Raw genomic sequence first — 444,480 nt, 5'->3', positions numbered from 1 at the left:
TCGTTGCGGACGTCCGGTTCCGCGATCACGCGGTCCGTCTCGGGGTGGCGGAACTGCATGGCGACGACCGCCCGCATCAGCGGGAGCGCGTACCCGCGGCCCAGGTACTCCTCGGGGCCGATGAGCAGGTGGACCCCCCGGTCGGCCGGGTCGGCGTCGTAGTGGTTCGCCACGTCGTCGTCGGCCGCCCAGTAGCACTCCCAGTAGCTCATCGGGACGTGGTCGAGACAGCCGACGTACGGCGTGAGGTGGTCGTCCGCGAGTTTCTCCGCGAGGCGGTCGCGGAACGCGGGCAGCGGTAGGTCGAGCTGCCAGTACGGTTTCACGTGGTCGCTCCCGAGCCACGCGTGGAGGCGGCCGAGGTCGCGCTCCAACGACGCCGGACGGAGCGAAATCGTCTTCTCGATGCTTCGGTCGTACGTCTGGTAGTCGTACGCCGCCGCGATGGTCGCGTCTGGGCCTGTCATCTGTCGAGTTCGGTGACGAGCGGGTTCTTCACGTCTGCGTAGACGGACTGGTTCTCCAGGTCGTTCTCCAGTTCGTCCAATCCCCGGAAGCGGGTGAGCAGGTTCGCCTTGCAGGGGACGGTCGGCGACTCCAAGAGCGGGTCGAGGAACTCCGAGGAGGGGCGGTCGTACCGTTCGCGCGCCCGTTCGAGTTCGTCGCGGAGGAGCCCCAACAGGCGTCGCTCCCCGACGAGGCCGGCGGAGCCGAACGCGTTGACCACGCCGAGGGCGTTGTTGAGAATCACGTAGTAGCGGAGTCGCTCGTCGGCGACGGCGTCCGAACAGACGGTGTCCGCGCGTTCGCCGACGCTGGGCAGGTACGCTTCGACCTCGGGATAGACCGACGCGGGGAAGTAGAAGCCCTGATTGTCGCGGTAGCGGAACTCCGCGGGGTACCCCTCCTCGTCGAGCGTGAGCACGGAGTTCTGCTGGTGGGCCTCGACGCCGACCCCCTGTGCGAGGTAGAGCCACACCACGGGGCGGACCGATATCCGAAGGTAGCGGCGGAACCACTCCGCGCTCACCTCGTCGGCGGGCCGGCCCTCCCGGTCGGCGATGGACGCGACCAGCCGACCGAGACGTGAGCGCCCGGCGACGGCGTCCTGACAGAGCGAGACGAGCGGCGTCGCGTTCTCCGCGGCGTCGCCTCGGAACGGGTTGGCCCGCAGGACCGTCTCCAGCCCCGACTCGCGCCCGTCGCCGACGTCGAGCGCGAGGTACGCGGGGTCGCGCACGATATCGAAGTCCGGGAACGCCGCTTCGAGTTCGTCGCCGAAGTCGGTGTCCAGCAGTTCGGCGACGGCGACCCCCCGTTCGAGTTCGGGGCGCTTGTTCGTCCGGACGGAGTTCGTTATCTGCACGTTCAGCGACGACTTCACCATGAACGGGGCGTCCTCGCTGTAGAGCGTCCGGACCGACGTGGTCGGGTAGAACTCCCGACCGACCGCTCCGAGGTGTTCGAGCCCGTCGCCGAGATGGCGCCGGACGCGCTCTCGTTCGAGGAGGTGCTTCGCCTGCCACGGGTGGACGGGCAGGAGCGCGTCCTCGCTTTCGACGTGTTCGGCGACGAACGACGCGGGGACGTCGGGGTCGTCGCGGAGGGCGTCTTTCACCCACGCCGCGGCGCTCCGGTCGAGCGCCGAGTCGGCCGAGACGAGGTCCGGGGCCGCCCTGAAGTAGTGCAGCGGGAACGACCCGCGCAGTTCCGGCGCGTACGTCGCCCGATTTCGCGCCGCGATGCCCCGCCGACTCTTCGGCGTCGGGTGGCGGTGGTGGCCGAAGACGAGCGCCTGCTCGGCGTCGCGGAACGAGAGCTGTTCGGCGTAGAGTCGCTCCTCGTCACCCCCGCGCGCCGCGACGAACGACTCGACGCTTCGCTTGCTGCGGAGGACGCGCTCTAACAGCTCGTCCGGGACGGCGTCGCCGTCGCTCGCGACGGTGAGGTCCTTCACCACGAGCGACGCGAGCGTCGCCGCGTCGGCCGGATGCGCCTTCTTCTCCTCCGCGAGGCGGTACCGGACGGGCGTCTCGAACAGGTGACGCTCGGTCGGCGAGCGGTGTACGAGCGGCGCGAGTAGTTCGACACCCTGCTCGGGGAGCGTCGTGCGGAGGATGCCGTCGGGACCGGGTTCGACGCCGCCGACGGCCGCGTCGGCGACTTCGTAGTCGCCCGTCTCGCGCAGGTAGCAGTTGAGGAAGGCGTGGACGGTGGCGGCGTCGGCCCGGTCCGACGGGTCGACGTCGGACTCCCCGCGCCGTTCGGCTCCGAGGCTCACGCCGCCACCTCCCGGTCGGCGGCGACGGCGGACCCGCAGTCCCGAACGGCCTCCAGCATCGCTGCGACGTCGTCGAGCGTCGCGGTCGGGTTCAGGAGCGTGAACTTCAGGCTGGTCACTCCGCCGACGTCGGTCCGGGCCACGACCGCGCGGCCGTCCCGGAGGAGCTCCCGCCGAACGGCGGCGTTCAGCCGACTCACGGCCCCGTCGTCCATGCCGTCCCGCGGGCGATAGCGGAAGACGACGGCGTTCAGCGTCGGGTCGCCCAGCAGCTCGAAGTCGTCGGCCGCGTCCACGAGCTCCGCGGCCTCGTCGGCCAGTTCGAGGGTCCGTTCGACGAGGGTCGCCAGTCCCGTCCGCCCGAGGGCGCGGAACGCGACGTAGGGCTTCAGCGCGTCGAAGCGGCGCGTCGTCTGGACCGACTTCGCGACGAGGTTCGGGACGCCCGCCTCGTCGTGTTCCTCGGGGTTGAGGTACGCGGCGTTGCGGGCCATCCACTCGAAGTCGTCGCCGTCGCGGAGCAGGAACGCCCCGCAGCTGATGGGCTGGTAGAACAGCTTGTGGAAGTCGACGGCGACGGAGTCCGCCCGCCCGATTCCGTCGAGGAGGTGGTCGTAGTCGTCGCTCAACGCGAGGGCACCGCCGTAGGCCGCGTCCACGTGGAACCACAGGTCGCGTTCGGCCGCCCGGTCGGCGAGGGCCGCGAGGGGGTCGACGCTCCCGAAGTCGGTGGTCCCCGCGGTGCCGACGAGGGCGAACGGTTCGGCGTCGCGTTCGTCGAGCTCCGCGAGCGTCGAATCGAGCGCGTCGGGGTCCATCCGACGGTCGTCGTCGGTCGGAACGGTGACCACCGCGCGCTCCCCGAGTCCGAGGTGGTGGGCGGCCTGCTTCCCGGTGAAGTGCGCCTCCTCCGAGCAGAGGACGCGGAGCGATTCGGCCGCCGCCGGGAGGCCGTCGGCCTGCACGTTCCGACCGAAGCGCCGGTCGCAGTGGCGGTCCCGGGCGAGCAGCAGTGCCTGAAAGTTCGACTGGGTGCCGCCGCTCGTGAAGACGCCGTCGGCCCCCGCCGGGAGCCCGAACAGGTCGCAGAGCGCGCCGACGACCCGTTCTTCGAGGACCGTCGCGGCGGGCGCTTGGTCGAAGGAGTCGAGCGACTGATTCGTCGCGGCGAGAAGCGTCTCCGCGACCAGTCCGGGAATCATCGGCGGGCACTGGAGGTGGGCCGCACAGCGAGGGTTCGACGCGTCGACGGAGTGGGCCAGAACGCGCTCCGTCACCTCGTCTATCGCCGCGTCGAGGCCGCGCCCGTCCTCCGGAACGACGGGGTCGTCGAACTGCGCGGCGAGCGCGTCCGGCGACGTTCCCGAGTAGGGGTCGTCGCCGTCGGCGAAGGAGTCGAGGACGGCCTCGACCGCCCGACCCATCGCCTCGCGGTACGCGGCACCGCCTCGGTCGCTCCCGAGGAACAGTTCGTCGGCGCTCATGCGGTCACCTCCCGCGTCGAACGCCGCCCGTTGGCGACGGCCTCGACGGCTTCCTCGAAGATGGCCGCGACGTCGTCGGCCTGCCCTTCCGAGAGGATCAACGGCGGGAGGAAACGCGCCGTGGCGCTTCCGCGGCCGCCGAGTTCGACGATGAGGCCGCGCTCGAAGCACTCCGCTTGGACCGCTTCGGCGAAGTCGCCGTCGGGCGCGTGCGGGCCCGGACCCCGCCAGTCGGCGTCCTCGTCCACGAACTCGACGCCGAGCATGAGGCCCCGGCCGCGAACGTCGCCGACGGCGTCGAAGCGGTCGGCGGTGGACTCGAGGCTCTCGCGCAGGCGGGCACCGACCTCGGCGGCGCGGTCGTCGAGGTCATGTTCGAGGACGTAGTCGATGGTCGCCTCGCCGGCGGCCATCGCGAGTTGGTTCCCCCGGAAGGTACCGGCGTGAGCCCCCGGCTCCCAAACGTCGAGCGACTCGTCGTAGACGACCACCGCCAGCGGGAGGCCGCCCCCGACCGCCTTCGAGAGAGTGACCACGTCGGGCGCGATGTCCGCGTGTTCGAAGGCGTACATCTCACCCGTGCGGCCCAGCCCCGCCTGAATCTCGTCTACGATCAGGGGGACGTCGCGTTCGCGGGTGATGCGTCGCATCTCGCGGAGCCACTCGTCGGGTGCCGGTACCGCGCCCGCCTCACCTTGGACCGGTTCGAGAATCATCCCCGCGGGCTCGGTGATGCCGCTCTCGGGGTCGTCGAGGAGGTTCTCGACGTATCGGCTCGCGATTCGATGGCCCTCCTCGCCGCCGACGCCGAAGGGACAGCGGTAGTCGGAGGGGTACGGGAGGTGGTGAACGTCGCTCATCAGTCCGGAGATGGGCTCCTTGGCGTCGGTGTCGCCCATCAGGCTGAGCGCGCCGTTCGTCATCCCGTGGTAAGCGCCCTGGAACCCCAGCACGCTCCGGTTACCCGTCGCCGTCTTCACGAGTTTCAGGGCCGCTTCGACGGCGTCGGTCCCCGCCGGGCTACAGAACTGAATCTTCGCCGAGTCGGCGAACGCCGACGGGAGACTGTCGAACAGCGAATCGACGAATCGCTCCTTCGCGGGCGTGGTGATGTCGAGGGTGTGGAGCGGTCGGTCCGCGTTCAGGGTTCGCTCCATCGCCTCGACGACCCTCGGGTGGTTGTGCCCGAGGGCGAGGGTGCCCGCGCCCGCCAGACAGTCGTAGTACTCGTCGCCGTCCATATCGGTCACGGTCACGCCGCGCGCCTCGCGGATAGCCAACGGGAGGTGGCGCGGATACGTTCGCGCGTTGGACTCCCGTTCTGCCTGCTGGGCGAGAATCGTCTCGTTCCCGCGTTCGAGGTAGCTCACGGGGAGCCACCTCCGCGGTTCGGCGTTCCTACCGCCCGGAGCCGTCGCTCCTGCTGTCGAATCTGGCGCATGCCATGTTTTAGGCTCGCCTAAACCATTGTAAATCTGCCGGATTTTAGGGAGCCCTAAAACTGATGTAGATGTCCGTCGTTCGTCGTCCGTATCTAATCTTTCGGACGAGAGACGCGAGGAGGAGGACGCGCCGGGGGAGACGGCGCGAGGGATTCGCGCGACTGCTTTCCGCGTGCGGCGGGCGCGCCGCGAGAGGGATAGGAGTCGCCCTCCCCGCGGAACCGTCGGGGCGGTTCAGTCGGCACTGCGAGAACGAAACGGAGTCCTCTCTCGGCGTCGTTCTCCGTTCGCTCGTCCGAACCCGGCCGTTACGGCGGGCGGTCGAAACCTGGTACTACCGGCACGAGGTGTACGAGAGTACGTCGGACTCCGACCGCGAGTGCGACGGGAAGCCGGCGCCTTGTTCGAGGTGAAAGCGAGAAGGAGTGTACGCGACCGGTAAGCAGCGCCGTCTTCGTCGCGCAGGAACCCGCGTTCCCTAGTCGGGATCGCGCAGGTGGGGGTTGCGGGAGACCGTATAGGGCCACCCTTCTAACTCCGACGCCGCTTTGAGCAACTGATCTCTCCGTTCGCTCTTGGTGAGGGACACCTCGTCCTCGTTCTGTTCGATGATGCTCAACTCGCGTAACAGGGGGAAGTGAAAGTGAACTAATCGGACGTGGGCGCGTTCGATGTCCTCCTCGCTGAGCGATTCCGGCGAGATACGGTGTCTGCGGGCGGCGACCCGGCGAGCGAGCTCTTCTTCGGCCACCCCTCCGTCCGTGCGTACGAGTTCGTGGAGCAGAATCTGACGGTCAGCGCTGCCGAGGATCCGAAACGCCTCCGTCTCCTTCATCAGTACACGGAAAACGATTTTCGTTGATAAAGCAATCGTGGCTAGGTGCTTGGGTATCCGCCACGATATCCTCCATATACCATCAAAACTGAAGTGTGTTGTCATCTGCCACTGATAGACGTAGACGGGTTTCGGACGACGTGGGCCGACGACGTGACCGAAAGCGTCGTCCTCGCGTCGGATTCGGGCATCACCGCCGCGGCGTTCGACGAGACGCTCGCAGAGCGCTCAACCGACGCCCGATCCGCCGCTCTCTCCCCGAATCTGGAGACTGTGGACCCCTGAAGACCGCGAAAGAGAGGCGTTAGATGTCGGTGAGCGTTTCGACGGCGCGTCGTGCCGAACTCGTCTCCTCAGTCGGAACGGCGAGACGGTCCTCGGGGGAGTACTCGAGAACGCCCGCCTCGTCTAACTTCGGCAGGTGGGAGTGGTGCAGTTTGATCTTCAGTCGCTCTCGTTCCGACCGAGAGGGGCCGTCGAGCGATACGTTCCGAGTCTCCGCGGCGACGCTCTCCGCCAACAGCGAGAGGCTCACGGGGGCGTCCTCCTCCGCGAGGATGCTGACTACGGTTCGTCGGTCTGTGTCGTCCAGGACGGCGAGATAGTTACGAAGCGGTTGGTCGGACGAAGCGCCGTCTTGTTTGACTGCCATTCTATCTCTACAACCGTTCCGCACCCCTGAAAGGTACGCGCCTAAAATAATTGGGCGGGTGGTGACTGTCCGCCGAGAGAAGAGTTCTCGCCGCCCTACAGACGAAGGACCGGTCGTCGCGCCCGGTCGGTGGGGCCCTCCGGCGCTCGGTTATCCGACAGTACGGGAAGCGTGGGTTGGGACGTCGGAGTAACATGTACGCGTTCGAACCAAAGTGAGTAGGTATCCACGCTACGAGACGGCTCGCCTTACGAACCGGTGATGTACGTCCTCCGCTGCGTCTCTTGCGATTTCAACGCGACTGTCGATTCACTCTCCGGCGCACTCGATATCGTCGAAAGCCACCAGGACAGATACGGTGACCATCACTTCGTCGAGTTCGACAAAGTATCGGAAGACGAGTGAGCCGCGATTCGTCACCCGGACGCGCGGGTCTCTCGTCGCCGGTAACCCGCCCATCTCTCTCGGGGCAGCATCTGCTCACTAGGTGGGGACTCGGTCCGTACGGAAGTCCGACCGTCGAGGAGCCAGTCTGCGACATCGCCTCGTTTGCACTGTCATCAGTCCTTTACTGATAGCGAGTAACGATTCGGACGTATGGCTACCGAGGCGACGTTTACGGTCCCGTCTAACCAGTTTCCTCTGGGAACCGTGTTCGAACAGTTGCCGGGAGTGACGGTCGAACTGGAGCGGATCATTCCCGCGCGAGACGTGGTGATCCCGTACTTCTGGGTTCGGGGGGTGGAAACCGACGACATCGAGGGTGCGTTTTCCGAGCATCCGGGAGTGAGGAAAATCCAATTCGTCGATGCCGTCGCGGACGAGTATCTGTTGCGTGTCGAGTGGGCGATCGACTACGACGACGTGCTCACTACACTGACGGAGACGAAGATCGCGCTCATCGAGGCCGTCGGCACGGACCGGCAGTGGACGTTCGACATCCGAGGAGACGACCGACAAGACATCGCGGAGTTCCAACACCGCTGCCGGGAGTTAGAGATACCGATCACGCTCACGAAACTACACGCGCTCACGCCCCTCGAGTCAGAAACCGAAGCCGCACTCACTGACACGCAACAGGAGGCACTGGTGCTCGCGTACGAGCGAGGATACTTCAATACGCCGCGCGACGTAACGATGGAAGACCTCGGCGCCGAACTCGGCATCTCCCAGCAAGCGGTCGCGTCCCGACTCCGTCGCGGAATCAGTTCGATCCTCGGAAGTACGCTGCCCCATACCCGACCTCCGGAGTAACTCACCTTATAAATGATTTGTATACCCAAAAGTAGGGGTGAACTACACAAGTCAGCTAGGTACTCTAATGAGTAGGAGTCTCTCCGAGTTCGATACGATACTCGACCTCTGTGAAGATAAGCATCGTCGTATCGTCCTCGCAGTCCTCGCAGAACAGCAGCGGTCGTTAACGATGGACGACCTCACCAAGATGGTCGTCAAACACGACCACCAGACGCCGCTGACAGAGATCTCCGGCGAGATAGTGACGCGGATCAAGATCGGCCTGCGTCACGCCCATATCCCGAAGTTAGAGGAGGCCGGACTCGTCGACTACGACTCCGATCGGCAACTAGTCGAACCGACGGCCGAGTTCGATCGGGTAGAGCCCCACCTTTCGGCGATCCTCGGTGCCGATCCCGAGCTTGCAACATCGCTGTGGGAGGAACGTCCGGCCTGCGTCACAGAGTCGAACGAGGATGGAGAATGGACCTCCTGATGTGTCGGTCCTGCGGCGAGTTCACAGAGGCGATCGAAGAAGACGGAACGTTGGTGCCCAGGAAAGACGAGTGTCAGCACTGCGGGGGGACAGAATTCAAGGACAACAGTACCGGGAAGACAGTTCGACTCGGCGACTAGAACGGCAATCGTAACGAGCGGTATCTCTCGGACGTAGTCTGAGGGCGGTTTGTATATCCCTCTCAATCAGTTAGTTCAGGCCACTCCCACACGGGACAGGGGGTGTGCGATAGCATCCTGAATCCACCGTCCGCTATTTAGCTTCACTTCGTTCAGACAGAGCACTCCCGGGCGGATCCGAACCGCCAAACTCGCATTCGCTCGTCCTCTAGGTCATAAATCCGCGTAGGCCACTATCACTGCTCGCTGACGCTCGCAGAAAATAGTCCCGGGCGGATTCGAACCGCCGTCAATGGCTCCAAAGGCCATTATGATTGGCCACTACACCACGGGACTTCGTCGTGTTACTCCTCGTCCCGTGTACCTCGTGAATCCTTCGGATTCACTCACCACCACGGGACTGCGCTTCGCTCGTCCCCTGAGACTCGCGATTCCACGGAACCGCTCACCACCACGGGACTGCGCAGTATCTACTCGTCGGTCCGCCTTTGAAAACCCATCGGGTTCGGCCGACCGCGGGGTCAGTCGATCGCGAGGTCCGGGTCAGAATCGAGTTCGTGTTCGACGGAGAATCCCCCGCAGTTCGGGCAGACGTGGTACTCTACGTCGTACGAGACGCCGCATCCAAGACAGACGTACGGATACTCGGTGGTCGTCGTCCCCACCCCGTCTCTGGGCCCCAGTCCGGCGAGACGGAGGAGACGACCGATAGTTGCTGTCCCATCCATACTCGGACGCAGGAACTGGATTCCCTTAATCGTGGGTGACACTTGCAGCTTCGGCTACCTGTTTGCTCGCGGTGAATTAGTCCGCGGGCTTCTCCTCGGCCTCCGGAAGCTCCAGATACTCGCAGGCGTCCGTCTCGGCGTCGAAACAGTCGGGGCACTCGCCGTGCCGGTCGATGATGGTGTCCAGTCGCTCGGCCACCGTCCCGTCGATGACGGGTTCCAGTTCGCGGGCCTCCGCGCGGAACGACTCCACGTCGAGGACGTTCGCGAGGAACCGTTCGATGATACAGTAGGTCTGGAGGGCGTCCCGGGCGCGGACGATTCCCTCGTCGGTGAGGGTGACGCCCTTGTACTTCTCGTGTTCGGCGAGTCCGCGGTCCTCCAGTTTTCCGATCATCTCGTTCGCGCTGGCGGGGCTGACGTCGAGCATGTCCGCGAGTGCGCCGGTCGCCGCCGGGCCGTCCTCCATCTCTTGCAGTAGGTAGATTGCCTTGACGTACTGGTCTGCGGTGTTCATCGTTTACCTCCGTCTCGGTGTGGGTGTCTGATCGCGCTCATTCGCGCTGCTCCATTATCTTGGTCACCGCCTCGACGCCGTCGGCCTCCTCGTCGCGTATCTCCGTGAGCACGGAGATGAGGCGGTCTCGGTCGACGGTGAACTGCGCGTCGCTCGCTCGAATCGCACCGATGAGGTCGTCGTAGAACTTGTAGGCGGTCTCTTCGTTGCACAACTGGTCGTAGAGGACGCCGTCGAAGTCGTCGGGCTTCGTCTTCCCGTACTGCGCTTCGACGAGCGTCTCGATGTCCTCGAAGGGGACGCTCTCGGCGTCGAGTTCGTCCACGATGGACGCCAGACGCTCGCGGTGTTCCGCGGACTCCTCCGCGGCGTGTTCGAGGAGGTCCTCTAACTCCTCGTCGAGCGCTCTGTCCTCGTCGGCGAGCGACTGGTAGTGGTGGTACGCGCGGGCCTCGACGACTTCCTCGAGTACCACGCCGATCTGGAGGAGGCGGGCGAGCTGGTGGTCCGAGGTCACCCGGTGGCCGACGCTCACGCCCCACACCCTCCGTTTGCGTGCGATACCCTGTCGGTCATACCTTTTGCTCCGCGTGTGACGGACTTAAGCGGTTCCCTCGCTCGCCGTCGGGCTCTGTCGTCGGATTCGCGCGGTGCGACACGGTCGATCCGTATCCGAGAGAAGGAAAGAGAGCGGGAAAAGGTGCGGCTTACCTACCGCAGGCGCGCCGCGATGAGTTCGCGCAGGTCGTCGCGGAACTCGTCGACGTCGATCTCCTCGAGGACGGGGACGAAGAAGCCCTCCACGAGCATGTTGCGAGCCTGCCGGTCGGGGAGCGCCCGAGAGACCATGTAGAAGAGGTCCTCTTTGTCCACCTGACCGACCGTCGCGGAGTGACTCGCTTCGGTGTCGTGGTTGTGGATGATGAGCTTCGGGGACGCGTCGGCCTCGCTCTCGTCGGAGAGCATCAGCGTGTTCTCGCGCTGGTAGGAGTTCGTGTCCCACGCGTCGCGGCCCACGTCCTGGACGCCCTCGTACACCGACCGCGCCTCGTCGTCGAGGACGCCGCGGGTCACGAGGTCCGCCGTCGTGTGCTCGGCGTTGTGCCAGACGCGCGCGTTCACGTCGAAGTGCTGGTCCTCGTGGCCGAAGAACGCGCCGACGATCTTCGTCTCCGAGGAGTCGCCGTCGAGGTTCGTCTCGATGTCGCTCCGCGTGAGACGGGAGCCGAGGTTACCCTCGATCCAGTTCAGCGTCGAGTACGTGTCGGTCGTCCCGCGCTTCAGCGTGTAGTTGTACGTCTCGTCGTCGAGGTTCTGGAGCGACCCGTACTGGACGTACGAGTTCTCGCCCGCGTCGACCTCCACGAGGTTGCTGAAGTAGCGGTCGCCGTCTACGCCGTCGTCGCCGCTCTCGATGCTCTCGAGAATCGTCACGGAGGAGGACTCCTCGGTGACCACGAGCGTGTGGCTGAACAGCGACCGGGAGTTCATCTCCGCGCGGATCTTCACGTCCTCGGCGTCGACGTCCTCGGGGACGTAGATGAACGTGCCCGTCGTGAACAGCGCCGCAGACAGGGCCGTGAGGTAGTTCGACTCCGGTTCGACGATGGAGCCGAACTTCTCCTCTATGAGGTCGCCGTACTCCGAGAGCGCCTCGGTGAAGGGGAGGACTTCGACGCCCTCCGCGGTGACGCGCTCTGTGGTGTCGGCCTGGTTCAGCGGGTCGACGAGCTGTTCGAAGTCGAGCGCTTCGAGGTTCGTCCAGCGCCGGCCGGGCGTCTGGATGACGTCCGGCAGCGGCGCGTCGTCGAGCGCCGACAGCGCGTCGAGGCGGGTTTCGAGGAGCCACTCGGGCTCGTCGCGTTCCTCCGAAATCGTCCGAACCGTCTCCTCGGAGAGGTTCGCTGGTAACTGCGCGCTCATATTATCCGAGACTACCCTCCATCTCCAGTTCGACCAAGCGGTTGAGTTCGACCGCGTACTCGATGGGCAGTTCCTCCGTGATGGGCTCGATGAAGCCCGAGACGATCATCTGCTTCGCGTCGTCGTCGTCCAGACCGCGCGACTGGAGGTAGAACACGTCCTCGTCGCCGATCTTGCCGACGGTCGCCTCGTGGGCGACGTCCACCTGACTCTCGTTGATCTCCATGTACGGCATCGTGTCCGAGGTGGACTCGTTGTCGAACATCAGCGCGTCGCACTCCACCGCGGTCGAGGAGTTGCGCGCGCCCTCGGAGATGTGGACGAGGCCGCGGTAGTTCGTGCGGCCGCCGTCCTTCGAGATGGACTTCGACTCGATGGTCGACTTCGTCTCGGGGGCGTTGTGGTACACCTTCGCGCCGGTGTCGATGTTCTGGCCCTCGCCCGCGAAGGCGATGGTGATGTGGTTGTCCGAAGCGCCGCGACCCTTCAGTATCGTCGCGGGGTAGAGCATGGTGGCCTTCGAGCCCATCGAGCCCGAAATCCACTCCATGCGGCCGTTCTTCTCGACGATGGCGCGCTTCGTGTTCAGGTTGTACGTGTTCTTCGACCAGTTCTGCACGGTCGAGTACTGGACGTGAGCGTCCTCGCCGACGAACACTTCGACGCCGCCGGAGTGGAGGTTGAACGCCGAGTACTTCGGGGCGGAACAACCTTCGATGTAGTGGACCTCCGAGCCCTTCTCGGCGACGATGAGGGTGTGCTCGAACTGGCCCATCCCCTCGGAGTTCATGCGGAAGTACGCCTGAACCGGCATGTCGACCGTGGTGTCCTCGGGGACGTAGACGAACGACCCGCCGGACCAGATGGCGCCGTGGAGCGCGGCGAACTTGTTGTCGCTCGGCGGGACGCACTTCGTCATGAAGTACTCCTTGACGATGTCTTCGTGCTCCTGGACCGCTTGGTCCATGTTCATGAAGATGACGCCCTTGTCCTGCCAGCGCTCCTGCATGTTCTGGTAGACGACTTCGGACTCGTACTGAGCGCCGACGCCCGAGAGGGCGTTCTTCTCGGCTTCCGGAATGCCCAGTTTGTCGAACGTGTCCTTGATCTCGTCCGGCAGCTCCGTCCAGTCGTCGACGCTTCCGCGCGTCTCGACGTCCGGTCGGATGTACGGGATGATCTCGTTGACGTCTACTTCCGAGAGGTCAGGCTGGCCGGGCCAGTCCGTCGGCATCGGCATCTCCTGGAAGTGCTTCAGCGCGCGGAGGCGTCGCTGGAGCATCCACTCGGGTTCGTCTTTGTCCTCGGAGATGACCCGGATGGTCTCCTCCGTGAGACCCTTTTCGGCTTGGAAGGAGGAGCTCTGCTCCTTCTTGAACTCGAAACGAGCCTCGGTGTCTGTCTCTTTGAGGTGGTCTTGATCGGAACTCATTTTCTTAGTAGTACCTTGGTGTCTGGCCTTATCAGGCTGTCCCGTACACTTCCTCGCGAACCCAGTCGTACCCCTCGTCTTCGAGTTGCTCTGCGAGGTCAGCGCCGCCGGATTTCGCGATTTCGCCGTCCAGCATGATGTGGACGTGGTCGGGTTCGACGTAGTCGAGGATGCGCTGGTAGTGGGTGATCTGGAGGATGCCCGTCCCCTGCTCGTCGCGGAGGGCGTTGATGCCCTTCGAGACGTCCTGCAGGCGGTCGATGTCGAGACCGGAGTCGATCTCGTCGAGGACCGCGAGCGACGGTTCGAGGATGGCGGCCTGAAGCACCTCGTTCTGCTTCTTCTCACCGCCGGAGAAGCCGGCGTTGAGGTACCGCTGCATGAACTTCTCGTCCATGTCGAGCAGTTCCATCTTCTCTTTCAGGATCTGCTGGAACTCCGCGACGCCGACTTCGCCCTCGTCCGCGGGGCCTTCCATCGGGGACGTCTCGTAGCCCGACTCCTCTTCTTCCTCGTCCGCCTCGGCCTCGTCTTCGTCCTCGAACAGCTCCTCGCGTTCTTCGATCTTCGCGTTGAGGGCCGTCCGCAGGAAGTTCGTCATCGTGACGCCTTCGATTTCTGCGGGGTACTGGAAGCCGAGGAAGATACCGAGCGCCGCGCGCTCGTTCGGTTCCAGTTCGAGGAGACTCCACGTCAGTTTGTCCTCGGGGATGTCGAAGTCCTCGCCGAACTCGTCTTCGCTGAGATGGAGAAGAATCTCGCCCTCGGTCACCTCGTAGGCCGGGTGACCCGCGATGATCTTCGCGGTCGTCGACTTCCCGGACCCGTTGGGGCCCATGAGCGCGTGAATCTCGCCCGACTTGACTTCCAGGTCGACACCACGAAGGATTTGCTCGCCGTCCTCCTCCGCGACGCGCGCGTGGAGGTTCTTGATTTCCAGTGTAGCCATTGTTGTCTCGTTGCCTCGTACTGAAACGTGGGCTAGTGCGACCCATAATGCTTACGGATTCACAGCAGACGCTTTGTCCGAGAGAAAATTAATTTTCTTTTCGGGAAAGGGAACGCGGAGACGGAGACGTTCGTCCGGGTTTCGGTGGACCGAACAGAATGTCCCTCGACGGCGATTTCGGGCGTCGGGCGCGGTTACGTGAAGCTCCCGAGGCCGGTCTGCTGTTGGCCGGACTTCACTTCGTCCCACGACATCCCGAGTGCCTCGATGATGCGCGCGATGGGACCCTTCAGCGTCTTGTCGAGCATCTTGTCCCAGTCCACCTCGAACTCCTCGGGGACCTGGTCTTCGTACTCGAAGCAGATGACGTCGGGGTCGCGTTTGAACTCCTTGTACAGGTCGTCCGACTGCGGGTCGAACCTCCCGTCGGACTCCATCTCTCGGAAGAAGGAGGGGTGGACCTTCCGCAGGTAGAGACGCTTCGGCTTCGACCCGCGGTCGAAGTTCGTCCCGAGGAGCAGATTCGCGTACTGCGCGCCGCGAACCTGCGCCGTCGCGGTGTCGTACGCTTCGAGGCGTTTCCCGATGCCGCCGGGGATTCCCACCTCGTCCAGCGGTAAGTTCCCCTTCTGGAAGTCCTCGATGACGTCGTGGACGTAGTCTTTGATGACGTCGTTGTCCTCGCCGTACACGATCATCTCGATGACCCGCTTTTGGACCTCCTTCGTGATGGGCGCGATGTCCGAGCGCTTGTACTCGAAGCCGGTGATGTCGATGTCGTCTACGTCCTTGCCCTCCTTCCAGACGATGTGGCCGGCGTAGCGCTTCTTCTTGCCCGCTTGGAAGAACCGCCGGTAGAGCTTCTCGAACTCGATCTGGAAGCGGTGCTCCTCCGCGCCGAGTTCCTCGCTGGCGAAGTCGTCGTAGGCGTCGTTGATCCGCTCTTCTATCTCGAAGGACTGCTCTATCGCCTCCTCCTTGGAGACGTCCGGGCCGAGTTCGAGCATCACGGAGTCGGTGTCGCCGTAGGCGACTTCGTGGCCCATCTCGTCGGCCTTCGCGTCGGTGAAGTTGATGACCTCGCGTCCGGTGGCGGTCACCGCCGCGCCCATCTCCTTGTCGTACAGGCGGAAGCGGTCCCACCCGAGGACGCCGTACAGCGAGTTCATGATGACCTTCACCGCGGCCTGTTGGCGGTCGAACTGCTCGTACGCCGAGGAGTCCGGGTCGTGGTCGTTGCGGCGGCGCTTCTTCTCCTCGCGTTCCGCGAGGAGTTCGTCCACCATCTCCCGGATGATGCCGTCGGGTTCCTTCCGGAAGTGCGTCCCGTTCGGCGCGCGGAACGTCTCCCCGTCGTACGCCTCGGGGTCCACCTTCGTCTCCGGCGACGCGTTGATGGTCACCATGCACATCGGGTACAGCGACTTCAGGTCGAGGACGGTGACGTTCTCCTTGACGCCCGTGATGGGGTCGAAGACGGCCCCGCCCTCGTAGTCCTCGGACTCCTGTTGACCCTTCGACGGCAGGGCGAACTCGCCGTGGACCTTGTGCAGGACGTAGATGTCCACGGTGTCGCCCGGCGTCGGCGCGTCTTCGAGTTTACAGCCGACGAACGTCCGCACCTCGTCCCAGAAGGCGACGATGTCCTGTTTGCGGTCTATCTCGACGCAGAGTTCCACGTCGCGGACGTTGTACTCCAACAGCCTTTGGGGGTCCTGTTCCCAGAGGTCGCCGATGCTGCCGGAGTACCGCTCTTTGCCCACGTCGAGTTCGAGTTCGCCCACCGCGTCCAAGCGGTACGACTCCAGTTCGGTGAACTGCGTGCGCTTGTAGGCGTACAGCAGGTCGAAGACGACGCGACCTTTCACGTCCGGGCCGCCCCATCCGCTTCGCCACACCTCGCCGAGGCGGGAGAGTCGGTCCGGATCGAGGTCGTACTCGGAGGTGGGGTCTACGACCTCCATCCGGTCGAGGAAGTACGGCATGTCGAAGTCCTCGAAGTTCCACCCCGTTAGCACGTCGGGGTCCGTCTCCTCGATGTAGGAGACGAACTCGTGGAGCATCTCGTCCTCGCGGTCGTACGCGCGAATCTCCACGTCAGTGTCGGACTGGAGGGGTTCGTAGTCGCCGAGACCCGCCGGGGACTCAACGCCGTCGCCCGCCTCCGGCGCGTTGTACAACCACGCGATGTACTCGTCGCGGTAGGAGTCGTGGGAGGTGAGACAGACGATGGGTTCCTCGCCCTCCTCGGGGAACCCCGAGCGGTCGTCCACCTCGATGTCGAACGTGTTCACCCGCAGGTCGGCGTCGACGTCCGCGGGTTCTATCTCATCGTGCGGGATCTGGATCGTCCCGTCGTCGAGTTCCCGCGCGGGGACGCGGACGCCGCTTCTGATGTCCTTGTCGATGAGGAGGCGGTTCGGGAAGAGGATGTCCGCCTCGAAGTGCTCGAATTCGTCGCGGATCTGCCCCACGTCGCGGGGCGTCCGAGTGCAGATTTTCGTCAGTTCCTCGCCGCGGATGCTCTCGTACCCCTCCTCGGTGCGCGTGATGACGCTCTTGTCGAGTTTGTCGTCGGAGAGCGTCTCCGTGGGCGCGTAGAAGTACGGTTCGAAGCCGAGTACTCGGACGTGCTTGGTCTCGTTCTCCGGCGTGCGGCCGAAGACGTGGACCACGGGGTACTCGGTGCGACCGGACCCTTCGACGGTGTAATCGACCTGCGTGACCGCGAGTTCGACCGTGCCGTCGGCGTCGGGGAACTTGATGTCCTCCGCATCGATGACCTCCGAGACGTGTTGGCCCGTCTCGCCCGCGACCCACGCGGCCTCCTCGTCGGGGCGCGCGTCGCCGTCGTCGGCGACGGTTCCACCCCCGCCGAAGTCGTCCGTGAGCCCTGCCTGTTTCATGCGCGTTCCTTCGACGTAACGGGCTAAAAACCTCGGCTTTTCGCCGGACGCCGCGTCGGAGTCGCCCGAGGAACGCGGCGACGCGCGCCCGGGCGAACGGGGCCAAAGATCCTAATTCTCGGTGCGCCGGGCGAGACGCCGCAAGTCGTCGGAATCTGCGATTCCAACCGGCGAGGGGTCTAGACGCAAAACATATACCGTGCTATGACATACCATGGGCTAGAACGATGGCCGACCACGCAGATTCCGAGCGGACGAATCGGTCGCAGGCCGCCGCATCGCGGCCCAGCGAGACGAACGGACTCGACGCCGTCGAGTCCTACGAGGTGGACGGCGGGGTGGTCTTCTACGACCCCCAAAATCCGCTCGCGTGGGTCGAAACGTCGCAGACGTACGAACTGGAAGACTGTCTGTAGACTCGCGGACGGAGTCGCACTCGCTCTCGGGTTCGCGACTCCGCCGGACTCGTTCTTTCGACGCTTTCGCACTCTCTCCGAGGACTCCCGACGCCACCCGCGCAGGTTCGGACGCGGCCGACGCCGCCGACATGAAGCGGACGGAACGTCGCCTCCAACGAACGAACGACGACTATCAGGCGGAATCTCTTTCCGCGGGTCGCTCCTCCGTTCGACCATGCAGACGGTTCGTGACGACGCCGGGAAGCGCTACCTCCTCGTGAAGCGGTCCGGCGAATCGAGTCGCATTCGGGACCCCGAGACGGGCGAGGAGCGGTACCGCTCGAACGACGAACTCACGTTCGAGGGCGTATCCCCCCTCGTCACCGCCGCCGACGCGGTTCCCGACTCGGTCCGGCGGGTCCTGACCGCGACGCACGACGACCGCTCGCTCGGACTCCTCGTGGAACTCGCCGACCGGGGTCCGCTCTCGGTCGCGGAACTCCTCGACGCCTACGACCTGTGCGAGTCCGACCTCCACGGCCTCCTCGGGGAGTTCCGCGCCGCCGGCCTCCTCACGGAGACGCGCGTCCACGGCGAACGCGGGTACGACGCGACGGAGACGACGCGCGACGCCGTCTCTCGCCTCCGGGCGGCGGCGGACGACCCCGAATCGACCGACGACGACGGCGGGCGGCGGCGGTTCGACGGCGAGACGACCGAGGCAAAGACGACCGAAGCCGAGAGGGAAGAGTAGCGGTTCCGGAGGCGGCGCGACACCCGCCGCTCAGTCGTCGGCGAGTGACGCGGCGGCCGCGAGGTCGGCGGCGTCCTCGTGGCGGACGGACGACCGGTTCGTCGTCGGGTTCTTCTCGACGGTGACGAGTTCGTCGGCGGCCCCGACGAGTTCGTCGTCGTGGCTGACGATGATTATCTGGCGGACGCCCAGTCCGCGCATCTCCGCGACGAGGTCCACGAGGCGCGAGACGTGCCCCGAGTCGAGGAACACCGTCGGTTCGTCGAGGATGAGCGGCGGCATCGGGGCGGCCCCCTCGATACCCTCGGCGAGCAGTCGGTAGATGGCGCATCGCAGCGAGAGGTTGAACAGGGCGCGTTCGCCGCCGGACAGCTGTTCGGGGTCGAGCGCGGTGCCGTCCTTCTGGAACACGGTGAGCTCGTACTCGCCGTCGAGGCGGATTCGAGAGTAGGCGTCGTTACCGTAGACGAGGTCGAACGTCTCGTTCAGCATGCGTTCGAGGCTCTCGACGTTCCGGCGGCGGAGTTCCGCCCGCAGGTCGCCGTACATCGCCTCTAACTCCTCGGTCTCCTCGCGGAGCGATTCGAGCGCGTCGACGCGTTCGGCGAGCTCCGCGCGGTCCTCGCGCAGCGCTTCCAACTGCTTCAGTTCGCCCTTAACGCCGCCGATATCGTTCTGCAGGCCGTCGCGTTCCTCGCGAAGTTCCTCCAGCTTCACCTCGACTTTCTCCAGATACTCCTCGGCGTCGTCCCGTTTCTGCTCGGCTTCCGCCACCTTCTCCTCGTCTACCTTCTCCGCGAGTTCGCGCCGCCGTTCTCGCTTCTCGGCGAGGAACTCCCGGCGTTCGTCGTTCCGGTCGGCGATGTCCTCGCGGCGTTCCCGGAGGCGTTCGACGCGCTCCTCGGCGTCGGAGCGTCGCTCCCGAAGGTCGTCTATCGCGTCGAGTCGCTCCCGTTCGGCGTCGAGTTCCTCCAGGTCGGATTCGAGGTCGGACACCGTCTCTCCGACCTCCGCGGCGGCCTCCGCCTGCGTCTCGGCCGCCTCGCGTTTCTCTTCGGCCTCCGCGTCGAGCTCTTCGGCGCGTTCGCGGTTGGACTCGGCCTCCTCGCGCTTTGACTCCACCTTCTCGCGCGCGTCGGCGATGCGTTCCTCGAACAGGCTCCGGTTACGACGGAGCTCCTCGATGCGGTTTTCCGTCTCCACGAGGCGTTCGGCCGCCTCGAACCGTTCCCGGAGCAACTCCCTGCGCTCGCGGGAGGAGTCGAGTTCCGACTTCAGTTCCTCGATGCGCGCCTCGTACTCCTCGACGGAGTCCACGTGCGGGGAGTCCTCGACCGGTTGGCCGCACTCGGGGCACTTCCCGGCGTCCAGCAGTTCCTCGGCGTCGGCGAGTCGTTCGCGGACCGACTCCAGTTCCGCCTTCGCGTCGGCGACGTCGTCGCGCACCGCGTCGAGTTCCTCCAGAATCGACTCTTTGTGATCCGCCGCCTCGCCGACCGAGGCGGGGGCGTCGTCGAACCGGGCCGTCAGGTCGTCGAGTTCTGACTCCAACTCGTCGAGGTTCGACTCCCGCGTTTCGAGCTCGGCGCTCGCCTCCTCGGCCTCGGCGTCGAGTTCCTCGGCCCGACTTCGCTTCTCCGCGGCGCGCGACTCGAACTCCTCCGCGCGTTCCGCGAGTTTCTCGGCCTGATTCGAGAGCATCGTCTCCCGCTTCCGCGCGTCGGTCAGCTCCTCGCGTATCTCGTCTTCGCGCGCGCGCAAGTCGTCGCGGCGGGATTCGACCGCCTCCTCCTCGACGGACGCCAGTCCCTCGGCCTCGCGTCGTTCTTCCAGCGTCGACTCCAGCGTCTCGATTCGCTCGCCGGCGTCCCGCACGTCCTCGCGCAGGTCCTCGCGGGTTCGCTCGTCGGCCGCGATGGACTCCCGAAGGTCCTCGATGTCCGATTCGAGGGCGTCGAGCTTCTCGCGCCGTTCCTCGTACTCCGAGAGGATTCGGTCGTTCTCCTCGTACGTCTCGCGGGCGCGTTCGCGGTTCCCCTCGAAGCGTTCGATTTCGGACTCGACCTCCGAGAGGTCCGTCTCCAACTCGTTCAGTCGGTCGTGGAGTCCGGCCTCCTCCTTGGCCTCGATCTGGGAGTCGAGTTTCGATAGCGCGCCGCGCTTCTCGCCGAGGACGTCCTCGATGCCGAGGCGCGCCTGCCCGGCGCGTTCGCGGTACTCCTCCAGTTTCCCGAGTTGGAGGAGGTCGTCTATCATGTCCTGCCGTTGGGCCGGCGTCGCGTTGATGAGTTTGTTCACCTCGCCCTGCCGGACGTACGCGCAGTTGACGAACGCCTCCGCGTCCATCCGGAGGAGGGAGGCGACGAACGAACGCACGTCGCGCGCGCCGTCCACCTCGACGCCGGGGCCGTCGAGCGTGCAGGTCGCCGTCTGCACCCGGTCGCCGGACCGGCGCAGGCGGCGTTCGACGTGGTACTCCTCGCCGTCGTGGGTGAACCACAGCTCTATCTCCGTCTCGTCCTCGCCGGTCGTCATCACGTCGCCGAGGTTCTCGTCGAGGGCGTGCGCGCCGTAGAGGGCGAAGAAACACGCCTCCAGAAGGGAGGACTTCCCGCTCCCGTTCAACCCGTGGATGACCGTGACGCCGTCCGAAAGCTGGAGGTCGGTGTCGTCGTACGGCTTGAAGTTCCGGAGTTTGATTCGGTCGAAGCGCATCTAGAAGTCCTCCATCGTGAACTGCCCGTTCGCCTGCGCGTCCCGTTCCGTCTCCGCATCCGGGTTCGGATCCGCGTTCTCGTCCGCCTCCGGGTTCGGATCCGCATTCGTCTCCGCATCCGGGTTCGCGTCCGCGTCACCGTCCGCCGTCGCGTCGGCGTCGGGTTCGGCGTCCGCACCTGCTTCCGCGTCGGCCGCCGCCGCGCGTCCGTTCTCGGCGGCGGCCACCGCCTCGACGGCCGTCTCGTCCGGCGGCGACGGCGTCTCCTCGGCGGAGGCGGCGTCCGCGGTTCCGTCTCCCTCGGTCGAATCTGCCGCGTCCGTCTCCGAATCCTCGCCGGCGTCCGCGTCCGTCTCGGCCGCCTCGGCCGCCTCGAACGCCGACAGGTCCCCCTCGTCCGCGAGGGCGGCGACGCGCGACCGGACCTCCTCGCGGACCTTCGAGTCGGGCGTCTTGCTCGCGCGAATCGTCTCGTCCACGTCGAGGGCGGCCGTCGAGAGGCCGAGGTCGGACACTCGCTCTCGCACCGCGTCGTCGGGATCGGCGAAGGAGACGTCCAGCGACGAGTCGGTCTCCAGTTCGCGGCGGTCGGTCACGCGGGCGATTAGCGCGCCGCGTTCGGCGGCGAACTCCTCTATCGAGGCGGGCGTCACCGGTTCGCCCTCGCCCGTCACCTCGACGACGACGACGGCGTCCGTCAGGTCGTATTGGCGGACCTGTTCGCGGACGCGTTCGACGCCCTCGCCCTCCTTGAGTTCGACCGAGACGAACCGAAACGGCCGGGTGTTGAGCGACTTCCGGCGGATGTCTACCTCGCCGTCGAGGGCGACGATGTTGTACCCGCGTCCGGGTTCCTCGCTGGTGCTCGCCCGTTCCGTCGACCCGCAGTAGGTGACCCACGTGTCCCGCACCTCCTCGACGCCCGGCGCGTGGTTGTCGCCCAGCAAGACGGCGTCGAACGAGACGTTCGACTCCGAGAGGACCGTCTCCGTCTCCCAGTTCGCGTGCGCGAAGGGGGTGAACAGTCCGTGCGCGACGAGGACGGTGTGGGCGGCGTCGTGCGGTTCGAAGTCGTACGTCAGGTCGTCGCGGCGCGACTCCGGCACGTGGTCGAGTCCGTAGAAGGCGGTGTCGCCGACCACTCTGGGTTCGCGCCCGAGTCGTTCCGCGAGTCCGAGGTTCTCGAAGAGGTCCAACCACTGTCCGCCCCGCGTCGATTCGTGGTTGCCGACGATGGCCAAGAACGGTACGTCCGCCTCGTCGAGGCGGCGGAGAGCGGAGAGCGTCCCGAGCAAGTCGCGGAGTTCGGGCCGCCTGTCGTGGAACAGGTCGCCCGCGTGGACGACGGCGTCCACGCCCTCCGAGACGGCGTCTTCGACCACTTGCTCGAAGGCGTCGAGAAAGTCGCGGCGGCGTTCCGGCGAGTGGTACTGCTGGTACCCGATGTGGGTGTCGCCGGTGTGTATCACCCGTGTCATCTGTCCCGAGGTTGGCCAGCGCCCGGTAAAACCGTTCCGCGACCAGAGCGAAACTGGTCGGCGTCCCCACCCTCGGCGTCGGTTTCGGCCGCCGCCCGGAGTCGCCGGAGGACGGCGAGTGCGCGACGGCCGCGTTCGACCGCCGCCTCGTCGCCCGCGGCGCGGGCGTTCCCCAACGGCGCGCGCGAGGGCATCGACGTTCCCCTCGGCGACGAACGCCGCGGCGTCGCGCGCGCACGGCAAGCGCGCTACCGCGTCGTCGATGGTCGCCTCGTACGACGCCCCCCTCCGAGGTGCGGTCCCCTCGGCGAGTTCGCGGAGGGCGTCCCGAACCCCCTCGTTCGGGTCGGATGCGGCCGCGGCGGAGTCGGACGCGACGGCGTCGAAGTCAGATACGTCGGCCGTCGTCTGGCGTGGTGGCGTCTGCGTCACGGGGCGAATGACCCCGTTATCTGACTTAAATGTTCAGCGTGTAGAGACGCTTTCGCGCGTCGGAGAAGGAGAACCGGGAGTCGACGGCGTCGGCGTCCTCCAGTCGGGAGAGGGCGTACCGGACAGTCCGCGGCGGCAGAAGCGTCTCCTCGGCGAGTTGGCTCTGCGTCATGGTGTCGTTGTAGTCGAGGACCTTCGCCACGAGTTTCGCGCTTGGGGGCATCTCCCGTATCGGCTCCCATCGGTCGGAGGTCCCTTCCTCTGCGGCGACTGCCTCGGTGGTGCTCATTCTGCATCTCACTCGGAGATGTAGCCTAATAATATTTGCTGTATAGAAATATTACCTAAGCGAATATTAAACGATTGAACGCTAGCGCGAACGAAATGGCTGAAACGACGTTCGTCCCGGCGAGAGGGTTAGGGCTACCCGAAGCCTCTTATGAACCCGTCCCCTACGGCTGGTGATGACCGATACTGTGGACGACGTCGAACTTCCGTACGATGAGGAGACGACGTCGCAGCAGGAGAAAATTAAGGCTCTCCAAGAGCGCCTCGAAATTCTCGAATCTCAGAACGAAGAGATGCGGGACAAGTTGCTGGACGCCAACGCGGAAAACAACAAGTTCCAGCAGAAACTCGAACGCCTCACGCACGAGAACAAGAAACTCAAGCAGTCGCCGCTGTTCGTCGCCACCGTCCAAGAGATAACGGACGAGGGCGTCATCATCAAGCAACACGGCAACAACCAGGAGGCGGTCACGGAAGTTACCGACGAGATGCGCGACGAACTCGAACCGGACTCGCGCGTCGCGGTCAACAACTCCCTCTCTATCGTCAAGCGTCTGGACAACGAAACCGACGTTCGGGCGCGAGTTATGCAAGTCGAACACAGCCCCGATGTCAGTTACGAGGACATCGGCGGCCTCGAAGAGCAGATGCAGGAAGTCCGCGAGACGGTCGAGATGCCCCTCGAACGCCCCGAGATGTTCGAGCAGGTCGGCATCGACCCGCCGTCCGGCGTTCTCCTCTACGGCCCGCCGGGCACCGGGAAGACGATGCTGGCGAAGGCCGTCGCGAACCAGACCGACGCGTCGTTCATCAAGATGGCCGGGTCGGAGCTCGTGCACAAGTTCATCGGCGAGGGTGCGAAGCTCGTCCGGGACCTCTTCGAGGTGGCCCGCGAGAACGAACCCGCCGTCATCTTCATCGACGAGATAGACGCCATCGCCTCGAAGCGGACGGACTCGAAGACGTCCGGCGACGCCGAGGTTCAGCGCACGATGATGCAGTTGCTCTCTGAGATGGACGGCTTCGACGAACGCGGCGAGATTCGCATCATCGCGGCGACGAACCGCTTCGACATGCTCGACCCCGCGATTCTCCGCCCCGGTCGGTTCGACCGCCTCATCGAGGTGCCCAAGCCGAACGAGGAGGGTCGCTCCATCATCTTCAGAATCCACACGCGCAACATGAACGTCGCCGACGACGTGGACTTCGAGGCCCTCGCCGAGATGGCCTCCGACGCCTCCGGCGCCGACATCAAAGCCGTCTGCACCGAGGCCGGGATGTTCGCCATCCGCGACGACCGCACGGAGATATACATGACCGACTTCGTGGAGGCGTGGGAGAAGATTCAGGCCGAGGCCAACGAGGAAGACGCCGTCTCCCGAGCGTTCGCGTAACCGCACAGCCGACCGACCTTCTCCGTTTTTCGACCGCCGAGCGGCCGCTACAGCGCGCTGAACAACAGGTACGGCACGACGAACAGGGCGAGAAACATCGCGGCGAGGACGAGGAGATAGCCGACGCCCGTCCCCGCGCCCGCGCGCCACGCTTGCGACCCGAACCGCCCCGTCTCTGCGTCGCTCTCTGCCATACGTTCGCCTCCGCGCGCGGTGACGTTAGTTCTTCGCGTCCGAACCCGAACCACTCAACACCGCCCCGTCCCACTGGCGGATATGGGCACGCGCCTCGACTCTCGGGAGGAACAGGTACGCGAGGTACTCGACCGTCTGTACGAGGAGTACCCCGACTCCACCATCTCGCTGAACTTCTCGAACCGACTCGAACTGCTCATCGCGGTGATGCTGTCGGCGCAGTGCACCGACGAACGGGTGAATCAGGCGACCGAGGAACTCTTCGACCGGTACGAGACGGTGGACGACTACGCGGAGGCCGACGTGGACGAACTCTCCGAGATACTCGGCTCCGTCACGTACCACAACAGCAAGGCCGACTACGTCGTCAGTTCGGCGCGGACGATACGAGACGAACACGGCGGCGAGGTGCCCGACACGATGGACGAACTCACCGATCTGAAGGGCGTCGGTCGGAAGACGGCGAACGTCGTCCTCCAACACGGCTACGACGTGGTCGAGGGCATCGTCGTCGACACCCACGTCCAACGCCTCTCGCGCCGACTCGGCATCACCGAGGAGGAGACGCCCAAGAAGATAGAGACGGACCTCATGCCGGTCGTCCCCGAGGAGGACTGGCAACAGCTGACGCACCTGTTCATCAGTCACGGCCGGGCCACCTGCACCGCGCGCAACCCCGACTGCGCCGACTGCGTCCTCGAAGAGATCTGTCCCTCCTCGAAACTCGACCACGACGTGGACCTCGCGAGCGGCGAGACGTGGGACTGAGTCAGACGATGTATCCCGTGACGTACCGGTAGATGCCGAGTACCCACGCGAATATCCAGAAGAGGACGTACCCGAACACGCCGATTCGGAGGCGGCCACGCCACGCGCCCATGTTCTCGTGGAGGTCGTCTAAGTCGACGTCCTGGTCGGGGTTGTCGTACAGGTCCGCCTCGCGTTTGACCTGCAGGATGCGGACGATACCGGTGAGTGCGAACACCAGTAGCGCGTACGCCTGCAGGCCGAGAACCGCGTGCAGGGCGGCGAGTCCCCCGAACTGGTTGAACAACCGCGGAATCATCCACCCGACGACCGGAATCGTGTTGAGGACGAGACCCGGAACGATGAACTTCAGGTGGTAGGTGAGGACGCCCCACGTCACCGTCTCGGCGTCTATCATTATCCACGCGCCGTAGATGTAGAAGGGAAAACTCGCGGTGACCATCAGGGCCGCGCCCGTGGCGATGGCCGTCTCGGATACCATCAGACGGGATTGAACCCCGGCCGTCCTAAAGGGCCCGACTCCGCCGCGACGCGCGACCGGACGTGGAACGCCTACCCGCCCGCCGAAGCGATTAAGACTCCGTTAATCTGTCGTCGAGCAGTTCCCGGATCCACGCGGCGAACCCGTGGTCGTAGCCGTGAGACCACACCGCCGTCTCCCGCTTGCTCCACGGACCGTCCCCCGTTTCGAGACCGCTCGCGAGGACCGACTGCTGGTCGCCCATCACCAACTGACCCGGCCACTTGTCGACGACGGTGTTGGACTCCACGAGGTCGGGGATCACCCGAACGTCGGCACCGGGGGCGTGTTCCTCGATTCGGTCGCGGAGCGACTCTGAGGGGACTTCCGCGATGACGGTCACTCCGCGGTCGGCCGCCTCCGACAGTCCCTCCAGAATCGTCTCGGTGACGACCGATCCGTCCGCGACCAGATAGTGAATCCGGTCGTCCGCGTTCTCGAAGAGGGTCAAGATTCGGTCTTCGATGTGTTCCGCGTCCGCAATCGACCACGTGCCCTTCTGCTCTTGGGTCTCAGCCGACCCGACCCCCTCCAACGCCGCGTCGGCCTCCTCGACGTTCTCGTCGAACGACGAGCGCAGTTTCTCGAACGCTTGCTCCTTCGAGACGGCCCGGTACTGCCGCGGGTCCGACTGTTGGACGTCGACCAACCCGCGCTTGTGGAGTTTGTCGACGGTGTCGTACACCCGAGACCGAGGGACGTCCGACAGCTGGCTTATCTCCTTCGCGGTCGCTTGCTCAACGCGGTTGAGGGCGATGAAGCATCTCGCCTCGTACTCGGTCAGACCGAGGTTCCCCAACGCTTCGACGGCGTCCGGCCCGGTGTCCATAGGAAAAACGTGAGCGCTCGACTCACCTCAATCTAGCGACTCCTACTCGTCCGCGGCGAGGGAGTCGAGGATTCGCTCGATTCGGTGAGACTCCTCGTAGTAGACCAGATCCTGCTCTTGGGAGTACTCCGCCACCCCGACGTCGACGAGCTTGGGGATGTGCGCGTGATACAGCGAGAGATACACCTGCATCACGTCCTCCGCCGGAATCTCGGTGAGTGGCTGTTCCTGTTCCCGCACGGCGACTTCGTCCGCGAGGTCCGCCAGCGTCATCGGGGTGTCGTACTCGCTGAGACAGCGAAGGGCGAACCGGCGACGCTGGTCGGTGAGGACGTCGAACAGCGAATCGAGGCGGGAGGCGGGAGCGGAACGCGAGTCGGCTATCGACTCCTCATTCCTCCTCGGGGTGGAATCGCTCACAACGTGTGCAAGAGGGGTGACGAAGTATAAACAAATTGTGAGTCCTCCCGGAGTATGTTCACCGTTCTTACTGTAGTGACAACCGAACACCCCTATCTAGGAACCAAACGTTCAGATAGTCGTGTACTTCCGACCGATACGTCTCATTACTCGTCGCGGAGACGCGTCCGAGGAACGTCGGGGTGCTTATGCGGCTTCGGGACGGAAGGTGGGGCAATGAGTGACGCCGAGGACGGACGGGGTGACGACCAGCCTCCGGACTCGGAGGACTCCGAAGCGGAGTCGCTGCGGGCGTTGCGAGAGGAAGTCGAGGAGAAGTACGACTTCGATAACTTCGGCCCCGAGGACATGGCGAAGATGTCCCTCGACGAGTGGGAGGCGGCGTTCGACCCGGACACGTGGATAACCGGCGAGGAGCTGTTAGACCGCGTCGAGCGGGAACTGAAGAGCCGAATCGCCTATCGAGAGGTGTTCGCCGTCCTCGAACGCGTCGAACGCGACGGTCAGGACCAGTTGCTGGTGTACTCCGACGAGGGGTACGCCGTCGTCTACCCCGACGGGAGCATCGAGGGCCGAGGGACGGTCCTCCGCGACGTGAAACCGACCGTCGCGCTCTGCTCGATGGAGGACTACGAGGTGGACGACCCGCCGGAGGACGTGACGCTCCCCCGGCCGGTGGACGTGACGGAGGGGAGCGGCGAGTTCGGCAACCTGATGTTACAGGTCGTCGCCGGCGCGCAGATGCTCGTGGGAGTCGGCCTCCTGACCGTGTGGCTGTTCTTCCCCGCCGTGAACGGCCTCTTCGGAACCTCGCTGCCGACGGTGAGCACCATCTTCGCGCCCCTCGTCGCGGGCGTGTTCCTCGTCATCGGGTTCTTCCTGTTTCTCGTCGTCGCCAACGCGCGCCTCTCGGACCGGTTCCGCGCCGAGGAGTACCGGAACCGACTCCGGGCGGTCGGCGCGGAGGAGGGGGACCGCCCCGACTTCCTCCCGTTCGACGAGTCGGGTGGTCCGCGCGTCGAACCTCGGGGAGACGACGCCGACGCCACCGCAGAGGGCAAATCCGAGGGAGCCTGAACCGGCGGCATCGGGCGGTGCGGCGGCAGTCGGTGGGTTTAAGCGCATTCCATCCTGAGAAAATCGTGTATGAAAAGGCGGGACTTTCTGAGAGCGGCAAGCGTCCCTGCCGCGGCCGCGACGGCGTCTGCCGCCGCCGGCGTGACCGCCGCCCAAGAGGGCGGCACCACGACGTCCGCTGGCGGAACCGGAACCGCATCCGGTACGGGCACCTCGTCCGGAACCGCGCAAGGGACGGGTACCGGAACTGGAACCGGCACCTCCGGCGGCGGTGGAGGCGGCGGCGGTGGCGCGACGAAGACCGTCGAAGTCGGCCCCGGCGGTGACCTCGTATTCAAGCCCGGCACGGACCAAGCGCTGGAGATAGCGCCCGGAACGACGGTTGAGTGGGTCTGGAAGTCGGACAACCACAACGTCGTCCCCGACGCCCAACCCAGCGACGCCAACTGGTCGGGTCACGAACCTATCGAGAACTCCGGGTTCTCGTTCAGCCACACGTTCGACGTACTCGGCGACTACGAGTACTACTGTCAACCCCACCAGTCCGCCGGGATGGTCGGGACGATATCCGTCGTCGAGAACCCCAGTAGCGGCGGGGGCGGCGGCGAGAAGGAACTCCACGAACTCGGCGTACCCATTCAGGCCCACTGGGTCGGCGCGGCGACGATACTCGGAATCATCGTCACCGTGGTGTTCACGTTCTACATCCTGAAGTATGGCGAGTCCGCGAACACCGGAACGGGGAGGAACGGATAATGTCCTCCTCGGGCAGCACCTACGGGGATATCCACCGGTACGAACCGGCGAGAGAGAGCACCGCCGCGGCCATCGCCATCGTTCTCCTCACCATCATCGAAGTGGTTTTCGTGTTCCTGTTCAGTTACGGCCTCGTCTCCGGCTGGGGTCTCAGCGACACCGGGAACATGTTCCTCGGCGGCATCCTCGCGGTCATCTTCATGGACCTCGCGTTCATCCTCGCGCTCTACCGCAAGGAGTTCCTCCCGGACGTGATGATCGTCAAGAAACGCCGTCGCAAGTGGGAGGACCTCTACATCCGAGAGGAGGACGTAGACGGCGTGCCGTTCAGTACGGGCGCGTGGGACCAAGTCAAGCGGGCCATCTACCCGTACTACAAGAGGTAATTCATGAGCTTAGAACGAAAAGACGAGTACGACCACAAGGACTGGATGAAGAAGAAGGACCTGACTCCGGTCGAGTCTACGTTCCTGATGACGCTCATCTGGTTGGACAAGCGCCTCCGCATCGTGGACTACCTGGAGCTGATGGAGACCCTCTACTACCGGGTCAACCTCCAGATGCCCAAGAGCCACACCGAGCAGTACGACCTCGACAACAAGTTCTGGTACTGGTATCCGCTGTACACGCTCGGACTGTTCTCGACGCTCGCGTACGTCGTCGCGGCGATAAGCGGCGCGCTCTTGGGGTTCTACTACTCCCCGGCGGCGACCGGCGACCCGACGGCGGCGTACAGTTCCATCGAGTTCATCATGACCGAACTGCAGTTCGGCTTCATGCTCCGGTCCATCCACCGGTGGTCCGCGCAGGTGATGGTGGCGGCGGTGTTCCTCCACATGCTCCGCGTCTACTTCACCGGCGCGTACAAGGAGCCCCGCGAGCTGAACTGGCTCATCGGCATCATCCTCATCAGCCTGACGATGGTGTTCGGGTACACCGGGTACCTGCTCCCCTGGGACCAGCTGGCGTACTGGGCCGGACAGATCGGCGTCGAGATGGCGCTGTCCATCCCGCTCGTCGGCGAGTGGGCGGCGCAGTTGCTGTTCGGCGGCTTCTCGCTGAGCCAGTCGACGCTACAGCGGATGTACATCATCCACGTGTTCCTGCTCCCGTTCGTCGTGACGACGCTCATCGCCATCCACATCGGTATCGTGTGGGTGCAGGGAATCGCAGAGCCGCACTAAGATAGGACAACAACAATGAGCGACACCGAATCCGACGCAGACGAAACGCAGGTTCGCACCGACGGCACGGGCATCGTCGCGCCCGACGACGAGACGCCGACGTGGAGCGAACGCAAACAGCGCAGCGACGGCCTCTCGCGCCTCACGTACGAGTACTTCGAGCGCTCCCGCCGCGAGGACCAGGACCTGCGTCAGGAGTCCGACTACGTCGAACGCGACGTGTTAGGCTTCCCGACGTGGCCCCACGAGATGATTCGCAACCTCTCTATCGCGAGCTTCTTCGTCGGCATCATGCTGTTCCTCTCGGCGACGATGCCGCCGCACATCGGCGCGCCGGCGAACCCCAGTTCCACGCCGGCTATCATCCTGCCGGACTGGTACCTCTACTGGTCGTTCGGCCTGTTGAAGCTCGGTCCGCTGAACCCCGAGTTGGCCGTCCTCGGCGGGCAGAAGCTGACGGCCGACCGGACGTACGGGGTGTTAGCGAACGTCGTCGTCGTCGGCATCATCGCGATGGTGCCGTTCCTCAACAAGGGTAGCGCGCGACGGCCGGTCGAACAGCCGTTCTGGGCGGCCGTCGGCGTCGGCGGCGTCACCTTCGCGTTCACCATCTCGATACTGGCTATCAAGAACTTGGTGCCGATGAACGTGGACTTGCTGTTCGACCTCACGTTCATCCTCCCCATCGTGATGTTCTTCGTCACCTACGCCGTGCTGAAGACGATGCGCGAAGGGTACATGTACGGCCTCAACAAGCGCTACTACCGCCTCCGCCCGCCGCGGTAACCGCCCCACGGACTGCCGTTTTCGTTCGGGTCACGCCCGAACCGGGTCGGACGTTTTTCGGAGGGATCGACGCGTACCGACGAGCGTCGTCTCCGTCGCCCGCGAGTTCGTCACGCGACGAGGTACGCGCCGACGTCCATCAGGACGACGCCCGACGCGAGTTTCAGACGGGTGGGGTCGATGCGGGCCGTCTCCCACCCGACGACGAGGCCGATAGCGACGAGGGCTGCGAGGACGGCGGACGGAACCGCGGGACCCACGGGACGCTCAGAACCCTCCCGTCGAGATGAGTCCGAGGAAGTCCCGAATCGACAGCGCGGCCAACACGACCGCGAGCAGTACGAGGAGCGCGTTGACGACGTTCAGCTTCCACCCGTTTCGGTACTCGCCCATCGTCTCGCCGTCGTTGACGGCCCAAAAGAGGAGGACGGCGGCGACGGGCAGCGAGAAGATGCCGTTGTACATCGGAAACAGGATGACCATATCGACCACCGAGAGGTTCAGGACCGAACTCACGACCGGCGAGAGGACGCCGATTCCGGTGCCGAGGGAGAACAGGAGCGTGAACAGCCGGGTGTCCCTCGGCGAGTCGTACCCGGCGGCCTGCGGGACGATGTACGCCGGCGTCCACATGATGGGGATGATGCTGTTGAAGGCGGCGGCGATGACGCCCCCAATGAACAGCACCATCGCCCACGTGCCCAGCACCTCCACCAGCGCCCTCCCCGGGGTCATGAACGTCTCCAGCGACGTGTAGCCCATCGGGCGCAGAAGCGCTGCCGCGGCGATGAGGATAGCGACGGTCGTGACGCCGCCGACGGCGTAGCCGACGGCGAGGTCCCTGCGCGCGTCCGGGAGGTCGCTCTCGTCCGTCCAGCCCTTCGTGTGGACGAGAATCGATTCGAGGAAGAAGTTCGGCCACAGCGCGGTCGTACCGAGGATGCCGGCGGCCATCGTCAGTGCGCCGAGGGAGTCCGCAGTCGGGACGAACCCGAGCGTGATCGCCGCGGGGTCCGCACCGCTCGGAAGCGCGACGACGACGTAGACGACCATCAGCGCCAGCATCATCCCGATCATCAGGTTCTCCACGGCCTCGTAGTTCAGCAGTCCGACGAGAATCGCGGCGACGGTCGTCACGACGGCGATGGGCTGCCAGCCAACCGCCCCGCCGAGCAGGAAGGAGACGCCCGCACCGACGGCGGCGACTAACCCGAGGGTCCACGCGACGCACCCGATGGAGAGGAACACCGCGATCGCCGTCGCCGCCGGTCGTCCCATCTTCCGGCGGACGAACACCATCAACGACTCCCCGTGGATTCCCAAGCGGGCGCTCATATTCTGCGCCATGAATCCGAGCAGGGCGGCGCCGAGGACGGCCCACAGGAGCGTGTAGCCGTGTACCACGCCGGCTTGGCTCGCGATGTACACGGAGCCGGAACCGAAGTAACTCGCGACCATCACGAACGCCAAGCCGTACTTCTGTATCAGTCCGGTCAGCACGTCCGGAACCGCAGCGTGTCGTATACTCATAGATGAGGTGGTCCCCTCCTCGCGGACGCCGAGCAGAGCCGTCGCTCGAAAGCGCGTTTGTCGTGCGACCAACGGATGCCTGGGAACGTCGCCGACGGCGTTCGTCGTCGCCGGGCACCGACGGATGCCGTCCGCGAGTCGCCGCGCCGAATCGAACGCGAGCGCAGCGTCAGGGGTCGCCGTACGATCAGCGTCCGGTTCAGTTGGGGAACTGCCCGAAATAGCGCAGTTAGTCGGTTAAGGGTTCTGTCGAACTGTTTAACCGTGCGCCGGGTGAGCGCGCGAAACTCTCGGCCGGTCAGCCGCTTCTCGGGCGTCCGCTACGGCCCCCTCGCGGGACGCGTCGGCGCGACGGCACACGGAAAGGCCCTTCTCCCCCCTGTGCGTACTGTCGCCGATGACAGACGGAGACGGCCCCGGCGACTCCGCGGCCGGTTCGACGACGCGAGACGGGCGGCGGGACGTCGTCGTCCCGATGCGACTGTACAAGACGGTGACGGTGTTCTCGACGCTCATCGCCGTCGTCTGCGTCGTGTTCGGCTTCATGCTTCTGGACGCCGCGACGCTGAACGTCAGCTTCCTCGGCGGCATCGTCCGGGGGGGCCTCTCGGCGATCGGAGTCTCCGTCGGCGACGGCGTCCTGAGCACGGCGTTGGCCGTCGTCGCTCTCGGGATTATCGGGTTCGGGGCGGGCGTCTACACGCTCGGGACGAGATTCCGCGCTCGCGGAATGGGAAAGTCTCAAGAGGACTCCAACGAAGATTCAGACAACAATGGCTGACGAGTTCATCAAGGGGCTCGGTATTTTTACCGGAGCGGGTCTCGCGTGGATGGTCCTCGCGGGCTGGTACCGGACGAGCAGTTTCGAGAGCAGCAAACAGCTCATCGAACCGGTCCAAACCGAGTCGATGACGATGTTCGACACCATCGGCGTCATCCTCTTGGACGCGTTCCTCTGGTTCGCCCTCCTCGGTGTGCTCACGTTCTGGGTGCTCATCCCGGCGGGCCGGCAGGCCAAACGGGCGATAGAGAACCGCCGCGCGCAGTAACCGACCCGACCGCCCCTTCTCCGCTTCGTCACGTCGCAGTCCGACAGCGAGTCGCATCTCGCCGCCCGCGCCGTCCGCCACCGCTCTGACGCGATTGGAAAAACTCTAATGACTCGTCTACCGAGAATGGAGTATGCAACCGCTACAGTTCGCTGTCCCGCTCGGCGCGCTCGAGGTGCTGGAGCCGTACATCAGGTACATCATCTTGGGCCTCGTCCTCGTCAACATGGTGACGCGGGTTCTCGCGCACCGGAAGCACGTGAACCAAGCGGAAGACGGCGAGGACGACGAGGAGCTCTCGCGGTTCCTCCCGCACAGCATCACGACGGTGTTGCTCATCCTCGCGTCGTTCACGCTGTTGCTCATCGAACCGCACGGAGGGATGGTCATGTCCATCCTGGCGCTCGGACTGTTCCTCACTGACTTCTTCGAGTACGAGTCTCGTCGCGTCGAGGCCCGAACCGACAAGAAAATCGAGAGGCCGAAGGCCGCCGTCGGCGCCTCGGTGCTCCTGTTGTTCTACGCCGCGTTCCAAGCCCTCTTCTTCCTCGTGGAGGGCTACTGGAACGCCGTCGTCTGAACGCGCGTTCCGCCCGTTGAGCGGGAGACGCCGGTCGTCGGTTCGACCGGCGACCCGCCGTAGCGGTCTCCTCCGAGAACGTCTTCTGTAGCGGTCGGGCCGACTCAGGATCGCGTCCGACCGGCCGTCCCCGGGACGCGGAGGAGCGGAACCTCCCCGTCGGCGTCGATTTCGACCGGAACCTCCGGCGGCACGTCCCGGACCACCTCGTCGTCGAGGATGAGCGAGACGGCGGCGTCGTCGCGCCGCACCGACAGCGTGACCGGCGGTCGAAGCACCCACGAGTCGGTCGCCGTCGCGTAGGGCGCGACGGGAACGACGGCCAGACCGGCGTCCGCGTCGAGAACGGGGCCTCCGGCGGCGCGGGCGTACCCCGCGCTTCCGAGCGGAGTCGCCGCGACGACGCCGTCGGCCCGGAACGAGTCCACCTCCGCGCCCCCCTCGACGTCCGTCGGGCCGCCCGAAGGAGGCCGCTCCGCGACGGCGTACTCGGAGATTCGAGCGGGCTCGCTCGTCATCAGCGTCACGTCCGTCAGCGCGCGCCCGGCCGCCTCCCCGCCGACGCGGACGCTCACCGTCGGGTGGCGAACCGTCCGCGCCTCGTCGGAGCGGACAGCCTCGACGGCCAGTCCGACCGCCGACGAATCGAGCGAGTGTCGGCCGTAGCCGGCGTCGACGGGGAGAACCGGCGGGGTTTCGCCGTCGACGCGGGAGAGAAGCGCCGCTTCCCCGACGGCGAGGACGGCGTCCACGTCGTCGGCGTCGGCGTCGAACGAGACGGCGTCGAACGGGACGTCGGCGGCGACGCGCGCGGCGACGACGCCGCCCGCCTCTTCGACGGCGGCGGTCACCGCGGACGCCTCCGAACCGCCGCGGACGACGAACGTCGGTGCGTCGTCGCCGCTCACGTTCGTCCCCCCGCCGACGCCGCGGTCCCCCGCTCGCAGGTGCGAGACATCGTCACCGGATACGCCGCGACGCGGTAAAAGAGTCGGCGGTTCGGCGGGGCGCGCCCGACGGGGCGCGCCGGCGGCGAGTCGTCCGCGCCGGGGGCCGGTTCAGTACGGCCAGTCGCCGGTAATCTTCATCCCCTCGGCGTGGTCCTCGGCTTCGAGGGCGGCGGCGATGTCCTCCGGCGCTTTCTTCGGCACCTCGGTGTCCTCGTCGGCGAGTTCGACGGTCAGTTCGGTCAGGAGGATGGCCTGTTCGCGGAGCGTCCGCGGTTCGAGTTTGTCGAGGGTGTCGGCGAACGTGTGCCCCCACCCGCGCCCGCGGCCCTCCGACTCGCTTGCGACCATGTAGCCCGGCACGCCGTGTTGGACGAACGGCCAGTGGTCGCTGTGCGGCATCTGTTCGGGGACGGTGGACATCGGGTGGTCGAACCGCTCGGACACCGCCTCGACGGCGTCGCCCAGGGCGTCGAATCCGTGGGTGTAGAAAGAGAGCGTCCGCCCCCCGCCGACGCCGTCGTTGTTCACTATCGCCTTGATCCGCTCTCGGTCCTCGCCCATCCGGTCGGACTCGCGGGCCGACCCGACGAGGCCCACCTCCTCCGCGCCGAAGCAGACGAACCGGACGTGCGCGTCGAGTTCCTCCTCGCGGGCGGCGAGTGCGCGCGCCACCTCGACGACCATCGCGGTGCCCGCGCCGTTGTCCAACGCGCCCTCCGCGATGTCGTGGGCGTCGAGGTGGCTCGTGACAAGAACCTCCTCCTCGGTGTCGGGCCCGAGTTCGGCGTGGACGTTGCCGCTCTCTGCGGGGTACGCCTCGCACTCGACGGAGACGGTGACGTCCTCGCCCTCGAACCGGCGGGCGAGTCGCGCGCCCACCTCCTTGCTGACGCCGACGGCGGGGATGTCGCCGATGGGCGACTCCTCGGTGCCGACGCTCCCCGTCGGGGGGAGACAGCCCTGGACGTGGTTGCGGAAGACGAACGCCGCCGCGCCCGCCTCGACTGCGTGGTAGTACTTCTCGCGGCGGTGGATGAACCGCTCGTAGTGGTCCGGAACCGTCGAGGACACCATCGCCACCTTCCCCGAGAGGTCCCGATCGAAGTCCTCGGGCAGGCCGTAGCCCAGATCGACCAACTCGCCGGACGCCTCCTCGGACGGACTTCGGGGGAGGGCGATGCAGTCCTGTTCAGTGTCGCCCGCGCGGACGACGCTCTCGCCCCGGTCCCACCCCTGAATCTCGAACGCGTCGATGCGCGCGTCGCGCGCGCCGACGTCCGAGAGGGCGTCCCGCGTCAGTTCCATCGCCTCGCGCTCTCCGGGGTGGCCGGCCATCCGGTCGCCGATATCGACGAGCGACCGGAGGTGGTCCCAGCCGACGTCGCTGGTGAACGTCTCCGCAATCCACTCTGCCATGACGCTCCGTCCTCCCGACGTACGAATACCCGTTACGGTGTCCCACCCAGTGCGCCGGTTTCCCCCCTCGCCGTCGGATCGCGGTGCCCGCGACCGGCAGGTTCTTACCTCATTTATCACGTACGTTTCGGCATGACAGACGTTCGAATCGCGGGCGTCGGCCTCACGCGGTTCGGTCGGCACGCCGACCGGACGGGACGCGACCTGTTCGCGGAGGCCGCACTCGCGGCCCGCGAGGAGGCCGGCGCGCCCCGAGACGACTTCGAGGCCGTCCACTACGGGAACTTCATGGGCGCACTCGCGGAGCGACAGGGACACCAAGGCCCCCTCGTCGCCGAGGCCGCCGGTCTCGACGCGCCGGCGACCCGCCACGAGTCCGCCTGCGCCTCCTCGGGCGTGGCCGTCCGCGAAGCGGTGAGGGGAATCCGCTCGGGCGAACACGACGTCCTCCTCGCCGGGGGGATGGAGCGCATGACGAACCTCGATACGGCCGCCGTCACCGAGTCGTTGGCCATCGCCGCGGACGAACTGTTCGAGGTGCGCGCGGGGATGACGTTCCCCGGCGCGTACGCCCTGATGGCCCGCGCGTACTTCGAGGAGTTCGGCGGGACGCGCGAGGACCTGGCGCACGTCGCCTCGAAGAACCACGCGAACGCCGTCGCAAACGAGTACGCGCAGTACCGCCGCGAGGTGAGCGTCGAGGAGGCACTCGACAGTCCGCCCGTCGCCGACCCCCTCCACCTGATGGACTCCTGCCCCATCACCGACGGCGCGAGCGCGGTGGTCCTCGTCAGCGACGAGTACGCCGAGGAACACGGGATAGACGCGCCCGTCGCCGTCTCGGGGACCGGGCAGGGCGGCGACAAGTTCGCCCTCCAGGACCGTCGGTGGCTGAACCGGACGCCCGCCGCGCGAACGGCCGCGGAGGCGGCCTACGACGACGCCGGAATCGGGCCGTCGGACGTGGACGTCGCGGAGGTCCACGACTGTTTCACCATCGCCGAAGTGCTGGCCCTCGAAGGACTCGGCCTGTACGACCGCGGCGAGGCCGTCGGCGCGGCGCGACGCGGCGAGACGACCCGCGACGGCCGCCTGCCGGTGAACCTCTCCGGCGGTCTGAAGGCGAAGGGACACCCCGTCGGCGCGACGGGGTGCGCGCAGGTGGTCGAGATGGCGCGCCTCCTCCGCGGCGACCACCCGAACAGCGACGCCGTGCCGGACGCGCGCGTCGGCGTGACCCACAACGCGGGCGGGACGGTCGCCAGCGCCGTCGTCCACGTGTTGGAGGTGCGCGGATGACGGACTCGGGCTTCGACGAGTGGATCGCGGCCCTCGGCGCTACCGAGGGATTCTACCTCGCGTGCCCGGAGGGCCACGGGTCGCTCCCGCCCCGCCGGACGTGTCCGCACTGCGGCGCGACGGACCTGCGGGAGGAACCCCTCCCCGAGGAGGGGACCGTCGAGACGTACACCGAGGTGCACGTCGCGGGACCGGACTTCGCCGGGCTGACGCCGTACGTCACGGCCATCGCGTCGTTCGGGCCGGTCAGACTGACCGGCGCATTCGGCGGTCTGTCGGACGACCCGCCGGACCCGTCGGTGGGACGGCGCGTGTACGCGGACGCCGAGGAAAATCCGAACACGGGCGAGTCGGTGGTCGTCCTCCGACCGGTGTGAGGCGTCGGCTCAGGCGGGGACCGCCAGATCCTCGCGGACGGTGCGGACGAACTGGTCGGGGAACTCCACGTGCGGGAGGAGTTTCGTGTCGTCGAAGACGACGAGTTTCGCGTCCGCCTTGCTCGCGAGGACGCGCCCGTCGCGGAGCGGCGTAATCTCCGCCTCCCGGCCCCACACGAGCGTCGTCGTCGCGTCGAGTTCCGAGAGCGCCTCCGTCAGATCGACCTCCGAGTTGAGATAGCCGCTGACGAACGACGCCGGGGCGAACCGCGCGTTCGGTTGGTGGGCCGTCCGCCACTCGTACTCCATCCACTCCTCGCTCGCCTTCGAGAGGTCGTAGTAGCCGTGGTCGGCGTTGAAGTAGCGGATCGCGGGCTTCGACCCCAGCAGGTTGAACAGGGCCTCGCCGACCACCGGGACGCGGAGGAGTTCGCGGACCGTCTCGGTCGGTTCCGGGCCGCCGCGCGTCGTCGGGCAGACGAGCGTCAACTGCGAGATGTCCGTCTCATCGGCCACCGCGGCGACGTACGCCGACGTGAGCGAGGAGGCGACCACCGCCGGGTCGTCGAACGCCGCGAGGAAGTCGCCCGCGAAGTCCTCGTAGAGGGCCGCCGAGTACCGAAGCGGCGGCCGGTCGGACATCCCGAACCCCGGCAGGTCCGGCGCGACGACGTGGTAGTCCTCCGCCAGCGCGTCGAACACCTCGCGGAACTCGCCCGATGACGCGGCGGCGTTGATGCCGTGCAGGAGGACGAGGTCCTGCGCCTCCTCGTCGCCCGCCTCGGTGTAGTGGACGTCGATGCCGCGCCACCGGAACGTCCGCTGGTCGCCGGAGAGCGCGGGATCCAGCGACGGCGTCCGACGCGAGAGGACGCGGTTCGTGGCGGCGGCGATGCCCACACCGACGGCGACTGCGCCGACTGCGTTTCGGAGTCTCATGCTGGGTGAAATACGCGTGCGACGCTCTTATATTATCACGCCGATCCGTACCGGATCGCCGGAGTTAGGCGGCGCTTAGCCGTCCGAGGGCGGTTCTCCGCCCCCCGGTTCGTCGCCCGGACGCCGGTCGAACGCCGGTCAGGAGTCGTCGCGCCGCGCCTCGACGCACTCCCGAATCGGTCGCAGGACGTCCTCGGCGACGGCGTAGGGGTCCGTCTCCCTGTCGGCGACGCGTTCCGCGAACGCCGCCGCGCCGCCGCGCCGCCGCAGTTCCTCCTCCACGATGGCGTTCGCGTCGCTCCGCAGGAGTTGGCGTATCTCCTCGGCGTAGCGCGTGCGCTCCAGTTCCGCGCGCGCGCCCGTCCGGTCGAGAAACGCCGCGTGGGAGTCGAGCGTCTCCACCAGTTCCTCGACGCCGTCGCCCGTCGTCGCCACCGTCTCGACGACGACGGGTTCCCACTCCTCGGCCTCCGTCTCTCGGCCGTCCGCCTCGCTTGCCCCGTCGTCCGCCTCGCTCCCTCCGTGACCCGCCCCGTCGCCGGGGACGGAGTCGAAGCCGCCGACGGCGTCGCTCCCGTGGTGGCCCGAATCGAGCATCGCGCCGGGGTTCTCGCGGAGGTGGATCATCTCCTCCAGTTCGGCGACGGTCCGGGGCGTCCCCTCCATGTCGGCCTTGTTGACGACGAACACGTCGCCGATTTCGAGGATGCCCGCCTTCAGCATCTGCACGTCGTCGCCGCTTCCGGGTTGGACGAGGACGGTCACGGTGTCGGCGGTGCGGACGACGTCCACCTCGTTCTGCCCCGCGCCGACCGTCTCGACGATTATCTTGTCCTTGCCGAACGCGTCGAGGGCCTTCACGGCGTCCGACGTCGCCGTCGAGAGGCCACCGAGTTGCCCCCGAGCGCTCATCGACCGGAAGAACACGTCCATGTCGCCGACGTTCGACGCCATGCGGATTCTGTCGCCGAGGACCGCGCCGCCGGAGTACGGCGAGGAGGGGTCCACCGCGATGACGCCGACGGTCAGTCCGGCGTCGCGGTACGCCTTCGCCAGTTTGTCCACGAGCGTCGATTTCCCCGCGCCCGGACTCCCGGTGATGCCGATTACGTCCGCGCCGCCGGTGTGGGCGTGCAGACTCGACACGAGTTCCCTGTACCCCGGCGAGCGGTTCTCTATCTCGGTGATGACTCTGGCGAGTGCGCGGTGTCGCCCGGCGAGGAGTTCGTCCACCAGGTCCGGGTCGGCGTCCGCCTCGCTGTCGCGCCCGCCTCCGCCGTCCGGTCCGACCATCAGTCGCGGCGGGGGGCGTTCTCGCGCACGAACTCGATGGTCTCTCTCATCGAGGTGCCCGGACCGAACACCGCCGCGACGCCCATCTCCTTCAGTTTCTGGCGGTCGTCGTCGGGGATGATGCCGCCGACGAGGACGAGCGTATCGTCGAACGCGCCGTACTCTTCGAGGCCGTCTATCACCTTCGGGACGAGCGTGTTGTGGGCCCCCGAGAGGATGGAGAGGCCGAGGACGTCGACGTCCTCTTGGACCGCCGCTTGGACGATTTCGTCCGGCGAGCGGTGGAGTCCGGAGTAGACGACTTCGAATCCGGCGTCTCGGAAGGCGCGGGAGATGACGTGCGCGCCTCGGTCGTGCCCGTCGAGACCGACCTTGGCGATGAGACAGCGGATGGTTCGCTGTTGTTGGCCGCGTTCTGCGTCGGCGCTCATAGGGGACGTTTCGCCGGCGTTCGGTTTGACTCTAACGGACGTTCAGGACGAATACTCGGTCCCTGATTCGTCGGTCGGCACCGCCTCGGGGACGTAGACGAGGTAGCCCGACGCCGACAGGCCGATCCGTTCGAGCGGAACGAGCACCACGGTGAACGAGTCGGACCCCTCCTCGCGGACCGGTCGCTCTATCTTTCGATCCACCAGGTCGGCGTCCCGGAGGCGGTCCGAGACGAGTCGCCGTTCCTCCGCCGTCGGGAACGCCGTCGCCGCGTCCGCGCCGAGTGCGTCCGCGGCCTCGGGGAACGTCCGCTCGTAGGCGGCGTTTATCTCGCGGACGGACGCCTCCCCGCGCCGTTCGGCTTCGACGTACGCGACGGGCACCGGAAGCGCCTCGAAGAACGCGTGGAACCGGTCTCGCTCGTCCCGGAGGGCCGCCTCGCGTTCGAGGCGGGCGAGCGCCTCGTTCGTGTACCCCGCGAGGGTTTCGAGGAACTCCACGTCCCGTTCGTCGTAGGCGTCGGCCTCCTTCGTGACCACTTGGATGACCCCCTGCTCGCCGACGGGGACGCTCACGACGGAGCGGAACCCCCGCTCTTTGAACGTCGCGTCGGGGTCCCCCTGCATGTCGGCGACCACCTGCGGTTCGCCCGCGCGGAGCGTCCGCCCCGCGATACCCTCGCCGATGCCGATGGGACGTTCCGCCTCCATCGGCAGCGTCGAACGGTACGGGACGATTCGGTCGTCCTCGACGAGTGCGACGATGCAGAAGTCGAAGTCCAGCGCGTCGTTGGTCGCCTCGACGGTCCGATCGCAGACGTCGCGGACCGTCTCGCAGCCGGTTATCCGCTTCGCGTAGCGGGAGAGCGCCGTCAGTTTGGCGTTGACCTCTTCGAGGTGGTTCGTCTCCCTGCTCTGGGACACCTCCGCCTGGACGCGGGCGGCCAAGTCGTCGATGCTCGCCGACGGGGGGACGACGGCGTCTACGTGGGTGCAGAGCACCTCCTCGCCGTAGACGACCAACGGAATCGAAGGGTCCGTCTCCGAGACCGTTCGGATGAGGTCGGGGTCCGCGCCCACGGAGACGACGCAGTCCACCGTCGGACCCAGCTCGCGGAGGTACTCCGCGGCGGTCGAACTCGACCTGACGACGGTCTGGCCCGGGAGGCGGGCCGCGAGCGACGACGTGAGGTCGGACTCGCGGGAGACGGCGTCGCCGCCGGTCGTCACGACGAGAACGCGCGTATCGCTCGGTCCGGAGGGCATTCTGGTACGTATCACGCCTACTCTCTCTTAAACGGTTCTACTGAGACGGGTTTCGCGCCGAGTAGGAGCGCTCTCGGGACCGGAGGCGCTTCGGTTCCCCGCTCAGACGTGCTCGTCGAGGAAATCGACTATCCGGGAGTACGCCTCGACGCGGTTCTCCAGCTTCGAGAAGCCGTGGCCCTCGTCCTCGAAGATGAGTTCCCGGACGGGGACGTGTGCGCTCGCCTCCTCGACGAGTTGGTGCGCCTCCGAGACGGGGACGCGCGGGTCGTTCTCGCCGTGCAGGACGAAAAGCGGCGCGCGAATCCGCTCGATGTTGTTCAGCGGCGAGATGGACTGGAGGAACTCGCGGTCCTCCTCTAAGGACCCGTACTCGGCCTCGCGGAGTTCGCGCCGCCAGTCGCCCGTGTTTTCGAGGAACGTGACGAAGTTGGCGATGCCGACGATGTCCACGCCCGCGGCCCACAGGTCGGGGTACTCCGTCATCGACGCCAGCACCATGAACCCGCCGTAGGAACCGCCCATGGCGACGAGTCGGTCCGGATCCACCGCGGGGTGGTCGTGAAGCCACTCCACCGCCGCCTCGATGTCCGCGACGGAGTCCATGCGCTTCTCCACGTCGTCTAAGTGGCCGTACGCCTTGCCGTACCCCGCCGACCCGCGGACGTTCGGTTCGAAGACGGCGTACCCGTGCGCGAGGAAGTACTGCTTCACCGCGCTGAACGACGGCCGGCGTTGGGACTCGGGGCCGCCGTGGATGTCCACGATGACGGGCGTGTCGCCCTCGCCGGTGTCGGTCTGGGGTAACGAGAAGAACGCCGGTATCTCCCGCCCGTCGAACGTCGGGTAGCGGACGAGTTCCGGTTCGACGAACGACTCTCTCGGGATGCCCGCCGTCGCCGCGCGGGTCCACCGTTCGGCCTCGCCCGTCTTCGCGTCCACGACGTACACGTTCGTCGCGTCGGTGCTCGTCGTCACCGTCAGGGCGAACCGGTCGCCGTCGGGGCCCCACGAGACGCCGCCCGCGACGCCGCGCGGCACGTCAGGTTCGGAGGACGGGTCGATTCTGTCGGGCGCGGTGAGTTCGCCCACCGTGAGTCGGGTGTAGCCGTCCGCGTTCCGCGAGTAGGCGACGCGGCGGGAGTCCTCGTCTATCGAGACGCCGTCTATCTCCCACTCGTCGTCCGAGACGACGAGCGAGAACTCGCCGGTGTCGATATCGACGCGCCACAGGTCGAGCGTGTCGCTCTCGCGGTCCGAGACGAGGTAGACGCTCTCGCCGTCGGGACCCCACGAGGCGCTCTGGAAGCGCACCGTCCCCTCGTGGGGCGTGAGGTGCGTCACCTCGCCCGATTCGATATCGAGGACCGAGACGTCCTGGTCGAAGTTCGAGTACGCCTCCGAGACGATGAGCTTCGCGTCGTCGGGCGACCACCCGCCGAGGGTGAGCCACCCGTCGCCCTCGTGGACGAGTTCCGCCCGTTCGCCCCTCTCGTCGCGACCCTGCACGTACACGTCGAAGACGGACTCCTCGCGGCGGTTCGAGGTGAACGCGACCCTGTCGCCGTCGTGGCTCCACCCCCCCCAGCGGTGCTTCGCGTCCGGCATCGCGGTGAGGTTCGTCACCTCGCCCGTGCCGGGGTCGTAGCGGAACAGCTGCTGACGCTCGTTGCCGCCCTCGTCCATCCCGAAGGCGAGTTCGTCGCGTTCGGGCGACCACGAGGCGAACGTGACGCGTTCGTCGTAGAAGGTCTGCTGTTCGGGCCACACGCCGGGTTCCGTTATCGTCCAGACCTGCGGCACGCCCGTCGTGTCCATGAGAAACGAGAGGCGCTCCCCCTCGGGACCGAACGACGCGCCGTAGGCGCTTCTGACGTTCAGATACCGCTCGATGTCGTGCACGGGGGAACGTCGGGGGCCGGCGAGGAAACGTTTCGGGTGGTCGGGGCCGCGTCCGCCGTCAGTAGCTCCGGAACTCGCGTCCGACCTCGGTCAGCTTCGGGCGGAGTTTGTCCGTCGCGAGCAGGTACGCGAAGGTGAGCGCAACCGCGCCCATGACCGCGGCCCACGCGGCGAGCTTCGGTTGGCCGCCCTGCGCGGTGGCGACGGCGAAGGACTCCGCGTAGAGCGCCGCCGCCGAGAGGCCGAGCGACCCGGCGCCGTAGAACAGTAGTTCGAGGAGTTCGGGAAGGAGTTCGAGTAACGCAGTCGTCATTACCGACGCGTCCCGAGCGACCGGCTGAAGTTCTTTCGGTCGTCGGACGGGATTCGACCGCGACTCAGAGCATCCCTTCGGCCTTCAGGCCCTCGATGATGTCGTCCACGAGGGTATCGACGTCATCGTAGGGGAAGCTCTGGTGGCTTCCGAGCTTCGCGGCCATCTCCATCGCGGTGAAGCTGACTTCGCCGTCGTTCGCCTCGAAGCGAGTGCCCGGCCCGTTCGGGAGGGCGGGGACGAGGTCCATCTGGTTTTTCACGGGGAAGTCGGCACCTTCGAACGCGTCTCGAAGTTCGGAGCGGAGTTCCGATTCGGCGTCTGCCATGGCACCCAATGGTCACATGAGGCGCAAAAGCGTTCCGGAACCACGGCAAACGAGTTTACCGTTCTACCGGGACGCGAGTCTTTTTGCGGCGGCGTCGGGAAGGGAGTCCATGGCCGACTACGAGTTCGACTTCGACCTCCTGAAGGAACTGACGGAGACGAGCGGCGTCCCGGGGTACGAGGACCGCGTCCGCGACGCGGTTCGCCGGGAGTTCGAATCGAGCGTGGACGAGGTTCGCTCGGACGCGATGGGAAACGTCGTGGGCACCATCGAGGGCGACGGGGACTACGCCGTCGCCGTCGCCGCCCACATGGACGAGATAGGCTTCATGGTGCGTCACGTCACCGACGACGGGTTCGTCCAACTCGACGCCCTCGGCGGGTGGGACCCGCGCGTCCTGAAGGCCCAACGCGTCCGCATCCACACCGAGGACGGCGACGTGCCGGGCGTCATCGGGTCGCCGCCGCCGCACACCCTCTCCGAGGAGGAGAAGGAGAAGGCCCCGAAAGTTGAGGACGTCCACGTCGACGTGGGCCTCTCCGCCGAGGACGCGAAGGACGCGGTATCCGTCGGCGACGTGGTGACGATGGAGCAGACGACGGTGGAGATGGGCGACGTGGTGACGGGGAAGGCCCTCGACGACCGGGTCTGCCTGTTCTCGATGCTCGAAGCCGCGAAGCGAATCGAGGACCCCGACGTGACCGTCCACTTCGCCGCGACGGTGCAGGAGGAGGTGGGACTCCGCGGGGCGAAGGCCCTCGGCGTCGATATCGACCCGGACCTCGCCATCGCACTCGACGTGACCGTCGCCAACGACGTGCCCGGGTTCGAGGCGGGCGACCGCGTGACGGAGCTCGGCGAGGGGACGGCGATAAAGCTGAAAGACGGCAGCGTCATCACGAGTCCGAAGGTCCACCGCCGCCTCCGGTCGGTGGCCGAATCGGAGGACATCTCCCACCAGATGGAGATCCTGCCCGCGGGCGGCACGGACACGGCGGGCTTTCAGAACACCCACGGCGCGAAGCCGGTCGGCGCGCTCTCCGTGCCGACGCGGTACCTCCACACCGTGACCGAGAGCGCGCACGTCGCCGACGTGGACGCGACCATCGACCTCCTCGCGGCGTTCTTAGAGAGCGAGACGGGCGAATACGACTACGCCTACTGAACCGTCGCCGACGGCCGTCGCGCGTCGCCGACAGTCGCCGCCGGGGGACGGACCCCCCTCTCCGCGAGCCGTAAACCAAAGTATTCACTACAGCCGACTCCCAACCCCCGACTATGACTGACGGCAACGCGGAGATGTCCCGTCGTGCCTTCCTTCGGACCGCCACCGGGGCGACGGCCGTCGCAGGAGCGGCAGGGACCGCCGCGGCGCAGGAAACGGGTACGAGCACGGCGTCCGGCGGCGAAGGGACCGGAACCTCGGGCGGGGGAACCGGAACCTCCGGCGGCGGCAACGAATCCTCCGGCGGCGGAGGCGGTGGCGGTGGCGGCGGCGGTACGCAGACGATAGAGGTCGGTCCCGGCGGTGACCTCGTGTTCAAGCCCGGTACCGACCAACCGGCGCAGGTGACGCCCGGCACGACGGTCAAGTGGGTCTGGAAGTCGGACAACCACAACGTCGTCCCCGACACCATCCCCGACGGCGCGAGTTGGTCGGGTCACAAACCCATCGAGAACTCCGGATTCACCTACAGCCACACGTTCGACACCCTCGGCACGTACGAGTACTACTGCGAACCCCACCAGTCCGCGGGCATGGTCGGGACGCTCGAAGTCGTCGAGTCCATCTCGACGCCCGCGCCCGAGCAAGTGCCGTCCGTCCCCAACTCGGCGAAGACGCTCGGCGTCGCCACCACGTTCGCGATGGTCGCCACGCTCGGTCTGGCGTTCTTCTTCCTGAAGTACGGCGGCGACTACGAACTCGACGACGAGGAGTAATTCCGACCGCCTTTCTCCGATTTTTCGGCCCCGAGAGCGGTCAGCTTCGCTGGCTCGTGAGGCGGGAGCGGTGCCGTCCTATCGTACCGCGACGAGCGAGCGTCAGCGAGCGAGTCGCGGCCTTTTTGGGTCCAGCGTTTTTGGCGGGGTTCGAGGCGACGTCGCCGAACTTCGTTCGGCGGCCCACCGGACGCAGTCCGGTGACGGCATCGCCGTCGCCGAGGACCCCGTGAAAAAGGGTGGTTAGAAGTACCCGTAGTCCTCGACGGCCTCGGTGTAGCAGTCCACGTACTGCCGGACCACGGTCGAGTGGTCGTAGTCGGCGAACGCCTCGTTGACCGTCATCTCGTCGGCGCGGGCGGCGACGGCGATTTCGCGCGCGAGTTCCTGCGGACTCGTCACGCGGACGCCCCGGTCGCAGTTCTCGACGAGTTCGTGCGCGCTGGACCGCGCTTGGTACTCCACGAGGGCGACGCACCCGCAGGCGAGAGCCCACAGCAGTTCGTTCGCGAACGGTTCGACGGCGGCGGTCTGTGCGAACACCCGCGCGCCTTTCATGACGGGGACGAACTCCTCCGGCGGCAGGTCGCCGAGGAACTCCACCCGATCGTCGATGCGGAGTTCGGCGGCCGTCTGCTTGGCGGCGTCGAGTTCCGGGCCGTCGCCGACGACGGCGGCGCGCCAGTCCCTGTCGCGCAGTTCCGCGAGGGCGAGGAAGAACGACTCGACGTTGGCGTGCTCGTCGATGTCGCGGGCGTACACCATGTCCGCGCGGGCCTCCACGTCGCTCTCGCGGACGAGGTCGAAGTCGATGGACTCCGGGACGACGCGGACGGACTCCTCGGACGCGCCGTACTCCCGGACGTGGGTCTTGACCATTCGGGAGGGGGCGATGACGCGTTTCGCCGCGCGCGCGGCGCGCTTGCTCGCGCCCTTCGAGTCCTCCTCGCGTTCGTCCCACCAGTCGACGACCACCGGCGTGCGGAGGAACCGCGCCGCCGTCTTCGCAGCGGTGACGTGGGAGGGCGGACTGTTGGCGGCGTGGACGACGTCGGGCTTGACGCGCCGGAGGGCGAAGGGGAGTTTCGAGGCGAACGACCCCACCGAGGGCGTCTCGGTGACGGCCGCGTACGTCACGTCGTCCTGTTCGAACTCTGACACGTCGCCCTCCCACCACCGCGCGCAGAGGACGGTCACGTCGTGGCCGCGCGCGGCGAGGAGTTCCGCCGTCCGCCGCGTCCGTCTCGTCGCACCGTCGGCGCGACGTTGCTCGGTGTACATCGAGACGAACGCGATTCGCATATCCCACGGCTTGTCTCCGTCCGATAAAAACCCTCAGCATTTCCGCGTGCGATTCGAGGCGGTTCAAGCGGTGCCGCGACGCTCGCCGCCCGCCTCAGAGGGGGGCGGCGACGAGTGCCGCCGTCGCGGATTCGACGTACTTCCAGCCGTAGAGGTGGTTCAACAGGAAGTACGTGACGACGCCCAGAGACAGAGAGAGGAGCCACGACCCGGCGGCGATACGGCCCACGCGTCGGTGCGGCGTGTCGCGGCGCAGTTCGCCCGGCGAGTGCGTCACTCCGAGGACGAGTGCGTAGAGGACGACGGGCACCGCGACGATGGAGAGGAGGATGTGTATCGCCAGCATGGCGAGGTACGGGTAGTAGACGGCCGTCGGGCCGACGAACTCCTTGGTCCCGCCACCGCCTATCTTCGCGAGGTACATCACGAGGAAGACGAGGATGAGGGCGAACGAGGCGACCATCGCGGCGGCGTGCTTCCGCACCTCGTCGCGCCGAATCCACCGCCACCCGGCGGCGATGACGACGACGTTCACCGCGTTCACGAGGGCGATGGCGTCCGAAAGCAGGTTCACCTCGGCCAAAGACAGGTCGGGGAAGACGGTGCCGGGGACGTACCCGAGGAACGTGCCGACGACGAGGCCGTAGCCCACGACGGAGAGCACCGCCGTCACCGCCGCGGGGTGTTCCTTCACCGGATTGTCGGCGCTCGCGGTTGCCATACGGGCGACTTCGAAAGGAACCGCCTTCCGTCTTCGGATTCCGGGCGGGGTTTCGCGGCGCGGTTCGGCCGCGTACGCGGTCAGTCGCCTACTTCGACCGAAACGAGAATCGAGACGGCCTCCTACGGATTCGGGCCCCCACGTACACCGCTAACGCCCGGTAGAGACGATATTTAGCGGAGCGACGGTCGCTACTCGGTGTGCCCTCCTCGAAACGGATAGTCGCAGGGAGCGTGCTCGGAATCGCGTGGGGAGTCACCGAACCGAGGATGTTCGAGGGCTTCTTTTGGCTGCATCTGGCCGCGGCGGGGGCCGCGCTTGCCGTCCTCACCGTCGCGGTTGTCGGATACGGCCCCGTGAGACACCGGAACCTCGGGACGATTGCCGTCGTCCGGACGGTTACGACGGGGTCGTTCGCCGCCGGGTATCTCGTCTACGCCTACCGGTTCGGTTTGAGAGGTTCCCGGGTACGCCTCTGGCGGGACCGCTCCGACGAGTCGTCACCGGAGGTATCGTCAACCGCCGGCCGAGAGAACACCGCTGAGAGATGCTACGGGAAGTTCCGTACTGTACTGTACCGCGACGAGCGAACGGAGTGAGCGAGTCGCGGCCTTTTTGGTCCAGATTTTTGGAGGGGGTTCGAGCGTGCTGGAGGCACGCGAGGACCCCCTCGAAAAAGGTGGGGGCGTTAGATTACGCCCGTGAACGTCGCAGCCTCTATCGCCGCCTCCTCACTGACGCCGTCGCCGAGGATGGTGTACCGGTCGCGGATAGTGTGGGCGGTGGTCAGCGCCTCGATGACCGTCTCGTCGGAGATACCGAGTTCCGAGGCGGTGGTGGGAGCGTCCATCGTATCGAGAGCGTCGCGGATGTCGCGCCACTCGCCCTGTTCGCCGCTGTGGAGGTACTCGGTCACGATGGACCCGACGCCGACTTGGTGGCCGTGGAGGGCGCGGCCGGGGACCAAGCGGTCGAGTTGGTGCGAGAAGAGGTGCTCCGCGCCGGAAGCGGGCCGCGAGGACCCCGAGATGGACATGGCGACACCCGAGGAGACGAGCGCTTTCACGACGACCCACGCGGACTCTTCGAGGCCCTTCTTGATGGAGTCCGAGTTGCCGACGAGCATCTCGGCGGTCATCTGCGAGAGCGCGCCCGAGTACTCCGAGTACTCGACGTTCTTCAGGCGGTGGGCGAGTTGCCAGTCTTTCACCGCGGTGTAGTTCGAGATGATGTCCGCGCATCCGGCGGTGGTGAGTTCCCACGGCGCGTCCGCGAGAATCTCCGTGTCGGCGACGACGGCCAACGGTGGGTCGGCGGCGACGGAGTGGCGGGTGTCGCCCTCCGGGATGGAGGACCGCCCGGAGACGATGCCGTCGTGACTCGCCGCCGTCGGCACGGAGATAAACCCGCAGTCGAGGCTGTCGGAGGCCATCTTCGCGGTGTCGATGGCCTTGCCGCCGCCGAGGGCGACGAGATAGCCCGCGTCCATCTCCCTTCCCGCCTCAATGACGCGTTCGACGGAGTCGAAGCTGGCCTCCGAGATGGTGATCGTCGTGGGGTCGTCGAACTGGGCGCGAACCCGGTCGCCCGCGATGTCGTTCGGCGTCGGACTCGTCACCAGTAGCGGCCGCCCCGAGAGGTAGAGTTCCCCCACCGCCGCAGAGAGTTCGTCCAACACCCCGTGGCCCACGAGGACGTTCCGCGGGAGCTGAATCCACGTCGATTTGTCGAACATACGTGCCTCTCTTCGGCGACGGTTCATACCTTTTCTCGTCCGGAACGGCCGACGACGGTGACGACGGCCGGGGGACGGCCGCTCAGAGCAGACCGCCCGCCGCCTGCGAGAGAAAGAGGACGCCGAACCCCGTGAGGACGACGGCGCTGACGCCCGCGACGACGGGCGCGAAGGCGTCCACGCGCCGTTCCGCGCCGACGAGCGCCGCCGGGAAGCCCATCACCCAGAGGACGATACCGCCGAAGAAGCCGACGACGAGCGCCGGCGACCCCGTCTCGACGACGAGCGTCCCGGCGAGTTCGCCGCCGACGTACGGCGTCTCCGCGAGAACGTCCAGCGTGCCGGGCTTCAGCAGTCCGACGCCGATGGTGAGCCAGAACAGAATCTGGTAGGGGTTCGTCAGGGCGAGGAGGAACGCCTTGCCGAACCCGGTGGTCGCCCGCGACTCCACGGCACCCTCCGTCGCGGCGTTCCCGTCGTCCGTGGCGTCCGCGCCGCCGTCGCCGCGAGCGTCCGCTCCGAACGAACTGCGAACGTCTCTGGCCGCGCCGTACGCGAAGTAGAGCATGAGGACGCCGCCGACGCCGACCATCGCCGCGCGAACCGTCGGGAACCGTTCGACGAACGCGACGACGCCGAGGGCCGCGAGGACGAAGAAGATGGCGTCCGCCGTCATCGCGCCGAGTCCGGCCTTGAACCCCGCGAACCACCCGCGGAGAACGCTCTCCTCGGCGATAATCGCGTTCATCGGACCGGGCGGCGCGGCCAACGCCAGCCCGAAGACGACGCCGGCGAGGAGAGAGGGAGCGAGATTCGTCACGTCACGCGACTACGCGAGACCGTACAAAAAGCACACGGAGACAGAACGGGAGACCGCGGTACGACGGCGGGGCGAACCGGACGGGTCCGGCCCCGACCGGACGGAACCGGTCCCGAGTGGACAGAACCGAACACGAGGGGAGCGAACCCGACACGACCGGGACGAACTGGAGCGAACCGAACGCCGCCGGGGGTCGCAGGTCACGGGTCACAGGAGGCCGGTCACCGCGGAGGCGATGCCGCCGACGGCCGTCTCCCAGACGGAGAAGCCCGTCACCATCGAGACGACGGTGTCGAGGCCGAAGAACAGGAACAGCGCCGCGCTGAACAGGTGGGCCTTCCGCATATCGACCCGGTGGGCGAACGTGTGGAAGAAGTAGGCGTTCGCCAGACTCACCGGGAGGATGGCGAGCATCTCGCCCACCCAGATGGCCGACGTCGCGCCGTACTGGACGGCCAACCCGACGGTGACGAGTTGGGTCTTGTCGCCGAACTCGCCAGCGGCCATCATCGAGAAGATGGGGACGAACCCGCCGAACCGGCCGGAGACGCGGTCTATCGGGGCCGGGAGGTCCCAGTCCGCGGTGAGGCCCCCCGTCCCGCCGTCCGTCTCGGCGCCCGCTCTAGTCGTCCCCGGTTCGGGCGCGGACCGAAACAGCAGGACGGCGAAGGTGACGAACAGTACCGCGGTGACGGCGTCGAGGACGAACGGCGAGAACGCGTCCTGTAACGCCTGCCCGAACCACACTTCGAGGGCGGTCCACCCGGCGAACGCCGACCCCGCGGCGGCGACGACGACGAGGGGATTGTACCGCGTCGAGAGGCCGGCGATGATGAACTGCACCTTCTCGCCGGGCAACACCAGCAACTGCGCGACGAACGCGACGGTGAGCACTTCGAGGTAGCTCGTCACGCCGTGGGTACCTCCTCGCTTCCGCCGTCGAAGTTACCCGTCGCGCGGACGCGAATCGACGCCGCGACGGCGTCCGGAAGGCTCTGCTCGTCGCCCTCGATTCGGTCGCCGTCGGCGACGCGGACGGTCACCATGCCGAACGGGGCGACGTCCGTCACCTCCACGCTCGTTCCGGGGGTGATGCCGGCGTCCGCGAGGTACTCCAGTTCCTCCTCGTTGCGGTCGCTGACGCGCGCGACGACGACCGTATCGCCGACGGAGTGATCCGAGAGTCGCGTCGTCTCCTCGTGGTCGAGGGGGGTCAGATCGGGCGAGGGAATCGGGTCGCCGTGCGGGTCTACGGTGGGGTTCCCGAGGACGTCCGCGACGCGCCGTTCGAACTCCTCGGAGATGTGGTGTTCGAGGGCGTCCGCCTCGTCGTGGACCTCGCTCCAGGAGTAATCGAGGTGTTCCGCGAGGTACGCCTCCAGCAGGCGGTGGTGACGGAGGACTTCCAGCGCCACCGTCTCGCCCTCCTCGGTCAGTTCCGCGCCCTTGTACTTCTCGCGGTGGACGAGGCCGCGGTCGGAGAGCTTCCCGAGCATGCTCGTGACCGTCGGCGGCGTCTTCCCGAGGTACTCGGCGATGGCGGAGGTGGAGACGGGCGGCCCGCTCTCGGCCTGAATCTGGTAGATGGCCTTCAGGTAGTCCTCCATCACGTCGCTCAACATACCCCGAATTAGACGAGTCTAAAGTAAATATCCTCGGGCCTCGAAACCGTGCGGGTCCGGCGACTGTCGCCGCCGCGGATTGGTCGCGTTAGATGCCCTTCCCCATCAGGTGACTGCGGAGGATGTCGGCCGTCTTCGTCCCGGATTCGGTGTTTACGACCACCACGTCGTCGTCCGCGCCGACGACGCCGTCCTCGGCGAGTCGCCACGCGGCGGCGACGGCGGCACCGCCGGCCGCGCCGACTTCGAGTCCGGCGTTCTGCGCGGCGGCGACTGCGCTCTCCAGTATCTCGTCGTCGTCAACCGCGAGAGCGTCGCCGCCCGTCTCCGCGAGGGCGGCGAGTGCGGCGGCCCCGCCGTTCGGGTCCGGAATCTCGAGTTCGCCGACGATGGTGTCCGGACCGGACCACGGTTCCACGTCGTCCGCGCCGCGTTCGTGCGCGGTGACGACGGGCGCGCATCCCGACGGTTGCGCGGCGTACACCGGCGGCACGTCGTCCGTGACGCCCGCGTCGCGGAGTTCGCGGAAGCCCTTCGCGACGCCCGCGACGACTTCGCCCGTCCCCGCGGGGACGACGACGGCGTCCGGCACCGTCCACTCGAGGGATTCGGCCACCTCGAACGCCACCGTCTTGATGCCGTCGTGGCGGTACGGGTTGTCGAACTCCTGCAGGGTGTGCCACTCGGACTGCAGTTGCTCGTGGAGGGCCTCCTCGGCGTCGGGGTAGCGGCCGCCGACGACGCGCATCTCGCCGCCGTGGACGTTCACCATCGCCTTGTTCGGGAACGGCGCGCGCGAGGGGACGAACGAGTACGACCGCAGGTCCGCCATCCCCGCGTACGACGCCGCCGACTGGCCCGCGTTGCCGGGCGTGGCGAGGGCGACGAGTTCCGCGTCCGCCTCGCGCGCGGCGGTGACCGCGGGCGAGAGACCCCGGTCCAACACGGTGCCGGTCGGGTTCCGCCCCTCGTCTTTGATTCGGAGCGTTCCGACGCCGAGTTCCGCCGCGAGCGTCGGCGTCTCCACCGACGGCGTCCCCCCCTCGTCGGCGGTCAACGGGTCCGAGAACGGGAGGAGGTCGGCGTACCGCCACATCGTGCCGGTCGGCGCGTCGTCCAACCCGCCGTCCCCCCACGCGACGGCGTCGAGGTCGTACGCCGGGTCGAGATGCGCGCCCGCGTCGCTCCCGCCGGTCGTCGTCGCCTCGTACTCCTCGCCGCTCTCGGCGCAGCGCAAGCCGAGAAACGCCTCGCTGGTGTCCATACCGGGCGTTGCGGCGCGACCGACAAATCCCTAGCCATTCGGCTTTTTCGACGCTTCGCCGCGCGCGGCCGACCTGCACCGACTGACTGTCGCGCACAGTACATTAGTGCGGTGCGCGAGAAGGCCGGGGCATGGACGAAACCGTGGTCGTCGTCGGCGCGGGCCTCGCGGGTCTCGTCGCGGCGCGTCACCTCGCCGACGAGGGTGCCGACGTGACACTGTACGAACGGCACCACGAAGTCGGCGGACGAGTTCGGACGCAGAAACGAGACGGGTTCACCCTCGACCGGGGCTTTCAGGTGCTCTTCACCGGCTATCCGGCGGTACAGCGAGAACTCGACGTGGACGAACTGGACGTTCGGGAGTTCTCCCCGGGGGCCGTCATCGCCCGCCCCGGCGAGCGTTCGACGCTGTCGGACCCACTGCGCGACCCGAAGTCCGTCATCTCGACCCTGCGGAACGACGAGGTGACCCTCACGGACAAGGTTCGGACGATGGCGCTTCGCCAGCACGTCCGCGGCATCTCGGAGCGCCACCTGTTCGAGGGACCGGACACGAGCATCCGAGAGTACCTCCGCGAGTGGGGGTTCTCCGAGAAGTACATCGAGAACTTCGTCGCGCCGTTCTACGGCGGTATCACCCTCGACCGGTCGCTCACCACCTCCAAGCGCGTCTTCGAGGCGACGTTCAAAGCGCTCTCGAACGGCCGCATCGTCGTCCCCGCCGAGGGGATGCAGGAGATTCCGAAGCAACTCGCGGAGAAGGCCCGACAGGCGGGCGCGGAGATTCGCCTCGAAACGGGCGTCGAGTCCGTCGAGAACTACGACGACGGCGTGACCGTGCGGACGACGGCGGAGACGGTGGAAGCCGACGCCGCAGTCGTCGCCGCCGACCCGAAGGAGTCGCTCCGACTCACGGGCGTCGACGAGATACCGACGATCGCGCGGACGTCCACGACGCAGTACTACCGCCTTCCGGCGGGGACGGACTTCGGAACCGGGCGCAGACTCCTGTTGAACGCCGGCAGCGACGCGCCGAACACCGTCGCGCCGATGACGAAAGTCGCGCCGGAGTACGCGCCCGGCGACTACGAACTCCTCGCGGCGACGTTCCTCGGAAAGGAGGCGGCAGAACAGAGCGCGATGCAGTTGGCCGCCAAGACGAGGCGGAAACTCAACTCGTGGTACCCCGACGGGTCGATAGACGACATCCAGTCCATCCACACAGACCGCATCGAGTTCGCGCAGTTCGACCAACCGCCGGGAATCCACGACCGACTGCCGAAGTACCGCGACCCGGGCGGGTGGACGTACCTCGCGGGCGATTTCACCGAGTGGTCGTCGATACAGGGCGCGATGCGAAGCGGTCGCAAGGCCGCCGAGGCGGTGGCGTACGACCTGCGACTCTGACTCAGAGCATCCGCCGGAACTCGCCCAACGGCGGGAACGTCAGCGCCTCGTCCGCGCTCTCGTCGTACAGTATCGGGCGGAACGCGTCGATGTCGGTCACGAGGGGCGACTGCACGTCCCGGGTCCGGAGTCGGTTCACCACCACGCCCGCCGCGAGGCGATTGAACGCCGGGAGCATCAGCACGTCCGCGCCGCGGAACGCCTCCTCGCCGTAGAGGAAGCAGGGCCGACGCGTCCCCTCGATGGTTATCGCGGGGTGGTCGTGACCGACGACGTACAGCGACGCCTCCCGTTCCGGGAGGGCGTGCCCGTGGCAGACGACGACGGACGCGTCCGTCTCCCCGCCGAGGACGTACTCGTCGTGGACGGTGCCGTCGAAGACGGAGTCGAGGACGGTGTCGTGGTTCCCCCGGACGAAGACGGGGCGCGCGCCGGCCTCGCGGCACGCCTCGGTCAGGTCGGCGACGCCCTCGCGCGCCCGCGACGTCGCGGACCCGAACTCGTGGAGGACGTCGCCCGCGAAGACGACCGTCTCGGGCGAACGGGCGTCGAGGTGGTCGGCGAGGCGTTCCCGCAGGTCGCGACGCTCCCCGAGGGGGAACTCGACCGACGACGCTTCGTCCCGGCCCACGTGCACGTCCGCGAGGACGAGGGCGTCCGCGCCGGGGAGGTACGCCGCCCTGTCGCGGTAGACGACCTCGAACACGGTGCGAGGCAGGGCCCCGACGCTCAAAGCCGTACCGTTCGGCGGCGGAACCGCGGCGAACGGGTCGGCGACCCGCGGGGGCGACGGGATTTTTCACCGCTCGGTTCGTGCGACGGAGCATGACCGGGGCCCTCGAAGACAAGCGGACGGCCACCCGACTCCGCATCCTCGTCGAGATAGCCGACAGACAACCGGCGGTGAGTCAGGGCGAGATAGCGGACGCGGTGGGCGTGACGAGTCAGGCCGTCAGCGAGTACATCCGGGAGTTGGTCGAGGACGACTACGTCGAGAAGGAGGGACGGTCCCGGTACCGGGTCACGAAGGAGGGCGTCGACTGGCTGTTTCAGAAGGTCAAGGACCTCCGGCGGTTCGCCGACCACGTGACCGACGACGTGTTAGAGAGCGTCCAAGAGGACGCCGCCGTCGCCGCCGAGGACGTCTCCGCCGGCAAGACGGTGACGCTGTCGGTTCGAGACGGCCTCCTCCACGCCGCCCCCGGGTCGTCCGGCCCGGCGACGGGCGTGGCGACGACGGACGCCGAGGCGGGCGACGACGTGAGCGTCACGGGGTTCGAGGGCGTCATCGAGATCGGTCCCGGGCGGGTGACGGTCGTCCAGGTACCGCCCGCGCGGTCCGGCGGGAGTTCCGCGGTGGAACCGTCGGCGCTGGAAACCGCCTGCGACGGCGCGGACGTGGTCGTCGCCGCGGGCGTCGAAGCGGTCGTCGCCCTCCGGAAGGCCGGCGTCGAGTCGGAGACGGCGTTCGCGGCGGGCGAGGTGGCGTCCGCCGCCGCGGAACGGGGGTTGGACGCGACGGTGGTCGCGACCGCGGACCTCGTCGGCAGGGTGACGGACGCCCTCCGCGACGGCGACGCCCTCTACGAGGTCACCGAGGCGGCGCGGGTGGAAGAGGACGGACGATAAAACAGACTCTTCAGGCGGCCGCGCCCTCGGCGTGTTCCCTCGCCGTCGCGTACGCCTCCTGTAGCTCCTTGAACTCCGATTGGGACCCGCCGTGGTCGGGGTGGACGTCCTTCACCCGGTCGCGGTAGGCGCGTTTCACCTCGGCGGGGTCGGCCGTCGTCGGCACGCCGAGGTAGTCGAACGCGGCGGTCACCGGACTCTCGCGGGTCGGCGCCGCGGGTTCGAACTCCGGCACCTCGAACGGGAGGCGACGCCCGAGTCCGTGCGCGGGCATCTCGTGTTCGCAGAGGACAGTGTACGTCCCCGCCCGTTCGAGTCGGAAGTACGCCTGCGCGTCGAAGGTGATGGCCACGTCGCGTTGCGGGAGGTAGAACGCGACCGTCTCGCCGTGGAGGGCGTGGTCCTCGACAAACGGTTCGCCTATCGTCCGGAGGTAGTCGCGGATTTCGGTCCGACGACGGCCCGCCCCGTCGATGTTCGGACCGCGGGACACCGCCTCGTCGGGGAACAGTCGCCCCCCCACGAGGAACACCCCGGCGACGACGAGGGAGGCGACGATACCCCCGACGACGCCGAGGAGAAGCCACGGCGGCGTGAGCGACACCAAGTCCGATTGCACGACCCAACAGAGGTCATCGAGGATAAAGAAACTCTCGGGGCGAGCGGTGCCGTTCCTCGCCGTAGTCGGGTGTTCGGACGCCTCGTTCCGGGCCGGACGTTCCGTCCCCGCCACGCGACGGACGTTTACTGTCTCGGTTCCTACTGCACCCCGTGCGACCGATACGATTCGAGGAGGCCGACTCGGCGGAACGGACGCAGATAGGCGAAGGGTTGACCCGACCCGCCGTCGCCGCCGGCCGGTTGGAGACCGGTCGCGAGGAGGGGAAGTACTTCCTCCGCCACGACGACGGGTGCGCCGTCTGCGGCGAGGAAGTAAGCGCCGGCAAACCGTTTTATCTCGACCCTGAAACCGGCGAGATACTCTGTGAAACCCACGGTTCGGCCAGACGAGAGGAGTGACCGTATTCACCGAACCTAACGTACTCGCGGCCGAGTAGTATTTTATTCATGCTTGCGTTGTCCGGAAAGTACTTATTACGAATTGTGGTGATTAACAAACGCTAATGGCTGTAGTTTGGCTGGACGACGTACGCGCCGCCGATTTGGGTACGGTCGGCGGCAAGGCGGCTTCGCTCGGCGAACTCACGGCGGCGGGACTTCCCGTCCCTCCGGGGTTCGTCGTAACAGCAGGAACGTACCGGGCATTCATCGAGGACGCCGGTATCGACGAGGAACTGTTCGAGGCCGTCGACGTGGACCACGAGGACTCCGCCGCGTTGAAGGAAGCGCACGAACGCGCGCACGAGCTCATCGTGGAGACGCCGGTCCCCGAAGAGGTTCGCGAGGAGATTCTCGCCGCCTACGAGGAGATCGGCGAGGACGCCTTCGTCGCGGTGCGGTCGTCCGCGACGGCGGAGGACCTGCCCGACGCCTCCTTCGCGGGGCAACAGGAGACGTTCCTCAACGTCCAAGCCGACGACTTGGTGGAACGCGTCAAGGAGTGTTGGGCGTCGCTGTTCTCTCAGCGAGCGATATACTACCGCAACAGACAGGACTTCCCCCACGACGAGGTGGACATCGCGGTGGTCGTACAGGAGATGGTCGCCGCCGAGAAGTCCGGCGTGATGTTCACGTCGCATCCCTCGACGGGCGAACCGCGCATCATCATCGAGGCGGCGTGGGGTCTCGGCGAGGCGGTGGTCTCCGGCACCGTCTCCCCGGACAACTACGTCGTAGACCGCGGGACGAAGGCGGTCGAGACGGCGACCGTCGCCGACAAGAAGGTGATGATGGAGAAGGACGAGGAGACGGGCGAGACCGTCGAACGCGAGGTGTCGGAGGACCGCCGGAACGCGCGCGTCCTCTCCGACGAGGAGATTTCGGAGTTGGTCGAACTCGGCGAACGCGTCGAGGAGCACTACGGCGAACCGCAGGACGTGGAGTGGGCCGTCTACGAGGGCGACATCTACATGCTCCAGTCGCGGCCCATCACCACCATCTCCGAGTCGGGGACGGACGCCGACTCCGGGGCGGTGGAGGCCGCCGGCGACGGCGGGGCCGAGGTGGCGAGTGCCGGTAACGGCGCGGACGGCGCAGACGGAACCTCGGACGACGGTGACGTACTCGTGCAGGGACTCGGCGCGAGTCCGGGCATCGCCTCCGGCGAGGCGCGCATCGTCACGAAACTCGACCACCTCGACCAGGTGGGCGACGGCGACATCATCGTCACCGAGATGACGATGCCTGACATGGTGCCCGCGATGAAGCGCGCGGCGGGCATCGTCACCGACGAGGGCGGCATGACCTCCCACGCCGCCATCGTCTCCCGCGAACTCGGCGTCCCCGCCGTCGTCGGCACCGGGTCGGGCACCCGCGAACTCGACGACGACCAACCCATCACCATCGACGGCGACAAGGGCACCGTCCGCGAGGGCGTCGTCGAGTCCGAGGACGTCCAACGCGAACCCATCGAGGAGGCGCGTCCGAAGACGCCGGTCAAGCCGATGACCGCGACGGAGGTGAAGGTGAACGTCTCCATCCCCGAGGCGGCCGAACGCGCCGCCGCGACGGGCGCGGACGGCGTCGGACTCCTCCGGATGGAGCACATGATCCTCTCGACGGGGAAGACCCCCGAGAAGTACATCTCCGACAACGGCGAACGCGCCTACGTGGACCAACTCGTCGAGGGGATGCGCACCGCCGCCGAGGAGTTCTACCCCCGGCCGGTCCGCATCCGAACGCTCGACGCGCCGACCGACGAGTTCCGCCAACTGGACGGCGGCGACGACGAACCGAAGGAGCACAACCCGATGCTGGGCTACCGCGGCATCCGGCGGTCGCTCGACACCCCCGAGGTGTTCAAACACGAACTGGAGGCGTTCCGGCGGATGTTCGAGATGGGGTACGACAACGTCGAGATAATGTTCCCCCTCGTAAACGACGCCGAGGACGTCTACCGCGCGAAGAACCTGATGCGCGAGGCCGGCATCGACCCCGACAAGCGCAACTGGGGCGTGATGGTGGAGACGCCCGCCTCCGCACTCGGCATCGAGGAGATGGCCGGGGCGGGCATCGACTTCGCCTCGTTCGGGACGAACGACCTCACGCAGTACACCCTCGCGGTGGACCGAAACAACGAGAACGTCGCCGACCGCTTCGACGAACTCCACCCCTCGGTGCTGAAACTCATCGGCGACACCATCGAGACGTGCCGCGAACTCGGCGTGAAGACGAGCATCTGCGGGCAGGCCGGGTCGAAGCCGAAGATGGTGCAGTTCCTCGCCGAGAAGGGCGTCTCCTCCATCTCCGCGAACATCGACGCCGTCCGCGACGTGCAACACGAGGTCAAGCGCGTCGAACAGCGTCTCATCCTCGACTCGGTGCGCTGACCCCCGAGTAACGCCCCCGCCACGCGCTTTTATCTCTCGGTCGGCCGTACGACCGCAGTAGTCCATGCCCTCCACCCACGCCTCGTCGCCCCGTCGCGGCGTTCGGTCCGCCGTCGTCGCCTTGACCGTCGTCTCGGTCCTTCTCGTCGTGACGCTCGTCGTCGCGGCGGCGGCCGGAGCGGTGGTCGTCCTCTCCGTCCTCGCGGCCGAACCCGCGGGGGAACGGTCCATCGCTCTCGTCCTCCTCGCGGCGGTGGTTCCGACGGAGGCGGTGTACCTCGCCGTCTCCATCACGTACGCCCACGTCAGGGAACTCCCCGTCCCGGTTCGCGTCCCGACGCGGCGCGACGCCGCCCTCGTCCTCGCGGGGTCCGTCGTCACCGTCGTCGCCGCGACGGTCATCTTCGCCGTCGGCGACGCCGCCGGCGTCAGCCCCGTCTCCAGCGCGTTCGACCCGGCGACGGGGGCCGACCCGTCGGCGCTCCTCCTTCTGGCCCCCCTCTCGATACTCGTCGTCGCGCCCGCCGAGGAGGCGTTCTTCCGCGGCGTCGTGCAGGGCCGCCTCCGGCGGACGTTCGGACCGGCCGCCAGCGTCGGCGTCGCCAGCGCCCTCTTCGCCGCCGTCCACGTGTTCAACTTCGTCTCGTTCGACCGGCCGGTCGGACTCCTCGTGCCGTTGGGGGCCATCTTCGTCGTCTCGCTGGTTCTCGGCGGCGCGTACGAGGTGACCGACAACCTCGTCGTCCCGGTGGCCGTCCACGGCGCGTACAACGCCACATTGGCCGTCGTCTCCTACCTCTCCGTCGTCGGCGCGGTGTGAGAGAACGAGGGAGGGCCCCCGGCGGCCGTCACTTCCGGAACGGCGGTTCTTCGAACTCCGCGCCGCAGTCGGGGCAGACGGTCACCGGCCGGTTCCCGTCCGTCAGCGTCGCTCGCAACTCGTCGCCGCCGCAGTCCGGACATCCCGGCGGAACGCGTTCGGCGCCGCAGTCCGGGCAGACGAGTTTCGGTTCCCCGCCGTCGGTTTCGGCGCGCACGTCGTCGCGTCCGCAGTCGGGACAGGCGACCGGAATCCGAACGTCGGTACTCTCCCGGGGCGCACCAATCGCGAACGCCACGAGAACGCCGTCGGAGTCGTTCCGCCCCGACTGGAACTCGCCGGGCGCGAACCGCACCGCCTCGCCGGCGTCGACGGCGAGTTCGCCGGCCATCGTCTCGAACGTCGCCGTCCCCGCCACGACGACGAACACCTCCTCTTGGTCGGCGTGCGCGTGCAGTCCGCCGGGGAACCCCTCGCCGGGCGCGAGTCGGTAGCGGTTGAGGGCGAAGCCGGTCGTCCCCAACGCGTCCGAGAGGCGGCGTCCTTCGCTCTCGTCGCCGAGAGGGACTGATTCCGCGTCGTCGAAGGAGACGCGTTCCATGCATCCCGATTCGTCGCCGTCCGCATATGCACCGGGGTGGTTTCGGGCGGACGCCGCCGCGCGGACGCGACATCGCACCCGACAGACAACGGAATTGATAAACGCCGCCGCGGGGTAGGAGGTTCCATGCAGCGGGCCGCCCCGCAGGAGTTCACTCGCGTCCTGTCGTCCATGTGCACGGAACCGCATCCGGCGGCGCGGGACGCCGCGGAGCGGTTTCTCGCCTCGAACCCGGGCGACCCCGCGACGTACCGGACGGTCGCCCGACTCGAACACCGGGCGGTCGAGACGCTCGGCGAGATTACGGGCCTGTCGGACCCCAACGGCTACGTGACCAGCGGCGGCACGGAGGCGAACATCCAAGCCGTCCGGTCGGCGCGCAACCGTCGCCGCGTCGAGAACCCGAACGTCGTCGCCCCCGAGAGCGCGCACTTCTCGTTCACCAAGGCCGCGGACGTCCTCGGCGTCGAACTCCGCCGCGTCCCGACGGACGAGGCCCACCGCGCGGACGTGGACGCCGCGCGGGCCGCCGCGGACGACGACACCGTTCTCGTCGTCGCCGTCGCCGGGAGCACGGAGTTCGGACGCGTGGACCCCGTCCCCGAACTCGCCGCCGTCGCCCGCGAGGCGGGCGCGTTCCTCCACGTGGACGCCGCGTGGGGCGGGTTCTACCTCCCCTTCGCCGACCGCGAGTGGGGGTTCGCCGACGCGCCGGTGGACTCGATGACCATCGACCCCCACAAGTGCGGGCAGGCCGCCGTCCCGGCGGGCGGACTCCTGTTCCGCGAACGCGCCGGACTCGACGCCTTGGCGGTCGATACGCCGTACCTCGAATCCACGTCGCAGGCGACGCTGACGGGCACGCGAAGCGGTGCGGGCGTCGCCGCCGCCGCCGCCGCGATGGACGCCCTCTGGCCGGACGGCTACCGCCGCGAGTACGAACGGGCCGCGGAACTGGCGGCGTGGTTCGCGTCGGAACTCCGCGAACGCGGATTCGACGTGGCGGACGTCGAACTCCCCATCGTCGCCGCCTCCGTTCCGGAATCGCTCTTCGAGCGTCTCCGCGAGGCGGAGTGGCGAATCTCGCGCACCGAGTCGGGGGAACTCCGCGTGGTCTGCATGCCGCACGTCACCCGCGAGATGCTCGCCGCCTTCCTCGCGGACCTCGACGACTTCGACGAACGCCGCTCGTCGGCCCCCTGATCGGAGTCCGTTCCGGGTCGGTCGGCCGACGGGACGGCCCGTCACCGGAGTCGGAATCTCAAGACTTACAACCTCTCGTTTGGGAGGAATGAGCAAAGTGTCTCTCGCCGCCGCTATCGAGGTGTTCGCTCAGGGCGCGGTCCCCGTCGGACACGCAGTGGACCCGGCGGCGGTCGGCGCGAGCCTCTTCCCGGAGTTCGGCTTCTCCGACACGGTCCGGCGCGCGACCGGACTGTTCGGCCTCTTCGTCATCTTCGTCTACTCGTTTCTCATCGCCTTCGCCCTCCCCGGCGTGAGCGAAGTCGTCCTCCTCGCGCCGATAGACCTCGGACTCACCTACTGGCAGCGGATGACCGTCATCATCGTCGTCAGCGGAGTCGGCAAGGCCGCGGGGAGCGTCTTTGCGTTCCACATCGGGCAGGAGGCCAAGGAGGCCGGCCCGATCATCCGCGCGCTCCGTCGTTCGCGGTTCGACGTGGTGGAGTGGTCCGAGCGAAAGACGGTCAAACTCGCGCAGACGTGGGGGTACGCCGGCCTCGCGGCGGCCCTCTGCGTGCCGGGGTTCCCCGACACGCTCTCCATCTACGCGTTCTCGGTCCTCGAAGAGGACTACCTGAAGTTCGCGGCGGCGACGTTCGTCGGGAGCGTCGGCCGTCTCGTCATCACCCTCGTCGGCGTCGAAGCCGTCGTCGCGTTCGGATTGCTGTAGCGCGGAACCGAGGTGCGCGCCGCGACGACTCCCGAAGCTGTCCCTCCCCCGAGGAGTCCCAACTCTCCGAGTAAGTGCCGTCTCGCGACCGGTCCGCGCCGAACACGTTCAAAATGTCGGCGGGAATAACTATGTGGTAACCAACCGACAGTGCCATGCACTACCATGGAACGAAGCAGTCGAGCGTTCATCCGAATCGCCATCGCAACCGGTGCCGTCGCGGGAGCGAGCGGAACCGCTCTCACGGGGTGTAAGACCCACGACTGCAACAAGTTCGGCAACCGCGAGGAACAACCGGGGAACGAGAACGGGCAGGCCGTGGGCCACGACAAGGACGAGGGTGATCCCGGCGGCGACGCCCACGACCAGGACGAGGAGAACCCCGAGAAACCGGGACAGCGAGTTGGACACTGCAAGTACGATTGAGCCCCGGCCCGACGAATTTTTTCCATCCGTCGCCCCGGCGGTGACGGACGCGTCTCCCTCGCGAGAGGGTCCGAATCGAGAGTGTAACGTTTCGGAGAGGATCTTCGTTCCGGTTCGGACGAAGCGCCGAACGGCGAGCGGATTTATCCTGCCTCGATTCGTGTCACCACACATGGACGTAGAGACCGGTATGCGACAGATCGACGAAGCGGTCCGGAACACCGTCGGCGCACAGAACTACGACGAGGGGACGGAAGCGGAGTACCGGCAGGTGCTGAAGGAAGTCGAGAGCATCGCCGGCGGCGGTGCCGTCGAAGACGTCGTCGGGTGGATCTCGGGCGAGGTTCGCGGCGAGGAGTCGCTCCCCTCGAAGAACGCCGTCGAGGAACGCGCGGCGCAGATATGCCGCGACTACGACGAGGAGATTCCGTCGTCCTCGCGGTTGGCGAACGCCTGAATCGGCGCGGCGCGTTCGACGGACCCGAGTTACTTTTCTTCGGCGCGCGACTATCGACACCCGTGACGCTCGTCCGCACCGGCCCGATGCGTATGCGCACTTCCTTCTAGCGCCGGGTGGACCCGAGGCGCGGTCGGCGGTCGGTAACGCGGCCGGCGGCCGGGCCCGGCGAACCTCGGGCGCGCGGTTTTCCGCCGAGAGACGCTTCCGAAACCAGCGGGATTTTGGTCCCGCCCCCGAACCACACACGATACATGAGCCACGAGGACTTTCCCACGGACACGCCAGCGGTGGTGACGTGCGGGTTGCCGTACGCGAACGGCGACCTGCACATCGGACACTTACGAACGTACGTCGGCGGCGACATCTTCAGCCGCGCCCTCCGGAAACTCGGTCAGGAGACGGCCTTCGTCAGCGGGTCGGACATGCACGGCACGCCCGTCGCCGTCAACGCCGAGAAGGAGGGCGTCACGCCCGAGGAGTTCGCCCTCCGCCACCACGAGAAGTACGAGGAGACGTTCCCCGAGTTCGGCGTCGAGTTCGACAACTACGGCCACACCCACGACGAGACGAACACCGAACTGACGACGGACATCGTCCGAACGCTCGAAGACGAGGGGTACGTCTACGAGAAGGAGATCCAGGTCGCCTACGACCCCGAGGCCGACCAGTGGCTTCCGGACCGGTTCGTCGAGGGCACCTGCCCGTACTGCGGCGAACACGCCCGCGGCGACGAGTGCGACGAGGGGTGCGGCCGGCACCTCGAACCCGGCGAGATAGAAGATCCCACCTCGGCGCTGACGGGCAACCCCGCCGAGTACCGCGAACGCACGCACAAGTTCTTCGAGGTGTCCGAACTGCAGGAGTACCTGCAGGAGTTCATCGACAGACTCGAAGGGACGCCGAACGCGCAGAACCAGCCCCGAGAGTGGATAGAGGGCGAACTGCAGGACTGGTGTATCACCCGCGACATGGACTGGGGCATCGACTACCCCGGCGACAACCCGCAGGACCTCGTCCTGTACGTATGGGTGGACGCGCCCATCGAGTACATCTCCTCGACGAAGCAGTACACGGACCGCGTCGGACGCGACGAGTTCGACTGGGAGGCGGCGTGGCGCGAGGAGGGGGAGATAACCCACATCATCGGCCGCGACATCATCCAGCACCACACCGTCTTCTGGCCGGCGATGCTCCGCGCCGCCGGGTTCGTCGAACCCCGCGCCGTCATGGCGTCGGGGTTCATCACGCTCAACGGCAAGGGGTTCTCCACGTCGCGGAACCGCGCCGTCTGGGCCGACGAGTACCTCGACGAGGGCTTCCACCCCGATCTGTTGCGCTACTACCTCGCCACGAACGGCGGGTTCCAACAGGACGTGGACTTCTCGTGGGACCGCTTCCGCGAACGCGTGAACAACGAACTCGTCGGCACCGTCGGCAACTTCGCGTACCGGTCGATGCTGTTCGCCTACCGCGAGTTCGAGGGTGCGCCGGACGCTCCCCTCTCCGACGAGGTGCGCGACCGAATCGAACGGGCGATAGAGGAGTTCGAGGCGGGCGTCAACGACTACTCCGTCCGCGAGGCGGGCAACGCCGCCGTCAGAGTCGCGCAGTTCGGCAACGAGTACATCCAGCGGAACGAACCGTGGAAGCTCGACGACGACGACCCGCAGAAGGCGCAGGTCATCCGCGACTGCGTGCAGGTGGCGAAGGCCGTCGCCGTCCTCTTCGAACCCGTCGCGCCGGACAAGGCGGAGGCCCTGTGGGCCGACCTGAACGAGGGGAGCGACGTTCACGGCGTCGGAACCGACGCCGCACTCGAAGCGCCCGCCGAGTCGTTCGGCGAACCCTCGGAGCTGTTCGAGAAGATTCCCGAGGAACGCGTCGAAGAACTCAACGAGAAGCTCCGGTCCCGCGTCGAGGAGAGCGAGGACGAGGCGGAAACCGAAACTGACGACGACGACGAGAGTGATTCGACTGTGAGCGACGAATTCGAACCCGTACTGGACGACCGCATCGACTTCGAGGGGTTCCAAGAGCTCGACCTCCGCGTCGGCGAGATTCTCGACGCCGAGGGCATCGAGGGCGCGGACAAGCTCGCCAAGTTGACCGTCGACATCGGCGTTGAGGAGCGTCAGATCGTCGCCGGCATCAAGCAGCTCCACGATTTAGAGGAACTGCCCGGCACGAAGGTAGTCGTCGTGGCGAACTTAGAGAAGGCGGAGCTGTTCGGCGTCGAGTCCAACGGGATGGTCCTCGCCGCGGGCGAACAGGCCGACCTGTTGACCACCCACGGCGACGCCGTCCCCGGAACGAAGGTCAGATAGCCGGAATAACGAGTCCGTCCCGCGGCGCGTCGCGCCGCGTCTACTCCTCCATCGACACCTGCACCTCGTCGTCGGTGACCGCGACTATCTGCTCGGCCGTCAACGCGAGTTCGCCCGACCCCTCCGAAACCGCCTCCTCCCGGTCGGCGACCGAGGGGGCGTCCGTCTTCATTATCGCCTCGTTCCCCTCGATGCCGGTGATTCGGCCGATGGGTTCGTCGTTCGGGCCGATCACGGTCTTTCCGACGAGTCGTTCGGTCACTTCCTGCATAGTCGGTTCAAGGGGCGAGAGAACCGAAAGGCTGGTGGCGCACCTATCTCCCGGGGAGTCAGTTCAACCAGCTCACACGTCTCGTGAGGACACGAAACGGTTTTGCCACCCTAGGCGAGAGACCGGCCATGTTCTTCGGTCTCACGAGCGAGGATGTCAAACTGGAACGGGGGCCGCCCGTTCGCCTCTCGGAGCGATTGGCGGTCGCTCACTTCTACTTCGTCGCGGACAGTAGCCGGGGCGTGCGGGAGGGAATCGAACACGTCGCGGTGCACGACCAAGGCGACGACACCTACGACGTGCGCTTCACCGGCCACACCGACGGCGCGTACGTCGTAGAGCGCGCGGTTCTGGAGGATATCTGCGCCTCACTCGCGGAGGGCGACCGGTATGGCGAGTGGAAGGCCCGGTTCAGGGGGGAGCGCCCCGACTGGGTGCCGAACAGTATCACGGAAGGCGAGTAGGCCGCGGCGGACGGCGAACCGCCGTTCGTCCGGATGCGGGGCGGCACGGTTCGTGTGTGCGTGGTTTTTCGGCACGGACGGACGTCATCGTCGGGCTTTTTTATCCGATCGGGAGTAACTTGACGCATGAGAAACGCGAAAATCGTCTGTACGCTGGGACCAGCGTCAGACGACCGAGCGACGATTCGGTCACTCGCCGACGCCGGGATGAGCGTCGGGCGCTTGAACGCCAGTCACGGGACGCCCGAACACCGCGCGGAGGTCATAGACCGCATCCGCGCGGTGGACGAGACGACGGAAGCGCCGTTGGCGGCGATGGTGGACCTACAGGGGCCGGAGGTTCGGACCGCCCCCCTCGACGAACCCATCCACCTCGAAACGGGATCGGAGGTACGGTTCGTCGAAGGCGACGACGCGACGCCCGAGGAAGTCGGGCTGTCGTACTCCATCGCCGCCGCGGAGGCGGGCGACACGATTCTCCTCGACGACGGCCGCATCGAGGCGACGGTCGAACGGGTCGAAGACGCCGCCGTTATCGCCCGCATCGACTCCGGCGGCCAACTCAGCGGACGCAAGGGCGTGAACGTCCCCGGCGTGAGCCTCGACATCGACCTCATCACCGAGAGCGACCGCCGCGAGTTGGAAGTCGCCGCCGAGAAGGAGGCCGACTTCGTCGCCGCGTCGTTCGTCCGCACCGCCAACGACGTCTACACCATCAGCGACGAACTGGAGAACCTCGGCGCGGACATCCCCGTCGTCGCCAAGATAGAGCGCGCGGGGGCCGTCGAGAACTTAGACGAGATTATCGATGCGTCGTACGGCGTGATGGTCGCGCGCGGCGACTTGGGCGTCGAGATGCCGCTGGAGGACGTGCCCATCATCCAAAAGCGCATTATCCGCAAGTGCCACGCGACGGGGACGCCCGTCATCACGGCGACGGAGATGCTCGACTCGATGGTCCACGCGCGGCGGCCCACCCGCGCGGAGGCGTCCGACGTGGCCAACGCCGTCCTCGACGGGACGGACGCGGTGATGCTCTCGGGCGAGACGGCCATCGGCGACAACCCCGTCCGCGTCGTCGAGACGATGGACAGCATCGTGCGACAGGTGGAGGCGAGCCCCGAGTACGACGAGACGACGGAGGGGCACATCCCGACCGCCGAGGACAACTCGCGGACGGAAGCGCTCGCTCGGTCCGCGCGCTACCTCGCCCGCGACATCGAGGCCAGCGCGATAGTCGCCGCCTCCGAGTCGGGGTACACCGCGCGGAAGACGGCGAAGTTCCGCCCCGCCGTTCCCGTCGTTGCCACGACGCCGAACGACCGCGTGCGCCGCCAACTCGCGCTCTCGTGGGGGATCATCCCGACGTACTCCGCGTACCGCGACGGCATCGACGAGATGATGGACGACGCCGTCGAAGCCGCACTCGACACGGACGTCGCCTCCTCGGGCGACACCATCGTCGTCCTCTCGGGGATGATGACCGAACTGGAGGGGACGAACACGACGAACATGCTGAAGGTCCACGTCGCCGCGGAGGCCATCGCCACCGGGCGCAACGTCGTCGGCGGGCGCGTCGCCGGCCCCCTCGCGTTCGCCCCCGGCGGCGACCTGACGGACCTGCCGGAGGGCGCGATTCTCGCCCTGCCCGCGGACTTCGACGGCGAGTTCGAGGGCGACGCGAAGAAACTCGCCGGAATCGTGGACGCCCGGCCAGGCATGACGGGCTACCCCGCACTCGTCGCCCGCGAGATCGACATCCCGATGATATCGGGCGCGCCCATCCCCGAGAGCGTCACCCCGGGCACCGAAGTGACGCTTCACGCGGAACGCGGCGTCGTCTACGAGGGGAACGTCATCGAACACGGGAAGGGGCGGCGCTGACGGACGCCGACCCGCGCGCGGATCGACCGCCCCTCCGTGTCGGTAGGCATTTCCCGACCCGTCTCCTACCGTCCGACGATGGACCGACCCGACGACACTGAATCCGCCCGCGAGGGGCGGACTCCCTCGAACCGGGCGCAGTCCGACGAGGACGAGGCCGCGCGGACGGCCGAGGAGGGGGCGACGCCCACCGAGGGGACCGCCGGCCTGTTCTGGTCCGAGGACGACGACGCGGAGACGCCCGAACTCGAACCGCTCGAACCCGGGCGGCCGTCGCCCGAGAACGTCCTGTTCGTCGTCCTCGGCGCACTCGGCACCGTCGCCCTCGTCCTGACCGCCGTCTCGCCGCTCTGAGGCGCGGACGGCCGACACGGGACCCGAGGGCGTCGAAGCGGCCGAATCCGGGCCGTTGGATTATCAATTCTGAGTACCCGACCGTAGTCTTTTATGGGTGATGCCGGGTAGAGGTGCGTAACGTCCCGCGCCGGGCATTCCGATGAGACGCACACACATACTCGCGACGGTGGTGGCGACGATACTCGTCGTCGCCGCGGTTCCCGTCCCAGCAGACGCCCTCACGACAGCCCCCGGTTCGAACGACGCCGTCGCGTTCGACGTTGACGAGACGCAGAGCGTCTCGTCCGCCAACCAGAACGCTTTGCGTTCTGGTGACGTCGCAGAACACGGTTCTGCGGGCAGTGAGACGCAGTCTCGAAACGTTGCCGACGCCTCCGGTTCGTTTCCGGGTGGCAACGTGACGGTCACTCGCGGCGATAGAGTGACGTTCACCGTCAGTCACTCCGGCCCCGCGAACGTGACCATCGGCGGCCCGGACTACGGCTATCACCTCCGAATTCACCTCGGCGGGTCCGGTACCGACGAGGTTTCCATCGACACGTACGCGACGACGAGCGCCGACCCCGACACGTACGTCACGGGCGGCGACGCCACGTTGGTCGGACCGAGCGGAGGCCTCGACGAACCGCTCGAACCCGGCGATTACCTCGTGCGCGTCGACGTGGCCGGCGTCGAACGTGACATCGCGACACTGACGGTCGAACCGCGCGGAGGGATGAGCGCTCAGACGTTCGTCGCCCCCGGCGAGTTCGACCCGAACTCCGTGAACGCGGGCAACGACGGGAACGCCAACGTCGGCCCCCTCACCGGCGTGGCGTCCGCGAGGGGAACCGTCGCCAAGGGCGACTACGCGGTGGTGAAAATCGAAGAGAGCGGATTGGAGACGGCGCTCAACGCCAGCGACCTGAGCGGCGGTGAGGCGGCCAACGGCGTGAAACTGACCTTCACGCAGACGGCCCCCGGCCCGAACCGCGACCCCACCACCTACCTCGCGCACGGAACGACCGACGGAGCGAAAGAAGCGAACGTGACCGTCTACCCGGCCTTCGGGAGCGACCACGTGTACGTCGTCTGGGACACCTCGAACGTCTCCCTCTCGCGGCAGTCCGAGCGGAACCGATACGAGGCCCGTCTGACCCTGACCGAGGGGAACTCGCTGGTGGACGAGGAGACGGTGGTGGCAGCGACGCCCGTCCGGTTGGTCCGTCAGACGGTGAGTCTCTCCCCCGAGACGGACCACGTCCACCTCCCGTGGGAGAACGACACGTACGTCGTCTCCGGGCGGACGAACCGCGCGCCGAACACGACGCTCGAAGTTCGGATCCGGTCGCCCGACCCGAACGCCTTCCTCCAGATTCGCCCGATGACGGTGGACGGAGACGGGCGGTTCAGGGCGTCGTTCGACCTCGGTGACGTCTCCCGCGGCGCGAACGCGACGATGTGGGTGCGCGACCACTACTTGGAGACGATGCAGGAGGTGGCGATAGTCGCCCCCGACCCGAGCGTCACCATCGACGACCAGGACCCCGGCGACGACCCCGAACTGACCGTCGCGCGCGCCGAAGTCCCCGAGGGCGGGTTCGTCAGACTCGTAGACGAGGGGGGAACCGCCGTGGGGCGGTCGAACTACCTCGAACCGGGCCGCCACGAGAACGTCTCGGCGTCGCTTTCGATGCCCCTGTACGACTCTCAGACGATACGCGCCGAACTCGTCGCCGACCGGACGGCGACGAGGCGTACGACGCCGGGAACGACACTGCGTACCTCCGAAACGGCTCCGCGGTGAACGACACCGCGTACGTCGAGTTCCCCGCGGCGCCGACGGAGACCGCGACGCCGACGCCGGAACCGACGGCGACGCCGACGCCGGAACCGACGACGACGCGGTACCCGATTCTGACGGAGACGCCGTTGGACCCCTCGGAGGCGTCGAAGTCGAGCATCCCGCTTCCGATACCCGTGACCCTCACCGCGCTTCTCGCGGCGGCACTCCTCCTCGCCCGACGGAGGGAGAACTGATGACCGTGTTTCAGCCCGCACCTACCACCCCGACGCGTCGAACCGACCCCGCCGAGACGACACCGCACGCCCCGCCGCGGAGCGGAGGTGACGGGCGGTGATTCCCGAGTTGGAACCGGAGGACTTCGTGTCGTTCCTCGGCGACCTCTGGGGCGAACGCGGGTGGGAGACGACGGTGCAGGAGCGAGCGAACGGGACGTACTTCATCATCGGCGAACGCGGCGACGGCAGGCGGGGCGTCCTGTTCGTCTTCCCGACGACCGAGTCGCACGTCTCCGGTCAGCACCTCCGCCGGTTCGTGACGCTCTGCGGGAAGAAGGGCGTGGACGTGGCCGTCGTCGCCACCCAAGGCGCGTACGCCGACGAGGCGCGGAAGATAGCCGACGCGAAGGGTATCCACCTCCTCGATCGGACCACGCTCGAAGGGACCGTCGAGGAGGGCGGCTTCCACCACGTCCTCCGGAAGTACACCGGCGGCGGTCCGTTGGACCCGATTCTCGCGAAACTCAGGGCGCTCGGACTCCCCGTCCCCGAGACGCTCCCCTTCGACCTGCCGTTCGACCCGGCCGAGTTGCAGGCGCGGATCCGGAGCAGACTCGGCGGCTACAGCGACGGAACCGACGACTCGAACGCCGACGGGCCGCCCCCGGACGGCGAGGGAGACGGCGGCGGCGGCGGGCGATTCGACGCGCTTCCGGTGTCGCCGCGGACGCTCCTCCCCGTCGTCGTCGCGGTGGTGCTGTTGGTCGTCGCCGGGTCGGCCACGGGAGCGCTCACCGTCCCCGGGATGGGCAGCGGCGGGGGGGACACGGCGGTGTCCGCCGTCTCGACCGCCGGCGCGAACGCCGCCCTCGACGTCCGCTGGAACGCCGAGACGACCGACAGTGTCACGATAAACGGGACGACGTACGACGCGCCGGAGAACGAGACGTTCGTCGTCGTCCGGATGAACGTGACGAGTCTCTCGGAGTCGCCGGAGCAGCTGTCCCAAGCGCAGTTGGCGCTGGAGGTGGCGGGCGACCGGTACGGTTACCAACCGCTCCGGAACAGCACCGGGTTCCCGTCGGCGGGCCTGTTCGCGCCGGGCGAGTCGCGGGAGGTGTGGACGGTGTTCTCCGTCCCCGCCGACGCCGAGAGCGGGACGCTCCTCGTCCGGTCGGGCGAGGACGTTCCGGGCGTGAAGTTCACGAGAGACACCGCCATCTCCGCGGAAGCGACCGAACTCTGACGGATGGGTCGGCCGCGCCGCCGGATGAAATTCGGCGATGGCGTGACAATCCTTAATCGGGAGCGTTCCATAGGTCCGCTATGCTCGGGTCGTCGCTCTCGCCGTTGCAGCTCTCCATCGGGCCGGAGGCGTTGCCGCTTCTCCTCGTCACGGCCGGACTCGGACTCACCCTCGCCGAGGCCCTCGCGCCGGGCGCGCACTTCATCGTCCTCGGCATCGCCCTCCTCGCGGCCGGACTCGTGGGACTCGTCATTCCGTTCGCCGGACCCATCGTCCTCGGCCTCCTCGTCCTCGTCTTCGGCGCGTTGGCGCTGTACGGCTACCGCGAACTGGACATCTACGGCGGGAAGGGGACGGGCCGAACGTCGGACTCCACGTCGCTCCGCGGGAAGACCGGTCGCGTGACCGAACGCGTGACGCCGACGGGCGGCGAGATAAAGCTGCTCGACGGCGGCGGCTTCAACCCCTACTACGCCGCGCGGTCCGTGAGCGGAGAGATGGCCGAGGGGACGGAGGTCATCATCGTCGACCCCGGCGGGGGCAACGTGGTGACGGTCGAATCGCTCGAGGCGCCGCAGGACGAGATAGACCGCGAACTCGCGCGGGGGCGCGCCCGCACCGAACGCGACGCAGGCGTCGAGTCGGAGACCGAACGCACCTGAACGCGGCCGAACGACCCGACCCGGCCGGCCCGTCGGCGGATTCGGTCGCGTCGCTCGGTTCGCTCGTCATTGTCTCGGGCTAACACTTATCCGCACAACTCACCAACCCCCGGGTATGGTAGTGGACCCCGTAGCACTCCAACTCGGCCTCGGTTTCGGATCGTTCGCCGTCGGACTGTTAGTCCTCCTTCTCGCGGTCGTCACCGTCTACCAGATGGTGGAGATCGTCGACGCCTACGAGAAGAAGGCGCTGACCGTGTTCGGCGAGTACCGGAAGCTGCTCGAACCGGGTATCAACTTCATCCCGCCGTTCGTCTCGCGGACGTACGCCTTCGACATGCGGACGCAGACGCTCGACGTCCCCCGGCAGGAGGCCATCACGCGGGACAACTCGCCGGTCACCGCCGACGCCGTCGTCTACATTAAGGTGATGGACGCGAAGAAGGCGTTCCTCGAAGTCGACGACTACAAGAAGGCCGTGTCGAACCTCGCGCAGACGACGCTCCGCGCCGTGCTGGGCGACATGGAGCTCGACGACACGCTGAACAAGCGACAGGAGATAAACGCGCGCATCCGCAAGGAACTCGACGAACCCACGGACGAGTGGGGCGTCCGCGTCGAGAGCGTCGAAGTCCGCGAGGTCAACCCCTCCCAGGACGTCCAGCAGGCGATGGAGCAACAGACCTCCGCGGAACGCCGCCGCCGCGCGATGATCCTCGAAGCGCAGGGTGAACGTCGCTCCGCCGTCGAGACGGCCGAGGGTGAGAAGCAGTCGAACATCATCCGCGCGCAGGGTGAAAAGCAGAGCCAGATCCTCGAAGCGCAGGGTGACGCCATCTCGACGGTCCTCCGCGCGAAGTCCGCCGAGTCGATGGGCGAACGCGCCATCATCGAGAAGGGCATGGAGACGCTCGAAACCATCGGGCAGGGCGAGTCCACGACGTTCGTCCTCCCGCAGGAGCTCACTTCGCTCCTCGGCCGCTACGGCCGCCAGCTCTCCAACAGCGACGTGCAGGAACAGGCCGGCCTCGACAGCCTCGACTTCGACGCCGAGACGCGGGAGCTCATCGGCCTAGACGACATTGAGGAGATTCTCGGCCAGATAGACGAAGCCGCCGAGATGGACGTCGAAGAGCTCGAACAGGAGGCGCAGGCCATCAAGGAGGGGGCCGACCCCGACATCAAGAGCGCCGACGAGATAATCACGGAGGCGGACACGGAGGACAAAGCGAACATCCGCGACTCCGACGAGGTCGTAGACGACGGTGCCGGCGGCGCGGCCGCCGCCGGGGGAACGTCGGCGGACGGCCCCCCCTCCGACGAGGACGCGGAGGTCGAACGAGAGGTCGAATAGGAAAGAAAGTCTCGGAATCGTACGTATTAACGCCTCACTACAAAATGGAGCGAAGCGCTTTTGCACTCGACCTCCCGTATTTGAGGTAGTACCGATGGCAGACAACGGGGTAGACGAGGAAAAACGGGCCACGCTGCGGCGATTCGCCGCGCTCGGGGCCGCAACGCCGCTCGTGGGGTTCGGAGACGACGAGAGCGAGACCGAATCCGGCGAAACCGGAAGCGACGCGCGCGACGCGATCGTGGGGTACGTGGCCGCGACGCCGGGGGCGCACTTCTCGAAGATACGCGACGACCTGAAACTGGGGACGGGGGAGACGCAGTACCACCTCCGGCACCTCCTGGAGGAGGGCGTCGTGGAGTCGCGCCGCGACGGTGACTACAAGCGGTTCTTCCCGACGGACCGGTTCGAAGAGTTCGAGCAGGTGTCGCTCGGCTACCTGCGCCGTTCGACGCCGCGCGGGATGCTCGTCGAACTGCTCCGTGACCCGGAGGCGACCGGGTCCGACCTCGCGGGCCGACTCGACGTGTCGCGTGCGACGGTGAGCACGTACGCGCGGGAGCTCGACGAGGCGGGACTGCTCTCGCGAGAGGACGGCTACGCCGTGCGCCGCCCGGAGACGGTCATCACGCTGTTGATCCGCTACGCGGACTCGTTCGGGCCCGACGCCGCCGCGTTCGCCGACGACGCCTCGCGGTTCATCCGCTTCGACCCGTAAGCGTCGTCGCGGTTGCGGCGTCGCTGTCGGCGATACCTTCTCGAAAAACGAGCGTCACCGAGAGCGACGACGCCGCCGAACGTCGGCGGTGCGTCCGCGTCTCGTCGTCCTGTCGCGGTGGTACGGTCAGTTAACGTGGGCTTAGACGGTCACTTTCCACGTCGTGCCCGAGGAGTAGCCCCACTTCTCGACGGTCACGTCGTACTCGTCCGACAGGAGCGCTCGCATGTTGGCCCCGACTTCCTTCGCCGAGAGACCGAGATCCTCCGCGATGAGACGGGACTTGAAGTACATCTGGTCGGGCGCGTTCGATTCGAGGTAGTTGAGGATGCGACGCTGTTTCTCGCTGAGGTCGGTCGTCGCGGCGGAGGCGGTGGTGCTCATACTACACGAAAGGCGACAATGGGGTATGAGGGGTTTGGTACGAGCGCTTAACACGCCGTCGTCGTGCGGTTTTCTCCCCCCGACCCCCCCGCCCGCTGGGGCGACAGTCCGTTGCAGGTACAGTCGTCTAACAGTACCATAATCTAGACTATCAGGCGCTCAGGGTGCGTTTGACGGCCAAATACGAAGACAGAAAATTCATACCTGCGGGCCGCCCACGAGGAATACAATGGGTCGTCCGACCGCAAGCAACGCGGTCGACGCTTCACGCGCCGTCGAAGTGAGCGTCGTCCTTCCCGCGTACAACGAAGAGAACACTATCGAACGGACCGTCGAGACGACGCTCTCGGCGCTCTCTTCGTTCCTCCCCGACGACGCCTTCGAGGTCATCGTCGCCGAAGACGGCTGTTCGGACCGAACGCCCGAACTGGCCGAAGAGATGGCCGCCGCCGACCCGCGCGTCCGCCACTTCCACAGCGACGAACGGTTGGGGCGCGGCGGCGCACTCGAACACGCGTTCGAGGCGGCCGCGGGCGACGTTCTCGTCTACTTCGACACCGACCTCGCGACGGACATGCGACACCTCGAAGAACTGGTCGAACGCGTGCGCTCGGGCGACTGCGACGTCGCCACCGGGTCGCGGTGGATGCCGGAGAACGTCGCCGACCGGCCCGCCAAGCGCGGCGTGCCGAGTCGCGCGTACAACGTCCTCGTGCGCCTCTTCCTCCAGTCCGACCTCCGGGACCACCAGTGCGGCTTCAAGGCGTTCTCCCGGGAGGTGTTCGAGACGCTCCGCGACGGTGTGGAGGACGAACACTGGTTCTGGGACACGGAGATGCTCGTCCGCGCCCAACGCGAGGGGTTCGAGGTCGGCGAGTTCGCCGTCGATTGGACGCCGCAGAGCGACACGAAGGTGGACCTCGTCCGCGACGTGTTCGGCATGGGGAGCCAGATACTTCGGGCGTGGTGGCAGCTGTCGGTTCGCCCGCGCATCACGCGCAGAGTCGCGTTAGTCGCCGGCGCGGTCCTGACCGTCGCCGCGATGCTTCTCATGACGCAGTACATCGACTTCGGGGCCGTCCTCTCGGAGGTCAGGCAGGCCGACATGACCTTCGTCGCCGTCGCCACCGTCATCTACATCCTCTCGTGGCCCGTCCGCGGCGTCCGCTACCGCGACATCCTCGAAGAGTTGGGCTACCGGGAGAAGGCGAGCTTTCTCACCGGCGCGGTGTTCATCAGTCAGACCGGGAACCTCGTGTTCCCCGCGCGCGCGGGCGACCTCATCCGCGCGTACGTGGTGAAGGCGCGGCGTGGCATCCCCTACCCGACGGGGTTCGCCTCCCTCGCGGCCGAACGCGTCTTCGACCTCCTCACGATAGCCGGCATGGCGGGCGTCGTCCTCGTGGGCTACACCGTGACCGGAGAGACCGCCGAACTGGCGGCGACGCTCGTCGGCGCGGAGGAGGCCGGGCTGGTCGCCGTCGTCGTCGCGACACTCGTCGGTCTGGCCGCCGTCGTCGCCGTCGCCGTCATCGCCCTCACCGCCCGGTCGGACAGCAACTTCGCGGGGAGTCTCGTCCGCCGGGCGAGTTCCGACTCCTACGCGGAGTACGTCGCGGGCGTCGTCGAACGGTTCGCGGGCGACTTGCAGACCGTCGCCGGGACGCGACGCGGGTTCGCCCGCGTCGGCGCGTCGAGCGTCGTCATCTGGACGCTGGACGTCATCACGGCGGTCGTCATCCTCGCGGCGTTCGACCCCGGACTCGGAGTCGTCGAACTCCTCGCCGTCGGCTTCTTCGCCGTCAGCGTCGGCAACCTCGCGAAGGTGCTCCCCCTCTCGCCCGGCGGCGTCGGCCTCTACGAAGGCGCGTTCACCCTGCTGGTCATGGGCCTGACCGACGTGGGCCCCTCCATCGCCATCGGCGCGGCGGTGCTCGACCACGCGCTGAAGAACGTCATCACCATCATCGGCGGGTACGCCTCGATGATCGGCCTGAACGTCTCCCTGACGACCGCCGTCGAGGAGACGCGCGACGTGAAAGACGCCCCCGAGGGAGCGGCGAAACTCGACGACTGATACCCACCTTTTTCTGCTTCGGGTGCGCTTCGCGCACCCTCACCGCAAAAATCTGGACCAAAAAGGCCGACTCAGCCGTCGAAGACGGCTTCGTCGGTGAACCGCACGCCTTCGGCGCGCGGATGTTCTTACGGCCAACTACCGATACAACTCGCTCACGAACGGCGCGAGGGCCGCCGTCACCGCCGATTCGAGCGCGTCCGTCCGGGACATCCGGCCGCCGGTGAACGCGCCGGCCGCGCCCTGCTTCTTTGCCACGTCTTCGGTCCCGAGAACGTCGTCCATCACCGGCCCGAGTTCCTCGCCGGCCCGCACCCTGTCCGCGATTCGGTCGGGGAGGCGCAGGCTCGGCCCCGCGCCGTACCCCGTCGTCTCGCCGTCGGTGACGGCGGCCCACATCACCAAGAACAGGTCGTCGGACCCCTCGAAGGAGGCCACACCCCCCTCGATGCCGACGCCGAAGTCGTACGCGCCCGCGTCGAGGGCGGCGACGGCGCGGTTCTCCGCGCCGGTGCGCGTCTCCGCGTGCCCCGTCGGTTGCTCCGAGACGCCCGAGGGCACGGACTCGGACGCCACGGTCGCCTCGTCGAAGGCGCGTTCCGTCGCGTCACGCTTCACCGGATTTCCGCTGCCGACTGCGACTCGCATGCCCGCCGGTTCCGCGTCGGCGGGGATGTGCGTGTCGCTTTCGGCGACTCACTCGCCGCCGTGAAGGAGAGACGAGAGCGTCTCGATACCCTCGACGAGGCGGGGACTCGGCTGGTTCAACAGGTCGTCGTCTACGACGTGAACGTCGGCGTCGACGTTCCACCCGCGGGCGCGGAACGACTCGGGGTCCACCCGGTCGCCGTGGCCGCAGACGTGCAACACGACGTGGTCGGGGTCTTCGACTTCGACCGCGGAGCGAGACACCTCTCTGGAGCGTTCGCCGGGCGGGACGAACGGGTAGCGTCCGCCGGCGGCCGCCACCGCCTCGGGGACCCAGTTGCCCGCGGCCATCGGCGGGTCGGACCACTCCTCGCAGTAGACGACCGGGCGAGGACCGTCGCCCGGTTCGTCGGCGACCGACTCTCGGACCGCCGCGAGTCGGTTCCGCGCCTCCGCGGCGAGTTCGGCCCCCGCCTCCGGTCGCCCGACGGCGCGACCCAGCGTCTCGAAGGAGTCTACGACGGCCGCTAACCCGTCGGGTTCGACGTGGCAGACGTCGAAGCCCCGGTCGAGGAGTTCGTCGCGGACGTCCGCCTGCAAGCCGTCGCTGGTGCAGACGAGGTCGGGGTCTAACTCGGCGATGCGGTCGTAGTCGGGGTTCAACCACCCGCCGACGACCGGCCGGTCCAACTCGCAGTGCGTCGTAACGCCGACGACGATGTCGTCCGCGCCCATCGCCGCGAGCGTCGCCGTCGAACTCGGTGCCAGCGATACGACGCGCGGTGCCCCCTCGGCCCCGCGTGCGCCCTCCGGGTCACCCTCCATACCCCCTCTCGAACGTGTGAGCGCAAAGGAGTTACGCGAAGTCAACAGTATATAAACATGAACGACACCCGTTCACAAACGTCGGAAATCGAGGCCTATCGTACGAATTCGAAGAAAATTCCGAACTGCTTATGTGGTCTTACTCGCTCTTTGGGGTACGGACCGCCTCGGGCTTTCTCAGCCGTGTTTCCGCACCGGGGCATTCGTCGCTGTACCAATGAGCGAGAAGAGCACCTTCACTCGCAGAACTGCGAGAACGAGAGAGGAACCGAAAGAGCGGACCGGCGAGAAACGGAACGCCGACTCCGCGGGAGAGAAGTGGGGGCGACCGGCGGACGAATCCGAGACGGAGTCGGAGACGACCGACGAGGAACTGACGTGCCCGGAGTGCGGCGGCAACGTCATCACCGACGACGAACACGGGGAGACGGTCTGTGACGACTGCGGCCTCGTCATCACCGAGGACTCCGTGGACCGCGGCCCCGAGTGGCGCGCCTTCGACGCCCAGGAGAAGGACAGCAAGTCCCGCGTCGGCGCGCCGACGACGAACACGATGCATGACAAGGGTCTCTCGACCAACATCGACTGGCGCGACAAGGACGCGTACGGCAACTCGCTGTCGTCGAACCAGCGCCAGAAGATGCAGCGTCTCCGCAAGTGGAACGAGCGGTTTCGCACCCGCGACTCCAAGGAGCGCAATCTGAAGCAGGCCCTCGGCGAGATAGACCGCATGGCCTCGGCGCTCGGTCTGCCGGAGAACGTCCGCGAGACGGCCTCGGTCATCTACCGCCGCGCACTCGACGACGACCTACTGCCGGGACGCTCCATCGAGGGCGTCGCCACCTCCTGTACGTACGCCGCCGCGCGGATGGCCGGCGTCCCGCGTTCGCTCGACGAGATCACGGACGTCTCGCGTGTCGAGAAGAGCGAAGTCGCCCGGACGTACCGCTACATCGCCCGCGAACTGTCGCTGGAGGTCAAGCCAGCGGACCCAGAGCAGTACGTCCCGCGCTTCGCGTCGGAACTCGGACTCTCCGACGAGTCGAAGATGCGCGCGCGCCAACTGCTGAAGAACGCCAAGGAGAAGGGCGTCCACTCGGGCAAGTCGCCGGTCGGCCTCGCGGCCGCCGCCGTCTACGCCGCCGCCCTCCTCACGAACGAGAAGACGACGCAGGCCGCCGTCAGCGACGTCGCGGACATCTCCGAGGTCACCATCCGCAACCGCTACCACGAACTCCTCGAAGCCGAGGAGAGCCTCGGCCTCGCCTGAACTGCGCCGTTCGCCGCGGTTTTCGGTTTTATCGACGCTCGCAAGCGACCGCTCCGCTCTCCCCGCCGAACCGAGGCGATTTGACCTCTCCCCCGACGGGTTCCGGCCGATTTCGCGCGCCGGGTAAGCGTTTAGTCGCCGCACTCCGGCCTTCGAGTATGCACCTCTCGTTCGACTCGTTCGTGTTGGCGGCGGCCACCGCCGACCTCTCGGACGCCGCGGACCCCCTGGTCGACGAACACGCCGATGCGGTGGAGTTTCGGATGGACCTCGCGGATTCGGACCCCGAGTCCGCCCTCGACGCCTACGACGGAGGCGTTCCGCTCATCGCGACGAACCGCGCGTCGTGGGAGGGCGGCGAGTGCGACGACGGCGAGGACGACCGGTTGGCGGCACTCGAACGGGCGGCCGAACGGGACGTGGTGGCGGCCGTCGATATCGAACTCGACAGCCTCCTCACCCCGCGGGGCGCGGCGGCGGCCGACCGGGTTCGGGAGTCGGGCGCGTCCGTCGTGGCCTCCGTTCACGACTTCGAGGGGACGCCCGCCGCCTCCGAACTCCGCCGGAAACTCCACCGGGCGGCGACGCTCGGCGACGTGGGGAAAGTCGCGGTGACGGCGACGGACGACCGCGACGCCCTGCGACTCCTCGAAGCGACGGACGCCGCGACGACGTGGGGCGACACCGTGGCGACGATGGCGATGGGCGAGGCAGGGCGACACACGCGCGCCGTCGCGCCCGTTTACGGGTCGAAAATCGGGTACGCGCCCGTCAGACCGGCGGACGCCACCGCACCGGGCCAGTACGACTTGGAGACGCTTTCTCGACTCGTCGGCGACCTCGAAAGAAATCCGGACACTTAAGCGTCGTGACCGCTTCGGGGCAGGACATGGCGGATACGCGTCGGCGAGCGATGGTCGCCGCCCTCGTGGGCGTACTCGGTGCGAGCGTCGGCATCGCCGGCGCGGGGCACGTCTACCTCCGGCGGTGGCGCAGAGCGGTCGCGTGGTTCACGCTCGTCGTCGCCGTCGGCGTGGGCCTCGTGTTCGCGTTCGCCGACCCGACGACGGTGTCGGTGTGGGACCTCTCGGCTCTCCCTACGGAGGTGACCGGGCCGGTGTTCGCGCTCCTGTTTCTCAGCACGGTGGACGCCTACTACGTCGCCGCGCGCAGTTACCGGACGGACTCCGGCCCGCGGTGTCCGCACTGCGGCGGCGAACTCGACGCGGAGATGTCGTTCTGCCCGTGGTGCGCGACGGAACTGAAGCGTCGGCCCGAGGGCGTCGAGAACGTCGAAGTCGAGGAACGCGGCGACGAGACGAAGTAGAGAGACGGAGCGACGGGCGGAACTCGGATTACTTCTCGATGATGCTCTCTTCGACCGCCTCGCCGAAGTGGCGGGCGGTCTGTTCGTAGTAGAGGAGGATTTCGTCGCCGGCTTCGAGGTCCGTGACCGACGTGCGGCCCTCGCGCGTGTGGACCTTGATAGTCTCGGCGTTCTGCAGGAGCGTCTCCACCCTGTCGCCGTCTACGTCTGCTTCGACGCGGAACATCGGTCGCTTCTCTATCTTCACGCGCCCGACGATGGCCTCCCGCGTCCGACCGGTCTGGTCTACCACCTGCACCTCGTCGCCGCTTTTCAGCTCCGAGAGGTACTTCGTCCCGCCGTCGGGCGTCCGGACGTACGCGTGGACAGCGCCGGCGTTGACGCGGAACGGTCGGGAGGCGACGTACGGCGACTCGGCCGTCTCGGCGTGGACGAAGAAGAGACCCCGGCCCATGCTGCCGACGAGCATCCCCTCGTCGTGTTCCATCAGGTTGCCCGTGTCGACGCAGACCCGGTCGGCCATGCCGGTCCGTTCGACGGCGGTCACCTCGGCCCACCGGAGTTCGAGCGACTCGCGTTCGGCCTCGTCGCGTATCTCGACGGTTCGGCGAATCTCGTCGGGGTCGTCGCTGTCCAAGAGGACGCCGTCGGAGCCGGATTCGAGCGTCTCGAACGCCGTCTTCGCCTCCTCGGCGGAGGTGACGCCCGCGATGAGTTCCGTCTCGTCGCCGATGCGGGCGATGAGGTTCTCCAAGGGGATGATGGTCCAGTCCTCCCCGATGACGATGGTGTGGTCGGCGTCCAGGGCCGCCTCCTCGGCGAACGACTCGTAGTCCTTCGAGAGGATGCGGACGTACGCGCCGTTGGCTCTCTCGTCGTCGCGGCGGAGCGTCGTGAGGTCGGCGGAACCGGAGAAGTCGGAGGGGAGGTCCACGGTGCCGTCGCCCTCGCCGCCCTTGCCGACGAAGTAGGCGTCGGCGTTCTCGTTCGGGTCGGGCGTTTCGTCCTCCGCCTCCTCGACGTCGTCGACGAGTCGCACGTCCCCGTCGTTCCGGAAGGCGGCCACGTTCACGTCGCCGAGCGAACGGACGCGTTCGACGTCTTCCTCGTCTACGAGCACCCAATCGACCCCCGCTTCGAGGCCCGCGGTGATTCGTCGCTTCCTCGTCTCCCAATCGCCGACGGCGTCGTCGGCCTTGAGCCAGACGCTCCGAGTCATTGTGCGAACCGACACGTCAGTAGGGCTTGAACGTGGCGACTCTCAACAGAATTGCCGGACGACGGCGCGGAATCGACGACCGGCGAGACGCCGCGACGGCGGCATCGACCGGGATTAGATATAGCACTCAATGGTTTATTTCGTTCCCGAGGGGCGCCTGCGGCGGCGTCGTTCGCTCCGCGGACGAGTTTCCCCGACGCGGCGTTCAGGTGCCCGAGTCGGACGTGAGAAAGCCCCTTCCCGCGGCGGACGAACCCGCGACGAGAACGGACGGCCGACTCGCCCGGCGGCACCCCCGGAGTTTCGGCCGCGACGACCGCCCGCGGGATCAACGCCGAACCGCCCACCGGCGAAACGGCCGCGTGGGGCACGAGGGTGAGAAGTCGGCGTTCGTCCCGAGGAGAGTCGTCGAGACCGCGGACCGACTCGGTGTCCCGTCGTCTCACCGGATTCGCTCGCCGGGGATACCGAAGCGTCGAGAACTCGCCGCCCGGGAGTACGCACGCGAACCGGTCAGCCCCCCGTTCGTCTCGCTACCGACCGCCCCACCTCCGAATCGCGTCCGTACTCGGCGGGGTCCGACCGCTATCGGAACGGATCCGTGAGCGAAATCGCCCGGAGGGACGTCCGTGACGGGCCGCGGCGGCACTCTGCGAGAACGAGAACCGACGCCGGCGAGAGAGACATACATCAAATACCGCGATACGAAATCGGGGCGTTCCGAGAAATCGGACACTCGGCGGAGGGTGCACGTCGCTCCGACCGCTTACCGGCCGAAACGGGAGAATCTGGAGAAACAGCGACTGACGAGTGCGATTACGCCGGCGCGATGCCGCCCTCCTCTCTGGTGAGGAGGCAGAGGACGAACGAGGAGAGCCAGTGGGACCCGGCGTAGTTCTCGGTGAACGCCCGTTGTAATCCGCGCTCGGCGTGTCTCTCCGCGCTCTGACGGAACGGCTCGGCGTACCGGTGGCCGTCGAGGGCGGACGCGAGGCCCGCCGCGCACCACGCCTTCGAGACGTTCAGTCCGACGAGGTGGAGCGCGACCCCTTCCTCGGGGTCCGAATCGGCGCGGACGGGTTCGAGGACGGAATCGTACGGAGAGCGGGCCAGGTCGGGGAAGAACCCCTCGGCCCACGTTTCGAACTCGTCGCGGTCGTAGACGCGGCGCATCAGGTCCGCCTCGGTCAGCGAGGGCGAGAGGAAGTCCCACCCGAGCGGTTCGTACTCGACCGGGTAGTCCCGATCCTCGGCGAAGAACTCCCTCGCCGTCTCGGAGGCGGCGGATTCGAGCGCGGTGTCGGACACCGTCCGCGCGTAATCGAGGACGCAGTGCAGGGCGAACGCGGAGTTCCGGTGCGTTCCGACCCGGAACGGACGCTCTTGGGTCAGAAACTCCGAGCGGACGAGGGAGACGATCTTCCGCTCCAACGGTTCGAGGACCGAGCGCCACGCTGCGGCGCGGTCGTTCCCCCACAGGTGCAGTTCCGACGCGAGGTGGAGGAGCCACGCCCAACCGTAGGGTTTCTCGAACGCGGGGTTGCGCTCGAACTGTTCGACCTCACGTTCGACGTTCTCGGGCGTGAACCGACCGTCGATGCTCTCTACGATTCGAGAGCGCTCGGGGTGGTCCTCGAACAGTCGGAGTTGGCGAACGAGCGCCCAGTGACTGTGGACCGCCGAGTGCCAGTCGTAGCAACCGAAGAACACCGGGTGTCGCTCCTTCGGTCGCGGCCCGCCGGAGGGGGAGTCCAGAGACCGAGCGTGGTGGGGGAACTCGGTTTCGACCGATTCGAGCGGGTGGTGCGCGAGCGTCTCCGCCGCCTCCGAACCCAACCAGTCGCTCTCTCCGGCGAGAATGGCGTCGATGTCCGCGTCGGCGAACGTATCCATCGGAAGATTCGTTTCTCCCTCTCCGTATTCAATCGGTTGCCGGTGCGGTGTTCAGGGGCGGTACCCGCGGTTCGGGCGGCGGGAGAAGAGGAGAACCGCGTCGGTTTACGCTTCGATGCCGAGTCCGGCCTGCCGGAGTGCGCTCTCTGCGTCGGCGTCGTCGTGGACGACTGCGCTCACCGCGCGCGTGATGGCCTCCGGGTCGTCGTGTTGGAAGATGGATCGACCCATCGAGACGCCCGCCGCGCCGCCGTCCATCGCGCCGCGGACCATCTCCACGGTTTCTCTGTCCGTGCCGCGACTGCCGCCGGCGATGATGACCGGCAGGCGCGTCGCGTTGCAGACGCGTTCGAAGGAGTCGCCGTCGCCGGAGTACGCCGTCTTCACCACGTCCGCGCCGAGTTCCTCGGCGAGGCGGACGGCGTGGGCGAGGCTCTCGGCGTCGTGTTCGTCGATACCGGGGCCGCGCGCGTAGTTCATCGCGAGGACCGGCACGCCGTAGCGGTGCGCCTTCTCGGTCAGTTCGCCGAGTTGCGTCATCTGGTCGGGTTCGTGCGCCGACCCGACGTTCATGTGGAAGGAGACGGCGTCCGCGCCGGAGCGAAGGGCCTCTTCGACCGACCCCGTCATGCGTTTGTCGTTCTCGTCGGGGCCGATGACCGTCGACCCGTTCAGGTGGACGATGTAGCCCTTGCCGTTCTTGTTCGGGTGGACGCGGGGGGCGACGCCCTTCTGCGTCAGAACGGCGTCCGCACCGCCGCGCGTGATGGCGTCTACCGTCGATTCGAGGTCCACAAGGCCCTTGACCGGGCCGAGCGTGATTCCGTGGTCCATCGGGACGACGACGTATCGTCCGCGTGTCGAGATGCGTTCGAGTCGTGCGTGGAGTCCTGCGTGCATTGTATTGTGTGAGACTGTGGCAACCTCGGGTTATGTGCGTTCCGCTTGTGGCTCACGTTGCGCGAATCCGCGCTCCGCTCCGTCCTTCAGTTCGCGCGCCAGCGATTCGAGTCGTTCCGCGACTGCGTCCGCGTCCTCGTCGTTCTCGTGGCCCTCCGCCACGAGGTCCACGAGGGCGCTCCCGACGATGACGCCGTCCGCGCCGCCGGCGACGATTCGCTCGGCGTGGTCGCCCGTCTTGATGCCGAATCCGACCGCCTTCGGCACGTCGTACGCTTCGAGTCTGTCGAGGCTCTCCTCGGTCTGTCCGGACACGTCCTCGCGCGCGCCCGTGACGCCGAGTCGGGCTTGGACGTAGACGTAGCCCGACACCTGCTCCATGATCCGTTCGAGGCGTTCCCCGCGCGTCGTCGGCGCGACGATGAACACGAGGTCCAACCCGAACTCGTCGCAGGCCTCGCGCAGGGGGCCTGCCTCCTCGGCGGGCAGGTCCGGGACGACGAACCCCGAGAGGCCGACGTCGGCGGCCTTCTCGACGAACGGGCGCGGGCCCGTACTCGCGGTTTCACCGCTCGCTTCCGAGGCGCCCCGCGCCTCGCTCTCCCCGTACTGGTAGATGAGGTTGTAGTACGTCATGCAGACGAGGGGCACGTCCACCTCCAGGTCCTCGACGAACTCGAAGAAGCGGTCGGGGGTCATCCCGGCCTCCAGCGACCGAACGACCGCCCCTTGGATGGTCGGCCCCTCCGCGACGGGTTCCGAGAACGGCAGGCCGAGTTCGATGACGTCTGCGCCGCCGCGCGCGAGGGCTTCGACGTACTTCAGCGACGATTCGTAGTCCGGGTCGCCGGCCGCGAGGTACGGGACGAACGCCGGCCCGTCCGCGAACGCCGCTTCGAGGGCGTCGTTCGCCATCTAGAACCCCCCCGCGAACTCGGTCATGTCGGGCGCGATGTCGATGTCGCGCTTCTCCGTCTCCTCGATGACCGATTCGAGGTCCTTGTCGCCGCGGCCCGAGAGGTTCACCAGCACGGAGTCGCCCAACTCCCCGCGGTTCTCTTCGAGGTAGGCGAACGCGTGGGCGGACTCCAACGCCGGGATGATGCCCTCCAGTTGCGAGAGGCGGTGGAACGCCGTCAACGCCGCGTCGTCGTCCACGTTCGCCGCCGTCACCCGCCCCTCGTCCACGAGGTGGGCCAGTTCCGGGCCGACGCCCGCGTAGTCCAGCCCCGAGGAGACCGAGTGCGACTCCATTATCTGGCCGTCGCGGTCCTGCAGAATCTTCGTGCGCGCGCCGTGGAGGACACCCTCCCGGCCCGTCGAGAGGGACGCGGAGTTGGGCGCGACGCCCGACTCCTCATCCACGGAGAGGGAACTGCCGCCCGCCTCGACGGCGTAGAGGGCCACGTCCTCGTCGTCTACGAACTCCGCGAACGCGCCCATCGTGTTCGACCCGCCGCCGGCGCACGCGAGGACGGCGTCGGGGAGGCCGCCCGTCTTCTCGCGCATCTGTCCGCGCGCTTCCTCGGAGATGACCGACTGGAAGTCCCGCACCATCGCCGGGAACGGGTGCGGGCCGACGACGGACCCGATGACGTAGTGCGTGTCCTCGACGTTCGTCGCCCAGTCGCGCATCGTCTCGCTTATCGCCTCCTTCAGGGTGCCGCGACCCGCCGTCACGGGCGTCACCGTCGACCCGTTGAGTCGCATGCGGAAGACGTTGGGACGCTGGCGGTTGATGTCGCGCTTGCCCATGTACACCTCGCAGGGCATGTCGAGGTGCGCCGCCGCCATCGCCGTCGCGGTGCCGTGTTGGCCCGCGCCCGTCTCCGCGACGATGCGCTCTTTGCCCATGTACTTCGCCAAGAGAACCTGCCCGAGGGCGTTGTTGAGTTTGTGCGCGCCGCCGTGGACCAGGTCCTCGCGCTTCAGGTAGACGTTGCAGTCGTACCGCTCCGACAGTCGCTCCGCGTACTGCGTGGGCGTCGGTCGCCCGCCGAAGTCCCGCAGGCGACGCCGGAACTCGTCCATGAAGCCGTCTTCGTTCTCCAGCACGTACCGCTCGTAGGCGTCCGTCAACTCCGTTATCGCCGGCATCAACGCCTCGGGGACGTACTGACCACCGTACTCGCCGAACTTGCCGTCTGTCTGTGTCTCCGTCATTCGGATGTCTCCGCTGTCGTGAATCGTTCCGCGTTCGCTCGCACGTCGCCGTCCATGATGGCCGTGCCGATGAGGAGGGCGTCCGCGCCCGCCGCGCGCATGCGACGGGCGTCTTCGACGCTGGAAACCCCGCTCTCGGCCAGAAGCGTCGCGTCGTCGGGGACGTGGGGCGCGACCCTCTCGAACGTTTCGAGGTCCACCTCCAACTTCGCCAAGTCGCGGTTGTTCACCCCGATTATCTCCGCGCCCGCCTCCACCGCGCGGTCCAGTTCCGCCCGGTCGTGGACCTCCACGAGCACCTGAAAGCCGCGTTCGCGTGCCGCCTCCAGGAGGTCCGGCAGGTCGTCGCCGACGAACCGCGCGATGAGGAGGACGACGTCGGCCTCCACGGCGTCGAGTTGCGCCTCGCTGACGACGAAGTCCTTCCGGAGGACGGGCACGTCCACGGCCTCCCGGACCCGCCGGAGGTTCTCGGTCGAACCGCCGAAGTGCTCCGGTTCGGTCAGCACCGACAGGGCCGTCGCCCCGCCCGCGACCATCTCGCGGGCGAGTTCGACGGGGTCGTCGGCTCTGGTCCCCTCGGTGGTCGGACTCGTCGGCTTCACCTCCGCGACGACGGGCACTCGTCCCTCGTCCTCGGCGGCGTCCACCGCGTCGGGGAACGACCGCGCGTCCACGCTGACGCGCGACTCCCCGCCCGACCGGTCGCGTGCGGCCGCGAGGATGGACCGCACCTCCGGCGCAAGTTCGTCCTCACTAGCGTCCATCGTTGTACATCAACGGACTCATTTGCACATAAGGCTTGCGCGTCGTCGTCAAGGTTCAAGGCCGACGACGGAGTAGCGACGGGTATGGACGCAGGCGTCTTCGCCCGGCGGTCGGACAGACTCGGGCGAACCGTGCAGATCGGCGTCGCCAGCGGTCGAGTCATCAACGTCTCGTTCCCCGAGACGCCGCCGGACGACGCCGAGGCGGACCACCCCCTGTTGGATCGGGTGTTCGACTACCTCGACGGCGAGTCGGACCACTTCGACGACGTGACCGTCGCCCTCACCGTGCCGACGGAGCAACGGCGCGTCCTCGACGCGGTTCGTAAACTCCCGTACGGCGAGACGGTGTCGCTCGGACGGGTGGCGAAACTCGCGGGACTCGACGACGAGGACGAGGAGGACCGACGGACGGTGCGGACGGCCCTCTCGGAGAACCCGGTTCCGCTCTTCATCCCCGACCACCGCGTCCGCGACGCGCCGGGCGGCGCGCCGGCCGAGGTGGCGCGCCGCCTGCGAGAGAGAGAGTCCGCGTGAGGCCGCCTCAGACCCGTCGGATGACGAGGTAGCCGATGAAGCCGAGGACGAAGAACGCCGAGGCGACGGTTTCCACCGCGTTGGACCCCATCCCGGCGGCCCACATCGCGACGGAGACGAACTGCGCGAGGCCCGCGAGGACGAACGCCCCGGCGGTGGCCAGACGGACGCGCGGGTCGGTTCCGCGACTCCGCTCCTCGTAGACGGTGTAGCCGAAGTAGAGCGCGACGACGCCGAATCCGACGTCCACGGCGACGTTCGCGAGGGGGTTGCCGGTGACGACGGCCACGACCAAGAGTGCGAGGTAGCCGACCAGAATCGCTCGTATCGCCGTCTGCCGAGTGTCTGCCATGCCGGAACTGGGGAGGTCCGGACAGTAAAAGGTTCGTCGTTCGAGGATGTTGCGCGGGCGTCGCCGCCGCCGCGGTCGGTCGCTACCGAACGCGGCGCGGGGACGCGTTCGCACTCACCCCGGAGTGGGCGCGCCGGGTTCTTCTCGGTCGTCGTTTCGGTCACCGCGGTTGAGTATCGCGTCGCGGATGCGGTCGAACGCGGACCTGTCCGTGCTGATAGTCAGAGGGTACATGGCCTAGGTGAACGTTAGTTATTGTCACACTTGGTCCTAACGGGGATCGTCGCATCCGCGGTGTCCGTGAGACTCGCTTTGCTCGTCTCGCGAGGTTCGCCTCGCTCACTCACGTTCGCTCGGCGAACCCTTCGTGGACGACGAACTCCAACGCGTTCACGAGGTAGTGCGCCACGAAGACGACGAGGAGGCTCCCGGTGAGGACGAACCCCGCCGCGAGGACGAACCCGAGGACGCCGGTGACGACGACGCCGATGCGGCCCTGCGCGCCGTGCCCGAGGGCGAACGCGACGGAGGAGACGACGGCCATCGCCCACGGCGAGACGTCGAACCCCGCCGAGATGACGCCGACGAGTGCGCCGCGGAAGAGAAGTTCCTCGAACCCCGCGATGATGGGCAGGACGCCGAGGAGAAGGACGGCCCATCCACGGAGCGTATCCGGGGCGAGGGCCTCCCGGAGTTCCTCGCCGCCGCCGAGTCCGAAGCGTTCGCCCACCGCGGAGCCAAGTTCGTTCGCGCCGTAGAGGACGACGCCGAATCCGACGCCGACGAGGGCGTACCACGGCGTGAGCGTCTCGAACCCCGCGCCGAACGCCCACGCGGGGATGTCCGAGAACCACGCGCCGGCGAGAAGGAGGACGGCAAACAGCCCCTGCGACACCGCCACGTTCACGAGGAGGAGGGCTGTCGAGGGACCGGCGTCCGCAGTCGCCTCTGCGGCCGACGGGCGCGGGCGGTTCCGCCCCGGGTCCGCGGCGACGAACTCCTCGGACGGCGTCTCGGCACCCTCGGTGGCGCGGGTTTCTGCCTCGGTATCGGCCTCCGACCCGTCTCCGACGGACGATTCGGACGGGGGGGACGCGGCGTCGGACCGGAGGTCGTACCCGCCGTTCGGACCGGCGTCTCTCGGTTCAGTTCGTACGTCCGCACGCGACTCCGCCGACCGGTGCGGTGCGTCGGGCGCGTTCGACGGCGTCCGCCGGCCGTCGTGGTCGCCGTGGGAGATAACGCCGCGAGAAGCGTGAGAGAGTAAGAGAAGCGCCGACGTGACGAGGCCCGCGAACGCCGCGAACGTCGCCCAGTCGGGCATCCGCCGTTACTGCGGACTCGGGCTGGACGGCCCGGAGACCTTGTTCTCCTGCGAGAGTGCGGAACCGGTGATGCTCTTGAGGCGGGCTACGAGAGAGTCCTTCTCGGGTTCGCCTTCCAGAGCGATGTCGAGCACCTCGCTGATGTGGGAGACGGGGATTATCTCCACCATCTCGCGGTACTCGTCTTCGATCATCACATCCTGCATGTTCGCGGCGGGGATGATGACCTTGTCACATCCGGTCTTCGCCGCGGCCTCGATCTTGTGCGTGACGCCGCCGACGGGGAGCACGTCGCCGCGGACCGACAGACTGCCGGTCATCGCGAGCGACTGGTCCACGCCGACGCCTTCGAGCGCCGAGATGACCGCCGTCGCGACGGTGATGGAGGCGGAGTCGCCGTCCACGCCGCCCTGTCCGGCCTGGACGAACTGGATGTGGATGTCCTTCTCGGAGATGTTCTCGTCGGAGAACTTCTTGATGATGGCCGAGACGTTGTCGACCGCCTCCTGCGCCATCTCCTTCAGCTGACCGGTGGCGATGACCTCGCCCGGCCCCTGCGAGGGCGTGACCTCGGCCATCACGGGGAGCATGATGCCGGAGTCCTCGCCCATGACCGCCAGACCGTTGACGCGGCCGACTTGGTAGCCCTCCGCGACCTGCAGTTCGTAGTCCTTGCGGCGTTCGATGTAGTCGTCCGCGAGCTGCTGCTCGATGGAGCGACTGCGACCCTTCGCCTGCAGGACGTGGTCGCGCGTCACGACGTCCGCGTCCTGTCCGCGGGCGATGTCGCCCGAGACGCGGACGAGACCGCCGAGGTTGCGGAGTTCGAGCGTCAGGTGACCCTTCCGGCCGGCGCGGCGGCGGGCTTCGAGGATGGTCTCCTCGATGGCCTCCGCGGAGAAGTCGGGCAGGCGGCCGTCTTTCTCGACCTCTTGGGCCACGAAGCGCACGTACTTGCGGCGCATCTCCGGGGTGTCCTCGATGGTGTCGTCCATGTACACCTCGTACCCGTACCCCTTGATGCGGGAGCGGAGCGCGGGGTGCATGTTCTCCATCGCGTCGAGGTTACCCGCGGCGATCATGATGAAGTCCGTCGGGACGGGTTCCGTCTGGACCATCGCGCCCGAGGAGCGCTCGGACTGGCCCGTGATGGAGAACTCGCCCTCCTGAATCGCCGTCATGAGGTGCTGCTGGCTGCGGATGTCGAGCGTGTTTATCTCGTCGATGAACAGCACGCCCTTGTTCGCCTTGTGGATGGCACCCGGTTCGACCCGGTCGTGACTCGGCGTCTCCATGCCGCCGGACTGGAACGGGTCGTGGCGGACGTCGCCGAGGAGCGCACCGGCGTGCGCGCCGGTCGCGTCCTCGAAGGGCGCGGCCGTCTCGTCGGCGTTGTTCACGATGAGGTTCGGAATCATCGCGTCGCTTCCGCGAGAGCCGTAGCGGAACGCCAGATAGATGATACCCGCCGCGAGGATGCCGAGCAGAATCTGCCCGGCGATGATGAGCGAGTAGCCGAGGACGATGGCGATGATGATCCACATGAGGAACGACCGCATCTGGTTGCGCTTGCGGGCCTCCTCCTTGTGGGCCTCGACTATCTGCTCGCCCTTGCCGGCGGGGACGGTGCGTACCTTCGGGTTGTTCCCGTCGTCGGGGTTGTGGTAGACGAGGACGTCCTGAAGCTCCTCTTTGGGGAGGAGTTCGGCCATTGCCTTCGCGAGCATCGACTTGCCCGTACCGGGCGAGCCGATCATCATGACGTGGCGGCGCTGCTTTGCCGCCTTTATCACGACGTCGCGGGCGTGTTCCTGACCGATAACCTGATCGACGAGCCTGTCCGGGACCTGAATCTCCTCGGTAGAATCTATCTGCAGACCGCCAAGAAGATCGTCTTCGTCGATATCGTCGGCGACGTCCGCCGTGACCTCGACTTCGCTGCCGAGGTCGTCGATGGTCCCTTTATCGGGGTCGTCAGACCCTGTCTGACGGCCCGCAGAGCCACGCTCTGCGACCCCGTCGTCAGGTCCGGACTCCGGAAACACCTCGTCGTCGGACGACGAGTCGGGGGTCTCGTCGGAGACGTTCTCCCCCTCCTCCGGAAGGTTGTCGTCGGTGTCGGTGTCGTTACTCATAGTAGTCTAACACGCTTTCCAGTTCCTGAGAGCGGCGCTCCCGTCCGGTCGTTTGCCGGTTGAGTGCCTGATACTCATAGAACTGTGTCGCTACTACAATGGTGGGTCGCTCAACTGATATACTTTCTCCCCGCATCCGACCGACGCACTCCCCAATTAAACGGACGTTTCAGGGCGTTTAACAACGGATTAGGTGATTTATTACGACTCGCACACTTTATAAACGATGCGCGGGAAAACAGGACCATGCGGGGGTTCTACATCGGCCGGTTTCAGCCATACCACAACGGTCACCACCAGATGGTCAAAGAGATAGCCACGGAGGTAGACGAACTCGTCCTCGGAATCGGGAGCGCCGGCGACTCCCACTCGACGCGGAACCCGTTCACCGCGGGCGAGCGAATCATGATGGTCACGAAGTCGGTCGTCGACTTCGACATCACCACCTACGCCGTCCCCATCGAGGACTTAGAGCGCAACTCCGTGTGGGTGAGTCACGTCCAGAGCATGTCCCCGGCGTTCGACGTGGCGTACTCGAACAATCCGCTCGTCATCCAGCTGTTCAAGGAGGCGGGCGTCGAAGTGCGGCAGTCCCCGATGTTCAACCGAGGGGTCCTGCAGGGGACCGAACTCCGCGACCGGATGATATCCGGCGAGGACTGGCGGAGCCTCGTCCCCGAACCGGTGGCGGGCGTCATCGACGAGATCGGCGGCATCGAACGCATCCAACGCGTGAGCGACACCGACTCCGGCGGGTATGACACCGACGAGGGGACCGACCCCGCTTGACACGATGATAACGCTCGCTTCCGACTTCGGGTCGCCGTACCCCGCGGCGATGAAGGGCGTCATCCTGCGGGAGAGCGACGCCCGCCTCGTGGACGTGACGCACGAGTTGCCGCGACAGGACGTCCGCGCGGCGGCGTTCTGGACGCGCGAGACGCTTCCGTACTTCCCGCCGGCGGTCCACCTCGTCGTCGTGGACCCCGGCGTCGGCACCGACCGCGCGGCGCTCGTCGGGCGCGTCGGCGACCACGCCGTCGTCGCCCCGGACAACGGCGTCGTCCGCCCCGTCGCGCGGCGCATCGCCGCCGAGACGGGCGAGGACCCCGAGTGGTTCACCTACGAGTACGACGACCCGGCCTCGACGACGTTCCACGGCCGCGACGTGTTCGCCCCCGCCGCCGCCGCCGTCCACGAAGTCGGCGTCGGGGAGTTGGAATCGCTCCCCTCGATAACCCCCGCGGACGACGCGGTGGACCTCCGGTTCCCGACGGCGTCCGTCGAGGGCGACGAGGCCCGCGGCGAAGTGCTCGTCGTGGACGACTTCGGCAACGCGGTCACGAACGTCCCCGGGGCGTTCCTCGACGGGCGGACCGGCGACACCCTCTCGGTGAACGGGACGGACGCGCCCGTCGAGACGGCGTACGCCGCGGTGGAACCCGGCGACCGACTCGTCACCGTGGGGAGTCACGGCTACGTCGAGTGCGACGTGAACCGGGGGCGCGGCGACGACGCGTTCGGCCTCGAACCGGGCGACGACGTTCGCCTGCGGTTCTGAGCGACTACTCGATTCGCCCCCGAAGGAGGCACTCGCGGACCGTTTCGCCGAGCACCTCCGCCTCCCGTTCTTCGACGGCCTCGTACCCCCGCGACCGATAGAACGAGCGCCCGACCCGGTTCTCGGCGAGGACGCGCATTTCGAGCGTCTCACAGTCTTCCTGCCGGCAGAACTCCTCGATTCGCGCCAACAGCGCGGTTCCGACGCCCTCGCCCCAGTAGTCGGGTTCGACGTAGATGGCGCTGAGCGTCGCGACGCCCTCCGTCTCGCCCGGTCCGCCCGCGGCGAACCCGACGACACCGACGGGGTCCGTCCCCCGGTCCGCCGGAGTGCGGCCGGAGGCGTCCGCCTCCAGTTCGGCCACGAAGTACGCCGCGTCGCCGCCCTCGACGAATGCCCGCGTCGCGTCGGGCGCGTACCACTTCGCCATCGCGGCGTCGATCGTCTCCCGCGAGAGGATGTCGCCGTAGGCGGTGTTCCATCCGCGCCGGGCGATGCGTCGGACGGCGGGCACGTCGTCGGCCGTCGCGTCGCGAACCGTCACCTCGGTCATGGCGAGGCGTTCGACCGACTCCGAAGTAAAGACTCGGTGAGAGGAGGGTCGGACGGTCGGGGGACGGAGCGGCGAGAGAAAATCGGGGGAGGTGACGTCGGACGGCGACTACGGCCAATCTGAGCTAGCAACTTCGTTGCTGCCACAGATATGTTCGATTGTGTCGTGGCTACTGCTCTCTTGGGAGGTCTTCTTTTAATAGGTTCAGGCCGCAGCACACGCGTAGTGATGCTACTAGAGCATCTAATAGGGGAGAACAGAGATTCAATCGGTAGTCGGCACCAGTATCCTTACCTCATTGTTGTTCTGATGCTGATGGTAGATGTGATATTATTCCTTTGTCTACCTCAGAAACAGATGTCAGTGGTAATCTCGATTGAAGGACTAATCCTGGACGTTATAGGGGCATCTCTTCTTGCTACCCTTGATACGGAATGGCTGTATGGGCGGTATGCGAATGAGGATGCCTCTGATCGAGTTAATGCATTCTATGACGGCTATGAGGAGCTAAGCCGTAAATTAGAGCTTGATAATACGAACTCCAAGTTCAGGCCTCTCGCTATGGCTGTTAAACAAGCCCTTGATGACAAGGTAGAAATTACAGCCCTCAAGATAGACGTTTCCGAAGTGAATTCTTGGGAGCGGTTGTTTGCTAATCGAGAGAATCCAATTCAGGCATTTGAACAGCATCACATGATCTTCAAGAACCTCCCACAGGTACGCGCTATCACAGATAGTGACGAAGAAATCCCTCTTGGGTCACACCGACATGTAAAGAGAATGGTCCCTGTTCAAAATTATGTTCGTGACCAAAATCAGAAATATTTCCGATCTGCGATGATCATTTTTATATTGGGATTCTCCTTCCAAATTTTCTCATACGCGTTCTAATCTCTATTTTCCAGAGCGAGGAAGGTGCACCACCGATGACTGAATCCCATCGGGCGAGAGTCGGTGATTAACCACCGAAAGCGTAGAGTTCGCCCGACAGAGTATCTCTATTCTCTACTTCGCGGCGATGACGTCGTCGATGCGGAGAATCATCGTCGCGGCCTCCGTCGCGGACTCGACCGCTTCGCGCTTGACGGCGGCGGGGTCGATGATGCCGCGTTCGACGGGGTCGCCGATTTCGCCGCTGCGACCGGTTGAGATGATGCCGGCGACGCCCTCGCTCTCGTAGCGGGCGCGGAGGTCCACGAGGGCGTCGATGGGGTCCATGCCGGTGTTCTCCGCGAGGGTGCGCGGGAGGGCTTCGACGGCGTCGGCGTACGCCTCGACGGCCAACTGCTTGCGGCCCTCGATGCTCGCCGCCGCGGAGCGGAGGTGGTCGGCGATGGCGATTTCGGTCGCGCCGGCGCCGGGGACGACGCCGCCTTTGTCCACCGCGGCGACGACGACGTCGACGGCGTCGTTGACGGCGCGTTCGAGTTCGTCAACCACGTGGTCGGTGCCGCCGCGGAGGAACAGCGTCACGGACTTCGCCGCCGCGCCGCCCTCCACGAAGGTGAGTTCGTCGTCGCCGAACGTCCGGGCCGAGACGGCCTCGGCGCGGCCGAAGTCGCTCGATTCGAGGTCGGCGACCGACCCGAGGCGCTTCGCGCCCGTCGCGCGGGCGATGGCCCGGGCGTCGGACTTCTTCACGCTCTTGAACGCGAGGATGCCCTCGTCGGCGAGGTGGCCCGCCACGCGGTCCGAGATGGACTTCGTACAGAACACCACGTCGACGCCCGCGTCGGCGAGCGTCTTCGCGTAGCCGCGGAGTTCGTCGTCCTCGGCTCGGATGGCGGCGTCGAGTTGCTCGACGGAGGTGATGTTGTACTCCGTGTCGAGTTCGCCCTTCCGCACGTCGAGTTTCACGTCGAGGACGGCCACGGTGGCGTCTTCGACGCGCAGGGGCATGTTGTCGTGGACGCGTTCCTTGTCGATGACGACGCCCTCGACCAGTTCGGTCGCCGAGGAGGAGGACCCGGTGCGCGTCGTGATGCGCACGTCGTCCCGGTCGAACGTCTCGTTGTCGTCGTGGACCATCCGCACCGCCCCGACGACGTGTTCGGCGAGGACGTCGGCGGTCACGTCACCGGTTCCCTTGCCGGTCATCGACGACTCGGCGACCTGTTCGAGGAGTTCGTCGTCCAGTTTGACGGCCAGCAGTTGCTCGTCGATGGCCTCCTGCGCGAGGCGGGCGGCCTCGTTGTACCCCTCGACGATGACGGTGGGGTGGAGGTCCCCTTCGAGGAGGTCCTCGGCGTGGACGAGGAGTTCGCCCGCGAGGACGGCGGCGGTGGTGGTGCCGTCGCCGACTTCCTCCTCCTGCGTCCGGGCGACTTCGACGATCATCTGCGCCGCCGGGTGTTCGATGTCCATCTGTTCGAGGATGGTCGCACCGTCGTTGGTGATGACGACTTCACCGGAGGAATCGACGAGCATCTTGTCCATCCCGCGGGGGCCGAGCGTCGTCCGGACGGCGCTCGCGACGGCCTTTCCGGCGCGGATGTTCGAGTCCTGCGCGGCCTGACCGTTGGTCCGGTTGCTGCCGCTCGCCAGAATGTACAGTGGTTGCTGCATACGTGTCGCCATAGTTATGAAACCTCACCCCTCCAGACGTTTGCAGTTCTATAAATACGTTTCGGCCCTCGGCGCGGCGTAACCGCACGACGGCGGCGGGAGGCGTGCTATCCCGCGTCGAAGCGGAAGCGAATCTCTCAGACGGTTCGGTGCGCCTCGACGGTCACGTCCTCGCCGCTCGTGACCGTGACGACGTACTCGGCGTAGGTGAACGAAAAGAGGCCCTCGACGTGCGTCCGCGACCCCTCGAACAGTTCGTTCAGCGCGTCGGGGTCGATACCGGCGTCGTAGAGGGGCGGAAGCGAAATCTCGGAGACGCCCTCCGCGGCGGCGACGGCGCCGACGACGGCCATCGCAACCGTCTCGTACTCGGCGGCGTCCACGAGAGACCCCTTCTCGTGGACGATCATCTCGGACTGTGGGATTCGCTCCTCTGACTCGGACATACAGAGCACTACGGAGTCACCGGCCGTTACGATGACCGTTGACCGCACAACCCATTTAAGTACTCCCGTCCGGGGGAGGCGGGGGCGGCGCGGGGTGGTGCAACCTACAAGATATTTGAACTCGTGGGGGTTCCGAGAGAGCATGCTGGAGTTGGAACACGGGTTTCGGGTCGTGGACGTCCACGCCCGACTCGACCCCGACGGGGAGTCGGTGTCAACCCGGGGGCGAGAGGTGGGGCCGGAGCGATTGGAACGGGAACTGCATCAGGCGGGCGTGGTGAAAGCCGTCGTCTCGCCGGGGCGTCGCCCGGAGGGGATGGGGTACCTCCGCGCGAACAACGCCGTCGCGCGGTTGAGCGTGGACCGGCCGTTCTTGGCGTTCGCGCGCATCGACGGTCCGCGCGACCCGAGCAACCGAACCTCGGCGCGCCTGCGCAACCTCACGGCCTCGCGGTCGCAGACGCACGTCGACCCCGAGGACGTGGAGAAGTACGCCTACGACGACCGGTTCTACGGGTTCACGCTCGCACCCGCCGCGGACGGCCTGCCGGACGAGGAGACGTTAGACCGGTTGGAGGACGTGGGCCTGCCCCTCCTCGTGCACGCCGGCGCGGAGTTCCCGCCCGTCGCCGCCGCGGAGACGTTGCTCCGACGGGAGTTGCCCGTGATACTTGCCGGGTTCGGCGGCTTTCCGCTGAACCGCGATCTGATGAACGAGGCCATCGAGATGTTGGCCGACCATGACGAACTCTATCTCGACACGAGTTTCGTCCGCTACCGCAACGTGTTGGAACGCGCCCTCCTCGAACATCCCGACCGCGTGCTGTTCGGAAGCGGCGTCCCCGAGACGCACCCGAACGTCGGCGTCATGGAGGTGCTGACGCTCGACGTCTCCGAAGACGCGATGCGCCGCGCGTTCTCGAAAAATCCGGCGCGCGTCGTCCCCGAACTCGGCCCGGGCGAGGACTGACAGCGCTACCGGCGGTCGTACTTCGCGACGGCCCGGTCGGCCCGCTTCGAACAGCCGTGGGGGTTGCGCGCCGCCGACCGGTCGCGCCGCCGGGCGACGAACCCGTCCGAGGAACCCGTCGCTATGCCGACGAGAACGTCCCGTCCGATGCCGAACCAGCCCGTCGGCGAGGCGTCGCCGCGGACCACGTCTCGGGCCGACGAGAGGGCGTCCCGGCCGGCGTGCGACAGCGTTCGCCGCAGGACGGACGGCCGGACGCCGTAGTTCTTCACGAGTCGGTACGAGAGCGCCCGGTACTTCCACCCCCAGTCCCGTTCGGTCACGCCGCCGTCGGACTCGTACTCGGTCCTGACGCACATCTCCGGTCGCCACTCAACCTCGTAGTCGAGTCCCGCGAGTCGGTGCGCCGCGTCGCGCGCGCCGCCCGTCTCCAGGTACTCGTCGAACCCGTCGAGTCCGTCGATGACGTCCGCGCGGAAGGCGACGTTACCGCCGTTGAAGTACGTCACCTCGCGGCCGCAGACGGAGTTCCGCTCAGCGGACTCCGTCGTCATCCCGGCGCGGAGCGTCTGGTGGGTCGGCCCGGTGACGGCGTCGGCGTCTTCGAGGGCCTCCTCGACGGCGGAACGCCACCGCTCCTCGACTGCGAGGTCGTACCGGAGGAGTGCGACGGCGTCGCCCGACGCCGCGCGAATGCCCGCGTTGCGCGCGACGTTCAGCGTCCGGTCGGATATCTCGACGAGAACGTCCACGTCGTCCCGGTCACGCACCATCCCCGTGGTCCCGTCCGCCGACGGACCGTTGACCACGATTACCTCGGCGTCGGGTGCGTGCTCGGCCAGCGCGTCGAGGCTGGTTGCGAGGCGGTCCCGACCGTTGAGCGTCGGGACCACTACCGAGAGATCCATACCCGTCGGTTGCGACGCGGGAACTTAAATTTCTCCGCTCGAACGCGGCGAGGGAGGGAGCGAACCGGACGTTCGTCCGGTTCGCGGACTGTCGCCTCAGAGAAACCGTCGGTCAGTCCGACCGCTCGCCGACGGTGGCCCGCCAGTAGGAGACGGAGGCGAGTCGTTCTCCGAGACTCGTCTCGCCGAAGGAGGTGTCCGCCTCGCGGAACGCGCCGGCGACGCCGTTCGGAATCTTCCGGTAGAAGCCGTACGGAAGCACGAAATCGTTTCGCACGCCGGCGAGGGTGAGCCCCGCGGCGTCGAGCAGTTCGTGGACCTCCTCGTCGCCGTAGAGGCGCGACCCCATCGGCAGGAGCCAGTTGTACGCCACGCGCGCGCTGGTGTCGTTGAACGTGTCGAAGAACACCAACTCCTTCGAGACGCGCGCCATCTCCGCGAGAAACTTCGCCGGCGTGTCCGCGAGGTGGAAGAACCGCATGGCGAAGACCGCGTCGAAGTGGTCGTCGGGGAAGGGAAGGCGCGCGGCGTCGCCTCTGAGGAACTCGATGTGGTCTTCGACGCCCGCGCGGCGCGCCTTCTCGCGGCCCTGCGTCATCATCGCGCGGGAGATGTCGAGCCCCACGATGTTCGCGCCCCGTTCGGCCAGCATCACGGTGAACCGGCCGGTCCCGCAGGCGATCTCGAGGACGTCTTTGTCCTCGACGGGACCGAGTGCGTCGAGGACCGCTCTCTTCTCCCGGTGGTCGATGAGTCGCCCGCCGCGGGAGAACCGCTTCGAGTCGTACTCTTGGGCGACGTCGTCGGCCTGATACCACTCCTTTCCTTTCACACTACCCTGTTGTGCTCACCCGCGGACTAAAACCGTACTGGATGCAGTCGGGTCGGCCTCTATTCGACGCACTCAGCCTCGTCGCCCCGTTCGTCCGGTGGGCTGACGAGCTTCGCTCGTCGACGCCGCCGAACGTCTTCGTCGCCGCCGGTCCTCGACCGACGGACCGTTCGGGAACAGTCCCCGGCTATTCGCTGGTGACCACCTTGTCCGTCGGGATTCGGACGATGACGCGCGCGCCCTCCTCGTCGCCCTTGTTCGGGTACTCCTCGACGTCCATGTACCGCCGGGCGAGTTCGTCGATGTGCTCGACCGCGCCCTCCTCGTCCAACGTCGCCTCGCCGCGGACGGAGACGAACCGGTAGGGGTCGTCCGGGTCGATGACCGAGACGCCCACCTTCGGGTTCGACTCCACGTTGTTCACCTTCTGCCGGCCGCGGGCGCTGTTTATCAGGACGTACTCGCCGTCCTCGTGGTCCACCCACACGGGCGTGACGTGCGGCGTCCCGTCGGGCATCACCGTGGCGAAGTGAGCGAACGATTTCTTCTCGAAGATGTCGCGGTGGGATTCGGGAATCACGGCGGAGGGGTTCGCGCGCGGCGACCAAAGGGAGTTGGGCAGATGTCCTTATACATAGCAGAATGTGTATAAGGTGTCTGCATTGTTTTGTCACACTTGTAGCCAACCTTTACCAAGGAGTCCGCGTTTCGGATAGGTATGAGCACCAGTACCGCAGAGACCACTCGCGAGGACCCCCTTTCGGAGTCGGAATTCCGCGAACGCCTCCGCGAACTCCCCCCTAGCGCGAAGCTCGTCGCCAAAGTGCTGGAGAGCGACGCGCCCCTCTCGCAGGGACAGCTCGCGGAGGAGTCTCTCCTCCCTGACCGCACCGTCCGATACGCGCTGAATCGCCTCGAAGACGCCGACCTGGTCGGTTCCCGCTACAGTTTCAAGGACGCGCGCAAGCAGGTCTACTTCCTCAACACGTAGACGCTCTCGCCGTCCCTTCCCAGACGCTCTCACCGAACTCCGCTACTCTCCGCCCGACCGGTCGCGGCCGCCGCGTCGGGAACGACCAAGCCACCGTCCGACGGCCGCACCGCCACGATTTTCGCGCGACGCGTCGAACGACGAGTCGTGACTTCCATCCGGCGCTTCTCCGTCCCCGTCGAGACGCGTGCGCCGACGGGCGCGACGAACGCGTACCTCCTCGGCGACGACCGCCCCCTCCTCGCGGACCCCGCGGGCCGGACCGCGGCCCTCGACGAGGCGGTCCGCGAGGCGGGCGTCGAACACGTCGCGGTCACCCACACGCACCCGGACCACGTGGGTGCCGTCGCCGACTACGCCGCGGAGACGGGCGCGACGGTGTGGGCGCGCCGCGGCCGCGAGGACCGGTTCGCCGCGGCGGCCGGCGTCGAACCCGACCGAACGTTCGCGGAGGGCGACCGACTCCCACTCGGGGCGGACGCCGCGACCGTCCTCGACGTGCCCGGTCACGCGCCGGACCACGTCGCCTTCGAGACGGACGCGGGAATCGTCGCCGGCGACCTCGTCGTCGCGGAGGGGAGCGTCGTCGTCGGCGCACCCGAGGGCGACGTTCGCGCGTACCTCGTCGCCTTACGCCGCCTGTACGCCCGGAACCCCGACCGACTGTTCCCCGGCCACGGCCCCGTCGTCGACGACCCGCGACAGACGTGCGAACGCCTGATTCGGCACCGCCTCGACCGGGAGCGTCGCGTCCTCGACGCGGTTCGGGCGGGCGCGTCGGACGTGGACGCCGTCCTCGACGCCGCCTACGAGAAGGACCTGACGGGCGTGCGCGACCTGGCGCGGGCCACCGTCGAAGCGCACGTCGAGAAGTTGGCCGCCGAACGCCGCGTTCGCTACGACCGGGAGACGGGGCGGGTCGAACCGGTCTGACGGGGCGGCCTCGCCGACTCGACCGAGGCGGTTTTCCCGCCGGGGCACCGACGACCGGACGTGAACGACCGCGAACCGACGTTGGAGGCGGAACTCGAACGCGCCAGAGAGCTCGACGTCTCGGCCCTCGCGGACGCCATCGAGTCCATCGGCTTCGAGTGCACCCGGTGCGGCGCGTGCTGTAAGGGCCACGGCGAGGGCGACGAGAGGGAAGCCCACACGGCGACCGTCTTCCCCGACGAGGTTCGCGACCTGACCGACGCGACGGAGTACGACTTCCGCGACGCGGCCCGCCCGATGCCGTTCGGGTTGGTCGAGGGCGAGGCGGGTTTGGAAGGCGAGACGTTCGAGTGGGCGCTTCAGACGGACGCCTGCGGCGACTGCACGTTCTACGAGGAGGACGACTCGGGGACGGGCGCGTGTCGCGTCCACGAGGACCGACCGCTCATCTGTCGGACGTACCCGTTCAGCGTCGCCCTCGGCGGGACGAGTCAACCGATGGGCGAGGCGGTCGACTCGGAGGGAATCGTCCGCGCGCACGAGTGCGAGGGCCTCGGACGCGACATCTCCCGCGAGGACGCCGAGGAGTTGGCCGCGGCGCTACGGACGCGGGCGGTGCGGGAGTTAGAGGAGGCCATCGGCGTCAGAGACGAGTTCTCGCCCGTCGAAACCGGACCGGGCGAGGTGGTCGTCCACGACTCCGAGGGCGCGAAGCGGCCCGACGGGTCGCGAATCGAGGAGTGAACGCGTGTTAGCGGCGGTACACATTTAACGTTCGCTAGTGACGACAGAATGGAGGTCTACACGGTGGAAATCTCAGATAAACTCCTGTGTCTGTTCAACACCGACGTGCGCGCGGAAGACGACCGATACGTGGTCGAAGTTCCCAAGCGCGAAGTCGAGGCCGGAACCGTCGAACCCGGCGAGACGTACCGCGTCGCTCTCATCTCTCGCGAAGTGACCGAAGAGGAGGAGGCGACCGAACCCAGCGGAACCTCGAGCGAACCGCAACCGCCGGTCGAGGTGGGCGAACTGCGCTACGTCGAGATAGAGGACATCGGCAAGCAGGGCGACGGCATCGCCCGCGTCGAACGGGGCTACGTCATCATCGTCCCCGGCGCACAGGTCGGGGACCGAGTCAAGATAGAGGTCACGGAAGTCAAGTCCAACTTCGCCGTCGGCGAAGTCATCGAGGAGGACTTCTAACCACCTTTTTACGGTTCGGGTGCGCGAAGCGCACCGCTCGCCGTGAAAATCTGGACCAAAAAGCCGCGCCTCGCTATCGCTCGCTCGGCGCGGGACAACTGCGGGCGACCGGCACGGCGTCGTCTTCGGCCATCTGCGGACTCTCTCCGGTCGGACGACCGGAAACTGTTTTGTGGGATTCGAACACACCGTTGAAGTATGAGTCCTCCTCGCATCGACGAGTCGCCCGGCCTACTCGCCAGATACACCCCCGATAGCCGCCGGTGGCGACGGCGAATCGCCGCCCTCGCCGCCGTCGCCGCACCCCTCGCGGCGTACGCGGCGCTGGCAATCGTCTCGGGCGTGAAGTCGGGGGCGGCGTACAACGTCCTCGTCGCCGCGTTCGGGATGCTCGCGTTGACGCTCCCGGCGGTGGCCGCGGCGTCCCTCCTCGCGCCCGACTCGGGGACGACGCCGGCGGAATCGACCGACGCCGACGAACTCCGTTCGTCGAGCAACCGGACGGGGTCCGGCGACGCCGTGGAGGCGCTGAAAAGCCGGTACGCCGCCGGCGAGATAGGCGACGAGGAGTTCGAGCGACGCCTCGGGACGCTCGTCGCAACGGACGAAGTCGGCCTCGAAGGCTCCGCCGACGAGGGCGTCGGCCCGACGCCGCGCCCGGAAGAAGTCGAGTCGCCCCGTCGGTAGTCCTCGCGGCGATTCGACGGCCCGGCGGCGGTCAGTCCGCCCGGCGTTCGACCGGGTACCCGTCCGTGAACTTCGAGAGGTCCACCTCCGAGACGTTCACCTCGTCCGCCGAGGCGTACGGCCGGTCGATGACGATGTCGCCCGCGGTTCGCTTGCCGATGCCGGGGATGGCCGTCAGTTCGTCCATCGACGCCTCGTTCGGGTCGAGGGGGTGCGGCACGCCAGTCACCGACCGGTAGCCGTGGTCTACGACTGACACGTCGATGGTTCGGCCGAGTTCGCGTTCGCCCGGGATGCCCACGAGGAGGGGGTAGGTGCCGAGTTGCCGGCCGAACGTCCTGCCGTCCTGGTGGTATTCGAGGTGGACGTTCGGGAGCACCGTCCCCACCGGGGCGAGGCGTTCGAGCATCGGCCGGTCTATCTCCTCGCGAACCTCGCGTTTGTACTGCTGGAACAGTTTCTTGTGGTCCTTCGCGATGTCCGCGCCGGAGTCGGCCATCTCGGTGCCCTCGAACGCCATCACCTGCCGGATGTTGATGCGGCGGACCATCAGACCGGCGTCGTAGACGCGTTGGAGGAACCGCTTGTTGTGCTCGAACGTCTCCTCGCGTTCGGCCTTCAGGCCGTGCAGCAGGTTGATTCCGGGCAGGAGTTTCGGCAGGCGGTTCGTCGCGTCGGGGCCGTGCGTCGGCGCGTCCGCGGGGTCCTCGCCCGGCCGCCATCCGGCCTCCTCGTTGACTATCTCGACCGCCTCGAAGCACTGGTCGGCGGTGACGTTGAGCGTGTTCGCCTCCTGCACCACGGGGTCGGCGGATTCGAGGCCGAACGCGGCGGTGTCGCCCGGCGTGTTGTGTTCGGCGATGATGCGGATGCACTCGCGGGACTTCTCGGGCCACTTCACCACCGTGATGGGGTTCATGTTGTCGAGGTGGAGCGTCTCTAAGTTCGGAGCCACCTCGCGGATGCCGCCGTAGAGTCGGCGGAGGGCGTCGGGGTTCGGCGCTTCGCCGTCGCCGCCGAACGCGAGGATGTCCGCCTGTCGCCCGAGTCGGAAGTGCTTCGCGCCGCGGTTCGAGAGGTTCTCCACCTCCTTGACGACGGAGTCGGCCGACCGGAACGCCGGGTTCCCGTACATCGGTTCCGTGCAGAACGAACACCGGTAGGCACAGCCGCGTGACGTCTCCATCTCGCAGATGAGGTAGTCGGGGTGGTTCGGGTGCTGTTCAACGACGAACGCGCCCTTCGCGGCCCAGCGGTCTAACTCCTCGTTGTCGCGGTAGCGGTTCTCGAACCCTTCGAGGCCGTTGTCCACTAAGTCGTACGCCGCCGCCTCCACGTCGGCCATCGCGAGGAAGTCGTAGTCGAGGTTCTGCCGCTCCATCTCCTGTGCGCCGGCGTTCTCCTCGCCGACGCCGAAGCGGATGGGGCCGCCCATGAGCGTCGTTCCGTCCGCCGTCCACGCGAGCTTTCTGACCTCGTCGGGTTCGGCGGGCGTCCCGCCGACGTACTTGCCGGGGACGGTCATGCCGCCGATGTAGACGAACAGGTCCGCGTCGGCCACGTCGGCCCACTTCGAGCGGTCCTCGCGGAGTTCGTCGATGGTGTGGTAGGTGACGTTCCCCTCGGGCACGCCGGCGTCCACCAGTGCGCCCGCGGTGAAGCGGGGGTACGTCGAGATGTACGGCGGGACGCCGAAGTGCGCGGGTTCGTCCACGTACCCGTCGACGAGCGTCACGGAGATGTCGGCCGGGTCGGTCATGTCCGGGCAGAGGCGGCGAACGCGTAAAACCGTGACTACCTCGGTTCGCACGCCCCCTCGACCCGGAACCGGGAGACGTTTAGCCCGCGCCGTCGGTTCCCCGCGTATGAGCGACGAGTCGGATTCGGGCGCGACGCGCATCCGTCCCGTCCGGCCCGGGGACGCCGAGGCGATTTGGGACATCTACGCGCCGTTCGTCAGGGAGACGCCGGCGACGTTCACCCTCGAACCGCCGTCCCCGGCGGAGTTGCGCGAGAAGATTCGGACGGCGCGGGAGGCCGACGAGTACCCGTGGTACGTATTCGAATCGGACGGGTCGGTCGCCGGGTACGCGTACGCGAGTGCGGTGCGCGACCGCCCGGCCTACCGGTGGAGCGTCGAGACGTCCATCTACGCGAACCCGGACTACCACCGCGGCGGCGTCGGGCGGAGACTGTACGACCGCCTGTTCGACACCCTCCGTCGGCAGGGGTACGTCTCGGCGTTCGCGGTGCTCGGTCTACCGAACCCCGAGAGCGAGGCGTTCCACGAGGCGTACGGCTTCGACCACCTCGCGGACTTCCCCGCGGCGGGCTACAAACTGGGCGCGTGGCGAGACGTCGGGTGGTACCGACTCGAACTCCGCGACCCGCCGGCGGACCCCGACCCGCCGCGTCCCGTCTCCGAAGTCGAGTCGGAGTCCGACGAGTTCTGACCGGCCGAGGGCGACACGGGAAACGACCGAAACCGACGGCCCGAACCGACCGCCGGTACCGAAGCCCGCGTGTTTATCAGCGTGGCGGAACAACATTCGAACATGCCTGCGACCCTCGAAGTGAAGTGCACCAACGGGGACTGCGAGATGGATATGTTCGAACTTCACTACACCTACGACATGCCGGACGAGGTGGGCGTCGAGGACTTCGCCTGTCCGTACTGTCGAGAGACCGAACCCCTCGAAGAGATCCAACTATGAGCGGACTCAGGGAGTTCGGCGAGTCGGCGGCCAAGACCGTCCTCGAACGGATCGGGCGCGGCGTCGGGCGCGTCCAGGAGCGTAAACCGCTCCCGTACGACGTGCTCGAATCCGACGACGCCTACCTCGTCGTCTTCGACGCCCCCGGCGCGCAACGGAGCGACGTGCAGGTTCGGTTCCTCGACGGCGAAGTCGAGGTGCGAATCGACCGCTTCCGCGACTTCCACGAGGGGTTCGACATGCGCTTTCCGGGTCGCGGGTTGTCGCTCGAGGGGTCCGCGGCGTTGCCCGACGACGCGTCCGTGGACGCGACGGAGGCGACGGCGACGCTGGCGTCCAACGGGACGCTCCGCGTCCGCATCCCGAAGGACGGCGAGGTCCGAGACGTGGAAGTGACCGAGGAGGGAGCGGAGACGGACGAACTCGGCTCGGACGGGGACTCGGACGTCGAGAAGTCGGCCGTCGAAGAGACCGTCTCCCAGAGCGACGGCGAGACGGTCGGAGACGGCGACGCCCTCGAATCCGACTACCGAGACGAGTAGCCCGTCACTCGACGGCCATCCCTTCTACGACTTCGAACGCCTCGTCGCCCCGGAAGCGGCGGGGGTCGTACGGTTCTATCGACGCCGCGGGCGCGCCGAGCATCGCCGCGGCCACCGCCTCGCCGGAGGCCGGGGCCCACATGAACCCGTGACCGTGCCACCCCGTCGCGACGAAGACGCCCTCGCGAATCTCCCCGAGCAACGGCTTTCGGTCCGGCGTCGCGGTGCAGAGGCCGCCCCACGCGCGTTCCACCGTCGGGTCGTGGCCCGCGCGGGACCGGAGCACCTCGCTCACCTCCGAGACGAACCACTCGTCGCCCGCGCGGGACCACGACTCCGGATCGGCCTCGACGGGTTCGGTGCCGTCGCCCGCCAGCAAGCCCGAGGGGTGCGGCCGGAAGTACGCCCTCGCGGTGGCGTCGTAGCAGATAGGGCCGTCGTAGGGACGCCGACTCACGAGTGCCTGCACGCGGTACGGTTTCATCGCTATCTCGACTCCCGCCTCGGCGAGGAGGGCCTTCGTCCGCGCCCCGGCGGCGACGAGGACCGCGTCGAACGCCTCGGACGCGCCGTCTCCGACGACCCGCGGCGGGTCCGCGCGGACGTCGACTTCGACGCCCGTTCGCACCTCGACGCCGGCGTCGCGCGCCCGTTCGGCCGCGTCACGGACGTACGCCGCGGTGTCCGTCCACGCGGCGTCCTCGGCGACGACGGCGGTGCCCACGTCGTCCGTCGCGAGCGACGCGCCGAACCGGTCGTGGAGGCCCTCGCCGTCCGTCGTCGTCACGTCGCGCCCGTGAACCCGCATCCGTTCGGCCGCCTCCGCTATCGCCTCGCCGGTCGATTCGTCGTCCGCGCGCGCCAACGCGACGTACGGGCACGGTTCGACCCCGAACTCGCCCCCCTCGGACGCGAACGCGCGGAACCGGGCCATCGCTCTGGCGGCCATCCGCACGTCCACGTCCTCGGCGTAGGCGTCGTAGAGGATGCCCGCGGCGCGCCCCGACGACCCGGCCCCCGGGTCCGCGCCGCGTTCGAACACCGTCACCGACGCGCCCGCGCGGGCGAGGTCGGACGCGGCGGTGAGACCGACCGCCCCCGCGCCGATGACGGCGACGCGCGTTCCCGTCCCGTCCGGCACCTCGAAGGGTCGAGCCATCGGATCGCCGCCCGGCGCGTCGGAATCGGTCATACCGGCCACTCGTCGGGGCGGCACTTAGCGTCCGGCGACTCGGCGGGCGGCGGGCGAAAAAGAGCGCCGAGCGGAGCGAGTCGGTCGTTACTCGGCGAACGCCTCGACGCCGCGGGCGGGGTAGCCGACGACGACGTTCGCGCCCGCGTCCTTGAGTTCCGAGATCTGCTCGCGGACCGTTTCGACGGTGCCGACGAGGCCGTAGTCGCGGACGGCCTTCGAGAGGACGTCGCGGGCGCGGCCCGAGGCGTCGGCGTCGGTGGCCGCGCCGTCGGGCAACGCCGCGGCGACGGGGCGTCTCCGGGCGGCGTACGCGCCCACCGCGTCGAGTATCTCGTCCTCGTCGTCCGCGAGGACGGTCGGCGCGTAGACGGCCACCTCGCCGTCGTACCCCGCCGCGCGGAGTGCGCGCAGGTCGCGGGCGGTCGTTCGGGAGAGCAGTTCGTACTGGGTGCCGCCGGCGGCGAGGGCGATTCGCTCGACGCCCTCGGTGCCGACCCACGCGTCGGGGGCGCGGTCGATTGCGGCCCCGAGTCGCGGCGCGACGGCGCGGCGGGACTCCTCCTCGGAGAGGTACGCCGAGTGCCCCGCCACGAGGACGCGGCGCACCGAGTCGGGCACTTCGTCCCAGCGGGCGTCGTCGCCGAGGGGGTCGAACCCGTCCGCGCGGACGGGTATGGTCAGTCTGACCTCCTTCGCTTCGGCCAGTTCCCGCAGGACGTCGGCGTCCGGGACGTGGTCTCGGCCCTCGTAGTCCACCGCGACGGTTCCGACGGGCACGTCGAGGCCCGTCAGTACGTCGCACTCTTTCGGCTTCAGGGCCACCGCGTCGAGGCCCGTCTGCGAGACGCTACGCTCTCCGGTCAACATCGGCTATCACTACTCACGAGAATGGGGTTATCGTCGTCGCGGAACGCGATCCATCGTCTGTGCGACCATGTACGCCTTCGTACCTCTCGGTCGGGGATAATCCTGTCGCTCGGCGGCACGTATTGCGGCGGCCGACTCACACCGGGTAGTCGGCGTCGGGGTCCACGACGCGGTCCGGTTCCGGCGGCATCTCCCAGTCGGTCGTCAGTTCGAGCAGTTGGACGAGCATCCGCCCCGTCGCACCCCAGACGGTGTAGCCGTCCACGCGGAAGAAGTGGAGTCGGATGGGGCCGTAGTGGGGGTGGTCGCGGTGCTCGGACTCGTAGTTCGCGTAGTCGGTGAGATCCGACTCCGCCAAGGCGACGATTTCGGCGACTTCGCGTTCGTCCGGTTCGTACTCCCTGTCGGGGACGCGCGCGACGAACGGCGTGACCGAGTAGTCGGTGACGGTCCGGATGTCGTCGAGACGGCCGAAGAAGTCCACCTCCGAGTCGCGGAGGCCGATCTCCTCGTCGGCCTCCCGGAGTGCGGTGGCGCGGAGGCTCTCGTCGCTCGGTTCGCGCCCGCCGCCGGGGAAACTCATCTGTCCGGGATGCTCGCCGAGGTGGTCCGCGCGCTTCGTGAACAGCACGTGGTCCTCGTCGTCGCGGACGAGAACCGGCGCGACGACGGCCGCCTGCCGCCCCGCGTCGGTCACCTCCTCCGGAACGTGCGACGACACCCGCGAGAGGTCCATGTCGGTTCCAACGGGCGAAACCCTATAGCCTTAGCCCTCCGGGACCGCCGCGTCCGATTCGCCCCGCGTTCCTCCGCTCACCCGTCCAACGCGGCGTCGAGTTCCGCCCGCACGTCGCCGACGGCCGCCGCCTCGCCCGCCCACGCCTCCACGTCGTACGTCACGTCGAGGAGCGTCCGGAGTCGGTCGCGCGTCGCCTCGTCGGGCGCGTCGTCGGCCTCGGCCACCGCCTCGGACGCCTCCGCCCGCAGTCGGTCCGCCGCCGCCGCGGCGACCGTCTCCCGGCCGACGTCTCGGTTCGGAACGTCGAGGATGTGCGGGAGGTCCTCGGCGTTCGGCGGGAGGGAGGGGAACGCGACCGGACCGACCGCGAGCAGTTCCGACTCCGTACCCGCGTCAGCGTCGGCGTCGTCGGTGGACTCGCCGTCCAACGCGACGAGGTAGTAGTTCCGAATCGCGCCGTCCACGGCGTTCGCGAGGGCGTCGGCGTCGGCGTCCCGCCCCTGCTTGAACGCGAGTTCGTCGAGCGACCGTTCGAGTTCCGTGCGGGTGAGCGCGCCGAACAGATCGACGATGCCCGCGAGGTCGTCGTAGAGCGCCTCGCTCTCGGTCACTGCGCCACCTCCCGGATGTCCGCGCGGGCGCGCTCGGCGACCGAATCGGGGTCTAACTCCGTCTCCGCCCACGCGGGCAGGCGGTCGTCCGCCGGCCCCGGTTCGCGGACGGCGTCGGCGTACACGTCCACCTGCTCCCGTTCGCCCTCGCGGTCGAACCGGAGGCCGTTGAGCGCCGCGTCGGCGGCGTACTGGTCGATGAGTTCGCGCGCCGTCTCCCGGTAGCGGGCCGGGAGCGTGGCGAAGTCGGGCGTCACCCCCCGCTCCGCGACGCACCGCAGGAGCGTCTCGCCGACCGACCGACTCATGTCCGAGAGGCCGGTCGGTCCGCCGACGGCGCGGTGGTCGTGTTCGTACGCGCCCAGATCGACCTGCGCCGTGCCGTCGAACCCGGCGGCGTCGAACGCGTCGCCGAGCGTTCCGACCTCAAGCCCCCACGAACGCGGCGCGCGAATCCGCCGGGCCACGTCGCTCGTCGCGGCGAACTCGCCCGCCAGCGCGTACCGGAACGAGTCGAGGTAGCGGAGGAACGGGGCGGCGTGCGCGTCGGCGAGCGTCCGCACCAACGGGACGTAGAACAGTCGGAACAGCCGACCGTACAGTCGGCCGTCCTCGACGCGGGCGTAGTACCCCTTCGAGAAGTCGTACCCCTGCGCGAGGGGGAACAACAGGCGGGCGATGTACGACCGGTCGTACGTCTTCGTGTCGGCGTCGTGGACGACGACGAACTTCTCCGCGGCGGCCCGCCCCAGCGCCAACCAGACGTCGCGGCCCTTCCCCCGCGGCCCGTCGAGTCCGCGCTCCGCGAGGGCCGCCTCAACCCGCGGACCGTCGCACCACAGCACCTCCATCGGGAGGTCGAACTCCGTCAGCCAGTCCCGGAACCGACCCACCTTCTCGGCGGGCGCGCGGAGGGGGACGACGACCCGCGCCGGTTCGACGCGTTCGAGTTCCGCCAGCACGCGTTCGGCCGCGAGTCCGGCGTACTCGCGTTCGGTCATCGGCACGACGACGGCCGTCCGGTCCGTCGGGGCGTCGGGAACCGGCCCCGTCAGGTCGTGCAGCGTCGTCACCCGCTCCTGAACGTACTCCATCGAGCGGAGGTGAGAAGTGACGGACCAAAAAAGGCGAGGAGACGCGAACCGTCCGGCCGTACCGGGTTACTGCGGGAGTCTCCCGGCGCGTTGGAGGCCGACGAGCGTTCCGACGACCACCGCGAGGCCGAGCGCGAACGTCGAGAAGATGACGTCGTAGCCGAGTCCCCCCGCTGGAAGCGCGGGGAGGAGGGGAACGCGCGACGCCGCGGCGGCGACGAACCCGTAGGCCGCCTCCCCTTCCCGAAGCGCGCCGACGGCCCACGAACCGCCGGCCTGTATGACCATCATACAGCCGGAGTACACCGCGTACGCCGACGAGCGGTTCTCGTCCGGGAGTGTCTCCAGCATGTACGTATCGAGCGCCGGGAAGAGGCTGTGGACGGTGTAGCCGACGAACGCCGTGACGAGGAGGAGCGGAATCAACCCCGCCGTCCGCGTGAGGAGGAGGACGCCCGCGACGAACGCGACGAGGATAGAGAGGAGGTACGGGACGCGCGGGAGCCTGTCGGCGAGGCGGCCGGAGACGAAGAACGCCGGGACGCCCGCGGCGAAGACGACGGTGAGCATGTTCTTCGCCGTCGAACTCTCCAACCCCTTCGTCACCATGTACAGTTCGTAGAAGTTGAACAGCCCCTGCCAGACGAACCCGGTACAGCCGATGATGACCACCCCGACGAGGACGACGCGCCACTCCGACCGGGCCGCCCCGAACAGGTCTCTGTCCTCCGCGCCCGCCTCGGGCAGGTCCGTCCGCTCGGCCGTCCGGTAGAGCACGAGGGTGACGACGAACGCGGCGACGCCGATGCAGACGAACGTGGCGCGCCAGTTCACGAAGACGGCGAGGACCAGCGTGACGAACGGCGCGGCGAGGACGGCGGCGAGCTGGCTCGACATGCCGTGGATGCCCATCGCGCGCCCGACGCGTTCGGAGTAGAGTTCGCTCACGAGCGGATTCGCCGAGACGAAGTACGCCCCGGAGGCCAGTCCCATGAGGAGCGCGCCGACGGCCACCATTGCCACGGAGTCCGCGAACGCGGTGAACGTCGCCGCCGCGGTGAGGACGACGCCGGTTCCGAGGACCACCCTGTGTCTGGGCACCCGCGTGAGGAGCCACCCCGTCGGGATGCGCAGGAGAGCGCTTCCCACCCACACGAGGGTGACGATGAGACCCGCGGTGCCCTCGCCGATGGCGAAGACGTCGATGAGTTCCTCTAAGAGGGGCGCGAACACCACCCGCGCCAGATTGACCAACAGCACCAAAGAACAGAGCGTTCCGAACAGCCGTCCTCGTGACACGGACGCTCTTCTCCGCAGGACAGTTCAAGTGTTCGGAAACCCCTCGTAGAGGGCCGCTATCGACGCGTCGCCGCCGGTATGGGAATTAGTACCAACGCCGAGGTCTTTTTATGTACCGCTTACAAACGCGGAGACGGATATGAAATCGACGCGGAAGGGGCTCCGGGCGGGGGAGTTACAGAAGGACACGTACGGACGACTCACGTGCGGTGAGTGCGGAGACTCGTTGAAGAAGCGGAACGACCCGGACGAGGTGTTCTCGGTTCGCATCTGCCCCGAGTGCGGAACCGAGTGGAAGGAACTCCGGTAGTCACTCGAAGACGGCGTCGAACGCCCGCGCGCCCATCGGGTCGAACGTCCCGGCGGCGACGTTCTCGGCCACGTGGTCGGCCGACCCCGTACCGACCAGGGCGGTTTTGACGCCGGGTGCGCTTCGAGCGAAGTTGACCGCCCGTTGCGCCGCCGTGTCCCCGGCCAGTTCCGCGTCCACGTCGGCCGGAAGCCCTCCCGCCAACTCTCCTTGTCCGAGCGTCGCACTCGTCACCACGTCGAGGCCCGCCTCGTGGGCGTACCAGAGTGCGCTCACGTCCTTCTCTTCGGTCGGGTGGCGGTGCGCCTCGACGGTGAACGCGTCCGCCATCGAGACGTTGAACGGCAGTTGGATCGCCGCCAACCCGCACTCTTCGACGCCCGCCGAGGCGGCGGCGGACTCGGCCCGGGAGACAACTTCCGGCAGCGAGAGATACCGGTCGTGGCCGTGAGGGACGCGGAAGGCGTCCCACGTGGCGACGCCGTACGCGCCGATATCGCCGTCTTCGCGCCGCCGTTCGAGCATCTCGAAAGCCGCCTCCAACTGGTCGTACACGTCCTCTCGGCTCCGTTCGGCGAGTTGCGTCTCGGGGTTGTGGACGTAGTAGAGGTCCACGCCGTCGAGTTCGAGGTTCGAGAGCGACCGGTCGAGGCACGACGAGAGGAAGTCGGGCGCGATGGCGTGGCTTCCGCGCGCGAGGTCGGAGACGTCCACTAAACCGGTGCGGACGAACTCGTCGCGGACGTACGCGCCGGGGTCCGCCGGCCTCTCGCCGTCGAACGGAACGAACCCGCCCTTGGTGGCGACGACGACTTCCTCCCTGTCGGCGGCGGCGTCGCGGAGTGCCTCGCCGACGACGCGTTCGCTCCGCTGGCAGCGGTAGTTTATCGCCGTATCGACGAGGTTGACGCCCGAATCGAGGGCCGCCGTCACCGCCGCGCGGTACCGGTCGTCGGTCGCGTCGGTCGGGTCGCCGAGGTAGGTTCCGACGCCGATGCTGGAGGCGACGCCCGGGCCGAAGCGACGGAAGTACGTCCGCCCGAACGCGTCGCCGAACCGGTCCCGGTAGCCCCACGTCCCCTGTTTCGTCGCCATGGCGTCGGCTACGTAACGTGCGGGTAAACGCTCTGCGACTCCGCGCCCGCCCCCCGTCTCCGCGCTCAGATGTCGCCCGACAGCGCGTCGAACAGTCGTTCGACCAGCATCGACCGGTCGAGGTCTGACCCGCCGTCGGTCTGGATGGTGCCGCCGCGTTGCGGAATCTGGCCGCCGCCCATGCGGGCGTGCCCGCCCGCCGAGGACCCTGGCACGTCGGCGAGGGCGTGTTCGAGCATCCGGCCCATGTGGACCCTGTCGTCGCGGGACCGACCGGAGAGGTAGACGGTGCCGTCGCGTTCGCCGCAGACGACGACGGCCGTCACGCCCTCCAGTTGGATGAGTTCGTCCGCCGCCTGCGGGATGGCGTCCACGTTCGAGAGCGTCCCGATGTCGCTGACGGCGAACGGCCCGCGCACGTCGCGTCCGGCGATGGCGCGGGCCTTCAGTTCCAACACCTCCGTCGAGACTTCGGGGTTGGCGATGCGGTTGAGGGCGTCCTCGTCCACGCCGGGGTAGAGGTAGCCCGCCGCCTCGAAGTCGCCCTCCGAGCACCCCGACGTGAGGCGCTTCGTGTCGGTGAGGATGCCGTACAGCATCCCGGTCGCGACGTTCGAGGGGATGGTGTACTCGGCGTCGACTTCGCTCGCGTGGCGGTCCGGCGGGACCGGTTTCGCGCCGATGTCGCGGAAGTACTCCGCGACGATGCTGGAACACGCGCCGTAGTCGGTCCGAACGTCGGTGAAGTGTTCGCCCGTCCCCTCGCCGGGGTGGTGGTCGATGACCGCGAAGGGGAGGACGCCGTCCGCCCCGGCGAACCCCCGTGGGCGGTTGTGGTCCACGAGTACGACCGCCTCGGCGGCGAGGTCGGTCACGTGGTCTATCGGCTCCAGATCGAGGTCCAACACCGTCTCGAACGCGCGGTTCTCCTGGTGGCGTATCTGCCCGGTGTACTGGATACACGCCTCGGTATCGACCTGCTCCGCGAGGCAGGCGGTTCCGATGGCCGCCGCCATCGCGTCCGGGTCGGGGTTGGGGTGCATGAGGACGACCACCTCGTCCAACCCCGACAGCTTCTCCAAGAAGTTCGTCCCCATCGGCCGCTTGAACCAGAGCATGGCGTACAGGCCGCCCACGAGGGCGAACGCTCCGACGAGGAGAGCCGCGACTAACCCCGGATGCGACCCGAACACCGATTGTACCCCATCGAGCACCCGCCCCGTATCCTGTATGGGTACCGACGCCGCCGTCACGCCCATACTCCTACCTCAGAGCCCACGGTCAAGAATATTCCCTCGCTCCGGCGGCGGCGGCCGACGGACGTCACAGACGGGCGTTCGACCGCTACGCACCGGTCTCCGCCCGGTAGCGTTCGACGGCGTCGCGGTATCCCGACCGGTAGGTCGGGTACCGGAACTCGTAGCCGAGCGACCGAAGTGTGTCGTTCGAACACCGCTTGCTCGTCCGGATTCGGCGTTTCGCCGCCTCCGAGAGGTCGCCCTCGGCGAGGCGTTCCTCCTTCGTCCGCTTCGGCGGACGGGGGACGCCGCACTCGTCGGCCAACCAGTCCGCGAACGTCCACTTCTCGGCCGGTTCGTCGTCGGCGACGAGGACCACCTCGTCGCGGGCCGGACGCTCCGAGAGCAGAAACGCGACCGCCCCGGCCGCGTCGTCGCGGTGGACCATGTTGAGATAACCCTCGGTGACCGGCCCCTCAATGTATCGGTCGAGGCGGTAGCGGTCGGGACCGTACAGACCGGCGAACCGGGCGACGGTGCCGTCGATGCCGGCGTCCGCCGCCGTCTCGCGGGCGACGCGTTCGGCCTCGGCCAGCACCGCCGTCTTCTCCGTCGTCGGTTCGACGGGCGTCTGCTCGTCCACCCAGTCGCCGTCGTGGTCGCCGTAAACGCCGGTCGAGGAGGTGTAGACGAGGCGGTCCGGCGGCGACTCCCGCGACCCGTACTCGGCGATGGCGTTCTCCAGTCCCTCGACGAAGACGCGCCGGGCGGCGTCCGCGCCGCGCCCGCCCGAACTGGCCGCGAAGACGACCCACTCGGCGTCCGGCAGGTCGGCGAGGCTCTCGGGGTCGGTCACGTCGGCGCGGCGGGCGTCGAGGCCCGCGTCTTCGACGGCCGAGAGACCTGAGTCGGAGCGTCGGACGCCCGTCACCTCGTGGCCGTCGGCCGCCAACTGCCGACCGAGTTCGAGTCCGACGTAGCCGCACCCGAGGACGACGGCGCGGGCCATCTATCGGTCGTTACGCTCCTCGATGTAGCGCTGGATGGCCGCCAGTTCGCGGAGGGTCATCGCCGAACGCCCCTCTATCGCCTGCTGAATCTCCTGCCCGGAGAGGTCGAGGTCTACGTTCGAGGCGATGGTGTCCACGTCGAGGACGCCGGTCGTCATCCCCAAGAGGAGGTGATCCCGGATTTCGAGGACGATGGTCTCGGCGTCCGGCGCGTCGCCGTCGAGGGCGGCGAGTTCGGCGGCGTCTTCGAGGCGAAGGTCCGGCGCGGGGCCGTCCGCGACGGCCGCGACGTCGGACTCCTCGACGCCGGTGCGTTCGGCCGCCGTCTCGACGCCGACGCGTTCGACGGCGCGCCGTATCTGCGCCTCGTAGGCTTCTCGCAACTCCGCTGTCGAGAGCGACGCCGGGTCGTCCGCCGCGTCGTAGAGCATACCACCGACTCGCCGCCGCGCACTCAAAACCGTTGTCCTGTTCGCGCACGCTCGCGCCGGGGCCGCGCTCGTTTCGGCCGTCACTCCCGCGGACACCGCCCCGTCGGCGTCTCGCACCCCGGGCCCGGTTTCGCGCCGTTCCACGCGGGCGACCGCTCGACCGCGTCGCCGTCTTTGTCGCCGACGCCGAGTCCCCCCGACGGGACGACCACCGGAACGACCGTCCGAACGTTGAACCCGACGCGTTCGCTCCGGCCGAGCGTCTCCTCGGTTCCGTCGCCGTCCACGTCGAGGGAGACTGCGCTCCCGTCGCGGACGTAGGTGACCGGCGTCTCGCCGCCGCGGTCCGCCGAGACGGCGAAGCGAGCGTACTCGCCGCGCGTCTCGACGACCCAGACGTTCGCCGTCGCCACCCACGGGTTCAGCGTCGGCGAGAGGGGGAGGCCGGCGGGCGTGCCGCCGACGGAGGCGTCCGCGTACTTCTCGGCGGTGCGTTCGACGGCGCGTTCGGTCCCGCGCGCCGCCGCGTCCTTCAGGAGTTTCGTCCCGAGTTTGCGCGTCCGCGACACCGTTCGGTTGGTGGCGCGTTCCGGCACGCGGACGTCGGACTCCGTCGCCGCGGCGGCGACATCGACGCGAAGCGCCGTCTCCACTCGGTCGCGGGCCGTCGCGTCCGCCGGTTCGACCTCGGCGGCGACGGCCGCTGCGAACGACCCGTTCGTCGCCGCGACGGCGCGCCGCCCGGTCCCCTCCCACCGGTCGAACGCGGCGTCGACCGCCCGCCGCCGGTCGTCCGCCGGAAGGTCGGTCTCCGCGCCCAACGTCTCGAAGGCCCGCGACCGAACGGCGCGAAGCGAGTCCTCGGTCTTCCGTTGGAGGACGGCGCGGCGACCCGCCAACGTCTCGTCGTCGATGGCCGCGAGCGTCCGGTTCGCGGCGGTGAGCGCCTTCCCCGCGGTTCGGAGCGACACGGAGTCGCCGGACCCGAACAGGCCGTTCACGACGACGTCCGAGGCGTCCCCGTACGGGAGCGTGAACACGTTGGTGTTGCGCGCCGCGAGGGGGTAGTATCTGGTCTCGTCTTCGACGCCGTCCACCCGGTCACCGGAGACGGGTTTCAGAGAGAGGTACGCCGGGTCGCCGTCGGGGACGAACGTCGTCATCCCCCCGAGCGTGGAGTCGTTTCCGTACGCACGTCGGGCGGGCGTCCGCACCGTGCGGTTGGCCGCGAGGCGGTTCGTCCGTCCGGCGTCGACGCCGCGGGAGGCGAGGGCCTCCTCGATGCCGTCGTTTCGGGTCGCGGTCCGGTTCGCCCGTTCGTCGAGGGCCGCGAGGAGTCGGTTCAGGTAGGCCGCCCGCGCCGCGACGCGAACGCGGTCCGCCGCCCCGTCGTACGAGTCGGGGGCGGCGACAAGCGACGCGCGGCGTTCTCTGATGGAACTCGCTAACTGGGCCGCGGGGTTGACGCGTCCGGTCGCAACCGCCCGCGCGGGTGGTTCGACGGCGACGTTCCGAACTCGTTCGCGGAGAGACGCCACGTCGTCGTACACCCACGTGCGGAGCTCGTCCGGGCGTCGGCCGTCGACGGTCGTCACGTCCGGTTCCTCGCCGCCGACCGCGCGCCGGGCGACGGCGTCCGCACCGCCGCGGTCGGAGAACGCATCGCCGGCGGCGGCGGGTACCTCTCGAAGGTTCGGTCCGCCGACCGCGCCGCCGCGTTCGAAGAGCGGTTCGACCGGTCGCTCCGCCCCCGGAACGGGTGTGAGCGACGCGACGATGGCCATCTCCACCCGGTAGACGTCGGTCCACGTCGCCTCGGTAGTTCGGGACGACCGGTTCGCGTGCCGCCACGTCCGTTCGACGCGGCGTTCGACCGCGACGCGCCGGACTGCGGTGTCGAAGACGCGTTCGCCCGAGTCGGTCCGCGGACGCGTCGTCGTCCCGTTCGCCGACTCCACGCGCGTCTCGCGGAACGTCTCCCGTGAGGTCATCGTCCACCCCTCTCCGGGGGCGTCCGGCGCGGGGCGGGACCCGTCGTGGACCGTCGTCGCGTCGGTTCGGACCGCCACCCGCACCCGGTACCCGTCGCGGCGAACCGTCTCGAACCCCGGGCGCTCCCCGCCGCCGCGGAGGAACCCGACGAACGCCTCGTCGGCCGTTCGGCCCACGTCCACGCGGAGCGTCTCGTCCGTAGAGGGCGGTGCGGCGGTCGGAATCGTCGCATTCTCCGACTCGGGAGGCGCCGCGGCGTCGGTCACTCCGTCGGCGACGAACGCCGCCGCGTCGCTCCCCGCAACGGGCGCCAGCACGTCCGTGAGTCCGGTTCGGGCGGTGGCCCGCCGGACGCCACGGCGCGCGTCGGGGTCGGTCCGGCCGAACGCGGCGCGTTGGGCGGTCAGGAGGCCGGCGTTCGTCGAGAGTTCGACGTGCCGGTTCGCGAGGACGTTCTGGATCGGCGCGCCGGCGTACTGGGCGGCCCCCCGGGCCTGCGCGACGCCGAGAAGTCCCGCCGTCGTCCGGCGGGCGAGTCCCGGGGCTTCGAGCGGGTTCGCGTCGAGACGGCGCTGGTAATCGACGGTTCGGTCGTGTAGTCCGAGGACGGGAACGGCCACGGTGAGCGTCCGCGTGACCGACTCCTCGGCGACCACCCGTCCGTCGCGTCGGGCCGAGAGCGAGACGTTCCTGACGGTGACCCGAAGCGCGGTTCCGTTGGCCGCCTTCGCGACCGACACCCGGCGTATCGCCTCGCGGACCGACGACTCGTTCGTCGGACGCGGGAGCGACGCGTTCGCCACCACGTCGCCGCGGACGTGTTCGACCGAGCGAAGCGACTCCGCCGCGGCGAGCGAGATGCGGAGGCGGAGATACCGGCGGAACGTCCGGTTCTCTCCCAGAACGTCGCCGACGGCGGTGGTCGAGTTGTCGGTCACGGGGTCGCGGGCGGCGGCGAGTGCGGCGTCGCGGGCCGCGGTTCGGAGCGCCGTCGTCGTCTCGGCGTCGATGCGGTCCATCGACTCGTCGACGGACCGGTCGGCGGCGCTCGGTCCGCGCGTCGCGAGCGACGCGCCGTACGTCGAACTGGTCACGAGGAGGAGGACGCCCACGAGAGCGAACGGAACGCGTCCGCGGTTGTCGTCCGCGAGGCGCATCAGACGGCCCTCCCGTCGGACTCCCACGTCCGAACGACGACCCGGACCCGGTGGACTTCGACCGCCTCCGCCGCCGCCGCGGGTGACTCGAACCGGTCGCGCAGTTCCGCCTCGACCGTAGGTGCGAGAGCGTCGGCGAGGCGGCGGTTCAGCGCCGTCGTGTTCTCCGCGCGGAGGTCGCGTTCCACGGGGGCGCCGAGTTCGTGCCCGAGGCGACCGTAGCGGTGCCACGCCAGCGCCGAGACGGGGTAGTCGCCGCGAAGGGCAAGCGACGTTGTTTCGGAAGGAACGAGCGCTTCGACGGTTCGCTCGGCGACGGCCGAAGAGAGCGTCTCGAAGTCCTGCGTCGCGGCCGAAGGAACCGGTTCGACGCCGCTCGGAACCGACAGCGTCGCGGCGTGGACCGTCGCCGCCGCCGGCGGTTTCGTCCCGACGCCGACGCGCCCGCCGACGGTCGAACCGGGGTAGGGACGCCACGCCGCATCGACACGGAGCGAGGACGTGTCGAACGCGCCGACGACCGCGCCTCGGACGGCCCGCCGGAAGTCGTCCCGCGACCCAGTCAGTGAACCGTTCCCGAACCCGGCGGTGGCGACGGCGGCGCGCGAGAGGAGGCCCGCGAGCGTCCCGTGCGTCGTTCGGCGGAAGTCCGAGCCGTTCCCGCGGGGGAACGCGGCGGAGGTGCCCCGTACGGGTCCGGTCCCCGGTCGAAGCGCGTACTCCACCGTCGCCGTACTCGTGGCGAGCGTCTCCGCCGCGGCGTCCGTGCGCGTCGCATCGCTCGTTTCGACCGGGTCGGAGACGGCGGTGACGCCGAAGACGGCCGCGCCGACGAGGAGGAGACAGACCGCGGCATCGACGGCGGCGTTCATCGCCACACCTCCACGCGGAGGCGGCCGGGGACGGCGGACCCGGGGGCGAGGCGGACGCTCGTCGTCCGACTCGCCGCGTCGGTCGCCCTCGCGCGCGGCGGCGTCGGACCGGCCGTCCACCGCCGGTCGCCGGCGGTGAGCGTGACGTTCAGTCGGCGTCCGTCGGGCGCTACTGACTGCGCCGTATCGAGCGCCGACGGGTCCACGACGCCACCGTCGGCGAGTTCTTCGGAGACGCGGTGGAGCGTCGGGTCGGCGTACGCTCGGTCGTCGCCGACGGGGACGGTGCCGCCGAGGGCGACGACGTAGATGCTCACGCCGGTGCAGACGGCGAAGAGCGCGGCGAGGGCGGCGAGCGGAGACGCCTGCCCCCGTTCGCTCCCCTCACGCGTCCACGAGAACGACATCGACTCCCTCCCAGGAGGTGCGGCGAACGATGAGCGTGCGGTCCACGTCGCGCCACGTCGCGTCGTCCGCGCCGACGCGGGCGTCCACGACGGCCTGCTGAAACGCCGCCTTCGACTCGAAGACGCTCTCCGGCGGAGCGCCGTGGAGGACCGCGCGAAGCGGCGAATCGCCGACCGGAACGGGCGTCACGGGGCCGAATCCGAACGTCGCGTGCGCGGTTCCGGCGTCGTTTCGCAGCGAGATGCGACGAGTGCCGATTCGAATGGCAGAGGCGTCCAGCGGATGTTCGGCGGTGGCGTCGTACTCCGCGGCGGCCACTCGGTCTACGGTCTCCGCGGCGTCCGCCGCGTTCGGCGGCGGCGTCGTCGGGAGGCCCGCGACGGCGCCGACGAGTGCGAGACTCGCGAGCGACAGTCCGAACCACGCGTACCACGAGTCGAGGGGAACGTCGAGCATGGGGACGCTGGCCCCGCGTCCGTATATAAAGTCTCGCAGGGGTCAGAACAGAAGCGACGCGCCGGCGAACGCGGCGAGGTACGCTCCGGTCGCCGCCAGAAGCGCGAGGCCGACGCGGTAACCGACGAGCGTTCGGTCGAGTCCGCGGTCGAGTCCGGTCGAGAGTACCGTCAGCAGACCGGCGAGACAGAGCGCGTACGCGCCGACCGAGACGCCGAGCGTCGCCGTCGGGAGCGCCGTCGCCTCGCCCGAAAGCGAGAGGTCCGTCTCGGCCATCCGGGCCGCCATCGCAACCGTCGCGCCCGCGACGAGGGGAGCGAAGAACGCCGCCGTGTTGGCGAGCGTCCCGGTCACGGACGACAGTTGCCGCCGCGCCTCGCGTTCGACGCGCCGGAGTTCGCGGAGGTGGTCGGCGGTGGCGACGACGGCGCCGCCCGCCGGCCGGCCTTCGCTCGCGGCGGCGGCGAGAAGCGCGGCGGCCCCCCGCGTTCGAGGGCTCGGAACGCCGGCGAGCGCGCCGTACTCGCCGAGAAACGCCTCGCGAACGCCGACGCGGAGTCGCCGCCGAACCCCGGCGGCGTCCGACAGCATCTCGCCGGTCGCGCCGTCGATGTCCTCGGCGGCGTCTTCGACGGCCGTCTCGACGGCGGTTCCGTCGTCCACGCGTCGGCCGACGAGGTACAGGGCGTCGTCCAATCTGGACTCCACGTCGCGGACGCGGCGGCGAACGCGGGCCATCGGGTAGTAGTGGGCCGCGAGCGACGCGCCGAGACCGAATCCCGCGGCGGCGACGGGCGACGCCCACGTGGCGACCGCTCCGCCGCCGACCCATCCGACGCCGACGCCGGCCAGTCCGGCGAGGAGTCCGCGGCGCGGACCGGCGGTCACGTCCGGGTGGTCGCCTCCGACGCGCGGCGGCGGGAGGGCGACGGGACGGCGGACGAGCAACCACGCGCTCGCCGCGACGACGACGAGAGGCAGGAAGGCGTTGTAGACGAAGACGAACGCGCTCGTCGGGAGCGTCAGCCCCGCGGCCCGTGCGGCGGGGAGGACGCCGACCAACGCGAGGGGTAACAGGACGCCGAAGGCGTACAGCGCCGTCGTCGGCCCGCGGACCGTCGAAGCGAAGTCGGCCATCTCGTCGTGCGTCCCGTCGAGAACCGCCTCCAGCGCCCGGTCCAGCGACCGACTCCGCTCGCCCTCGGCGGCGTCGGCGCTGGTGAGGAGGAGCGAGACGGAGCGGTCGAGGGCGGGGAACCACGGCGACCATTCCTCGGCGAACGACTCCAGCGCCGACTCCGGCGCGCCGCGCGCCCGCCGGACGTGCGACTGAAGGCTCTCGGAGAGGGGACCGTCGCCGGTTCTCGTGGCGAACGCCGCAGCCCGTTCTGGCGTCGGTTCGAGTCGCATCCGGAGGGCGGCCCGGCCCACGAGGTCGGCCGTCTCGCCCAGCGCGCGCGTCCGGCGGAGCGCCGCCGTTCCGACCGGGAGGCGGTGGACGGCGTGCGTCGCCGCGAGGCCCGCCGTCACCGCGAGGAGGAGTCGCGTGACGACCGGAGACGCCGGGGCGAGGAGCGTCGACGCGACGAGGACGGACACCGAAATCGGAACGGCGGCGACGTAGCCCGCCCGCACGACGGTTTCGCCGTCCGCGTCGGAGCCGAGAAACGCCAGCGACCGCCGAAGGTCGTCGCCGACGGACACCGGCCACGGATACGCGCGCGCCAACTGCCGCGCCACCGCCGTCGCCGTCGAATCGCCGCTCGCGGCCACGTCAGTTCACCTCCCGTCGGCGGTAGGCGGTACGGACGTCCTCCGGGCGGGTCCTGTCCGTCTCGGCGAGGCGGCCGAGGTGCGCCGTCCGTTCGTCGAGGGCCGCGAGAACGTCGGCGTACGCTTCCGTCGGCCCGGCGAGGGACTCCGCGAGCGTGCTGTCGCCGCGTTCGAGGAGGCCCGTCGCGTCGAGTCCGTCCGCGCCCGACTCGTAGAGCGTCTCGAACCGCACGCCGTCCGCGCCGGTGCGCACCTCCTCGACGCTCGCGACGCGCCTCTGAGGGCCGTCGCGGGCGCACGTCACCACGAGGTCGGTCGCGCCGAACGCCGACTCGGCGACGCCGAGGTCGGAGACAACTCGTTCCCGAACGGCCGCCGCGGAGTCGCCGTGTATCGTCCCGAGGACGGCGTTGCCGTGCGCGCCGACGCGCATCGCCTCGTACAGCGTCCCCGCCTCCTCGCCCCGAACCTCGCCGACGACGAGAGCGCCGTCGCCGAGTCGGAGCGCCGTCTCGAGGGCGTCGTCGGGCGAGAACGACCCCTCGCTCCCGTCGAGTTCGACGGTGAGCGGTTGCACGTCGCGGCCGCCCTCTCTGAGCGCTTCGACCGGCAGTTCCGGCGTGTCCTCGACGGTGACGAGGCGCGTCGCGGCCGGGAGTTCCCAGAGCAGGGAACCGAGGAGCGTCGTCTTCCCCGCCCCGCGCGTCCCCGCCACGAGCGCCGCGGCCCCGCGTTCGGCGGCCAGAGAGAGCAGTGCCGCCGCGTCTGTGGGGAGCGTCCCCGCCGCGACGAGTCCCGGGAGCGTCCACGCGTCGTCGCCGTGCGCCCGGAACGCGAAACCGATGCCGTCGCTCGCGGGCGCGGTGACGCCGGCGACGCGCACCTTCGTCCCGTCGGGACGCGTCACCGCGGCGTCGAGTGCGGGCGTCGCGCGCGAGAACGCCCGTCCGCTGGCGCGGCGGAATCGCGACGCGAGGGCGGCCGCGCCGTCGGCGGTGAGTCGGACGTTCGTCCGCACGCGTTCGCCGTCGAGGGTGACCCGAACCGGGTTCTCCTCGACCGGCGCCGACGCCACCACGTCCGTGACGCGCGGGTCGGCGAACAGGTCGTCGAGGACGCCGTTCCCGCGGGTGTACCGCCGGAGCACGTCCGTCAGCGTCTCCACGGGCGTCGCGTCGTCAGCGACGCGGCGGACGGCGCGGCCCGGCGCGCGGTCACCGCCCTCGACTCGGCCGCGGGCGAGGCAGTCGTACGCGGATTCGAGCGTCGCAGTCGCGGAGGGGTCGAGGGCGTGCGCGACGGGCGTGAGGTGATAGAGCGTCCCGTCGGGCGTCTCGTACGTGCGGACGGTGGCACCCGACGGAAGTTCGCGGCGGCCGAGAAGCGACGCCCCGGCGGGCGGACGAAGCGTGACCCGCGACCGGGCGACCGACGGCCCCACGGCGGGTCGAAGCGCCTCGTCGTACCCCGCCGCTCGCGCGGCCCCCTCTTCGAGACCGGTTTCGGCGACGATGCGGCCGACGGCTCCAGCCCGCCCCGCCGCCTCGCGCGCCGCGCCGAGCGGGTCGCGCCGGGCGCGGGCCGCCAGCGACTCGTCGTGAAACGCGACGCGTTCGACGAACCGACCCGCCGCGAGGAGGAGTCCCGCCGCGGCACCTTCGTACGTCCGACCGACGCCGTCGGCGACGGTCCGGACGACGTCGGCGTCGCGGGTCGCCAACGCGCCGACGACCGTCGCGCGGCAGTCGGGGCTCGAAGCGAGGTCGCCGCCGCCGGGGCAGTCGTCCGCGTCCACGACGAGCTCCGCGCGACGCCGACGCCCCCGCCCGGCGGGCGTCTCGAACCGCGGGTCGCACCGGCAGGTGTCGTCTTCGGAGTCCGCTCCCGACCGAACGGCCCCGACTCCCGCTGCGACGGCGGAAGCGAGGTTCAGACCGGCGTCGAAGTCGATTGGCATGGGGTGGCTGGTCCCGTTTCGGTATATAAACCTCCGGCGGTGCGACCCGACCCGTTCACGCCGGGCGAACGACGACGACGGTTCCCTCGGGCCGGGAGAGGAGCGAGAACGAGAGCGCGTGCGACCCCGGCCCCCGGAGGACGACCGGTCCGTCGAGCGTCCGGAGGGGGACCGGAAGCGACAGTCGTCGCTCCGTCTCCCGACCGCCGGAGAGGGCGTACGTCAGCACCGGACGGGACCCCGTCGTACCGGGTCTGCCGCCGACGGCGACGTACGAAACGCCGGCGGCGGTCCACGAACGCGCGGGGACGCTGACGCGGACCGTTCGCCACGGGGCCGTCGAGAGCGAGGGCGTCGGGTCGTCGCCGTACGCGAGCGATTCGACGGCCCGAACCATCCGCTCGGCGTCAGCGTCGAGACTCGTCGCCGCGCGGTCAGCGCGGGCGTCTTCGACGGCCGGAAGCGCCGCCGCGAGGAACGCGGCGGTGAGCGTCACCGAGAGGAGCAGTCGAATCACCTCAGAGCGCCCCACGGAGACGCGCAGCGAGGGAGTCTCCCTCCTCTTCCGCCCCCGTCGCGTCCCCTCGCGCGTCCGACCGCTCCGTCTCCGCGTCCCTCCCCGAGACGCCCGCGTCCGCGTCCGTTCGGTCCGCTCCCGTCCCGCCGTCCTCCGGCGCGCCGGAGAGGTCGTCGACCGGAACGCGTTCCACGACGAGATCCGACTCCCCGGCCGCGGAGGATCCGAGCCGTTCGACCGCCGCGAGGGCGGCGTCCGCCTTGCGTTCGACCGACTCGTCGACCGCGCGCACGCCGCCGAGGAGGCCGCGCACGGCGTCGAGTTCGGCTTCGAGCGTCTCGACGCGCTCCCGCAGCGCCCCGAGTTCGGCGTCTCGCCCGTCCGTCGAGTCGTCCTCGCCGCCGCTGCGCGCGCCGGTCGCTCTCCCGGCGTCGCCCGCCGGAGAGGGTTCGTCAACAGGCCGAGAGGTGCCGTCGCCGTCGGCCGCCACCGCCCGTTCGACGGCGTCGAGGCGGGCGGCGAGCGCGTCGAAATCGACGGACGTCGTCCGTCGGTCGGTCGTACGCCGCTCGGCGGTATCGCGCGTCGAGTCCGGAGTCATGGGACTGACTGGTCGCGTCATCTGACTTAAACTACTGGTGGGAAGGTTGAAGGTGTCCAGCCTCAAGCGAAGGGTATGAAAACCGTCCTGATTGGTGTCGGGCAGGCGGGTGGCAAGCTCACCCGGGAACTGGCCGACTTCGACTCTCGAATGGGCTTCGGGGCCGTCCTCGGCGCTATCGGAGTCAACACCGCGGAAGCCGACCTCCGAGAACTCCCCTTCGAGACGGTCCTCGTCGGACAGGACCGCGTGAAGGGTCACGGCGTCGGCGGCGACAACGAACTCGGCGCGGAAGTGATGCAGTCCGACAAACAGGAAGTGCTCGCGGCCCTCGACGGTCGAATCACCGCGGAGGCCGAGGCGATCTTCGTCGTCGCCGGACTCGGCGGCGGCACGGGAAGCGGCGGCGCGCCCGTCCTCGTGAAGGAACTCAAGCGCATCTACGACGTGCCGGTCTACGCCCTCGGCGTCCTCCCCGGCCGAAACGAGGGCGCGATGTACCAGGTGAACGCCGGCCGGTCGCTGAAGACCGTCGCCCGCGAGGCCGACTCCCTCCTCCTCGTGGACAACGACGCCTTCCGCGCCACCGGCGAGAGTCTCGGCGAGGGGTACGACGCCATCAACCGCGAAATCGCCCAGCGAGTCGGGTTGCTGTTCGCCTCCGGCGAGGCCGTCGAGGGCGTCGGCGAGAGCGTCGTGGACTCCTCTGAGGTCATCAACACGCTCCGCTCCGGCGGCATCGCGGCGCTCGGATACGCGTCCGGCGAGTCCGCCGAGAACGCGGAGGGGAACATAAACACCGTGATGAGCACGACCCGTCGCGCGCTCATGACGGGGACGAGTCTCCCGGAGGCCAACGAAGCCGATGCGGCGCTTCTCGTCGTCGCGGGCGTCCCCGACAAGATTCCGCGCAAGGGCGTCGAGCGCGCCCGGCGATGGCTCGAAGAGGAGACGGGCAGCCTGCAGATCCGCGGCGGCGACTTCCCCCTCGACAGCGACCGAATCGCGTCGCTGATCCTGCTCGGCGGCGTCGAACGCTCCGACCGACTGAAGAGGTTCATGGCGCGCGCGAAGGAGGCCCAGAAGGAGGCCGAGGAGGAAGCGGCGAAGCAGGAAGACCCGGCGGACGCGTGGCGGAACGACGAGCTCGAAGACCTGCTCTGAGGGCTCCGGTCGCGGACCCGGTACGACCGCTATTTTTCGGCGTCGGCGCGGAAAACGGAGAACGACAGCGACGGAGCGGAGGCCGTCGGGCGGAACCGAGCGTCGGTTACTGGTTGAGGAGGCTCGCGCCGTCGAAGTCGGGGCGGCCGTAGTCGACGCCCATCAGGTCCAGAATCGTCGGCGTGATGTCGTAGAGGTTGGCGTCCCCGATGCTCGCGTTCGGGTCGTCGATGTAGAGCGACGCGTTGTCGAAGCTGTGCATGCCGTTCCGCGGACCCTGTCCGAACACCTCCTCGTGGCCCTTGAAGCCGGACTTGAGGTCGAATCCGTTGTTCGGGACGACGACGAGGTCCGGGGCGATGTCGTCGTGGTCGCCGCGGAACGCCTCCTCCTTCTCGACGACGCGGGCGGCCACCTTGTTGCCGTCCGGGCCTTCGAGGTTCTCGAGCATCTCCTTCAGTTCGTCGCGGCGTTCCTCGTACTCCGCTTCCGGAACCGCGCCGCGCGGTTCGCGGCCTTCGAGGTTGATGTAGAAGCGGCCGGGGATGAGCGAGTACGCCAGCGTGTCGTCGGAGATGTCGGCAAGCTGGTCGTGGTCGTCGTCCTCGTAGGAGAGCCACCCCTCCTCTTCGAGCAGGGCGTTGCAGTGCACCTCGTAGTCGAGCGAGGTGAAGCCGTGGTCGGAGGCGACGACCATCGTCACGTCGTCGGGGAGCATCTCCCGAATCTGGCCGAGGTAGTCGTCCACCTTCCGGTAGAACTCCATGAACGCCTCCTTGTTCTCGCCGTCGCGTTCGTAGTCCTTGAAGAGGAAGTGGTTCACCCGGTCGGTGGTCATGAAGACGCCGAAGAAGAGGTCCCAGTCGTCCTGTTGGATGTAGTGAGAGAACGCGTCGAACCGCCTGTCGATGGTCTTGTGGGCGTTCTCGACGAAGTCGGACTTGTCGTCTTGGTGTCCGAGCTTCGCGTTCACGTCGATGATGTAGTCCAGTTCTTCGAGTTTGTCGCGGAAGTCGTCGGGGTAGGCGGCCTTCTCGACGCTCGGCGAGAGGAAGCCCGAGACCATGCGCTGGACGTTTCGCTGCGGCGGGAACGTCACGGGCACGTTCATCACGGTGGCCTTCCGTCCGGCCTCCGTGACGCGGTCCCAGAGGCGCGTCGCCTGCACGTCCCGACCCATCGGAACGTACGTGTCGTAGGAGCCGTTCTCCCGGTCCTGGAAGCCGTACACGCCCGTTTCGCCGGGGTTCACGCCCGTCGTCAGCGCCGGCCAACAGGCCGACGACTCGGGCGGGACGATACTCTCTATGTCCCCGGCGCTCCCGTCGTCGGCGAGACGAGCCATGTTGGGGAACTCGTCGGGATTCTCGGAGAGGAGACTAAACGGGACACCGTCGATTCCGATGAAGGCGACGCGCGGTTCGTCCTTCCCGCGCAGTCGGTCGAACAGACCCATAGAGTTCCGTACCGTGGTTACGCATAAGAAGGTTCTTCTACTTCCGAACGTCTGCCGCCGGCTACGACAATCTGAATCCGTCTGACTGTCGCCGATACCGACTCGTCCGCGGTACGCGGGCCGAAGACGCCTCCGAACCGGACGACTGGGGGCGAAGGAGCGAAGTGTCGCGCCCCCCTACTCCGGCGCAGTAACCGTGAAAGAGTTCGAGCGAAAGCAGCTACTCGAACGCGCCAATCGCGAGGCGGCGACGATAGGCGCGGACATCCCCGACGTGATCGACGTGCAGGGCGAAGAGGTCGAACTCCGCGACTTCGTCTTCGAGATAAAGCGCCGCGACACCGTCCCCGCGGGGGAGAAAGAGCGAGTCGAGACGGCGAAGCGCAACCTCCGGCGCGAACGCCTCCAACGCCTCCGGAAGATAGAGGACAACGAGGTGAGCTTCGAGGAGGGCGAGGAACTCGTCGAGAGCATCATCGGCATCGACCGGGCGTTGAACGCCCTCGAACAGCTCCGGCCGAAGGACCTCGAACAGGAAGAACAGCTGCAGGAGGCCGCGGACAAGAAGCGCTGGATGAGTTTCCTGAAGCAGGCGTTGGGCCGCGACGACGCGAGCAGCAAGCGGCGGGGTGGCCGCCTGTGAGCCGAAACGCCGACGTGGCCGCCCTCTTCGAGGAGTTCGCCGACAGACTGGAGGCGAAAGGCGTCAAGTACAAGCCGAACGCCTACCGCCGCGCCGCGGACAACATCCGCGCGCACGACCGCCCCATCGAGGGACTCGCCGCCGAGGGCGAGGAGGCCGTCGAGGAGATTTCGGGCGTCGGCGACGCCATCTCCACGAAAGTCGTCGAGTACTTCGAGACGGGCGAGATCGAGGAGTTGGCGGAGTTGCGCGACGAGATGCCGGTCGACATCCAGGCGCTGACGAGCGTCGAAGGCGTCGGGCCGAAGACGGCCGGAACGCTGTACGAGACGCTCGGAATCACCACGCTGGACGAACTGGAGGCCGCCGCCGAGGCGGGCGAGATACGCGAGGTGAAGGGGTTCGGCCCGAAGACGGAGGAGAACATCCTCTCGAACGTCGCGTTCGCCCGGCAGGCCCAAGAGCGAGAGCGCATCGGCGACGCTCGCCCCCTCGCGGACGACGTCCTCGAACTGCTCCGCGGCGACGGCGCGGTGGCGCAGGCGGAAGTCGCGGGCTCCATCCGCCGGTGGCGCGACACCATCGGCGACGTGGACGTGTTGGTCGCGAGCGAGGACGCGGCGTCCGTCGTGGAGACGTTCACCGGGTGGGCCGGCGTCTCGACGGTCATCGAGTCCGGGCCGGAGAAGGCCAGCGTCCGGGCCAACGGCGTCCGAATCGACCTCCGCGTCGTCGTCCCCGAGGAGTACGGTGCGGCCCTGCAGTACTTCACCGGGAGCAAGAACCACAACCTGAAGGTGCGGAACGTCGCGATCCGGCGCGACCTGAAGATGAACGAGTACGGAGTCTTCGACGTGAGCGACGTCGAGGACCCCGACGCGGGCCAACGGGTCGGCGAACGCGTCGGCGGCGAGACGGAGGAGTCGATGTACGCAGCCCTCGATATGCCCCCGATACCGCCCGAACTCCGCGAGGACACCGGCGAGGTGGAGGCCGCGTTGGAGGGCGACCTGCCCGAACTCGTCGAACGGTCGGACCTGCGCGGCGACCTGCACACGCACACGAACTGGTCCGACGGGCGCAACTCGCCCGCGGAGATGGTCGCCGCGGCGGAGGAACGGGGCTACGACTACTACGCGGTGACCGACCACGCGACCGGACCGGGGATGGTCGGCGGCGTCGGACTGGACGACGACGAACTCAGAGAGCAGATGGACGCCCTGCAGGACGTGGCGGCGGACGCGGACCTCGAACTCCTCCACGGCGTGGAGGCGAACATCGGCGCGGAGGGCGACATCCACACCGACGACGACGTGTTGGCCGAGTTGGACGTGGTCGTCGCCTCCCCGCACGCCGCCCTCGACCAGGACCCCGAGGCGGCGACCGAACGGCTGATCCGGGCGGTCGAACACCCGTCCGTCGATATCGTCGGCCACCCGACGGGCCGCCTCATCAACGACCGGGCGGGCCTCGACATCGACGTTCGGCGGGTCGCGGAGGCCGCCGCCGAACACGACGTGGCGCTCGAAATCAACGGCGACCCCGCGCGATTGGACCTGCACGGCGAACGCGTGAAGACGGCGATAGAGGCGGGCGCGACCGTCGCCGTCGATACCGACGCCCACCGGCCGGAGACGCTCGATTACGCGCGGTACGGCGTCCACACCGCCCGCCGGGGGTGGTGCGAACCCGCGGACGTGCTGAACGCGTGGGACCTCCCAGAGTTACGGTCGTTCCTCCACTGATGGTCGAGGAATCGGACTCGGCCCCCGCCGACGCCGAGGACCGCCTCCTCCTCGATTCGATGCTCGGCAAACTGGCGACGTACCTGCGGATGTGCGGGTACGACGCCGCCTACGTCCTCGACGAGGGCGAGGACCCGGGCGACGAGAGTCTCCTCGAACGCGCTCGGGAGGAGAGCCGAACGCTCGTCACGCGCGACGAACAGCTTGCGCGGCGCGCCCCAGAGAGCGTCTTCCTGCGGACCAAAGACATCGAAGCGCAGTTGCGCGAGTTCCGCGACGCCGGATACGACCTGACGCTGAGCGACGAACCGGTCCGCTGCGGGTCGTGCAACGGAGACGTCGTCCCCGTCGGCGACGAGGAGGCCGTGCCGACGTACGCGCCGGGCGCGGAGGAGGCGAAGCGGTATCGCTGCCGCGACTGCGGGCAGGTGTTCTGGCGGGGGAGTCACTGGACCGACGTGGCGGAGCGACTGGACGAGCTCGGAGAGTAACGGGGGAGGCGGGAAACGGAAGCGGAGAATCCGATTTTCGGGGGCTCAGCGCGGCGTCCACTCGTCGCAGGCGTCCATGTCGTCCATGAGTTCGTCGTATCGTCCGCAGTAGGGTTGGATGCCCTCGTCGGTTCGGACGTACTCGAAGTGGTCGCAGTTGCCGCAGTACGCGTCGGCGGGCGTCGACGGAGACTGCCCGGCGGCGTCCATCGGCGAGGAGAGGGACTGCGTGTCGGTGCCGCCGTCGGACATCGACGCCGTGGACGCGGGAGACGACGGAGAGGGGTCGGCGGCCGGGCCGGAGTCGGCGGCCGAGTTCGCGGCGGTTTGGGTGTCCACCTCGCCGTCGGGTTGCCCGCCGAGGAAGCCGATGCCGCCGAGTCCGCCGCGGGAGCGTTCGACTTCGACGTAGCGGGTTTCGCCCTTCTTCGTCACCTCGACGGTGGCGGTGCCGCCGGGGTCGTTCCGCGTCTTGAAGTTCGCGACGCCGACGAACAGGCACCAGAACGTGGTGATGGTGCCGAGAAAGTAGACGGCGACGGTGGGGAGCGTCAGTTCGGTGAGTCCCTGTCCGCACGTCGCACCGGACCACTGGCAGGGGTACGCGTGCGAGAAGAGGACGACGCCCATCAGCGCGATGGCCGCGCCGACGACGGCGGCGGCCTTCGTCAGCCGATCCGACGGGAGGACGGCGAAGACGCCCAGAAACACCGCCGGGACGCCGACGCCGCCGAGGATGCCGCCGAGCTCCCGAACGTCGCCGAGCGTCGTTCCGGCCCCGATGAGAAGGTCCGTCGATGCGACGACGATTCCGGCGATGACGAGGAGTGCGCCGACGAGGAACAGCCCCAGTCCGAACGTCAGTCGCCGGAGGCTCGGCCCCGAACGTCCCTCCCCGTGGTACACCTCCGAGAGACTGGTCATGGCCCGAGTTTGAACCTCATCCCACAAAACGGTGCGTCAGACGCACGTACGACGCCGCCGGACTGTCGCGGAGCGAAGAGCGTTCGACGCCGGCCGCCGAAGCGGCGCGAGAGCCCCGCGAGAGCGGTGCTGCGGCCACCTGAAGTCGTGTCGAAGGGATTATTGCCGGGGATGGCGAACTCCGGAATATGGCTGACGAGGAAGAAGACGAGGGGCCCGTCGTCGAACTCGGCGAAGAGACGCCCGTGGAAGGGCAGCCAATCGCGCGCGTCGCGTCTCGACTGACGTGGCCCAAGCAGGCCAGTTGGGTCGAACGGCAGGAGGGCGACGCGGTGATTCGGACGCCGTCGGGCCCGCAGACGCTCTCGGACGTGCTCGACCGGGTGGACGAGACGTACTTCGACAAGCGTCAGACGTTCATCGAGGAGGTCCAATCGATCGTCGGAACCGGACCCGTCGAGACGGAGTAGGACACCACCGGTGTTCGGATATCGGACGCTTCGGGACTCGCTCGCCCGCCTCACGTGGGTTCAGCGCTCTCTCCTCCTCGGATCTCTCCTGACGGTTCTGTGGGGCGTCTGGACCGTCCCGCCGTCGAACCTCACGTACCGCGTGGTCCGCGACGTCGTCGTGTTTCTCGTCTTTCCGGGGATACTCGCCATCACGCACGGCCGCGACCTCGGGTGGCGCGTGGACCGGACGGCGCTTCGGAACACCGTCCTTCTGGCCCTGTTCGTCCTCCCCTTCTACCTCGTCGGGTCGTCGCTCCCCTCGATACGGGCGTACTACCCGATGTGGGAGACCAGCGCCGCCCTCGGGGAGTTCCTGCCGCACGCCCTCAAGCAGTTCGTCGTCGTCGTCGCGGCGGAGACGTACTACCGCGGACTGCTCTGCGTCGGCGTCGGCGACGAACTCGGCTTCAAGAGCGTGTTCATAAGCCCCGTCGTCTACGCGTTCCACCACCTCGGGAAACCGCCGATAGAACTCCTCCTCTCGGGGCCGACGGACGTGCTGTTCGGCGCGGTGGACTACAAGAGCGACTCGATCCTCCCCTCCGTCGTCGCCCACGGGTTGGGTCTCGGACTCCTCGATTGGTTGGTCCTGCACGACCCCCTGCTGCCGCCCGAACAGGTCGTGGGGTGGTTCCGGTGGCTACAGATTCCGCTCTAAAACCCACCTTTTTCGAGGGGGTCCTCGCGCGCCGGAGGCGCGCTCGAACCCCTCCAAAAACCTGGCCAAAAAGGGCCGCGACTCGCTCGCTACCGCTCGCTCGCCGCGGTACAGTAGGGTACAGGACAGCACCGTACCGCACCGCTACTGCGACGGGGAGTCGTGCGCGTTAGACGCACTCCCATAGACTTTCGCCGGTACCGCGCGAACCGACGAGTATGGCACTACCGTTCGACCCCGACAGTCTCGACTCGGAGGACATCGGCGAGAAGCGCGCGACACTCCACATGGACCACGAGGAGGCGGTCGAACACGTCCGCGAGGCGTTCACCGACGCCGGGTTCGGCGTGGCGACGGAGTTCTCCCCCTCGGAACTACTGAACGAGAAGGTGGACGCCGACCGCGACCCCTACTACGTCCTCGGGGCGTGCAACCCCCAGATGGCCGACGAGGTCCTCGACGCCACCGACAACCGGATGGGGGCGCTCTTCCCCTGTAACGTGGTCGTCTGGCAGGAGGAACCGGGCGTCCAGACGGTGTACCACGTGAGCATCATACGAATCGGCAGGCTCACCGGGGTGGCCCCCGACGACGAGGCGATGGCGGAGATCATCGAGACGACCGGCGAACTCGCCGACGAAGCGTACGCGAACCTCGACACCGCGGAGTGACGGCGAGGCGGTCCGCCGCGCCGGCGGTCGTCACTGTTCCCCGTCGAACACCGCCTCCAGAATGTGCTCCGCGTCGCCGATGTTGTCCGCTAAGGCGACGCGGTTCCCGCCGTCGGAGAACTCGACGAGGCCCTCCGAGTCGAGTTTCGGGAGGTGAGCGTGGTGAAGCGAGATGAGAACGGAGTCGATGTGTCGGTCCGAGACGTCCTCGTTCGGAAAGTCCGTCTCCTTCATCGCGATGTCCGTCGCCAAGGCGTCTATCGACATCGGCGTCTGGTTCTCCTTGAGCGACAACAGAACCAGTAGACGACGAGCGTTGGCCAGTGCGCCGAGTCTCCGCACATCGTCATCCATGATTCTATAAATAGACGCTGAATATGGCGCTGGATGCACAATCACCTCTCACGAATATTATACCTTGCGTCGAACGCCGCGCGGCGGGAGTACGCGTCCGTCAGTGAGGCAACCGGCGAAGCGAGCGTCCGCCCGAGTTCGCCGACGACTCAGGAGAAGTCGGCCAGGTTCATCTGCAGTCCCGAAGCCATCGTGGACTTCCGCCGCAGGTCCGAAAGCGAGACGGGGAGGTACTCCGCGACCTGACGGACGGCGGCGGCGAACGTCTCCGCCTCGGCGTGTTCGCCGTCGAAGGCGTTGCGAATCGACTCGCGCACCTGCCAGACGCCGACCGGCCCCCAGTAGTCGTCGGAGACGTGGCGGACGACGAGCGCTTTCGCCTGCCGCCCGCGTTCGTTGAGGTGTTCGAGGACGCCGAGTCGGGAGGCGTGGTACGCGCCCGCCGTCTCCTCTACGTACCCGGTGCGCCCCTCGAACCCCTCGCGGTCCGCCGCCAACCACATCCCCGCGTCGGGGTCGGGGTTCCAGACGCTCCCCGGCGCTTTCAGTTCGACGAGTTCGTACTCCCACTCGCCGGGCGCGAGAATCACCCAGAAGGCGTTCCCGAGGAACTCCTCGCGGTGAATCTCCACGGAGTTCACGCTCGGGTTCGTCTGTATCCCCCCGCGGAGGAACTTCCCGACGGTGTCGTCCACGGCGGTGATGGACCACCGGGTGGGGACGAGTTTCCGGTTTCGCCCCTGTCCGAGTGCGCCCGCCGAGAGGATGGTGTTGATGTCGTAGACGTCGAACCCGCGGCGGTAGAGGTAGTTCATCGCGCCCTCGGCGTTCCAGTCGTCGTCTTCGAGCGTCTTCTCCACCGGACGGGGGACGTGGGGGTTCTCCGCCAAGTCGGCGGACCGAGCCCTCGCGCGGGGGCCGGTCGGCGTCGCGATGTCGTTCTCGGTCACGTCGAAGTCGATGTCCGGCGTCCCGTCGAGGCCGATTTCGACGCTCACCGGCCGGTCGGCGATGGCGACTTCGCGTTGGACGCCGAGGAAGCCGTCCCACGCGTCGTGCACCTCGACGGACTTCGTGGTCTGATTCGAGTTCAGGAGGCTCGTCCGTCGCTGAAACACGTCGTCGATGCTGACGCCCTCGTCGTACCACCCGGCGGACGTCTCGAAACGGGCGGCGTCGTCCTCGTGGCCGACGGGCGAGAGGATGCCCGTCGAGACGTTCGGGTAGTTGGAGGTGCCGACGAAGATGGAGGGCGAGACGCCCCCGAACAGCGAATCGCCCTGCACCGTCTCCTCGAACCGGTGTTGGAACCGTTCGAGGTGGTTCAGGATGTCGTAGGACTTCTCTTGGGCGAGGCGGCGGCGCTTCGCGCGGTCGCCCTCCGCTTCGAGGTCCATGTACTCGTCGAGGCGCATCCTAGTCGTCAGAGATACGGCGGCCAGTCGCTTGAACCTGTCGCGCTGACCGCGAGACGGCGCGGCGAGAGGGGGTTCGCCGCGGCGTCGCAGTCGGGGGACGAAAACGAGAACCGAGTCGAAACCGGGTCGGGTCGAACCGACCCGAGTCGAGTCGGACGAGCCCAGTCGGGCGGTGCAGAGAGGAGTCGGGTCGGGTGCGAGGCGGCGTTACCCGTGGATGCCCATCGCTTCTATCTGCTCTTGGTAGCGGTTGCGGATGGTCACTTCCGTCACCTGCGCCACGTCGGCGACTTCGCGTTGGGTCTTCTTCTCGTTACAGAGCAGCGACGCGGCGTAGATGGCGGCGGCGGCGTAGCCCGTCGGGGACTTCCCCGAGAGCAGTCCCTTCTCCGCCGTCGTCTCGATTATCTCGTTGGCCTTCGATTGGACTTCCTTCGAGAGGTCGAGTTCCGAGCAGAACCGGGGGACGTACTTCTTGGGGTCGACGGGCTTCATCTCGAGGCCGAGTTCCTGAGAGATGTATCGGTACGTCCGGCCGATCTCCTTCCGCTCGACACGGGAGACTTCGGAGATCTCCTCGAGCGACCGGGGGATGCCCTCCTTCCGACAGGCGGCGTAGAGCGCGGAGGTGGCGACGCCCTCGATGGAACGGCCGCGGATCAGGTCCTCGCTGAGTGCGCGGCGGTAGATGACGGAGGCGACTTCCCGCACCGACCGCGGAACGCCGAGCGCAGACGCCATGCGGTCGATCTCCGAGAGCGCGAACTGCAGGTTCCGTTCGCCCGCGTCCTTCGTCCGGATGCGCTCCTGCCACTTGCGGAGGCGGTGCATCTGCGACCGCTTCCGCGAGGAGATAGAGCGTCCGTACGCGTCTTTGTCCTTCCAGTCGATGGTCGTCGTCAACCCCTTGTCGTGCATCGTCTGGGTGGTCGGCGCGCCAACCCGAGACTTCTCCTGACGCTCCGAGTGGTTGAACGCGCGCCACTCCGGACCGGGGTCTATCTGCTCTTCCTCGATTATGATGCCCGTCGGTTCGTGGATGAGTTCGCCGTCGCCCGTGCGGACGAGTTCCTCCTCGTCCACCTCCTCTAAGTCTATCTCGTCCTCCTCTTCGTCGTCTACGTTCTCACTTTCGCCCTGCCATCGCGTCCGTTCAACATCTCGCTCCCGCTGGCGGGTGGGCCGTGTCATCGCATTTTTATAGTCCAGAGTGGCTTACACTTAAAATCTGGGGCGCATTTCGGTGAACGTTCGGCACGCGTGGAGTTCAGAACGAACGCGATTTACGGACGCTCCCGAACATGGGAGTATGCCGACTGTCGAGTGCGACCCAGAGGAGGCCCGACGGCGACTCGAAGACGCCGGCGTCGAGGTAACGGACGGCAACACCGAGTACGAGCGGTGGCGGGCGACGCACGGCGACGCCACCGCCGTCGCCTACGACGAGAAAGTCGTCGTGCAGGGGGCGCGGCCGACCGACCTCGTGGCGCTGTTGGAGTCCCGCGGCGGCCGAGCGCACGTCTACTTCGACGGCGCGAGTCGCGGCAACCCCGGCCCGGGGGCCGTCGGGTGGGTCATCGTCTCCGCGGACGGAATCGTCGGCGAGGGCTCCGACACCATCGGGCAGACGACGAACAATCGCGCGGAGTACGAGGCGCTGATTCGTGCGTTGGAGGCCGCAGAGAAGTTCGGCTTCGACGAGGTGGACGTCCGCGGCGACTCGGAGCTCATCGTCAAGCAGGTCCGCGGCGAGTACGACACGAACAACCCCGAACTCCGGGAGCGTCGCGTCCGCGTCAGGGAACTCCTCGAACGGTTCGACCGGTGGTCCTTAGAGCACGTGCCGCGGGAGATAAACGACCGCGCCGACTCCCTAGCCAACGAGGCACTCGACCATGCCTGAAGACGACTCCGCGGCGGAGACGGAAGAGGAGACGGACGAACTGCCCGGTGAGGCTGTGGAGGAGGTGGAGCGTCTGACTCGACTCGCCAGAAGCGCGGTGGACGAGAACGAGGCGGCCGCCTACGAGGACCGGCGCGAGACGATCTTAGCGCAGTTCGGGTTCGACGCGCGGGTCCGCGAGGAGGACGAAACGCTCGTGCTGTACCCCTCGGAGTGGCTCGAAGACGGCGTGGTCCAGTTGGACCGCATCGACGACGTAGACAGGGGGATAGAGCGTCCGCTGGGGACCGACGCGGGGGACGAAGGCGAGTTCGACGCCGTCGAGAGTCACAACTCCTCGGTGGTGGATGCGGTCGAAGAAGCCCACGGCCCGGTGCACGCGGCGAACGCGCGCGCGTTCGCGGACTTCATGAGTAACCACTACGTTCGGCGCGTCGAGTCGGCGTCGCGGAAAGAAATACGGGAGTTCTTAGACGAGTACTACCTGCGGAACGCGTGGCCGTCGGAAGATCAGTCGTCCGTGGTCGCCGAGAGTCTCGAACTGACGTTCGAGGCCGCCGGAGCGGACGTGCCCGAGTTCTGATTCCGTCGGCGTTCGCGTCTACAGGTACGAGTCGATGAGTTCGCGAACCTCGTCGGCGCGCGTCTCGTCCGTGACGAACTTGCCGAGCATCCAGTCGAATCGGTCGAGGACGGCGTCGTGGCCCTTCTCGGTCAGTTCGTACTGGTTGGTCCGCTTGTCGAGTTCGCTCTTCTCGACGAGTTCCATCTCGACTAAGTCGTCGAGGTTGGGGTACAGACGCCCGTGGTTGACTTCCGTGCCGTAGTACTCCTCGAGATTTCGCTTGATAGCGAGCCCGTACATGGGTTCCTCGGCAAGGATGACGAGGATGTTCTGTTGGAACGCGGTGAGGTCCCGCGCAATGCCGGAGATGTCGGTAACTGTTTGTGCCTCTGACATGGTAGGCAAAATGTCATCAAGCTATTTAACACTTCTCAACTGACGGTACATTTCCCGTTTATCCGTCGAAACCGGGCATCTCACTGGGGTACGGTTGTGTATACGTTCCCGCCTCGAAGTCCACTTTCGGTCATTTTTGTCAAGAAATAGTCGTCATTCGATACTCCTTTAGTATTATCTATAGGTGTTCGCCTGTCAAAATTTACTAGCCGGCTGCCGGACGGAACCGCGCGGAATCGCGTCCCGTCGGCGGTTCATGCGGAGAGCGAAATCGAGTCCCGTCGGCCACGTCGATTCGAAAATACTTTGCCGGCGTTGGGAGTGGCAGACGGTATGGTAAACCTCTGGGAAGACATGGAGACCGGCCCGGACGCGCCCGACGTGATTTACGCCGTCGTCGAGTGCCTGAAGGGAGAGCGAAACAAGTACGAGTACGAGAAGGACATCCCCGGCGTCGTCCTCGACCGAGTTCTCCACTCGAACGTCCACTACCCCTCCGACTACGGGTTCATGCCGCAGACGTACTACGACGACGAGGACCCCTTCGACGTTCTCGTCCTCGTCGAGGACCAGACGTTCCCCGGGTGCGTCATCGAGGCCCGCCCCGTCGCCCTCATGGAGATGGACGACGACGGCGAGAAGGACGACAAGGTCATCGCCGTCCCCGTCGAGGACCCCCGCTACGACCACGTGCAGGACGTCGAGGACCTGACCGACCAGCAGAAGGACGAAATCTCCGAGTTCTTCGAGACGTACAAGAACCTCGAAGAGGGCAAGCAGACCGAAGTGCTCGGCTGGGAGGACGCCCAAGCGGCGAAGGACGCCGTGGAACACGCGATGGACCTCTACGAAGAGAACTTCGCGTAACCGCTCGACTACGGACGCACTTTTTCGCCGCCGTCGACGGACGGAGTCCGTCGGGAAACCGAGTGCCCTCGGTGACGACGAACGCCGAGAGCGTCGCGTGTCGCGGCCTCCGGCGCCCGCCCCCTCCGCTAATCGCTTGACCGCGAGAGGGCCGATTCCCGCCGGTAATCTCCGCCGCCGGGGAGCATGTGTTATGCTTATGAGTAATCTTTTCCGCGCGAGGCCGCTAGTTCGAACCGAGATGAGCGTCGATAGCGCGTACCCCGGCATAGACCACGTAACGGTCGTTCCGACGAACTACCACCCGGAGGAGTCCGAGGGCGGCGACGGAGACGCCGAGGGAAGCGACGAGTCGGCGACGGCGGAGCGACGCTGACGGACCGGCGGTGACGCGCGGTTCGCGTTCTCGCTCGACTGCGGGCGTCCTTCGACGGTAGAGTATCGTCTTCGCGCGCGAGGGGAACCCCTTTTATCGCGCCGGGATTAACCCTCGGTAATGGCAACCTGCGACGAGTGCGGGAAGCACGAGAACCTCCCGTACCAGTGCCGACGGTGCGGGAACACGTTCTGTGCGGAGCACCGCCTCCCGGAGAACCACGATTGTCCGGGGTTGTCGGAGTGGAACGACCCATCCGGGGTGTTGGACAGCGGTTTCGACGACTCGGTGGCCGACGAAGGGAGCCGAAGGTCCGGCGTCCTCAGCCGTCTCACCGGGACCGGCGGTCCGCTCGGCTACTTCCGCGGCAACATGGCGTACACCTTCCTCGGCCTCATGTGGGTGACGTTCGCCCTGGAGTTCGTCGTGCTGTTTACGCTCGGCGGGGAGACGTTTCAGTCGCTGTTCATGCTCACTTCCGAGAATCCGCTGTACGTCTGGACGTGGGTCACATCCGTCTTCGCGCACAGCCCCAACTCCTTCTTCCACATCGTCGGCAACAGCATTGTCCTCTACTTCTTCGGCCCGTTGGTCGAACGGTACGTCGGGTCGAAGAAGTTCGCCGCTCTGTTCCTCGTAAGCGGGGTGATAGCCGGACTCGCCCACGTCGGGTCGAGCATGCTCCTGACCCCAGCCGTTCCCACCGCCGTCCTCGGCGCGTCGGGTGCGGTGTTCGCCGTCCTCGGAGTGCTGACGGTGCTGAACCCGAGCCTGAAGATTTACCTCTACTTCCTCATCCCCGTCCCGCTTTGGCTGTTCACCGCCGGGTTCGCCCTCATCTCCACGGTGTTCTTCCTCTCGCCGGGTACCGCCGGGGCGGTCGGACAGGGCAACGTCGCGCACTTCGCACACCTCGTCGGCCTCGTCATCGGTCTGGCGTACGGCCGCCGAGTGAAAGGTAGACGCCGGGTCCCCAACAGCCTCCAGTTCGGAAGCGGCGGCGGCAGGGGCCCCGGGGGGCCGGGCAGGCGCTTTTAAGATGCTCCCGACTCGTCCCGAGTTCGTCCCCGACTCGTCGCAGTCGCGCGAGGAAATGGAGTCGATGCAGCTCGACGTGGCGGACGCCGCGACGTGGGACGACGACTTCGGATTCGAGGTGGAGGCGGTCGGACTCGCCGACTGGGCGCCCGACGACGCTCCCCTCGTCGCGGGCGTGGACCAAGCGTTCCTAGACGACCGGGCGGTCAGCGTCGTCGTCGTCATGCGCGGGGGCCGCGTAATCGAACGCGCGTCCGCCGTCGTGGACCTCGAAATCCCGTACATCCCCGGGCTGCTCTCCTTCCGCGAGGGGAACCCGATTCTCGCCGCCTTCGAGGAGTTGGAGGCGACGCCGGACCTCGTCGTCTTCGACGGGAGCGGCCGCATCCACTTCCGGCAGGCCGGGTTGGCGACGCACCTCGGCGTCGTCCTCGACGTGCCGAGCATCGGCGTGGCGAAGAGCCTCCTCTGCGGGACGCCCCGCGAGGGCGTGGACGGCAGACCCGCCGGGTGGCGGACCGAGATTCTCGCCGGCGGCAGGGTGGAGAACGCCGACTCCGGGGAGGTCATCGGTCACGCCTACCAGTCGCGGCAGTACGACAACGAACCCATCGTCAACCCGTTGTACGTCAGTCCGGGCCACCGCGTCTCGGTGCCGACGGCGACCGACCTGGTGGCGCGCCTCTGCGGGAAGTACAAGCTCCCGGAACCGACGCGGCGCGCGGACTCCTACGCCGACGAGGCGAAGTCGTCCGTCGAGAGCTAGGTCTAGACCGCCTATAATTAACACACCGGGGGCCGATGACGGTGACGTGCATCCCAAGACGGTCCTCATCACCGGTTGTTCGTCCGGCATCGGCCGCGCCGCCGCCCGTCAGTTTCTCGACGAGGACTGGCGGGTTTACGCGACGGCGCGAAATCCCGCCGACATCGAGACGCTGGGGGAGGAAGGCTGCGAGATAGCCACCCTCGACGTGACCGAACAGGACGACGTGGACCGCGTGGTGGAACGAATCGTAGAGGAGGAAGGACACATCTCGGCGCTGGTGAACAACGCCGGGTTCGGCCAGTTCGGCCCCCTCGAAGACGTTCCGACCGAACAGGTCCACCGCCAGTTCGACGTGAACGTCTACGGCCCGCACCGCCTCGTCCGGGCCGTCCTCCCGCACATGCGCGAACAGGGCGACGGCACCATCATCAACGTCTCCAGCGTCGCCGGGCGCGTCTCCTTCCCCGGCGGGGGCGTCTACTCGGGGTCGAAGTTCGCCGTCGAGGCGATGACCGACGCCCTGCGGAACGAGGTGGCCGAGTACGGCATCGACGCCGTCGTCGTCGAACCCGGGCCGGTGAAGACGAACTTCTCGGACCGCGTGCAGGAGGAGGTGGCGGGCGGCGAGGACGACATCCCCGGCATCGAGCGCTCGGGGGCCTACGAGTCGTTCTACGCCCTGTTCGAGGACACCAGAGAGCTCGGCGGCGGTCCGGGGTCGATTCCGGCCGAACGCGTCGCCGACGACATCGTGGACGCCGCCTCCTCGACGCAACCAAAGGCGCGCTACCAACCTGGGACGGTGGCGCGCGTCTCGACGCTGGCGCGCTTCCTCCCGGACGCGTGGTTCGACACCACGTACCGACTCCTCCAGAAACTGGTGTGACCGCCGGCCGACCGCCCCGGGTTTCTCGTTCCCGTCTCCGTCTCGCGTCCCCGCGTCCGCCGTCGGGCCTACGCCAGGCAGGCGGCGACGACGCGGAGGGCGTCCTCTCCCTGTACCTCCTCGGCGAGGAGGGGGACGCGCTTCACGTCGCGCCCGCGGAACAGGTCCGTCGCCGTCTGTAAGGCGTTCTGCTGGACCTGCCAGCGACGCTGGCAGAACTCGCAGTGCTCTAAGTCCGGCGTGACGACCCACTTCGGGTCCACCGACGCGTCCGTCACGTCCGCGAGGTTCTCCATGACGCGGTTGACGACGAGCGTCTGCACCGGAATCTCGTAGCCGTCGAGTCGTTCGACGAGTCGCTTCGACTCCACGACGCTCATCTCCTCGGGAATCATCACCACCCGGAAGTCCGTCTTCGAGGGGTCCCGGAGGACGCGGCGGAGTCGTTCGATTCGCTCGCGAAGTTCGTCCAAATCGCCCATCCCCGAGTCGTTCGTCCCCCCGCCGAACAGACCCTTTATCTGGTCCATCATGCCGGAGAACTGCTGTTTCATCCGGGCGATGCGCCCGAGCATCGAGTCCATCACCTCGGGGAGTTCGAGCAGTCTGAGCGTGTGCCCCGTCGGGGCTGTGTCCACGACGACGCGGTCGAACCGCGGGTCGTCGAGGTACGCCAGCAGTTGCTGCATCGCCGCCGCCTCGTCCGCGCCGGGCATCGAACCGGGCGACATCCCCATCGGCCCCTCCGGACCGAGGAGTTGCTCCATCCCGCCCATGTCCATCCCGAAGGGGTTCTGCCCCGAGTCGTCGCCGAAGGGGTTCCCCCCGCCTCCGCCGGACTCCTCGAAGGGGTTCTCCTCCTCGGGGGACTCGAAGGGGTTCTCGTCCGAGTCGGGGTCGAACCCGCCGCCCGCGCCCGCGTCCGCGCCGCCCCCGGTGAACGGCCCCTTCATCGCCGCGTCGGGGTCGATTTCGGCGGCGTACAGGGGGATGTCCTCGCGTACGCGCGCGGGTTCGGCGGGCACGTCCGTCCCGAGGGTGTCCGAGAGCGAGTGCGCGGGGTCCGTCGAGACGACGAGCGTCGAGGTGCCGTCGGCGGCGGAGGCGAGGGCCGTCGCCGCGGCCATCGTCGTCTTCCCGACGCCGCCCTTCCCGCCGTAGAGGACGTAGTCGGGGGCGTCCACGCCCGACGGGAGATTCGTCTCGTCGGTTCGCGTCTCGGTGTCGACGGGGACGCCGGCGCCCCCGCCGTCGTCCGGCGCGTCGTCGCTCGACTCGTCCGCCTCAGCGTCGTCTTCGACGCGTTCGACGGGTTCGACGTCGATGTCGGCCATGGAGGGAGGGACGCGGCGCGGACTTGTGTACCCGTCGGTCTCGGGTTACTCGCCCGACGCCGAGAAGTAGTCCGCCAGACGGGCGGCGGCGTCGTCGGCCCGCGGCGTGCAGAGGGCGAACCGAATCCAGTCGTCGTACGCCTCGCCGAACGCCTCGCCGGGCATCCCCGCGACGCCCGCCTCGTCTATCAGTTTCTTCACGTTCTCCAGCGTTCCGGGGAAGTCCTCGAACCGCGCGAGCACGTAGAACCCGCCGTCGGGGTCGGTGTAGGACGCGCCCGCGGCGTCGAGGGCGTCGGTGAAGGCGTCGATTCGGTCGCGGAGTCTGTCGCGCGACGCCTCGTAGTACTCCGGCGGCGTCTCCTCCAACGCCCGGAGGACCGCCGCCTGCGCCGGTCTGCTGGTGGCGACGTTCACGAGCATGTGGCGCGTCTTCGCCGCCTCCACCAGCGATTCGGGGAACACGGCGTACCCGACGCGGAAGCCCGTTATCGCCATCGTCTTCGAGTATGCCGACGTGACGACGACGCGGTCGGAGTCGAAGGTGAGTGCGCTCTCGAACCGCCGGGAGAAGTCGAAGTGGTCGTACACCTCGTCCACGAGGAGGAGGGCGTCGTTCTCCTCGGCGAGGGCGACGAGTTCGGCCACCGACTCGCGGTCGTACACCGCGCCGGTCGGGTTGTTCGGCGTGTTGACGACGACGCAGGCGGTGTCCTCGGAGATGGCGGCCCGCATCGCGTCGAGGTCCAACGACCCGTCGGTGGCGACGGGCACCTTCGTCGCCTCCGCGCCGAGCATCTGCGCCTTCCCCGGGTAGTACGGGTACACCGGGTCGGTCAGCACCATCTCCTCGCCCGCGTCCCGTTCCATCGCGCGCGCCATCGCGAGGTAGTTCGCCTCGCCCGCGCCGTTCGTCACGACGACGCGGTCGGAATTGACGTTCCGGCGGGCGGCTATCTCCTCGCGGAGTCGCCGGAGACCCTCGCTCGGCGGGTACTGGAAGTCGGCGGGTTCGCCGTCGGCGTACTCGCGCAGACCCTCGCGGACGGCGGCGGGCGGATCCCAGTCCGGACTTCCCGACACCATGTCCACCACGTCCCTGTCGGCGCGGTGGGCGTACTGCATCACGAGATAGAACAGGGGCGAGTCGTAGGCGTCGCCTGCGCCCTCCTCGGAGTTCATGTCGTGCGACGGGTGGCCGCCGAGGGTGGTGGTTCTTTCGCTCCGCAACGGGGAACTTTTGCCCGCCGCCCCCGTCGTCTCTCGCATGCGCGAGTTCGCCTCCGACCCGCCGGTCGAGGAACGCGTCGGCGACGCCCTCCGCGAGGCGGGGGAGACCCTCGCCGTCGCCGAGTCCTGTACCGGGGGCCTCGTCGGATCGCTTCTGACGGACGTTCCGGGCTCTTCGGACTACTTCGACCGGTCGGCCGTCACCTACTCCTACGACGCGAAGTTGACCGAACTGGCCGTCTCGCGGGAGTCGTTGGACGAACACGGGGCCGTCTCGGAACCGGTCGCCCGGCAGATGGCCGCGGGCGTCCGCGACACCGCCGGCACCGACTGGGGCGTCGCCACCACCGGCATCGCGGGACCGACCGGCGGCACGGCGGAGAAACCGGTGGGGACGGTGTACGTCGGCCTCGCGTACGCCGGCGAGTGGGGAAGCGGCGACTCCGAGACGACGGTCGAACGGCGCGTCTTCGACGGCGACAGGCGACAGGTGAAAGAGCGAATCGCCCGGACGGCGCTGGAGGCGGTCCTCGAAGCGGTCGAAGGCTGAATCCTCGCCCCGGCCCCGTCCCGGACTCCGCCCTCGTTCGCGCCCGGCGGATGACAGACACCCCCGATACGTGACAAAACGTTTGTATCACAGCATTACGGACTAGTCACCGATGAACAAAGACGGTCACGTGCTGAACGCGGCGTTGTTGGCGGTCGGTCTCGGCGTCGTCCTCAGCGTCGATCCGACGGCGGGTCCCGTCGTGGACGACTCCCCGACGGAGACGCTACTCGCGGCGGGTCGGACGGCGGTCGAACTCTCCTTACCCGTGGTTCTCGGCGCTCTGTTCCCCGACGTGGACACGGCGTTCGGGAAACACCGCAAGACGCTGCACAACCTCCCCGTGCTGGCGCTTTTCGTCGCCTTCCCCCTCGTCTTCGGCAACTTACAGTACGTCTGGGTGGGCGTGGCGACGCACTACCTGTTGGACGTGGTCGGGTCGAAGCGCGGCATCGCGCTGTTCTACCCGTTCTCGCCGACGGAGTACGACCTGCCGACGGGCGTCGCCACCTCCAGCAAGTGGGCGACGACCGTCACCGTCGTCGTGACCGCCGTCGAACTCGTCGCGTTGGCCGTCGTCCACTACTTCGTCTTCGCTCTGGACACCACGTTCGTCGAGATGATGGCGATGGTCGGCGTCTGACTCAGTACTCGCGCACGTCGTCGAACCGGCCGTCGTAGGCGATGTGACCGGGGTGGGTCGGTTCCATCCCGGACAGAAAGAGGCGGTCTATCTTCCCCCACGAGTTCTCGAAGCCGAGGTGGGCGAACTCCGCGAGTGCCCGGCCCCGGTGGACGAGGCCGGACCGGTGCACGACGCGGCGGGGCGCGCCGGAACGGAGGGCCGCCACGAGGTCGGACTCCGACCCGACGGGGCGGTCGAACTCCGTCCACGTCTCGCCGACGGTGCCCGGCATGTGCGCGTACGACGACCCGAACCCCGGGAGGTCGAGTTCGCGCGCGATTTCGCGCGCCGCGCGGTTGTGGTACGGGAGCGACTTCGTGTTGTACGTCTCCACCGCGTGAATCTCGTCGCGGTGGGCGTCGATTTCGTCGCGGTCCAGACTCACGGTCAGGAGCGTCGGGTGCGGGACGAGGACGGCCGCCTCCTGTTCCGCGAAGGCGGCGAACGCGCCCTCCATCGAGATGAAGTCGGGGACGGGGTCCGAGAGACCGATAGCGAGGAGGTGGCGGCGGCGACGCCACGACCCGGAGAACACCTCGCGGGCGGGGACGACGAGGAGTTCGTCGTCGGAGAACTCCGCCGCGCGTTCGCGGACGTCCGGCAGGCGCACGAAGTGCGGCGCGTACACCAACACGTCGATGCCGCGGGCCTTCGCGCGGGCGACGACGCGTTCGTCGAGAATCTTCACGTGCATATCGACGCGGGTCGTTTCCGAGGCGGACGCGGACGTGGACGCGGTCACGTCTCTCGATGTGCGGACGCCGGAGTTAGATATTACTATTCGCCGACCTATCGAGGGAGCCTGCGGAACGATTTAGTCCCCGGTATCCGTCTCGCGGGTATGGGCCTGTGGAAATGCGGTATCGAGGGGTGCGACGGGCGGTTCGAGGACGTGGAGTCCGCCGTCATCCACCAGACGACCGAACACGAACGGCACGAGTGCAAGGTCTGCGGCACCATCGTCCCCGAGGGGTACTTCGCCATCCGACACACGTTCGAGGAACACTCGCGCGCGGAGTTCGTCCGGGCGTACGACGCCGACTCTTCGGCGGTACGAGAGCGCGAGGACGTCAAAGCCGCGGTCGAGGAGGAGGCGGACCTCGAACGCGTCGTCTCGGACCTCAAAGAACGCGGTGCGCTGTAACGGGCGACGGACCGCGGCGCGAACCGGGGAGAGGGAGAGCGCGGAGAACAGTCGAACGCGGCGCTATCCGGGCAGAGAGGGTCGCCGAGAGACGGAGACGGAGACGGAGCGGTGCGAACCGCGCGCGTTCCGTTCGTCGCTGTTCCCGTGAACGAAGTGAACGAGAGTCAGACGAACGCGTTAGCGTTCGTCACTGTCGAGGACGCGAATCTGGTCGCCGCGGACCGTCACCGGAATCGGGACCGTCGCCTCGTACAGTTCGACCGTCACTTGGTCCTTCGTCTCGTCGATTCGCTGCACGCGGGCCTTCTCGCCCTTGAACGGGCCGGCGATGAGTTCGACGATGTCGCCCTCCGCGATGCCCTCCACGTCCGGCGTCGGCGAGAGGAAGTGTTCGACTTCGGCCATGCTGGATTTGCCGACGTTACCGCCGCTCGAGACGAGTCCGCGTGCGTGCGGAATCTCCTCTAAGACGCGCTTTATCACCGCGTCTCCGTCCGCCTCGACCATCACGTAGCTCGTGAGCGAGTCGGGCGCGAGGACGGCGTGTATCTCCGACTCCTCGCGGTTGGCGATCATGTCCGCGACGGTCCGTTCCTGTCTCGCGGTCGTCTTTACGGCGAAGATTGGCGGCACCTCAGACACCTCCGGGGAGGAAACTCATGACCGCGAAGATGACGAATCCCATGAATCCCACGAGGAAGATGCCGGCACCGGCGATGAGACCGATTTGGGAGAACTCCTCCCAAGAGGGGGTGCTCGCCAGTTTCAACACCCGCACGTAACTGTTCAGGTCGTACTTGACGTCCATGTTATCGGGGTTTGTGCGGCGGGCTTTTTCTATCTATTGATGCGAACGGGAGCCTCGGCCGGAGAATCGTCCGATGGCCGACGCTCGACCGCCCGCGAGAACGAGAGAACGGGGTCCGACGCCCCGAACCGACCCGAGAACGGCGCGCGCGCGAGGTTCGCGCGGCGACTCCGAACGGCGGCGGTTAATCGACGTAGTCGATGTCCTGACCCGCGTTCGCCGGTTGCGGTTGGGGTTCCTCCTCTTCGTCGCTGCGACCGTAGATCTGCGGCGACTCGACGCCCGTGACGACGATCATCGTCCGCATCTGGCCCTCCAGTTCCTCGTCCACGGAGGTGCCCCAGATGATGCGCGCGTCGGGGTCGATGCGGTCGTAGATCTCCTCGACGACGCCCTCGGCCTCCTCGATGCTCATGTCCGACCCGCCAGTGACGTTGACGAGCGCGGAGTTCGCGCCGGAGATGTCCACGTCGAGAAGCGGCGAGCGAAGCGCGCTCTTGACCGAATCCTGCGCCTTCTTCTCGGTGTCGGACTCGCCGAGTCCGATCATGGCGACGCCGCCGCGTTCCATGACCGTCTTCACGTCGGCGAAGTCGAGGTTGACGAGGCCGGGTTTGGTGATGAGTTCGGTGATTCCCTTCACCGAGCGCATGAGAACTTCGTCGGAGACTTTGAACGCCTGCCGGACGGGCAGTTTGCCGACTGCGTCGAGCAGACGGTCGTTCGGGACGACGATGACCGTGTCCGCCACGTCGCGGAGGCGTTCGAGTCCGGCCTCGGCGTTCGTGCGCCGGACTTCGCCCTCCGCGGTGAACGGCGTCGTCACGATGGCGATGGTGAGCGCACCCGACTCGCGGGCCGCCTTCGCCACGACGGGCGCGGACCCCGTGCCGGTGCCGCCGCCGAGTCCGGCGGTGACGAACACCATGTCGGACCCGTCGATGGCCTCGTAGATCTCCTCTTGGGATTCGATTGCCGCTTCCTCACCCACCTGCGGAAGCGACCCCGCGCCGCGCCCCTGCGTCTTCTGTTCCCCCATCAGAATCTTCGTGTCCGCGTCGATTTCGACGAGATGCTGCACGTCGGTGTTCGCCGCGACCAGCTTCGCCCCCTTGATTCCCTCCTCGAACATCCGGTTGACCGTGTTCCCGCCCGCGCCGCCGCACCCGACCACGGTGATGTTCGTCTGTAAGTCCTGGAGGACGTCCTTCAGTTCGTCGTCGGTCATCGTTCCCGTCCGGCGAATCTCTTCACCCTCGGAAGCGCCGACGTCAGGAGTCCCATCCCCCGTCTCTTCGGCCTCGTCAATTGCTTCGTCGACGATAGAGTCCATACTATATGGCCGTTCTTACCGAATGGAGCATTATTATCTTTCCCCCTCGCGTCAGACGACTGTCGGACGACTGACGCGGCAGTTTACTGCGATATTAAGCGGTCAGACTTTGAACACGATGCGCTGTTCGGTGCGCACGTCGTCTGGCTCGACGGTTTTGCCCCCGACATCGACAGGTTGACCGGCGGACAGCTTTCCGAACGCCGGCCCCTCGGGGACGCCGAGTTCGGCGGCGGTCGAGGGGTCGAACGCCTCCCGGCGCGCGACGACGGCCCGTTCCGTCCGTTCGACGGAGTCGTACTTCTCTCGGAGGACGTCCGCGAGTGCCGCGACGAGTTCGTCGTACGCGCCTTCCTCCGGGAGTGCGGCGCGCCCCCGCGCCTTCGTCCCTCCGTCGATAGTCTCGTAGGCGACGGAACGGTCGTGAATCGCCGCGAGGGCGGACTCCGCGTCCACGCCGCCCGCCTCCGAGAGCAGTTCGTCCGGAAGCGAGACCACCTCGTACTCCGCCGCGTCCGCCTTCCCGAGGCGCAGGCCGTCTTCGACCGGCGAGAGGTCAGATTCGAGGCGGTCGAGGAAATCGAGGGGGACGCCCGTCGCCTCCCGAACCCACGACTCGTCGACGACGCGGTAGCCGAGTTCGTCGAGGACGGCTTCGAGTTCGGGGCGGTCGTCGTCCACGACGGCGTACTCGGCGTCGGACGCCTCGAAGGCGCGCCGGAGGACGTCGCGGTTCGCCTCCGGGTCGCCCATCGCGTCTAACTGCCAGTCCGCGCCGACGTGGCCGACGGCCCAGTCCGTCTCGCGGACGATGCGCGTGAAGCGCGGCGCGTAGTGGCCGCCGCCGAAGCCGACGAGCTGTCGGTCTCGGTCGGCGTCGGCGTTCGAGAGGTCGAGAACCGCCGCCGCCACGGCGCGCGCGCCCGCCGGGTCCTCCCACTCAGACTCGCCGCTTCCGAGTTCGACGAACATGGAGGGCGCGCCCGCGTCGGTCGGACCGTGGTGGGTGCACTCGATGCCGACGTCGTACTCCTCGGGGGCGTGTTCGGCGAGGGCCTTGACGACGCGCTTCTGTGCGTTCGGGCAGGCGCGGGCGAACGCGCCGGGTTCGCCGCCGTACTCGGCGGGGCCGAAGTTGCCCGTGAAGTGCGCCGTCAGGAGCGGTCCCGTCTCGCCCGCGTGCCGGGAGACGAACGCGACGAACTCGGGGTCCTCGGAGAACGCGTCGGCCACCCGGCCGAGTTCGATGTGGAGGCCGTCGAACTCCCGGAGTTCGAACTCGCCGCGGCGGTAGTACGTTCCGCCGCCCTCGCCGTCCGGGCGGGAGCCGTCGGTCCGTTCGTCCCAGTCGGCCAGTTCCAACAGGCGGTCGCCGATGTGGGCCGATGCGCTGTCGGCGCGGCTGACGACTACGGCTATCACGAGAAGAAGTCGCCGCGCCGCGATGTAAAGCGCGTCGAAGGCGGTCGGTCCGGTCAGTCCGCCTCGACGTCCGTCGGCAGGGGTTCACCGCGGATGGTCGCGGCGGTGATGCGGGTGAGCCGGCGGAAGTCGTCGAAGCGCTGCGCGACGAGTCCGACTCCGAGGATCATGTAGACGACCGAGTAGCCGACGAGCAGGTAGATGGAGTACGTCTCGGCCAGCGGTTCCGCGACGGTTTGGATGATGAAGAACTCGGCGACGACCTGCGAGACGAACAGGACGAGAAGCGCCACCGCCTCGCGGACGCTAATCTCGAAGTTCATCAGGATGGCCAGCGCGAAGAAGCTCTGCGCGGCGGTGAGCCAGATTTCGGCCGCCTGCTTGAAGTCGAACGGGAGCATGCCGTACCGGCCCAGCGCGATGCTGTAGACGACGACGAGCGTCCCGATGAGCAGCGTCCACTGGTTCAGTTTCGAGGAGATGAGGGCGTTGAACGCCGCGGTGGCTCTGGCCTTGTTCACGAGGTACGCCGTGACGATGAGTTCGGGACTCTCGCTCGCCAGCGGCGCGAACCACTGAATCATGAAGAACTCGGGGATGCCGAACTGGAGGCCGATCTCCTCTAAGCCGTGCGCGAACGGTTCGACGGCCGTGAAGATGAGAAAGCCCGAGTAGGCGAAGAGCGTCAGCACCGCGGGGATGCGCACGCCCTTCTTGCGCGCTTGGAAGTACGCGGGGACGCCGACCTGTTCTTCGTGCTCCTCCGTGTCGCCGCGGATGATGATGCCGATGTAGGCGAAGTAGAGGCCGACGAGGACGACGGTGTCGAACCAGTCGATGCCGCCGTGGAGGGGGACGAAGAAGGCGAACACCGTCGCGGCGAACAGGAAGAGGATCTCGGTGGAGATGCTCGGGTCGAGTTGCACCGCGTCGCGCAGCGTGCCCGGCTTGTCCACGACGTCGTCCTTCGAGTCGGGGAGCTGCGACGCCTTGTAGATGGAGAACAGCGCGATGCCCGACCAGCCGAGGCCGATGAGGATGCGGTTCGCGCCGGTCATGTTGGCGACCGCGAGGTTGGCCGCGTTGGGGTCGCTCGCGGCCTGCCACGCGTACAGCGCGTCGACGGCGTACTCGGGCGCGACGGCGAGCACCGCGAGCACCGCAAGCGCGAACGCCCGCGGCACGTCCTTCTCGGCGGTTTCGGCGCCCCACGCGAGGAGGAACGACGCGCCGAGGACGGCGATGCCGCTGATGGCGACTCTGGTAATCGTCGAAACGCTCTCTGCGGACCCGGTCGCCCACAGCCCGACCCACGGGAGAGTCAGGAGGACCGTCGCCGCGACGGCGACGAGCGGATGGCGAAGGCGTGAACTCATCGTAAACCGTTCAGTTCCCCGTCCGCCTATCTTTTATGCTTCCGACAGCAGACCGCGCTTCCCGCGCGAGACGCGTCGTTACCCGCCATATCGTCGGTTTCGCGCCGGGGAAGTGCCGATGTGCGAGCGACCCGCGCGGCGAAATTGTCCGCCGCCCCGTCCGCGGACCGCGGGCGAGCCGTCTCGGGGTCTTTTAAGCCGCCCCCGGTCCGAGAGGGACGCATGAGCATGCAGGTGTTCGGACTGGTGGGCAACCCCGTCGGCCACTCGCTGTCGCCGCCGATGCACGAGGCGGCGTACGAGGCCCTCGGGATGGACGCGCGGTACGTCACCTTCGAACCCGACCCCGACGGCGTGGACGCGGCGTTGGCGGGGGCGGACGCCCTCGGCATCTCGGGGCTCAACGTCACCATCCCGTTCAAGGAGGACGCGCTCTCTCACGTCGAACCGGACGAACTCGCCGAGCGAATCGGCGCGGTCAACACTGTCGATTTCGGCGGCGACGGCGCTCCGCGCGGCTACAACACCGACGCGGCGGGCGTCCGCCGCGCGTTCGAACACCACGGCGTCCGTCTCGACGGCCGCGAGGCGGTGGTCGTCGGCGCGGGCGGGGCGGGACGCGCCGCCTCGTTCGCTCTCGCCGACGCCGGCGCGTCGGTCCACGTCGCTAACCGGACCGTTGAACGGGCGGAGTCGTTGGCCGCGGACGTGTCGGGCGCGACGGCGGGCGGTCTGGACTCGCTCTCCCGCGTCGGCGACGCGGACGTCCTCGTCAACGCGACGAGCGTCGGGATGGAGTCCGACGAGACGCCCGTCCCCGCCGAACACCTCCACTCGGACCTCGCGGTGTTGGACGCCGTGTACACGCCCATCGAGACGCGACTGCTCCGCGACGCCGCCGACGCGGGCGCGACGACGGTGGACGGCGCGTGGATGCTCCTGTATCAGGGCGTGGAAGCCTTCGAACGCTGGACCGGCCGCGACGCCCCGGTGGACGCGATGAACGAAGTGCTCCGTTCGGAGTTGAAATGAACGCCTCGGTCCGCTTCGGGGTAACGATTTTTAAATAAGCGCAGGACATATTGAGATACAATGGGCATATTTGACAGGATTGTGTCGTCGTTCCGGTCGCTTCTCGGCCGCGACACGTCTTCGGACGGCGAATCTTCGGCGCGAGAGACCCGCGTATCGGTCGAGCGCGACACTCGGACGGACGCCGACGACGCTGCCGAGAGTACGTCGGCGAGCGGTCGGACCCCGTCCGGTGACGTCGCAGAACAAGGTTCTGTGGGCGGCGAGACGCAGTCTCGCGACGTTGACGAGTCCGAGACGGATGAATCGGTCGCCTCCGAGACGGACGCGACGGCGTCCACCGGGTCGGTCGTTGACGAGGAGACGACCGACGAACCGGAGGAGGCCGCCGAGCCCTCCGAAGCGGTCGAAGTCGGCGGCGACGAACGGAGCGAGCTAGACTCCGACGACGAGGCGGACGAGACGGCCGACGAGAGCGTCGCGGCGGACACCGACGCCGCCGCCTCGACCGGGTCGGTCACCGACGAGGGGACGACGGACGAACCCGCGGAGTCCGCAGAGCCCTCGGAGGCGGCGGAACCGACCGAGGCCGACTCCATCGAGGGCGAGGCCGCCGGCGCCGACATCGTCGAGGAGGCCGAACCGGAGGACGAACCGTTCGAGGGCGAGTCGTCCGAGGACGACGCGACCGGCGACGAGTCGGTCGGCGACGAGGCGGCGGACGAACCGGTCGACAACGTGAAGGGCATCGGTCCGGCCTACGCGGAGCGACTGTCCGACGCCGGCGTCACCACCGTCTCGGAACTCGCCGGCGCCGACGCCGAATCGCTCGCGGACGAGATCGGCGTCTCCGACAAGCGCATCGGTCGGTGGATAGACCGCGCGAAAGAGCGCCTCGAATCCTAATACGGTTTTTTTCGCCGTCCGAGTTATCCCGCCGAACCGCCTCCGGAGCCGTCGCGAAACCGTTTACCCCCCGCCGCCGTACTCTCCTCCATGACCGAATCGGACATCGCCGTCGCGACGCCGCGGGCGGCGTTTCGCTCGACGGCGGCGGCGGCGCCGGACGGCGCGCGCGTCCCCGTCGAAGTCCGCGTCGTCGCGTCCGACCCGTTCGCCGCGTACCGCCGGGTTCGGAGCGACGACGCCGACGGCTTCTTCTACGAGACAACCGGTGGACAGCCCGGATGGGGCGCGTTCGGCGTCGAACCCGTCGAACGACTCCGCGTCGGGTCGGAGGCGGTCACCCTCCGCGACGCCGACGCGACCCGCGGCCCAGACGCCGACGGACTCGATCCGTCGAGCAACCGCGTCCTCCGCGGTGACGCCTCGGCGACGTCGCCGTCGCTCTCCGCCCTCGACGCCCTCCTCGACTCGGAGACGCTCGTCCGCGGCGACACCGGGTGCGACGTGCCGTACCCCTGCGGCCTGTTCGGGTGGCTCTCGTACGACGTGGCCCGGGAACTCGAATCGCTGCCGGGCGGGGCGGAGGACGACAGGGGACTCCCGCGCCTGCAACTCGGCCTGTTCGACCGCGTGGCGACGTGGAGCGAACCGCGACCGGACGGGGAGTGCACGCTCCGAATCACCGCGTGTCCGCGCGTGCCCGCCGGGAGCGACCCCGACGACCTGTACGACCGCGCCATCGCCCGCGCGACGAACCTCGCGGAGGCGACGCTCTCGGGCGAGACGGCCCCGAGCGATCCGCCCGTCGAGACGGACGAAGCGCGGTTCGAGAGCGACTGCGACCGCGAGGCGTTCGCCGACCGAGTGCGGACGGTGAAGCGGTACATCCGCGAGGGCGACACCTTCCAAGCGAACGTCTCGCAGCGACTCGTCGCGCCCGCGGCGGTCCACCCCGTCGCCGCGTACGATGCGCTCCGGCGCGTCAACCCCGCGCCGTACTCCGGCCTCGTGGAGTTCCGCGGGACCGACCTCGTCGGCGCGAGCCCCGAACTCCTGTTGGACGTCGAGGGCGACAGACTCGTGACCGAACCGATAGCGGGCACGCGGCCCCGCGGGGCGACGCCCGCCGAGGACGACGAACTCGAACTCGACCTGACGGCGGACGAGAAGGAACGCGCCGAACACGCGATGCTCGTGGACCTCGAACGGAACGACCTCGGGAAAGTCTCCGAGTACGGGAGCGTCGAGGTGTCGGAGTACCGGCGCGTGGACCGCTACTCCGAGGTGATGCACCTCGTGAGCGTCGTGGAGGGCGTCCGCCGACCGGACGTGTCGATAGCGGACGCCGTCGCCGCCGTCTTCCCCGGCGGCACCATCACGGGCGCGCCGAAACCCCGGACGATGGAGATAATCGACGAGGTGGAGTCCACCCGCCGCGGACCGTACACCGGGAGCGTGGCCGCGTTCGGCTTCGACGACCGCGCGACGCTCAACATCGTCATCCGGACGCTGGTCCGCCGCGGCGAGGAGTACTTCCTCCGGGTCGGCGCGGGAATCGTCCACGACTCGGACTCCGACGCCGAGTACGACGAGACGCTGGCGAAGGGGCGGGCACTCGTCACCGCCATCGACGAGGCACTCGCCGCCGAGGGTCGCGGGATGAGCCTCGACGGGGACGCCGACGGTTCGGACGCCGCGGACGCGGCGGAGGGCCGACGATGACCCGCGTCCTCGTCGTGGACAACTACGACTCGTTCGCCTACAACCTCGTCCAGTACGTCGGCGAGTTCGCCGAGGAGGTGGTCGTCCGCCGGAACGACGCCGTCGATACCGACGGCATCCGCGCGATGGACCCCGACGGAATCGTCGTCTCGCCCGGCCCGGGAACGCCCGCAGAGGCGGGCGTCTCGATACCGATCTTCCGCGACCTGCGGTACCCGACGATGGGCGTCTGTCTCGGCCACCAAGCCCTCTGCGCCGCACTCGGCGCGCCCGTCGTCCGCGCTCCCGAGGTGGTCCACGGGAAGTCCTCGCTCGTCTCCCACGACGGGAAGGGCATCTTCCGCGGGATGGCCGACCGCTTCGAGGTGGGTCGCTACCACTCGCTGGCGGTCGAACGCGACGACTTGCCCGCCGGCCTCACTGAGACGGCGCGGACCGACGACGAACGCGAAGTCGTGATGGGCGTCCGCCGCGACGACGGGCCGCACGTCGGCGTGCAGTTCCACCCCGAGAGCATCCTCACCGCCGAGGGGAAGCGCCTCGTCGCCAACTTCGTCGCCGCCTGCGGCGACGGGGAGGACGCCGATGTCTGAGGATTCCGACCTCCTGTACCACGTGAACGGCGAGTTGGTGCCCGCCGACGAAGCCGCGGTGAGCGTCCGCGACAGGGGCTTCATGTACGGCGACGCGGCGTTCGAGACGCTCCGCGCCTACGGGGGCGACGTGTTCCGGTGGGGGACGCACGCCGACCGCCTCCGGGAGACGTGCGACGTCATCGCTCTGGACCACGGCCTCTCCGACGCGGACCTGAAAGCCCGCGTGGACGAGACGCTCCGCGGGAACGAACTCGACGACGCCTACGTCCGACTCTCCGTCACGCGGGGCGTCCAACCCGGCAAACTCACGCCCGGCGAGGCGGTGGACCCGACGATCGTCGTCCTGGTGAAACCCCTTCCTCGGGGCGGACGCGGAAGCGATCCCGCGTGGGACGGCCCCGCGTCGTTGCAGACGGTGAAGACGCGGCGCGTCCCCGACCGGTCGATCCCCGCGCGTGCGAAGACGCACAACTACCTCAACGGCATCCTCGCGCGCCTCGAACTCCGCGTCACGGATGCTGACGAGGCGGTGATGCTCGATTCCGAGGGCCGCCTCGCCGAGGGCGCGACGAGCAACCTCTTCTTCGTCCGCGAGGACGCCCTCTGCACCCCGTCGCTCGACGGCCCGGTGCTGCCGGGCGTGACGCGCGCGGAGGTTCTGGACATCGCCGCCGAGGAGGGCATCCCGGTTCGGGAGAGGGCGTTCACCCCCGACGATCTACGAAACGCCGCGGAGGCGTTCGTCACGAACACGACGTGGGAGGTGCGCCCCGTGGAGTCGGTGGACGGCATCGACGTCGGCGGCGGCCCGGTGACGATGCTCCTCTCCCGCGTGTTCGACGACCGGGTGGAACGAGAACACTACGCAGACGACGCGACGGAGCCGAACGGGCAATAAATTCGAAGACCGTCAGCTTTTGAAGACACCGACTCGGAAGGCCGGTATGGACGACTCGCGCCGAATCGTCGCCGCCGACGACGTGCCCGAGGACGGCACGCTTCTCTTCACCGTCTCGGAGGGCGGCGACCGGACGGAAGCGATTCTCACCCGCCTCGACGACGGGGCCATCGTGGCGTTCTCGAACTACTGCCCCCACTGGACGGACGTGCGACTCGACAAGGGGGCCGGTGCGCTGGTCCGAAACGGCGAACTCGTCTGCCAGAAACACGGTGCGACGTTCGAACGCGACTCGGGAGTCTGTGACTTCGGCCCCTGCGAGGGCGCGGTGTTGGAGACTATCGACGTGACCGTCGAGGACGGGTCCGTGCTGTTGACCGACGACGACTACGCGTTCGAAAATCTCGGCGCGGCGCAGGAGTACGACCGGTCGTCGGGCAACCAAATCGGGTTCTGAGCGACTCTCCCGTGGGTGTACGGCGTCTCTACCCGCTCGTTTCCGTCCCGGGGCCGACCGACGCAAAGTTGACGACGACGAACGCGACCAGCAGGACCACCGCGAGGGCGGCGAACGACAGCGACAGGGTACGTCGGCTCGCCGACGAGAGGCCGAGGCGGTCACCGACCCCTTCGGTCGCCAACAGCGCCGATAGGACCTACGAGAGACCGATAGCCGCGATCCAACCGCCCCCGAGGGCCGACACGGGGACCAGCAGAAGGCCGTAGCCGAACACCGCCGCCCCGACGAGGACGGCCAGCACGACGCCGACGGCGAATATCCCGGACGCGGTCGATTCGACCGATTCACTAGTAGTCAAGTGTAGACGTACGGCGTCTGGCAGGATAACCGTTCTACGACCGCGAGACGCGAAAATTCGGCGCTTAAAGGGGTCGTGTTCGGTAAACCATAGCGGGAGGGAGATTTCAACCTCGGTCGCTCACGTCCGTTCGCTCCCCGATTCAAATCTACTCGATGTTACTCGCACCGACAGTCACGATTCTACGCCGAGACGAGACTCGGCGTTCGGTTGGTGACTGTCGGAGAGAAGTAGCGGGAGGTAGATTTGAACTACCGATCTCCGGGTTATGAGCCCGGCGGAATCTCCTGGCTATCCCATCCCGCTACATGGTTCAAACTCCGGCTGACGGTTAAGGGTTATGTTTCGGGCGCCGTATGCTAATTTCCACCGTTCGTCACGGCCGTGAGATGCGCCACGTGAACGTGCTCTCGGCGACGTAGTTCACCAGCATCGAGGCGGCTATCGCGATCGGAATCGGGATGACCTGCCAGAAGTCGAAGCCGAACAGGACGACCGAGAGGTCGATCTGGCGAAGCGACCGGACGATGAGGAACTGGAGGGCGAGGCCGCCGCTTCTGACGAGATTCGACGTGAGGAAGCGCCGAACCGTCGGGAGCGTTCCGCCCGCGCCCTCGTCGGCGAACGTCCAGTTCTCGTTGATGACGAACATGACGACGATGGCGACTTCCGCGCCGACGAGCTTCGCGTACTCGCCGAGGACGCCGAGGAGGACGATGAGCGCCGTCGTCGTCGTCATGTCGAAGACTGCGCCCACCGCACCGACGGAGACGAACTTGCCGAAGCGAACGCCCGAGAAGAGGGCGTCTAGCGAGCGATTGCTCATCCTCAGTCGGCCTCTGTCGCCTCGACGGAGTCGGTCAGACGGTTCACGAGAGTCGGCCTGTCCGTCCGCGTCGTCTCCAACAGTTCGTGGACGCGATCCTCACTGATGATGCGGGCGCGGTGCCGCGAGAGGAGGAGGCCGCGGGCGAGGCGGAACGTCGTCTCGACCGGCGAGACGGTCGAACCCGGCCGGTCCTCCCAGCGGACCGGCACCTCGGCGACGCGGTAGTCGAGGGCGTCGGCGACGGCGATGAGTTCAATGTCCCACGCGAACCCCGGATCGTACAGGTGGTCGCGGACCTCTACCCACGCGTCCGAGGCGATGGCCTTCGCGCCGCACTGGTAGTCGTAGAGACCCACGTCGAGGAGTCGCCGCGCCAACCACGCGAACCCGTCGCCGAGGCGTCGCCGGGCGAACGTCTGGTGGGAGGCGACGTCCGCGCGCGGGTGTCGCCGCGACCCGACGGAGAGGGAGGCGTCGCCGTCCGCGACGGGGGCGACGACGTCCGCGAACGAGTCGGCCGGCGTGCTACCGTCCGCGTCGGCGAAGGCGAGGACGTCCACCTCCGACGCGAGCGATTCGAATCCGGCGGTGATTGCTGCACCCTTCCCGCGGCGGTCGGCGACGGCGTTCACGGTTACGAACTCGGGGGCGTCGCGGAGGTGGGCGAGGACCTTCGGGCGGGGGTCGTCCAGTTCGATTCGGACGAGTTCGGGGGTCAACTGGTCGTCGAGGGAACGTACGTACGAGAGGAGGCGTTCCGGGTCGGGCCGGTACGCGGGCACCACGACCCCGACGGTACGGTTCATTGGAGACCCATACCGCCTTCGGGGTAAAAAACGAACCGTTACTTCCGCCCTCTTGCAAAACGGACGGACGAGACGACACGCCGCCCCGCGAGTCCCTCGGCGGCCGTGCCATCGTCGAACGCATCATAAAGTGTATGCACCGTGGCCGCCCTCTGACCTATAGAACGCGATGGAGTACGCCCTCGTCATCCGCTGGTTGGTCCTCTACGCCGTACTGTTCGCGGCGGGACTGCCACTCGCCGCCCGCCTCCTCCCCGACGCCGCGGGGCGAGGGGCCGGACTCGCTCTCCCCGCCGCCCTCCTCGTACTGACGGTGCCCGCCTACTGGGTCGGTCAGATCTCGTTCGGTCCGATAGCCCTCGCCGCGGGCGTCGTCGCCCTCCTCGTCGCCGCCGCCCTCGCGGCGTTCGACGCCGACGCCCTCCGCGACGGGCGCGCGGATCTCGCCGTCGATATCGACGTCAGGGCCGCGGGAGACGCCTTCGCCGTGTTCACCGCGGCGTTCCTCTTCGTCGTCGCGATCAGGGCGTTCGACCCCGCGGTGTTCCCCGCCGGCGGCGAGAAGTTCCTCGACTTCGGCCTCCTGAAGACGCTCGAACGCTCCTCGACGCTCCCGCCGGAGGACTTCTGGTTCGCGGGCGAACCGGTGAAGTACTACTACGGCGGCCACCTGATGACCACGCTCCTCTCGTGGCTCAGCGGGACGGAACCGCGCTTCGCGTACAACCTCGCCCTCGCGGGGTTCTACGGCGCAGTCGTCACCGCCGCTTTCGAACTCGCCGGCGCGATCGGCGCGGAACGCGGCGTCCCCCGTCGAATCGCCGGCCTGTTCGCGGCGTTCTTCGTCGGGTTCGCGAGCAACCTCGTCACGATGGGTCGCTTCGCGCTCCTGGCGTTGCCGGATGATCTCCAACGGACCGCCGCCGAGTTGATCGCAGAGCAGACCGAGTACGCGGTGTCCGACGTCCTCGCGGGCGCGGGGTCGTTCTCCTACTGGAGCGCGAGCCGCGTCATCCCGGGGACGATCAACGAGTTCCCCCTGTTCGCGTGGTTGAACGGCGACCTGCACGCGCACATGACGGGGACGCCGTTTCTCCTCCTCGCGGCCGCCGTCGGGTTCGCGTACTACCGGACGCCCGACGCGAACCGCCGCCGGCGGCGCGCGCTCGTCTTCGGTGCGGTGCCCCTCGTCGCGTCGTGGCAGGCCGTCCACAACACGTGGAGTTTCCCGAGCGTCCTCGGTCTGGCGTGGTTGGCCGTCGCCTTCGCCCCCGCCGCGCCGTGGTCGCTCCTCCCGGGCGTGGGGGCGGTCGGTCGCCGCGCCGCGTCTCGCTCTCGACTCGCCGCGGAGGCGACGCGCGTCGCGTCGGCGTTCGTCGCCGTCGGCGTCGCCGCCGTCGTCGCCGTCGCCCTCGCGTCGCCGTTCCTCTTCGGCGCGGCAACGGGCGCGGGCGGACGCTCGATCGAACTCCTCGGCCCGGAGATGCGGAGCGGGTTCGGCGGGTTGCTGTTCGTCCACGGCGCGTTCATCGCCGCCTTCGGCGCGTACCTCCTCGCGCGCCTCCGCGTCGAACGGCCGGCGTACGTCGTCGGCGCACTCGCCGCCGCCGCGTTCGTCGCCCTCGAAATCGGCTTCGCCGCCCTCGCGGTGGTCGTCCCCCTCCTCGTCTTCGGGTGGGTCGCCCTGCGGACCGACCGCCCCGTCGGGTACGAGACGGTCCTGATAGTCGGCGGGGCGGGCATCGTCACGCTCGTCGAACTCGTCTACGTGAGCGAACAGGCCGGGCCGGGGCGCATGAACACCGTGTTCAAGACGTACATGCAGGTGTGGATGCTCTGGGCGACGGCGATGGGCGTCGTCCTCCCGTCGCTGGTTCGGGGCGTCCCGGCTTCGGCGTCCGACGCCGCGAGCGACGTCGCCGAACGGAGTTCGGCGGCCCGTGAGACAGCGTCCCGCGACGTACGGTCGCGGGCGGGATCCGTCGCCACCGACGGCGGGCGCGTCCCGTGGCGGCGGTTCGCCGCCGCCGCGTTCGTCGTCGCCCTCGTCGCCTCCACGTCCGTCTACGGCGTGATGGCCCTCGGTAACCACTTCCAGCAGGGGCCGCCCGGCGGGACGACGCTGGACGCGACGCAGTTCGTCGAGACGTACCACCCCGAACAGGCGGCGGCCATCGACTGGCTCGATAAACGGGAGGGGACGCCCACGCTGTTGGAAGCGCCGGGGACGCACTACTACCCCGGCGGGAACGACGGGCGGACGAGGGTGATGTACAACTGGAACGCCAGCGCCGCGTCGTCGCTCACCGGCGTCCCCTCCGTCGCGGGGTGGGCGCACGAAGTCGGCTACCGCGGCGACGAGGTGTACTACGACCGCGTCCGCGACGTGGACGCGATGTTCACGGGCGACGCGGAGACCCGCGCGGACCTGTTCCGCGAGTACGACGTGCGGTACATCTGGGTCGGACCGAGCGAGAGACACCGCTACGGCGACGTTTCCTTCGAGATGGAGGGCGTGACGGTGGCCCACCGGTCGGGCTCCGTCACGATATACGAGGTTCACCCCGACCGGCTACCGGGCGCGTCCGGCGGGTCGGCGACCGAGAACGAGTCCGCGTGAGCGTCGCGGTCGGGGGCGGGAGCGACCGAAAGTTAGGCGCCGCGCTTCGAGATGACGTCTACGGCCTCGGCGTCTACGGCGTTGACGTCGAGGAAGTGGGGGACGTACTCGCGGCGGTCGAACGTCTCTCTTTCCTCCTCCGTGCCGACGGTGCACCACAACTGGACGCGGTCCGGACCGTGCCAGTCGCCCTGTCGGTCGATGGAGAAGCAGACCACTTCCTCACCGTCCACTTCGATGATCGCGTTGCGCCGGATGCCGGGATCGCCGCGGATGATGAGCTTCTTCATACGGCGACGTTTTGCCCAGTCGGGGCTTAACGGCTTCGGAGATGGCTCGCCGCCGTCGCGGTCGTCGCCGCGGGCGAGAGGCGTGCCATTCGGCCCCACGGAACCGTCCGGGGACCGACGCGAACCAAACGGGTTTTAACGGGCCATGCCGAACTTCGCGTAAGGTCGATATCTATGCAGATGCCACGCCGGTTCAACACGTACTGTCCCCACTGTAAAGCGCACGAGGAACACGAAGTCGAGAAGGTCCGCTCGGGCCGTCAGACCGGGATGAAGTGGGCCGCCCGTCAGGAGAAGCGCGGCGAGTCCACCATCGGGAACGCGGGGAAGTTCTCGAAGGTGCCCGGTGGCGACAAGCCGACGAAGAAGACGCACCTGAAGTACATCTGCTCCGAGTGTGGGAAGGCCCACATGCGGAAGGGATGGCGCGCAGGCCGTCTGGAGTTCCAGGAGTAAACGATGGCCGGAAACTACTATCTCGTCCAGTGCACCGACTGCGACAACGAACAGGTCGTCTTCGGTAAGGCATCGTCCGTCGTCAACTGCGCCGTCTGCGGCACCACGCTCGCCACCCCGACCGGCGGGAAGGCCGACATCCGCGGCGAAGTTGTCGACACCGTCGAACGTCGCACGACCGAGGCGTAAGCTCCCCTCCGGAGGTATTTACATATGAAGTACAGCGGCTGGCCCGACAAAGGCGAACTCGTCGTGGGAAAAGTCGACGAAATCGCCGACTTCGGGGTCTTCATCGACCTCGAAGAGTACGAGAACAAGCGCGGCCTCACCCACATCAGCGAGGTCGCCAGCGGCTGGATCAAGAACGTCCGCGACCACGTACGCGAGGGACAGACGGTGGTCGCGAAGGTGCTCGACGTCGACACAGGCTCTCAGCAGATAGACCTCTCTATCAAGGACGTCAACGAGCACCAGCGCAAAGAGAAGATCCAGGAGTGGAAAAACGAGCAGAAGGCGGACAAGTGGATGAGCATCGCCTTCGGCGAGGACGTCTCCGACGAGCAGTACAGCTCCGTCGCGAACGCCCTGCTCGCGGAGTACGAGACCCTGTACGACGGCTTCGAACAGGCGGCCATCCACGGCGCCGAAGCGCTCGAAGACGTCGATTTGGACGACGAGGAAGTCGAGGCGATAGTGGAGACGGCCCGTCAGAACGTCTCCGTCCCGTACGTCAACGTCACGGGGTACGTCGACCTTCGGTGTCCCGCCGGCGACGGCGTCGACGACATCAAGGAGGCGCTGAAAGCCGCCGAGGGGGAGGACATCCCCGAGGAGATAGAGCTCTCCGTCACGTACGTCGGGTCGCCCGAGTACCGAATCAAGGTGCGCGCGCCCGACTACAAGACGGCGGAGACGGCGCTCGAAGACGCCGCCGCGCGGGCGGCGGACTCCATCGAGGCGTCCGGCGGAACCGCGGAGTTCCACCGCGAACGCAACGAAGACGACGAGTAGGATGAAGTCGGACATCCGGGTCTGCGGCGCGTGGCGCACTCGTCACGACCGCCCGGTGTACACGCTTTCTGCGGCCTGTCCCGACTGCGGCGCCGACACCGAAAACAGCGCGCCCGCGCCGTTCAACCCCGAAGACCCCTACGGAGAGTACCGACGGTCCTTTAAGCGAAGCGACCGGTAACACGGCTATGAACGAAATCGAAGTCGAGACGGTGGCGGACCCGGAACTCCGGGACCCCGTCCTCGTCGAAGGGCTTCCCGGGGTGGGGCACGTCGGCAAGCTCGCCGTCGAACATCTTCTCGAAGAGTTAGACAGCGAGCTCGTCCGCCGCGTGTACGCCGACGAGTTCCCGCCGCAGGTGTCTATCGACGACGACGGCGTCGCCGAACTGGCGAACGCGGAGTTCTACGCCGTCGACGCGGGTGACCGCGATCTCCTCGTTCTGACGGGCGACCACCAAGCGCAGTCGAACTCGGGACATTACCACCTCACCGACGCGTTCCTCGACGTCGCCGAGGAGTTCGGCGTCGAACGCGGGTTCGCCCTCGGCGGCGTGCCGACGGGCGAACTGGTGGACGACCCCGCCGTCCTCGGGGCGGTGACCCGCGAGGACGCGATAGCGCGACTGGAGGACGCGGGCGTGGAGTTCCGCGAGGACGAACCCGCGGGCGGAATCGTCGGCGTCAGCGGTCTGCTCCTCGGCCTCGGCGAACGGCGGGGACTCGACGTCGCCTGCCTCATGGGCGAGACCAGCGGCTACCTCGTGGACCCCACGAGCGCGCAGGCCGTCCTCGAAGTACTGGAGGAGGCCGCCGGCTTCGAGGTGGGGTACGACTCGCTGGAGGAACGCGCCGAGGAGATGAAGGAAGTCGTCGGGAAGATCCAGGAGATGCAGAACCAACAGCAGGGGATGCCGACCGACGACGACCTGCGGTACATCGGCTGAATCGTCGGTCGGTACCCGTCGAACGGGTCCGCGGCGCGAACCGTCACTCCGGGCGACCACTTCGACTTTTATCCCATCCGAGTCCTCGCAGTAGAGCGCGTAGTAGCCGCCGGCGAAGGGATGGCGGTCCTCGTACGACACGGTCGCGTCCGCGCGTTCTCTGACGCCCGCCGTGAGCGAATCGACCTGTTCGCGCGAGACGGCGTGGAACGCGAGACGGCGTGAACGCGAGGTAGTTCAGACCGGGGGTCCGGCGGTCGAAGGACTCGGGGTCGGCGTGGTCGTCCATGGAAGGGGTGCAGGCGTGAACGCAAAAGAGCGCTCGGTCGGCGAACGCGGGCAGACGGGTTCGAGGGGACCGACGGTCCCGTTCAGTCCGCCCGTTCGAACTGCTGTGCGAGTTCGAGGCCCTGTTCGACCACCTCGGGTTCGACCGCGAGGCGAACCTCCTCGTCGTCGCTCTCGACGAGTCCCGCGCGTTCGAGCCCGGGGATGTGGACGTGGGTGAGCTCTATCTTCGCGTCCGTGGGCGACGCCGGTCGCTCGGGGATACCGCCGTCGGCCAGTTCTTCCCGTCCGTCCTCGGAAACGAGCGCCGCGACCAACGTCTCGACGCTGGCCCGCGGCGCTTCGTCTTCGTCCGACGACGACCGCTCGCAGAGCGTAGAGAGGACGATTCGTCGAGAGACGTCCGCGAAAGCGGCGAACCTATCGTCGACGCGGGGGTCAGAGCCGCAGTTCATATAGGTTCCTTGAACTGTATGCGACATAAGTATCACCCCGGTAATCAGACGATGCAAACGAGAGGCTGAAAGTTCAAGCGACCACGATGTCGTCGTCGTCCGAGGGCGGGACGGCGAGCGTCCCGTCGAGGGCGGTGACCCCTCGTCCGCCGACGCGAACCCGTTCGCCCGCCCGGACGCGAATCCGGCCCGGCCTATCGACGAAGTGGCCCTGTTCGAAGACCATCTCCTCAGGCGTCTCGTCGAACGCGTTCGCCTGTCGGAGGTAGGCCCCGCACGCGCCGGCGGCGGTGCCGGTGGCCGGGTCCTCGGGGACGCCGATGCCGGGCGCGAACGCGCGGGCGTGAAGCGTCGCGTCGCCGTCGAGGACGTCGAAGGTGAACGCGTAGACGCCCGCGGCGTCGTACTCGGCGGCGAGTTCCTCGACGGCGGCGAAGTCCGGGTCGGCGTTGCCGAGGTGTTCGAGGAAGTTGACCGGGACGACGAGGAAGGGGAGGCCCGTGGAGGCGACGGCGACGGGCGCGTCCTGTCCGATGTCGCGGAGGGCCTCGGGGTCGATGCCGAGGGCCGCGCCGAGGCGTTCGTACTCGACGTCGACCGGTTCGACGCGCGCGGCGTTCTGCGTCATCCAGACGGTTCCGTCCGACTCGACTTCGACGTCGAGGGCGCCGACGTTCGTCTCGACGGTGTGGTCGCCGGCGTCGATAGCGCCCTCCTCGAACAGGTGGGCGTGGGCGGCGATGGTCGCGTGGCCGCAGAGGTCCACCTCCTGCGTCGGGGAGAAGTACCGGAGGCGTCGGTCCGCCGTCCCCGAGGGGAGGACGAACGCCGTCTCGCTAACCGCGAGTTCCCGGGCGACGGCGCGCATCTGCGACTCTGTCAGGTCCGACCCCTCGGGGACGACGCCGGCGGCGTTGCCCGATAGCGGTTCGTCGGCGAAGGCGTCCACGAGGAGGGTTCGACGCGTCTGCATGCAGGGGTCAAGGAACCTCCCTCTCATCAATCCCGGCGGTCGGACGGCGAGATGGAGGCGGCCGGCCTACGGGGAAGGCGGTCCGGCCGAGGGGGCCGGACTCGACGCCTTCCCCGCCTGCAGGTCCGCAGTGGTCGCACACGACGGACAACCGAACACGCGGCCGTCCTCGTCGCCGAACACTCTCACGAAATCCGGACTCACGAACTCGTCGCAGTTGTTGCAGGTGTGCATGGCGATCTATTCGGTAAGTTAACACATACCACGGTAGTATAAGAGTATCGATGGGATGGGCGGTCCGACGTCGAACGGCGAATCTCCGTGCGCTAGCGTACCGAACCCGCGGCCAGACGGACACGTTAAAGGGGGACACCCGCCCTGTACGAACTGGTGAACGAAGTCCATGGGCGACCTCCCCGACGAGTTTAACTGCACCATCACGAACTGGGAGTACATCTACGGTCTCTGCCGGGACGTGAGCGACGCCGTGAAGGCGTCCGAGTTCGAACCGGACGTCATCGTCGCGTTGGCGCGCGGCGGGTGGTTCGCGGGGCGGTGCATCTGCGATTTCCTCGGGATGGACGACCTGACGAGCCTGAAGATGGAACACTACGTGGGGACGGCCCAGAAGTCGGGCGAACCCGAAGTCCGGTACCCGATGCCGGAGGGCAGCGTCGAGGGCAAAGACGTGCTCATCATCGACGACATCGCCGACACCGGGGGGTCCATCCACCACGCCTACGAGTACGTGACCGACCGCAACGCGGGCGAGGTTCGGACCGCGACGCTCCAACTCCTGCAGACGAGCGAGTTCGATCCCGACTTCGTCGGCGAACGCCTCGAAGAGTGGGCGTGGGTCGTCTACCCGTGGAACTTCATCGAGGACATGATAGACCTCGTCTCCGGCGTCATGGAGAAGGCCGACGAGGAGACGTTCGAGGTCGAGGACGTCCGACACTACCTCTCCGAGTACCACAACGTGGACCGAATCGAGATGGAGATAGCCCAACCGAACCGGATGGGCGAAGTCATGAGCGAGATGGAACGCCGCGGGTACGTCGAGACGGCGGACGACGGCGCGTGGCGACTCCTCGAAGACGACGACGCCTGAGGAACCCGTGTCTCCGACGGACCGCGAGTCGGATCTGGACGCCCTCCTCGAAACGTACGGCCTGAAGGACGAACGCCGCACCGGGTGGCAACTCCGCGACGTCTCCGACCCCGAGTCCGTCGCCGCCCACTCGTGGGGCGTCGCCCACCTCTGTCTCTGCTTCGCCGACCGCGCCGAGGGCGTAGACCCCGACAGAGCGGTGCGTCTGGCTGTCCTCCACGACGCTGCGGAGGCCCGCACCGGCGACGCGGCGACGCGCGCGGACCCCGAGGCGGAGACGCCCGACCCCGAGGAGAAGGAACGCCGCGAACGCGCGGCGATAGCCGACCTCCTCGGCCCGTTCTCGGCTGACCTCCGCGACGCGTGGGAGGAGTACGAGGCGCGGGAGACGGAGACGGCCCGGTTCGTCAAGGACATGGACCTGTTGGACATGTGCCTGCAGGCGGTCGTCTACGAGAGGGATGGGCGGTACGACCCCGACGCCGAGAACCCGCACTTCGGGGCGTACGACCGGTTAGACGAGTTCTTCGCCACGGCGGAGCCGAGACTGCGGACCTCACTCGGGCGCGACCTGTTCGAGGCGGTTCGCGCGCGGTACGAGGCGGCGAAAGCCGAGCGAGACGAAGCGGACGGCGAACGGTCCTGAACCGTCTCGCGAGCGTCCGCTGACGCGGTAAGCCGCGCCGTCTCCGAAGCGTTTGAAGGGGCGGCGGGAGTCGGTTCCGGCGTGGCACTCCTCTCTATCTTCGCGACGGCGATTCTCCCCATCGTCACCGTGGGCGCGGTCGGGTTCGTCCTCGGGCGCGCGACGGACGTCGAGACGGACTCCATGAACACCGTCGTCGTCTACGTCCTCGCGCCGGCACTCGTCTTCCACAGCCTCGCCACCACCTCCCTCGCGCGTTCGACGCTCGTCGAAGTCGCCGTCGCCGTGACCGCCTACCACCTCGTGATGATTCTGCTCGCGGAGGGCGCGGGCCGCCTGTTCGGCGAACGCGACCCGCTTCTCAGCGCACTCGTCCTCGTCGCGGCGTTCCCGAACTCCGGTAACTACGGCATCCCCGTCTCGAACTTCGCGTTCGGGGCGACGGGCCGTTCGACGGCCGTGCTCTTCCTGTCGGTGCAGAGCGTCCTCATCTACACGCTCGGCGTCTACATCGCCTCCCGCGGCGGCGGAAACAGCGGGCTCGAAGGCGTGAAGCGCGTGTTCAAGATACCGCTCGTCTACGCCGTCGTCGCCGCCTTGCTGGCGCGGTGGGCGGGCGTCGTCCCCCCGGCGGGGTCGACGGCGATGGAGACGCTGAAACTCGTCGGCGACTCCTCGATTCCGCTGATGTTGCTCATCCTCGGCGTCCAACTGGCGAAGACGGACGTGGGGTCGACGCTCTCGGAAGTCGGCGTCGTGACGGTGCTGAAGATGGCCGCCGCGCCGGCGGTGGGCGTCGCCATCGCCCTCGTCGTCGGGTTCGCCGACCCGACCGTCGGTCGGACGTTCGTCTTGGAGTGCGCCATGCCCGCCGCGGTGACGCCCCTCATCCTCGTCGGCGAGTTCGCGGAGGGCGACGTGTCGGGCGTCCCCGTCGCCGAGTTCGTCTCCACCGCCGTCTTCGTGACGACGCTGGTCAGCGTTCCGACGCTGACGCTCACCATCGCACTGCTCGAATCGGGCGTCCTCCTGTAGTCGCCCGTCCTCCGGTCCCCGTTCGTCGCCGCCCCGCCGCGCGCCGCCCTCCCGAACCCGTCGGAACTCGCCACGGTTTTGTTCCGACCGCCCGACGTTCGGGTATGACCATCGGATTCATCGGCGGCAGCGGTATCTACGAGGCCCTGCCCCTGCAGGAGACGCGCGAAGTCGACGTCGAGACGCCCTACGGCGACCCCTCCGCGCCCGCCGTCGTCGGCGAGTTCGGCGACACCGGCCGCGAGATCGTCTTCCTCCCGCGGCACGGCCCGGACCACCAGCACTCGCCGACGACGCTCCCGTACCGCGCGAACATCTACGCCCTGAAGGAACTGGGCGTGACCCACGTCATCGCCAGCAACGCCGTCGGCAGTCTGCGCGAGGACCTGCCGCCGCAGACCCTCGTGATCCCCGACCAGATATACGACCGGACGAAGCACCGCGACCTGACGTTCTTCGACGAGGGCGTCGTCGTCCACCAACCGTTCGCCGAACCGTACTGCCCGGAACTCGCCGACGTGATAGCCGACGCGGCGGAGGAGGCGGCGGACGCCGACGTGGTTCGCGGCGGGACGTACGTCTGCATCGAGGGGCCGCAGTACTCCACACGCGCCGAGAGCGAGTTCTACCGCGAACAGGGGTGGGACGTCATCGGGATGACGACCATCCCGGAGGCGAAACTCGCCCGCGAGGCGGAGATGTCCTACGCGACGGTGACGGGCGTCACCGACTACGACGTCTGGAAAGAGGACTCCGAGGTGACCCTCGAAGAGGTGTTGGAGAACGCCGCCGCCAACGAGACGGCCATCAAAGAGACGGTGGAGGCGGCCATCCGCGCCCTCCCCGAGGACCACGAGTGCGACTGCCACTCCTCGCTGGAGGGGACGATAAACACGCCCGACGACGCCATCTCCGAGGAGACGAAGGCGGACTTAGACCCCCTCATCGGCGAGTACGTCGACTAACGGTCGCCGGGGGCGTTCGGCGCGACGCGTCCGTTTAGGCAAACCAAAAGTAATTTAGCCCCGTTTAGGGTTGCCTAAAACGACATGACCGACGCGCCTACGCGACGGACGTATCTGCGCCGAACCGCCGCGCTCGCCGGTGCCGGCCTCGTGGCCGGGTGTACGGGCGATGGGACCGGCGACTCGACGGACGCGCCCGAGACGGGCGGGGGCGGTTCGGCGACGGAGACGAGCGAATCGACCGCCGGGGGGAGCGAGGGGTCGCACTCGGCGTCGATGAAGCCGATGGGGACCGTCGAGTTCGACGGCGTCCCCGAACGCGTCTTCACCGTCTTCCCGCAGTACGCCGACATGGCCGTCGCCCTCGGGCACGGGGAGAAGGTCAACTCGGTGTACGTCCCGGAGATGTCCGGGACGACGATGAACCACTACTACCACCACTTAGACGGCGTCTCCTTCGAGTGGAAGGGGCTGTCGGACCCCCTGAGCGAGGGACTGCGCAAGGAACTGCTCTTCGAACTCGACAGCGACGTTCACCTCGCGGACCCGGCGTGGGCGTCGACGCAGGACAACTGGGACTCCGGCGACGTCGAGGAGGTGTCCTCCCAAGTCGCCCCGTGGTTCGGTAACTTCTACAGCGGAACGCGGGCGGCCCCGCCCGAGGGGTACGACTACGAGTACTACACGCTCTGGGATCTGTTCGGCAACGTCGCCGACGTGTTCCAGGAACGGAAGCGGTACGAGGCGCTGGCGTCCGTCCACGAGGAACTCGTCTCCTCGATTCGGGAGTCGCTCCCGCCGAAGGAGGAGCGTCCGACGGCCGTCCGCGTCACCCTCGCGGCGGAGAGCGACACGTTCTACACGTATCACCTGAACAAGCCCGGCTACTGGCTGGCCGACACCCGGCCCCTCGGCGCGAACGACGCGTTCGCAGAGAAGGACTGGGGAAGCCTCTGGGGGACGGTGGACTACGAGACGATGCTGGAGGCGGATCCGGACGTCATCCTCCACCTCTGGGGGATGACGCCCAACTACAACATGGAGGACACGCTGGCGTCGCTTCGGGACCACCCCGTCGGGAGCAAACTGACCGCTGTGAAGAACGACTGGGTGTACCCCGCCGGGATGCGCTATCAGGGCCCCATCATGAACCTGTTCCAGATAGAGATGGGCGCGAAGCAACTGTACCCCGACGTCTTCGGCGAGTGGCCCGGGTACGCGAACGGCGAACCCTACCCGGACGTGCCCGCGGAGGAACAGTTGTTCGACCGGCAACGCGTCGCCGACGTGATCAACGGCGACTTCTAAGGCGCGGGCCGGAGCGGAGCACTCAGTCCGCTATCGCTTCGACCGGTTCGTCCTCGTCCTCGTCGCCGCCGCCCGCGGCGTCCTCCTCTTCTACGGCGTCGGGGTCCTGCACCCACAGGTCGCCGAACAGGTCGTCCTGTTGGAGGCGCACCGTCCCCCGGTGCGAGAGGAACAGAAGCGAGAGGTACGTCGTCACGGGCGTCTCCGTGGCCGCCCGAATCTCGCGGAAAAGCACCTCAGCGCGGCCGTTGGCGTACTGTTCGCGCAGCGCCGCCTCCACCTCGCGGATGGAGGACTCGATGTCCTCGGTGTGGGCGGTGTCGGTGACGTCCGCCGCCGACGGTTCGTCGTCGTCGCGGAAGTCGTCGGCGCTTCGGTAATCGAGCGTCTGCGTGCCGCGCTGGTAGCCCCGCGGGGAGTTCGAGGTGTCGTACTCGCGGCGGCGCTTCCACCACGACCCGCGTTCGGCGTCGCGGAGTTCGCGGACGAGTTCGTCCAGCGTCTCCGGCGACCCGCGGGCGTGCTTCCGGTCGAGGCGGCGGTCCATCTCCTCCTCTAAGGCGTCCACCGGGTCGAATCCGGGTGCGTCGCCCTCGTCGCCGCCGGCCATCGGGCCGTCGGGGCCCTCCAGCGCCGCCTCCCACGGTTCGAGTTCCTCCTCCGGTTCCTCGTCGGGTTCGAGCAGCGCGTCGCTCTTCATCCGCAGGAGGACCGCGGCGTAGAACAGCGCTCGCCCGGACGTTCGGAGGTCCGTCGAGTCGAGGCGGTCGAGGAACGCGTCGGTCACGTCCACCACGTCGATGTCCCACGGGTCTATCTCGCCCTCTTCGGCGAGTTGGACCAGCAATTCGACGGGTTCGACCTTTTCCGCGTCCTCGTCGGGAGCCTCGACGCCCTCGGGCATCACTTCGTCGCGCGGGTCAGTCATCCGCCGGAACCTCCTGTTCGGCGTCGGTTCCGTCACCGTCGCCGTCGCCGCCGTCACCGCCGTCGTCGTCGCCGCCGTCGCCGTCACCGAGTTGGATGCCGGTGACGGCGCTGACGTTGTCGCCCTGCATCGTCACGCCGATGGCGCGTTCGGAGCGTTCCAACAGCGCCGAGCGGTGCGAGACGACGACGAACTGCGCCCGTCCCGCCAAGTCGTCCACCATCTGGCCGACCCGTTCGGCGTTGGCGGCGTCGAGGAACGCGTCGACCTCGTCCAGCGCGTAGAACGGCGCGGGGTTGTGTCGCTGGATGGCGAAGATGAACGCGAGCGCAGTCAGCGACTTCTCGCCGCCGGACATGGCGTTGAGGCGCTGGATGGGCTTGTCGCCCGGTTGCGCCTTCATCGTCAGGCCGTCCTCGAACGGGTCCTCGGGGTTTTCGAGGTGGAGTTCGCCCGTCCCGTCGGAGAGGCGCTCGAATATCTCGGTGAAGTTCTCGTTGATGGCGTCGAACGCCTCCATGAACGTCGCCTTCTTCTGGGACTCGAAGCGGTCGATGCGCTCCTCGATGGCGTCTCGTTCCTCGACGAGCACGTCGCGGCGCTCCTGCAGGTCTTCGAGGTCCGACTTCACGTCGTCGTACTCGTCGATGGCGAGCATGTTCACCGGTTCGAGCGCCTCCATCTTCGCCGTCAGGCGCTCGATGTTCGACTCCACCTCGTCGTGGTCGGGAATCTCCTCGGGGTCGTACTCGCCGACCTCAGCCGCGAGTTCGTCTATCTCCCACTCCAGACGCTCGGCGCTCTCGCGCAGGTTCCGGAGGGCGGACTCGACGCGTTCGACCTTCTCCTTCTGCTCGTCGCGTTCGGACTTGGCCTCGCGGAGTTCGTCCTGCAGTTCGCGGCGGTCCTCCTTCAGTTCGGCCAGTTCCTCTTCGAGCTCCTCGACGGCTTCGCGCTTCTCTTCGAGGACGGACTCCTGCGCTTCGATTTCGGACTCCTTCTCCGCGATGACCTCCCGCGCGTCGGCCTTCTTCTCTTGGGCCGTCTCGACCGTCTCGTTGAGGTCCTCGATGGCGTCCTCGGCGTACTCCTTCTCTAGTTGGAGCTCGTTCAGGCGGCCGTCCAACTCGTCCATCCGGTCTTCGAGGTCGGAGATGTCGGCGCGGATCTCGTCGGCCTGCGAGGTGAGCTCCGGAATTTTCGAGTCGGCGAGCTCGGCTTCGAGGTCGTCTATCTCGGCTCGGACCTCCTCCATCTCCGACTCGCGTTCGTCTATCTCCCCGTCGAGCTCCCGCATCTCCTCGTCCACGGACTCGCGCTCCTCGCGGAGCTCTTCGAGTCGGTCTTGGAGGCTCTCGATCTCGGATTCGGCCTCCTCGACCTCGGACTCGGCCCGTTCGATGTCGGCCTCGACCGAGCGAACCCGGTCGTTCGCGTCGGCCAGCTTCTCGCGGGCGTCGTCGATGTCGTTCTCCACGTCGCGGAGCTCCGCTTGGAGTTTCTGCCGGTCGTCTTCGAGCGAGGAGATCTCCTCGGCGAGGCGTTCGAGGCGGCCCTTCCCGGACTTCGAGAAGGAGTACCGCGACCCGCCGCCGGACCCGCCGGTCATCGCGCCGGAACGCTCGACCAAGTCGCCGTCGAGCGTCACCATGCGGAAGTCGCCCATCAGCTCCCGCGCCGTCTGCATGTCCTCGACGACGAGCGTCGAACCGAGGACGTACGAGAAGATGGGTTCGTACTGCGCGTCGTACTCCACGAGGTTGCGCGCGAAGTCCACGACGCCCGGGTTGTTCGGCTTCCGTGGCAGTCCCCGGTCGTCCATCTTCGTGATGGGCAGGAACGTCGCGCGACCGGCGTTTCGGGACTTGAGGTAGTCGATGCACGACGACCCGACGCCGTCGTCGTCCACGACGACGTGCGCGAGGCGGCCGCCCGCCGCGGTTTCACAGGCCGTGGCGTACTCGCCGGTGACGGACCCCAGCTGGCCGACGGTGCCGTGGACGCCGGAGAGGCCGGCGTTCAGTATCGTCGTCACCGACCGCGGCCACGAGTTGTCGCCGTCGCGTCCGGCTTTCGTCTCCAGCTCGGCGTACTGCGACTGCTTGCGTTGCAGTTCGTCGGCCACCTCGCCGAGTTCGTCCTTGACGTCCGCCCGTTCCTCTTTCAGGTCGTCGACGACGCCGCGAATCTTCTCGCGGTTCTTCTCGGCCTTGTCGAGCTCCGAGTGGAGGTCGGAGAGTTTCGCCTTCAGGTCGGGCAGTCGCTCCTCGACCTCCTCTACCTTTCGTTGGGTCTCGGTTATCTCGTTGGAGCGACGGCGCGTGTCGTCCAGCAGTCGATCCTTCTCTCGCTGGAGGTCGTTCTTCGCCGTCTTCAACTCCTCCAGCCGCGACTTCCGGTCTTCGAGTTCCGCCTTGAGTTCGTCGTACTCGGTGTCGACGCTCGCTATCTCGGCTTTCACCTCGGCGAGTTCCGTCTCCTTCGACTGTACGTCGGATTTGACCGACGCCTTCTCGACTTTGACAGAGCGGATGTCGCCTTCCAGGTCGTCTATCTTCTCCTGCTTGCGGTCGAGTTCGACGAACGCCTTGCGGCGCTCGTTCTCGGCGTCATCGATGCGCTCCTCGGCGTTCTCGATGGCCGTCTCCAGGCGGGTTATCTCGCCTTTGACCTCCTCTATCTCGGATTTGATGCGGAGCTGTTCGTCTTCGCCCTTCCGCTCTATCTCCCGGGTGAGGTCGTCGAGTTCCTCCTCCAGACGGGTGACGCGACCCTGCCGTTGGTCGAGTTCCTCCCGGAGGTCTTCGAGGTTCGCCTCCTTCTTCTCGGCGCGGTTCGTCGTCCGTTCGAGGTCGGCGCGCTTGTCTTCGAGTTCGGCGGCCTTCAGGTAGCCCTCGTACTCCTCTCTCTCGTCGCGGAGCGACTTGTACTCTAACGCCGTCTCGCGTTCGTCTTCGAGTTGGTCGAGGCGCGTCTCCTTCTCCTCAATGCGGAGGTCGGCCTCGTCGATTCGCTCTTCGACGGCCTCCAGTTCCCCGAAGGCGTCCTCCTTCTTCGCGTCGAACTCGGCGACGCCCGCTATCTCGTCGATGATGCCCCGCCGTTGGTAGGCGGTCATGTTGATAATCTCGGTCACGTCGCCCTGCATGACGACGTTGTACCCCTCGGGGGTGATGCCCGCCTGCGAGAGGAGGTCCTGGATATCAGAGAGGTTGCAGGACCGACCGTTGAGGTAGTAGTACGAGTAGTAGTTGTCGTCCGTCTCCTTGACGCGTCGCTTGACGCGTATCTCGGAGGCGTCGCCGACGTTGTCGCTCCCGGCGGCGTTGACTATCTGCGACCGGTCAAGTTTGCCGTCGGAGTTGTCGAGGACGACGGTGACGCTGGCCTCTCTGGGGCCGGACGACTCGCCGTCGCTGCCGTCGGCGTGACCGGGGTTGTAGATGAGGTCGGTCAGTTTTTCGGCCCTGATACCTCGCGTCCGCGCGAGGCCGAGGGCGAACAGAACGCCGTCTATGATGTTCGACTTGCCGGAGCCGTTCGGACCGGTGACTACCGTGAAGTCCTCGTAGAACGGGATTCGGGTCTTCCGCCCGAAACTCTTGAAACCGTCAAGGACGAGCTCTTTGATGTGCATGGGTTGCTCGCGAGGGACGGAGCACCCGGTTACGCGACGATGATGTCCGAATCGTCGGTGGTGTCCGCCTCGTCTTCACTCTGGCCCTCGTCCGACTTATCCTCGTCGTCTGCGGCGTCGTCGATGTCGAACTCCTGGGAGTCGGCGTCGATGAAGTCGGCGTCGGTCCCCGGATTATCCGACGTCTCCGACCGCGATTCCGTCTGGGCGGGCGACTCGCCCGGTTTCGCCTTCGCCTTCGACTGAGACTGAGACCGCGACTGCTGGTTCGACTCCGCCGCCGGTTCGGCGTCGGCCGACCCGTCGGACGGCGACCCGTGACCGACCGGGCGCGTGCCCGTGCTCAGGTCCACTTCCACTTGGTCCTCGAGCAGTCGAACGCGCTCTTTCGTCTCCACCAACTCCTCCGTCAGGCCGTTGACGGCGGCCTGCAGTTCCGCAACCTTCGATTCGAGTTCCTCCACCCTGTTACTCATGTGTGCATACCCCGTCGGAGGTCACATAAACGTACGTCAGACACGTAGACGCAACTTGACAGTTCCTGTCTGCGCGGCGACGAGTCAGCGGAGGTGACGGTCGAGGAACGCCTCGGTCCACGCTAGCGTCCACTCGAACTGTTCGAGGTGGACGTCGTGGCCCGCGCCCTCCGCGACGACGCACTCGGCGGTGCCCGCCGACGCTTCGAGGCCGTCGTAGAACAGTTCCGACGCCATCGAGGGCGTCACGTCGTCCTCCGCGCCGTGCAGGAGGAGAATCGACGAGGCGTCGTCCGCGCCCACGTTCCGGAGGTGCGTCGAGGGCGAGGCGAGTTCGTACGCCTCGGGCACTTCCGACCGCGACCCGCCGAGGAGCGACCGTATCGACTCCCTCTCGGGCGTGTGCTCGAAGTTGTACAGACCGGCGACGCCGACGGTGGCGGCGAGGGCGTCCGCCGACCCGTCGCCGTCGAACGACGCCTCGCCGACGAGGTGGTCTGCGTCCGGCGCGAGTTCCGGGTGGCCGGGCGTGAGGGCGGCGAGGACGGCGAGGTGCGCGCCGGCGGCGTGGCCGAACGCGCCGACCCGGTTCGGGTCGAGGCCCGCCCGGTCCGCGTTCGCCCGGAGCCAGCGAATCGCCGCCTTCACGTCCCGAATCTGCGCGGGGAAGGCGGCGTGGTCGCTGCCCCGATACTCGACGGCGGCGCAGGCGAACCCCCGTTCCGCGAGGGCGAGACCGAAGCGCGACAGGTCGTCCCTGTCGCCCTCACGCCACTCGCCGCCGTAGACGAGAACGACCACCGCCCGGCGGGCGTCAGCGGCGTCGCCGCGGGGCGGCGCGGGCCGGTACAGGTCGAGGTGAAGCGTTCGCTCTGGCGGCGACGCGAACGGAACGCCCCTGAGTACCTCGACTGCGGCACCCGCGCCGAGAGAGTCGCGCATCGGGACGCGAATCGTCGCCCGCGGGACAACTAGCTTGCGCTTCGACGCGGTTCGGCGTGAGTGGTGGTCGATGCGTTCAGAGCGCCGGCTTATCACCGAGAGCGAGGAGAGGGTTCTTCGCCGTGTCGCCCGAAACGTACGTATGCAGACAGCAACCGACGATGGCCCGGTTTCGGCGGCGTACCGGTGGCTGCGCGAATTCTGGGAGTACTACCGAGGGTACACCCACACCGCGATTCACACGGCTTCGGCGGCGGCGCTCACCGGGTTCGGACTGCTCATCTTCGTCGACTCGCTCTTCGTGGCGCTGGCTATCGCCGCGTACGTCTGTCCGCCCATCATCCTGTACTCTCTCGGCGTCGACGTCGGGGCGGAGGCGGACTCGTCCGGAGAGACCACCGCCCACGGCGAATCGCGGACGGAGTCGGACGGCGATTCAGACAGCGATTCGGACAGCGACGACGGAGACAGCGATTCGGACAGCGACGACGGAGACAGCGATTCGGACGGAACCGACACGGACGCCGATGGGTCGGACACCGACACCGACACGGACGGGTGACCGCCGCCCCGCGACGAGTCCCGTTAGTCTTTAGCCGTGCGCCGTCAAATCCCGCGTAATGACCGCGAAGGCGCTCCAACAGCGCGAACTCGCCACCGTCATCGGGTTGGAGGTCCACGTCCAACTCGAAACGGACACCAAGATCTTCTGCGGGTGTTCGACCGACGCGGCGGCGGACGAAGAACCGAACACGCGGACGTGCCCCGTCTGTCTGGGTCTGCCGGGCGCGCTTCCCGTCCTGAACGAAGGTGCCGTGGAGGCGGCGGTGAAGGTCGGCAAGGCGTTAGACGCCGACATCGCCGAACACACCCAGTTCCACCGGAAGAACTACTACTACCCCGACCTGCCGAAGAACTTCCAGATCACGCAGTACGACGCGCCCATCTGCTCGGACGGCCACCTCGAAGTGTCCGTCGAGGGGACGCGCCGCGAGATCGGCGTCGAACGCGCCCACCTCGAAGAGGACCCCGGGAGCCTCCAGCACAAGGGCGGCAGCATCGACACGGCGGACTACACGCTCGTCAACTACAACCGCGCGGGCACGCCCCTGATGGAGATCGTGACGAAGCCCGACTTCCGGAGTCCCAAGGAGGTCCGCGGCTTCCTCGCCAAGTTGGAGGAGGTCCTCGAATACCTGGGCGTCTTCGACGCGACGCGCGACGGGTCGCTCCGCATCGACGCGAACATCTCGATGGTGCCGGCCGACGAGATGGCCGACGACGGCTCTCTGACCGAGGAGACCCTCGAATCGGCCAACCGCACCGAGGTGAAGAACATCTCCAGTCACAAGGGAGCGGAGAAGGCCCTCGCCTACGAGGTGACCCGGCAGAAGAACGCCATCGAACGCGGCCGCGCCGTCGAACAGGAGACGCGCCACTGGGACGAGACGCGCGGCATCACCGTCTCCATGCGGTCGAAGGAAGAGGAGAAGGACTACCGCTACTTCCGCGAGGCGGACCTGCCGCCCCTCGAAGTCGCCGATTGGAAGGAGAAGATATCCATCCCGGAACTCCCCGACGCCCGCCGCGACCGGTTCGAGGAGGAGTACGGCTTAGACGCCGAGTCCGCCTCGAAGCTCACCTCCACGAAGGAAGTCGCGGACTTCTTCGAGGAGGTCGCCGAGAGGTACGACGCCGACCTGGCCGCGACGTGGGTCGCCGACAACCTACTGGGCGAACTCAACTACCGCGACATGGCCATCACGGACGTGGACGACAGACTCGACGAGTTCACCCGACTCGTCGAACTCGTGGACGCGGGCGACATCACGACGAAGAACGCCGAGGAGATAGTGCTCCGCGAGATGCTCGACGAGGGCGCGCACCCCGACGATGTCATCGAGTCGGAGGGCCTCGGGAAGGCGGACGAGGACGAAGTCGAAGTCGCCGTCGGCGAGGCCATCGACGAGAACCCCGACGCGGTGGAGGACTACTACGAGGGTGAGGGCGGCGCGATTAACTTCCTCGTCGGACAGGTCATGCAGAAGACGGGCGGAAGCGCCGACCCCGGCGCGGTGAACCAGATGCTCCGCGACCGGTTGGACGAGTGAGATAGCCGCCGCTCCGACGGTCGCGGTTCGCCGGCGACGTCGACGAGCGAGCAACGCTCGTCGGGCCACCGGACTGCGTCCGGTGACGCCGCCCCCTCAGATGCCCTCGTTTTGGTGCTGGTAGACGAACCGTTCGATGCTGACGAACGCCGTCTCGCCGCAGGCCGAACAGGTGTCGGGCGCGCGGAAGTCCGCCGAATCGCCCTGCCCCTCCGGCGTTCCGGCGAAGATTGCGTGGCAATTCGTGCAGACGAATCGCTCCGGCATGTCTGGACTGTGTGCCATGTGACATCATCCGTCGGAAACGGGTTGACGTTTTTGTGCGGTTCAGACGACAGTCTCGTCCGCGAGGGGTGCGGCGGCGTCGCCGTCTACGTCATCGTCCGGCGGGTGCAGTGCGTCGTCCGGCGCGGGGAGAAACGCCGAGGAGAGCGGAGACGAACGCCGAGAGGCTTCGTTGCCATTGTCTCCCGCGTGCGCGCGAACGCGACGCCCGGCGCGCACGCCCGTTCTCGCGCGCACGCCGGCGCTGTCGGCCGATTTCCGTCGGATTCGGCGCGAAAGGTTTAGGCCGCCCCCTCACATATCGCCGCCCGATGAGCAACGGCCCGGAACTGATAATCACTGAGAAGGACAACGCCGCTCGGCGTATCGCCGACATCCTGAGCGGCGAGTCCGTGGAGGCCGAGCGGGTCAACGGGGTGAACGTCTACAAGTGGGGCGGCAAGCGCTGCATCGGATTGTCGGGCCACGTCGTCGGCGTCGACTTCCCGCCGGAGTACAACGACTGGCGAGACGTAGAGCCGGTCGAACTCATCGACGCACCCGTCGATAAGCACCCGACGCAGGAGAACATCGTCGCCGCGTTGCGCCGCCTCGCGCGGCGCGCCCGCCGAGTCGTCATCGCGACCGACTACGACCGCGAGGGCGAACTCATCGGCAAGGAGGCGTACGAACTCGTCCGCGACGTCAACGAGGACGTGCCCGTAGACCGGGTTCGCTTCTCCTCCATCACCGACCGCGAGGTGACGGAGGCGTTCGAGAACCCCGACGAACTCGACTTCGACCTCGCGGCCGCGGGCGAGGCGCGGCAGATAATCGACTTGGTGTGGGGCGCGGCGCTGACGCGCTTCCTCTCGCTTTCGGCCCGCCAACTCGGCGACGACTTCATCTCCGTCGGCCGGGTGCAGGGGCCGACGCTGAAGCTGATCGTGGACCGCGAACGCGAGATAGACGCGTTCGACCCCGAGGACTACTGGGAGCTGTTCGCCGACTTGGAGAAGGACGGCGAGGGCTTCGAGTCGCAGTACTTCTATCTGGACGATGACGGCAACGAGGCCGAACGCGTCTGGGACGGAGACGACGCCGAGGCGGCGTACGAGACGCTCGAAGACGTGGCGGCGGCGACGGTCGAGTCGGTCCGCCGCCGGACGCGGACGGACGAGCCGCCCGCGCCGTTCAACACCACGCAGTTCATCCGCGCGGCGGGCTCTATCGGGTACTCCGCCCAGCGAGCGATGAGCATCGCGGAGGACCTCTACACCGCCGGCTACATGACGTACCCCCGGACGGACAACACCGTCTACCCGGAGGATCTAGACCCCGAGGAGCTCCTCTCGGAGTTCAGCGGCCACCGCACGTTCGGCGAGGACGCCGACTCGTTGCTCGAACAGGAGGAGATAGAACCGACCGCCGGCGACAACGAGACGACGGACCACCCGCCGATTCACCCGACGGGCGAGCTCCCCTCGCCCTCCGACCTCTCGGAGGACGAGTGGGAGGTGTACGAACTCGTCGTCCGGCGCTTCTTCGCGACGGTGGCCGAGTCCGCCGAGTGGGAGCACCTCCGCGTCGTCGCGGACGCCGACGGCCTCTCTCTGAAGGCCAACGGCAAGCGCCTCGTGGAAGCGGGCTACCACGCCGTCTACCCGTACTTCAACTCCAGCGAGTCGTTCGTCCCCGCCGTCGAGGAGGGCGAGGAACTCGCGGTGACGGACACCCGAATCGAGGACAAGCAGACCCAACCGCCGCGGCGGTACGGTCAGTCCCGCCTCATCGAGACGATGGAGAAGATGGGCATCGGGACGAAGGCGACGCGGCACGACGTCATCCAGAAGCTGTACGACCGCGGCTACATCGAGAGCGACCCGCCGAAACCGACGCGGCTGGCGCGGTCCGTCGTCGAGGCGGGCGAGGAGTTCGCGGAACTCATCGTCTCAGAGGAGATGACCGCGCAACTGGAGCAGGACATGCAGGCCATCGCGCGGGGCGAAGCCACCTTAGAGGGGGTGACCGACGAGTCCCGCGAAATACTCGAAGACGTCTTCGAGGGGCTGATGTCCTCCGGCGAGGAGGTGGGCGAACACCTCCAGAAGTCGCTGAAGGCCGACAAGACGGTCGGCACCTGCCCCGACTGCGGCGGCGATCTCGTCATCCGAAAGAGCAGGCGCGGGTCGTACTTCATCGGCTGTGACTCCTACCCAGACTGCACGTACACCCTCCCGCTTCCCTCCACGGGCAAGCCTCTCATCATGGAGGACACCTGCGACGAACACGAACTGCACCACGTGAAGATGCTCGCCGGCCGGAAGACGTTCGTCCACGGTTGTCCGCTCTGCAAGGCCGAGGAGGCCGACGAACAGGAGGACCTGGTCATCGGCACCTGTCCGGAGTGCGGCGAGGAGCACGGCGGCGAACTCGCCATCAAGCGCCTCCGGTCCGGGTCGCGCCTCGTCGGGTGCACGCGCTACCCCGACTGCGACTACTCGCTTCCCCTCCCGCGCCGGGGCGACGTGGAGGTCACGGACGACTCCTGCGAGGAACACGACCTGCCGAAGATACGCATCACCTACGACGACGACAGGGAACCGTGGGACCTCGGCTGCCCCATCTGCAACTACCGCGAGTACCAAGCCCAACAGAACGGGTCGGAACTGGAGGCCGTGAAGGGTATCGGCGAGAAGACGGCCCAGAAACTCCAAGACGCGGGTATCGGCGACGTGAGCGCGCTGAAGGAGGCCGAACCCGACGCCCTCGCCGACGCGGTGGACGGCGTCGGACCCGACACGGTTCGGGAGTGGCAGGCGAACGCGGACTGAAACTCACCGCTCGTCGTTCGTCGGCCGAAAAGCGTTCCTCGATTTTCGCACGGTACGGAGCGGTTCGCACGAGGACGGCCCGTCGGGGTCGTCTCCGAACGGTTGCCATTCTGCCGCAACCGACTCGCTCATCCGCGCCATTTTTAACGCCTCCGGGGAGAAGTAGGTCCAATGACCGGGCCATGGACGGAGTGGGACCACGTCTTGAAAGTGGATCCAGACAAGGACCTCGTGGAAGGCGAGACGTTCGAGGACGTCTGCGCCACCGGGACCGACGCCATCGAAATCGGCGGGACGCTCGACATCACGACCGAGAAGATGCAACGCGTCGTCGACGCCTGCGCGAAGTACGACGTCCCCCTGTACCAGGAACCGTCGAACCCGGGCGTCGTCATCGAATCCGACGGCCTCGACGGCTACCTCATCCCGACGGTGTTCAACGCCGAGTCCTCGTTTTGGGTCACCGGCGCGCACAAAGAGTGGGTCCGGATCGACGGCCCCTTGGACTGGAACCGGACGACCACCGAGGCGTACATCGTCCTGAACCCCGAGGCGTCCGTTGCGGAGCTGACGGAGGCCGACACCGAACAGAGCGCCGACGACGTCGCGTCGTTCGCCGCCGTCGCCGAGAAGATGTTCGGACAGGAGATAATCTACGTCGAGTACTCGGGCATGTTCGGCGACACGGAGAAGGTCGCCGCCGCGCAGGACGCCCTCGACGAATCGACGCTGTTCTACGGCGGCGGCATCCGCGACTACGACGCAGCCTACGAGATGGGCAAGCACGCCGACACGGTCGTCGTCGGCGACCTCCTCCACGACGAAGGGGTGGACGCCGTCCGCGAGACGGTCGAGGGCGTCAACGACGCCCACGCGGAGCAGATCGAAGCCGAGTGAGCGGTCTACTTCTGTAACTCGACGGACGCTGACGCCCATCGCCGCGTTCTCCGTCTACTCGTGAACACCGTCGGCCGCGGTTCCGGACGAGACGTGAAACGGGAGGCTGCCGTCTGGTCCGCCGGGGCCGCCGGCCGACGAACACGCGTGTCCGACGACCGACGCGCCGACGACGAGTGCGAGGAACGAGACGGCCGCGCTCGCCGGTTCGCCGACCAACGGAACGGCGGCGACGACGCCGCCGAGAACGTGTCCGACGGTGCCCGCGGCGAGAGCCACCGAGAACGCGCGGGCGTACGCGCCGTCCCGAGCAACTTCGAGCGCAGTTTCGACGAGGCCGACGCCCACCGAGCGACGATGCGCCACGGCGACGAGAGCGGCCACGGAGAGGTAGCCGGCGACGATTTCGAGGACGACGATGGCGAGGACCCCCGCGAACAGGTCGAGAGCGGGGAGGACGCCGTTCCGGAGGTCCGCAAAGAGGTACGGCGAAACGAGGTGCGCGCGGTCGAATCCGATGGCGAATCGGAGGACGACCAGTCCGGGGAGGTGAAGCGGAAGCACCGCGAGGGCCGCCCGGCCGCCGGTGAGGAGAACGTCGCCCCACCCCCCGAACGTCGGCAACGCGGCGTCGGACTCGGCCGCGGAGCGAACGACGCAGACGGCGTATCCGAGGAGAGCGATACCGAGGATCGGAGCGACGGCCGACCCGAGCGTGAGCAACGCACCGACGATGACGGTCTCGGCTCGGCGTTCTGCGGTCGATAGCGACTCCATCGTGGCGGTGAGCGTCCGTCTCATCGTGGGCCGGAGTGGTCCCGTCTCCGTATATAAACCTCCGCTCGGCGGTCACCGGCGGTCACCGGCGGCGGCGAACGGGCCGAAGTGTGCTTAGCACTCCCACTCCGAGGTGAAACGACCGTTTTTAAGACTCGCCGGCGGAAACGCGGTCACATGCAGAACCGAACGTACACGGCAGACGCCGAACCCGGCGACACGGTGACCGTCGCGGGGTGGGTCCACGAGGTCCGCGACCTCGGCGGCATCGCATTTCTCATCCTCCGCGATAAGACCGGCAAGATTCAGATCAAGTTCGAGAAGGACGAGATGGACGAGGAGCTCGTCGAGACCGGTCTCGGCGTCCACCGCGAGAGCGTCATCTCCGTCACGGGCGAGGTGAAAGAGGAGCCCCGCGCGCCGACGGACGTGGAAGTCGTCCCCGAGTCCATCGAGGTCCTCGCGGAGGCCGACACGGAGCTTCCCCTCGACCCCTCCGGGAAGGTCGACGCGGAGCTTTCGACCCGACTCGACAACCGGACGCTCGACCTCCGCAAGGAGGAGGTGAAGGCGGTCTTCGAGATCCGCGCCGAGATTCTCCGGTCGGTCCGTAACGCCTTCCGCGAACTCGGCTGCACCGAGATCAACACGCCGAAGATAGTCGCCACCGGGACGGAGGGCGGCACCGAGCTGTTCCCCATCACGTACTTCGGCGAGGAGGCGTTCATGAACCAGTCGCCGCAGCTGTTCAAGCAGCTGATGATCGGGTCGGGCCTCGAACGCGTCTTCGAGGTCGGTCCCATCTTCCGCGCGGAGGAGCACAACACCCCGCGGCACCTGAACGAGGCGACGTCCATCGACTTCGAGTCGGCGTTCTTCGACCACACCGAGGCGATGGACGCCTGCGAGTACGTCGTGAAGGCCGCCTACGAGGGCGTCGCCGAGAACTGCCAGCAGCAACTCGAAGCGCTCGGCTTCGCCGACGACTTCGAGGTGCCCGAGGGCGAGTTCCCCCGTCTCACCTACGAGGAGGCCATCGAGCGGATCAACGCGACGGGCGAACTCGACGAGCAACTCGTCTGGGGCGACGACCTGCCGACCGAGGGCGAACGCGCACTCGGCGAGGACGTCGGCGAGCACTACTTCATCACCGACTGGCCCTCCGAGATAAAGCCGTTCTACATCAAGGACCACGACGACGACGAACAGCTCTCGACGGGGTTCGACATGATGCACCCGCGCATGGAACTCGTCTCCGGCGGGCAGCGTGAACACCGCTACGAACGCCTCGTGGAGGGCTTCGAACAGCAGGGTCTCGACCCCGAGTCGTTCGACTACTACACGAAGATGTTCAAGTACGGCATGCCCCCGCACGCGGGCTGGGGCCTCGGCGGCGAACGCCTCGTCATGACGATGCTCGGCCTCGACAATATCCGGGAAGCGGTGTTGTTCCCGCGGGATCGTCAGCGACTCTCTCCGTAGAGTTGCTACCGACGAGCGGGAACGGCGAGCAAATCTTCGATTTGCGAGTGAGTTCCCGCGAGACAGACAGCGTCTAAATCCGTAGGGCGAAGACGTTGAGAGCCGACGAGAGTCGCTAACGCTCCTCTCGTCGGACCGGCAGCGACTCTCCTCTTCAGTCGAGCGACTTTCGGTAGAAGAGAATCTCGAACGATTCGTCCGCCACTCGAACGCGGTCCCGCAGGACTTCCTCGAACGAGTTGCGTTCGTAGAGACGCCGCGCTCCGACCTGTTTCGGCGTCGTATCGAGGACGACGTCGGAGAAGCCGCGTTGTCGCGCGCGGCGTTCGAGTTCCTCGTACATCCGTTGTCCGTACCCGCGACGCTGGTGGTCGGGGGCGACGCGCATCCGCTTGAGTTCCGCCGTCGTCTCGGGCAAGTCGTCGAGGAAGTCGGTGACGTACCCCTCCGCCGGGCGGAACGCGCCCATTGCGACGATTCGGCCGTCCGCCTCGCCGACGAGGAACTCACCGCCTCCGTCAAGGTACGTCCCCCGGACGTCTTCGAGGTCCGGGTCGGGAACGCCTTCGACGAAGGAACCGACGTCGCGCATCGCTTCCTCGTGCAGTTCGAGAACGCGGTCGTGGTCTGCGGGTCGGTAGCGCCTGAGACGCAGCGACGGGGACATACCGGAAGATGACCCGCCGGCGTAATCGGTTTTTCGCGCCGTCGAGTCCCACGCCCCGCGGCCGTTTCACTCTTGCACGCAGCGACCCACGTTCCACTACAATGAGCGACGCACCTCCGCCGTCGAATCCGGACCTCTCGGAGACGGTGCTGGACGAACTCGCGGGACGGAGAGAGTCCCTTCTCGTGGGGGATCTGGTCATCCTCGCGGAACAGTACGACGAGGAGTACGCCGACGAGAGGGGCGTCCCCGTGGACCGCCTCGTCGCGTACGTCGAAGAACTCGCTCGAAACGGCTACTCGTTCGACCCCGACGGCGTCCGCGAGGGACTCGACGAGAAGGCCGTCGAGTCGGACTCCTTCGTCAGTACCGACAACGTGTACTGGGTCGGAGAGGACCGCGTGAGCGCGTTTCCGCCGCGGTGGCACGACGAACTCGAAGGGGAGACGGACGTCGCGCGGTACGTCGAGGTGATTCTCGACGACGTGGACGACTCGCGGTCGGCGTTCGACCACGGCGGGGCGGGCCGGGGAATCCCCGTTCAGGACTTGGTGAACGCCGTCGTCGCGATGAGCGAGATGACGCGAGAGCAGGTGACGACCGAAATCCGCCACCTCCACAACGAGGGGGTACTGGCCGAGAACACCAGCCAACACCCGGAAGCGCGGGTGCTACCGGCCGACGAAGGAGAGGGGGACGCTTCGTAACGGGGGCGTTCCGGGCCCCCCACGGCGGGCAGAAGACGACTCCGCGCATCGCCGACTCCTCCTGACTTCGAAGCGTACCAGACATAACGCTCGGGGAATCAATAGCAGACGATGACCGACGAGGCGACGGCGTTCGTCCCCGGGCACGTGACGGGGTTCTTCAGCGCGCACCCGGACGAGAACCCCGCGATCGCGGGTTCTCGCGGTGCAGGCGTGACGCTCACCGACGGGGTTCGCGTGACGGTTCGGCGGGACGAACGAGGAGACGACGGCGGTACGACAGAGAGCGACCCGAGGACGGGCGAGGCGGCCCGGCGGGTGTCGCCCGCCATCGTGACGTTGAACGGCGAACGCGTCCGGGTGGACCCCGTCGGAGGCGTCCTCGACGCACTCGGTGTGGACGAGGGGCGCGTCAGCGTCGCGGCGGAGACGCCGCTTCCCGTCGGCGCGGGGTTCGGCGTCAGCGGTGCCGTCGCCTTGGGCGTCGCGTTCGGCGCGAACGTCCTGTTCGGGCGCGGGCGGTCCGAGAACGAACTCGTGACCGTCGCCCACCGCGCGGAGGTGGAGGCCGGAACCGGCCTCGGCGACGTGGTGGCGCAGGCTCGCGGGGGACTCCCCATCCGCCTCGACCCCGGCGCGCCGGGGCACGGCGCGTTGGACGGCATCCCCGAACGCCCGCGCGTCGAGTACGTCACCTTCGGCGAACTCTCGACGGCGGCGGTGCTCTCGGGGGACACGACGGCGTTGACCGCCGCGGGGGAGTCCGCGCTGGGGGACCTGCGCGAGGAACCCACCGCGTCGCGGATGGTCGCCCTCTCGCGGCGGTTCGCCCACGAGGCTGGACTGCTCACCGACCGGGTGGCCGACGCCATCGACGACGTTCGGGCGGCGGGCGGTGACGCGTCGATGGCGATGCTCGGCGAGACGGTGTTCGCGTTCGGCACCGGCCTGTCTGACGCCGGGTACGACCCCGCGGTGTGCGACGTCCACACCGCGGGCGCGGGACTCCTGCCCGAGGAGTGAGCGCCCTCGAAGCCGAGTCGCGACGGACCGACCGACGACGACGCATCGTCCCGTTTTTCACCGCTTCGAACCAATCGCCGACAATGAGCGACATCGAGATTCCCGAGAGCCACCCGCGGTACCAGTCGCTTCTGACGCGACACCGCATCGAGGAAGGGGTGGAGAAGGGCATCACGAGCAGGCAGGGCCTCATCGCGGAGGGGCGCGGCGAGGCGTTCGACTACCTCCTCGGGGAGCGAACCCACCCCGCGGCCGACGAGGCGGAACGCGCGGCGGCGGCGCACCTCCTCCTCGCCGAGCGTCCGGTGCTCTCGGTGAACGGCAACGTCGCCGCACTCGTCCCCGGCGAGATGGTCGAACTCGCGGCGGCGGTGGACGCCGACGTGGAGGTGAACCTCTTCAACCGAACGGAGGAACGACTCGAAGCCATCGCGGACCACCTCCGCGACCACGGGGCGGAGGAGGTGAAGGGACTCGCCGCGGACGGCCGGATTCCGGGACTCGACCACGAACGGGCGAAGGTGGACGCGGACGGCATCGGCGCGGCCGACGTGGTTCTGGTCCCCTTGGAGGACGGCGACAGGGCGGAAGCGCTCGGAGCGATGGGCAAGACGGAGATAGTGATCGACCTGAATCCGCTCTCGCGGTCCGCGCGGGCCGCAGCGGTGCCGATAGTGGACAACATCATGCGCGCGGTGCCGAACATCACCGCGCACGCGCGAGACCTGAGCGACGCCTCCCGGGAGGAGTTAGAGCGAATCGTCGCCGAGTTCGACGCCGACGGCGCACTCGCGGCGGCGGAGGAGGCGATTCGGTGCGGTTCGCTCGACGACGCGGAGGCGGACGCCGAGACGGAGGCGGACGCCGAGGCGGCGCGGACGGACAACTGAGGCCGACGCGGTGGTTCGCTACCGGAATCCGCTCACCAATACCGCCGTCCACTGCGCGGCGTCGCGGCGGCGGCGCACCTCGATTCCGTCGACCCACTTTATCCACTGGAAGCCCCGGCGGTCCGGCGCGACCAGACGGAGAGGAAAGCCGTGGCCGTGCGAGAGTCGTTCGCCGCCGACGTGCGTCGCCAGGAGCATCCCCCGGGCCTCCTCGATGGGGAACGACCACCGGTAGCCCGTCACGGAGTGGACCGTCACCCACCGGGCGTCGTCGGCGGGCCCCGCCGCGTCCAGAATCGACCCGAGGCGGACGCCGCGCCAGTCGCGTTCGGCGTACCATCCGCTGGTGCAGTCGAGGAGGACGCGCCGTTCGTCGTCGGGCGCGAGTTCGTCTGCGGAGAGATCCAGCGTCGAATCGGTCAGGCCGCCGACGCGCAGGCGCCACGACTCCTCGTCCACGGGGTCGGGGTCGTCGGCGACCCAACTCGTCACCGGGAACGAGGCGTTCCCCGCTTCCGTCTCGCCCTCGGGTTCGAGTCCGTCCCCCTCAACGGGTTTCGACCCGGTGAAGCGCCGCCGCCGTCCGGGCGTCTCCAACGCGACGGCGAGGAGTTCCTGCGCGCGAAACAGGAGTGCGCCGCCGACGAGAAGCGCGCCGTACCGGAGCGCGGTCCTGCGGCCCTCGAAGTCGGTTCGGCGGGGCGGTCGAAAGCGCGTGACGAGGTGCGCGAGTACGAGAGGCAGGAGGACGAGTCCGAGTCCCACGTGGAGGTTCAGCAGGTTCCAGTACGCGAGGACGCGGGCGTTACCGCCGAGGACCCACCAGACGCCCGTGGCGAGTGCGGCGACGGCGACGGTCGCGGTGAGAACCGAGAGCGCCGTCGCCCGGTCCCACAGGCGAGAGTCGGTGACGCGAGTACGCACCCGGCGGAGTTTGAAGAACAACAGGAAGACGAACGCGACGCCCACGACGGAGTGGACGTAGAACACCGGCCAGTGTTCGGGGCGTCCGGCCCCGAGGCTGAGGACGCCGCTTCCGAACTCGACGAGGACGCACGCCAACAGCGACCAGTCGACCAGTCGCGGCGGCGGTTCGACTCGCGCGAAGAGGCGGCGGACGCTCCTGTCCGTCATACCGCCGTTAGGGGGTCGGAGAGAAAGAAGGCGTCGCCGCGCGGTGCGTCGGGGTCCGGGAAGTACAACGCAACTCGTCTACCAAGACTCGATTCGCGATACTTGATGAGATTGTTCTATCGAAACGCTCAGGACGTGACAGGAACGGTGTGCTGACTACAGAGGGTGCATCCATCGCAGACACCTCGTTTATTCCGTCTCTTCAACTCTGAACTAACCGCTAAGTAGCGCGTGCGAACGGTGCGAATATATAGGAACTCGTCTGATACGACGTATGGTACTAAGCTTGGCTGCGTACGTCTACGCTTCAATTAGAACAGACAACCACGATCTCAACGGTGGCTTCGCATTCATTCTCTTCCTCGCGGATTCGTTTACCGCAGCCGCCTTTGGCCCACCGTTACTTTAGACACAGTGTACTCTACGTCGGTTACGTTCCCGGAAGTTCTATTCGAACTGTATAGCTCCTGTACTCACCGACTCGGCTGGTTCATATCGAGTGCTGACCCGATGACCGACTCGCGCCCTCTATTCAGCACAACTTGGCGGTACTCCCAATCCGCCAGCATGAGGACGGCTACGGGTGTCTCATCCAACCAACCCGCGATTGAATGGACGGATCGCCATCGGTGGGCGCTCACGACCCGGCACACCCATGAGGATGTCCTCACCGACCGTCAGTTCGAATTCTTGCTGGAAGCGTGTTCGACACTTTCAGCGCCACACGATTTCGAAGCGAGATTCATCTGTCTCATCGTAGGGCGACTCGGGCTTCGCGCTGGCGAGATTGCACACTTTCAGACTGCGTGGGTGAACGGGGACCGACGGACGATCCGCATCCCACAACACGAACCGTGCCGGTGCGGATACTGCCGACGACAGGCCCGACAGGAAGCCACCCACAACGACGACCTCTCTGTCGAGGATGCTGTCGCGTCCCGGTGGCATCCGAAGACCGTAGCCTCAGCTCGACTTATCCCATTTGACCTCTCGCTTCGGCTGGAGCTGTGTATCGAGCGTTTTGCTAACCGGTACGATGCGTTTCCCCGCTCGCGGTCAACGATTAACAGACGAGTGCAGGCTGCCGCAAGCGCGGCTGACCTCTCGGGGCGGGTCTATCCACACTGTCTGCGAGCGACCGCTGCCAGCTATCACGCCTACAAAGGCGTCGCCCGGGTGCCGCTCCAAGCTCTGATGGGGTGGGGCGATTTAGCGACTGCACAGAAATACATCCGTATCTCCGGGACAGCGACTGCCGACGCGCTGCGTCGAGTCCACCACCGATAGGGACTCCTCAAACGTCCCTCAGTGACGGCGTGCCGGATACAGAGGATGAGTCCAACAATAGTCAGAGATTGCATCTACTCTGTACCTTCTGGAAACGTCTCATTACTACCGAGTAGGAACTTTGAGGAAGATGACGGGAGAGTAGAGAGTCATGAGTCCAACCGTCCACGAGGTTCGGAACGCAATTCGAGTGGCGACGGGTCGCTTCGAACGGGAGTTCGAGGCGTCGTTCACGAAGGAGGAGCTGCAGGCGATCTGTGAGGCACTCGAAGTCGATGTCGATGAGGCGGGGTGGCCATCGACAACGCGGATGCGCCGACTAATCCGGGCACAGGTCGGCATCGCGGAGTCACTGGAGGCGGCGGACGACTCCACGTTCCGGAAGGGCGAGCTTCAAGCGATTGCTGACGGGGTCGGGGCGTCATCCGAGCCGTAGTCGCCAGTCTCTCGATCAGTTTGCCTGCTGTGAGTCCCGATCCGAAGCTCTCGAGTGAGAGCGCCTTCTCTGCAGCACAGCCACTGAAACCTACTCAAAAGCTGTCAAAAGCGACGTGCTGACTACAGAGGATGGATTGATCAACCTGGCAGCCCGGCCGGTATCAAGCCGAGTAGTTACGACCCCGCCGTCGCGTTCGCCGCCCAGTCCGGTTTCTCAACGTCGGTGCTCCCCACGTCGGACAGGGTGTACGCCTCCGTAATCCTCCGGGTGGAGTAGTCAGTCCAGACGAATTCGTACTCATAGTGGCGGATGACGCCGTTTTCGTCGATCAGGAGTGTCGCTGAGAACTCCTCGTACCACGAACTCGCGTTCTCGCCTCCTGGCAACGAGGCGGACAGCGCGTCGACGCCGGTGGCCTCGTAACGCATCACCGGAACGCCCTGGAACGTCTCGACGCCTTCACGCTCGTAAGTGGCGTCAATCGCAGCAAACGCGTGCTGGCCTCCGCTGTCGTTGTTGAACCATCCACGCCAGAGATACCGCTCGCCCGACTCGTTGAACACCGGGGCGCGGAAAGAACTCACTCCCGACCCGTTCTCCGTCCGGGACAGGGTGTACTCCGCACTTCCGTTCGAGTAGACCGAACGGTTCCCCGAAAAGTAGCCGGTGGTGTGTCCGAGGTACTGTGAGTCGCCGGGCTCAACGAGAAACCGGGCCGTCTCGTTCATGTACGTGAAGTTCCTTTCTGAAGGGTGGAGAACGCGATCCTTCCGGGTTTTCTCGATCAAGAGCGTGAAACTCGTGTTCGCTAGCGCGTCCGCGTGGGTGTCGAACACCGACTGGTCGATGGCCGACGCGTTCGGGAAATCGGCAGGGGACGCATCGGGCGACGCTCCGTTCCCACCCGTGCCTTGAAGTCCAGTACATCCTGCGAGGACCAGGAGGGCGACGACGGCAATCGCTGAGAGCAGGGACGTACGCATAGGCTTACTATTCAATTATCTACAATTAAGGCTGACGGGTAATTCCACCTCTCGGACACAGAGCGATGCCACCCTAACCCCATGTTGTGATTCTCAGGAGAATCAGCCCCGAACCGATTGCAAGATACGCGCACTCTATTCAGCATCGACAGAACAGATTATTCTAGTGTTGATAGGAACGGAGTGACCGATACAGAGGGTACACCTCTCAGGGAGACTTCGTTTATTTCGTCTCACCGGTGCTGAACTAACCGTTAAGTAGGTGTGCGAATGTCTCACCGACACCTACTCAATCGTGAGTGTTGTTCTTGGACCATGCCCTCTGAAAACCCCAGTATTATCGACCGTATTGGTCAAACCCTCGTTGTTGCTATTCTCGTATATCTGACGACATTTATCCTTCTCGTAGGTATTGGCTCCGTCGGGGCGAGTATCAACCCACTATTCGCAATTCTTCTCGGACTCTTTGTCACGTATGTTGGATTCTCCCTCTATTACTATCGGAATCCAAGCGAAGTTGAGTTGTAGACGCTCTGCACAAAGCATTTAGTTAAATAATAGGGCTGTTCACTCATGCCCCTCCGACCATCACGCCGACAGTCCATCCTTCTAATAACCTCCGCCCTTAGCGCAACCGCTGGCTGTCTTGACTCATCTAGCGACACGGAATCCACTAATGAATCACCCACCTCTGCTTCACCTGCTGAGACCCCTCTTGAGACACGTACCGACGTTCAGTTCACACTCTGGAATAGAGATGATGAATTACATACTATCTCGCTAATCGTTACTACTGGCGGAGAACAGGTGGTTGAGCAGTCAAGAGAGCTGAGTTCACATACGAGTGTAGATGTTTTTGAAGCCCTCAAGCAGAACGGAACATATACCGTAACAGCACAAATCGAAACGGGAGCTAAAACTACAGTAAGGGTTGAGGACCTCTGCGCGAAGAATGAATATCTACAGATACAGGTAGAGAATGAAGAAACCGTGACGGTTGTTCGTAAAATGCAGACTGTTGACCCACAACCTACTTGTTAGAGAGTGTGTGCTGAGTAGGAAGTAACCTACCTGTACCGACCGATTCTGACAATCAACGCCACACTGGGTCCCCATGACCGAGACGCGCTATCTATTCAGTACGGCCTCGTCAAGCTATCACTAATCGAGTATCTCTATGAAACGGACGAGACGGGGGATTTGCGCTAAAATATGACCAAAACAACCGCTCCGGGCAGTCGTACCGCGACGAGCGGAGCGAGTCGCGGAATGTTTTCGGTCGAGCTTTTTGCGATGTTCACGAGACGCATGGCGTCTCGTGCGCCAGCGAGAACGCTCGCGTTCTCGCGAGAGCGGTGCGCCCGCGGCGCACCCGAATCTGCAAAAAGCTCGTTAGTCGTCGGCGCGCGCGGCGTCGCCCGTTAGGTCCGAGGGGAGGTTCGCCTCCAGTCGGTCCCTGTCGTGCGGCGCGTCGAAATCTATGTCCGGGCCGACGGGGACGAGTCGCTTCGGGTTCAGGTCGGCGTGACTCTCGTAGTAGTGCCGGACGATGTGGTCGAAGTTGACCGTCTCCGCGACGCCGGGCAGTTGGTACAGTTCCTTCGCGTAGTTCCAGAGGTTCGGGTACTCGTGGATGGGCCGGCGGTTGCACTTGAAGTGGGTGTGGTAGACGTGGTCGAAGCGGACGAGCGTGGCGAACATCGCGACGTCGGCCTCCGTCAACGCGTCGCCGACGAGGTATCGCTGTTCGTTCAGCACCGTCTCCCACCGGTCGAGGGCGTCGAACAGGTCGGAGACGGCCCGGTCGTACGCCTCCTGCGTCTCGGCGAATCCGGCGCGGTAGACGCCGTTGTTGATGGGTTCGTAGATCGCGTCCAAGGCGGTGTCCACCTCGTCGTGGTAGCCCTCGGGCCAGAGGTCAACGTCCCGCGTCGCGTACTCCTCGAACTGCGTGTCGAGCATGCGCATTATCTCCCGGGACTCGTTGTTCACGACGGTCTCTTCCTCTTTGTCCCAGAGGACGGGCACGGTGACGCGCCCGGTGAACTCGGGGTCCGCGCGGGTGTAGATGTCGCGCAGGTACGGTTCGTCGTAGAGGGGGTCGGGGTACTCCTCGGAGAACTCCCAGCCGTCGTCGATGCGGACGGGTTCCACGACGGACAGGGATATCGCGTCCTCCAGTCCTTTGAGGCGGCGCGTCATCGCGGCCCGGTGCGCCCACGGGCACGCGCGCGAGATGTAGAGGTGGTAGCGGCCCGACTCCGCCGGGAACTCGGCGTCCGAGTCCGCCCGAATCCGGTCGCGGAACGACGTCTCCTGGCGGTCGAACTCCCCCTCCTCGTTCGTGGACTCGTAGGCGTCGATTCGCCACTCGCCGTCCACGAGCATGTTCACCGACGACCACCTCCGTGAGTCGGATGTCGCGTCATGGCGCGACGTACGGGCTCGACGGGGTAAACCGTTCGGCGGTCTGGCGGCGGCCGTACAGGGACGGACGAGTTAGAATCTGACACATTCACTGAAACACATCGATTTAGTGACGTTTATGACCGATACTGAAGAACACGCCTATGGAGCATGGTATCAATAGACATAGACACGGAAGACGGGCAACGCGAGATACTCCGACGCATGCTCACCATCAGGGCGTTCGACGACAAGGTGGGCGAACTGTTCGAGGACGGCGAACTGCCGGGGTTCGTCCACCTGTATATCGGCGAGGAAGCCGTCGGCGTCGGGGCGGCGGCGGCGTTAGAGGACAAGGACCTCATTGCCTCAACGCACCGGGGTCACGGCCACTGCATCGCCAAGGGACTCGACCCCGAGGGGATGATGGCCGAGGTACACGGCAAGCAGAAGGGGTACTGCAACGGCAAGGGTGGGTCGATGCACATCGCAGACGTCGACGCCGGGATGCTCGGCGCGAACGGCATCGTCGGCGCGGGGCCGCCGTTGGCGACGGGCGCGGCGCTTTCGGCGCAGATGCGCGACTCCGACCAAGTCGCGCTGGCGTTCTTCGGCGACGGGGCCGTCGCGCAGGGGCAGGTCCACGAGTCCATCAACCTCGCGGCGACGTGGGACCTCCCGGCCGTCTTCCTCGTCGAGAACAACAAGTTCGGCGAGGGGACGCCCGTCGAGAAGCAACACAACATCGAACACCTGAGCGAGACGGCGGAGGCGTACGACATCCCGGGCTTCACCGTGGACGGCATGGACGTCGTCGCGGTGAACGAGGCGGTCAGGGAGGCCCGCGAACGCGCCGCGAACGGCGAGGGGCCGACGTTCATCGAGGCGGACACCTACCGCTTCCGCGGGCACTTCGAGGGGGACCACCAACCCTACCGCGACGAGGATGACATCGGCGAGTGGCGCGAGGGCCGCGACCCGATACAGAACTTCAAGAACCGCCTGTTGGAGGCGGAGACGATAGACCAAGACGAGTTCGAGTCGATGCGCGAGGAGGCGCACGACCGGATAGCGGCGGCCGTCGAGTCCGCACAGGCGGCGGACGACCCGGCCCCGCACGAGGCGTACGAGGACATGTTCTCGATGCACGTACCGGACATCGACCGATTCGCGCGGTCCGCCGCGACCGACGGCGGGCGGAATAACGGAGGAGAGAGCCGATGAGCACCGAATCACGACCCGGCGACAGCATAGACCAGACGGAGACGATGACGATGCGGGAGGCCATCAGGGCGGCCCTCCGCGAGGAGATGCAGGACGACGAGAACGTGTTCATCATGGGCGAGGACGTCGGCGAGTTCGGCGGCGTCTTCAGCGTCACGGACGGCCTCGTGGACGAGTTCGGCGAGAACCGCGTCCGCGACACGCCCATCAGCGAGGCGGGGTTCACGGGCGCGGGCGTCGGCGCCGCCGCGACGGGGATGCGACCCGTCGTCGAGATAATGTTCTCGGACTTCCTCGGCGTCGCCTCCGAGCAGATAATCAACCAGATGGCGAAGATGCGCTACATGTTCGGCGGGAAGACGGAGATGCCCATCACCGTCCGCACCACCGAGGGCGGCGGGATGGGCGCGGCCAGCCAACACTCCGGCACCCTCCACACGTGGTTCGCGCACTTCCCGGGCCTGCTTGCGGTGGCACCGGGAACGCCGCGGGCCGCCAAGGGCTTGCTCAAGTCGGCCGTTCGCTCGGACGACCCGGTGTTCTTCTTCGAGAACAAGATGATATACGAACAGGAGGGCGAGGTGCCGACGGACCCGAACTACACCGTCCCCCTCGGGCAGGCGAGCGTCGAACGCGAGGGCGAGGACGTGACCGTCGTCGCCACCCAGCGCATGGTCGGCGAATCGCTGGACCTCGCCGAGGAGATGGCGGGGCAAGCGAGCATCGAGGTCATCGACCTCCAGTCTCTGTACCCCCTCGACACGGACACGCTGGTCGAGAGCGTCGAGAAGACCGGTCGCCTCGTCGTCGCCGACGAGAGCCCCCTCTCCTACGGCACGCATGCGGAGGTGATGGCCCGCGTGATGGAGGACGGGTTCTACAGTCTCGACGCGCCGCCGATGCGCGTCGGCGTCGCCGACACCCACATCCCGTTCAGTCCGACCTTAGAGCAAGAGGTCATCCCGTCCGCCGAGGACGTGCGAAGCGCGGTGGAGAAACTGGTGTAGAGTGACCGCCCGAGTCGGGCTGGTCGTCAACCCCGCGGCGGGGCGCGACATCCGCCGCCTCACCGGCGGGGCGAGCGTCAGCAACAACTACGCCAAGCGCCGCACCGCCGAGTGCGTCCTCGCCGGCGTCGGCGTCGTCGAGGGCGCGGAGGTGCTCGCGATGCCCGACGCCTCCGGCATCGCGGAGCGCATCCTCGATTCGGCCCCCGACGGCGTCGAGACCGGACTCCTCGACTTCGCACCCGAGGGCGGCCCCCGAGACACGCGCCGCGCGGCCGAACGCCTCCGAGAGGCGGCCGACGCGGTGGTCGTCCTCGGCGGCGACGGGACGAACCGCGACGCGGGGACGAACGTCGGCGACGTGCCCTTAGTGTCCGTCTCGACGGGCACGAACAACGTCGTCCCGACGGCGGTGGACGGCACCGTCGCGGGGATGGCCGCGGCCCTCGTCGCCGACGGCGCGGCGGACGCGGAGGCGGTCAGTTACCGGCACGGAACCGCCGTCGCCGAGGTGGACGGGCGCACCGGTCGAGAGACGGTCACGGGCCTCGCCACCGTCGGCGTCGTGGACGAGGCGTTCGTCGGCACGCGCGCGCTCTTGGACTCGGAGAGTCTCGTCGGCGGCGTCGTCTCCCGCGCCGCCCCCGGCGAGATAGGCATCTCCGGCGCGGCGGGCGCAGTCCACCGCGTCGAACCGGACGACCCCGGCGGCGTCGGAATCCGCTTTGCGCCCGCCGGGGAGGCGTCGCGCCGCGTCCGCGCCGTCACCGTCCCGGGCGTCGTCTCGGAACTCGGCGTCGCGGAGTGCCGCCGCCTCGACACCGAGGAGTCGTTCGCCTTCGAGGCGGAGACGGCCGTCGTCAGCGCCGACGGCGAACGCGAACTGGAGGTCCGCGACGCCGAAATCGCGATTCGCCCGGTGGACGACGGCCCGCGAATCGTGGACGTGGACGCCGCACTCGCCGCCGCCGCGGAGGGGGGGTTCTTCGTCGGGCGGTAGGCCGCCGACGCGTCGTCCGCGCGGACGTTCTCCCCCGCACCCAACACACTATTTCACGAACTACCATTAAGAATCTCGCATGGACTCGGACTCGATACCGAACCTCGACATCGACGTACCGGAGATAAGCCAAGTCGCGTTCGTCGTGGAGGACATCGAAGACGGGATGGACCGCTTCGGCGGCGTCCTCGGCGTCGGCCCGTGGCAGGTGTACCACTTCGAACCGCCGACGCTCCACGACACGACGTTCCGCAGCGAGGAACGGGAGTACTCGATGACGCTCGCCCTCGCGGACGTGGGCGGGACGATGATAGAACTCATCGAACCGTTGGAGGGCGAGAGCCTCTACACCGAACACCTCGAAGAACACGGCGAGGGCCTCCACCACGTCGCCTGCTTCGCGTTCGAGGACCCCGAATCGGTGGTCGAAGCGTTCGAGGACGAGGGGATGCCCGTCGTCCAGAGCGGTGTCTACGACGAGACGCCGTACTGGTACTTCGACACGGAGGAGGAGCTGAACGGCGTCGTCTTCGAGACGGCGGCGAACGTCGAGGCGATGGGAGAACCCGACGAAGAGTACAGGTAAGCTCAGGCGGGAGTCGCGGCGTCCCGCACCTCGACGTCGCGTCGGGCGGCGACGTGACCGCGAATCGTCAGCCTCACCGGCCCGTCCTCGAAGGCGGTGTACGAGGTGTCTATCTCCACGGACGCCGTCGTCTCCTCGCCCGCGGCCACGTCGCGTTCGACCACGCGCGACTCGTCGTCGTCGGCTATCACGTGCGTCGGCCAGTAGACGGCCGCGAGGAACCGACCGTCCGTCTCGGAGACGTTCCGCGCCGTCAGCGAGACGGAGAGGGTCTCCCCCTGCGACACCGACTCGGGGACCCCCAGCGAAACGAGTTCGAACCGGGGCGACGGCGCTTCGAGGCGGTCGGCCATCCGAGTCGGAAGCGACCACTCCGAGTCGTCCGGTTCGAACCGAATCCGGGGGTTCGAGGCCGACAGCGGAGACGGCACCTCGAAGGCGAGGAACGACCGGTCACTGCCGCCGAAGTTCTGCCCCACCGGACTGCCCTCCCGACCCGCGACGGAGCGGTTTATCCCTCCGGCGGTGTCGGAGAGGCCGGGGTTCCACGAATCGGCGTCGGTGCGGAAGGTGAAATCCGACCCCGAGAGGCCGTCGGGCGGTCGGACCGACGCGACGACGTACTGCCGTCCCTCGACGGCGAGGACGCCGCCGGACCCCATCATCGACTCGTACGTCACGGCTTTCCTGACGACGGGGTCCTCCACGACGACGCCCGAGACGGGCGTCGAATCGGTCCTGTCGGGCGTTTTGTCCGTTCCTCCGTCCGTCGATTCGTCGGTTCCGCTCTCCGATTGCAACGACGCGCGCGAGAGACACCCCGCGCTCCCGGAGACGCAGAGTCCGCAGAGGGCGAGCATCCGTCGGCGGTCCATATCCGGCCGTTTCGCACGCCGAGATAAGTACTTTCAGTAGATTCGAAGAGGCGTTTTCCCGTTCCGACCGGCGCGCAGTCGTCGGGAACGGACGTTCTTGTCGCCGCCATCGTCGTCGGAATCGTCGGCGTGGTGAACTACGGGTGCGCGCCGTCAGAAACGGTCTCTAGACGGCCGTCGCCGGGTGATTCGCGGGGCGGTTCATCGCCCCAGTGAACGCCGTCACGCCCGCCGCCAGTCTAGGGAGACGGGCAGGTCCTCGCGGAGGAGTTCGTTGACGTGGCAGGTTCGCTCGCCGTTGCGCACGATGCGCTCTACCGTCTCGTCGTCGGCGTCGGTGTCGAGCACCGCGGTCAGCGATACCGACTCGACGGACCCCTCCGGCGGCGTCGCCTCCGCCTCGACGGTGACGTTCCGCACGTCCGCGTCGCGGATGTCCGCTTGGACGCCGATGCTCGCAGAGAGGCAGGCCGCCAGCGAACTGACGAACAGGTCCACCGGCGTCGGCGCGGTGCCGCCGCCGAACTCCTCTGTCACGTCGAAGTCGTACTCGAACGAACCCGCCTCGACCGTTCCCTTCAGGTCGGGGCCGACGGACGCCGTCGCCGCCGCCTCCGGGAGTTCCGCCGGTTCGGGTTCGGACGCCTCCACGCCGTCTAAGAGGGGCCACGGGTCGTCGAGGTGGTCCGAGAGGGTGGCCATGAAGCGCGCCGCGTCCGCCCCGTCCACGACGCGGTGGTCGAACGACAGGTCGAGGGGGAGCATCCGGCGGGTGGTGAAGTCGTCGGAACCGCCACCGTCGTCCGGGACGACCCGTTCTTCGACGGCGTTGACGCCGAGGATGGCCACCTGCGGCGGGTTGATGACGGGGTCGAACGACTCCACGCCGAGGACGCCGAGGTTCGAGACGGTGAACGTCCCACCCGACAGGTCGTCCATCGAGTAGTCGCCGTCGAGGACGCTCCGGGTCACCTCCCGACGCGTCTCGGCGAGTTCCGACAGGGAGAGCGAATCGACGCCGCGGACGACGGGCGCGAGCAACCCCTCCTCGACGTCCACGGCGACGCAGACGTTCTGGTCCGCGTGGAGGCGGTGGGTGTCGTCTCGGAAGGTGGCGTTGAACCCCGGATGCTCCGCGAGCGTCGCGGACAGTGCCTTCAGGAGGACGTCCGTCAGCGACACGTCCGCGCCGAGTTGCTCCGCCGCGGCGTCCGCCGCCGCGAGGGCCGTCTCCGCGTTCATCGTCCGGTGGACGGTGACGTGGACGGACTCGCGGTAACTCTTCCCGAGTCTGTCGGCGATGGTGCGGCGCATCCCGGACAGTTTCCGCTCCTCGGTCACCGCCGGGCCGGCGGATTCGCCGGCCGCCTCCCCGCCGCCGGATTCGGCCGCCGTCTCCACGTCCTCCTCTGTGATAGCGCCGCCCGGGCCGGACCCCTCGACGCTCCCGAGGCGCACGCCGAGTTCCTCCGCGCGCTTCTTCGCCCGCGGACTGGCTTTCACGTCCTCCTCGTCGCCCGGACCGCCGGATTCGGCCGCCGCCTCCACGTCCTCCTCCGTAATCGCGCCGCCGGGACCCGACCCCTCCACCGTCGAGACGTCCACGCCGAGTTCCTCGGCGCGCTTTCTCGCGCGCGGACTGGCCTTGACGTCCGCCGCGGACCCGGAACCGCCCCCGGAGTCCGCGCCGGCCGCGGTTCCGCCGCCTTCGCTCGTCTCCGCGCCGGATTCCGCCGTCTCCGTTCGCTCCTCCGCGTCGGGCGCGTCCTCGACGGCCCCCGCCTCGAAGTCGGCCATCAGCGAGGAGATGTCCTCGTCCGCGCCGGCGACGATGCCGAGTGCGGCCCCCGGCGGGACGGACTCGCCCGCCTCGACGCCAACGTGCCTGAGAACGCCCGACTCGCGCGCGTCTATCTCCGCCGTCGTCTTCTCGGACTCTATCTCCGCGACGGGGTCGTCCTCCGCCACCTCGTCGCCCTCCTCCGCCAACCACTCGACGACCGTTCCGGAATCCATCTCCAGCCCTAACTTGGGCATCTTGACGACGTACGACATGGCGCGAACTACACCGCAATCCATGTTAAACGATAGCACGCGACGCAAATCGTGAGAGTCGCCGCGAGCGACGAACCCGCACAGTTATAGTAGTGGATGATACTACCTAGTGGTATGTCCGGCAAGATGTCAGACTTCGACGGATTCGCGGACGTGAGCGAGGCGCAGGTGACGCGAGCGATCGCGACCGATTGGACTGAGGAGTTCCTCGACAGGATAGACACGGAGGTAATCGTCGTCGGCGGCGGTCCCTCGGGTCTCGTCGCGGCGAAGGAACTGGCCGAACGCGACGTGGACGTGACCATCGTCGAGAAGAACAACTACCTCGGCGGCGGGTTCTGGCTGGGCGGCTTCCTGATGAACAAGGTGACCGTCCGCGACCCGGCCCAGGAGGTACTCGACGAACTGGGCGTCCCCTACACCGAGAGCGACGAGGCCGAGGACCTGTACGTCGCCGACGGCCCGCACGCCTGTTCCGGCCTGATAAAGGCCGCCTGCGACGCGGGCGCGACGGTCCAGAACATGACGGAGTTCACGGACATCGTCGTCCGCGACGGCCACCGCGTCGGCGGCGTCGTCCTCAACTGGACGCCCGTCCACGCCCTGCCGCGCGAACTGACGTGCGTGGACCCCGTGGCCGTGGAGTCCGACCTCGTTCTGGACGCGACGGGCCACGACGCCGTCGTCATCTCGAAACTCGCCGAACGCGGCGCACTCGACGCGCCCGGCATCGAACACGCCCAAGAGCACAACACCGGGATGGATCAGACCGACGAGGGCGAGTACGGCGCGCCCGGCCACGACTCGCCCGGCCACGACTCCATGTGGGTCGGAAAGAGCGAGGACGAGGTGGTCGAACACACCGGCGTCGTCCACCCCGGCGTCGTCGCCTCCGGGATGGCCGTCGCCACCGCCCACGGCCTCCCGCGGATGGGGCCGACGTTCGGCGCGATGCTCCTCTCGGGCAAGCGCGCGGCGCAGTCCTGCCTCGACGAACTGGGCCGCGACGCCCCCGCCGTGGAGTACGGCGCGACGCCCTCGCCCGCCGACGACTGAACGCCCTGCTCGAAAACGACCGCCCGCACCGCTGACGAACCGACCGACCCTCCACTCCCTTTCCGGCGATAGCTCACGTTCCGTCGCGGTTGGCCTCCGACTCGACCGCGTCCTCCCGAACCCTCCCGCCGCGGACGCGCGCGAACCCGAGTGCGCGAACGTCGCGCCGGACGCCCGTACAGAGGCGTTCGAGTTCGGAGTGGGCGGCGACGAGTCTCTCGTCTAAGAGCGTCGCGGGCGAGTCCATCCGCCGGCCCCCGCCGGGCGGCGTGGTGGCGCGGACGAGGCCCGCGAAGACGGCGTTCAGCGGTCGGCCGAGCGGAGACGTGCTCCGGCCCAAATCGCCCAACGCGAGTCGCCCGTCGGGACCGACCAGCGTCGCCCACGTCCGCACGGCGGCGGCGGGGTCGGGGAGCATCCCCGAGACGAACGTCGCCAGAACGGCGTCCGCCTCGCAGAGGGGCGGGCGCGTCGCGTCGCCGCGGACGACGTGGACGTTCTCCCAGCCCTCGCGTTCGACTCTGTCGCGGGCGACTGCGAGGACGCCCGGCGTGAAGTCCACGCCGACGACGGTTCCCGAGGGGCCGACGCGTTCGCGGAGGTGCGGGAAGTTCGCGCCGGTGCCGCACCCCATCTCGACGACCGTATCGCCCGGTTGCGGATCGAGGGCGGCGATGACGCTCTCGCGGAGGTCGGCGACGCCCGGCGTCCGTCGGGCGACGAGGTCGTACACCGTCGCGTACCGCGAGTAGAACTCCTGCGTCGCGGCGGTGCCGTCGGTCATGGGAGGAGGGTTCGGAGGGACCGCCCGGTCAGTTCAGGAGGGTGTCGCGGACGGTCCGTGCGACCGTGTGTGCGTCCGGACCGAGAATGTACGTTATGGCCTCGATGCCGTAACCGCCGGTCTGATAGATGACGAACGTCTCCGTCAGGTCGTCGCGGCCCGCCACCTCGTCGGCGATGGGGTCCGCCTCCGCGTCGGGGTCGAACTCGATGACGGTGTAGCCGGCGTCGGCCAACGCCGAGACGACGTTCTCGTCGTACCGGACGTTCAGGCCGGCGCTGACGTCCGCGCCGCCGCGGCGCGCGTCGAGGAGGACCGACGCGACGTGTTCGCTGACGCCGAACTCGGGGTCGCTCGGGACCGTGGCGCGACCCTTCACGTCGAAGATTCGGCCGGGGACGGCGGCGACGTCCTCGATGCCCGCCGCGTCGGGCAGACACTCCGCGAGGTTCGACCCGACGTTGGGGATGAGTCCTGCGAATCCGCTCGCGTTCGTCAGGGTTCGCAGGCCGCGCCGGACCGACGACCGGACGCGTTCGGCGTTTCGGAGGCCGCTGTCGGGGTCGTGGACGCTCAGGTCGCCGTCGTACTCGGCGAGTCCCGGCATCTCCGCTTCGTGCATCGACGCCAGCAGGTCGCCCTGTTCGAGGCGGCGGATGAGCACCTCCGCCTCGACGAGGGCCTGCACCGGCGTCATGTCGCCCGTCGCCAGTCCCTCGCCGATCCGGTCCACGAGCTCGACGACCCGTTCGTCTTCGAGGAACGCCTCGCGGCGGCCCACCTCGCCGTGGGCGTACTTCGAGACGGCGCTTTGGCTGATTCCGAGGGCGTCGGCCACCTCGCGTTGGGTGAGGCTGCGTTCGCGGAGGTCCTCCGCGAGCATCGACCGGAACGTCGGGAGGAACTCCTCGACGACAATCTCCTCGACGAACCTCATCGATCCTCCCCCGCCCGTTCGCGCGCGCCGACGAACTCGGGGTCGTCGCCGATTCGGGAGGCCTGCGGCCCCGTCTGGTTCTGGTACTTCGACCCGCGGTCGGACCCGTACGGCCGGTCGGCCGCCCGCTTCAGTTCGGTGAAGACGAGTTGGGAGACGCGCATCCCCGGCGTGAGGGCGACGGGCGCGGTGCCGAGGTTCGACAGTTCGAGCGTTATCTGCCCCTTGTAGCCGGGATCGACGATACCCGCGGTGGCGTGGATGACGATGGCCAGACGGCCGAGCGACGACCGGCCCTCGACCGTCGCCAGCAGATCCGGCGGAATCTCGACCCGTTCCTTGGTCGTCCCGAGGACGAAGTCGCCGGGGTGGAGGATGAACTCCTCGCCCTCCTCGACGTACGTCTCGGTGACGTACTTGCTCACCTCGTCCTCGCGGTTGGGGTGGATGCAGGAGATGTTCGTCCGTTGGAACTCCAGGAACTCCGTTCCGAGTCGCAGGTCGATGCTCGCCGGTTGGACCTGCATGTCGATGTCGTCTATCGGGTCCACGACGAGGTCGCCCGCCTCCAGGCGTTCGAGGATGTCCGCGTCGGAGAGTATCATACAGGAGTGAGGGCGTCGGTAGCGGGTAAAATCTCTCATTCTCGTCGCCTCCGAAACGCGACGCCCGCGGCGCGCCGTTCACGCCGTGAACGTCGTTCACGGTTCGACACGCGTTCGACCTGTGAAAATGAATCGTCGCGTGCATAATTTTCTGGACAAATATATGCTCTAACCGCGGATAATACGGCGTAATGGCAGTACATTCGACCGGCGCGGGTGGATTGCGCGAGGGGAGCGACCGGGAACGTCCGGGGACGACGGCGGCCGCAGAGGCAACGGCCGAGGGCGAAACGAAGGGCGTCTTCGACCGCGTCCTCGTCGCCGTCGAGGGAGACACCCACGAGGAGGTGGCCGAGGTGGCCGTCTCGGTGGCCGCGAGACACGGCGCGAGCGTGGACGCGCTATCGATAGTTCGGATGAACGCCTCCGTGGACCACTGGGACGTGGTGGTCGAACGGCGAGAGCGAAGCGCCGAGGCGGCACTCGACGCCGCGGGAGACGCCGCCGCGGAGGCGGGACAGTCGGTCGCGAAGCGACTCCGGTACGGCGACCCCGCCGAGGAGATAACGCTGTACGCCGAGGGGAACGGCGTCGATCTGGTCGTCCTGGGCGAACCGAACCGGACCGGCCTCCGGCGGTTCCTCTCGCCGAAGAGCGTCACCGACCGCGTGCGCAAGTCGGCGTCCGTGCCGGTTCTCACGGTCCCCGCCGCGGACGGCGCGTCGGAGACGACCGATCCGCGCGCCGCGCCGGAACCCGACTCGACGGCGTAGGCGGCGTCGGCGTCCGCCGCCCCGGAGAGAAGAACCTTTAGCCGGCGGCCGTCGATTCGGGGTATGAAACAGGCCATTGTCGCCCGCGCGGACCTCGGCATGGGCCGCGGGAAACTCGCCGCCCAGGTGGCGCACGCGTCGCTTTCGGCGTACGAGGACACCGACGACCGGACGCGCTCTCAGTGGAAGGGAAGCGGTCAAAAGAAGATCGTCCTGAAGGCCAACGGCGAGTCGAAGCTGTTCGAACTCGCGGACGCCGCCGAACGGGAGGGACTTCCCCACGCGATAATCCGCGACGCCGGGCACACGCAACTCGACCCCGGAACTGTCACCGCACTCGCCGTCGGCCCGGGGCCCGAGGACGCGGTCAACCGGGTGACGGGCGACCTCTCCCTGTACTGATATCGCCGCTTTCACATTGAACGGGCCAAATTGCTTACCTAACGGCAGGTTCCATTCCGAACGATGAAAGAGTTCGCCGCGTCTAACCCGGACGAGACGCTTCTCGACGTGTTGGAGAACGCCAACGACGTCATCACCGTTCGGGACGCCGAGACCGGCGAGACTCTCGCCGTGAGCGGGGGCGTCGAGGAGATGTTCGGCTACACCCCCGAGGAGTTCACCGCCCGGAGCATCGAGGAGTACAGCGCCGACGCCGAGGCGTTCGACCGGGAGGAGATCGAGACGCGGTTCGAGGAGGCGCGGCGCGAGGGGGAAGCCACGTTCGAGTGGAAGGTGAAGGCGAGAGACGGCACCGAGTTCTGGACCGAGGTGAACCTCTCGCGGACGGAGATCGGGGGCCGCGACTGCCTCCTGAGTGTCGTCCGCGACATCGACGACCGAAAGGAGAAGGAGAGCGAGTTAGAGCGGTACAAGCGACTCGTCTCTCTCGTCTCCGATCCGGTGTTCACCATCGACGAGGACGACCGCATCGACTTCGTCAACGACGCCGCCGTCTCGCTCAGCGGGTACTCCCGCGAGGAACTGCGGGGGGCCGACCCGAGTCGCATCGTCGAGTCCGAGGAGGACGAAGACGAGTTCGAGAAGATTCACCGACTGGCGGACGCCCCCGACGACTCCGTCAGACTGGAGGGGACCGTCCAACGCCCGGACGGGAGCACCCGAACCATCGAGGCGAACATCGCCCCTCTCCCGACCGAGAACGGGGAGTTCAGCGGTGCCGTCGGCGTCGCACGCGACATCACGGCGCGAAAGGAGAGGGAGGAACACCTCAAACGGTTCGCGAGCGTCCTCTCGCACGACCTCAGAAACCCGCTGAACGCCGCACAGGCGCAGGCGACGCTCCTCAGGGAGGCCGAGGGCGTCGAGAGCGACTACCTCGATACGCTGGATCGGCTCCACGAACGGATGGCCGACATCGTAGACGACGTGTTGACGCTGGCCCGCGAGGGGACGACGGTCGAGGACCCCGAACCGGTCGAACTGCGGCGGGCCGTCGAGAAGGCGTGGGAATCGACGCCGTCCGACGAGGGCACAGTCGTCGTCGCGGACGAACTCGGCACCGTCCGCGGCGACCCCCGGCGCGTCCGCCGCCTGTTCGAGAACCTCCTCGACAACGCCGTCACCCACGCCGGGCCCGACGTGACCGTCCGCGTCGAACCCCTCCCGGACGGCTTCGCGGTCACCGACGACGGACCGGGCATCCCGCCGGAGGAACGCGACAGCGTCTTCGAGTACGGCTACTCGACGGCCGAACGCGGGACCGGGTTTGGACTGAACATCGTCGCCGAGATAGCGAAGGCCCACGGGTGGTCGGTCTCACTCGGCGACGCGGACGCCGAAGGCACGCGGTTCGAGGTGACCGGCGTGTCGAGGTGACCGGCGCGGACGGGGTGACGGCGAGGCGGGGACGCCACGGTTATGTATCGGCAACCGAGAACGTCTACAATAGCACGATGACCGGGGACCGACCGACCGTCCTCGTCGTCGAGGACGAGGAGACGGTCGTCGAAGCGTACGCACTGTGGCTCTCGGACACGGCGGACGTCCGTACCGCGACCGACGGCGAGGAGGCCCTCGAACTCGTGGACGACGACGTGGACGCGGTGCTCCTCGACCGGCGGATGCCGGACCTCTCGGGCGACGAGACGCTGGCGAAGATACGCGAACGCGGCTACGACTGTCGCGTCGCGATGGTCACCGCGGTGGATCCCGGCGTGGAGGCGACGGAGGGGTCGTTCGACGCCTACCTGACGAAGCCCGTGACCAGAGAGGAGATAGTAGACACCGTAACGGAGCTTCTCGAACTGGTGCGCGATGACGACGCCGGGGAGTAGGCTACGCACACCTCCGAGGACTCGCTTCGCTCGTCCTCGCACGAACCGGAGGGGCCTTGTCGGTCCGGCCGGAAGGTGCGACGACCGGACCTGCCGGGGAGACACAGATGCGAGAGGCACACCCACTCGAACGGCGCGTCGGCATCGAACGGTACGTGAGCGACGCCGCGGGGACGGGCGGCCGTCTCCGGGCGTCGCCCGAGGACTTCAGGGTCCGCGAACTGGAGGCGATGGACCCCGAGCCAGCGGATTCGGACCCCGGCGACTACCCCCACCTCCTCCTGCGGGTCACCCTGCGCGGGTGGGACACGAACGACTACGCGCGCCGCCTCTCGGACGCCCTCGGCGTCAGCAGGGAACGCGTCGCGTGGGCCGGAACGAAGGACAAACACGCGGTCACGACGCAACTGTTCACCGTCCGCGACGTGGACCCCGACGAGATTCCCGAGGTGCGAGACGCCGACGCGGACGTCCTCGGACGAGTCGGACGCGACCTCGGGTTCGGCGACTTGGCGGGCAACGCCTTCGAGATTCGCGTCACCGACGCCGACCGCCCGGAGAACGCGGCAGCCGTCACCGCCGAACTCGCGTCGTTCCTCGCCGACGAGGGCGGCGACGCGAAGGACGGCGCAGGGGCCGCCGCGGGCGGTGACGGCGGCGATCCGTCGTCCCCCGCCGCCGTGGCCGTCCCCAACTACTTCGGCCACCAGCGATTCGGCAGTCGCCGCCCGGTGACCCACGAAGTCGGCCTGAGCGTCGTCCGCGGCGAGTGGCGCGAGGCCGTGTTGACGTACGCCGGCAATCCGTTCGAGGCGGAACCGGAGGGGACGCAGGAGGCGCGGCGGTTCGTGGACGAACAGGCGGCGTCGTCGGACCCCGACTGGGCCGCCGCCGTAGAGCGGATGCCGAACCGCCTGCGGTACGAGCGGTCGATGCTCCACCGCCTCGCCCAAGACGGCGCGGAGACGGACGACGACTGGCGGCACGCCCTCGAAGCCGTCCCGCGGAACCTCCAGCGACTGTTCGTCAACGCCGCCCAGTCGTACGCGTTCAACAGGATACTGAGCGAACGGCTCGAACGCGGGATGCCCCTCTCGCGCCCCGTCGAGGGCGACGTGGTCTGTTTCTCCGACCGCGACGCGCCGGAGGGCCTCTACCGACCCGACACCGACCGCACGCAGGTCGCCACCGGCCGCCGGGTGGACGTGATGGCGCGGCACTGCGAACGCGGGCGGGCGTTCGTCACCGCGCCCCTCGTCGGCACCGACACCGAGTTCGCCGAGGGCGAGGCCGGCGAGGTCGAACGCGGCGTGATGGACGAACTGGGCCTCGAACCCTCGGACTTCGACCTGCCCGGCGAGTTCGACTCCTCGGGAACGCGGCGGGCCGTCCTCCTCCGGACCGAGGTGGACGTGGAGGCGGAGTCCGACGCGTACACGCTCTCCTTTTCGCTCCCCTCGGGGTCGTACGCGACGGTGCTCCTGCGGGAGTACCTGAAGACGAGTCCGAGAGCGCAGTAAGTCGGTCTCTCGCTCTTCGTCGTCCGCACGCCCGAACCGTCTTCGCGCGAGACGGTTCGGATGACGCGGCGCTTTTATGCGGCCGCCGCTTTCCGACAAACATGGACTGTGGGCGGTGCGGGACGCCGCTAGAGAAACCGGGAGACTACTGTCTCACCTGTAACACCGCCAACTGCGACACCGTCGTCGTCGTCTTCGAACGTGCGCGCGCCGAACTGACGATGCTCGACGAGGAGGACGTGATAGGGGAGACGACGGTGACGACCATCCCCGAGGACGGCGACGAGAGTCGCGTCGTCGAACTGCGGAACTTCGCCGGACTCGTCGCCGACGAGGTGCGGCGGAAGCGCCCCGAGGAGGTGTACGCCGCGGGCGACAGAGACGTCCTCCGCGAGGCGCGCGCGCAACTGCACCACGAGTTCTTCCGCGTCGCCGGCGAGAACCCGGTCGAACGCGTCCTCGAACGGCGCGGGGAACGCGCCCTCGAAGTCGTGGAGACGCCGCCGCGGGAGAAACTCGGCGGGACGCACTCGACGCTCATCGGCGGGCGGAAGGGCCGCCGCGCCATCGGCGTCGTCGCGGGCCACCCGCACGTCAAGAAGATAATCCCCGGCCCGATAGACGCGAGCGGAAAGGGCTCCCGCACGAGTCTCCGCGCGAAGGTGACCCGCGCCGACGGCAACGGCAACGTCCGACTCCTCCTGCGCGACGGGTCGAGCGTACAGGAGAACCGCGTCGTGACGACGGCGATGGACACCGAAACCGGCGAGTTCGTCCGCGACGACCTGAACGACGCCCTGCGCGAGGCGGAACTCCAAGACGGCGCGTGAGGGGCGTCGCGGACGCCGGCGCACGCGACGGAGGCGTGCCACGCCGGCGCACGCGGCGGAGACGACTCGTAGGCTTTATCCGGCCGCCCCGGGTATCAGGCGATACTATGGCCGAAAAGAAGGCACGAAAGACCGGCAGCGCCGGTCGCTTCGGCGCGCGATACGGGCGCGTCGCCCGACGCCGGGTCAAGGAGATAGAAGCCGAGATGCGCTCCGCGAAAGTCGACGGCGACGACGTGACGCGCGTCGGCACGGGCATCTGGAAGAACGAGGAGACGGGCGAACTGTTCACCGGCGGCACGTACCGCCCGCAGACGCCCGGCGGAAAGCAGGTCCGTCGCTCCATCCGCGCGGCGCTCTCGTCGGACGACGACGAGTAACGCGGAAGATACAACACGCTTCACCACTCACGACACACAATGAGCTACAAGTGCTCTCGCTGTAAGCGCGACGTCGAACTGGACGAGTACGGCGGCGTGCGCTGTCCGTACTGCGGGCACCGCGTCCTCCTGAAGGAGCGCGCGCCCGACGTGAAGGAAGTCCCGGTCGAGTAACTCCGCTTTCTTTCTCTCTCGACTCGATGGACGGCGCGTACGACGCGACGCTCGAATTCTCCTACGCCGACGAGCGACGCGCCCGCGCCGTCGCCGAGAGCGTCCGCGTCGAAGTCGGCGAGATAGACGACGCCCGATCGGCCGCGAGCGTCGAACGCGAGGGGCGACTCGTGCGCGTCCGCGTCGACGCCGCGGACCTCGTCGCCCTCCGGGCGGGGACGAACTCGTGGCTCCGCCTCGTCTCCGTCGCGGAGACGGTGGCGGCGGACGCCGACCGGCGCTGAGACCGAGGCGCACGACGCGTCCCGGGGTCCCACTCAGCGGGCGGAATACGGGCCTTTTTCAGTCAGCATCCCGTCGGCCCGAGTATGCAGGGTAGTCTGCCGCCGGAAGCACAGGAGAAACTCGAGGAACTGCAGGACCTGCAGGAGACCGCACAGCAGGTCGCCGCGCAGAAACAGCAGGCCGAGTCCACGCTCACCGAGTCTAAGACGGCGCTCGAAACGCTCGAAGACGTCGACGAGGACACCGTGATGTACCGAGAGATCGGCGAACTGCTCGTCGAGACGGAGTACGACGAGGCGTACGACGACCTCGAAGAGAAGGTCGACACGCTCGAGATCCGCGTCGAGCAGCTCAAAAAGCAGGAAGAGCGAGTGCAGGAGCAGTTCGAGGACCTCCAGAGCGAACTCCAGCAGATGCTGCAGGGCGGCGCGGGCGGCGCGGGCGGCGGCCCGATGGGCCCCGGTGGCGCAGGCGGCGCGTAAGCGACGATGCCGTCAGACGAAGAGGTCGTGGAGACGGCCGCCGAGGCCGCGGAAGGCGTCATCTTCGCGCGCTACAAGCAGTCCGAGGTCACCGACTTCGACGTGACGGTGACGTTCGAGGACGGCGTCCTCGACGTGGACGTGTACGTCAACGCGCCCGACGACGCCGACGCCGATGCCGACGAGGTGGCCGACGAAGCGGCCCTCGCGGCGCGGGACGCCGTGGACGAACTGTTCGACGAAACCGACGCGACCGAGCAGTAACGGCCCGGTCCGCGCGGAGCGACTTTTTGACGACGTCCACTCGTTCATGAGAAATCATTATATTTCTCTGTGCTATATGGTGTCATATGGCAACGAGAAACCGAGGCGGTGGGACGCCGTTGGAGCGACTCCGAACGCACTACGAACGCACTCGGATGCGGTGTACGGCCTGCGGATACGAGGACGAGGACGGCGAGTGGACGGCGACGACGACGGGTCGTCGGGTGAGGTACGAACACGTCTGCCCGAGTTGCGGAACGGTCGATACCGCCGAGATACGGCTGTAGATCGACCGGAATCCGGAGAGAGGAAGACGGGGAGTGGCTACGCGAACAGGAAGATGAGGACGCTGACGGCCATCGCAGCGAGGATGACGGAGGCGGCGAACGCGCCGCCCATCGAGACGACGGCGTTGGCGTGACTGGCGAGCGTCTCCGTGCGGTCGTTTCCGAAGACGGTCACCTCGGCGAGTTCGACCGCCACCCCCGCCTCGACGGGTTCGCAGTCCTCCCGAGCCTCCGCCACGAGGTCGGAGACGAGCGTCCGGAGTTCGTCCCAGTCTATCGCCGCGCCGACCTGGTTGTCGGCTTTCACGGTGTTGACGATGTGGGTGTCCGTCGTCATCACCTCCGCGATATCGACCGCGTTCTCGCCCTCGGTGAGGTCCGAGAGCAGTTCGTCGCGGAGCCCCGGTTCCATGTTGTTGCCGTCCACGAGGACGTACGCCGTCGTCTGCCCGTTCACCTCGGTGACGGAGACGCGGATGCCGAGGGGGCCGATGCCCTCCATCGGCGTCCACTCCGTCCGGTGCCACGCGACGCCGAGGGAGACGTCGCCGCGTTCGGCCTCGCGCAGTTCCTCGCCCGCCAGTCCCGCGGCGGTTATCATGTCGAAGGAACGCCGCGACCCGGGGGTGACGTGACCCAAGTCGGGGCCGTCGAGGCCGTTGTTGCAGTTGTGCGCGTCCACGAGGAGGACGTCGTCCAAGCCTCTGGTCCGCGCCTCCGCCGCCGCCGAGAGGCCGACGGCGTACTCCACGTCGTCGGCGAACCCCGGCGCGTACGTCGAGACCAACACGGCGTCGTCGCCGAACCCCTGTCCGAGCATCTTCGCCTCCCCGGACTCCGTGCGGACGCTCTCGGTCGCTTCGGTGCCGTACTCGATGCTCCGGTAGGCGTCCTCGGCGGTGTCGAGGATGGTGTCCACCTCGCGTTCGGTGACGAGGTTGAAGTCGTGGCCCGCGGTGGCGTGCGGCGGGAACGCCAGCCCCTCCGAACGCCGCGCGACGCGTTCGGGGAAGTTGCCGCCGCCGATTTCGCCCATCGGCCCCGGGTGGATCATCGGCAGGACGAACCGCGCCTTCTCGGAGCCGCCGGGTTCGCGGAACGACAGGACCGTGACGGGCACGACGGCCTCCTCGCCCAGTTTCTCGAAGAACGTCTCTAACTCCCGGGAGCCCTCCGCGACGTGGCCGATGAACCCGCCGAGGAAGTCGAGCATGGAGACGCCGAGACTGCGCCGCCACGGCCGGTCCACGACGACGACGAAGCCGTAGACGAAACCGGCGTACACCGCACACATCACGCCGAGGAGGAGGAAGTGGTCGGGCGAGAGACCGGAGAGCGCGGCGGGGGCGTGGTCCGCCCGGGAGAGGTACGGCGTCAGGTACGCGCTGAGGAGCGACCCGCCGAACGAGAGAAAGCGGAGCGTTCCGCTGTAGACGAACAGGAGCACCGCCGCCGTCAGCGTCTGGATGCTCGCCGGCACCGCCGCGACGAGAATCGACAACTGCGAGACGGCCATGATGACGAGCAAGCGGAAGGCGAACACCGACGCGAGGGCGACGACGAGGGCGTCGAAGACGAACCGCTGGTCGAGGGGCGTGAACACGGAGACGGTGGCGGCGACGGTGACGATGGCGACCATGATCACCTCCGAGACGAGGGCCAGGAGCGACGACCGGTTCGGGGTCAACTTCCCCCCGACGAACCGGTCTACGCCGGTCGTGCCGAACACCGCGACGATGGTCGGGATGCCGATGAAGAAGATGCCCTCCCACGCGTCCTTCCCGAGGAAGAACAGGCCGCGCCACGTCCGGGCCGCCTCGCCCGTGTCGAACGCGGCGACGCCCGCCATCGCGGCCAGGAGGAGGGCGAACCCGAGGCTGGCGTACCAACTCGGGGCGCGGAAGATGAACCGCGATAGCCCCGCGAGGTCACTTTGAGTCGCCGTCATGCTGAGACGTTCACGTCTTCCGTAGTAAAACTCGTGCGACTACTGTTCGCAGATGCCGAGGAAGTTCTCGAACACCGCTTGGCCCTCCTCTGTGTGAGCGACTTCGGGGTGCCACTGGACGCCGTACAGGTCGCGGTCGGTGTCGCTCATCGACTCGATGCCGCAGACGTCGCTCGTTCCGGTGTGGACGAACCCCTCGGGGAGTTCCTTCACCTCGTCGGCGTGACTCGCCCAGACGCGCGTCTCCGGCGCGAGCGACCCGACGAGGGGATCCTCGTCGTCGAGGATTTCGACGTTGACGTCGGCGTACCCGCCGTAGTCGCCCGACCCCACCGCGCCGTCGAGTTCGGCGGCGAGGATCTGCATCCCGAGACAGATGCCGAGGACGGGAACGTCGAGTTCGAGGTAGTCCGCGCAGTTGCCGATGCGGTCCATGTCGGGACCGCCGGAGAGGACGACGCCGTCGGCGTCTATCTCCTCCGCGGGGGTGTCGTTGTCGAGGAGTTCGACGTCCACCCCGAGGTCGCGGAGCGCCCTGTGTTCGAGGTGGGTGAACTGACCGTGGTTGTCGATGACGACGATGCGGGTCATCAGTTGCACACCGCTAGTCGGGAAGCAGACAAAAAGCGTCCGGAACGCCTCGGCGGGGAGGCGTCGCCGAAGTCGGACGGTTCGGCGTCGTTCCGGGGAAACCCCGACAGGTAAAGTTCTCCGCCCTCTTGCGTGGGGACGTGGACACACCCGGCGTCCGTTCGTACACGCGCCTCCGACCGGCGGCGAGGGCGGCCATCGGTCTCGTCCTCGCCGTCGCCGTCCTCGCGGTGTTCGTCTGGTTCACCGGCGGCGTCGCCGTGCTTCGGGCCATCTCGCGGGCGGACCCCGGCCTCGTCGCCGTCGGGAGCGTCGCGGGCGTGGCGGCGATTCTCTCGTGGGGGGAGGCCCTCCGGCGCGCCCTCGGCGGGACGAGACCCATCGGCGGCCTGAAGTACCGCCTCACCTACCTCTCGGGCGACTTCGCCCGGCAGGTGCTCCCGATGGGACGCCTGAGCGGGTCCGCGATAATCGCGTACGCGGTGAGCAGACCGTTCGACTACGAGTACGAGGAGGGACTCGCCGCGGTGACCGTCACCGACCTCCTGAACCTCGTCTCCGCCATCTCCCTCTCGACGCTCGGCCTCGCCATCGTGTTCCTCCGCGCGGGCGTGGGCGACGTGCGGACGTTCCTCGGCGGCCTGACCGGCGCACTCGTCGTCGCCGTCGGCGTCGTCGCGTTGGTGACCCGGCGGCGACGCGCCGTCGAACGCGCCGTCGAACTCCTCTCGGGCATCGTCTACCGCGGCGCGGTTCGCCTCGGCGTCGAGTCCGTCGCCCGTCGGTTCGAACCGGAGACGATGCGCTACCGCGTCGCGAGTTACTTCGGCGCGTTGGACGCCGTCGCGGACGACAGGCGGCGCGTCGCCGCCACGGCGTCGTTCGTCGTGGTCGGGTGGATGGCGTTCGCCGCGTCGTTGACGGCGGCGGCGGCGGCGTTGGGCGTCGGCGTCCCGTTCGCCGCGGCGTTGTTCGCCGCGCCCGCCGCCGGCCTCGTCGGGTGGTCGCCGCTTCCCGGCGGGACCGGCGGCGTCGAGGTGGCGGTCACCGCCGGGTTGGTCGCCGTCGCCGGCGTCTCCGTCGAGTCCGCCGCCGCCGTCGCACTCCTCTACCGCGTCTGCAGTTACTGGGTCGTCGTCGCCGTCGACGCCCTCGCGACGGGTCTGCTGACGGCCCTCGAAGCGAGCTGACCCCTTTCAGAGCGACTCCGGGTCGAACCGCCGGTTCTCGCCGTCCCACTCCGACCTGTCGTTCTCCTCGCGGGTGTCGAGGTACACCTCCACGCCGTTGCCGTCCGGGTCGTCGAAGTACAGTGCTTTGCTGATGCGGTGGTCCACGGGGGCGAACTCGACGCCGCGGTCGGCGAGGCGTTCGGCGGTCCGCCGGAGGGCCTCGGGGGACGGCACCTCGAACGCGGCGTGGTAGAGGCCGACGCCCATCCCCGGCCCGGACGCCTCCGGACCGACCGCTTGGAGGGCCACGTCGTGGTGGTGGTCGCCGAAGGTGAGAAAGGCGTAGTTCACGTAGCGTTCGGCGACGGAGAGGCCGACGACGTCGCGGTAGAACGCGACGGCGCGGTCGATGTCGCGGACTTTGAGGTGAACGTGTCCGAGTTTCGAGGGCGCGGCCTCGGCGGGCGTCCCCCCGGTGGGCGTCTCGTCGGCGGGCGCGTCGTCGTCCATACGGCGGGTACGCGTTCGACCGTCAAGACGTTCACTCCCCCGGACGGGCGGACGGCCCTCACTCGTCGCCGAACCGGTCCGCGGCCGACTGGAAGCCGAACTCCGCTTGTTCCTTCGTCCGGCGTTCCTCGCGCGCGGCGAACGCCTCCGGGTCGGGCGAGGCGTCGTCGTCGATGCGGGCGAACGACTTGTGGACCTTCGTGTGACACCACCGACAGAGGGCGACGGTTATCTCGTGGTTCGGTTCGTCGGCGTCGCGAGACGAAGCCTCGCGGCCCGACGAGCGTCGCTCGTCGACGTCGCTACTGCTCCCGTACGACAGGTGATGTTCCTCCAACAGCGGTCTGCTATCGGACTCGTGGGCCATCCGGACCTCTTCGAGTCCGCACCGGACGCACTCGCGCCCGTCGGTGGTCGAACGGTAGTGCGGGCAGTCGCGCCAGTCGCACTCCTCGTCGGCGACGAGGCACTCGTAGTCGTCGGCGCGGCGCGCGGCGGCGAACGCCGGGTCGTCGCCCGCCCTGTCGAGGGCGAACCGGCACCGCCCGTCGCCCGTGAGGTGGTCGCAGACGCCCGCGTGGTCGTACGGGTCGTCAACCCCCACGGGCGTCCCGGTGGGCGTCTTCTCCATGTCCGTCGCTTCGGACTCCGGAGGCCTTCGTTCTTCCGTCGCGAGGCGGCGGGGCGTCCGCCGGAGTCGGAGCGACCGTCCAGCCGGTTATCCGACACGTACGCGACCTGAACTGTTTTGTAGGACGACCGCAGAAGGCAACGCGTGCAGGTCGAACACCTCCGAAACGGGAACACACGAACGCTGGCCGCAGACGTCGACGTGGCCGACTCCTTCCTCGCGAAAGCCCGCGGGCTGATGTTCCGCCGGGACGTCCCCGACGACTACGCCCTGGTCTTCCCCTTCGACGACACCGACAGGCGGAGTCTCCACATGGTGTTCGTTCCGTTCCCCATCGACGCCCTCTGGCTCTGCGGCGGCGAAGTCAAGAAGAAGAAGCGCCTCTCCGCGTGGACGGGCGTCGGGTTCGGCGTCGCCGACACCATCGTCGAACTCCCCGCGGGGGCGGCCGACGACGTGGACGTGGGCGACACGATTCGCATCGAGTGAGGCGCGAATCCGACGGACAAAATCTGTCGGGAGGGGTCGTTTTAAGTACATCCACGGCAACGGAGTGTGTGAGCACATGACTCGTGGTCGATTTATTCGGGGGTAACCCCAACAACACCCCTACATCCGTTTTGGATTCAGACGACCGGGTACAGCTTCTAGACACGACTCTGCGCGACGGAGAGCAAGCGCCGGGTATCTCGCTGACGCCCGACGAGAAGGCGGACATAGCCCGCGCTCTCGACAGGGCCGACGTCCCGTACATCGAGGCCGGTAGCGCCTGCACCGGCGAGGGCGAACGCGAGACCATCCGCAAGGTCACGTCGCTCGGACTCGACGCGACGGTGACGAGTTTCGCCCGCGGCGTGCAGAACGACGTCGACCTCGCACTCGACTGCGACGTGGACGGGGTGACCATCGTGGTCCCCGGAAGCGACAAGCACATCGAGCGAAAGGTCGGCACGACGCACGACGAGGTGGTCGAGAAGACCCAAGCGCTCGTCGCCTACGCGAAGGACCACGGCCTCTGGGTCGAGGTCATCGGCGAGGACGGGTCCCGCGCGGACCTCGACTTCCTCGAACGCCTCATGCGCGCGGCGTACGACGCGGGCGCGGACCGCCTCTGTTACGCCGACACCGTCGGACACGCCAGTCCGGAGACGACGTACGAGTACGTCGCCCGCCTGGCGGACATCGGTCCCACGTCCACCCACACCCACGACGACTTGGGGTTGGGGATGACGAACGTCTACGCCAGTCTGGCGGCGGGCGCGGACCTCGTCCACGCCACCGTCAACGGCATCGGCGAACGCGCGGGCAACGTCGCACTCGAAGAGGTCGCCATCGCGCTGTCGCACTGCTACGGCGTCGAGACGGCGAAACTCGACGAGCTGTACGACCTCGCACAGAAGGTGGCGATGGCGACGGGCGTGCCCCTGCCGCCGAACAAGGCCGTCGTGGGCGAGAACGCGTTCACCCACGAGAGCGGCATCCACACGGACGGCACGCTGAAGGACGACACGATGTACGAACCGTACCCGCCGGAGACGGTGGGTCGGGAGCGTCGCCTCGTCCTCGGCAAGCACGCCGGCCGCGCGGGCGTCCGTGCCGCACTCGAAGAGCACGGCGTGGACGTGAGCGAGGAGGAACTCGCCGCCGTCGTCGAACGCGTGAAAGCGCTCGGCGACCGAGGCAAGCGCGTCACCGACGCGGACTTGCTCGCCATCGCCGAGGACGTACAGGGCCGCGAACGCGACAGGCGCGTCGAACTGGTGGACCTCACCGCCGCGTCGGGCGGCGGGACGCCCACCGCGAGCGTCCGCCTCCGCGTGGATGACGAGGAACGCGTCGCCTCGGGCACGGGAAGCGGACCGGTGGACGCCGCCGTCGAGGCGGTTCGCTCCGCCCTCGGACCCGACGCCGACGCGCAACTGGACTCCTACCACGTCGACGCCATCACCGGCGGCACGGACGCCGTCGTCACCGTCGAGGTGGAGATGAGTCGCGGCGACCACTCCGTCACCGTCGCCGCGTCGGACGCGGACATCACCCGCGCCAGCGTGGACGCAATGGTGAACGCCCTCGACCGACTCCTGCAGGCGGAAGCCGAGGAGTCGAAACCCGCGCCGCAGGCGGACGACTGACCGGGGTCGCCCGGTAGTCGGGCACCTCGCCCGGCGACTCGTTCTCCCCGACGCCGCACGCCGCCAGCGACCGCTCTCTCGTCCGTCGATAGCGGCGAAGAGTCGAAGCCGTCAGCGGTCCGCTTCGGCGACGAGGTGGGTCCGTCCGGGGCGTCGCTCGAATCGAACGTCCATCCCTTCGAGGTTGGACCGCGCGAACTCCGCTACGTCCCACGTGGAGACGTCCGTCACGTCGATTCGTTGCGTCTCGCTCGGACGGACCGCTCGTTTCTCGACTGTCTTCGCGTGCATACTTTCACTACGGCGTGAAATGATATGTACCTCAGCCTAGGAGAGTGAAAGTAAAAACCGACCGAGGGCGCTGGTGCGGCCCAGAGATGGTACGTTCGTGGTAACTTCCGCCCGAGGGGGTCGAGCGCGCGGTTCAATATCTCGCGTCGCCTCCTAGAGCGGCGATGAAGCGAATACAGACCGAGATGGACATCGACGCGCCGCCGGAGGCGGTGTGGGACGCCCTCACCGACGTATCGGCGTACAGCGAGTGGAACCCCCAGACGGTGTGGGCGTCCGGCGAGGTTCGGGAGGGGGGCGAGGTGGCCCTCCGGGTCGAACCGAGTCGGTCGCGCCCCGCGACGCTCAAAGCGCGCGTCGAGACGGTCGAACCGGAGCGAACGCTCGTCTGGACGGCCCGACTGCCCGTCCCCGGCCTGTTCGCCGCCCGCCACGCCTTCGAGTTGGAACCGCGGCCGGACGGCGGCACGCGCCTCCGAAACACCGAGACGCTCTCGGGACTCCTCGTGCCGTTCGTCGTCCGGAAGGACGCGGAACGGGACTACCACGCGATGAACCGCGCCCTCGCCGACCGGTCGAAGTCGGTGGCCGTCGGGGGAAGCGACGGAGCGCAGAAACGCGCCGCTTGAGGGTCGAGTCTGCGAGAACGCGCCGGGGGTGAGATTGTGAACCTCACTCGCTCACTGCGTTCGCTTGCTGGTTCAAATCTCAGTAGGGCGCACAACGCACGTCACGCGTAGCGAGAGACACGGAGGTCTCTCGCCGGGTGACGTTCGGAGAAGCGCCGAGGGTGAGATTTGAACTCACGTGTCCGAATGGACAGTAGATTTCGAATCTACCGCCTTGGCCGGGCTAGGCTACCTCGGCTTGCACACGTTCGTAATCGCGGGGTTCATTAATCGGTTTCGATTTTCGCAGACATCGGGGGCGTGACCCAGACTACTAAGTCGCGTGCGGACGCGTGACAGGCATGGACATCCCCGACGCGAGCGAAGCGTGCAACGAGGTACTCCGCGAGGTGTCGCGGGCCGTCGTCGCCGACAATGCGTTCCTCGAACGAATCCTCCTCGGCGTCCTCGCGCGCGGTCACGTCCTGATAGAGGACGTGCCCGGGACTGGCAAGACGCTCACCGCCCGAAGCGTCGCCACCGCCCTCGGCCTCTCCTTCTCGCGCGTGCAGTTCACGCCGGACCTCCTCCCCTCGGACGTCACCGGGACCAACATCTACAACGAGTCGGACCGCACGTTCGAGTTCTCCGAGGGCCCCATCTTCGCGAACGTGGTCCTCGCCGACGAGATAAACCGCGCGCCGCCGAAGACGCAGGCCGCGTTGCTGGAGGCGATGGAGGAGGGGCAGGTGACGGTGGACGGCGAGACGCACGCCCTCCCGGACCCCTTCTTCGTCATCGCGACGCAGAACCCCGTCGAGAGCGAGGGAACCTTTCCCCTCCCGGAGGCGCAGGTGGACCGCTTCGTCGTCAAGACGGAGGTCGGCTACCCCGACGTCGACGGCGAAGTCGAACTCCTCCGCCGCCGCCTCGGACGGGAAGCGCGGAGCCCCGAGGTGGGGTCCGTCCTCCGCGGCGACGACGTGGCGGAACTCCGCCGCGCCCCCGAGGCGGTGCGCGTGGACGACGACGTGCTCAGGTACGTCGCGGACGTGGCGCGGGCGACTCGCACCGACCGGCGCGTCGAGGTGGGCGTCTCCCCCCGCGGGACGCAACGACTGCTCGAAACCGCCCGCGCGCACGCCGTCCTCGCGGGCCGCGAGTACGTCACCCCCGACGACGTGAAACGCGTCTCCCCGTCCGTGCTGGCGCACCGACTCGTTCTCACGCCGGACGCGCAGGTGAACGACATGCGGAAAGCCGACATCGTCGCGGACGTTCTCGAACGCGTCGCGGTGCCGACGCTCGACTGATCAGCGCCGGCGTCCGCGTCCGACCCTCCGGTCGGACTCGCCGCTTCCGCGAAGCGCGGAGACGAGAGCCACCGCGCCGAGGAGCAACAGGACCACCGCGGAGACGGGTTGGCCGCCGCCGACGGCGAGGTAGACGGCGTAACAGACGGCGGACCCGAAGACGCCGACGAGGAGCGTCGTCGCCGCGTGGACGGCGACGAGGCGCGAGGAGTCGGTTTCGCGCCCGAGTTGCTCGCCGACGCCGAGGGCGTGGTCCGCGGTGTCCCACGCGAACGCGGTTCCGAGCGCCGCCAGAAGCACGGGTTCCGGGGGGCCGCCCCGCACGCCCGCGAGGAGGACGCTCGCGAACAGGGCCGCGGCCCCCCACGTGAGGAGGCGGCGCGAGGCGCGGTAGAGGCCGACGCCGAGGAGGAGGACGCCCGCCGCCGCCGGCGCAACCGCGCTCTGCGATGCGAGCGTCGCCGAGACGAGGGTGACCGTCGCCGCGAGGAGGGCGAGCGACGACCCGAGGACGGGCGGCGAGCGGGTTATCTCGCTCACGCGGACCACCGCCGCGCGGCGCGGGCGAGTTCGGTCGCGAGGGGTTCCTCCCCCCAGTCGAGGACGCGGATGCCGGCCCGTCTGAGCCCGTCGATTCGGTTCTCGCGCTCGATTCGGGCGAGGCGGCGTCCCGGACTGTCACCGGCCGTCGGGTCCGGGCTGACAACGGTCACGAGGTGGCCGTAGGCGTCGATGCGCCGGGCGGTGAGCGTCGCCACGTCGTCGGCCAGCGGAGAGAAAAAGAGCACCTGCGCGTCCGTCGGGAGGCGGCGGCGGAGGCGGCGGATGGAGACGGCGACGAAGTACGCCTCCTCGGAGGGCGTCGGCGCGAGTGCGGGGTGAGAGCCGAACAGTTCGCGGGCGCGGACGCGGTGGTCGTCCCCCGTCCCGGGCGGGAGCCAGCACTCGTGCGGCGAGAGGGCGGCGACGCCCACCCGGTCACCGCTATCGAGGAGCGACGAGAAGGCCTGCGTCGCGGCGTCCACGCTCCGTTCGACGGCGTTCCGGTCGCCCTCGGCGGGGGCGACGTACGCCTCCTCGCGGGCGTCCACGAGGAGGACCACCGTCGCGGCGCGTTCCTCCCGGAACTCGACGGTGCCGAGTTCGCCCGTCTTCGCCCGGCGCTTCCAGTCGATGCGGTTCAGCGGGTCGCCGTGGCGGTACTCGCGGGTGGCGAAGAACTCCAGTCCGACCCCCGAGACGTCCGTCGCCACGCGACCGGTGTACTGCGTCGTGAGGCCGCGGAGCGGTAAGTCCGCCGTCGCCCCCAGCGAGGGGGTGCACCCGAGCACCGTCGCCGTCTCGGCTTCGAACTCCGCCGTGCGCTCTTCCTCGCCGCTCGGACTGCGGACGACGGCCGTCAGCGGTCCCCACTCGTGTTCGCCGCGGACCGCCTCCACCGCGTACGAGAACGTCGCCGACGCGCCGGGTCGGAGGGCGGTTCCGAGGCGCGCCGACCCCTCGACGACTTCCAACGCGGGCGGCACCTCGTCCACGAGGCGGAGGTCGGTCAGCGTCGCGTCGCCGGCGTTCGTCACCGTGACGGTGACCGTCACCCGTTCCTCAGCGTCGGGGGAGTCGTCGCTCAGTTCGCGCGTCAGTTCGAGCGTCGGCGTCGGCGCGCCGCCGAACCACGCGTAGGCGGTGTAGGCGACGCCGAGACCGGCGACGAGGAGCAACGACGGCCGCTGAGCGACGACGCCGACGGCACCGGCGACGAGCGCCGCGCCCTCGATTCCGGTCCACCGGTTCGTCTCGAAGGAGTTCATCACGCCTCCCTCCCGTCCCGCGCGCGTCGGGGCGCCTCGGACTGCCGCCGGTCGCTCTCGTCTCGGAGTCGTTCGACCGCCGCGACTGCCCGCGTCGCCCGGACCGTCGAGACGTCACCGCGGACGGCGAGGCGGAGGCGGGTTCGGAGGGGAACCGACGCGTCCGCGCCGAGGTACCGCGCCGCCACGGGGTCGTCGGTCCACGACCCCTCGTCGATTCGCGCCTCGGCCTCCGCCTCGGTGCAGTTGTCCCGGAGGACGAGCGTTCGAACCGCGGCGTCCCGGATTCGCTCTCGGACGCCGGAGGACCCGCGCGTGCCGCGCCACCCGCCCGACGCGGAGAGTTTCCGGTCGGCGTCCTCGCCCGGAACCGGAACCCGGTACCGACGCTCCGTGTCGCCCGTCTCCGTCTCGAAGACGGTCACGTTCCGCCGCCGCAGGGCGTACCGGAGGCCCTGAACGCCCGCGATGAGGCCGACGAACGTCACGAACAGGGACGTCGCGCTCAGTCCGGGGACGGCGTACCCCGCCAGACCGGCGAGGCCGCCGAGGACGAAGACGCCGCCCGCCGCCGCGGTCAGGTCGGACGCGTTCACGTCTCGGCCCCCGCGTCGGCGTACGTCGATTCGATTCGGCGGAGCGCTTCGACCGCCCGCGCCTCTCGCTCCTCGGTCGGCGCCTCGCCGCCGTAGCGCACGTCCTCGAACAGATGAGTGAGTTCGTCCACGTCGTCGCGCGCCATCCCGGCGGCCGCCGCCGCGTCAGCGAACTCGCCGGGCGTGCTCGCTTTCGGGTTCGAGATGTCGAGGAGATCGGTCATCTCCCCCCACGCGCGGTACACCTCGTTCTCGACGTCGGCGTCGCGTTCGATTCTGTCGGCCGCCGCGCCCGCCGCCCGCCCGATGTCGCCGACGTCCACCTCCGGTTCGTCCTCCTCCTCGGCGAGGGCGGCGTCGGACGCCTCGTCGTCGCCCGTCGAGAGAAAGAGGAGGGCGACCGCTCCGACGAGTGCGAGGGCGAGGACGAGGCCGAAGACGACGCTTGGGGCCGTCAGTTGCCCGTCGCCCGAACCCGGAACCCCCCCGCCGCCGCGGGGCACCGAGACGTTCGGGAGTTCGCCCCCCGGCGCTGCGCCGAGCGACGACCCGCCGACCGAACAGACCGTCAGAAACGCCCACAGCACGTACCCCGGAACGCCGAACGAGACGAGGACGGCGGCGACGGGGAGCGCCGACCGCGTCTCCCTGTACGTCGCGGCGACGAGTCCCGCGAACAGAGCGAGAAGGGCGAACATCACCAGCGGACGGGTGAGAAACGGGATGCAGACGGGGGCGAAGAGCGCTCCGCCCGATCCGCCCGTTCGACCTGGACCGAACCCGTCCGCCGTCGTCGGTCCGGCACCGGTCGCGCCCGAGGATCCGACCCCGCCGCCCGTCCCGCCGGTCACTGCCGTATCGATGGTGGCCGCCGCGACGCCGAGGGCGACGAGTGCGAGGAGGGCGAGGGCGAGCGTCCGACCGGCCGAACGGTTCACGACACGGGATACCGCGACGCACGATAAAGTAGTTTCGAGCGAGGACAGTCCACCGGAGACGAATCGGACTCGCCGAGCGCCGCGCCGCACGTCTCAGGTCCCTCTCGCAGCAGCCGACTCCGGGGGCTAAAGTTAAATCGGGGTGACACGAAGGCGAAGACGTGTCGGTCGTCGGACTCGAACGGAACGCTCAAGTGTGCGGTGAACAGCCCGTCAAACGGCTACTACCGCGGTCTCGTTCTCTCTACAGAAATCGTTCCAGACTTGCTGGAATTTTCGATTCGGGGTGGAACTTTATTGTCAAACTAAGTAAAGGTTAAAGTAGTCGTGCTGAGTATCCAAAATTGTCTCCGGGACACCTCCCCGTGCAGGAGTGTCGTGGAGATACGACGGCCCCGAAACCCCCCAAAGACCCTGACCGGTGTGCCGGGACGAACTCTCCCAACCGGGGGACGCCGTTCCCCGTCCCCGTTCTTCGGCCCTCCGAGCGAATCGATTCTCTCCGCTGGGTTTAGGTTCACCCGTTCCCGATTGGCCTTTTATGAGCAGTAGAGAGCGTGAATCGTTCGTCGAATTCGTCACGAGTTCCGCCACCCGTGAGTCGGTCCTCTGTCGAGTGGCGGACGCGCCCGCGACGACGCAGACCCTCTGTGGCGAACTCGACGGGAGCGAATCCGGTATCTACGCGGCTACCAGTCAACTCGAAAAGAAGGGTCTGCTCCGGCGCGAGGGCGACGAGTGGTCGCTCACCGGCCTCGGCCTCGTCGTCCGGGAAGTCGTGACCGACCGCCGCAAACTGGACGACCTGCTCCGGGCGAACAGCGACTACTGGCGGACACACGACGTGACGGCCCTGCCGAAGGCGTTCCGGTGCCGACTGCAGTCGCTTCTGAAGTCGGACGTGCTTCAGGTGTCGGACGCCGACCCCGCGGGCATCGTCCGCCTCATCCGCGAACGTCTCGTCGAATCCAAGCGAGTCGACGTCGCCGCGCCGGTACACTTCCCGGACCTCGGACAGACCCTCAGGGAGGTGTGCGCGGAGTATCCGGGCCGCCTCCTCGTCACCGAGGCCGTCATCGAGGAGATTCGACGCCACGACGGCGGCGAGGTGCCGGTGCCGGAGAACCTCTCGATTCGAATCGCCGACATCGACTTCGCCCTCGCCGTGACGGACGGGATGTCGTTCCTCTCGCTTCCGACTCTCGACGGGGAGTACGACGCGAGGACCGAAATCGTGGCCGACGACGACGAGTCCAACGAGTGGGCCCTGGACCTGTTCGAGTGGTCGTGGCGGCGGGCGATGCCCATCGAGGAGCACTCCGTCCCGACGCGTCGCATCTGAATCCGCCTCGCCGGTCTTCCCCGGTCCTCGCTCTCTACCCTACCCTCCCTCGACTCGTTCTCCGCGTCCGCCTCCTCCCTCCGTCGCACCAACTCCGGAATATCCGTTCTCACGTTCTATACTCTTCCTCTAGTCTGAATTTGACATTCGAGTGTTATGTGCTGATTTATTCGCACCGTCTCCCGAATCCTCGCGCCTCGGTGAGTCTATCGGGAGGTCCCGCCGACGCCATCCGATTATCAAACGCGAAACTGTTCCTCTATCCTTAAATACCGAGACGAGCCAAGTCGTCGTCATGTTCGGAGCGAGGACCGTCGCGCGGAGGAGTCGATGAGTCGCGGGCCGACGCTCTCCGTCGGGGGGACGGGGGCGGACGAGGCGGACGAACGGGTACCCGCGCCCGTGCCGCCGTCGGACGGCGACGCGTGGTACGCGCCCGACGTTCGGGCGCAGTACGAAGTCGCACCGGGCGTGGTGACGACGGTGCGCGACGACGCCGACGGCGTCGGGTTCGTCTACGAGGTTCGAGAACCCGGGTTGGGGCCCCGCGAGGAGGAGGCCCTCGAAGCGATTCGGTCGCACTTCTCCGTCGTCAACCGGCGGCGACCGCTCACCCGCGAAGGCACCGCGGAACGCGCATCGGGCGGCGTACCGCCGAAGTACCGCCGCGTGTTCGACCGACTGCTCGACGCCTCGCCCGCCGCCCGGCGGCGCATCGAGTACTACGCCCTCAGGGAACTGCGCTTGCTCGGCGAGGTGACCCCCCTCGCACTCGACGACCGAATCGACGTGGTGGACGTGGGAGACGAGGACGGGAGCGGTTCGCTCGTCGTCCACACGCGGAACTACGCGCCCGCGGTCACCGAGTACCGCGCCGACGCCGAGTTCGCCGACAGAGTCGCGGGCGAACGGCTTCGACACTACACCGTCCCGTTCTGCGGGTTCGACGTGGACGTGGTCGTCTACCGCGAACACCTCCTGGGTGACGACCGGTTCACGACGAAGTACGCCGTCCTCGAACCCGACCTGCTCCCCGGCGACGAGGAACTCATAGACGAGTGCAAGGAGCGAATCTGGGAGGCGAACGTGGACGAAGTCGTCGAGGACAGACGCGCGTTCGTCGCCGAACGCGCCCGGCGGTTCCTCTCTCGACAGCTCACCGCGCGCAACACCCGCGCGTGGGTGGAGGCGACGGAGTACCGCGTTCGGACCGCACTCGCCGAGTACGGTCTGGCCGTTCCTCCCGTGGACCGGCGGTTCGCCGAGGACCGCTTGGACGACTTGGTGTACTACGTCCTCCGCGACTACGTGGGCGAGGGCGTCCTCACGATTCCCATCCGAGACGGGCACCTCGAAGACGTAGAGGCGAACCGCGTCGGCGAACGCGTGAAGGTCATCCCGCGCGCGGGCATCGGCGACGTTGACGAGACGCTCTGCATCTCGTCTGCCAACCGGAACGCTTCGCGTTCCGGTGACGTCGCCGAAGGGACTTCGGCGGGACGACAGACTGGGTCTGTCGACGGGAACCGCGTGCCGACGAACCTCGCCTTCAAGGACGAGACGAGTTTCGTCAACGTCGTCACCCAACTCGCGGCGTCCGACGGTGTGGAGTTGAGCGCGAGCCAACCGTCCGCGAAGGTGAACTACCGGCCGGAGGGGCGAGGCGGCGATGCGGGCACGGACGACGGAGGCGAGACGATTCGCTGCGCCGTCGCCCTGCCGGTCATCTCCGAGGGCGGCCCGCACGTCTCCATCCGCAAGCAGTCCGCGGAACCGATGACGCCCGTGGACTTGGTCGAACTCGGGTCCCTCCCGACGGAACTGGTCGCCCTGCTGTGGATGCTGTACGAACGCCACCGCGTCGTCCTCTTCTCGGGACCGACGGGCGTCGGGAAGACGACGCTGATGAACGCGAGGAGTCAGCATCTACTAGTAGATGGTTGTTCTGACCAGCTACAGCATCGCACCAGTGATTGCGATAAGCGTCCCTATCACAGCGATAACCAATCCAGAATTTCGGCATGAACGTTCAATAGAGAGGGTCAGTAGCTCTACTAAGATTCTCTGAGCGCGGGTCCCACGAAGGAATATTTGTTCGTCCCCGTTTGGATACTCAACTTGGATTTGTGCTGCCACGTTCTTCACCTTAACCGGCAGTCGGTCGGGCGGCTCATCCAGTCCATGAGAATCCACATAATCAACTAGTTCCCTCGAAACACGGCGATTCTCGATAGTAAATCGATTGCCCGCAGCGCTCTCTTTTACGCGCTTCCTCAGTTCAAATAGGTCACGAGTGGCAGGTGCATTTTGGTAAAATCGGCGTCGAATGGGTCGGTCTAAGTCGGGTACGACACGGACAAAGGTCCCTACCCCCGTCAAGAGAATACCAATAGCGGATACGATTTGACCCAGCATTCGTCTTTACGGATTCTGCTAGCCATTATGAATTTGTCTGACACCGTACCCAGTGACCGAGACCACACTACAAGGTGTGAACGCGCTGATACCGCGTTCTCGTCGGTCTTATCGCTCTTATTAGAAGACAGAGACGGCCAATTGAGGATTTAGTGTGTAGGAGATAGATAGGTCGGCCATGCGGCGTATCTCCAAGAAACACGTACTCCTGATTTCGGGTATTGTTTTCATTCTTAGTATCGTTGTAGCCTTTGTCGATTGCAAAATTCTGGTTGGCTGTTCTCTTCCCCTTCTATCCTCTCTCCTTTCAATAGTTCTCAGTCTTCTTGGAACAGTCATACTGGCTATACCCTCGCTAACAGCTGAGTTTGAGGATAGTGCTCAGATAAGGGAAGCGAAGGAACATGACGAACACATGAGGTCTGCCTATGAACAGTTGAAAGAGGGAAAGGAATTGGAAGAGGGTAGAGCTGAATTTGAAGCGATGACGACGTTCCTTCAAGTGCAAATAGATATTGAACAATCCCCATCTACTATTTCCGGCGGAAGATTCAGCGGCGCATTGAAGAATCACAGAGAGGTTCTGGTAGACGGCAAAAACGTAGACATATCAACACGAGATATCCAGCATGAGATGATGTCGTATTCGGAACGAGTGGACTCAGCAGAGGAATTTGAAGATGAAGAACAAGAGAGGAGATACGTTGAAATGGGATGCCTTATATATGGTGAGGCGATTTTCTTTCAGGCCCTCTCTACAGTACTATCCCAGAGCGGTTCTCTCAGCATACCGATTTGACGTAGTAAAGCGCCACTATCACTAGCCCCTCCTTCGATGAACTGGACTCTGTTCGGTTGAGAATCCCACGTTTATCGAAAAATTCGAATCCGTATTACGCCCGGACGTCGTTGAAGAGTGGTTATCGAAGGTTAACGAGGCCGCTCAACCGTATAGAATCGACGAGTCGTAGAATACTATCCAGTGAAACACTCAGGTTGTGCCAGAGCCATTCTTATCTATAATTTAGATGCCTAAGCGGTAGATGTTCTCGCGGTAGAGGTCTTCGATATCCTCATAGTAGGTGTGCAGGTAGGCGTCAATCGGTTCCTCCATTGACCCCTTCTCCACCGAATCACCGCGCATGTACTTCACCAGTTCGCGGTTCACGTCCTGCTCGACACGCCACCACGTCGAGAACCGGTGGCGTCCGAAGTGACTCGTTATCGGACGGTACGTCTCCGTCTCCGCATACTCCGGGTGGAACTCGTTCTTCCAGACGGAGTTGACGCCCTTGTGGTCCATTTGTGAGTGGCTGGTTTCCGAGAGGAAGAGCCACGGGTCGCCGTTATCGGGACGGACCAGTAGGTAGCGAGCGAGCAGTCGCCGGAGTTCGCCATCAAGGGGGAGCATCCGAGCGCGTCCCGACTTGTTGCCCGGTCGCTCGTCGTTCGGTGGGATGTAGATAGCGTTCTCTCGACCGGCAAGCCGGTCCTCTGCTCCCATCTCTGGGTAGTGGCGTCGAATCTCGCTGTTCTCCATCGCAATATCGCGCAGTTTGATGTTGGAGACCTCGCCTGCTCGCAAACCGAGTTTGAACTGGAAGCAGATTATCGCCCGATTGCGAAGGTGCGTCACGCCTTCGACCATCTCCTGAAGCTCCTCGACGGAGATACGGCGGTGCTGCTTCCCGTCGGGCACCTCCAGATTGACCTTCTTGCGGGCGAGGGTGAACGGGTTGTAGTCTTGCGGGTGGGGAAACGCCGCTAACTCCTGCCAGTACCGATAGGCACGGTTCAACTTCCGGAGCTTCCCCTTGACTGTACGCGGGTGGTTGTTTGCTCCGTCGGGCGATAGCTGCCAGTCGATGAACCGAATGACATGCTCGTCGCTCGGACACGCCGGGTGGCGTCCCTCTCGTTCCATGTGTTCGCGCCAGTCTCGAAAGACGGCCCGGTAGTTCCGGTGAGTGTGCCTATGTAGGCCTTTAGGCAACAGTACTTCCTTTATGAACGGGACGAAGGGGTCAACGTCTATATCCTGAAACGTCTCCTCGAACTCGGCCAGCGGGTCTGTCGTCTTGCCGAACGCTGCCGCTATCTTCTCCGTCGAACTGGCTTCGCCTGCCGTCGTCAGGTCGTCACTCATTCTTCTTCCTGTGGTATTCCGCTCGATTGTTTCGATTCTCCCGTGCCTTCCATCGCCAAACACGGTGCGCTGCGTCCCCAGTGAGCGTCGCCATCAACGCCGGGTTATACCGGTGGGGATGCTCGCTGTGCCACTGCAACCAGTCATAGAAGCGATTAACGCGCAACCAGTAATCATAGGCCCGACGTTCGGAGCCTCCATCTAGCAGGTCGGCGCACCACGTCACTACGTCGTCCGGCATGGCGAGCGCGTGGTGTCGCTCACGTCCATCCATATGGTTCTTCCAGTAGTCGCCAGCGCGGTCTACCTCCTCCTCGTAGCGGGCGTGATTGCCCTGCTCGTACTCGTATTCCTCGCAGAACTCCTGCCACGTATCCTCCCCCTCGTAGGCGTCTGCGTGGTGATAGAACCGATAGCGACTCGGCACCTCCTTTAGCGTCTTGTAGACGCCAAGACGGTCATGCGGGTCCAGCGACTTTGTTGGGTGCGTCATCGCTGCTGCATCTCCTGTGCGGTCTCAGGCGTCGGGTAGAGCTTCTCACCGCGGACTTCGACCGACTCACCTTCCATCGTCGTCAGGTGGTCGTCGGCCCGCTCCGGCACTGTCGCTCTGAGGTGTTCAACGAGGCAGTTGAAATCTGTCCCCGGGTTCTTCGAGACGAACCAGCGAATCTCCGCCGAGTCGGAGTGATACAGCCGGTCCTCCAACTTGTTGATTCGTTCGCGGGCGTTGTCGAGTTCGTTCTTTAGGTCGTCACGTTGCTCGCGGAGTTCCTGATTCGTCTTGTCGGGTTCGACCGATTCGTCGAACTTCTTCATTCCCGCCTCAACCATCGCGGCGATGAAGCCGGATTTGCTCATATCGAGCTTGTCGGCCATCTCCCCCCATCGGCGGTACTGCTGCTTCGTTGGATACGTCGTCGCCATCTGCGTGTTCTCTGCCGTCTCAGGCATGATAATTATCCATAGATTTCTCTTGGAACTTCCTATCAGGAATCTCCGGATTACGCTCCTTCAGCAGTTCAATGACATCCTCTGGCCTCATACCGCTGACCTTAGCAGCGTCTCTGATTCTTCCATGCTCCGGGAAGACATGTGTTCCATCCTGAAGGAGAGAATCAAGTGCCGTGAGATGTTCTTCGAGCTTCTCGTTGGCCTGACTAGGCCCATCCTTTGCTGCTTTCTCGCGGTCTCGAATCTGCTGCTCAACGTTGTCGTTGATGGATGCACGAAGGACTTCGAGCCTCTCAACTACAGTCTCAGCTGAAAACGCGTCCGCACCCTCTTCTTCAGACGCCTCCTCAAACCACTCTATCGTGTCCTCAATCTCGGATAGACTACTATCGAGTTGACTACGTGCTAAGTCGTTCTTTTCATCTGCCTCAACTACTTTCTTACCGTACGCCGCTGCGTTCACTCCACGGCGGCACTCCGCAGCAACCGAAGTGTTCGGCAACTTGTCTCTGACAATCTCCTTCGATTCCACATCAAGGTAGACATTGGTACGCTCTCTATCTGATTCGTTGTCGGATGGCATTCTGTCGTTCGTATTTGACTTCTGACTAATTTCACGAACGACGATGGACCAGAATCTCTATGCTAGCGCACTCCGTACGCTAACGTGGACACGGTTACACCGTCGTCCGGCAGTTCCTCACACCGGTTCGATAGAAGGGGTGGCTGTACACCCGCTTCTACTCGGTCTGCTATCTCCTCAGTCATAGCTCTCGTCCGAATCGGCGTCTAACGCCAAAGCGTAGAACTTTCGACGTGGATGGGGTTTCTTCGCCTGAAGCCGACCTTCCTCTACGAGTGCGTTACATTTCCGCCGTGCAGTCTCGTGGTGGCACCCGAGACGGTCAGCGACAGCAACAGCACTCACCCACCTCTCATCCATATCTACAACTACTTGAAGCGTCTCCGACTCCGAGTAGACTTCAGAGAGATGACCGTGATAGCCACGGGGACCGTCACCTCGTGTATCCGTCTCATCTCTGTCACTCATTACCACATCACCATACGATATATAAAACCGCAAGCCACTAAAACGTTTTGGTTAGTTGATAATTGCGGCGATAATCGCCATCCGTAGGCGGGGTTGTATCGACACAATCTCTGATACCAGTAGTTGCAGAGCGAATCTCTCACTCATAAACCGTCTATTTCCACTGGCGCGCTCACCGATACTAATGACGGCCAGCGGCCCTGCGAACAACAAAATCAACACCCACCTATGGAGGAACATGTGTATACATACTATACTAGTTTAGTGTATGTGTGTATGTGTAGGTGGGTGTGTCTCTAACCCTATTGCGCGTTGTTCGAGTCCGCGAATTAGGTTCGGTTCGCTCATCTCGCGCATTATAGCCGCCGAGAGAGAATGCGGTAGAACCGAGCAGGGTTTCCGCGGTCACTGTCCCGTCACGTGGTTTAAGTCACATATTGATTCGGTTCTACTCGTCATCTGAATAACCGAGCAGATAGCGATAACCAACAGCTATAATCCCAACTAACTCTCAGACACCCCTATGGTCGGGTAGATGTATATGTACATAGAGAATGTATATGTACATACTGCGGACGTAGTAGGGGGAAGAAGACTACGAGCCGTTCTGCCGCTGCTGGTGGACATGACGCGCTTCGTCTGTCTCTGAGGTCTTTCCACCGTCCCCACTTCTCTTCGCGTTCCTGCGCTCTCTGCTTGGCCGTCAGCGGGTAGTCGTGGTCACGTCACGCCTGCTCGTCCACGTCTACTGTCGCGTTTTATCGCTGCTGGTAGGCCGACTGGCTCCCAGTCAGAAGGTCGAGGTCGTCGTCCGCATCGGAACTGCCGTTTGGCCGTCGCTCCTTCGTCTTCCGTGCCTCCCATGCGCTCCGACTGCCTGCCGGGACTTCGGTGCCCTCGGGAACACCATTGAGACCGACCTTCCGCCGTTCCCACGAACGCCGACCACCTGCGGGGTACTCATCGGAGTCGTCTCGCTGTCGCAATGGATGCCGTTCGATGTTGCAATTCATCCGGCCCGGAACCGCCGTCATCTGCGCTTGAGCCTCCGTTTGTCGCTGTCCGTTCTCACGCGTAGAGTCGCACGTCTCCTTACCGTTGCATCCCGGCAGGGAGTAATTGAGGAGAGTCTGCGCGACGGATAGAATAGTCTCGTCGGAGTTGTTCTTGAACGCCGGTCCGATACTAGGATTCTCCCGCTGAGTCATCCGAATCGCCTTGTCTCGCTCCGTTGCGTTCGGGAAGACGCTACTACCGCCGTTCGCTCCACCTTCGCTCATGTTTGCTCTCACGTAGTCGCTCGCTCGCTAGTTGACTATCTGTGCATCCTGAGATGCGTTCGCTCGTGGGGCGGCACACCCGTCCTCGGGGCTACATCGTGCCTGTATCTGCGAATCACTCGGGAACACCGCGATGTGGTCCGGCAGGGGCGGTCCCTGCACCAAGTCGTACTGCTCGCCGTCGTAGCGACCAGAACGTGACTCGTCGTTCATCGTACTGTACCCAGCATTCACGCTTACCTGCTTACCGTCTCGTAGTAACTCGACTAATCGCGCTGCACTCCCACCGAGTGCTTCGGCCTTCGCCACGTCAATGAGGCCGTTCCCTCGCAACTTCGACCCGCCATCAAGTGCGGTGGGGTCGTGGAATGCACCGATGACCTCGCCCATGAACGCATCCGGATTCCGCGCAGTCCGGTTGTGGTTCGACGGGTGAACGTACGTCAGGAGCGTCCCATCCCAGAGGTGGACGGTCTCTTGGATGCTCGCTGCTGGAAGGTACTCTTTGGTTCCCTGCTCGGGGTAGTCAAGAACCATCTCCGTTAGCGGGACGATGGGGAACTGTAGGTACTCGCGTCCGTTCCGTCGGACGGTCTGTACGTCGCCGGACTGCACGCTGTTGGTCCGCCATCCGGTTGCAGACAGGTCGGTCATTGATTGACCACCGGTGGCGGGTCGTGAGCCGCTTCGGGGTCGTACTGACTCGCCATCCGTCGAAGCAACTCGTCGTATGTCTTACCCGCTCGCTTCAGCGGCTTCAGCGCCTCGTCGTGGGTGGTCGCCGTGTAGGGGAGACGGGCGGCGTTATCTTGGTTAACCATACAGGTCGTTATACGCGGTTGTACGGGAAAATACCACCTCTCGGAAGTAGAATAGACCTGCGCCACAAGGCCATATAGTACTGATTTCGGGGAGATAGGTTTAGATGAATCGGTAGATTTGAGTCGGGTTAGTCCGTGGTCTGACATCGGGTAATCCCTACTCGTCGGGCATAGGGACATGAACCGCTACTGGCGGCGAATGAGTCTTAGGGCAACAAAGCTTCGAGTGCCCTGAGAACGTGTGGTGATATACGTTCTCAAGCCTCCGGCAACAAATCGTACTACAGAGTGTAACAGAAGACTAGCCTACTCAACAGTCTTCTTCCGCTTCCTTTCGAGCGTCTTCGAGGATTGCGTCAACATAGTTCTCCCAACCCTCCGATAGCTCGGGATGTCTCCTACTGACGAATTCCGCCTCTATCCGCTGTCTCACGAAGGGGAGATAGGGAGAGTACTCCGCAAGATTTTGGCCGAACTCCAGCATCTCATTTTCACTATCGAAGTCGTGTTCTTCGGGAGAGAGCTTCTGGAAAGTGGTCGTCTCTTGGTTGACGTATTCGGTCAGCCGGTTCTGTGCATCCTTGAATTCTTGTTTCCGTCCAGTATATCGATAAAAGACGCTCTCCAACGCATTGATGATTTGAAGGTCATTCAGACCATTAACTACTTTCTTTGAGTCAGTAACAACTCGCCGTTTCTTCACGTCAGAATATTCTACATTGTAAGAGACCTCATCATACAGCATCATTAGAACGTTCTCAGAGATAGGAACGAACATCTGCAGTCCTCGATTCTGTAGCCCGATTGGAGAACGTTTTACTCTCCCTTTGAAAAGACGGTTATCAAGTACTACAGGGTGGTCGGAGACTATGAACTTCGTCTCAGACGTATTCTCCAATACGACCACTTCAAGGTCGATTATCAAATCAATCCCTGCCAGGGCATGAAACATAGGGAGTGTGAGCGGGTTTTCTTGAGTTATCCTGACATTATCAAGTGCGTCAAGAGCATTTCTACCGCTTGGTAGCTCAGGGTCTAGTTCGCCCATCTCCACTTGGGCGCGCAAGTACTCCTTCATCAGATTATCCGTCATCTCCTCGGCTTCACGCTTTCGCTGTTTCGTACGATTCCGCTGTAGGAGAACAAACGCACAGAAGTGCAGTATTTCAATTTCGTCAAGAACATCAAATGACCTATACTTGCGGAGGTCCCTGATTATCCGTGCGTGGATACTCTCCAGTCCATCTAAGCTCTCCTCAGCTTCAGGTCCGCCGTAGATGTAGTCCTCGGAACAGAGGTGGGAGATATTGGTTCGAGGGTACTCCTCCTCGTTTTTCAGGTTGTAGACAGCAACCATCTCGTCGTCCGTCCATCCTCGCAGTAGATACTTAGGAACGTAGTGTTGATTCTTCCTCTTAGCCATCGGTTTGTCGGGGAATATCTTATCAGGTATCAAATACCTATCGCAAATTGTGACTCATATCCGCCGATAACGGCCTCTGTGACACCTATTCATCTACTAGTATATTTCGACTATTGAACGCGCACATGCCCTTCATCCCGTACGATCACCGCCCGGTGAGCATCGACGAGGGGTCCCGAGAGGTTCACCTGCCGCACGAGACGGGCATCTCGCTGACGACGCGCGACCACGAGAACGAGTTCAAGCGCGTCTCGATGGCCGACCTGATGACGGAGGCGAACTACCTGAACCCGGACGTGGAGGTCATCGCCGAGGTGAACACGCCCGAGTCGTTCGAGACGTTCGCGGAGGTTCTCAACACGGGTCACGGCGTCATCGGCACCACCCACGCCGAGGACGTGGAGACGCTCGTCAACCGCGTCGTCGAACAGGGACTGCCGACGTACCTCCTCGAAGAACTCGACGTGGTGGTGTTCCCGCGCCGCATCGACGGCGACCGGTACGTCGGCGAGGTGGTCGAACTCGTGAGCGAGGAGGGGTACGACGAACTGCCCGCGACGGCGCGCAAGGGAACCGTCGAGAAGGACGGACGAACGCTCCGCTGGAACACCGTCCTGCGGCGCGAGACGGACGGCACGTTCTCGATGCAGTACGACCACCCGCGGATGGGCGACGACCACCGCAGACTCGGCCACCGCGTCTTCCACCGACTGGCGGCGGCGACGGACCGCGACGTGGAGAGCGTCGAGGCGGAGTTCCACCGCAAGCACGGCTACGTGCAGTACCTCGTGAAGGAGGGCGTCGCGGAGTTCGACCGCCTGTTCGCGTTCCTCTCGGACCTCCGGACGGACGAGGCGGCGACGGTCGAACGCGTCCGGCGTCGCATGGCGGAGGCCGAGTTGGCCAACGACGGCGGCGGCGAGAGAGACGCCCGAACCGGCGGTGGTCGCCGTGAGTGACGGATTCGCGGGCGGGAGCGCCGACGGCGGAGACGCCCTCTCCGGGCGCGCCTCGTTCGCCGCCGCGGACCGCGTCTGCTACGCATTGTTCGCCCGCCACGCCGACGCCGCGCGCCATGAACGCGCCCGCCGCGCGTACCGGGGGACCGACCTCCGCGTCGGGTTCGACGTGTACCTCGCGCGGGTGTACGCCGCCTCGTGGGTGTTCGCCCTCCTCGTCGGCCTCCCGGCGGCCGTCATCGCCCTCGCACTCCCGGATACGACGCTCTCGGGGGCGGTGGCCGCCGTCGAAGGTGCCGTCCCCCTCGCGGAGACGCTTCCGGTGCCGCCGGTTCCGCGCCCGCCGGTCGCAGTCGCCGCGGCCCTCGTCTGCGGTTCGGCAACCAAGCGGGGCGTCGTCGCCCTCGGCGGGCGGTACCTCCGCTGGGTCGCCGCCGCGCGGCGGTCGAACATCGAACGCACGCTTCCGGGCGCGGTTCGCTACCTGCACGTCCTCGCGTCGGGGAGCGACGGCCGCCGGGCGATGCTCCGGCGCGTCGCCGACACCGATGCGTACGGCGAGACGGCCGTCTCGATTCGGAAGGCGCTGAACACGGCCGCGATGACGGGCAACGTCAACGAGGGACTCCGGCGCGTCGCCCGCGACACGCCCGCGCAGGACACCCTCTCGCCGTTCCTCCTGAAGTACCGCGAGCACGCGGACCAAGGCTCCGACGCCCTCCGGAACTACCTCCGGATGGAGAGTCGGATGCTCGGCCACCGGCAGGACCGCGCGCGCAAACGCTCGGAGGGCTTCCTCGAACTGCTCTCGGAGGTGTTCATCGTCCTGTTGGTGATGCCCGCGCTCTTGGTCATCGTCCTCACGGTGATGAGCATCATCGCGCCGGGCCTCTCCGCGCCCGTGTGGACTCCCGTCGGCACGACCACCGTCCGCGGGTTCGCCGTCTACGCCAGCGGGCTTCTCATCCTCGTCGTCGGCGTCGTCGCCTCCGCGTTAGTCGCGGCCCTCCGCCCGCCGGACCAGACTATTGAGTACGAGCGTCCATCCTCCAGACTCCGAACGCTCGCCACCGCCGCGTCGAACCCGGCGAGTGCCGCCCTCGTCTTCCTCCCCGTCGGCGTCTGCGGGGCGGCGGCGGCCGCCCTCCTCGGTGCGAAGTGGGCCGACGTCACCCTCGCGGGGTACGTCGTCTACGCGCTTCCCGTCGGCGCGGTGGCCGTCCGACGCGCCCGCCTCGACGACGCGAAGGACCGCGAGATAAAGGACTTCGTCCACGCCGTCTCGGGGCACGTCACCCTCGGCCGTCCGTTCGGCGAGGCGGTCGAACACGTCGCCCGCGACGTGGATTTGGGCCCCCTCTCCGGCGACGTGGCCGACTTGGCGTCGAACCTGCAACTGACGACGCCGAACACCGGCACCGACGAGGACCTGCGGACGGCCGCGCTGGACCGGTTCGTCGAACGGGTCGGCACGCCGATGGCCGAACAGGTCATATGGAACTTTCTACCTGTTTGCTATACAATTCAGCACCGTTCCAGTTGAGACTCGTGGAATTAAGTTAGCGTTCCAAAACAGTGCGTATATCTCACTCTCTGTCTCGCCCCATCAACTGGTAGATTTCATGTAAGGCCGCTGCAAACAAGATAATGAGAATCGAACTCGGTAGAACCGTTGTCACTATCAACAGGATATTGAGAGCCACACTCTCCGGAGGAAGATAACTAGGACGTGTCGGCACTCCTACCTCAGCTAACCAAGCGTTTGGTACACTAATATACGCAGAGTGAGAAATAGCTGCAATATAGAACGAATATTGTGCAATTTTGCGAGTAATCCTTCCAAACCGAAGCTGAACTCTCTCTGAGATCCGATCTACTATTGAGGATTCAAACCTTCCACGCATAATGAAAATAGTGGCTATGAGGATCAGTGGGCCTAGAATTGTATCAAGCGCAGAGAGAAATGCGTCAGGGTATGGTATGAAATAGAATGACACGGAAATTGCAATGATTGCCAACGAAAAGGCGATTGTTGAATGCGAAATTTGATGGAAGAGCGAATTATTCTTGTATGCTTTTGCAATCTCAAGGAAGCTATTATGGATTACTGTACAGAATGCGACAATAAACATAATCGCTGCACCGGTCATGCCAAAGATTCGCTGTTGAGGGGTAACTACTTGGATATTTGAGAGATACGTGACAAGCGCAGCGAAGATACCTGAAATTGCGAGAAAAGTATAGTTCGACTGAAGGAACTCAGGTATTGTCTCATGAGGCTCACCCTCCGACTCCCGGTCATAATACCCATAAATCGGAACCCCTTCCCAGAAGAGTTCTTCTTGCTCAGAATCGTCGTCTTCCTCGCGTTCTTGTTGATCGGGTTCGTTTCCCTCATCCTCCTCTTGCTCAGAGATTTCCTCTTCCTCGCGCTCGTCCTGGCTCATCGCGTGTGTCTGTCTGTCGTACACTCGCGGATATAAGCGGTAGGTTGCCTATCACCGATCCTCAGTTCGGTCTGTTTCTGTAGAGAGAGGGGGAGGGGTCAACAGAGGGCTACGCGCGATCGCGCGTACACGCGACCCCCTTCACAATCGTCACTCGTCAACGTCGATGTCGTCGGCTTTGTGTCGGTGATTGACGCACACGATAGGCTCCTCTGGTGGGTACTTCGCGTCGTTCGGGCACTGATTGCCAGCGTTCGTCTCCGCTTGACACTGCGGCGCAGACACCGCCTCTGTCGAGTCCTCGCTCGTGTCTTTGTCGAACTTGATCTCAATGCCTTCGTCGTCAATATCATCGTATCCAATGCTCGTTGCTGGGATCGAGTCTAGCCGGAGAACTTCTTGGGCGACCTGCATCGTGTCTCCCTGGCTCGAACCCGTGATACCGTACCCGAGAATACCCTTCTTCTGCGAGATCTTGTCGAGTACGAACACCTGTCGGCGAATGTCGGCAGGGATGTCCATGCCGGTGTGCCCGACCATAATCAGGTGACAGTGGTTGTGTCGAAGGAGTTTCAGCATCTGACTCACAGTCTTCCCAGCGCCCTGATCGGCATACTGGAGGAATTGTGCAGCCTCGTCGATGAGGAGGATTTGCCAGCCGTCGTAGTCGCGGATGGACTGTTCGACGTCGACCCACTGCTCCGGTACCGTCTCGTACGGGTCGGACGTGTTATTCGATAGTACCCGGAGATCGGGGAAGACTGTCTGCCCGATCTCGACGAGGGTGTACATTGTGTTCGACTTCCCACGCCCCGTAGGGGGGGACACGGCTGGAGAAGATGATGCACTGGAAGATGTTGTTGGTAAATTCGGTGTTGTACTGCGGTTCCTGTCGAAAGAGGTCTTTGAGTTGTTCGTACTTGTTCCAGTCAGCCATCTCGATAGAGCTATTCCCGCTCGTCACCCCCGTCGCATGCGACATTACAGAGAGATTTCCGCTCTCCACAGCCGTATTCAACTTCTTCGACACCGCCTGCATCAACAGTTCCTGATACCGATCTGTTTCTTCGGCGTCTTCGATGCTGCGTTGGTCGGGCGGCGGAGCGTCCGCCTCGTCGTCCACGACCTGCGACTGGAGGTGGCCTGATGGGTCGTCCGCCGCGGCCGGCGCATCCGTCGCGTTCGTCGGGGACTCGCCCCGCGGACCGCGCCCTCTCGCCGGTCGTCGGCAAGGGCCTCGAAGTCGGCATCGTCGTCCTGTTCGTCGCGTTGCTGACGACGACACTCTACGGCGGCGTCGTCCCGGACTACCGCACCGCCGCGGGGGCCGAAGTCGGCGAACGCGCCCTCGTCGGGGCCGCAGAACGCGTCGAAGGCGCGGTTCCGGAGCGCTCGGTCGGCGTCGAACGCGTCGTCTCGGCCCCGCTTCCGGCCACCGTCCGCGGCGACCCCTACCGCGTCCGCGCGACGAACGGAACGCTCGTCCTCGACCACCCGAACCCCGGTATCGGCGGTCAGGTCCGACTCGCGATGCCGTCGCGGGTGTCGAACGTGACGGGGACGTGGACGAGTTCTGACCCCTCGTGGGTCGTCGTCGGTGACGGCGCGCGCGGCCCGCGCGTCTCCTTGGCGAACGGGAACCTGACCGAGGTGGCGAACGAGACGGGGGTGACGCCGTGAACGCCGCCGGTTTACGGGCCGCCGACGCGCGCGGGCAGGCGAACCTCCTCGCTCTCGCCGCCGCACTCGTCCTCCTGACCGCGGCGACGGTCGGGAGCGTCGCCCTCGCGGACCGGGCACTCGGCGGCGCGGACCGCGACCCCGGGGCGAGACACGCCGCAGAGGCGGCAAGCGCCCGCCTCGTCGCCGCCGACGCGAACCACACGCGGCGCGCGAACGTCGTGAACCGAATGGCGGTTCGGACGCTCGACGCCGCCGACATCGACCGACTCGCGCCGCCCGTCCGGGGCCGCGCGGTCCGAGTCCGACTCGGGAACGAGACGCTTCTGGAACGGGGCGACCCGGACGGGCCGACCGTCCGCAGACTCGTCCGCGTCGAGGGAGGCGAACGCCGGTCCGAGTCGCTGAACTTCGCGGAGCGAACGGTCGTGTCGCTGCCGGATCGGGTGCGGCGCGTCCGCCTCGACGTGTCCGCCGGGGGCAACACCACGGTGGTGACGGTTCGAGCGAACGACCGGGTCGTCCTCCACGACCGGTCGGGACTCGCCGGCGAGTACGTCGTCTCCGTCCCGCCGGTCACCCCGCCGAGACTGTCGTTTACGGTCGAAGGCGGACGCGACGGCGGGGCCACCGTCGAGTGGACGGCGACGAACGCCTCGGCGGAGACGCTGGAGGTGACCGTCGGTGCGTGACCCGAGGACGGTACCCGGCGGTCGCGCCCAACTCGCCACGTCGCTGGCGGAAGCGGTCGTCGGCATCCTCCTCGTCGCCGCCGTCGCGGCGGGGTTCGCCCTCGCTCCCGTCGGCGGCGACGCGGACACCGCGGACTCACAGCGACTCGACCGACTGGCGTCGGACGCGCTCTCGGTCCTCGCCGCCGAACCGCCGACCGGGAGCGGAATCTCGCGGCTGACCGCCGCCTGCCGATCGGAGTCGGCGTTCGAGAACGAACGCGAGGCGGTGGCGACGCGCCTCGACGCCCTCCTGCCGGACTCGGTGGCGTACCGCCTCGTCACGCCGCACGGCCGCGTCGGGTTCCCTCCGCCCGACGGACTCCCGTCCGGTCGCGCCGACCGCCAGACCGCCGGATGCGCGGTGACGCTCAGGGTGTGGTACGTGTGAGCCGGAATCGGGGGCAGGTCGTCCTCCTCGCGGCCGTCGTCGTCGCCGTCGCCCTCGTCCCGATGACGCTGGCGTACGCCCAACTGGGGTATGACGCCGACCGAACGCCGTCTCCCGGACCGACCGACCCCTCGGGAGTCGACGAGGCGCGCGAGACGCTCCGAACGTCGCTCGTCCGCGCCGCCGCCGACGCGGACGGCGAGTACGCGTGGGAGGACCGCGACGCGGCGGCCGCGGCGGTTCGCGCGGCCGTCGACGCCGACGCGCGCCGCCTCGCCGAGGACAGGGCGGGCGAGGAACGGTCGCTCGTCGTCTCCGCGAACGGGTCGGCCGCCGCGCGGTGGGCGGGACGGAACTGCCCGACCGGAGCCGGGCGGGACTTCGGCGCGTGCCGCGTCGAAGACGGCGTCGTCGTCCAAGAACGCGCCGCCGAGACGGCCGTCGTCGCCGCGGCGTTCGATCTCTCGGTCGTCGCCCCCGACGAACGGAGCGAGGTGACCGTCGTCGTCCGTCCCGTCGCGTAGACCGCCCGCACCCGGTCGAGAACGGCGCGGCGGCGCGTCCGGAAACCCGGTACTGGTACGAAGTAGAGAGTGTAATTATTAGACGATATACGTGAAATATTCTAAATTATTCGTGTCTTCGGCCCGCACTCTTTTCGATTATCGAACCAAATTCACGCCTATGGCAAACTCAACCGAATCCAAGCAAACGATGGACCGACAGGAGTTCGCAGACTACCTCCGAGAACTGGCGGACCAGTTCGACGGCGATTCGGACGCGAACATCCTCGTCGGGAACAAGCGCGTGAACCTGAGCCCGACGCGGAAGGTGGAGACCGAGGTCGAAGTCGTCGAGCGGTCGTCCGTACTCCGCGGCGACAAAGAGTCGATAGACCTGACGGCCCACTGGAAACGGGACAAATAGATGGTCCAAAGCATCGTCGCTTCGGCGCTCATCTGGTTCGTCGGGCTACTCGTCGGCGCGGTCGGCATCGCCGCCGGCGCAAAACTGCTGGTGGACCGCGACACCGGGTTCCGTCGTGCGATACTCACCGCACTCGTCGGCGCGACCGTGTGGGCGTTGGTGAGTTACTTCCTCGGCGGCATCCCCCTCGTCGGGCCGATACTGATGCTGATCATCTGGGTCGGCGTCATCAACTGGATATACCCCGGTGGTTGGGGAATAGCCGCGGGTATCGGCCTCATCGCGTGGTTGGTCGCCGTGGGCATCCTCTTCGCCCTCGGAACTCTCGGTATCGTCACGCCCGACGCGTTGGGCATCCCCGGCATCTGAGCCGGTCGAACCGCCGAGACGAACGCCGACGCCGCACCGCCCTTTTACCCGTCGTCTAACTGATCCGACAGTCCCCACTCCTCGGCGCGCGCGGCCGCCTCCTCGCGCGCCTCCTCGCGGATGGCCTCGATTCGGTCGGCGTCCGCGAGGAACGCCTCGACGGCGCTCGGATCCCGTTCGGCTTCGAGTCTCTCGTCGGGCGTCGCCTCGCGGGTTCGTTCCGCGAGAGTCGGGTCGGCGGCGAGTCTGTCCGCGGGTTCCGTCGGCGGCACGCGAAGTTCGTCGGTTCGGTGCGCCGCCTCCAACGCCGACGCCGGGAGTTCGTACACCTCGACGCGGTAGGGCCCCGCGGCGGCGAAGTCCGCGAGGACGTCGCTCCCGCCCCGGTCCGTCGAGGGGTCGTACGCCACCACGGGAACCCCATCTTCGAAGGTGAGGACGGCGCGGCCGCCGTCGCCCAACAGGAGGGCGTCCTGCGGTTCGACGACGGCGTAGCCTGTCAACTCGCCGTCGAGGGCGGCCGAGAGCGTGACGCCCGCGTCGGCGACGACGCGCGAGCGAATCAGGTCGCCTTCGGGTATCCGCACGTCTGCGGGCACGGTCACACCCTGTCGGGGACGACTGCGCTCCGGAACCGTTCGGCGACGCCCGCCGCGTCGCCGTCCGAGCGAACTTCGAGCGACGCCGCCGCCTCGCGGAACGCGTCCGCCGCCGGGTCTTTCGGGGCGTGCGCCAGCAGGGGTTTCCCCTCGCGGCGGGCCGCCCGCACCGCGTCGCTCTCGGGGACGGCGGCCAGCGTCGTCCCCCCGAAGTACTGCGCCGCTTGCTCGGCCACGCGTTCGACGTCCTCGTCCGGGCGGACGCGGTTGAACAGGACGCCCGCCGTCTCCGTGCCGTAGGAGCGAGCGTACTCCTGCACCTTCAGACCGTCCGAGAGCGACGGAATCGTCGGTTGGAGGACGACCACCACCCGGTCCGCGAGGACGACGGGGAGGACGGCGCTCTTCGACCCGAGGGCCGCCGGCGAGTCCAACAGGAGAACGTCCGTGTCGGCGGCCAACTCCGCGACCACGTCGCGGAGGCGCGCGGGGTCGGCCGCCTCGAACGCGTCGAGGCTGGTCCCGCAGGGGACGACCGAGAGTCCGAACCGGTCGTAGACGGCGTCTTCGACGGCCGCGCCCCTGCCCTCCACGAGCAGGTCGTGGAGGGTCACGTCGGCGTCGTCCAAGCCGGTGTGAAACAGCATGTTCGCCATCCCCGTGTCGGCGTCGATGACCGTCACGTCGTACCGGTCGGCGAGCGCCATCCCGAGCGCGAGCGTACTCGTCGTCTTCCCCGTTCCTCCCTTGCCGCTTGCGACGGCGAACGCCTCGACCATACGCCCGCCACGCGACCCCCCGTCAAAAGTGTTGAAACTCGACTGCCGACAGTGATTCTGTGGCGAACGACTACTTCACCCCCGGGCGTACGGAGGGGTATGTCTACCGAGACAGACACCGCCGACGCCGACGAGACGGACGCAGAGACCGAGACGGAAGCGGAGACGGAGGGCGACGAGGAGACGACGAAGCCGGACGAGACGACGGTTCGGACCACCGCGGACGCCCAGAAGGACGCGGACGTGACGAGCGATGCGGACGAGGAGACCGAATCGGACGCGGACGACTCGGAGGGCGGCGGCGGGAAGGGTAAGCTCGTCGTCGGCGTCCTCCTCGTCGCCCTCGTTCTCGCGCTCCTCTGGCGGCGGCGGAGCGACGGAAACCACCTCACCCCGCCGTTCTGAGCGAAGAGGTTAGCGAATCGCCAATAAACCTTTCCCCGACTCTCTTCTGACAGAGACGTATGTCAACAGCCGGCAGCCGTGGCGGTCCGACCGTTCGCGTCACGGTGGGCTCGCACGGCCCTCATGACGAACAGGAGGAGGGACGCCGCGTCTCCGCGGCGACGGCAGTCCTCGACGGGGCGAGAGACGCCGCGTCGGACGTCGACGTCGTGGAGACGGGGCCGACCGGCGCCGACCGGTGGGAACCACTCGTTCTCTGTACGCTCGACGGCCGGACCGCGTACCACGCGAACTGCGACGGCGCGCGGGCGAAGCGACTCGTCGAGGCGGTCGAATCGGGGAGCCTCCCGACCGACGGCGCGGCGGCCGTCGTCGAACACGGCGACTCGCCCGAGTCGCTTCCGACGCCCGAGGACGGACCGCTCTCGGTCGGCCGCCGCCGCGTCCTCGCGCGGTGCGGGTGGGCCACCGCGGACGACGCGCCCGAACCGGTGCCCGTGACCGACGCCGAGAGCGTCCACGAACGCGTCGCCGAGGTGGGCCTCCTCGGACGCGGACGGGGCGACGCCCACCGAGACGAGTCCGTCGCCGACGCGTGGGAGACCGCTCGCGAGGAGGAGGGCGACCCGGTGGTCGTCGTCAACGCGAACGACCGCGACCCGCGGAACCAGGCCGACCCCCTCCTGTTGGAGTCCGACCCCGCGAGCGTCGTCGAGGCGGCGGCGCTCGCCGCCGACGCCGTCGGCGCGACGGACGTGGTGGTGTACACCACCGCCGACGAGTTCCTCCGCCGCCGGGTGCGCGAGGCCGTGGACGCGCTCGTAGACGAGGGCCGACTCGAATCGCGGCCGCAGGTCGTCGCCGGTCCGGACCGCTACATCGCCGGCGAACCGACGATAGCGCTGGAGGCGTTGGAGGGGTCGGACCGAATCGAGGCGCGACTCACGCCGCCCTCGCCCGCGGTCCACGGCCTCTACGGGCGGCCGACGCTGGTCCACACGCCCCGAACGTTCGCGCAGGTCCGCCTCGCGCTCTCGAACCCCGAGGCGTTCGACCCGGACGACGCCGACCCGGGAACCCGACTGGTGAGCGTCACGGGCGACGTGGACTCGCCCGCGACGGTCGAACTCCCGACCGGCGGGTCGATGTCCGTCGTCCGCGACGCCGTCGGGTTCGAGGGGTCGCCGAAGATGGCCGTCGTCGGCGGGCAGTTCGGCGGCTTCACCACGCACCTCGACCACACGGTGTCGTCGCCCGCCCTCAACGCCGCGAACCTCGGCACCGAGGGCGTCGTCGAACTGTTCGACGAGGACAAGTGTCCGGTCGCGACGGCCGGGAAGCGCGCCCGGTTCGCGCAGGACGAGAACTGCGGGCGGTGCGCCCCCTGCCGCGAGGGGACGAAGCAGTTGGTGAACCTGCTCCGGGAGGTGTACGACGGCGACTACGACGACGATATGATTCGAGAACTTGCACGTACGATGCGAGCGACGAGCACCTGCGGCTTCGGCCGGAACGCCGGCCGAACCGTCGATACCGCCGTGAACGCCTTCGAGACGGAGTTCCGCGTCCACGCCGACGGTCGGTGTCCCGCCGGCGAGTGTAACGTCGCGAGTAGGGAGGCGAACAGATGAGCTCCGACGACCTCTCGCCCGTCGACACGGCGGACTCGGAGCCGCTTCCGGGCGTCCCGGACGTCGAGGACCCGCAACCCTCCACGCCGCTGACGGAGGACTTCGTGACGGGCACCGCCAACGACCCGGAGGTCGGCTCTCGAACCGAGGGGATGGCCCAGATCACCGTGGACGGCAAGAGCATCTCCCTCCCGCCGGGGTCGACCATCAAGGACGGCCTCGACGCCGTCGACACCGAGGGGAACGTCCCGGCCCTCTGCGCCTACGACAGGGACAGCGAACAGGGGGACAACGTCGGTCCGCGGAGCGAGTGCCGGACGTGCGTGGTCGAGACGGAGGAACACGGCATCGTGCCCTCCTGCAGTTACCCCGTCGAGGACGGCATGACCGTCCGCACCGACGACGAGGACGCCGCGAACATGCGCGACGTGAACCTCGATCTGACCCTCTCGAACCACAACCTCCGGTGTACGACGTGCGGACAGAACGGGCGCTGCGAACTGCAGGACGCCTCCATCGAGAACGGCGTCCACGAACCGCGCTACGGCGTCTTCGAGGACAGAGACGAGTACGTTCCGCTCGACGACTCCTCCTCTGTCATCCAGATAGACCGCAACAAGTGCATCTTCTGTAACCGGTGCGTCGAAGCCTGCAACGACGTGCAGGTGGAGGGCGTCCTCCGCATGAAGGGCGACACCGGTCAAGACCTGCACATCGACTTCCAGAACGGCGCGGACAAGTTCGACGACTCCACCTGCGTCTCCTGCGGCCACTGCGCCACCGTCTGTCCGACCGGGTCGCTGGTCGAGAAGGGACTCGTGGACGCGGCCACCCTCCCCATCCCGGGGTTCTCGCAGAAGAACTCCATCGGCAAGGTGATAGAGCACGTCCCGGTCGAGACGGCGGAGACGTCCGACAGTCCGAACCGCGACATCTACGGCGGGGACGGCCCGACGGCCGCGGCCGGCGCGGCCGAGTCGGACGACCTCTCCGGCGTCGCGCGCTACATGGAGAAGGCGAAGCGACAGGCGCGCGAGAACGGGAGGCGCGTCGGGAAGACGATGATGCAGCGGATAGAACACGTCGCGGAGGACGTCACCTCCGAGTCGATTCCCGCGGGGTGGCTGTTCGGCCTGGCGACGACTATCGGCGACGCCCGCCTCTCGCGGGTCAACAAGGCCGAGACCACCTGCAACTACTGCGCCGTCGGCTGTCGGTTCGAGTTGTACGGCAAGGACGGCGAGATACTCGGCGTCCGCCCCACCGAGGACGACAGTTCGGCCCCCGCCAACGACTTCTCGACGTGCGTGAAGGGGAAGTTCGGCTACGACTTCGCCGACAGCGACGACAGACTCGACACGCCCCTCATCAGGGAGGACGGCGAGTTCCGCGAGGCGACGTGGGAGGAGGCGCTAGACGAGATATACGAGAACCTCACCGCGGTTCGAGAGGAGTACGGCACCGACTCCATCGCCGTCACCTCCTCCTCGAAGGCGACGAACGAGGAGAACTTCCTGAACCAGAAGTTCGCCCGGCAGGTGTTGCAGACGCCGCACGTGGACAACTGCGCTCGCCTCTGTCACTCCTCGACGGTCGCCGGCTTACAACAGACCGTCGGCTACGGCGCGATGGCGACGCGGATCAACGAGGACGTCGGCGAGACGGACTGCTACCTCATCACGGGGTCGAACACCACCGAGAGCCATCCCGTCCTCGCCACGCGCATCAAGCAGAACGCCCGCGACGGCGCGGACCTGTTCGTCTTCGACCCGCGGCGGGTCGGACTCGCCGAACACGCCACGCAGTACACCCGGACGCGCCCCGGGAGCGACATCGCGTGGATAAACGGGATGATAAACCACATCATCTCCGAGGACCTCCACGACGAGGAGTTCATCGAGAACCGGACGAAGCGCTTCGAGGAACTGAAAGAGAAGGTCGAACCGTTCACGCCCGAACGGGTCGAGGAACTGTCGAGCGTCCCGCCGGAGGAGTTGAAGGAGGCGGCCGAGACGATAGCGACGGCCGACACCTGCATCTTCGGGTGGGCGATGGGGATGACCCAACACGCCCACGGGACGCGCAACGTGCTGGCGATGACGAACCTCGCCCTCGTGACGGGGAACATGGGGAAACCCGGCGCGGGACTGTCGCCGTTCCGCGGACAGAACAACGTGCAGGGCGGCGGCGGCGACATGGGCCCCGCCCCTCACACGCTTCCGGGCTACCAGGACCTCCAAGACGACAAGGTGCTCGACAAGTTCGAGGACGCGTGGGGCGTCCGCCCGCCGGACAGGGTGGGCCTCCGCCTCCCCGAACAGTACGAGGCGATGATGGACGGGGAACTCCACGGGATGTACATCATGGGCGAGAACCCCGCGCTCTCGGAACCGAACACCACCGAGGCCCAACAGGCGGTCCAGAAGTTGGACTTCCTCGCAGTGCAGGACATCTTCCTCACCGAGACCGCCCAGTACGCCGACGTGGTTCTGCCCGCCGCCTCCGCCGCCGAGAAGTCGGGGACGTTCACGAACACCGAGCGCCGCATCCAGCGGGTTCGCCCCGCCATCGACCCGCCGGGGGAGGCGAAGTCCGACTTCGAGATACTCATCGACCTCGCCGACCGGTTCGGCTACGAGTGGGACTACGACGACCCCTCCGACGTGATGGAGGAGATATCCTCGCTCGTCCCCATCTACGGCGGCGTCGACTACGGCCGCCTCGCGGAGGAGGACGGCAGCCTCCAGTGGCCCGTCTGGGACGAGGAGCACGCCGGGACGCCGTACCTCTACGAGAAGGAGTTCAACTTCGAGGACGGACGCGCGCGGTTCGTCCCCGCCGACTACGCCGGGCCGAAGGAGATGCCGGACGAGGAGTACCCGCTGATGCTCACGACGGGGCGCGTCCTCTACCACTGGCACACGGGGACGATGACGCGGCGCGTCGAGGCGTTGATGCACAGCGTCCCGGAGAGCTTCGTCACCATCCACCCGGACATGGCCGAGACGCTGGGCGTCTCGGACGGCGAGTACGTCCGCGTCTCCTCGCGACGCGGGAGCATCGTCGTCCGCGCGGACGTGGAGGAGACGTCCGACGAGGGCGTCGTCTTCATCCCGATGCACTTCGCCCGCGGCGCGGTCAACGAACTCACGGCGCACGAGACCGACCCCACCTCGCACATCCCCGAGTACAAGGTGTCGAGCGTGAAGATCGAACCGCTCGGCCCGGAGCCCGACGAGGAACCGTTCACCGTCGAGATGCCGGGCGACGCCACCGCGGGCCGCGAAGAGCAGGGAGACCCGCCGGCCGGCGAGTCCGGCGCGGACGACTGACCTCACTCGCCGAGGGGCGTCTCCGCGTCCGCGTCCGAGAGTAGATCTAACCGTTCGAGTGTCGAACGCGCGGGCCGCCCCGACTCGTCCCACCCGCGACGCTCGTAGTACGCAGAGAGCAACGACTCGAACGCGTCGGCGTCCAACCCCTCGCGGTGCCCCCGAACCTGCGATCGGCGGAGGGCGACCGGCAGGGAGTCGTCCGAACGGTCGAACCCCTCGCGGACGTTGAACAGGCGCGTGAGGTTCCACACTCGTTCTCCGAGCGTCTCCAAATCGACGTCGTAGCCGCGCTCTTCGAGCATCTCCGCCGCACGCTCCGACAGCACGTCGCCCACGAAGTCGTCGGCGACGAGACACCACGAGGCGGCGCGGGCGTCCTGTTCGGCGACGACGCTGGCGGCGCGTTCCGCCTCCGTCCACGCCTCGGTGGCGAACACCTCCTCGACGACCGGCCGTGCGCGGCGGTGGCACGCGCCCCTGTCGCTTGTCGCATATGCGAGCGCCTGCGCCGGGGAGCCTCGGGGGTCGTACGTCGGCAGCGAGACGCCCTTGACGACGGGCACGAGGTCCGAACCGCCGAACCTGTCGGCGGCGGCCGCCACCCCCTCGGCGAGCGCGTCCCCCAGTTCCGTCTCCCGTCGCGCGACGTTCTCCAGCAGTTCCCGCGCGGACTCCGCATCGCCGAACGCCGGCGCGCCCTCGGCGAGATACCCCTCCTCGGCGGCGCGGATGGCCCACGCGACGGCGTTGCCGGCCGAAATCACGTCGAGGCCGAGTCGGTCGCAGAGGCCGCCGAGTTCGGCGACGGCGTCGAAGTCGTCGATTCCGAGGGCCGCGCCGAGGGAGATGGGCGTCGCGCCGCGCGGCACCGTCTCCTCGCCGCCCCCGGGTCCGTCGTCGCCCTCGCCGCCCCCGGGTCCGTCGTCGCCCTCGCCGCCGACGCGAAAGTCGCCGGGAACGTCGTCGTCGGACGTTTCGCGCGCGACGGCCGCCGCGCGCACCGCCTCGATGCCGATGTCCTCCGCGCCCGCGAACGTGCCGTCGCGCCACCCGCGCGTCGGAAGTACGTCCGCCGCGTCGGCGAACTCGACGGTGCCGACCGTCCCGTGGGCGTCCAACCACCGACCGGCGTCGCTCGACCGGAACGACGCCGCGAGTTCCTCGGACTCCTCGCTCGGCGTCGGCGGGTCGTCGCGGGCGGCGACGGCCTTCAGTCGCTTCGACCCGAAGACGGCCCCGACGCCGCCGCGCCCGAAGTGGTGGTCGCCGCCGTCCACCGCGACGGTGGCGAACCGGACGCCGTTCTCGCCCGCCGGGCCGATGCAGGCGACGCCGCCGTCGAACGCGGCGTCGGTCGTAAGCGCATCCTCGCCCCACGAGTCGGTCCGCGCGATCCGAACGTCGCCGTCGGAGACGACGAGGGCCGACGGTTCCGGCGCGACGCCCTCGACGACGAGGAGCGCGTTCGGTCGGAGCGACCCGACGAGGCGGGAGGCGAACGACCCGCCGACGTAGGAGTCGAGAAACGCGCCCGACAGCGGCGACTTCGTGACGGCGGCGACGCGCGTCTCGCCGGGGAGGTGGCCCGAGAGGGGGCCGAGCGCGAAAATCAGGACGTTCTCCGCCGAGAGCGGGTCCGTCCCGGGGTCCAGCGCCTCGTAGAGGTAGCGCGCGGCGAGACCCTTCCCGCCGACGAACCGCTCTCCCCAGTCCGCGGGGAGTCGTTCGCGGCGCGTCTCGCCCGTCGAGAGGTTCGCCCGGAGGGCGTACGGCGGCGTCTCCATCGTCGGATTCGAAGGGCGCGAGGGGTATGAGGCGTTCGGCGGACGGTCACTCCGAGTCACGCGGGGCCACCGCGTTACCGGACTACGTCCGGTTGTCCGACGGGCTTCGCCCGTCGAAGTCTCCGAAAAGCGCGTCGAGCGGAATCTCCGAGACGAGCGTCGCCGCGCGGTCGTACGGGTCGGCGGGTCGGCCGTCCGCCGCGGAGTCGCGTTCGGGCGGTTCGACCCCCGCCGCCTCGAAGACTCGGCGGACGAACGCCGCCCGCGCCACGTCGTTCTCGAAGAGGCCGTGGAGGTACGTCCCGAGGGCGTCCCCGCGGCGCGCGCCGAGGGAGGCGTCGCTCGCGCCCGTCTCGGGGTCCGTAAATGGCGTCTCGACCGCCGCCGTCGCCCGCGTCTCGCCGGCGTGAATCTCGTAGCCGGAGACGGGGCCGGTCGCGCCCGCGACGGGGCCCGACCCCTCGACGGTCCACTCGACGGCCGCGACGCGCTTCTCCGGGGAGAACGCCGTCTCGACCGGGAGCAGTCCGACGCCGGGAATCTCGGTCCGGTCGCCCGTCCCCTCGGCGTCGGCGGCGAGGAGTCTCTCCCCGAGCAACTGGTAGCCGCCGCAGAGGCCGACGACGGGGCCGTCGAACGTCCGGAGTCGGTCGTGGAGTCCGGCCTCGCGGCAGGCGAGGAGGTCGTCGGCGGTGTTCTTCGTCCCCGGGATGACGACGGCGTCGGCGGAAGAGAGGTCCGAATCGAGGGGGACGAAGGCGACGCGGACGCCGGGTTCCGCCGCGAGGGGTTCGAGGTCCGTCGCGTTCGAGATGCGCGGCAGGCGCGGGACGGCGACGGCGACGCCCTCGTCGGCGGAATCGGGACCGCCGAGCGTCGCCCGTTCGCCCTCGGCGGGGAGCGAGACGCTGTCCTCCTCAGGGAGTCCGGGGTCGTCGTACGGGAGGACGGCCAGTATCGGAACGCCCGTTCGCTCCTCGAACGCGTCGAGGCCGGGGTCCAGGATCGACCGGTCGCCGCGGAACTTCGTCACCGCCGCGCCGACGACGCGTTCGCGCACGTCGTCGGGCATCAGTTCGAGCGTTCCGACGAGGGAGGCGAAGACGCCGCCGCGTTCGATGTCCGCGACGAGAAGCACGTCCGCGTCCGAAAAGCGCGCCGCCTCGACGTTCGAGAGGTCCCTGTCGTGGAGGTTTATCTCCGCTATCGACCCCGCGCCCTCGGCGACGATAACGTCGTGGCGGGCGGCGAGGCGGTCGTGGGCCGCCTCCGCGGCGGTCCGCGCGCGGTTCCAATGGGAGTCGTAGTACTCGCCCGCGGAGAGGTGCGCCACCGCCTCGCCGTCCACGACGAGTTGCGACTCCCCGTCGCCGCGGGGTTTCAACAGGACGGGGTTGTGGTCGGTCGTCGGGCGAACTCGCGCTGCCCGCGCTTGGACGTACTGCGAGACGCCCACCTCGCCGAAGACGTCTCGGTCGCTCTCGCTTTCGTCCCGAACTGCGTCGGCCCGGGGGACGGCGCGGGCGTTGTTGCTCATGTTCTGCGCCTTGAACGGCGCGACGGAGACGCCCCGGTCCGCGAGGCGGCGGCAGAGGCCCGCGACGACGGTGCTCTTGCCGACGTGGCTCGCGGTGCCCGCGACGAGGAGCGTTCGGGCGGGGCGGGACTCCTCGCCGGTCGGCGCGTCGGAGGCGTCGCCGTCGGTCATACGCGTACGGTCGTCGCCCGAGGTAAGAGTCTCATCGGTTCGGGACGGCGAGGGGGTCGGCGGCGGTCCAATCGAGGTAGAGCGCCGCGCTCCACGAGAAGCGGTCGCTCCCCCGGCCCGCGCCCGTCTCGGGGTTGAAGTACTCGCGGAAGCCCGCGGACCGAATCAGCGAGACGCTGTCCTCGCGGACGCGCGCCGCCTCCTCGTCGAACCCGACGCGGCGCAGGCCGCGTTCGAGCAGCCAGTTCACGTTCTGCCACACCGGCCCGCGCCAGTAGCGGTCGTAGTCCACGTCGGGTCCGACGTACGACGGGGCAGCGTAGTCGTACGCGAGAAACTCCGAGAGCGTCTCGCGGAGTCGTTCGCGCTGGTGGTCGTCGGGGGCACCCGCGAGCGTCGGGAGGAGGCCGGCGACGGAGGGGACCGAGAGCGGTTCGTCGGAGACGAGGTCGTAGGAGACGTACAGGCCGAGTTCGTCGTCCCACCGTCGCTCCCGCAGGGCGCGCCGCGTCGCCGTCGCCTGCGCGTCCCACTCGGCCGCCGCCTCGTCGTCGCCCGCGTCGGCGAACAGCGCCGAGAGCGACTCGCAGGCCCGGACGTACAGGGCGTTCGTCAGCACGTCCTCGACGACGAACGGCGACTCGCGGCGGAGGCGTTCCTCGTCCCAATCCAGCGCCCGGCCCTGCCGGACGAGGGCGACGTAGCGGTCGTAGTCCCAGTCCGTCGGCCGTTGCGCGGCGAAGTTCTCGTCCTTGCGGTCCTCGCGGACGTACTCCACGTCGCCGGGGTCGAACCGTTCGAGGGGGGCGCGCCACGCGGGCGAGTCGTCCATCCCCGTCGCCCACGGGTGCCGCACCCAGACGAGTTCGCCGTCGTCGGAGCGTTCGGTGCGCCACCACTCGCAGTGGTCGCGGAGGGCGGGCAGGACGGCGTCGCGGAACGCCTCGTCGCCCGTCAGGTCGTACGCGTGGCGTGCGGCGGGGACGACCATCGGCGGTTGCGTGATTCCGCTCGTCCGGACGGTGCCGCCCGTCCGGTCCGCGGAGATTCCCCACTCCTCGGGGCCGGGGAAGTAGCCGCCGGCGTCCGACCAGAACGCGATTTGGGGGACCATCCCGTTTCGCCACTGCGAGTCCAGAAGCGTCCGGATCTCCCGCTTGGCCGCCTCGGGGTCGGTCCGGGCCAGACCGACCGCGACGAACGCGCTGTCCCAGTTCCACTGGAAGGGGTACAGCGTCGCCGAGGGGATGGTGTAGCCGTCCCGGCGGTTCGACTCAAGGACGGAGGCCGCCCGGTCCCGCGTCTCGTCGGTGTTACCGCGCATACGTCTCCGTGGCGCGGGTGCGGTCAAGAACGGTTCGGTCGCTCCGCACCCGGCGGGCGCGACACCGCCGCCCGGTCGTCGGTGACGACGCCGTGCGCCGCCTCGGAGACGGATTCCGGCGGGGCCTCGTCGGCGTAGCGCGAATCGAGGGAGGCGAGGAGGGCGTCGCGCACGCAGGCGCGGGCCGCCGCCCCAACCTCCGTCGCGCTCCCGGAGTACGCCGCCGAGTCGCCCGCGGGGTCGCAGGCGACGACCACCGCGTCCGTCGTCGTCCCCGGAACGCCCGTCCGCGAGAGGAGGGTCGCCGCCTTCGCCTCGGCGGCGACGGCGACGAGGTTTTCGAGCGCACCCGGTTCGAGGGCGCGCGTCGTCCCGACGAGGACGTTCACCGTGCCGGCGGGCGTCGCGTCCGTGTCGGCGTCGGGGTCGCCGGAGCCGTCGGACCCGACGGTCGAACCCCCCGAGTCGAGGGGCAACGCGGCGGGGTTACTGACGCCCGCGGTGACGACGGCTTCGACCGGTCCGAGTCGGGCGACGCGCGCGTGACGCATCGAGACGCCGGTGAGCAACGCCGGGCCGTCCTCGTCGAACCCGGTGTCCGCGAGTCGGCGCGCGACGTAGCCGTCCACGTCTCTGTCCGCCCAGCCCTCGGGGACGCTCACGTTGTACGCGGCGGGGCCGACGGACTCGCCGCCGGCGTGTCCCGTCGAGAGCCACCGGGTCTCGGGTCTGCGGAGGCGGCAGACGCCGTCGCGGACGAGGCAGTCGAAGACGCCGGCGGTGTCGGACACGTCTCAGGCGTTGAGGAGGGCTTCGATGAGCCTGTCGTTCTCTTTCGGTCGGCGGACGGCGACGCGGACGTGCGAGTCCAGTCGGGGGAACGTCCGCGCGTCGCGGAGCGACAGCCCGTGACTTCTGGCGTGGGCCAACAGGTCGTCCACGTCCCTCTCGCCCACGTTGAGGAGGAGGAAGGGGGCGTCCGAGGGGTGGACGTCGTACGCGCCTTCGAGGGCGTTCCGCATCCGGGTGCGTTCATCGAACACCCGGTCGCGCGTCTCGGCGACGAACGACGATTGTTTCAGGCAGTACTCGCCCACGTCGGCGGCGGGGGCCGACAGCGCCCACGTCGGGCGCGCGCGCTCCAGTCTGTCGAGGAGACCACCGGTCGCGACGGCGAACCCCGCGCGCAGGCCGGGCATGCCGAACATCTTCGTCAGGGAGCGAGCGACGACGACGCCGTCCTCGCCGGCCAGGCTGGGGTAGTCCGTGAAATCGAGGAACGCCTCGTCGGCGACGAGGACGGTGCCCGCCTCCCGGCACCGCGCGAGGAACGCGCGGAGGTCCGTCGGCGGGTACGCCTCGCCGGTCGGGTTGTTCGGGTTGCAGACGACGACGGCGGCGTGACCGGACGGGTCCACGGAGAGCAGTTCGTCGTGGGCGACGGGGACGGGGACGCCGCCCTGCAGTCGGACTTCGCGGTCGTACTCGCCGAAACTCGGCTCGGGGAGGACGACGGTCTCTCCGCTGTCGACCGTCACGCCGAAGGCGAGTCGGAGGGCTGCGAGTCCGCCGGCGGTGGGGACGACCTGTCGGGGGGCGCAATCGACGTATCTCGCGGCGGCGATGCGGTAGTCGGCGTAATCGTCGGCGGGGTACCGGGAGGTGACGCCGAACGCCGCCTCGTACGCCATCGCCGCCCCCGGCGGCTGCCGCGGGTTCGTGTTGGCGCTGAAGTCCACGAGCCGGTCGTCGTCGGAACCGCCGTGCGGAACCCGAGACACGGAGGAGACGGCATCAGGGTCCATCGTCCACATTGAGACGTGCCAGCATATCAAGCGTTGCGTCGGCTACGCGCTCGCAAACGCCTTCTCGCGAGGCGAGATAGAGCGCGCCGCCCATCGCGGCCCCCTCCTTCGCCACGCCGTCGGCGTAGGCCGAGAGGGGACCGGCGTCCGGGGCGTCGAACCCCGGGTCGGTGACGACCAGTTCGAGGTCGAACGACGCCGCCGCGGCGGGGAGTTCGGGCACGTCGTCGCGGAGGTAGGACGTGGTGGCGAGCGTCATCGACTCGGGGACGCCCGCGTGGCGGACGAGTGCGGCGACGGCGAGCATCTGCGTCCCGCCGCCGAGAATCACCTCGGTCCCCGATTCGAGCGCGCCCGCGGCCAGTCCCGCGGCCACCGCGAGGACGGGGTCGCCGACGAACCTGACGGCCAACTCGGGCGCGTGGGCCGCCCGTCCGGGTTCGAGGTCCGACGACTCGAACGCCTCGGCGACGGCCCGTTCCTTCAGTTCGACCGGGTTCTCGGGGAGCGACGAGGAGACGGGCCACTCCTCGCCGAGGGCGCGGAGGACGGCCATCGCCGTCGTCGTCCCGCCGGGCACCGTCTCGCCGACGACGATCTCCTCGTCGGGAAGCGCGCGCCCGAGTTCCCGCGCGGCGGCGAACGCCCCCGGCGCGGTCTGAACGGGGTCCGGTTCGCCGATGTCGCGGCCGGGTTTCGCGCCCACCGTCACCGTCGGCGCGGCGGTCGGACGCGCCAGACCGCCGTCCACGACGGTCGCCTCGAAGTCCAGCAGTTCGTACACCGCGCGGGTGACCGCCGCGGGCGTCGGACACCCCGACGGACTGACCGGCGTGACCGGCGCGCGAATCGGCTCGCCGTACGTCAGAATCTCCGCGTCCGCGCTCGGCGTGTGGAGGAGCAGGTCCCGCGTCGCGCCCGCGGCGCTGATGCCGTCTCGTTCCGCCGTGCGGGTGGTGCCCGCGACGAGTATCAGTCGCACAGGTCCTCCGCGAGTTCCGCGTCGTCCGGTCGGTTCACGTTGACCGCGAGGCGGGCGTCGTACGTAACCCGCACGGTGTCGTCCGGGGATTCCGACACGACGTTCAGTCCGGTCGGCGCGAGTTCCCGCCCGTCGCGGTCGAAGGTGGTGTCCGCGGACGCGCCGAGTCGGCGCTTCAACGCCGCCGGGACGCAGACCGTCACCGACGCGCACTCGCCTTCGGAACCCGCCCGCCGCGCCGCCGCGACGGCGTCGTCCACGTGGGTGGCGGCGAGGAGGGGCAAGTCCGCGGCGACGGTGACGGCGGGGCGACCGACCGCATCGAGGGCACACCCGAGGTCATCGACGTACCCCTCGCCGGGCGTCTCGACGGTCGAGATTCCGCTCTCGCGCGCGTGAGCGGCCGTCTCGGGGGCGTTCGGGGAGACGACGGCGTGGAGGGTATCGACGCCGCTCTCGCGGAGTGCCGCCGTCACTCGGTCGAACATCGCCGTCCCGTCGATACGGACGAGGGGTTTCTCCGTCTCGCCGCCGAGGCGGGTGCCGCGGCCGCCGCATATCAGAAGAGCGTCCACGCTATCACCCCCGCGTGGAGTCCGACGGCGCGCCCGAGTTCGTTGGCCGCGCCGAACACGTCGCCGCTGACGCCGCCGAGGCGGTCGTCCGCCCACCGACCGACGAGGGACGCGACGCCGACGGGCGCGAGTGCCGCGGCGACGACGCCCGCCCCGCCCGCGAACGCGGCGACGAGAAGGAGGGGCGCGAGAGCGACGGCGACCGGTCGGAGGTCCGAGGCGTCGGCCTCGCCTACGAGCGCGGACCCCATCCCCTCGTGGGCGGGGGTGCCCGCGCAGACGAGGTACGCCATCCCGGCCTTCGCGCCGACTTCGGCGGCGAGGGCGACGGCGAAGACGGCCGGCGGATGCCACCCGCGCGAAATCGTGAGGGAGAACGCGCCGAGGGCGAGAACGAGCAGGACGACGCCGAGCGATAACGCGCCGCCGACCCCGGTGGCGGAGTCTTTCAGCACCGCCGTGCGACGCTCCGCGTCGCCGTGGACGGCGGCGGCGTCGCCCACGTCCGCGAGGCCGTCGGCGTGCGTGACGCCCGTGAGGAGGTAGAGGACGAGGAGGTAGAGCGCAACCGCCGTCGGCGCGGGGAGGGGAAGCGAGAGCGCGACTGCCGCGAGGAGACCGACGACGTAGCCGACGAGGGGGAACGCGGCGGGCGTCCGGCGGAACGCCTCCCACGACTCCTCGTCGCTCTCGACGGGGAGGCGAGTGAGGAACGTCAGGCCGCCGCGGACGGCCGTCAGAGTCAGAACCACGCGACCACCCCCGCGAGGGCGACGGCCAGCAGTCCGGCGCGGCGCGTCACCGCGACGGCGCGGGCGGCGTCGTCGGCGGAGGGGAGCGGCGAGGACGGCCCGCCGGCGGCCGCGCCGGGGTCGAGGTCGTACGCGCCCGGTTTCGTCAGTCGCGCCGGAAGCGCCGCCGCCATCGTCGCCATCGGCCACCCGGAGTTCGGCGAGGCGGGCCGCCGCGCCAACGAGCGAACCCGGTCGGACGAGACGAGCGTCGGCGTCCCGGCGGCGACGGCCACGAGGAGGGCCGAGAGGCGCGCCGGGAGCCACATCGCGGCGTCGTCGAGGCGGGCGGGGGCCCACCCGACGGGCTTCGACCGGTAGCCGAGCATCGAGTCGAGCGTGTTGACGCCTTTCACCCACGCGGCCGCGCCCGCGGCCAGGGGGAGCGAGAACGGCGCGCAGACCGCGAACGCGGCGAGGGGTGCGACGAGGCCGTCAGCGAGGTTCTCCGCGACGCTCTCGACGGCCGCGGAGCGGAGGTGCGCGGCGTCCAACGCGGAGGCGTCGCGCCCGGCCAGAGAGCGGAGCGACAGGCGCGCAGCGTCGATGTCGGCGTCCGCCTCGGCGACTACCTCGCGGGCGGAATCGAGGAGCATCCTGAGGCTCGTCGTCGAGAAGAGGACGAGTCCGGCGAGGAGAGCGCCGAGGGAGGGGTGGAGCGTCGAACCGGCGGCGACGACGCCAGCGCCCGCGCCCGCGAAGAGAAGTGGAAGCGAGACGGCGGCGACGACGCCGACGAGTCGGGGACGGGACCACTCGCGGTCCACCGCGCCCACGAGGCGGCCGAACCGCGCGACGGGGTGGAGTCGCGTCGGCGGTTCGGCGAACGCGGCGTCCAAGGCGGCGGCGAGGCCCACCGCCGCGGTTGCGGTCAGGGGCACGACTCTCCCCCGTCGCGGAGGCGCGCCGCCAGCGTCTCCAGCGGAACGTCCGCGACGTCCACGAACCGCCCGCCGACGGCCTCGACGCCGCCGTCCGCCTCCGGGTCGTCGCCGACGTGGACGAGCGTTTCGGGGGCGACGCCGAGTCGATTCGCCAGCGTGCGGAACGCCTCGGGGTGGGGCTTTCGCCACCCGCAGGCGACGCTGGTCACCGTCGCGTCGAAGGCGTCGCGGTCGAAGTCCGCGCGGATGGTCGTCCGCGCGACGAGTTCCGGGACCGAACAGTTCGAGAGGAGGCCGACGGGGCCGCGTTCCGCCGCCGCGGCGATAGCCTCCGCCGCGCCGGGGCGCGTCTCCACGTCGGGGTCGAAGGCGGCGACGACGGCCCGGCGGGCGGCGTTCGCGGGCACCTCGACGCCGCGAGAGCGGAGGGCGGCGGCGACGTGCGCCGGGAGGGGGACTTCCGCGCCCTCGGGGGCGTCCACGTGGACTTCGCCGTACGCCGCCGCCCAGTCGTCCGGGACGGCGACGCCCCGTTCGCGGAGTTCCGCCGCCACCGCCGCCGCGGGGTCGGCGGTTCGGTCCACGGAGACGAGGGTGCCGAAGAGGTCGAAAGAGACTGCCACGTCATGAGAGTGAGCGAAATTCGACTTCAATATGCCGGAGGTGGACGGCGCTCAGTCGTCGCCGGCGTCACCGCCGCCGTCGCCGCCGTCGCGGAGGGACGCCCACGCCCGGACGTAGTGCGCCCAGTACCCCCGGTGGTCTCCGTACGCGTTGCTCAGCCGTACGATATCGTCGTCGGTGGCGTCGTCGAGGCCGTACAGGTCGGCGACGGCCTCCCGGAGGCGACGCTCTCGGACGGGGAGGAGCGACGCGCGGCCGAACCCGCGGCGCGCGACGAAGGTGGCCGACCGGGGGTCGAACCCCCGAACCTCGGAGAGGCGGGCGACGAGACTCCGCGACGAGAGCGCCGAGAGGTCCTCGCCTTCGAACGCCTCCGCGGCCGCGAGGACGGCCCGCGCGGCTTCGTCGTCCAGCGTTTCTCGGACCGTCTCGGGGGCCGCCGCGACGCGTCCCGGCGTCGGGAACAGACGGAGGGTCGAAGACCCGGCGTCGCCGGACACGGTCCGGCGGGCCGACGGACGCAGTCCGTCGACGGCGACGACCCGACCGACCGACTCCGCGAGGGACCGCTTCCACCGGAGGGCCGTCGGCGTCCGACGCGAGATGGCGGCCCAGCAGGCGGCCTCGAACGGCGTCGGGAAGCGGACGTGGTGGTAGCCGCGCAGGTCGGCGACGGCGCGCGCGAACGCCGGGTCCGAGGCGGCGGCGTCGTACAACGGCGAGGGGTCGTCGGAGAAAGAGAGGAACGAATCGAGGCGCTCCGCCACCGCGTTTCCGTCGCCCGGTTCCTCGACCCACTCCACCCGGGCGCGCACGAGGCCGCACTCGTCCGCGTGCAGGTGGGCGACGAACGGTTCGGGGGCGAACCCGCCCGTGACGACGGCCTCGCGGTGACCGGCGGTGCCGTCGGACGCGGGCGCGAACCGGTCGAGGTACTCGACCGACCGCCGGAAGTCGTACGGCGCCGCGACGGGAAGCGCGAGACTCGTCCACTTCGCAACTGCCATGGCGGGACCAGCGTTCGACTCCCCTTGAACCTCCGCCGAGAGCGGAGCGAAAGTGACCCGTTCGGCGGAAGTGGTGGGCGGAGCTACCGAATCACGTTCGATTCGAGGTCGCGGGGGTAGTACGTCAGCGTCTCCGTCCCGTTCTCGGTGACGGCGACGGTGTCGGAGTGGCGGTAGCCCGCCTCTTCCGTGTAGATGCCGGGTTCGGCGGTGTAGACGTGTCCGGGGGCCATCCGCTCGTCCCCCTCGGAGGCGTCGGCGTAGTCGGCGGCGACGTGGTCGGTCCACCCGCCGTCGATGTACGGCGGTTCGTGGCCGTCGAGGCCGATGTTGTGTCCGACGTGGTGTTGCGCCAAGTCGGCGACGCCCTGTTCCTCGAAGTACTCCGTCACGGCGTCGTCGACGTACGCTATCTCGACGCCGGGGCCGAGCGAGTCGATGGCGATGGTCTGGGCTTCGAGCATCACCTCGAAGTAGTGGGCGTCCTCCGGCGAGGGGTCGCCGACGAACATCGTGCGTTCGAGTTCGGAGTAGTAGCCGTCCACGTTCGCCGTCGCGCCGGTGATTATCGCGTCGCCCTCCGAGAGCCGTTCGTTCGGCGTGTGGCCGTGCGGAAGCGTCGTCTCGCGGCCGCTTACGTAGCCGGCCGTCACCGGGCCGTCGCCGCGGACGCGGACGGCGTATCGGTCGCCGAGGGTATCGAGCATCGTGCGCGACGCCTCCATCGAGGCGCGTTGGGAGACCGTCGCGGGGTGCGCGCCGACTTCGGTGTAGTCGGCGAGGTGGCGGTGGCCGAGGTTGGCCCACTTCGCCGACTCGCGGATGCAGTCGATTTCGGCGTCGGACTTCTCCCAGCGCATCCGTCCGACCCAGTTCTGCGTCTCCACGTCGAGAACGTCCGACAACGACGGCCCGCGAAAGCCCATGACGCCGGGCGCGCCGTCTGCGTCCGCAGCGACGCGTTCCGCGCCGAGTCCGCGGAGCATCTCAACCGCCGTCTCCGTGGGGTCGCCGCCGGGGTAGTCGAAGTAGCGGTGGACGGCGTCGATGGTCGGCGTCTCGGAGACGCGTTCGACTTCGAGGCGGGGGACGGTGATTTTGACGCGGTCCTGGGTCACCGCGAGGACGACCGGTCGCTCCGTCTGGACGTGGTGAAAGCCGGTCAGATACTCGATGCTCGTCGCGTCGAACCACACCGCCGCGTCGGCGTCCGCGTCGGCGAGGCGGCCGCGGACGAGCGTGAGACGGGTTTCGAACTCTGCGTCGGGGAGACGAGTCGCCATACGCTCACGTCGGAGGTGCGCGGATAAATAGCCACGAGAGGCGGAAACGTTCGGACGGCGGGACGGCGGACGGCGCGTCGGGGGGTCAGTTTCCGCTCGTGCGGTCGTCCTCGACGTCGTCTATCTCTTCGAGGTTTCGCTGGTCGTTCGCCTCCGCCGCGTCGACGCCGCCCTCGGGCGTGCGGTCCGACATCGCCTCGCCGGTCAGTTCGTTGTAGACGGCCTCGCGCGCCTCTTGGGCCGAGTCGTACTCGTCGTCGAGGCGGTCGAACACGCTCCCGAGCGACTCCGTCTCGTTCGGCAGGTCGCTGGTCTGGTCTCCGTACGCGCGCGATAGTTCCTCGCTTGTCGCGGGGTACTTGTGGTCGTCCAGCGAGGTGTCCGTCTCTTTGAGGATGTTCTCGACGTGTTCCGTGCGTTCGTGTCTCCGCTCGTTCGCGTCTCGGATGTCTCGTTCCGCCAGGTCGTCGGAGTCGTCCGGTGCCATGTCTGGACGGAGGGTACCGACGGGGAAGGACTCTGTGGCCCGGCAGGCGATAGGTCAGAAATCGCGGTCGAAGAGGGCGGCGGCCGACCGTTCCGCGCCGGCGCTCAGTCGTCCGACGCGTCCGAGGAACGCGGCGTCGTCCCGGCCGTCGCCTCCGAGACGGAGTCGATGTCGATGCTCACCCACTCGCCGTCGGCGCGCGCGGACTCGTAGGCCGCCTCCGTGACGGCGGTGACGCGCAGGCCGTCGTGGGCCGTCGCCGGCGGGTCCGTCCCCTCGCGGAGGGCGCGCAGGAAGTCCGCCGCGCGGTTGTGCTGTTTCTCGAAGTCCACGTACGGGACGTGCTCGGTGCTGTCGGGGTCGATGGTCTTCAGGTTGCGAGGCTCCCACTCCCGGCCTTCGAGGTACACCGCACCGTCGTCGTCCCAGACGTGGATGTGCTCTCGCGTCGCGGGCGCGTCGCCGTTCACCGCGACGGTGGCCGTCGCCCCCTCCTCGAACCGGATGCGCAGGCTTCCGACGCCGTCCACGCGCCGTTCGTCGTCGATGAACTGCATGTCGGCGGAGACCGCCGTCGGGGTCAGTCCGGTCGTCCACAGAATCGCATCGAGCAGGTGGCTCCCGGTGTCGTACAGGTAGCCGCCGCCGCTCAGGTCCGGGTTCTGCCGCCACGTGCCCTCGAAGCGGTCCACCCAATCCTGCGTCACCTCGGCGGTGAGCCAGTTGGGCGACCGGTCCGTCCCCTCCCAGCGCTTCCGGGCCGACCGGAACGAGGGGTTGAGGTGGCGCTGGTAGCCGACCATGAGCATCTCCTCGCTCTCTCGGGACCGTTCGTACAACTCGCGGGCCGTCTCCAAGTCCGTCGTCATCGGCTTGTCGCAGTAGACGTGGAGGCCGGCGTCGAACGCGGCGGACACCTGCTCGTAGTGGAGCGTATGAGGCGTCCCGACGAGAACCGCGTCCAAGTCCGTCTCCTCGTCGTACATCCGCTGGTAGTCCTCGTACTGCGAGGACTCCGGGACGTGGAACGTCTCCCCGCCCTGCTTCCGTGCGGACTCGTTCACGTCGCAGAGCGCGGTGACGCTGACGTCCGGGTGCGCGTCGAACTCACCCCCGACGGTGGTCCCGATGTATCCCAGCCCGATGACTCCCATCTGTAGCGGCGTCGTGAAAGAACGGTCGTCGTCCATGCGTGGTTTCGCCGGTAAGGCGGGCGGCGCAATAGGTGTTTGGTAAATGTCACCCCCTGGAGGGAAACGTCACGAGATGGAGAACGGGCGCGGTTAGGCAACGTTTCGATCGGTACGTTTTCTAATACGTTCGCGCGGATCGGACGCCCTCGGCGTCACCAGCGGTGGTGGACGTGTTCGCGAACGCGTTCGTCGTACACCGACTCGACGCGTTCGAGTTGGTCCGCCGAGAGGGGCGGAAGCGAGGCGGCGGCGACGTTGTCGGCGATGTGGTCGGGGTTCAGCGACCCGGGGATGATCGTCGAGACGGCGTCGAACGAGAGAATCCACCGGAGCGTGAACTGCGCCAGCGTCGTTCCCTCGGGGACGACGGCTTCCAACTCCTCCGCCGCGGTCAGTCCCTCCTCGAACGGGACGCCCGCGAACGTCTCGCCCACGTCGAACGCGTCGCCCTCGCGGTTGTAGTTGCGGTGGTCGTCCTCGGGGAACTCGGTATCTCGCGAGAGTGCGCCCGTGAGGAGGCCCGAGGCGAGGGGGACGCGGACGATGACGCCCACGTTCCGTCGCTTCGCCTCGCGGAAGAACACCTCGGCGGGACGCTGACGGAACGGGTTGAAGATTATCTGCACCGTCTCGACGCCCGGATACTCGATGGCCTTCAGTCCCTCCTCGACTTTCTCGACGCTCACGCCGTAGTGGGAGAGTTTACCGTCGTCCCGCAGAGCGTCGAGGGCGTCGAACACCTCGGGGCGGTAGTACACCTCGCGCGGCGGGCAGTGAAGCTGGAGGAGGTCCAGCGAATCGACGCCGAGGTTCTCTCTGCTTCGGTCCACGAACCGGTCGAGGTTCTCGGCGGTGTAGCGGTCGGCCTCGTGGGGGTCGAGGCGGCGGCCCGCCTTCGTGGCGACGGTCACGTCGTCCCACGCGTCGCGTTCGTCCACCACCTCGCCGACGAGTCGTTCGCTCCGGCCGTCGCCGTACACGTCCGCGGTGTCGAGGAAGTCGATGCCCTCGTCCAACGCCGCGCGGACGGCGTCGCGTCCCTCCTCGTCCGAGACGTCTCCCCAGTCGCCGCCGAGTTGCCACGTTCCGAGTCCGATCTCCGTCACGTCGTACCCCGTCGTTCCAAGCGGTCGGTGGTCCATAGGTAGCGAGTGTCGTCCCCGGCCCCTAAGTGTGGGTCCACCGGCAGAACGCGCGGGCGACAGGGCGGACGCCGTCGGAGACGTTGACGTTGTGCGCGCGGGGTGCCGGACCGCCCGGAGAATATACGGACGGCGTCCCTCGTTCGGGTGTGACTCTCGAACAGACGCAAGCGCCCGACTTCACGCTCGAAAACACCGGCGGCGGCGAGACGACCCTCTCGGAGACGCTCGACTCCGGGCCGACCGTCGTCCTCGTCAACCGCGGCCACTGGTGCAGCTTCTGCGCGGAACAGCTCCAGACGTTCAGCGAGGTGTCGTACGACCTGTGGTTCAACGACGACATCGACGTCGTCCCCGTCGTGACGGACCCGATGGACGAGGTGACGGAGATGCGCGACCGCTTCGACCTCGACATCCAACTGCTCGCCGACCCCGAGGGTACCGTCACCGACCAGTACAGCGGTACCGAGGAGACGAGTCACGGACTCACCGGCGTCGCCGCGACGTACGTCGTGGACGAGGACGGAACCGTGCGGTACGAACAGGTCGCGGACCACCCCGCCGACCGAACGTACGGAAACTGGGTCCGGTACTTCATCCGTAACGACTACGAAGACCCGTTCGAGGGCTGAACGGACCCGCCGTTTAACGGCCGGCCGGTCCCTACTACCGCCCGTGACTTCCATAGCCGACTTCCTCATGCCCGCCGCCGCCTTCCCGTTGGGGAGGGTCTTCGAAGAACGGCCGGAGGTGCGACTGGAACTGGACCGCGTGGTTCCGAACACGGACACGGTGATGCCGTTCTTCTGGGTGCACGACCCCGAGGGGGAGATGGAAGAGATCCTGGAGGTGTTCGACAGCCTCGGAGAGTTGCGGTCGGTCGTCCTGATGGAGGACTTAGGCGACAGGGGCCTGTTCCGCGCGGAGTGGGACCCCGACTACATGGGCATCATGGGAGCCATCGCCGCCACGGACGTGACCGTCGTCTCCGCTAGCGGGTCGGAGTCGGGGTGGACGTTTGAACTCCGCGCTCGGTCCTCGGAGTCCTTCTCGGAGTTCCAACGCCACTGCGACGACCACGGGATACCCGTGAGTCTCACCCGTCTCAGTCGACTCACCGAGACGACGACCGGTTCGGGGTACGACCTGACCGAAGAGCAGTACGAGGCGTTGGTCCTCGCCTTCGAGAGGGGGTACTACGACGAACCCCGGCGGACGAACCTGGAGGAACTGGCCGCGGAGCTCGGCATCTCGCGTCCGTCACTCTCGGCGCGTCTCAAGCGCGGGTATCGCAACCTCCTCGCGGCGACCATCGTCGACGACGGAACGACGTAGCCCTGCGTTACTTAAACGGGTTCTATAATTAGTGCCAGCGGTGAACCGTGCGCGGAGCGATTTCCGATCCAATGCCGAATTCTACGGGACGGGACGAGTCGGTTCCGTTCACCTACGATATCCCCTCCGAGGAGTCTCCCAGCAGTGCAGTCGTCGCGGCGGTGGCCGCGGTGGCGGGGTACAGACCCGTCGCGGCCGAACGGACGGGCGAGGACGACGCCGTCCCCGTACTTGACCCGTTGTACACCGTCGTGAACCCCGACGCCCTCGACGCGATGTTTCGAGACGACGGGTCGCCCGCCATCGCCGGCAGAGTCCGATTCACGTACCACGATTGCGACGTCGCCGTCCGCAGTGACGGCGTCGTGACGGTCACTCCGCCGGAGTGCGTCGCGGAGTGAGGAATCGACCGGTCGTACCCCCCGGCGTCGAACGCCCCGCCTCGTTTTCGCTGCGAACAAAGTCCGTCTCCCTCCCAAGAACACTATAATAGTCCGACTCCGTGTTAGGGAATATGTTAGTCACTATCTACCAGTACAAGCACGAGGAGGTCCAGTTCGACGACAATCGGACGACGGGCGAGTCCCAAACGGAGGACTCGGTGAACCCGGAGGCGGAGGAGTACTTCGGCGAGGAACTGGACATCGACGCCGAGGTGTGGGAGACGGTGGAGTACGAGGGGTCGCCGATTCAGCGCCGGGAGGTCACCCTCGACGACGTCACGGCCGTGTCGATGCCGGAGGAGGCGGAGTCGAGGGGCGGCGAACTCCCCGGGACGACGGTCCAGATCCGCCGCGAGGGAACCATCGAACAGCTCGAACACGCGACGGTAATCGAAGCGGAGGACCGGGCGCCGTAGGGAGTCAGGTCGCTGGCTCCCTTCGTCGCAGTCGCCCCAAAAACGAGTCAGTCCGCTCTCCTCGATTTGAACAGATAACAGACGGTCGGCCTCGCTCCCTCAGCCGCTGCGACTGTCATGTTCAAATCGCGTCGAGAAATCCTTCACACGCACACCGCTTGCTTCGCTCGCGGGTGTGAGGTTCAGTCCGCTCTCCCCGATTTGAACGGGGGGCAAGCCGATCTACAGTCGGCTGCTCTACCAAGCTGAGCTAAGAGCGGTCACGTTCGTCTTTCGGACTGTCGCTCTTAAGGATTATCAATTTCGTCCGATCGGAACCGACGCGTCCGAACATTGAAATACCGTCGGGAGAATCAACGTGACGAATGAGTAAGATCACGTTCCGCGCCGACGACGATCTCGTCGAGCGACTGGAGGGGTTAGATACCTCCAAGAGCGAGGTGATGCGTGACGCGTTGCGTACGTACCTCGACCGGGCGGAGCGTGAGTCGTCCGACGCCGACCGCTCTGACGCGACTTCGGCCGACTCCGTCGACGACGCACTCGCCGCCCGCGTGGACGAACTCGTCACCGAACGCGTGGACGAACTCCTCGCCGCACGCCTCGGCGACCGACGGACGCCGCCCCGCGACGTAAACGTCAACCTCACCGTCGAGGGCGCGCGGGCGACCGAAAGCGGCGTAAACGCCGACGAGAGCGCCGCCGCCGGGTCCGAAGCGCGTAAGACAGACGCCGACGAGGAGCGAACGACCGCCGAGAGTCGGACGAACGCCTGTGGGAAGTGCGGCGAGGCGGTGTCCGACGAACACGTGTACTGTCCGAACTGCGGCGAGAAAGCCAACCACCGGGTGTTCTGCGAGTGCGGGGACGAACTCCGCTCGGACTGGGCGTTCTGCCCCGGATGCGGCCGTCGTACGTCCGCGGCCGACGTACTCGAACGTCCGTAAACCGCCTCAGTCGCCCGCATACGATATTCTGAGCGGTTTGTCTTACACTCGCCGTTACATTTATAACGTATCGCTCTGTGGTAACTGTCGCGTAAGACGGTCGTCTTACACACCGGCCTCGCGGCGGGGAAACGCTCTCCGTCCTGCGTTTTCGGGTGTGTAAGACGCTCGCACATAGGTGCGCGCCGTCTTACCGGGGGAATGCAAAATATGGAGCGTGTGACACTACGAATTCCGAAGCAGCAGATCGAAGAAGTTGAACGCATGGTCGAAACCGGGGAATTCCCGAACCGGAGCGAGGCCATCCGTTCAGCGGTGCGCGAGATGCTCAACGAACAGCAGTCCGAGAACCGCGAACACTCGGGCAAGCGAACCTGGGCCAAGGTGTAGACGATGCAGGATATCGTCCGCGAGGCCATGGAACGCGATGAGGCAGAGAAAGAGGCCGCCGACATGGCCGACGACGACGAGGGATTCGGTGACCCCCGAATCGTCATCGTCGGCTGTGGCGGCGCCGGAAACAACACTATCAACCGCCTCTACAACATCGGCGTCGACGGTGCCGAGACGGTGGCCATCAACACCGACAAGCAGCACCTGAAGATGATAGAGGCCGACACGAAGATACTCGTCGGTAAGTCCCTCACGCAGGGTCTCGGCGCGGGCGGCGATCCCTCGATGGGCGAGCGCGCGACCGAGATGGCGCAAGGGACCGTCAAAGAGGTCCTCGGTAACGCCGACCTCGTGTTCGTCACCGCCGGCATGGGTGGCGGCACCGGGACCGGTGCGGCGCCCGTCGTCTCGAAGATAGCCAAAGAGCAGGGTGCCATCGTCGTGGGCATGGTTTCGACGCCGTTCAACGTCGAGCGTGCGCGCACGGTGAAGGCCGAGGAAGGACTGGAGAAGCTCCGCAACGAGGCGGACTCCATCATCGTCCTCGACAACAACCGCCTGCTCGACTACGTGCCCAACCTCCCCATCGGGAAGGCGTTCTCCGTGATGGACCAGATCATCGCGGAGACGGTGAAAGGCATCTCCGAGACCATCACCCAGCCCTCGCTCATCAACCTGGACTACGCGGACATGTCCACCATCATGAACCAGGGCGGCGTCGCGGTGATGCTCGTCGGAGAGACGCAGGACAAGAACAAGACCCAAGAGGTGGTCAACGACGCGATGAACCACCCGCTTCTCGACGTGGACTACCGGGGCGCATCCGGCGGCCTCGTCCACATCACGGGCGGTCCCGACCTCACCCTCAAGGAGGCCGAAGGTATCGCGAACAACATTACCGAACGCCTCGAAGCGTCCGCGAACGTCATCTGGGGCGCTCGCATTCAGGACGAGTACAAGGGCAAGGTGCGCGTCATGGCCATCATGACCGGCGTCCAGTCGGCGCAGGTCCTCGGCCCGACGACCCAGAAGCAGGCCAACAAGTCTCGGCAGAGCATCGAGTCGCCTTCGGAATTCGACGCGAGCAACAACGTCGAGGCCCCGAACCCGTCCGGTCGGTCCGGCACCGGCGGGTCGTGGCAGTCCGACGGCGGGCGCGACCAGTCCGAAGGAACGAACGGACTGGACGTCATCCGATAACGCACCGAACACGACCGCGGTCTCTATCGGTCGCTCACCTCGTCAACGTCAACTCGGTTCTTCGGACCCGCGCGGTCGGACCCGCCGCGCGGGCCCACTTTTGCGATACGCAACGGAGCCCGGAGCGGTCGCTCCCGTCGGAGGCGGTACAAAACGAGGACGTCGCGTCCGACGCCGGCTACACCGCTCGAAGCGACTCCAGCAGGCTACACTTCCGGCAGACGTCGCGGGCCGTCTTCGACCCGCACCGCTCGCACTCCTTGAGGTCGGCGTCGTCGTCGCCGCCGCGGTACCGGTCGGCTGCGAGTTCGGCGATTTCCTCGTACCCGGACATGATCGAGTGTCGCGTCCCCGGGTGTTTGTCCTCCAGTTCGAGCATCAGTTCCTGAATCTCGCCGCGGAACGCCTCGGAGGCGTGCGGGCACTCCGTGATGTGCGCGGGGAGGTCCTTCAGGTGGGCGTACAGGGCGACTTCCTTCTCGGGGATGTCGCGGAGCGGTTTCGCGCGCGGAACGAAGTCCTCCGAGCGGTTTCGGTCCTCGAAGCGGCCGAGACTGGCGTCGAAGTGGCGCGCCATCTGTTCGACGTCGCCTTCGAGGACGTTCATCAGCGCAGTCTCCGCCTCGTCGTCCAAGTTGTGGCCCGTCAGCAGTTTGTCCGCGCCGAACTCGTCGGCGTAGCGTTCGAGCAGGTCCCTACGGAAGACGCCGCAGTACGCGCAGGGAGCCATGTTCTCGGGGTTGTCCTCCACCACGTCGTCCATGCGGACGCCGAACTCCTCCTCGTAGGAGACGAGTTCGTGCCGCATCTGGATCTCCTCCGCGAGTTCGACGCAGGCGTCCACGCTCTCGTCGCGGTAGCCCTCGATGCCCTCGTGGATGGTCAGCGCCACCATCTCGATTCGGGGGTCGGGGCCGAACGTCTCGTCTAAGATGTGGGTGAGCACGACGCTGTCCTTCCCGCCGGAGAGGCCGATGACCCACGTCTGGGGGTTCTCGGGTGTGGCGTCTCGCGGGACGAGACTGTCCTTTCGGATGCGGCCGCGGACGCGCTTTTCGACCGAGGCGCAGAAGTGACTCTCGCAGAGGTGTCCCCCGGAATAGGCCGCGTGCATCACCGCGTCGCGGTCGCACTTGTCGCACTCCATCACCGGGTCGTTACCCGCCGGGAAGGATACCGGTTTCGTCTCCGGCCCCGGCGGGCCACGCGGCGAACCGGCGTCACCGACCGCGGCAGACGGTCCCGCCGGTCACCGGGCGTCGAGCGAAGGGGGAAGAGACGGGCGTGTGAGGATGGGGTGGGGAAGTGGTGAGGGGATGGGGTGAGCATCCGACGAGTGCGCACCGAACGGCCCGCGTGAAGGGGGGGAACGGGGAACGACCGAACCGAACGCCTCCCCGGATACTACTGGTATATTCCGTCACATCGGTTAAATGTCCGTCGATCTAACTGAACCGCTGGCGAAACGTATTCCCCGACGAAGGGCGGACCAACGCCCATGGAGCGAACGCGCGCCCTCGACCGGGTGACGGAGATACTCGACGCGGTGACGGCCGGGCCGACGCCGGTTCCCGTCCGCGAACTGTGGGTGTACGGCGACGTGGCACTCGGACTCGACCCGGTCGAGCGACTCGACGTGTACGTGACGAAGGACTTGCTTTTCCGCGGCGACGCCGACCGCGAGGAGGAGTTTCGGAAGTCCCACGGCGTCAAGGGCGTCGGCAAGAGCGTCTCCGCGGAGTGGGCCGAGGAGTACCCCGAACACCTCCGCGCGAACGCAAACGGGCACGCCGCCCCGGAGAAGTGCCTCGCCGCGCACCTGTTGGAGGACGACGAACCCGTCCACCTCGAAGTGTGCAACGCCTCCTTCGACGACAACGTCACGCAACGACTGAAGGGCGCGGTGGCCCGCGACGCGTACGAACAGATACTCGACCCGCGCGGCGTCTGCCTGTACGCCGACGGCCAGCGTTCCGACGCCGCGTTGGAGAAACTCCGCGGCGGCGAACTCGTCTTCCCCACACTCTCGGAGTCGTTGGAGATGCTCGGACTCGACGAGGCGGAAGCCGAGAAGGCGGCGGAGACGGTTCGGGACTACCGCCTCTCGCAGTCCGGCGCGACGGTTCGCGGCGACGTGGTCTGAGCGACGTACCCCTCCAGCAGTCCCGTTAGTCCCTTCTCGCGGCGTCTCGCCCCACCCGAGAGCCGTATCTAACGGCGCGTCCCGTCCGAGCGGGCTCGGTCCGGAGCCATTAATTGAAAGCGTGAATAAAATTTATCACAAACGTTCGAGTGGTGGTAGGTGATGTCAAACCAACGCGATGTGCAGGAGTCGTCTCGACTGAGTCGCCGCGGGTTCGTCGGCGGCCTCACGTCGCTGTTCGCGGCGTCGGCGTTCTCGGTGAGCGTCGATGACGCCGCCGCGGCGCAGGTGACGGAGGGTGATGATTCGGATACGCAGACGCTCGCCTCGCCGGACGGAACCGTCGAGGTGGCCGTGGACGTATCGAACGGGGTACCGAGTTACAGCGTCGTCCACGACGGAACCACCGTCGTCGAGGACTCGACGCTCGGCTTCGAGTTCCAGAATCAGGACGCCTTCCGCGAGAGGGTGACCGTCACGGGCACCGAGCGTTCGACGACGGACGAGACGTGGACGCCCGTCTGGGACCAGTACGACGAGATACGCGAGCACTACGAGGAACTGCGGGTCGGACTCCGGGAGTCCGGCGGCGAGGGGCGAGCGCTCACGCTGGAGGTTCGAGCGTTCGACGACGGCGTCGGCTTCCGGTTCGTCTTCCCCGAGGAGAGCGGGTTCGGCGACTTCGTGATAACCTCGGAACGGACGGAGTTCGCCTTCGCCGACGACTACACTGCGTGGTGGATACCGAACGACTTCAACAGCTACGAGTACGCATACGAGGAGACGCCGCTGAGCGAAGTCGGCGCGCAGAGTTCCTTCGGCGGCGTGCACACCCCGATGACGATGAAGGCGGGCGAGGACAGCTACGTGAGCGTCCACGAGGCGAACCTCGTGGACTACGCGTCGATGGCCGTCGAACCCTCCGAGGCGGGTTCGACCACGTTCGAATCGACGCTGGCTCCCCTCCCCGACGGGACGAAGGTGACGGCGTCCGCGCCGCACCGAACCCCGTGGCGGACGCTCCAACTGGCGACGCGGCCCGGCGAACTCGTGGAGTCGAACCTCGTCGTCAACCTCAACGAACCCCTCGACGAGGAGGCGTTCGCGCGGGGGACCGACTGGATAGAGCCGCAGAAGTTCATCGGCATCTGGTGGCTGATGATAACCGGCCGCGCCGACTGGGAGTATCGGGGCCCGGAGACGGGCAACCACGGCGCACAGACCGGCCGGATGAAGCGGTACATGGACTTCGCCAGCGAACACGGAATTCCGAGCGTCCTCGTGGAGGGGTGGAACCGAGGGTGGGACTCCTACCCCGGCGACGGGAGCACGATGGACTTCGACGAGACGTACCCCGACTTCGACATCCGGGAGGTGACGCAGTACGGGCAGCAACTCGACCCGCCGGTGGCGATGACGTCGCACAACGAGACGGCGGGCAACGTCTCGAACTACGAGTCCCAACTGCGCTCGGACTCCAGTCCATTCGCGTTCTACGACGAGTTGGGCATCAACTCCATCAAGACCGGCTACGTCGCCGATAGCGGCGTCACCATCGACGGGACGACGTACAACCACCACTGCCAACCGCTGGTCAACCACCACCACCTCGTCTACCGGGAGGCGGCGAAGCACCGGCAGATGCTGGAGGTGCACGAACCCATCAAGCCGACCGGCGAGCGTCGGACCTACCCCAACGTGATGACCCGCGAGGGCGTGTTGGGACAGGAGTACGACGCCTTCGGCTACATCTCGCCGTCGCACCACGTCACGTTCCCGTTCACGCGGATGCTCGGCGGCCCCGTCGAGTACACGCCCGGTATCTTCGACATGGACTCGGGGTCCGGCGGCATCGAGACGACGCGGGCGAAGCAACTCGCCATGTACCCGACGTACTTCAGCGGCCTCCAGATGGTCGCGGACCTGCCGAGCTCCTACCTCGCGGAGCGAGACGCCGCGTTCGGCGTCGGCGAGGTGGCGCAGGCCGAGTTCGGCGAGTCGGAGGGCTTCCCCACCGCCGCGAAGTGGGCCGGCGCGCAGGGCGAACGCTACGTCGCGGTGGACCCCAACAGCGCCGACGCCGGGTCCGCGGTGTCGTGGACCGTCGAGGGCGTCGCGGAGGCGGGCGAGTACGACGTCCACCTCCGCTACGCCAGCGACGAGGAGGAGAACGCCGTCCCCGCCGACACCGACCGGACGGCCACCGTGACGGTGAACGACGCCGAGAGCACGCAGGTCACTTTCCCGCCGACGGAGTACTGGGACGAGTGGGCGACGGTTTCGACCACCGTCTCCTTTGAGTCGGGCGACAACGACCTCTCGGTGGTCCTGACCGACGGGGACACCGGCGGTCTCAACCTCGACGCCGTCGCCGTCACCGAGGCGGGCGAGTCGATGCCCGACCCGGAGACGGACCCCATCCGCGGACCGACCGTGGACGCGTTCCAGTTCATCGAGGACGTTCCCGCCGCGGGGTGGGACGACACCCGGATGCTCGACGGCGAAATCGGCTCCTACACCGTCACCGCCCGCCGCAAGGGCCAGGAGTGGTACGTCGGCGCGATGACCGACGAGGACGGCCGCGCACTCGATATCCCGTTGGACTTCCTCGCCGCCGCGCCCGGGAAACGGAAGGGCCACGGGAAGGAGAAGAACGGCGAGGGACACGAGAGGAAGAACGGCGAGGGGAAGGGCCACACGAAAGGGAAGTACGTCGCGGAGATGTACTCCGACGGCGTCGACGCCGCCTACGACGAGAACCTGACCGACGTCCGCATCGACGAGTTCCTCGTGGACGCGGAGACGACGGTGCTGGCGTCGATGATAGAGTCCGGCGGCACCGCCATCAGACTCAGGCCCGCCGCCCGGGAGGACGTCTCGGAGTTGCCGACGTACGAACGGCCCGAACAGGACGTGGACGTCTCCATCTCGGGCGAGACGTTCGTCAGAGAGCAGTTCGTCGAGGCCACGGGCTCCAACGGCGGCGACTACGTCGGCGGCACGACGGTCGAACTGGTCGTGGACGGCGAGGTGGCCGCGACGGCGAACGTCCGCTTCCCGCCGAACTCCGAGGGGGCGACGTACGAGTTCTCCTACGCCATCGACGACCCCGGCACGTACGACGTGACCGTCCGGACGACGGACGGGACGACGCTGGCGTCGAAACGCGTGACGGTCAAGCCGCCGGTGACCGTCGCCTCCCTCTCGGACCCGTCGGGCGACGACGCCGGCCCCGGCGGGTACACCTACCCCACCGCGGACGCCTTCGAGGAGGGCGCGTTCGACCTGCGGTCGTTCACCGTCGAACAGACGCCGAGCGAGTACGAGTTCACCTTCGAGGTGGCGAACCTGTACAACGCCTTCGGGAGCGACCGGGGCTTCTCGCCGCAGATGTTCGTCCTCTGGGTCCGGAACCCGAACGCGGACGGCGGAACCACCTCGACGCTCGACGACCTGAGCGCCACCGCGTCGTTCGAGGAGGCGTGGCACTACCGCCTCGAAGTCAGCGGGTTCACGAAGAGCGCGGTCGATTCCGCCGGCGCGGCCCTGACCGACGCCGACGGGAACGCGGTCACGGTCGGAGAGTCCGTGGACGCGTCGGCGAACACGGTCAGTCTGAGCATCGACCGCGCCGCGTTCGACGGCGCGGACGCCGCCGAGTTGGAAGTCGTCCCGATGGTCCAATCCGAAGACAGGGGCAGTCTCCGACCGGTCGCGGAACGGAGCGCCGACTACGTCTTCGGCGGGGCGACGGCCGGAGCGGTCGAGAACGCGCCGCGCATCGCCGACTTGCTGACGCCCTCGGGCGTCGCGCAATCGGACGCACTCGCGTACACGGCGGACGAATTAGCGACGATTCCGTTCGTCTCGCTGGGGTAGTCCGCCGGTGACTCACTCGTCGCGGCGTCCGAGTTTCCGCGCCCGACGCTCCGCTTCCTCGCGGGCGAGCGACTCGGCTTCCTCGCGGTCCACCACTCGCGGATTCGACGTCTCGGCGTCGATGACCGAGTAGAGCGCGAGCGTTCCGGCGACGGAGAGGAGGGCGAAGAGGACGGCGAACAGGGCGAAGCCGGCACCTTCCATGCGCGGACGTCCGCGCTCTCGCGAAGTAATTCTTCCCCCGCCGACGGGGAAGGTATTTATCCTCATGTCGGAATTAGCGAACGTATGAGCCCTCCAGAACGCGACGACGAGAGCGGTTGCCCGAAGTGCGGCGGCACCGAAACCGAGATGGACTCGATAGCGACGAGCGGAACCGGCTTCTCGAAGCTGTTCGACGTGCAGAACCGAAGTTTCACCGTCGTCACCTGCGCGAACTGCGGGTACTCCGAACTGTACCGCCGCGGTTCCAGCGGTAACCTCGTGGACCTGTTCTTGGGGTAGTCACGCCGCCTCGGGCGCGCGCCCGACGGTGACGTCGAACGGGACGACTTCCGCGCGGCGGTAGCGACCCTCGCGCATCTGTTCGACGACGGCGCGACCCATCTCTCGCCAGTCGCGGCGAAGCGCGTCGTACTCCGCCTCCGAGAGGACGCGCCGGAGTTCCGTCTCGTGGGCGTCGATGCCCGCGCCGTTGGCCTTCCGCGCCGCGCTCTCCAGGTGGTGTTGGTCGTACGGCGGTTCGACCGTCTTCTGGTGGTAGTAGCGCCGCGTCCGCACGTCGCGCAGGCCCACCTCCTCGAACAGCGTCGCCACCCGGTCGCCGAGGGCGACGTTCGTGCCGACGCCCTCGATGTACGCCTCGCGGACGGAGCGTTCGAGGGGGACTTCGGCGGCCACCGTCGAATCGACGCCCACGTCGGCGTTGTTCGGTTCGACGGCGGCCACGAGGTCGGAGGAGACGCGGGCGAACGCCGACACCGCCGCGGCGGGGTCGGGCAGGTTCACGAGGAGGGCCTGACAGACGACTAAGTCGAACGCGTCGTCCGCGAAGGGGAGGCGCGTCGCGTCGCCGGTCAGGGTCTGGAGTCCCGTCTCCTCGCGGGCGACGCGGGTGAGTTCGGGGTCCGCGTCGAGGCAGACGACGTCGCCGGGCGTCTCGTCGTCGAGGACGCGGGCGAGTTCGCCCGTCCCGGCCCCGGCGTCTAAGACGCGCGTCCGGTCGCCCAGCGAGAGGTCCGAGAGGGCGTCGCGGGAGTCGTCCCACATGCCCTCGCGCGTCCGCCGGAGGTACGATTTCGAGAACTTCCGCACGGGCGTCGGTACCCACGGCGGCGACAAAAGAGAGTCGGTCCGCGCCGTCGGGTCAGTCGCCGCCGCGCCGCGTCCGTCGGACGAGGGCGGCGACGCCGCCGACCAGTCCGGCGAGTCCCGCGACCGGTCCGAACCCCGGCGTCGGGCCCCGGCGTCCATTCGAGTCGGGGTCGCCGGTCACCCCTAAAAGATCCTCTAATTTTTATTCGTGCAAAAGTCACCTATCTACGGGTTTCGAGACTTGTACCGTCAGTTCTCTCTGAGTTCTCTCACTCGATTGATATTCCACTCGAACCCTTTGCCGTCCTCGTTCGGCGTCTCCAACACGAGGGGGACGTCCGCGAGATCGGGGTGATTGACGAACGCGCGCATCCCCTCCTCGCCGATGAGGCCCTCGCCGATGTGGGCGTGTTCGTCCTTGTTCGTCCCGCACTCGTGTTTCGAGTCGTTCAGGTGGACGCACTTGAGGTGTTCGAGGCCGACGGTGGCGTCGAGTTCCGCCACCGTCCCCTCGACGCCCTCGGCCGTCGAGAGGTCGTACCCCGCGGCGAAGGCGTGGGCGGTGTCGAGGCAGACGTCGAGGTCCTGTTCGGACGCTTCGAGGACGTACGCCAGGTGCTCGAAGTCGTCGCCCATCTTCGTTCCGCTCCCGGCGTCGCTCTCGATGAGGACGGTCACGTCGTCGGGGATGTCGAGTTCGTCGAGGACGGAGACGGCGTTGTCGAGGCCCTGTTGTTCGCCCGCGCCGGTGTGCGCGCCGAGGTGGACGTTGACGTACGGGACGCCGAGTTTCCGGGCGGCGTCCACCTCCTTCTGCATCGAGTCCAACGACTTCTTCCGGAGGCCGTCCTTCGGCGTGCAGAGGTTCACGAGGTAGGAGGTGTGGATGACCCACGGCCCCACGTCGTTCTCCTCGGACAGCGACCGGAACTGCTCGGCGTCGTCGTCCGCGATGTTCGGGTCCTGCCACACCTGCGGGGAGTGGGTGAATATCTGCCCGCAGTTCCCGCCGTCTTCCAACTGCCTGTCGACGGCGTTGAACACGCCGCCCGCGATAGATTCGTGTGCGCCAACTCGCATGACGGAGCGCAGGAACTACGGGAGTATAGGGACTTCGGAGTGAAGACAGTCAGGCGAACGGACGCGAGAGGGGCCGACGACCCCGACGGCGGCCGACGGCTACCGACCCTTCGGACGCCGCCGGACCCACTCGTCGGCGGCGTACTTCTCCGCCGCGCGTTCGCGCGCGCGGTCCAGTTCCTCGTCGGTCCACGACCCCTCCTCGGCGTCGGCCCACTCCGCGAGGGCGGACTCGACGGCCGCCACCGCGTCCGAACGCGTCGCGTCCGAGAGTTCGTCCGCACCGACGACGCGTTCGCGGAACGTCTCGGGCGAGACGTCGTGACCCGAGAAGACGTCAAGGTGGTCCCCCGCATGCACCGAGTACGTGAGCGAACCGTGCTGGATGACCGCGTCTCGCCGGCGGTACTGGGCGTTGCCGCTTATCTTCCGGCCTCTGGCGACGATGTCGTGGGCGGGGTGAAGCGCCCGGAGGTAGCAGGCGGGCGACCATATCTCGGGGGACTCCTCCGCCGCGAAGTCGGCGTCCACGCCCATCCGGCGGAACGCGTCGAGGACGGGTTCACAGAGGATGCGGTAGCAGTCCATCAGGTCGCCCGGGAGGTCGGACTTCGGCGCGACGACGGAGTAGGAGACGTCGCCGTCGTAGTCGTGGTAGATGCCGCCGCCGCCGGTCTGCCGTCGGGTGACGGAGACGCCCGCCTCCGCGCAGCGGTCCCAATCGACGGTGTCGGGGTCCTGGTGGTAGCCGAGAGAGAGCGTGCTCGGTTCCCACCGGTAGACGCGCACGGTTCGCGGGCCGCCCGACGCCGCCGTCTCGGCGGCAATTTCGTCGAGCGCCATCTGCATCGGGCCGTCGCGGGCCTCCTCGCGTATCAGTCGCCACTCGCGGTCGGCGAGGGGTCCGCGGGCATCCACGGTCATGCTCCGGGGTACGACTGACCGCCGGAAAGTGGTTTCGTCGCCCCTCGGAAGCGTCGGCCGCGAATGGCTCTCAGGCCAGTAGCCGGCACATCAGCATGAACAACCGTTCGAGGTTCTTCGAGAGCGTCGATTGCTTCTCGCTCTGGAGGACGACGTCCTCCTTGGCCGTCTGCAGTTCGATGGTCTGACCGTGGTCCGTGTGGTCCACCATCTTCAGGCTGGTGACGGCATCGAGGGGGACGACGACGTACCGGAAGTCCTCGTCGGCGATGTCGGCGCGACAGTGTTTCCCCAACACGTGGACGCTCCGTTCGGTCACGCCCACTTCGTACCCCACGTACCGCATCCCCGCGACTTCCGCGCCCGCGCGCTCTCCTTTCACCTTCGCCTTCAGGAGGTCGTCGCCAATGAGGAGTCCCTCGACCATAGTCGGCGGTGTTCGACTGCGGATATAAAACTACGCGAGAATGTCCGGATTTCGTATCGCAATATGTAGTGTACGCCCGGCTGGGGCGAAACTCGCGTCCCTTTTACGCCTCGCGGGCGTCGGTTCGGGTATGGTGCGGAACGTCGCAGGCGTGATGGCCGAGCTCGAACCCGAGGACTTCTATCTCCTCTCGGGCGTCGAGCAGGGGATGCGCTTCAGCGAGTGGGTCAACCGCGGCAAGCTCCCCGACCTCACCGGTCTCACCCCCGAGAACGTCGAATACAGGTTGGACCGGTGCGCGACGAGAGAGCTGATAGAGCGGAAGACCATCCAGTACGAGGGATACAAACTCTCGGTGAAGGGGTACGACGCACTCGCCCTCCGGACGTTCTCGAAGCGGGACACGATACAGGGCGTCGGCGCGCCGCTCGGCGTCGGCAAAGAGAGCGACGTGTTGGAGGTGCAGTCATACAAGCCGTTGGCGCTGAAGTTCCACCGCGAGGGGTACACCAACTTCCGGGAGGTGATGCGCGAACGCGACTACACCTCCGACCGACAGCACGTCTCGTGGCTCTACACCGCCCGGAAGGCGGCCGAACGCGAGTACGAGGCGCTGGAGGACCTCTACCCGGACGTGTCGGTGCCGCGACCCGTAGACCAGAACCGCCACGCGATCGTCATGGAGAAACTGGAGGGCGTCGAACTGGGGAAGGCCAAACTCGCGGACGAACAGGCCGTGGGCGTCCTCGACCTGATTCTCGCCGAAGTCGCCGCCGCGTACGAGGCGGGCTACGTCCACGCCGACATGAGCGAGTACAACGTCGCCGTCGCCGAGAACGGCGTCACCGTCTTCGACTGGCCCCAGGCCGTCCCGACGGACCACGACAACGCCCGCGAACTGCTCGCGCGCGACGTGAAGAACCTGCTCGGCTACTTCCGCCGGAAGTACCCCGCCGCGATGCCCGACGCGGTGGACGAACCGGACGTCTGCGACGCCGTCGCCGCCGACGAGTTCGAGACGGTCCGAGACTACGCCGAGTAGTCCGCTCTTTTCACTCCGAGGCGTTCGGCGAACTCGCCGCAGGAGGGTCTCTGGCCGCCAGCGTCTCGTGGATGCCGAGGACGAACGCGGGGACGACGATCATGAACAGGTGTTCTTCGAGTGGGATGCCGAGCAGTTCGACGCCCGTCCGCAACGGGATGGCGAAGACGCCGACTTCGAGCGTGTACCAGTCCCAGACGTACGCGACGGGGTAGACGACTGCTATCGTCCGGGCCGTCCGCCGAACGGCGTCCCTCCCGGCGCGAACGAGGAGAACGGCGGCGAACGTCCCGAACAGAACCTCCGTCGCCAGATACGTGTACGGCCCGAGGACGCCGATGTCAGGGAGGGGAACGCCCGCGAGGGGACGGTACGCGACGGCGACGACCAACAGGGCGAGGAAGACGTACGCGCCGCGGATGAGAAGCATCGTCGCGAGTCGCGGCGTCGCCCCGCGAGCGACCACGACGACGGCCCCGAACGCGAGCGCCGCGACGGAGGCGAACGCAGGGAACAGGCCGGTTATCGAGCCCGCGACGACGAGAAACAGGCCGAGGCCGACGAGGGCGTCCGCGAGGCGGAAGGCGTTGGCGTACCCGAGGACGACGGCGACGGTTCGTTTGCCGATGGAGCGGTCGTACTCGTAGTCTTGGGCGTCGTCGATGACCTTGACGCCCGAGAGGACGAGCAGAAAGACCGTCGCGAAGGCGAGCGGCGTCGCGGCGACGCCGCCCGTCTGTACGTAGTAGCCGCCGAGGATGCTGAGCGCGATGCCGAGGGGGTAACCGACCGTCGCCGTCACGGGGTTCATGTCGAGTTGCGGGGCGTGAAAGAAGCCGAGGAACCAGGTGGGGACGACGAGGGCGAGGACGCCAATATCGACGAGGGAGGTGAGCGCGGCGGCGCACGCCGCGAATCCGAGCGTCGCGCCCGCCAACCCGACGTAACACCCGCGGCGACTCATCGGGTGGTCGTCGTCCTCGCCGCGGCGGTAGAAGTCCACGTAGCCGTCCTTGACGTGGGCCGTGTAGACGGCGAAGAATATCGCGGCGGCGTGGACGGCACCGGCGAGGAGTCCGAACTCGCCCGCGAGGATGGCACCGAACCACGACGCCGCGAGCGGCGGCAGCATGAACACCGGGTGCACCTGCGACGCGAGGGCACCGACCGCCGCTCTCGTCCCCGTCCCGTGGCGTGCGATGGCCATAGCGTCTCTAGCGGCGCCGACGCCGAAAACGGTACGACCGATTCGCACGCCGTGCGAGCGGTGGCCGCAGACGAGAAGATTCACGCGAAAGCGACGTGATAAAACTGAATTACAGGATATTAAACTGGTTCGTCAGGGTGACTGTCGCCGCCGGACGGAGCGACCGCTACCGACGTCGACGCGGAGAAGTGAGAAACAGGTGGGACCGACCGCGCTTAGTTCGCGACGATGGGGTCTTTCAGGGCGGCGACTTCCGACATGATGACCTCGACGTTGTCGTCTCCGACGCCGTTCTCGCGGAGTGCGCGTTCGAGGTGGTCCGCGACGGCGTCGAAATCCGCCTCGGTGATGCCGAGGTGGGCGTGCGCCTCGTCCATGTCGGCCCCGGAGTACTCGACGGGGCCCCCGGCGACGGAACTGATGAACTGCACTTGGTGCGCCCGGAGTTCGTCCATATCCATTCCGTGGAAGTATTCGACGAGTCGTTCGTCCAACAGCACCCGGTCGTAGAAATCGTCGACGACTGCTTTCACGGCCTCTTTACCGCCTATCTGCCGATATACGGATTCGGACATCAGGGACGCGCGTACGTTGACGGGGCGTCGGCATAGCGTCCACCACTCACATGTAGGGCCTTATATAAGGCGAGTGGCGAACCGCGGCGGAGGAGGGCGGTCAGACGCCGAGTATCTGGTTCAGAAGTTTCGACTGCGCGACGGCGAGGTGTTCGGTGAACGTGGAGACGGAGACGCCGAGTGCCGACGCCACGTCGGCGGAGTCGGCCTCCTTCGGGCGTTCGAAGTAGCCCATCTCGTGGGCGGTGCTGAGCACTTCGTACTGCCGGTCGGTGAACGCCGACCGGTCCACGAGGACGAGCGAATCCCCGCCCTCGGGGTCCGACCGCACCAACCGGCGGACGCCGACGGTGTCGCACCGCGCGCGCAGGTCCGAAACGACGCGCCGAACCGTCTCCACGTCGGGCGCGACGAAGGAGACGGCGACGGTTCTGCCGTCGGCGTCGATGCTCCGAACCGGGCACCCGTGGTCGGGGACGCGCCCGCACGGGCAGTCTTCGCCCGCGGCGGTGAATCGAAACACCGACCGCGAGTCGTCGCCGAACACCCGTTCCGCCTCCTCGGGGACCGGCGGGTCGTCCTCGGCGCGTCTCACCGTGACCTCGCCGACGACGGACCCGCCCCGGGACGCCGCCTGCCGGTCGGTGACGACGGACTCCACCTCGAAGTCCTCGCTCATCGGGGCGACGGGACATCCGGTGACGCCGCCGACTTCTAGTTCCGCGTGAACGCCGATCATACCGACCCAACCGCCGCCGGGCACAAGGCGTCTGCGAAACGAGTCGACCGGCCGACTGCGGCGACGCATTAGGCCGACCTAAAATCCGAAACGCACTTGTCGTATTAGGGCAGCCTAAACCTCATGGCAGAAGATTCGCGGGGACGAACCGGTTCGACGCGGTGACAGTACCTCAAAGCCGGCGGCGCACTCGTCGGCGGCGGTCTGTCGGCGGGGTGTACCGGCGGGAGCGGGTCCGAATCGACGCCCGCGGAGACGGGGACGGAGACGGACGCGGCGGCCGCTGACGGAACCGAGACGACGGCGGACGCCGACTCCTCGTACTCGGTGACGATGCCGCCGATGGGCGAGGTGACGTTCGAATCCGTCCCGGAGTCGTGGATAGCCTACTTCAGCAACTACGGCGACATGGCTATCGCTCTGGGGCAACTCGACGGCCTCCGCGGACTCATCTTCACCGAGAACTGGCCGCTGTCCTTCTACGACTACCTCCCCGGCGTGGACGTCTCCTTCGACGACGTTCCGCAGATGATGGGCGAGGGAGGACTCGACAAGGAGGTGTTCTACGAACTGGACTGCGACGTGCACCTGATGGACCCGAACTTCATCCGGCGCCTCGCCGACGAGTGGGCCGCGGAGGACTTCGCGGAGGTGGAGACGAACGTCGGGCCGATACTCGGCAACTCGATTCGCCGCCGCGGGGAGGAGTGGCACGACTACCCCTACCTCTCGCTGTACGAGGCGTTCGAGAAGATAAGCGAGGTGTTCGACGAACGGGAGCGATACGAGGCGCTTTCGGCGGTGCACGAGGAGATGCTGTCGAACGTCGAATCGAAGTTGCCGCCGGAGGAGGAACGGACGACGGTCGGTCTCCTCTCTATCAACTCCGACTTCGAGAAGGGGGCGTTCTACGCCTACCCGGTCCACGACGAGAACGGCCACAAGCAGTACCGCGACTTGGGGATGCGCGGCGCGTTCGACGACGTCATCGACGGCAGTTACGCCCAGTGGGACTACGAGCAACTGCTCGAAGTGGACCCCGACGCCCTCCTGTTTCAGTACGGGTTCTCCCACGTCTCCACCGAGGAGTTCGAGGCGAAGATTCGGCGGATGCGCCAGGACCCCGTCGGAAAACAGCTCTCGGCGGTGAAGAACGACCGACTGTACCGCGGCGGCACCTCCTATCAGGGACCCATCGTCAACCTGTTCCAGACGGAGGCGGCGGCAAAGCAGTTCTACCCCGACGCGTTCGGCGAGTGGAACGGGGTGGAGACGTTCGCCGCCGACGAGGGGCCACTGTTCGACCGACAGCGAGTCGCCGATATCGTCACCGGGGAGTTCTGACCGGGGCGCTCAGAGCAGGGAGAGTTCGACGGAGTCGGCCTCGAAGTCCTCAACGAACGCGCCGCCGCCGCCGACGCTGAACGTCTCCTCCCCGTCGGTGACGACCAGCGTATTTTCGACGGGGAAGGAGTTCGTCGACGGTTCGAGCAGGCCCTGCCGCACGTCCACGATTCGGCCTTCGAGTTCCGTCGGGCCGTCGTCGTAGTGGACCGGACGGCCGGTGACGCGCGCCGCCACGTCGTCGCCCGCGCGGAGGTGAAGCGTCGCTTGGAAGACGGCGTGCCGGAAGTCGTCGTACGTCGCGGGGAGGTCCGCCGGTTCCCGGGTGTACACCTCCGCGGCCATCGGCCAGTAGTTCCCGAGGAACGACCCGACGATGACCGGTCCGAGCTGTTCCTGCGCGAAGACGATGGCCTGCGCCGCACTGTTGGACCGGGTGACCATCTCCGCGGGGGCGACGAGTCCCGACTCGTAGTCCACGGTGAGCATCGTCGGCATCGGTTGGTCCCACGCCCGCGCGACGGAGGCGAGGCCGGACAGTTCCACGTCCGTGCCGGGTTCGACGCCCGTGACGATGAGGAGGACGAGGACGCCGCGTTCGACGGCGGCGCGCAGTTCGTCGGCCACCTCGTCGAGGAGGTGATACGGGATGCCGAGCGTCACTTCCGCCTCCGCGCGGGCGACGAGTTCGGAGACGCGCTTCAGCACCGTCACCCGTGATTTCACCACCTCGAAGCGCTCCGACCGGGGTGCCGCCCGCGAGAACCGCGACTCCAAGGCGGGGCGCATGTCGTCTAAGTCGGACGTGAGCGCCTCCACCACGTCCGCTGGCGGGTTCGCCCGAATCGTCGTCGGGACGGCGTGGTCGTTGACCTCCACGAATCCCCTGTCGTCGAGTTTCTCAGCGATGCTGTACACGTACCGCTTCGAGACGCCCGCCTCGTCGGCGATGGTACTCGCCTTCGCCTCGCCGAGTTCCAGAATCGTCAGATACGTGTCTACCTCCTTGTCCGAGAATCCGAATCGCTGCAGCATGTCGGCGAGCGACGCGTCGTCCATACCGCTACATGCAGAGGGGCCGTACTTACATCACTCGGTCAGTTCGGCCCTCGACGCGCCGTGGGCGGGCGGTTCTCGCTACTCCGCCCGGAGGACGACGGCGTCCTCGACGCGGATGCCGCCCTCCGTCGCCACCTCGTCGCCAGAGACGAGGTCCGATGACGCCACCGGGCGGTCCAGCGAGACGGTCGCGGCGTCGCCGCCGAAGTTCAGGACGACGACGAGTCGGTCGTCGTCGCCGTCGCCGTCGCCGCCGCGTTCGTAGGCGACCACGTCGTCGGCCGCCGCGCCCGCGACGTCGACGGTCACGGGTTCGACGCGGTCGCTCCGGAGGGCGGGTTCCTCGTTGCGGACGGCGACGAGGCGGCGGTGGAACGCCGTCGAGTCGCCGTCGCCGTCGTGCCACTTCATCGTGCCGCGTCGCTCGGTCACGCCGCGTTCCTGCCCGTAGTAGATCATCGGCGTGCCGGGGAGCGTCAGCGTCGCGGCCGCCGCCGCGCGGAGGGCGTCGGGCCCGCACTCCGCGAGGTAGCGGTCCTCGTCGTGGTTCTCGACGTACCGCATGTGGGCTGCCTCGTCGGGGTAGCCGCGGCGCGCAGAGTCCGCGAGGGCGTCGAGTAGTTCCGTCGCGGGGGCCTCGCCGCCGCCTATCCGCCGGAGGGCGTAGTAGAGGTCCGTGTCGTAGTGCAGGTCGAACTCGTTCTCCCGGAAGTCGGCGTCCCGCGGCACCGTCTCGTCTAAGAGGAGAAAGTCGGGGTCGTGCGCCTTCGCGCGGGCGCGAACCTCCTTCCAGAAGCCGTGGGGGACGCCCCACGCCACGTCGCACCGGAACCCGTCCGCGACGGGCAACCACTCGTCTACGACGTCGAGCATCCACTCCCGCGTCCGGAGGGAGTCGTAGTTCAGGTTCGGAATCTTCGTCCAGTTGAAGTAGTAGGCGGGCGCGCCGTCGGCCGCCCACTCGACGTCGGAGGTGTCCTCCTCGGCGGGGACGCGGCCGTACAGGTCCTCGTACCCCTCGACGCCCGCCTCGTGGAGTTGGTACGCCGGGTGGTCCCGAGAGGTGTGGTTGACGACCAAATCGAAGAGGACGCGGATGCCCGCCTCGCGGAGTCGGTCGACCAGCGACTCGAACTCCTCGCGCGTCCCGAGGTCCGAGGCGGTGTCGAACAGGTCGGTGATGTGGTAACCGTGGCGGGTCGGACTCTCGACGACGGGCGTCAGCCACAGGGTGTCGACGCCGAGGTGTTCGAGGTACGGGACGCGGCGGCGAATCTCCTCGAACGTCGTCTCGACCGTCTCGCCGGCGAACTCGTGGACGAATATCTGGTACATCGTCGCGTCGCGGACCCACTCCGGCGGGTCGGCCGGGCGGCGGAACGACGCCTCGCCGTCCTCGACCGCGAGTTCGAGGGTGTCGGCGATACCGTGGCGTTCGGTGACCGGGACGGCGTGGACGCGCGTGAGTTCGGAAATGGTGTCGACTGTGACGCGGAGTTCGTCGTCCGCGACGAGAACGTCGTCCCGCGAGAGGGAGTCCCGGTCGTCGAGGTAGAACTCGACGTCGGGTCGGGAACCGTCCGGCGCGGGGTCGGCGTCCGCGGCGACGACTATCTCGTCGCCCTCGCGTCGGCCGTCGAGTGAGACGCGGGGGCGGCCCGGCCCCTCGACGGAGACGTCCACGTCGGCGTACGGTTCGAAGCCGTCGTCGAACGCGAAGATGAGGTTGTGGTCGCCCGGCGGGAGGCGCGCCTCGACGGCCCACTCACCCTCGTCCTCGTCGAACGTCGCGCGGTGCCGACCCATCGTGAAGTCGTTGAACCGCCCGATGACGGAGACGGAATCGACCGACTCGGCCGGGACCGCCACCTCGTCGGCCGCCACGGCGACGCGGACGTTCGTTCGGGGGTCGGGGAACGCGCGGACGGTCTGTCGGTGGGTGCCGTCCGGGGCGTCCAGTTCCAGTCGGTACGCGCCGGGGACGTCGGGGTCAAGGTGGACGACGGGGCCCACTCCGACCGTCGCTTCGCTCCCTTCGGGCCGGTCGAGGAGGCGCCACGAGAACGCGGCCGTCGCGTCCGGATTTCGGGGCGCGAGTTCGACCGGCGACCCGACGTGCGTGAACCGAGGCGGTCCGGGATGGTGCATACCCACACGCCCACGCCGACCCTGTTTACTGTTTCGCTCCGAGATGAATCTGTGAACGAATATTACACCAAAAGTTATACCTCTGCGGCGGGGAGGCTCCACCAATGCAACTTCGAGACGCGCTGAACGACTACAAGCGTCACCGGGACCACGAGACGCGGTTTCCGGGCGAGTGTCGGACGACGACCGGCCGTTTCTCCGGGCTGGACGGTCGATTGGTGCACGTGGACGAGGACGGGCGACTCCGCGACTTCAGCTACCCCCTCGTCGGGCTGACGGGCGTCGCCCGGTCCAGAGTGGGCGTCCGACCGGCGGGTGCCGCGGACTCGGAGACGGCGTGGTTCGACGCCGAGACGGGCGAGCAACGGTACTACGGGAACACCGCGCTCGTCGTGACGACGCACGAGACGCCGCACGGCGTCGTCGCGCAGTACGACCTGACGCTCGGCGACGTGCACGTGACGCACGTGGACGTCTCGGAGGTCGACGGCGAACTCGACGTGGTCGCGTGCGTGGGGTTCGCCCCCGACGGCCGCGACACCCGCATCGGCCAACTCCGCCACGGCGACGCCGTGGAGGTGTACCACGCCGAGGAGCACGACTACCTCGCCAGCGCGACGGGGTTCGAGACGCTCCGCGGCGAGGCGTTCGGCGACTTCAGCGGACTCGTGGGCGACGCCCCCGACCCGTACCCGCGCCCCGTCTCCGACGACCGGTACGAGGAGGGTCAGTTGAGCGGCGACGTGGTGGGCGTCCTCCCCGCGCGCGAGGGGTCGGCGACGTTCGCGACGCTCCTGACCGACCGGGCGGAGTGCTCCCGGGCCGACGCCCTCGACGCCGTTCGGGCCGCCGCCGAGGAGTACGCCGACGCGTCGGCGCTGGAACGGGCCGCCGAGACGCAGGTCGGCGACGTCTCCGGCCCGCACGCCGACGCCGTGGCCGCCGACCTGCGCGTCCTCTCGCTCCTGTCGGGACCGCGCGGCCTCCGCACCGCCGGACCGGATTTCGACCCGTACTACGTCTACTCCGGCGGGTACGGCTACACGTGGTTCCGCGACGACTCCGAGATATCGCTGTTCCTCCTCGAATCGGACCGCCGGTTCGACCTCGGACTCTCGGAGTGGCACGAGAAGAGCGCGCGGTCGTACCGCGAGACGCAGTTGGAGGACGGGTCGTGGCCGCACCGCGTCTGGCCGTTCGACGGGTCGTTGGCCCCCGGCTGGGCGAACGGCCGACTGGAGGCCGGCGGCGACGTGGAGTACCAAGCCGACCAGACCGGCAGCGTCGTCTCCTTCCTCGCGGCGTACCTCGCGGACGCCGACGTTGACAAGGCCGACGAGGTTCGAGCGACGCTGGAACGCGCGCTCGCCGGGATGGACGACACGCTGGCCGACGACGGCCGCCCCGCGACGTGCCAGAACGCGTGGGAGGACGCGTCGGGCCGGTTCGCCCACACCGCGGCGACGTTCCTCGAAGCGTACTCCGCGCTGGCGGCGGCCGGTATCGAGGGCGTCTCGGAGCGAGCGCTCGCCCGCGCCGAGGACGTCTACCGCGCCGTAGACGACCTGTGGGTCCCGGAACGCGGCATCTACGCCCTCCGGGAGTACGGCCCCGACGCCGACGCGGCGGGCGAACTCGACGAGCGCTGTGACTCCGCGGCGCTGGCACTCGCCGCCGCGCACCGCGCATACGCCGACGTGGGCGAGGTGGACGGGCGGCGACTCGACCGCCTCGTCTCTCACGTCGAGACGGTCACCGAGGAACTGTACCGCGACCCCGAGGAGAGCGACGTGGCGGGACTCGTTCGCTACGAGGGCGACGGGTGGCGGACGCGCGAACAAGGGGCGGAGAAGATTTGGACCGTCTCGACGGCGTGGGGCGCGCACGCCGCCGCCAGTCTGAGCGCCCTCCTCTCGGATCGCGGCGACGACCGGGCGGAGTCGCTTGCGGCGACGGCGCGCGAACTCCTCGGGCACGTCCTCCCCGGCGGGTCGCTCTGTCTGCGGAACGGCTACCTCCCGGAGCAGGTGTTCGACGAGGGGACGCCCGATAGCGCGACGCCGTTGGGGTGGCCCCACGCCCTCCGACTGGCGACGGTGGCGCTGATGGACGAGTACGAGATGATAGAAGCGGGGGCGGCGGCGACGGAGCGTCGGCCGCCCCGACGGAGCCCGAGCGTCGGCGCGCCCGACGCCGACGACTGAGGGCGACTACGCCGCCGCTTTCTTCCGTTCGGTCGGTTCCTCCCACAGGAGCGACTCGCCCGACTCCGCGTCGAACAGGGTGACGTCGCGTTGGTCGAACGTCACGCGGATCGTGTCGCCGTTCGACGGTTCGACGTGGGAGTCCACGCGGGCGATGAAGTCCGGCCCGAGGTCCAAGTGGAGGTAGTTGTCGCTGCCGACCGGTTCGACGACTTCCACAGTGGCGCGGAGGCCGTCCTCGTCCTCCGCCACCGTCACGTTCTCCGGGCGGACGCCGAGGCGCGCCTCGGTGACCCCCGTCCCGGAGGCGGCGCGCGCCGCCTCGCCCGTCAGTTCGTACGCGAAGCCGTCGTCGTTCGTGAGGGCGACGCGTCCGCCGTCGCCCTCGACGGCCACGTCGACGAAGTTCATCGACGGCGACCCGACGAACCCGCCGACGAACTCGTTGCGCGGGTTGCGGTACACCTCCGTCGGCGCGCCCGTCTGCTGGAGGACGCCGTCGTTGAGGATGGCGATGCGGTCGCCCATCGTCATCGCCTCCTCCTGGTCGTGCGTCACGTAGATGGCAGTGATGTCGAGTTCGTTCTGGAGGCGTTGTATCTCCGTCCGCATCGTCGTCCGGAGCTTCGCGTCCAAGTTCGAGAGCGGTTCGTCGAACAGGAACACGTTGGGTTCGCGCACGATGGCGCGTCCGAGAGCGACTCGCTGCTTCTGGCCGCCGGACAGTTCGTTCGGCCGGTCGTTGAGCAGTTCCTCTATGTCCATCATCTCGGCAGTCTCGCGAACCCGTTCCTCGCGTTCGGCCTTCGAGAGGTCGGTGCTCATCCGGAGGCCGAACGCCATGTTCTGGCGGACGGTCTTGTGCGGGTAGAGCGCGTAGTTCTGAAACACCATCGCCACGTCGCGCCGGCGGGCGTGGACGTCGGTCACGTCCTCGCCGTCGATTTCGATGGTCCCCGACGTGGGCGACTCCAGACCCGCCAGCATCCGGAGTGTGGTCGATTTCCCGCACCCCGAGGGACCGACCACGGTGACGAACTCTCCGTCCTCGACGTCGAGCGATACGCCGTCCACCGCGACGATGCGCCCGTTGTCGAACTCCTTTCTGAGATTATCGAGCGTTACGGTTGCCATTGCCCCGTGACTTGGTACGACGGTGTATAGTTCTTACCCTCTCGCGTGTATTTGTGATGCACTATTTCGTAGTTCTTTTCGCGTTCTGTGCTACCGAGACGCGATGTGCGGCGCGTTCGGCCCCGACGCCGCCGTCCTCGGCTTCATCCGTATGATAAAGAGTGAGGAATCCGAATGAGTTAAGTCGTGAACGAATAATTCATCTCACGTTCAGCCATGACCATGGAACGCAGAACGCTGCTGAAACGCCTCGGAACCGCGGGCGTCGCCGCGATGCTCGCCGGGTGCGTGGGCGTCCAGAGCCAAGGAGACCAGACGGCGCAGTCGGGCGGCGAGTCGTCCACCGCGGGCGGGTCGGGCGAGTCCGCCGGAACCGCGAAGGCGTGGTACGCCCTCCCCGACACCGAACTCCCCGCCCGGAAGTCCGCGATAAAGCAGTTCAATCAGAACTCAGCGCATACCGTCGAAGGGGCGGACATCTCGGACATGCAGAAGAAGACGACGAGCGCGATTCCCGCCGGACAGGGACCGCAGACGTTCGAGTGGGCCCACGACTTGGCGGGCGACTACATGGAGCGCGGCTTCATCGTGGACCAAGGGGACAAGTTGAACGTGAGCCTCGACGAGTTCACCGACGCGGCGGCCGAGGCGGCACAGTACGACGGGAACGTCGTCGGTCTGCCGCACACGGCCGAAACCGTCGCCCTCCTCTACAACAAGGAACTCGTGGACGAAGCGCCGCAGACCGTCGCGGACATGAAGGCCGTGATGGAAGAGCACCACGACCCGAGCAACAACAAGTACGGCCTCGGGATGCCCTTCGCGGACCCCTACTTCCTGAGCGCGTGGGCGCACGCGTTCGGCGGCTACTACTTCGACCACACCAAGGAGGAGCAACTCGGCGTGGCCAAACCCGAGACCGTAAAGGGCGTCCAGTTCGCGGTGGACAACTTCGTGCCGTACATGCCGAACGACCCCACGTACGAACCGCAGGCGTCGGCCTTCGCGGAGGGGAACGCCGCGTTCGCCATCAACGGCCCGTGGTACCTCTCGACGCTCAACGAGAAGGGCGTCGACTACGGCATCGCCAAACTGCCGAAACCCGAGGGCGGCGACCCGAGTCCGTTCACCGGAATCACCCTCTGGTACTTCTCGAAGAAGATGGGCGAGGGCGGTCCCTCCGCCGCGGCGGCGCGCGCCTTCGCCGAGTGGTACGTCACGAACGAGGAACTCCTCCTGAAGAACGCCGAAGAGACGGGGAACATCCCGGTGCTGAAGAGTCTCGCCGAGAGCGGCGACCTGCCGGAGAACGTGCAGGGGTTCGCCGAGGCGGTCCAGCAGGGCTACCCGATGCCCGCCCACCCGAAGATGAACAAGGTGTGGGACCCGGTGAAGGCCGCGCTGACGAAGGGGTTCAACGGGAAGGACGTCCCGAAGGCGATGGAGACGGCCGCCGAGGAAATCCGCGGAAACTGGGAGTAACGACGACCCATGAGCACTGCTTCACGCGTTGCACGCCGCGTCGAGGAGGTGCCGTTCCTCGACAAGAGCGACGTGTCGCTCCTCTTCGTCCTGCCGGGCCTGTTCGTCTTCTCGGCGTTCATGCTGTTTCCGGTGCTGTACCTGCTCGGCATCTCCTTTACGAACGCCGCGCCCGCGAACCTGTTCGCCGGCGAAGGCGCACTGTCGGTGCTGACGTTCGGGGAGGCGGCGTTCGTCGGCCTCGAAAACTACGCCCGGGTGCTGTTCGGCGGCACGTTCGACCTCGTGTTGTTCGGCGAGACGCTCCTCACCCTGCCGATCAACGGCCAGTTTTGGAACTCCTTCGGCGTGACGTGGCTGTTCGTCGCCACGAGCGTCACGCTGAAGATCACGCTGAGTCTGGCTATCGCCCTGGTCGTCACCGGCGAACGGGTCCGCGGCAAGCGGTTCATGCGTTCGTTCATCATCCTCCCGATGGGTCTGCCCGCCATCTTCACCATCACCGTCTGGCGCGGCATCTTCAGTTCCGCCGAGTTCGGACTCGCGAACCAGGTTCTCGCGATGCTGGGGTTGGAGACGGTGTCGTGGCTCAGCAACCGGTGGATGGCGTTCGTCGCCTACAACGTCACGGAGGCGTGGTTGGCCTACCCGTTCATGGTCATCATCACAGTCAGCGCGTTGCAGGACGTCCCCGACGAACTCCACGAGGCGGCGATGGTGGACGGCGCGGGCTACGTCGCGCGCTTCTTCCACGTCACCCTCCCCTCCATCAAGAAGCCGGTGCTGTTCGCGTCGATTCTGACCGCCGCGGCGTCGTTCCAGCAGTTCCTCATCCCCTTCGTGTTCAACGAGGGCGGCCCGGCGCGGCAGAACGAACTCATCGTCGTGTACGGCTACCGCGAGGCGTTGTCGTTCTCCCAGTACGGCCGGGGGGCGGCGATAAGCCTCATCGCCGTCGTGTTCATCGGCGCGTTCATGTGGTTGAACGTCAAGCGCGGACGACTCGCTGACGGGGTGAACGAAGCGTGAGCCTCTTCGACGGCGTCGGTCGGAAGGTGAAAGAGGACGCGCGCGACGTCGTCTCCGCACCGCTGGAAGTCGCCCGCGACGCGGCGTACACCGTCGAGGGCGTCCGCAACGGCGAGATATCGCCCGCCGAACCGCTGAAGACGGCGGGCGCGACGCTCGGCGCACTCGTCGGCGTCCTCTTGCTCCTGTTTCCCATCTACTGGATACTCATCGCGGCGCTCTCGGGGACGGGAGGCTCCATCTACTCGTCGAGCGGTCTGAAACTGTTCCCGGAGAGTCCGTCTTTGGTGCCGTTCCTCTGGGTCGTCGGCGACCTCATAATCCCGGCGTACAGCATCTCGCTCAATATCCCGTCGAGCGACATCGCCATCGTGTTCAACACGCCGCAGGTGGTGTTCCTCGACGTGAGCGCGTTGAAACCGGGCACCATCGGGCGAATCGCGTTCGGTTCGGCCGAACTGTTCCCCGGATTCGGCGTCCAACCCATCGAGAACCCCTCGACGTTCAAGAAGTTCTTCTGGAACAGCCTCACCGTGGCGATTCCGACGGTCATCATCTCGCTGTGCCTCGTCGTCCCGGCGGCGTACGCCCTCTCGCGGCGGGAGTTCATCTTCCGCCGGAAGATTCTGTTCGTCTACGTGTTGATGACGCAGGTGGGGAGCGGACTCGGCATCGCTCTGCTCATCGGACTGTACACGGTGTACGTCCAGTTCGGCATCAACGACAACAAGCTCGCACTCGCCGTCTACTACGCGGCGACGGCGGTGCCGTTCAACACGTGGCTTCTGAAGACGTACATGGACGGCATCCCCGTCTCCTACGAGGAGGCGGCGGTGGTGGACGGCGCGCCGCCGTGGCGCGTCGTCACCGAAGTCATCATCCCCCTGTCGGCGGCGGGACTGGCGACGGTGTTCATCTTCACGTTCCTGACGGGGTGGACGGAGTTCGTCGTCGCCCAAACCCTCCTCGGGACGGAGAACTACACGCTCCCGGTCGGGTTGTTCTCGCTCATCAGCGAGTACTCCATCCCGTGGGCGCGGTTCTCGGCGTTCGCGCTCACGTTCGCCGCGCCCATCATGCTCGTGTACCTGTTCGCCCAACGGTACATCGAGGGCGGTCTCTCGTTCAGCGGGATGGAAGGCTGAACCCGGCGACTATTTTTTCTTCGCGTGCGCGCGAACCGGCCCGACGGAGGACGGCGACGAACGCACCGACAGGCGTTCGCACGCACGGGGACGAGGATTCGAAGTCGTTAAAGGCGAACCGAGGGAACGTTCGGTAACTCGCTGGTCAGACGGGCACGCCAGCGGGCACCCGTGAGAACGGGACGAAATGTGGAGGAGCGTCGAACGCCCCTCCGAATCGCAAGCGCCCGTGGTGAAACTATGGCACGAAGCTTCTACTCTCACATCAAGGAGGCATGGAAGCAGCCCGGCGACGGCAAACTCGCCGAGCTGCAGTGGCAGCGAAAGCAGGAGTGGCGCGACCAGGGCGCGATAGAGCGCATCGAGCGTCCGACGCGCCTCGACAAGGCCCGCGAACTCGGCTACAAGGCCAAGCAGGGCATCGTCGTCGCGCGCGTCTCCGTCCGCAAGGGGAACGCGCGCAAGCAGCGCCATAAGGCCGGACGCCGGTCGAAGCGGCAGGGCGTCAACCGCATCGGTCGCCGCAAGAGCATCCAGCGCATCGCCGAGGAACGCGCTTCGCGGAAGTTCCCCAACCTGCGCGTCCTCGCGTCGTACTGGGTCGGCGAAGACGGCTCCCAGAAGTGGCACGAAGTGATTCTCGTGGACCCCGAGCACCCCGCCATCCAGAACGACGACCAACTCAACTGGATCTGCAGCGACGACCACAAGGGCCGCGCCTTCCGCGGTCTGACGAACTCGGGCAAGTCGAACCGCGGCCTCCGCAAGCGCGGGAAGGGTTCGGAACACACCCGCCCGAGCGTCAGCAGCAACCGCCGCCGCGGCAAGTAACGCGCCGCTCCGATCCGAATTTTCTTTCGTAACCGCTCGGCCAGCGACCGCTCCGTGCGACGGTCAGGAGAGCACGACGACCAGAAGCGACAGCGTCACGAAGACGACGTGGGTGCCGGCGTGCGCGAGCATGGCGGCTTCGAGGTGGTACCGCCACGCGAACCACCCGTAGACGACGCCGCCGAGGGCGTTCAACAGCACTGTCCGAGCCACGACGGACGGCGTGAGCGTCCCGATGCCCGCCACCGCCGGGAGGTGGCCCAGACCGAAGAGGAGGGCGGTGATGCCGATGGCGGGCCACATCACGGTCGGTCCGGGTCGGCGGACGCCGCCGGTGGCGCGCCACCCCACCCACGCGACGGCGGACAGCACCCCCCACCGGAGGATGAGTTCCTCGGTGATGCCGCCGTAGAGGAACCTGACCGGAACCGACGCGAACACTTGGAGGAAGGTCGGTCGCCCCTCCACCGCGGGCGTCGCCCCCAACGGCGCGAACACGACGTCGAGCGACGCCAAGAGCAGTCCGACGGCCGCGCCCGCGCCGACGGCGTACGGGGCGATATCGCCGAGTTCGGGGAGGACCGGCGTCCCGTCCGTCGCTCGGTCGGCGACGAGGGAGCGAAGCCCGACGCAGGGGGCCGCCCGCGTTCCGAGGAGGACGGCGACGATGAGGAACGCCGTCGGAGCGACGAGGGTGAGAAGGAGCACCGCGAGCGTCGAGAATCCGGGAACGTCGGGGAGAGCCCCCGTGAGCGCGACTGTCGCCCCGAGGGAGGCGACGCCGACGAGGCCCAACCCGAGGAGTGCGCCCGCGCGCCGCAGGTACGACCCACCTCCGGCGTCGGGTCCGACGGACCCGGCGGACGCGTCGGTAGGTGCTTGCATCGTCATAGCGGGAACATGTCCGGTGAGCGGATAAACGCGGCGACGAACCGCGGGTCGATCGCCTGCCGGTCAGTCGTCCGCCGACTCGGTGGGGCCGTCCCACGCGTCGAACCCGCCGCTGAGGCTGGAAACGTCGGCGTCGAGGCGCGAATCGAGTATCGAGGCGACGCGTCGAGAGCTCTTGCCGACGTAGCAGGCGACGACCACCTCGTCGCCCCACTCGCGATCCAGCGTCGCCGCCGAGAGGCGTCGAGCGGGGACGTTCTCCGCGCCGGCGACGTGGCCCTCGGCGTACGCCGAGGGGTCTCGGATGTCGAGGACGGTGAGGTCGGTCTCTCCGTCGGCGTCCAGTTTCGACGCCAGTTCGTTGGGAGTCGTCTCGGTTACCATACGGGGAGGTTCGGACGGCGACTGAAACCGACTGCGGTTCGGCGTCCCGTGCGTTCGCCTCCGCCGCCGCCGCGTTCGCCGTCCGGAGTACCGGCACGTCCGACCGGGCGGGGAGGAGTTATCCGGGTCCGCTTCCGACGTAGGGGTATGCCCCTCTCGCTCGACTCCACGCAGTTGGACAGGTACTCCCGGCACATCATCATGGACGAAGTCGGCCCGGAGGGACAGGAACGACTCCTCGACTCGCGCGTCCTCGTCGTCGGGGCGGGCGGACTCGGATCGCCCGTCGTCGAGTACCTGGCGGGCGCGGGCGTCGGCACCCTCGGCGTCGTGGACGACGACGCCGTCGAACGGAGCAACCTCCAGCGTCAGGTCATTCACGGCGACGACGACGTGGGGCGGCCGAAAGTCGAGAGCGCTGCGGACTTCGTGGCGCAACTCAACCCCGACGTGACCGTCGAGACGTACGAGACGCGACTCGACAAATCGAACGTCGAAGACGTCGTTCCGGGCTACGACGTGGTGGTGGACGCCTCCGACAACTTCCCGACGCGCTACCTCCTCAACGACTTCTGCCGCCTCCGGGAGATTCCGGTCGCCCACGGGGCGATATACAAGTTCGAGGGGCAGGCGACGACGCTCGTCCCCGACGGCCCCTGTTACCGGTGTCTGTTCCCCGAAGCGCCCGAACCGGGCACCGTCCCCGACTGCGCGACGACGGGCGTCCTCGGCGTCCTCCCGGGCACGGTCGGCTGTCTGCAGGCGACGGAAGCCGCGAAACTCGTCCTCGACGTGGGCGAACCCCTCGTCGGCCGCCTCCTCTTCTACGACGCGATGGACGCGACGTTCGAGACGGTGTCGTACCGGCGGAACCCCGACTGCCCCGTCTGCGGCGACGACCCCATCGACTCCGTGGCGGACGTGGAGTACGCGGACGCCTGCGCGGTGTCGCAGTAGTCGCGTCGCTCCGGGGCGTGAGACGTAGAGAACGGAGAGAAGTCGCGTCGGGTCAGTCGTCGAACTCGAAGCCTCCGTCGGACTCCGTCAGACGTGTTCCCGCATCTGACGATGCGTGACCGCCGTCAGATTGCATCTGTCGTGCTCCCACGTCGGGAGACGCGTGACCGCCGTCAGACTGCGCCTGACATGTTCCCGCATCTGACGATGCGTGACCGCCGTCCGGGCGCGTCTCGACCGCCGCCTCGTCGCCCTCCGAACTTGCGCCGCGAGCGTCGAAGTCGACGTCCACGTCCGTGGAGGAGGCGTCGCCGCAGAGGCGGGTGACGCGTTCCGTGAGTTCGTCGAGGGCCATCGTCTGGTCGGCGGTGGCGTCGGTAATCTCCGCGGACGCCTCCTCGGTGTCGTTGGCGTGCGTCTGGGCGGACTGAATCGTCGTCGTGACGCCCTCGATGTTGGAGGCCTGACTGTCCGTCGCGCGCGCGACTTCGGAGACGCCGTTGGCGGCGGCGTCCGCCGCGTCGGCTATCTCCTCGAGCGAACCGAGCACGTCCTCTATCTCGCCGGAGGCGACCTGAATCTGCTCGTGGGACTGCTCGGAGGCGTCCACGGTCACGTCGGCCTGTTCCTGAATCTCGTCGATGCTCGCGGCTATCTCCTCGGTGTGGGTGTGCGTCTGGTTGGCGAGTTGCTTCACCTCGTCGGCGACGACGGAGAAGCCCTCGCCGGCCTCGCCCGCCCGCGCCGCCTCGATGTTGGCGTTCAGCGCCAGCAGGTTCGTCCGGTCCGCGACTTCCGCGATGACCTCGACGACTTCCTCGATGGCCCCCATCCGCTCTTGGAGTTCGGTGACGCTCTCCAGTAGGTCGTCGGAGATTTCGATGACGTTGTCGGTCGCCGTCCGGACGGACTCGCCGGCTTCGCGGCCGTTCTCCGCCGCGGACCGGGCCTGTTCGGCCGCGGTGGCGACTTCGTCGGAGGTGGCCGCTATCTCCTCCATGCTCGCAGAGAGGTCCTGCATCTCGTCCGCGCCCGTATCGAGGAGCGTGCTCTGTTCGTTCACCTGCGATTCGATGCGCGTCGCGGCGTTCGCCGCGCGCTCTATCGCCTCGCCGAGGTGGGCGGCCTTCTCGTCCACCTCGTCGGCGAGTCGTTCGAACCGGGAGGCCATCGCGTTGAACTCGGGGACGATGGTGAGGACGTCGTCGGCGAGGACGCCGCGTTCGTCCTCGTACCCGACGCGCGCCGACAGGTCGCCGTCCGCGAGAGCGCCGATGGTGTCGAGGAGTTCGTGGACGAGTGCGAGCGACGCGTTGTCCCGCGCGACGGTGTCCGTCCGGTCGTGGACGACTTCCATCACCGCGACCGGTTCGTCGCCATCGAAGATGGGCTGGGCGACGAAGCGGATGTGGCGTTCGACGCCGTCGGCGGTCACCATCGTGCTCGCATCCTCGAAGGCCACCGTGCCCTCGACGGGGGTGACGCCGAACCGTTCGTCGGCGTCGCGCGGCGCTTCGAGCACCTTGTCCGCGAGCGTCTTCGCGCGGCGGCCGTCGGGGTAGAACGCCTCGCTGGCGTGCTGCGAACCGAGCGCCTCCGCCGCGGAGACGCCGGTGAGCCCCTCGATGGGCCGGTTCCACGCGACGACTCGTCCGTCCGCGTCGAGGACGAACACGGGCGACCCCACGCCGTCGAGTAGTTGCGCCGGTGCGAGCGAACACGCAACTCCCGTTACGGTCCGTGCGCCACCGGTGGCGACATCGCCGAGGGAACCTCGGCGGGCCGCCGAACTTCGTCCGGCGACGCCACCATCCGCCCGGGTTCGCTCGCCGCCGAACGGCAGTACCGCGGCGAGTCGCGAGAACAACGAGTCTGACATCGTGAACACCTCACACATACCCAACATAACTCTGTCGCGCTGATTACCACATCCGATAATTCTCGGGCGGGCGGACGGAGCGCAGCGCGACCGAAACGCTCGGTCTGCGGGTTCGGTATCGGCGTGCGGACTCCGACCGCCGGGGGGACGCACAGAGGCCGCGGCGGGCCAGTTTTGATACGCGCCGCGCGCGACTGCACGGGCACAGGATGAGTTCTCGCGACCAGGGGCGCGACGACAGTGCGGTCAGAGACACGTTCGACCGCGCTCGAAGCGGCGCACCCGCCGCGGGCGGCGCCGTCAGGGACCGCTTCTCGACCGACGAGATATTCCAACGCGTGGTCGCCACCGCCGACGAGGAGGTCGGAGCGCCGACGGAGCGACTCTACCTCAGCGGTCTCGCCGCGGGGTTCGCCATCACGCTCACCTTCTTCTTCTACGCCTCGATGACGGCGGCGGCGGAGGGTATCGACGCCGCCGGACTCCTCGCTCCGCTTCTGTACCCCGTCGGCTTCGTCTACATCATCATCGGGCGGTACCAACTCTACACGGAGAACACGCTCACGCCCGTCACGCTGGCGTTGACCCGCGTGACGAGCGTTCCGTCGGTGCTCCGCGTGTGGGTCATCGTCCTCGCGGGGAACCTCACCGGCGGGGCCGTCGGCGCGTTCGTCCTGGCGAACACCGGGGTGTTCTCCTCGGCCGCCGCCACCGCCGCCGTCGAAATCGGCACCAAGGGCGTCGAGACGCCGTGGTGGGACCTCGTGTTCAAGGGGATGTTCGCCGGGTGGTTGGTCGCCGGGATGGTGTGGCTCGAACACGCGGTTCGGGACTCCATCTCCCGCGTCGTCCTCGTCTACCTCGTCATCTTCACCATCCCCGCGACGGGGCTGAACCACATCGTCGTCAGTTTCACCGACGCCGTCTACGTCGTCTTCTCCGGCGAGTTGGGACTCCTCACGGCCCTCGTCCAGTTTCCGCTCCCGGTTCTCGTCGGCAACACCCTCGGCGGGGTGGTGCTCGTCACCCTGCTGAACTACGGTCAGACCGAACACCAGTTCCCCGACGAGAACCGACGCCGTCGCCTCTCCCTCCGGGAGTGGTTGTTCGAGCGTCACACCGGGCGCGTCGAGGACGCCGACTGACGGACGAAGGGAACCGAGAGGCGACAGAGAGCAGGAAGGAGGGAAGACGTGGAGAGAAGGAGAGACCGGCGAAGCTCACTCGCCGCCGTCGGTGACGGTGGGCGGTCGAGCGACTGACGCGCGCGGCGGCGGGGAGGGACCCCCGGACCACAGCGTTTTATCCGCGCGAACCCCCACCTTCGGGTATGACTTCGCAGGGAATCGTCGGGGAGTTCCTCTCTCTGAAGTCCGAGACGGACGCGGACGTCCTGACGATGCAGTGCGGCGACTTCTACGAGTTCTTCGCCGAGGACGCCGAGTTGGTCGGCGAGGAACTCGACCTGAAGGTCTCACAGAAGTCCTCCCACGGGTCCTCGTACCCGATGGCGGGAGTGCCCCTCGACGATCTGACACCGTACCTGAAGGCGTTGGTCGAACGCGGCTACCGGGTGGCCGTCGCGGACCAGTTCGAAGACGACGGCGGCGGTCACTACCGCGAGGTGACGCGCGTCGTCACCCCCGGGACGCTACTTGAGACGACGGACGACGACGCGCGGTACATCGCCGCCGTCGTCGCCGAGCAAAGCTCGGCTGACCGCCGGACTTCGTCCGGCGACGTGGCGGACGACGCCGGGGCCGACGGGGGTGTCGGCCTCGCCTTCGCCGACGTGACCACCGGCCGGTTCTTCGTGACGGAGGCGGCGGACGCCGACGCCGCCCACTCCGAGTTGTACCGCTTCGCGCCCGTCGAGATACTGCCCGGGCCGACGGTTCGGGGCGACGACGAGTTCCTCCGCCGCCTGCGGGAGGGGACGGACGCCTCACTGTCGCTTTTCGAATCCGAGTCGTTCGCCCCCGGCCGGGCGAAACACGTCGTCCGCGAACAGTTCGGCCGCGAGACGCTCGAGAGCGTCGGCCTGGACTCCGAACTCGCCGTTCGGGCCGCGGGCGGCGTCCTCCGGTACGTCGAGGAGACGGGCGCGGGCGTCCTCCGGTCGATGACGCGCCTGCAGACGTACGAGACGCGCGACCACCTCGAACTGGACGCGACGACCCAGCGCAACCTCGAACTGACGGAGACGATGCACGGCGAGCGGAAAGGAACGCTCGTGGACGCCATCGACCACACCGTGACGAGTCCCGGCGGCCGCCTCCTGCGGGAGTGGGTGACGCGCCCCCGCCGCGACACCGAGGAACTCCGCCGCCGCCTCGACTGCGTGGAGGCACTCGCCGCCGAGGCGTTGGCGCGCGAACGCGTCCGCGACGCCTTAGACGGGGCGTACGACCTCGAACGACTCGCCGCCCGCGCGGCGTCGGGAAGCGCCGACGCCTCCGACCTGCTCGCCGTCCGCGACACCCTCGCCGTCCTGCCGGAACTCGCCGAGGCCGTCGAGGGGAGTCGCCTCGCCGACTCCCCCCTCGCCGACGTGGTGACCCGCCCCGACAGGGAGGCGGCCGCCGACGTCCGCGCCGAACTCGAAGCCGCACTCGCGGAGGACCCCCCGAAGACGGTGACCCAGGGCGGCCTGTTCAAGCGAGGCTACGACGACGAACTCGACGAACTCATCGACCGCCATGAGTCCGCCGAACGGTGGATAGACACCCTCGCGGAACGCGAGAAGCGCCGGCACGGCCTCTCGCACGTGACGGTGGACCGCAACAAGACGGACGGCTACTACATCCAAGTCGGCAAGTCCGTCGCCGACAGGGTGCCGGAGCACTACCGCGAGATAAAGACGCTGAAGAACTCGAAGCGGTTCGTCACCGAGGAGTTAGAGGAGAAAGAGCGCACGATACTCCGTCTGGAGGAGACGCGCGGCGACTTGGAGTACGACCTCTTCGGCGAGTTGCGCGAACGGGTGGCCGCCTGCGCGGAACTCCTGCAGGACGTGGGGCGGACGCTGGCGGAGGTGGACGTGTTGGCGTCGCTGGCCGTCCACGCCGCCGGCAACGACTGGACGCGCCCGACGCTCTCGCCGTCGGGACCGCTCCGCATCGACGCCGGGCGACACCCCGTCGTCGAACGGACCACCGAGTTCGTTCCGAACGACCTCCACATGGACGAGGAACGCGGCTTCCTCATCGTCACCGGGCCGAACATGTCGGGGAAGTCCACGTACATGCGACAGGTGGCGCTCATCGTCCTGTTGGCGCAGGTGGGGAGTTTCGTCCCCGCGCGCGACGCCGAGATCGGCCTCGTTGACGGCATCTACACGCGCGTCGGCGCGTTGGACGAACTCGCGCAGGGTCGCTCGACGTTCATGGTGGAGATGCAGGAACTGTCGAACATCCTCCACTCCGCGACGGAGGAGTCGCTCGTCATCTTAGACGAGGTGGGCCGCGGCACGGCGACGTACGACGGCATCTCCATCGCGTGGGCCGCCACGGAGTACCTCCACAACGAGGTGCGAGCCAAAACGCTGTTTGCCACGCACTACCATGAACTTACATCATTGGCCGACCACCTCCGACGCGTGGCGAACGTTCACGTGGCCGCGGAGGAACGCGACGGAGATGTGACGTTCCTGCGGACGGTCGAGGAGGGCCCGACGGACCGGTCGTACGGGATTCACGTCGCGGAGCTCGCCGGCGTCCCCGGACCGGTGGTGGGACGGGCGGACGAGGTGTTAGAGAAGTTGCGCGAGGAGAAGGCCATCGAGGCGAAGGGAAGCGGCCGGAGCGGCCCCGTGCAGGCCGTCTTCGACCTCTCGTCCGGACAGTTCGCCGCGTCGAACGGCGGGCGCGAGTCGGACCGGTCGGAGGCGGGCGACGGCGACGCCGAGTCGGCGTCGGCGCGCGACGGGTCGCCGTCGAACGGTGACGCCACCGTAGTGGAAGGGCACACGACAGGACGAACCATGGACCCCGAGATGGAAGCGATACTCGACGAACTCGAATCGACGGACGTGAACCAGACGTCGCCGCTCGAACTGATGCAACGGGTGCAGGAGTGGCAGGACAGACTCGGCGGTGACCGGCCGTGACCGAACGACCGCTTCGCGCCACGGTGAGTCTCCGCGGCGTCCTGTTCGGCCCGCGGGACGACGTTCTCGTCGTCAAGCGCACCACCGACGGCGGGTGGGAACTCCCCGGCGGGCGACTCGGCGCGCAGGAGGACGCCCCCGAGGGCGTCTACCGCGAGATAAAGGAGGAGACCGGTCTGGACGTGGACGTGTGCCGACCGGTCCACGCCATCTCGTGGCGCAACGACGACGACGACGGGCGGTTCGGCGTCTACTACCGCTGTCTCGCCCCCGAGACGGAGGTGTCGCTCAGCCACGAGCACACCGACTTCGACTGGATGTCGCCGCGGGACGCCGCCGAGCGTCTCAGCGACGCGCAGGGAAAGGCTGTTAGGCGCGCGCTGGAGGAACACGACCAGTGAGCGACAGAGAGACGGAGACGGACGGGGACGGCACCGACCGGACGGAGGCGGACGCCGAGGACGCGCCGACCATCACGGCCCTCGACGACCGCACGATTCGACAGATAGCGGCCGGCGAGGTGGTCGAGCGTCCCGCCTCCGTCGTGAAGGAACTCGTCGAGAACAGCCTCGACGCGGGCGCGAGTCGCGTCTCCGTCGCGGTGGACGCCGGCGGCACCGAGGGCGTCCGCGTCCGCGACGACGGGCGCGGCATGACCGAATCGGAGGTGCAACTCGCCGTCGAGGAGCACACGACGAGCAAGATAACCGACATCGGCGACTTGGAGTCCGGCGTCGGCACCTTGGGCTTCCGCGGCGAGGCGTTGCACACGATCACGGCCGTCTCGCGGACGACCGTCCGGACGAAACCGCAGGGCGGCGAGGCGGGGACGGAACTCCGCGTCGAAGGCGGCGAGGTGACCGACGTGCGCCCGGCGGGGTGCCCGGAGGGAACCGTCGTCGAAGTCAAGGACCTGTTCTACAACACGCCCGCGCGGCGGAAGTTCCTGAAGACGACGGCGACGGAGTTCGACCACGTCAACACCGTCGTCACCCACTACGCGTTGGCGAACCCCGACGTGGCCATCTCCTTGGAACACGACGACAGGGAGGTGTTCGCCACCGAGGGGCGCGGGAGCCTCGAATCGACGATTCTCTCCGTGTACGGCCGCGAAGTCGCGGAGTCGATGATCCGCGTCGACCACGAACCCGAGGCGGAGCCGATAGCGTCGGTGTCGGGACTCGTCAGTCACCCCGAGACGACCCGGAGCACGCGCGAGTACCTCTCGACGTTCGTCAACGGCCGGTACGTCACCGCGCGCGTCCTCCGCGAGTCCGTCCTCGACGCCTACGGCGGGCAACTCGCCTCCGACCGCTACCCCTTCGCGGTGCTGTTCGTGGACCTGCCCGCCGACGCGATAGACGTCAACGTCCACCCGCGGAAGATGGAGGTGCGCTTCGACGACGAGAGCGCGGTGAGAGACGCCGTGGAGGAGGCCGTGAAGTCCGCGCTCTTAGAGGAGGGGCTGATTCGGACGTCCGCGCCGCGGGGGCGGTCCGCCCCGGACGAAACCGCCGTCTCGCCGGAGTCGCCGACCGAAGAGGTGACCGGCGGCGCGGGGCACAGCCCCCAACCCGAATCGTCGGGCGGGCGGACGACGCGTTCCCGTTCGCGTTCGCTCAGCGGGGGCGCCGGACGGTCGGCGCGCGCCGGCGAGGGCGCGGAACCCGAGTCCGCCGCGGGTGCGGCGGGGTCGAACGCGGACGACGACTCGACGCAGACGTCGTTCGAGGGCGTCGCCGAGTCGGCGGACGGCACGGGAGACGGTCCGACCGGCGCGGACGACTCCCTCGACGCCGACGACGACGGCGGATGGACCGCTTCGGCGGACCGCACCGCCGACTCCGCGGAGGCTTCGACGGCCGGTCGGACGGACCCGAACGACGACGACGCGTGGACCGTCTCGACCGGAACCTCCTCGAGCGGGGCAGGGCGGTCGAAGCGCGACTCCGGGCGCTCGGCGTCGTCGCCGGGGAGGGACGCCTCGCACTCGAACGCCAACCCGACCGGAGGGGACGATTCCAGCGCCGACCGGGGTCCGGCGACCCCCCGAACGGAGTTCGGCGGCGTCGAGGGGCCGACGGTGCAACGCGACTTGGACGGCGGCGAGGCGTCGCTGGAACCGGAGTTCGACAGACTGCCGTCGATGCGCGTCCTCGGCCAACTGCACGACACCTACATCGTCGCGGAGACGGCGGAGGGCCTCGTCCTCGTGGACCAACACGCCGCCGACGAACGGGTGAACTACGAGCAACTGCAGGCCGAACTGGACGGCGACGTGGCGACGCAGACGCTCGCGGACCCGGTGGAACTCGAACTGACTGCGCGGGAGGCGGCCCTGTTCTCCGAGTACCGCGACGCCCTCGCGGACGTGGGCTTCCGCGCCGAACGGACGGACGAGCGAACCGTCGAGGTTCGGAGCGTCCCCGCGGTGTTCGCGTCGGCGTTGGACCCGGAACTGCTCCGCGACGCCCTGACGGCGTTCGTCGCCGAGGGCGACGACGGCGGGCGCAAGACGGTGGCGAGCGTGGCCGACGAACTGCTCGCCGACTTGGCGTGTTACCCCTCCGTGACGGGCAACACCTCGCTCACCGAGGGATCCGTCGTGGACCTCCTCTCGGCACTCGACGACTGCGAGAACCCCTACGCCTGCCCGCACGGGCGGCCGGTGGTCATCGAGTTCGACCGCGGGGAGATAGGCGACCGCTTCGAGCGAGACTACCCCGGCCACGGCGGACGGCGGGCGGAGTAGTCCGCGCAGTCCGTCGAACAGACCTCCCGAACTTATGTACCGGTCCGATGAACGGTGGTTTATGAGCGACCTCGTCACGTTCGGGGAGACGATGCTTCGGTTGTCGCCGCCGCACGGCGAGCGACTGGAACGGACTCGCACACTCGACGTCCAAGCTGGCGGCGCGGAGAGTAACGTCGCGGTGGCCGCCGCGCGCCTCGGCGTGGACGCAGTGTGGCTGTCGAAGCTGCCGGACTCCTCGCTGGGCCGGCGCGTCGTCTCGGAACTGCGGAGTCACGGCGTCAGAACCGGTATCGTCTGGGACGACCCCGCCGAGTCGCGCATCGGCACCTACTACCTCGAACCCGGGACCGAACCCCGCGGCACCGACGTCATCTACGACCGGGCCGACGCCGCCGTGACGACGACGGTGCCGGAGGAACTCCCGCTAGGCGCGATTCGCAACTCCGATGTGTTCTACACCAGCGGAATCACGCCCGCCCTCTCGGAGACGCTGGCCGCCACGACGGAACGCGTCCTGGCCGCGGCGCAGGACGGCGAGTCCACGACGACGGTGTTCGACCTGAACTACCGGTCGAAGCTCTGGTCGCCCGCGGAGGCGCGCGAGGAGTTCGAGTCGCTGTTCCCCGCCATCGACGTCCTCGTCGCGGCGGAACGCGACGTGCGGTCGGTCCTCGAACGCGAGGGCGACGCGCCCGAACTCGCCCGCGGACTCGCCGATGACTTCGGTTTCGAGACGGTGGTCGTCACCCGCGGGGAGAACGGGTCCGTCGCCCTCAACGAGGGGCAGGTGTTCGAACAGGACGTCTACCGCGCGGAGACGGTGGACGCCATCGGCACGGGCGACGCCTTCGTCGGCGGGTTCCTGGCGAAGCGACTCCACGGCGGCGGCGTGGGCGAAGCGCTCGAATACGGCTCCGCCGCCGCCTCGCTGAAACGCACCATCAACGGCGACTTAGCGGTCATCTCGCCGGAGGAGGTGGACGCCGTCGTCGAACACGAGGCCGGTGGGATCTCACGATGAACCGGGATAAAGCCGGATTGTCGTGATTTTTCAAAATTAAACGCCGCCTTCCCTAAACTCGTAAAAACATATGTCGTAAATAATATCAACTAGTGACGATTGTTCGTCGAGACGCAATGAAACGCGTAGCAGTGGTGTTGGCAGCGATGCTCGTCGCCGCCGCAGTTGCGCCCGCCGCGGGCGCGGCGACGGCGACCGAAGCACGGGAGAGTTTGGCGTCGGCGTACGCCGGGACGCACGTCGCCTTCGACACCGAGTCGAACGCGGTGACGAACTACACTGTGAACGGCGCGGTGATGATGGATTCGCTCCGCGTCGAAGCCGCAAGCGGGTCCGAATCGTCCGGTAGCGCCGGTCTCGACGCGGACGTCTCGCTCTCGTCGGCGGCGAATATCGGCGGAAGCGCCGTCTCCGTGACGGCGAGTGCGGAGACGAACGCCACCGTCGAAACCGAAAGCGGCGCGACCCTCCGGGCGCACGACAACCCGAAGGGGAGCCTCGTGGTCCGGAGCGGTAACGGGACGCAGGTCGTCCGCGCGAACGTGAGCGACGACGCGACGGCGTCCGCCGAGGGCGACTCCCGCGTCGTCGTCGAACGCGAGAACGCGATGGGCGTCTTCATCGCCGTCGGGAACGCCTCGGTGAACGTCACCGACTCCGGCGACGTGAGCGCACGGGTCGAAGAGGACGGTCGCGTCGTCTTCCGCGCGTACGCCGGAGAGCGCTCCGAGAGCGACGAACGTGCCGAAGCGTTCATCGCCGACGGAACCGCGACGGCGCAGGTGTACGTCGACGAGCGGAACGGTTCCCGGACGACCGACGTGGTGAACTACGATTCGAACACCACCGTCGAGTTCGAGGAGAGTTCCGACGGGAACGTCACCATGACCGTCGAACGGCCCGTCCACAACGGCACCGTGGTGCTCACCAGCGTCTCCGACGCCGTAGTGAACTCCGCGGGCGGCCTGAACGTCTCCGTCGACGGCGAGGCGGCCGCGGAAGCCTCCTCGTACGCGGAACTGACGTCCGCCGCCGACGGCGGCGACCGGTCGGCGTTCCTCGTCGCGAACGAGTCCGCCGACGCCGGCGCGGAGGCGCAGACCGACGTGTACGTGGCGATCAACCACTTCTCCGAGCGAACCGTGACGGTGCAGTCGGAGAACGGGACGACCGAGACGGCCACCGAAACGTCGAACGAGACGGCCGACGCCGCGGCTACGGACGAATCGAGCGAGACGACCGAGGCGTCCGACGCGACCGGATCGTCCCACGCCTCCGAGACCGGCCACGGTGAGGAGACGTCGTCCACGTCCGCGCCCGGGTTCGGCGCGGTGGTCTCCGTCGTCGCACTCCTCGGTGCGGCCCTCGCCGCCCTCCGCCGGTAACGTCCGCGCGGTACCCGGAGCGTAGAGACACTCGGAGTCGCGGCGAACCGCCCGGAGGGTCGGACCCTCCCGAACCGCTATCCGTTCTTTCGAACGCCCCCGTTCTCCCGAACCACTATCCGTTCGCGCGCCTCTGTGTCGGTATGACACACGTACTCGTCGTGGGCGCGTACGGAAGTGCGGGCGTCGCCGCCGCGGAGGGGTTGCTCGACGCGGTGGGCGAGGACATCGACCGCCTGACGCTGGTCGACGACGGCGAACCGGGCGGCGGACTCTGCATCCTCCGCGGGTGCATGCCGTCGAAGGAGGTGCTCTCGGCGGCGGAACACAGGTATCAGGCGCGGCACGACGACAGACTCGTCGGCGACCCCCCCGAGATGGACCTCGAACGGATCGTCGCGCGGAAGGACGAACACGTCTCGGACTTCGCGGCGCACCGCCGGGGTGCCGTTCACGAGATGGCGGAGCGTCCCGGCGTGGAGTTCCGCCACGAACGCGCCGAGTTCGTCGGCGAGCGGACGATTCGCGTCGGCGACGACAGCGTCGAGGCGGACTACGTCGTCGTCGCCACGGGCTCTGAACCGGACGTGGCGGACATCCCCGGCATGGACGAGGTGGAGTTCTACGGGAGCGCGGACACGCTGGACGCGACGGAGTTGCCCGACTCCGCCGTCGTGATGGGGTTCGGCTTCGTCGGACTGGAACTCGTGCCGTACCTCGCGGAGGCGGGGGTGGACGTCACCGTAATCGAACACGACGAACGGCCGTTGGACGAGGCGGACCCCGCCTTCGGCGAGGAGATGCTCTCTCTGTACCGCGAGGAGTTCGGCGTCGAAATCCTGACCGAGACGTACGAACGGCGGGTCGAACCGACCGACTCGGGCGTCCGGTTGCACGTCGAGGGTGCCGACGGCGACCGGTCCGCCGTGGACGCCGAGGGGTTGTTCTGCTTCACGGGGCGACGGCCGAACGTGCGGGGACTCGGGCTCGAACGGGCGGGCATCTCCGTCGGACCGAAGCGGGTTGCCGAGACGATGCGGTCGGTGGACGACCCGCGCGTGTTCGTCCCGGGCGACGCGAACGGCAAAGAGCCCATCCTCCACGTCGCGAAGGAGCAGGGGTACCTCACCGCCGAGAACGTCCTCGCGGACCTTCGCGGGGATGAACTCCGGGCGTACGAGAACGTCCACCACCACGTCGTCTTCTCCGGGGCGTCCGTCTACCCGTACGCCCGCGTCGGCCACTCGGAGGCGTCCGCAGAGGCGGCGGGCCTCGACTACGTGGTCGCACACAGGGAGGCGTCCGACGACGGCGTGTTCAAGACGAAAGCCACGCCGCGCGGACGGGCGACGCTCGTGGCGGGGACCGACGGCACGGTTCTCGGCTATCAGGGGTTGCACTACCACGCGGACGTGATGGCCAAGACGATGCAGGTGGTGGTCGAACGCGGGATGGACGTGCGGACGGTCCCCGACAGGGCGTACCACCCGACGACGCCCGAGATTCTCGACGGCCTCGTCCGACGGGCGGCCGAGAAGGTAGAGCGGGCGTGAACGCCGGCGCGCCGTCCGGCGTTCAGACGTCCGGGCCCGCGCCGCCGACGGCGACGGAGTCCCCGTCGGTCCCGTCGCCGTCGGGCGTCGGCGCGGCGTAGCCGTCGGACGCGAAGCGGTCCCCGGGCGGGCGCGGGAGCGACACGGTGACGGCCGTTCCGACCGACCGCTCCTCGAAGTCGAGTCGGCCGCCGGACTCGGCGACGACCCACCGGACGAACCAGAGGCCGAGGCCGCTGGAGTGGCTGAGCGGCGTCTCGACGCCCGAATCGAGGACGGCGAGTTCCGCCTCGGGGATGCCGGGGCCGTCGTCGGCGACGCGCAGGACGACCGCGTCCGGGCGGACGGTCACGCGGACGGAGACGAGGGGCTCCGGGGAGGGGTTGTGGACGACGGCGTTCTCCACCAGGTCGTCCACCATCGCGTCGAGGAGGGGGACGGTGGAGACGTGCGCCTCCTCGGGAAGGTCGGCAGCGACGGCGGCCTCCGGGTGATCCACCCGAAGGGCGTCGAGTCTGTTGCGGACGACCGCCGCGAGGTCCGACCGCATCGAGGAGACGTCCTCGTTCTCCGCGAGCAACTGTTCGAGTTGGCGGGCCTTCTCGCTCAGGTGGAGAATCTCCTCGGACTTCCGTTCGATGACGGCGGCGCGGCGTCGGGCGTCGGCCCCCTCGGCCTCGCCCGCGGCGATGAGCGAGGCGTACCCTTGGACGACGTTCACCTCGTTGCGCAAGTCGTGGCGGAGGACGCGGTTCAGGACGTGAAGCCGTTGGCTCAACCACTCCGCGCGGCGTCGCTCGGACCGCAGGCGCGCCGCGGTTCGGGCCGCGCGCGCGTCGTAGACGCCGACGAGGAGTCCGACGAACGCGCCGCCGGTCGCCGCGTTGGCGACGAGGAACCACCACCGTTCGAGGGCGATTCCCTCGGCGCGGAGGTACAGCACCGTGAGGACGCCGAGAGCGCCGACGGCGGCGACGGCGGCGAGCGTCCAGCGGACGAGGTGGGCGACGTAGTCGCGGCCCAAGCCGGTTCGGAGGAGCCACCCCGTCGCGAGGAGGAACGTCGCCGACGCGACGAGGGGGCCGAGCGCGGCGAAGAGGAGCGACGCGTAGCCGTGCGTCTCCCCCCGCACGTCGCCGGCGAGGTGGACGACGTGGACGAGGCTCAGAGCGCCCCCGACGGCCCAGAGTACCGCCGGGCCGTACCGCGAGAGTCGGGGGGTCGTCGCCATTCTACCCCATCTGTTCGTTCCCGTCGCATTAGGGTTTCGTCGCGGCGAAGGCGTCGCGGACAGGTGCGAGGTACCACGACCCACGAGAGCGAATACCCATGGGACATTCTACCGACGAATACAAATGCGCCACCCGCATATTCGGCCTGAATATGGCGACATTATCGTTCGAACCGCTGACGTACGAAGACATTCCCGAGGACGAGCGACCGACGCTCGGGCAGGCGCTCGTCCCCATCGTCGGGATGCTCGTCTTCCTGAGCGTCGGCGCGATTATGCTCGACCTCGACCCGCAGATACCGCTCCTGTTCGGTATCGCGCTGACCGGCCTGGTGGGTCGGTACTGGCTCGGGAAGTCGTGGCAGTCGATGTACGAGGGCATCGCCGACGGGCTCCTGATGGGGATGCAGGCGATCCTCATCATCTTCGTCATCTACATGCTCATCTCCACGTGGACGGGCGCGGGCACCATCCCCTCTCTCATCTACTACGGGTTGGAGCTGCTCACGCCGAGGGTGTTCCTGCCGATAGCGACGCTCTTGGCCGCCGGCGTCGCGTTCGCCATCGGGTCGTCGTGGACGACGGCGGGGACGCTCGGCGTCGCGTTCATCGGCATCGGCGCGGGCCTCGGCGTGCCCGAACCGATGACGGCGGGTGCGGTCCTCACGGGCGCGTACACCGGCGACAAGATATCGCCGCTGTCGGACACGACGAACCTCGCGGCGGCGGTGACGAACACCGACCTGATGACCCACGTTCGGACGATGCGCGTCGGGACGGGCATCGCGCTCGTCATCTCCTTGGTGCTTTACACCTACCTCGGATTCTCCGCGACGGGCAGCATCCCGCCGGGCCGAATCGAGACCATCCAGTCGGCCATCGCGAACAGTTACGTCGTCTCGCCCGTGACGTTCGCGCCCCTCGTGTTGACGTTCGCGCTGGCGCTCCGCGGCTATCCGGCGCTGCCGGCCATCACGTCCGGCGTCTTCGCGGGCATCGCGACGCAGATTCTCGTACAGGAACCGCTCACCTCGGAGGGACTGGTCGCGGCGATGGACGTCGCGCAGTCCGGAACGACCGTCGAGACGGGCGTCACCCTCGTCAACGACCTGTTGGCGACGGGCGGCCTCGTCGGGTCGGCGTGGACGATCACCGTCGTCATCTCGGCGCTCGCGCTCGGCGGCATCCTCGAACGGACGGGCATCCTCGCGGTCATCGCCTACCGCATCGGGCAGTCGATAAACAGCGTCGGCGGACTCACCGCGGGGACGGCGCTGTCGGCGTTCGGGATGAACGTCCTCGCCGCCGAGCAGTACATGTCCATCGTCGTCCCGGGGATGAGCCTCCGCGGCCTCTACGACGACTTCGACCTGGACAGCCGGAACCTCTCGCGGGCCGTCGAAGCCGCCGGGACGACGACGAGCGCGCTCGTCCCGTGGAACGCGGGCGGGGTGTACATGGCGACGGTGCTCGGCGTGCCGACGCTGGAGTACGCGCCGTACTACTTCCTCGGCTTCCTCTCGCCCGCCATCCTCATCGTCATGGGCGTCACCGGATGGCGCATCACGAAGCAGAGCGAGGACACGACGGCGGGCATCAAGGGTGCGGTCGAGTCGCTGAGCGACGACTGACGACCGACCCCCTCGGACGCTCTCTTCGCCTTTTCGACCCCCGAACGGCGCGGGACCGAACGCGCTCGGGGAGCGGTTCATGTGTCTACGGTGCGAACGACTCGCATGACCACGCCGACGGTCATCGCCGAAATCGAACTCACCCACCCGGAGTTAGTCCTCACGCGGACGATAGAGGCAGTTCCGGCGATGAAGACGGAGCTGGAGTATCAGGTCGTCGCCGAACCCGGGACGTACTACCTGTTCTTCGAGGCGCACGGCGGGGACTTCGACGCGTTCGACGCCGCCGTCGCGGAGGACCCGACGGTGTCGGACAGTACGGTGATAATCGACGCGCCGGAGCTCCGCGTCTACCGGATGACGCTGACCTCGACGGAGCGACTGGTGCTGCCGAAGGCCGCGGAGTTGGGGATGCGGATACTCACCGCGAAGAGCGGCGAGAGCGGGTGGCTCGCCACGCTGGAGGTGCCCGAGTTGGAGACGCTCAAGGCGTTTCGGTCCCACTGCGCCGAGCGAGACGTGGCGGTGAAGGTGAAACGGCTCTACCACCCGGAGGACAGACGCGGCGCGCAGTACGACCTGACGCCCGTCCAGCGCGAGACGCTGGTCGCCGCCTACGAGCGAGGCTATCTGGAGGTTCCAAGAGAGGCGTCGATACAGGAACTCGCCGAGGCGTTAGGCGTCTCCACCTCCTCGGTCAGCGCGCGACTCCGGCGCGGCACGAAGAACCTCGTCGAGAACACGCTCCTGCGGTGACGACCGTGCCCGAGTCGGTATATAAACACACGAATTATGGAGGCCTCGCGCTCAATTCAGTAGAGACACTACATACTATCGGTGGTTCGTAGCCGTCGGCGCGGAGGACCACCGTCAGAGGCACCCTACACACGCTCGGTTTCTATTTCGTCCGCGCCCCCTCCTTCCGTCGGAATCGTCCGTCTTATTCGCCGCCGCGCGTAAGCGTCGCGCATGGACTTGACGACGACGGGTCGATACCGCGTGTTGGGGCGGCCGCGCGACTCGGACGAACTCCTCCTCATAGACGCCGCGGAAGGAAGTTCCGCGAGCCGCCGGACGGTGTCCGGCGACGTTGATATCGACGCCGACGGCGACGCCGGCGGCGCGGACGCCGACGCCGAGGCGTTCGGCCCGACGTACGTCGCGGCGACGGGGTACGACGGCGAACTCGGCGAGGGAGTCGCGTCGCTGGAGGCGGGGAACCTCGTGGACGCCCGCCTCTCGTGGGCGGACGGCGACCCGCGGTTCGAGTCCGTCGAGGTGATCGCCGAGACGACGTTCGAGTTCCTCGACGGCGTCACGGGGATGTTCGAGGCGGCCAAGGAGACGTGGTGGGCGGCCGAGGCGGACGGCGAGGCGATGAACGGGCGCGTGACGAGAGACACCGACGGCGAACCGAACGGCGCGCTCTACGTCTTCGCGAAGCAGTCCGGCGCGCGCGACCTGTTCGAGGAGTTCAAAAACGGCGTCACGCCGCTCGAACCCCTCGTCGAACGCGCGAACGAGGGCGGGGACCGCGCCCCCGAGACGGAGCAACCGCGCGCGGTGTTCGTCATGCGACCGGCGGACGAACCGTTCCTCGTCGTCTACATCGCGTTCCGGCGCGACGGGATGCTCGCGCGGACGGTTCGGGACACCTACGCCTGAGGCGTTCAGCGGTCGGCGTCAGCCCCACTCGGGGTCCACGGCGGACTCCGGTTCCTCGCCGTCGAGGACGCGCCGAACGTCCGAGGCGACGCGCCGGTTGAGTTCCTCGACCGCCTCCTCGGAGTACCACCCCGCGTGCGGCGAGAGCACCACGTCCTCGCGGTCGGTCAACGGCGACTCCGCCGGGAGGGGTTCCTCCTCGAACACGTCGAGGCCGGCGGCGGCGACGTCGCCCGAATCGAGCGCGGAGACGAGTGCGTCCTCGTCCACGACGGCCCCGCGGCCGGTGTTGACGAGAATCGCCCCGTCGCGCATCCGCGAGAACGCCTCCGCGTCGAACATCCCGCGCGTCTCCGGCGTCGCCGGGGCGTTGACTGACACGTAGTCCGACCGGTCGAGGAGTCCCTCGAAGTCCACGAGCGTTACGTCCGCGTCGAACGCTTCGAGGCCCGACTCGTCGAGGTACGGGTCGTACGCGACCACGTCCACGTCGAACCCCGAAGTCAGTTCGGCCAGTCGGCGCGCAATAGCGCCGAACGAGACGAACCCGAGGGTGCGCCCTCGGAGGCGGCGGAGGTTCCGCGACGGGAACGACGGCCACTCGCCGCGTTTGACCGACTCGTCGTACTCCGGAATCGCCCGTACGCACGCGAGGAGAAGCGCGAGGGCGTGCGTCGCCACCTCGTCGGTGCAGTAGCCGGGGACGTTGGTCACCGTCACACCCGCGTCGGCGGCCGCGGCCACGTCGATGTTGTCGAACCCGACGGCGGCGCGGGCGACGACCGAGAGGTCGAGTCGTTCGAACGCCTCCGCGGTGACGGGCGTCCCGACGTCGGTGATGACCGCGTCGGCACCGACGGACTCGCAGGCCGCCACGAGCGCATCGACTGAGCCGAGTTCCGCGAACGTCGCCTCCGCCGAGGGGCCGAGATGCTCCCGAATCGAGTCAGGCCGAATCATGTGGAAGTCGCTGACGACGACTTGGTGCGACATCTCGTCGGGACGTTCTCCCGGTTCGCACTTCAACGCCCGTTCGATTCCCGCGAGCGGAGAAAGTAGATGGGGCGACAGAGGCGACGAACCAAGGTGAGAGAGCGGAACAGCGAATCGACAGAATCACTCCGGGCACCGGGTCGGAGGCGGGGATACCAGTATTTAATACCGAAAACGCCCTCGATTAATACATGACCGTTGTCAGTGTCTCCATGCCGGAGGAGTTGTTGGAGCGCATCGACTCTTTCGCGGGCGAACACGGCTACACCGGACGGAGCGAAGTCGTCCGCGAGGCCGCCCGAAACCTCCTCGGCGAGTTCGAGGACAAGCGCCTCGAAGACAGGGAACTGATGGCCGTCGTCACGGTCATCTTCGACTTCGAGACGACGGCCGTCGAAGAGAAGATGATGAAACTCCGCCACGAGTACGAGGGACTGGTCGCCTCGAACTTCCACAACCACGTGGGGAACCACTACTGCATGGAACTGTTCGTCCTCGAAGGCGAACTCGAAGACATCTCCAACTTCGTCGGGCGCATCCGCGCCACCAAGGACACCCTGAGCGTCGACTACTCCGTGATGCCCGTGGACGACTTCACCGCCATCACGACGGCGTAAGGCCCCCCGTCAGGCGACTCCGAGCGACGCGAATGCGTCGAACAAAGGAACGAACTGCTCCGACGTCGACGTCAGGAGGCCGAACGCCGTCTCCGCGGGGAGGACTCCGAGCGACGACTCGCGTTCGGGGGCGTCCGAGTCGGAGTCGGCACGCGCCGCCCCTCCGAACGCGGAGTGGTCGTCGCAGACGTACCCGCGTTCGACGGCGTCCGCCATCGAGACGGCGGCGCCGCAGTCGGGACACGAGAGCGTCACGTCCACCTCGACGGCGGCGTCCGCCGCGCCGCGGAGTCGGTCCTTCGAGGAGAGGGACCGCAACGCCGCCCGGGCTTTCTCCTCGACGCGCCCCCGCGCCACGTCCACGCTGTTTACCTCCCAGTCCGTCGTCGCGGCCGCGCGGGGTTTCTCGCCGCCGAGACAGTCGTTGAGGTGCCGACGCATCGTGCTCCACGAGATGAACGCCCGCCGCGCCGACTCGGGGTCGATGCCGTCCCGCCGTAAGTCGTCGGCCACCTCCGCCCGGCGCGCGTCGTCGGCCCCTTGCAGGGCCTCGTACTCGCTTTCGACGCGGACGCCCGTCGCGGTGCGGTCGTGTTCCTCGTAGATTCGCGCCAGCAGACGGCGGTTGAACCACTCGGTCAGGGATTTGTACCCCGCGCTTTCGGCCTCCCCCCGCCCCGTCCACCGAGCGAGGAGGTACGCGTCGAGCGAATCGTACTCCGACGACGGGGCCGCGAGGCCGTACCGGTCGGTCACCACGTCCACCTTACACATTGTCTCGCCGTCTCCGGGTTCGCCGCGGGCGAGTAATAAAACTGCGCCGCCCGCCCGCCGCCGGTGACGCCTCCTTTCTAACAACCGCTTATCCGTTGTCGGCTGTTTCAACCTGTTCTTCGGTGGAAAAAGACTATAGGAAAACCGGCGAAGAGTGTACGTGCCGCGAAAGCGGCGTCGGCGCGACGCGGGTAGTCGGGTCAGTCGTCTCCTCGAACACCGCACCGTTGGCATTCCGTCCCCGAACCCGACCGACGACGACTACCGGTCGCGCCGAGCGACGGCCGCCCCGGTCCGACACGGCGTCCGACTCCCCTGCTGAAGTCAGCGTCGCGTCGGCGGGCGGCGGTCGAGACGGAGACGCTCGTAACGCTCGGAGGCGCGCCCTCGGACACCGCTCTCCGTCTCGCGGCGTTAGCGAACCGTACCGACTTCGTTTTGTGACTCGCGCGGCAACGGAAGCCGTATGAGCACGGGGGAACGTCCGCGGAGGCGGACGCGAGCGACGACGGGCGCGCGTACCGCGGGTCGGACGATACTCGTCGCGCTTCTGGTCTCACTCGCCGCCCGCCCCGCCGCCGCGCACCAGTTCTCCTCGCGGTTCGACGCGCCGATTCCGCTCGAACTCCTCTACGGCGGGGCGGCCGCCGCCGTCGCCGCGACGGCTCTCCTCCTCGCCGCAGTGAACGAGACGCCGACGCTCCGGCGACGACTGGTCGCGGTGCCGCGGGGCGTCGCACGCGCGGCGGCGGCGTCGGCGCGCGCGGCGTTCTTCCTCGCGTTCGTCGGCGTGTTGGTCGCCGGCCTCGCCGGACCGAGGGCCGCCGCGGAGAACTTCGCGACGCTCTTCACGTGGTCGATATGGCTGAAGGGCGTCGGACTCGTCGCCGTCGTCGCGGGGAGTCCGTGGCGGACGCTGTCGCCGTGGCGGACGCTGTACGACGCGCTCTGCCGACTCGAAGGCCGGGAGATACGGCTGCGGTCGTACCCTTCCGGGCTGGGACACTGGCCCGCACTCGCGTGGTTCGTCGTCCTCGTCGGCGTCGCGGAGAACCTCACGCAGGTCCCGCAACTGCCGGCGGCGACGGCCGTCGTCGTCGCCGTCTACGCCCTCGTCACCCTCGGCGGCGCACTCCTGTTCGGCCGCGAGTGGTTCGAACGCGGCGACGTCTTCGAGGCGTTGTACGACCTACTGGGTCGGACCGCCCCCCTGTCTGCGACGCCCCGCGACGGGGAGTGGGCGATCGAACTCCGCGCGCCGTGGCGCGACTGTTCGGCACCGCTCTCGACGCGGACGCTGACCGCCTTCGTCGTGGCGATGGTGTACACGGTCACGTTCGACGGCTTCGCGGAGTCGCCGCTGTATCAGAGCCTCTACTTCGGGGTTCGGGAGGCGTTCGACGTCGGTCCGTCGGTGAGCGTCGTCCTCTACGAGGCCGGACTGTTCGGCTTCCTCCTCGCGTACCTCCTCGTCGTCGTCGCCGTGGACCGACTGACCCGCATCGCCCGGGACCGGTCCGGGGCGGAGGCGGGCGCTTCGCGGGCGGGCGCGGACGCCAAAGCCGACGGCGGCGACGGGTCCGACGCCGCCTCTCCCCCGGCGTCCGCCGCACTCGCGTTCGGCGGGACGCTCCTCCCCATCGCGGCGGGGTACGAAGTCGCGCACAACTACGGGTTCGTGGCGACGTACCTCGGCCGCCTCCCGACGCTGGCGGGGTTCGACGCCGCGGATCCCCTCTGGTGGCTGTCGATTCCGGCGTTTTGGATCTCGCAGGTGCTTTTCATCGTGGCGGGACACGTCGTCGCCGTCGTCGCCGCCGACGCCGTCGTCCGGCGAAACCTGACCGCCCGTCCGTCCGGCGACGGTGACGAGCGAAGCTCGTCGGCCCACTGGACTCCGTCCGGTGACGCCGCGCGCCGTCGCGCCCCGCCGAAGCGGTGGGCGCTTCTCGCGCACGCGCCCCTCGTCGCCCTGATGGTCGGGTACACCGCCCTCTCGCTTTGGGTCGTCTCGCTCCCCGTCGCGGGGTGACCGAGGTGGTCCGACGGCCGAACGCCGACCGAGATGCGGGCGCTTATCTCCGTTCCCCCGCGTAGACGGAGCGATGAGAGTCGTCACGGCCCTCGTAGCACTCGTCGTCGCCGGCGGACTCCTCGCCGTCGCGGGATACGGACTCGTCGGCGCGGACGGCGCCACCCTCTCGGCGTCGTGGGTGAGCGACACCGGCCGCCAGATTTCCTCGAACCACCACGCCGTCGCGGTCGCCGACGGGAGCGTGTACGCCCCGATCAGCGGCGCTGACGGGAGCGACCGGTGCGCCCTCGTCGCCATCGACGCCGAAAGCGGCGCGACGACGTGGCGGTACGGAATTCCGCCGGCCAACTGCACGATTCACTCGGTGGCCGACCCCGCGGTCGCGGACGTGACGGGCGACGGCGCGCCGGAGGTGGTGGCCGCGACGACGGAGAAGGAGGTGACCGGGTTCGACCCCGAGGACGGCGAGGTGACGTTCCGACACGGACTGTCGGACTACGGCTACACCAAGCCCGTCGTCGCCGACATCGCGCCCGCGCCGGGCGAGGAACTCGTCGTCGCCGACGTGACGGGCACGGTGTTCGTCGTCGGCGCGGACGGAACCGAGCGGTGGACGTACGCCTTCGACGAGTACGTCTGGTCGCAACCGGTCGTCGCCGACTTCGACTCCGACGGGGAACCCGAACTGCTGGTCGCCGGCAAGAGCGGAACGGCCGTCCTGTTCTCGGGGAACGGGAGCGTCGAGTGGCGAAGCGCAGTCGCCGACGGCGACGCGGTCACGTGGGCGACGACCGGACAGGCAGACGACGACGCGGCCCTCGAAGCCGTCTTCTCCACCGTCGACGGCGACGCGGTGGCGGTGGACGGGTCCGACGGCGACGTCGAGTGGCGGCGGAACGTCGGGGAGTTCGCCGCCGTGAACGCGTTCTCGGCGGGCGGTCCCGACGCCGCCGCGACGGTGTACGTCACGTCGAAGGACGGGCGCGTGCGGGCGCTCGACGCCGAGACGGGGGCCGTCCGGTGGACGACCGAAGTCGTCACCGAACGCGTCCAGATGATGCCGCCGCCGAGTCTGGGCGACGTGGACGGCGACGGCGCGGCGGAACTCGTCGCGCCCGGAAACGACGGGAGCGTCACCGTCCTCGACCCGGCGACGGGCGACGTGGTAGCGACGTACGCGCGGGACGCGCCCATCTTCGCCCCGGCGACGCTCTCGGACGCGGACGGCGACGGTACGTCGGAGGCGTACGTCATCTACGCCGACGGGCGAGTCGTCCGCTTGAAGTACGAGGCGTCGTAGTTACCCCGTCGCCCCTCTTCCTCCCGTTCGACGGGTGCACCAGAACCCGTATCCCCCCTCATCTCTCGAATTCGACCATGCAGCGACGCCGCGCTCTCGGCGCGTTCGGTACCGCGGCCTTGGGGTCCCTCGCGGGGTGTCTGGGCGGCGCAACGAGCCTCTTCGAGACGACGCAGAACGAGGAACCGCCGTTAGTCGAGAACCGCCCCGACGCGGTGTACGTCCCCACGCACGTCGAGGGGATGGAGATGGTCGGAACGACGGACGCGGGCGACCTGAAGGTCGGAGTGATGTACTCGTACCCCCACCGCTTCTGGGTCGTCGAGAACGAGGGCGGCGAGTACGTGACGAAGCAGACGCCGATCGAGGGCGACGACGCCGTCCACCTGATGGCGACGCCGTGGAACCCCGAGACGGGGACGGTCGTCCCGAACGTCGGCCTGTCGCTGGAGATTCTCCGCGACGGGTCGCTGGTGTCCGAGGAGGTCATCTACCCGATGCTCTCACAGCGCATGGGCTTTCACTACGGCGCGAACTTCCCTCTCGACGGCGACGGGACGTACGAGGTTCGGGTGAGCGTCGGCGGAACGAACGTGGCGCGGTTCGGCGCTCTGGCGGGGAAGTTCGAGGGCGGCGGCGCGGGCACCGTCGAGTTGGAGTTCTCCAACCGGGACCTGAACGACATCCAGTACCGACTGCTCGAAGACCGGCAGGGGCAGCGAGGCGCGCTCACACCGATGGAGATGGAGATGATTCCGACGGGTGACACGCCGGACCCCCTCCCTGGGATGTCGCTCGGGCGCGGGACGAGCGGTGACGCCGCGTTCGTCGGGAGCGTCGTCGAGGACGACCGGTTCGGCGAGAAGCCGTACCTCGTCGTCTCGGCGCGGACGCCGCACAACGCCCTCACGATACCGGGGATGGCGCTCTCGGCGGCGGTTGACGGCGGAGAGACCTTCGGCGGCCGGTTGACGCCCGGCCTCGACCCCGAACTCGGCTTCCACTACGGCGCGCCCGTCGCGGACCTCTCCGGCGACGCCGACGTGACCGTCAGCGTGGACGTGCCGCCGCAGGTGGCCCGCCACGAGGGCTACGAGACGGCGTTCCTCGATACGGGGTCGTTCGATCTGCGGTGAGGCGGCGGGCGCGAGAAGAGTCGCCGCCGCCGCGACGGCGAGAGGGAGGGATATTTAAACCGGAGTCGGTGCTCGGACCGTCACTCGGGTTTTATCGTGACCCTCCGTACCTCTACGTCGTTCTCCCGAATTCGTTCGAAGGTGCGCCCGTCGACGTCGCTTATCTTACCCTCGATGCGAACACGAACTTCGTTCTCCTCGGGCACCGTCTCGGTGACCCAGGTGATTTCATCCCAGTTAGCGTTCATCAAACTGCTCCACCCCAACGAGAGGACGTACGCGCTGCGCGCAGGTAAATATCATTATTAATTTCACCCTATTCGCGTGGGAAGACCGTACAGTCGCACCGATGGGGAACGAGACGGAAGGCGCAGACGGACGATACAGGCGGCACGACGGCCGAGTTGCGTCGTCGCGTCGCTCGGACGAACACAATATTTGAGTGTCGCGCCGGCGTATGTACCATGCGATGGTTCCACGTTTTAGCGCGGGGGACTCCCCGTGAACCCGGCGTATCTCGCACTGGGTGGGCTCCTCCTCGTCGGCACCGTCGTCGACATACTCTGGACGACGCTCTGGGCCGAGGGCGGCGCGGGTCCGTTCACCTCGAAGATGATGCGGTGGACGTGGAGCGCGTTAGAGTGGGGAAGCGGCGGGCGGTCACGCGTACTCACCTTCGCCGGACCGGTTATCCTGACTCTCACCCTCGTGTTCTGGCTTCTGTTCATCTGGATGGGGTGGGCGTTGCTCTTCGCCGGCGGGACGGACGCCATCTACAACACGGGTACCGGCCGGGCGGTCTCGTGGGCCGACACGATATACTTCGCCGGATACACCGTCTTCACCCTCGGGAACGGCGGCTTCTCGCCCAAGGAGGGCGTCTGGCAGATGGCCACGGTGCTGGCGACGGCGAGCGGGATGCTGTTCGTCACGCTGAGCGTGACGTACCTCCTCTCGGTCCTCAGTGCGGTCACGCAGAAGCACGCGTTCGCCGGCGGCGTGACCGGACTCGGGACGGACGCCGACACCGTCGTGCGGGCGTTCTGGGACGGCGAGGGGTTCCGCGGCGTCGACCACCAACTGGACACGTTCTCCGACCAGGTCAACACGCTCACGGCGAACCACAAGGCGTACCCGATTCTCCACTACTTCCACAGCAAGCAGGCGGAGAACGACCCCATCGTGGCCGTCGTCGTCCTCGACGAGACGCTGACGCTCCTCCGGTTCGGGCTCGCGGAACGGAACCGGCTGAGCGGGGCCCTCCTCAAGGGGGCGCGTTCGAGCGTCGAGGACTACCTCAGCACGCTCGACGCACTCAGCACGTCGGCCGGTTCCGTCGACCGCGACCCGCCCCCGCCGGACCTCGACTCCCTCCGCGACGCCGGCCTCCCGACCGTCTCCGGCGAACGGTTCGCCGACTCCTTCGACGACGACCTGAACGAACGACGGCGGACGCTACTCGCGTTCGTCGAGAGCGGCGGACGGGAGTGGCCCTCCACGAAAGAGCAGTAGTACTCTATCCGCGAACGTGATGTCCGACGGGACGGCCGACGCGGCATCGAACGCGGGCCGTCGCTATCGTCGGCTGTTTCTCGGGCAGGTACGGCGGCGAGAGAGCGGGATCAGCGGTGGATCAGACCCAGTATCCGACTCCGAGCGTCGTCGGCGGAGTCGTACGTCTGATTGTCGGTCGGAGCGAGCACTTCTTCGAGCGACTCCTCTCCGCCTCGCGTTTGGATCACGTAGTCGCCGTACGCTTCGACCAACTCGTCGGTCGTGACCGGGTACTCCTCCGATTCGAGCGCTTCGTCGAGGTCACCGAGTCGGTTATCGAGGTCACCGCTCATCGGTTTGTCCTCGTCGGCGCGGTCGCGCGCCTCCTCCATCTCCCGCTTTCGCTGGCGTTTCTCTCTGTCGTCGGCTTGCTTGTTTCGGCCCTTTTTGTCGTCTGCCATCCCCCGTGCTAAGAGATTGAGTCGGATAAGAGCGCGGGCGGTTCTCGACGGGACCGAACGGTCGCACGTCCGACGGGTATCGGGGCTTAAGTCGCGCACCTCCGCAGTGAGAACCAATGCGAGTAGTGTACATCGACATCGACTCCCTCCGCCCGGACCACATCGGAGCGTACGGGTACGACGCGCCGACGACGCCGAACCTCGACGAGTTCGCGGAGGACTGCGTCGCGTTCGAACGGGCGTACGTCGCAAATTCGCCGTGTCTCCCCTCGCGGGCCGCGTTCCTGACGGGGCGGTACGGGCTTCAGAACGGGGTCGAAACGCACGGGCCGCAGTCGCAGCAGCTCCACCACCCGTCGAACGAAGTCGATTGGGCCGGGACGTGGGCGGACCACGTGCCGGAGCGACAGTGGTGGAGTCTGCCGCGGCTGTTCTACGAGGAGCGCGTTCCCGCGTTCGCCGTCTCGTCTTTTCCCCGGCACCCCGCACCCTGGTTTCACGACACGTGGCACGAAGTTCACCAACCCCAAGAGCCCGTCGGCGAGAACGAGTCGTTCCAGACGCCGCGGGCCGAATCGGTCGTCGACGACGCCATCGACGTACTCGCCCGGCACGAAGGCGGAGACTTCTTCGCGTACGTACAGCTCTGGGACCCGCACGGTCCGTATCTCCGCTCGGCGGAGGAAGTCGCGGCGTTCGAGGACGTTCCGATGCCGCCTCACCCGACCGCCGAGCAGATAGCCGACCACCGAGAGTGGGACGCGTGGCGTTCCGCGGACCACATGGGCGTCCGGGACCGCGACGACCTCCGAGCGCTCATCGCGAACTACGACGCGGAGATACGCTACGCCGACCGCCACGTCGGCCGACTGCTCGACCACCTCCGAGAGAACGCGCTCTACGAGGACTCCCTCGTCGTCGTGACGGCGGACCACGGCGAGGAGTTCGGCGAGCACGGCCTCTACCGCGAGCACTGGAGCACCCACGACGGGACGCAGCGCGTCCCGCTACTGGTCAAACCCCCCGCCGACACCGAGTACGAACCCGGCCGCCGGTCGCAGCTCGTCACGAACGTCGATATGCCGCCGACGCTCGCGGAGTACGCGGGCCTCGAAACGCCCGCCCGGTGGCAGGGCGACTCGGTACGCCCGCTTCTGGAGTCGGCCGACGAACCGTGGCGGGACGCCGTCGTCTTCGACCACGGCCTCTACACCGCCCAACGCGCGATACGGACCGACCGCTGGAAGCTCGTGAAGACGTATCACGCCGGCATGTGGGAAAGCGTCGTCCCCGAGACGCAACTGTTCGATATGGACGCCGACCCGTGGGAGCAGTCGGACGTGTCGGAGACGCACCCGGACGTCGTGAGTCGCTTGGAAGGACGCCTAACCGACTGGGTCGAGGAGCACAGGGAGGGCGACCGAGACGCGTTGCGGGCGGTCTCCGAGAGCGGCCCGATGGGGTGTCGGGCGTTCGGCGACGGATTCGACGGCGTCTGAGCGCGGGTGTATCGCTAACACAGTTTCAGGAACGAGAAAAAGTTCTTCACTCGAAGTTGTGCTCTTATTACCAGATTGTAACACAATTTGCGAATGAGGCAACCTTAACACGGGACGGGTCGATTGTCCGGTGATGGGTAAGTCCAACCGAGACTGGTGGCCGAACAGGTTGAACTTGGAGATACTCGATCAGAACGCTCGCCGCGCCGATCCGATGGGCGAGGACTTCGACTACGCCGAGGAGTTCCAGACGCTCGATCTCGACGAGGTGAAGGCCGACATCGAGGAGGTGATGACGACGTCGGAGGATTGGTGGCCGGCCGACTACGGCCACTACGGACCGCTCTTCATCCGCATGGCGTGGCACAGCGCCGGCACGTACCGCACCACCGACGGCCGCGGCGGCGCGTCCGGCGGCACGCAACGTTTCGCACCCCTCAACAGCTGGCCCGACAACGCGAACCTCGACAAGGCGCGCAGGCTGCTCTGGCCGGTCAAGCAGAAGTACGGCCGCAAACTCTCGTGGGCCGACCTGATCGTCCTGACCGGGAACGTCGCCTTAGAGTCGATGGGCTTCGAGACGTTCGGGTTCGCCGGCGGGCGCGAAGACGAGTTCGCGCCCGACGCGGCCGTCGATTGGGGCCCCGAGGACGAGTGGGAAGCGTCCGACCGCTTCGACGAAGAGAGCGAGCTCGAAGAACCGCTCGCCGCCACCGTGATGGGCCTCATCTACGTGAATCCGGAGGGACCGAACGGCGAACCGGACCCGGAAGGGTCGGCGGAGAACATCCGGCAGGCGTTCAGTCGGATGGCGATGAACGACGAGGAGACGGCCGCGCTCATCGCCGGCGGACACACGTTCGGGAAGGTCCACGGCGCGGACGACCCCGACGTGCACGTCGGCGCCGTGCCCGAAGAGGCGCCGATCGAGCAACAGGGCCTCGGCTGGGAGAGCAGTCACGGCTCCGGGAAAGGGAGCGACGCGATAACGAGCGGAATCGAGGGGCCGTGGAACTCCACCCCGACGCAGTGGGACATGGGCTACCTCAACAACCTGCTCGATCACGAGTGGGAACCGGAGCGGGGCCCCGGCGGTGCGTGGCAGTGGACCACGAAGGACGATTCGCTCGACGGCGTCGCACCGGGCACCGAGGACTCCTCGGAGAAGGAGGACGTGATGATGCTGACGACGGACGTCGCTCTGAAGCGGGACCCCGACTACCGGGAGATAATTGAGCGCTTCCAGGAGAACCCCGAGGAGTTCCAAGACGCCTTCGCGAAGGCGTGGTACAAACTCATCCACCGGGACCTGGGCCCGCCGTCCCGGTTCCTCGGCCCGGAGGTCCCCGACGAGGAGATGCTGTGGCAGGATCCCGTCCCCGACGCCGACTACGACCTCATCGGAGAGGAGGAAACCGCCGAGCTCAAGGAAGAAATCCTCGACTCGGACCTCTCCGTCTCTCAACTTGTCAAGACCGCCTGGGCGGCGGCGTCGACGTACCGCGACAGCGACAAGCGCGGCGGCGCGAACGGCGCTCGCATCCGCCTCGAACCCCAGAAGAGCTGGGAGGTCAACGAGCCCGCGCAGCTGGAGACGGTGCTTTCGACCTACGAAGCGATTCAGGAGGAGTTCAACGGCTCGCGGTCCGACGACGTGCGCGTCTCGCTCGCCGACCTCATCGTGCTGGGCGGCAACGTGGCCGTCGAACAGGCCGCGAAGGACGCCGGGTACAACGTGGACGTACCGTTCGAACCCGGCCGCACCGACGCCACGCAGGAACAGACCGACGTCGAGTCCTTCGAGGCGCTCAAACCGGAGGCCGACGGGTTCCGTAACTACCTCGGAGACGGCCACGACCAGTCGGCCGAGGAGTTGCTGGTGGACAAAGCCGACCTCCTCGATCTGACGGCCGACGAGATGACGGTCCTGGTCGGCGGCATGCGCGCGCTGAACGCGAACTACCAGGACTCCGAACTCGGCGTCTTCACCGACCGGCCGGAGACGCTGACCAACGACTTCTTCGTGAACCTGCTGGACATGAGTTACGAGTGGGAACCGGCCTCGGGGTCCGAAGACAAAGACATCATGGAGCGGGAATCTCCCTCGGAGGACATCGACGACGTCTACGAGTTGCGCGACCGCGAGACGGGCGACGTCGAGTGGAAGGCTACCCGCGTGGACCTCGTCTTCGGGTCGAACTCCCGGCTGCGAGCCATCGCGGAAGTCTACGCGCCCGACGACGCGGAAGAGGAGTTCGTGCGCGACTTCGTGGACGCGTGGAGCAAGGTGATGAAACTCGACCGCTTCGACCTCGAGTAATCTCGGTCGAGAGCCTCCGGACCGGCGACCGCGTCCGACACCTCGACGGTGCGTAGCCGCGGTCCCCGCTCCGACCTCGCAGACGGCTGGTAGGGAGATACCGAGTCCGACACCCTGACGGAGTCGAACGGTGGTCGTTCCGCTCGGTTCACTCCCGAGTTGACATCACAGTCGTCTCTCGGGGACAGCGAGGGGTCTCTCTCGTCCCCACTCGCCGAAGTCGATTTCCGATTCTCCAACGGTCTCCCCTTCTCGTTCGTCGTGGAGACGGCCCGGTCCGCGTTCGTTCCGGTGAGAGAGGACGGGGGGTTCGATCGGTTAGTTCTCGGTGGACTGCTGAACCTCGTAGGTGAGAACCGCAAAAACGTCCCCCCGTTTCTCCACATCGACCAGTTTCAGGGGCGGATCTGTGATCCGACGGGGCAGTAGCGGCGCACCCGAAGCGAGCGTGACGGGAGCGACGCTGAGAACGATCTCGTCCAAGAGACCGCGGTCGTGGAACTGTCCAACGAGGTCGCCGCCGCCGACGAGCCAGACGTTCTCGCCGTCTGCGGCCGTCACCATGTCCGCGTGGACGGGCGCAACGTCTCCCTGCACGAAGCGGATGTCCGCACCCTCGACCGCCGGCAGTTCCCGAGTGCTGAACACCCACGTTGGATCCTCGTACGGCCACTTTTCCGGGTTCTCCAGGAGGTTTTCGTGCTCGACGATCCACTCGTACGTCGTCGAGCCCATGGCCACGGCGCCGATTCGATCCATGAATCGGGCGTAATCGTCGTTCACGCCCTCGATCTCCTCGATATCTCCGAACTGAAAGAGCCAATCGAGGGAGTTGTCCTCGTCCGCGAGATACCCGTCAATGCTCGTTGCCGTGTAGTATTGGGTCTTCACTGGCGATCTCTCTATGTCCTTCAACGCGCTTGGCTGCCCCGGTCGTCCTCACCACGCTCAGAGAGCTGGTATCAGAGTGGTGCAGAAGACCGATGGGCTCTGACGGATTCGAACGTCGGTCACTCACTCCGCTCGCAGATCTCCAGTGAGGCGGATTGGAGAGGGCTCATCGCCAGTCCAACGGAGTGGTAGCGACTGGCGACTGATTCTCCTCTTCGGTGTGAATACACCAAATCAGACCGGCGCAAGCGAGATGAATGATCTCATCGAGTTCCGCATAGTAACGCTATAGGAGCCTCCTTGCGGATTACGGATAATGGGCCTAAGGGGATGGACCTATTCCGACGTTGTTGGGAGGCAGTTTATCGTCGCCCTCGGTGGTATTTTCGTCGCGCTGGCAGTCAGCTATCCGTTCCTTCCGATCGTTACCGATGCGTCGTCCAACGTCTGGGCAGTACTTGGTGTTCTGGTCGGTATTCCGGGCCTCGTCCTGTCGTACGGTGGCTATCAGTTGCCCCGCTCCGACATCCGTTGCGAACTCTATCCGACCGTCGGGAAGTGGTGTCTCCGCGGTATTCTGGTCGGCCTCGCCATCCTCGCTCCAATCGTTCTCGCTAGTGACGAGCCAGATATCGTCGGAAATACGCTCTTACTCACGGCATTAGGTAGTTTCGCGGGCTTCGGCGCGGGGAGGTACGACGCGCGAGCCAAGACCCGGCAACTCGAACTCCAAGAAACGGTCGATCGACTCGAAGCCTCGAACGAGCGCCTAGAACGACACCGGCAGTACACCGACGATATTCTCGACGCGATCGACGACGTGTTCTATGTGATAGACGAAAACGGGTCTCTCAAACGTTGGAACCGGAGCCTCTCGGAGGTTACCGGCTACACGGACGAGGAGATATCCTCGATGGCTGCAGCCGACTTCTTCGATGACGACGACCGTGATGCCGCTATGGCTGCGGTCCGAAACGGCTTCGAGAGCGGCTCGGTGAACGTAGAGATCGATGTACGCACCGAGGACGGCGATACCGTCCCCTTCGAGTTCGTCGGATCCGCGCTCGAGGACACGTCCGGAGACCCTGTTCTGGCCGGCATCGGGCGTGACGTTACGGACAGGGTCGAACGCGAACAGCGGTTCAAAGAGTCCAACGAGCGCTTAGAGCAGTTCGCCTACGCCGCCTCCCACGACTTACAGGAGCCCCTCCGGATGGTGTCGAGCTACCTCCGACTCCTCGAACGTCGGTACGGCGACGAACTGGACGAGGACGGCGAGGAGTTCCTCGAGTTCGCCGTCGACGGGGCCGGTCGCATGCGTGATATGATCTACGGGCTACTGGCGTACTCCGCGTTGAGACCCAGGGAGAACCGTTCGAACCGGTGGACCTCAACGAAGTGGTTAGAGACGTGCTCGACGATCTCGGCGTACAGATTACCGAGAGTGGTCCCGACATAGACATCGAGGAGTTGCCGCGTGTGGTGGGAGACAAAAGTCAGCTGCGGCAGGTGTTTCAGAACTTGGTGAGCAACGCGCTCGAATACAGCGGGGACGACTCGCCACACGTACACGTTTCCGCCGAACGGAACAGTTCGGCGTGGAAGGTGTCGGTCCGGGACGAGGGAATTGGGATCGAACCGGACGAGCAAGATCGTATCTTCGAGGTGTTCCAGCGGCTCCACGCTCCCGGCGAGCACGGAGGCTCGGGCATCGGGCTGGCACTGTGCGAGCGGATCGTCGAACGTCACGGCGGCGAAATCTGGGTCGAATCCGAACCGGACGAGGGATCGACGTTCTCGTTTACGCTTCCGACGGAGGACGACCACGACGAGTGAGCCCGCGGGTGGCGAGCAATCGACATCTCCCTCGTCGCGGATGGTGAAGCCGGACGGCGTCGGTCAGTTGTACACATCTCCTGAGCGGTCAGTCCGACGAGTGATTGCGAAGCACCCAATCTTCAGTCGGAAGAATTGGATTAGATGACATACATTCTCCAGCTCACCAAACTCTTTAGGGAGATATTTTTCATAGGTAGAGTACATCCGGAGAAGTAGAAATGGCAGTCAAACAAGACGGCACTCCGTCCGGGCGTTCGACGATTGACTCTCTCGCCGTCCTTGACGACAAGCACCGACTCGCCGCAGTCGGTATCCTCGCAGCAAAAGACCGTTCAGTCACCCTCTCGTCTCTTGCAGAGGGGGTTGCCGCGGAGATACGAGACGTCGAGCGAGGGAAGATACCCAAGCGGGATATCGAACAGGTGGAGATAACGCTCCACCACAACCACCTGCCGAAGTTGGACGATGCAGGTGTTCTCGAATACTCCCCCGAGGACCACCGCGTCGTTCCGACCGACGGCCTGAAAACAGCAGAGACGCTCACGAAAACGATCGATACGAACTAACGGTCTCGCGGGCTCTTTCGGATCTCGTGAGGTTTTCGAGAGGAGGTGTTCGTGACGGTAGGGTTACCCACCGGTCGAAGTCAGGGATAGCTGATGTCGAACGGTGTATCTTACATCGGCCTCCGTGGCAATTATCCTAACAACGTAGGGGTGTGACATATGCCAGTCCGCAGTACACTGTACGTTGTATGGCAACGAATATTTCCTGCGAATCTTGCGGATGCAACCTGTTGGCGTTCTCATCCCTCGGTGCGAAGCCAATCGGGAGAGACGAATGCCCCAGGTGTGAAGGCACGGATTTTTCCTTTACCAAGTAGTCCGTCCGCAGGCGGGAGGCCGACCTTTGCGATAAAGCGAGAAATCCTGAGCGAAGCCGGCGAACAACAGTCGGTGGTATGTCTTACGTCTCGAAATTACTCGCAACAGGGAGTGTGAACGAGAACGTCGAACCCCGGCCGGGGTCGGACTCGACCCAGACATCGCCGTTGTGGCGCTCGATGATGCGCTCAACCAGCGCGAGACCGATACCAGTGCCTGCGTGTTCGTCCCGGGTGTGCAGGCGCTGGAAGACCTCGAAGATGCGGTCAGTATCCTCCGGAGCAATACCGACGCCGTTGTCCTCGACGGACACGAGCCACCGGTCGCCGTCGCGCTCGGCGTCGATGTGGATCCGCGGGGGTTCGTCGTCGCTGTACTCGATGGCGTTGTCCAGCAGGTTCTGGAAGACCTGCCGTAACTGCCCACGATCGCCCTCCACGCGAGGGAGGTCTTCGGCGGTAATCTCGGCGTTGCTCTCTTGGATCATTACTTGCAGGTCGTCACAGACCTCCGAGAGGACATCGTCGAGGTCGACGGCCTCGAACGGTTCCCCCTGGGTCTCAACGCGTGAGTACGCCAGCAGACCGTCGATCATGTCACGCATCCTGTCGGCGCCGTCGACGGCGAACTCGAGGAACTCCTCGCCGTCCTCGTCCAGTTCGTCGCCGTACCGACGTTCAAGCAACTGCAGATAGCTCGAGACCATTCGGAGCGGCTCTTGGAGGTCGTGGGAGGCGGCGTACGCGAACTGTTCGAGTCGCTCGTTGGACACCTCTAGCATACGTTCGTATTCCCGTCGCTCGGTCACGTCTTGGATCACGATCATGCCCGCGTACACCTCGCCGTCGGCGTCACTGACAGGGAGTGTGTGGGCGTGCAGATGTCGGCCGCGGTATTCGATTTCGAAGGAGCCTGCCTCACCGTCGAGTGCGGCCCGGAAATGCGGTTCTAACTCCTCAACCAGATCCGATGTATGGAGTTCAGTAAAGCGGTGTCCGATTCGATCCTCCGGGCCGTAGTCGAATCGGTCGAAGAGCTGACCGCCAATAGCGGTGTACTGCAGGTCCTCATCGAACAGGCCCACCGCTCCATTCGGGAAGTTTTCGGCCAGCGTTCGGTAGCGGCGTTCGGACTCCTCGAGCGCGCGTTGGGCCTCACGGCGTTCGGTGATGTCTGTTAAAGTAGCCACGCCGCGGGTCACCTCGCCGTGCTCGTTGCGGACGGGCATCCCCTCCAGCCGGACGACCCGGCGCTCGCCGTCGACCGCCTCGATCTCGTAGATGTCCGGGTCGAGTACCTCCTCGCCGTCGATGACCCTCGCGAGCGTCATCTCGTCTGGCTGGACGCGCTCGCCGGAATCCGCGTCCCAGACCGGGTACTGCTCGTACTCCTCGACGGACTCGACGTCGAAGACATCGCCGCCCCAGATCTCGTGTGCAACGTCGTTGGCTTGGACGATCCGCCCGTCGGCCTCCGCGACCACGACACCGACGGGAAGGACCTCGAAGAGGGTCTCCAGCTGTTCGTTGTTCCGCTGGAGTTCTAATTCGGCGCGTTTGCGTTCGGTGATGTCGGTGAGCGCCCCCGGGAAGCGGATCGGCTCGCCGTCGTCGCACTCGACGTGCCCGCGAGCGACAACCCACCGGAGATCGTCGTCAGCATTCCACACGCGGTATTCTTCCTCGTAGTCGCCGCACGTCTCGACGGCCTCCTCGATTGCCGCCGTCACTCGCTCACGGTCATCCTCGTGGATGGCTTCGATAAACTGATCGAGCGACACACCCTCGCGGGCGACATCAGGATCGATGCCGAACGTCCGAGCGAACGTCGTACCGACGACCATCTCGTCCTCTGGAATATGCCATTCCCAGGTCCCAACCGCGCCGGCTTCTGTCGCTGCCTCTAACCGCGACTTGGCATCCTCGAGGTACCGTTCGTATTCCCGGCGCTCGGTAACGTCGCGAGCGATGGCGAGGACGTACTCCTGATCGAGGTCAACGTAGGAAGCGTTGACCTCAACCGGGTACGTCGAACCGTCCTTACAGCGGTGGTGTCCATCGAAGGTCAGTTGCCCCTCGGCACGCAGTTCCTCGACGAACGACCGCCACGCCTCCTGGTCGGGAATCTCGGTTTCGAGATCCGTGACCGTGAGCTCAAGGAATTCCTCACGCGAGTACCCCCGCCGCTTACAGGCAGTGTCGTTGACGTCGAGATAGCGGCCCGTCTCTGGATCCACCACCAGCACGCTGTCGTTCGAGTGATTGAGCAGGGTGCGGAACAACTCGAGTTCGCGCTCGTGCTGCTTGCGCTCGGTGATATCGCGGTCAGAAACGATGATGGACACGACCTCACCGTCGTTGTCGGTGACGGGTCGGTAATAGCCGCTGATGGTGTACGGCTCGCCGTCCGAGCGGGTGAGGTCGGCCTCGAACTCGACGTACTCGCCCGCAGCCGCCTGCTCGATCCACTCTTTCACCTGAGACTGGACGCCGTCGCCCTCGCCCCACCACGGCGTCTCCCAGAACGGCTCGCCCCGTACATCCTCGAGATTGGCGTCGACGTACTTCATGGCCGTCTGGTTGATGTCCCGGACGGTCCCATCGGGGTCGAGCAGGCCGACGAGGATGTTGGGATCCTCGAAGATGGCCTCGTACCGGCGCTCTTTCCGCCGGAGTTCACGTTCGCGCTCGCGGAGCTCCTGTTCCGTCTGTTTCCGGTCCGCGATGTCGCGTACGACCCCGATGCTCCCCTCGAACGTCCCCTCTTCGACGAGCGGGTGTAGCTCTAGTTCGCAGGGGATGGTCTCGCCGTCGGCCATCCGGGCGGTGAACTCGATCGGTTCGCCCTCGCGGTCGCCGTCCACAAATCGCCGGTAGATCTCGCGCTGGATGCGATCGGCGTCCTCGTCGTCAAGCACGATCGAAGCGTGCTCGCCGAGAAGTTCCTCCCGGGCGTAGCCGGTCAACCTAACTATGGAATCGTTGACCGCGACGAACCGCCCCTCGGCGTCGAGCTGATAGATGCCATCGTCCACCATATTGACGAGCGTGGAGTAACGCTCGACTGCACGCTCGCCGGTAGCGTCTGCCCAAAACCCACCCTCTGGAGTCCCGGCTTGATCGCTCATACGAACAATGATGAATCTCGGGGAGGAAAAGGTCGTTGTGTACTGGCCGGGCCCGGAATCGCTCTTGGATTGAATACGATGAGACGGCGGTTGATCAGTAACCGACGTAGTACTTGTCGTGCTCTCGTCCCAACTCGTCGGGCTCCATCGGAGGGAGATCACTCCGAGTTCGATTCCGTCACAACAGAATCGAAGCACTGCTCGCTTACGCTCGCGGGTTTCTTCATGGGCCCTGACGGATTCGAACCATCGACCACTCGGTTATGAGCCGAGCGCTCTAACCAGGCTGAGCTAAGGGCCCTCGTACGTTCACCACTTCCCCCGGGCACCTCTTTAGCGTTGTCGTTGTCCGCCGGACGAACCGACCGACGGAGCCCCGACTCGGCGGTCGGAGACGAGAGGAAGTGGAAGCGCCGTCGCCAGGACTCGAACCTGGGACCACCTCGTTAACAGCGAGGTGCTCTACCAACTGAGCTACGACGGCTCGGGCTTTCTCCGCACTCCTTCGTACACCGAGGTTGTTTGTAGGGCTTTCGTTTTGGAGCGATAGTGCGCCTTGTCACCGTGCGTCCGGCGGCGGACGCACCGACACCCTTTCGCCCGCCCGCGGTGAAGCCGAGACGACCATGGCCGACTCGGAGGACATCTCGCGCGTCGTCGAACGCGTCCGGGAGCGAATCGACCCGGACGAGGACGAACGGACCGCGCTTCGCGAGACCGCGTCCGCGCTGACTGCCCGCGTGGCGGACGAACTCGCGGACCTCCCGGTCGAAGCCGACGTGATTCGGGTCGGGTCCACCGCCCGCGGGACGTGGCTCTCCGGCGACAGGGACATCGACCTGTTCGTCCGCTTCCCCGCCGACGTAGATAGGGAGTCGCTGGAGTCCTACGGCCTCGAAATCGGCCGCGCCGTCCTCCCCGACGGGCGCGAGGAGTACGCCGAACACCCGTACGTCACCGGCGAGTTCCGCGGCTTCGACGTGGACCTCGTCCCCTGTTACGACGTCGAGGACGGGTCCTCGCTCCGGTCGGCGGTGGACCGCACGCCGCACCACAACGCCTACCTCCGCGAACGCATCGACGACGGACTCGCCGCGGACGTGCGCGTGTTCAAGCGCTTCCTGAAGGGCATCGGCGCGTACGGGAGCGACCTCCGAACGAGGGGGTTCTCGGGCTACCTCACCGAACTGCTCGTCTTGGAGTACGGCGGGTTCGAGGAGCTCCTTCGGGCCGCCGCCGACTGGCACCCGCCGGTCGTCTTCGACCCCGAGGACCACGGCGAACGGTCGTTCGACCATCCCCTCGTCGTCGTGGATCCGACCGATCCGACGCGGAACGTGGCGGCCGTCTGCTCCGCGGAGAACGTCGCCCGACTCCAACACTACGCCCGCGCGTTCCTCGACGAACCCGACGAGTCGTTCTTCTTCTCGCCGGACCCCGACCCCCTCTCGCCCGACGAGGTCCGCTCGCACGTCGAACGGCGGGGAACGACGCCCGTCGCCGTCGTCTTCGACGCACCCGATATCGTGGAGGATCAACTGTACCCGCAGCTCCGCAAGTCGCTGTCGGGCGTGCGGTCGGAGCTCGACCGCCGGGGGTTCGGTCCCCTGCGAGCGACGACGTTCGCCGAGGACCGGGCGGTCCTCTTCGTCGAGCTCGCGCACGCGACGCTTCCGACCATCTCCCGCCACGAGGGGCCACCGGTGCACGTTCGCAACCACGCCGAGGGGTTCTACGACGCCTACGCCGACGGTGACGACGACTACGGCCCGTTCCTCGACGGCGATCGGTACATCGTCGAACGGGACAGAGCGTACGCCGAGGCGGCGGCGTTCCTCGAAAGCGACGCCATCTTCGACGTCGGACTCGGCTCTCGGGTGGAGTCTACCCTCGAAGAATCGTACGAGGTGCTCGTCGGCGGGGAGGTGGCGGAACTCGCAGAGACGGAGACGTTCGGCGTCGAGTTCGCCCGTTACTTCGAACCGAGTCCGTGAGCCTCGCGCACGTCCGAGACGAGCGTCTCCGTCTTCTCGTTCGGTTCGTCGTCCGGTTCCATGGGCGACCGGCCGTCGAACGTCTCGTGGACGATTGCGACGCCCTCCGAGAGCGTGTCGAGACCGTACCCGCCCTCTAAGACGAACGCCAGTCCCGCGTCCACGTCGTCGCAGATGCTCCTCACTCGGTCGGTCATCAGCGCGTACCCCTCCGTGGAGACGCGCATCCGGGAGATGGGGTCGTGTCGGTGCGCGTCGAACCCCGCGCTGACCAAGAGGAGATCCGGGTCGAACCGTTCGAGCGCCGGGCGGAGGAGTTCGTCGACGACGAGGAGGTAGTCAGAATCGCCCGCGCCCGCCGCGAGGGGGGCGTTCAGCGTCGCGTTCTCGCCGTCGCCCTCGCCCGTCTCCTCGATTTCGCCGGTGCCGGGGTAGAGGCCGTCCTCGTGGACCGACGCGTAGAACACGTCGCCCCGGTCGTAGAAGATGTCCTGCGTCCCGTTGCCGTGGTGGACGTCCCAATCGAAGACGGCCACGCGTTCTACGTCGAGTTCGTCGTCGTCGAGTACCGTCTGCGCTGCGACGGCGGCGTTGTTGACGAAGCAAAAGCCCATGGCGTCGTCTTCGACGGCGTGGTGCCCCGGCGGGCGTCCGAGGGAGAAGGCGGTGTCTCTCGCGTCCGCGCCCTCGACCGCTTGGCGGGCGGCCCACTGCGCGAGGCCCGCCGACGCGAGGGCGGCGTCCCACGTCTCCTCGGAGGCGACGGTGTCGGGGTCCCAACTCCCGCCGCCGTCCTCGCAGAACTCGCGGATTTCGGCGACGTAGTCGGGGTCGTGGACGGACGCCACGTCGTCGTCGGTGGCGGGGTCGGCGTCCACGTACTCGACCCCGTGGCGCTTCGCGAGGGCGCGCCTGATGGCGCGGAGTCGGTCGGCCGTCTCCGGGTGTCGTTGACCGGTGTCGTGCGCGAGACAGGTCTCGCTGTAGCCGAACTGCATCGGTCTACTCGAAGAGGGCGAAGTACGTCTCGATGTCTTCGGCCTGTATCGTCCGCCGGTCGGCGTGGCGTGCGAGCTTCGCGGCGGCGCTCGCGACGTTGTCGGCGTAGTCCTCCAAGATGTCGGCGAGTGCGATGCGCGCACCCATCGACACACGATACCGGTCGTCGATGTCGAGTCGGGCGATGCGGTCCACGGGGGCGATTGGCAGCTCCAGTTCCTCCCGTTCGACCACCTGTTCGACGCCGAAGTCCTCGGCCATCAGGGTCTTTCGGCCGTCTTCCTCGGCGCGTTCGGCCGCGTCGGCCGAGAGGTCGGACCCGCGACGTTGGATGCGCCGGGCGAGTTCCTCGGACGCGTCGGCGCTGACCCGAAGCTCGCCGGCGTTGCGCCGGATAATCGTATCGACCGGGGCGAACGGTAACTCGACGCTCATACCCTCATATGCCGTCCGTGCGGCGTATAATCCTTTCCGTAGCGGCTCTCGTCGGTTCTCGGCACCTCTCGAGCGCTCTCGACGCCACGAGGCCGGTGTCACCGCTGCGCGCGCCGTTCGCTCGCCGAAAGGGGGAGCGTCGCCCGCCGTCTACCGGTTCTCCAAGGCGACTTCGGTCGCCTCGATACGACCGTCGCGCACCGCCCCGCGAACCGTGACCTCCTGACCGAGTTTGAGCGACTCGTTCGTCTCCACGCTCCGCGTCTCGGTGCCGTCGTCGAGGACGACGGGGTCGCCCGCCTGAACGACGGTCCCCGTGAACTCCTCTATCTCGCCGTCGTCGGGGTCCGGCTCCGAGGACCCGCCGGACGACGAACTACCGGACGACGAACTGCTGGACGACGAAGCGCCGTTCGCCGCGGACGGGTCGGACGACCCGCCGGAGTCGCCCGTATCACCGGACTGCGTCTGGTGGCCTGACGAGCTTTGCTCGTCAACGTCCTCGAACGCGCCGAGTCCCTGCGACTGCGACTCCGACTGCGACCCGTCCGCGCCACCCGCGGCGTTCGCACCGTCGGGAGCCTCGTCCATCACGCTGATAGTGGACCGCCACCCGGCGGAGGCTTCGAGGTCCTCCTGCCAGCCGTCTTTTATCTCCACGTCCGTGAGGACGACGTAGTCCGCGAGGTCGACGTCGGTGTCGGCCTTCTCGCCCCACATGGCGACGCGGATGTCGTCGGTGTCGTCTTTCACGCGGATGTTCCGAACCTGTCCCTCGGACCCGTCGTCGCGATCGAACGTGCGCTTGGGGTCCGTCTCGATGACGCCGCCCGCGATGTCGACCGTCTCGCCGAGTTCGAGGTCCGCGATGTCCGTCGTCTCGGGGACGTACTCGATGTCCTCGTCGAGTTCCTCGACCGCGCCGCGGTTGCCGACGTGGAGTTCGAGCGACCCGTCGCGTTCGCGGACGTACCCGTCCACGACTTCGACGGTGTCGTCCGGTTCGAATTCGTCTACGAGGTCGGCCTTCTCGTCCCAGAGGGTGACCCGGATGCGGCCGGTCGGGTCGCCCACCGTCAGGTTGGCGACGCGGCCCTCGGACCCGTCGTCCCGGTCGAACGTCCGCACCGAGTCGGTGCTGAGGACGCGACCCTTCAGATTCACGTCAGAGAGGCCGAGCGAGAGGTCCTCGACGCGGTAGGTGTCCTGCATCTGGACGTCGACTTCGGCGTCCGGGTCGGGTTCGACCTTGTCGACGCTGACCTCGACACCGTTGTACCCCTCCTTGGGTCGGCCCGCGATGCGGAGCACGTCCCCCGCTTCGAGGCTTTCGAGGGCGTCCACGGCGACGTTGTCCCAAAGCGAGATGCGGATGCGCCCCGTCTCGTCGGCGACTTCGACGTTGAGGACGCGGCCGTCCTCGTCCTCGCCGTCGCGTTCGAAGGTCCGGAGTTCGCCGATGCTCATCACCTTGGTGAGGAACTTCACGTCCTCCATGCCGGGTTCGATGTCGGCGACGCCCTCGACCTCCTCGTCGCGGAGTTCGTGCGCGATGAGCATCGCCGCCGTCTCCTCGTCGGCGAGTCCGCCCATCTGTTCGACCTTGTCCTCCACGGCGGCTTCGAACTTCTCGAACGGGACGTCGGTTTCGAGGTCCTCGTAGACGTCTTCGATCGCACCCATCTACTCGACACCTCCGTCCCGTCGTCCGCGTCCGACGCTGCGAAGAGAGAAACCCGTGGTTCGGGCGATAGCGGCCATAATCCTATCATCGTCCAAGGTAGGCCCGCGCTTAAGCGTTGTCTTCGCGGGAGTACCCCGGCGCAGTCGGGCGATTAGGTCGACGAGTCGGAACACGGGAAGCCGTGGCCGCCCGGTCGTACAAAAAGTCTCGTCTCGGCGGCGACTGCGCTCGAAAGCGGTCGCTCAGCGCTCCTCGCGGGCCACCTCGCGCTTCCCGTTCACGTCGTCGTGGACGACGACGACGGCGGAGGGGACGGTGCCGTCGAGTGCGACGCGCGCCTCGTAACCGAGGTTCTCCAGCGCCTCGGTGCACATCTCGTCGTCGTCGCGTTCCTCCACGGCGGCGACGACGAGCGTCACCAGCCCTTCCTGGCCGTCGTAGGAGAGGTGTTCCAGCGAGGGGACCGTACAGCCGTTCTTGCCGACGATACACCCGGTGACGGTCACGCCCTCGTCGTCGAAGGCGACGCTGGCTTCGCCCGGCGACGGGCACTCGTCGAGGGGGGTGAGCGACGACTCGGTGAAGCGGGGGTGCGTCCCCGACGCGCCGCCGCCCGACCCCGTCGTCGGTAACTCGTCGGTTCCGGTCGCGTCCGTCTCGGTTCCCGTTTCGGTCTGTTCTGTTTCGGTCTGTTCCGTGTCGGTGGTCTCTCCGTCGGAGCCGGAGGAGCCTCCGAGGCAACCGGCGAGGGCGAGTGGGAGGAGCATTGCAGTTCCGGCGAGGACCGTTCGGCGGTTCATACCTGACAGTCTCGCCCTCGGGAAATAGCCGTATCGTAAGCACAAACGGTCGTTGGTGCTTTCCGCGCGGCGGGGTGGCACACCGCGAGGGAGTACCCGCATCGCAAGCCATTTCAAAGGGTGCCGCCAATCAACGAGTGAGTCCTGATAGGGTAGTGGACTATCCTCTTGGCTTGCGGAGCCAGGGACCGGAGTTCAAATCTCCGTCAGGACGCTCATTTCATTCGCGACCTGACTTGCCCTACGCTCGCGTTCGCTCGCGTAGGACTCCGTCAGGACGTCGTTCTACCGAGGCAAGACGGCGAGAGCCTTCCGTGGCTCTCGCCTCTGCCGAGGATGTTGACTCAGACACGGAGATTTGAACAGGGAGCGACCAGAGAGCGCCATTTTTGAGAGTGACAGGTAACAGAGGCGTATGGACAGATTGAGTCGGGTTCTCGTCCGGTGGAAACTCGTGTTCGGCATCCTGCCGGTTCTGTTCGTCGCACTCGGTGTCCTCTCGGAGAACTTTGTGGCGGTGGCCGGCGGTGTGTTCCTCGTCGGAATCGCGCTGAGCGTCGTCTACCTGTTTGCCGAGTACGCGCCGGCGTCGGCCGAGTAGTTAGGTGGTGCCGTCCGAACGTCACTCGCACACATCGTAACCGTCTTAAGCAAACGAGGTGTAGCGAAGGATGAGTCCTGATAGGGTAGTGGACTATCCTCTTGGCTTGCGGAGCCAGGGACCGGAGTTCAAATCTCCGTCAGGACGTTCACTTCGTTCACGACCTGACTTGCCCTACGCTTGCGTTCGCTCGCGTAGGACTCCGTCAGGACGCTACTTTCCGAGAACTACACCGCGAGAGCCCTCTATGGCTCTCGCGTCCATTCGAGGTTATGCGGTCACCACGGAGATTTGAACAGGGAGCGACCGAAGGGAGCGACTGAGTTCAAATCTCCGAGAGGGTACTCACTTCGTTCGCACCCTCACGTGCTTCACGCTCACATCCGTTCGCGTGAAACTCCGTCAGGACGTTCACTTCGTTCACGACCGACTTGCCCTACGCTCGCGTTCGCTCGCGTAGGACTCCGTGAGATCACTTGTGGCCTCACGTGGCCCCGTTCACGCTGTTCACGGGGCCTCCGTCAGGACGTTTCTGCGAGGCGCTACGCGACGAGCGACAGAGAGAAGGGAAAGATTCTGCAGTCTGGAGGCCACGTTCGGCCGTCCGAACAGAGCGTTCGTACCCGACGCGGACTACTCCTCGTCGTACCTCGACGGAACGTCGTGCTCGTCGTCGCTCTCGTCAATGGGGCGAACCGACGGCGTGCGACGCTTTCGAATCGGCCGCGGCGACGGGTCGCGAGAGGAGTCGTCCTTCGGCGAACCGACCCACTTCTCGTGACAGTCCGGGCAGTAGTTGCCCTTGTACGTGCTGGTGAACGAATACTCGGAACCGCAGGCGACACAGACTGGTTCGTGCGTTCGCTTCATTCCGTCACCTCCAGAATGGTCGGATTGCCGACTCGTTTCATGTGCTATCACGGGGCCTACGGTACGAATACGTATAAGCGTATCACCGCGCCGCTGAGGCCCGAACGGGCGAGCGTCGGCTATTTAGGACGCGGACGACGTGTCCGGAGTATGGAACGAATACTCCGCGTCGGGGCGGCGGTGTTCAACGCGGGCGACCACCACGCCGCCCACGACGCGTGGGAGTCGCGGTGGCTCGAACTGGCGGACGGGACGCCGGACGAGCGACTGCTCCACGGCCTCATCCAGTACACGGCGGCCGTCCACCACGCGCGGAACCGAAACTGGAGCGGTGCGACCGGGTTAGCGACGAGCGCGCGCGAGTACCTCGGGGACGTGGACGATGCGGACGAGAACTACCGGGGCGTGAACGTCGGCGCGGTGCGGCGGTATCTGGGTCGCCTCGCCGCGGACCCGGAGTTCGCCGAACGCGCGCGCCCGCTTCCGTTGCGCATCGACGGGCGAGTCGTCCGGGCCGACGACCTGCCGTTCGAGGGGGTCGTCGACGCCGCCAGAGTCGTCGCGGAGGACTACGACGCCTACGACGAGGCGGTCATCGAACGCGCGGTGGAGTACGCGACGGAGGAAGTGGAGGAGGACGACCCGGGCGTAGGCGGCGGGCGGTCGGGGACGCGGTACGTCGCGTTCCTGTTCGACTTCGTCGGCGACAGGGAGAACCGCGATATACTCTACGAGAGGCTGTTCGCGCACGTCGAGCGAGAACGCGCGAGAGAACGCGACGTGTCCGGACTGTTCGAGTGAGTCACTCCTCGTCGCCGCCTTCGTCTTCGAATTCCGCGGAGTTGTCTATCGGGTCGAAGCCGAGAACCTCCTTCGCGCGGTCGATGGAGTAGTACTTCCGGTCGTTGTTGCTGATGCCGTAGACGGTCTCGAACTCGTAGTCGGCCTCGATGCACCGCGCGAAGAGGTGCGCGCAGTCCCGGTACGAGAGCCACATCGCCTGTCCGCGTTCGTAGTCGACGGGCGGGTGGCCCTCCGTCAGGTTGCCGATGCGCACGTTGACGACGGAGATGCCGTACTCGTCGTGGTAGTAGCGGGTGAGAATCTCGCCCGTCGCCTTGCTGACGCCGTAGAGGTTGCTCGGGCGGGGGAGTTCCGTCCCGTCGAGTCGGAAGTCGTCGTGCGAGCGGTACAGGTCGGGCGTGCGGTCCGCCGTCTCGTAGTTGCCGACGGCGTGGTTCGACGAGGCGAAGGCGAACTTCTCGACGCCCGCCTCGGCGGCGGCTTCGAGGACGGTGTGCGTCCCGTCGATGTTGTTCTGCAGGACGCTGTTCCACGGCGCTTCGGGTCGCGGGTCGCCCGCGAGGTGGATGACCGCCCGGACGCCGGAGACGGCTTCTTCGACGGCCTCTCTGTCGGTGATGTCCGCGGCGTACACCGCCTCGTCGGCGACCCCCTCTGGAATCTTGTCGTCAGACAGCGGTTCGCGGTCGAGCAATCGCCAGTCGTAGTCGGTCCCGATGTGGCGGAGAATAGCCTGACCGACGCGCCCACCCGCCCCTGTCAAGAGAACCGGGTCGTCCATTCGGTCGTTACTGGGCGAAGGATGGCTAAGAAAGGCCCGATTCGCGTCTGCGAGGAGCCGAGGCGATACGCCTATCTTCGGGCGGACGAGAGAGACCCCATGCCGAGTACAGCAGAGACGGCCTGCTTCGAGGCGGGAATCAAGTTCGGGTCGCTGTACCACCAGTTCGCCGGGACGCCGATCAGTCCCTCCAGCGCGGACTCCCTCGAGAGCGCGATGGAGGACGCGATAGAGAACCAACCCCACTGCGAATCGGTCGAGGTGGACATCCTCGTGGACGACTTAGCCTCCGAACTCGCCGACTCGACGGCGGACTACGCGGAGTTGACGGGACGGTTCATGGAAGTCGAGATGACCGTCGAGTACGGGGGGACGCGCGTCCGCACGCGGATGGAGATGGAGGACGACTACCCCACCATGCGTCTCGTCTCCGTCGAGGACTGAACGGGCGTCAGAACCCCTCCCGGCCGAGATTTCACTTTCACTTTCGGGCATGTATTTAAACTACCGCGCGTCGAAGTGACGGGTATGAGTAGTCAAAGCACACTCGGGGACGACGACCTGTTCGGAGAGGCCGCCGAAGAGATGCGCTCTGAGGTCGAAGAGCACCTCGACGCCGTGCGGGACTCCCTACCCGACGCCGACGCCATCTGGGACACCGAGGCGCAGAACGTCCTCGGCGTCCTCAACGGTCTGAAGTCCGCGCTGGACGTCGAGGAGGCCGAGGAGAACCTCCGGCAGGCGAAGAAGACGTTCATCGTCGGCCAACGCGCCGACGCGTTCGACGACCCGGACTCCCTCGAATCGGAGATAGCGTCCGTCCAAGAACTGCTGGAGACGGTGACCGACGCCGAGGAACTCGTCGGCGAACTGACCAGCACCATGCCCCAGTTGCGGAGTCAACTGCAGGACGCCGCCGACGCGGCCGAGGAAAGGGACGCGGACGAAGCGGATACCGATGAAGCGGATACCGACGGAGCGGACGCCGACGAAGCGGACGCCGACGAAGATGAAGATGCGGAGGAAGAGGAAGCGGACGCCGACGCAGACGAGGACGAGGACGAGGAAGACGAAGAGTAACTCAGCCCCGCCGACGCGGCCGTTCGACGTCGCGTTCGGCGACGGCGTCGAGGAGTTCGGCCAACGACTCGGCCGACAGGTCGAGGAGCGCTTCTCCCAGCGACGCGTCCCCCTGCGTCGGGTCGCCGACCACGCCGTTCTCGGTGAACTCCGCGGAGTCGTGCGCGAGATTCACGCCAGATACCCACTCGCCCCAGCGGTCGCTCCCGCCCGCCGCGGCGTCCTCCACTCTCTCCTCGCGGACGAGTTCCGGCCGGAGGTGTCTGAGGAGGGCGGTCTCTAGGGGTCCGCCGTGGCCCATCTTCGCGGCGTGTTCGCCGACGGCGTCGAACCACGTGAACGCCACCGCGTAGGCGTCGCCCTCGCGGGTTATCGTCCCCGTCACCTCGCGCAGGGCGTCCACGTTGCCGCCGTGACCGTTGACGACGACGACGCGGCCGAACCCGTGTTCGGCGAGACTCGCCACCGTCTCGCGGACGGCCGAGCGGAACGTCTCCGGCGAGAACCACACCGTGCCGGGGAACTGGCGGTGTTCGGCGGCGACGCCGACGGGGAGGGTCGGAGCGACGGCGGCGTCGCCGTCGTACGCCTCGACGCCGGCCTCGGCCACCGCCTCGGCGGTGAACGCGTCCGTTCCGAGGGGGGCGTGCGGGCCGTGCTGTTCGGTGCTGCCGACGGGTACCAGCGCGATGTCCGTCTCCGCGGCGAGGTCCGACACGTCGGTCCACGTCGCCTCCGAGAGTCGCATACACGGCGGTGTGCGCTCGGACGGCTTGTAACCGCCGGATGCGGACGGGACGATACCTCAGTCGTCGTCGTCGTTCTCGACGCTCGTCCGCGAGGCGCGGCGACTCGCCCGTTCGACGAACTCGTCGGGGAGTTCGTCTATCTCGCCCGCTTGGACGCCCCACAGGTGGGCGTAGAGGCCGTCCTCGCCGATGAGTTCCTCGTGCGTGCCGCGTTCGACGATTCGCCCGTCTTCGAGGACGACTATCTTGTCGGCGTCCTTGATGGTCGAGAGGCGGTGGGCGATGCTGAACGTCGTTCGGTCCTCCGTCAGACGGTCCAAGGAGCGCTGGATGAGCATCTCCGTCTCGGTGTCCACGTCGGAGGTCGCCTCGTCCAAGATGAGAATGTCGGGGTCCCTGAGGACGGCGCGGGCGATGGAGAGACGCTGGCGCTGGCCGCCGGAGAGTTTCACGCCGCGCTCGCCGATTTCGGTGTCGTAGCCCTCCGGGAGGTTCCGGATGAAGTCGTGGGCTTCCGCGGCCTTCGCGGCCTCGACCACGTCCTCGTGGTCGGCGTCGAACGACCCGTACCGGATGTTCTCCTCGACCGTCCCGTAGAACATGAACGTGTCCTGTCCGACGTAGCCGATGGCCTGCCGGAGGCTCGGAATCGTCACGTCGCGTACGTCGGTGCCGTCGATGCGGACGGCTCCCTCGTCCACGTCGTACATCCGGAGGAGGAGCTTCAGGACCGTCGATTTCCCCGCACCGGTCGGGCCGACGAGCGCGAGGGTGTCGCCGCCGGGAACCTCGAAGGAGATGTCCTCGACGATGGTCTCGTCCTCGTCGTAGCCGAACGTCACGTCGTCGTACTCGACGCGGCCGTCGCCGACGACCAACTCCTCCGCGCCGGGATCCTCCTCGATGCGGGAGGGTTCGTCCATCAGGCCGAACATCCGAGCACTGGAGGCGTACGCGCGCTGGTACATGTTGATGATCTGCCCGAACTGCGCCATCGGCCAGATGAACCGCTGGGTGAAGAGGATGAACGTGACGAACTCCCCGGGCGCGAGCGTCCCGGTGAAGAACCACGGCCCCGCGCCGTTCAGCACCCAGAGGCCGCCGACGGTGAACGTCAGGACGAAGCCGATGCCCGCGAGGATGCGCAGGCCGGGGAAGAACTTGATGCGGGTGTCGATGGCGTCCCAGTTGGCGTCGAAGTAGTCCATCGACACGCCCTCCACCCGGTCGGACTCGTAGGACTCCGTGTTCGACGTCTTGATGACGGAGATGCCGCCGAGGTTGTTCTCCAACCGGGAGTTGACCCGCCCGACGGAGGAGCGGACTTCTGCGTACTTCGGCTGGATGGTCTTGATGAAGAAGTAGGTGAAGACGGCGATGAGGGGCACCGGAAGTAGGGCGACGAGGGCGAGTTGCCAGTTCAGCCAAAAGAGGATGCCGGCGATGCCGAGGACCATGACGCCGAGGCGGAACGCGGCGTTCATCCCGTCGTTGAGGAACCGTTCGAGGCGGTTCACGTCGTTCGAGAGGATGGACATCATCTCGCCCGTCTGCTTGTCGGCGAAGAACTCCATGTTCAGCCGTTGCATCTTGTCGTAGGTGTCCGTCCGAACGTCGTGTTGGATGTTCTGCGCGAAGGAGTTCCACCCCCAGTTACGCGTCCAGTGGAACGCCGCCCCGCCGAAGAACGCGACGGCGATGAGGCCGATGGTGAACCACAGTTGCGCGTCCCGCGCCGCGGGAAGCCACGCCTGCGGGAGGATGGGGAGGTCGAACGCGCGTTCGTCGAGGAAGATGGCGTCGACGGCGATGCCGAGGAGCAACGGCGGCAGGAGGTCGAGCAGTCGCGCGCCCACGCTTGCGAGGACGCCGACCGAGAACTGCGGCAGGTTCCGCCGCCCGTACTCGGCGAACAGACGCCGCATCGGATTCTCGGCTCGCTCCCGTTGTTCCTCGAACGGGTCGTCGTCGTCCGGGGAGGTAGCCATTACCCCGTCTTCGGGGGCCCAGCACACTAAACCGTTTGATACGAACCGAAACAGTCAGCGCGGCGAGAGCGACGCGGACCGGCGACGGCCTACAGCACTCTGCCTTCCACGTCCGGGTCGATGGCCGCCTCGGAGAGGTCCTCGCGGATGCGCGCGCGGAGGGGGTCGGGGACGGTGTTCCGCCCGACGGGAACCGCCGTCTCGCCGTCGTCTTTCACCTTCCAGTAGAGGACGCACTCGGAGGGTTCGTAGAACTCGATGCTGTAGTGGTCGTCCGCGCCCCGGTAGTGGACTCGCGCCGCGAACTCCTCTGCGCGCCACCCCTCTAACTCGGCGAGTGCCTCGACGTGTTCACCCATGCTCTCGGCTTCGGGGCCGCCTTACGTCGTTGTTTTGCCTTCCGAATAGTCGCCGATTCGGATGCGGTCGCCCTCGTCGATGCACGACCGGTTCGTGTAGCCGTAGGGAACTTCGAGGACGTACTTCCCGGTGCCCCTGTATTTCGTCAGTTCCTCGCCGGAGGTGCCCTCGGGCGGGAGTTCGGCGTGGTGAATCTGCGTGATGGTGCCGTTGGCGTCAACGAAGACGATGTCGAGGGGGAAGGACATCTCGCGCATCACGTACGCGTGTTCGCCCTCGTTCTGGTGGACGAACAGCATCCCCTCGTCCTCGCCGAGCGATTCGGTTTCGCTGAGTCCGGTGTAGCGCTTCTGGTGGGTGTCCGCGATGCGGACGTCGACGGTCGCCAGCGTCTCGTTGTCCGCCTCGTCAAGAACGGTGACCGTCGTCCGTTCGTACTCGCCCGTCGGGAACGCCGCGGGGTTGAACGCGTAGACGGCACCCGTCACGGAGGCGAGGACTAACACCGCGAGTGCGGCGGTAGCGAGCGTCTGCCGCGAGACCATACACGGAGATAGGACGGAGTGCGCCTAAGGATTCCGGCGACCGAATTGGAAACCGTTATCCCGACGTGGAAGTAGAATCGAGATGCGGGCTCGTAGTCTAGGGGTTATGACGCGTCCCTTACAAGGACGAGATCGGTGGTTCGAATCCGCCCGAGCCCACTTCTGACGCTAACGCTGATAATCGACAGACGGCGTTGAGATTCGTCGCCGGGCACGGTCAATAGGCATGCCCCCATGAATAGTTAACTTGGGTGATAAGACTGCTTTTTCGATAAATGTATGTGTTGACACAGAAATCAGTCGATATGGAACGAAGCAGAGCGCTCACAGTTTATCTCATCGTTCCGTGTTTTCTCTATGGAACTGCCTTCGTAATCGTGTTAACCCAGTTTTCGGATGTAGTCGGTACCAGCACGCTAAGACTGTCTCACACGATATGCGGAGCGCTTATAGCGGTAGTTCTACTCGCCAAAAAGGACGAGCTATCAGCCGATGAATAAGCAGCTCTTATCGACCAGCTGTTTCAGACTAAAATGCGTCTAAATTATAGTATTTAAACGTATCTGTCTTTCAAAGTCGGTGGAGCCAATTCATCTTCACTTCGTCGGGAGATTTAGAATCGGTCGAAGTGAGGCTTCTCCGTTTCATCTGTAGTCGCAATCGAATTTCCTTCACGGAATTCTTGCCAGCGACGACCGTAAAGAGGAGAGCGATGGTCAGATTTCGTACCCCTCGGTTTGCAGCGCACGCCTGGCCGCTTGATCGAACCGTACCCGGAGGCCAGGTTCGAACGTCTCGATACGCTCGTCGGATTCCATCAGTTCGGCGTACCGTTCGTCACCGCCGGACTCGTCGTCGAGAGCGTGGTACTTTTGGGTGAATTTCCGGCCGTCGTCTCCGTAGAGGACCACGACGATAGATTCCTCACCCGTCTGTTCTTCGTTATCCGACTTCTTCGCCCCCCCGGTGACGTTCGTCCGGTCGAAGCTGGTGAGGTTCGTGCTGAGGCTACCGATCGCGAGTTTCTTTTCCAGCGACTCACGCTCCCATTCGCGCTGCTCGCCCGTTTCCGTATCCGTCCCGACGACCCTCTTCCGCCCGATCTCTTCGACCGTCCACTTTCTCAGGGTCGGAGAGTCGAGTTCCTCCTCCGTTCGCGAACGGATATCCCCCTCTTGGATAACGTCGCCTTCTTCGACGCGGATGTACTGTGGAGTCTCGGCGGGAACGTCGATGAATATCTCACCCGACTCGGTGTTGACTAGCGCGTCTGCTCCGTCGATGGTACGGGATATCAATTTTCGAACTTTGTCGGTGCTCATTGCTTTCACCCAATATAATTGGTTCTGAACCGACCTAAGGTTGACGATATTTAGTACATATCCTATAATTCCGTATGTTCGTTCTAAAACAGACGACGCTTCTCGTGCCGATACGTCCTCCGTATCCAGCAACCAGTTTGTGTCACCACCGAGGGCACTCCGGGAGGGAAAGGGAGAGCGCGGATGGACCACGGTGAGCCATCGTGTTCGAGATCCACCCGAAACACCCAGACAGACGCCGTTGCAGGACTATCGGGCGACCGCAAACGCGTGCGACCACGTATCAAACTCGGCGCCGACCCGAACCCAGAGGGGGACGAGAGCCTCCAGATACCGGGCCGACGTGATATCGCCGACGTCGAGTGCACCCGGCCAGCCCAGTTCGACGAGGATAGCCTCGGTTCGCTCCTTCGCGTCGGCGTCGTCGCCGCAGATCATCATCGGCGGCGTCTCCTCCTGGAACACGGAGTCGATCATCTGAGCGTTCGAGACGGTGTTGAAGCACTTCACAACCCGTGCGTCGGGGATTCTCGCCTGAACGCGTTCGCCCAGGGAGTCAGTCCCGCCGAACAGGAGGTGCGGCGGCATCCCGCCGGAGAAGTCGAGGGGGTTGGTGGTATCGAGGACGAGTTTGTCCGCGAACGTCTCGGCTCCGACCAAGTCGAGGACATCCGCCGCCGCCTCGCCCAAGACGGCGAGGACGACGAAGTCGCAGTGCGCCGCGGCGGCGGCGAACGACCCGACGGACACGGTGCTGTCGGTCTCGTCGGCCCACTGCCGGAGCGTCTCCGGACTCCGCGTTCCGAGTTTCACGTCCCATCCGTGGCGGGCGAACCCGCTGCCGAGGGCCTGTCCCACATCTCCGCTTCCGAGGATACCGATTCGTTCATTCGACATAGAGTATGATAAGCCATCTCAGGCAATAAGGTCGCGTCGCGGACGCGGACTGTCGCGTTTCCTCCGCCGCGGACGAGACATCCGACGACGCGGCATCGAGTTGTCGAGGATTCCTAGCGCGCCTTCGACATCTCCCGGCACCCGTCACTCGCGAAGACATACAGACGAGAGCGTATTCGAAGCGTCTCGACCAATCCTAAGAAAGTTACCAGTTGGCCCGCAACGGCGTCTATGTCGAACCACCGACTCGAACGGGAGCACCGCAGTTCCGAGACGAGAGGCGACGGAGGGGTCCGCCTGTTGGACTCGTCGTGAATCCGTTCTATCTCCTTCTCGGTGCGGCGATGTTGGTCCTCGTCATCGCAGACCTCCTGTGGACGACGCTGTGGGTCGACGGCGGCGCGGGGCCCCTCTCGTCTCGCCTGTCGAATGGGGTGTGGCGTCTCCTCAGGCGTGTCGGAGAAAGGCACTCTCGACTGCTGAGTCTCGCCGGCCCCCTCATCTTGACGCTCACCCTCGCCACGTGGGTCGGACTCATCTGGTTCGGATGGACGTTCGTCTTCGCGGGCGGCGAGAACGCGCTGATAGACACCCGCGACGGCGGCCCCGTCGATTGGACCAGCAGGCTGTACTACGTGGCCTACACGATGTTCACCGACGGGAACGGCGACTTCACGCCCAACGGGAGCGTCTGGCAGATGGCGTCCTCCTTCACGACGGCCAGCGGGATGCTGTTCGTGACGTTGGGCGTCTCGTACGTGCTCGCCGTCCTCGGAGCGGTCGCCGAGAAGCGCGCGTTCGCGAACAGCGTGACCGGATTAGGGCTCGAAAGCGAGGAGTTCATCCGCTCGGCGTGGAACGGCGAGGACTTCCACAACATCGACCTCATGTTGGATACGATCTCCTCGAACCTCAACCAACTCTCAGAGCAGCACAAGTCGTATCCGATACTTCACTACTACCACAGCGAGGGCGAAGACGAGGCGTCGGCGATGGCGGTCGCGGTCTTGGCCGAATCGACGACGATTTTCGACAAGGGAGTACCGGAGGAGTACGGACCGAACGCCACCCTCATCGAGAGCACCCAGTCGAGCACCCAAGACTACCTCCAGACGCTCGACAACGCGTTCATAGAGCCCGCCGAACAGGCCCCGCCTCCGCCCGACCTCGACCGCCTCCGTCAGGCGGGCATCCCGACGGTTTCGGACGCGGAGTTCGCCGAGGCCCTCGAGGACGCCGACGATTCGCGGCGAAAACTGCTCGGGGCGGTCGAGGCCGACGCGTGGTACTGGCCGTCGCGGGAGAACAGGTAACCAGAGAGTCACGCGGAGATACCGACGGTGGCGATATCGTACGCCGCGATGTCCGAGGCCGAACTCAGGAGGATCACCTCGAACCGCCACCGCGACTCGGGAGCGAGGTCCCGCGTGGTAGACAGGAACTGACCGAGGTGAGCACCGTCGGCGTCGTACACTCGAACGCGAACCTCCGCGTACGCTATCGAGGAACCGCCCGTGTTCGAGACGACGCCTCGCACGGTCGGTCCCTTGTACCCGTCCTGAACCGCGTACTCGTGTGTCTCGAGCGAGAGGGATCGGAGGGGGTTGGCCGCTTGGTTGGCCTCCGTCGTCGCGAGGGCCTCCGCGGCGACCATCTGTTCGGCCGTACGCTGACTGCCGTTCGTCTGGTTGACCTGTCCCTCCCGATACGTCGGTTCCTCGCTCGCCCCCACGCACCCGGACAGGGCCGCCGCCGCGCCGCCGCCACAGGCGACTACGAGGCGGCGACGCGTGATGCGGTCCGAGCGAGCGTTCATCCTCTCACCACCGTCCCGCGGTCCCGACTGGAAGCTAGCACGCCCGAACAGACGCCCGGGAGACATTTCAATATGGTCGCGGGCACCGCCCGCCTTCGACGCCGTCGGGGAGACCGGTCGCCCGACCGGACGCCGACGCGGGAGCGTCGGGCCCCCATTTACTTTGGGCGGTCGCGCCGTAGACGGCCTATGGGTTCTGCCGGGTCTACCGATAGTGGAGACGCCTCCGAGGTCGAGAGAGGAGAGCGGGTAGGGTCGATAGGCCGGTTCGTGGAGTGGGTGAAAGTGGACGGAGATCGGCTGCTCCTCACGCTCGGCATCTCGGTGGCGGTCCTCGCGTTCCTCCTCGTCCTCCACGCCTTCGACGTGATCGCGTTCAGAAACCAGAATTCGATCACGCGGATGGCGAGCGGGATGATCGCGGGGTCGTTCTCCCTCGTCACGCTCGTCGTCTCCGTCAACCAGTTGATCCTCTCTCAGGAGTTCTCCCCCGCGGGTAAGCACCGAAACCAGTACGCCGGCGTGATGGAGTTCCGGCGGGACATCGAAGAACGGAGCGGCGTCTCGACGGCCCCGATAGAGCCCGCGCGGATAGTCGCGGTGATCGCCGACGCCATCATTCGTCGGGCGAACGAGTTAGCCGACGTTATCGAGGGGCACCCGGACGAGGAGTTCGAGCGTCGGGTCGTCGAGTACACCGAACAGCTCGAAGGGGACACCGAGTGGATAGACGAGCAGTTAGACCGGTCGAGCGTGGAGACGTTCGACGCGCTCTCGGTGGCGGTCGAGTACGACGACGGGTGGCAGATATCCGCCGCTCGCTCCCTCCGGAACGACGCGCCGGAACTGACGGACGAGACGGCAGCGGCGTTCGAAGAGCTCATCGACACGCTACGGCTGTTCAGCACCATGCAGGAGCACTTCAAGACGGTGTACCTGCAGCGCGAACTGACGCGGTTCTCGCAGTTGACCATCTACTGTGGCGTCCCCGCGATACTGGCGGCGGCGTTGATTGCGCTCCTGTACGGCGACGTCGGAGGGGCGGCGATAAACGTGCAGATCCTCCCCTACGTGACGGCGTTCCTCACGACGGTCGTGTTCGTTCCGCTAGCGCTACTCGCCAGCTACATCCTGCGGACCGCGACGGTGACCCGGCGAACCGCGACGACCGGTCCGATGCTCTTGGAGAAACCGACCAAGGAGCGCCCGGGCGACGTCCGAGAGAGCGGGACGGAGCGATAGGGTCCCGGAATCCGCCGCGGCGGAGGGCGTGTTACGGTCGCCCCTACAGTATCCCGCTACTCGACCGCCTTCTGACGGCGACGCCGACGACGAGCAGAGCGAGTATCGCGCCCGCGACGAGGGCGGGTCTGTCCGCCGCGACGGCGAACGCCGCCGAGAAGAGCGACTGCTGGCGGCCGTAGTAGACGACACCGCCGGTGGCCGCGTAGAAGCCGACGGTTCCGGCCGCCGTGAACGCGCCGAACCGCCGAGAGTCCATCCCCGCGAGACCGGCCGGAATGGAAACCACGGAGCGTAACGCGGGGAGGAACCGCCCCCACAGGACCGACGACCGCCCCCACCGTTGAAACCACTCTCTGCCGCGTTCGATACGCTCCTCGGAGACGTTCACGCGGTCCCGAATCCAGCCGCTCCCGCCGACTCGGTCGCTGCGAAACACGTAGTACGGGACGTACGCGCCGACCGTTCCGCCGACGGCGGCGGCGAGGACGAACACGAGGAACGACGTGACGTCGGTGATGATGAGTGCGGCCGCGACGGGGACGACGACTTCGCTCGGGAGGAACGGAAAGAGCATCGACGTCTCGAGGAAGGTGAAGAGGAGTAACGCGAGCGGTCCGTACAGGCGTACGAATCGGAGCGCTACGTCCGTCGGGTCGACCATAGGCCGACTACGCGGCGACGCCGTAACACACCTACGGCGGCTCCCCGCGGCGGTGCGGACGCGGGACGTTCGACGAGCGAACGAGGCCGCCGACGAACTCCCGTCGGAGGGGGTCCAGAGATTATCCCTCTGGACCGCCAACCGCACCTATGGCGACGGTAGCCGAGTTCACGGTGCCCGGCGACTCGTTCCCGCTAGGCGGTATCTTCGGGCAGTTCCCGAGGGTGACGGTAGAGCTGGAGCGAATCGTCCCCACGAGCGACGCGATAATCCCGTACTTCTGGGTTCGGGGAGCGGACGACGCAGAGGAGGACAGAATCGAGGCCGCGTGCGCGGCGCATCCGGACCTCCGGTCCGTCGAGTTGATAGACGAGGTGGACGGCCAGTTCCTCCTTCGCGTCGAGTGGAACGAGGAACACCGCGGCGTGCTCGGAGCGGTGGCCGCCACGGGCGTGAATCTCATCTCGGGACACGGATCGGGCGACAGGTGGTCGTTCGAGGTGCGGAGCGACGAACGGGCGGGAGTCGGCGAGTTCCAACAGTACTGCCGGGACCGCGGCATCCCCATCGAACTGACGGCGCTACACGCGCTCTCGGAGGTCGAGAGCCGGTCCGAGTACGACCTGACCGAGACGCAGCGGACCGCCCTGCTCCTCGCCCACGAGAGGGGGTACTTCGACAGTCCGCGGCGGGCGACGCTCGCGGAGATCGCGGAGGACTTAGACATCACCCGCCAATCGCTCGCGTCGAGACTCCGGCGCGGGCACAAACGTCTCATCGAAAACACGCTCGTCAATCAGTAGACAGCACTCCCGACCCGTCTTGATCGTTCTACTTAGTAAGGGGTAACTCTAAGCCCTCCACTCGGCGTATCGAACGCACCTCCCGATGAATCCACCAGGAGACTCATCTCGCGGCCCCGGCGACTCCTCGCAGGAGATGCACGGCGACTCCGCCTCGGAACCAGCGAGTACTCCCCTTCCCGTCGATTCAGTCGACTCCGCGACCGGGTTGACCTACCACGACGCGACGGCGACGTACCGGATGGAGTACGACCTGAGCGCGGACGCGCCGCAGGAAGTCGTCGTTCGGGCCGTGGCCGCACTCGAAGGCTGTTCGCCCCTCGACCTCGAACCCCTCCACGCCGCCATCGACCCCGACGCCCTCGACCGACTGTTCGCCCCGACGAACGTCGGACGCCACCTCGGCGACGGAACGGTGACGTTCGGCTATCAGGGGTACGAGGTCACGCTCCACAGTTACGGCGTCATCGCGCTTCGACCGGCCGGCGGCCGACCCGAGGACGACTGAGAACCGCCGTTCGCCGACGGGTCCCGGACTGCGTACGAACCCCCGCGAGCGACGCCGCCGTGCGCTCAGTCGGACGATTGCCGTCGCCGACGGCCTCGCGAGTCGTTCACCGTCGCGCCGGCCGACCCGAGCGAATCACGTGTCGGATGTCTCCGGCGCGTTGACCGCCAGAACGGAGAGCATGTACTGCCGACCGCAGTCGCACTCTAGGAATCTCTCTTCGGAGTCGCCCTCGATCCAGTCGGAACAGTTCTCGCAGGACACCTTCACTTCCATCGTTCGCCGTTCCGCTGGACGACGTTTATCGATTCCGTGACTACGAAGATAACAACAGTGTCTCTCGCGGAGTAACGAACCGCGGGCACCGCGCACACGAAGGCATCAGCCACAGGGGTGCGACGCTCCGAGTTACGAGGACATGAGTCGTGTACTCACCTTCGGAACAGTCCTCCTCGTCCTCGTTTCGGGGGCGGGCGGAGTCGTCGCCGCCGACGCCGCCGCCTCCCCGTTCGGAAACGGAACGACCGGCACCTCGCAGGCCGTGACCGCCCAGCAGAGCGCTTCCGACCGTTCCGCGGCCGCCCAAGCCAAAGGCAACAAAGGCAAGAGTCGGAACGGCAACCTGCGCTTCGACTTCCAGATTCGGAACGTCGAACGCTGCGGCCTGACATGTCGCGACGTGACCGTCACGGCGACGAACACGAAAAACACGACGGCGCGGAACGTCACCTTCGTGACGAAGATGTACGCCGGCGGCAACGGCGACAACCTCGTCTGGCGCGGAAACGAGACGTTCCGGAAGGTCGAACCGGGCGAGACGAAGAGGGTGACGAAACGCGTGAACCTCGGCCTCTTCGAGGCGGCACAGGTAAGACAGAACGGCGGGTTCGTGACCGCCAAGACGAACGTGACGTGGGACTCGGGCAACGAGTCGTTCTCCGAGCGTCGAAAAGTGACGTAAGGCGCGGCGGAATCACTTCGAAATCCTTTTTTGTATAACCAGCATCCCACAGAATGCGCGCCGCCTTAGCTCAGACTGGGAGAGCACTCGACTGAAGATCGAGCTGTCCCCGGTTCAAATCCGGGAGGCGGCATCATTCTACGGCCGACAACGCGAACGAGCGTAGCGAGTGAGCCGTCGGCCGTGAATATGCGACTGACCGGATTCTGAACCAGCGAGCGACTGAAAGGAGCGAGCGAGGTTCAAATCCGGGAATCCCTCTGCTACCGAATCGTCGAAACCTCCATTATACGACGCTTCGGGCACTCTCCCCATCGATAGGCCTTTTTGCGAGACGCGGCTACGAGAGGTGAACGAGGGGACGATCAGCTTCCACCACGAGAAACGGCGCGACCGACGCGGCCGCCCTCTTTCGTCTCGTCTCGCTCGAAGAGGTCGACGAGGAGTTCGTCCATACCGGACGGTGGAGCAGGACACCGAAGGGCGTTTGGGCGGGTCCGAATCGGGGTCGAACCGCGCCGAGAAACGAGTTCGCAGGGGCGTTCGTCCGGGGGATTACTTGCAGGACCGGTGAGCGATTTCGTTGTCCTCGTTGGGGCCTCGCGGTTCTCCCGCCGCGATGGGTTCGCCGCAGACCGCACAGCGGAGTTTCGAGTCCCCGTCGCCCGTACCGAGGCCGACGGTCTCCGCCAACTCCTCCGTGTCGATGTCCGTATCGACGCCGACGGTCTCCGTCAACTCCTCCAACTCGTCGGGTTCGGCTGTCATGGTGTAGCCGAGTGCGAGTGCGCCGCCGCCGGCCAGCAGTCCGCTCAGCCGTCGGCCCTTTCTGAGGGAACTGATAGCCACGGCCGCGAGGCCAGCGGCGAGGAGTACTCGAACGAGCGGTTCTCGGTCCTCGATAGTTTCGCGGAGGTCCATAGAGGCGAATCGGGCTGCGAGCCCTTGTAAGTCACCGCCGACCGGACCCGTTCCGACTCCGGGGAGATGCCGGCCGAAAATCGCCGTTCTGCGGGTAGAAGGAGCGCGTACCGCCGGTCAGTGCTTCTCGAAGTCTTCGAGGTCGCCCTGCGGTTTGCCCTCTTCGACTTCGACGTCGGTCACGTCGGCCTTGACGGGTCCCCGTTTGCACCACTCGATCATCGTCTCGACGTCCTCCTCGCTCCCCTCGAAGAGGGCTTCGACCCGTCCGTCGTCGAGGTTCCGAACCCACCCCTTGACGTCGTGTGCGCGGGCGGTCTCGTGGACGTTGTCGCGGAAGTGAACCTCCTGAACGTCGCCGGAGATAAAGACGTGAGCGCGGGCTTCAGTCATCGCGTTCACGTCCGGGTTCGACGCTGAAAACGGCTGGGTAGGGAGTCTCTGAAAGTCCGATACGAGCCAACGTCGGGTGCGGACGACGGACCGAAGGCGGAGCGTCGCCGAGTCGCCGCCACGTCAGTCGGCCTACCGCGAGGAGTCGTCGTCGGCGGATTCGTCCGGCGAGATGGCGTTCTGTAGCCGGTCGATGTCGGTTATCTTATCTAAGTCGCCCATCGTGAGTTCGGTCGTCTCGTCGGCGTTCTCGCCCGCCGCGACGCCGCTCGTGAGGATGCTCCGGACGCCCTCCTCGATGGTCATATCGACGTCGTGGACGTTCTCTCTGGGGACGTGGGTGAGAAAGCCGCCGGTGACGGGGTTCGGGGCGAGGGGCACGAACACCGTCACCATGTCGTCGTGGCCCGTCGCCGCGGACACCGTCTCCGGGGAGCGACTCGTCTCGAAGCCGATGACGTAGACGTCGTCGCCCAGCAGTTCGACGAGTTTTATCTCCTGGAAGTTCTCGGCCTCCTGGTCGAGCATCACGTCGCCCATCCGGCGGAAGCTCTTGTAGACGGTGCCGACGCCCGGAATCGACGTTATCGCGAGGTCCACGAGGTCGATGATCCGCTCGCCGTGGCGGTTCTGGCCGACGGACCCGACGACGACGACGACGCCGAGTAGCACGAAAACCGCGATCAGTTCGGAGAAGAAGTTTATCACCGTCGAGTAGACGTTCAACTCGACGAGGAACAGGACGAAGCCCGCGCTCTCGACTAACTCGATGACGCCCAACCACCGCAGGAGGTCGACCACCGGGCGGAGAGCGGACCTGATGAACTCTAAGGCGACATTCAGGATGTACAGCGTGACTACGAAAGGGATGATGATACCGACGCCGGTCATCAGCACGTCGAGCGTGCCTTCGTAGATGGATTCGCCGGCTTCCTTCGCCGTCGGAGGGGAGCGGTCAGACGAGTCTGAACCAGACATTCGGACGTTCGTGGACACTCCCCGATCACATCAACCTGTCCGTTCCCTCCGGCCGCGGCCGGTACGACGGCGTTCGGGTCCGGGGGCGGACGGTGGGTCCCTACGACTGTTCGCGCCGTTTCCCGGGCCGTTCGTCCTCGCCGGGGTTGTATATCCATATCATGTTGTTCTCGTGACCGGCGTTGCTGCTGTCCTCGCCGATGATCACGCGCCCGTCGTCCATCACGACGATGTTGTCGGGGTTGGCGATGGTCGTCGTCGGGTCGAACCCGTGCTTGTCGAAGACGGATTTGAGCTTCTCCAGACCGACGCCGACGAACCCCTCCTCGCTCTCGTTGGTTGGGTTGAACGAGCAGTCCCGACAGACGGTGCTCGCGGAGTCCGGTCGCGCGTCGTAGGGGCACCCGCCACAGATATTGGCGTTCGGGCCGCCGGCGACGACGGGAACCAGATCGAGAACGTCGTAGTCGTGGTCCGCGGAGCGTCCCTCGACGGTTTCGCCCTCCTCGCGGAGCTGCAGGCGGTAGACGACGCCCCAGTCGTCGCCGTTTATCTGGAGGTCGTCGTCGGGGTCGGTGTTGCCCTCGCCGGCCTTCTCGTTCGGGAGGAACGTCTTGGTCGTCTCCGACATGGCGACGTAGGCGAAGTCACCGGGTTCGGCGCCGCGGCGGACGTTGATGCCCTCCATCTTCCGGAACTCGTCCGTCGCGCCGACCGCGCCCGCGGCGCGGGTCGATTCGAGGAACGCGACCCGGTCGTCGTCGGCGTTACCCGCGGCCCACTCCCTCACCTCGGCGTCCGAGATGTAACTCGTCTCGCCCTCCGTGTAGTCGGCCTGCGTGATACCGTCGTACTCAGCTATCCACGACTCTATCTCCTCGTTCGTGGCGTGGCCGAGTTCTATCCACTCGATGCCGAAGCTCACGTCGGCGGGGTCGCCGCCGACGGGACCCTTCTGGGAGGCTTTCGCCGCGTAGAGCGTCCCCGAGGAGAGGTCCTCCGCTTCGTCGGCGACGAACTTGAAGAACCCCTCGCCGGTGCCGTCGGAGGTGGTGTACGCCGTCTTCCCGTCGGGCATGACGACGGCGTTCTCGTGCGTCGCCCGCCCGAGGGTGAAGTGCTTCACGGGGGTCGGCGTCTCGGCGGTCGGGTCCCGTATCTCGACGATGTAGCCGTAGCGGAACGGGTTGGGGTACTCCTCGTCGTAGACGCCGTCGTCGTTCGGTTCGTGGCCGAGGTGGCGCGCCACGTTGACCGCCTCGTCGGACACGTCGGAGTCGGGGTTGTTCCACTGGTCCGTCGAGGGTACCTCGTAGTTCTCCTCCGAGGTGAGGGGCGTCCCCCACGGCGACACGGTGCCGAAGCAGTTGTTGTACGTCCCGCCGACGTCGCGGAACTCCAGATTCTCCGCGTCGTGAACCCGCCACGGGCCGTCGCCGCGCGAGGAGATGTGCATCCGACTGACCATGCCGGGGCGCGTCTCCCAGTTCGTGAACAGGTAGCCCTCGTGGCGGCCGTCCTTCGAGTCGCCGCCCTCGACCGGAACGTAGCCGTTGTAGTCCGCCTTCGAGGTGATGTACTCCTCGGCGTCGGCGAGTTCGCCGTCGGGGGTCAGCGGAACGCCGAGTTCCTCGCCGTCGCCGAGGTCGGCGCCGCCCTCCATGAGCGGTTGGTAGCCGCCGTAGGCGGTCTGGATTATCGAGTCGTAGGACTCGGGGACGCCGTCGCCGAGTTCGTCGTCGTAGTCGAAGTCGTCGCTCGCGGGGATCTGCACGGAGGGGAAGTCCTCGGGCAGGTCGTGGAAGTTGAAGCCCGAAAGCGCCCCGACGAGGGCCGCCTCTGACCCGTCTTTCAGGTCCCGGTCGGGGTGTTGGACGTTGAAGAAGAAGCGACCCGACTCGGTGACGAAGATGCCGGTGACCTCCGAATCGACGATGGAGGTGGCGAACCGGTTGAGCGTCGGCCCGCCCTCCTCGTGGTGGCCGTCCTCGTGACCCCTCTCTCCCTTGCCTGCACCGCGCCCGTTGCCGCCCCGAGCGGTACTGCTGTACGTTACGCCCGAGGTGACGAGCGCGAGAATCGCCTCCCGCCGCGTGAAGTCCAGTTGAGACATCGACGGGACGACGTACCCCGAACGCGGTCATAATCCTATATATTTGATAGATAGATGTCGGCGGAGACGGACGTACCGTACGGAACGGTACGAAGGAGACAATAGCCGTACGTATCGGTTCTCGCGCTGAGAACGTCGCCTTCGGAGGACGTTCCCCTCGTGGGGGTCTACTCGTCGGCGCGCCGGTCCGCGAAGCGTCGCTTTCGGACCCATAACGCCGCGAGACAGCAGAGCCACAGCACCGCCGTCGCCGGGCGGGAGTGGCCGCCCACCGGAACGCCGACGTGCGCCGTCGAGAGCGGATAGAAAAGCGGGACGCCCATCGGCGTCGTGCTGTCGATGAGGAGGTGCGAGGCGTACCCGACGCCGACGCCGCCCGCCGCGGCGCGACTCCGAGTCGCCGCGACTGCGACGGCCGCGCCGACGACGAGGGCGGTGTGCGTGAGTCCCCGGTGCGTCAGCGGAAACTCCCACGCCAGGGGTAACAGCAGGTCGATGTCGGCGACGACGCCGCCGATGACGCCCGCGCGCGGCGCGTCGAACGCGAGCGTGCCGAGAGTGTACCCGACGAGTGCGTGCGTGGCGATAGCCGCCGCGAGATACCCCAGATGCGAGAGCGTGACCACGACCCGCGGATTCGGGCGTGCGCGCCTAAAACGCCCCGATAGGGCGGCGCGAGATGGGACACGAGACGAACGAGGGGACGAGGGCGGCGACGCCCGGCCTCGTGGCGGCCGGAGCCTTTTCGCGCCCTCCCCCACATCGGTGGATACCCTCGCTACCATGGAGAACGGATTTCCCGACGTTCGAGAAGAGGGAGCGCTCCGCGTCCCCGTGACGGACGCCGACCGGGTCGAAGTACGGTTCGCGCCGGTGCTCTCGCGCGACCGGTTCGACCCGAACGACTGGCGGCGCGAGACGCTGGACCCCGTTCCGGACGCCACGGACTGGTACGAGGTCGATGTGAACGGCCTCGACCTCCCGGACGGCAGATACGAGTACGAGTACGTCGTCCACCGGGGGGACGACGACCCCGTCGTCGCGGCCGACCCGTTCGCGGAGGAGATTACCCGCTTCCGCGGCCACCGCGGGACGTTCCGGATCAGACACGGAGAGCGGTACCGGCCGTCGTTCTCGTGGGAGGACGAACTCCCCGAGGGGGGCCTCCCGGAGAACAACGAGTTGGTCATCTACGAACTACCGCTTCGCTGGGCCGCGCCCGCCTCGCCGATGAACGAGAAGCGGAACGTCCCCGACGGCGACTTCGAACACCTCCTGACGGAACACCTCGACGAACTCGCGGAGTTGGGCGTCAACGCCATCGAACTGCTGCCGATTCAGGACGCCGCGGTCACCCTCGATTGGGGGTACGGAACGCGCTTTTTCTTCGCGCCGGACCTCGACTTCGGCGACCCGATAGACGCGAAATTCCTCGTCAAGGAGTGCCACAAGCGCGGGATTCGCGTGCTGATGGACGTGGTGATGAACCACGCCAGAGAGTGTCCGTTGGAGGTCCTCGCGGGCGATACGTTCTTCCTCGACCCCGAGGAGAAATCGGACCGTCCGGACTGGGGCGGGCGTCGCTTCGACTACGAGGTGTTCGTGGACGGCTATCACCCCGCCCGAGAGTTCCTCCACCGGATGGCCGAGTTCTGGATTCGGGAGTACCACGTGGACGGGTTCCGCATAGACGAGTTCAAGGGGATGGACAACTGGGAGTTCGTCCAGGAGTTCCGCGACCGGACGCGGGCGGCGCACCGCGAGGCGTTCCCGGATCGGCCGTTCCTCGTCGTCGCCGAGGATTCGTGGGGGCGCACCCGAATCGTCCGCGACGTGGAGGGGAACCCGGAGGACCGAACGGTCGTAGACGGCATGTGGAACTTCGACTTCCGGGACGAGTCCCGGCGGTTGCTGCGGGACGAAATCGACACCGAACTGGGCGAACCGTCCCGGAGCGACCGGATCCGGGCGCTGATTTCGGGCGACCGGACGTGGGACGACACGGATCGAAAGTTCGAGGAGGGGTTCACCGACCTCTCGCAGGCGGTCAACTACGTCACCTCCCACGACATGGGCCAACGGGGCGAACAGCGGTTGATGAACTACGTCTTCGGCGAACTCGTCCGCGAACGAGGGCTGGGAGACGGGTCGGTGGAGAACGTGAAGTACCTGCTCGACAATCTCGTCACCGCCGCACCGGGGGTGCGGATAGACGCCCACGAGGAGGCGGTGGACCGGGTTCGGGGCTCCTTCGCCCTGCTTCTGACCTCGGTTGGTATCCCGATGTTCCTCACGGGCGAGGAGTTCGGCGACGTCCACGATCTGGACTACACGGACTGGCAACTGAAGATGGAGGACCCGGTGGACTGGAGTCGGCGCGACTACCCCGGGCACGACGCCCTCCCGGAGGGCGTCGGGGACCTGATAGACCTGCGCACCTCGACGGCGGCGCTACAGCGGAACGAAGTGGAGTTCTTCTACGAGCACCCGACGTTAGACGACGAGGACGGAGTGCGCGCGTTCGCCTACTGCCGGACCGGCGGCCGGGAGTTGGGGAGCGAGGATCAGGTCGTCGTCGTCGCCAACCTCGGTCCCGAGGGGTTCGAGGCGTTCGATATCCCGTGGCCGTGGACGGACACCGACCGAATCGAGGAACGCGGCGACCCGATTCGGGGGACGCCGCCCGAGTTCGTCCCCGAGGAGGAGGGGGCGACGCTCTCTCTGTCTCCGTTCCAAGTGCGGGTGTTCACGACCTGAGACGCCTCAGTCCTCGCGGACTCGGTCCGCGCTCCGTAAGTTGCTCGTACGGGCCGCGGTAGAGGTGCGCGCACTCGTTTCGGTCGCCGCCCTCGCGGAGGGGTGAAAGATGTTCAGTCGGGTTGGACAATTTACGGATATTCATCAGTCGGTACTCGTATCCGCCGACGAACTTCCACCGAAACCGGATGAAAATCGAACGGTGGCCTGCACACGACGGCAGAATACGGAAGTGAATATGAGCCAACATCCGAATGCAATGGCACTCTTCCAGCAAGGATCTCAGCAGGAGTCTCGTATCGAACAGAAAGGCGAGGAAATGGTCGAAGAGACGCCGATGTCGGCCGGAGACCCGGTCGCGACGCTCGCCGTCGGGTCGGTGCTGCTCTCGTGGTACCAGTTCTACGTGAAGGGCGACAAAGAGAGCGGCATCTTCGTGGGCCTGTGGGCCCCGACGCTGCTCGCGGCGGCGAGCTACGTCCAGCAGAAGGACATCGCGCGGAAGTTCAAGCAGGGCCTCTCCTTCTAAGGCGACCCTTCCGCCGTCTACGCGACCGAACGCCGGGGTGACGTCGAACCCCGTGCGCGACGGACGGCGGATTCGAGGCGGCGTTCGTTCTCGCCCGAGACTTGCGAGATACGTCGCCCTCCGCGCCCGAACTTCGGGCGACGCTCGCGTCACGCCGTCTCCGAAAGCGGCGTCTCCGGTCGGTATTCTCGGAAGTCGTCGGATCGGGATACTCCGCCGAAACGAGTGTTGTCGGGGGTGTACCGTCTGTTTTGCCACGCCGTTGAAGTGCGTCGAATCCGAATCACGAGTGGTGTATTACGATGGCCGACGATGACCAAAACCGAGCGCGAGAAGCGGACGCAGAGCGCGAGGCCGAAATCGACTCCGAGATGAAACGCGTCGATCAGGACCCCGACCAAGTCACGGAGGGAAGCGAGAGTCTGGGTACGCAGAACGCTGAAAGCGGCGCGCCGGAGGGCGAACGAGCGCCGATGGACGAAGAAGAAGAGGAAGAAGAAGAGGAAGAAGAGGAGGTTCCCCCGGACGAGGGAACGGACGACGAGAACCAGTACGGCGGCGAATCGGAGGGCGACATCGACGCCGTCGAGCAGACGGAGATGGTGCAGGGCGACGAAGACGAGGACGAGGACGAGGACGGCTAACGCCGCGACGCGTCCGTACGCCGCGGCCGTCCTGCTTCGCTCACCCCGGGACATCCTTCGACGTAGCCCTCCGATCCGGCGTTTCTATCAGAAATAGCACCCTATCGAGACCATCATCATCGACCCACGTAGTAGCGCTGTACCTCCAGACTTTTAACGATGAACGAGAGAAGGGGAGCGAGGTAAGCGACCATATGTTTGATATCCAACCTACGTTGATGGGGTCGCTCTTGACCGCGAGCGCCTCGCTGTTCGGCGCGCTAGTGGGTGCGGTCGTGCCGCAGCAGATTAGCATGCGAAACAGGCGGAAGAACCTCCGGCTCGCCCTTCGGTCGGAGATAAACCAGATATTCCTCCACGAGCTCCACGTGGACGTTCTCGCGGAGTTCACCGAGGCGGGAAACCTGAGCCAGCTGCTTCCGACGACGGTGTATCACGCGAACGCGGGGCAGATCGGCCAGCTGTCGAGCGACGAAATCGAGGCGATAGTCACGGTGTACAGCAAGATAGACAGCATCACCCTATACTTCGAGCGAACGTCGCACGAAGAACTGTCGTGGGAGTACCTCGACCGGTTCTCCGCTGACTTCGCGGAGGCGCACTCGAAGGCGATAGCGGAGATAGACAAGCGGTTGTAACCCGACCAGCGGTCGAGGTCCACCGACACCCGGAGGACGAGCCGTTTCAGTCGACTCCACGATGTCTCCGAGTTGTCCCTCGCGAGCGCGTCGCTCATCCGAGTGACCGCGCCTTCCGGCGGATCGTCGGTGCGTCGTACACCCCCTCTCGGTCAGCCAACGTCCTCGTCTCCGTGTCCGCTCACCGCTTCGAGAGGAGGTGAACCGCCCCGTCGGAGCGAATCCACGCGTTCTCGTCGTCGGCGTCGTACAACTCGACGCACCCATCGACTACTCGTTCTCGACACTCGGGCCACCCGTACGTTCTATCTCGCGCCATGGACTGTTGGCGTCCGACGGTTCTACAACGATATAAAGATGCGCTCGGGGGCCGCCGAACCGCCTCCGCGACGCGCCGGCGGCGGACGCTGCGCGGACGTGAGAACTGCCGTCTCCACAGAAAGAACCGACATCGGCGTCGGATACGTCGCCGATTCCGCCGAGGAGCGACTAAACAGTCACCTTTGACCACTATTTCGCGCCTATCGGAGACAATCGTCCAATCTAATCCGCCCGTGGTACCACGACACTCGCAATCCTTTTCCGTGCGGTGGGCATACGTTAATTTGCAATGGCGAAAGGAAACGTTGACTTCTTCAACGACACAGGCGGCTACGGTTTCATCTCGACGGACGACTCGGACGACGACGTGTTCTTCCACATGGACGACGTCGGCGGCGACGACCTCGAAGAGGGGCAGGAGCTCGAATTCAGCATCGAGTCCTCCCCCAAGGGCCCCCGCGCGGCGAACGTCACCCGACTCTAACTACCGGCTACTGACCGTCGGCGACGACGGTAACTAACCGATTCATCGCGTTTCCGACAGAGCGGACGCGGCCGCGCCCGAGTTACACCGGGAGGCGGGACGTCTCTGGATTTTCTGTACCCCGACCGACGAGCGACGGGTTCGTCCGACGGCGACGTTCGCTCAATGGAGAGTATCCTCTCTGACCGAACGTTCGCGCACGAAACAGGACGTTCACACGTCTCTCGGAAGGGTTAACCGTCGTCCGCCCCAGGTACGGTTGCAATGGCAACTGGTAAGGTTGACTTCTTCAACGACACGGGCGGCTACGGTTTCATCGAGACTGAGGATGCGGACGACGACGTGTTCTTCCACATGGAAGACGTCGGTGGCCCGGACCTCGAAGAGGGCACGGAGGTCGAATTCGAGATCGAAGACGCCCCCAAGGGCCCCCGCGCGAAGAACGTCACCCGACTCTGAGGTAACGTCGCGGCTCTAGTATCGACGGACGGAACACACTTTTAACGGATCTACACCGCGACCGGCGGGTCTCTCCCGGAGCGACAGCTACCGCGACGCGCGGAACGAGTTCCGGCACGAGAGCGGTTCGTGGCGACCACTACCGTGGTAACCGTAGTCGCGCAAGCGTTATTTATAGAGGGCCACTCCATACAGAGGCAATGGCAACTGGTAAGGTTGACTTCTTCAACGACACGGGCGGCTACGGTTTCATCGAGACTGAGGATGCGGACGACGACGTGTTCTTCCACATGGAAGACGTCGGCGGTCCGGACCTCGAAGAGGGCACGGAGATCGAGTTCGAGATCGAAGACGCCCCCAAGGGCCCCCGCGCGAAGAACGTCACCCGTCTGTAAAGCGGACTTCTGAGACGCGAACTACGGTAGCGAACGGAGGCTTGCGGCGTCGCGGCGATTGAGTTCGGACCGGATGCGGCAGTTCTCCAAACTACTCACTACTCGTCCAGCGACGGCAACGGCGGCGGGGTGAGCCTCGTCGAGCGTCGGGCTCCGCCGACGCCGACCTGTCGCACATTCTTCGGACCGTCGAGGCGAACAGCGGTCGCTCTCGCTCGGAGCGACCGCGAAGGCGAACGCTCAGGTCGGAGGCGGACGAGAGGCGACCATGGGCACTGACGGACTCGACCGACCGCGCCTCCGCCGCGTCGCACCGGTCCTCTGCTGGGCGACGGTGCTCGTCGTCGCGTCGGTGATACCCGCGTCCGGCGGCCTCTCGGCGCCCGGCCCGTTCGGAGTCGGCGCGGACAAGTGGCTTCACCTCGGGGGCTACTGGTCGGTGACGCTCCTCGCCGCCGTCGCGTTGGAGGCACGCGGGCGTCGGACGCTGCTTCTCGCCGTCGCATTCGGCGTCGCCCTCGGTGCGGGGTTGGAACTCGTGCAGGCGGCGCTTCCCGCGCGGGCGTTCGACCCCGCGGACGCGGCGGTGAACGGCGTCGGCGCGGTTCTCGGGGCGGTGACGTACGTCCTCTGGCGACGCGTTCGAGACGCGCGCGGCGGGCGTCCGGGGAACGACGGCGGGTGAGTTCCCTCCGCCTCGCTCCGCCGACGCGACGGGGCGGCGGAGAACGGCCACCGACGCGCCATTTTTACCCGCAGACGCCCAACTGTCGGGTGATTCGGAGTCCCATGACGGCCACCACGCTCCACCGCCCGACGCACCGCGACGCGTTGTCCCTCCTCGAAGCGGCGTTCGGCGACGGACGCCTCGTCACGGTGTTCGGCCGGTGCACGGTGGAGTACGACGGACGCGCGTCGTCCACGCTCGGGGCCGGCGACAGACTCGTCGTCTGCAAACCCGACGGCACGATTCTCGTCCACACCGACCAGAAGCGAAAGCCCGTGAACTGGCAACCGCCGGGGTGCACCCACCGCGCGAGCGTCCGCGACGGACGCCTCCGCATCCGGAGTTCGCGCGCGACGCCGGACGAGACGCTGGACGTGCGGTTCGAGCGACTCGATCAAGTGACGGCGTACGAGGTGAACGACCGGAGCGACCTGACCCTCCGGGGGAGCGAGGAGGACCTCAGACAGCGCATCCTCGACGACCCCGCACTCGTCGAAGAGGGGTTCGAACCCTCGGCGACGGAACGCGAGACGGCGGCCGGACCGGTGGACATCTTCGGCGAGGACGCCGAGGGGAGACCCGTCGCCGTGGAGTTGAAGCGCCGGCGCGTGGGTCCGTCGGCCGCGAGCCAACTCCAACGGTACGTCGAGGCCCTCCGGACGGAGTTCGCCGCCGACGACGTGCGGGGCATCCTCGTCGCGCCGTCCGTCACCGACCGGACGAGCGAGTTGCTCGAAGAGAACGGACTCGGATTCGTCGCCCTCGAACCACTCGGGCGGGAGGCGGCGGACGGACCCGACGGCGGGGCCGGGTGAAACCGCGGCGACGGCCGAGCGTACGGAGTCGATCAAAAAAGAGACGGCGGAGTCTCAGTTGCTGGTGGAAACGTGGGTCGTGGTACCGTTTTCGGTAGTTCCGTTTTCGGTGGTACCGTTTTCGGTGGTCCCGTGGTCGTCGTTTCCGTTGTCGCCGTTTCCGTGGTCGTCGTTTCCGTTGTCGCCGTTTCCGTTGTCGCCGTTTCCGTTGTCGCCGTTTCCGTTCTCTTTCTTCTCGTGTTTCTCCTTCTCCTCGTCCTCGTCGTCGTCCTCGTACTCGTCTTTGTCCTCCACGACGAGGGCGAACCCGAGGTCAACGACTGCCTGCCCGTTCTCCGTGAACGGGCCGTCCTCCTCGCCGCCGGAGGAGACGAAGTCGTACGTCTCGTTGTCGTTGGTGTCGTAGTGCGGCATCGGGATGAGCGGTTGGTCCGAGTACAGTCTGTCGTCGTCGAAGTCCGCACCCTCGACGTCGAACAGTTCCACCTCGATCTCATCGTGCTCGCCCGCCTCGAGGTACTCCGAGACGCCGATGACGCTCTCCGTGACCTGCCCTTCGAGGAGTCGGGCGTCGTGGATGGCGACGAACCCGCCCTCCGAGAGCGTCACGTCGTCGAGTTCTACCTCCTCGCCCTCGGTGCACTGGTTCTCGAAGTCGAGGAGGGCAAAGGAGTCCTCGTCGTCCTCCATCCCCGCGAGACCGAGGTCTACGACGGGGTGTCCGTTGTCGACGTACGGCCCGTCCTCGGAGCCACCCGACGAGACGAAGTCGTACGTGTCGTTGTCGTTCGTGTCGAGGTGCGGCATCGCGACGAGGGGGTCACCCTCGCTCAGACTCGACTCCTCGTCGCTGAACTCCCTGCCCGGAACTCCGGTGAACAGGTCGACGTCCACCGAATAGTGCGCGCCCGCTTCGAGGTACTCGGAGACGCCGACGACGCTCTCCGCGACCTTCCCCTCGAACAGTCGGGCGTCGTGAATCGCGACGAATCCGCCCTCCGAGAGGACCGTCGAGTTGACGACGACGGTGTTTTCGTCCGCCATCTGGTTGCTGAACTCGACGGTGGCGAACGGTTCGTCCTCCTCGTCGTGACCGTTGTCGTCGCCGTTCGAATCGTCGCCGTTCGAATCGTCGCCCCCTGCGGCGACGCTCGCACTCGACGCGGCGATACCGGCCGTCGTCAGTCCGACCGCCGACGCGGACAGGAACGTCCGGCGGGACGTCTTCGGTCCGATTCCGTCGCTCGATTCCTCGCTCGCTCGCTCGTCTCTGTTGTTGGTGTCGTCCATGGTGATACCCAGGTTACAGCTCCGCGAGTGGTACGTGGGGCGAATACCACATATATGTTAGCAGAATTTCAATAAAGTGGAGGTCACTCGTGGACGACCGTCCACTTTCTGAGAGAGGCACGGAAATCGTCAGATAGCGTCTCTAACGCTTCGACCGCGCCGCAGACGAAGATCGAACGCCGGCGTCGACGTTGCTTCGAGCGAGAGTTCGTGTCAGAAATTTAGAGAAGTCTCGTCGGCCGGTCGGTCGTCGAGCGTCGGCCGCGTCGGAACGTCGGAATCCTCGTGCGAGGAGTTCTCACGGCGACGGGACGAGGCTTCGAAGCGCTTTTACCCCGGATGGGCGTTATTCACCACAAGTAACTATGGCAGACAAACCGGCCTCCATGTACCGGGAGATCTCCAAGGCGGCGTACACCCGACGGGAGTACATCACGGGGATCCCCGGCTCGAAGATCGCACAGCACAATATGGGTAACCTGCAGACCGGCCCCGACGACTACGAGGTCCAGATCAGCCTCCGCGTTGAGGAGGAGTGCCAGATTCGCCACGGTGCGCTCGAATCCGCGCGTCTCTCCGCGAACCGCGTGATGCTGAAGCAGGTCGGACAGGAGAACTACAAGATGGTGCTCCGGAAGTTCCCCCACCACGTCATCCGCGAGAACAAGCAGGCGACCGGTGCGGGTGCGGACCGTGTCTCCGACGGAATGCGGCAGGCGTTCGGGAAACCCGTCGGCACCGCCGCGCGCATCAAGCGCAACGACCGCGTGTTCACCATCTACTGCAACCCCGAGGACGCGGACGTCGCGAAGGACGCGCTCCGCCGTTCCTACAACAAGATTTCGCCGCCGTGCCGCATCGACGTCGAGAAGGGCGAAGAACTGCTCGTCGCGTAATCTGAGCGCCTTCTCTCGTCGCTTTTCCGCCGACCGACGCTCCCAGCGACGGCCACGCCGCCGCCTCCCGCGCCGGTGTTCCGCCAGTTCAGTCGGGCGATTTTTCGTCCGGCGGTCCCTCTCCTCGGCCGATGCTTCGACTCGCGGTCGCCACGGAACGCCAGACGTTCGAACGGATGCGCGACCCCCTCGGGGCCCGCGGTATCGACGTCGCCCACCTCCCGGCGAAGGAACGGGCGATTCGACTCACCGACGCGCCGACGCGGGAGTTCGACGTCGGGTTCGTCTACCCGCCGCGACTGATGGAGGGGGGAGTCCTCGACGTCCTGTACGACATCCCGTGGGTCAACGGCCGCGAGGCGGTGCTCACCTCCCGGAACAAGGCGGGCGTCGTCGCGCGACTCTCGCGGGCGGGGCTTCCGGTGCCCGAGACGCGCATGGTGTCGAACCCCGCAGCCGAGAGCGACGTGCGCGAGGCCGTCGCCGGACTCGACTTCCCCGTCGTCGTCAAGCCGAACTCGACGACGCGCGGCGTCGGCGTCGCGAAGGCGTCGGACCTCGATTCGCTCCTCGGCGTCGTCGATTACCTGAACCTCGCCCACGACTACCGCGCGACGGGCGACAAGTCGTACCTGGTTCAGGAGTTCCTCCCGGACGCGCGCGATTACCGCCTCATGGTCGTCGACGGCGAGGTGGTCGGCGGCGTCGAACGCCGACTGTCGGCGGCGGCCGTGGCGGAGGGGCGGTGGAAGCACAACGTCCACCTCGGCGCGGAGGCCGTCGGCGTGGACGTGCGCCCCGACCACCGCGAACTCGCCGTCTCCGTGGCCGAGACGCTCGACATCCCCTACCTCGGCGTGGACCTGTTGGAGTCCGGGGAGCGAACCGTCGTCTCCGAGACGAACGCTCGGCCGACCATCGACGACAGCGAGAAGTACGAAGCGGGCTTTTGGGACCGACTCGCGGCGTTGGTACGGAAGACGGCGGACGAACGAGACGGTCGAAACTGACGGAGAAGGGAGACCCGAACGAGATGCGCCTCGGAGGGACGTCGGTTACTCGACGTCGATGGGCGCGGAGTCCTCCGCCTTCTCGAAGGAGACCTGGAGGACGCCGTTGTTGAAGGAGGCGTCCGCGGAGTGTTCGTCCACCCGGACGGGGAGGCGGATGCGTTCGTCGAACTCCCGGCGGTCGCTGGCCGCGCTAATCGTGAGCATCTCGCCGTCGCACTTCAGGTCGATACCGTCCTTCTCCACGCCCGGTAGGTCCGCGACGAGTCGAATGGTCTCGCCCTCATCGTAGACGTCGACGTGCGTCTCCGAGGCGAATCCGGTAGAGTCGCTACCGGTCATCTCGTTCATCATCCGTTCGATTTCGTCGAAGATGTTGTCGAACGGATCGTCGCGTTCATCTCTCATACGTACCTCCATTGGACGTTTCGGCTCAAAAGCCTTCTCCCCCTCGACCCGTCGGACCGGCGGTAACTCCCGAAACGAAGTAGTAGAACCGCTAACACGTCCGGCCGGGACGGGGCGCGAACCCCGCCTCGGTCCGTCCGTTGTCGGTCGCTCCCGCCGTCTCCCTCGCCGACAGCCGTGTTCGTTCGTGAGTGAAACTGATCGAATCTCCTCGGAACTCGCTCACCGTCCGGGGTGGCGAATCTCCACATTCTCCATCATCTTTAGGAGAGATTTTCGGAGAACGTCCACGAGAACCGATAATTCGGACGTTCGAGGGCGAAATCGTTACACAGGGATTCAAGTATCCGCGCCACCACTACTCGAACATGAGTGAAAAGTCGTATCTCGACGCGGGTACCGACGTGGACGACTCCGAAGTCGTACGGGTCGGACTGAACGGCTTCGGCCGCATCGGTCGCAACGTCTTCCGCGCGGTGATAGACCATCCGAACGTCGAGCTCGTCGGCATCAACGACGTGATGGACTTCGAGGACATGGAGTACCTCGCGAAGTACGACACCGTGCAGGGCACCCTCGACGAGGTGTCCCTCGACGGCGAGAAACTCACCGTCGGCGACTCCTCCGTGAACGTGTACAACGTCCAGAGTCCCGCCGAACTCCCGTGGGACGAACTCGACGTGGACGTCGCCCTCGAGTGTACGGGCATCTTCCGGACGAAGGAGGACGCCTCCGCGCACCTCGAAGCGGGCGCCGAGAAGGTCATCATCTCCGCGCCGCCGAAGGGCGAGGAACCGGTCAAGCAGATAGTCTACGGCGTCAACCACGACGAGTACGACGGCGAGGACGTCGTCTCGAACGCCTCCTGTACGACGAACTCCATCTCGCCCGTCGCGAAGGTTCTCGACGACGAGTTCGGCATCGAGAACGGCCTCCTGACGACGGTCCACGCCTACACCGGGAGCCAGAACCTCATCGACGGCCCGAAGGCGAAGCAGCGTCGCGGGCGCGCCGCCGCCGAGAACATCGTCCCCACCTCGACGGGCGCCGCGCAGGCCACCACCGAGATTCTGCCCCAACTCGACGGGAAACTCGACGGCATGGCGATGCGCGTTCCCGTCCCGAACGGCTCTATCACGGACTTCACCGTCTCTCTGGAGGAGTCGCCGTCCGTCGAGGAGGTCAACCAGGCCTTCCGCGACGCCGCGGACGACGGCCCCCTCGAGGGCGTCCTCGCGTACACGGACGACGAAGTCGTCTCCTCGGACATCGTCGGTCTGCCGTTCTCCTCGACGGTCGACCTCAACTCGACGGACTCGGTCAACGACGGCGGCATGTACAAGGTGCTGACGTGGTACGACAACGAGTACGGCTTCTCGAACCGCCTGCTCGACGTCGCCGACTACGTCATCCACGGCTGAGTCGCCGCCCGCACCGGAACGCGGCGTACTCTCGTCTGCGCCTCCGTTCGCTCGTCGGTCGCACGACGGCGTGCGACCGGGCGACGCGCAGCGTGCAGACGGGAGTATGAAGTAACCGCTCTTCGATATCATACCTACCAGACATATGTCCACGTTCAAGACGCTCGACGACCTCGAACCCGGACAGCGCGTCCTCGTCCGCCTCGACCTGAACTCGCCGGTCGAAGACGGCGAGGTGCAGGACAACCGCCGCTTCGACCGTCACGCGACGACGGTTCGGGAGCTGATGGAGGCGGGCCACCGCGTCGTCCTCATGGCGCACCAGGGCCGCCCGGGCGATGACGACTTCGTCTCCCTTCAGCAGCACGCGGAAATCCTCTCGGAGCACGTCGGCCGCGACGTCGGCTTCGTCGACTCGACGTACGGCGAGTCCGCCGTCGAGGCCATCGAATCGCTCTCCGACGGCGAGGCCCTCCTGTTGGAGAACACGCGGATGACCGACGACGAACTCCCCGAGGAGTCGCCCGAGGAGAAGGCGGATACGGAGTTCGTCGGGACGCTCGCGCCGCTTTTCGACGCGTACGTCAACGACGCCTACTCCGCGGCCCACCGGTCGCACGCCTCCCTGGTCGGCTTCCCCCTCGAACTGCCCGCCTACGCGGGGCGCGTCATGGAGACGGAGTACGAGGCGAACACCGCCATCGCCTCCCGCGAGTTCGACGGGCAGGTGACGATGGTCGTCGGCGGAACGAAGGCGACGGACGTCATCGACGTGATGAACAACCTCGGCGGGAAGGTGGACCGGTTCTTGCTGGGCGGCATCGCGGGCGAACTGTTCCTCCGCGCCGCGGGCCACGACGTGGGCTACGACGTCGGCGGGATGGACCTCTTCGACGACCAGTGGGAGGCGAACCACGGGACCATCGAGTCGCTTCTGGAGGAACGCGGCGACCAGATAACGCTCGCTTCGGACCTCGCCTACGAGGACGAGAACGACGAACGCGCCGAGGTGGCGGTCGATGACATCGACGAGAAGGACCGCGGCTACCTCGACATCGGGTCGGAGACCGTCTCGGAGTACGACTCGGTCGTCCGCGACTCGGAGGCCGTCTTCGTGAAGGGTGCGCTCGGCCTCTTCGAGGACGAACGCTTCTCCGACGGCACCGTCGGCGTCCTCGAGGCCATCGCCGAGACGGACTGCTTCTCCGTCGTCGGCGGCGGCGACACCTCTCGCGCCATCGAGATGTACGGCCTCAGCGAGGACGACTTCGGCCACGTCTCCATCGCGGGCGGCGCGTACATCCGCGCGCTGACGGGCGAACCCCTCGTCGGCGTCGAAGTGCTCTCGCGGGACTGATTCGGAGTCATCCTACCAACTTTCTTTTCGCCGTCGGTCGAACCCAGAGACATGAAACTCGGAATCTGTTCGGACACGCACGACGATCTCGACCTCGCGGAGGGCGCGGTCGAACTGTTCGAAGACGAGGGCGTCGAAGCCGTCGTCCACTGCGGCGACATCGTCGCGCCGTTCACGGCGAGCGTCTTCAACGCCGACTTCGACTTCCACGCGGTCCGCGGCAACAACGACGGCGAGTGGAACCTCCAGAACGCCGTCTCGTCGTTCGGCACGTACCACGGCGAGGCGGCGGCCCTCTCCTTCGAGGGGACGGAGGTGGCCGTCTACCACGGGACGAACGAGACGTTGGTCGAGGGGTTGCTCGAAAGCGGCGCGTACGACTACGTGCTCCGGGGCCACACCCACGAACGACACCGAGAGGAGTGGGGCGGCACCGTCCACGTCAACCCCGGCGGCCTGCCGATTCCGGGGGCCGACGACGCCTACTACGTCGCGACGCTGGACACCGACGCGGACGAACTGACGTTCCACGAGGTGTGAGTCAGGTTCCGGGGAGGATGTCGCCGAGTGCCGCGCCGATGCTCATCGGGACGAACGCGACGACGACGTCCGCTAGCGCCAACGCCGGCGTCGCCCAATCGACGCGGCCCCACCCGGTCATCAGGACGATGAGACTGAGACGGAGACGCCGACGACGCCGACGAGACGCCGGGGGACGACCCCGAGGATGGGGTTGCTGACGCGGACGTCCTGGATGTCGGCGACGTAGAGGATGCCGATGACCATCCCGACGGCGAAACAGAGCGTCCCGACGAACGAGAGGGGATGGCCGGCGAGGTACTCGCCGACCTCTTGGGTGCCGCCCTCGACGAACATCGGGACGCCGAAGAGGACGCTTCCGAGGAGGGCCTCCGCGAGGTCCTCCCGACCGAACCCCTTGACGACGTTTCCGAAGGCGCTACGCTGACGCGAGACGTGCACCGCGGCGCGCATCACCTCGCGCACCTGCCGTCTGGCCTCCGGCGTCTCGACGGCGTCTTCGAGTTCCTCCAACTCATCGAGTAGTCGGTCCAACCGTTGCGGCACGTCGTCGGCCGTCTCGTCGGACCACGTGAACGTCGGAGATAAAGCCTGCGCGAACGCCGCGACCGGTCGAAGAAGAGGTCGGTTCCGCGTCGGTACCGAATCGCGTCAGTCGTCCGCGAGTTCGGCTTCGACGTGGTCGTCCTCGCGGCTAAACCCCGCCGGGTCACCCTCGATGCCGATGCCGACGTGTTCGTCGGTTCTCGCCATGCTCTCGGCTTTGTCCGCCGCGTCCATCATCGCGCGGACGGCGTCGACGTTCTCGGGGATGACGTCCGACTCCTGGTGGATGGCTTGGAACAGGTACATGTCGCGGCCCTCGACGGCGATGGACTCGCCCCAGACGCAGTTCTCCCACAGGTCGCCGCGCGGGCGGCCGGCGTCGAGCGCGAAGTCCTTGAGTTTCCCCGCGCCGTCGATGCCGAGGCCCTCGGGGATGACGTAGACGCGGCCCTCGTCTTCGAGGAGTTGCCGGACGTGCGCGGCGGTCACGTCGGATTCGAGCGTGACGTTGAGGCTGTGGACGTGCATCAGCGTCGCCGGCACCTTCAGCCCCAGCGTGTCGATGTCGAGGTTCGGGAAGATGGTCTGCACGTCGGGGCCGTGGTGGCTCGGAATCTCGATGGGGTTCGGCAGGATGTCGTTTATCGGACCGCGCGAGTTCTGCGCGGGGTCGCCGCCGCGGCGGACGAGCGTCGCGCGCACCTTCTCGACGCCGTACGCCTCCTCCAGCGGTGCGATGACCCGCGAGAGTCCCGTCGTGTTGCAGGAGACGACGCGGGCGTAGTCGGCACCGACGCACTCGTCGAAGTTCGCGCGTGCGTTGAAACTCACCTCGGCGACGTCGGCGTCCTCGCCGCCTTGGAAGATGGCGGGCGTGTCGTGGGACTCGTAGAGGGACTTGTTCTCCGCGCCGATGCCGGAGGGGGTGCAGTCGACGATGATGTCCGCGTCCGCGACGAGTTCGTCCACGACGCCCGCGATTTCGACGCCCGCCTCCGCGAACAGGGGGGCTCGGTCGGGGATGGCGGCGTACATGTCGTATCCACGTTCGACGGCGGTGTGGGCCTCGAAGTTCGGCTGGGTCTTCGCGACGCCGACCAGTTCCATATCGGGTTGGGAATCGACCGCATCGGCGACGCGCTTACCTATCGTGCCGTAGCCGTTGACACCGACTCGTATCATTACGGGTGAGTCGAAGGGGGAGCGCCATAGTTATTTCGGCGTTCACAGTTAAGAAATTAACTCCGTCCCGAGTAACGAGGCGAATTTCCACGCGGGCGAGTAACTTCCGCCCCCGCGCGACGAGTCGGCGGAACCGGCCGACCGGACGGCGATGGGAACGCCTAACCCCGCGGGCGGCGCACGTGGGTGTATGAGCGACAGTGACATAGCGGCCGCCGCGGAGACGGCGGTGCACCAGTGCGTGGCACTCGACGAAGCGGAGTCGTGCGTCGTCGTCACCGACGACAAGCGACTGCCAATCGGGGAGGCACTCTACGGGGCGGCGCGGTCGGTGACGGGGGACGTGACGTTGCTCCGGTACCCGCCGGGGAACCAACACGGCGAGGAACCGCCCGCGCCCGTCGCCGCCGCGATGGCCGAGGCGGACGTGTTCCTCGCGCCGACGACGAAGAGCCTCAGTCACACCCGCGCCCGCGGCGACGCCTGCGAGGTGGGCGCGCGCGGCGCGACGCTTCCGGGCATCACCGAGGACGTGTTCGTCACCGGGTTAGACGCCGACTACGAGGCCATCGCGTCGCACTCGCTGTCGGTGTTAGAGCAGGTGAACGACGCCGAGGAGGTGCGCGTCACGACGGACCGCGGCACCGACATCACCTTCGAACCCGGCGACAGGGATTGGCTCTCGGACACCGGCATGGTCCACGACGCGGGCGGCTTTTCGAACCTCCCCGCGGGCGAGGTGTTCGTCAGCCCCGGGAACGCCAACGGCACGTACGTCGTCGACGGGACGATGATGCCGCACGGACTCTTAGACGACGGCGAGGAACTCCGATTCGAGGTGGAAGAGGGCTACGTGACCGACATCTCGGACGACGACGTGCGCGAACAGGTCGAGGCGGGCGCGGAGGACGTCGGCCGCGACGCGTACAACCTCGCGGAACTCGGCATCGGGACGAACGTCGGCGTGGCTGACCTCGTGGGGTCCGTCTTGTTGGACGAGAAGGCGGCCGGTACGGTCCACATCGCCATCGGCGACGACGCGGGCATCGGCGGCGACACGGACGCGCCCCTCCATCTGGACGGTATCATTCGAGACCCCACCGTGTACGCGGACGGGGAGGAAGTGGAACTTCCTCGATAGACGGGGTTATCCGGTTCGTAACGGCCGAAACCCGCTGTCCGTCACCGCGCGCTTCCGTTCGCCCGCCCTCTCCGGTACGTCCGATACGTCCGACGGAGGAGGCGAACCGCGCCCGCGAGGAGGACCGCTTCGAGGTAGAGGAACGCGACTACCGTCGCGTCGAAGAGGAGTCCGCTTCCGAGACGCGGGAGGAAGACGTTCCGCAGGCCCGACGCGAACGCGACGGCGAGGTACGACGGGAGCCAGAACGGATAGAGCGGCGCGTAGAGGGCCTCGAGAAGGAGATTCGACTCCAAGAGGAGCCAGAACCCGAGGACGAACGCGAAGAGGAGGGCGACGGTCCGACCAGCGAACGCGTTCCGGATGGGGTTCGACTCTCGTTGCATACCCATTGTTGTTCGTGTTTTGATAAATATTCACCGGTGATAGGAGTCCGCACCGACGCCGCTCTCAGCCGATGAGACACCGCCCCGCCGCACTCACCTCGCGGCCGTCGCCGCGACGCCGGCGCTACCGAAGGCGGCGACGAGCAACGCTCGTCGGCCCACCGGACTCCGTCCGGTGACGGTGAGGAACGCGCGGCGGGAGGGCGTCGTCACGGAGTGCGTCCGCATCGTATGAGAACCCTAGCGTATCGGTCGAGTGACCGACTCCCACGGGGCGGTATCACGCGCCCGAGGGCGGAAGGGCGACTTTTTACGGCGCGGTCGGTTACGCACGGGTATGAGTACGCCACAGGACCGCGTCGCCGTCGCGTGTCCCTCCTGTTCGCCCGAGGAACCGACCGTCCACGAGGTGTTGAAACCGGGCGGACACGCCACCGTTCGCTGTACGGAGTGCAGCCACGTCCACAAGGTTCGAATCGAGGAGGAGCGAGAAGTCCAGCGAGACGTCATCGTCTCGCAGGACCGTGAGTCGTTCAAGACCACCGTCGACGCCCCCGCCGAGGAGACGATAGCCGTCGGCGAGGAGTTCATCGTCGATACGGAGGAGGCCATCATGCTCGTCCGCATCACCGGCATCGAAGTCGGCCCCGAACAGCGAACCGAGTCCGCGGAGGTCGAGGACGTGACGACCATCTGGACCCGCGCCGTCGACAACGTCTCCGTCAACGTCACCGTCAACCCGAAGGACGGTAAACACGACAAGACGCGGAGTTTCAAGGTCCACGTCCCCGGCGACTACGAGTTCGTCGTCGGCGAGACGGAGGAGTTCGGCGACGAGAAGTTCACCGTCAAGGCCCTCCACGTCCGCGAGGACGCCCCCGAGTACCGCCACGGGAAACTCGACCACGACGGCGACATGGTGTACGCGAAGGACCTGAACCGGCTGTACGGCCGCGACGAGACGTCCACCGCGTGGTCGGCCTGGTAACCCACCTTTTTCGTCGTCGGGTTTCCTCGCTCACTGCGTTCGCTGCGGGAACCCTCCTCGAAAAACCTGGAGGGAAAAAGCCGCCGACATCGCGGCCTTCGGCCGCTCGTCGCCGGTGAACCGCTCGCTTCGCTCGCGGATACTCGACACAAAAGACCCACTTCACGTTCCCAATCGGATTAGATGTAGGAGATGGATGTCAGTCCGCCGTTTAGCAGTCATCCTCATCGGAAGCCGATCTGGGCTGTTATTATCTCTCAGATTCCGATAACTACGATCGGCGGCTTGAACCTCCAGACCAGTTTCCTAGTCGGCATATTCGCCGGCGTTTTCTCCCTTTGGACGAGCCAATCCGCGTATCGTGATGGGAAGAAGCGAACGGCGATTCAGTTTGGTCTCCTCGGTATCGGAGTTCCACTTGCACTGAGCGGATACGCTCCGCTCGCAACGTTCGGGGCAGCTATGACTATACTGAGTGCAGGGGTAGCCTGGAGAATCGACCGTCGCGTTCGTGAACGGGTCGCCGGATAGTAGACCCGAGCATCGATAAATACGCGGCCTGACCCACCGGTCGTTTCGTCAGCCGGAAGCGGGAACGAAGAACGTCCGTTTGCTGGAGAGACTCCGTAAGTAGAACTGCCGGGTTGCGTCCGCCGTTGCCCGCAACCTTCGACTGTTCTCGCCGCGAATTACGACGTATGGCCGACGACAGAACCGACGAGCGACGGCAACTCGTCGAACGACTCGAACGGCGGGGCCACGTCGAGAACGAGCGAACGCTCGACGCCCTGCGCGCGGTGCCGCGCCACGAGTTCGTCCCCGAGGGGTCCCGACGCTCCGCGTACGCGGACAGACCGCTCTCCATCGGACGGGGACAGACCATCAGCGCGCCCCACATGGTCGGCGTGATGGCGGACCTCCTCGACCCGGACCCGGCGGACCGCGTCCTCGAAATCGGGACGGGGTGCGGCTACCACGCCGCGGTGACCGCCGAACTCGTCCCCGAGGGTCACGTCTACAGCGTCGAGTACGAACCCGAACTGGCCGACCGCGCCCGCGAGACGCTCGAATCGCTCGGCTACGACAACGTCTCGGTCCGCACCGGCGACGGGCATGAGGGGTGGCCCGAACGCGCCCCGTACGACGGCGCGTACCTGACCTGCGCGCCGCCCGAGATTCCGGCGGCCGTCCGCGAACAGGTCGAACCCGGCGGCGTCGTCGTCGCGCCCGTCGGGCGGGGTCGGCAGCGACTCGTCACCGTCGAGAAGAACCCCGACGGGACGGTCGAGCGGTCCGAACACGGCGGCGTCAGGTTCGTCACGATGAGCGGCGGATAGCGGAGGGACGACGGAACCGGGCCGACTTTGCCCGTCGGGGGCGTCGGGGCGGACATGCCGACCCGAGACAGTTCGTCGCACGACGTGGAGGAACTCGTCCTGCTTTGGGCCGCCCGCCGGAGCGGCGTCCTCGACGCCGTCCTCGACACCGCCGGGACGCCCGCGGAGGCGGCCGAGGCGGCGGGCGTGACGGAGGAGGCGGCCGCCGTCGTCGTCGAATCGCTCGCGGACCTCGGCTTCGTCCGCGAGGTGGGCGGCGAGTACGAGATTACGAACCGCGCGCTCGGTTTTCTGGCGAAGCGAGACGTGCGCTCCATCGGTCGCCTGCCGCACGCGTTGGATCTGCTGGACCTCTGGACCGACCTGCCGGAGACGATGACGACGGGCGAGACGCCCGAGTTACCCGCCGACTGGACGCGAAACCGCCTCGGGGCGCACGCCGCCGCGGACGACGCCGCGGTCCGCGCCCGCGTCACCGCGGCGGTGCGCGAACGACCCGACGCGGAGCGAGTGGCGGACCTCCTCGGCGCGTCGGGGGCGTACGCGACGGAGTTCGCCGCCCGCGGCTTCGAGACGACGCTGGTGGACGACGCCGATTGCGTCGCGGCGGTCGAACCGATGGTCCGCCACCGCGGCGTCGGGACCGTCACCGCGGACGTGCCGACGGAGTTGGGCCTCGACGCCGAGTCGGTCGAACTCGCGTTCGCCGCCGACGCGACGGGTAGGCTCGACCCGAAAGAGAACCGCGCGCTCTTCGCCGCGGCGTTCGACGCCCTCGAACCGGGCGGGACGCTCGTCCTCGTGGACGTCCTCCGCGACGGGTCGCCCGAATCGGTCGGCGCGCGGGTGCGCGCCCTCGGCGTCGGGCGGGGCGACGCCTACCCGGAGGCGACCTACCGCGAGTGGTTGACCGACGCCGGATTCTCCGACGTTGCTTGTAAATCCGTGCCGGGAGACCGCCGGACGGCGGTCGTCGCCCACCGGCCGGAGCGTGCGGTTGATTAGGGCGCACGACTGAGGGCGAGTATGGATACCGCCGCATTGCGCGAGGACATGGTCGACGGCATCGAGCACTCGATGGACGTCGACGAGTCCGTGAGCCTCGCGATGCGAACTGTCCCTCGACACCCGTTCGTCGAGGAGACGCCGTACGACAACCGGGCTTCCGACTACGAGGGGACGACGGTGCTCGCCCCCGCCCTCGCCGCGCGAATGCTCTCCGCCCTGAACGCCTCCGAAGACGACGACGTGCTAGTGGTCGGCGCGGGCGTCGGCTACACCGCCGCCGTCCTGGCCGAACTCGTCGGCGAGACGAGCGTCCACGCCGTCGATATCGACCGCCAACTCGTCTACGCCGCCCGCTCGAACCTCGAATCGGCGGGCTACGGCGGCGTCCTCGTGGACTGCCGCGACGGCGCGGACGGCCTCCCCGAGTACGCCCCGTTCGACCACATCCTCGTCGAAGCCGCGGCCATCAACCCCCCGCGGAAACTCGTCGCGCAGTTGGCCGACGGCGGCCGCCTCGTCATGCCGATGGGCGGCCCGGAGCAGACGCTCGTCTCCGTCACCCACGAGGGCGAAGTCGAGGAGAAACACGGCCCCGTCGCCTTCCGACCCCTCTTGGTCGAGGGCGAACAGCGAAGCGGTCCCACGCGCAACCGCACCGAACGCGAGGACGCCGAACGCGCCCGTCCCGACTCGGGGTACTTCGCGCCGAGCGGGTGGGAACAGGAGTGGATCGACTGGGACGAGAGGCTGAGCGGACGTCGGCGGCGGTAGTCGGACGTATCGGAAGGTCGACCCGAAGAGCCGCGTCCTATTCGACCGCTCCGCCGAGAGCGTCGGCGAGAAACGCCACCGTCTCGGCCCACGCGTCGGCGGCCGCGCGGGCGTTCGCCTCGGCTCCTCCTCCGTAGACGTGGCGGACGTCTCTCTCGGTGCCCGCGGTCGGCAGGTAGGGGAAACGAAGGTAGTGACCCGCGCCGGCGTGGCTCTCGTGGCGGTACTCGTGGCGATACTCGTTCGCTTCGAGTCGGTCGATGGCTCGCTCCGAGAGCGCCGTCGACGGCCACCGCCTGTCGTCCGTCGCCGACACGAGGAGAATCGGCGTCTCCGCCTCTTCGACCGGAATCGTCGCCGCCGCGAGTTCGTCCTCGCCGGCGGCCGACAGCGTCGGCTCGAAGAAGGGGAGCGACGGAGTCGGCGGCGGCCCCACGTCCGCGTCCGCCAGTTCCAAGAACGGAACCGGCTCGCCGTCGACGGACCACGCGGAGGTGCCCGCCGGAACTCGCCCGTAGCCGAGACCCTCCCAGACGACTCCGCTCGGTACCCAGCCGACGACTGCCCCGATAGCGTCGCTCCGCGTCGCCGCGAGCAAGGCCAACGCGCCGCCTCGGGAGAACCCGAAGAGACCGACGTTCGGTCCGCGGACGCGCTCTCGGCCGCGGAGCCACTCTATCGCCGTCTCGACGTACTCGACCGGCACCTCGGCCAGCGTGTCGGGAATCGGCTCCGGGTCGCCGAAGTATCGGAGCGTCAGCGTCGCGATTCCGCGGGACGCTAGTAGCCTGCCCGTCGGCACGTGGGGGCGACCCCCGGCCCCGTGGAGGTGGACGACGGCCGGCGCGGGGGCGTCGCCGGGCGGCGCGAAGAACTCGCCGACGACGGCGTCGTGGCCGACGGTTCGGTGCTCGATTCTGGGGTCGTACAGCCGGCGCGTCGTCGTCGATTCGGCCACCGTCCGTCCGTTCGCCTCCGCCGAGAGGGTAACGTCGTAGGCCGTCTCGTCCGGAACGAAGAGCACCTCCGGCGGAAGCCGGTTACCCGGCGTCGCGTCGGCCGGCCGCATCGACCAGAACAGCCCCATCGGGTCTGCCGTCGCGTACGTTCCGCGCTCGGGTGCTTGCTCCGGAACGGATAGGCTCCCGTCGCCGTCGGTTTCGAAATGGGCGCGGGCGACCCACCGAGTGCCGTCCCGCGACGCGGCGCTAGCGCGTACGGTCACTGGCGTTCGCGGGTCAAGTCCGTCGAGTTCGACGGTGATCGGCTCGTCGGTCAACGCGGCGGACGGGACGGCGAACGACGGGTCGGTCGCGGTTCCGCTACAGCCCGCTATCGGAAGGAGGCCGGCACCGCCGCACAGTCGGAGGACGTCCCGTCGTCCCACCACCTCCTCGAACGGCATACCCGAGATACTACCGCGACCCTAAAGTCACGTCGGGTGGTGACACGCGGCGCACGTCGCCGTGAGAACGGAGCGCGAACCCGCGGCTACGCCTTCATCCCGCTTCCGGTCAGCGGCACCACCACGTCGTCGTCCGCCGACAGAATACCTCGCTCGCGGTACTCACGCAGGGCCGCGGGCGCGGCGGCGGCGGTGGACTCCACGTAGAACCCGCGGGCGTTGAGGGCGTCGAGTTCGCGTTCGACGGCGTCCGCCGAGAGGGCGATCGCGTCGCCGCCCGTCTCCTCGATCGCGTCGAGAATCTGCCGTTTACGAACGGGTTCGCGTATCTGTATGCCGTCGGCCGCGTCGTTCTCGCCCGCCGCCTCGTCTCCGCCGCGCACCGCCTCGGCGACGGGGGCGTATCCGGCCGCTTGCGCGCCCAGCAAGCGCGGCATCTCGTCTATCCACCCCGCGTCGCGGAGGGCGCGGAAGCCGCGGTACGCGCCGAGAAACAGCGTCCCGTGGCCGAGCGGCGAGACGACGGCGTCCGGGGCCGACCAGCCTCGCTGGAGGGCGACTTCGTAGGCGAACGTCGCCGTCCCGGCGAAGAAGGCGGGGTTCCACGCGTGGGATGCGTACCAGCCGTCTCCGGCGCGCACGGCGTCGAGGCAGACGTCGGTCACGTCCTCGCGGGACCCCTCGACGCGGACGGGCGTCGCCCCCGCGCGTTCGACGGCGCGGAGTTTCGTCTCTTTGACCGCCGCGGGCACGTACACGTCGGCGTCGATGCCGGCGCGGGCGGCGTAGGTGGCGATGGCCGCGCCCGCGTTGCCCGAGGAGTCCTCGACGACCCTCTCGACGCCGAGTTCGTCGGCGACGGAGAGCGTCACCGTCGCCCCGCGGTCCTTGAACGACCCGGTGGGGAAGACGTACTCCAGTTTGAACGACGCGTCCCACTCGGGCGCGTCCACGAGGGGCGTCAGTCCCTCGCCGAGGGTGACGTTCGGACCGACCGGGAGAAAGTCGTCGAACGACCACAGTCCCCGGCGGGCGTCGAACGCCGCCGGGTCGGGTGCGGGGCCGTCCGGGAGGGGATCGGAAGCGAAATCCAGCGGTGCGCCGCAGTCGCACCGCCACGCCCACTCGGCGGGTTCGTTGCCGCAGGCGGAACAGCGAAGCGCGAGTTTGGGAGCCATCGTCAGACGGTGTCGATGTCCGTGCCGACGGAGCAGACGTACTCGCCGGTGGCGACCTGCGGGAGGCGGCGGCACCGCCAGAAGATGCCGGGGCCGTCGGCGGTGACGCGCGCCTTCAGGCCGCCGAAGACGTCCGTCACCTCGAACAGCACGTCGCCGACGGAGACGGAGTCGCCGAGGTCCTTCTTGAACCGGACCAGACCGCCCGAGGGCGACCCGTACTGGTCGAACCCCTTCGCGCGGGTCTGCGACCGGGTTTCGATCGATCCGTCGAGGAAGCTGTAGCCCCGGAGGACGTTGTAGACGCCGTCTACGCCCTTTCGAATGCTCCCCTCGTCCCACCCGACGGCCCCGCCGAGTTCGGGGTCGATGGTCGGGATGCCGTCGTCCGGGCCGGCGCGGGCGAGTTGCCCGTCCGGTCCCTTCTGGTCGAGGATGTAGCCGCACCCGAACGTCTTCGCTAGTCGGAGGCACTCGCCGTGGAGGCGGTGGTGGCGGCCGCACCGGACGCGAACCTCGTCTATCATCCGACTCGTCGAACCCTGATGGAGGTCCACGATGAAGTCCGCGCGGGAGGCGACGTCGAACGTCGCCGCGGCGATACGCTCGGAGGACGTTCCGTTCTCGTCGCCGGGGTACGCGCGGTTCATCTTCGTGTCGTCGATGGGGTTTCTGTGCTCGGCGACCTGGAACGCGTGGTAGTTGACGATGCCGACGACGAGTATCTCGCCGGCCACGTCGTTCGGGTCCAGCTGGGGGACGACGCGTTGAATCACGCCGACTCCGTTCAGTTCGTCGCCGTCGGACGCCGCCTGCAGGTAGAGCGTCTTGCCGTCTCGCGCGCCGTTTATCACGGCGACCGGGAGCGCGACCGGGCTTCCGTCTCGCGCCTCTCCCACTTCGAGGCGACCCGTCGCAATCTCTCCCGGGGCCGCGCTCGCACTTCCGAGCGTGGTCATTACTCGTCTCTCGGCACCCCCACCCTTTAGGGATTCGGTCTGTGACACCGCAGACGGCGACGTACGCCGCCGCGCGTGGGTCACCCGCCGTAAGGGCGAGGTCGGTCCGACCGGGACTGATTTTACGAACGGGCGGGACGAGACGCACATGGCGCGCGAGGAGACGGCCGAACCGGACGCGCTCTCGTCGTTCCGACGATTCTTCGCCCTCGACGGCGACGTGCTGGTCCTCTCGGCGGCGATGTTCGCGTTCAGCCTCGGCTTCCAGATGACCGGCCGCTACATGCCGCGATACGTGAGCGTCCTCGGGGCTGGCAGCCTCGCCATCGGACTGTACGGGAGTTTCGGCAACCTCGTCAGCGCCGTCTACCCGTACCCCGGCGGCGCGCTCTCGGACCGCATCGGGTCGCGGACGGCGCTGACGGCGTTCGGCGTCGCCTCGACGCTCGGGTTCGTCGTCTGGTTGTTCGCCGACGCCTTCGGGACCCTCACGGTACCCGCCTTCGAGGTGGGGCGGTACGCGGCGAAACCGGTCGTCCTCCCCGTCGGCATCTTCGTCGGCCTCCTCCTCGCGCAGGCGTGGAAGTCGTTCGGTCTCGGCGCGACGTTCGCGATAGTGAAACAGAGCGTCCCCCCGGACCGTCTGGCGACAGGCTTTGCGAGCACCGAGACGTTCCGCCGGACGGCCTTTCTGCTCGGTCCGTTGCTCGCCGCGGGCGTGCTGACGCTCTACCCCTTCGAGTTCGGCTTCCGCGTCGTCTTGGCAGTCGCCGCCCTGTTCGGACTCCTCGCCACGGCGGCGCAGTACGTCCTCTACGACGCCTCCAAGGACTCGTTCGGCAAGTCCTTCGAGGGCGTCGGCTCGGTGCTCGACGACCTGCGCTCGATGCCGCCGGAACTCCGGCCCCTGCTGGTCGGCGACACCCTCGTCCGCTTCGCCAACGGGATGGTGTACGTCTTCTTCGTCATCGTCGTCACCGAGTTCCTCGAAGTCGGCGTCACGCTCCCCGCCGTCGGGTCGCTCTCGCCGGACGCGTACTTCGGCGTCCTGTTGGCCGTCGAGATGGCCGTCGCCCTCCTCACGATGGTTCCCGTCGCCAAACTCGCGCGGCGCGTCGGCCTCAAACCGGTCGTCGCGCTCGGGTTCGCCGTCTACGCGGTGTTCCCGGTACTGCTCGTCAACGCGCCGGCGAACGCCGCCGTCGTCGCTCTCCTCTTCGCGTTCTCCGGCCTCCGGTTCGCCGGCCTCCCGGCGCACAAAGCGCTCATCGTCGGGCCGGCGGCGGAGAACGCCGGCGGACGCGTCGTGGGGTCGTACTACCTCGTCCGCAACGTCGTCGTCATCCCCTCCGCGGCCGTCGGCGGGTGGTTGTACGCGGCGTCGCCGGAACTGGCGTTCGGCGCGGCGACGGTCGTCGGCCTCCTCGGGACGGGCTACTTCCTCGCCTTCGGCCGGGAGTTCCCGGCGTACGCGTGAGCCGAAGGCGGCGGCGATGGCGATGGAGATTTGGCGTCCCGAGGAGAACCCCCACACGTGAGTGACGAGGTACCGGAACGTCCGCCGTCGGGCGGACTCGTCGAGGCGTTAGACGTGCCGCGGAACGCCGCAGTCGGCGTTGCCGCCGGGGTTACGCTGGCGGCCGGGGCGTACCTGTTCCGCGTGTTGGAACTGTTCGGCCCGTTCGCGGGGACGAGAGCGTACCCGATTCTCGGGCCGGAGGGCTGGTTCGGCATCCTCGCGTTCGTCCTCGCCACCTCGACGGCGCTTCTGGTGACGACGCTCCTGACCGTCGTCTCCGTCTACCGCCTCGCGAAAGACGCGTGAGTTACCGCGTCGCCCGGTCGTCGTCGAGTCGTTCGACGGCGACCGAACCGTCCCGGCGGACGGTGACCTGGAGGCCCTCGTACTCGAAGGAGACGTTCACGGACTGCGTCGCCGTCAGCGACGAGAGCGCGTCGATATCGACGAGTCCGGCGAGCGGTTCGAGCTCCATCGGACTCCGGCCGAGTTCGGCGGCGACTTCGCGGACGATTCGCACGCCGACATCGTCCGCTCCGCTCGTACCCGAAGGCGTGCTGCCAGATTCGGTCACCCGTCTCAACACCCCGCGTCGCGTCCGCGTGTTCGTGCGCGGTACGCCCGTCCCCGTCTTCGACCGCGAGTAGCGAGAGAGTCCGCCCTGTCCATTGGTACTGAGCAAGCGGAGGAGCCACAATAAGTTGGGCGTTTCTATGTCCGGTTGTTTAAGTTTCCGTCGGCCGCGGCGCGAGGAGCGCCGTCGATCACCCGTCGTACAGTTGGGGGTCGCCGGTGGCCTCGCCGAGTCGTTCCGCGCCCGCGCGGGTGCCCTTCGCGATGACAACGTCGCCGGGGCGCAGTTCGGTCTCCGGGCCGGGTTGGATCACCCACTCGTCGGCGTCGCTCGGCGCGTCGCCCCCCGCGGGGCGGCCCCGGCGAACGGCGATGACGCGCATCCCCGTCTCCGTCTTCACCCGCTTGTCGCCGAGCGTCGCGTTCGCGAGGGTGCTCCCCTCCGCGACGGTGAGACGGACGATGACCTCGTCGGACTCCTCGACGGCGACGGCGACGACGGGGTGGGCGTTGAGTCCCCGGAGGACGCCCTCGCTGATTTCGAGCGCGGCGTCGGAGATGACCTCCGTCGCGGACGCCAGGTGGACGAGTCCGCGGAGTTGAACCGGGTCCTCGACGCGGCTCGCCGCCCGGAGCACCCACGCCTCGAAGCGGGACTTCAGGGCGTCCACCTCCGCCTCTAGCTCGTCTACCTCCTCCGCGACGCCCTCGCTGTCGAACAGAATCGCGCCGTAGGCGAGGTCAACGGCGAGTTCGCTCATGTCCTTCATCAGGATGATGGAGTCCACGGCGCGTTCGAGGTCCTCGATGGGCGGGTCGGCGGCCGCTGGCGGTTCGTACGGGACGCCGGACACCGTCTCGTAGACGGCCGCGACGCCCTCCTGCGCGCCACGGAGGAGGAGCACGTCGTTCTCCCGCAGCTGCGTCTCCCGGTCGGGGTTCGTAATCCACCGGCGCTTGCCGGTCGCGGAGCGACGGCGGATGGCGATGACGCGGACGCCCGTCTCCGTCTCCATGTTGATGTCGCCGAGGGTGCGCCCGTCGTACGGCGAGTCGGCGGCGACGGTGGCCCGCACCAGCATCTCCGCGGCCTCCGGCAGGGCCGTCCGTATCGCGTCGGGGAGGCCGATGTCCTCCAGTACCACCTTGGCGATGTCGCCCGCCGCGTTGGATATCTTCTCGGCCGCGCCGATGACGCCGAGGACGGGCGCGAGCTGCTCGGCGTCCTCCGGGTTGCGCGCGGCCATCAGGAGGCTCATCCGCCCCTGCAGCTGGAGGATGTCCATCCGCTCTTCGAGTGCGAGAACCTCCCGCGCGATGTCGTCGCTCCCGTTGAGGACGGCGGAGTACGAGAGGTCGATGAGGAGCTCTGCCGTGTCCTTCATCTCCGACAGCACCTCCTTGACGCTGACCGGTTCGTACTCCACGTCCGCTGGGTCCATGTGTCGGGATGGGCGGCGGACCGTGATAAGGCTTGGTAGCGACGCGTTACTCGCACCCCGCGCGGTGGACGGACGTTGTGGCGTCGGCGTCTCCCCCTTTGTGTGCTACGAGTTAACGTTGGGCTATGCTCCAAAAGACACTAAAGGAAATAGTTTGGGGTGAACGATAACGCTTTTTTGAGAGGGACGGGAACCGTTTGGGTATGTCAGACGACCTAAAGCGGGGGCTGGAAGGCGTTCTCGTCGCCGAGTCGGAGCTCAGTCACATCGACGGTGATGCCGGTAAGCTCGTCTACCGGGGCTATACGATCGAAGACCTGGCCCGCAACGCGTCGTACGAGGAGGTCGTCTACCTCCTGTGGCACGGAGAACTCCCGTCGCGTTCGGAGCTGGAGACGTTCGAAGAGCAGATGACCGCCGAACGGACGCTCGACGAGGACGTCTTAGACCAGGTTCGGACGCTCGCCGACGCCGACGAGGTTCCGATGGCGGCGCTTCGGAGCGTCGTCTCGTCGCTGTCGGCGCACGACGACGACGCCACCTTCGAGGACGTGGCGGACGAGGAGGCCAACGTCCGGAAGGCCCGCCGCATCACCTCGAAGATTCCGACGGCGCTGGCCGCGTTCAATCGCCTCCGCAACGGTGAGGAACCGGTCGAACCGCGCGAGGACCTCGGCCACGCGGCGAACTTCCTCTACATGCTCAACGACGAGGAACCAGACGAGGTGCTCGCGGAGACGTTCGACATGGCGTTGGTCCTCCACGCCGACCACGGCCTGAACGCCTCGACGTTCTCGGCGATGGTCACCGCCTCCACGCTCTCGGACATGCACAGCGCCGTCACGAGCGCCATCGGCACGCTCGCGGGGTCGCTCCACGGCGGGGCCAACGCGAACGTGATGAAGATGCTCAAGGAGATAGACGAGAGCGACAAGAACCCGACGAAGTGGGTCACGGACGCCCTCGAGGAGGGCCGCCGCGTCCCCGGATTCGGACACCGCGTCTACAACGTGAAGGACCCGCGCGCGAAGATTCTCGGCGAGAAGTCCGAGGAACTCGGCGAGGCGGCGGGCGACATGAAGTGGTACGACTACTCGGTCGCGATCGAGGAGTACATCACGGAGGAGAAGGGCCTCGCGCCGAACGTGGACTTCTACTCCGCGTCGACGTACTACCAGATGGGCATCCCGGTCGATATCTACACGCCCATCTTCGCGATGTCCCGCGTCGCGGGGTGGACGGCGCACGTCCTCGAACAGTACGAGGACAACCGGCTCATCCGCCCCCGCGCGCGCTACGTCGGCCCGACGGACCAGACGTTCCCCGACATCGACGAGCGGTAAGGTCCGCCTTCCCCGCTCGATTCGACCTCACTCCTCTTCTCGCCGCACGGGAACGTACGACCGCCCGGCACCGCTACCGAGAATTCACTCTCTCGTCGTCAGTTTCCGCGCCGCGCCGTCCTTCCGCGGATGTCGAGGCGTTCCTCCGTCGTCTGGAAGTAGTTGACCACCGTCACCGGAAGATGCCGCCGACGGTGTTCCCGGGGAGGACGGGCAACGCGAACCCGACCAGACCGGCGAGGGGCGCGGGCCTCAGCCGTCGGCGTCGACGCTCCCGCGTTCGCGCAGGAGGCCCTCGGCCGTCCCGGCCCAGTCGGCGCGGGCGAACGCCGCGACGGCGAACAGCCCCATCCAGAGGTACGCGAGGAAGACGCCGGCGTAGACGCCGAACAGGCCGAGCCCCAACTGCTCGACGGCGAGGTAGGAGAAGCCCACGAAGAAGCCGAACATGCCAGTGACGCGAGCGAGGAAGGGGAGGCGAGTCGCGCCCGCGCCCTGTAGCGCGCCGGAGAGCGCGACGAACACCGCGAGCATCGGCGCGGAGAGGCCGTAGACGACGGCGAACTCCGCCGCGTACGTGAGCGCTTCGGGCGACCCGCCGAAACCCAAGACGGAGACGACCGAGTCCGCGAACGCCGCGAGGACGACGCCGATGACGCCGACGGAACACAGAGAGAGGGCGGCGGTGGCCCACCCCTCGTACCGCGCGACGGACTCCTCGCCGCGCCCCAACGCTTGGCCGACGAGGATGCTCCCCGCGACGTTGTACCCGCGGGAGAGCGGACTCGTCACCTGCTGGTACACCCGGCGGCCGACCTGAAAGCCGGCGTTGATAACGTCGCCCGATGCCGCGCCCGCACTTCCGAGCGAGAGCAACAGCGCGTTGAACGGGAACTCCGCGAGTTCGGTGGCGAACCCCTCCGCCGCCCGCGGAAGCGCGACGCCGACGAGCTGCGCGGCCACCGTCCGGTCCGTCGGGCGTGCGAAGGCGACGGGCGAATCCGGGCGGTAGATGGCCGCGACGAGCAGTCCCGCCGAGAGGACGTTCGCCGCCGACGTGGCGAGGCCGACGCCGAAGACGCCCCACCGCGGGAGGACGGCGACGCCGAAGCCGAGTCCGACCGACAGGGCGACGTTGACGCCGTTGGCGAGGACGTTGACGTACATCGGCGTCCGGGTGTCGCCCAGTCCCTGCAACGCACGCGCGCCGACGAGTGCGACGTGGCGCGCGGGCGCGGTGGCGAAGACGACGGCGAGGTACGTCCCGCCGAGGCGCACCGCCTCGTCGCTGGCGGGGAACAGCCCCACCGCCCACTCCGAGAAGAGGACGCCGAAGGCGACGAACGGGACGCCGGTGAGGAAGGCGATACCCAGCGCCTGCGTCACCGCCTCGTCGCGGTTCGCCTCGGCACCGCTCCCGGTGTCCTGACTGGAGAGCGCGATCGCGGCCCCGCCGAGGCCGAGGCCGATTCTCAGCGGGAACCGCGCGAACAGGTCGGCCAGACCGATGGCGACGACGGCGGCGGGCGACAGCGCGGCGGTGACGAGGATGTCCACCGTCCGCATCAGCGTCCGCGTGGTCTGTTCGGCCATCACCGGCCACGCGAGCGAGAACACGCGACGCCAGACGCCGCGGAGTCGCTCGAAGTCCATGCTGGAACGTGCGCCGTGGGATGCTTGACCTTACCGAAAGGGGAATGCCGAGCGAACTTTGTCCGTCCGCGCCGACGCCCCCGCCGTGACCGATGTGTTCGTCTACGGGACCCTGACGGACCCCGACCGAGTCGCATCGCTCCTCGACGAGTGGTCGTTCGGACCGGACGCCCGCCTCCTCGGACTCCACCGCGCCGAGGGGGAGTACCCGACGCTCCTCCCCGGCGGGTCCGTCGAGGGGCGCGTCCTCCGGACGGACGAACTACCGACGCTCGACCGGTACGAGGGCGTCGCCTCCGGCCTCTACGTCCGCATGAACGTCCCCTACGCGGACGACGCGGGTACGGGCGGCGACGGCGACTCGTCCGGCGCGCGCGGCGGCGCGGCGGACTCCGCGGCGGTGTACGTCGGCGACCCCGCCCGTCTCGGCGTGGACGAGGACGCCGAATGGCCGGATTCGGGCGATTTCGCGACCCGAGTCCGCCGATTCGTCGCCGAGGAACGCGTCGTCGTAAAACCGACAGAGAATGTATCGGACGTGTGAATGACGACCGTCAGACGGCGCGTTCATCCCGCCGCCGTCCTGCGATTTCACTTTCGGTCCGGGTACATGATGTTTATATACCACGCGAACCGAAGAACAGATGCACGTCACACGCGTGCATTCCCCCCTTTCCCCCTTCTACGCGTCCCGAGCGGCGGCCGCGTCCCGACTCGGCGGCGTTCAGCGGCCGACGCCGCCCGGCGGTGCGAACCCGCCGTCTCGACGCCCCAAAACGGTTAACCGAGACGGCGGGGAACCGCAATCATGCTCTCGCTCTCGGACATTACTGCGGCCCGCGACCGAATCGAGGACGTGGCGAAGCGGACACCGTTGGACTACTCGCACACGTTCTCGGAGATGACGGGCGCGGAGGTGCACCTGAAACTGGAGAACTTCCAGCGGACGGGGGCGTTCAAGATTCGCGGCGCGATGAACTGCATCGCCACCCTCTCGGACGACCAGAAGGCGGCGGGCGTGGTGACGGCGAGTGCCGGAAACCACGCGCAGGGCGTCGCACTCGCGGCGACGCGGGCGGGCGTGAACTCGAAGATAGTGATGCCGAAGCACGCGCCCATCTCGAAGGTGAAGGCGACGGAACGCTACGGCGGCGAAACCGTCCTCCACGGCGCGGACTACGACGAGGCGCAGGCGAAGGCCCACGAGATAGAGAGCGAGGAGGGCCGGACGTACGTCCACGCCTTCGACGACCCCGCCGTGATGGCCGGACAGGGGACCATCGGCCTCGAAATCGTCGAGGACTGCCCCGAACTCGACACCGTGGTCGTCCCCATCGGCGGCGGCGGCCTCATCGCGGGCATCGCCACCGCGGTGAAGGCGCACAACCCCGACGCGCGCGTCGTCGGCGTGCAGGCGGACGGTGCCTCCTCGGCGGCCGATTCGCTCCAGAAGGGGTCGATTCACGAACTCGACAGCGTCGAGACCATCGCCGACGGCATCGCCACCCGACGGGTCGGCGAGACGCCGTTCGACGTCATCCGAGCGCACGTGGACGAGGTGGTGACCGTCTCCGACGAGGAGATAGCCGTCACGCTGACGTACCTGCTGGAACGGTCGAAGACGCTGGTCGAGGGCGCGGGGGCCGTCGCCCTCGCGGCCCTCCTGTTCGAGGCGTTCGACTACGAGGAGGGCGAGGTGATCGTCCCGACGCTCTCGGGCGGGAACATCGACCTCAACCAACTGACGACGGTCATCATGCGCGGGTTGGTCGAGACGGGGCGGTACCTGAAGATTCGGACCGTGCTGAAGGATCGCCCCGGCGCGCTACAGGACCTCATCTCCGTCCTCGCGGACGCCCAAGCGAACATCTACGCCATCCAGCACGACCGAACCTCGCGGAACATCTCGATGAACGAGGCGGACGTGGAACTCGACTTGGAGACGAAGGGCTACGACCACGTCGAGGAACTCCTCGACGCCCTCCGCGAACGCGGGTACGAGGTGGACGTCCTCGTCTGATTCGCCGCCCTCACTCGTACGTGCCGAGGTGGCCGCCGTCCCACGTCATGTCCGCGCCGTTGAGGTGTTGGCCGTGCTTCGAGAAGCCGAAGACGTACAGGTTCGCCACTTGAATCGGACGCATCATGTCCTTCACGCGCGACCCGCCAAGCATCACGTCCTCGACGACTTCCTCCTCCGAGATTCCGCGTTCCTTCGCCGTGTCGGGTATCTGCCCTTCGACCAACGGCGTCGAGACGTAACTGGTCGAGACGGTGAAGGCGCGGAGGGTGCCCTCCCCCTCGGCGGCGATGGACTTCGTGAGGCCGCGCAGGGCGAACTTCGAGGTGATGTAGGCCGCCTTGTCCTGCGTGGCGACGTGGCCGTGGATGGAGCACATGTTTCCTATCGCGCCGACGCCGTCGTCCGTCTCTCGAATGTGCGGCATCACGAGTTTCGACAGGAGGAACGGCGCGCGGACCATCACCCCGTGCATCGCGTCGTAGACGTCCATCGGGAACTCGTCGAGGGGCGAGATGTGCTGCATCCCGGCGATGTTCGCGAGGTACCGGACGTCGCCGTGCGTCGCCGCCTCCTCCACCAACGCCCGCATCTCGTCGTCGTCCGTCAGGTCCGCTTCGACGGTGACCACCTCGCCGGGCGCGCCCATCTCGTCTTCGACGAGCGCTTTCATCGAGTCGAGTCCGTCGCCGTCCACGTCGGTGCCGACGACGGTGAGGCCGTTCATCGCCATCGCGGCGGCCGTCGCCCGGCCGATTCCCGACGCCGCGCCCGTCACGAGACAGACGCTCTCCGGGCCGAAGCGGTCGTCCTTTAACACCAGTACGTCGTCCGCGCCGAAGTCTACCGTAGCGGGGTCCGCCATGGGAGACACTCACGGGCGAGAGCGGTATCAATCTGCGCGTGTCGCCGCCTCGGAGCGTCTCGACGTTCTCATCGGGGAGACAGTGTTCCGTCCTCGGGAGTTCTCTCGGTTTTAAGTCGCCCGACGCCGACGCATCGCCCATGAAGCGCATCATCAGCACGGACGAGGCACCCGCCGCGGTGGGCGCGTACAGTCAGGCGACGACGAACGGGTCGCTGGTGTTCACGGCGGGGCAGATTCCGCTGACGCCGGACGGCGAGTTGCTGGACGACGCGGACATCGCGACGCAGACGGAACAGGCCCTCGACAACGTGATGGCGATTCTCGACGCGGAGGGCGCGACGGCGGCGGACGTGTTGAAGGTGAGCGTCTTCCTCGACGACATCGAGGACTTCGAGGAGATGAACGAGACGTACGCGGGGTACTTCGAGTCGGAACCGCCGGCCCGAAGCGCCGTCGAGGTGGCGAACCTGCCGAAGGGCGTCGGCGTCGAGATAGAGGCCATCGCGGACGTAGACGACAGTACGTCCGAGTGAGCGTGCGGCCGCGAACGAAGTCCGCGCTCCTCTGGGGCGCTATCGGCTGTTTCAGTTTCCTCGTCGTCCTGCAGACGTACCGCCTCCTCGTGGGGCCGTTGTCGTTCGGCGTCCTCGGATCCCTCGGCGTCGGCGTCGTCGTCGGCGTCGTCGTCTCGGGTGTGACGTACGCCACCGAACGGCGTATCGCCGAGAAAGGAAGGACTTAAACTACTCAACGGGATACGTTGAACCGGAAGCCGGGATGGCCGAGTGGTAAGGCGCACGCCTGGAAAGCGTGTTCCCTTTGGGATCCAGGGTTCAAATCCCTGTCCCGGCGCTTCTCTAACTTCTAACCCTCCAGCGAGGCGTCTCGTCGGGAACGGAGAGACGAATCAGTCGTCGGACTCCGGGATGAACGGCCCGTACATCGCCGTTTGATGTGCAATCGTCGCCACGCGGAGGATGTACGCGCCCAGTATCGCGAGTGGGACGAGTGTCGCGACGATTATCGTCCCCGCGACACCGACGAGGAGGGCGTGCGACAGCGTCAGACCGGCGATGTCTCGATAGGAGAAGATGCCGATGGTGGCGATAGTCACCGCGGGGATGCCGGTGTAGACGAGAAGGCGAGACAGGCGCGCCAACTGCCGTTCGACGACCACCGTTTTGAGGAACTGTCGCGCGGCGTCGACTTCGACGAACAGTTCGGTGATCTGTTGGAGTTCCTTCGCCGCCTCCGGGTCGAAGTCGGACAGTTCCGCCCGAATCCGCCGCACATCGTGAAACTGCTCCGAATTACGGTAGTTGAGCATCGTGAGGAACGTCCGAAGCATGCTCGTGCCGTTCGCCGCCAACTCGTCGTTCGTCCGTTCCGCTTCCCGAATGACCGATTCCGTCACCTCCTCAACGTCGTTCGTCAACCGGTCGTCCGCCCGCGAGTCGTCGAACCGGTCCTGAACTGTCCTGGCGGCGTCCGCGACGGCGGAGAGAAGCGTCTCGAAGAAGGTGGACGCGTGAGGCGAACTCACCGCGGTCCCCGTTCGCTCCTCGACGCGTTCTCGAAAGTCCGTGATGTCGGTCCGGCGTTCGTAGAGGTCCTGTATCGAGCCGAACTCGTGAGAGAGGACGATCTGGTTCACGCCGATCGTGATCGGAACGAGCGTCAAGAGCCCGTTGACGGTGCCGTTGAGGTACCACATCACCCGGTTCGGCGTGGTCACCGTGGCGAGGTCGAGGATTCCGACCGCGAGAAACGCCGCGCCGATTCCCGAGAGCACGACGAGCGAAACGAGGTGTCGATTCCCCGAGAGCAAGAACCATCGCGCGAATCCCGAAACGGACCGATCATCGGCCGAGTCAGCTGTCGCTTCCTCCATACGGATGTACTATACGCGAGCGCGGAATAAACCTCAAGCACGCGTATACAACCCCGGTGACGGCAGACTGAACGGCGCGTACTGACTCGCTGATTCGGGTTTTCGGGTAGTCGAACGGCGGGTGAGCGAACGTCTCGGGGACGAGGTACCGCCGAGCGTCGAGTTCGTCGTTCGACCCACGGGGCGACTCGAACCGCCGGTCGCCGAGTCGCGTCTACTCCTGCATCTCCTCTATCACCCCGACCTCCCAGTCGGTGTAGCCGCCGGACCCGACGGTGAACGTCTCCGTCATCTCGCCGACGGTGACGGCGTACTGGCCGTCCTCGATGGTCAACTCGTCCGCGTCGCCCGGCACGTCGCCGGGGAGGACCAAGAGCGTCTCCAACGGCGCGTCGATGGTGACGGTCTTACTCTCGCCCGATTTGAGGGAGACGCGTTCGTACCCCATCAGTCGCTCGTCGGGGTGGATGACCGACCCGAACGACTGGGTGTTGTAGGCTTCCACCACGTCCGTGCCCGCCCTGTCGCCGGTGTTCGTCACCTTCACGGACACCTCGATGGTGCCGAGACTGCCGTCGCCGGCGGACTTCCCCGGGCTGATCTGCAGGTTCTCGTACTCGAAGGAGGTGTAACTCAGGCCGTGGCCGAACGGGAACTGCGACTCCTCGTCGCCGCGGTTCGCCGGCGGCAGGTGGTTGTAGACGTTGATGAGGTCACCCGTCGTGTGCGGCCACGTGAAGGGGAGTCGCCCGCCGGGGTCGGTTTCGCCGAAGAGGGTGCGACCGACCGCCGTACCGCCCTCCGTCCCCGGTTGGTACGCCATCAACGCTGCGTCGAATTTCGCCATCGTCTCGGGGTGGCCGCGCGGGCGGCCGGCCACGACGACGCCGACGGTGGGCGTGCCCGTCTCGGCCACCGCGTCGACGATTCGGGGCTGTTCGCCCGGGAGTTCGAGCGTGTCGGTGTCGCCGAATCCCTCGGAGTAGGGGCCCTCGCCGACGACGACGACGGCGACGTCGGCGTTCTCGGCGGCGTCCACGACCTCGGACTCGTTGTCGAAGGGGAACTCGTCGGGCGCGTAGGGGTTGAACGTGTGGCCCGTCGGCACGGAGACGATTTCCGTGCCGTCGGACGCCGCCTCCTTCATCCCCTCAACGATGGTCACCGCGGCGGGGGCGGCGTCGGCGTCCTCCGGGAGGCCCTGCCACCCGAGCGTCCACCCGCCCATCTGGTTGCGGACGTTGTCGGCGTTCGGTCCCGTCACGAGAACCGTGTCGGCGTCCGAGATGGGGAGCGTCCCCTCGGCGTTCTTCAGGAGCGTCATCGACTCCGTCGCGGCTTTGCGGGCCGTGTCGCGGCCCGCGCCCACGTGCTCCTCCACCGAGAGGTCCGGCCCGCTATCGTCCAGCAAGCCGAGGTGCTTCTTGAACCGGAGGACTCGTTCGACCGCCTCGTCGATTCGGGACGTCTCGACTTCGCCGGACTCCACGAGGTCCACGAGCGTCGTGACGAACCGTTCGGGCTCCTCCGGTTCCATGTAGACGTCCACGCCGGCGTTGATGCCCTCGCGGACGGCGTCGCGGAACGTCGGGACGTACTCGTGGAGGGTGATCATGCGGTCGAAGTCGTCCCAGTCGGAGATGACGACGCCCTCGAAGCCCCACCACTCGCGGAGGACTTCGGTGAGGAGGAACTTCGAGGCGTGCGCGGGGACGCCGTTGACCGAACCGCTGTTGACCATGATGGACTCCGTCCGCGAACGAACGCCGGTCCGGAACGGCGGGAAGAACTTCTGTCGGAGGCTTCGCATCGGGATGTGCGCCGGACTGCGGTCGTTGCCGTTCTCCGGTTCGGAGTAGCCCACGAAGTGCTTCACCGTCGCGCCGACGGTGACGCGGCCGTCGTCGCGCATCTGCATCCCCTCCGTCGCCGCGGAGACCATCTCCGAGGCGAGGTACGGATCCTCGCTGAACCCCTCGTAGAACCGGCCCCACCGGGGGTCGCGTTGCAGGTCGGCGTCCGGGGCGAAGTTCCAGTGCGCGCCCACCGCCCTGACCGACTCGCCGGTCGCTTTCGCGGCCTTCCTCGTCAGTTCGGGGTCCCGCGTCGCGCCCAACCCGAGGTTGTGGGGGTACGCCGTCGCGCCATCCACCGTGACGTTCCCGTGGACGGCGTCGAGGCCGTAGGCGAACGGAATCCCGTGGTCCGTGTTCTCGGCGGCGAACCGCTGGAGTTCGTCGAGTCGCTTCCGGAGTTCCGCCGGGTCGTTCGTCGGCGGGTTGGCCCCGCCGGAGAGGAGCGACCCCGCGTGGTACTTCGTCAGATAGTCGCCGACCTCCGCGGGGTCGAGACTCCCGACGTTCACCTGCAGCATCTGCCCGACTTTCTGTTCGAGCGACAGCGATTCGAGGATGTTCTCGACGTCCGCCCCGTCCCCGTCCTCGTCTTCGTCCGAGTCGCCCGTGGCGGCGACGCCGCCGGCACCCCCCGCGGCCAAGAGACCGGCCCCGGCGACGCCGAGGAACTGTCGTCGCGTCTGTTCGACAAATCTCGATACGTTTACATTCTCTCTGTATTGACCGTCCATGAGTGAAAATGACAATCAGATACCATAATAGTTTATTAAGTACAGTAGAAAGTAATCCTACTCGGACGTTCTCCTGGTAGTTACTGTCTGGCACGGGGCGGGGCGGCGTCCGGGGACGAGGGCGCTTCCGCCGAATCAGAAATAGGAGACGCGGAGCGAACCGCCGGGGGGTTCAGGCCGTCAGGCGGCGCGTCGCCACGGTTTCGCCCGCGGCGTTCGACCCGATCAGTCGGACGGTGTACTCCGTCGGCGACCCGAACTTCTCGGTGAAGGTGCGACTCCCGGTCGCGCCGGTCCACCGCGCGAGGGGCGACTCGCCCGTCTCGACGCTCCCTCGGTACAGTTCGACGGCCACGGAGTCGGGGGTACCGGAGACGCCCCACTCGACTTCGACTTCGGCGTGGGGGTTGTTCGGACTGTCCGACCCGACGGCGAACGTATCGACGACCGGTGCCGTCCCGCCGGACGCCTCCGTCGTGACCGCGACGGTTTCGCTGGGGTCGGACTCGTTACCCGCGGCGTCCGTCGCCGTGACAAAGAACTCGTACGTCGTCCCGGCGTCGAGTCCCGTGACCGTGCAGGCGGTGCCGGCCAACTCGCCGAGTGCGGCGCCGTCCGCGTAGACGTCGTAGTGGTCCACGCCGACGTCGTCCGACGCCGCGTCCCACGCCAACTCGACCGTCGAGTGGGTGCGGGCCGGCGACGAGAGGTTCGTCGGTGCCGACGGCGGCGTCGTGTCGGCCGACCCGTCGTCTCCGCTCCCGTCGTCCGCGGACCCGTCGTCGGTCGTCCCGCCGACAGCCGCCTCCACGTCGAGGATGCCGTACCCGTAGCGCACGTCGTGCCCGGTTCGACCGGCGTCCTCCGCCGTGTCCCGCAGGCGCGTCCGTGCGTCCGCGTTCGAGTGCCCGGCGGCCATCAGGAGGCCCGCCGCGCCCGCGACGTGCGGGCAGGCCATCGACGTGCCGGAGAGCACCGCGTACCCGCCGTCGCTGTGCGTCGAGGGGATTTCGACGCCCGGGGCCGCCAGTTCGATCTCGTCGCCGTAGTTCGACCACTCGGGGACCGAGTCGTCGGCGGCGGTGGCGCTGACCGCGACGACCGAATCGTACGCGGCGGGGGCGGTCGCGGCGACGTCCGACCCCTCGTTTCCGGCGGCGGCGACCAACAGCACGCCGTTCTGAGCGGCGTAGTTGCACGCGTCCTCGATGGTGGAGGAGAGCGTCCCGCCGAGACTCAAACTGCCCACGTCCCACCCGCTGTCGGCGACGTACTCGATGCCGGCCGCGACGTCGGAGTACGTTCCGCTGCCGTCGTCTTCGAGCACTTTGACGGCGTGCAGCGTCGCGCCCGCGGCGACGCCGACGACGCCCTCCCCGTTCGAGACGGCGGCGGCGATACCCGCGGCGTGGGTCCCGTGCCCGTTGCCGTCGTCCCAGTCGCTCGGGTCCGTGCTGGAGTCGTCGCGCCAGTCCGTCCCGACGGTGAAAGCGACGCCCTCGCCGAGGTTGTCCGCGAGGTCGGGGTGGTCGTTGTCGATGCCGGTGTCGATGACGGCGACGTGGGACCCGGATCCAGTCGCCGCGTCGGCGACCTTCTCGGCGTCCACCCGGTCGACGCCCCACGGCACTTCGCTCGAACGCGCGTCGATGTCGTCAGACTGCGTGTGACTGCTCACCGAGGTTCCCTCGGTGGCGTCCGCGAGTCCGGAGATAGCGCGGACGACGCCGTCGGGTTCGACGTAGCGCACGTCGGGGCGTCGAGACAGTCCGCGGAGGGCCTCCTCCGGGAAGGTGCCCGCGACGGCGTGACCGATGTCGCCGAAGTCGAAGACGCGTTTCACCGACGACGCGCGTCTGCGCGCCTCCCGGGCCGCCCCCTTCGAGGCGGTGCCGACGACGTACCGCCCTCGGGACGCGCTTGCGACGCCCGACCCCGCAGCACCGATACCGATTCCCGCGCCGGCGAGCGTGAGGAGCCGGCGACGGCTGATTTGATTAGCGTTTGTCATTTGGTTGGTGTTCGAAATCCTACGTTTGCCCCTCCTTCAGCGAGGAACGGCAAACGCAAGATGTAGAAATATACGAAATAAGATAGATAATAAATCTACTGACTTAGAGAATGTATATTTATAGGATATTACACGTTCTTTAACCATTTTGGGGCCTGAAACGGCTGAAATCGGAGGGAAGAGGGAAAACGACTCGCCGCCCGACGAGGGTGGGAGTCGGTCACCCAAACATTCATCACCGCGGGTGTCGTTAGCACGGTTGACAATGCCAGACACAAAGAATGGCCGGGAGCGGAAGGGCCGCAACAAGAGGAACCAGCTCCAAGAGCGTCTCTACTCGCACGAGATAGAGGCCGTGGAGTCCGACGACGAACTCCCGCCGTTCGAGGCGACTCCCGAGACGCCGTTTCTGACGGACGACCTTCCGGAAGAGGAGTAGGCCGCCGGTCCGCAGGCCGCCGTCCCCGATACGTCCCTTTTTCGCGCCGTTCGCGCCACCGCCGACCGGCAGTCTCTTACATAAATCTGTCCCATCGTTCGCCTCGACCGAACGGTCGTCGAGCGCGACGGAGGCCCCCGAACCGGGAGGTAACCGCCGCGACGAAGTAATTCTCCGACTTACCGTGCGTGGTGGTGACAAGGGACCCGGTTATCCGAAACCCAAAACTTATATAGAATCACAAACAATCTCTCGGTGAACTATGAGTCAGCGAATGCAGCAGGGTCAGCCCATGATCATCATGGGAGAGGACGCCCAGCGCGTCAAGGACCGCGACGCGCAGGAGTACAACATCACTGCCGCCCGTGCTGTGGCGGAGGCCGTACGTTCGACGCTCGGGCCGAAGGGGATGGACAAGATGCTCGTCGACTCGATGGGTGACGTCACCATCACGAACGACGGCGTGACCATCCTCAAGGAGATGGACATCGACAACCCGACGGCCGAGATGATCGTCGAAGTCGCCGAGACCCAGGAGGACGAGGCCGGCGACGGGACGACGACGGCCGTCGCCATCGCGGGCGAACTCCTGAAGAACGCGCAGGACCTCCTCGAACAGGACATCCACCCGACGGCGGTCATCAAGGGCTTCCACCTCGCCAGCCAGCAGGCCCGCGAGGAGATCGACGACATCGCCGAGGACGTCGAACCCGACGACGAGGAGATCATCAAGAAGGTCGCCGAGACGTCGATGACCGGCAAGAGCTCCGAACTCAACAAGGAGCTTCTCGCCGACATCATCGTCGAGGCGGTCCAGCAGATCACCGTCGAAGCCGACGACGGCTCCTACGTCGTCGACCTCGAGAACGTCTCCATCGAGACGCAGACGGGCCGCTCCGCCGCCGAGTCCGAGCTGCTCAACGGCGCGGTCATCGACAAGGACCCCGTCCACGACGACATGCCCGTCACCTTCGAGGACGCCAACATCCTCCTCCTCAACGAACCCATCGAGGTCGAGGAGACGGACGTGGACACGCAGGTCAGCATCGAGAGCCCCGACCAACTCCAGCAGTTCCTCGACCAAGAGGAGAAGCAGCTGAAGGAGAAGGTCGACAAGATAGCCGAGTCCGGCGCGGACGTCGTCTTCTGTCAGAAGGGCATCGACGACCTCGCCCAGCACTACCTCGCGAAGCAGGGCATCCTCGCAGTCCGCCGGACGAAGAAGTCCGACATCGGCTTCCTCAAGAACATCGTCGGCGGCAACGTCGTCTCCGACCTCGACAGCCTCGAAGCCGCGGACCTCGGCACCGGGAACGTCCGCCGCGACGACGAGGACGAACTGTTCTACGTCGAGGGCGTCGGCGACGACTTCCACGGCGTCACGATGCTGCTGCGCGGTTCGACCGACCACGTCGTCGACGAACTCGAACGCGGCGTCGAGGACGCCCTCAACGTCGTCGCGACGACCGTCTCCGACGGCCGCGTCCTCGCGGGCGGCGGCGCCATCGAGGTCGAACTCGCCTCGCGCCTCCGCGACTACGCTGACTCCGTCTCCGGCCGCGAACAGCTCGCGGTCGAGGCGTTCGCCGACGCGGTCGAACTCGTCCCCCGCGTCCTCGCGGAGAACGCCGGTCTCGACTCCATCGACACGCTCGTGGACCTCCGCGCGGCCCACGAGGACGGCGAGAAGCGCGCCGGTCTGAACGTCTTCAGCGGCGACGTCGAGGACACCTTCGAGGCGGGCATCGTCGAACCCGCCCACGCGAAGGAGCAGGCTATCTCCTCCGCCACCGAGGCCGCAAACCTCGTCCTCAAAATCGACGACATCATCGCCGCGGGCGACCTGAGCACCGGCGGCGACGACGACGAGGGCGGCGCGCCCGGCGGCGGCATGGGCGGCATGGGCGGCATGGGCGGCGCTATGTGAAATCAGTCCTCGACTGATTTCACATAGGCAGCCGAGTTTCACTCGGCTACGCGGATGTGAAGTAGGCCGACAGCCCCACTCACACGCCGACCGACACCCCGTCCCGCCTGCACCGCGCGCCGACCGCACGACACCACCATTTTTCGCCGACTCCGCACCGCCAGCGCCGAGTGGCGCGTTCGCTCCGCTCCGCGGGCGCTTCGTTGCTCGACTTCCGAGATAACTACCGAAATACGGACTGCGTTCGAAATAAGTCCGCTACGGTGGCGTCGAATCCGATTTCGGTATGAACTAAGTGGCGGTCGCAGAAACAGAGAGCCATCATGCAGACGCTACTCCTGAACAGCGAAGACGTCCACGAGAACGCGAATATGGCGGACCTCATCCCTGCCGTCGAGGAGGCGTTCGCCGCCTTCGAACGCGGCGACGCGCAGATGCCGCCGAAGTCCTACATCGACCTCCCGCAGTACAACGGCGACTTCCGGTCGATGCCCGCGTACATGGACGCCGGCGAGTGGGATGCCGCGGGCATCAAGTGGGTCAACGTCCACACCGACAACGACGAACACGACCTGCCCACCGTCATGGGGACGATGGTGTACTCCTCGCCGGAGACGGCCTTTCCCCTCGCCATCATGGACGGCACCGAACTGACGATGAAGCGGACGGGCGCGGCGGCAGCCGTCGCCACGGACCACCTCGCCGTCGAGGACGCCACCTCCATGGGCATCGTCGGCGCGGGCGTCCAGTCGTACACGCAGTTGGAGGCCATCTCGACGGTCCGAGACATCGAGGAAGTCGTCGTCTCGGACGTAGACGAGGAACGCGTCGCGGACTTCATCGACGCCTTCGAGGACCGCTTCGACGTGCGTGCGGGGTCCATCGAGGAGGCCGCCGGGTGCGACGTTCTCTCGACGGTGACGCCCGTCGAATCGCCCATCGTCCCGCGCGACGCCGTGGGCGACCGCACCCACATCAACGCGATGGGTGCCGACGCCGAGGGGAAACACGAACTCGCAGACGAGGTACTGCTGGACGCCAAACTCGTCATCGACGACCACGCGCAGACGACCCACTCGGGCGAAATCAACGTCCCGTACAACGAGGGCGTCCTCGACGACGACGACATCTACGGCGCGATAGGCGAGATCGTCGTCGGCGAGAAGGCGGGTCGCACCGGCGACGACGGCATCACCGTCTTCGACTCGACGGGACTGGCGATTCAGGACGTCGCCGCCGCCCACGTCGTCTACGAACACGCCGACGAGAACGACAACGGCTACCCGTTCGACCTCTTGGGTCTCGCAGGCGGGGACTGAGTCGAGTTACTCCTCCGCGCTCCCGCGTCCGGCGATGGCGTCGAAAACCTTCGTAACCAGCCAGACGGCGAGCAAGAGCGGTAAGAAGGGGATGAAGAGAACGACGACGAGGAGGAACATCGTCCACCCGAGCGAGTCCATCCCCCGGTCTTCGTGGGAACCGAAACCGGGCGTGACCGTTCTGTAGGCGCGTTTCAGCAGTCCGGACTGGTCTTCGTCGCTCATACTGGTCACTACGCGCGGTTGCATGAAAAAACCGGCCGGCGGCGGTCAACCCCCTTCGAGCATCACCGACTCAGAGTGAACGCCACCGCGCGGATTCTCGCGTCTCTCCGCACTCGGGACACTCGTACGTCCGCCTGTCCGCGCAGTCGGAACCGACTCTGTCGTCCGCCCGGTGCATCTCCACCTCGCAGTCGCGGCAGTGCATGCCCACGTTCTCTCCCCTGATACTGTAAGTCTAGGGATAATTTCGTCCTATCGGCACTGTTCGGAGCGTTAACGGCCGTTCTCAGAGACGAGGAACCGGAGGTATCACGGCTGATACCGCGAGGAGAGGCATCTCGGGAGACGAGCGTCGGGCGGGGCAGAGAACGGAAACGGAGAGCGAAGACGCGGATGGGAGACGGAGACGGGGAGACGCGGCTTACTCGACTTCGAGGTTTATCGCGGGGCGGAGCGGGATCGCCTGCTTCGTCTCGCCCGCGTCCTCGCCCTCGACTTCGACGACCACCTCGGCGTCGAACTCGTCGCCGAGGAACGCCGCGGCGCGTTCGTACGTCGCCGCCTCGTCTATCCGCGCGAGGGCGGCGAGCTGTTCCTCGTCGCGCCCGCGGGCGAACTCGACGAGTTCCTGCACGAGGTCGTTGACCTCGTTCCCGCGTTCGCGCAGGTCGGGGTCCTGCATGACCTCCCCCATGACGGCCCCTTGGTCGGTGCCGACGTCGGCGACGGTTTCGAGGACGTCGCGCTTCCAGTCGGCGGCGACGGTGATGCGAATCCGGTCGGGGTCGGCCTCTGGAATCGACTCGTCGGCGTTCTGAAGCGACCGCCGGATGCCCTGAACGTCCTCGACGAGGCGTTCGACCTGCCCCTCCTCGACTTCGACGGCGAGGCTCTCGAACTCCTCGTCCGGTTCCGGCCACGGCGCGTCCTCGGCGGGCGTCCCCGTGAGGCGTTCGTGGAGCTCGTTCGTCAGGAACGGGACGAACGGCGCGAGGAGTCGCAGGCGTGTCTCCAAGACGTGCGCCAGCGTCCACCGCGCCGCCGGGCGGTCCAAGTCGGTCCGCCGGCGGTACCAGCGCAGGTTCTCCTCGAAGTTGTAGAAGGCGGCCTGACTGGCGGTGCGCGTCTCCGACTGCTCCATCGCCTCGGTGACGGCGCGGACGGTGCCTTGGAGCTTCGACAGCAACCAGCGGTCCTCGCCGGCGAGTTCGGGTCGCTCCTCGGGAATCTCGCCCTCAATAATCTCGGCGGCGCGGTTCCAGAAGCGCTCCAACTGGTCGCGGACGGACTCGACCTGTTCGGCCCGCCAGTCGTAGTCCTGCCACGGTTCCGCGGAGTTGAGCAGGAAGAAGCGGACGGTGTCGGCCCCGTAGTTCTCGATGGCCTCGCCGGGGAGGACGACGTGGCCCTTCGAGGAGGACATCTTCTGGCCCTCCAACAGACCCATGCCCATGATGACGATGCCCTCCGGCCACTCGGCGGGGTCGAACAGTTCCGCGTGGTGGAACAGGTAGAAGGTGAGGTGGTTCGAGATGAGGTCGTTCGCGGAGAACCGGTAGTCGACGGGGTACCAGTAGTCCCACTCCTCGCGCAGGTCCAACGCCGTCTCGTCGGGTTCTCGCGGCTCATCGCCGCTCGAACGTTCCGAGGTGCCCGGCACCTCGCCGTCCTCGACCGCCTCCGGACCGTAGAACAGCGTATCGAAGAAGTCGCGGTCCATCTCCTCGACCGGAACGTCCCGCAGGCGGTGGGCGACGGTGTAGTACGCCATGTAGATGGTCGAATCCGAGAGGGGTTCGATGACGAAGTCGTCGTCCCACGGCAGGCGCGTCCCGAGGCCGTAGTTACGGATGCACGGCCACTCGTTCAACCAGTCGATGGTGTGGTCGTACTCGTCGCGGGTGTTCGCCGGGATGGCCTCCATCTCGGAGACGAGTTCGTGGGCCTTCCGCTTCCACGCCTCGTCGTTGTAGCGGAGGAACCACGTGTCCTGTTCGGCGACGACGACGTCGCCGCCGCACCGGCAGACGACGTCCTCGGAGAACTCCTGCATCGTCCCGAACGCGCCCGACTCGCGGTTGGCGTCGCGGAACTTCGTGCGGACGTCCTCGACGAGTTCGCCCGCGAACTCGCCGTACTCGTCGTTGAGACGGCCCGCGTGGAACTCCTTGTTGTAGAGGTCCTTCGTCGCCTTCTCCAAGGCGGGGTCCTCGGAGGACTCCACGCCCGCCTCCTCGACGGCGGATTCGGCGGGTATCTCGCCGTAGCCCTCGACGGAGAGGATGGGGACGGGTTCGATGGCCTCGACCTCCTCGGGGTCGATGCCGTACTCGCGCATCCGTTCGTCGTCGGCTTTCGCCTCCCGCAACGCCACGTAGTCGTCGGGGGAGTGCGCCGGCACGGACATGACGACGCCCGTCGCGTTCTCGGCGTCCACGAACGAGGCGGGCAGGACGAGCACCTCCTCGCCCGTGATGGGGTTCTCGACGCGTTCGCCGACGAGTTCCTCGCCGGTCAGGAGTCGGTTCATCGTCACGTCGTGACCCTGCAGGTCGAGTTTCTCGACGGCGGCGGCGGAGACGAACCACTCCTCGCCGTCCACGTCGGCGTAGGCGTACTCCGCGTCGGGGTCGATGTAGGCGTTCGTGACGCCGCGGACCGTCTCCGGGCGGAGCGTCGCCATCGGGACGACGGTGTCGCCGTGTGTGAAGCGCACGAGCGTGTACTCTTGGAACTCCGCCTCTTCGCCCTCCAACAGGTCGTGGGTCGTGACGGGTTGCTCCTCGTTCGTGCAGTACTTCACCGGGTGCAGGCCCTTCTCCAGGAGGCCGCGGTCCCTCAGCGTCTCGTACTGCCACGTGATGAACTTCGAGTAGCGCTCGTCGTTCGTGGTGAACTCGCGCCGCCAGTCGATGGACAACCCGAGGTCCTTCATCCCCTTCTTGTAGTGCTCCTCGATGAAGTGCCGGGCGTAGCCCATCGGCGTCTCTAACTCCTGAAGCGTCTCCTCGGAGACGTCGTAGGTGTCGCGGAGGACGGAGAGCTGCTTCTCCTCGCCCTTCTTCAGACGCTCCACCGCGCCGATGATGGGCGTCCCCGTGACGTGCCACGCGATGGGGAACAGCACGTTGTCCCCCTGCTGTCGTCGGTACCGCGCGTACACGTCGGGCACCGTGTACGTTCGCGCGTGCCCGATGTGCATCCCGCCGCTCGGGTAGGGGTACGGAACCGTGATGAACGTGGGGTCGTCGTCGCCGTCGTCGGCCTCCGAAGGGTCGGCCTCGTACCGCCCCGTCTCGGACCACCGCTCCCGCCATCGCTCTTCGAGTTCCTGCGGGTCGTATTCCATGTCTGTGTCGTCAGGGGTGCGGACCTAAAATATCTCCTATACCTGACTCGCGCGGCTGTCAAGTGGCGCTTCCGCCGCTGACTCTCCGCTCGAATGACGACTACGTTCGACGGAGCGTTCCTCGGAGTCGTAGATGCAGTCGCCGACGGGTCGGTTACCGTCTCTCGGAGCCTCGAACCGTGTGAACACTTTTGCTCGGCGGGGCCGAAAGTACGCGCCTATGGCCGACGACGGAACTGGCGGCCCGGTGCTGGTCGGACTGGACGACCCGGCGCACGTCCAGCAGTTAGTTCGTACCGCCGGTGACCTCGCGCGCCTCGGTGACGGCACGGTGCGTCTCGTGACCGTCGTGGTGAAGCCGCACGACTCGCCGTTCGGCCTGTTCGACGACGAGACCATCGTCCGCGAGTACGCCGGTGACAGCGGCGAACTCGTCGAACGGGCGGACGCTCCGGCGGACGTCACCGTCGAACGCGACGTGGTCGTCGCGCGGTCACCGACGCGCGGCCTCCTGAACGCAGTCGGGGAGAGCGACCCGTCCGCGCTCCTCGTCGGGTGGAGGGAGCGTTCGCGGCGGAGCGACGCCGTCCTCGGAACGACAGTCGACGCACTCGTCGAACGGGCGGAGTGCGACCTGTACGTCGAACGCGTCGGCCGCGAGGCCGACGGCGTCGACTCCGTCCTCCTCCCCGTCGCGGGCGGACCGCACGTCGATGCAGCGGCGGTGATCGCAGCGGCCATCGCCGTTCGGAACGACGCTCGGGTGGTCGTCTTCTCGGTGGCCGACGCGGAAACCGACGCGGCGGCGGCGACGGAGTTCGCCGAGGAGGGTCACAGGGCGCTCGTCACCGTCTCCGGCGTCGAACCGGCGGTCGAGACCGTCGTCCGCGAAGCCGCGACCCCGACGGACGCCATCGGCGAGGAGGCGGCGAACCACGACGTGGTCGTGTTGGGAGCGACCCGACGCGGCGTACTCCGGCGTCGCCTCGTCGGTTCGGTGGCGAGACGAATCGTCAGACGGACCGACGAGACGGTCATCCTCGCCAGAGACGGTGCGGTGGTCGGCGGCCCGATTCACCGCATCGGAGAACTGTTTCGACGATGACTGCCGCCGTCTTCTGGATTCTCGTCCTTTTAGCCACCGTCACCGGCTTCTTGACGGCGTGGGCGCTCGGAGCCAACAGCAACTCGCCGCCGTTCGCCCCCGCTATCGGCGCGAACGCCATCTCGACGATGCGCGCCGCGTTCCTCATCGGCCTCCTCGCCGCCTTGGGCGCACTCACGCAGGGAGGCAGTATCTCGGAGACGGTCGGTTCCGGACTGATAAACGGCGTCGCGTTCAGTTCGCTGGCCGCGACGGCGGGCCTGTTGACCGCCACGGCGTTCATGGCGTTCGGCGTCTACACCGGCTATCCGGTACCGGCGGCGTTCGCGACGACCGGCGCGATGGTGGGCGTGGGACTCGCTCTCGGCGGGACGCCGGCGTTCGACACGTACCGCAGAATCGCGACGTTCTGGGTACTCGTCCCGCCCGTCTCCGGCGGTTTGGCGTACCTCACCGCCACGCTACTCCGCCGCGACGACATCCCCGAGACGGTCGGCGTCCCGGTGTTGGCGGCTCTTGTCGGCGGTATCGTCGCCAACGTCCAACTGGGAATCATCCCCGCCCCGCCCGGCGAGGAGCAGGGCTCTCTCGCGAGGTTCCTCTCGGGGTTCGTCGACACGCCCGCCGTCGCCGGCGTCGAACTCGGCGTCGTCGTCGTGTCGGTACTCGCCGCGGCCGCGAGTTTCCAGTTCATCCGTCGCCGAACGCAGGCGTCAGTCGAAGGCGGCGTCAGAACGTTTCTCGTCGCACTCGGGAGCATCGTCGCGTTTTCGAGCGGCGGGAGCCAGGTCGGACTGGCGACCGGACCGCTCGAGAACCTCTACCGAGTCGAACTCGGCCTCCCCGGAATCGTGCTCTTGGCCATCGGCGCGACGGGCATCCTCGCGGGCGCGTGGATGGGCGCACCGCGACTGCTCCAAGCAACCTCTCGCGAGTACGCGCAACTCGGGATTCGTCGGTCCATCGCCGCCCTCGTCCCCGGCTTCGTCATCGCCCAACTCGCCATTGCGCTCGGTATCCCCATCTCGTTCAACAACATCATCATCTCTGGAGTCATCGGCGGCGGCCTCGCAGGAGGGTCCGCCGGCGTCTCCCGCCGGAAAATCGGGGTGACCCTCGCGTTCTGGATAATCACGCTCGTCACGTCGGTGGCGGTCGGGTTCGGAGTCTACAGGGCGCTCGCCGCGGTTCTCGGCGGGTAATCGCCCTCTGACGGCCCGAGCGAGGCGCACTACCGAACGACGGTCACCGTCACGGGGGCCTCGCCGACGACTACCGTCGCGACGGTTCCGAGGAGGCGGCGGGCGAGTGCGTTGCGCTCGCTCCCGTGGCCGCCCATGACCACGTGGTCCACGTCGTTCGCGTCGACGTAGTCGAGGATGGTCTCGGCGGGGTCCCCCGTCTCTACGGTCACGTCGACGCTCCGTCCCGCTTCCGCCGCCCGGTGCTTCGCGTGCGTGACCACCTCGTCCGCTCTCGCTCTCGCCTCGTCCCGTCGCTCTTCGCCGGGGTCGAGGATACCGCCTTCGCTCATCGACGCGTCGAGCGGCGTCACCACGTTCAACACCGCGACGGGACAGTCGAACGTTTCGAGCGCGTGGACCAAGGCGTCGTCCGAAAGCGGGGAGCCGTCCAGCGGGACCAACACGTTCGAGGGAGCCATACGGTCAGTTTCGAAGCGGAGAGGGAAGTACTCTGCCGAGGGGAGCGAACGCTCAGCGGACGGCGGGTGACTGAAAAACGAAAGAGTGGGACGAACGTGAGCTTACTACGTTGTCGGTTGGCGTGGTGGACGTTCCTACGTCGGCGGTCCGCGGTCCTCACTCGACGTCGATGCGGTGGGAGTCCTCGTCGTCGTCCGTCGTCACCTTCGGGAGGGTGACGGTGAGGACGCCGTTGTTGTACGAGGCGGACGCCTCGTCGGCGACGACGTCGTCGGGGAGGCGGGCGTCGCGTCGCACGGACTCGTGGCGGCGTTCGCGGCGGATGTACTCCTCGGAGTCGTGTTCCGCGCTGTCCTCGTGCGTCGCCTCGATGGTGAGGACGCGTTCGGTCACCGTGAGGTCGATCTCCTCCTTCTCGTACCCCGGCAGGTCGGCGACGACGACGAACTCCTCGCCCTCGTCGGCGATATCGACGTTGACGTCGGAGGCCATCCCGGCCACATTCGAGCGTTCGAACTGTCGGCTCATGTCGTCGAACTGCTTGGACATACGCTCGAACAGCGTCTCGAAATCGTCGAAGGGGGAAGAACGTGGCATCATATGTGAGTCACCGACTACTACTAACGTCGCGTGAGAGCATAAACGTAGTTGTAACTACGTGTGCAGTTCGCACGGTACGGCGCTCGAATCGCCCGATATTCCGGCTTTCGTTCGTTTCCGACGGGAGTCACTCGACTTCGATGCTCGTCCCCTCGTCTTCGGGCCTCGCCGACGCCTTCGGAAGCGTGACGGTGAGGACGCCGTTCTCGTACGTCGCCGTCGCCTCGTCGGCCACGACCGCTTCCGGGAGCGTGACGCTCCGGGAGACGGCCTCGCGCGTCCGTTCCTGCCGGAGGAAGCGCGCGTCGGCGGCGTCGTGGACGGACGTTCGCTCCGTCGAGACGGTGAGTCGCCGGTCCGACAGGGAGACGTCCACGTCCCCCTTCTCGTACCCCGGTAGGTCGGCGACGACGACGAACTCGCCGCCGCGGTCGGCCACGTCGATATCGACTTCGCGGCGGCCGGTGACGCCGCCCGCCTCGAACTGGCCGTCCAGCCGTTCGAGCAGCTTCTCTACGTCCTCGAAGGGGTTCGACTTCGCCATGAGTGGTTCGGAGTTCGGTCCGTCACTCCTTCAAGATTTTCGCGTCGACCCGACGGGTCGCGGGCGAACGAGCCTCAGTAGAGGACGTGCTGCATGTCGTAGGAACCGAGGCGCTTGACCCACCCGCGGGAGGCTATCTCTTCGACCTCCGCGAGGGCGTCCTCAGCCCTGTCCTCGTAGAGGCCGGCCTCGAAGTCGATGTGGAACAGGTAGTCGCCGAGGCGGTTTCCGCTGGGGCGGGACTCGATGCGCGAGAGGTTGATGTCGTGGTCGGCGAACGCCTCCAGCAGTTCCAAGAGGAGTCCCGGGTAGTTGGCGTTGGGGTAGACCACGATGGTGGATTTGCCGCCCGCCTCGGAGCGTTCGCTCGCGGGCGCGATGACGAAGAAGCGCGTCGCGTTCGAAGAGCGGTCTTGGATGTCCTCCGCGAGGACGTTGAGCGTCCCGCCGGCGTTGTCCGGGTGGCCGATTCCCGCGACGTTCGGGTCGTCGCGGGCGCGTTCGACGCCGCGGGCGGTGCTGGCGACGGCTTCGAGTTTCGCGTTCGGGTACTTCGATTCGAGGTACGACCGACACTGCGCGAGGGCCTGCGAGTGGGAGGCGACCACGGAGAACTCCTCGGTCTGCGCGAGGAGGGCGTGGCGAATCGGCGTGACTATCTCCTGGGTGACCGCCACGTCCGTCTCGGCGATGGCGTCCAACGTCTCCGTGACGCTCCCCTCGATGCTGTTCTCGATGGGGACGACGCCGCGGTCGTACGCGCCCTCCTCCACCGCGTCGATGATGGCGGAGACGGACTCGCGGAACTCCACGTCGTCGGCGACGGCTCGGGCGGCGCGGTGAGAGTACGTCCCCGCCGGACCCAGCGTGACTGCCTGCATGCGGCGACGTTCAGCCCCGAGTTTGAAAAGCCCGTCGTCGCGGGCGAACGTCCGGCCCGATTACTGCTCGGCGCAGAGTTCGACGAAGTTCCGGAGAATCGTCAGCCCCGTCTCGCCGCTCTTCTCGGGGTGGAACTGCGTGCCGAACACGTTGCCCTCCTCGTTGGCGACGATGGCCGGGAACTCCACGCCGTAGTCCGTCGTGGCGACGACGGCGTTCTCGTCGTCCGGCACCGCGTAGTACGAGTGGACGAAGTAGGCGTACTCTCCGTCGACGGACCCGCTCGCGGGTTCGTCTGCTCGTTGCGTCTTCGACGCAACGCTGTCGACGCCCTCCACGAGGGGGTGATCGCGTTCGACGTTCAGTTCGTTCCAGCCCATGTGGGGCACCTTCTGACCCTGCGAGAAGCGGACGTTCCGGCCGGGGACGAAGTCGAGGCCGGTCACCTCGCCTTCGCCCTCGTAATCGGCCTCCTCGCTCGACGTGAGGAGCATCTGCATCCCGAGGCAGATGCCGAAGACGGGTTGGCCGCGTTCGGCCGCCGCCGCGAGGGGTTCGCGGAACGGCCCGGCGTTCTCCATCCCCTCGCTGAATGCGCCGACGCCCGGCAGGACGATTCCGTCGGCGTCGGCGAACTCGTCGGGGTCGTCGGTTATCGTCACGTCCGCGCCCGCGCGTTCCAGGCCGCGCTGTGCGCTCCGCAGGTTCCCCAGTCCGTAATCGACCATGACCACCGAGGCGAGCGACTGCTCGGCCGCGGCGGAGTTCGGCGCGCTCATACCGAACACTCCGCGCAGGGCGGCAAAGTGACTTTCCCTCCGGGCGACCTCGGCGGGGAGGCGCGACGGCCCGTCGGTTCTTCCCGCCCGCCGCCGTACGCGAACCGTGAGCCGTCTCGACCCGTCGTCGCCGGTCGCCCTCGCGGCGCTACTGGTCGCCAACCTCGCCCCCCTCGTCGGCGTCCTCGCGTTCGGCTGGAACGTCTTCGACGTACTCGCCGTCTACTGGCTGGAGAGCGGCGTCGTCGGGGTCCTGAACGTCCCGAAGATTCTGCTCGCCCGCGGAACGCCGGACGAGAGCGTCTCCTTTTCGGTCAACGGCGCGCCCGTCGACTTCTCGAACCGGGCCGACAGGTCGCTGTTCGGAGTCGACGTTCCCGCGGTGAACGTCTTCACGGCCGGGTTCTTCTGCGTGCACTACGGCATCTTCTGGGTCGTCCACGGCGTCTTCGTCCTCTTCGGACTGCCCGCGTTCGCCGGCGCGTTCGGGAGCATCGACGTCCTCGGCGTCCTCGTCGCCGGGGCGACGATGGTGGTGAGCCACGGCGGGTCGTTCGTCGTCAACTACCTCGGGCACGGGGAGTACCGCGGCGTCTCGCCCGACGGGCAGATGATGGCCCCGTACCGCCGGGTGTTCGTTCTCCACCTCACCGTCGTCCTCGGGGCGTTCCTCGTCGTCTCACTCGGCGGACCCGTAGTACTCGTCCTCCTCCTGGTGGTCCTGAAGACGGCGTTCGACGTCGCCGCGCACCTCCGCGAACACGGCCGCGCGCGCCGCCGACTGAAAACGGAGGGGCCGGCGCGGGGCGGCGAGACGGATTAGAAGTCGCCGAGGTTCGCCTGCCCGCCCTCGCCGTCCGTGAGATCGGCGAGTTCGGCGGCCTTCGCGATGGTACTCGTGAACGTGTCCTCCTGACTCCGGTCGTACAGCGTCGCGGCCGGGTGGACGCAGACGAGGACGCGTTGCGGCCGGTCGCCGATGCGCGCGTCCACCACGTCGCCCGCCTCCTTCGTGACGGCGACGGAGCGGTCGAGGACGTGTTCGGAGGGAACCTTCCCGAGCGTCACGAGGAGTTCGGGGTCCACGAGTTCGAGTTCTCGCTCTAACCACGCGGCGCAGTTCTCCAGTTCCTTCACCTTCGGGTCGCGGTTCTCCGGCGGGTGACACCGCACGCAGTTCGTGATGCGGACGTCCGGGCGCGCGAGTCCCACGTCGCGGAGGGCGTCGTCGAGAACGCTCCCGGAGCGTCCGACGAACGGTTCGCCCTGTTCGTCCTCGTTCGCGCCCGGTGCCTCCCCGAGGAACACCAAGTCGGCGTCGTCGGGGCCCGCGCCGTTGACGATTTGGGTCCGTCCCTCGACGAGGTCGGGACACCGCGTGCACTCGGTGACGCAGAGGCCGTCCATCTCGCCGTCGGATACGTCGTCCATGCCTCGTGTAGCGGCCCGGTCCGACTTACTCGTGATGGTCGCCCGGCGACCCGGGGTCGCCGCCTCCGCCGCACTCCCGTTCGCGCCACGAACGCGCCGCCCGCGCGGCCGTCCGAGCGACGCGGACGGGTTCCGGTCGCCCGCCCTCGGGCGTGAACGCACGGACGACGTCGGCCGCCTCCGCCGCGTCGACGCCGACGGCGCGGACGAACACCGTCTCCCCGTTCACCTCGACGGGTCGCCGCGGCGGAAGCGACCGGTAGACCGCGAGGCGTTCGTCGAGTTCGTCGCCGGAGAACTGTTCGCGCAGGGCCGACTGGAGGCCCTCGCTCTCCTCGTAGGAGACCGAGAGTGCGGGTCGGTCCGTCGCCTCCGCGAGGCGGCGAAGGTCGATGACGTTGAACCACGCGGGGGCGACGCCCGAGACGAGCACGTACCGGACGTCCTCGCGTCCGAGCGTCGAGAAAAGCGTTCCGACGGCGTTCGTCGCGTCCGTCCCGCCGACCGTACACGACCCGTAGACGACCCCGTCTACGACGCGGTTCGCACGGACGAGTGCGCCGCAGAGCGTGCTTCGGCGCGACGGCTCTCCGTCGGTGCCGCGGTACGACTCGGCGACGCCGAGCGCCCTCGTTCCCGACTTCGGCGGCGGCGTCACGGCGCCTCGCGCCGCGTACCGCGCACTCGGCTCACTGCTCTTTTATCTCTTTCAAGCGGTCGAGAAGTTCGTCGTTGGACGCGCCGATTTCGTACTCGACCTCGCCCTCGTGGTCGGCCGTGGAGGTTGCGACACTTTCGTCGTCGTCGAGGTCGGTGTCGTACTCCTGATTATCTTGCTCGGATTCGTCGTAACTGCCGAATCCCATACGTTCGCAGGTACGCGATTGAGCGTGAAAAATGATTTGCAGGTCGCCCTCGGCGGCGTCGAGGCCGGGCGAGGCGGCGAGGGCGTCCGGTCGCGCCGGGCTTTTTCACAGACGACGACGTACCCCGCCGCATGGAAGTCGTCACAGTCACCGAGGGCGCAGAGCAGTTCACCTGTAACGCGTACCTCGTCCTCGGCGAGCGAACGGTCCTCGTGGACGTCGGGACGATGTCGGGCGTCGAAGACGTCGTCGCGGAACGCACCGACGAACTCGACGCCGTGGTTCTGACGCACCAACACTCGGACCACGTCGGCGAACTCGACGCCGTCCTCGACAGGTTCGACGCCGATCTGTACGCTTACGGGGAACATCCCCGGAGGGACGGAACGCTCGAAGACGGCGACGAGGTGGTCGCGGGCGACGAGACGTTCGAGGTGGTGTACACGCCGGGTCACGCCGCGGACCACGTCTCGTTGGTGAGCGACGACACCCTGTTCAGCGGCGACGTGGTCGTCTACAACGACGGCGCGTACGACGACGGGAGCTTCGGGCGGACGGACATGGCCGGCCAGTCGCGCGAACGACTCGTCAAGAGCCTCGAAACGCTCCTCGAACGCATGCCCGAGACGGTGTCGGCGATGTACGCGGGCCACGGCGACGTCTACCGCGCGGACCCGGAGGGCGAGGAGGACTCCGTCCGCGAGGTGGTGGAGCGAGCGCTCTCGCGCGCCGAACAGCGTCAGCCGAAGTACCCCGAGTCGGAGTGACCGACCGCGGAGACGCGGCTGAGCGCCGTACTCGCCGGTCGGAGGAGAAGCGGAGTCGAGAAGCGGTCCGTCGGATTACGCCGCGCGGCGTTCCTTGGACTTCGGGCGGAGGTTCTTGTAGCCGCACTTCCGGCAACTGTCCGCGCGGGGCGGGTTGCGCGCGTTGCAGCGCATGCAGATGAGCTTCTCCAGCGTTCGCTTTTCCGCGGCGTCGAAACTAGCCATACGGCTGTGTTTTGGACCGCTCCGTATAACGCTTGCGAGAGCGGTGCGCTCCCGCCTCCCGGTCGCGGTCGGGCGAACGCGGTCGCTGAAGCGGTGAGGGAGGAGACGCGAAAACGAGCGATCGACGGTCGCGGGCGTGCGAGAGGCGTTCAGGCGCCGGCTTCTTCGAGGGCCGCTTCGATGTCCTCGCGCTGGGTGACGCCGACGAACCGGTCGACGATGCCGTCGTCGTTCTCGACGATGAGCGTCGGGAGCGAGCGCACCTGGTACTCGTTCGCGGTGTCCTGCTTCTCGTCGACGTCCACCTTCTCCAGTTCGATCCGGTCGCCCCAGTCGTCCCGTATCTCCTCGAGAATCGGGTCCTGCGTCTTACACGGGCCGCACCAGTCGGCGTAGAAATCGAGCATTCGAACGGTCATCGTGTTCCTGCGGTGGTTGCCCGGCCCCGCGCATAAGGGTTTCTCACCCCCACGTCTCGGACCCGAGCCGAAACGTTTACGCGAGGGAGGGACAGATGCCCGGACATGAGCAGCGGACAGAACAGCGGCGGCCTGATGTCTAGTGCGGGACTCGTTCGATACTTCGACGCGGAGGACCGCAACGCGATTCGCCTCGACCCCAAGACAATCGTGGCGTTCGGACTCCTCTTCGGCGTCGCCGTCCTCGTGCTGAACGCCGTCGCCATCTGAGGCGCGGGCCGAACCACCGCCGAACGGACGCTTTTTGTCTCTCGGAGTGCGACCTTCGGGTATGTTACGAGCCGGCGTCGTCGCCGTCCAAGGCGACGTATCGGAGCACGCAGACGCCATCCGCCGGGCGGCCGACGCCCACGGCGAGGACGTCGAAGTCGTCGAGATACGACAGTCCGGCCGCGTCCCCGACTGCGACGTGTTGCTGATGCCGGGCGGGGAATCGACCGCCATCTCTCGGCTGTTGGCGCGCGAGGGCATCGACGAGGAGATAGTCGAGCACGTCGAGCGCGGAAAGCCCGTGTTGGCGACCTGCGCGGGCCTCATCGTCGCCTCCCGGGACGCACAGGACGACCGGGTGGACGCCCTGTCGCTGGTGGACGTGAGCGTGAACCGCAACGCGTTCGGCCGGCAGGTGGACAGCTTCGAGGCCCCCTTGGAGGTGACGGGACTGGACGAACCGTTCCCCGCCGTGTTCATCCGCGCGCCCGCCATCGACGACGTGGGTGAAGGCGTCGAAGTCCTCGCGGAGTGGGACGGCAGACCGGTCGCGATACGCGACGGACCGGTCGTCGGCACCTCCTTCCACCCCGAACTGACGACGGACAGCCGACTCCACGACATGGTGTTCTTCGAGGGCGACGTGGAAGTCGGGGCGAGAGCCTCCGACTGACCCCGCCGTTCGAGTCGGAACCGGGCGTGTTTTGCCCGCGTCGGCCGACGCGCCGGTATGGACGACGACACGCCGACCGAGGAGGTACTGGACGAACTCTTCTCGACCATCGAGTCCCGCAAGGCGAAGCTGCCCGAAGACTCCTACACGACGACGCTCTTCACCCACGAGAAGGGCGAGAACTACGCGTTAGAGAAGTTGGGCGAGGAGGCGACGGAGACGATTCTCGCCGCGAAGGACGACGACAGGGAGGAACTGCTGTACGAGAGCGCCGATCTAGTCTACCACCTGTTAGTCGTGCTGGCGGCGCACGACGCGTCGCTCGACGACCTGCGCGAGGAGTTGAAGAGTCGGTTCTGAGGCGAATCGGCGGATAGCGACGGTCGCGTGCCGTATCCTTATGAGGACCACCGCAGTCTCCGCAGTATGACGGATACTCAGTCCGGCGCGGGCGTCGGTCGAGCGACCGCCGTCGCTCAGCTCTGCTTCGGTCTCGCCTTGGTCGGGTACGGCGCGGCGCAGTGGACGAACCTCGTCACCGCCACTCTCCCCGCGGTCGTCTCTCTCGCGGGAGGCGCAGTTCTCTTGATATTGGGCGTCACGCTGCTGTATCGGCGTTCGTGAGTGCGGCGGACGCGTTAACCCACCCGCGCCTACTGGAAGCGCACGCCCAAGTCGTGCATCCCGTCGTTGTTCTGCGCGACGTTGACGAGGAGGGGCGTGACGGACTCGACTTCTGCGGCGTTGCCGACGCCGCCGGCGTCCAACGCGCGGAGGCCGTCTATCTCTTCGGCGAGGCGCATCACCGTCTCCTTCGCGTCCGGGTCGTCGGAGACGACGAGGGTGTCGATGCCGAGTTCGGCGTCCACGTTCGCCAGACGGCCCGCCGCGAGGTTGTGGAACGCGCCGACGACGCCCACGTCGTCGGGCGCGGCGTCGGCGACGAGTCGGGTGACGCTGCCCGCACTCGGCGGGTGGTAGTGGAAACCGTCGTCGCCGCGCTTCATCCCCGCCGCGGGCGTGACCAGAACGTCGCCGTCTTCGAGTCCGTCGGCGACGGCCTCGACGGTGTCGGCGACGTGGTACGGCGGCACCGCGAGGACGACTACCTTCGCCCGTTCGGCGGCCATCTCGTTGACGAAGCCGTTGACCTTCCGGTCGCGCCCCCGACTCGACAGTTCCGTCTCGTACTCGTCGGCCTTCTCGCGCGCCTTCTCGGGGTCCCGAGAGCCGACGAGCACCTCGTGGTCCGTGTGGTAGGCCCACCGCAGGGCGAGTCCCTCGCCGATGTCGCCGGTCCCACCGAGGAGTGCGATTCGCATGCCTTCGGGTGCGGACGGAACCGGGTAAAACGTTGCGTGACCGGGAGCGTCTGCCGGTGTCTTCAGTCCGTCTCCGGGACGACTTCGGGGCCGTACGTCACGAGGAAGGCGACGATTGGCGCGACCAGGAGCGTCCCGAACAGGAGGTACGTCCGGGGGGTGGTCCCCTCGGGGAAGAGCGACCACGCGAGGAGTCCCACGGCGTCCACGGCGAGCATCACCGTCAGGAACCGCACGAGGTGCGAGAGCGTGTCCCGCTTCACAGCGCTTCACCTCTGCTCCGTCGAACCGGATTCCACTGCTGAGCCCGACTGAAGGCGGCGTATCCTCCGCCGATGGAGACGAAACTGTTCACGAACCCGCCGACGCCGACGGCGTTCAACAGCATGCGAAGGGAGACGGTCACGGCGATGAGCGTTACCAACTCGACGGTCCGGTCGCCGACCCGCGCATCGTCCAACTCGGCCCACGTGAAGAACCAGTACGAGAGCGGGACGGCGACGACGGCGGCGAGAAGCACGCCTCCGACCCAGAGCGCGCCGGTCGGGTCGGGGACCAACAAACCGGCCGCGAGCACCGCGAGGAACCCGCCGAGGAGGAGCGACCAGCAGACCCGTTCGATTCGAAGCGCGTCCATGCCGGACGTGGGCCGGGATCGGTGGTAAAGTTACTCCTCGGACGGGGAGAGCAGGTCGGGCAGGTCGTTCACGGAGTCAACGACGGCCGCCGCGCCGGCCGCCTCGTACTTCTTCCTCCCCTCCTCGCCGGTGAGGCCGCCCGTGAGGACGCCGACGCCGCGGTACGTCCGCGAGTCGTCCGCCTCGGCGGCGTTGACGGCGGTGCGCACGTCGTCCAACGTGTCGCCGACGAAGACGACGCTGTCGGCGTCCAACCGTTCCGCGAGGGTGGTGAGAGCGTGGGGGTGGGGTTTGCCCTCCTCCCAGTCGTCCATGGTGAAGCGGTGGTCGGCGGGGACGGCGAATCCCGACCGGGCGAGGGCGATGTCCGCCTCCGCGGCGGGGCGACCCGTCAGGACGCCCGTCCGGTAGCGCGAGGTGAGGTGGTCCAGCGTCTCGTGTTCGACGATGACCGGTTCGTCGTTGATGTACCCGGTCGTCTCGAACGGGGGGTCGCCCCCTTCGAGTTCCCGAAAGAGGTCGGCACCGAGGTAGAGCGCTTGGAACGTCTCGCGGAGGGCGTCGGTGTCCCACGCCTCCGAGACGGCGGCGTACTCGTCCCCGGGGAGGTGTTCCTCGACAACCGCCTCGGCGGCGGAGAGGCCGCCGCCGCGTTCGGCGATGCGGTCGGTGAAGGCGGAGAGAGACAGCGAGAACGACTCCCGGTCGTCGGCGAGAACGTAGAGGGCGGCGGCGTACGTCAGTTCCCAGTCGTTGTTGAACCCGCCGGCGTCCTTGAACAACTGAATCTCCTCCCGGTCGATAGTCCGTCCGTGGAGGCGTTCGACGCTCTCGACGACGGCCCGACGGTAGGAGTCGGCGACGTCCACGAGAACGCCGTCCACGTCGAGGACGACTGCGTCTGCGTGCATACCGGGAGGCGGTACCCCGGTGGCCTTAGCGTTGTGATTCCGCACCGGGTTCGCGGTGCCCCGCGGGGACGACGTACAGCGTCTCCCTGCCGACCGATTCCGTCTCCGCGGGGACCGACGGCGCGTCGTAGCCGAGGGTGGTGAAGAGGAAGTCCGCACCGACGGCCCGCGCCACGTCGCGCGCCGGGCGGTGGAGTTCCGGCGGGAGGTTCAGCGCGTAGACGGCGTCGGCGCGGTACGCCGGCCCCGGGTCGTCGCGTTCGCTCGCGGCCACCACGTCGTCCTCGACGAACTCGACGCCGGGCGGCGCGTCGAACTCGCGGACGTCCGTCGCCGTCACGTCCTTACCGGCGGCGGCGAGTGCGGCGGCCACGTCGGGTGCCCGCCCGATGCCGATTTCGACCAAACTGTCGTATCGGGCGAGGCGCGCGGCGAGGGCGTCTCGAAGTGCGGTTTCCACGGCGGGATGTTTATGCCCCCTCTCTCCTTAACAACTTCCATGCTTGTCGATATCGTGCCTATCGGGGAACTTCCCGCGCAAGTGAAGCGGGAGGCGTCTGCTGCGTTGCGGGGCGTCTACGACTGCGACGTGACGCTTCACAACGAGCAGGCGATTCCCGAAGGTGCGTTCGACCGCAGTCGGAAGCAGTACCGTGCAGAGCAGTTCATCGAACTGGCGAGTCGCGTGGGCAGCGGCGACAAGAACATCGGGATAACCTCGCAGGACCTCTACTACCGGCGGCGGAACTACGTCTTCGGCCTCGCCTACCTGAACGGAAACGGGTCGGTTATCTCCACGTATCGTCTCCAGACGTCGTCTGACGGCGGTATCACCACCAAACCCGCGAACGAGGTGTTCGCAGACCGGGTTCGCAAGGAAGTCGTCCACGAGATCGGGCACACCCTCGGCCTCGAACACTGCGACAACAACAAGTGCGTCATGTCGTTCTCGCCGACGGTGCGCGAGGTGGACGTCAAAGAGGAGAACCTCTGCGGTACCTGCAGTCGGTTGGTCCACTGACGGCGACCCCTCTTTTCCGCCGCGGCACATAAACGCTCACGAGACGTAGTTCCGAGCGGAAGTGACCACCGATGCAGTACCTCGTCGCGGTTGACGGTTCCGAATCGAGCATTGAAGCCCTCGAACACGCCATCGGCGTCGCGTCGCTACTCGACGCGGGGTTGACCCTCGTCTACTCCGTCGAGCCTCGAATCCTCGTCGAGGAGGGCGGAACCGCGCCGTCGTTCTCCGAGGCGAGCGAGCGACTGTACACCGAGGATATCTCCGAGGCGGAGGCGCGGGGCGAACGGGTCCTCGAAGACGCCGTCGAACGGGCGCGCGAGGCGAGCGTCGAGGCGGACTCGGAACTCCTGTACGGCGATCCGGTCGACACGATATCCGAGTACGCCGACGAGGAGGAGGTAGACGGCGTGTTCGTCGGTCACCGCGGCCTCTCGAAGCGCGCGCAGGGCTTCGTCGGGAGCGTCGCCACCGGACTCGTCGAACGCGCGAACGTCCCGGTGACCGTCGTCCGGTAGATGCTCGAACTCGACGGGAGCGACGGCGGCGGCCAACTCCTGCGGACGGCTCTCTCGCTTTCGGCCGTCACCGGCAGGCCGTTCCGCATGGAGAACGTACGGGCGGAGCGTCCGACACCGGGCCTGAAGACCCAGCACGTCGCGGCGGTTCGCGCCGTGGCGGACGCGACGCACGCGACCGTCGCGGGCGACGAACGCGGGTCCGAGACGCTCGCGTTCGCGCCCGACGGCTTCCGCGGCGGCGACGTGTTCGCCGAGGTGGAGACGGCGGGAAGCGCGGCGCTGGTCTGCGACGCGGTGCTCCCCATCGCCGCCGCACTCGACGAGACGCTCTCTCTCACCGTCACCGGCGGGACGGACGTCGAGTGGTCGCCCTCGGCGGACTACCTCCGACGGGCGAAACTCCCGCTTCTCCGCGATTTCGGACTCAACGCCGACGCCGAGGTGCGGCGGCGCGGCTTCTACCCCGCCGGCGGCGGCAGACTCGCCTTCGAGATCCGGCCCTCGAACCTCGCCCGCCTCCGTCTCCGCTCTCGGGGGACGCTACGACGCGTACTGGTGAACGCCGTCGCCACCGAGTCACTGTCGGACGCTGACGTTGCGGAACGACTCCGAGACGCCGCGGTCGAACGTCTGACCGCCGCGTCGGGGCCGAACCTCGCGGCGGGGACGGTCGAATCGACCGCCGAGTACGTCTCGGCGTCGTCGCCGGGCGCAATCGTGACGCTCGTCGCCGACTGCGAAGGGGGCCGCGCGGGGTTCGTCGGCCTGGGAAGACGAGGGGTGCCCGCCGAGAGCGTCGCCGCCGACGCGGTGGACGCCTTCGCCTCGTGGCGAGAGAGCGACGCGCCGGTGGACGCCCGCATGGGCGACCAACTGGCCGTCTGGGCGGCACTCGCGGGCGGGGAGGTGCGCGTCCCCGCCGTCACCGACCATCTGCGGACGAACGTCGAGGTGATTCGGGCGTTCGACTACGACGTGGCGGTGGAACCGGACGGCGACGGTGCCGTCCTCCTGAGTCCCGACCTGTAGGGTCCGCCGGACGCCGGTTAGACGCGCGCCTCGTTCACGGTTCGTACGTCCCTTCGAGGCGGGCCTCCTCAACGACGTGCCCCTCTATCGCGTCCCGCAGTTCGTCCTTCGACGCGCCGGGTTCCAAGTCGAGTTCCGTGTCGAGGGCGTAGACGACGAACCGGTAGGTGTGGGGGCGGTCCGGCGGGTTCGGCCCGCCGTACTCCCGTTCGCCGTAGTCGTTCTCGCCGGTCCGCGCGTCGGCGTCCTCCGGGGTCCAGTCGTCCGGCAGCGAACAGGTATCGGAATCGACCGAGATGTTCCAGACGACCCAGTGGTCCCACACCTTCCCGGCGGGTTCCTCCGCGTCCGGGTCGTCCACGAAGAGGGCGAGGGACTCGGCGTCGTCCGGGATATCCTCGACTATCAGCGGCGGGTTCGTGTTCTCTTCTTCGTAGCCGTGCCGTCGAGGGATTTCGCCACCGTCCGAGAACGCCGGACTGATGAGACGCATGAGAACATCGTTTGGAACCGGGGTACGTGTGAATTGTGGCCGAACGTCGCTCGTCGGCGGAAGAATCAGGTCCGCGGTCGGGCCGCGGCGGGCGAACGGCGCTCTCGGCGACGCGTCACTTCCGTCCGAGTATCTTGATGAGAGCCTGCGCGATCAACCCGCCGACGGTGGACTTCGTGGAGATGAGGGCGGCGCCGGCGTACATGAGCGCGCGTTTCGGCTTCTTCTGGAAGAGCGCGATACCCGCCCGCGCGACGAGCATGCCGACGTTCGCGTTTTTGAACGTGCTACCCGACAGGAACGAACTGTTGTTAGTACTCATGGGATTAGTTTCAGGCCTCCTGCGGCAATAACGCTTGAGGCCGCACCCGCAGGGACGAAAAGAGAGGGTCGGGACGGACGCGAAAAAGCCGACTACGGGGCGTAGTAGTACTCGCCTTCGCGCTTCTGTTTGCTGTCGAGTTGGGAGCCGGGCTTGTTGATGCGCGGACGCTGGGTCCGTTCGTCGCGGCGGAACGTGATGTCCAAGTCCGCGAGGAAGTCGTTCATCCCGGCGCGCATCTCCTGCGGTTCGGCGGCGTGGCCGTGTTGGGCGGGTTCGCCGTCGAACACCATCAGGCGGTCCGCCAGCAGGTCGATCATGTAGATGTCGTGGTCGATGACCATCACCGTCGCGTCGTGGTTCTCCGCGTACCGGCGGATGGCCGTGGTGGCCTGCACGCGTTGTTCGACGTCGAGGTGCGCCGAGGGTTCGTCCATCACGTACAGGTCGGCGTCCTCGGAGAGACACGCCGCGATGGCGACGCGTTGACGTTCGCCGCCCGACAGGTCGTCCAAGTTGCGCTCCATGATGCGTTCGAGTTGGAGCGGGTTCGCGACTTCGGTCTTCCAGTAGGAGGTGCCGAAGTCGTCGGTGATAGACGAGAGGAACGCGTCCACGCGCATCGGCTGGTCGATTTCGATGTACTGCGGCTTGTAGGCGATGTCGAGGTGGTAGTCGAGTTCGCCCTCGTCGGGGTCCAGAGAGCCCGCGAACATCTTCGCCAGCGTCGATTTCCCGATACCGTTCGGGCCGACGATGCCCAGCACCTCCGACTGGTAGATGGTGCCGCCCTCGACGTCGAGGGAGAACTCGCCGTCGCCGTAGGACTTCGAGAGCGCCGGGTAGTCGATGAGCGCCTTGCCCTTCGACGTCTCCCGGGGCGCGTGTTCGTGGAACGTTATCTCGTTCGGTCGGATGCGCATGTTCTCGTTCGAGAGGTACCCCTTCAGGTACTCGTTGATGCCGTTGCGCACCGACTTGGGGTCGGTGATGACGCCGTACGCGCCGGGTTCACCGTAGGCGACGTGGAGCGTGTCGGCCAGGAGGTCCAGAATCGCCAAGTCGTGTTCGACGACCAGAACCGCCCTGTCTTCGTCCTCCGCCAACTCTTGGATGAGTCGCGCGGCGGTCACTCGCTGACCGATGTCGAGGTACGGCGAGATCTCGTCGAGGAAGTAGAAGTCCCTGTCGCGGGCGAGGGTGGCCGCGAGGGCGACGCGCTGGAGTTCGCCGCCCGAGAGCGTATCGAGCGGTTGGTCCATCACCGGGGCGATGCCGAGGCGTTCGACGTAGTCGTCGAGTGCGCCGCGTTCGTCCGTCGAATCGAGCAGGTCGCGGGTGACGCCGTCGAACTGCTTCGGAATCTGGTCGACGTACTGCGGTTTGCGTGCGATGGTGACCTTCTCGCCGCGGACGCGTTCGACGTAGTTCTGTAACTCCGTCCCGCGGAAGCGGTCCAAGACCGCCTCCCACGACGCCTCCTCGCCGTAGTCGCCGAGGTTGGGTATCATCTCGCCGGCGAGGGCCCGCACGGCCGTCGTCTTCCCGATGCCGTTCGGGCCGAGGATGCCCGTCACGGACCCCGACTCTGGAATCGGGAGGCCGTAGAGGGCGAAGGCGTTCTCGCCGTAGCGGTGGACGGGGTCGTCCTGCAGTTCGGAGGGGAGGTTGATTATCTCGATGGCGTCGAACGGACACTTCTCGACGCAGATACCGCACGTCTCGCCGAGGCACACCTCCTCGGAGATGCGGATCTGGTCCGGGCCGCCGTCGTACGGTTCGTCCTCCTCGTAGTAGTCCCCCCGGGTGACGATGCACTCTTTGCCCGTCCGGTTCGGCGGGCAGAAGTTGGCGCACTCGTAGCTGCAGCGGTCGGGTTGGCACCTGTCGAGGTCGACGACCGCGATGCTGTCGTCCGCCATATTAGAGTTGGACGCCCGCGGTGAGCAGGATGGTAAACGAGATGAACCACAGCGTGAACGTCATGAACGCGACGTAGAGGTAGTCCTTCGCGCCGAAGTCCTCGACGTCCACGCCGACGAGTCGGAGAAGGGGGAACTGGGCGAGGACGGCCGCGCCGAGGAGAGCCAGCGAGAGCTGGTTCGTCGCGGCGTCCACCGTCGTCCCGACCACCGCCCCCGACGCCAACGCGGCGGCGACGCCCGCGAGGCAGGCGAGTGTGGTGACCGTGACCCCTCGGACGTGTCCCGAGAGACCGGTCTGGGTTTCCGTGGCCATGTGTATCCGTCCGGTACCCTCCGTCAAAAGGCGTTCGTTCCCCGTGCGGCGGACGAGCGTCCACCGGGCGGGGACAGAACTTCACGTTAGGAACCGGTTAGCCGTTTCCGCCGTCGCAACTCACGAAGGTTTATGCCGTTCGCCCGTTTCGATTCGTAACGATGGCTGAGGCAGAACAGGAGAGTCTCGACGACCTCCCCCCGAGTGCGAAGTTGGTTTTCAAGGTACTCGAATACAACGGCCCGCTGACCCAGAAGGGCATCGTCCAGGAGTCGATGCTCTCGGCTCGGACGGTCCGATACGCACTCGAACGTCTCGAGGGCATCGGCGTCGTAGACGAGGACGTCTACTTCGCCGACGCGCGGCAGAATCTCTATCAGTTGACCGACGCCGCCCCGAAGGCGCATCCGGCGGACGGCGACGGCGACGAAGCGGAAGCCTGCTGCGCAGAGTAACTTCGGACGCTCCCACGGCACGGGTGGGGCGCATCGACGACAGACCACCCCGGCGACCGGGCCGGGACACCGCGTCTCTTCCTCTCGACGGTCGCGTCAGCGACCCGCAGGGCCGCACGGTGGTTCCACCGCGCGAGCGTCGCGGACGGCCCGAACGGTTCGGACGGCGCGTCGGCCGGCGCGTTACGCCGGGTGGACCGTAATCCGCTGTTTGCGGTCTATCGCCTGTTCGAGTTCCTCCGCGATGGCGCTCCCGCGGGAGACTTGGATGTCGCCGCCGCGGCCGACCGTCGCGGTGAACAGGTACTCGCCGTCGGCGCGGACTTCGACCGTCTCGCCGACGTGTTCGTCCATGCGGACGACGATGTGCCGGGAGGTGACCTCCGGTTGGACAACCGTTCCGCCGTCGCCGCCCGCCCCGCCGCCGGACCCGCCCGCGGACCCGCCGCCGCGGTTGGGGTTCTCGTCGTGCGTGCGGACGTCGATGTCGATGCCGAGGCGGTCCTCGACGTCGGAGATGCGGCCGCCGCCCTTGCCGATGACGTACGAGATGTCGTCTTGGTCGACGTACACTATCGCCTTGTTCTGCCCCTTCAGTTCCACGTCCACGTGGCCGCGCGCGATGGAGCGAATCTCCCGCTCTATCTCCTGTCGCGCGAGGCGGCCGACGCCGGTCTCGGAGTCGCCCTGTCCGTCCTCGCCGGTGAGGGGGACGGTGACGACCTGCCGGTTGAACGTGTAGATTTCGTACTCGGGCTTGCCCGTCTCGAAGTCCGCGACCTGAATCACGGGGCGCGCGAGATCCTCGGCGGTGAGGCCCTCGGGCACCTTCACCTGCGTCGTCACGTCGTAGACGGTGTGGACTTCGCCGGCCTCGATGTAGACGACGGTGTCGACCACCTGCGGGATCATGCCGAGTTCGACGCGGCCGACGAGGCGTTGGAGGGCGTCGATGGCGCGCGTCGCGTGGACGACGCCGACCATGCCGACGCCCGCCAGGCGCATGTCGGAGAACACCTCGAAGTCGTTGGACTTCCGAACCTCGTCGTAGATGGTGTAGTCCGGGCGGACCAAGAGGAGGGAGTCCGCCGTCTTCTCCATCTGGCCGTCGAGCGCCGTGTACTGCGTAATCTCGGGGCCGACCTGCAGGTCGCGCGGTTTCTCCATCGTCTTGACCGCGTAGTCGTTCTCGTTGAGGAACTCGGCGACGGCCTGCGCGAACGTGGACTTCCCCGCGCCGGGCGCGCCGGAGATGAGGACGCCGCGCTGGCGTTCGCTCAGGCGCTCTTTCAGTTCCTCGGAGAACTCGTACTCTTCGAGCGACGTCTTCGCGATGGGGCGAACCGCCGTTATCTCGATTCCGTCCGCGAACGGTTGGCGGGCGACGGCGATGCGGTAGTCGCGGAACTGGACGATGCTCATCCCGGGTTCCGACAGTTCGAGGAAGCCCTCGGAACTGGTGCGGGCCGTGTCCTCGATGTCGTCGGCCCACTCCTTCATCGTCTCCTCGTCGGTCACCTCGTCGCGGATGGTCTCGTAGTGCATGTCGCCGAGAGAGCCCCGCTTGGCCTTCGGCCTCGTGCCCGTCTTGAGGTGGACGGACATCGTCTCGTCGTCGAAGAACTCCTCGATGATGAGTTCGCCGGACCCGCGGACGCGCGGTTCGACGTACTCGACGGCGATGCCCTTCGCCTTGGCGACCTCCGACTGGACCACGTCGCTCGTCAGGAGCGTCGCGCCCTGTTCCTCGGCGACCTGGCGGATGACGGCGTCGATGTCGCCCTCGTGCGCGCCGGTCGCCTCGCTCGGCTTCGTCCGCCGCCCGACGTACTCGACCGTCACCGACCCCTCGTCGTCGAGGGCGGTGAGACGCTGGAGCTCCGAGAGTCCCTCCCACCCCGTGTCGCGGCCGTCGTTGGCCTGCGATTCGAGTTCGCCGACGACAGCCTCGGGGATACAGATCGTCAGATCGGACTCCTCGGCCGACTCGATTCGCTCGGACACGCGACCGTCGATGACCGCGCTCGTGTCCGGCACTATCTTCATGCGTGGCGTTTTGAGCGGTAGACGGATAAGGATATAGATGGGAACGCGGGCCGGACGCTCCCGCGACGACCCGCCCGGCACCTCCGTCCCTCGATTCTCCGCCGGCCTCGACCTCCGCCGAGTCGGGCCGTCGTCCAGAGCCTTTTCGTCGCCCCCCGTCGGACGTTCCGACGATGACCGACGCGCGCGAGGAACTGGTCGAGTTGACGCGACGCCTCGTCTCGATTCCCAGCCACGAGGACGAGACGGCCGCCGGGGACGCGATCAAGTCGTGGCTCCGCGAGGAGACAGACGCCGCGGTGACGCGGGACGACGCGGGCAACGTGTTCGCCCGGCGCGACGGGAGCGGAGAGGGCGACGGCGACGAGGCCGGAGACAGTGACGAAGCCGGAGACGGCGACGGGGGCGCGAGGGAACTCGCCCTCGTCGGGCACCACGACGTGGTTCCGCCGGACGAGTCGCAGGTGGCGGACGGGGAGTACGTCGTGGAGACGCGCGGGGGGCGCATCTACGGCCGCGGCACCGCCGACATGAAGGGCGCGGTGGCGGCGTCGATGCTCGCCTTCCGGGACGCCGCGCCGGCGGGGCGACTCACGTTCGTCTCGTTCGTCGGCGAGGAGGTCGGCGGCGAGGGCGCGCGGGCCGCGATAGACGAGGGGTTCGCGCCGGACGCCGCCGTCGTCGGCGAGGGGTCTACAAACTACTCCGGCGACGACGTGACGGACGTGGCCGTCGCCCACAAGGGTCGGCGGGGGTCGACCGTCACCGCGCGCGGGTCGGCGGCGCACGCGAGCGAACCCGAGGCGGGCGAGAACGCCGTCTACCGCGCCTGCGACGCCGTGGACGTGATACGGGGGCTGGAGTTCCCCGCGGCCGACGTGTTCGGCGAACGCCTCCGCGGGAGCGTCGCGGTCACGGAGATAGACGGCGGGTCGGCGTGGAACGTCGTCCCCGAGGCGTGCGAGGTGACCGTGGACGAGCGGACCGTCCCCGGCGAACGCGCGCCCCTCGAACGCGTCGAGGAGATTCCCGGCGTCGAGTGGACCGTCGACCAGGACCTGCCGCCGATGGCCTGCGAGGACGAGGCGTTCGCCGACGCCGTCCTCGCCGCCGCCGACGAGGCGCAGGCGGCGACGCCGGAGCTCGTGACGAAACCCCACGCGACGGACGCCGGGTGGTTGGCCGCCGCGGGCACCGCCTGCGTCGTCTGCGGGGCGGCCGAACCGGGCGAGGCGCACACCGCCTCCGAGAGCGTCTCGATCGACGTTCTGGAGCGGTGTTACCGCATCTACCGCGGCGCGGCCGAACGCTGGCCCGCCGAGTGAGCCGTTCCGTCCACCTCGGGCGGTGAACCGGTCGCCTCGTCCGCATACGTCGGGTTGATAACGCGGGACGTACATCGAACGAGATATGGCGACAGACGCAACCGGCGACGCCGACTCCGCCCCCGACGCGTACTCGGAACTCCTCGCGAAGTACGAGCGCGTCGCGAACGTGCAGAACGCCGCCGGTATCCTCTCGTGGGACCAGCAGGTGATGATGCCCGACGAGGGCACGCCGGCGCGCTCTCAGCAGCTCTCGACGCTCTCTTCGCTCTCGCACGAACTGCTCACCGAGGACGAGGTGGGCGAGCTGCTGGACCGACTCGAATCGTCGGAGTTGACCGACGAGCAGGCGGCCGTCGTTCGCGAGATCCGGCGGAAGTACGACCGAGCGAACAGCGTCCCGACGGAGCTCGTCGAGGAGATTTCGACCACCTCCTCGGAGGCGCTTCCGGCGTGGAAGGAGGCGAAAGCCGAGGACGACTTCTCGAAGTTCGCGCCGTACTTAGAGAAGCACGTCGAACTCAAGCGGGAGTACGCCGAGCACATCGACCCCGACAAGGACCCCTACGAGGTGCTGTTCGAGGACTTCGAGCCGTGTCTCCCCCTCGAACAGGCCGAGTCCATCCTCGAAGAGCTCCGCGACACTTTGGTGCCGATGATAGAGCGGATTCGGGAGTCCGACGCCGAGCTCGCCACGGACGCGTTCTCCTCGAAGGGGACGTACGACGAGGCGGCGCAGGAGGAACTCTGCCGCGACGCCCTCTCGACGCTCGGGTACCCGTGGGAACGCGGCCGCCTCGACGTGGCCCCCCACCCGTTCTCCTCGGGAACGACGTTCGACGCCCGCGTGACGACCCGATTCGACGAGGCGGACCCCCTCGGGGCGGTCACCTCCACCATCCACGAGTTCGGCCACGCGAACTACACCCTCGGCCTGCCGGACGAGGAGCACGCGACGCCCCTCGGGGAGTCCCGCGACCTGTCGGTCCACGAGTCCCAGTCGCGCCTCTGGGAGAACCACGTCGGACGCTCGGAGGCGTTCTGGAAGCTGTTCCTGCCGACGTTCAAGGAACACTTCGAACAGGCCGAGGACGTGACCGTCGAGGAGGCGTACGAGGCGGCGAATCAGGTGTACGAGGACAACCTCATCCGCGTCGAGGCGGACGAACTCACCTACCACCTCCACATCATCGTCCGGTTCGAGATAGAGCGCGCGCTGATTTCGGGCGAACTCGACGTGGAGGACGTGCCCGAGGTGTGGAACGACAAGTACGAGGAGTACCTCGGCGTCCGGCCCGAGACGGACTCCGAGGGCTGCCTGCAGGACATCCACTGGAGCCACGGTAACTTCGGCTACTTCCCGACGTACTCGCTCGGGTCGGTGATGGCCGCGCAACTGTTCGCCGCCGCCGAGGACGACATCGGCGACGTGTACGCGCGGGTCGAGGAGGGCGACTTCGAGGCCCTCCACGAGTGGCTGACCGAGAACGTCCACCGCCACGGGTCGAAGTACGAGACGAACGAACTCGTCGTCGAAGCGACGGGGAAGGACTTCGCCGCCGACGACTTCGTGGCGTACGTCACCGAGAAGTACGGCGACCTGTACGACCTCGACTGAACCCCGAACGGCGTCGTCTTCGGAAACTGCGTCCTCCCTCTTCCGAAGAACGAGTACGGTTACCGGGTACGGTAACGGGTTTTCAAATAAGAAACCCTCTCACTAGTAGTCGGTTTATCTGATTTACCAGCACGCACATTTATCAACTACCAATATACTCATCTGAGCGAGGATGACAGACGCATCGGATTTAGTGGGGGAGAAGAAGAGGGGAGGACAAAGGAGCGGGCGCGCTCGGAGGACGGGCGCAGCGGAACCCATCGAGCCCCGAATCAACCTCGGTTGCGGCAGCGATAAGATGGACGATTGGCACAACGTCGATATAGTGCCCGAAGCGGACCCCGACGAAGTCGTGGACTTAAACGAGACCCCGTGGCCGTGGCCGAATTCGTTGTTCGACGAAGTCCTGGCGAGCAATGTGCTCGAACATCTCGACGACCAACACGCTGCACTCCACGAACTACGGAGAATCACGAAGCCGGGGGGTCGAATCGAAGTGCGAGTGCCGCATCCGAACTCGCCGGGTTTCTGGGCAGACCCGACACACGTGTCCCCGCTCTGCGAGCAGACCTTTACGCATTATCTCGCCCCGGATTGGGAGGTAGAAGAAGTGCGTGTCTCGCGAGTTCGGTTCGGTCGATTGTTCCCAGAGAGCATCGCTTTGCGCTTGGCAGACCACATCGGTCACGTTGTCGATGAGATAACCGTTGTCCTGCGGGTCTGAGCGCCGACTCGCTGCGGTGCAGTCGGATACGCTCGTGTGCTGTAGACTGACTCGTCCGCGTCGTCCCCGTCGGTCACCGTAGGTAGATACGTTCCTCGCTTCCGCTGACGGGGAGTGTCGCGCCTCTCAGAGCAATAGCCGCCGGTAACTCTCGGGAGAGATGGGATGATGCAACAAGACTAAGTAATGATAACCCATACCACAGTCCGTATGGCTTCTGCACCGAACCCCGACGACGCACTGTTCGACCAGTTCCTGGACGACCGCGGCCACGAGGTGACAGAGTCCGACTGGGAGGCGTCTTACAACAAGAAGCAGTGCCCGGAATGCGGTGCGTTACACGACCAGTCCGCCGACGACTGCACGGTCTGCGGGTGGGACCCGTTGGCCTGAGCCGGGGGGTGTCTTTAATCGAATCGCACTATCAGAGAAAGCAGGCTATTTATCACCGGTTAGGGCGTGAACGTGTACAATGACCGACTCCGACGCGACCGTCACCCGTCTCTTCGGGGGACCGGGGAGCGGGAAGACGACCGCCCTCCTCGACCGAGTCGAGGGAATCCTCGAAGACGACGACGTTAGCATCCGCGACATCCTCGTCGTCTCGTACACCCGCGCGGCCGCCGCAGAGATTCGGGAACGACTCGCCGAACGACTCGACGTCTCGCCGCGCGCCCTGAAGGGCAACGTGGCGACGATGCACGCGAAGGCGTACGAACTGCTCGACCTCTCGCGCAACGACGTGGTCGGCGAGAAGGACAAGACCGAGTTCTGCGAGGAGTACGGAATCGAGTTCGAGGACCAGTACGGCGGCGCGGGCCGCCGGACCGCCCGTTCGACGACGCTCGGGAACAAGATAATCGCCACGAGCCAGTGGCTCCAGCGCACCCGCCGCGACGTGGCCGACTGGTACGACGTGCCGTTCCAGTGGAACGTCGAGGAGGTTCGCCTCCCGCCGGACGTGGACCCCAACGCCCAGGAGGGCAACAAGTACACGCCGACGTGGCCCTCCGACGACGACAGGGTGGACGTGCCGGAGGCCATCCGCGCGTGGCGGTCGTACAAGGGTAACAACGGACTCGTCGGCTTCGCGGACATGCTCGAACGGGTGCGACAGCGTTCGCTCGTCCCCCACGTCGATTACCTCGTCATCGACGAGTTCCAGGACATCACGACGCTCCAGTACGACGTCTACGAGGAGTGGAAGCCGCACATGAAGCGCGTCCTCATCGCCGGCGACGACGACCAGGTCGTCTACGCGTGGCAGGGCGCGGACCCGAACCTCCTCTTGGACGCCGAACGCGACGAGGACGTGGTGCTACCGAACTCCTACCGCCTCCCCTCGCGCATCCTCAACGTCGTCAATCGGGAGATTCGCCACATCGACAAGCGGCAGGAGAAGGACCTCAAACCGCGCAAGGAGGGCGGAACGGTCGAGGGCATCCAGTCGCCGTCGATGCTCGACCTCGCGCGGAACGTCCGGTACACCATCGAACAGAGCGAGGACGAGGAGAGCATCATGGTGCTGTTCCGCGCGCGCTACCAGATGTTCCAGTTCATCGACGAGTTCCTGCCGTTGGGGATGCCCTTCTCCGTCCTGACGGACCAGCGGATGTGGACCGACCGCCTCACGCAGTACGTCCGCGCCATCGAGAAGACCGAACAGGGCGAACCCGTCAACGGCCTCGAAGCGCGACGCCTCGCCGACATGCTGCAGGACTCGGCGTTCGGGTCGAACGAGCGAGACGAACTGTTCGACTACATCGACGAGAAGAAAGAGGAGGCGGGCGTCGAGGACCTGACCGAGATACAGATAGAGACGGACGCGGTGAAGAACTTCGCCCCGTTCCTCCCCGATAGCGCGTCCGCGGGCGACATGGTTCGGAAGGTGACCTCCTTCCAGCGGAAGTCCGTCGAGGCGTACTTCTCCGGGGAGTACGAGGGGATGGACCCCAATCAGGTCCGCGTCGGTACCATCCACTCCGCGAAGGGCCGGGAGGCCGACCACGTGTTCGTCGCCACGGACCTCACCGAGAAGGTGGTCGAACAGATGGCCGCCTCCGTGGACGACGAGGAGGTCGAGGGCGTCGAGGAGTTCACGTCCTCGACGAGTCCCGTCCCCATCCTGACGGACAACGAACGCCGCGTCTTCTACGTCGGCATGTCCCGCGCCCGCGAGCGTCTCGTCCTCTTGGAGAACCTCGTCACCGGCGCGCCGACGCTCCCGGTGAGCGTCCTCCTGCACAACGAACTCCGCGAGGACTCCATCGAGGACCTCCTCGAAGCGGCCCAAGAGGAGACGGACGCGCCGGCGCCGGAACCGGACCCGTAGCCCGCGATGACCGACCGGCAATCGGGCAGTTCGACCGCCGGCGGGGACGGTTCGACCGACCCCGCGATTCCCGCGCCCGAGACGAACCTCGACGTTCTGGACGAGGCGCTTTCCGACGCCGACGCCGTCGCCTTCGTCCACGTCGGCGACCGGTTCGACGACGACCTGCGGTACCTGACGCGCTTCTCCGGCCCCGACCGCGAGTACGCGTTCGTCTACACGTCCGAGGGCGGCGTCCTCTGCGCGCCGTCGCTGTTCGAGGCGCAGGCGCGCCGCGAGTTCGACGGCGAGGTTCGGACGGCGAACGCCGGCGATCCGGCGGGCGTCCGCGCCCGGGCCGTCCTCGACGACCTGACCGATGGTGGGACAATTCTTGCGCCGCAGTCGATTCCGCACGACGCGGCGGTGTACCTCGAACGCGGCGGGTACGACGTGGCTTCCACGGACGCCGTCGCCGCCGCCCGCGCGGTCAAGACCGACGCCGAACTGGACTGCCTCCGGCGCGTCCAACGCGCCGCCGCGGCGGGGATGCGCCGCGCGGAGGCGGTCCTCGCGGACTCGACGCCAGAGGGCGAGGAACTCCGCTGGGAGGGCGACACCCTCACGACGGAACGCCTCCGGCGCGAGGTGAACGCCGAACTGGCGGCGCGCGGCGCGACGGACGCCGGAAACACCGTCGTCGGTGCGGGGCCGACCTGCGCGGACCTCCACTACACCGGCACGGCGGCGATTCGGCCGGGCGAGACGGTCCTCCTCGATATCTCGCCGCGCGGCCCGCACGGCTACTACGGCGACCTCTCGCGGACGTACGTCGTCGACAGCGACGGCGGGTGGGAGCGCCGGGCGTACGTCGCCGTCGAGTCCGCCTTAGACGTCGCCCTCTCGACGGTCGAACCGGGCGTCCCCGCGCGGACGGTGCACGCCGAGACGGCCGCCGAACTCGCCGCATACGGCTTCGACCCCGACGCCGCGGAGGGCGAGGCGGGGTTCACCCACGGCGCGGGGCACGGCGTCGGCCTCTCGCTTCACGAGGGGCCGTCGCTCCGCGAGGGGACCGAACTCCGACCCGGCCACGTCGTCACGCTCGAACCGGGCGTGTACGACCCCGAACGGGGCGGTGTGCGCTTAGAAGAACTCGTCGTCGTCACCGACGACGGCTGTGAGATACTCGGCGAGTACCCGCGGTCGTTCGCGCCGCGAGAGGAGTGAGCGTCGGTAGCGGGGTCCCGGCGGGAGAGGCTACGACTCCTCCTCGTCGGGCACCTTCACCGCCCGTCCGACCACCTTCTCCGCGATGGTCGCGGGGATGTCGCCGGGCGTGGTGAGGTAGTGCGGAAGCACGACCATGAGGACGGCGACCGCGAGGAGGCCGCCCCCGAACAGTTCCTGTCCCGCCAGAAGCGTGTTCAGCCCGAAGATACCGACCGGGATGGCGAACACGAGCGTCGCCGCCAACTGTATCGTTCCCCAGATTCCGAGTCCCATCGTCGGGGTGAGCGTACTCGGCGGGTGGTCAAAAACGCCGCGGTACGGCGTCGCGAGGGGGCTGAGCGGGTTATCCGTTCGGCGTGTGGACGCTCTCCTCGGGACCGCCCGGCGAGAGGTGATCGAACCGAGTCGTCGGGAGGGTCCCTCGGACCCAGACCATCCGGCCGTCCGTCTTCACGTCGAGTCCGTCGTACGCGCCGAACCGGTCCGACTCGGACCCTATGTACGCCTCGAAGTCGGGATTCTCCGCGGCGTCGGCGTCGGGGTAGGTGTTCGCGTACGTGAGGTGCGTCGTCTTGGGTCCGAATCGCCACGACTTGAGGCCGCCCGTGATGGCCTCCGTTCTGAACCCGCGCGAGGTGGACCCGTCCATCGCCTCCGGGTAACACGTCAGCGCGTGGGGTTCGTCGACGAGTCCGAGCATCGCGTCCACGTACTCGTTACCGTCCGGGTAGTGGGTCTCTCCCGTCCGCGCGTCGATGACGGCCCGCGCGTGGTCGGGGCGGTCCCCGCGGGTGAAGTAATCGACTTCGATGATCGCTTCCTCGGAGACGGCGAACACGCGTTCGGCACCGTAGACGTCGAATCCGTCGTACCGTTCGGGTTCCGACGTCGGTGTCCGCGTCGGCGTCTCCGTCTCCGTCTCCGTCGCTACGTCGGTTCCGCGAGACCGGCGTTCGCTGACGTACCGTTCTCTGAACTCCGCCGGGTCGAACGAGCCGAAGACGACCGAGGTTCCGAACCCGAGTTCGAGCGTTGCGGTCACCGCGTCTTCGTCGACGTATCGGGTGACCGACGAGGCGTTCAGTATCTCCGTTTCGAGTCGTTCGTAGGCGTTCTCGTGGAGCGTTCCCCGCCGGTCGCGGATGCTCGCCACGTCGAAGTACCGCACCCCGTATCCGTCTCGGAACGGGGACTCCGTCGGATCCGGAAGCCACCGCACGAAATCCACCGCGGAGTCCGTCTCCGACGAGTCGGAGTCTCGGGTCGTGGGGGCGCTAGACGTCTCCTCGGGGGTCGTACCGCCCGTCGGCGCCGACCCGCCGAGACATCCGGCGACGGATGCGAGCGTTCCACCGCAGAGGGAGAGGGCTGTCGTTCGGAGGAGGGTTCGTCGTGTTGGGGACACGAACGTACTTCGTCGGTAATCTGTCATAAGGTTAATTCCGTTCGAGGATGCGCGGCCGCGACGGCTCCGTTCGGATCGGCCGTTCTGAGGAGCGAACGCGAGTGGCGTGACGCCGAGACGCCCGCGACGGGACCGCTCCGGAGGCGCGACGGCGTTCGTCGTATCGGTTCGAGCGGACACCTGGCGGGAGTGCACGCGCCGGTGGCTGCCAACGCGTTCGTGACGCTTTTCAATACTGGGATAGGAGGTCGAAGCATGTTCACGGGAATCGTCGAGGGCGTCGGCGAAGTCGTCGCGGCGAGCGAAGACGAGGGCGGGCGGCGG

The 444,480-nt window shown here is 67.2% G+C and carries 470 protein-coding genes, 11 tRNA genes and 4 pseudogenes (2 of these 485 running past the window's edge); 239 read left to right on the top strand and 246 right to left on the bottom strand.

Features of this window, described 5'->3' with window-relative positions; translation table 11 throughout:
• From ACZ522_RS15590 to ACZ522_RS15570, 5 genes are all read right to left on the bottom strand, one after another.
• Positions 1-467 carry the 5' portion of a GNAT family N-acetyltransferase gene (locus ACZ522_RS15590; RefSeq protein WP_379697604.1) on the bottom strand. It extends 169 nt beyond the left edge of the window, so 467 of the gene's 636 nt are visible here — the first part of the coding sequence; its start codon is at positions 465-467; its stop codon lies beyond the left edge, outside the window.
• Complete coding sequence (locus ACZ522_RS15585) at positions 464-2,281, bottom strand: IucA/IucC family protein (protein WP_379697606.1); 1,818 nt, start codon at positions 2,279-2,281, stop codon at positions 464-466. The genes ACZ522_RS15590 and ACZ522_RS15585 overlap by 4 nt, the downstream gene beginning before the upstream one ends.
• On the bottom strand, positions 2,278-3,765 hold the full coding sequence (locus ACZ522_RS15580) for a pyridoxal phosphate-dependent decarboxylase family protein (RefSeq protein WP_379697609.1): 1,488 nt from the start codon (positions 3,763-3,765) through the stop codon (positions 2,278-2,280). The genes ACZ522_RS15585 and ACZ522_RS15580 overlap by 4 nt, the downstream gene beginning before the upstream one ends.
• On the bottom strand, positions 3,762-5,135 hold the full coding sequence (locus tag ACZ522_RS15575; RefSeq protein WP_379697612.1) for a diaminobutyrate--2-oxoglutarate transaminase: 1,374 nt from the start codon (positions 5,133-5,135) through the stop codon (positions 3,762-3,764). The genes ACZ522_RS15580 and ACZ522_RS15575 overlap by 4 nt, the downstream gene beginning before the upstream one ends.
• A gap of 550 nt (positions 5,136-5,685) precedes the next feature.
• Positions 5,686-6,042 (bottom strand): DUF7344 domain-containing protein, encoded by a 357-nt coding sequence (locus ACZ522_RS15570; RefSeq protein ID WP_379697614.1) that lies wholly within the window; start codon positions 6,040-6,042, stop codon positions 5,686-5,688.
• A 153-nt stretch (positions 6,043-6,195) separates the two neighbouring features.
• On the opposite strand from ACZ522_RS15570, the gene ACZ522_RS15565 reads away from it, so the two are divergent.
• A complete protein-coding gene (locus ACZ522_RS15565) occupies positions 6,196-6,327 on the top strand; it encodes a hypothetical protein (protein WP_379697617.1) in 132 nt (43 codons plus the stop codon).
• A gap of 19 nt (positions 6,328-6,346) precedes the next feature.
• Here the strand turns inward: ACZ522_RS15565 and ACZ522_RS15560 are convergent, their stop codons facing one another.
• Positions 6,347-6,694 carry a DUF7344 domain-containing protein gene (locus tag ACZ522_RS15560; protein ID WP_379697619.1) on the bottom strand — a complete coding sequence of 116 codons (348 nt, stop codon included), beginning with the start codon at positions 6,692-6,694 and terminating at the stop codon, positions 6,347-6,349.
• Between the two features lie 597 nt (positions 6,695-7,291).
• Between ACZ522_RS15560 and ACZ522_RS15555 the strand changes: the two genes are divergently transcribed.
• The 3 genes from ACZ522_RS15555 (at position 7,292) to ACZ522_RS15545 (ending at position 8,566) form a co-directional block, all read left to right on the top strand.
• The gene (locus ACZ522_RS15555) at positions 7,292-7,948 is read left to right on the top strand and encodes a helix-turn-helix domain-containing protein (RefSeq protein WP_379697621.1); all 657 of its coding nucleotides are present in this window, start codon (positions 7,292-7,294) and stop codon (positions 7,946-7,948) included.
• A gap of 67 nt (positions 7,949-8,015) precedes the next feature.
• Complete coding sequence (locus tag ACZ522_RS15550; RefSeq protein WP_379697623.1) at positions 8,016-8,426, top strand: DUF7344 domain-containing protein; 411 nt, start codon at positions 8,016-8,018, stop codon at positions 8,424-8,426.
• Entirely contained in the window at positions 8,414-8,566 is a 153-nt protein-coding gene (locus tag ACZ522_RS15545) for a hypothetical protein (RefSeq protein WP_379697625.1), read from the top strand. Before ACZ522_RS15550 ends, ACZ522_RS15545 begins: the two co-directional genes overlap by 13 nt.
• A 263-nt stretch (positions 8,567-8,829) precedes the next feature.
• Here the strand turns inward: ACZ522_RS15545 and ACZ522_RS15540 are convergent.
• The 8 genes from ACZ522_RS15540 to ACZ522_RS15505 all read right to left on the bottom strand — a co-directional run bounded on the left by ACZ522_RS15540 (position 8,830) and on the right by ACZ522_RS15505 (position 17,021).
• A tRNA-Gln gene (locus ACZ522_RS15540) sits at positions 8,830-8,902 on the bottom strand.
• A gap of 185 nt (positions 8,903-9,087) precedes the next feature.
• The gene (locus tag ACZ522_RS15535; RefSeq protein WP_379697628.1) at positions 9,088-9,294 is read right to left on the bottom strand and encodes a hypothetical protein; all 207 of its coding nucleotides are present in this window, start codon (positions 9,292-9,294) and stop codon (positions 9,088-9,090) included.
• A gap of 76 nt (positions 9,295-9,370) precedes the next feature.
• The gene (locus tag ACZ522_RS15530) at positions 9,371-9,811 is read right to left on the bottom strand and encodes a metal-dependent transcriptional regulator (protein WP_379697631.1); all 441 of its coding nucleotides are present in this window, start codon (positions 9,809-9,811) and stop codon (positions 9,371-9,373) included.
• Between the two features lie 37 nt (positions 9,812-9,848).
• Complete coding sequence (locus ACZ522_RS15525; RefSeq protein WP_379697633.1) at positions 9,849-10,346, bottom strand: ferritin-like domain-containing protein; 498 nt, start codon at positions 10,344-10,346, stop codon at positions 9,849-9,851.
• A 176-nt stretch (positions 10,347-10,522) separates the two neighbouring features.
• Positions 10,523-11,734, bottom strand: a complete 1,212-nt coding sequence (sufD, locus tag ACZ522_RS15520) for a Fe-S cluster assembly protein SufD (protein WP_379697635.1) — start codon at positions 11,732-11,734, stop codon at positions 10,523-10,525.
• Position 11,735: 1 nt separating this feature from the next.
• Complete coding sequence (gene sufB / locus ACZ522_RS15515) at positions 11,736-13,166, bottom strand: Fe-S cluster assembly protein SufB (protein ID WP_379697637.1); 1,431 nt, start codon at positions 13,164-13,166, stop codon at positions 11,736-11,738.
• 31 nt (positions 13,167-13,197) lie between these two features.
• Positions 13,198-14,115, bottom strand: a complete 918-nt coding sequence (locus tag ACZ522_RS15510; RefSeq protein ID WP_379697639.1) for an ABC transporter ATP-binding protein — start codon at positions 14,113-14,115, stop codon at positions 13,198-13,200.
• 194 nt (positions 14,116-14,309) lie between these two features.
• Positions 14,310-17,021, bottom strand: a complete 2,712-nt coding sequence (locus ACZ522_RS15505; RefSeq protein ID WP_379697642.1) for a DNA-directed DNA polymerase — start codon at positions 17,019-17,021, stop codon at positions 14,310-14,312.
• 227 nt (positions 17,022-17,248) lie between these two features.
• Between ACZ522_RS15505 and ACZ522_RS15500 the strand changes: the two genes are divergently transcribed.
• Together ACZ522_RS15500 and ACZ522_RS15495 are read left to right on the top strand one after the other, a co-directional pair.
• Positions 17,249-17,437 carry a DUF7331 family protein gene (locus tag ACZ522_RS15500; RefSeq protein WP_379697645.1) on the top strand — a complete coding sequence of 63 codons (189 nt, stop codon included), beginning with the start codon at positions 17,249-17,251 and terminating at the stop codon, positions 17,435-17,437.
• 217 nt (positions 17,438-17,654) lie between these two features.
• Positions 17,655-18,173, top strand: a complete 519-nt coding sequence (locus tag ACZ522_RS15495; protein WP_379697648.1) for a DUF7346 family protein — start codon at positions 17,655-17,657, stop codon at positions 18,171-18,173.
• Between the two features lie 30 nt (positions 18,174-18,203).
• Here the strand turns inward: ACZ522_RS15495 and rad50 are convergent, their stop codons facing one another.
• The 5 genes and pseudogenes from rad50 to ACZ522_RS15470 form a co-directional block, all read right to left on the bottom strand.
• A complete protein-coding gene (gene rad50 / locus ACZ522_RS15490) occupies positions 18,204-20,888 on the bottom strand; it encodes a DNA double-strand break repair ATPase Rad50 (protein ID WP_379697651.1) in 2,685 nt (894 codons plus the stop codon).
• Positions 20,889-22,367, bottom strand: coding sequence for a DNA double-strand break repair protein Mre11 (gene mre11 / locus ACZ522_RS15485; RefSeq protein WP_379697654.1), 1,479 nt, complete (start codon positions 22,365-22,367; stop codon positions 20,889-20,891).
• The gene (locus tag ACZ522_RS15480; protein ID WP_379697657.1) at positions 22,364-22,561 is read right to left on the bottom strand and encodes a hypothetical protein; all 198 of its coding nucleotides are present in this window, start codon (positions 22,559-22,561) and stop codon (positions 22,364-22,366) included. Before ACZ522_RS15480 ends, mre11 begins: the two co-directional genes overlap by 4 nt.
• Positions 22,562-22,577: 16 nt before the next feature.
• Positions 22,578-22,799 (bottom strand): annotated as a pseudogene (locus ACZ522_RS15475) (hypothetical protein); the annotation flags it as partial.
• A 25-nt stretch (positions 22,800-22,824) separates the two neighbouring features.
• Entirely contained in the window at positions 22,825-23,088 is a 264-nt protein-coding gene (locus tag ACZ522_RS15470) for a MarR family transcriptional regulator (RefSeq protein ID WP_379697660.1), read from the bottom strand.
• Between the two features lie 175 nt (positions 23,089-23,263).
• On the opposite strand from ACZ522_RS15470, the gene pan1 reads away from it, so the two are divergent.
• Positions 23,264-24,481 (top strand): proteasome-activating nucleotidase Pan1, encoded by a 1,218-nt coding sequence (gene pan1 / locus ACZ522_RS15465; protein ID WP_379697663.1) that lies wholly within the window; start codon positions 23,264-23,266, stop codon positions 24,479-24,481.
• Between the two features lie 47 nt (positions 24,482-24,528).
• Here the strand turns inward: pan1 and ACZ522_RS15460 are convergent, their stop codons facing one another.
• Complete coding sequence (locus tag ACZ522_RS15460; RefSeq protein ID WP_379697665.1) at positions 24,529-24,675, bottom strand: hypothetical protein; 147 nt, start codon at positions 24,673-24,675, stop codon at positions 24,529-24,531.
• Positions 24,676-24,757: 82 nt separating this feature from the next.
• Between ACZ522_RS15460 and nth the strand changes: the two genes are divergently transcribed.
• Positions 24,758-25,444: an endonuclease III gene (gene nth / locus ACZ522_RS15455; RefSeq protein WP_379697668.1), complete on the top strand. Its 687-nt coding sequence runs from the start codon at positions 24,758-24,760 to the stop codon at positions 25,442-25,444.
• 1 nt (position 25,445) lies between these two features.
• Here nth and ACZ522_RS15450 read toward each other — a convergent pair whose 3' ends face one another.
• The 3 genes from ACZ522_RS15450 to ACZ522_RS15440 form a co-directional block, all read right to left on the bottom strand.
• Complete coding sequence (locus ACZ522_RS15450) at positions 25,446-25,925, bottom strand: DUF7321 family protein (RefSeq protein ID WP_379697670.1); 480 nt, start codon at positions 25,923-25,925, stop codon at positions 25,446-25,448.
• Between the two features lie 91 nt (positions 25,926-26,016).
• A complete protein-coding gene (locus ACZ522_RS15445; protein WP_379697673.1) occupies positions 26,017-26,793 on the bottom strand; it encodes a TrmB family transcriptional regulator in 777 nt (258 codons plus the stop codon).
• A gap of 42 nt (positions 26,794-26,835) precedes the next feature.
• On the bottom strand, positions 26,836-27,213 hold the full coding sequence (locus ACZ522_RS15440; protein ID WP_379697675.1) for a DUF7344 domain-containing protein: 378 nt from the start codon (positions 27,211-27,213) through the stop codon (positions 26,836-26,838).
• A gap of 216 nt (positions 27,214-27,429) precedes the next feature.
• Here ACZ522_RS15440 and ACZ522_RS15435 point away from each other — a divergent pair, with 216 nt between their 5' ends.
• The 5 genes from ACZ522_RS15435 to ACZ522_RS15415 all read left to right on the top strand — a co-directional run bounded on the left by ACZ522_RS15435 (position 27,430) and on the right by ACZ522_RS15415 (position 31,016).
• On the top strand, positions 27,430-28,290 hold the full coding sequence (locus ACZ522_RS15435; protein WP_379697678.1) for a DUF7319 domain-containing protein: 861 nt from the start codon (positions 27,430-27,432) through the stop codon (positions 28,288-28,290).
• A gap of 69 nt (positions 28,291-28,359) precedes the next feature.
• Positions 28,360-29,046: a plastocyanin/azurin family copper-binding protein gene (locus ACZ522_RS15430; RefSeq protein ID WP_379697681.1), complete on the top strand. Its 687-nt coding sequence runs from the start codon at positions 28,360-28,362 to the stop codon at positions 29,044-29,046.
• Complete coding sequence (locus tag ACZ522_RS15425) at positions 29,046-29,432, top strand: DUF7318 family protein (RefSeq protein ID WP_379697683.1); 387 nt, start codon at positions 29,046-29,048, stop codon at positions 29,430-29,432. The genes ACZ522_RS15430 and ACZ522_RS15425 overlap by 1 nt, the downstream gene beginning before the upstream one ends.
• 3 nt (positions 29,433-29,435) lie before the next feature.
• Positions 29,436-30,230 (top strand): cytochrome b, encoded by a 795-nt coding sequence (locus tag ACZ522_RS15420; protein WP_379697686.1) that lies wholly within the window; start codon positions 29,436-29,438, stop codon positions 30,228-30,230.
• Between the two features lie 15 nt (positions 30,231-30,245).
• Positions 30,246-31,016 carry a cytochrome b family protein gene (locus ACZ522_RS15415; RefSeq protein WP_379697689.1) on the top strand — a complete coding sequence of 257 codons (771 nt, stop codon included), beginning with the start codon at positions 30,246-30,248 and terminating at the stop codon, positions 31,014-31,016.
• A gap of 110 nt (positions 31,017-31,126) precedes the next feature.
• On the opposite strand, the gene ACZ522_RS15410 is transcribed toward ACZ522_RS15415, so the two are convergent.
• Together ACZ522_RS15410 and ACZ522_RS15405 are read right to left on the bottom strand one after the other, a co-directional pair.
• Positions 31,127-31,276 (bottom strand): hypothetical protein, encoded by a 150-nt coding sequence (locus ACZ522_RS15410; protein ID WP_379697692.1) that lies wholly within the window; start codon positions 31,274-31,276, stop codon positions 31,127-31,129.
• Between the two features lie 7 nt (positions 31,277-31,283).
• Positions 31,284-32,546, bottom strand: a complete 1,263-nt coding sequence (locus tag ACZ522_RS15405) for an Nramp family divalent metal transporter (RefSeq protein ID WP_379697695.1) — start codon at positions 32,544-32,546, stop codon at positions 31,284-31,286.
• A 397-nt stretch (positions 32,547-32,943) separates the two neighbouring features.
• On the opposite strand from ACZ522_RS15405, the gene ACZ522_RS15400 reads away from it, so the two are divergent.
• The 3 genes from ACZ522_RS15400 (at position 32,944) to ACZ522_RS15390 (ending at position 34,175) form a co-directional block, all read left to right on the top strand.
• The gene (locus ACZ522_RS15400) at positions 32,944-33,327 is read left to right on the top strand and encodes a DUF7315 family membrane protein (protein ID WP_379697698.1); all 384 of its coding nucleotides are present in this window, start codon (positions 32,944-32,946) and stop codon (positions 33,325-33,327) included.
• Entirely contained in the window at positions 33,320-33,595 is a 276-nt protein-coding gene (locus ACZ522_RS15395) for a DUF7314 family protein (protein WP_379697700.1), read from the top strand. The genes ACZ522_RS15400 and ACZ522_RS15395 overlap by 8 nt, the downstream gene beginning before the upstream one ends.
• A gap of 133 nt (positions 33,596-33,728) precedes the next feature.
• Entirely contained in the window at positions 33,729-34,175 is a 447-nt protein-coding gene (locus ACZ522_RS15390) for a DUF7313 family protein (protein WP_379697702.1), read from the top strand.
• A 104-nt stretch (positions 34,176-34,279) separates the two neighbouring features.
• Here the strand turns inward: ACZ522_RS15390 and ACZ522_RS15385 are convergent, their stop codons facing one another.
• Positions 34,280-35,083 (bottom strand): NAD(+)/NADH kinase, encoded by an 804-nt coding sequence (locus ACZ522_RS15385; protein WP_379697704.1) that lies wholly within the window; start codon positions 35,081-35,083, stop codon positions 34,280-34,282.
• A gap of 150 nt (positions 35,084-35,233) precedes the next feature.
• Complete coding sequence (locus tag ACZ522_RS15380) at positions 35,234-36,541, bottom strand: M28 family peptidase (protein WP_379697707.1); 1,308 nt, start codon at positions 36,539-36,541, stop codon at positions 35,234-35,236.
• Positions 36,542-36,673: 132 nt separating this feature from the next.
• On the opposite strand from ACZ522_RS15380, the gene ACZ522_RS15375 reads away from it, so the two are divergent.
• Both ACZ522_RS15375 and ACZ522_RS15370 read left to right on the top strand, forming a co-directional pair.
• Positions 36,674-37,840 (top strand): thiolase domain-containing protein, encoded by a 1,167-nt coding sequence (locus ACZ522_RS15375; RefSeq protein ID WP_379697709.1) that lies wholly within the window; start codon positions 36,674-36,676, stop codon positions 37,838-37,840.
• A complete protein-coding gene (locus ACZ522_RS15370; RefSeq protein WP_379697712.1) occupies positions 37,837-38,217 on the top strand; it encodes a Zn-ribbon domain-containing OB-fold protein in 381 nt (126 codons plus the stop codon). The genes ACZ522_RS15375 and ACZ522_RS15370 overlap by 4 nt, the downstream gene beginning before the upstream one ends.
• A gap of 9 nt (positions 38,218-38,226) precedes the next feature.
• Here the strand turns inward: ACZ522_RS15370 and ACZ522_RS15365 are convergent, their stop codons facing one another.
• The 7 genes from ACZ522_RS15365 to ACZ522_RS15335 form a co-directional block, all read right to left on the bottom strand.
• Positions 38,227-39,156: an alpha/beta fold hydrolase gene (locus ACZ522_RS15365; protein WP_379697715.1), complete on the bottom strand. Its 930-nt coding sequence runs from the start codon at positions 39,154-39,156 to the stop codon at positions 38,227-38,229.
• Positions 39,157-39,294: 138 nt separating this feature from the next.
• Positions 39,295-40,449, bottom strand: a complete 1,155-nt coding sequence (gene meaB, locus ACZ522_RS15360) for a methylmalonyl Co-A mutase-associated GTPase MeaB (protein WP_379697718.1) — start codon at positions 40,447-40,449, stop codon at positions 39,295-39,297.
• The gene (locus ACZ522_RS15355) at positions 40,449-40,880 is read right to left on the bottom strand and encodes a cobalamin B12-binding domain-containing protein (RefSeq protein ID WP_379697721.1); all 432 of its coding nucleotides are present in this window, start codon (positions 40,878-40,880) and stop codon (positions 40,449-40,451) included. Before ACZ522_RS15355 ends, meaB begins: the two co-directional genes overlap by 1 nt.
• Positions 40,881-40,922: 42 nt before the next feature.
• Complete coding sequence (locus ACZ522_RS15350) at positions 40,923-42,146, bottom strand: GAF domain-containing protein (RefSeq protein ID WP_379697725.1); 1,224 nt, start codon at positions 42,144-42,146, stop codon at positions 40,923-40,925.
• A gap of 102 nt (positions 42,147-42,248) precedes the next feature.
• Complete coding sequence (locus tag ACZ522_RS15345) at positions 42,249-44,048, bottom strand: S9 family peptidase (protein ID WP_379697728.1); 1,800 nt, start codon at positions 44,046-44,048, stop codon at positions 42,249-42,251.
• Positions 44,049-44,106: 58 nt separating this feature from the next.
• Positions 44,107-44,361, bottom strand: a complete 255-nt coding sequence (locus ACZ522_RS15340; protein WP_379697731.1) for a hypothetical protein — start codon at positions 44,359-44,361, stop codon at positions 44,107-44,109.
• A gap of 64 nt (positions 44,362-44,425) precedes the next feature.
• Entirely contained in the window at positions 44,426-44,689 is a 264-nt protein-coding gene (locus tag ACZ522_RS15335) for an MTH865 family protein (protein ID WP_379697740.1), read from the bottom strand.
• A gap of 109 nt (positions 44,690-44,798) precedes the next feature.
• On the opposite strand from ACZ522_RS15335, the gene ACZ522_RS15330 reads away from it, so the two are divergent.
• Positions 44,799-45,854, top strand: a complete 1,056-nt coding sequence (locus ACZ522_RS15330; RefSeq protein WP_379697743.1) for a M42 family metallopeptidase — start codon at positions 44,799-44,801, stop codon at positions 45,852-45,854.
• A 113-nt stretch (positions 45,855-45,967) separates the two neighbouring features.
• On the top strand, positions 45,968-46,630 hold the full coding sequence (locus ACZ522_RS15325) for a plastocyanin/azurin family copper-binding protein (RefSeq protein ID WP_379697746.1): 663 nt from the start codon (positions 45,968-45,970) through the stop codon (positions 46,628-46,630).
• Between the two features lie 243 nt (positions 46,631-46,873).
• Here ACZ522_RS15325 and ACZ522_RS15320 read toward each other — a convergent pair whose 3' ends face one another.
• Positions 46,874-47,932, bottom strand: coding sequence for a glycosyltransferase family 4 protein (locus ACZ522_RS15320; protein ID WP_379697749.1), 1,059 nt, complete (start codon positions 47,930-47,932; stop codon positions 46,874-46,876).
• A gap of 94 nt (positions 47,933-48,026) precedes the next feature.
• Positions 48,027-48,653 (bottom strand): DUF420 domain-containing protein, encoded by a 627-nt coding sequence (locus tag ACZ522_RS15315; RefSeq protein ID WP_379697752.1) that lies wholly within the window; start codon positions 48,651-48,653, stop codon positions 48,027-48,029.
• A 200-nt stretch (positions 48,654-48,853) separates the two neighbouring features.
• Between ACZ522_RS15315 and ACZ522_RS15310 the strand changes: the two genes are divergently transcribed.
• A complete protein-coding gene (locus tag ACZ522_RS15310) occupies positions 48,854-49,252 on the top strand; it encodes a hypothetical protein (protein WP_379697754.1) in 399 nt (132 codons plus the stop codon).
• A gap of 89 nt (positions 49,253-49,341) precedes the next feature.
• On the opposite strand, the gene ACZ522_RS15305 is transcribed toward ACZ522_RS15310, so the two are convergent.
• The 5 genes from ACZ522_RS15305 to ACZ522_RS15285 form a co-directional block, all read right to left on the bottom strand.
• Positions 49,342-50,388, bottom strand: a complete 1,047-nt coding sequence (locus ACZ522_RS15305; RefSeq protein ID WP_379697758.1) for an NAD(P)-dependent glycerol-1-phosphate dehydrogenase — start codon at positions 50,386-50,388, stop codon at positions 49,342-49,344.
• An 82-nt stretch (positions 50,389-50,470) separates the two neighbouring features.
• Positions 50,471-51,136: a LysE family transporter gene (locus ACZ522_RS15300; protein WP_379699895.1), complete on the bottom strand. Its 666-nt coding sequence runs from the start codon at positions 51,134-51,136 to the stop codon at positions 50,471-50,473.
• 279 nt (positions 51,137-51,415) lie between these two features.
• Entirely contained in the window at positions 51,416-52,120 is a 705-nt protein-coding gene (locus ACZ522_RS15295; protein ID WP_379697761.1) for a TMEM165/GDT1 family protein, read from the bottom strand.
• Positions 52,117-52,830: a metal-dependent transcriptional regulator gene (locus tag ACZ522_RS15290; RefSeq protein WP_379697763.1), complete on the bottom strand. Its 714-nt coding sequence runs from the start codon at positions 52,828-52,830 to the stop codon at positions 52,117-52,119. Before ACZ522_RS15290 ends, ACZ522_RS15295 begins: the two co-directional genes overlap by 4 nt.
• 88 nt (positions 52,831-52,918) lie before the next feature.
• Positions 52,919-54,094 carry a pyridoxal-phosphate dependent enzyme gene (locus ACZ522_RS15285; protein WP_379697765.1) on the bottom strand — a complete coding sequence of 392 codons (1,176 nt, stop codon included), beginning with the start codon at positions 54,092-54,094 and terminating at the stop codon, positions 52,919-52,921.
• A gap of 131 nt (positions 54,095-54,225) precedes the next feature.
• Here ACZ522_RS15285 and ACZ522_RS15280 point away from each other — a divergent pair, with 131 nt between their 5' ends.
• Positions 54,226-55,503: an NAD(P)/FAD-dependent oxidoreductase gene (locus ACZ522_RS15280; protein WP_379697768.1), complete on the top strand. Its 1,278-nt coding sequence runs from the start codon at positions 54,226-54,228 to the stop codon at positions 55,501-55,503.
• 1 nt (position 55,504) lies between these two features.
• Here ACZ522_RS15280 and ACZ522_RS15275 read toward each other — a convergent pair whose 3' ends face one another.
• Positions 55,505-56,209, bottom strand: coding sequence for a metallophosphoesterase (locus ACZ522_RS15275; RefSeq protein ID WP_379697771.1), 705 nt, complete (start codon positions 56,207-56,209; stop codon positions 55,505-55,507).
• Between the two features lie 119 nt (positions 56,210-56,328).
• Between ACZ522_RS15275 and ACZ522_RS15270 the strand changes: the two genes are divergently transcribed.
• Positions 56,329-57,132 (top strand): DUF7839 domain-containing protein, encoded by an 804-nt coding sequence (locus ACZ522_RS15270; protein ID WP_379697774.1) that lies wholly within the window; start codon positions 56,329-56,331, stop codon positions 57,130-57,132.
• A gap of 10 nt (positions 57,133-57,142) precedes the next feature.
• On the opposite strand, the gene ACZ522_RS15265 is transcribed toward ACZ522_RS15270, so the two are convergent.
• On the bottom strand, positions 57,143-57,751 hold the full coding sequence (locus ACZ522_RS15265) for a J domain-containing protein (protein ID WP_379697776.1): 609 nt from the start codon (positions 57,749-57,751) through the stop codon (positions 57,143-57,145).
• Positions 57,752-57,903: 152 nt separating this feature from the next.
• On the opposite strand from ACZ522_RS15265, the gene ACZ522_RS15260 reads away from it, so the two are divergent.
• The 3 genes from ACZ522_RS15260 (at position 57,904) to ACZ522_RS15250 (ending at position 61,401) form a co-directional block, all read left to right on the top strand.
• Positions 57,904-58,152 carry a DUF8075 family protein gene (locus ACZ522_RS15260; RefSeq protein ID WP_379697778.1) on the top strand — a complete coding sequence of 83 codons (249 nt, stop codon included), beginning with the start codon at positions 57,904-57,906 and terminating at the stop codon, positions 58,150-58,152.
• 104 nt (positions 58,153-58,256) lie between these two features.
• Positions 58,257-60,581 (top strand): phosphoenolpyruvate synthase, encoded by a 2,325-nt coding sequence (gene ppsA, locus ACZ522_RS15255; protein ID WP_379697780.1) that lies wholly within the window; start codon positions 58,257-58,259, stop codon positions 60,579-60,581.
• A gap of 64 nt (positions 60,582-60,645) precedes the next feature.
• Entirely contained in the window at positions 60,646-61,401 is a 756-nt protein-coding gene (locus ACZ522_RS15250) for a CPBP family intramembrane glutamic endopeptidase (RefSeq protein ID WP_379697783.1), read from the top strand.
• Between the two features lie 28 nt (positions 61,402-61,429).
• Here ACZ522_RS15250 and ACZ522_RS15245 read toward each other — a convergent pair whose 3' ends face one another.
• Positions 61,430-62,002, bottom strand: coding sequence for a cupin domain-containing protein (locus ACZ522_RS15245; RefSeq protein WP_379697786.1), 573 nt, complete (start codon positions 62,000-62,002; stop codon positions 61,430-61,432).
• Positions 62,003-62,128: 126 nt separating this feature from the next.
• On the opposite strand from ACZ522_RS15245, the gene mfnA reads away from it, so the two are divergent.
• The 5 genes from mfnA to metG all read left to right on the top strand — a co-directional run bounded on the left by mfnA (position 62,129) and on the right by metG (position 67,124).
• Positions 62,129-63,205, top strand: a complete 1,077-nt coding sequence (gene mfnA, locus ACZ522_RS15240; RefSeq protein ID WP_379697789.1) for a tyrosine decarboxylase MfnA — start codon at positions 62,129-62,131, stop codon at positions 63,203-63,205.
• Positions 63,206-63,293: 88 nt separating this feature from the next.
• The gene (locus ACZ522_RS15235) at positions 63,294-63,914 is read left to right on the top strand and encodes a YqaA family protein (RefSeq protein WP_379697792.1); all 621 of its coding nucleotides are present in this window, start codon (positions 63,294-63,296) and stop codon (positions 63,912-63,914) included.
• A 165-nt stretch (positions 63,915-64,079) separates the two neighbouring features.
• Positions 64,080-64,340, top strand: a complete 261-nt coding sequence (locus tag ACZ522_RS15230; protein WP_379697795.1) for a hypothetical protein — start codon at positions 64,080-64,082, stop codon at positions 64,338-64,340.
• Between the two features lie 172 nt (positions 64,341-64,512).
• A complete protein-coding gene (locus ACZ522_RS15225) occupies positions 64,513-64,797 on the top strand; it encodes a hypothetical protein (protein WP_379697798.1) in 285 nt (94 codons plus the stop codon).
• A gap of 254 nt (positions 64,798-65,051) precedes the next feature.
• Positions 65,052-67,124, top strand: coding sequence for a methionine--tRNA ligase (gene metG, locus ACZ522_RS15220; RefSeq protein ID WP_379697801.1), 2,073 nt, complete (start codon positions 65,052-65,054; stop codon positions 67,122-67,124).
• Between the two features lie 40 nt (positions 67,125-67,164).
• Here the strand turns inward: metG and ACZ522_RS15215 are convergent, their stop codons facing one another.
• On the bottom strand, positions 67,165-67,395 hold the full coding sequence (locus ACZ522_RS15215; protein WP_379697805.1) for a hypothetical protein: 231 nt from the start codon (positions 67,393-67,395) through the stop codon (positions 67,165-67,167).
• Between the two features lie 128 nt (positions 67,396-67,523).
• Between ACZ522_RS15215 and ACZ522_RS15210 the strand changes: the two genes are divergently transcribed.
• The 9 genes from ACZ522_RS15210 (at position 67,524) to ACZ522_RS15170 (ending at position 76,081) form a co-directional block, all read left to right on the top strand.
• Positions 67,524-67,859, top strand: a complete 336-nt coding sequence (locus tag ACZ522_RS15210) for a hypothetical protein (RefSeq protein ID WP_379697807.1) — start codon at positions 67,524-67,526, stop codon at positions 67,857-67,859.
• Between the two features lie 126 nt (positions 67,860-67,985).
• Positions 67,986-69,743 carry a pyruvate kinase gene (gene pyk, locus ACZ522_RS15205; protein WP_379697810.1) on the top strand — a complete coding sequence of 586 codons (1,758 nt, stop codon included), beginning with the start codon at positions 67,986-67,988 and terminating at the stop codon, positions 69,741-69,743.
• A gap of 78 nt (positions 69,744-69,821) precedes the next feature.
• The gene (locus ACZ522_RS15200) at positions 69,822-70,097 is read left to right on the top strand and encodes a DUF7312 domain-containing protein (protein ID WP_379697813.1); all 276 of its coding nucleotides are present in this window, start codon (positions 69,822-69,824) and stop codon (positions 70,095-70,097) included.
• 142 nt (positions 70,098-70,239) lie between these two features.
• Positions 70,240-71,886 (top strand): BGTF surface domain-containing protein, encoded by a 1,647-nt coding sequence (locus ACZ522_RS15195; RefSeq protein ID WP_379697816.1) that lies wholly within the window; start codon positions 70,240-70,242, stop codon positions 71,884-71,886.
• Positions 71,883-72,119 (top strand): hypothetical protein, encoded by a 237-nt coding sequence (locus tag ACZ522_RS15190; RefSeq protein ID WP_379697819.1) that lies wholly within the window; start codon positions 71,883-71,885, stop codon positions 72,117-72,119. Before ACZ522_RS15195 ends, ACZ522_RS15190 begins: the two co-directional genes overlap by 4 nt.
• 97 nt (positions 72,120-72,216) lie before the next feature.
• On the top strand, positions 72,217-73,347 hold the full coding sequence (locus ACZ522_RS15185; RefSeq protein ID WP_379697822.1) for a restriction endonuclease: 1,131 nt from the start codon (positions 72,217-72,219) through the stop codon (positions 73,345-73,347).
• Between the two features lie 80 nt (positions 73,348-73,427).
• Positions 73,428-74,009 (top strand): NfeD family protein, encoded by a 582-nt coding sequence (locus tag ACZ522_RS15180; RefSeq protein WP_379697825.1) that lies wholly within the window; start codon positions 73,428-73,430, stop codon positions 74,007-74,009.
• A 121-nt stretch (positions 74,010-74,130) separates the two neighbouring features.
• Positions 74,131-75,363: an SPFH domain-containing protein gene (locus ACZ522_RS15175; protein ID WP_379699898.1), complete on the top strand. Its 1,233-nt coding sequence runs from the start codon at positions 74,131-74,133 to the stop codon at positions 75,361-75,363.
• Between the two features lie 94 nt (positions 75,364-75,457).
• Positions 75,458-76,081 (top strand): winged helix-turn-helix transcriptional regulator, encoded by a 624-nt coding sequence (locus tag ACZ522_RS15170; RefSeq protein ID WP_379697828.1) that lies wholly within the window; start codon positions 75,458-75,460, stop codon positions 76,079-76,081.
• 141 nt (positions 76,082-76,222) lie between these two features.
• Here the strand turns inward: ACZ522_RS15170 and ACZ522_RS15165 are convergent, their stop codons facing one another.
• Positions 76,223-76,465, bottom strand: coding sequence for a winged helix-turn-helix domain-containing protein (locus ACZ522_RS15165; protein WP_379697831.1), 243 nt, complete (start codon positions 76,463-76,465; stop codon positions 76,223-76,225).
• 229 nt (positions 76,466-76,694) lie between these two features.
• On the opposite strand from ACZ522_RS15165, the gene ACZ522_RS15160 reads away from it, so the two are divergent.
• Positions 76,695-78,542 (top strand): flippase-like domain-containing protein, encoded by a 1,848-nt coding sequence (locus ACZ522_RS15160; protein ID WP_379697834.1) that lies wholly within the window; start codon positions 76,695-76,697, stop codon positions 78,540-78,542.
• 138 nt (positions 78,543-78,680) lie between these two features.
• On the opposite strand, the gene yjjX is transcribed toward ACZ522_RS15160, so the two are convergent.
• Positions 78,681-79,190, bottom strand: a complete 510-nt coding sequence (yjjX, locus tag ACZ522_RS15155; protein WP_379697836.1) for an inosine/xanthosine triphosphatase — start codon at positions 79,188-79,190, stop codon at positions 78,681-78,683.
• Positions 79,191-79,238: 48 nt separating this feature from the next.
• Complete coding sequence (locus ACZ522_RS15150; protein WP_379697839.1) at positions 79,239-80,015, bottom strand: helical backbone metal receptor; 777 nt, start codon at positions 80,013-80,015, stop codon at positions 79,239-79,241.
• Positions 80,016-80,232: 217 nt separating this feature from the next.
• On the opposite strand from ACZ522_RS15150, the gene ACZ522_RS15145 reads away from it, so the two are divergent.
• From ACZ522_RS15145 to ACZ522_RS15135, 3 genes are all read left to right on the top strand, one after another.
• Positions 80,233-81,285 carry a transcription initiation factor IIB gene (locus tag ACZ522_RS15145; protein ID WP_379697842.1) on the top strand — a complete coding sequence of 351 codons (1,053 nt, stop codon included), beginning with the start codon at positions 80,233-80,235 and terminating at the stop codon, positions 81,283-81,285.
• A 158-nt stretch (positions 81,286-81,443) separates the two neighbouring features.
• Complete coding sequence (locus ACZ522_RS15140) at positions 81,444-82,148, top strand: type I 3-dehydroquinate dehydratase (protein ID WP_379697844.1); 705 nt, start codon at positions 81,444-81,446, stop codon at positions 82,146-82,148.
• 26 nt (positions 82,149-82,174) lie between these two features.
• Positions 82,175-82,612 carry a DUF7575 domain-containing protein gene (locus tag ACZ522_RS15135; protein WP_379697846.1) on the top strand — a complete coding sequence of 146 codons (438 nt, stop codon included), beginning with the start codon at positions 82,175-82,177 and terminating at the stop codon, positions 82,610-82,612.
• Positions 82,613-82,640: 28 nt separating this feature from the next.
• Here the strand turns inward: ACZ522_RS15135 and ACZ522_RS15130 are convergent, their stop codons facing one another.
• The 6 genes from ACZ522_RS15130 to trpC form a co-directional block, all read right to left on the bottom strand.
• Positions 82,641-83,831 (bottom strand): 3-dehydroquinate synthase II, encoded by a 1,191-nt coding sequence (locus ACZ522_RS15130; RefSeq protein WP_379697848.1) that lies wholly within the window; start codon positions 83,829-83,831, stop codon positions 82,641-82,643.
• 816 nt (positions 83,832-84,647) lie between these two features.
• Positions 84,648-85,724: a DUF2891 domain-containing protein gene (locus ACZ522_RS15125; protein WP_379697850.1), complete on the bottom strand. Its 1,077-nt coding sequence runs from the start codon at positions 85,722-85,724 to the stop codon at positions 84,648-84,650.
• Between the two features lie 105 nt (positions 85,725-85,829).
• Positions 85,830-86,624, bottom strand: coding sequence for a 2-amino-3,7-dideoxy-D-threo-hept-6-ulosonate synthase (locus ACZ522_RS15120; protein ID WP_379697852.1), 795 nt, complete (start codon positions 86,622-86,624; stop codon positions 85,830-85,832).
• A gap of 30 nt (positions 86,625-86,654) precedes the next feature.
• On the bottom strand, positions 86,655-87,539 hold the full coding sequence (gene trpA / locus ACZ522_RS15115; protein ID WP_379697855.1) for a tryptophan synthase subunit alpha: 885 nt from the start codon (positions 87,537-87,539) through the stop codon (positions 86,655-86,657).
• Positions 87,540-88,787: a tryptophan synthase subunit beta gene (gene trpB, locus ACZ522_RS15110; protein ID WP_379697857.1), complete on the bottom strand. Its 1,248-nt coding sequence runs from the start codon at positions 88,785-88,787 to the stop codon at positions 87,540-87,542.
• Positions 88,784-89,554: an indole-3-glycerol phosphate synthase gene (trpC, locus tag ACZ522_RS15105; protein WP_379697860.1), complete on the bottom strand. Its 771-nt coding sequence runs from the start codon at positions 89,552-89,554 to the stop codon at positions 88,784-88,786. The genes trpB and trpC overlap by 4 nt, the downstream gene beginning before the upstream one ends.
• A gap of 84 nt (positions 89,555-89,638) precedes the next feature.
• Here trpC and ACZ522_RS15100 point away from each other — a divergent pair, with 84 nt between their 5' ends.
• Positions 89,639-90,091 carry a methylated-DNA--[protein]-cysteine S-methyltransferase gene (locus ACZ522_RS15100; protein WP_379697862.1) on the top strand — a complete coding sequence of 151 codons (453 nt, stop codon included), beginning with the start codon at positions 89,639-89,641 and terminating at the stop codon, positions 90,089-90,091.
• A gap of 7 nt (positions 90,092-90,098) precedes the next feature.
• Here the strand turns inward: ACZ522_RS15100 and ACZ522_RS15095 are convergent, their stop codons facing one another.
• From ACZ522_RS15095 to lonB, 3 genes are all read right to left on the bottom strand, one after another.
• Entirely contained in the window at positions 90,099-90,443 is a 345-nt protein-coding gene (locus tag ACZ522_RS15095; RefSeq protein ID WP_379697865.1) for a hypothetical protein, read from the bottom strand.
• A 343-nt stretch (positions 90,444-90,786) separates the two neighbouring features.
• Positions 90,787-91,767 carry a CPBP family intramembrane glutamic endopeptidase gene (locus ACZ522_RS15090; RefSeq protein WP_379697867.1) on the bottom strand — a complete coding sequence of 327 codons (981 nt, stop codon included), beginning with the start codon at positions 91,765-91,767 and terminating at the stop codon, positions 90,787-90,789.
• A gap of 6 nt (positions 91,768-91,773) precedes the next feature.
• Complete coding sequence (gene lonB / locus ACZ522_RS15085; protein WP_379697870.1) at positions 91,774-93,903, bottom strand: ATP-dependent protease LonB; 2,130 nt, start codon at positions 93,901-93,903, stop codon at positions 91,774-91,776.
• Positions 93,904-94,149: 246 nt separating this feature from the next.
• Here lonB and ACZ522_RS15080 point away from each other — a divergent pair, with 246 nt between their 5' ends.
• Complete coding sequence (locus ACZ522_RS15080) at positions 94,150-94,692, top strand: nicotinamide-nucleotide adenylyltransferase (RefSeq protein ID WP_379697872.1); 543 nt, start codon at positions 94,150-94,152, stop codon at positions 94,690-94,692.
• A 4-nt stretch (positions 94,693-94,696) separates the two neighbouring features.
• Positions 94,697-95,464, top strand: a complete 768-nt coding sequence (locus tag ACZ522_RS15075) for an SAM hydrolase/SAM-dependent halogenase family protein (protein WP_379697874.1) — start codon at positions 94,697-94,699, stop codon at positions 95,462-95,464.
• 4 nt (positions 95,465-95,468) lie between these two features.
• Here the strand turns inward: ACZ522_RS15075 and ACZ522_RS15070 are convergent, their stop codons facing one another.
• Positions 95,469-96,017, bottom strand: a complete 549-nt coding sequence (locus ACZ522_RS15070; RefSeq protein ID WP_379697876.1) for a GNAT family N-acetyltransferase — start codon at positions 96,015-96,017, stop codon at positions 95,469-95,471.
• A 165-nt stretch (positions 96,018-96,182) separates the two neighbouring features.
• Here ACZ522_RS15070 and ACZ522_RS15065 point away from each other — a divergent pair, with 165 nt between their 5' ends.
• Positions 96,183-96,908: a hypothetical protein gene (locus ACZ522_RS15065; protein WP_464391783.1), complete on the top strand. Its 726-nt coding sequence runs from the start codon at positions 96,183-96,185 to the stop codon at positions 96,906-96,908.
• 114 nt (positions 96,909-97,022) lie between these two features.
• Here the strand turns inward: ACZ522_RS15065 and thsA are convergent, their stop codons facing one another.
• Together thsA and ACZ522_RS15055 are read right to left on the bottom strand one after the other, a co-directional pair.
• Positions 97,023-98,582 (bottom strand): thermosome subunit alpha, encoded by a 1,560-nt coding sequence (gene thsA / locus ACZ522_RS15060; protein WP_379697882.1) that lies wholly within the window; start codon positions 98,580-98,582, stop codon positions 97,023-97,025.
• A 137-nt stretch (positions 98,583-98,719) separates the two neighbouring features.
• A complete protein-coding gene (locus ACZ522_RS15055; protein WP_379697884.1) occupies positions 98,720-99,028 on the bottom strand; it encodes a HalOD1 output domain-containing protein in 309 nt (102 codons plus the stop codon).
• A gap of 142 nt (positions 99,029-99,170) precedes the next feature.
• Here ACZ522_RS15055 and ACZ522_RS15050 point away from each other — a divergent pair, with 142 nt between their 5' ends.
• Positions 99,171-99,998, top strand: a complete 828-nt coding sequence (locus ACZ522_RS15050) for an amidohydrolase family protein (RefSeq protein WP_379697886.1) — start codon at positions 99,171-99,173, stop codon at positions 99,996-99,998.
• A 5-nt stretch (positions 99,999-100,003) separates the two neighbouring features.
• Here the strand turns inward: ACZ522_RS15050 and ACZ522_RS15045 are convergent, their stop codons facing one another.
• From ACZ522_RS15045 to ACZ522_RS15035, 3 genes are all read right to left on the bottom strand, one after another.
• Positions 100,004-100,906 (bottom strand): glycosyltransferase family 2 protein, encoded by a 903-nt coding sequence (locus ACZ522_RS15045; RefSeq protein WP_379697889.1) that lies wholly within the window; start codon positions 100,904-100,906, stop codon positions 100,004-100,006.
• 112 nt (positions 100,907-101,018) lie between these two features.
• A complete protein-coding gene (locus ACZ522_RS15040) occupies positions 101,019-101,738 on the bottom strand; it encodes a class I SAM-dependent methyltransferase (RefSeq protein ID WP_379697892.1) in 720 nt (239 codons plus the stop codon).
• A 187-nt stretch (positions 101,739-101,925) separates the two neighbouring features.
• Positions 101,926-102,318, bottom strand: coding sequence for a PPOX class F420-dependent oxidoreductase (locus ACZ522_RS15035; protein ID WP_379697895.1), 393 nt, complete (start codon positions 102,316-102,318; stop codon positions 101,926-101,928).
• Between the two features lie 138 nt (positions 102,319-102,456).
• Here ACZ522_RS15035 and ACZ522_RS15030 point away from each other — a divergent pair, with 138 nt between their 5' ends.
• The 5 genes from ACZ522_RS15030 to ACZ522_RS15010 all read left to right on the top strand — a co-directional run bounded on the left by ACZ522_RS15030 (position 102,457) and on the right by ACZ522_RS15010 (position 105,555).
• A complete protein-coding gene (locus tag ACZ522_RS15030; RefSeq protein ID WP_092537434.1) occupies positions 102,457-102,729 on the top strand; it encodes a MarR family transcriptional regulator in 273 nt (90 codons plus the stop codon).
• A 147-nt stretch (positions 102,730-102,876) separates the two neighbouring features.
• Positions 102,877-103,662: an MBL fold metallo-hydrolase gene (locus ACZ522_RS15025; RefSeq protein WP_379697898.1), complete on the top strand. Its 786-nt coding sequence runs from the start codon at positions 102,877-102,879 to the stop codon at positions 103,660-103,662.
• A gap of 60 nt (positions 103,663-103,722) precedes the next feature.
• Complete coding sequence (locus ACZ522_RS15020) at positions 103,723-104,406, top strand: YkgJ family cysteine cluster protein (protein WP_379697901.1); 684 nt, start codon at positions 103,723-103,725, stop codon at positions 104,404-104,406.
• Positions 104,407-104,469: 63 nt separating this feature from the next.
• On the top strand, positions 104,470-104,868 hold the full coding sequence (locus ACZ522_RS15015; RefSeq protein WP_379697904.1) for a TRAM domain-containing protein: 399 nt from the start codon (positions 104,470-104,472) through the stop codon (positions 104,866-104,868).
• 198 nt (positions 104,869-105,066) lie between these two features.
• On the top strand, positions 105,067-105,555 hold the full coding sequence (locus tag ACZ522_RS15010; RefSeq protein WP_379697907.1) for an SHOCT domain-containing protein: 489 nt from the start codon (positions 105,067-105,069) through the stop codon (positions 105,553-105,555).
• Positions 105,556-105,586: 31 nt separating this feature from the next.
• Here ACZ522_RS15010 and ACZ522_RS15005 read toward each other — a convergent pair whose 3' ends face one another.
• Positions 105,587-107,314 carry a radical SAM protein gene (locus ACZ522_RS15005; RefSeq protein WP_379697910.1) on the bottom strand — a complete coding sequence of 576 codons (1,728 nt, stop codon included), beginning with the start codon at positions 107,312-107,314 and terminating at the stop codon, positions 105,587-105,589.
• 106 nt (positions 107,315-107,420) lie between these two features.
• Here ACZ522_RS15005 and ACZ522_RS15000 point away from each other — a divergent pair, with 106 nt between their 5' ends.
• The 3 genes from ACZ522_RS15000 (at position 107,421) to ACZ522_RS14990 (ending at position 108,811) form a co-directional block, all read left to right on the top strand.
• Positions 107,421-108,008 carry a GNAT family N-acetyltransferase gene (locus tag ACZ522_RS15000; protein WP_379697913.1) on the top strand — a complete coding sequence of 196 codons (588 nt, stop codon included), beginning with the start codon at positions 107,421-107,423 and terminating at the stop codon, positions 108,006-108,008.
• A 102-nt stretch (positions 108,009-108,110) separates the two neighbouring features.
• Entirely contained in the window at positions 108,111-108,269 is a 159-nt protein-coding gene (locus tag ACZ522_RS14995; protein WP_379697915.1) for a DUF7559 family protein, read from the top strand.
• Complete coding sequence (locus ACZ522_RS14990) at positions 108,266-108,811, top strand: Hsp20/alpha crystallin family protein (RefSeq protein WP_379697918.1); 546 nt, start codon at positions 108,266-108,268, stop codon at positions 108,809-108,811. The genes ACZ522_RS14995 and ACZ522_RS14990 overlap by 4 nt, the downstream gene beginning before the upstream one ends.
• 4 nt (positions 108,812-108,815) lie before the next feature.
• Here the strand turns inward: ACZ522_RS14990 and ACZ522_RS14985 are convergent, their stop codons facing one another.
• The 6 genes from ACZ522_RS14985 to ACZ522_RS14960 form a co-directional block, all read right to left on the bottom strand.
• The gene (locus ACZ522_RS14985) at positions 108,816-110,003 is read right to left on the bottom strand and encodes an NAD(P)/FAD-dependent oxidoreductase (protein WP_379697921.1); all 1,188 of its coding nucleotides are present in this window, start codon (positions 110,001-110,003) and stop codon (positions 108,816-108,818) included.
• A gap of 87 nt (positions 110,004-110,090) precedes the next feature.
• Positions 110,091-110,873, bottom strand: coding sequence for a DUF7388 family protein (locus ACZ522_RS14980; RefSeq protein ID WP_379697924.1), 783 nt, complete (start codon positions 110,871-110,873; stop codon positions 110,091-110,093).
• A 136-nt stretch (positions 110,874-111,009) separates the two neighbouring features.
• Positions 111,010-111,609, bottom strand: a complete 600-nt coding sequence (locus ACZ522_RS14975; protein ID WP_379697927.1) for an NUDIX hydrolase — start codon at positions 111,607-111,609, stop codon at positions 111,010-111,012.
• Positions 111,610-111,686: 77 nt separating this feature from the next.
• Complete coding sequence (locus tag ACZ522_RS14970) at positions 111,687-112,223, bottom strand: DUF7109 family protein (RefSeq protein ID WP_379697929.1); 537 nt, start codon at positions 112,221-112,223, stop codon at positions 111,687-111,689.
• Positions 112,220-113,317 carry a glycosyltransferase family protein gene (locus tag ACZ522_RS14965; RefSeq protein WP_379697931.1) on the bottom strand — a complete coding sequence of 366 codons (1,098 nt, stop codon included), beginning with the start codon at positions 113,315-113,317 and terminating at the stop codon, positions 112,220-112,222. The genes ACZ522_RS14970 and ACZ522_RS14965 overlap by 4 nt, the downstream gene beginning before the upstream one ends.
• A 66-nt stretch (positions 113,318-113,383) precedes the next feature.
• Positions 113,384-114,580, bottom strand: coding sequence for an MFS transporter (locus ACZ522_RS14960; protein WP_379699900.1), 1,197 nt, complete (start codon positions 114,578-114,580; stop codon positions 113,384-113,386).
• Positions 114,581-114,755: 175 nt separating this feature from the next.
• Between ACZ522_RS14960 and ACZ522_RS14955 the strand changes: the two genes are divergently transcribed.
• Entirely contained in the window at positions 114,756-114,926 is a 171-nt protein-coding gene (locus ACZ522_RS14955; RefSeq protein WP_379697933.1) for an HVO_0758 family zinc finger protein, read from the top strand.
• On the opposite strand, the gene ACZ522_RS14950 is transcribed toward ACZ522_RS14955, so the two are convergent.
• From ACZ522_RS14950 to ACZ522_RS14895, 12 genes are all read right to left on the bottom strand, one after another.
• Complete coding sequence (locus ACZ522_RS14950) at positions 114,927-116,021, bottom strand: aldo/keto reductase (RefSeq protein ID WP_379697936.1); 1,095 nt, start codon at positions 116,019-116,021, stop codon at positions 114,927-114,929.
• 65 nt (positions 116,022-116,086) lie between these two features.
• On the bottom strand, positions 116,087-117,280 hold the full coding sequence (locus tag ACZ522_RS14945; RefSeq protein ID WP_379697938.1) for a DHH family phosphoesterase: 1,194 nt from the start codon (positions 117,278-117,280) through the stop codon (positions 116,087-116,089).
• A gap of 85 nt (positions 117,281-117,365) precedes the next feature.
• The gene (locus ACZ522_RS14940) at positions 117,366-118,268 is read right to left on the bottom strand and encodes an SDR family oxidoreductase (protein ID WP_379697941.1); all 903 of its coding nucleotides are present in this window, start codon (positions 118,266-118,268) and stop codon (positions 117,366-117,368) included.
• Positions 118,269-118,700 carry a DUF5791 family protein gene (locus tag ACZ522_RS14935; protein WP_379697944.1) on the bottom strand — a complete coding sequence of 144 codons (432 nt, stop codon included), beginning with the start codon at positions 118,698-118,700 and terminating at the stop codon, positions 118,269-118,271. It abuts the gene before it with no gap.
• A gap of 80 nt (positions 118,701-118,780) precedes the next feature.
• Positions 118,781-121,849: a DUF7286 family protein gene (locus ACZ522_RS14930; RefSeq protein WP_379697946.1), complete on the bottom strand. Its 3,069-nt coding sequence runs from the start codon at positions 121,847-121,849 to the stop codon at positions 118,781-118,783.
• Positions 121,849-122,721 (bottom strand): DUF7284 family protein, encoded by an 873-nt coding sequence (locus ACZ522_RS14925; RefSeq protein ID WP_379697949.1) that lies wholly within the window; start codon positions 122,719-122,721, stop codon positions 121,849-121,851. The genes ACZ522_RS14930 and ACZ522_RS14925 overlap by 1 nt, the downstream gene beginning before the upstream one ends.
• Complete coding sequence (locus ACZ522_RS14920; protein WP_379697951.1) at positions 122,718-123,128, bottom strand: DUF7285 family protein; 411 nt, start codon at positions 123,126-123,128, stop codon at positions 122,718-122,720. The genes ACZ522_RS14925 and ACZ522_RS14920 overlap by 4 nt, the downstream gene beginning before the upstream one ends.
• Entirely contained in the window at positions 123,106-123,585 is a 480-nt protein-coding gene (locus ACZ522_RS14915; protein ID WP_379697953.1) for a DUF7283 family protein, read from the bottom strand. The genes ACZ522_RS14920 and ACZ522_RS14915 overlap by 23 nt, the downstream gene beginning before the upstream one ends.
• Before the next feature lie 42 nt (positions 123,586-123,627).
• Positions 123,628-125,358 carry a type II secretion system protein gene (locus ACZ522_RS14910; RefSeq protein WP_379697956.1) on the bottom strand — a complete coding sequence of 577 codons (1,731 nt, stop codon included), beginning with the start codon at positions 125,356-125,358 and terminating at the stop codon, positions 123,628-123,630.
• 1 nt (position 125,359) lies between these two features.
• Positions 125,360-127,315 (bottom strand): ATPase, T2SS/T4P/T4SS family, encoded by a 1,956-nt coding sequence (locus ACZ522_RS14905; protein ID WP_379697959.1) that lies wholly within the window; start codon positions 127,313-127,315, stop codon positions 125,360-125,362.
• A gap of 55 nt (positions 127,316-127,370) precedes the next feature.
• A complete protein-coding gene (locus ACZ522_RS14900) occupies positions 127,371-127,832 on the bottom strand; it encodes a DUF7311 family protein (protein WP_379697961.1) in 462 nt (153 codons plus the stop codon).
• A 1-nt stretch (position 127,833) separates the two neighbouring features.
• The gene (locus ACZ522_RS14895; RefSeq protein WP_379697963.1) at positions 127,834-128,433 is read right to left on the bottom strand and encodes a DUF7310 family coiled-coil domain-containing protein; all 600 of its coding nucleotides are present in this window, start codon (positions 128,431-128,433) and stop codon (positions 127,834-127,836) included.
• A 75-nt stretch (positions 128,434-128,508) separates the two neighbouring features.
• Between ACZ522_RS14895 and ACZ522_RS14890 the strand changes: the two genes are divergently transcribed.
• Positions 128,509-129,597 (top strand): tubulin/FtsZ family protein, encoded by a 1,089-nt coding sequence (locus ACZ522_RS14890; protein ID WP_379697966.1) that lies wholly within the window; start codon positions 128,509-128,511, stop codon positions 129,595-129,597.
• 106 nt (positions 129,598-129,703) lie between these two features.
• On the opposite strand, the gene ACZ522_RS14885 is transcribed toward ACZ522_RS14890, so the two are convergent.
• A complete protein-coding gene (locus tag ACZ522_RS14885; protein WP_379697969.1) occupies positions 129,704-131,053 on the bottom strand; it encodes an alkaline phosphatase family protein in 1,350 nt (449 codons plus the stop codon).
• Positions 131,054-131,249: 196 nt separating this feature from the next.
• Between ACZ522_RS14885 and ACZ522_RS14880 the strand changes: the two genes are divergently transcribed.
• The 3 genes from ACZ522_RS14880 to ACZ522_RS14870 are packed head-to-tail and all read left to right on the top strand — an operon-like array spanning position 131,250 to position 133,932.
• A complete protein-coding gene (locus ACZ522_RS14880) occupies positions 131,250-131,696 on the top strand; it encodes a DUF5788 family protein (RefSeq protein ID WP_379697972.1) in 447 nt (148 codons plus the stop codon).
• The gene (polX, locus tag ACZ522_RS14875) at positions 131,693-133,441 is read left to right on the top strand and encodes a DNA polymerase/3'-5' exonuclease PolX (protein WP_379697975.1); all 1,749 of its coding nucleotides are present in this window, start codon (positions 131,693-131,695) and stop codon (positions 133,439-133,441) included. The genes ACZ522_RS14880 and polX overlap by 4 nt, the downstream gene beginning before the upstream one ends.
• A complete protein-coding gene (locus ACZ522_RS14870; protein ID WP_379697978.1) occupies positions 133,441-133,932 on the top strand; it encodes a Mut7-C RNAse domain-containing protein in 492 nt (163 codons plus the stop codon). Before polX ends, ACZ522_RS14870 begins: the two co-directional genes overlap by 1 nt.
• A gap of 45 nt (positions 133,933-133,977) precedes the next feature.
• Here ACZ522_RS14870 and ACZ522_RS14865 read toward each other — a convergent pair whose 3' ends face one another.
• On the bottom strand, positions 133,978-134,856 hold the full coding sequence (locus tag ACZ522_RS14865; protein WP_379697980.1) for a cell division protein CdpA domain-containing protein: 879 nt from the start codon (positions 134,854-134,856) through the stop codon (positions 133,978-133,980).
• A 188-nt stretch (positions 134,857-135,044) separates the two neighbouring features.
• Between ACZ522_RS14865 and ACZ522_RS14860 the strand changes: the two genes are divergently transcribed.
• From ACZ522_RS14860 to ACZ522_RS14850, 3 genes are all read left to right on the top strand, one after another.
• A complete protein-coding gene (locus tag ACZ522_RS14860; RefSeq protein ID WP_379697982.1) occupies positions 135,045-135,326 on the top strand; it encodes a DUF5789 family protein in 282 nt (93 codons plus the stop codon).
• A gap of 10 nt (positions 135,327-135,336) precedes the next feature.
• Positions 135,337-136,026, top strand: coding sequence for a CPBP family intramembrane glutamic endopeptidase (locus ACZ522_RS14855; protein WP_379697985.1), 690 nt, complete (start codon positions 135,337-135,339; stop codon positions 136,024-136,026).
• A gap of 218 nt (positions 136,027-136,244) precedes the next feature.
• Positions 136,245-136,697 (top strand): DUF302 domain-containing protein, encoded by a 453-nt coding sequence (locus ACZ522_RS14850; RefSeq protein WP_379697988.1) that lies wholly within the window; start codon positions 136,245-136,247, stop codon positions 136,695-136,697.
• Between the two features lie 30 nt (positions 136,698-136,727).
• Here ACZ522_RS14850 and ACZ522_RS14845 read toward each other — a convergent pair whose 3' ends face one another.
• From ACZ522_RS14845 to ACZ522_RS14835, 3 genes are all read right to left on the bottom strand, one after another.
• A complete protein-coding gene (locus tag ACZ522_RS14845; protein ID WP_379697991.1) occupies positions 136,728-137,051 on the bottom strand; it encodes a DUF7344 domain-containing protein in 324 nt (107 codons plus the stop codon).
• A 149-nt stretch (positions 137,052-137,200) separates the two neighbouring features.
• Positions 137,201-138,466: a DNA repair protein NreA gene (nreA, locus tag ACZ522_RS14840; RefSeq protein WP_379697994.1), complete on the bottom strand. Its 1,266-nt coding sequence runs from the start codon at positions 138,464-138,466 to the stop codon at positions 137,201-137,203.
• 210 nt (positions 138,467-138,676) lie between these two features.
• Entirely contained in the window at positions 138,677-139,660 is a 984-nt protein-coding gene (locus ACZ522_RS14835; RefSeq protein WP_092537505.1) for a transcription initiation factor IIB, read from the bottom strand.
• A gap of 118 nt (positions 139,661-139,778) precedes the next feature.
• Here ACZ522_RS14835 and rnhA point away from each other — a divergent pair, with 118 nt between their 5' ends.
• On the top strand, positions 139,779-140,372 hold the full coding sequence (gene rnhA, locus ACZ522_RS14830) for a ribonuclease HI (RefSeq protein WP_379697998.1): 594 nt from the start codon (positions 139,779-139,781) through the stop codon (positions 140,370-140,372).
• Positions 140,365-140,955: a DUF7108 family protein gene (locus tag ACZ522_RS14825; protein ID WP_379698001.1), complete on the top strand. Its 591-nt coding sequence runs from the start codon at positions 140,365-140,367 to the stop codon at positions 140,953-140,955. Before rnhA ends, ACZ522_RS14825 begins: the two co-directional genes overlap by 8 nt.
• An 18-nt stretch (positions 140,956-140,973) precedes the next feature.
• Here ACZ522_RS14825 and ACZ522_RS14820 read toward each other — a convergent pair whose 3' ends face one another.
• Positions 140,974-141,333 carry a PadR family transcriptional regulator gene (locus ACZ522_RS14820; RefSeq protein ID WP_379698003.1) on the bottom strand — a complete coding sequence of 120 codons (360 nt, stop codon included), beginning with the start codon at positions 141,331-141,333 and terminating at the stop codon, positions 140,974-140,976.
• 333 nt (positions 141,334-141,666) lie between these two features.
• On the opposite strand from ACZ522_RS14820, the gene ACZ522_RS14815 reads away from it, so the two are divergent.
• The 5 genes from ACZ522_RS14815 to ACZ522_RS14795 all read left to right on the top strand — a co-directional run bounded on the left by ACZ522_RS14815 (position 141,667) and on the right by ACZ522_RS14795 (position 145,269).
• Positions 141,667-142,200, top strand: coding sequence for an inorganic diphosphatase (locus tag ACZ522_RS14815; protein WP_379698006.1), 534 nt, complete (start codon positions 141,667-141,669; stop codon positions 142,198-142,200).
• A gap of 241 nt (positions 142,201-142,441) precedes the next feature.
• Positions 142,442-142,576, top strand: coding sequence for a hypothetical protein (locus ACZ522_RS14810; protein WP_379698009.1), 135 nt, complete (start codon positions 142,442-142,444; stop codon positions 142,574-142,576).
• A gap of 120 nt (positions 142,577-142,696) precedes the next feature.
• On the top strand, positions 142,697-143,614 hold the full coding sequence (locus ACZ522_RS14805) for a rhomboid family intramembrane serine protease (protein WP_379698012.1): 918 nt from the start codon (positions 142,697-142,699) through the stop codon (positions 143,612-143,614).
• A 1-nt stretch (position 143,615) separates the two neighbouring features.
• Entirely contained in the window at positions 143,616-144,380 is a 765-nt protein-coding gene (locus ACZ522_RS14800) for an endonuclease V (RefSeq protein WP_379698016.1), read from the top strand.
• Between the two features lie 46 nt (positions 144,381-144,426).
• Positions 144,427-145,269, top strand: a complete 843-nt coding sequence (locus ACZ522_RS14795; protein ID WP_379698019.1) for an SDR family oxidoreductase — start codon at positions 144,427-144,429, stop codon at positions 145,267-145,269.
• 68 nt (positions 145,270-145,337) lie between these two features.
• Here ACZ522_RS14795 and ACZ522_RS14790 read toward each other — a convergent pair whose 3' ends face one another.
• Positions 145,338-146,603 carry an ArsA family ATPase gene (locus ACZ522_RS14790; protein ID WP_379698022.1) on the bottom strand — a complete coding sequence of 422 codons (1,266 nt, stop codon included), beginning with the start codon at positions 146,601-146,603 and terminating at the stop codon, positions 145,338-145,340.
• A 45-nt stretch (positions 146,604-146,648) separates the two neighbouring features.
• The gene (locus tag ACZ522_RS14785) at positions 146,649-147,785 is read right to left on the bottom strand and encodes a pyridoxal phosphate-dependent aminotransferase (protein WP_379699903.1); all 1,137 of its coding nucleotides are present in this window, start codon (positions 147,783-147,785) and stop codon (positions 146,649-146,651) included.
• Between the two features lie 85 nt (positions 147,786-147,870).
• Between ACZ522_RS14785 and ACZ522_RS14780 the strand changes: the two genes are divergently transcribed.
• Entirely contained in the window at positions 147,871-148,383 is a 513-nt protein-coding gene (locus ACZ522_RS14780) for a CinA family protein (RefSeq protein WP_379698025.1), read from the top strand.
• A 112-nt stretch (positions 148,384-148,495) separates the two neighbouring features.
• Complete coding sequence (locus tag ACZ522_RS14775) at positions 148,496-149,026, top strand: metal-dependent hydrolase (RefSeq protein ID WP_379698028.1); 531 nt, start codon at positions 148,496-148,498, stop codon at positions 149,024-149,026.
• 1 nt (position 149,027) lies between these two features.
• On the opposite strand, the gene ACZ522_RS14770 is transcribed toward ACZ522_RS14775, so the two are convergent.
• Entirely contained in the window at positions 149,028-149,762 is a 735-nt protein-coding gene (locus ACZ522_RS14770) for a PHP-associated domain-containing protein (RefSeq protein WP_379699906.1), read from the bottom strand.
• A gap of 147 nt (positions 149,763-149,909) precedes the next feature.
• Here ACZ522_RS14770 and ACZ522_RS14765 point away from each other — a divergent pair, with 147 nt between their 5' ends.
• A complete protein-coding gene (locus ACZ522_RS14765) occupies positions 149,910-150,212 on the top strand; it encodes a DUF7565 family protein (RefSeq protein WP_092537529.1) in 303 nt (100 codons plus the stop codon).
• Positions 150,213-150,392: 180 nt separating this feature from the next.
• Here the strand turns inward: ACZ522_RS14765 and ACZ522_RS14760 are convergent, their stop codons facing one another.
• The 5 genes from ACZ522_RS14760 to ACZ522_RS14740 form a co-directional block, all read right to left on the bottom strand.
• Positions 150,393-150,791, bottom strand: a complete 399-nt coding sequence (locus tag ACZ522_RS14760) for a transcription elongation factor Spt5 (RefSeq protein ID WP_245698937.1) — start codon at positions 150,789-150,791, stop codon at positions 150,393-150,395.
• A gap of 58 nt (positions 150,792-150,849) precedes the next feature.
• Entirely contained in the window at positions 150,850-151,023 is a 174-nt protein-coding gene (locus tag ACZ522_RS14755; protein WP_092537533.1) for a protein translocase SEC61 complex subunit gamma, read from the bottom strand.
• Between the two features lie 184 nt (positions 151,024-151,207).
• The gene (ftsZ, locus tag ACZ522_RS14750) at positions 151,208-152,356 is read right to left on the bottom strand and encodes a cell division protein FtsZ (protein ID WP_379698032.1); all 1,149 of its coding nucleotides are present in this window, start codon (positions 152,354-152,356) and stop codon (positions 151,208-151,210) included.
• Positions 152,357-152,458: 102 nt separating this feature from the next.
• The gene (locus ACZ522_RS14745; protein WP_379698035.1) at positions 152,459-153,778 is read right to left on the bottom strand and encodes a D-aminoacyl-tRNA deacylase; all 1,320 of its coding nucleotides are present in this window, start codon (positions 153,776-153,778) and stop codon (positions 152,459-152,461) included.
• Between the two features lie 53 nt (positions 153,779-153,831).
• Positions 153,832-155,154, bottom strand: a complete 1,323-nt coding sequence (locus tag ACZ522_RS14740) for a sodium:calcium antiporter (protein WP_379698038.1) — start codon at positions 155,152-155,154, stop codon at positions 153,832-153,834.
• Positions 155,155-155,382: 228 nt separating this feature from the next.
• On the opposite strand from ACZ522_RS14740, the gene ACZ522_RS14735 reads away from it, so the two are divergent.
• The 6 genes from ACZ522_RS14735 to ACZ522_RS14710 all read left to right on the top strand — a co-directional run bounded on the left by ACZ522_RS14735 (position 155,383) and on the right by ACZ522_RS14710 (position 160,765).
• Positions 155,383-156,186 (top strand): shikimate dehydrogenase, encoded by an 804-nt coding sequence (locus tag ACZ522_RS14735; RefSeq protein ID WP_379699908.1) that lies wholly within the window; start codon positions 155,383-155,385, stop codon positions 156,184-156,186.
• Positions 156,187-156,441: 255 nt separating this feature from the next.
• Positions 156,442-157,092 (top strand): helix-hairpin-helix domain-containing protein, encoded by a 651-nt coding sequence (locus tag ACZ522_RS14730; RefSeq protein WP_379698041.1) that lies wholly within the window; start codon positions 156,442-156,444, stop codon positions 157,090-157,092.
• 90 nt (positions 157,093-157,182) lie between these two features.
• Entirely contained in the window at positions 157,183-158,814 is a 1,632-nt protein-coding gene (locus ACZ522_RS14725) for an anthranilate synthase component I family protein (RefSeq protein ID WP_379698043.1), read from the top strand.
• Positions 158,811-159,407, top strand: a complete 597-nt coding sequence (locus tag ACZ522_RS14720) for an anthranilate synthase component II (RefSeq protein WP_379698045.1) — start codon at positions 158,811-158,813, stop codon at positions 159,405-159,407. Before ACZ522_RS14725 ends, ACZ522_RS14720 begins: the two co-directional genes overlap by 4 nt.
• Positions 159,400-160,308: an aminotransferase class IV gene (locus tag ACZ522_RS14715; RefSeq protein WP_379698048.1), complete on the top strand. Its 909-nt coding sequence runs from the start codon at positions 159,400-159,402 to the stop codon at positions 160,306-160,308. Before ACZ522_RS14720 ends, ACZ522_RS14715 begins: the two co-directional genes overlap by 8 nt.
• A 46-nt stretch (positions 160,309-160,354) precedes the next feature.
• Positions 160,355-160,765 (top strand): Rieske (2Fe-2S) protein, encoded by a 411-nt coding sequence (locus ACZ522_RS14710; protein ID WP_379698051.1) that lies wholly within the window; start codon positions 160,355-160,357, stop codon positions 160,763-160,765.
• A 28-nt stretch (positions 160,766-160,793) separates the two neighbouring features.
• On the opposite strand, the gene ACZ522_RS14705 is transcribed toward ACZ522_RS14710, so the two are convergent.
• The 5 genes from ACZ522_RS14705 to ACZ522_RS14685 all read right to left on the bottom strand — a co-directional run bounded on the left by ACZ522_RS14705 (position 160,794) and on the right by ACZ522_RS14685 (position 162,761).
• Complete coding sequence (locus tag ACZ522_RS14705; RefSeq protein ID WP_379698054.1) at positions 160,794-160,949, bottom strand: hypothetical protein; 156 nt, start codon at positions 160,947-160,949, stop codon at positions 160,794-160,796.
• 15 nt (positions 160,950-160,964) lie between these two features.
• Positions 160,965-161,126, bottom strand: a complete 162-nt coding sequence (locus ACZ522_RS14700; RefSeq protein WP_379698056.1) for a hypothetical protein — start codon at positions 161,124-161,126, stop codon at positions 160,965-160,967.
• Between the two features lie 231 nt (positions 161,127-161,357).
• Positions 161,358-161,432 (bottom strand) — tRNA-Met (locus ACZ522_RS14695).
• 70 nt (positions 161,433-161,502) lie between these two features.
• Positions 161,503-161,952: a GtrA family protein gene (locus ACZ522_RS14690; protein ID WP_379698058.1), complete on the bottom strand. Its 450-nt coding sequence runs from the start codon at positions 161,950-161,952 to the stop codon at positions 161,503-161,505.
• A 2-nt stretch (positions 161,953-161,954) separates the two neighbouring features.
• Positions 161,955-162,761, bottom strand: a complete 807-nt coding sequence (locus ACZ522_RS14685) for a glycosyltransferase (protein WP_379698060.1) — start codon at positions 162,759-162,761, stop codon at positions 161,955-161,957.
• Between the two features lie 169 nt (positions 162,762-162,930).
• On the opposite strand from ACZ522_RS14685, the gene ACZ522_RS14680 reads away from it, so the two are divergent.
• Positions 162,931-165,381 carry a DUF2298 domain-containing protein gene (locus ACZ522_RS14680; protein WP_379698063.1) on the top strand — a complete coding sequence of 817 codons (2,451 nt, stop codon included), beginning with the start codon at positions 162,931-162,933 and terminating at the stop codon, positions 165,379-165,381.
• A 32-nt stretch (positions 165,382-165,413) separates the two neighbouring features.
• Here ACZ522_RS14680 and ACZ522_RS14675 read toward each other — a convergent pair whose 3' ends face one another.
• The gene (locus ACZ522_RS14675) at positions 165,414-165,671 is read right to left on the bottom strand and encodes an HAH_0734 family protein (protein ID WP_379698065.1); all 258 of its coding nucleotides are present in this window, start codon (positions 165,669-165,671) and stop codon (positions 165,414-165,416) included.
• Between the two features lie 174 nt (positions 165,672-165,845).
• Here ACZ522_RS14675 and ACZ522_RS14670 point away from each other — a divergent pair, with 174 nt between their 5' ends.
• From ACZ522_RS14670 to ACZ522_RS14650, 5 genes are read left to right on the top strand one after another with little or no spacing between them, the layout of a single operon-like run.
• Positions 165,846-166,127, top strand: a complete 282-nt coding sequence (locus ACZ522_RS14670; RefSeq protein ID WP_379698067.1) for a 50S ribosomal protein L44e — start codon at positions 165,846-165,848, stop codon at positions 166,125-166,127.
• Between the two features lie 3 nt (positions 166,128-166,130).
• Positions 166,131-166,316: a 30S ribosomal protein S27e gene (locus ACZ522_RS14665; protein WP_379698069.1), complete on the top strand. Its 186-nt coding sequence runs from the start codon at positions 166,131-166,133 to the stop codon at positions 166,314-166,316.
• Between the two features lie 24 nt (positions 166,317-166,340).
• On the top strand, positions 166,341-167,138 hold the full coding sequence (locus tag ACZ522_RS14660; protein ID WP_379698072.1) for a translation initiation factor IF-2 subunit alpha: 798 nt from the start codon (positions 166,341-166,343) through the stop codon (positions 167,136-167,138).
• 1 nt (position 167,139) lies between these two features.
• The gene (locus tag ACZ522_RS14655; protein ID WP_379698075.1) at positions 167,140-167,319 is read left to right on the top strand and encodes an RNA-protein complex protein Nop10; all 180 of its coding nucleotides are present in this window, start codon (positions 167,140-167,142) and stop codon (positions 167,317-167,319) included.
• 7 nt (positions 167,320-167,326) lie between these two features.
• Entirely contained in the window at positions 167,327-168,085 is a 759-nt protein-coding gene (locus tag ACZ522_RS14650) for a proteasome assembly chaperone family protein (protein ID WP_379698077.1), read from the top strand.
• Between the two features lie 371 nt (positions 168,086-168,456).
• Here the strand turns inward: ACZ522_RS14650 and ACZ522_RS14645 are convergent, their stop codons facing one another.
• The 3 genes from ACZ522_RS14645 to ACZ522_RS14635 all read right to left on the bottom strand — a co-directional run bounded on the left by ACZ522_RS14645 (position 168,457) and on the right by ACZ522_RS14635 (position 170,035).
• On the bottom strand, positions 168,457-168,828 hold the full coding sequence (locus ACZ522_RS14645; protein ID WP_379698079.1) for a DUF7344 domain-containing protein: 372 nt from the start codon (positions 168,826-168,828) through the stop codon (positions 168,457-168,459).
• 73 nt (positions 168,829-168,901) lie between these two features.
• Positions 168,902-169,801 carry a PhzF family phenazine biosynthesis protein gene (locus ACZ522_RS14640; protein WP_379698082.1) on the bottom strand — a complete coding sequence of 300 codons (900 nt, stop codon included), beginning with the start codon at positions 169,799-169,801 and terminating at the stop codon, positions 168,902-168,904.
• Positions 169,802-169,867: 66 nt separating this feature from the next.
• On the bottom strand, positions 169,868-170,035 hold the full coding sequence (locus ACZ522_RS14635; protein WP_464391782.1) for a DUF7563 family protein: 168 nt from the start codon (positions 170,033-170,035) through the stop codon (positions 169,868-169,870).
• A 169-nt stretch (positions 170,036-170,204) separates the two neighbouring features.
• On the opposite strand from ACZ522_RS14635, the gene ACZ522_RS14630 reads away from it, so the two are divergent.
• The 5 genes from ACZ522_RS14630 (at position 170,205) to ACZ522_RS14610 (ending at position 174,866) form a co-directional block, all read left to right on the top strand.
• Positions 170,205-170,912: a phosphoribosyltransferase gene (locus ACZ522_RS14630; RefSeq protein WP_379698085.1), complete on the top strand. Its 708-nt coding sequence runs from the start codon at positions 170,205-170,207 to the stop codon at positions 170,910-170,912.
• A gap of 7 nt (positions 170,913-170,919) precedes the next feature.
• A complete protein-coding gene (locus tag ACZ522_RS14625; RefSeq protein ID WP_379698088.1) occupies positions 170,920-171,558 on the top strand; it encodes an HD domain-containing protein in 639 nt (212 codons plus the stop codon).
• A gap of 81 nt (positions 171,559-171,639) precedes the next feature.
• Entirely contained in the window at positions 171,640-172,593 is a 954-nt protein-coding gene (locus ACZ522_RS14620) for an AEC family transporter (RefSeq protein ID WP_379698090.1), read from the top strand.
• 104 nt (positions 172,594-172,697) lie between these two features.
• Positions 172,698-173,558: an S-methyl-5'-thioadenosine phosphorylase gene (gene mtnP / locus ACZ522_RS14615; protein WP_379698092.1), complete on the top strand. Its 861-nt coding sequence runs from the start codon at positions 172,698-172,700 to the stop codon at positions 173,556-173,558.
• 84 nt (positions 173,559-173,642) lie between these two features.
• Positions 173,643-174,866 carry an ABC transporter substrate-binding protein gene (locus ACZ522_RS14610; protein ID WP_379698095.1) on the top strand — a complete coding sequence of 408 codons (1,224 nt, stop codon included), beginning with the start codon at positions 173,643-173,645 and terminating at the stop codon, positions 174,864-174,866.
• 22 nt (positions 174,867-174,888) lie between these two features.
• On the opposite strand, the gene ACZ522_RS14605 is transcribed toward ACZ522_RS14610, so the two are convergent.
• The 4 genes from ACZ522_RS14605 to ACZ522_RS14590 all read right to left on the bottom strand — a co-directional run bounded on the left by ACZ522_RS14605 (position 174,889) and on the right by ACZ522_RS14590 (position 180,849).
• Positions 174,889-175,794, bottom strand: a complete 906-nt coding sequence (locus ACZ522_RS14605) for a segregation/condensation protein A (RefSeq protein ID WP_379698098.1) — start codon at positions 175,792-175,794, stop codon at positions 174,889-174,891.
• A complete protein-coding gene (gene smc / locus ACZ522_RS14600) occupies positions 175,787-179,431 on the bottom strand; it encodes a chromosome segregation protein SMC (protein ID WP_379698100.1) in 3,645 nt (1,214 codons plus the stop codon). Before smc ends, ACZ522_RS14605 begins: the two co-directional genes overlap by 8 nt.
• Positions 179,432-179,460: 29 nt before the next feature.
• The gene (locus tag ACZ522_RS14595) at positions 179,461-179,907 is read right to left on the bottom strand and encodes a DUF7518 family protein (protein WP_379698103.1); all 447 of its coding nucleotides are present in this window, start codon (positions 179,905-179,907) and stop codon (positions 179,461-179,463) included.
• Between the two features lie 84 nt (positions 179,908-179,991).
• Positions 179,992-180,849: a prolyl oligopeptidase family serine peptidase gene (locus ACZ522_RS14590; RefSeq protein ID WP_379698106.1), complete on the bottom strand. Its 858-nt coding sequence runs from the start codon at positions 180,847-180,849 to the stop codon at positions 179,992-179,994.
• 142 nt (positions 180,850-180,991) lie between these two features.
• Between ACZ522_RS14590 and ACZ522_RS14585 the strand changes: the two genes are divergently transcribed.
• Positions 180,992-181,411, top strand: a complete 420-nt coding sequence (locus tag ACZ522_RS14585; protein WP_379698108.1) for a hypothetical protein — start codon at positions 180,992-180,994, stop codon at positions 181,409-181,411.
• A 58-nt stretch (positions 181,412-181,469) separates the two neighbouring features.
• Entirely contained in the window at positions 181,470-182,960 is a 1,491-nt protein-coding gene (gatB, locus tag ACZ522_RS14580) for an Asp-tRNA(Asn)/Glu-tRNA(Gln) amidotransferase subunit GatB (protein WP_379698110.1), read from the top strand.
• A gap of 96 nt (positions 182,961-183,056) precedes the next feature.
• On the opposite strand, the gene ACZ522_RS14575 is transcribed toward gatB, so the two are convergent.
• Positions 183,057-183,245, bottom strand: a complete 189-nt coding sequence (locus ACZ522_RS14575; RefSeq protein WP_379698112.1) for a hypothetical protein — start codon at positions 183,243-183,245, stop codon at positions 183,057-183,059.
• 311 nt (positions 183,246-183,556) lie between these two features.
• Between ACZ522_RS14575 and ACZ522_RS14570 the strand changes: the two genes are divergently transcribed.
• On the top strand, positions 183,557-186,058 hold the full coding sequence (locus tag ACZ522_RS14570; RefSeq protein ID WP_379698114.1) for a DNA topoisomerase I: 2,502 nt from the start codon (positions 183,557-183,559) through the stop codon (positions 186,056-186,058).
• Between the two features lie 171 nt (positions 186,059-186,229).
• Positions 186,230-186,955 (top strand): phosphoglycerol geranylgeranyltransferase, encoded by a 726-nt coding sequence (locus ACZ522_RS14565; protein ID WP_379698117.1) that lies wholly within the window; start codon positions 186,230-186,232, stop codon positions 186,953-186,955.
• Between the two features lie 54 nt (positions 186,956-187,009).
• Here ACZ522_RS14565 and ACZ522_RS14560 read toward each other — a convergent pair whose 3' ends face one another.
• Positions 187,010-187,756 (bottom strand): DUF4013 domain-containing protein, encoded by a 747-nt coding sequence (locus ACZ522_RS14560; RefSeq protein ID WP_379698119.1) that lies wholly within the window; start codon positions 187,754-187,756, stop codon positions 187,010-187,012.
• 153 nt (positions 187,757-187,909) lie between these two features.
• On the opposite strand from ACZ522_RS14560, the gene aspS reads away from it, so the two are divergent.
• Positions 187,910-189,214 (top strand): aspartate--tRNA(Asn) ligase, encoded by a 1,305-nt coding sequence (aspS, locus tag ACZ522_RS14555; protein WP_379698122.1) that lies wholly within the window; start codon positions 187,910-187,912, stop codon positions 189,212-189,214.
• Between the two features lie 154 nt (positions 189,215-189,368).
• Here the strand turns inward: aspS and ACZ522_RS14550 are convergent, their stop codons facing one another.
• A complete protein-coding gene (locus ACZ522_RS14550) occupies positions 189,369-189,881 on the bottom strand; it encodes a GNAT family N-acetyltransferase (RefSeq protein ID WP_379698125.1) in 513 nt (170 codons plus the stop codon).
• A gap of 101 nt (positions 189,882-189,982) precedes the next feature.
• Here ACZ522_RS14550 and ACZ522_RS14545 point away from each other — a divergent pair, with 101 nt between their 5' ends.
• From ACZ522_RS14545 to ACZ522_RS14535, 3 genes are all read left to right on the top strand, one after another.
• Positions 189,983-190,588 (top strand): hypothetical protein, encoded by a 606-nt coding sequence (locus ACZ522_RS14545; protein ID WP_379698128.1) that lies wholly within the window; start codon positions 189,983-189,985, stop codon positions 190,586-190,588.
• A 111-nt stretch (positions 190,589-190,699) separates the two neighbouring features.
• Complete coding sequence (locus ACZ522_RS14540) at positions 190,700-191,611, top strand: pantoate kinase (RefSeq protein ID WP_379698131.1); 912 nt, start codon at positions 190,700-190,702, stop codon at positions 191,609-191,611.
• 83 nt (positions 191,612-191,694) lie between these two features.
• Positions 191,695-192,501 carry a 4-phosphopantoate--beta-alanine ligase gene (locus ACZ522_RS14535; protein ID WP_379698133.1) on the top strand — a complete coding sequence of 269 codons (807 nt, stop codon included), beginning with the start codon at positions 191,695-191,697 and terminating at the stop codon, positions 192,499-192,501.
• A gap of 18 nt (positions 192,502-192,519) precedes the next feature.
• On the opposite strand, the gene ACZ522_RS14530 is transcribed toward ACZ522_RS14535, so the two are convergent.
• The gene (locus tag ACZ522_RS14530) at positions 192,520-193,635 is read right to left on the bottom strand and encodes a molybdopterin-dependent oxidoreductase (RefSeq protein ID WP_379698135.1); all 1,116 of its coding nucleotides are present in this window, start codon (positions 193,633-193,635) and stop codon (positions 192,520-192,522) included.
• A 510-nt stretch (positions 193,636-194,145) separates the two neighbouring features.
• Here ACZ522_RS14530 and ACZ522_RS14525 point away from each other — a divergent pair.
• Positions 194,146-194,922, top strand: a complete 777-nt coding sequence (locus ACZ522_RS14525; RefSeq protein ID WP_464391781.1) for a tyrosine-type recombinase/integrase — start codon at positions 194,146-194,148, stop codon at positions 194,920-194,922.
• A gap of 151 nt (positions 194,923-195,073) precedes the next feature.
• On the top strand, positions 195,074-195,358 hold the full coding sequence (locus tag ACZ522_RS14520) for a hypothetical protein (protein ID WP_379698137.1): 285 nt from the start codon (positions 195,074-195,076) through the stop codon (positions 195,356-195,358).
• Between the two features lie 176 nt (positions 195,359-195,534).
• On the opposite strand, the gene ACZ522_RS14515 is transcribed toward ACZ522_RS14520, so the two are convergent.
• Positions 195,535-196,344: a DUF7537 family lipoprotein gene (locus ACZ522_RS14515; RefSeq protein ID WP_379698140.1), complete on the bottom strand. Its 810-nt coding sequence runs from the start codon at positions 196,342-196,344 to the stop codon at positions 195,535-195,537.
• Positions 196,345-196,917: 573 nt separating this feature from the next.
• Between ACZ522_RS14515 and ACZ522_RS14510 the strand changes: the two genes are divergently transcribed.
• Positions 196,918-197,385: a hypothetical protein gene (locus tag ACZ522_RS14510; protein ID WP_379698143.1), complete on the top strand. Its 468-nt coding sequence runs from the start codon at positions 196,918-196,920 to the stop codon at positions 197,383-197,385.
• A gap of 351 nt (positions 197,386-197,736) precedes the next feature.
• Here the strand turns inward: ACZ522_RS14510 and ACZ522_RS14505 are convergent, their stop codons facing one another.
• Positions 197,737-198,738 (bottom strand): glutathione S-transferase family protein, encoded by a 1,002-nt coding sequence (locus ACZ522_RS14505; protein WP_379698146.1) that lies wholly within the window; start codon positions 198,736-198,738, stop codon positions 197,737-197,739.
• A gap of 183 nt (positions 198,739-198,921) precedes the next feature.
• Between ACZ522_RS14505 and ACZ522_RS14500 the strand changes: the two genes are divergently transcribed.
• The 4 genes from ACZ522_RS14500 (at position 198,922) to ACZ522_RS14485 (ending at position 202,567) form a co-directional block, all read left to right on the top strand.
• A complete protein-coding gene (locus ACZ522_RS14500; RefSeq protein ID WP_379698149.1) occupies positions 198,922-199,974 on the top strand; it encodes a thiamine pyrophosphate-dependent dehydrogenase E1 component subunit alpha in 1,053 nt (350 codons plus the stop codon).
• On the top strand, positions 199,971-200,981 hold the full coding sequence (locus ACZ522_RS14495; protein WP_379698152.1) for an alpha-ketoacid dehydrogenase subunit beta: 1,011 nt from the start codon (positions 199,971-199,973) through the stop codon (positions 200,979-200,981). Before ACZ522_RS14500 ends, ACZ522_RS14495 begins: the two co-directional genes overlap by 4 nt.
• A gap of 1 nt (position 200,982) precedes the next feature.
• The gene (locus ACZ522_RS14490) at positions 200,983-201,981 is read left to right on the top strand and encodes an NAD(+)/NADH kinase (protein WP_379698155.1); all 999 of its coding nucleotides are present in this window, start codon (positions 200,983-200,985) and stop codon (positions 201,979-201,981) included.
• Positions 201,982-202,060: 79 nt separating this feature from the next.
• Complete coding sequence (locus ACZ522_RS14485) at positions 202,061-202,567, top strand: VOC family protein (RefSeq protein WP_379698158.1); 507 nt, start codon at positions 202,061-202,063, stop codon at positions 202,565-202,567.
• A 2-nt stretch (positions 202,568-202,569) separates the two neighbouring features.
• On the opposite strand, the gene ACZ522_RS14480 is transcribed toward ACZ522_RS14485, so the two are convergent.
• Both ACZ522_RS14480 and ACZ522_RS14475 read right to left on the bottom strand, forming a co-directional pair.
• A complete protein-coding gene (locus ACZ522_RS14480; RefSeq protein WP_379698160.1) occupies positions 202,570-203,442 on the bottom strand; it encodes a hypothetical protein in 873 nt (290 codons plus the stop codon).
• Positions 203,443-203,664: 222 nt separating this feature from the next.
• Positions 203,665-205,497, bottom strand: coding sequence for a 2-oxo acid dehydrogenase subunit E2 (locus ACZ522_RS14475; protein WP_379698163.1), 1,833 nt, complete (start codon positions 205,495-205,497; stop codon positions 203,665-203,667).
• Between the two features lie 126 nt (positions 205,498-205,623).
• On the opposite strand from ACZ522_RS14475, the gene ACZ522_RS14470 reads away from it, so the two are divergent.
• Complete coding sequence (locus ACZ522_RS14470) at positions 205,624-206,553, top strand: sulfide-dependent adenosine diphosphate thiazole synthase (protein WP_379698166.1); 930 nt, start codon at positions 205,624-205,626, stop codon at positions 206,551-206,553.
• A 73-nt stretch (positions 206,554-206,626) separates the two neighbouring features.
• Here ACZ522_RS14470 and ACZ522_RS14465 read toward each other — a convergent pair whose 3' ends face one another.
• The 3 genes from ACZ522_RS14465 to dcd are packed head-to-tail and all read right to left on the bottom strand — an operon-like array spanning position 206,627 to position 208,879.
• On the bottom strand, positions 206,627-207,337 hold the full coding sequence (locus ACZ522_RS14465; RefSeq protein WP_379698168.1) for a class I SAM-dependent methyltransferase: 711 nt from the start codon (positions 207,335-207,337) through the stop codon (positions 206,627-206,629).
• A gap of 28 nt (positions 207,338-207,365) precedes the next feature.
• Entirely contained in the window at positions 207,366-208,274 is a 909-nt protein-coding gene (locus ACZ522_RS14460) for a thiamine-phosphate synthase family protein (protein ID WP_379698171.1), read from the bottom strand.
• The gene (gene dcd, locus ACZ522_RS14455) at positions 208,271-208,879 is read right to left on the bottom strand and encodes a dCTP deaminase (RefSeq protein WP_379698174.1); all 609 of its coding nucleotides are present in this window, start codon (positions 208,877-208,879) and stop codon (positions 208,271-208,273) included. Before dcd ends, ACZ522_RS14460 begins: the two co-directional genes overlap by 4 nt.
• A 191-nt stretch (positions 208,880-209,070) precedes the next feature.
• On the opposite strand from dcd, the gene ACZ522_RS14450 reads away from it, so the two are divergent.
• From ACZ522_RS14450 to ACZ522_RS14395, 12 genes are all read left to right on the top strand, one after another.
• The gene (locus ACZ522_RS14450; RefSeq protein WP_379698177.1) at positions 209,071-209,652 is read left to right on the top strand and encodes a universal stress protein; all 582 of its coding nucleotides are present in this window, start codon (positions 209,071-209,073) and stop codon (positions 209,650-209,652) included.
• Positions 209,653-209,715: 63 nt separating this feature from the next.
• Positions 209,716-210,054, top strand: coding sequence for a peptidyl-tRNA hydrolase Pth2 (gene pth2, locus ACZ522_RS14445; RefSeq protein WP_379698179.1), 339 nt, complete (start codon positions 209,716-209,718; stop codon positions 210,052-210,054).
• A 63-nt stretch (positions 210,055-210,117) separates the two neighbouring features.
• Positions 210,118-211,491, top strand: a complete 1,374-nt coding sequence (locus ACZ522_RS14440) for a PAS domain S-box protein (protein WP_379698181.1) — start codon at positions 210,118-210,120, stop codon at positions 211,489-211,491.
• A gap of 77 nt (positions 211,492-211,568) precedes the next feature.
• Positions 211,569-211,949, top strand: a complete 381-nt coding sequence (locus tag ACZ522_RS14435; protein WP_379698184.1) for a response regulator — start codon at positions 211,569-211,571, stop codon at positions 211,947-211,949.
• Between the two features lie 107 nt (positions 211,950-212,056).
• Positions 212,057-213,469: a tRNA pseudouridine(13) synthase TruD gene (gene truD, locus ACZ522_RS14430; protein WP_379698187.1), complete on the top strand. Its 1,413-nt coding sequence runs from the start codon at positions 212,057-212,059 to the stop codon at positions 213,467-213,469.
• Between the two features lie 101 nt (positions 213,470-213,570).
• Positions 213,571-214,299: a DUF2103 domain-containing protein gene (locus tag ACZ522_RS14425; protein ID WP_379698190.1), complete on the top strand. Its 729-nt coding sequence runs from the start codon at positions 213,571-213,573 to the stop codon at positions 214,297-214,299.
• Between the two features lie 107 nt (positions 214,300-214,406).
• Positions 214,407-214,679, top strand: a complete 273-nt coding sequence (locus tag ACZ522_RS14420) for an eL43 family ribosomal protein (protein ID WP_092537642.1) — start codon at positions 214,407-214,409, stop codon at positions 214,677-214,679.
• A 39-nt stretch (positions 214,680-214,718) separates the two neighbouring features.
• The gene (locus ACZ522_RS14415; RefSeq protein WP_089764242.1) at positions 214,719-214,853 is read left to right on the top strand and encodes a DNA-directed RNA polymerase subunit P; all 135 of its coding nucleotides are present in this window, start codon (positions 214,719-214,721) and stop codon (positions 214,851-214,853) included.
• 26 nt (positions 214,854-214,879) lie between these two features.
• Positions 214,880-215,137 carry a KEOPS complex subunit Pcc1 gene (locus ACZ522_RS14410; protein WP_379698194.1) on the top strand — a complete coding sequence of 86 codons (258 nt, stop codon included), beginning with the start codon at positions 214,880-214,882 and terminating at the stop codon, positions 215,135-215,137.
• A gap of 84 nt (positions 215,138-215,221) precedes the next feature.
• Positions 215,222-215,620 (top strand): prefoldin subunit beta, encoded by a 399-nt coding sequence (locus tag ACZ522_RS14405; RefSeq protein WP_379698195.1) that lies wholly within the window; start codon positions 215,222-215,224, stop codon positions 215,618-215,620.
• A gap of 6 nt (positions 215,621-215,626) precedes the next feature.
• Positions 215,627-215,884 (top strand): DUF3194 domain-containing protein, encoded by a 258-nt coding sequence (locus ACZ522_RS14400; RefSeq protein WP_379698198.1) that lies wholly within the window; start codon positions 215,627-215,629, stop codon positions 215,882-215,884.
• A gap of 86 nt (positions 215,885-215,970) precedes the next feature.
• On the top strand, positions 215,971-216,171 hold the full coding sequence (locus tag ACZ522_RS14395; RefSeq protein WP_379698201.1) for an HVO_0649 family zinc finger protein: 201 nt from the start codon (positions 215,971-215,973) through the stop codon (positions 216,169-216,171).
• A gap of 37 nt (positions 216,172-216,208) precedes the next feature.
• Here the strand turns inward: ACZ522_RS14395 and ACZ522_RS14390 are convergent, their stop codons facing one another.
• Positions 216,209-218,119: a DUF2070 family protein gene (locus tag ACZ522_RS14390; protein ID WP_379698204.1), complete on the bottom strand. Its 1,911-nt coding sequence runs from the start codon at positions 218,117-218,119 to the stop codon at positions 216,209-216,211.
• A 39-nt stretch (positions 218,120-218,158) separates the two neighbouring features.
• A complete protein-coding gene (locus tag ACZ522_RS14385) occupies positions 218,159-218,710 on the bottom strand; it encodes a GMP synthase subunit A (protein WP_379698207.1) in 552 nt (183 codons plus the stop codon).
• Positions 218,711-218,850: 140 nt separating this feature from the next.
• Between ACZ522_RS14385 and ACZ522_RS14380 the strand changes: the two genes are divergently transcribed.
• Positions 218,851-219,900: a flippase-like domain-containing protein gene (locus ACZ522_RS14380; RefSeq protein WP_379698210.1), complete on the top strand. Its 1,050-nt coding sequence runs from the start codon at positions 218,851-218,853 to the stop codon at positions 219,898-219,900.
• Between the two features lie 6 nt (positions 219,901-219,906).
• Here ACZ522_RS14380 and ACZ522_RS14375 read toward each other — a convergent pair whose 3' ends face one another.
• Positions 219,907-220,392: a VOC family protein gene (locus ACZ522_RS14375; RefSeq protein WP_379698213.1), complete on the bottom strand. Its 486-nt coding sequence runs from the start codon at positions 220,390-220,392 to the stop codon at positions 219,907-219,909.
• Positions 220,393-220,450: 58 nt separating this feature from the next.
• A complete protein-coding gene (locus tag ACZ522_RS14370) occupies positions 220,451-221,023 on the bottom strand; it encodes a DUF7097 family protein (protein ID WP_379698215.1) in 573 nt (190 codons plus the stop codon).
• 144 nt (positions 221,024-221,167) lie between these two features.
• Here ACZ522_RS14370 and ACZ522_RS14365 point away from each other — a divergent pair, with 144 nt between their 5' ends.
• Positions 221,168-221,512 (top strand): DUF192 domain-containing protein, encoded by a 345-nt coding sequence (locus tag ACZ522_RS14365; protein ID WP_379698218.1) that lies wholly within the window; start codon positions 221,168-221,170, stop codon positions 221,510-221,512.
• 83 nt (positions 221,513-221,595) lie between these two features.
• Positions 221,596-223,155: a (R)-citramalate synthase gene (locus ACZ522_RS14360; RefSeq protein WP_379698221.1), complete on the top strand. Its 1,560-nt coding sequence runs from the start codon at positions 221,596-221,598 to the stop codon at positions 223,153-223,155.
• Between the two features lie 111 nt (positions 223,156-223,266).
• On the opposite strand, the gene ACZ522_RS14355 is transcribed toward ACZ522_RS14360, so the two are convergent.
• Positions 223,267-223,446: a hypothetical protein gene (locus ACZ522_RS14355; protein WP_379698224.1), complete on the bottom strand. Its 180-nt coding sequence runs from the start codon at positions 223,444-223,446 to the stop codon at positions 223,267-223,269.
• A gap of 164 nt (positions 223,447-223,610) precedes the next feature.
• On the opposite strand from ACZ522_RS14355, the gene ACZ522_RS14350 reads away from it, so the two are divergent.
• Positions 223,611-224,075, top strand: a complete 465-nt coding sequence (locus ACZ522_RS14350) for an SRPBCC family protein (RefSeq protein WP_379698227.1) — start codon at positions 223,611-223,613, stop codon at positions 224,073-224,075.
• 153 nt (positions 224,076-224,228) lie between these two features.
• Here the strand turns inward: ACZ522_RS14350 and ACZ522_RS14345 are convergent.
• Positions 224,229-224,313 (bottom strand) — tRNA-Ser (locus tag ACZ522_RS14345).
• A 103-nt stretch (positions 224,314-224,416) separates the two neighbouring features.
• On the opposite strand from ACZ522_RS14345, the gene ACZ522_RS14340 reads away from it, so the two are divergent.
• On the top strand, positions 224,417-225,367 hold the full coding sequence (locus ACZ522_RS14340) for an AAA family ATPase (protein ID WP_379698230.1): 951 nt from the start codon (positions 224,417-224,419) through the stop codon (positions 225,365-225,367).
• Here ACZ522_RS14340 and ACZ522_RS14335 read toward each other — a convergent pair whose 3' ends face one another.
• From ACZ522_RS14335 to ACZ522_RS14320, 4 genes are read right to left on the bottom strand one after another with little or no spacing between them, the layout of a single operon-like run.
• Positions 225,368-225,907, bottom strand: coding sequence for a DUF7519 family protein (locus tag ACZ522_RS14335; RefSeq protein ID WP_379698233.1), 540 nt, complete (start codon positions 225,905-225,907; stop codon positions 225,368-225,370).
• The gene (locus ACZ522_RS14330; protein WP_379698236.1) at positions 225,904-227,178 is read right to left on the bottom strand and encodes a DUF58 domain-containing protein; all 1,275 of its coding nucleotides are present in this window, start codon (positions 227,176-227,178) and stop codon (positions 225,904-225,906) included. Before ACZ522_RS14330 ends, ACZ522_RS14335 begins: the two co-directional genes overlap by 4 nt.
• On the bottom strand, positions 227,175-227,771 hold the full coding sequence (locus ACZ522_RS14325) for a DUF7269 family protein (protein WP_379698239.1): 597 nt from the start codon (positions 227,769-227,771) through the stop codon (positions 227,175-227,177). Before ACZ522_RS14325 ends, ACZ522_RS14330 begins: the two co-directional genes overlap by 4 nt.
• Entirely contained in the window at positions 227,768-228,709 is a 942-nt protein-coding gene (locus ACZ522_RS14320; RefSeq protein WP_379698242.1) for a DUF4129 domain-containing protein, read from the bottom strand. Before ACZ522_RS14320 ends, ACZ522_RS14325 begins: the two co-directional genes overlap by 4 nt.
• A 541-nt stretch (positions 228,710-229,250) precedes the next feature.
• Between ACZ522_RS14320 and ACZ522_RS14315 the strand changes: the two genes are divergently transcribed.
• The 3 genes and pseudogenes from ACZ522_RS14315 to ACZ522_RS14305 all read left to right on the top strand — a co-directional run bounded on the left by ACZ522_RS14315 (position 229,251) and on the right by ACZ522_RS14305 (position 233,265).
• Positions 229,251-230,051, top strand: a complete 801-nt coding sequence (locus ACZ522_RS14315; protein ID WP_379698245.1) for a helix-turn-helix transcriptional regulator — start codon at positions 229,251-229,253, stop codon at positions 230,049-230,051.
• Positions 230,052-230,381: 330 nt separating this feature from the next.
• Positions 230,382-232,070, top strand: a pseudogene (locus ACZ522_RS14310) (ATPase, T2SS/T4P/T4SS family); the annotation flags it as partial.
• A gap of 574 nt (positions 232,071-232,644) precedes the next feature.
• Positions 232,645-233,265, top strand: a complete 621-nt coding sequence (locus tag ACZ522_RS14305) for a hypothetical protein (protein WP_379698247.1) — start codon at positions 232,645-232,647, stop codon at positions 233,263-233,265.
• 225 nt (positions 233,266-233,490) lie between these two features.
• Here ACZ522_RS14305 and ACZ522_RS14300 read toward each other — a convergent pair whose 3' ends face one another.
• From ACZ522_RS14300 to ACZ522_RS14265, 8 genes are all read right to left on the bottom strand, one after another.
• Positions 233,491-234,612: a tyrosine-type recombinase/integrase gene (locus ACZ522_RS14300; protein ID WP_379698250.1), complete on the bottom strand. Its 1,122-nt coding sequence runs from the start codon at positions 234,610-234,612 to the stop codon at positions 233,491-233,493.
• Positions 234,605-235,105: a hypothetical protein gene (locus ACZ522_RS14295; RefSeq protein WP_379698253.1), complete on the bottom strand. Its 501-nt coding sequence runs from the start codon at positions 235,103-235,105 to the stop codon at positions 234,605-234,607. The genes ACZ522_RS14300 and ACZ522_RS14295 overlap by 8 nt, the downstream gene beginning before the upstream one ends.
• Positions 235,102-235,566: a hypothetical protein gene (locus ACZ522_RS14290; protein WP_379698256.1), complete on the bottom strand. Its 465-nt coding sequence runs from the start codon at positions 235,564-235,566 to the stop codon at positions 235,102-235,104. Before ACZ522_RS14290 ends, ACZ522_RS14295 begins: the two co-directional genes overlap by 4 nt.
• Entirely contained in the window at positions 235,559-236,149 is a 591-nt protein-coding gene (locus ACZ522_RS14285) for a hypothetical protein (RefSeq protein WP_379698259.1), read from the bottom strand. Before ACZ522_RS14285 ends, ACZ522_RS14290 begins: the two co-directional genes overlap by 8 nt.
• Before the next feature lie 177 nt (positions 236,150-236,326).
• Positions 236,327-236,617 (bottom strand): hypothetical protein, encoded by a 291-nt coding sequence (locus tag ACZ522_RS14280; RefSeq protein ID WP_379698261.1) that lies wholly within the window; start codon positions 236,615-236,617, stop codon positions 236,327-236,329.
• A 1,307-nt stretch (positions 236,618-237,924) separates the two neighbouring features.
• Positions 237,925-238,551: a hypothetical protein gene (locus tag ACZ522_RS14275; protein WP_379698264.1), complete on the bottom strand. Its 627-nt coding sequence runs from the start codon at positions 238,549-238,551 to the stop codon at positions 237,925-237,927.
• Positions 238,548-238,718 (bottom strand): hypothetical protein, encoded by a 171-nt coding sequence (locus tag ACZ522_RS14270; protein WP_379698267.1) that lies wholly within the window; start codon positions 238,716-238,718, stop codon positions 238,548-238,550. Before ACZ522_RS14270 ends, ACZ522_RS14275 begins: the two co-directional genes overlap by 4 nt.
• A 310-nt stretch (positions 238,719-239,028) precedes the next feature.
• Complete coding sequence (locus ACZ522_RS14265; RefSeq protein ID WP_379698270.1) at positions 239,029-240,141, bottom strand: DUF4238 domain-containing protein; 1,113 nt, start codon at positions 240,139-240,141, stop codon at positions 239,029-239,031.
• 110 nt (positions 240,142-240,251) lie between these two features.
• On the opposite strand from ACZ522_RS14265, the pseudogene ACZ522_RS14260 reads away from it, so the two are divergent.
• A pseudogene (locus ACZ522_RS14260) lies at positions 240,252-241,100 on the top strand (ATPase, T2SS/T4P/T4SS family); the annotation flags it as partial.
• Positions 241,093-242,643, top strand: coding sequence for a type II secretion system F family protein (locus ACZ522_RS14255; protein WP_379698272.1), 1,551 nt, complete (start codon positions 241,093-241,095; stop codon positions 242,641-242,643). The pseudogene ACZ522_RS14260 and the gene ACZ522_RS14255, both read left to right, overlap by 8 nt.
• A gap of 43 nt (positions 242,644-242,686) precedes the next feature.
• On the opposite strand, the gene ACZ522_RS14250 is transcribed toward ACZ522_RS14255, so the two are convergent.
• The 3 genes from ACZ522_RS14250 to ACZ522_RS14240 form a co-directional block, all read right to left on the bottom strand.
• Complete coding sequence (locus ACZ522_RS14250) at positions 242,687-243,547, bottom strand: hypothetical protein (RefSeq protein WP_379698275.1); 861 nt, start codon at positions 243,545-243,547, stop codon at positions 242,687-242,689.
• Between the two features lie 150 nt (positions 243,548-243,697).
• On the bottom strand, positions 243,698-244,339 hold the full coding sequence (locus tag ACZ522_RS14245; RefSeq protein WP_379698277.1) for a hypothetical protein: 642 nt from the start codon (positions 244,337-244,339) through the stop codon (positions 243,698-243,700).
• The gene (locus ACZ522_RS14240; protein WP_379698280.1) at positions 244,278-244,670 is read right to left on the bottom strand and encodes a hypothetical protein; all 393 of its coding nucleotides are present in this window, start codon (positions 244,668-244,670) and stop codon (positions 244,278-244,280) included. The genes ACZ522_RS14245 and ACZ522_RS14240 overlap by 62 nt, the downstream gene beginning before the upstream one ends.
• 23 nt (positions 244,671-244,693) lie before the next feature.
• Here ACZ522_RS14240 and ACZ522_RS14235 point away from each other — a divergent pair, with 23 nt between their 5' ends.
• From ACZ522_RS14235 to ACZ522_RS14210, 6 genes are all read left to right on the top strand, one after another.
• Complete coding sequence (locus tag ACZ522_RS14235; RefSeq protein WP_379698282.1) at positions 244,694-245,227, top strand: DUF7266 family protein; 534 nt, start codon at positions 244,694-244,696, stop codon at positions 245,225-245,227.
• Complete coding sequence (locus ACZ522_RS14230; RefSeq protein ID WP_379698284.1) at positions 245,224-245,919, top strand: DUF7263 family protein; 696 nt, start codon at positions 245,224-245,226, stop codon at positions 245,917-245,919. Before ACZ522_RS14235 ends, ACZ522_RS14230 begins: the two co-directional genes overlap by 4 nt.
• Positions 245,912-246,349 carry a DUF7262 family protein gene (locus ACZ522_RS14225; protein ID WP_379698287.1) on the top strand — a complete coding sequence of 146 codons (438 nt, stop codon included), beginning with the start codon at positions 245,912-245,914 and terminating at the stop codon, positions 246,347-246,349. Before ACZ522_RS14230 ends, ACZ522_RS14225 begins: the two co-directional genes overlap by 8 nt.
• On the top strand, positions 246,346-246,873 hold the full coding sequence (locus ACZ522_RS14220) for a DUF7261 family protein (RefSeq protein WP_379698290.1): 528 nt from the start codon (positions 246,346-246,348) through the stop codon (positions 246,871-246,873). The genes ACZ522_RS14225 and ACZ522_RS14220 overlap by 4 nt, the downstream gene beginning before the upstream one ends.
• Before the next feature lie 160 nt (positions 246,874-247,033).
• Positions 247,034-247,276: an amphi-Trp domain-containing protein gene (locus ACZ522_RS14215; protein ID WP_379698293.1), complete on the top strand. Its 243-nt coding sequence runs from the start codon at positions 247,034-247,036 to the stop codon at positions 247,274-247,276.
• The gene (locus ACZ522_RS14210; RefSeq protein WP_379698296.1) at positions 247,277-247,645 is read left to right on the top strand and encodes a hypothetical protein; all 369 of its coding nucleotides are present in this window, start codon (positions 247,277-247,279) and stop codon (positions 247,643-247,645) included. It begins immediately after the preceding gene.
• A gap of 44 nt (positions 247,646-247,689) precedes the next feature.
• Here the strand turns inward: ACZ522_RS14210 and ACZ522_RS14205 are convergent, their stop codons facing one another.
• Positions 247,690-248,250 carry a DUF8054 family protein gene (locus ACZ522_RS14205; RefSeq protein ID WP_379698299.1) on the bottom strand — a complete coding sequence of 187 codons (561 nt, stop codon included), beginning with the start codon at positions 248,248-248,250 and terminating at the stop codon, positions 247,690-247,692.
• Positions 248,247-249,023, bottom strand: a complete 777-nt coding sequence (locus tag ACZ522_RS14200; RefSeq protein ID WP_379698301.1) for a nucleotide-binding protein — start codon at positions 249,021-249,023, stop codon at positions 248,247-248,249. The genes ACZ522_RS14205 and ACZ522_RS14200 overlap by 4 nt, the downstream gene beginning before the upstream one ends.
• Positions 249,024-249,122: 99 nt before the next feature.
• Between ACZ522_RS14200 and ACZ522_RS14195 the strand changes: the two genes are divergently transcribed.
• Genes ACZ522_RS14195 through fdhF form a run of 3 tightly spaced genes read left to right on the top strand, consistent with a single transcriptional unit; the run spans position 249,123 to position 254,391 of the window.
• Positions 249,123-249,428, top strand: coding sequence for a hypothetical protein (locus ACZ522_RS14195; RefSeq protein WP_379698304.1), 306 nt, complete (start codon positions 249,123-249,125; stop codon positions 249,426-249,428).
• Positions 249,429-249,487: 59 nt separating this feature from the next.
• Positions 249,488-251,059 carry an NADH-ubiquinone oxidoreductase-F iron-sulfur binding region domain-containing protein gene (locus ACZ522_RS14190; RefSeq protein ID WP_379698307.1) on the top strand — a complete coding sequence of 524 codons (1,572 nt, stop codon included), beginning with the start codon at positions 249,488-249,490 and terminating at the stop codon, positions 251,057-251,059.
• Positions 251,056-254,391 (top strand): formate dehydrogenase subunit alpha, encoded by a 3,336-nt coding sequence (fdhF, locus tag ACZ522_RS14185; RefSeq protein ID WP_379698311.1) that lies wholly within the window; start codon positions 251,056-251,058, stop codon positions 254,389-254,391. Before ACZ522_RS14190 ends, fdhF begins: the two co-directional genes overlap by 4 nt.
• 2 nt (positions 254,392-254,393) lie before the next feature.
• On the opposite strand, the gene ACZ522_RS14180 is transcribed toward fdhF, so the two are convergent.
• The 15 genes from ACZ522_RS14180 to ACZ522_RS14110 all read right to left on the bottom strand — a co-directional run bounded on the left by ACZ522_RS14180 (position 254,394) and on the right by ACZ522_RS14110 (position 269,983).
• The gene (locus tag ACZ522_RS14180) at positions 254,394-256,178 is read right to left on the bottom strand and encodes an aldehyde ferredoxin oxidoreductase family protein (protein ID WP_379698313.1); all 1,785 of its coding nucleotides are present in this window, start codon (positions 256,176-256,178) and stop codon (positions 254,394-254,396) included.
• Between the two features lie 82 nt (positions 256,179-256,260).
• Positions 256,261-257,886 carry a cobyric acid synthase gene (locus ACZ522_RS14175; RefSeq protein ID WP_379698315.1) on the bottom strand — a complete coding sequence of 542 codons (1,626 nt, stop codon included), beginning with the start codon at positions 257,884-257,886 and terminating at the stop codon, positions 256,261-256,263.
• 31 nt (positions 257,887-257,917) lie between these two features.
• A complete protein-coding gene (locus tag ACZ522_RS14170; RefSeq protein ID WP_379698318.1) occupies positions 257,918-259,210 on the bottom strand; it encodes an amylo-alpha-1,6-glucosidase in 1,293 nt (430 codons plus the stop codon).
• 23 nt (positions 259,211-259,233) lie between these two features.
• Entirely contained in the window at positions 259,234-260,001 is a 768-nt protein-coding gene (locus ACZ522_RS14165) for an adenosylcobinamide amidohydrolase (protein WP_379698321.1), read from the bottom strand.
• Positions 260,002-260,004: 3 nt separating this feature from the next.
• On the bottom strand, positions 260,005-261,015 hold the full coding sequence (locus ACZ522_RS14160) for a threonine-phosphate decarboxylase (RefSeq protein ID WP_379698324.1): 1,011 nt from the start codon (positions 261,013-261,015) through the stop codon (positions 260,005-260,007).
• Positions 261,005-261,997 carry a nicotinate-nucleotide--dimethylbenzimidazole phosphoribosyltransferase gene (locus tag ACZ522_RS14155; protein ID WP_379698325.1) on the bottom strand — a complete coding sequence of 331 codons (993 nt, stop codon included), beginning with the start codon at positions 261,995-261,997 and terminating at the stop codon, positions 261,005-261,007. Before ACZ522_RS14155 ends, ACZ522_RS14160 begins: the two co-directional genes overlap by 11 nt.
• Positions 261,988-262,572, bottom strand: coding sequence for an NTP transferase domain-containing protein (locus ACZ522_RS14150; protein ID WP_379698328.1), 585 nt, complete (start codon positions 262,570-262,572; stop codon positions 261,988-261,990). The genes ACZ522_RS14155 and ACZ522_RS14150 overlap by 10 nt, the downstream gene beginning before the upstream one ends.
• Positions 262,557-263,318, bottom strand: a complete 762-nt coding sequence (gene cobS, locus ACZ522_RS14145; protein ID WP_379699915.1) for an adenosylcobinamide-GDP ribazoletransferase — start codon at positions 263,316-263,318, stop codon at positions 262,557-262,559. The genes ACZ522_RS14150 and cobS overlap by 16 nt, the downstream gene beginning before the upstream one ends.
• Entirely contained in the window at positions 263,315-264,244 is a 930-nt protein-coding gene (cbiB, locus tag ACZ522_RS14140; RefSeq protein WP_379698331.1) for an adenosylcobinamide-phosphate synthase CbiB, read from the bottom strand. The genes cobS and cbiB overlap by 4 nt, the downstream gene beginning before the upstream one ends.
• The gene (locus ACZ522_RS14135) at positions 264,235-264,870 is read right to left on the bottom strand and encodes an HAD family hydrolase (RefSeq protein ID WP_379698334.1); all 636 of its coding nucleotides are present in this window, start codon (positions 264,868-264,870) and stop codon (positions 264,235-264,237) included. The genes cbiB and ACZ522_RS14135 overlap by 10 nt, the downstream gene beginning before the upstream one ends.
• 51 nt (positions 264,871-264,921) lie before the next feature.
• Complete coding sequence (locus tag ACZ522_RS14130; protein WP_464391780.1) at positions 264,922-265,878, bottom strand: DNA glycosylase family protein; 957 nt, start codon at positions 265,876-265,878, stop codon at positions 264,922-264,924.
• An 83-nt stretch (positions 265,879-265,961) separates the two neighbouring features.
• Complete coding sequence (locus ACZ522_RS14125; RefSeq protein ID WP_379698337.1) at positions 265,962-267,161, bottom strand: M24 family metallopeptidase; 1,200 nt, start codon at positions 267,159-267,161, stop codon at positions 265,962-265,964.
• Between the two features lie 85 nt (positions 267,162-267,246).
• Positions 267,247-267,648 carry a DUF5789 family protein gene (locus tag ACZ522_RS14120; protein WP_379698340.1) on the bottom strand — a complete coding sequence of 134 codons (402 nt, stop codon included), beginning with the start codon at positions 267,646-267,648 and terminating at the stop codon, positions 267,247-267,249.
• 104 nt (positions 267,649-267,752) lie between these two features.
• Positions 267,753-268,838: a Gfo/Idh/MocA family protein gene (locus tag ACZ522_RS14115; protein ID WP_379698343.1), complete on the bottom strand. Its 1,086-nt coding sequence runs from the start codon at positions 268,836-268,838 to the stop codon at positions 267,753-267,755.
• A gap of 155 nt (positions 268,839-268,993) precedes the next feature.
• Positions 268,994-269,983, bottom strand: a complete 990-nt coding sequence (locus ACZ522_RS14110; RefSeq protein ID WP_379698346.1) for an aldo/keto reductase — start codon at positions 269,981-269,983, stop codon at positions 268,994-268,996.
• A gap of 149 nt (positions 269,984-270,132) precedes the next feature.
• Here ACZ522_RS14110 and ACZ522_RS14105 point away from each other — a divergent pair, with 149 nt between their 5' ends.
• The 4 genes from ACZ522_RS14105 (at position 270,133) to ACZ522_RS14090 (ending at position 272,177) form a co-directional block, all read left to right on the top strand.
• On the top strand, positions 270,133-270,615 hold the full coding sequence (locus tag ACZ522_RS14105; protein ID WP_379698349.1) for a peroxiredoxin family protein: 483 nt from the start codon (positions 270,133-270,135) through the stop codon (positions 270,613-270,615).
• A gap of 43 nt (positions 270,616-270,658) precedes the next feature.
• Positions 270,659-271,318 carry a helix-turn-helix domain-containing protein gene (locus tag ACZ522_RS14100; RefSeq protein WP_379698353.1) on the top strand — a complete coding sequence of 220 codons (660 nt, stop codon included), beginning with the start codon at positions 270,659-270,661 and terminating at the stop codon, positions 271,316-271,318.
• Between the two features lie 71 nt (positions 271,319-271,389).
• Entirely contained in the window at positions 271,390-271,719 is a 330-nt protein-coding gene (locus ACZ522_RS14095; RefSeq protein ID WP_379698356.1) for a HalOD1 output domain-containing protein, read from the top strand.
• Positions 271,720-271,832: 113 nt separating this feature from the next.
• Complete coding sequence (locus ACZ522_RS14090) at positions 271,833-272,177, top strand: hypothetical protein (protein WP_379698359.1); 345 nt, start codon at positions 271,833-271,835, stop codon at positions 272,175-272,177.
• A gap of 186 nt (positions 272,178-272,363) precedes the next feature.
• Here ACZ522_RS14090 and ACZ522_RS14085 read toward each other — a convergent pair.
• A tRNA-Tyr gene (locus ACZ522_RS14085) sits at positions 272,364-272,437 on the bottom strand.
• A gap of 105 nt (positions 272,438-272,542) precedes the next feature.
• Here ACZ522_RS14085 and ACZ522_RS14080 point away from each other — a divergent pair.
• From ACZ522_RS14080 to ftsZ (ACZ522_RS14070), 3 genes are all read left to right on the top strand, one after another.
• Complete coding sequence (locus tag ACZ522_RS14080; RefSeq protein WP_379698361.1) at positions 272,543-273,124, top strand: double zinc ribbon domain-containing protein; 582 nt, start codon at positions 272,543-272,545, stop codon at positions 273,122-273,124.
• Positions 273,125-273,334: 210 nt separating this feature from the next.
• The gene (locus ACZ522_RS14075; protein ID WP_092537739.1) at positions 273,335-273,514 is read left to right on the top strand and encodes a ribbon-helix-helix domain-containing protein; all 180 of its coding nucleotides are present in this window, start codon (positions 273,335-273,337) and stop codon (positions 273,512-273,514) included.
• 3 nt (positions 273,515-273,517) lie between these two features.
• Positions 273,518-274,717: a cell division protein FtsZ gene (gene ftsZ, locus ACZ522_RS14070; RefSeq protein ID WP_379698364.1), complete on the top strand. Its 1,200-nt coding sequence runs from the start codon at positions 273,518-273,520 to the stop codon at positions 274,715-274,717.
• Between the two features lie 178 nt (positions 274,718-274,895).
• Here ftsZ (ACZ522_RS14070) and ncsA read toward each other — a convergent pair whose 3' ends face one another.
• Positions 274,896-275,864: a tRNA 2-thiolation protein NcsA gene (gene ncsA, locus ACZ522_RS14065; protein ID WP_379698366.1), complete on the bottom strand. Its 969-nt coding sequence runs from the start codon at positions 275,862-275,864 to the stop codon at positions 274,896-274,898.
• Positions 275,865-276,215: 351 nt separating this feature from the next.
• On the opposite strand from ncsA, the gene ACZ522_RS14060 reads away from it, so the two are divergent.
• Positions 276,216-276,860, top strand: a complete 645-nt coding sequence (locus ACZ522_RS14060; protein ID WP_379698369.1) for a DUF7095 family protein — start codon at positions 276,216-276,218, stop codon at positions 276,858-276,860.
• Positions 276,861-277,022: 162 nt separating this feature from the next.
• On the top strand, positions 277,023-280,739 hold the full coding sequence (locus ACZ522_RS14055) for a glycoside hydrolase family 97 N-terminal domain-containing protein (protein ID WP_379698372.1): 3,717 nt from the start codon (positions 277,023-277,025) through the stop codon (positions 280,737-280,739).
• A 12-nt stretch (positions 280,740-280,751) separates the two neighbouring features.
• Here the strand turns inward: ACZ522_RS14055 and ACZ522_RS14050 are convergent, their stop codons facing one another.
• Positions 280,752-280,943, bottom strand: coding sequence for a hypothetical protein (locus ACZ522_RS14050; RefSeq protein WP_379698374.1), 192 nt, complete (start codon positions 280,941-280,943; stop codon positions 280,752-280,754).
• Positions 280,944-281,027: 84 nt separating this feature from the next.
• Here ACZ522_RS14050 and ACZ522_RS14045 point away from each other — a divergent pair, with 84 nt between their 5' ends.
• A complete protein-coding gene (locus ACZ522_RS14045; protein WP_379698377.1) occupies positions 281,028-281,243 on the top strand; it encodes a zinc ribbon domain-containing protein in 216 nt (71 codons plus the stop codon).
• On the opposite strand, the gene ACZ522_RS14040 is transcribed toward ACZ522_RS14045, so the two are convergent.
• From ACZ522_RS14040 to ACZ522_RS14020, 5 genes are all read right to left on the bottom strand, one after another.
• Positions 281,244-282,053 carry a class I SAM-dependent methyltransferase gene (locus ACZ522_RS14040; RefSeq protein WP_379698380.1) on the bottom strand — a complete coding sequence of 270 codons (810 nt, stop codon included), beginning with the start codon at positions 282,051-282,053 and terminating at the stop codon, positions 281,244-281,246. It lies immediately after the preceding gene.
• A gap of 52 nt (positions 282,054-282,105) precedes the next feature.
• Positions 282,106-282,234 carry a hypothetical protein gene (locus ACZ522_RS14035; protein WP_379698382.1) on the bottom strand — a complete coding sequence of 43 codons (129 nt, stop codon included), beginning with the start codon at positions 282,232-282,234 and terminating at the stop codon, positions 282,106-282,108.
• Positions 282,235-282,302: 68 nt separating this feature from the next.
• Entirely contained in the window at positions 282,303-283,133 is an 831-nt protein-coding gene (locus ACZ522_RS14030) for a deoxyribonuclease IV (RefSeq protein WP_379698384.1), read from the bottom strand.
• Positions 283,134-283,232: 99 nt separating this feature from the next.
• Positions 283,233-284,057, bottom strand: coding sequence for a lipoate--protein ligase family protein (locus ACZ522_RS14025; RefSeq protein WP_379698386.1), 825 nt, complete (start codon positions 284,055-284,057; stop codon positions 283,233-283,235).
• Positions 284,058-284,127: 70 nt separating this feature from the next.
• Complete coding sequence (locus ACZ522_RS14020) at positions 284,128-284,484, bottom strand: hypothetical protein (protein ID WP_379698388.1); 357 nt, start codon at positions 284,482-284,484, stop codon at positions 284,128-284,130.
• Between the two features lie 130 nt (positions 284,485-284,614).
• Between ACZ522_RS14020 and ACZ522_RS14015 the strand changes: the two genes are divergently transcribed.
• Positions 284,615-285,526 (top strand): serine/threonine-protein kinase RIO2, encoded by a 912-nt coding sequence (locus tag ACZ522_RS14015; RefSeq protein WP_379698390.1) that lies wholly within the window; start codon positions 284,615-284,617, stop codon positions 285,524-285,526.
• 10 nt (positions 285,527-285,536) lie between these two features.
• On the opposite strand, the gene ACZ522_RS14010 is transcribed toward ACZ522_RS14015, so the two are convergent.
• The 3 genes from ACZ522_RS14010 to ACZ522_RS14000 form a co-directional block, all read right to left on the bottom strand.
• Positions 285,537-286,733, bottom strand: a complete 1,197-nt coding sequence (locus ACZ522_RS14010; protein ID WP_379698392.1) for a lycopene cyclase domain-containing protein — start codon at positions 286,731-286,733, stop codon at positions 285,537-285,539.
• Positions 286,734-286,948: 215 nt separating this feature from the next.
• Positions 286,949-287,311: a group I truncated hemoglobin gene (locus ACZ522_RS14005; protein WP_379699918.1), complete on the bottom strand. Its 363-nt coding sequence runs from the start codon at positions 287,309-287,311 to the stop codon at positions 286,949-286,951.
• A 97-nt stretch (positions 287,312-287,408) separates the two neighbouring features.
• Positions 287,409-288,047: a helix-turn-helix domain-containing protein gene (locus ACZ522_RS14000; RefSeq protein WP_379698395.1), complete on the bottom strand. Its 639-nt coding sequence runs from the start codon at positions 288,045-288,047 to the stop codon at positions 287,409-287,411.
• Between the two features lie 333 nt (positions 288,048-288,380).
• Between ACZ522_RS14000 and ACZ522_RS13995 the strand changes: the two genes are divergently transcribed.
• Positions 288,381-289,391: an ABC transporter substrate-binding protein gene (locus ACZ522_RS13995; RefSeq protein WP_379699921.1), complete on the top strand. Its 1,011-nt coding sequence runs from the start codon at positions 288,381-288,383 to the stop codon at positions 289,389-289,391.
• 9 nt (positions 289,392-289,400) lie between these two features.
• On the opposite strand, the gene ACZ522_RS13990 is transcribed toward ACZ522_RS13995, so the two are convergent.
• On the bottom strand, positions 289,401-290,450 hold the full coding sequence (locus ACZ522_RS13990; protein WP_379698397.1) for a TrmB family transcriptional regulator: 1,050 nt from the start codon (positions 290,448-290,450) through the stop codon (positions 289,401-289,403).
• A 78-nt stretch (positions 290,451-290,528) separates the two neighbouring features.
• The gene (locus tag ACZ522_RS13985) at positions 290,529-292,598 is read right to left on the bottom strand and encodes an alpha-amylase family glycosyl hydrolase (protein ID WP_379698400.1); all 2,070 of its coding nucleotides are present in this window, start codon (positions 292,596-292,598) and stop codon (positions 290,529-290,531) included.
• Positions 292,599-292,702: 104 nt separating this feature from the next.
• Here ACZ522_RS13985 and ACZ522_RS13980 point away from each other — a divergent pair, with 104 nt between their 5' ends.
• Positions 292,703-294,802 (top strand): DUF7997 domain-containing protein, encoded by a 2,100-nt coding sequence (locus ACZ522_RS13980; RefSeq protein WP_379698403.1) that lies wholly within the window; start codon positions 292,703-292,705, stop codon positions 294,800-294,802.
• A gap of 6 nt (positions 294,803-294,808) precedes the next feature.
• On the opposite strand, the gene ACZ522_RS13975 is transcribed toward ACZ522_RS13980, so the two are convergent.
• Positions 294,809-295,936, bottom strand: coding sequence for an ABC transporter ATP-binding protein (locus ACZ522_RS13975; protein ID WP_464391779.1), 1,128 nt, complete (start codon positions 295,934-295,936; stop codon positions 294,809-294,811).
• 216 nt (positions 295,937-296,152) lie between these two features.
• On the opposite strand from ACZ522_RS13975, the gene ACZ522_RS13970 reads away from it, so the two are divergent.
• From ACZ522_RS13970 to ACZ522_RS13955, 4 genes are all read left to right on the top strand, one after another.
• Complete coding sequence (locus ACZ522_RS13970; RefSeq protein ID WP_379698409.1) at positions 296,153-297,418, top strand: extracellular solute-binding protein; 1,266 nt, start codon at positions 296,153-296,155, stop codon at positions 297,416-297,418.
• A 9-nt stretch (positions 297,419-297,427) separates the two neighbouring features.
• A complete protein-coding gene (locus ACZ522_RS13965; protein WP_379698411.1) occupies positions 297,428-298,447 on the top strand; it encodes a carbohydrate ABC transporter permease in 1,020 nt (339 codons plus the stop codon).
• Positions 298,444-299,592 carry a sugar ABC transporter permease gene (locus tag ACZ522_RS13960; RefSeq protein ID WP_379698414.1) on the top strand — a complete coding sequence of 383 codons (1,149 nt, stop codon included), beginning with the start codon at positions 298,444-298,446 and terminating at the stop codon, positions 299,590-299,592. Before ACZ522_RS13965 ends, ACZ522_RS13960 begins: the two co-directional genes overlap by 4 nt.
• Positions 299,593-299,832: 240 nt before the next feature.
• Positions 299,833-300,423, top strand: coding sequence for a 50S ribosomal protein L15e (locus ACZ522_RS13955; protein WP_379698417.1), 591 nt, complete (start codon positions 299,833-299,835; stop codon positions 300,421-300,423).
• A 63-nt stretch (positions 300,424-300,486) separates the two neighbouring features.
• Here the strand turns inward: ACZ522_RS13955 and ACZ522_RS13950 are convergent, their stop codons facing one another.
• Both ACZ522_RS13950 and ACZ522_RS13945 read right to left on the bottom strand, forming a co-directional pair.
• Positions 300,487-301,308, bottom strand: a complete 822-nt coding sequence (locus ACZ522_RS13950) for a CPBP family intramembrane glutamic endopeptidase (protein WP_464391778.1) — start codon at positions 301,306-301,308, stop codon at positions 300,487-300,489.
• Positions 301,309-301,377: 69 nt separating this feature from the next.
• A complete protein-coding gene (locus tag ACZ522_RS13945; RefSeq protein WP_379698421.1) occupies positions 301,378-301,698 on the bottom strand; it encodes a rhodanese-like domain-containing protein in 321 nt (106 codons plus the stop codon).
• A 147-nt stretch (positions 301,699-301,845) separates the two neighbouring features.
• Here ACZ522_RS13945 and ubaA point away from each other — a divergent pair, with 147 nt between their 5' ends.
• Positions 301,846-302,655 carry an SAMP-activating enzyme E1 gene (ubaA, locus tag ACZ522_RS13940; RefSeq protein WP_379698423.1) on the top strand — a complete coding sequence of 270 codons (810 nt, stop codon included), beginning with the start codon at positions 301,846-301,848 and terminating at the stop codon, positions 302,653-302,655.
• A 52-nt stretch (positions 302,656-302,707) separates the two neighbouring features.
• Here ubaA and ACZ522_RS13935 read toward each other — a convergent pair whose 3' ends face one another.
• A complete protein-coding gene (locus ACZ522_RS13935; RefSeq protein ID WP_379698426.1) occupies positions 302,708-304,534 on the bottom strand; it encodes a methyl-accepting chemotaxis protein in 1,827 nt (608 codons plus the stop codon).
• Positions 304,535-304,743: 209 nt separating this feature from the next.
• Between ACZ522_RS13935 and ACZ522_RS13930 the strand changes: the two genes are divergently transcribed.
• The 7 genes from ACZ522_RS13930 to ACZ522_RS13900 all read left to right on the top strand — a co-directional run bounded on the left by ACZ522_RS13930 (position 304,744) and on the right by ACZ522_RS13900 (position 315,356).
• A complete protein-coding gene (locus ACZ522_RS13930; RefSeq protein ID WP_379698428.1) occupies positions 304,744-305,679 on the top strand; it encodes a formate/nitrite transporter family protein in 936 nt (311 codons plus the stop codon).
• A 185-nt stretch (positions 305,680-305,864) separates the two neighbouring features.
• Complete coding sequence (mutS, locus tag ACZ522_RS13925; protein ID WP_379698431.1) at positions 305,865-308,642, top strand: DNA mismatch repair protein MutS; 2,778 nt, start codon at positions 305,865-305,867, stop codon at positions 308,640-308,642.
• Positions 308,639-309,043, top strand: coding sequence for an NUDIX hydrolase (locus tag ACZ522_RS13920; protein ID WP_379698433.1), 405 nt, complete (start codon positions 308,639-308,641; stop codon positions 309,041-309,043). The genes mutS and ACZ522_RS13920 overlap by 4 nt, the downstream gene beginning before the upstream one ends.
• Positions 309,044-309,114: 71 nt before the next feature.
• The gene (gene mutL, locus ACZ522_RS13915) at positions 309,115-311,394 is read left to right on the top strand and encodes a DNA mismatch repair endonuclease MutL (protein WP_379699923.1); all 2,280 of its coding nucleotides are present in this window, start codon (positions 309,115-309,117) and stop codon (positions 311,392-311,394) included.
• Between the two features lie 61 nt (positions 311,395-311,455).
• Complete coding sequence (kdgK1, locus tag ACZ522_RS13910; protein WP_379698436.1) at positions 311,456-312,418, top strand: bifunctional 2-dehydro-3-deoxygluconokinase/2-dehydro-3-deoxygalactonokinase; 963 nt, start codon at positions 311,456-311,458, stop codon at positions 312,416-312,418.
• Positions 312,419-312,534: 116 nt separating this feature from the next.
• The gene (locus ACZ522_RS13905; protein ID WP_379698440.1) at positions 312,535-313,803 is read left to right on the top strand and encodes a PGF-CTERM sorting domain-containing protein; all 1,269 of its coding nucleotides are present in this window, start codon (positions 312,535-312,537) and stop codon (positions 313,801-313,803) included.
• Positions 313,804-313,946: 143 nt separating this feature from the next.
• Positions 313,947-315,356 (top strand): dihydrolipoyl dehydrogenase family protein, encoded by a 1,410-nt coding sequence (locus tag ACZ522_RS13900; protein ID WP_379698442.1) that lies wholly within the window; start codon positions 313,947-313,949, stop codon positions 315,354-315,356.
• 22 nt (positions 315,357-315,378) lie between these two features.
• On the opposite strand, the gene ACZ522_RS13895 is transcribed toward ACZ522_RS13900, so the two are convergent.
• The gene (locus tag ACZ522_RS13895; protein ID WP_379698444.1) at positions 315,379-316,587 is read right to left on the bottom strand and encodes a sensor histidine kinase; all 1,209 of its coding nucleotides are present in this window, start codon (positions 316,585-316,587) and stop codon (positions 315,379-315,381) included.
• Positions 316,588-316,739: 152 nt separating this feature from the next.
• Here ACZ522_RS13895 and arcD point away from each other — a divergent pair, with 152 nt between their 5' ends.
• The 3 genes from arcD (at position 316,740) to ACZ522_RS13880 (ending at position 319,883) form a co-directional block, all read left to right on the top strand.
• Positions 316,740-318,218 (top strand): arginine/ornithine antiporter ArcD, encoded by a 1,479-nt coding sequence (gene arcD, locus ACZ522_RS13890; protein WP_379698447.1) that lies wholly within the window; start codon positions 316,740-316,742, stop codon positions 318,216-318,218.
• Between the two features lie 105 nt (positions 318,219-318,323).
• Positions 318,324-318,974, top strand: a complete 651-nt coding sequence (locus ACZ522_RS13885) for a helix-turn-helix domain-containing protein (RefSeq protein ID WP_379698449.1) — start codon at positions 318,324-318,326, stop codon at positions 318,972-318,974.
• 213 nt (positions 318,975-319,187) lie between these two features.
• On the top strand, positions 319,188-319,883 hold the full coding sequence (locus ACZ522_RS13880) for a DUF6663 family protein (RefSeq protein WP_379698452.1): 696 nt from the start codon (positions 319,188-319,190) through the stop codon (positions 319,881-319,883).
• An 18-nt stretch (positions 319,884-319,901) separates the two neighbouring features.
• Here ACZ522_RS13880 and ACZ522_RS13875 read toward each other — a convergent pair whose 3' ends face one another.
• Positions 319,902-320,876, bottom strand: coding sequence for a C-terminal binding protein (locus ACZ522_RS13875; RefSeq protein WP_379698454.1), 975 nt, complete (start codon positions 320,874-320,876; stop codon positions 319,902-319,904).
• 191 nt (positions 320,877-321,067) lie between these two features.
• Here ACZ522_RS13875 and ACZ522_RS13870 point away from each other — a divergent pair, with 191 nt between their 5' ends.
• Positions 321,068-321,493 carry a CopG family ribbon-helix-helix protein gene (locus ACZ522_RS13870; RefSeq protein WP_092537807.1) on the top strand — a complete coding sequence of 142 codons (426 nt, stop codon included), beginning with the start codon at positions 321,068-321,070 and terminating at the stop codon, positions 321,491-321,493.
• 9 nt (positions 321,494-321,502) lie between these two features.
• Here the strand turns inward: ACZ522_RS13870 and rdfA are convergent, their stop codons facing one another.
• Complete coding sequence (rdfA, locus tag ACZ522_RS13865) at positions 321,503-322,267, bottom strand: rod-determining factor RdfA (RefSeq protein ID WP_379698457.1); 765 nt, start codon at positions 322,265-322,267, stop codon at positions 321,503-321,505.
• 466 nt (positions 322,268-322,733) lie between these two features.
• Here rdfA and ACZ522_RS13860 point away from each other — a divergent pair, with 466 nt between their 5' ends.
• From ACZ522_RS13860 to ACZ522_RS13850, 3 genes are all read left to right on the top strand, one after another.
• Positions 322,734-324,299 (top strand): hypothetical protein, encoded by a 1,566-nt coding sequence (locus ACZ522_RS13860; protein ID WP_379698460.1) that lies wholly within the window; start codon positions 322,734-322,736, stop codon positions 324,297-324,299.
• Positions 324,300-324,372: 73 nt separating this feature from the next.
• Positions 324,373-325,602 (top strand): outer membrane protein assembly factor BamB family protein, encoded by a 1,230-nt coding sequence (locus ACZ522_RS13855; protein ID WP_379698463.1) that lies wholly within the window; start codon positions 324,373-324,375, stop codon positions 325,600-325,602.
• A 77-nt stretch (positions 325,603-325,679) separates the two neighbouring features.
• Positions 325,680-326,738 (top strand): iron transporter, encoded by a 1,059-nt coding sequence (locus ACZ522_RS13850; protein WP_379698466.1) that lies wholly within the window; start codon positions 325,680-325,682, stop codon positions 326,736-326,738.
• Positions 326,739-326,818: 80 nt separating this feature from the next.
• Here ACZ522_RS13850 and ACZ522_RS13845 read toward each other — a convergent pair whose 3' ends face one another.
• The gene (locus ACZ522_RS13845) at positions 326,819-326,986 is read right to left on the bottom strand and encodes a hypothetical protein (protein WP_464391777.1); all 168 of its coding nucleotides are present in this window, start codon (positions 326,984-326,986) and stop codon (positions 326,819-326,821) included.
• Positions 326,987-327,239: 253 nt separating this feature from the next.
• On the opposite strand from ACZ522_RS13845, the gene ACZ522_RS13840 reads away from it, so the two are divergent.
• Complete coding sequence (locus ACZ522_RS13840; RefSeq protein ID WP_379698472.1) at positions 327,240-328,250, top strand: ion channel; 1,011 nt, start codon at positions 327,240-327,242, stop codon at positions 328,248-328,250.
• Positions 328,251-328,360: 110 nt separating this feature from the next.
• Here ACZ522_RS13840 and ACZ522_RS13835 read toward each other — a convergent pair whose 3' ends face one another.
• Positions 328,361-328,693 (bottom strand): DUF5789 family protein, encoded by a 333-nt coding sequence (locus ACZ522_RS13835; protein WP_379698475.1) that lies wholly within the window; start codon positions 328,691-328,693, stop codon positions 328,361-328,363.
• A 116-nt stretch (positions 328,694-328,809) separates the two neighbouring features.
• On the opposite strand from ACZ522_RS13835, the gene ACZ522_RS13830 reads away from it, so the two are divergent.
• Positions 328,810-330,192: a sulfatase family protein gene (locus tag ACZ522_RS13830; protein WP_379698477.1), complete on the top strand. Its 1,383-nt coding sequence runs from the start codon at positions 328,810-328,812 to the stop codon at positions 330,190-330,192.
• A 133-nt stretch (positions 330,193-330,325) separates the two neighbouring features.
• Positions 330,326-332,512, top strand: coding sequence for a catalase/peroxidase HPI (gene katG / locus ACZ522_RS13825; protein ID WP_379698479.1), 2,187 nt, complete (start codon positions 330,326-330,328; stop codon positions 332,510-332,512).
• 318 nt (positions 332,513-332,830) lie between these two features.
• Here katG and ACZ522_RS13820 read toward each other — a convergent pair whose 3' ends face one another.
• Positions 332,831-333,427, bottom strand: coding sequence for a dihydrofolate reductase family protein (locus ACZ522_RS13820; protein WP_379698481.1), 597 nt, complete (start codon positions 333,425-333,427; stop codon positions 332,831-332,833).
• Positions 333,428-333,719: 292 nt separating this feature from the next.
• On the opposite strand from ACZ522_RS13820, the pseudogene ACZ522_RS13815 reads away from it, so the two are divergent.
• Both ACZ522_RS13815 and ACZ522_RS13810 read left to right on the top strand, forming a co-directional pair.
• Positions 333,720-335,239: pseudogene (locus ACZ522_RS13815) on the top strand (sensor histidine kinase).
• A 221-nt stretch (positions 335,240-335,460) separates the two neighbouring features.
• On the top strand, positions 335,461-335,808 hold the full coding sequence (locus ACZ522_RS13810; protein ID WP_379698483.1) for a DUF7344 domain-containing protein: 348 nt from the start codon (positions 335,461-335,463) through the stop codon (positions 335,806-335,808).
• A gap of 400 nt (positions 335,809-336,208) precedes the next feature.
• Here ACZ522_RS13810 and ACZ522_RS13805 read toward each other — a convergent pair whose 3' ends face one another.
• From ACZ522_RS13805 to ACZ522_RS13795, 3 genes are all read right to left on the bottom strand, one after another.
• Positions 336,209-339,253, bottom strand: coding sequence for a PAS domain-containing sensor histidine kinase (locus ACZ522_RS13805; protein ID WP_379698485.1), 3,045 nt, complete (start codon positions 339,251-339,253; stop codon positions 336,209-336,211).
• A gap of 226 nt (positions 339,254-339,479) precedes the next feature.
• Positions 339,480-339,554, bottom strand: a tRNA-Ile gene (locus ACZ522_RS13800).
• Between the two features lie 110 nt (positions 339,555-339,664).
• Positions 339,665-339,737 (bottom strand) — tRNA-Asn (locus ACZ522_RS13795).
• Between the two features lie 142 nt (positions 339,738-339,879).
• Between ACZ522_RS13795 and cca the strand changes: the two genes are divergently transcribed.
• A complete protein-coding gene (gene cca / locus ACZ522_RS13790; protein ID WP_379698487.1) occupies positions 339,880-341,247 on the top strand; it encodes a CCA tRNA nucleotidyltransferase in 1,368 nt (455 codons plus the stop codon).
• Here the strand turns inward: cca and ACZ522_RS13785 are convergent.
• From ACZ522_RS13785 to ACZ522_RS13770, 4 genes are all read right to left on the bottom strand, one after another.
• The gene (locus ACZ522_RS13785) at positions 341,226-342,245 is read right to left on the bottom strand and encodes a histone deacetylase family protein (RefSeq protein WP_379698489.1); all 1,020 of its coding nucleotides are present in this window, start codon (positions 342,243-342,245) and stop codon (positions 341,226-341,228) included. The two genes, cca and ACZ522_RS13785, sit on opposite strands and share 22 nt — an antisense overlap.
• 4 nt (positions 342,246-342,249) lie before the next feature.
• A complete protein-coding gene (locus ACZ522_RS13780; protein ID WP_379698491.1) occupies positions 342,250-342,681 on the bottom strand; it encodes a histone family protein in 432 nt (143 codons plus the stop codon).
• A gap of 150 nt (positions 342,682-342,831) precedes the next feature.
• Complete coding sequence (locus ACZ522_RS13775; protein ID WP_379698493.1) at positions 342,832-344,364, bottom strand: single-stranded DNA binding protein; 1,533 nt, start codon at positions 344,362-344,364, stop codon at positions 342,832-342,834.
• Positions 344,365-344,607: 243 nt separating this feature from the next.
• The gene (locus tag ACZ522_RS13770; RefSeq protein ID WP_379698495.1) at positions 344,608-345,165 is read right to left on the bottom strand and encodes a hypothetical protein; all 558 of its coding nucleotides are present in this window, start codon (positions 345,163-345,165) and stop codon (positions 344,608-344,610) included.
• Between the two features lie 141 nt (positions 345,166-345,306).
• On the opposite strand from ACZ522_RS13770, the gene ACZ522_RS13765 reads away from it, so the two are divergent.
• The 3 genes from ACZ522_RS13765 (at position 345,307) to ACZ522_RS13755 (ending at position 345,913) form a co-directional block, all read left to right on the top strand.
• Positions 345,307-345,379 (top strand) — tRNA-Arg (locus ACZ522_RS13765).
• A 201-nt stretch (positions 345,380-345,580) separates the two neighbouring features.
• Positions 345,581-345,766 (top strand): hypothetical protein, encoded by a 186-nt coding sequence (locus ACZ522_RS13760; protein ID WP_379698497.1) that lies wholly within the window; start codon positions 345,581-345,583, stop codon positions 345,764-345,766.
• Between the two features lie 74 nt (positions 345,767-345,840).
• Positions 345,841-345,913 (top strand) — tRNA-Arg (locus ACZ522_RS13755).
• Between the two features lie 486 nt (positions 345,914-346,399).
• Here ACZ522_RS13755 and ACZ522_RS13750 read toward each other — a convergent pair.
• Complete coding sequence (locus ACZ522_RS13750; RefSeq protein ID WP_379698499.1) at positions 346,400-346,636, bottom strand: DUF7564 family protein; 237 nt, start codon at positions 346,634-346,636, stop codon at positions 346,400-346,402.
• A gap of 150 nt (positions 346,637-346,786) precedes the next feature.
• Between ACZ522_RS13750 and ACZ522_RS13745 the strand changes: the two genes are divergently transcribed.
• Entirely contained in the window at positions 346,787-347,437 is a 651-nt protein-coding gene (locus ACZ522_RS13745; protein ID WP_379698502.1) for a DUF309 domain-containing protein, read from the top strand.
• Between the two features lies 1 nt (position 347,438).
• On the opposite strand, the gene azf is transcribed toward ACZ522_RS13745, so the two are convergent.
• Entirely contained in the window at positions 347,439-348,221 is a 783-nt protein-coding gene (azf, locus tag ACZ522_RS13740; protein WP_379698504.1) for an NAD-dependent glucose-6-phosphate dehydrogenase Azf, read from the bottom strand.
• Positions 348,222-348,320: 99 nt separating this feature from the next.
• Here azf and ACZ522_RS13735 point away from each other — a divergent pair, with 99 nt between their 5' ends.
• Both ACZ522_RS13735 and ACZ522_RS13730 read left to right on the top strand, forming a co-directional pair.
• Complete coding sequence (locus ACZ522_RS13735; protein ID WP_379698506.1) at positions 348,321-348,665, top strand: dihydroneopterin aldolase family protein; 345 nt, start codon at positions 348,321-348,323, stop codon at positions 348,663-348,665.
• 84 nt (positions 348,666-348,749) lie between these two features.
• The gene (locus tag ACZ522_RS13730; protein ID WP_379698508.1) at positions 348,750-349,301 is read left to right on the top strand and encodes a DUF5790 family protein; all 552 of its coding nucleotides are present in this window, start codon (positions 348,750-348,752) and stop codon (positions 349,299-349,301) included.
• 1 nt (position 349,302) lies between these two features.
• Here ACZ522_RS13730 and ACZ522_RS13725 read toward each other — a convergent pair whose 3' ends face one another.
• From ACZ522_RS13725 to ACZ522_RS13710, 4 genes are all read right to left on the bottom strand, one after another.
• Positions 349,303-350,049 carry a creatininase family protein gene (locus ACZ522_RS13725; protein ID WP_379698511.1) on the bottom strand — a complete coding sequence of 249 codons (747 nt, stop codon included), beginning with the start codon at positions 350,047-350,049 and terminating at the stop codon, positions 349,303-349,305.
• 57 nt (positions 350,050-350,106) lie between these two features.
• Positions 350,107-352,038, bottom strand: a complete 1,932-nt coding sequence (locus ACZ522_RS13720; RefSeq protein ID WP_379698514.1) for an ABC transporter ATP-binding protein — start codon at positions 352,036-352,038, stop codon at positions 350,107-350,109.
• Between the two features lie 89 nt (positions 352,039-352,127).
• Positions 352,128-352,397: a DUF7538 family protein gene (locus tag ACZ522_RS13715; RefSeq protein WP_379698517.1), complete on the bottom strand. Its 270-nt coding sequence runs from the start codon at positions 352,395-352,397 to the stop codon at positions 352,128-352,130.
• 21 nt (positions 352,398-352,418) lie between these two features.
• A complete protein-coding gene (locus tag ACZ522_RS13710) occupies positions 352,419-352,943 on the bottom strand; it encodes a DUF192 domain-containing protein (RefSeq protein ID WP_379698520.1) in 525 nt (174 codons plus the stop codon).
• Between the two features lie 86 nt (positions 352,944-353,029).
• On the opposite strand from ACZ522_RS13710, the gene ACZ522_RS13705 reads away from it, so the two are divergent.
• Positions 353,030-353,102 (top strand) — tRNA-Val (locus tag ACZ522_RS13705).
• Between the two features lie 557 nt (positions 353,103-353,659).
• On the opposite strand, the gene ACZ522_RS13700 is transcribed toward ACZ522_RS13705, so the two are convergent.
• Positions 353,660-354,265, bottom strand: coding sequence for a hypothetical protein (locus tag ACZ522_RS13700; RefSeq protein ID WP_379698523.1), 606 nt, complete (start codon positions 354,263-354,265; stop codon positions 353,660-353,662).
• A 249-nt stretch (positions 354,266-354,514) separates the two neighbouring features.
• Positions 354,515-355,162 carry an NADPH-dependent F420 reductase gene (locus ACZ522_RS13695; protein WP_379698526.1) on the bottom strand — a complete coding sequence of 216 codons (648 nt, stop codon included), beginning with the start codon at positions 355,160-355,162 and terminating at the stop codon, positions 354,515-354,517.
• A 311-nt stretch (positions 355,163-355,473) separates the two neighbouring features.
• On the opposite strand from ACZ522_RS13695, the gene ACZ522_RS13690 reads away from it, so the two are divergent.
• On the top strand, positions 355,474-356,475 hold the full coding sequence (locus ACZ522_RS13690; RefSeq protein WP_379698529.1) for an ion channel: 1,002 nt from the start codon (positions 355,474-355,476) through the stop codon (positions 356,473-356,475).
• A gap of 8 nt (positions 356,476-356,483) precedes the next feature.
• On the opposite strand, the gene ACZ522_RS13685 is transcribed toward ACZ522_RS13690, so the two are convergent.
• Positions 356,484-356,978, bottom strand: coding sequence for an FxLYD domain-containing protein (locus ACZ522_RS13685; RefSeq protein WP_379698532.1), 495 nt, complete (start codon positions 356,976-356,978; stop codon positions 356,484-356,486).
• A gap of 285 nt (positions 356,979-357,263) precedes the next feature.
• On the opposite strand from ACZ522_RS13685, the gene ACZ522_RS13680 reads away from it, so the two are divergent.
• Positions 357,264-358,220 carry a DUF7972 family membrane protein gene (locus ACZ522_RS13680; RefSeq protein WP_379698535.1) on the top strand — a complete coding sequence of 319 codons (957 nt, stop codon included), beginning with the start codon at positions 357,264-357,266 and terminating at the stop codon, positions 358,218-358,220.
• Between the two features lie 43 nt (positions 358,221-358,263).
• Here ACZ522_RS13680 and ACZ522_RS13675 read toward each other — a convergent pair whose 3' ends face one another.
• On the bottom strand, positions 358,264-358,884 hold the full coding sequence (locus ACZ522_RS13675) for a DedA family protein (protein WP_379698537.1): 621 nt from the start codon (positions 358,882-358,884) through the stop codon (positions 358,264-358,266).
• Positions 358,885-359,033: 149 nt separating this feature from the next.
• On the opposite strand from ACZ522_RS13675, the gene ACZ522_RS13670 reads away from it, so the two are divergent.
• Both ACZ522_RS13670 and ACZ522_RS13665 read left to right on the top strand, forming a co-directional pair.
• The gene (locus ACZ522_RS13670; RefSeq protein WP_379698540.1) at positions 359,034-359,687 is read left to right on the top strand and encodes a helix-turn-helix domain-containing protein; all 654 of its coding nucleotides are present in this window, start codon (positions 359,034-359,036) and stop codon (positions 359,685-359,687) included.
• Positions 359,688-359,772: 85 nt separating this feature from the next.
• Entirely contained in the window at positions 359,773-360,195 is a 423-nt protein-coding gene (locus ACZ522_RS13665; RefSeq protein WP_379698543.1) for a HalOD1 output domain-containing protein, read from the top strand.
• 135 nt (positions 360,196-360,330) lie between these two features.
• Here the strand turns inward: ACZ522_RS13665 and ACZ522_RS13660 are convergent, their stop codons facing one another.
• Entirely contained in the window at positions 360,331-360,471 is a 141-nt protein-coding gene (locus ACZ522_RS13660) for a hypothetical protein (protein WP_379698546.1), read from the bottom strand.
• Between the two features lie 142 nt (positions 360,472-360,613).
• On the opposite strand from ACZ522_RS13660, the gene ACZ522_RS13655 reads away from it, so the two are divergent.
• Both ACZ522_RS13655 and ACZ522_RS13650 read left to right on the top strand, forming a co-directional pair.
• Entirely contained in the window at positions 360,614-361,156 is a 543-nt protein-coding gene (locus ACZ522_RS13655; RefSeq protein WP_379698549.1) for a hypothetical protein, read from the top strand.
• A gap of 59 nt (positions 361,157-361,215) precedes the next feature.
• Positions 361,216-361,289 (top strand) — tRNA-Phe (locus tag ACZ522_RS13650).
• Positions 361,290-361,711: 422 nt separating this feature from the next.
• Here the strand turns inward: ACZ522_RS13650 and ACZ522_RS13645 are convergent.
• The 5 genes from ACZ522_RS13645 to ACZ522_RS13625 form a co-directional block, all read right to left on the bottom strand.
• Positions 361,712-362,077 carry a DUF2892 domain-containing protein gene (locus ACZ522_RS13645; protein ID WP_379698552.1) on the bottom strand — a complete coding sequence of 122 codons (366 nt, stop codon included), beginning with the start codon at positions 362,075-362,077 and terminating at the stop codon, positions 361,712-361,714.
• A gap of 117 nt (positions 362,078-362,194) precedes the next feature.
• Positions 362,195-362,470, bottom strand: a complete 276-nt coding sequence (locus ACZ522_RS13640; RefSeq protein WP_379698554.1) for an acylphosphatase — start codon at positions 362,468-362,470, stop codon at positions 362,195-362,197.
• A 132-nt stretch (positions 362,471-362,602) separates the two neighbouring features.
• Positions 362,603-363,448 (bottom strand): DUF502 domain-containing protein, encoded by an 846-nt coding sequence (locus tag ACZ522_RS13635; protein ID WP_379698557.1) that lies wholly within the window; start codon positions 363,446-363,448, stop codon positions 362,603-362,605.
• A 100-nt stretch (positions 363,449-363,548) separates the two neighbouring features.
• A complete protein-coding gene (locus ACZ522_RS13630) occupies positions 363,549-365,561 on the bottom strand; it encodes an alkaline phosphatase PhoX (RefSeq protein WP_379698560.1) in 2,013 nt (670 codons plus the stop codon).
• A gap of 167 nt (positions 365,562-365,728) precedes the next feature.
• A complete protein-coding gene (locus ACZ522_RS13625; RefSeq protein ID WP_379698563.1) occupies positions 365,729-366,187 on the bottom strand; it encodes a metal-dependent hydrolase in 459 nt (152 codons plus the stop codon).
• A gap of 157 nt (positions 366,188-366,344) precedes the next feature.
• On the opposite strand from ACZ522_RS13625, the gene ACZ522_RS13620 reads away from it, so the two are divergent.
• The 4 genes from ACZ522_RS13620 (at position 366,345) to ACZ522_RS13605 (ending at position 370,129) form a co-directional block, all read left to right on the top strand.
• On the top strand, positions 366,345-368,318 hold the full coding sequence (locus ACZ522_RS13620) for an alpha-amylase family glycosyl hydrolase (RefSeq protein ID WP_379698566.1): 1,974 nt from the start codon (positions 366,345-366,347) through the stop codon (positions 368,316-368,318).
• Positions 368,319-368,577: 259 nt separating this feature from the next.
• Positions 368,578-368,847 (top strand): hypothetical protein, encoded by a 270-nt coding sequence (locus ACZ522_RS13615; RefSeq protein ID WP_379698569.1) that lies wholly within the window; start codon positions 368,578-368,580, stop codon positions 368,845-368,847.
• A gap of 302 nt (positions 368,848-369,149) precedes the next feature.
• A complete protein-coding gene (locus tag ACZ522_RS13610; protein WP_379698572.1) occupies positions 369,150-369,491 on the top strand; it encodes a hypothetical protein in 342 nt (113 codons plus the stop codon).
• Between the two features lie 218 nt (positions 369,492-369,709).
• Entirely contained in the window at positions 369,710-370,129 is a 420-nt protein-coding gene (locus ACZ522_RS13605) for a hypothetical protein (protein ID WP_464391776.1), read from the top strand.
• Positions 370,130-370,310: 181 nt separating this feature from the next.
• Here ACZ522_RS13605 and ACZ522_RS13600 read toward each other — a convergent pair whose 3' ends face one another.
• The gene (locus ACZ522_RS13600) at positions 370,311-370,448 is read right to left on the bottom strand and encodes a hypothetical protein (protein WP_379698578.1); all 138 of its coding nucleotides are present in this window, start codon (positions 370,446-370,448) and stop codon (positions 370,311-370,313) included.
• Positions 370,449-370,739: 291 nt separating this feature from the next.
• Between ACZ522_RS13600 and ACZ522_RS13595 the strand changes: the two genes are divergently transcribed.
• The 5 genes from ACZ522_RS13595 (at position 370,740) to nucS (ending at position 373,330) form a co-directional block, all read left to right on the top strand.
• Complete coding sequence (locus tag ACZ522_RS13595) at positions 370,740-370,934, top strand: cold-shock protein (RefSeq protein WP_092537887.1); 195 nt, start codon at positions 370,740-370,742, stop codon at positions 370,932-370,934.
• A 264-nt stretch (positions 370,935-371,198) separates the two neighbouring features.
• Positions 371,199-371,393, top strand: coding sequence for a cold-shock protein (locus tag ACZ522_RS13590; protein ID WP_092537889.1), 195 nt, complete (start codon positions 371,199-371,201; stop codon positions 371,391-371,393).
• Positions 371,394-371,593: 200 nt separating this feature from the next.
• Complete coding sequence (locus ACZ522_RS13585) at positions 371,594-371,788, top strand: cold-shock protein (RefSeq protein WP_092537891.1); 195 nt, start codon at positions 371,594-371,596, stop codon at positions 371,786-371,788.
• Between the two features lie 268 nt (positions 371,789-372,056).
• Positions 372,057-372,473 carry a VanZ family protein gene (locus tag ACZ522_RS13580; RefSeq protein ID WP_379698582.1) on the top strand — a complete coding sequence of 139 codons (417 nt, stop codon included), beginning with the start codon at positions 372,057-372,059 and terminating at the stop codon, positions 372,471-372,473.
• Positions 372,474-372,577: 104 nt separating this feature from the next.
• Positions 372,578-373,330 (top strand): endonuclease NucS, encoded by a 753-nt coding sequence (gene nucS / locus ACZ522_RS13575; protein ID WP_379698585.1) that lies wholly within the window; start codon positions 372,578-372,580, stop codon positions 373,328-373,330.
• 54 nt (positions 373,331-373,384) lie between these two features.
• Here the strand turns inward: nucS and ACZ522_RS13570 are convergent, their stop codons facing one another.
• Complete coding sequence (locus tag ACZ522_RS13570; protein ID WP_379698588.1) at positions 373,385-374,620, bottom strand: DUF7282 domain-containing protein; 1,236 nt, start codon at positions 374,618-374,620, stop codon at positions 373,385-373,387.
• A 365-nt stretch (positions 374,621-374,985) separates the two neighbouring features.
• Here ACZ522_RS13570 and ACZ522_RS13565 point away from each other — a divergent pair, with 365 nt between their 5' ends.
• Positions 374,986-375,516 carry a 50S ribosomal protein L16 gene (locus tag ACZ522_RS13565; RefSeq protein ID WP_379698591.1) on the top strand — a complete coding sequence of 177 codons (531 nt, stop codon included), beginning with the start codon at positions 374,986-374,988 and terminating at the stop codon, positions 375,514-375,516.
• Between the two features lie 131 nt (positions 375,517-375,647).
• Positions 375,648-376,526: an ATP-grasp domain-containing protein gene (locus ACZ522_RS13560; RefSeq protein ID WP_379698594.1), complete on the top strand. Its 879-nt coding sequence runs from the start codon at positions 375,648-375,650 to the stop codon at positions 376,524-376,526.
• A 45-nt stretch (positions 376,527-376,571) separates the two neighbouring features.
• On the opposite strand, the gene ACZ522_RS13555 is transcribed toward ACZ522_RS13560, so the two are convergent.
• Positions 376,572-376,934, bottom strand: a complete 363-nt coding sequence (locus ACZ522_RS13555; protein ID WP_379698597.1) for an Hsp20/alpha crystallin family protein — start codon at positions 376,932-376,934, stop codon at positions 376,572-376,574.
• Between the two features lie 368 nt (positions 376,935-377,302).
• On the opposite strand from ACZ522_RS13555, the gene gap reads away from it, so the two are divergent.
• The 3 genes from gap (at position 377,303) to ACZ522_RS13540 (ending at position 380,252) form a co-directional block, all read left to right on the top strand.
• Positions 377,303-378,355 (top strand): type I glyceraldehyde-3-phosphate dehydrogenase, encoded by a 1,053-nt coding sequence (gap, locus tag ACZ522_RS13550; RefSeq protein WP_379698600.1) that lies wholly within the window; start codon positions 377,303-377,305, stop codon positions 378,353-378,355.
• Between the two features lie 145 nt (positions 378,356-378,500).
• Complete coding sequence (locus ACZ522_RS13545) at positions 378,501-379,712, top strand: phosphoglycerate kinase (protein WP_379698603.1); 1,212 nt, start codon at positions 378,501-378,503, stop codon at positions 379,710-379,712.
• A 51-nt stretch (positions 379,713-379,763) separates the two neighbouring features.
• On the top strand, positions 379,764-380,252 hold the full coding sequence (locus ACZ522_RS13540; RefSeq protein WP_379698606.1) for a metallophosphoesterase: 489 nt from the start codon (positions 379,764-379,766) through the stop codon (positions 380,250-380,252).
• 120 nt (positions 380,253-380,372) lie between these two features.
• Here ACZ522_RS13540 and ACZ522_RS13535 read toward each other — a convergent pair whose 3' ends face one another.
• Positions 380,373-380,798 carry a hypothetical protein gene (locus tag ACZ522_RS13535; RefSeq protein ID WP_379698609.1) on the bottom strand — a complete coding sequence of 142 codons (426 nt, stop codon included), beginning with the start codon at positions 380,796-380,798 and terminating at the stop codon, positions 380,373-380,375.
• A 105-nt stretch (positions 380,799-380,903) separates the two neighbouring features.
• Complete coding sequence (locus tag ACZ522_RS13530; protein WP_379698612.1) at positions 380,904-381,980, bottom strand: type II glyceraldehyde-3-phosphate dehydrogenase; 1,077 nt, start codon at positions 381,978-381,980, stop codon at positions 380,904-380,906.
• A gap of 190 nt (positions 381,981-382,170) precedes the next feature.
• Here ACZ522_RS13530 and ACZ522_RS13525 point away from each other — a divergent pair, with 190 nt between their 5' ends.
• Positions 382,171-383,121, top strand: coding sequence for an aminopeptidase (locus ACZ522_RS13525; RefSeq protein WP_379698614.1), 951 nt, complete (start codon positions 382,171-382,173; stop codon positions 383,119-383,121).
• Between the two features lie 41 nt (positions 383,122-383,162).
• Here the strand turns inward: ACZ522_RS13525 and ACZ522_RS13520 are convergent, their stop codons facing one another.
• Complete coding sequence (locus ACZ522_RS13520; protein ID WP_379698617.1) at positions 383,163-383,507, bottom strand: hypothetical protein; 345 nt, start codon at positions 383,505-383,507, stop codon at positions 383,163-383,165.
• 93 nt (positions 383,508-383,600) lie between these two features.
• Positions 383,601-383,735: a hypothetical protein gene (locus tag ACZ522_RS13515; RefSeq protein ID WP_379698620.1), complete on the bottom strand. Its 135-nt coding sequence runs from the start codon at positions 383,733-383,735 to the stop codon at positions 383,601-383,603.
• A 109-nt stretch (positions 383,736-383,844) separates the two neighbouring features.
• On the opposite strand from ACZ522_RS13515, the gene ACZ522_RS13510 reads away from it, so the two are divergent.
• The 4 genes from ACZ522_RS13510 to ACZ522_RS13495 all read left to right on the top strand — a co-directional run bounded on the left by ACZ522_RS13510 (position 383,845) and on the right by ACZ522_RS13495 (position 387,611).
• Positions 383,845-384,495 carry an HVO_0476 family zinc finger protein gene (locus ACZ522_RS13510; RefSeq protein ID WP_379698623.1) on the top strand — a complete coding sequence of 217 codons (651 nt, stop codon included), beginning with the start codon at positions 383,845-383,847 and terminating at the stop codon, positions 384,493-384,495.
• A 698-nt stretch (positions 384,496-385,193) separates the two neighbouring features.
• On the top strand, positions 385,194-385,832 hold the full coding sequence (locus ACZ522_RS13505; RefSeq protein ID WP_379698625.1) for a protein-L-isoaspartate(D-aspartate) O-methyltransferase: 639 nt from the start codon (positions 385,194-385,196) through the stop codon (positions 385,830-385,832).
• A gap of 54 nt (positions 385,833-385,886) precedes the next feature.
• On the top strand, positions 385,887-386,837 hold the full coding sequence (locus ACZ522_RS13500) for an SAM-dependent methyltransferase (RefSeq protein ID WP_379698627.1): 951 nt from the start codon (positions 385,887-385,889) through the stop codon (positions 386,835-386,837).
• Positions 386,838-386,858: 21 nt separating this feature from the next.
• Positions 386,859-387,611: a protein-L-isoaspartate O-methyltransferase family protein gene (locus ACZ522_RS13495; RefSeq protein ID WP_379698630.1), complete on the top strand. Its 753-nt coding sequence runs from the start codon at positions 386,859-386,861 to the stop codon at positions 387,609-387,611.
• 37 nt (positions 387,612-387,648) lie between these two features.
• Here ACZ522_RS13495 and ACZ522_RS13490 read toward each other — a convergent pair whose 3' ends face one another.
• The 3 genes from ACZ522_RS13490 to ACZ522_RS13480 form a co-directional block, all read right to left on the bottom strand.
• Entirely contained in the window at positions 387,649-389,016 is a 1,368-nt protein-coding gene (locus ACZ522_RS13490) for an acyl-CoA thioesterase/bile acid-CoA:amino acid N-acyltransferase family protein (RefSeq protein ID WP_379698633.1), read from the bottom strand.
• Between the two features lie 86 nt (positions 389,017-389,102).
• A complete protein-coding gene (locus ACZ522_RS13485) occupies positions 389,103-390,194 on the bottom strand; it encodes a pyridoxal-phosphate dependent enzyme (RefSeq protein WP_379698635.1) in 1,092 nt (363 codons plus the stop codon).
• Positions 390,195-390,196: 2 nt separating this feature from the next.
• Complete coding sequence (locus tag ACZ522_RS13480) at positions 390,197-391,153, bottom strand: succinylglutamate desuccinylase/aspartoacylase family protein (protein ID WP_379698637.1); 957 nt, start codon at positions 391,151-391,153, stop codon at positions 390,197-390,199.
• Between the two features lie 148 nt (positions 391,154-391,301).
• Between ACZ522_RS13480 and ACZ522_RS13475 the strand changes: the two genes are divergently transcribed.
• Both ACZ522_RS13475 and ACZ522_RS13470 read left to right on the top strand, forming a co-directional pair.
• Entirely contained in the window at positions 391,302-392,630 is a 1,329-nt protein-coding gene (locus ACZ522_RS13475) for an MFS transporter (RefSeq protein ID WP_379698639.1), read from the top strand.
• 30 nt (positions 392,631-392,660) lie between these two features.
• Positions 392,661-392,978: a DUF7536 family protein gene (locus tag ACZ522_RS13470; protein ID WP_379698641.1), complete on the top strand. Its 318-nt coding sequence runs from the start codon at positions 392,661-392,663 to the stop codon at positions 392,976-392,978.
• A 1-nt stretch (position 392,979) separates the two neighbouring features.
• Here ACZ522_RS13470 and ACZ522_RS13465 read toward each other — a convergent pair whose 3' ends face one another.
• Entirely contained in the window at positions 392,980-393,192 is a 213-nt protein-coding gene (locus ACZ522_RS13465; RefSeq protein WP_379698643.1) for a HalOD1 output domain-containing protein, read from the bottom strand.
• Between the two features lie 244 nt (positions 393,193-393,436).
• Entirely contained in the window at positions 393,437-394,687 is a 1,251-nt protein-coding gene (locus tag ACZ522_RS13460; protein ID WP_379698645.1) for a potassium channel family protein, read from the bottom strand.
• Positions 394,688-394,890: 203 nt separating this feature from the next.
• Here ACZ522_RS13460 and citZ point away from each other — a divergent pair, with 203 nt between their 5' ends.
• Positions 394,891-396,030: a citrate synthase gene (citZ, locus tag ACZ522_RS13455; RefSeq protein ID WP_379698647.1), complete on the top strand. Its 1,140-nt coding sequence runs from the start codon at positions 394,891-394,893 to the stop codon at positions 396,028-396,030.
• A gap of 252 nt (positions 396,031-396,282) precedes the next feature.
• On the opposite strand, the gene ACZ522_RS13450 is transcribed toward citZ, so the two are convergent.
• On the bottom strand, positions 396,283-397,683 hold the full coding sequence (locus ACZ522_RS13450; protein ID WP_379698649.1) for an MATE family efflux transporter: 1,401 nt from the start codon (positions 397,681-397,683) through the stop codon (positions 396,283-396,285).
• An 85-nt stretch (positions 397,684-397,768) separates the two neighbouring features.
• Between ACZ522_RS13450 and ACZ522_RS13445 the strand changes: the two genes are divergently transcribed.
• Positions 397,769-398,227: a gamma-glutamylcyclotransferase gene (locus tag ACZ522_RS13445; RefSeq protein ID WP_379698651.1), complete on the top strand. Its 459-nt coding sequence runs from the start codon at positions 397,769-397,771 to the stop codon at positions 398,225-398,227.
• Between the two features lie 264 nt (positions 398,228-398,491).
• The gene (gene ilvA / locus ACZ522_RS13440; RefSeq protein WP_379698654.1) at positions 398,492-399,703 is read left to right on the top strand and encodes a threonine ammonia-lyase; all 1,212 of its coding nucleotides are present in this window, start codon (positions 398,492-398,494) and stop codon (positions 399,701-399,703) included.
• Positions 399,704-399,713: 10 nt separating this feature from the next.
• Here ilvA and ACZ522_RS13435 read toward each other — a convergent pair whose 3' ends face one another.
• Positions 399,714-400,568, bottom strand: coding sequence for an SDR family NAD(P)-dependent oxidoreductase (locus ACZ522_RS13435; protein ID WP_379698657.1), 855 nt, complete (start codon positions 400,566-400,568; stop codon positions 399,714-399,716).
• 140 nt (positions 400,569-400,708) lie between these two features.
• Here ACZ522_RS13435 and ACZ522_RS13430 point away from each other — a divergent pair, with 140 nt between their 5' ends.
• The 3 genes from ACZ522_RS13430 (at position 400,709) to ACZ522_RS13420 (ending at position 401,423) form a co-directional block, all read left to right on the top strand.
• Positions 400,709-401,104 (top strand): Rid family detoxifying hydrolase, encoded by a 396-nt coding sequence (locus tag ACZ522_RS13430; protein WP_379698660.1) that lies wholly within the window; start codon positions 400,709-400,711, stop codon positions 401,102-401,104.
• Positions 401,101-401,313, top strand: coding sequence for a hypothetical protein (locus ACZ522_RS13425; RefSeq protein ID WP_379698663.1), 213 nt, complete (start codon positions 401,101-401,103; stop codon positions 401,311-401,313). The genes ACZ522_RS13430 and ACZ522_RS13425 overlap by 4 nt, the downstream gene beginning before the upstream one ends.
• Before the next feature lie 29 nt (positions 401,314-401,342).
• Positions 401,343-401,423: transfer RNA gene (locus tag ACZ522_RS13420), tRNA-Ser, on the top strand.
• A 55-nt stretch (positions 401,424-401,478) separates the two neighbouring features.
• Here the strand turns inward: ACZ522_RS13420 and ACZ522_RS13415 are convergent.
• The 3 genes from ACZ522_RS13415 to ACZ522_RS13405 all read right to left on the bottom strand — a co-directional run bounded on the left by ACZ522_RS13415 (position 401,479) and on the right by ACZ522_RS13405 (position 407,060).
• Positions 401,479-402,462, bottom strand: coding sequence for a DUF7972 family membrane protein (locus ACZ522_RS13415; RefSeq protein ID WP_379698666.1), 984 nt, complete (start codon positions 402,460-402,462; stop codon positions 401,479-401,481).
• Positions 402,463-402,676: 214 nt separating this feature from the next.
• Positions 402,677-405,049, bottom strand: a complete 2,373-nt coding sequence (locus ACZ522_RS13410; protein WP_379698668.1) for a glycoside hydrolase family 3 N-terminal domain-containing protein — start codon at positions 405,047-405,049, stop codon at positions 402,677-402,679.
• 172 nt (positions 405,050-405,221) lie between these two features.
• The gene (locus ACZ522_RS13405; protein ID WP_379698670.1) at positions 405,222-407,060 is read right to left on the bottom strand and encodes a S8 family serine peptidase; all 1,839 of its coding nucleotides are present in this window, start codon (positions 407,058-407,060) and stop codon (positions 405,222-405,224) included.
• A 265-nt stretch (positions 407,061-407,325) separates the two neighbouring features.
• Here ACZ522_RS13405 and ACZ522_RS13400 point away from each other — a divergent pair, with 265 nt between their 5' ends.
• From ACZ522_RS13400 to ACZ522_RS13390, 3 genes are all read left to right on the top strand, one after another.
• On the top strand, positions 407,326-407,499 hold the full coding sequence (locus ACZ522_RS13400; protein ID WP_379698672.1) for a hypothetical protein: 174 nt from the start codon (positions 407,326-407,328) through the stop codon (positions 407,497-407,499).
• 292 nt (positions 407,500-407,791) lie between these two features.
• Positions 407,792-409,426: a thermosome subunit beta gene (gene thsB / locus ACZ522_RS13395; RefSeq protein ID WP_379699925.1), complete on the top strand. Its 1,635-nt coding sequence runs from the start codon at positions 407,792-407,794 to the stop codon at positions 409,424-409,426.
• Positions 409,427-409,746: 320 nt separating this feature from the next.
• Positions 409,747-410,745 (top strand): ornithine cyclodeaminase family protein, encoded by a 999-nt coding sequence (locus ACZ522_RS13390; RefSeq protein WP_379699928.1) that lies wholly within the window; start codon positions 409,747-409,749, stop codon positions 410,743-410,745.
• A gap of 6 nt (positions 410,746-410,751) precedes the next feature.
• Here ACZ522_RS13390 and ACZ522_RS13385 read toward each other — a convergent pair whose 3' ends face one another.
• From ACZ522_RS13385 to leuS, 3 genes are all read right to left on the bottom strand, one after another.
• Positions 410,752-410,970, bottom strand: coding sequence for a DUF7535 family protein (locus ACZ522_RS13385; RefSeq protein WP_379698674.1), 219 nt, complete (start codon positions 410,968-410,970; stop codon positions 410,752-410,754).
• A gap of 70 nt (positions 410,971-411,040) precedes the next feature.
• Positions 411,041-411,175: a hypothetical protein gene (locus tag ACZ522_RS13380; RefSeq protein WP_379698676.1), complete on the bottom strand. Its 135-nt coding sequence runs from the start codon at positions 411,173-411,175 to the stop codon at positions 411,041-411,043.
• A 216-nt stretch (positions 411,176-411,391) separates the two neighbouring features.
• The gene (leuS, locus tag ACZ522_RS13375; protein WP_379698678.1) at positions 411,392-414,319 is read right to left on the bottom strand and encodes a leucine--tRNA ligase; all 2,928 of its coding nucleotides are present in this window, start codon (positions 414,317-414,319) and stop codon (positions 411,392-411,394) included.
• 220 nt (positions 414,320-414,539) lie between these two features.
• Between leuS and ACZ522_RS13370 the strand changes: the two genes are divergently transcribed.
• Complete coding sequence (locus ACZ522_RS13370) at positions 414,540-415,424, top strand: universal stress protein (protein ID WP_379698680.1); 885 nt, start codon at positions 414,540-414,542, stop codon at positions 415,422-415,424.
• The gene (locus ACZ522_RS13365; RefSeq protein ID WP_379698682.1) at positions 415,421-416,626 is read left to right on the top strand and encodes an inorganic phosphate transporter; all 1,206 of its coding nucleotides are present in this window, start codon (positions 415,421-415,423) and stop codon (positions 416,624-416,626) included. The genes ACZ522_RS13370 and ACZ522_RS13365 overlap by 4 nt, the downstream gene beginning before the upstream one ends.
• Before the next feature lie 29 nt (positions 416,627-416,655).
• On the opposite strand, the gene ACZ522_RS13360 is transcribed toward ACZ522_RS13365, so the two are convergent.
• From ACZ522_RS13360 to hisH, 5 genes are all read right to left on the bottom strand, one after another.
• Positions 416,656-417,087: a universal stress protein gene (locus ACZ522_RS13360; protein WP_379698684.1), complete on the bottom strand. Its 432-nt coding sequence runs from the start codon at positions 417,085-417,087 to the stop codon at positions 416,656-416,658.
• A gap of 157 nt (positions 417,088-417,244) precedes the next feature.
• On the bottom strand, positions 417,245-417,688 hold the full coding sequence (hsp14, locus tag ACZ522_RS13355) for an archaeal heat shock protein Hsp14 (RefSeq protein ID WP_379698686.1): 444 nt from the start codon (positions 417,686-417,688) through the stop codon (positions 417,245-417,247).
• Between the two features lie 127 nt (positions 417,689-417,815).
• Positions 417,816-418,232 carry an Hsp20/alpha crystallin family protein gene (locus ACZ522_RS13350; RefSeq protein ID WP_379698688.1) on the bottom strand — a complete coding sequence of 139 codons (417 nt, stop codon included), beginning with the start codon at positions 418,230-418,232 and terminating at the stop codon, positions 417,816-417,818.
• A gap of 74 nt (positions 418,233-418,306) precedes the next feature.
• On the bottom strand, positions 418,307-419,113 hold the full coding sequence (gene pheA, locus ACZ522_RS13345; protein ID WP_379698690.1) for a prephenate dehydratase: 807 nt from the start codon (positions 419,111-419,113) through the stop codon (positions 418,307-418,309).
• Between the two features lie 60 nt (positions 419,114-419,173).
• Positions 419,174-419,893: an imidazole glycerol phosphate synthase subunit HisH gene (gene hisH, locus ACZ522_RS13340; protein ID WP_379698691.1), complete on the bottom strand. Its 720-nt coding sequence runs from the start codon at positions 419,891-419,893 to the stop codon at positions 419,174-419,176.
• A gap of 106 nt (positions 419,894-419,999) precedes the next feature.
• Here hisH and ACZ522_RS13335 point away from each other — a divergent pair, with 106 nt between their 5' ends.
• Positions 420,000-420,716 (top strand): DUF6498-containing protein, encoded by a 717-nt coding sequence (locus tag ACZ522_RS13335; protein ID WP_379698693.1) that lies wholly within the window; start codon positions 420,000-420,002, stop codon positions 420,714-420,716.
• On the opposite strand, the gene ACZ522_RS13330 is transcribed toward ACZ522_RS13335, so the two are convergent.
• From ACZ522_RS13330 to ACZ522_RS13320, 3 genes are read right to left on the bottom strand one after another with little or no spacing between them, the layout of a single operon-like run.
• A complete protein-coding gene (locus ACZ522_RS13330; RefSeq protein ID WP_379698695.1) occupies positions 420,713-421,324 on the bottom strand; it encodes a uracil-DNA glycosylase in 612 nt (203 codons plus the stop codon). The genes ACZ522_RS13335 and ACZ522_RS13330 overlap by 4 nt on opposite strands.
• Before the next feature lie 25 nt (positions 421,325-421,349).
• Positions 421,350-421,982, bottom strand: coding sequence for an endonuclease dU (locus tag ACZ522_RS13325; protein ID WP_379698697.1), 633 nt, complete (start codon positions 421,980-421,982; stop codon positions 421,350-421,352).
• Positions 421,983-422,013: 31 nt separating this feature from the next.
• Entirely contained in the window at positions 422,014-422,190 is a 177-nt protein-coding gene (locus tag ACZ522_RS13320) for a DUF5786 family protein (RefSeq protein ID WP_092537981.1), read from the bottom strand.
• Positions 422,191-422,321: 131 nt separating this feature from the next.
• On the opposite strand from ACZ522_RS13320, the gene ACZ522_RS13315 reads away from it, so the two are divergent.
• Positions 422,322-422,957 carry an MBL fold metallo-hydrolase gene (locus tag ACZ522_RS13315; RefSeq protein ID WP_379698699.1) on the top strand — a complete coding sequence of 212 codons (636 nt, stop codon included), beginning with the start codon at positions 422,322-422,324 and terminating at the stop codon, positions 422,955-422,957.
• Positions 422,958-423,032: 75 nt separating this feature from the next.
• Here ACZ522_RS13315 and ACZ522_RS13310 read toward each other — a convergent pair whose 3' ends face one another.
• Positions 423,033-423,182 carry a 50S ribosomal protein L40e gene (locus ACZ522_RS13310; protein ID WP_379698701.1) on the bottom strand — a complete coding sequence of 50 codons (150 nt, stop codon included), beginning with the start codon at positions 423,180-423,182 and terminating at the stop codon, positions 423,033-423,035.
• A gap of 149 nt (positions 423,183-423,331) precedes the next feature.
• Positions 423,332-423,601, bottom strand: a complete 270-nt coding sequence (locus ACZ522_RS13305) for a thioredoxin family protein (RefSeq protein ID WP_379698703.1) — start codon at positions 423,599-423,601, stop codon at positions 423,332-423,334.
• A gap of 105 nt (positions 423,602-423,706) precedes the next feature.
• Here ACZ522_RS13305 and ACZ522_RS13300 point away from each other — a divergent pair, with 105 nt between their 5' ends.
• From ACZ522_RS13300 to ACZ522_RS13285, 4 genes are all read left to right on the top strand, one after another.
• Positions 423,707-423,871, top strand: a complete 165-nt coding sequence (locus ACZ522_RS13300; protein WP_379698705.1) for a preprotein translocase subunit Sec61beta — start codon at positions 423,707-423,709, stop codon at positions 423,869-423,871.
• Positions 423,872-423,932: 61 nt separating this feature from the next.
• Positions 423,933-424,544: a pyridoxal 5'-phosphate synthase glutaminase subunit PdxT gene (pdxT, locus tag ACZ522_RS13295; RefSeq protein WP_379698707.1), complete on the top strand. Its 612-nt coding sequence runs from the start codon at positions 423,933-423,935 to the stop codon at positions 424,542-424,544.
• Positions 424,545-424,601: 57 nt separating this feature from the next.
• Positions 424,602-424,904, top strand: coding sequence for a phosphoribosyl-ATP diphosphatase (gene hisE, locus ACZ522_RS13290; RefSeq protein ID WP_379698709.1), 303 nt, complete (start codon positions 424,602-424,604; stop codon positions 424,902-424,904).
• A gap of 66 nt (positions 424,905-424,970) precedes the next feature.
• Positions 424,971-425,168, top strand: a complete 198-nt coding sequence (locus ACZ522_RS13285; RefSeq protein WP_379698711.1) for a hypothetical protein — start codon at positions 424,971-424,973, stop codon at positions 425,166-425,168.
• 29 nt (positions 425,169-425,197) lie between these two features.
• Here ACZ522_RS13285 and npdG read toward each other — a convergent pair whose 3' ends face one another.
• The 5 genes from npdG to ACZ522_RS13260 all read right to left on the bottom strand — a co-directional run bounded on the left by npdG (position 425,198) and on the right by ACZ522_RS13260 (position 427,875).
• Positions 425,198-425,866, bottom strand: a complete 669-nt coding sequence (gene npdG, locus ACZ522_RS13280; RefSeq protein WP_379698713.1) for an NADPH-dependent F420 reductase — start codon at positions 425,864-425,866, stop codon at positions 425,198-425,200.
• A 62-nt stretch (positions 425,867-425,928) separates the two neighbouring features.
• A complete protein-coding gene (locus tag ACZ522_RS13275) occupies positions 425,929-426,129 on the bottom strand; it encodes a hypothetical protein (protein ID WP_379698715.1) in 201 nt (66 codons plus the stop codon).
• Entirely contained in the window at positions 426,126-426,503 is a 378-nt protein-coding gene (locus tag ACZ522_RS13270) for a hypothetical protein (RefSeq protein WP_379698717.1), read from the bottom strand. Before ACZ522_RS13270 ends, ACZ522_RS13275 begins: the two co-directional genes overlap by 4 nt.
• A gap of 30 nt (positions 426,504-426,533) precedes the next feature.
• The gene (locus ACZ522_RS13265; protein WP_379698719.1) at positions 426,534-427,415 is read right to left on the bottom strand and encodes a TIGR01548 family HAD-type hydrolase; all 882 of its coding nucleotides are present in this window, start codon (positions 427,413-427,415) and stop codon (positions 426,534-426,536) included.
• Between the two features lie 25 nt (positions 427,416-427,440).
• Positions 427,441-427,875, bottom strand: a complete 435-nt coding sequence (locus tag ACZ522_RS13260; protein ID WP_379698721.1) for a UPF0146 family protein — start codon at positions 427,873-427,875, stop codon at positions 427,441-427,443.
• Positions 427,876-427,914: 39 nt separating this feature from the next.
• On the opposite strand from ACZ522_RS13260, the gene ACZ522_RS13255 reads away from it, so the two are divergent.
• The 3 genes from ACZ522_RS13255 (at position 427,915) to rtcA (ending at position 429,986) form a co-directional block, all read left to right on the top strand.
• Positions 427,915-428,436: an archaemetzincin family Zn-dependent metalloprotease gene (locus ACZ522_RS13255; RefSeq protein ID WP_379698723.1), complete on the top strand. Its 522-nt coding sequence runs from the start codon at positions 427,915-427,917 to the stop codon at positions 428,434-428,436.
• A gap of 71 nt (positions 428,437-428,507) precedes the next feature.
• On the top strand, positions 428,508-428,954 hold the full coding sequence (locus ACZ522_RS13250) for a universal stress protein (protein WP_379698725.1): 447 nt from the start codon (positions 428,508-428,510) through the stop codon (positions 428,952-428,954).
• Entirely contained in the window at positions 428,955-429,986 is a 1,032-nt protein-coding gene (gene rtcA, locus ACZ522_RS13245; protein WP_379698727.1) for an RNA 3'-terminal phosphate cyclase, read from the top strand.
• Between the two features lie 34 nt (positions 429,987-430,020).
• Here the strand turns inward: rtcA and ACZ522_RS13240 are convergent, their stop codons facing one another.
• The 4 genes from ACZ522_RS13240 to ACZ522_RS13225 form a co-directional block, all read right to left on the bottom strand.
• On the bottom strand, positions 430,021-430,479 hold the full coding sequence (locus ACZ522_RS13240; RefSeq protein WP_379698729.1) for a YbhB/YbcL family Raf kinase inhibitor-like protein: 459 nt from the start codon (positions 430,477-430,479) through the stop codon (positions 430,021-430,023).
• Between the two features lie 115 nt (positions 430,480-430,594).
• A complete protein-coding gene (locus ACZ522_RS13235) occupies positions 430,595-430,801 on the bottom strand; it encodes a hypothetical protein (protein ID WP_379698731.1) in 207 nt (68 codons plus the stop codon).
• A 92-nt stretch (positions 430,802-430,893) separates the two neighbouring features.
• Positions 430,894-432,723 carry a ribosome biogenesis/translation initiation ATPase RLI gene (locus ACZ522_RS13230; RefSeq protein WP_379698733.1) on the bottom strand — a complete coding sequence of 610 codons (1,830 nt, stop codon included), beginning with the start codon at positions 432,721-432,723 and terminating at the stop codon, positions 430,894-430,896.
• A 1-nt stretch (position 432,724) separates the two neighbouring features.
• Entirely contained in the window at positions 432,725-433,039 is a 315-nt protein-coding gene (locus tag ACZ522_RS13225; RefSeq protein WP_379698735.1) for an EMC6-like membrane protein, read from the bottom strand.
• 161 nt (positions 433,040-433,200) lie between these two features.
• Here ACZ522_RS13225 and ACZ522_RS13220 point away from each other — a divergent pair, with 161 nt between their 5' ends.
• On the top strand, positions 433,201-433,494 hold the full coding sequence (locus ACZ522_RS13220) for a MarR family transcriptional regulator (protein WP_092538018.1): 294 nt from the start codon (positions 433,201-433,203) through the stop codon (positions 433,492-433,494).
• 183 nt (positions 433,495-433,677) lie between these two features.
• Here the strand turns inward: ACZ522_RS13220 and ACZ522_RS13215 are convergent, their stop codons facing one another.
• Positions 433,678-435,540: a PINc/VapC family ATPase gene (locus tag ACZ522_RS13215; RefSeq protein WP_379698737.1), complete on the bottom strand. Its 1,863-nt coding sequence runs from the start codon at positions 435,538-435,540 to the stop codon at positions 433,678-433,680.
• A gap of 173 nt (positions 435,541-435,713) precedes the next feature.
• Between ACZ522_RS13215 and ACZ522_RS13210 the strand changes: the two genes are divergently transcribed.
• The 6 genes from ACZ522_RS13210 (at position 435,714) to ACZ522_RS13185 (ending at position 442,748) form a co-directional block, all read left to right on the top strand.
• Positions 435,714-436,865: a M20 family metallopeptidase gene (locus ACZ522_RS13210; protein WP_379698739.1), complete on the top strand. Its 1,152-nt coding sequence runs from the start codon at positions 435,714-435,716 to the stop codon at positions 436,863-436,865.
• An 85-nt stretch (positions 436,866-436,950) separates the two neighbouring features.
• Positions 436,951-438,483, top strand: coding sequence for a carboxypeptidase M32 (locus ACZ522_RS13205; RefSeq protein WP_379698741.1), 1,533 nt, complete (start codon positions 436,951-436,953; stop codon positions 438,481-438,483).
• Positions 438,484-438,655: 172 nt separating this feature from the next.
• Positions 438,656-439,207, top strand: a complete 552-nt coding sequence (locus ACZ522_RS13200; RefSeq protein WP_379698743.1) for a class I SAM-dependent methyltransferase — start codon at positions 438,656-438,658, stop codon at positions 439,205-439,207.
• A 210-nt stretch (positions 439,208-439,417) separates the two neighbouring features.
• Positions 439,418-439,600: an HVO_0416 family zinc finger protein gene (locus tag ACZ522_RS13195; protein WP_379698745.1), complete on the top strand. Its 183-nt coding sequence runs from the start codon at positions 439,418-439,420 to the stop codon at positions 439,598-439,600.
• Between the two features lie 79 nt (positions 439,601-439,679).
• A complete protein-coding gene (locus tag ACZ522_RS13190; RefSeq protein ID WP_379698747.1) occupies positions 439,680-441,539 on the top strand; it encodes a UvrD-helicase domain-containing protein in 1,860 nt (619 codons plus the stop codon).
• Positions 441,540-441,545: 6 nt separating this feature from the next.
• Positions 441,546-442,748 carry a M24 family metallopeptidase gene (locus tag ACZ522_RS13185; protein WP_379698749.1) on the top strand — a complete coding sequence of 401 codons (1,203 nt, stop codon included), beginning with the start codon at positions 441,546-441,548 and terminating at the stop codon, positions 442,746-442,748.
• A 30-nt stretch (positions 442,749-442,778) separates the two neighbouring features.
• Here the strand turns inward: ACZ522_RS13185 and ACZ522_RS13180 are convergent, their stop codons facing one another.
• Positions 442,779-443,024, bottom strand: a complete 246-nt coding sequence (locus tag ACZ522_RS13180) for a DUF7533 family protein (protein WP_379698751.1) — start codon at positions 443,022-443,024, stop codon at positions 442,779-442,781.
• A 70-nt stretch (positions 443,025-443,094) separates the two neighbouring features.
• Positions 443,095-444,156 carry a hypothetical protein gene (locus ACZ522_RS13175; RefSeq protein ID WP_379698753.1) on the bottom strand — a complete coding sequence of 354 codons (1,062 nt, stop codon included), beginning with the start codon at positions 444,154-444,156 and terminating at the stop codon, positions 443,095-443,097.
• A 255-nt stretch (positions 444,157-444,411) separates the two neighbouring features.
• Between ACZ522_RS13175 and ACZ522_RS13170 the strand changes: the two genes are divergently transcribed.
• On the top strand, positions 444,412-444,480 hold the beginning of the coding sequence (locus tag ACZ522_RS13170) for a riboflavin synthase (protein WP_379698755.1). The gene runs 621 nt beyond the window's last position; only the first 69 of its 690 coding nucleotides appear in the window; the start codon lies at positions 444,412-444,414; its stop codon lies off the right edge, out of view.

The organism is Halopelagius fulvigenes (assembly GCF_055398025.1).
Note: the sequence above shows the minus strand (reverse complement) of the source record. Positions and strands in the feature narration are given on the sequence as shown.

Coding starts and splice junctions, on each gene's coding strand:
- kdgK1 (WP_379698436.1), top strand. CDS start 311,456: ATGAGCGACCTCGTCACGTTCGGGGAGACGATGCTTCGGTTGTCGCCG.
- citZ (WP_379698647.1), top strand. CDS start 394,891: ATGTCAGACGACCTAAAGCGGGGGCTGGAAGGCGTTCTCGTCGCCGAG.
- ACZ522_RS15320 (WP_379697749.1), bottom strand. CDS start 47,932: ATGCGAATCGCGTTCGTCTCGATGTACACCGAGCAACGTCGCGCCGAC.
- ACZ522_RS15070 (WP_379697876.1), bottom strand. CDS start 96,017: ATGACCGAGGTGACGGTTCGCGACGCGACGGCCGACGACGTGCCCGCC.
- ACZ522_RS13230 (WP_379698733.1), bottom strand. CDS start 432,723: ATGGCGGACGACAGCATCGCGGTCGTCGACCTCGACAGGTGCCAACCC.
- ACZ522_RS14420 (WP_092537642.1), top strand. CDS start 214,407: ATGGCCGAAAAGAAGGCACGAAAGACCGGCAGCGCCGGTCGCTTCGGC.
- sufB (WP_379697637.1), bottom strand. CDS start 13,166: ATGAGTTCCGATCAAGACCACCTCAAAGAGACAGACACCGAGGCTCGT.
- ACZ522_RS13485 (WP_379698635.1), bottom strand. CDS start 390,194: ATGGCTCCCAAACTCGCGCTTCGCTGTTCCGCCTGCGGCAACGAACCC.
- rnhA (WP_379697998.1), top strand. CDS start 139,779: ATGCCGACTGTCGAGTGCGACCCAGAGGAGGCCCGACGGCGACTCGAA.
- mutS (WP_379698431.1), top strand. CDS start 305,865: ATGACTTCGCAGGGAATCGTCGGGGAGTTCCTCTCTCTGAAGTCCGAG.
- ACZ522_RS14025 (WP_379698386.1), bottom strand. CDS start 284,057: ATGACCGTGGATGCCCGCGGACCCCTCGCCGACCGCGAGTGGCGACTG.
- ACZ522_RS13905 (WP_379698440.1), top strand. CDS start 312,535: ATGAAACGCGTAGCAGTGGTGTTGGCAGCGATGCTCGTCGCCGCCGCA.
- ACZ522_RS13495 (WP_379698630.1), top strand. CDS start 386,859: ATGGATACCGCCGCATTGCGCGAGGACATGGTCGACGGCATCGAGCAC.
- ACZ522_RS13315 (WP_379698699.1), top strand. CDS start 422,322: ATGGAAGTCGTCACAGTCACCGAGGGCGCAGAGCAGTTCACCTGTAAC.
- ACZ522_RS14570 (WP_379698114.1), top strand. CDS start 183,557: ATGAGCAACGGCCCGGAACTGATAATCACTGAGAAGGACAACGCCGCT.
- ACZ522_RS13785 (WP_379698489.1), bottom strand. CDS start 342,245: ATGCAGTTCGGCTACAGCGAGACCTGTCTCGCGCACGACACCGGTCAA.
- ACZ522_RS14560 (WP_379698119.1), bottom strand. CDS start 187,756: ATGAGACGGACGCTCACCGCCACGATGGAGTCGCTATCGACCGCAGAA.
- ACZ522_RS15395 (WP_379697700.1), top strand. CDS start 33,320: ATGGCTGACGAGTTCATCAAGGGGCTCGGTATTTTTACCGGAGCGGGT.
- ACZ522_RS14735 (WP_379699908.1), top strand. CDS start 155,383: ATGCAGGTGTTCGGACTGGTGGGCAACCCCGTCGGCCACTCGCTGTCG.
- ACZ522_RS14925 (WP_379697949.1), bottom strand. CDS start 122,721: ATGAACGCCGCCGTCGATGCCGCGGTCTGTCTCCTCCTCGTCGGCGCG.
- ACZ522_RS14510 (WP_379698143.1), top strand. CDS start 196,918: ATGCCCCTCCGACCATCACGCCGACAGTCCATCCTTCTAATAACCTCC.
- ACZ522_RS15480 (WP_379697657.1), bottom strand. CDS start 22,561: ATGCCCTCGCGCGCGCCGTTGGGGAACGCCCGCGCCGCGGGCGACGAG.
- ACZ522_RS15270 (WP_379697774.1), top strand. CDS start 56,329: ATGACCGGGGCCCTCGAAGACAAGCGGACGGCCACCCGACTCCGCATC.
- ACZ522_RS13235 (WP_379698731.1), bottom strand. CDS start 430,801: ATGAGTACTAACAACAGTTCGTTCCTGTCGGGTAGCACGTTCAAAAAC.
- ACZ522_RS13875 (WP_379698454.1), bottom strand. CDS start 320,876: ATGTCGCACCAAGTCGTCGTCAGCGACTTCCACATGATTCGGCCTGAC.
- ACZ522_RS14975 (WP_379697927.1), bottom strand. CDS start 111,609: ATGGACCTCTCGCGGGTGTCGTCGCACGTTCCGGAGGAGGTGACCGAC.
- ACZ522_RS15350 (WP_379697725.1), bottom strand. CDS start 42,146: ATGCCCTCCGGACCGAGCGATACGCGCGTTCTCGTCGTGACGACCGGC.
- ACZ522_RS14270 (WP_379698267.1), bottom strand. CDS start 238,718: ATGGTTAACCAAGATAACGCCGCCCGTCTCCCCTACACGGCGACCACC.
- ACZ522_RS15355 (WP_379697721.1), bottom strand. CDS start 40,880: ATGAGCGCCGACGCAGAACGCGGCCAACAACAGCGAACCATCCGCTGT.
- ACZ522_RS15135 (WP_379697846.1), top strand. CDS start 82,175: ATGGCGGATACGCGTCGGCGAGCGATGGTCGCCGCCCTCGTGGGCGTA.
- ACZ522_RS14800 (WP_379698016.1), top strand. CDS start 143,616: ATGCTCCCGACTCGTCCCGAGTTCGTCCCCGACTCGTCGCAGTCGCGC.
- ACZ522_RS14090 (WP_379698359.1), top strand. CDS start 271,833: ATGTTAGTCACTATCTACCAGTACAAGCACGAGGAGGTCCAGTTCGAC.
- ACZ522_RS14190 (WP_379698307.1), top strand. CDS start 249,488: ATGTCAACAGCCGGCAGCCGTGGCGGTCCGACCGTTCGCGTCACGGTG.
- ACZ522_RS13210 (WP_379698739.1), top strand. CDS start 435,714: ATGACCGACGCGCGCGAGGAACTGGTCGAGTTGACGCGACGCCTCGTC.
- ACZ522_RS15580 (WP_379697609.1), bottom strand. CDS start 3,765: ATGAGCGCCGACGAACTGTTCCTCGGGAGCGACCGAGGCGGTGCCGCG.
- ACZ522_RS14265 (WP_379698270.1), bottom strand. CDS start 240,141: ATGGCTAAGAGGAAGAATCAACACTACGTTCCTAAGTATCTACTGCGA.
- ACZ522_RS13435 (WP_379698657.1), bottom strand. CDS start 400,568: ATGGCGGACCCCGCTACGGTAGACTTCGGCGCGGACGACGTACTGGTG.
- ACZ522_RS13330 (WP_379698695.1), bottom strand. CDS start 421,324: ATGGACGACGTATCCGACGGCGAGATGGACGGCCTCTGCGTCACCGAG.
- ACZ522_RS13215 (WP_379698737.1), bottom strand. CDS start 435,540: ATGAAGATAGTGCCGGACACGAGCGCGGTCATCGACGGTCGCGTGTCC.
- ACZ522_RS13475 (WP_379698639.1), top strand. CDS start 391,302: ATGGCGCGCGAGGAGACGGCCGAACCGGACGCGCTCTCGTCGTTCCGA.
- rtcA (WP_379698727.1), top strand. CDS start 428,955: ATGCTCGAACTCGACGGGAGCGACGGCGGCGGCCAACTCCTGCGGACG.
- ACZ522_RS13300 (WP_379698705.1), top strand. CDS start 423,707: ATGAGCAGCGGACAGAACAGCGGCGGCCTGATGTCTAGTGCGGGACTC.
- ACZ522_RS13640 (WP_379698554.1), bottom strand. CDS start 362,470: ATGACTGAAGCCCGCGCTCACGTCTTTATCTCCGGCGACGTTCAGGAG.
- ACZ522_RS15545 (WP_379697625.1), top strand. CDS start 8,414: ATGGACCTCCTGATGTGTCGGTCCTGCGGCGAGTTCACAGAGGCGATC.
- ACZ522_RS14985 (WP_379697921.1), bottom strand. CDS start 110,003: ATGACCGATTCCGACGCGCCGGGCGGCGATCCGATGGCTCGACCCTTC.
- ACZ522_RS15405 (WP_379697695.1), bottom strand. CDS start 32,546: ATGAGTATACGACACGCTGCGGTTCCGGACGTGCTGACCGGACTGATA.
- ACZ522_RS13895 (WP_379698444.1), bottom strand. CDS start 316,587: ATGGCGACGACCCCCCGACTCTCGCGGTACGGCCCGGCGGTACTCTGG.
- ACZ522_RS13630 (WP_379698560.1), bottom strand. CDS start 365,561: ATGTCTCAACTGGACTTCACGCGGCGGGAGGCGATTCTCGCGCTCGTC.
- ACZ522_RS13605 (WP_464391776.1), top strand. CDS start 369,710: ATGGGGTCGCTCTTGACCGCGAGCGCCTCGCTGTTCGGCGCGCTAGTG.
- pdxT (WP_379698707.1), top strand. CDS start 423,933: ATGTTACGAGCCGGCGTCGTCGCCGTCCAAGGCGACGTATCGGAGCAC.
- ACZ522_RS14605 (WP_379698098.1), bottom strand. CDS start 175,794: ATGACTGACCCGCGCGACGAAGTGATGCCCGAGGGCGTCGAGGCTCCC.
- ACZ522_RS13450 (WP_379698649.1), bottom strand. CDS start 397,683: ATGGACTTCGAGCGACTCCGCGGCGTCTGGCGTCGCGTGTTCTCGCTC.
- ACZ522_RS14525 (WP_464391781.1), top strand. CDS start 194,146: ATGACCGACTCGCGCCCTCTATTCAGCACAACTTGGCGGTACTCCCAA.
- ACZ522_RS15000 (WP_379697913.1), top strand. CDS start 107,421: ATGAGCGACGAGTCGGATTCGGGCGCGACGCGCATCCGTCCCGTCCGG.
- ACZ522_RS14390 (WP_379698204.1), bottom strand. CDS start 218,119: ATGACGGCGACTCAAAGTGACCTCGCGGGGCTATCGCGGTTCATCTTC.
- ACZ522_RS15375 (WP_379697709.1), top strand. CDS start 36,674: ATGACAGACGTTCGAATCGCGGGCGTCGGCCTCACGCGGTTCGGTCGG.
- ACZ522_RS13380 (WP_379698676.1), bottom strand. CDS start 411,175: ATGCACTGCCGCGACTGCGAGGTGGAGATGCACCGGGCGGACGACAGA.
- ACZ522_RS13285 (WP_379698711.1), top strand. CDS start 424,971: ATGACGGATACTCAGTCCGGCGCGGGCGTCGGTCGAGCGACCGCCGTC.
- ACZ522_RS13665 (WP_379698543.1), top strand. CDS start 359,773: ATGAATCCACCAGGAGACTCATCTCGCGGCCCCGGCGACTCCTCGCAG.
- ACZ522_RS15160 (WP_379697834.1), top strand. CDS start 76,695: ATGGGTCGTCCGACCGCAAGCAACGCGGTCGACGCTTCACGCGCCGTC.
- ACZ522_RS13250 (WP_379698725.1), top strand. CDS start 428,508: ATGCAGTACCTCGTCGCGGTTGACGGTTCCGAATCGAGCATTGAAGCC.
- ACZ522_RS14095 (WP_379698356.1), top strand. CDS start 271,390: ATGCCGAATTCTACGGGACGGGACGAGTCGGTTCCGTTCACCTACGAT.
- ACZ522_RS14405 (WP_379698195.1), top strand. CDS start 215,222: ATGCAGGGTAGTCTGCCGCCGGAAGCACAGGAGAAACTCGAGGAACTG.
- ACZ522_RS13935 (WP_379698426.1), bottom strand. CDS start 304,534: ATGTCAGACTCGTTGTTCTCGCGACTCGCCGCGGTACTGCCGTTCGGC.
- ACZ522_RS13670 (WP_379698540.1), top strand. CDS start 359,034: ATGGCGACGGTAGCCGAGTTCACGGTGCCCGGCGACTCGTTCCCGCTA.
- ACZ522_RS14170 (WP_379698318.1), bottom strand. CDS start 259,210: ATGCGCGGTAACACCGACGAGACGCGGGACCGGGCGGCCTCCGTCCTT.
- ACZ522_RS15430 (WP_379697681.1), top strand. CDS start 28,360: ATGAAAAGGCGGGACTTTCTGAGAGCGGCAAGCGTCCCTGCCGCGGCC.
- ACZ522_RS14810 (WP_379698009.1), top strand. CDS start 142,442: ATGAGCGTCGATAGCGCGTACCCCGGCATAGACCACGTAACGGTCGTT.
- ACZ522_RS14120 (WP_379698340.1), bottom strand. CDS start 267,648: ATGGCACCGGACGACTCCGACGACCTGGCGGAACGAGACATCCGAGAC.
- ACZ522_RS13995 (WP_379699921.1), top strand. CDS start 288,381: ATGCCGCCGATGGGCGAGGTGACGTTCGAATCCGTCCCGGAGTCGTGG.
- sufD (WP_379697635.1), bottom strand. CDS start 11,734: ATGAGCGCGCAGTTACCAGCGAACCTCTCCGAGGAGACGGTTCGGACG.
- ACZ522_RS14235 (WP_379698282.1), top strand. CDS start 244,694: ATGGGTCGTCCGCCGCGGCCGGCGCATCCGTCGCGTTCGTCGGGGACT.
- ACZ522_RS14075 (WP_092537739.1), top strand. CDS start 273,335: ATGGAGCGTGTGACACTACGAATTCCGAAGCAGCAGATCGAAGAAGTT.
- ACZ522_RS13955 (WP_379698417.1), top strand. CDS start 299,833: ATGGCACGAAGCTTCTACTCTCACATCAAGGAGGCATGGAAGCAGCCC.
- ACZ522_RS14590 (WP_379698106.1), bottom strand. CDS start 180,849: ATGCGCGACTCTCTCGGCGCGGGTGCCGCAGTCGAGGTACTCAGGGGC.
- ACZ522_RS13830 (WP_379698477.1), top strand. CDS start 328,810: ATGCGAGTAGTGTACATCGACATCGACTCCCTCCGCCCGGACCACATC.
- ACZ522_RS14395 (WP_379698201.1), top strand. CDS start 215,971: ATGGCAACGAGAAACCGAGGCGGTGGGACGCCGTTGGAGCGACTCCGA.
- npdG (WP_379698713.1), bottom strand. CDS start 425,866: ATGCGAATCGCACTCCTCGGTGGGACCGGCGACATCGGCGAGGGACTC.
- ACZ522_RS13735 (WP_379698506.1), top strand. CDS start 348,321: ATGCCGAGTACAGCAGAGACGGCCTGCTTCGAGGCGGGAATCAAGTTC.
- ACZ522_RS14475 (WP_379698163.1), bottom strand. CDS start 205,497: ATGTCGTACGTCGTCAAGATGCCCAAGTTAGGGCTGGAGATGGATTCC.
- ACZ522_RS15280 (WP_379697768.1), top strand. CDS start 54,226: ATGGACGAAACCGTGGTCGTCGTCGGCGCGGGCCTCGCGGGTCTCGTC.
- trpB (WP_379697857.1), bottom strand. CDS start 88,787: ATGACGGAGACACAGACAGACGGCAAGTTCGGCGAGTACGGTGGTCAG.
- ACZ522_RS15550 (WP_379697623.1), top strand. CDS start 8,016: ATGAGTAGGAGTCTCTCCGAGTTCGATACGATACTCGACCTCTGTGAA.
- ACZ522_RS14480 (WP_379698160.1), bottom strand. CDS start 203,442: ATGGACCGCCGACGGATGCTCGCCCTCTGCGGACTCTGCGTCTCCGGG.
- ACZ522_RS13205 (WP_379698741.1), top strand. CDS start 436,951: ATGGCGACAGACGCAACCGGCGACGCCGACTCCGCCCCCGACGCGTAC.
- ACZ522_RS13970 (WP_379698409.1), top strand. CDS start 296,153: ATGACCATGGAACGCAGAACGCTGCTGAAACGCCTCGGAACCGCGGGC.
- ACZ522_RS13515 (WP_379698620.1), bottom strand. CDS start 383,735: ATGCGGACGCACTCCGTGACGACGCCCTCCCGCCGCGCGTTCCTCACC.
- ACZ522_RS14630 (WP_379698085.1), top strand. CDS start 170,205: ATGGGCGACCTCCCCGACGAGTTTAACTGCACCATCACGAACTGGGAG.
- ACZ522_RS14990 (WP_379697918.1), top strand. CDS start 108,266: ATGAGCGGACTCAGGGAGTTCGGCGAGTCGGCGGCCAAGACCGTCCTC.
- ACZ522_RS14640 (WP_379698082.1), bottom strand. CDS start 169,801: ATGCAGACGCGTCGAACCCTCCTCGTGGACGCCTTCGCCGACGAACCG.
- ACZ522_RS13880 (WP_379698452.1), top strand. CDS start 319,188: ATGGACTTGACGACGACGGGTCGATACCGCGTGTTGGGGCGGCCGCGC.
- ACZ522_RS15450 (WP_379697670.1), bottom strand. CDS start 25,925: ATGGTATCCGAGACGGCCATCGCCACGGGCGCGGCCCTGATGGTCACC.
- ACZ522_RS13410 (WP_379698668.1), bottom strand. CDS start 405,049: ATGGACGGTCAATACAGAGAGAATGTAAACGTATCGAGATTTGTCGAA.
- ACZ522_RS14060 (WP_379698369.1), top strand. CDS start 276,216: ATGGAGCGAACGCGCGCCCTCGACCGGGTGACGGAGATACTCGACGCG.
- ACZ522_RS14400 (WP_379698198.1), top strand. CDS start 215,627: ATGCCGTCAGACGAAGAGGTCGTGGAGACGGCCGCCGAGGCCGCGGAA.
- ACZ522_RS13585 (WP_092537891.1), top strand. CDS start 371,594: ATGGCAACTGGTAAGGTTGACTTCTTCAACGACACGGGCGGCTACGGT.
- ACZ522_RS13730 (WP_379698508.1), top strand. CDS start 348,750: ATGAGTAGTCAAAGCACACTCGGGGACGACGACCTGTTCGGAGAGGCC.
- ACZ522_RS14465 (WP_379698168.1), bottom strand. CDS start 207,337: ATGACCGACGGCACCGCCGCGACGCAGGAGTTCTACTCGCGGTACGCG.
- ACZ522_RS13945 (WP_379698421.1), bottom strand. CDS start 301,698: ATGGTAACCGAGACGACTCCCAACGAACTGGCGTCGAAACTGGACGCC.
- ACZ522_RS15390 (WP_379697702.1), top strand. CDS start 33,729: ATGCAACCGCTACAGTTCGCTGTCCCGCTCGGCGCGCTCGAGGTGCTG.
- ACZ522_RS15075 (WP_379697874.1), top strand. CDS start 94,697: ATGATAACGCTCGCTTCCGACTTCGGGTCGCCGTACCCCGCGGCGATG.
- ACZ522_RS13305 (WP_379698703.1), bottom strand. CDS start 423,601: ATGACCGTTCGAATGCTCGATTTCTACGCCGACTGGTGCGGCCCGTGT.
- truD (WP_379698187.1), top strand. CDS start 212,057: ATGCGAGAGGCACACCCACTCGAACGGCGCGTCGGCATCGAACGGTAC.
- ACZ522_RS14130 (WP_464391780.1), bottom strand. CDS start 265,878: ATGGCAGTTGCGAAGTGGACGAGTCTCGCGCTTCCCGTCGCGGCGCCG.
- ACZ522_RS13500 (WP_379698627.1), top strand. CDS start 385,887: ATGCCGACCCGAGACAGTTCGTCGCACGACGTGGAGGAACTCGTCCTG.
- ACZ522_RS15290 (WP_379697763.1), bottom strand. CDS start 52,830: ATGTTGAGCGACGTGATGGAGGACTACCTGAAGGCCATCTACCAGATT.
- ACZ522_RS15340 (WP_379697731.1), bottom strand. CDS start 44,361: ATGACGACTGCGTTACTCGAACTCCTTCCCGAACTCCTCGAACTACTG.
- ACZ522_RS14125 (WP_379698337.1), bottom strand. CDS start 267,161: ATGGCGACTCGTCTCCCCGACGCAGAGTTCGAAACCCGTCTCACGCTC.
- ACZ522_RS14565 (WP_379698117.1), top strand. CDS start 186,230: ATGACCGGGCCATGGACGGAGTGGGACCACGTCTTGAAAGTGGATCCA.
- ACZ522_RS13270 (WP_379698717.1), bottom strand. CDS start 426,503: ATGGACGCGCTTCGAATCGAACGGGTCTGCTGGTCGCTCCTCCTCGGC.
- ACZ522_RS14915 (WP_379697953.1), bottom strand. CDS start 123,585: ATGCTCGACGTTCCCCTCGACTCGTGGTACGCGTGGTTCGGACTGTCG.
- ACZ522_RS14890 (WP_379697966.1), top strand. CDS start 128,509: ATGAAAACCGTCCTGATTGGTGTCGGGCAGGCGGGTGGCAAGCTCACC.
- ACZ522_RS14210 (WP_379698296.1), top strand. CDS start 247,277: ATGGTCCAAAGCATCGTCGCTTCGGCGCTCATCTGGTTCGTCGGGCTA.
- gatB (WP_379698110.1), top strand. CDS start 181,470: ATGACCGCGAAGGCGCTCCAACAGCGCGAACTCGCCACCGTCATCGGG.
- ACZ522_RS15420 (WP_379697686.1), top strand. CDS start 29,436: ATGAGCTTAGAACGAAAAGACGAGTACGACCACAAGGACTGGATGAAG.
- ACZ522_RS14715 (WP_379698048.1), top strand. CDS start 159,400: ATGTCTGAGGATTCCGACCTCCTGTACCACGTGAACGGCGAGTTGGTG.
- ACZ522_RS14450 (WP_379698177.1), top strand. CDS start 209,071: ATGGCAGTACATTCGACCGGCGCGGGTGGATTGCGCGAGGGGAGCGAC.
- ACZ522_RS13635 (WP_379698557.1), bottom strand. CDS start 363,448: ATGTCTGGTTCAGACTCGTCTGACCGCTCCCCTCCGACGGCGAAGGAA.
- ACZ522_RS14665 (WP_379698069.1), top strand. CDS start 166,131: ATGGCCGGAAACTACTATCTCGTCCAGTGCACCGACTGCGACAACGAA.
- ACZ522_RS13350 (WP_379698688.1), bottom strand. CDS start 418,232: ATGGCGAAGTCGAACCCCTTCGAGGACGTAGAGAAGCTGCTCGAACGG.
- ACZ522_RS14765 (WP_092537529.1), top strand. CDS start 149,910: ATGGGCCTGTGGAAATGCGGTATCGAGGGGTGCGACGGGCGGTTCGAG.
- ftsZ (WP_379698032.1), bottom strand. CDS start 152,356: ATGGACTCTATCGTCGACGAAGCAATTGACGAGGCCGAAGAGACGGGG.
- ACZ522_RS13200 (WP_379698743.1), top strand. CDS start 438,656: ATGACAGACGCATCGGATTTAGTGGGGGAGAAGAAGAGGGGAGGACAA.
- ACZ522_RS15095 (WP_379697865.1), bottom strand. CDS start 90,443: ATGGCAGACACTCGGCAGACGGCGATACGAGCGATTCTGGTCGGCTAC.
- metG (WP_379697801.1), top strand. CDS start 65,052: ATGAGCCACGAGGACTTTCCCACGGACACGCCAGCGGTGGTGACGTGC.
- ACZ522_RS14815 (WP_379698006.1), top strand. CDS start 141,667: ATGGTAAACCTCTGGGAAGACATGGAGACCGGCCCGGACGCGCCCGAC.
- ACZ522_RS15400 (WP_379697698.1), top strand. CDS start 32,944: ATGACAGACGGAGACGGCCCCGGCGACTCCGCGGCCGGTTCGACGACG.
- ACZ522_RS14415 (WP_089764242.1), top strand. CDS start 214,719: ATGAGCTACAAGTGCTCTCGCTGTAAGCGCGACGTCGAACTGGACGAG.
- pheA (WP_379698690.1), bottom strand. CDS start 419,113: ATGCAGGCAGTCACGCTGGGTCCGGCGGGGACGTACTCTCACCGCGCC.
- ACZ522_RS14045 (WP_379698377.1), top strand. CDS start 281,028: ATGAGCCCTCCAGAACGCGACGACGAGAGCGGTTGCCCGAAGTGCGGC.
- ubaA (WP_379698423.1), top strand. CDS start 301,846: ATGCCCCTCTCGCTCGACTCCACGCAGTTGGACAGGTACTCCCGGCAC.
- ACZ522_RS13860 (WP_379698460.1), top strand. CDS start 322,734: ATGAGCACGGGGGAACGTCCGCGGAGGCGGACGCGAGCGACGACGGGC.
- ACZ522_RS14860 (WP_379697982.1), top strand. CDS start 135,045: ATGGCTGACGAGGAAGAAGACGAGGGGCCCGTCGTCGAACTCGGCGAA.
- ACZ522_RS14835 (WP_092537505.1), bottom strand. CDS start 139,660: ATGACACGGCCCACCCGCCAGCGGGAGCGAGATGTTGAACGGACGCGA.
- ACZ522_RS14545 (WP_379698128.1), top strand. CDS start 189,983: ATGAGCGACGCACCTCCGCCGTCGAATCCGGACCTCTCGGAGACGGTG.
- ACZ522_RS13510 (WP_379698623.1), top strand. CDS start 383,845: ATGAGTACGCCACAGGACCGCGTCGCCGTCGCGTGTCCCTCCTGTTCG.
- ACZ522_RS14825 (WP_379698001.1), top strand. CDS start 140,365: ATGCCTGAAGACGACTCCGCGGCGGAGACGGAAGAGGAGACGGACGAA.
- ACZ522_RS14030 (WP_379698384.1), bottom strand. CDS start 283,133: ATGCGAGTTGGCGCACACGAATCTATCGCGGGCGGCGTGTTCAACGCC.
- ACZ522_RS14010 (WP_379698392.1), bottom strand. CDS start 286,733: ATGGCCATCGCACGCCACGGGACGGGGACGAGAGCGGCGGTCGGTGCC.
- arcD (WP_379698447.1), top strand. CDS start 316,740: ATGGCGACATTATCGTTCGAACCGCTGACGTACGAAGACATTCCCGAG.
- ncsA (WP_379698366.1), bottom strand. CDS start 275,864: ATGGAGTGCGACAAGTGCGACCGCGACGCGGTGATGCACGCGGCCTAT.
- ACZ522_RS14300 (WP_379698250.1), bottom strand. CDS start 234,612: ATGAGTGACGACCTGACGACGGCAGGCGAAGCCAGTTCGACGGAGAAG.
- ppsA (WP_379697780.1), top strand. CDS start 58,257: ATGGCTGTAGTTTGGCTGGACGACGTACGCGCCGCCGATTTGGGTACG.
- ACZ522_RS14895 (WP_379697963.1), bottom strand. CDS start 128,433: ATGACTCCGGACTCGACGCGCGATACCGCCGAGCGGCGTACGACCGAC.
- ACZ522_RS13565 (WP_379698591.1), top strand. CDS start 374,986: ATGGCAGACAAACCGGCCTCCATGTACCGGGAGATCTCCAAGGCGGCG.
- ACZ522_RS14740 (WP_379698038.1), bottom strand. CDS start 155,154: ATGAGTTCACGCCTTCGCCATCCGCTCGTCGCCGTCGCGGCGACGGTC.
- ACZ522_RS14435 (WP_379698184.1), top strand. CDS start 211,569: ATGACCGGGGACCGACCGACCGTCCTCGTCGTCGAGGACGAGGAGACG.
- ACZ522_RS15315 (WP_379697752.1), bottom strand. CDS start 48,653: ATGGCAACCGCGAGCGCCGACAATCCGGTGAAGGAACACCCCGCGGCG.
- ACZ522_RS14690 (WP_379698058.1), bottom strand. CDS start 161,952: ATGAGCAATCGCTCGCTAGACGCCCTCTTCTCGGGCGTTCGCTTCGGC.
- ACZ522_RS13255 (WP_379698723.1), top strand. CDS start 427,915: ATGCTTGTCGATATCGTGCCTATCGGGGAACTTCCCGCGCAAGTGAAG.
- ACZ522_RS13460 (WP_379698645.1), bottom strand. CDS start 394,687: ATGGACCCAGCGGACGTGGAGTACGAACCGGTCAGCGTCAAGGAGGTG.
- ACZ522_RS15330 (WP_379697743.1), top strand. CDS start 44,799: ATGGCCGACTACGAGTTCGACTTCGACCTCCTGAAGGAACTGACGGAG.
- ACZ522_RS15140 (WP_379697844.1), top strand. CDS start 81,444: ATGCACCTCTCGTTCGACTCGTTCGTGTTGGCGGCGGCCACCGCCGAC.
- ACZ522_RS13570 (WP_379698588.1), bottom strand. CDS start 374,620: ATGGACGACACCAACAACAGAGACGAGCGAGCGAGCGAGGAATCGAGC.
- ACZ522_RS14720 (WP_379698045.1), top strand. CDS start 158,811: ATGACCCGCGTCCTCGTCGTGGACAACTACGACTCGTTCGCCTACAAC.
- ACZ522_RS14290 (WP_379698256.1), bottom strand. CDS start 235,566: ATGCCTGAGACGGCAGAGAACACGCAGATGGCGACGACGTATCCAACG.
- ACZ522_RS13775 (WP_379698493.1), bottom strand. CDS start 344,364: ATGGGTGCGATCGAAGACGTCTACGAGGACCTCGAAACCGACGTCCCG.
- ACZ522_RS13990 (WP_379698397.1), bottom strand. CDS start 290,450: ATGGACGACGCGTCGCTCGCCGACATGCTGCAGCGATTCGGATTCTCG.
- ACZ522_RS14000 (WP_379698395.1), bottom strand. CDS start 288,047: ATGATCGGCGTTCACGCGGAACTAGAAGTCGGCGGCGTCACCGGATGT.
- ACZ522_RS15195 (WP_379697816.1), top strand. CDS start 70,240: ATGAGACGCACACACATACTCGCGACGGTGGTGGCGACGATACTCGTC.
- pth2 (WP_379698179.1), top strand. CDS start 209,716: ATGAAACAGGCCATTGTCGCCCGCGCGGACCTCGGCATGGGCCGCGGG.
- ACZ522_RS13885 (WP_379698449.1), top strand. CDS start 318,324: ATGACCACGCCGACGGTCATCGCCGAAATCGAACTCACCCACCCGGAG.
- thsB (WP_379699925.1), top strand. CDS start 407,792: ATGATCATCATGGGAGAGGACGCCCAGCGCGTCAAGGACCGCGACGCG.
- ACZ522_RS13400 (WP_379698672.1), top strand. CDS start 407,326: ATGCCAGACACAAAGAATGGCCGGGAGCGGAAGGGCCGCAACAAGAGG.
- nreA (WP_379697994.1), bottom strand. CDS start 138,466: ATGCGCCTCGACGAGTACATGGACCTCGAAGCGGAGGGCGACCGCGCG.
- ACZ522_RS15215 (WP_379697805.1), bottom strand. CDS start 67,395: ATGCAGGAAGTGACCGAACGACTCGTCGGAAAGACCGTGATCGGCCCG.
- ACZ522_RS13580 (WP_379698582.1), top strand. CDS start 372,057: ATGGGCACTGACGGACTCGACCGACCGCGCCTCCGCCGCGTCGCACCG.
- ACZ522_RS14410 (WP_379698194.1), top strand. CDS start 214,880: ATGGACGGCGCGTACGACGCGACGCTCGAATTCTCCTACGCCGACGAG.
- ACZ522_RS15530 (WP_379697631.1), bottom strand. CDS start 9,811: ATGAACACCGCAGACCAGTACGTCAAGGCAATCTACCTACTGCAAGAG.
- ACZ522_RS15005 (WP_379697910.1), bottom strand. CDS start 107,314: ATGACCGACCCGGCCGACATCTCCGTGACGCTCGTCGACGGGTACGTG.
- ACZ522_RS13505 (WP_379698625.1), top strand. CDS start 385,194: ATGGCCGACGACAGAACCGACGAGCGACGGCAACTCGTCGAACGACTC.
- ACZ522_RS15100 (WP_379697862.1), top strand. CDS start 89,639: ATGGACGCAGGCGTCTTCGCCCGGCGGTCGGACAGACTCGGGCGAACC.
- ACZ522_RS14920 (WP_379697951.1), bottom strand. CDS start 123,128: ATGTCGTTCTCGTGGACGCGTGAGGGGAGCGAACGGGGGCAGGCGTCT.
- ACZ522_RS15285 (WP_379697765.1), bottom strand. CDS start 54,094: ATGGACACCAGCGAGGCGTTTCTCGGCTTGCGCTGCGCCGAGAGCGGC.
- ACZ522_RS15370 (WP_379697712.1), top strand. CDS start 37,837: ATGACGGACTCGGGCTTCGACGAGTGGATCGCGGCCCTCGGCGCTACC.
- ACZ522_RS15305 (WP_379697758.1), bottom strand. CDS start 50,388: ATGTTCGACAAATCGACGTGGATTCAGCTCCCGCGGAACGTCCTCGTG.
- ACZ522_RS14760 (WP_245698937.1), bottom strand. CDS start 150,791: ATGATCGCCAACCGCGAGGAGTCGGAGATACACGCCGTCCTCGCGCCC.
- ACZ522_RS13405 (WP_379698670.1), bottom strand. CDS start 407,060: ATGACAAACGCTAATCAAATCAGCCGTCGCCGGCTCCTCACGCTCGCC.
- ACZ522_RS14245 (WP_379698277.1), bottom strand. CDS start 244,339: ATGTACACCCTCGTCGAGATCGGGCAGACAGTCTTCCCCGATCTCCGG.
- cca (WP_379698487.1), top strand. CDS start 339,880: ATGGCCGACTCGGAGGACATCTCGCGCGTCGTCGAACGCGTCCGGGAG.
- dcd (WP_379698174.1), bottom strand. CDS start 208,879: ATGATACTCTCCGACGCGGACATCCTCGAACGCCTGGAGGCGGGCGAC.
- ACZ522_RS15055 (WP_379697884.1), bottom strand. CDS start 99,028: ATGTCCGAGTCAGAGGAGCGAATCCCACAGTCCGAGATGATCGTCCAC.
- ACZ522_RS14285 (WP_379698259.1), bottom strand. CDS start 236,149: ATGCCATCCGACAACGAATCAGATAGAGAGCGTACCAATGTCTACCTT.
- ACZ522_RS14305 (WP_379698247.1), top strand. CDS start 232,645: ATGCGGCGTATCTCCAAGAAACACGTACTCCTGATTTCGGGTATTGTT.
- ACZ522_RS13520 (WP_379698617.1), bottom strand. CDS start 383,507: ATGCAACGAGAGTCGAACCCCATCCGGAACGCGTTCGCTGGTCGGACC.
- ACZ522_RS14660 (WP_379698072.1), top strand. CDS start 166,341: ATGAAGTACAGCGGCTGGCCCGACAAAGGCGAACTCGTCGTGGGAAAA.
- ACZ522_RS13530 (WP_379698612.1), bottom strand. CDS start 381,980: ATGATACGAGTCGGTGTCAACGGCTACGGCACGATAGGTAAGCGCGTC.
- ACZ522_RS14575 (WP_379698112.1), bottom strand. CDS start 183,245: ATGGCACACAGTCCAGACATGCCGGAGCGATTCGTCTGCACGAATTGC.
- ACZ522_RS13320 (WP_092537981.1), bottom strand. CDS start 422,190: ATGGGATTCGGCAGTTACGACGAATCCGAGCAAGATAATCAGGAGTAC.
- ACZ522_RS15225 (WP_379697798.1), top strand. CDS start 64,513: ATGGACGTAGAGACCGGTATGCGACAGATCGACGAAGCGGTCCGGAAC.
- lonB (WP_379697870.1), bottom strand. CDS start 93,903: ATGAGTAACGACACCGACACCGACGACAACCTTCCGGAGGAGGGGGAG.
- ACZ522_RS15165 (WP_379697831.1), bottom strand. CDS start 76,465: ATGAGCACCACCGCCTCCGCCGCGACGACCGACCTCAGCGAGAAACAG.
- ACZ522_RS14160 (WP_379698324.1), bottom strand. CDS start 261,015: ATGGACCCTGATGCCGTCTCCTCCGTGTCTCGGGTTCCGCACGGCGGT.
- ACZ522_RS14790 (WP_379698022.1), bottom strand. CDS start 146,603: ATGGCCGACATCGACGTCGAACCCGTCGAACGCGTCGAAGACGACGCT.
- ACZ522_RS14350 (WP_379698227.1), top strand. CDS start 223,611: ATGAAGCGAATACAGACCGAGATGGACATCGACGCGCCGCCGGAGGCG.
- ACZ522_RS13980 (WP_379698403.1), top strand. CDS start 292,703: ATGCAACTTCGAGACGCGCTGAACGACTACAAGCGTCACCGGGACCAC.
- ACZ522_RS13720 (WP_379698514.1), bottom strand. CDS start 352,038: ATGGCTACCTCCCCGGACGACGACGACCCGTTCGAGGAACAACGGGAG.
- yjjX (WP_379697836.1), bottom strand. CDS start 79,190: ATGCGAGTCGCAGTCGGCAGCGGAAATCCGGTGAAGCGTGACGCGACG.
- ACZ522_RS13675 (WP_379698537.1), bottom strand. CDS start 358,884: ATGGTCGACCCGACGGACGTAGCGCTCCGATTCGTACGCCTGTACGGA.
- ACZ522_RS13900 (WP_379698442.1), top strand. CDS start 313,947: ATGACACACGTACTCGTCGTGGGCGCGTACGGAAGTGCGGGCGTCGCC.
- meaB (WP_379697718.1), bottom strand. CDS start 40,449: ATGGTCGGACCGGACGGCGGAGGCGGGCGCGACAGCGAGGCGGACGCC.
- trpC (WP_379697860.1), bottom strand. CDS start 89,554: ATGGACGCTAGTGAGGACGAACTTGCGCCGGAGGTGCGGTCCATCCTC.
- ACZ522_RS13845 (WP_464391777.1), bottom strand. CDS start 326,986: ATGAACGCTAACTGGGATGAAATCACCTGGGTCACCGAGACGGTGCCC.
- ACZ522_RS13480 (WP_379698637.1), bottom strand. CDS start 391,153: ATGACCACGCTCGGAAGTGCGAGCGCGGCCCCGGGAGAGATTGCGACG.
- ACZ522_RS14650 (WP_379698077.1), top strand. CDS start 167,327: ATGAACGAAATCGAAGTCGAGACGGTGGCGGACCCGGAACTCCGGGAC.
- ACZ522_RS13370 (WP_379698680.1), top strand. CDS start 414,540: ATGGCCGACGACGGAACTGGCGGCCCGGTGCTGGTCGGACTGGACGAC.
- ACZ522_RS14020 (WP_379698388.1), bottom strand. CDS start 284,484: ATGGTCGAGGGACTCCTCATTGGCGACGACCTCCTGAAGGCGAAGGTG.
- mre11 (WP_379697654.1), bottom strand. CDS start 22,367: ATGACACGGGTGATACACACCGGCGACACCCACATCGGGTACCAGCAG.
- ACZ522_RS14215 (WP_379698293.1), top strand. CDS start 247,034: ATGGCAAACTCAACCGAATCCAAGCAAACGATGGACCGACAGGAGTTC.
- gap (WP_379698600.1), top strand. CDS start 377,303: ATGAGTGAAAAGTCGTATCTCGACGCGGGTACCGACGTGGACGACTCC.
- ACZ522_RS14965 (WP_379697931.1), bottom strand. CDS start 113,317: ATGGAGTACGTTCAGGAGCGGGTGACGACGCTGCACGACCTGACGGGG.
- ACZ522_RS15470 (WP_379697660.1), bottom strand. CDS start 23,088: ATGAGCACCACCGAGGCAGTCGCCGCAGAGGAAGGGACCTCCGACCGA.
- ACZ522_RS14865 (WP_379697980.1), bottom strand. CDS start 134,856: ATGACCAGTCTCTCGGAGGTGTACCACGGGGAGGGACGTTCGGGGCCG.
- ACZ522_RS13540 (WP_379698606.1), top strand. CDS start 379,764: ATGAAACTCGGAATCTGTTCGGACACGCACGACGATCTCGACCTCGCG.
- ACZ522_RS15505 (WP_379697642.1), bottom strand. CDS start 17,021: ATGAAACAGGCAGGGCTCACGGACGACTTCGGCGGGGGTGGAACCGTC.
- ACZ522_RS13645 (WP_379698552.1), bottom strand. CDS start 362,077: ATGGACCTCCGCGAAACTATCGAGGACCGAGAACCGCTCGTTCGAGTA.
- ACZ522_RS14675 (WP_379698065.1), bottom strand. CDS start 165,671: ATGAAGAAGCTCATCATCCGCGGCGATCCCGGCATCCGGCGCAACGCG.
- ACZ522_RS14195 (WP_379698304.1), top strand. CDS start 249,123: ATGTCTACCGAGACAGACACCGCCGACGCCGACGAGACGGACGCAGAG.
- ACZ522_RS14495 (WP_379698152.1), top strand. CDS start 199,971: ATGAGCACCGAATCACGACCCGGCGACAGCATAGACCAGACGGAGACG.
- ACZ522_RS14295 (WP_379698253.1), bottom strand. CDS start 235,105: ATGACGCACCCAACAAAGTCGCTGGACCCGCATGACCGTCTTGGCGTC.
- ACZ522_RS13555 (WP_379698597.1), bottom strand. CDS start 376,934: ATGAGAGATGAACGCGACGATCCGTTCGACAACATCTTCGACGAAATC.
- ACZ522_RS15045 (WP_379697889.1), bottom strand. CDS start 100,906: ATGGATCTCTCGGTAGTGGTCCCGACGCTCAACGGTCGGGACCGCCTC.
- aspS (WP_379698122.1), top strand. CDS start 187,910: ATGCAGAACCGAACGTACACGGCAGACGCCGAACCCGGCGACACGGTG.
- ACZ522_RS13365 (WP_379698682.1), top strand. CDS start 415,421: ATGACTGCCGCCGTCTTCTGGATTCTCGTCCTTTTAGCCACCGTCACC.
- ACZ522_RS15435 (WP_379697678.1), top strand. CDS start 27,430: ATGAGTGACGCCGAGGACGGACGGGGTGACGACCAGCCTCCGGACTCG.
- ACZ522_RS14655 (WP_379698075.1), top strand. CDS start 167,140: ATGAAGTCGGACATCCGGGTCTGCGGCGCGTGGCGCACTCGTCACGAC.
- ACZ522_RS14945 (WP_379697938.1), bottom strand. CDS start 117,280: ATGGGCGTGACGGCGGCGTCGGTACCCATACAGGATACGGGGCGGGTG.
- ACZ522_RS15510 (WP_379697639.1), bottom strand. CDS start 14,115: ATGGCTACACTGGAAATCAAGAACCTCCACGCGCGCGTCGCGGAGGAG.
- ACZ522_RS14355 (WP_379698224.1), bottom strand. CDS start 223,446: ATGCACGCGAAGACAGTCGAGAAACGAGCGGTCCGTCCGAGCGAGACG.
- ACZ522_RS15495 (WP_379697648.1), top strand. CDS start 17,655: ATGCAGACGGTTCGTGACGACGCCGGGAAGCGCTACCTCCTCGTGAAG.
- pan1 (WP_379697663.1), top strand. CDS start 23,264: ATGACCGATACTGTGGACGACGTCGAACTTCCGTACGATGAGGAGACG.
- ACZ522_RS13750 (WP_379698499.1), bottom strand. CDS start 346,636: ATGAAGCGAACGCACGAACCAGTCTGTGTCGCCTGCGGTTCCGAGTAT.
- hisH (WP_379698691.1), bottom strand. CDS start 419,893: ATGAGCGCGCCGAACTCCGCCGCGGCCGAGCAGTCGCTCGCCTCGGTG.
- ACZ522_RS14820 (WP_379698003.1), bottom strand. CDS start 141,333: ATGTCAGAGGCACAAACAGTTACCGACATCTCCGGCATTGCGCGGGAC.
- ACZ522_RS14440 (WP_379698181.1), top strand. CDS start 210,118: ATGAAAGAGTTCGCCGCGTCTAACCCGGACGAGACGCTTCTCGACGTG.
- fdhF (WP_379698311.1), top strand. CDS start 251,056: ATGAGCTCCGACGACCTCTCGCCCGTCGACACGGCGGACTCGGAGCCG.
- leuS (WP_379698678.1), bottom strand. CDS start 414,319: ATGGAATACGACCCGCAGGAACTCGAAGAGCGATGGCGGGAGCGGTGG.
- ACZ522_RS15030 (WP_092537434.1), top strand. CDS start 102,457: ATGAGCACCAGTACCGCAGAGACCACTCGCGAGGACCCCCTTTCGGAG.
- ACZ522_RS14275 (WP_379698264.1), bottom strand. CDS start 238,551: ATGACCGACCTGTCTGCAACCGGATGGCGGACCAACAGCGTGCAGTCC.
- ACZ522_RS13870 (WP_092537807.1), top strand. CDS start 321,068: ATGACCGTTGTCAGTGTCTCCATGCCGGAGGAGTTGTTGGAGCGCATC.
- ACZ522_RS14935 (WP_379697944.1), bottom strand. CDS start 118,700: ATGCTCTACGACGCGGCGGACGACCCGGCGTCGCTCTCGACAGCGGAG.
- azf (WP_379698504.1), bottom strand. CDS start 348,221: ATGGACGACCCGGTTCTCTTGACAGGGGCGGGTGGGCGCGTCGGTCAG.
- ACZ522_RS13655 (WP_379698549.1), top strand. CDS start 360,614: ATGAGTCGTGTACTCACCTTCGGAACAGTCCTCCTCGTCCTCGTTTCG.
- ACZ522_RS13310 (WP_379698701.1), bottom strand. CDS start 423,182: ATGGCTAGTTTCGACGCCGCGGAAAAGCGAACGCTGGAGAAGCTCATC.
- ACZ522_RS13560 (WP_379698594.1), top strand. CDS start 375,648: ATGCTTCGACTCGCGGTCGCCACGGAACGCCAGACGTTCGAACGGATG.
- ACZ522_RS15080 (WP_379697872.1), top strand. CDS start 94,150: ATGCGGGGGTTCTACATCGGCCGGTTTCAGCCATACCACAACGGTCAC.
- ACZ522_RS13525 (WP_379698614.1), top strand. CDS start 382,171: ATGAGCGACAGTGACATAGCGGCCGCCGCGGAGACGGCGGTGCACCAG.
- ACZ522_RS14785 (WP_379699903.1), bottom strand. CDS start 147,785: ATGAACTCCGAGGAGGGCGCAGGCGACGCCTACGACTCGCCCCTGTTC.
- ACZ522_RS14670 (WP_379698067.1), top strand. CDS start 165,846: ATGCAGATGCCACGCCGGTTCAACACGTACTGTCCCCACTGTAAAGCG.
- ACZ522_RS14530 (WP_379698135.1), bottom strand. CDS start 193,635: ATGACGGACAGGAGCGTCCGCCGCCTCTTCGCGCGAGTCGAACCGCCG.
- ACZ522_RS13695 (WP_379698526.1), bottom strand. CDS start 355,162: ATGTCGAATGAACGAATCGGTATCCTCGGAAGCGGAGATGTGGGACAG.
- ACZ522_RS13615 (WP_379698569.1), top strand. CDS start 368,578: ATGGCACTCTTCCAGCAAGGATCTCAGCAGGAGTCTCGTATCGAACAG.
- ACZ522_RS15150 (WP_379697839.1), bottom strand. CDS start 80,015: ATGGAGGGTGACCCGGAGGGCGCACGCGGGGCCGAGGGGGCACCGCGC.
- ACZ522_RS13220 (WP_092538018.1), top strand. CDS start 433,201: ATGGCTGAGGCAGAACAGGAGAGTCTCGACGACCTCCCCCCGAGTGCG.
- ACZ522_RS13850 (WP_379698466.1), top strand. CDS start 325,680: ATGCAGCGACGCCGCGCTCTCGGCGCGTTCGGTACCGCGGCCTTGGGG.
- ACZ522_RS15250 (WP_379697783.1), top strand. CDS start 60,646: ATGCCCTCCACCCACGCCTCGTCGCCCCGTCGCGGCGTTCGGTCCGCC.
- ACZ522_RS14470 (WP_379698166.1), top strand. CDS start 205,624: ATGTCAGACTTCGACGGATTCGCGGACGTGAGCGAGGCGCAGGTGACG.
- ACZ522_RS13265 (WP_379698719.1), bottom strand. CDS start 427,415: ATGCACGCAGACGCAGTCGTCCTCGACGTGGACGGCGTTCTCGTGGAC.
- ACZ522_RS15365 (WP_379697715.1), bottom strand. CDS start 39,156: ATGAGACTCCGAAACGCAGTCGGCGCAGTCGCCGTCGGTGTGGGCATC.
- ACZ522_RS15535 (WP_379697628.1), bottom strand. CDS start 9,294: ATGGATGGGACAGCAACTATCGGTCGTCTCCTCCGTCTCGCCGGACTG.
- ACZ522_RS13685 (WP_379698532.1), bottom strand. CDS start 356,978: ATGAACGCTCGCTCGGACCGCATCACGCGTCGCCGCCTCGTAGTCGCC.
- ACZ522_RS13360 (WP_379698684.1), bottom strand. CDS start 417,087: ATGGCTCCCTCGAACGTGTTGGTCCCGCTGGACGGCTCCCCGCTTTCG.
- ACZ522_RS15300 (WP_379699895.1), bottom strand. CDS start 51,136: ATGAACGCGATTATCGCCGAGGAGAGCGTTCTCCGCGGGTGGTTCGCG.
- ACZ522_RS13490 (WP_379698633.1), bottom strand. CDS start 389,016: ATGCCGTTCGAGGAGGTGGTGGGACGACGGGACGTCCTCCGACTGTGC.
- ACZ522_RS14940 (WP_379697941.1), bottom strand. CDS start 118,268: ATGGCCCGCGCCGTCGTCCTCGGGTGCGGCTACGTCGGACTCGAACTC.
- ACZ522_RS14595 (WP_379698103.1), bottom strand. CDS start 179,907: ATGAGTAACAGGGTGGAGGAACTCGAATCGAAGGTTGCGGAACTGCAG.
- ACZ522_RS14775 (WP_379698028.1), top strand. CDS start 148,496: ATGAACAAAGACGGTCACGTGCTGAACGCGGCGTTGTTGGCGGTCGGT.
- ACZ522_RS13595 (WP_092537887.1), top strand. CDS start 370,740: ATGGCGAAAGGAAACGTTGACTTCTTCAACGACACAGGCGGCTACGGT.
- ACZ522_RS14780 (WP_379698025.1), top strand. CDS start 147,871: ATGCGCGAGTTCGCCTCCGACCCGCCGGTCGAGGAACGCGTCGGCGAC.
- ACZ522_RS15555 (WP_379697621.1), top strand. CDS start 7,292: ATGGCTACCGAGGCGACGTTTACGGTCCCGTCTAACCAGTTTCCTCTG.
- ACZ522_RS14755 (WP_092537533.1), bottom strand. CDS start 151,023: ATGGACGTCAAGTACGACCTGAACAGTTACGTGCGGGTGTTGAAACTG.
- ACZ522_RS14710 (WP_379698051.1), top strand. CDS start 160,355: ATGGACGACTCGCGCCGAATCGTCGCCGCCGACGACGTGCCCGAGGAC.
- ACZ522_RS13950 (WP_464391778.1), bottom strand. CDS start 301,308: ATGCAAGCACCTACCGACGCGTCCGCCGGGTCCGTCGGACCCGACGCC.
- ACZ522_RS13985 (WP_379698400.1), bottom strand. CDS start 292,598: ATGCACCATCCCGGACCGCCTCGGTTCACGCACGTCGGGTCGCCGGTC.
- ACZ522_RS15125 (WP_379697850.1), bottom strand. CDS start 85,724: ATGGATACGTTCGCCGACGCGGACATCGACGCCATTCTCGCCGGAGAG.
- nth (WP_379697668.1), top strand. CDS start 24,758: ATGGGCACGCGCCTCGACTCTCGGGAGGAACAGGTACGCGAGGTACTC.
- ACZ522_RS13590 (WP_092537889.1), top strand. CDS start 371,199: ATGGCAACTGGTAAGGTTGACTTCTTCAACGACACGGGCGGCTACGGT.
- ACZ522_RS14645 (WP_379698079.1), bottom strand. CDS start 168,828: ATGAACTGCGGCTCTGACCCCCGCGTCGACGATAGGTTCGCCGCTTTC.
- ACZ522_RS15245 (WP_379697786.1), bottom strand. CDS start 62,002: ATGGAACGCGTCTCCTTCGACGACGCGGAATCAGTCCCTCTCGGCGAC.
- ACZ522_RS13225 (WP_379698735.1), bottom strand. CDS start 433,039: ATGGCCACGGAAACCCAGACCGGTCTCTCGGGACACGTCCGAGGGGTC.
- ACZ522_RS13185 (WP_379698749.1), top strand. CDS start 441,546: ATGACCGACCGGCAATCGGGCAGTTCGACCGCCGGCGGGGACGGTTCG.
- ACZ522_RS15460 (WP_379697665.1), bottom strand. CDS start 24,675: ATGGCAGAGAGCGACGCAGAGACGGGGCGGTTCGGGTCGCAAGCGTGG.
- ACZ522_RS14425 (WP_379698190.1), top strand. CDS start 213,571: ATGGACTGTGGGCGGTGCGGGACGCCGCTAGAGAAACCGGGAGACTAC.
- ACZ522_RS14770 (WP_379699906.1), bottom strand. CDS start 149,762: ATGCACGTGAAGATTCTCGACGAACGCGTCGTCGCCCGCGCGAAGGCC.
- ACZ522_RS13770 (WP_379698495.1), bottom strand. CDS start 345,165: ATGAACCGCCGAACGGTCCTCGCCGGAACTGCAATGCTCCTCCCACTC.
- ACZ522_RS13805 (WP_379698485.1), bottom strand. CDS start 339,253: ATGAGCGATCAAGCCGGGACTCCAGAGGGTGGGTTTTGGGCAGACGCT.
- ACZ522_RS14315 (WP_379698245.1), top strand. CDS start 229,251: ATGAGCAGTAGAGAGCGTGAATCGTTCGTCGAATTCGTCACGAGTTCC.
- ACZ522_RS13195 (WP_379698745.1), top strand. CDS start 439,418: ATGGCTTCTGCACCGAACCCCGACGACGCACTGTTCGACCAGTTCCTG.
- ACZ522_RS14110 (WP_379698346.1), bottom strand. CDS start 269,983: ATGGACCACCGACCGCTTGGAACGACGGGGTACGACGTGACGGAGATC.
- thsA (WP_379697882.1), bottom strand. CDS start 98,582: ATGCAGCAACCACTGTACATTCTGGCGAGCGGCAGCAACCGGACCAAC.
- ACZ522_RS14930 (WP_379697946.1), bottom strand. CDS start 121,849: ATGCGCCTCGCGGACGACAACCGCGGACGCGTTCCGTTCGCTCTCGTG.
- ACZ522_RS15010 (WP_379697907.1), top strand. CDS start 105,067: ATGAGTCCTCCTCGCATCGACGAGTCGCCCGGCCTACTCGCCAGATAC.
- ACZ522_RS13385 (WP_379698674.1), bottom strand. CDS start 410,970: ATGAGCGACGAAGACCAGTCCGGACTGCTGAAACGCGCCTACAGAACG.
- ACZ522_RS13545 (WP_379698603.1), top strand. CDS start 378,501: ATGTCCACGTTCAAGACGCTCGACGACCTCGAACCCGGACAGCGCGTC.
- pyk (WP_379697810.1), top strand. CDS start 67,986: ATGAGAAACGCGAAAATCGTCTGTACGCTGGGACCAGCGTCAGACGAC.
- ACZ522_RS13610 (WP_379698572.1), top strand. CDS start 369,150: ATGGCCGACGATGACCAAAACCGAGCGCGAGAAGCGGACGCAGAGCGC.
- ACZ522_RS14375 (WP_379698213.1), bottom strand. CDS start 220,392: ATGGACGACGACGCGCCCGCCGACGAGACGCCCACCGGGGGGACGCCC.
- ACZ522_RS14280 (WP_379698261.1), bottom strand. CDS start 236,617: ATGAGTGACAGAGATGAGACGGATACACGAGGTGACGGTCCCCGTGGC.
- ACZ522_RS13660 (WP_379698546.1), bottom strand. CDS start 360,471: ATGGAAGTGAAGGTGTCCTGCGAGAACTGTTCCGACTGGATCGAGGGC.
- ACZ522_RS15130 (WP_379697848.1), bottom strand. CDS start 83,831: ATGACTCGGAGCGTCTGGCTCAAGGCCGACGACGCCGTCGGCGATTGG.
- ACZ522_RS15090 (WP_379697867.1), bottom strand. CDS start 91,767: ATGCCCGACTGGGCGACGTTCGCGGCGTTCGCGGGCCTCGTCACGTCG.
- smc (WP_379698100.1), bottom strand. CDS start 179,431: ATGCACATCAAAGAGCTCGTCCTTGACGGTTTCAAGAGTTTCGGGCGG.
- ACZ522_RS13430 (WP_379698660.1), top strand. CDS start 400,709: ATGAAGCGCATCATCAGCACGGACGAGGCACCCGCCGCGGTGGGCGCG.
- ACZ522_RS14115 (WP_379698343.1), bottom strand. CDS start 268,838: ATGGACGACGACCGTTCTTTCACGACGCCGCTACAGATGGGAGTCATC.
- ACZ522_RS14995 (WP_379697915.1), top strand. CDS start 108,111: ATGCCTGCGACCCTCGAAGTGAAGTGCACCAACGGGGACTGCGAGATG.
- ACZ522_RS15325 (WP_379697746.1), top strand. CDS start 45,968: ATGACTGACGGCAACGCGGAGATGTCCCGTCGTGCCTTCCTTCGGACC.
- ACZ522_RS15380 (WP_379697707.1), bottom strand. CDS start 36,541: ATGGCAGAGTGGATTGCGGAGACGTTCACCAGCGACGTCGGCTGGGAC.
- trpA (WP_379697855.1), bottom strand. CDS start 87,539: ATGGCGAACGACGCCCTCGAAGCGGCGTTCGCGGACGGGCCGGCGTTC.
- ACZ522_RS15230 (WP_379697795.1), top strand. CDS start 64,080: ATGGAACGAAGCAGTCGAGCGTTCATCCGAATCGCCATCGCAACCGGT.
- ACZ522_RS14685 (WP_379698060.1), bottom strand. CDS start 162,761: ATGAACCGTACCGTCGGGGTCGTGGTGCCCGCGTACCGGCCCGACCCG.
- ACZ522_RS15145 (WP_379697842.1), top strand. CDS start 80,233: ATGAGCGAGAAGAGCACCTTCACTCGCAGAACTGCGAGAACGAGAGAG.
- ACZ522_RS15120 (WP_379697852.1), bottom strand. CDS start 86,624: ATGCACGCAGGACTCCACGCACGACTCGAACGCATCTCGACACGCGGA.
- ACZ522_RS14680 (WP_379698063.1), top strand. CDS start 162,931: ATGGAGTACGCCCTCGTCATCCGCTGGTTGGTCCTCTACGCCGTACTG.
- ACZ522_RS13190 (WP_379698747.1), top strand. CDS start 439,680: ATGACCGACTCCGACGCGACCGTCACCCGTCTCTTCGGGGGACCGGGG.
- ftsZ (WP_379698364.1), top strand. CDS start 273,518: ATGCAGGATATCGTCCGCGAGGCCATGGAACGCGATGAGGCAGAGAAA.
- hsp14 (WP_379698686.1), bottom strand. CDS start 417,688: ATGATGCCACGTTCTTCCCCCTTCGACGATTTCGAGACGCTGTTCGAG.
- ACZ522_RS13855 (WP_379698463.1), top strand. CDS start 324,373: ATGAGAGTCGTCACGGCCCTCGTAGCACTCGTCGTCGCCGGCGGACTC.
- ACZ522_RS15500 (WP_379697645.1), top strand. CDS start 17,249: ATGGCCGACCACGCAGATTCCGAGCGGACGAATCGGTCGCAGGCCGCC.
- ACZ522_RS13700 (WP_379698523.1), bottom strand. CDS start 354,265: ATGAGCACCGACAAAGTTCGAAAATTGATATCCCGTACCATCGACGGA.
- ACZ522_RS13620 (WP_379698566.1), top strand. CDS start 366,345: ATGGAGAACGGATTTCCCGACGTTCGAGAAGAGGGAGCGCTCCGCGTC.
- ilvA (WP_379698654.1), top strand. CDS start 398,492: ATGCTCTCGCTCTCGGACATTACTGCGGCCCGCGACCGAATCGAGGAC.
- ACZ522_RS13745 (WP_379698502.1), top strand. CDS start 346,787: ATGGAACGAATACTCCGCGTCGGGGCGGCGGTGTTCAACGCGGGCGAC.
- ACZ522_RS14870 (WP_379697978.1), top strand. CDS start 133,441: ATGGTCGAGGAATCGGACTCGGCCCCCGCCGACGCCGAGGACCGCCTC.
- ACZ522_RS14585 (WP_379698108.1), top strand. CDS start 180,992: ATGCAGACAGCAACCGACGATGGCCCGGTTTCGGCGGCGTACCGGTGG.
- ACZ522_RS15210 (WP_379697807.1), top strand. CDS start 67,524: ATGTTCTTCGGTCTCACGAGCGAGGATGTCAAACTGGAACGGGGGCCG.
- hisE (WP_379698709.1), top strand. CDS start 424,602: ATGGACGACGACACGCCGACCGAGGAGGTACTGGACGAACTCTTCTCG.
- nucS (WP_379698585.1), top strand. CDS start 372,578: ATGACGGCCACCACGCTCCACCGCCCGACGCACCGCGACGCGTTGTCC.
- ACZ522_RS15200 (WP_379697813.1), top strand. CDS start 69,822: ATGGACCGACCCGACGACACTGAATCCGCCCGCGAGGGGCGGACTCCC.
- ACZ522_RS15050 (WP_379697886.1), top strand. CDS start 99,171: ATGCTGGAGTTGGAACACGGGTTTCGGGTCGTGGACGTCCACGCCCGA.
- ACZ522_RS13835 (WP_379698475.1), bottom strand. CDS start 328,693: ATGGCAGACGACAAAAAGGGCCGAAACAAGCAAGCCGACGACAGAGAG.
- ACZ522_RS14520 (WP_379698137.1), top strand. CDS start 195,074: ATGAGTCCAACCGTCCACGAGGTTCGGAACGCAATTCGAGTGGCGACG.
- ACZ522_RS13600 (WP_379698578.1), bottom strand. CDS start 370,448: ATGGCGCGAGATAGAACGTACGGGTGGCCCGAGTGTCGAGAACGAGTA.
- ACZ522_RS14175 (WP_379698315.1), bottom strand. CDS start 257,886: ATGACCGACGGCGACGCCTCCGACGCGCCGACCGGCGAGGAGTCCCGC.
- ACZ522_RS14500 (WP_379698149.1), top strand. CDS start 198,922: ATGGTATCAATAGACATAGACACGGAAGACGGGCAACGCGAGATACTC.
- ACZ522_RS13780 (WP_379698491.1), bottom strand. CDS start 342,681: ATGAGCGTCGAGTTACCGTTCGCCCCGGTCGATACGATTATCCGGCGC.
- mfnA (WP_379697789.1), top strand. CDS start 62,129: ATGCAGCGGGCCGCCCCGCAGGAGTTCACTCGCGTCCTGTCGTCCATG.
- ACZ522_RS14725 (WP_379698043.1), top strand. CDS start 157,183: ATGACCGAATCGGACATCGCCGTCGCGACGCCGCGGGCGGCGTTTCGC.
- ACZ522_RS14805 (WP_379698012.1), top strand. CDS start 142,697: ATGGCAACCTGCGACGAGTGCGGGAAGCACGAGAACCTCCCGTACCAG.
- ACZ522_RS13930 (WP_379698428.1), top strand. CDS start 304,744: ATGAGTTCTCGCGACCAGGGGCGCGACGACAGTGCGGTCAGAGACACG.
- mtnP (WP_379698092.1), top strand. CDS start 172,698: ATGACCATCGGATTCATCGGCGGCAGCGGTATCTACGAGGCCCTGCCC.
- rdfA (WP_379698457.1), bottom strand. CDS start 322,267: ATGTGTAAGGTGGACGTGGTGACCGACCGGTACGGCCTCGCGGCCCCG.
- ACZ522_RS14535 (WP_379698133.1), top strand. CDS start 191,695: ATGAGCGACATCGAGATTCCCGAGAGCCACCCGCGGTACCAGTCGCTT.
- ACZ522_RS14015 (WP_379698390.1), top strand. CDS start 284,615: ATGGTGCGGAACGTCGCAGGCGTGATGGCCGAGCTCGAACCCGAGGAC.
- ACZ522_RS14635 (WP_464391782.1), bottom strand. CDS start 170,035: ATGCACACCTGCAACAACTGCGACGAGTTCGTGAGTCCGGATTTCGTG.
- ACZ522_RS14955 (WP_379697933.1), top strand. CDS start 114,756: ATGAAATCGACGCGGAAGGGGCTCCGGGCGGGGGAGTTACAGAAGGAC.
- ACZ522_RS14850 (WP_379697988.1), top strand. CDS start 136,245: ATGGCACTACCGTTCGACCCCGACAGTCTCGACTCGGAGGACATCGGC.
- ACZ522_RS13965 (WP_379698411.1), top strand. CDS start 297,428: ATGAGCACTGCTTCACGCGTTGCACGCCGCGTCGAGGAGGTGCCGTTC.
- ACZ522_RS14180 (WP_379698313.1), bottom strand. CDS start 256,178: ATGGAGACGCCGCCGTACGCCCTCCGGGCGAACCTCTCGACGGGCGAG.
- ACZ522_RS15170 (WP_379697828.1), top strand. CDS start 75,458: ATGGCAGACAACGGGGTAGACGAGGAAAAACGGGCCACGCTGCGGCGA.
- ACZ522_RS14845 (WP_379697991.1), bottom strand. CDS start 137,051: ATGGATGACGATGTGCGGAGACTCGGCGCACTGGCCAACGCTCGTCGT.
- ACZ522_RS15570 (WP_379697614.1), bottom strand. CDS start 6,042: ATGAAGGAGACGGAGGCGTTTCGGATCCTCGGCAGCGCTGACCGTCAG.
- ACZ522_RS13715 (WP_379698517.1), bottom strand. CDS start 352,397: ATGGGTGAACACGTCGAGGCACTCGCCGAGTTAGAGGGGTGGCGCGCA.
- ACZ522_RS14385 (WP_379698207.1), bottom strand. CDS start 218,710: ATGACCCGCATCGTCGTCATCGACAACCACGGTCAGTTCACCCACCTC.
- rad50 (WP_379697651.1), bottom strand. CDS start 20,888: ATGCGCTTCGACCGAATCAAACTCCGGAACTTCAAGCCGTACGACGAC.
- ACZ522_RS15425 (WP_379697683.1), top strand. CDS start 29,046: ATGTCCTCCTCGGGCAGCACCTACGGGGATATCCACCGGTACGAACCG.
- ACZ522_RS15445 (WP_379697673.1), bottom strand. CDS start 26,793: ATGGACACCGGGCCGGACGCCGTCGAAGCGTTGGGGAACCTCGGTCTG.
- ACZ522_RS14050 (WP_379698374.1), bottom strand. CDS start 280,943: ATGGAAGGTGCCGGCTTCGCCCTGTTCGCCGTCCTCTTCGCCCTCCTC.
- ACZ522_RS14610 (WP_379698095.1), top strand. CDS start 173,643: ATGACCGACGCGCCTACGCGACGGACGTATCTGCGCCGAACCGCCGCG.
- ACZ522_RS13760 (WP_379698497.1), top strand. CDS start 345,581: ATGGACAGATTGAGTCGGGTTCTCGTCCGGTGGAAACTCGTGTTCGGC.
- ACZ522_RS14905 (WP_379697959.1), bottom strand. CDS start 127,315: ATGCCAATCGACTTCGACGCCGGTCTGAACCTCGCTTCCGCCGTCGCA.
- ACZ522_RS14515 (WP_379698140.1), bottom strand. CDS start 196,344: ATGCGTACGTCCCTGCTCTCAGCGATTGCCGTCGTCGCCCTCCTGGTC.
- ACZ522_RS13975 (WP_464391779.1), bottom strand. CDS start 295,936: ATGGCAACCGTAACGCTCGATAATCTCAGAAAGGAGTTCGACAACGGG.
- ACZ522_RS14080 (WP_379698361.1), top strand. CDS start 272,543: ATGAGTAAGATCACGTTCCGCGCCGACGACGATCTCGTCGAGCGACTG.
- ACZ522_RS14370 (WP_379698215.1), bottom strand. CDS start 221,023: ATGGAGAAGACGCCCACCGGGACGCCCGTGGGGGTTGACGACCCGTAC.
- ACZ522_RS14950 (WP_379697936.1), bottom strand. CDS start 116,021: ATGGCGACGAAACAGGGGACGTGGGGCTACCGGGACCGGTTCGGCGAC.
- ACZ522_RS15560 (WP_379697619.1), bottom strand. CDS start 6,694: ATGGCAGTCAAACAAGACGGCGCTTCGTCCGACCAACCGCTTCGTAAC.
- ACZ522_RS15415 (WP_379697689.1), top strand. CDS start 30,246: ATGAGCGACACCGAATCCGACGCAGACGAAACGCAGGTTCGCACCGAC.
- ACZ522_RS14340 (WP_379698230.1), top strand. CDS start 224,417: ATGGACATCCCCGACGCGAGCGAAGCGTGCAACGAGGTACTCCGCGAG.
- ACZ522_RS13240 (WP_379698729.1), bottom strand. CDS start 430,479: ATGCGTCTCATCAGTCCGGCGTTCTCGGACGGTGGCGAAATCCCTCGA.
- ACZ522_RS15235 (WP_379697792.1), top strand. CDS start 63,294: ATGAGCAAAGTGTCTCTCGCCGCCGCTATCGAGGTGTTCGCTCAGGGC.
- ACZ522_RS14250 (WP_379698275.1), bottom strand. CDS start 243,547: ATGAGCCAGGACGAGCGCGAGGAAGAGGAAATCTCTGAGCAAGAGGAG.
- ACZ522_RS15180 (WP_379697825.1), top strand. CDS start 73,428: ATGCTCGGGTCGTCGCTCTCGCCGTTGCAGCTCTCCATCGGGCCGGAG.
- ACZ522_RS14885 (WP_379697969.1), bottom strand. CDS start 131,053: ATGGGTCTGTTCGACCGACTGCGCGGGAAGGACGAACCGCGCGTCGCC.
- ACZ522_RS14055 (WP_379698372.1), top strand. CDS start 277,023: ATGTCAAACCAACGCGATGTGCAGGAGTCGTCTCGACTGAGTCGCCGC.
- katG (WP_379698479.1), top strand. CDS start 330,326: ATGGGTAAGTCCAACCGAGACTGGTGGCCGAACAGGTTGAACTTGGAG.
- ACZ522_RS14540 (WP_379698131.1), top strand. CDS start 190,700: ATGACCGACGAGGCGACGGCGTTCGTCCCCGGGCACGTGACGGGGTTC.
- ACZ522_RS13725 (WP_379698511.1), bottom strand. CDS start 350,049: ATGCGACTCTCGGAGGCGACGTGGACCGACGTGTCGGACCTCGCCGCG.
- ACZ522_RS13415 (WP_379698666.1), bottom strand. CDS start 402,462: ATGGAGGAAGCGACAGCTGACTCGGCCGATGATCGGTCCGTTTCGGGA.
- ACZ522_RS14980 (WP_379697924.1), bottom strand. CDS start 110,873: ATGTTGACCGGAGAGCGTAGCGTCTCGCAGACGGGCCTCGACGCGGTG.
- ACZ522_RS14485 (WP_379698158.1), top strand. CDS start 202,061: ATGGACTCGGACTCGATACCGAACCTCGACATCGACGTACCGGAGATA.
- ACZ522_RS15335 (WP_379697740.1), bottom strand. CDS start 44,689: ATGGCAGACGCCGAATCGGAACTCCGCTCCGAACTTCGAGACGCGTTC.
- ACZ522_RS14200 (WP_379698301.1), bottom strand. CDS start 249,023: ATGGTCGAGGCGTTCGCCGTCGCAAGCGGCAAGGGAGGAACGGGGAAG.
- ACZ522_RS13180 (WP_379698751.1), bottom strand. CDS start 443,024: ATGGGACTCGGAATCTGGGGAACGATACAGTTGGCGGCGACGCTCGTG.
- ACZ522_RS13710 (WP_379698520.1), bottom strand. CDS start 352,943: ATGGTCTCGCGGCAGACGCTCGCTACCGCCGCACTCGCGGTGTTAGTC.
- ACZ522_RS14550 (WP_379698125.1), bottom strand. CDS start 189,881: ATGTCCCCGTCGCTGCGTCTCAGGCGCTACCGACCCGCAGACCACGAC.
- ACZ522_RS14460 (WP_379698171.1), bottom strand. CDS start 208,274: ATGAGGTTCGTCGAGGAGATTGTCGTCGAGGAGTTCCTCCCGACGTTC.
- ACZ522_RS13810 (WP_379698483.1), top strand. CDS start 335,461: ATGGCAGTCAAACAAGACGGCACTCCGTCCGGGCGTTCGACGATTGAC.